The 461,373-nt window shown below is 70.5% G+C and carries 367 protein-coding genes and 2 pseudogenes (1 of these 369 only partly in view); 193 read left to right on the plus strand and 176 right to left on the minus strand.

Going from position 1 to position 461,373, the window contains the following annotated elements; translation table 11 throughout:
* Window positions 1-959: the 5' portion of a site-2 protease family protein gene (locus JYJ93_RS37390; protein WP_206799465.1), read on the minus strand. 193 nt of this gene lie to the left of the window's left edge; the window shows 959 of its 1,152 coding nt (coding positions 1-959); the start codon lies at window positions 957-959; its stop codon lies off the left edge, out of view.
* Between the two features lie 174 nt (window positions 960-1,133).
* On the opposite strand from JYJ93_RS37390, the gene JYJ93_RS37395 reads away from it, so the two are divergent.
* The 5 genes from JYJ93_RS37395 to JYJ93_RS37415 all read left to right on the plus strand — a co-directional run bounded on the left by JYJ93_RS37395 (window position 1,134) and on the right by JYJ93_RS37415 (window position 6,065).
* Window positions 1,134-2,696, plus strand: a complete 1,563-nt coding sequence (locus tag JYJ93_RS37395) for an acyl-CoA carboxylase subunit beta (protein WP_206799467.1) — start codon at window positions 1,134-1,136, stop codon at window positions 2,694-2,696.
* A gap of 121 nt (window positions 2,697-2,817) precedes the next feature.
* Window positions 2,818-3,432, plus strand: a complete 615-nt coding sequence (locus JYJ93_RS37400) for a hypothetical protein (protein ID WP_206799469.1) — start codon at window positions 2,818-2,820, stop codon at window positions 3,430-3,432.
* A gap of 40 nt (window positions 3,433-3,472) precedes the next feature.
* Window positions 3,473-4,990 carry an acetyl-CoA carboxylase biotin carboxylase subunit gene (gene accC / locus JYJ93_RS37405; RefSeq protein ID WP_206799471.1) on the plus strand — a complete coding sequence of 506 codons (1,518 nt, stop codon included), beginning with the start codon at window positions 3,473-3,475 and terminating at the stop codon, window positions 4,988-4,990.
* Between the two features lie 32 nt (window positions 4,991-5,022).
* Complete coding sequence (locus JYJ93_RS40720) at window positions 5,023-5,532, plus strand: biotin/lipoyl-containing protein (RefSeq protein WP_206799473.1); 510 nt, start codon at window positions 5,023-5,025, stop codon at window positions 5,530-5,532.
* Between the two features lie 8 nt (window positions 5,533-5,540).
* Entirely contained in the window at window positions 5,541-6,065 is a 525-nt protein-coding gene (locus JYJ93_RS37415) for a YfbM family protein (RefSeq protein ID WP_206799476.1), read from the plus strand.
* A 15-nt stretch (window positions 6,066-6,080) separates the two neighbouring features.
* On the opposite strand, the gene JYJ93_RS37420 is transcribed toward JYJ93_RS37415, so the two are convergent.
* On the minus strand, window positions 6,081-6,866 hold the full coding sequence (locus tag JYJ93_RS37420; protein ID WP_206799477.1) for a TSUP family transporter: 786 nt from the start codon (window positions 6,864-6,866) through the stop codon (window positions 6,081-6,083).
* A gap of 61 nt (window positions 6,867-6,927) precedes the next feature.
* On the opposite strand from JYJ93_RS37420, the gene JYJ93_RS37425 reads away from it, so the two are divergent.
* The 7 genes from JYJ93_RS37425 (at window position 6,928) to JYJ93_RS37455 (ending at window position 14,197) form a co-directional block, all read left to right on the plus strand.
* A complete protein-coding gene (locus JYJ93_RS37425) occupies window positions 6,928-7,740 on the plus strand; it encodes a hypothetical protein (protein WP_206799479.1) in 813 nt (270 codons plus the stop codon).
* A gap of 106 nt (window positions 7,741-7,846) precedes the next feature.
* Complete coding sequence (locus tag JYJ93_RS37430; RefSeq protein WP_206799480.1) at window positions 7,847-10,300, plus strand: DnaJ domain-containing protein; 2,454 nt, start codon at window positions 7,847-7,849, stop codon at window positions 10,298-10,300.
* Window positions 10,301-10,330: 30 nt separating this feature from the next.
* On the plus strand, window positions 10,331-10,687 hold the full coding sequence (gene yhbY, locus JYJ93_RS37435; protein ID WP_206799482.1) for a ribosome assembly RNA-binding protein YhbY: 357 nt from the start codon (window positions 10,331-10,333) through the stop codon (window positions 10,685-10,687).
* A 132-nt stretch (window positions 10,688-10,819) separates the two neighbouring features.
* Window positions 10,820-11,092, plus strand: a complete 273-nt coding sequence (locus tag JYJ93_RS37440; RefSeq protein WP_269012994.1) for a hypothetical protein — start codon at window positions 10,820-10,822, stop codon at window positions 11,090-11,092.
* Entirely contained in the window at window positions 11,089-11,979 is an 891-nt protein-coding gene (locus JYJ93_RS37445; RefSeq protein ID WP_206799484.1) for a hypothetical protein, read from the plus strand. The genes JYJ93_RS37440 and JYJ93_RS37445 overlap by 4 nt, the downstream gene beginning before the upstream one ends.
* A gap of 125 nt (window positions 11,980-12,104) precedes the next feature.
* The gene (locus JYJ93_RS37450) at window positions 12,105-12,962 is read left to right on the plus strand and encodes a hypothetical protein (protein WP_206799485.1); all 858 of its coding nucleotides are present in this window, start codon (window positions 12,105-12,107) and stop codon (window positions 12,960-12,962) included.
* Between the two features lie 113 nt (window positions 12,963-13,075).
* The gene (locus JYJ93_RS37455) at window positions 13,076-14,197 is read left to right on the plus strand and encodes an alpha/beta hydrolase (RefSeq protein ID WP_242544071.1); all 1,122 of its coding nucleotides are present in this window, start codon (window positions 13,076-13,078) and stop codon (window positions 14,195-14,197) included.
* On the opposite strand, the gene JYJ93_RS37460 is transcribed toward JYJ93_RS37455, so the two are convergent.
* From JYJ93_RS37460 to JYJ93_RS37470, 3 genes are all read right to left on the minus strand, one after another.
* Window positions 14,175-15,344, minus strand: coding sequence for a metallophosphoesterase (locus JYJ93_RS37460; protein ID WP_206799486.1), 1,170 nt, complete (start codon window positions 15,342-15,344; stop codon window positions 14,175-14,177). The genes JYJ93_RS37455 and JYJ93_RS37460 overlap by 23 nt on opposite strands.
* A gap of 72 nt (window positions 15,345-15,416) precedes the next feature.
* Window positions 15,417-15,974, minus strand: a complete 558-nt coding sequence (locus JYJ93_RS37465; protein ID WP_206799487.1) for a Uma2 family endonuclease — start codon at window positions 15,972-15,974, stop codon at window positions 15,417-15,419.
* Between the two features lie 114 nt (window positions 15,975-16,088).
* Window positions 16,089-16,649, minus strand: a complete 561-nt coding sequence (locus JYJ93_RS37470; protein WP_206799488.1) for a Uma2 family endonuclease — start codon at window positions 16,647-16,649, stop codon at window positions 16,089-16,091.
* A gap of 186 nt (window positions 16,650-16,835) precedes the next feature.
* On the opposite strand from JYJ93_RS37470, the gene JYJ93_RS37475 reads away from it, so the two are divergent.
* Both JYJ93_RS37475 and JYJ93_RS37480 read left to right on the plus strand, forming a co-directional pair.
* Window positions 16,836-17,858, plus strand: a complete 1,023-nt coding sequence (locus JYJ93_RS37475; protein WP_206799489.1) for an NADP-dependent oxidoreductase — start codon at window positions 16,836-16,838, stop codon at window positions 17,856-17,858.
* Between the two features lie 140 nt (window positions 17,859-17,998).
* The gene (locus JYJ93_RS37480; protein WP_269012993.1) at window positions 17,999-20,113 is read left to right on the plus strand and encodes a catalase; all 2,115 of its coding nucleotides are present in this window, start codon (window positions 17,999-18,001) and stop codon (window positions 20,111-20,113) included.
* Window positions 20,114-20,134: 21 nt separating this feature from the next.
* Here JYJ93_RS37480 and JYJ93_RS37485 read toward each other — a convergent pair whose 3' ends face one another.
* Together JYJ93_RS37485 and JYJ93_RS37490 are read right to left on the minus strand one after the other, a co-directional pair.
* Window positions 20,135-20,851, minus strand: a complete 717-nt coding sequence (locus JYJ93_RS37485; RefSeq protein WP_206799490.1) for a S8/S53 family peptidase — start codon at window positions 20,849-20,851, stop codon at window positions 20,135-20,137.
* A 24-nt stretch (window positions 20,852-20,875) separates the two neighbouring features.
* Window positions 20,876-21,067, minus strand: coding sequence for a hypothetical protein (locus JYJ93_RS37490; protein ID WP_206799491.1), 192 nt, complete (start codon window positions 21,065-21,067; stop codon window positions 20,876-20,878).
* Between the two features lie 160 nt (window positions 21,068-21,227).
* On the opposite strand from JYJ93_RS37490, the gene JYJ93_RS37495 reads away from it, so the two are divergent.
* Complete coding sequence (locus JYJ93_RS37495) at window positions 21,228-22,514, plus strand: dicarboxylate/amino acid:cation symporter (RefSeq protein ID WP_206799492.1); 1,287 nt, start codon at window positions 21,228-21,230, stop codon at window positions 22,512-22,514.
* 3 nt (window positions 22,515-22,517) lie between these two features.
* Here the strand turns inward: JYJ93_RS37495 and JYJ93_RS37500 are convergent, their stop codons facing one another.
* Together JYJ93_RS37500 and JYJ93_RS37505 are read right to left on the minus strand one after the other, a co-directional pair.
* Window positions 22,518-23,744, minus strand: coding sequence for an SO2930 family diheme c-type cytochrome (locus JYJ93_RS37500; RefSeq protein WP_269012992.1), 1,227 nt, complete (start codon window positions 23,742-23,744; stop codon window positions 22,518-22,520).
* A 39-nt stretch (window positions 23,745-23,783) separates the two neighbouring features.
* Window positions 23,784-25,328: a parallel beta-helix domain-containing protein gene (locus JYJ93_RS37505; protein WP_206799495.1), complete on the minus strand. Its 1,545-nt coding sequence runs from the start codon at window positions 25,326-25,328 to the stop codon at window positions 23,784-23,786.
* A gap of 352 nt (window positions 25,329-25,680) precedes the next feature.
* On the opposite strand from JYJ93_RS37505, the gene JYJ93_RS37510 reads away from it, so the two are divergent.
* Window positions 25,681-26,109 (plus strand): hypothetical protein, encoded by a 429-nt coding sequence (locus tag JYJ93_RS37510; RefSeq protein WP_206799496.1) that lies wholly within the window; start codon window positions 25,681-25,683, stop codon window positions 26,107-26,109.
* Window positions 26,110-26,118: 9 nt separating this feature from the next.
* Here the strand turns inward: JYJ93_RS37510 and JYJ93_RS37515 are convergent, their stop codons facing one another.
* Entirely contained in the window at window positions 26,119-26,976 is an 858-nt protein-coding gene (locus tag JYJ93_RS37515; RefSeq protein WP_206799497.1) for a neutral zinc metallopeptidase, read from the minus strand.
* Window positions 26,977-27,114: 138 nt separating this feature from the next.
* Window positions 27,115-28,431: a neutral/alkaline non-lysosomal ceramidase N-terminal domain-containing protein gene (locus JYJ93_RS37520; protein ID WP_206799498.1), complete on the minus strand. Its 1,317-nt coding sequence runs from the start codon at window positions 28,429-28,431 to the stop codon at window positions 27,115-27,117.
* Window positions 28,432-28,597: 166 nt separating this feature from the next.
* Here JYJ93_RS37520 and purF point away from each other — a divergent pair, with 166 nt between their 5' ends.
* The 7 genes from purF to JYJ93_RS37555 all read left to right on the plus strand — a co-directional run bounded on the left by purF (window position 28,598) and on the right by JYJ93_RS37555 (window position 39,649).
* Window positions 28,598-29,980 (plus strand): amidophosphoribosyltransferase, encoded by a 1,383-nt coding sequence (gene purF / locus JYJ93_RS37525; protein ID WP_242544072.1) that lies wholly within the window; start codon window positions 28,598-28,600, stop codon window positions 29,978-29,980.
* Entirely contained in the window at window positions 29,958-31,616 is a 1,659-nt protein-coding gene (locus tag JYJ93_RS40900) for a sensor histidine kinase (RefSeq protein WP_206799500.1), read from the plus strand. Before purF ends, JYJ93_RS40900 begins: the two co-directional genes overlap by 23 nt.
* Window positions 31,613-32,980: a sigma-54 dependent transcriptional regulator gene (locus JYJ93_RS37535; protein ID WP_206799501.1), complete on the plus strand. Its 1,368-nt coding sequence runs from the start codon at window positions 31,613-31,615 to the stop codon at window positions 32,978-32,980. Before JYJ93_RS40900 ends, JYJ93_RS37535 begins: the two co-directional genes overlap by 4 nt.
* A gap of 157 nt (window positions 32,981-33,137) precedes the next feature.
* Window positions 33,138-34,463, plus strand: a complete 1,326-nt coding sequence (locus tag JYJ93_RS37540; protein WP_206799502.1) for a TolC family protein — start codon at window positions 33,138-33,140, stop codon at window positions 34,461-34,463.
* 30 nt (window positions 34,464-34,493) lie between these two features.
* Window positions 34,494-35,687 (plus strand): efflux RND transporter periplasmic adaptor subunit, encoded by a 1,194-nt coding sequence (locus tag JYJ93_RS37545; protein WP_206799503.1) that lies wholly within the window; start codon window positions 34,494-34,496, stop codon window positions 35,685-35,687.
* A gap of 12 nt (window positions 35,688-35,699) precedes the next feature.
* A complete protein-coding gene (locus tag JYJ93_RS37550) occupies window positions 35,700-38,834 on the plus strand; it encodes a CusA/CzcA family heavy metal efflux RND transporter (RefSeq protein WP_206799504.1) in 3,135 nt (1,044 codons plus the stop codon).
* 32 nt (window positions 38,835-38,866) lie between these two features.
* The gene (locus tag JYJ93_RS37555; RefSeq protein ID WP_242544073.1) at window positions 38,867-39,649 is read left to right on the plus strand and encodes an alpha/beta hydrolase; all 783 of its coding nucleotides are present in this window, start codon (window positions 38,867-38,869) and stop codon (window positions 39,647-39,649) included.
* On the opposite strand, the gene JYJ93_RS37560 is transcribed toward JYJ93_RS37555, so the two are convergent.
* A complete protein-coding gene (locus JYJ93_RS37560; protein ID WP_206799508.1) occupies window positions 39,646-40,647 on the minus strand; it encodes an RluA family pseudouridine synthase in 1,002 nt (333 codons plus the stop codon). The two genes, JYJ93_RS37555 and JYJ93_RS37560, sit on opposite strands and share 4 nt — an antisense overlap.
* Window positions 40,648-40,753: 106 nt before the next feature.
* Entirely contained in the window at window positions 40,754-41,875 is a 1,122-nt protein-coding gene (wecB, locus tag JYJ93_RS37565) for a UDP-N-acetylglucosamine 2-epimerase (non-hydrolyzing) (protein ID WP_206800649.1), read from the minus strand.
* A gap of 105 nt (window positions 41,876-41,980) precedes the next feature.
* Here wecB and kdsB point away from each other — a divergent pair, with 105 nt between their 5' ends.
* On the plus strand, window positions 41,981-42,727 hold the full coding sequence (gene kdsB / locus JYJ93_RS37570; RefSeq protein WP_206799509.1) for a 3-deoxy-manno-octulosonate cytidylyltransferase: 747 nt from the start codon (window positions 41,981-41,983) through the stop codon (window positions 42,725-42,727).
* On the opposite strand, the gene JYJ93_RS37575 is transcribed toward kdsB, so the two are convergent.
* On the minus strand, window positions 42,720-43,568 hold the full coding sequence (locus tag JYJ93_RS37575) for an aldo/keto reductase (protein ID WP_206799511.1): 849 nt from the start codon (window positions 43,566-43,568) through the stop codon (window positions 42,720-42,722). The two genes, kdsB and JYJ93_RS37575, sit on opposite strands and share 8 nt — an antisense overlap.
* A gap of 117 nt (window positions 43,569-43,685) precedes the next feature.
* Here JYJ93_RS37575 and JYJ93_RS37580 point away from each other — a divergent pair, with 117 nt between their 5' ends.
* From JYJ93_RS37580 to JYJ93_RS37605, 6 genes are all read left to right on the plus strand, one after another.
* Entirely contained in the window at window positions 43,686-45,455 is a 1,770-nt protein-coding gene (locus JYJ93_RS37580) for an ABC transporter transmembrane domain-containing protein (RefSeq protein ID WP_206799513.1), read from the plus strand.
* Window positions 45,456-45,783: 328 nt separating this feature from the next.
* Entirely contained in the window at window positions 45,784-46,017 is a 234-nt protein-coding gene (locus JYJ93_RS37585; RefSeq protein WP_206799515.1) for a hypothetical protein, read from the plus strand.
* Window positions 46,018-46,104: 87 nt separating this feature from the next.
* Window positions 46,105-47,742 carry a CTP synthase gene (locus JYJ93_RS37590; protein ID WP_206799517.1) on the plus strand — a complete coding sequence of 546 codons (1,638 nt, stop codon included), beginning with the start codon at window positions 46,105-46,107 and terminating at the stop codon, window positions 47,740-47,742.
* Window positions 47,739-48,575: a 3-deoxy-8-phosphooctulonate synthase gene (gene kdsA / locus JYJ93_RS37595; protein WP_206799519.1), complete on the plus strand. Its 837-nt coding sequence runs from the start codon at window positions 47,739-47,741 to the stop codon at window positions 48,573-48,575. Before JYJ93_RS37590 ends, kdsA begins: the two co-directional genes overlap by 4 nt.
* 23 nt (window positions 48,576-48,598) lie before the next feature.
* Window positions 48,599-49,174 carry an HAD-IIIA family hydrolase gene (locus JYJ93_RS37600; protein ID WP_206799521.1) on the plus strand — a complete coding sequence of 192 codons (576 nt, stop codon included), beginning with the start codon at window positions 48,599-48,601 and terminating at the stop codon, window positions 49,172-49,174.
* Between the two features lie 44 nt (window positions 49,175-49,218).
* Window positions 49,219-49,848, plus strand: a complete 630-nt coding sequence (locus JYJ93_RS37605) for a response regulator (protein WP_043321054.1) — start codon at window positions 49,219-49,221, stop codon at window positions 49,846-49,848.
* Window positions 49,849-49,971: 123 nt separating this feature from the next.
* Here the strand turns inward: JYJ93_RS37605 and JYJ93_RS37610 are convergent, their stop codons facing one another.
* Together JYJ93_RS37610 and JYJ93_RS37615 are read right to left on the minus strand one after the other, a co-directional pair.
* Window positions 49,972-50,412: an Hsp20/alpha crystallin family protein gene (locus JYJ93_RS37610; protein WP_206799523.1), complete on the minus strand. Its 441-nt coding sequence runs from the start codon at window positions 50,410-50,412 to the stop codon at window positions 49,972-49,974.
* 225 nt (window positions 50,413-50,637) lie between these two features.
* Window positions 50,638-50,832, minus strand: a complete 195-nt coding sequence (locus JYJ93_RS37615; RefSeq protein ID WP_206799525.1) for a CPXCG motif-containing cysteine-rich protein — start codon at window positions 50,830-50,832, stop codon at window positions 50,638-50,640.
* An 82-nt stretch (window positions 50,833-50,914) separates the two neighbouring features.
* On the opposite strand from JYJ93_RS37615, the gene JYJ93_RS37620 reads away from it, so the two are divergent.
* Window positions 50,915-51,775, plus strand: a complete 861-nt coding sequence (locus JYJ93_RS37620) for a general secretion pathway protein GspE (RefSeq protein WP_206799527.1) — start codon at window positions 50,915-50,917, stop codon at window positions 51,773-51,775.
* Window positions 51,776-51,790: 15 nt separating this feature from the next.
* Here the strand turns inward: JYJ93_RS37620 and serB are convergent, their stop codons facing one another.
* The 3 genes from serB to JYJ93_RS37635 all read right to left on the minus strand — a co-directional run bounded on the left by serB (window position 51,791) and on the right by JYJ93_RS37635 (window position 55,542).
* Window positions 51,791-52,987 carry a phosphoserine phosphatase SerB gene (gene serB, locus JYJ93_RS37625; RefSeq protein WP_206799529.1) on the minus strand — a complete coding sequence of 399 codons (1,197 nt, stop codon included), beginning with the start codon at window positions 52,985-52,987 and terminating at the stop codon, window positions 51,791-51,793.
* Between the two features lie 74 nt (window positions 52,988-53,061).
* Window positions 53,062-54,720, minus strand: coding sequence for a serine/threonine-protein kinase (locus JYJ93_RS37630; protein WP_206799531.1), 1,659 nt, complete (start codon window positions 54,718-54,720; stop codon window positions 53,062-53,064).
* 69 nt (window positions 54,721-54,789) lie between these two features.
* Entirely contained in the window at window positions 54,790-55,542 is a 753-nt protein-coding gene (locus JYJ93_RS37635; RefSeq protein WP_120588864.1) for a TIGR02266 family protein, read from the minus strand.
* 105 nt (window positions 55,543-55,647) lie between these two features.
* Here JYJ93_RS37635 and JYJ93_RS37640 point away from each other — a divergent pair, with 105 nt between their 5' ends.
* Genes JYJ93_RS37640 through JYJ93_RS37670 form a run of 7 tightly spaced genes read left to right on the plus strand, consistent with a single transcriptional unit; the run spans window position 55,648 to window position 63,865 of the window.
* On the plus strand, window positions 55,648-56,136 hold the full coding sequence (locus tag JYJ93_RS37640; RefSeq protein WP_206799533.1) for an NAD(P)H-dependent oxidoreductase subunit E: 489 nt from the start codon (window positions 55,648-55,650) through the stop codon (window positions 56,134-56,136).
* A 40-nt stretch (window positions 56,137-56,176) separates the two neighbouring features.
* Window positions 56,177-57,517, plus strand: coding sequence for an NADH-quinone oxidoreductase subunit NuoF (gene nuoF, locus JYJ93_RS37645; protein ID WP_206799535.1), 1,341 nt, complete (start codon window positions 56,177-56,179; stop codon window positions 57,515-57,517).
* Complete coding sequence (locus JYJ93_RS37650) at window positions 57,514-58,020, plus strand: NADH-quinone oxidoreductase subunit J (protein WP_206799536.1); 507 nt, start codon at window positions 57,514-57,516, stop codon at window positions 58,018-58,020. The genes nuoF and JYJ93_RS37650 overlap by 4 nt, the downstream gene beginning before the upstream one ends.
* 25 nt (window positions 58,021-58,045) lie before the next feature.
* A complete protein-coding gene (gene nuoK, locus JYJ93_RS37655) occupies window positions 58,046-58,348 on the plus strand; it encodes an NADH-quinone oxidoreductase subunit NuoK (protein ID WP_120527355.1) in 303 nt (100 codons plus the stop codon).
* A gap of 25 nt (window positions 58,349-58,373) precedes the next feature.
* Window positions 58,374-60,602: an NADH-quinone oxidoreductase subunit L gene (gene nuoL, locus JYJ93_RS37660; RefSeq protein WP_206799537.1), complete on the plus strand. Its 2,229-nt coding sequence runs from the start codon at window positions 58,374-58,376 to the stop codon at window positions 60,600-60,602.
* The gene (locus JYJ93_RS37665) at window positions 60,599-62,290 is read left to right on the plus strand and encodes an NADH-quinone oxidoreductase subunit M (RefSeq protein ID WP_206799538.1); all 1,692 of its coding nucleotides are present in this window, start codon (window positions 60,599-60,601) and stop codon (window positions 62,288-62,290) included. Before nuoL ends, JYJ93_RS37665 begins: the two co-directional genes overlap by 4 nt.
* Before the next feature lie 15 nt (window positions 62,291-62,305).
* The gene (locus tag JYJ93_RS37670; protein ID WP_206799539.1) at window positions 62,306-63,865 is read left to right on the plus strand and encodes an NADH-quinone oxidoreductase subunit N; all 1,560 of its coding nucleotides are present in this window, start codon (window positions 62,306-62,308) and stop codon (window positions 63,863-63,865) included.
* Window positions 63,866-64,379: 514 nt separating this feature from the next.
* Here JYJ93_RS37670 and JYJ93_RS37675 read toward each other — a convergent pair.
* The 5 genes from JYJ93_RS37675 to JYJ93_RS37695 form a co-directional block, all read right to left on the minus strand.
* Entirely contained in the window at window positions 64,380-65,837 is a 1,458-nt protein-coding gene (locus tag JYJ93_RS37675) for a sigma-54 dependent transcriptional regulator (RefSeq protein WP_206799540.1), read from the minus strand.
* On the minus strand, window positions 65,834-68,344 hold the full coding sequence (locus JYJ93_RS37680; RefSeq protein ID WP_206799541.1) for an ATP-binding protein: 2,511 nt from the start codon (window positions 68,342-68,344) through the stop codon (window positions 65,834-65,836). Before JYJ93_RS37680 ends, JYJ93_RS37675 begins: the two co-directional genes overlap by 4 nt.
* On the minus strand, window positions 68,341-70,269 hold the full coding sequence (gene selB / locus JYJ93_RS37685) for a selenocysteine-specific translation elongation factor (protein WP_206799542.1): 1,929 nt from the start codon (window positions 70,267-70,269) through the stop codon (window positions 68,341-68,343). Before selB ends, JYJ93_RS37680 begins: the two co-directional genes overlap by 4 nt.
* Window positions 70,270-70,297: 28 nt before the next feature.
* Window positions 70,298-70,993 (minus strand): phosphoribosyltransferase family protein, encoded by a 696-nt coding sequence (locus tag JYJ93_RS37690; protein ID WP_206799544.1) that lies wholly within the window; start codon window positions 70,991-70,993, stop codon window positions 70,298-70,300.
* Between the two features lie 134 nt (window positions 70,994-71,127).
* A complete protein-coding gene (locus JYJ93_RS37695) occupies window positions 71,128-72,021 on the minus strand; it encodes an Hsp33 family molecular chaperone HslO (protein ID WP_206799545.1) in 894 nt (297 codons plus the stop codon).
* Between the two features lie 272 nt (window positions 72,022-72,293).
* On the opposite strand from JYJ93_RS37695, the gene JYJ93_RS37700 reads away from it, so the two are divergent.
* Entirely contained in the window at window positions 72,294-72,977 is a 684-nt protein-coding gene (locus tag JYJ93_RS37700) for a succinate dehydrogenase (protein WP_206799546.1), read from the plus strand.
* A gap of 114 nt (window positions 72,978-73,091) precedes the next feature.
* On the opposite strand, the gene JYJ93_RS37705 is transcribed toward JYJ93_RS37700, so the two are convergent.
* Window positions 73,092-73,598 carry a single-stranded DNA-binding protein gene (locus tag JYJ93_RS37705; protein ID WP_206799547.1) on the minus strand — a complete coding sequence of 169 codons (507 nt, stop codon included), beginning with the start codon at window positions 73,596-73,598 and terminating at the stop codon, window positions 73,092-73,094.
* Window positions 73,599-73,860: 262 nt separating this feature from the next.
* Window positions 73,861-76,125 carry a D-alanyl-D-alanine carboxypeptidase/D-alanyl-D-alanine-endopeptidase gene (dacB, locus tag JYJ93_RS37710; protein WP_206799548.1) on the minus strand — a complete coding sequence of 755 codons (2,265 nt, stop codon included), beginning with the start codon at window positions 76,123-76,125 and terminating at the stop codon, window positions 73,861-73,863.
* A 107-nt stretch (window positions 76,126-76,232) separates the two neighbouring features.
* Here dacB and JYJ93_RS37715 point away from each other — a divergent pair, with 107 nt between their 5' ends.
* Genes JYJ93_RS37715 through dtd form a run of 4 tightly spaced genes read left to right on the plus strand, consistent with a single transcriptional unit; the run spans window position 76,233 to window position 80,088 of the window.
* Window positions 76,233-77,831: an ABC transporter substrate-binding protein gene (locus JYJ93_RS37715; protein WP_206799549.1), complete on the plus strand. Its 1,599-nt coding sequence runs from the start codon at window positions 76,233-76,235 to the stop codon at window positions 77,829-77,831.
* Window positions 77,828-78,742 (plus strand): ABC transporter permease, encoded by a 915-nt coding sequence (locus tag JYJ93_RS37720; RefSeq protein ID WP_206799550.1) that lies wholly within the window; start codon window positions 77,828-77,830, stop codon window positions 78,740-78,742. Before JYJ93_RS37715 ends, JYJ93_RS37720 begins: the two co-directional genes overlap by 4 nt.
* Window positions 78,739-79,572: an ABC transporter permease gene (locus JYJ93_RS37725; RefSeq protein WP_206799551.1), complete on the plus strand. Its 834-nt coding sequence runs from the start codon at window positions 78,739-78,741 to the stop codon at window positions 79,570-79,572. Before JYJ93_RS37720 ends, JYJ93_RS37725 begins: the two co-directional genes overlap by 4 nt.
* Before the next feature lie 54 nt (window positions 79,573-79,626).
* The gene (gene dtd, locus JYJ93_RS37730) at window positions 79,627-80,088 is read left to right on the plus strand and encodes a D-aminoacyl-tRNA deacylase (protein ID WP_206799553.1); all 462 of its coding nucleotides are present in this window, start codon (window positions 79,627-79,629) and stop codon (window positions 80,086-80,088) included.
* Here dtd and JYJ93_RS37735 read toward each other — a convergent pair.
* The 13 genes from JYJ93_RS37735 to JYJ93_RS37795 all read right to left on the minus strand — a co-directional run bounded on the left by JYJ93_RS37735 (window position 80,085) and on the right by JYJ93_RS37795 (window position 92,031).
* The gene (locus tag JYJ93_RS37735; RefSeq protein WP_242544074.1) at window positions 80,085-81,182 is read right to left on the minus strand and encodes an alpha/beta fold hydrolase; all 1,098 of its coding nucleotides are present in this window, start codon (window positions 81,180-81,182) and stop codon (window positions 80,085-80,087) included. The genes dtd and JYJ93_RS37735 overlap by 4 nt on opposite strands.
* A 78-nt stretch (window positions 81,183-81,260) precedes the next feature.
* The gene (locus JYJ93_RS37740) at window positions 81,261-82,355 is read right to left on the minus strand and encodes an alpha/beta fold hydrolase (RefSeq protein WP_206799555.1); all 1,095 of its coding nucleotides are present in this window, start codon (window positions 82,353-82,355) and stop codon (window positions 81,261-81,263) included.
* 144 nt (window positions 82,356-82,499) lie between these two features.
* Window positions 82,500-83,345 carry a hypothetical protein gene (locus JYJ93_RS37745; protein WP_206799557.1) on the minus strand — a complete coding sequence of 282 codons (846 nt, stop codon included), beginning with the start codon at window positions 83,343-83,345 and terminating at the stop codon, window positions 82,500-82,502.
* Window positions 83,346-83,368: 23 nt separating this feature from the next.
* A complete protein-coding gene (locus JYJ93_RS37750; RefSeq protein ID WP_120576835.1) occupies window positions 83,369-83,830 on the minus strand; it encodes a PTS sugar transporter subunit IIA in 462 nt (153 codons plus the stop codon).
* A gap of 213 nt (window positions 83,831-84,043) precedes the next feature.
* Window positions 84,044-84,673 (minus strand): ribosome-associated translation inhibitor RaiA, encoded by a 630-nt coding sequence (gene raiA / locus JYJ93_RS37755; protein ID WP_206799558.1) that lies wholly within the window; start codon window positions 84,671-84,673, stop codon window positions 84,044-84,046.
* 226 nt (window positions 84,674-84,899) lie between these two features.
* Window positions 84,900-85,781: an SDR family oxidoreductase gene (locus JYJ93_RS37760; protein ID WP_206799559.1), complete on the minus strand. Its 882-nt coding sequence runs from the start codon at window positions 85,779-85,781 to the stop codon at window positions 84,900-84,902.
* Window positions 85,782-85,868: 87 nt separating this feature from the next.
* Entirely contained in the window at window positions 85,869-86,657 is a 789-nt protein-coding gene (locus JYJ93_RS37765) for a hypothetical protein (RefSeq protein WP_206799560.1), read from the minus strand.
* 16 nt (window positions 86,658-86,673) lie between these two features.
* Window positions 86,674-87,312 carry a GNAT family N-acetyltransferase gene (locus JYJ93_RS37770; RefSeq protein WP_206799561.1) on the minus strand — a complete coding sequence of 213 codons (639 nt, stop codon included), beginning with the start codon at window positions 87,310-87,312 and terminating at the stop codon, window positions 86,674-86,676.
* A gap of 60 nt (window positions 87,313-87,372) precedes the next feature.
* A complete protein-coding gene (gene rpoN, locus JYJ93_RS37775) occupies window positions 87,373-88,893 on the minus strand; it encodes an RNA polymerase factor sigma-54 (RefSeq protein WP_206799562.1) in 1,521 nt (506 codons plus the stop codon).
* Between the two features lie 253 nt (window positions 88,894-89,146).
* On the minus strand, window positions 89,147-89,887 hold the full coding sequence (gene lptB, locus JYJ93_RS37780; protein WP_206799563.1) for an LPS export ABC transporter ATP-binding protein: 741 nt from the start codon (window positions 89,885-89,887) through the stop codon (window positions 89,147-89,149).
* A complete protein-coding gene (locus tag JYJ93_RS37785) occupies window positions 89,884-90,528 on the minus strand; it encodes an LptA/OstA family protein (protein WP_206799564.1) in 645 nt (214 codons plus the stop codon). The genes lptB and JYJ93_RS37785 overlap by 4 nt, the downstream gene beginning before the upstream one ends.
* The gene (lptC, locus tag JYJ93_RS37790) at window positions 90,525-91,064 is read right to left on the minus strand and encodes an LPS export ABC transporter periplasmic protein LptC (protein WP_206799565.1); all 540 of its coding nucleotides are present in this window, start codon (window positions 91,062-91,064) and stop codon (window positions 90,525-90,527) included. Before lptC ends, JYJ93_RS37785 begins: the two co-directional genes overlap by 4 nt.
* Window positions 91,065-91,077: 13 nt before the next feature.
* A complete protein-coding gene (locus JYJ93_RS37795) occupies window positions 91,078-92,031 on the minus strand; it encodes a lysophospholipid acyltransferase family protein (RefSeq protein WP_206799567.1) in 954 nt (317 codons plus the stop codon).
* Window positions 92,032-92,049: 18 nt separating this feature from the next.
* Here JYJ93_RS37795 and astB point away from each other — a divergent pair, with 18 nt between their 5' ends.
* On the plus strand, window positions 92,050-93,372 hold the full coding sequence (gene astB, locus JYJ93_RS37800; RefSeq protein ID WP_206799568.1) for an N-succinylarginine dihydrolase: 1,323 nt from the start codon (window positions 92,050-92,052) through the stop codon (window positions 93,370-93,372).
* A gap of 133 nt (window positions 93,373-93,505) precedes the next feature.
* Window positions 93,506-94,036, plus strand: coding sequence for a YbaK/EbsC family protein (locus JYJ93_RS37805; RefSeq protein ID WP_206799569.1), 531 nt, complete (start codon window positions 93,506-93,508; stop codon window positions 94,034-94,036).
* Between the two features lie 5 nt (window positions 94,037-94,041).
* Here JYJ93_RS37805 and JYJ93_RS37810 read toward each other — a convergent pair whose 3' ends face one another.
* On the minus strand, window positions 94,042-96,666 hold the full coding sequence (locus JYJ93_RS37810; protein ID WP_206799570.1) for an O-antigen ligase family protein: 2,625 nt from the start codon (window positions 96,664-96,666) through the stop codon (window positions 94,042-94,044).
* Between the two features lie 187 nt (window positions 96,667-96,853).
* On the opposite strand from JYJ93_RS37810, the gene JYJ93_RS37815 reads away from it, so the two are divergent.
* Window positions 96,854-97,129, plus strand: coding sequence for a hypothetical protein (locus tag JYJ93_RS37815; protein WP_206799571.1), 276 nt, complete (start codon window positions 96,854-96,856; stop codon window positions 97,127-97,129).
* A gap of 19 nt (window positions 97,130-97,148) precedes the next feature.
* On the opposite strand, the gene JYJ93_RS37820 is transcribed toward JYJ93_RS37815, so the two are convergent.
* The 6 genes from JYJ93_RS37820 to JYJ93_RS37845 all read right to left on the minus strand — a co-directional run bounded on the left by JYJ93_RS37820 (window position 97,149) and on the right by JYJ93_RS37845 (window position 104,501).
* The gene (locus tag JYJ93_RS37820; protein ID WP_206799572.1) at window positions 97,149-98,342 is read right to left on the minus strand and encodes an acyltransferase; all 1,194 of its coding nucleotides are present in this window, start codon (window positions 98,340-98,342) and stop codon (window positions 97,149-97,151) included.
* Window positions 98,343-99,644, minus strand: a complete 1,302-nt coding sequence (locus tag JYJ93_RS37825; protein ID WP_206799573.1) for a UDP-glucose/GDP-mannose dehydrogenase family protein — start codon at window positions 99,642-99,644, stop codon at window positions 98,343-98,345.
* A gap of 105 nt (window positions 99,645-99,749) precedes the next feature.
* Window positions 99,750-100,721, minus strand: coding sequence for a nucleotidyltransferase family protein (locus JYJ93_RS37830; protein ID WP_206799574.1), 972 nt, complete (start codon window positions 100,719-100,721; stop codon window positions 99,750-99,752).
* A gap of 39 nt (window positions 100,722-100,760) precedes the next feature.
* Window positions 100,761-101,837, minus strand: a complete 1,077-nt coding sequence (locus JYJ93_RS37835) for a nucleotidyltransferase family protein (protein WP_206799576.1) — start codon at window positions 101,835-101,837, stop codon at window positions 100,761-100,763.
* Window positions 101,838-101,841: 4 nt separating this feature from the next.
* On the minus strand, window positions 101,842-103,329 hold the full coding sequence (locus JYJ93_RS37840; protein WP_206799577.1) for an MraY family glycosyltransferase: 1,488 nt from the start codon (window positions 103,327-103,329) through the stop codon (window positions 101,842-101,844).
* Window positions 103,330-103,466: 137 nt separating this feature from the next.
* Window positions 103,467-104,501: an ROK family protein gene (locus JYJ93_RS37845; protein ID WP_206799578.1), complete on the minus strand. Its 1,035-nt coding sequence runs from the start codon at window positions 104,499-104,501 to the stop codon at window positions 103,467-103,469.
* Window positions 104,502-104,725: 224 nt separating this feature from the next.
* Here JYJ93_RS37845 and JYJ93_RS37850 point away from each other — a divergent pair, with 224 nt between their 5' ends.
* From JYJ93_RS37850 to JYJ93_RS37875, 6 genes are read left to right on the plus strand one after another with little or no spacing between them, the layout of a single operon-like run.
* Window positions 104,726-106,246: an oligosaccharide flippase family protein gene (locus JYJ93_RS37850; RefSeq protein WP_206799579.1), complete on the plus strand. Its 1,521-nt coding sequence runs from the start codon at window positions 104,726-104,728 to the stop codon at window positions 106,244-106,246.
* Window positions 106,243-107,382: a glycosyltransferase family 4 protein gene (locus JYJ93_RS37855; RefSeq protein WP_206799580.1), complete on the plus strand. Its 1,140-nt coding sequence runs from the start codon at window positions 106,243-106,245 to the stop codon at window positions 107,380-107,382. Before JYJ93_RS37850 ends, JYJ93_RS37855 begins: the two co-directional genes overlap by 4 nt.
* Window positions 107,379-107,948 carry a HEAT repeat domain-containing protein gene (locus JYJ93_RS37860; protein ID WP_242544075.1) on the plus strand — a complete coding sequence of 190 codons (570 nt, stop codon included), beginning with the start codon at window positions 107,379-107,381 and terminating at the stop codon, window positions 107,946-107,948. Before JYJ93_RS37855 ends, JYJ93_RS37860 begins: the two co-directional genes overlap by 4 nt.
* Before the next feature lie 44 nt (window positions 107,949-107,992).
* Complete coding sequence (locus JYJ93_RS37865) at window positions 107,993-109,117, plus strand: glycosyltransferase family 1 protein (RefSeq protein WP_206800655.1); 1,125 nt, start codon at window positions 107,993-107,995, stop codon at window positions 109,115-109,117.
* Window positions 109,118-109,132: 15 nt separating this feature from the next.
* Complete coding sequence (locus tag JYJ93_RS37870; protein WP_206799581.1) at window positions 109,133-110,368, plus strand: glycosyltransferase family 4 protein; 1,236 nt, start codon at window positions 109,133-109,135, stop codon at window positions 110,366-110,368.
* On the plus strand, window positions 110,365-111,516 hold the full coding sequence (locus JYJ93_RS37875; RefSeq protein WP_206799582.1) for a glycosyltransferase family 4 protein: 1,152 nt from the start codon (window positions 110,365-110,367) through the stop codon (window positions 111,514-111,516). The genes JYJ93_RS37870 and JYJ93_RS37875 overlap by 4 nt, the downstream gene beginning before the upstream one ends.
* A 4-nt stretch (window positions 111,517-111,520) precedes the next feature.
* Here the strand turns inward: JYJ93_RS37875 and JYJ93_RS37880 are convergent, their stop codons facing one another.
* The 5 genes from JYJ93_RS37880 to JYJ93_RS37900 all read right to left on the minus strand — a co-directional run bounded on the left by JYJ93_RS37880 (window position 111,521) and on the right by JYJ93_RS37900 (window position 118,855).
* Window positions 111,521-112,606 (minus strand): glycosyltransferase, encoded by a 1,086-nt coding sequence (locus tag JYJ93_RS37880; RefSeq protein WP_206800657.1) that lies wholly within the window; start codon window positions 112,604-112,606, stop codon window positions 111,521-111,523.
* A gap of 19 nt (window positions 112,607-112,625) precedes the next feature.
* Complete coding sequence (locus tag JYJ93_RS37885) at window positions 112,626-114,074, minus strand: hypothetical protein (RefSeq protein ID WP_206799583.1); 1,449 nt, start codon at window positions 114,072-114,074, stop codon at window positions 112,626-112,628.
* Window positions 114,071-115,189, minus strand: coding sequence for a glycosyltransferase family 4 protein (locus JYJ93_RS37890; protein ID WP_330166771.1), 1,119 nt, complete (start codon window positions 115,187-115,189; stop codon window positions 114,071-114,073). The genes JYJ93_RS37885 and JYJ93_RS37890 overlap by 4 nt, the downstream gene beginning before the upstream one ends.
* A 232-nt stretch (window positions 115,190-115,421) precedes the next feature.
* Window positions 115,422-116,603 (minus strand): glycosyltransferase, encoded by a 1,182-nt coding sequence (locus tag JYJ93_RS37895; RefSeq protein WP_242544935.1) that lies wholly within the window; start codon window positions 116,601-116,603, stop codon window positions 115,422-115,424.
* A 59-nt stretch (window positions 116,604-116,662) separates the two neighbouring features.
* Window positions 116,663-118,855 (minus strand): polysaccharide biosynthesis tyrosine autokinase, encoded by a 2,193-nt coding sequence (locus JYJ93_RS37900; protein ID WP_206799585.1) that lies wholly within the window; start codon window positions 118,853-118,855, stop codon window positions 116,663-116,665.
* Between the two features lie 219 nt (window positions 118,856-119,074).
* Here JYJ93_RS37900 and JYJ93_RS37905 point away from each other — a divergent pair, with 219 nt between their 5' ends.
* From JYJ93_RS37905 to JYJ93_RS37960, 12 genes are all read left to right on the plus strand, one after another.
* Window positions 119,075-120,406 carry a bifunctional glycosyltransferase/class I SAM-dependent methyltransferase gene (locus JYJ93_RS37905; RefSeq protein WP_206799587.1) on the plus strand — a complete coding sequence of 444 codons (1,332 nt, stop codon included), beginning with the start codon at window positions 119,075-119,077 and terminating at the stop codon, window positions 120,404-120,406.
* A complete protein-coding gene (locus JYJ93_RS37910) occupies window positions 120,406-122,043 on the plus strand; it encodes a hypothetical protein (RefSeq protein ID WP_242544076.1) in 1,638 nt (545 codons plus the stop codon). Before JYJ93_RS37905 ends, JYJ93_RS37910 begins: the two co-directional genes overlap by 1 nt.
* 42 nt (window positions 122,044-122,085) lie before the next feature.
* Complete coding sequence (locus JYJ93_RS37915) at window positions 122,086-122,418, plus strand: cytochrome c (RefSeq protein ID WP_206799589.1); 333 nt, start codon at window positions 122,086-122,088, stop codon at window positions 122,416-122,418.
* A gap of 56 nt (window positions 122,419-122,474) precedes the next feature.
* Entirely contained in the window at window positions 122,475-122,795 is a 321-nt protein-coding gene (locus JYJ93_RS37920) for a hypothetical protein (protein ID WP_206799591.1), read from the plus strand.
* A 190-nt stretch (window positions 122,796-122,985) separates the two neighbouring features.
* Window positions 122,986-123,636: a hypothetical protein gene (locus JYJ93_RS37925; RefSeq protein ID WP_206799592.1), complete on the plus strand. Its 651-nt coding sequence runs from the start codon at window positions 122,986-122,988 to the stop codon at window positions 123,634-123,636.
* A 63-nt stretch (window positions 123,637-123,699) separates the two neighbouring features.
* A complete protein-coding gene (locus JYJ93_RS37930) occupies window positions 123,700-124,134 on the plus strand; it encodes a c-type cytochrome (protein WP_206799593.1) in 435 nt (144 codons plus the stop codon).
* On the plus strand, window positions 124,134-128,498 hold the full coding sequence (locus tag JYJ93_RS37935; RefSeq protein WP_206799594.1) for a DUF4114 domain-containing protein: 4,365 nt from the start codon (window positions 124,134-124,136) through the stop codon (window positions 128,496-128,498). The genes JYJ93_RS37930 and JYJ93_RS37935 overlap by 1 nt, the downstream gene beginning before the upstream one ends.
* The gene (locus tag JYJ93_RS37940; protein WP_206799595.1) at window positions 128,495-129,001 is read left to right on the plus strand and encodes a prepilin-type N-terminal cleavage/methylation domain-containing protein; all 507 of its coding nucleotides are present in this window, start codon (window positions 128,495-128,497) and stop codon (window positions 128,999-129,001) included. The genes JYJ93_RS37935 and JYJ93_RS37940 overlap by 4 nt, the downstream gene beginning before the upstream one ends.
* Window positions 128,998-130,224 carry a prepilin-type N-terminal cleavage/methylation domain-containing protein gene (locus JYJ93_RS37945; protein ID WP_206799596.1) on the plus strand — a complete coding sequence of 409 codons (1,227 nt, stop codon included), beginning with the start codon at window positions 128,998-129,000 and terminating at the stop codon, window positions 130,222-130,224. The genes JYJ93_RS37940 and JYJ93_RS37945 overlap by 4 nt, the downstream gene beginning before the upstream one ends.
* Window positions 130,221-130,916 (plus strand): prepilin-type N-terminal cleavage/methylation domain-containing protein, encoded by a 696-nt coding sequence (locus JYJ93_RS37950; protein ID WP_206799597.1) that lies wholly within the window; start codon window positions 130,221-130,223, stop codon window positions 130,914-130,916. The genes JYJ93_RS37945 and JYJ93_RS37950 overlap by 4 nt, the downstream gene beginning before the upstream one ends.
* Window positions 130,917-131,084: 168 nt before the next feature.
* Window positions 131,085-134,669, plus strand: coding sequence for a transcription-repair coupling factor (gene mfd / locus JYJ93_RS37955; RefSeq protein ID WP_206799598.1), 3,585 nt, complete (start codon window positions 131,085-131,087; stop codon window positions 134,667-134,669).
* A gap of 36 nt (window positions 134,670-134,705) precedes the next feature.
* Window positions 134,706-135,437, plus strand: coding sequence for a DUF2652 domain-containing protein (locus JYJ93_RS37960; RefSeq protein WP_206799601.1), 732 nt, complete (start codon window positions 134,706-134,708; stop codon window positions 135,435-135,437).
* Between the two features lie 12 nt (window positions 135,438-135,449).
* Here JYJ93_RS37960 and argE read toward each other — a convergent pair whose 3' ends face one another.
* The 4 genes from argE to JYJ93_RS37980 form a co-directional block, all read right to left on the minus strand.
* Entirely contained in the window at window positions 135,450-136,592 is a 1,143-nt protein-coding gene (argE, locus tag JYJ93_RS37965; protein ID WP_126933570.1) for an acetylornithine deacetylase, read from the minus strand.
* Window positions 136,593-136,674: 82 nt separating this feature from the next.
* A complete protein-coding gene (locus JYJ93_RS37970) occupies window positions 136,675-138,150 on the minus strand; it encodes a hypothetical protein (RefSeq protein WP_206799603.1) in 1,476 nt (491 codons plus the stop codon).
* A 63-nt stretch (window positions 138,151-138,213) separates the two neighbouring features.
* Complete coding sequence (gene hutF, locus JYJ93_RS37975; protein ID WP_206799605.1) at window positions 138,214-139,596, minus strand: formimidoylglutamate deiminase; 1,383 nt, start codon at window positions 139,594-139,596, stop codon at window positions 138,214-138,216.
* Window positions 139,597-139,641: 45 nt separating this feature from the next.
* On the minus strand, window positions 139,642-140,127 hold the full coding sequence (locus JYJ93_RS37980) for a ferritin-like domain-containing protein (protein ID WP_206799607.1): 486 nt from the start codon (window positions 140,125-140,127) through the stop codon (window positions 139,642-139,644).
* A gap of 251 nt (window positions 140,128-140,378) precedes the next feature.
* Between JYJ93_RS37980 and ligD the strand changes: the two genes are divergently transcribed.
* Together ligD and JYJ93_RS37990 are read left to right on the plus strand one after the other, a co-directional pair.
* Entirely contained in the window at window positions 140,379-142,940 is a 2,562-nt protein-coding gene (ligD, locus tag JYJ93_RS37985; RefSeq protein WP_206799609.1) for a DNA ligase D, read from the plus strand.
* 72 nt (window positions 142,941-143,012) lie between these two features.
* Window positions 143,013-143,966 (plus strand): EamA family transporter, encoded by a 954-nt coding sequence (locus tag JYJ93_RS37990; RefSeq protein WP_206799611.1) that lies wholly within the window; start codon window positions 143,013-143,015, stop codon window positions 143,964-143,966.
* 1 nt (window position 143,967) lies between these two features.
* Here the strand turns inward: JYJ93_RS37990 and JYJ93_RS37995 are convergent, their stop codons facing one another.
* Genes JYJ93_RS37995 through JYJ93_RS38015 form a run of 5 tightly spaced genes read right to left on the minus strand, consistent with a single transcriptional unit; the run spans window position 143,968 to window position 153,216 of the window.
* A complete protein-coding gene (locus JYJ93_RS37995) occupies window positions 143,968-147,696 on the minus strand; it encodes a VCBS repeat-containing protein (RefSeq protein ID WP_206799613.1) in 3,729 nt (1,242 codons plus the stop codon).
* A 35-nt stretch (window positions 147,697-147,731) separates the two neighbouring features.
* On the minus strand, window positions 147,732-149,294 hold the full coding sequence (locus JYJ93_RS38000; RefSeq protein ID WP_242544077.1) for a hypothetical protein: 1,563 nt from the start codon (window positions 149,292-149,294) through the stop codon (window positions 147,732-147,734).
* 6 nt (window positions 149,295-149,300) lie between these two features.
* Entirely contained in the window at window positions 149,301-150,704 is a 1,404-nt protein-coding gene (locus tag JYJ93_RS38005; RefSeq protein WP_206799614.1) for a DUF1501 domain-containing protein, read from the minus strand.
* 17 nt (window positions 150,705-150,721) lie between these two features.
* Window positions 150,722-151,393 carry a hypothetical protein gene (locus JYJ93_RS38010; RefSeq protein WP_206799617.1) on the minus strand — a complete coding sequence of 224 codons (672 nt, stop codon included), beginning with the start codon at window positions 151,391-151,393 and terminating at the stop codon, window positions 150,722-150,724.
* Window positions 151,393-153,216 (minus strand): DUF1585 domain-containing protein, encoded by a 1,824-nt coding sequence (locus tag JYJ93_RS38015; RefSeq protein ID WP_242544078.1) that lies wholly within the window; start codon window positions 153,214-153,216, stop codon window positions 151,393-151,395. The genes JYJ93_RS38010 and JYJ93_RS38015 overlap by 1 nt, the downstream gene beginning before the upstream one ends.
* A 334-nt stretch (window positions 153,217-153,550) precedes the next feature.
* Between JYJ93_RS38015 and JYJ93_RS38020 the strand changes: the two genes are divergently transcribed.
* Window positions 153,551-154,120 (plus strand): DUF420 domain-containing protein, encoded by a 570-nt coding sequence (locus tag JYJ93_RS38020; protein ID WP_206799621.1) that lies wholly within the window; start codon window positions 153,551-153,553, stop codon window positions 154,118-154,120.
* Between the two features lie 10 nt (window positions 154,121-154,130).
* On the opposite strand, the gene JYJ93_RS38025 is transcribed toward JYJ93_RS38020, so the two are convergent.
* Genes JYJ93_RS38025 through JYJ93_RS38040 form a run of 4 tightly spaced genes read right to left on the minus strand, consistent with a single transcriptional unit; the run spans window position 154,131 to window position 158,626 of the window.
* Complete coding sequence (locus tag JYJ93_RS38025; RefSeq protein WP_206799623.1) at window positions 154,131-155,336, minus strand: hybrid sensor histidine kinase/response regulator; 1,206 nt, start codon at window positions 155,334-155,336, stop codon at window positions 154,131-154,133.
* On the minus strand, window positions 155,333-155,770 hold the full coding sequence (locus JYJ93_RS38030) for a response regulator (RefSeq protein ID WP_206799626.1): 438 nt from the start codon (window positions 155,768-155,770) through the stop codon (window positions 155,333-155,335). The genes JYJ93_RS38025 and JYJ93_RS38030 overlap by 4 nt, the downstream gene beginning before the upstream one ends.
* Window positions 155,767-158,037 (minus strand): ATP-binding protein, encoded by a 2,271-nt coding sequence (locus JYJ93_RS38035; RefSeq protein WP_206799629.1) that lies wholly within the window; start codon window positions 158,035-158,037, stop codon window positions 155,767-155,769. Before JYJ93_RS38035 ends, JYJ93_RS38030 begins: the two co-directional genes overlap by 4 nt.
* Entirely contained in the window at window positions 158,018-158,626 is a 609-nt protein-coding gene (locus JYJ93_RS38040; protein ID WP_206799630.1) for a biliverdin-producing heme oxygenase, read from the minus strand. Before JYJ93_RS38040 ends, JYJ93_RS38035 begins: the two co-directional genes overlap by 20 nt.
* Window positions 158,627-158,902: 276 nt before the next feature.
* Between JYJ93_RS38040 and gltB the strand changes: the two genes are divergently transcribed.
* Together gltB and JYJ93_RS38050 are read left to right on the plus strand one after the other, a co-directional pair.
* Window positions 158,903-163,474: a glutamate synthase large subunit gene (gene gltB, locus JYJ93_RS38045; protein ID WP_206799632.1), complete on the plus strand. Its 4,572-nt coding sequence runs from the start codon at window positions 158,903-158,905 to the stop codon at window positions 163,472-163,474.
* 3 nt (window positions 163,475-163,477) lie between these two features.
* Entirely contained in the window at window positions 163,478-164,938 is a 1,461-nt protein-coding gene (locus JYJ93_RS38050; protein ID WP_206799633.1) for a glutamate synthase subunit beta, read from the plus strand.
* 53 nt (window positions 164,939-164,991) lie between these two features.
* On the opposite strand, the gene JYJ93_RS38055 is transcribed toward JYJ93_RS38050, so the two are convergent.
* The 7 genes from JYJ93_RS38055 to JYJ93_RS38085 all read right to left on the minus strand — a co-directional run bounded on the left by JYJ93_RS38055 (window position 164,992) and on the right by JYJ93_RS38085 (window position 173,404).
* A complete protein-coding gene (locus JYJ93_RS38055; RefSeq protein ID WP_206799634.1) occupies window positions 164,992-167,178 on the minus strand; it encodes a hypothetical protein in 2,187 nt (728 codons plus the stop codon).
* A gap of 206 nt (window positions 167,179-167,384) precedes the next feature.
* The gene (locus JYJ93_RS38060) at window positions 167,385-169,559 is read right to left on the minus strand and encodes a hypothetical protein (protein WP_269012990.1); all 2,175 of its coding nucleotides are present in this window, start codon (window positions 169,557-169,559) and stop codon (window positions 167,385-167,387) included.
* A 254-nt stretch (window positions 169,560-169,813) separates the two neighbouring features.
* Entirely contained in the window at window positions 169,814-171,208 is a 1,395-nt protein-coding gene (locus JYJ93_RS38065; protein WP_206799636.1) for an ammonium transporter, read from the minus strand.
* A gap of 162 nt (window positions 171,209-171,370) precedes the next feature.
* A complete protein-coding gene (locus JYJ93_RS38070; RefSeq protein ID WP_206799637.1) occupies window positions 171,371-171,793 on the minus strand; it encodes a hypothetical protein in 423 nt (140 codons plus the stop codon).
* A gap of 22 nt (window positions 171,794-171,815) precedes the next feature.
* On the minus strand, window positions 171,816-172,484 hold the full coding sequence (locus tag JYJ93_RS38075) for a hypothetical protein (protein ID WP_206799638.1): 669 nt from the start codon (window positions 172,482-172,484) through the stop codon (window positions 171,816-171,818).
* Between the two features lie 5 nt (window positions 172,485-172,489).
* On the minus strand, window positions 172,490-172,876 hold the full coding sequence (locus tag JYJ93_RS38080; RefSeq protein WP_206799639.1) for a hypothetical protein: 387 nt from the start codon (window positions 172,874-172,876) through the stop codon (window positions 172,490-172,492).
* A 12-nt stretch (window positions 172,877-172,888) separates the two neighbouring features.
* Window positions 172,889-173,404 (minus strand): hypothetical protein, encoded by a 516-nt coding sequence (locus JYJ93_RS38085; RefSeq protein ID WP_206799640.1) that lies wholly within the window; start codon window positions 173,402-173,404, stop codon window positions 172,889-172,891.
* Window positions 173,405-173,672: 268 nt separating this feature from the next.
* Between JYJ93_RS38085 and JYJ93_RS38090 the strand changes: the two genes are divergently transcribed.
* The gene (locus JYJ93_RS38090) at window positions 173,673-174,146 is read left to right on the plus strand and encodes a hypothetical protein (RefSeq protein WP_242544079.1); all 474 of its coding nucleotides are present in this window, start codon (window positions 173,673-173,675) and stop codon (window positions 174,144-174,146) included.
* Window positions 174,147-174,194: 48 nt separating this feature from the next.
* Here the strand turns inward: JYJ93_RS38090 and JYJ93_RS38095 are convergent, their stop codons facing one another.
* A complete protein-coding gene (locus JYJ93_RS38095) occupies window positions 174,195-178,541 on the minus strand; it encodes a DEAD/DEAH box helicase (RefSeq protein ID WP_206799642.1) in 4,347 nt (1,448 codons plus the stop codon).
* Window positions 178,542-178,897: 356 nt separating this feature from the next.
* Between JYJ93_RS38095 and JYJ93_RS38100 the strand changes: the two genes are divergently transcribed.
* The 3 genes from JYJ93_RS38100 (at window position 178,898) to JYJ93_RS38110 (ending at window position 180,918) form a co-directional block, all read left to right on the plus strand.
* Window positions 178,898-179,257, plus strand: coding sequence for a DUF1778 domain-containing protein (locus JYJ93_RS38100; RefSeq protein WP_206799643.1), 360 nt, complete (start codon window positions 178,898-178,900; stop codon window positions 179,255-179,257).
* A gap of 30 nt (window positions 179,258-179,287) precedes the next feature.
* Complete coding sequence (locus JYJ93_RS38105; protein ID WP_206799644.1) at window positions 179,288-179,842, plus strand: GNAT family N-acetyltransferase; 555 nt, start codon at window positions 179,288-179,290, stop codon at window positions 179,840-179,842.
* Window positions 179,843-179,982: 140 nt separating this feature from the next.
* The gene (locus JYJ93_RS38110) at window positions 179,983-180,918 is read left to right on the plus strand and encodes a pirin family protein (RefSeq protein ID WP_206799645.1); all 936 of its coding nucleotides are present in this window, start codon (window positions 179,983-179,985) and stop codon (window positions 180,916-180,918) included.
* Here the strand turns inward: JYJ93_RS38110 and JYJ93_RS38115 are convergent.
* The gene (locus tag JYJ93_RS38115) at window positions 180,909-181,517 is read right to left on the minus strand and encodes a DUF2378 family protein (RefSeq protein ID WP_206799646.1); all 609 of its coding nucleotides are present in this window, start codon (window positions 181,515-181,517) and stop codon (window positions 180,909-180,911) included. The two genes, JYJ93_RS38110 and JYJ93_RS38115, sit on opposite strands and share 10 nt — an antisense overlap.
* Window positions 181,518-181,600: 83 nt before the next feature.
* A complete protein-coding gene (locus JYJ93_RS38120) occupies window positions 181,601-183,061 on the minus strand; it encodes an ATP-binding protein (RefSeq protein WP_206799647.1) in 1,461 nt (486 codons plus the stop codon).
* A gap of 174 nt (window positions 183,062-183,235) precedes the next feature.
* Here JYJ93_RS38120 and JYJ93_RS38125 point away from each other — a divergent pair, with 174 nt between their 5' ends.
* Complete coding sequence (locus JYJ93_RS38125) at window positions 183,236-184,195, plus strand: cysteine synthase family protein (RefSeq protein ID WP_206799648.1); 960 nt, start codon at window positions 183,236-183,238, stop codon at window positions 184,193-184,195.
* A gap of 6 nt (window positions 184,196-184,201) precedes the next feature.
* Here the strand turns inward: JYJ93_RS38125 and JYJ93_RS38130 are convergent, their stop codons facing one another.
* The 3 genes from JYJ93_RS38130 to JYJ93_RS38140 all read right to left on the minus strand — a co-directional run bounded on the left by JYJ93_RS38130 (window position 184,202) and on the right by JYJ93_RS38140 (window position 188,303).
* Entirely contained in the window at window positions 184,202-185,293 is a 1,092-nt protein-coding gene (locus JYJ93_RS38130; RefSeq protein WP_206799649.1) for an aromatic ring-hydroxylating dioxygenase subunit alpha, read from the minus strand.
* Between the two features lie 41 nt (window positions 185,294-185,334).
* Entirely contained in the window at window positions 185,335-185,748 is a 414-nt protein-coding gene (locus JYJ93_RS38135) for a four-helix bundle copper-binding protein (RefSeq protein ID WP_206799651.1), read from the minus strand.
* An 89-nt stretch (window positions 185,749-185,837) separates the two neighbouring features.
* Window positions 185,838-188,303: a heavy metal translocating P-type ATPase gene (locus tag JYJ93_RS38140; protein ID WP_206799653.1), complete on the minus strand. Its 2,466-nt coding sequence runs from the start codon at window positions 188,301-188,303 to the stop codon at window positions 185,838-185,840.
* Window positions 188,304-188,521: 218 nt separating this feature from the next.
* On the opposite strand from JYJ93_RS38140, the gene JYJ93_RS38145 reads away from it, so the two are divergent.
* Entirely contained in the window at window positions 188,522-190,570 is a 2,049-nt protein-coding gene (locus JYJ93_RS38145) for a leucine-rich repeat domain-containing protein (RefSeq protein WP_206799655.1), read from the plus strand.
* 7 nt (window positions 190,571-190,577) lie between these two features.
* Here JYJ93_RS38145 and JYJ93_RS38150 read toward each other — a convergent pair whose 3' ends face one another.
* Window positions 190,578-191,153, minus strand: coding sequence for an RNA polymerase sigma factor (locus JYJ93_RS38150; RefSeq protein ID WP_206799657.1), 576 nt, complete (start codon window positions 191,151-191,153; stop codon window positions 190,578-190,580).
* 15 nt (window positions 191,154-191,168) lie between these two features.
* On the minus strand, window positions 191,169-191,747 hold the full coding sequence (locus tag JYJ93_RS38155; protein WP_206799659.1) for a hypothetical protein: 579 nt from the start codon (window positions 191,745-191,747) through the stop codon (window positions 191,169-191,171).
* A 119-nt stretch (window positions 191,748-191,866) separates the two neighbouring features.
* On the opposite strand from JYJ93_RS38155, the gene JYJ93_RS38160 reads away from it, so the two are divergent.
* A complete protein-coding gene (locus tag JYJ93_RS38160) occupies window positions 191,867-192,331 on the plus strand; it encodes a hypothetical protein (protein WP_206799661.1) in 465 nt (154 codons plus the stop codon).
* Window positions 192,332-192,337: 6 nt separating this feature from the next.
* On the opposite strand, the gene JYJ93_RS38165 is transcribed toward JYJ93_RS38160, so the two are convergent.
* Both JYJ93_RS38165 and JYJ93_RS38170 read right to left on the minus strand, forming a co-directional pair.
* On the minus strand, window positions 192,338-193,756 hold the full coding sequence (locus tag JYJ93_RS38165) for a sigma-54 dependent transcriptional regulator (RefSeq protein WP_206799663.1): 1,419 nt from the start codon (window positions 193,754-193,756) through the stop codon (window positions 192,338-192,340).
* The gene (locus JYJ93_RS38170; RefSeq protein WP_206799665.1) at window positions 193,753-195,066 is read right to left on the minus strand and encodes an ATP-binding protein; all 1,314 of its coding nucleotides are present in this window, start codon (window positions 195,064-195,066) and stop codon (window positions 193,753-193,755) included. The genes JYJ93_RS38165 and JYJ93_RS38170 overlap by 4 nt, the downstream gene beginning before the upstream one ends.
* Window positions 195,067-195,210: 144 nt before the next feature.
* Here JYJ93_RS38170 and JYJ93_RS38175 point away from each other — a divergent pair, with 144 nt between their 5' ends.
* Both JYJ93_RS38175 and JYJ93_RS38180 read left to right on the plus strand, forming a co-directional pair.
* Complete coding sequence (locus JYJ93_RS38175; RefSeq protein ID WP_206799666.1) at window positions 195,211-196,146, plus strand: MBL fold metallo-hydrolase; 936 nt, start codon at window positions 195,211-195,213, stop codon at window positions 196,144-196,146.
* Between the two features lie 31 nt (window positions 196,147-196,177).
* Complete coding sequence (locus JYJ93_RS38180) at window positions 196,178-197,944, plus strand: M14 family zinc carboxypeptidase (protein ID WP_206799667.1); 1,767 nt, start codon at window positions 196,178-196,180, stop codon at window positions 197,942-197,944.
* 125 nt (window positions 197,945-198,069) lie between these two features.
* Here the strand turns inward: JYJ93_RS38180 and cglD are convergent, their stop codons facing one another.
* On the minus strand, window positions 198,070-201,477 hold the full coding sequence (cglD, locus tag JYJ93_RS38185; protein ID WP_206799668.1) for an adventurous gliding motility lipoprotein CglD: 3,408 nt from the start codon (window positions 201,475-201,477) through the stop codon (window positions 198,070-198,072).
* Between the two features lie 261 nt (window positions 201,478-201,738).
* Here cglD and JYJ93_RS38190 point away from each other — a divergent pair, with 261 nt between their 5' ends.
* Complete coding sequence (locus JYJ93_RS38190; protein ID WP_269012983.1) at window positions 201,739-202,527, plus strand: TIGR02266 family protein; 789 nt, start codon at window positions 201,739-201,741, stop codon at window positions 202,525-202,527.
* Window positions 202,524-203,471: a serine/threonine-protein kinase gene (locus tag JYJ93_RS38195; RefSeq protein WP_206799670.1), complete on the plus strand. Its 948-nt coding sequence runs from the start codon at window positions 202,524-202,526 to the stop codon at window positions 203,469-203,471. Before JYJ93_RS38190 ends, JYJ93_RS38195 begins: the two co-directional genes overlap by 4 nt.
* A 2-nt stretch (window positions 203,472-203,473) precedes the next feature.
* Here JYJ93_RS38195 and JYJ93_RS38200 read toward each other — a convergent pair whose 3' ends face one another.
* Complete coding sequence (locus tag JYJ93_RS38200) at window positions 203,474-207,397, minus strand: AAA family ATPase (RefSeq protein ID WP_206799671.1); 3,924 nt, start codon at window positions 207,395-207,397, stop codon at window positions 203,474-203,476.
* Entirely contained in the window at window positions 207,394-208,638 is a 1,245-nt protein-coding gene (locus JYJ93_RS38205) for an exonuclease SbcCD subunit D (protein ID WP_206799672.1), read from the minus strand. The genes JYJ93_RS38200 and JYJ93_RS38205 overlap by 4 nt, the downstream gene beginning before the upstream one ends.
* A 439-nt stretch (window positions 208,639-209,077) precedes the next feature.
* On the opposite strand from JYJ93_RS38205, the gene JYJ93_RS38210 reads away from it, so the two are divergent.
* Complete coding sequence (locus JYJ93_RS38210) at window positions 209,078-209,761, plus strand: hypothetical protein (protein ID WP_206799673.1); 684 nt, start codon at window positions 209,078-209,080, stop codon at window positions 209,759-209,761.
* A gap of 10 nt (window positions 209,762-209,771) precedes the next feature.
* Here JYJ93_RS38210 and JYJ93_RS38215 read toward each other — a convergent pair whose 3' ends face one another.
* On the minus strand, window positions 209,772-210,494 hold the full coding sequence (locus JYJ93_RS38215) for a lysophospholipid acyltransferase family protein (protein WP_206799675.1): 723 nt from the start codon (window positions 210,492-210,494) through the stop codon (window positions 209,772-209,774).
* Window positions 210,495-210,743: 249 nt separating this feature from the next.
* On the opposite strand from JYJ93_RS38215, the gene zwf reads away from it, so the two are divergent.
* From zwf to gndA, 3 genes are read left to right on the plus strand one after another with little or no spacing between them, the layout of a single operon-like run.
* A complete protein-coding gene (zwf, locus tag JYJ93_RS38220) occupies window positions 210,744-212,285 on the plus strand; it encodes a glucose-6-phosphate dehydrogenase (protein ID WP_206799676.1) in 1,542 nt (513 codons plus the stop codon).
* The gene (gene pgl / locus JYJ93_RS38225; RefSeq protein WP_206799677.1) at window positions 212,282-212,947 is read left to right on the plus strand and encodes a 6-phosphogluconolactonase; all 666 of its coding nucleotides are present in this window, start codon (window positions 212,282-212,284) and stop codon (window positions 212,945-212,947) included. Before zwf ends, pgl begins: the two co-directional genes overlap by 4 nt.
* A gap of 22 nt (window positions 212,948-212,969) precedes the next feature.
* On the plus strand, window positions 212,970-214,397 hold the full coding sequence (gene gndA, locus JYJ93_RS38230) for an NADP-dependent phosphogluconate dehydrogenase (RefSeq protein ID WP_206799678.1): 1,428 nt from the start codon (window positions 212,970-212,972) through the stop codon (window positions 214,395-214,397).
* Between the two features lie 24 nt (window positions 214,398-214,421).
* Here gndA and JYJ93_RS38235 read toward each other — a convergent pair whose 3' ends face one another.
* The 4 genes from JYJ93_RS38235 to JYJ93_RS38250 all read right to left on the minus strand — a co-directional run bounded on the left by JYJ93_RS38235 (window position 214,422) and on the right by JYJ93_RS38250 (window position 217,854).
* A complete protein-coding gene (locus JYJ93_RS38235; RefSeq protein ID WP_206799679.1) occupies window positions 214,422-216,059 on the minus strand; it encodes an AMP-binding protein in 1,638 nt (545 codons plus the stop codon).
* Window positions 216,060-216,187: 128 nt separating this feature from the next.
* Window positions 216,188-217,018, minus strand: a complete 831-nt coding sequence (locus tag JYJ93_RS38240; protein WP_206799680.1) for a zf-HC2 domain-containing protein — start codon at window positions 217,016-217,018, stop codon at window positions 216,188-216,190.
* Window positions 217,015-217,572 (minus strand): RNA polymerase sigma factor, encoded by a 558-nt coding sequence (locus JYJ93_RS38245; protein WP_206799681.1) that lies wholly within the window; start codon window positions 217,570-217,572, stop codon window positions 217,015-217,017. Before JYJ93_RS38245 ends, JYJ93_RS38240 begins: the two co-directional genes overlap by 4 nt.
* Window positions 217,573-217,683: 111 nt before the next feature.
* Window positions 217,684-217,854, minus strand: coding sequence for a hypothetical protein (locus JYJ93_RS38250; protein WP_206799682.1), 171 nt, complete (start codon window positions 217,852-217,854; stop codon window positions 217,684-217,686).
* A 146-nt stretch (window positions 217,855-218,000) separates the two neighbouring features.
* Here JYJ93_RS38250 and JYJ93_RS38255 point away from each other — a divergent pair, with 146 nt between their 5' ends.
* Window positions 218,001-219,008, plus strand: coding sequence for a cupin-like domain-containing protein (locus tag JYJ93_RS38255; protein WP_206799684.1), 1,008 nt, complete (start codon window positions 218,001-218,003; stop codon window positions 219,006-219,008).
* A gap of 5 nt (window positions 219,009-219,013) precedes the next feature.
* Here the strand turns inward: JYJ93_RS38255 and JYJ93_RS38260 are convergent, their stop codons facing one another.
* Window positions 219,014-221,773 (minus strand): CHAT domain-containing protein, encoded by a 2,760-nt coding sequence (locus JYJ93_RS38260; protein WP_206799686.1) that lies wholly within the window; start codon window positions 221,771-221,773, stop codon window positions 219,014-219,016.
* A gap of 514 nt (window positions 221,774-222,287) precedes the next feature.
* Between JYJ93_RS38260 and JYJ93_RS38265 the strand changes: the two genes are divergently transcribed.
* Both JYJ93_RS38265 and JYJ93_RS38270 read left to right on the plus strand, forming a co-directional pair.
* A complete protein-coding gene (locus tag JYJ93_RS38265) occupies window positions 222,288-223,346 on the plus strand; it encodes a polysaccharide lyase (RefSeq protein WP_242544080.1) in 1,059 nt (352 codons plus the stop codon).
* 190 nt (window positions 223,347-223,536) lie between these two features.
* Complete coding sequence (locus JYJ93_RS38270) at window positions 223,537-225,072, plus strand: S1 family peptidase (RefSeq protein WP_206799687.1); 1,536 nt, start codon at window positions 223,537-223,539, stop codon at window positions 225,070-225,072.
* A gap of 88 nt (window positions 225,073-225,160) precedes the next feature.
* Here JYJ93_RS38270 and JYJ93_RS38275 read toward each other — a convergent pair whose 3' ends face one another.
* The 4 genes from JYJ93_RS38275 to JYJ93_RS38290 all read right to left on the minus strand — a co-directional run bounded on the left by JYJ93_RS38275 (window position 225,161) and on the right by JYJ93_RS38290 (window position 229,745).
* A complete protein-coding gene (locus tag JYJ93_RS38275) occupies window positions 225,161-226,711 on the minus strand; it encodes a DHA2 family efflux MFS transporter permease subunit (RefSeq protein ID WP_269012980.1) in 1,551 nt (516 codons plus the stop codon).
* A 6-nt stretch (window positions 226,712-226,717) separates the two neighbouring features.
* Window positions 226,718-228,001 (minus strand): HlyD family secretion protein, encoded by a 1,284-nt coding sequence (locus JYJ93_RS38280; protein WP_206799688.1) that lies wholly within the window; start codon window positions 227,999-228,001, stop codon window positions 226,718-226,720.
* A gap of 49 nt (window positions 228,002-228,050) precedes the next feature.
* A complete protein-coding gene (locus JYJ93_RS38285; protein ID WP_206799689.1) occupies window positions 228,051-228,557 on the minus strand; it encodes a MarR family transcriptional regulator in 507 nt (168 codons plus the stop codon).
* A 129-nt stretch (window positions 228,558-228,686) separates the two neighbouring features.
* Window positions 228,687-229,745: a glycerophosphodiester phosphodiesterase family protein gene (locus JYJ93_RS38290; protein ID WP_206799690.1), complete on the minus strand. Its 1,059-nt coding sequence runs from the start codon at window positions 229,743-229,745 to the stop codon at window positions 228,687-228,689.
* A gap of 41 nt (window positions 229,746-229,786) precedes the next feature.
* Here JYJ93_RS38290 and JYJ93_RS38295 point away from each other — a divergent pair, with 41 nt between their 5' ends.
* Entirely contained in the window at window positions 229,787-230,020 is a 234-nt protein-coding gene (locus JYJ93_RS38295) for a hypothetical protein (protein WP_014393744.1), read from the plus strand.
* Here the strand turns inward: JYJ93_RS38295 and JYJ93_RS38300 are convergent, their stop codons facing one another.
* Window positions 230,021-230,470, minus strand: coding sequence for a nuclear transport factor 2 family protein (locus JYJ93_RS38300; RefSeq protein ID WP_206799691.1), 450 nt, complete (start codon window positions 230,468-230,470; stop codon window positions 230,021-230,023).
* Window positions 230,451-239,039 carry a non-ribosomal peptide synthetase/type I polyketide synthase gene (locus JYJ93_RS38305; protein ID WP_206799692.1) on the minus strand — a complete coding sequence of 2,863 codons (8,589 nt, stop codon included), beginning with the start codon at window positions 239,037-239,039 and terminating at the stop codon, window positions 230,451-230,453. The genes JYJ93_RS38300 and JYJ93_RS38305 overlap by 20 nt, the downstream gene beginning before the upstream one ends.
* Window positions 239,040-239,125: 86 nt before the next feature.
* Between JYJ93_RS38305 and JYJ93_RS38310 the strand changes: the two genes are divergently transcribed.
* Complete coding sequence (locus JYJ93_RS38310) at window positions 239,126-239,662, plus strand: metal-dependent hydrolase (RefSeq protein ID WP_206799693.1); 537 nt, start codon at window positions 239,126-239,128, stop codon at window positions 239,660-239,662.
* 9 nt (window positions 239,663-239,671) lie between these two features.
* Here the strand turns inward: JYJ93_RS38310 and JYJ93_RS38315 are convergent, their stop codons facing one another.
* A complete protein-coding gene (locus JYJ93_RS38315; RefSeq protein WP_206799694.1) occupies window positions 239,672-240,478 on the minus strand; it encodes a glutaminyl-peptide cyclotransferase in 807 nt (268 codons plus the stop codon).
* A gap of 59 nt (window positions 240,479-240,537) precedes the next feature.
* Entirely contained in the window at window positions 240,538-241,050 is a 513-nt protein-coding gene (locus JYJ93_RS38320; RefSeq protein ID WP_242544081.1) for a response regulator, read from the minus strand.
* Between the two features lie 364 nt (window positions 241,051-241,414).
* On the opposite strand from JYJ93_RS38320, the gene JYJ93_RS38325 reads away from it, so the two are divergent.
* On the plus strand, window positions 241,415-242,929 hold the full coding sequence (locus tag JYJ93_RS38325) for a Do family serine endopeptidase (protein ID WP_206799697.1): 1,515 nt from the start codon (window positions 241,415-241,417) through the stop codon (window positions 242,927-242,929).
* 55 nt (window positions 242,930-242,984) lie between these two features.
* Here JYJ93_RS38325 and JYJ93_RS38330 read toward each other — a convergent pair whose 3' ends face one another.
* Window positions 242,985-243,740 (minus strand): immunity 52 family protein, encoded by a 756-nt coding sequence (locus tag JYJ93_RS38330; protein ID WP_206799699.1) that lies wholly within the window; start codon window positions 243,738-243,740, stop codon window positions 242,985-242,987.
* A 12-nt stretch (window positions 243,741-243,752) separates the two neighbouring features.
* The gene (locus JYJ93_RS40730; protein WP_206799701.1) at window positions 243,753-245,318 is read right to left on the minus strand and encodes a Tox-REase-5 domain-containing protein; all 1,566 of its coding nucleotides are present in this window, start codon (window positions 245,316-245,318) and stop codon (window positions 243,753-243,755) included.
* Window positions 245,319-245,682: 364 nt separating this feature from the next.
* Here JYJ93_RS40730 and JYJ93_RS38340 point away from each other — a divergent pair, with 364 nt between their 5' ends.
* Window positions 245,683-249,600 (plus strand): protein kinase, encoded by a 3,918-nt coding sequence (locus JYJ93_RS38340; RefSeq protein ID WP_206799703.1) that lies wholly within the window; start codon window positions 245,683-245,685, stop codon window positions 249,598-249,600.
* Window positions 249,601-249,606: 6 nt separating this feature from the next.
* On the opposite strand, the gene JYJ93_RS38345 is transcribed toward JYJ93_RS38340, so the two are convergent.
* Together JYJ93_RS38345 and JYJ93_RS38350 are read right to left on the minus strand one after the other, a co-directional pair.
* Complete coding sequence (locus JYJ93_RS38345; protein WP_206799705.1) at window positions 249,607-251,424, minus strand: OPT family oligopeptide transporter; 1,818 nt, start codon at window positions 251,422-251,424, stop codon at window positions 249,607-249,609.
* On the minus strand, window positions 251,421-253,685 hold the full coding sequence (locus JYJ93_RS38350; protein WP_206800681.1) for a PAS domain S-box protein: 2,265 nt from the start codon (window positions 253,683-253,685) through the stop codon (window positions 251,421-251,423). Before JYJ93_RS38350 ends, JYJ93_RS38345 begins: the two co-directional genes overlap by 4 nt.
* A 262-nt stretch (window positions 253,686-253,947) precedes the next feature.
* Between JYJ93_RS38350 and JYJ93_RS38355 the strand changes: the two genes are divergently transcribed.
* The 3 genes from JYJ93_RS38355 (at window position 253,948) to JYJ93_RS38365 (ending at window position 257,853) form a co-directional block, all read left to right on the plus strand.
* Window positions 253,948-255,336 (plus strand): serine/threonine-protein kinase, encoded by a 1,389-nt coding sequence (locus JYJ93_RS38355; protein WP_206799707.1) that lies wholly within the window; start codon window positions 253,948-253,950, stop codon window positions 255,334-255,336.
* Window positions 255,337-255,689: 353 nt separating this feature from the next.
* Window positions 255,690-256,562 (plus strand): hypothetical protein, encoded by an 873-nt coding sequence (locus JYJ93_RS38360; protein WP_206799710.1) that lies wholly within the window; start codon window positions 255,690-255,692, stop codon window positions 256,560-256,562.
* A 307-nt stretch (window positions 256,563-256,869) separates the two neighbouring features.
* A complete protein-coding gene (locus JYJ93_RS38365) occupies window positions 256,870-257,853 on the plus strand; it encodes an ATP-binding protein (protein ID WP_206799711.1) in 984 nt (327 codons plus the stop codon).
* 7 nt (window positions 257,854-257,860) lie between these two features.
* On the opposite strand, the gene JYJ93_RS38370 is transcribed toward JYJ93_RS38365, so the two are convergent.
* Window positions 257,861-258,571, minus strand: coding sequence for a TetR/AcrR family transcriptional regulator (locus tag JYJ93_RS38370; protein WP_206799714.1), 711 nt, complete (start codon window positions 258,569-258,571; stop codon window positions 257,861-257,863).
* Window positions 258,572-258,677: 106 nt separating this feature from the next.
* On the opposite strand from JYJ93_RS38370, the gene JYJ93_RS38375 reads away from it, so the two are divergent.
* The 5 genes from JYJ93_RS38375 to JYJ93_RS38395 all read left to right on the plus strand — a co-directional run bounded on the left by JYJ93_RS38375 (window position 258,678) and on the right by JYJ93_RS38395 (window position 266,233).
* Window positions 258,678-259,556 (plus strand): sterol desaturase family protein, encoded by an 879-nt coding sequence (locus tag JYJ93_RS38375; protein WP_242544084.1) that lies wholly within the window; start codon window positions 258,678-258,680, stop codon window positions 259,554-259,556.
* 141 nt (window positions 259,557-259,697) lie between these two features.
* Complete coding sequence (locus JYJ93_RS38380) at window positions 259,698-261,191, plus strand: FAD/NAD(P)-binding protein (protein ID WP_206799718.1); 1,494 nt, start codon at window positions 259,698-259,700, stop codon at window positions 261,189-261,191.
* Window positions 261,192-261,322: 131 nt separating this feature from the next.
* Window positions 261,323-262,609, plus strand: coding sequence for a hypothetical protein (locus JYJ93_RS38385; RefSeq protein ID WP_206799720.1), 1,287 nt, complete (start codon window positions 261,323-261,325; stop codon window positions 262,607-262,609).
* Window positions 262,610-262,723: 114 nt separating this feature from the next.
* Window positions 262,724-264,955 (plus strand): hypothetical protein, encoded by a 2,232-nt coding sequence (locus JYJ93_RS38390; RefSeq protein WP_206799722.1) that lies wholly within the window; start codon window positions 262,724-262,726, stop codon window positions 264,953-264,955.
* A 132-nt stretch (window positions 264,956-265,087) separates the two neighbouring features.
* On the plus strand, window positions 265,088-266,233 hold the full coding sequence (locus JYJ93_RS38395) for a bestrophin family ion channel (protein WP_206799724.1): 1,146 nt from the start codon (window positions 265,088-265,090) through the stop codon (window positions 266,231-266,233).
* A gap of 12 nt (window positions 266,234-266,245) precedes the next feature.
* Here the strand turns inward: JYJ93_RS38395 and JYJ93_RS38400 are convergent, their stop codons facing one another.
* Window positions 266,246-267,034, minus strand: a complete 789-nt coding sequence (locus JYJ93_RS38400) for a fumarylacetoacetate hydrolase family protein (RefSeq protein WP_206799732.1) — start codon at window positions 267,032-267,034, stop codon at window positions 266,246-266,248.
* A 186-nt stretch (window positions 267,035-267,220) separates the two neighbouring features.
* Between JYJ93_RS38400 and JYJ93_RS38405 the strand changes: the two genes are divergently transcribed.
* From JYJ93_RS38405 to JYJ93_RS38435, 7 genes are read left to right on the plus strand one after another with little or no spacing between them, the layout of a single operon-like run.
* A complete protein-coding gene (locus JYJ93_RS38405) occupies window positions 267,221-268,663 on the plus strand; it encodes an aldehyde dehydrogenase (protein WP_206799733.1) in 1,443 nt (480 codons plus the stop codon).
* 17 nt (window positions 268,664-268,680) lie between these two features.
* Window positions 268,681-269,109: a RidA family protein gene (locus JYJ93_RS38410; protein ID WP_206799734.1), complete on the plus strand. Its 429-nt coding sequence runs from the start codon at window positions 268,681-268,683 to the stop codon at window positions 269,107-269,109.
* A gap of 1 nt (window position 269,110) precedes the next feature.
* Window positions 269,111-269,635, plus strand: coding sequence for a 3-hydroxyanthranilate 3,4-dioxygenase (gene nbaC, locus JYJ93_RS38415; protein WP_206799735.1), 525 nt, complete (start codon window positions 269,111-269,113; stop codon window positions 269,633-269,635).
* A complete protein-coding gene (locus JYJ93_RS38420) occupies window positions 269,632-270,648 on the plus strand; it encodes an amidohydrolase family protein (protein WP_206799736.1) in 1,017 nt (338 codons plus the stop codon). The genes nbaC and JYJ93_RS38420 overlap by 4 nt, the downstream gene beginning before the upstream one ends.
* Complete coding sequence (gene kynU / locus JYJ93_RS38425; protein WP_206799737.1) at window positions 270,645-271,922, plus strand: kynureninase; 1,278 nt, start codon at window positions 270,645-270,647, stop codon at window positions 271,920-271,922. The genes JYJ93_RS38420 and kynU overlap by 4 nt, the downstream gene beginning before the upstream one ends.
* Complete coding sequence (locus tag JYJ93_RS38430) at window positions 271,909-273,288, plus strand: NAD(P)/FAD-dependent oxidoreductase (protein ID WP_206799739.1); 1,380 nt, start codon at window positions 271,909-271,911, stop codon at window positions 273,286-273,288. The genes kynU and JYJ93_RS38430 overlap by 14 nt, the downstream gene beginning before the upstream one ends.
* A complete protein-coding gene (locus tag JYJ93_RS38435) occupies window positions 273,278-274,003 on the plus strand; it encodes an SDR family oxidoreductase (protein ID WP_242544086.1) in 726 nt (241 codons plus the stop codon). The genes JYJ93_RS38430 and JYJ93_RS38435 overlap by 11 nt, the downstream gene beginning before the upstream one ends.
* On the opposite strand, the gene JYJ93_RS38440 is transcribed toward JYJ93_RS38435, so the two are convergent.
* Window positions 274,000-274,491, minus strand: a complete 492-nt coding sequence (locus JYJ93_RS38440) for a hypothetical protein (RefSeq protein ID WP_206799742.1) — start codon at window positions 274,489-274,491, stop codon at window positions 274,000-274,002. The two genes, JYJ93_RS38435 and JYJ93_RS38440, sit on opposite strands and share 4 nt — an antisense overlap.
* Window positions 274,492-275,081: 590 nt before the next feature.
* On the opposite strand from JYJ93_RS38440, the gene JYJ93_RS40435 reads away from it, so the two are divergent.
* A complete protein-coding gene (locus tag JYJ93_RS40435; protein WP_242544087.1) occupies window positions 275,082-275,663 on the plus strand; it encodes a hypothetical protein in 582 nt (193 codons plus the stop codon).
* A 7-nt stretch (window positions 275,664-275,670) separates the two neighbouring features.
* Here JYJ93_RS40435 and JYJ93_RS38450 read toward each other — a convergent pair whose 3' ends face one another.
* Entirely contained in the window at window positions 275,671-276,165 is a 495-nt protein-coding gene (locus JYJ93_RS38450) for a hypothetical protein (RefSeq protein WP_206799743.1), read from the minus strand.
* 186 nt (window positions 276,166-276,351) lie between these two features.
* Here JYJ93_RS38450 and JYJ93_RS38455 point away from each other — a divergent pair, with 186 nt between their 5' ends.
* Both JYJ93_RS38455 and JYJ93_RS38460 read left to right on the plus strand, forming a co-directional pair.
* Window positions 276,352-279,552, plus strand: coding sequence for a TonB-dependent receptor (locus JYJ93_RS38455; RefSeq protein ID WP_206799744.1), 3,201 nt, complete (start codon window positions 276,352-276,354; stop codon window positions 279,550-279,552).
* 40 nt (window positions 279,553-279,592) lie between these two features.
* Window positions 279,593-280,345 (plus strand): hypothetical protein, encoded by a 753-nt coding sequence (locus JYJ93_RS38460; RefSeq protein ID WP_242544088.1) that lies wholly within the window; start codon window positions 279,593-279,595, stop codon window positions 280,343-280,345.
* Here JYJ93_RS38460 and JYJ93_RS38465 read toward each other — a convergent pair.
* Window positions 280,317-281,030 carry an HAD family phosphatase gene (locus JYJ93_RS38465; RefSeq protein ID WP_206799746.1) on the minus strand — a complete coding sequence of 238 codons (714 nt, stop codon included), beginning with the start codon at window positions 281,028-281,030 and terminating at the stop codon, window positions 280,317-280,319. The genes JYJ93_RS38460 and JYJ93_RS38465 overlap by 29 nt on opposite strands.
* 190 nt (window positions 281,031-281,220) lie before the next feature.
* Here JYJ93_RS38465 and JYJ93_RS38470 point away from each other — a divergent pair, with 190 nt between their 5' ends.
* From JYJ93_RS38470 to JYJ93_RS38480, 3 genes are all read left to right on the plus strand, one after another.
* Window positions 281,221-282,864, plus strand: coding sequence for a sigma-54 dependent transcriptional regulator (locus tag JYJ93_RS38470; RefSeq protein WP_206799747.1), 1,644 nt, complete (start codon window positions 281,221-281,223; stop codon window positions 282,862-282,864).
* Window positions 282,865-282,898: 34 nt separating this feature from the next.
* Complete coding sequence (locus JYJ93_RS38475) at window positions 282,899-283,258, plus strand: hypothetical protein (protein WP_206799748.1); 360 nt, start codon at window positions 282,899-282,901, stop codon at window positions 283,256-283,258.
* Window positions 283,259-283,387: 129 nt separating this feature from the next.
* A complete protein-coding gene (locus JYJ93_RS38480) occupies window positions 283,388-283,765 on the plus strand; it encodes a hypothetical protein (RefSeq protein WP_242544089.1) in 378 nt (125 codons plus the stop codon).
* 74 nt (window positions 283,766-283,839) lie between these two features.
* On the opposite strand, the gene JYJ93_RS38485 is transcribed toward JYJ93_RS38480, so the two are convergent.
* From JYJ93_RS38485 to JYJ93_RS38510, 6 genes are all read right to left on the minus strand, one after another.
* Complete coding sequence (locus JYJ93_RS38485) at window positions 283,840-287,361, minus strand: serine/threonine-protein kinase (protein ID WP_242544090.1); 3,522 nt, start codon at window positions 287,359-287,361, stop codon at window positions 283,840-283,842.
* 156 nt (window positions 287,362-287,517) lie between these two features.
* Entirely contained in the window at window positions 287,518-290,697 is a 3,180-nt protein-coding gene (locus JYJ93_RS38490) for a DUF4215 domain-containing protein (protein ID WP_206799753.1), read from the minus strand.
* Window positions 290,698-290,754: 57 nt separating this feature from the next.
* On the minus strand, window positions 290,755-292,524 hold the full coding sequence (locus tag JYJ93_RS38495; protein ID WP_206799755.1) for an OmpA family protein: 1,770 nt from the start codon (window positions 292,522-292,524) through the stop codon (window positions 290,755-290,757).
* A gap of 220 nt (window positions 292,525-292,744) precedes the next feature.
* The gene (gene rnk / locus JYJ93_RS38500; RefSeq protein ID WP_206799756.1) at window positions 292,745-293,161 is read right to left on the minus strand and encodes a nucleoside diphosphate kinase regulator; all 417 of its coding nucleotides are present in this window, start codon (window positions 293,159-293,161) and stop codon (window positions 292,745-292,747) included.
* A gap of 358 nt (window positions 293,162-293,519) precedes the next feature.
* Window positions 293,520-294,119: a DUF1629 domain-containing protein gene (locus JYJ93_RS38505; RefSeq protein ID WP_242544091.1), complete on the minus strand. Its 600-nt coding sequence runs from the start codon at window positions 294,117-294,119 to the stop codon at window positions 293,520-293,522.
* Window positions 294,116-295,423 carry an AHH domain-containing protein gene (locus JYJ93_RS38510; protein ID WP_206799757.1) on the minus strand — a complete coding sequence of 436 codons (1,308 nt, stop codon included), beginning with the start codon at window positions 295,421-295,423 and terminating at the stop codon, window positions 294,116-294,118. The genes JYJ93_RS38505 and JYJ93_RS38510 overlap by 4 nt, the downstream gene beginning before the upstream one ends.
* A 94-nt stretch (window positions 295,424-295,517) precedes the next feature.
* Here JYJ93_RS38510 and opgC point away from each other — a divergent pair, with 94 nt between their 5' ends.
* Window positions 295,518-296,618 carry an OpgC domain-containing protein gene (gene opgC / locus JYJ93_RS38515; protein WP_206799758.1) on the plus strand — a complete coding sequence of 367 codons (1,101 nt, stop codon included), beginning with the start codon at window positions 295,518-295,520 and terminating at the stop codon, window positions 296,616-296,618.
* 1 nt (window position 296,619) lies between these two features.
* Here the strand turns inward: opgC and JYJ93_RS38520 are convergent, their stop codons facing one another.
* The 4 genes from JYJ93_RS38520 to JYJ93_RS38535 all read right to left on the minus strand — a co-directional run bounded on the left by JYJ93_RS38520 (window position 296,620) and on the right by JYJ93_RS38535 (window position 301,386).
* On the minus strand, window positions 296,620-297,696 hold the full coding sequence (locus JYJ93_RS38520; protein ID WP_206799759.1) for a nitronate monooxygenase: 1,077 nt from the start codon (window positions 297,694-297,696) through the stop codon (window positions 296,620-296,622).
* Between the two features lie 514 nt (window positions 297,697-298,210).
* Complete coding sequence (locus JYJ93_RS38525) at window positions 298,211-299,155, minus strand: serine hydrolase (RefSeq protein ID WP_206799760.1); 945 nt, start codon at window positions 299,153-299,155, stop codon at window positions 298,211-298,213.
* Between the two features lie 12 nt (window positions 299,156-299,167).
* Complete coding sequence (locus JYJ93_RS38530) at window positions 299,168-300,370, minus strand: DUF819 family protein (protein ID WP_269012971.1); 1,203 nt, start codon at window positions 300,368-300,370, stop codon at window positions 299,168-299,170.
* Window positions 300,367-301,386 carry a dipeptide epimerase gene (locus tag JYJ93_RS38535; protein ID WP_206799761.1) on the minus strand — a complete coding sequence of 340 codons (1,020 nt, stop codon included), beginning with the start codon at window positions 301,384-301,386 and terminating at the stop codon, window positions 300,367-300,369. Before JYJ93_RS38535 ends, JYJ93_RS38530 begins: the two co-directional genes overlap by 4 nt.
* 96 nt (window positions 301,387-301,482) lie before the next feature.
* Between JYJ93_RS38535 and JYJ93_RS38540 the strand changes: the two genes are divergently transcribed.
* Together JYJ93_RS38540 and JYJ93_RS38545 are read left to right on the plus strand one after the other, a co-directional pair.
* The gene (locus JYJ93_RS38540; protein ID WP_206799762.1) at window positions 301,483-302,877 is read left to right on the plus strand and encodes a M20/M25/M40 family metallo-hydrolase; all 1,395 of its coding nucleotides are present in this window, start codon (window positions 301,483-301,485) and stop codon (window positions 302,875-302,877) included.
* 63 nt (window positions 302,878-302,940) lie between these two features.
* On the plus strand, window positions 302,941-305,169 hold the full coding sequence (locus JYJ93_RS38545) for an RCC1 repeat-containing protein (RefSeq protein ID WP_269012970.1): 2,229 nt from the start codon (window positions 302,941-302,943) through the stop codon (window positions 305,167-305,169).
* Window positions 305,170-305,193: 24 nt separating this feature from the next.
* Here JYJ93_RS38545 and JYJ93_RS38550 read toward each other — a convergent pair whose 3' ends face one another.
* The 7 genes from JYJ93_RS38550 to JYJ93_RS38580 are packed head-to-tail and all read right to left on the minus strand — an operon-like array spanning window position 305,194 to window position 314,475.
* On the minus strand, window positions 305,194-305,757 hold the full coding sequence (locus tag JYJ93_RS38550; protein WP_242544092.1) for a TetR/AcrR family transcriptional regulator: 564 nt from the start codon (window positions 305,755-305,757) through the stop codon (window positions 305,194-305,196).
* Complete coding sequence (locus JYJ93_RS38555) at window positions 305,729-306,511, minus strand: class I SAM-dependent methyltransferase (protein WP_269012969.1); 783 nt, start codon at window positions 306,509-306,511, stop codon at window positions 305,729-305,731. Before JYJ93_RS38555 ends, JYJ93_RS38550 begins: the two co-directional genes overlap by 29 nt.
* On the minus strand, window positions 306,508-309,384 hold the full coding sequence (locus tag JYJ93_RS40735) for a HEAT repeat domain-containing protein (RefSeq protein WP_206799766.1): 2,877 nt from the start codon (window positions 309,382-309,384) through the stop codon (window positions 306,508-306,510). The genes JYJ93_RS38555 and JYJ93_RS40735 overlap by 4 nt, the downstream gene beginning before the upstream one ends.
* A complete protein-coding gene (locus tag JYJ93_RS38565; RefSeq protein WP_206799767.1) occupies window positions 309,377-310,594 on the minus strand; it encodes a VWA domain-containing protein in 1,218 nt (405 codons plus the stop codon). Before JYJ93_RS38565 ends, JYJ93_RS40735 begins: the two co-directional genes overlap by 8 nt.
* Window positions 310,591-312,903, minus strand: a complete 2,313-nt coding sequence (locus JYJ93_RS38570; protein ID WP_206799768.1) for a DUF5682 family protein — start codon at window positions 312,901-312,903, stop codon at window positions 310,591-310,593. Before JYJ93_RS38570 ends, JYJ93_RS38565 begins: the two co-directional genes overlap by 4 nt.
* Window positions 312,903-314,018 carry an AAA family ATPase gene (locus JYJ93_RS38575; protein WP_242544093.1) on the minus strand — a complete coding sequence of 372 codons (1,116 nt, stop codon included), beginning with the start codon at window positions 314,016-314,018 and terminating at the stop codon, window positions 312,903-312,905. Before JYJ93_RS38575 ends, JYJ93_RS38570 begins: the two co-directional genes overlap by 1 nt.
* A 58-nt stretch (window positions 314,019-314,076) precedes the next feature.
* Window positions 314,077-314,475 carry a VOC family protein gene (locus JYJ93_RS38580; protein WP_206799769.1) on the minus strand — a complete coding sequence of 133 codons (399 nt, stop codon included), beginning with the start codon at window positions 314,473-314,475 and terminating at the stop codon, window positions 314,077-314,079.
* A gap of 92 nt (window positions 314,476-314,567) precedes the next feature.
* Between JYJ93_RS38580 and JYJ93_RS38585 the strand changes: the two genes are divergently transcribed.
* The 5 genes from JYJ93_RS38585 to JYJ93_RS38605 all read left to right on the plus strand — a co-directional run bounded on the left by JYJ93_RS38585 (window position 314,568) and on the right by JYJ93_RS38605 (window position 320,915).
* A complete protein-coding gene (locus tag JYJ93_RS38585) occupies window positions 314,568-315,368 on the plus strand; it encodes a TetR/AcrR family transcriptional regulator C-terminal domain-containing protein (protein WP_242544094.1) in 801 nt (266 codons plus the stop codon).
* 139 nt (window positions 315,369-315,507) lie between these two features.
* The gene (locus JYJ93_RS38590; RefSeq protein WP_242544095.1) at window positions 315,508-316,185 is read left to right on the plus strand and encodes a hypothetical protein; all 678 of its coding nucleotides are present in this window, start codon (window positions 315,508-315,510) and stop codon (window positions 316,183-316,185) included.
* 130 nt (window positions 316,186-316,315) lie between these two features.
* Complete coding sequence (locus JYJ93_RS38595) at window positions 316,316-317,647, plus strand: ferritin-like domain-containing protein (RefSeq protein ID WP_206799771.1); 1,332 nt, start codon at window positions 316,316-316,318, stop codon at window positions 317,645-317,647.
* A gap of 327 nt (window positions 317,648-317,974) precedes the next feature.
* Complete coding sequence (locus JYJ93_RS38600; protein ID WP_206799772.1) at window positions 317,975-319,234, plus strand: C39 family peptidase; 1,260 nt, start codon at window positions 317,975-317,977, stop codon at window positions 319,232-319,234.
* 241 nt (window positions 319,235-319,475) lie between these two features.
* A complete protein-coding gene (locus JYJ93_RS38605; RefSeq protein WP_206799773.1) occupies window positions 319,476-320,915 on the plus strand; it encodes a glutamine synthetase family protein in 1,440 nt (479 codons plus the stop codon).
* Here JYJ93_RS38605 and JYJ93_RS38610 read toward each other — a convergent pair.
* Window positions 320,912-321,760 (minus strand): DUF1206 domain-containing protein, encoded by an 849-nt coding sequence (locus tag JYJ93_RS38610; RefSeq protein ID WP_206799774.1) that lies wholly within the window; start codon window positions 321,758-321,760, stop codon window positions 320,912-320,914. The two genes, JYJ93_RS38605 and JYJ93_RS38610, sit on opposite strands and share 4 nt — an antisense overlap.
* Before the next feature lie 127 nt (window positions 321,761-321,887).
* Window positions 321,888-322,694 carry an alpha/beta hydrolase gene (locus JYJ93_RS38615; protein WP_206799775.1) on the minus strand — a complete coding sequence of 269 codons (807 nt, stop codon included), beginning with the start codon at window positions 322,692-322,694 and terminating at the stop codon, window positions 321,888-321,890.
* 193 nt (window positions 322,695-322,887) lie between these two features.
* On the opposite strand from JYJ93_RS38615, the gene JYJ93_RS38620 reads away from it, so the two are divergent.
* Both JYJ93_RS38620 and JYJ93_RS38625 read left to right on the plus strand, forming a co-directional pair.
* Window positions 322,888-325,122: an SIR2 family protein gene (locus JYJ93_RS38620; RefSeq protein WP_206799777.1), complete on the plus strand. Its 2,235-nt coding sequence runs from the start codon at window positions 322,888-322,890 to the stop codon at window positions 325,120-325,122.
* 178 nt (window positions 325,123-325,300) lie between these two features.
* Window positions 325,301-328,756 carry a serine/threonine-protein kinase gene (locus tag JYJ93_RS38625; RefSeq protein ID WP_242544096.1) on the plus strand — a complete coding sequence of 1,152 codons (3,456 nt, stop codon included), beginning with the start codon at window positions 325,301-325,303 and terminating at the stop codon, window positions 328,754-328,756.
* Between the two features lie 23 nt (window positions 328,757-328,779).
* Here the strand turns inward: JYJ93_RS38625 and JYJ93_RS38630 are convergent, their stop codons facing one another.
* Window positions 328,780-329,685 carry an SDR family oxidoreductase gene (locus JYJ93_RS38630; RefSeq protein ID WP_206799779.1) on the minus strand — a complete coding sequence of 302 codons (906 nt, stop codon included), beginning with the start codon at window positions 329,683-329,685 and terminating at the stop codon, window positions 328,780-328,782.
* Between the two features lie 81 nt (window positions 329,686-329,766).
* On the opposite strand from JYJ93_RS38630, the gene JYJ93_RS38635 reads away from it, so the two are divergent.
* Window positions 329,767-330,396, plus strand: coding sequence for a TetR family transcriptional regulator (locus tag JYJ93_RS38635; RefSeq protein WP_206799781.1), 630 nt, complete (start codon window positions 329,767-329,769; stop codon window positions 330,394-330,396).
* A gap of 13 nt (window positions 330,397-330,409) precedes the next feature.
* On the opposite strand, the gene JYJ93_RS38640 is transcribed toward JYJ93_RS38635, so the two are convergent.
* Together JYJ93_RS38640 and JYJ93_RS38645 are read right to left on the minus strand one after the other, a co-directional pair.
* A complete protein-coding gene (locus tag JYJ93_RS38640; RefSeq protein WP_206799783.1) occupies window positions 330,410-330,940 on the minus strand; it encodes a hypothetical protein in 531 nt (176 codons plus the stop codon).
* 59 nt (window positions 330,941-330,999) lie between these two features.
* Window positions 331,000-332,598 carry a sigma 54-interacting transcriptional regulator gene (locus JYJ93_RS38645; RefSeq protein WP_206799784.1) on the minus strand — a complete coding sequence of 533 codons (1,599 nt, stop codon included), beginning with the start codon at window positions 332,596-332,598 and terminating at the stop codon, window positions 331,000-331,002.
* A 175-nt stretch (window positions 332,599-332,773) separates the two neighbouring features.
* On the opposite strand from JYJ93_RS38645, the gene JYJ93_RS38650 reads away from it, so the two are divergent.
* Together JYJ93_RS38650 and JYJ93_RS38655 are read left to right on the plus strand one after the other, a co-directional pair.
* Entirely contained in the window at window positions 332,774-333,388 is a 615-nt protein-coding gene (locus JYJ93_RS38650; protein WP_206799785.1) for a DUF2378 family protein, read from the plus strand.
* A gap of 20 nt (window positions 333,389-333,408) precedes the next feature.
* The gene (locus JYJ93_RS38655; RefSeq protein WP_206799786.1) at window positions 333,409-333,810 is read left to right on the plus strand and encodes a TonB family protein; all 402 of its coding nucleotides are present in this window, start codon (window positions 333,409-333,411) and stop codon (window positions 333,808-333,810) included.
* Here the strand turns inward: JYJ93_RS38655 and JYJ93_RS38660 are convergent.
* On the minus strand, window positions 333,797-334,810 hold the full coding sequence (locus JYJ93_RS38660) for an NAD(P)-dependent alcohol dehydrogenase (protein ID WP_206800700.1): 1,014 nt from the start codon (window positions 334,808-334,810) through the stop codon (window positions 333,797-333,799). The two genes, JYJ93_RS38655 and JYJ93_RS38660, sit on opposite strands and share 14 nt — an antisense overlap.
* Window positions 334,811-334,909: 99 nt before the next feature.
* Here JYJ93_RS38660 and JYJ93_RS38665 point away from each other — a divergent pair, with 99 nt between their 5' ends.
* Window positions 334,910-336,388, plus strand: a complete 1,479-nt coding sequence (locus tag JYJ93_RS38665; RefSeq protein ID WP_206799787.1) for a S28 family serine protease — start codon at window positions 334,910-334,912, stop codon at window positions 336,386-336,388.
* 92 nt (window positions 336,389-336,480) lie between these two features.
* On the opposite strand, the gene JYJ93_RS38670 is transcribed toward JYJ93_RS38665, so the two are convergent.
* From JYJ93_RS38670 to poxB, 4 genes are all read right to left on the minus strand, one after another.
* Window positions 336,481-336,945, minus strand: coding sequence for a DoxX family membrane protein (locus JYJ93_RS38670; RefSeq protein WP_206799788.1), 465 nt, complete (start codon window positions 336,943-336,945; stop codon window positions 336,481-336,483).
* An 84-nt stretch (window positions 336,946-337,029) separates the two neighbouring features.
* Entirely contained in the window at window positions 337,030-337,545 is a 516-nt protein-coding gene (locus tag JYJ93_RS38675; RefSeq protein WP_206799789.1) for a hypothetical protein, read from the minus strand.
* 30 nt (window positions 337,546-337,575) lie between these two features.
* The gene (locus JYJ93_RS38680; RefSeq protein WP_206799790.1) at window positions 337,576-338,094 is read right to left on the minus strand and encodes a sigma-70 family RNA polymerase sigma factor; all 519 of its coding nucleotides are present in this window, start codon (window positions 338,092-338,094) and stop codon (window positions 337,576-337,578) included.
* A gap of 126 nt (window positions 338,095-338,220) precedes the next feature.
* Window positions 338,221-339,957, minus strand: a complete 1,737-nt coding sequence (poxB, locus tag JYJ93_RS38685) for a ubiquinone-dependent pyruvate dehydrogenase (RefSeq protein ID WP_206799792.1) — start codon at window positions 339,955-339,957, stop codon at window positions 338,221-338,223.
* Window positions 339,958-340,183: 226 nt separating this feature from the next.
* Here poxB and JYJ93_RS38690 point away from each other — a divergent pair, with 226 nt between their 5' ends.
* Window positions 340,184-341,695 (plus strand): hypothetical protein, encoded by a 1,512-nt coding sequence (locus tag JYJ93_RS38690; RefSeq protein WP_206799794.1) that lies wholly within the window; start codon window positions 340,184-340,186, stop codon window positions 341,693-341,695.
* A gap of 221 nt (window positions 341,696-341,916) precedes the next feature.
* Here JYJ93_RS38690 and JYJ93_RS38695 read toward each other — a convergent pair whose 3' ends face one another.
* The 3 genes from JYJ93_RS38695 to JYJ93_RS38705 are packed head-to-tail and all read right to left on the minus strand — an operon-like array spanning window position 341,917 to window position 344,878.
* Window positions 341,917-342,699: a LytTR family DNA-binding domain-containing protein gene (locus tag JYJ93_RS38695; RefSeq protein ID WP_206799795.1), complete on the minus strand. Its 783-nt coding sequence runs from the start codon at window positions 342,697-342,699 to the stop codon at window positions 341,917-341,919.
* Window positions 342,692-343,843 (minus strand): histidine kinase, encoded by a 1,152-nt coding sequence (locus tag JYJ93_RS40905; protein WP_206799796.1) that lies wholly within the window; start codon window positions 343,841-343,843, stop codon window positions 342,692-342,694. The genes JYJ93_RS38695 and JYJ93_RS40905 overlap by 8 nt, the downstream gene beginning before the upstream one ends.
* A gap of 15 nt (window positions 343,844-343,858) precedes the next feature.
* Window positions 343,859-344,878: a zinc-binding alcohol dehydrogenase family protein gene (locus JYJ93_RS38705; protein WP_206799797.1), complete on the minus strand. Its 1,020-nt coding sequence runs from the start codon at window positions 344,876-344,878 to the stop codon at window positions 343,859-343,861.
* An 87-nt stretch (window positions 344,879-344,965) separates the two neighbouring features.
* On the opposite strand from JYJ93_RS38705, the gene JYJ93_RS38710 reads away from it, so the two are divergent.
* Window positions 344,966-345,346 (plus strand): helix-turn-helix domain-containing protein, encoded by a 381-nt coding sequence (locus tag JYJ93_RS38710; protein WP_206799798.1) that lies wholly within the window; start codon window positions 344,966-344,968, stop codon window positions 345,344-345,346.
* 13 nt (window positions 345,347-345,359) lie between these two features.
* Here JYJ93_RS38710 and JYJ93_RS38715 read toward each other — a convergent pair whose 3' ends face one another.
* Entirely contained in the window at window positions 345,360-346,001 is a 642-nt protein-coding gene (locus tag JYJ93_RS38715; RefSeq protein ID WP_330166770.1) for a hemolysin III family protein, read from the minus strand.
* Between the two features lie 143 nt (window positions 346,002-346,144).
* Here JYJ93_RS38715 and JYJ93_RS38720 point away from each other — a divergent pair, with 143 nt between their 5' ends.
* Complete coding sequence (locus tag JYJ93_RS38720; protein WP_242544097.1) at window positions 346,145-346,783, plus strand: TetR/AcrR family transcriptional regulator; 639 nt, start codon at window positions 346,145-346,147, stop codon at window positions 346,781-346,783.
* Window positions 346,784-346,793: 10 nt separating this feature from the next.
* On the opposite strand, the gene JYJ93_RS38725 is transcribed toward JYJ93_RS38720, so the two are convergent.
* Window positions 346,794-348,689, minus strand: a complete 1,896-nt coding sequence (locus JYJ93_RS38725; protein WP_206799799.1) for a hypothetical protein — start codon at window positions 348,687-348,689, stop codon at window positions 346,794-346,796.
* A 212-nt stretch (window positions 348,690-348,901) separates the two neighbouring features.
* Here JYJ93_RS38725 and JYJ93_RS38730 point away from each other — a divergent pair, with 212 nt between their 5' ends.
* Entirely contained in the window at window positions 348,902-350,692 is a 1,791-nt protein-coding gene (locus tag JYJ93_RS38730; RefSeq protein ID WP_206799800.1) for a M4 family metallopeptidase, read from the plus strand.
* A 58-nt stretch (window positions 350,693-350,750) separates the two neighbouring features.
* Here JYJ93_RS38730 and JYJ93_RS38735 read toward each other — a convergent pair whose 3' ends face one another.
* Entirely contained in the window at window positions 350,751-352,664 is a 1,914-nt protein-coding gene (locus tag JYJ93_RS38735) for a propionate--CoA ligase (protein WP_206799802.1), read from the minus strand.
* 146 nt (window positions 352,665-352,810) lie between these two features.
* Here JYJ93_RS38735 and JYJ93_RS38740 point away from each other — a divergent pair, with 146 nt between their 5' ends.
* The 21 genes and pseudogenes from JYJ93_RS38740 (at window position 352,811) to JYJ93_RS38840 (ending at window position 377,752) form a co-directional block, all read left to right on the plus strand.
* Window positions 352,811-353,209, plus strand: a complete 399-nt coding sequence (locus JYJ93_RS38740) for a hypothetical protein (protein WP_206799803.1) — start codon at window positions 352,811-352,813, stop codon at window positions 353,207-353,209.
* 35 nt (window positions 353,210-353,244) lie between these two features.
* Window positions 353,245-353,751: a hypothetical protein gene (locus JYJ93_RS38745; RefSeq protein WP_206799805.1), complete on the plus strand. Its 507-nt coding sequence runs from the start codon at window positions 353,245-353,247 to the stop codon at window positions 353,749-353,751.
* Window positions 353,752-353,924: 173 nt separating this feature from the next.
* Window positions 353,925-355,784: a hypothetical protein gene (locus tag JYJ93_RS38750; RefSeq protein ID WP_206799807.1), complete on the plus strand. Its 1,860-nt coding sequence runs from the start codon at window positions 353,925-353,927 to the stop codon at window positions 355,782-355,784.
* Window positions 355,785-355,823: 39 nt separating this feature from the next.
* On the plus strand, window positions 355,824-359,327 hold the full coding sequence (locus tag JYJ93_RS38755) for a hypothetical protein (protein ID WP_206799809.1): 3,504 nt from the start codon (window positions 355,824-355,826) through the stop codon (window positions 359,325-359,327).
* Between the two features lie 85 nt (window positions 359,328-359,412).
* Complete coding sequence (locus tag JYJ93_RS38760) at window positions 359,413-360,804, plus strand: cytochrome P450 (RefSeq protein WP_206799811.1); 1,392 nt, start codon at window positions 359,413-359,415, stop codon at window positions 360,802-360,804.
* Entirely contained in the window at window positions 360,801-361,673 is an 873-nt protein-coding gene (locus JYJ93_RS38765) for an alpha/beta hydrolase (protein WP_206799813.1), read from the plus strand. Before JYJ93_RS38760 ends, JYJ93_RS38765 begins: the two co-directional genes overlap by 4 nt.
* Before the next feature lie 122 nt (window positions 361,674-361,795).
* Window positions 361,796-363,271 carry a DUF2252 domain-containing protein gene (locus JYJ93_RS38770; protein ID WP_206799815.1) on the plus strand — a complete coding sequence of 492 codons (1,476 nt, stop codon included), beginning with the start codon at window positions 361,796-361,798 and terminating at the stop codon, window positions 363,269-363,271.
* Between the two features lie 117 nt (window positions 363,272-363,388).
* A complete protein-coding gene (locus tag JYJ93_RS38775) occupies window positions 363,389-364,939 on the plus strand; it encodes an FG-GAP-like repeat-containing protein (RefSeq protein ID WP_206799818.1) in 1,551 nt (516 codons plus the stop codon).
* Between the two features lie 120 nt (window positions 364,940-365,059).
* A complete protein-coding gene (locus JYJ93_RS38780; protein WP_206799820.1) occupies window positions 365,060-365,272 on the plus strand; it encodes a hypothetical protein in 213 nt (70 codons plus the stop codon).
* Between the two features lie 116 nt (window positions 365,273-365,388).
* Window positions 365,389-365,619: pseudogene (locus tag JYJ93_RS38785) on the plus strand (DUF2252 family protein); the annotation flags it as partial.
* An 84-nt stretch (window positions 365,620-365,703) separates the two neighbouring features.
* Window positions 365,704-366,984, plus strand: coding sequence for an AHH domain-containing protein (locus JYJ93_RS38790; protein ID WP_206799823.1), 1,281 nt, complete (start codon window positions 365,704-365,706; stop codon window positions 366,982-366,984).
* A gap of 1 nt (window position 366,985) precedes the next feature.
* The gene (locus JYJ93_RS38795; protein ID WP_206799824.1) at window positions 366,986-367,573 is read left to right on the plus strand and encodes a DUF1629 domain-containing protein; all 588 of its coding nucleotides are present in this window, start codon (window positions 366,986-366,988) and stop codon (window positions 367,571-367,573) included.
* Window positions 367,574-367,653: 80 nt separating this feature from the next.
* Window positions 367,654-367,857, plus strand: coding sequence for a hypothetical protein (locus JYJ93_RS38800; RefSeq protein WP_269012967.1), 204 nt, complete (start codon window positions 367,654-367,656; stop codon window positions 367,855-367,857).
* A gap of 278 nt (window positions 367,858-368,135) precedes the next feature.
* Window positions 368,136-369,878 carry a class I SAM-dependent DNA methyltransferase gene (locus JYJ93_RS38805; protein WP_206799825.1) on the plus strand — a complete coding sequence of 581 codons (1,743 nt, stop codon included), beginning with the start codon at window positions 368,136-368,138 and terminating at the stop codon, window positions 369,876-369,878.
* Window positions 369,875-371,236 carry a restriction endonuclease subunit S gene (locus tag JYJ93_RS38810; protein WP_206799826.1) on the plus strand — a complete coding sequence of 454 codons (1,362 nt, stop codon included), beginning with the start codon at window positions 369,875-369,877 and terminating at the stop codon, window positions 371,234-371,236. Before JYJ93_RS38805 ends, JYJ93_RS38810 begins: the two co-directional genes overlap by 4 nt.
* Window positions 371,233-374,352: a type I restriction endonuclease gene (locus JYJ93_RS38815; protein ID WP_206799827.1), complete on the plus strand. Its 3,120-nt coding sequence runs from the start codon at window positions 371,233-371,235 to the stop codon at window positions 374,350-374,352. Before JYJ93_RS38810 ends, JYJ93_RS38815 begins: the two co-directional genes overlap by 4 nt.
* A 25-nt stretch (window positions 374,353-374,377) precedes the next feature.
* Window positions 374,378-375,730 carry a hypothetical protein gene (locus JYJ93_RS38820; RefSeq protein ID WP_206799828.1) on the plus strand — a complete coding sequence of 451 codons (1,353 nt, stop codon included), beginning with the start codon at window positions 374,378-374,380 and terminating at the stop codon, window positions 375,728-375,730.
* A complete protein-coding gene (locus tag JYJ93_RS38825; protein ID WP_206799829.1) occupies window positions 375,727-376,077 on the plus strand; it encodes a DUF2019 domain-containing protein in 351 nt (116 codons plus the stop codon). Before JYJ93_RS38820 ends, JYJ93_RS38825 begins: the two co-directional genes overlap by 4 nt.
* Before the next feature lie 19 nt (window positions 376,078-376,096).
* On the plus strand, window positions 376,097-376,471 hold the full coding sequence (locus tag JYJ93_RS38830) for a DUF2019 domain-containing protein (RefSeq protein WP_206799830.1): 375 nt from the start codon (window positions 376,097-376,099) through the stop codon (window positions 376,469-376,471).
* A 72-nt stretch (window positions 376,472-376,543) separates the two neighbouring features.
* Window positions 376,544-376,894: a DUF2019 domain-containing protein gene (locus JYJ93_RS38835; protein WP_206799831.1), complete on the plus strand. Its 351-nt coding sequence runs from the start codon at window positions 376,544-376,546 to the stop codon at window positions 376,892-376,894.
* A 393-nt stretch (window positions 376,895-377,287) separates the two neighbouring features.
* Complete coding sequence (locus tag JYJ93_RS38840; protein ID WP_206799832.1) at window positions 377,288-377,752, plus strand: hypothetical protein; 465 nt, start codon at window positions 377,288-377,290, stop codon at window positions 377,750-377,752.
* Here JYJ93_RS38840 and JYJ93_RS40455 read toward each other — a convergent pair.
* Complete coding sequence (locus JYJ93_RS40455) at window positions 377,661-378,329, minus strand: MerR family transcriptional regulator (protein WP_242544100.1); 669 nt, start codon at window positions 378,327-378,329, stop codon at window positions 377,661-377,663. The genes JYJ93_RS38840 and JYJ93_RS40455 overlap by 92 nt on opposite strands.
* A gap of 429 nt (window positions 378,330-378,758) precedes the next feature.
* Between JYJ93_RS40455 and JYJ93_RS38850 the strand changes: the two genes are divergently transcribed.
* Window positions 378,759-379,220 (plus strand): hypothetical protein, encoded by a 462-nt coding sequence (locus tag JYJ93_RS38850; protein ID WP_206799833.1) that lies wholly within the window; start codon window positions 378,759-378,761, stop codon window positions 379,218-379,220.
* 13 nt (window positions 379,221-379,233) lie between these two features.
* On the opposite strand, the gene JYJ93_RS38855 is transcribed toward JYJ93_RS38850, so the two are convergent.
* The 11 genes from JYJ93_RS38855 to JYJ93_RS38905 are packed head-to-tail and all read right to left on the minus strand — an operon-like array spanning window position 379,234 to window position 389,594.
* A complete protein-coding gene (locus tag JYJ93_RS38855; RefSeq protein ID WP_206799834.1) occupies window positions 379,234-380,136 on the minus strand; it encodes a MerR family transcriptional regulator in 903 nt (300 codons plus the stop codon).
* Window positions 380,137-380,148: 12 nt separating this feature from the next.
* On the minus strand, window positions 380,149-381,009 hold the full coding sequence (locus tag JYJ93_RS38860) for a MerR family transcriptional regulator (RefSeq protein WP_206799835.1): 861 nt from the start codon (window positions 381,007-381,009) through the stop codon (window positions 380,149-380,151).
* Entirely contained in the window at window positions 381,006-381,683 is a 678-nt protein-coding gene (locus JYJ93_RS38865) for a lysophospholipid acyltransferase family protein (protein WP_206799836.1), read from the minus strand. The genes JYJ93_RS38860 and JYJ93_RS38865 overlap by 4 nt, the downstream gene beginning before the upstream one ends.
* Window positions 381,680-382,027, minus strand: coding sequence for a lycopene cyclase domain-containing protein (locus tag JYJ93_RS38870; protein ID WP_206799838.1), 348 nt, complete (start codon window positions 382,025-382,027; stop codon window positions 381,680-381,682). The genes JYJ93_RS38865 and JYJ93_RS38870 overlap by 4 nt, the downstream gene beginning before the upstream one ends.
* Window positions 382,024-382,407, minus strand: coding sequence for a lycopene cyclase domain-containing protein (locus JYJ93_RS38875; RefSeq protein WP_206799840.1), 384 nt, complete (start codon window positions 382,405-382,407; stop codon window positions 382,024-382,026). The genes JYJ93_RS38870 and JYJ93_RS38875 overlap by 4 nt, the downstream gene beginning before the upstream one ends.
* Complete coding sequence (locus JYJ93_RS38880) at window positions 382,404-383,522, minus strand: glycosyltransferase (RefSeq protein ID WP_206799842.1); 1,119 nt, start codon at window positions 383,520-383,522, stop codon at window positions 382,404-382,406. Before JYJ93_RS38880 ends, JYJ93_RS38875 begins: the two co-directional genes overlap by 4 nt.
* Window positions 383,519-384,478 carry a carotenoid 1,2-hydratase gene (locus tag JYJ93_RS38885; protein ID WP_206799844.1) on the minus strand — a complete coding sequence of 320 codons (960 nt, stop codon included), beginning with the start codon at window positions 384,476-384,478 and terminating at the stop codon, window positions 383,519-383,521. The genes JYJ93_RS38880 and JYJ93_RS38885 overlap by 4 nt, the downstream gene beginning before the upstream one ends.
* Window positions 384,475-385,926 carry a phytoene desaturase family protein gene (gene crtI / locus JYJ93_RS38890; protein ID WP_206799846.1) on the minus strand — a complete coding sequence of 484 codons (1,452 nt, stop codon included), beginning with the start codon at window positions 385,924-385,926 and terminating at the stop codon, window positions 384,475-384,477. The genes JYJ93_RS38885 and crtI (JYJ93_RS38890) overlap by 4 nt, the downstream gene beginning before the upstream one ends.
* On the minus strand, window positions 385,923-386,957 hold the full coding sequence (locus tag JYJ93_RS38895; protein WP_206799847.1) for a phytoene/squalene synthase family protein: 1,035 nt from the start codon (window positions 386,955-386,957) through the stop codon (window positions 385,923-385,925). The genes crtI (JYJ93_RS38890) and JYJ93_RS38895 overlap by 4 nt, the downstream gene beginning before the upstream one ends.
* Window positions 386,954-388,495 carry a phytoene desaturase family protein gene (crtI, locus tag JYJ93_RS38900; RefSeq protein WP_206799848.1) on the minus strand — a complete coding sequence of 514 codons (1,542 nt, stop codon included), beginning with the start codon at window positions 388,493-388,495 and terminating at the stop codon, window positions 386,954-386,956. The genes JYJ93_RS38895 and crtI (JYJ93_RS38900) overlap by 4 nt, the downstream gene beginning before the upstream one ends.
* A 10-nt stretch (window positions 388,496-388,505) precedes the next feature.
* A complete protein-coding gene (locus tag JYJ93_RS38905) occupies window positions 388,506-389,594 on the minus strand; it encodes a polyprenyl synthetase family protein (protein WP_206799849.1) in 1,089 nt (362 codons plus the stop codon).
* A gap of 122 nt (window positions 389,595-389,716) precedes the next feature.
* Here JYJ93_RS38905 and JYJ93_RS38910 point away from each other — a divergent pair, with 122 nt between their 5' ends.
* The 6 genes from JYJ93_RS38910 to JYJ93_RS38935 all read left to right on the plus strand — a co-directional run bounded on the left by JYJ93_RS38910 (window position 389,717) and on the right by JYJ93_RS38935 (window position 395,138).
* Window positions 389,717-390,280, plus strand: a complete 564-nt coding sequence (locus JYJ93_RS38910) for a hypothetical protein (protein ID WP_206799850.1) — start codon at window positions 389,717-389,719, stop codon at window positions 390,278-390,280.
* Complete coding sequence (locus JYJ93_RS38915) at window positions 390,277-391,185, plus strand: TIGR01777 family oxidoreductase (RefSeq protein WP_206799851.1); 909 nt, start codon at window positions 390,277-390,279, stop codon at window positions 391,183-391,185. Before JYJ93_RS38910 ends, JYJ93_RS38915 begins: the two co-directional genes overlap by 4 nt.
* Before the next feature lie 18 nt (window positions 391,186-391,203).
* Window positions 391,204-392,256 carry an alpha/beta hydrolase-fold protein gene (locus JYJ93_RS38920; RefSeq protein WP_206799852.1) on the plus strand — a complete coding sequence of 351 codons (1,053 nt, stop codon included), beginning with the start codon at window positions 391,204-391,206 and terminating at the stop codon, window positions 392,254-392,256.
* Window positions 392,257-392,514: 258 nt separating this feature from the next.
* The gene (locus JYJ93_RS38925; protein WP_206799853.1) at window positions 392,515-393,123 is read left to right on the plus strand and encodes a hypothetical protein; all 609 of its coding nucleotides are present in this window, start codon (window positions 392,515-392,517) and stop codon (window positions 393,121-393,123) included.
* Window positions 393,124-393,217: 94 nt separating this feature from the next.
* Window positions 393,218-394,474: a metallophosphoesterase gene (locus JYJ93_RS38930; RefSeq protein ID WP_206799854.1), complete on the plus strand. Its 1,257-nt coding sequence runs from the start codon at window positions 393,218-393,220 to the stop codon at window positions 394,472-394,474.
* 19 nt (window positions 394,475-394,493) lie between these two features.
* Window positions 394,494-395,138, plus strand: a complete 645-nt coding sequence (locus tag JYJ93_RS38935) for a TetR/AcrR family transcriptional regulator (protein WP_206799855.1) — start codon at window positions 394,494-394,496, stop codon at window positions 395,136-395,138.
* A gap of 135 nt (window positions 395,139-395,273) precedes the next feature.
* Here the strand turns inward: JYJ93_RS38935 and JYJ93_RS38940 are convergent, their stop codons facing one another.
* Window positions 395,274-399,785, minus strand: a complete 4,512-nt coding sequence (locus JYJ93_RS38940; protein WP_206799857.1) for a thrombospondin type 3 repeat-containing protein — start codon at window positions 399,783-399,785, stop codon at window positions 395,274-395,276.
* Window positions 399,786-400,023: 238 nt separating this feature from the next.
* Between JYJ93_RS38940 and JYJ93_RS38945 the strand changes: the two genes are divergently transcribed.
* The 3 genes from JYJ93_RS38945 (at window position 400,024) to JYJ93_RS38955 (ending at window position 403,185) form a co-directional block, all read left to right on the plus strand.
* The gene (locus JYJ93_RS38945; protein WP_206799859.1) at window positions 400,024-401,631 is read left to right on the plus strand and encodes a serine/threonine-protein kinase; all 1,608 of its coding nucleotides are present in this window, start codon (window positions 400,024-400,026) and stop codon (window positions 401,629-401,631) included.
* A 76-nt stretch (window positions 401,632-401,707) separates the two neighbouring features.
* On the plus strand, window positions 401,708-402,562 hold the full coding sequence (locus JYJ93_RS38950) for a hypothetical protein (RefSeq protein WP_206799861.1): 855 nt from the start codon (window positions 401,708-401,710) through the stop codon (window positions 402,560-402,562).
* A gap of 89 nt (window positions 402,563-402,651) precedes the next feature.
* Window positions 402,652-403,185, plus strand: a complete 534-nt coding sequence (locus tag JYJ93_RS38955; RefSeq protein ID WP_206799862.1) for an FHA domain-containing protein — start codon at window positions 402,652-402,654, stop codon at window positions 403,183-403,185.
* Window positions 403,186-403,220: 35 nt separating this feature from the next.
* Here the strand turns inward: JYJ93_RS38955 and JYJ93_RS38960 are convergent, their stop codons facing one another.
* Entirely contained in the window at window positions 403,221-403,946 is a 726-nt protein-coding gene (locus JYJ93_RS38960) for a tetratricopeptide repeat protein (RefSeq protein WP_206799863.1), read from the minus strand.
* Entirely contained in the window at window positions 403,915-405,363 is a 1,449-nt protein-coding gene (locus tag JYJ93_RS38965) for a serine/threonine-protein kinase (protein ID WP_242544101.1), read from the minus strand. Before JYJ93_RS38965 ends, JYJ93_RS38960 begins: the two co-directional genes overlap by 32 nt.
* Before the next feature lie 502 nt (window positions 405,364-405,865).
* Between JYJ93_RS38965 and JYJ93_RS38970 the strand changes: the two genes are divergently transcribed.
* The 5 genes from JYJ93_RS38970 to JYJ93_RS38990 all read left to right on the plus strand — a co-directional run bounded on the left by JYJ93_RS38970 (window position 405,866) and on the right by JYJ93_RS38990 (window position 410,502).
* The gene (locus JYJ93_RS38970; RefSeq protein ID WP_206799865.1) at window positions 405,866-406,303 is read left to right on the plus strand and encodes a host attachment protein; all 438 of its coding nucleotides are present in this window, start codon (window positions 405,866-405,868) and stop codon (window positions 406,301-406,303) included.
* A gap of 77 nt (window positions 406,304-406,380) precedes the next feature.
* The gene (locus tag JYJ93_RS38975; protein WP_206799866.1) at window positions 406,381-408,273 is read left to right on the plus strand and encodes a methyl-accepting chemotaxis protein; all 1,893 of its coding nucleotides are present in this window, start codon (window positions 406,381-406,383) and stop codon (window positions 408,271-408,273) included.
* Between the two features lie 13 nt (window positions 408,274-408,286).
* On the plus strand, window positions 408,287-408,895 hold the full coding sequence (locus JYJ93_RS38980) for an HAD family phosphatase (protein ID WP_206799867.1): 609 nt from the start codon (window positions 408,287-408,289) through the stop codon (window positions 408,893-408,895).
* A gap of 123 nt (window positions 408,896-409,018) precedes the next feature.
* A complete protein-coding gene (locus JYJ93_RS38985; RefSeq protein ID WP_277989494.1) occupies window positions 409,019-409,273 on the plus strand; it encodes a helix-turn-helix domain-containing protein in 255 nt (84 codons plus the stop codon).
* Window positions 409,270-410,502, plus strand: a complete 1,233-nt coding sequence (locus JYJ93_RS38990) for a HipA domain-containing protein (protein WP_206799870.1) — start codon at window positions 409,270-409,272, stop codon at window positions 410,500-410,502. The genes JYJ93_RS38985 and JYJ93_RS38990 overlap by 4 nt, the downstream gene beginning before the upstream one ends.
* A gap of 5 nt (window positions 410,503-410,507) precedes the next feature.
* Here JYJ93_RS38990 and JYJ93_RS38995 read toward each other — a convergent pair whose 3' ends face one another.
* Complete coding sequence (locus tag JYJ93_RS38995) at window positions 410,508-411,158, minus strand: glutathione S-transferase family protein (protein ID WP_206799872.1); 651 nt, start codon at window positions 411,156-411,158, stop codon at window positions 410,508-410,510.
* Window positions 411,159-411,196: 38 nt separating this feature from the next.
* Window positions 411,197-411,808 (minus strand): adenylate/guanylate cyclase domain-containing protein, encoded by a 612-nt coding sequence (locus tag JYJ93_RS39000; protein ID WP_206799873.1) that lies wholly within the window; start codon window positions 411,806-411,808, stop codon window positions 411,197-411,199.
* Window positions 411,809-412,115: 307 nt separating this feature from the next.
* Here JYJ93_RS39000 and JYJ93_RS39005 point away from each other — a divergent pair, with 307 nt between their 5' ends.
* The gene (locus JYJ93_RS39005; protein ID WP_206799875.1) at window positions 412,116-412,958 is read left to right on the plus strand and encodes a hypothetical protein; all 843 of its coding nucleotides are present in this window, start codon (window positions 412,116-412,118) and stop codon (window positions 412,956-412,958) included.
* A gap of 53 nt (window positions 412,959-413,011) precedes the next feature.
* Here JYJ93_RS39005 and JYJ93_RS39010 read toward each other — a convergent pair whose 3' ends face one another.
* Window positions 413,012-415,090, minus strand: a complete 2,079-nt coding sequence (locus JYJ93_RS39010; RefSeq protein WP_206799877.1) for a S46 family peptidase — start codon at window positions 415,088-415,090, stop codon at window positions 413,012-413,014.
* Window positions 415,091-415,220: 130 nt separating this feature from the next.
* On the opposite strand from JYJ93_RS39010, the gene JYJ93_RS39015 reads away from it, so the two are divergent.
* The gene (locus JYJ93_RS39015) at window positions 415,221-416,363 is read left to right on the plus strand and encodes a triacylglycerol lipase (RefSeq protein WP_206799878.1); all 1,143 of its coding nucleotides are present in this window, start codon (window positions 415,221-415,223) and stop codon (window positions 416,361-416,363) included.
* On the opposite strand, the gene JYJ93_RS39020 is transcribed toward JYJ93_RS39015, so the two are convergent.
* The gene (locus tag JYJ93_RS39020) at window positions 416,364-416,894 is read right to left on the minus strand and encodes a DUF4442 domain-containing protein (protein ID WP_043321000.1); all 531 of its coding nucleotides are present in this window, start codon (window positions 416,892-416,894) and stop codon (window positions 416,364-416,366) included. It abuts the gene before it with no gap.
* 40 nt (window positions 416,895-416,934) lie between these two features.
* On the opposite strand from JYJ93_RS39020, the gene JYJ93_RS39025 reads away from it, so the two are divergent.
* The 8 genes from JYJ93_RS39025 to JYJ93_RS39060 all read left to right on the plus strand — a co-directional run bounded on the left by JYJ93_RS39025 (window position 416,935) and on the right by JYJ93_RS39060 (window position 424,200).
* The gene (locus tag JYJ93_RS39025) at window positions 416,935-418,305 is read left to right on the plus strand and encodes an FAD-dependent oxidoreductase (RefSeq protein ID WP_206799879.1); all 1,371 of its coding nucleotides are present in this window, start codon (window positions 416,935-416,937) and stop codon (window positions 418,303-418,305) included.
* A 164-nt stretch (window positions 418,306-418,469) separates the two neighbouring features.
* Entirely contained in the window at window positions 418,470-419,033 is a 564-nt protein-coding gene (dps, locus tag JYJ93_RS39030) for a DNA starvation/stationary phase protection protein Dps (protein WP_206799880.1), read from the plus strand.
* Between the two features lie 91 nt (window positions 419,034-419,124).
* On the plus strand, window positions 419,125-420,000 hold the full coding sequence (locus JYJ93_RS39035) for an SDR family oxidoreductase (protein WP_206799881.1): 876 nt from the start codon (window positions 419,125-419,127) through the stop codon (window positions 419,998-420,000).
* The gene (locus tag JYJ93_RS39040) at window positions 419,997-420,611 is read left to right on the plus strand and encodes a glutathione S-transferase N-terminal domain-containing protein (RefSeq protein ID WP_206799882.1); all 615 of its coding nucleotides are present in this window, start codon (window positions 419,997-419,999) and stop codon (window positions 420,609-420,611) included. Before JYJ93_RS39035 ends, JYJ93_RS39040 begins: the two co-directional genes overlap by 4 nt.
* Before the next feature lie 18 nt (window positions 420,612-420,629).
* Window positions 420,630-422,096 carry a protein adenylyltransferase SelO gene (locus JYJ93_RS39045; protein ID WP_206799883.1) on the plus strand — a complete coding sequence of 489 codons (1,467 nt, stop codon included), beginning with the start codon at window positions 420,630-420,632 and terminating at the stop codon, window positions 422,094-422,096.
* Between the two features lie 93 nt (window positions 422,097-422,189).
* Window positions 422,190-422,690 (plus strand): hypothetical protein, encoded by a 501-nt coding sequence (locus JYJ93_RS39050; RefSeq protein ID WP_206799884.1) that lies wholly within the window; start codon window positions 422,190-422,192, stop codon window positions 422,688-422,690.
* Window positions 422,691-422,766: 76 nt separating this feature from the next.
* On the plus strand, window positions 422,767-423,306 hold the full coding sequence (locus JYJ93_RS39055) for an inorganic diphosphatase (RefSeq protein WP_206799885.1): 540 nt from the start codon (window positions 422,767-422,769) through the stop codon (window positions 423,304-423,306).
* A gap of 6 nt (window positions 423,307-423,312) precedes the next feature.
* Window positions 423,313-424,200 (plus strand): CHAD domain-containing protein, encoded by an 888-nt coding sequence (locus JYJ93_RS39060; protein WP_206799886.1) that lies wholly within the window; start codon window positions 423,313-423,315, stop codon window positions 424,198-424,200.
* 44 nt (window positions 424,201-424,244) lie between these two features.
* Here the strand turns inward: JYJ93_RS39060 and JYJ93_RS39065 are convergent, their stop codons facing one another.
* Entirely contained in the window at window positions 424,245-424,577 is a 333-nt protein-coding gene (locus tag JYJ93_RS39065; protein WP_206799887.1) for a hypothetical protein, read from the minus strand.
* Window positions 424,578-424,666: 89 nt separating this feature from the next.
* On the opposite strand from JYJ93_RS39065, the gene JYJ93_RS39070 reads away from it, so the two are divergent.
* The 3 genes from JYJ93_RS39070 (at window position 424,667) to JYJ93_RS39080 (ending at window position 429,906) form a co-directional block, all read left to right on the plus strand.
* Window positions 424,667-426,496, plus strand: a complete 1,830-nt coding sequence (locus JYJ93_RS39070; protein ID WP_206799888.1) for a DUF4114 domain-containing protein — start codon at window positions 424,667-424,669, stop codon at window positions 426,494-426,496.
* 89 nt (window positions 426,497-426,585) lie between these two features.
* On the plus strand, window positions 426,586-428,694 hold the full coding sequence (locus tag JYJ93_RS39075) for a DUF4114 domain-containing protein (protein WP_206799889.1): 2,109 nt from the start codon (window positions 426,586-426,588) through the stop codon (window positions 428,692-428,694).
* Between the two features lie 324 nt (window positions 428,695-429,018).
* Window positions 429,019-429,906 carry an RNA polymerase factor sigma-32 gene (locus tag JYJ93_RS39080; RefSeq protein ID WP_206799890.1) on the plus strand — a complete coding sequence of 296 codons (888 nt, stop codon included), beginning with the start codon at window positions 429,019-429,021 and terminating at the stop codon, window positions 429,904-429,906.
* Window positions 429,907-430,007: 101 nt separating this feature from the next.
* Here JYJ93_RS39080 and JYJ93_RS39085 read toward each other — a convergent pair whose 3' ends face one another.
* Entirely contained in the window at window positions 430,008-430,859 is an 852-nt protein-coding gene (locus JYJ93_RS39085) for a hypothetical protein (RefSeq protein WP_206799892.1), read from the minus strand.
* A 159-nt stretch (window positions 430,860-431,018) separates the two neighbouring features.
* Here JYJ93_RS39085 and JYJ93_RS39090 point away from each other — a divergent pair, with 159 nt between their 5' ends.
* Genes JYJ93_RS39090 through JYJ93_RS39100 form a run of 3 tightly spaced genes read left to right on the plus strand, consistent with a single transcriptional unit; the run spans window position 431,019 to window position 433,358 of the window.
* Window positions 431,019-432,275, plus strand: coding sequence for an Hsp70 family protein (locus tag JYJ93_RS39090; protein ID WP_206799894.1), 1,257 nt, complete (start codon window positions 431,019-431,021; stop codon window positions 432,273-432,275).
* A gap of 48 nt (window positions 432,276-432,323) precedes the next feature.
* Window positions 432,324-432,773 (plus strand): hypothetical protein, encoded by a 450-nt coding sequence (locus JYJ93_RS39095; protein WP_206799896.1) that lies wholly within the window; start codon window positions 432,324-432,326, stop codon window positions 432,771-432,773.
* 18 nt (window positions 432,774-432,791) lie between these two features.
* The gene (locus JYJ93_RS39100; protein ID WP_206799898.1) at window positions 432,792-433,358 is read left to right on the plus strand and encodes a hypothetical protein; all 567 of its coding nucleotides are present in this window, start codon (window positions 432,792-432,794) and stop codon (window positions 433,356-433,358) included.
* Window positions 433,359-433,372: 14 nt separating this feature from the next.
* On the opposite strand, the gene JYJ93_RS39105 is transcribed toward JYJ93_RS39100, so the two are convergent.
* The 8 genes from JYJ93_RS39105 to JYJ93_RS39140 form a co-directional block, all read right to left on the minus strand.
* Window positions 433,373-433,891: a hypothetical protein gene (locus tag JYJ93_RS39105; RefSeq protein ID WP_206799900.1), complete on the minus strand. Its 519-nt coding sequence runs from the start codon at window positions 433,889-433,891 to the stop codon at window positions 433,373-433,375.
* Window positions 433,892-433,906: 15 nt separating this feature from the next.
* Window positions 433,907-434,560 (minus strand): hypothetical protein, encoded by a 654-nt coding sequence (locus JYJ93_RS39110; RefSeq protein WP_206799902.1) that lies wholly within the window; start codon window positions 434,558-434,560, stop codon window positions 433,907-433,909.
* 77 nt (window positions 434,561-434,637) lie between these two features.
* On the minus strand, window positions 434,638-435,531 hold the full coding sequence (locus JYJ93_RS39115; RefSeq protein ID WP_206799904.1) for a hypothetical protein: 894 nt from the start codon (window positions 435,529-435,531) through the stop codon (window positions 434,638-434,640).
* A 4-nt stretch (window positions 435,532-435,535) separates the two neighbouring features.
* Window positions 435,536-438,154, minus strand: coding sequence for a TonB-dependent receptor (locus tag JYJ93_RS39120; RefSeq protein WP_206799906.1), 2,619 nt, complete (start codon window positions 438,152-438,154; stop codon window positions 435,536-435,538).
* A gap of 30 nt (window positions 438,155-438,184) precedes the next feature.
* Complete coding sequence (locus JYJ93_RS39125) at window positions 438,185-438,997, minus strand: OmpA family protein (protein WP_206799908.1); 813 nt, start codon at window positions 438,995-438,997, stop codon at window positions 438,185-438,187.
* A 118-nt stretch (window positions 438,998-439,115) separates the two neighbouring features.
* On the minus strand, window positions 439,116-439,718 hold the full coding sequence (locus tag JYJ93_RS39130) for a chalcone isomerase family protein (RefSeq protein ID WP_242544103.1): 603 nt from the start codon (window positions 439,716-439,718) through the stop codon (window positions 439,116-439,118).
* 173 nt (window positions 439,719-439,891) lie between these two features.
* A complete protein-coding gene (locus JYJ93_RS39135) occupies window positions 439,892-440,188 on the minus strand; it encodes a hypothetical protein (RefSeq protein WP_206799910.1) in 297 nt (98 codons plus the stop codon).
* 151 nt (window positions 440,189-440,339) lie between these two features.
* Entirely contained in the window at window positions 440,340-440,867 is a 528-nt protein-coding gene (locus tag JYJ93_RS39140) for a hypothetical protein (RefSeq protein WP_206799913.1), read from the minus strand.
* Window positions 440,868-440,932: 65 nt separating this feature from the next.
* Here JYJ93_RS39140 and JYJ93_RS39145 point away from each other — a divergent pair, with 65 nt between their 5' ends.
* Window positions 440,933-443,098 carry a molybdopterin oxidoreductase family protein gene (locus JYJ93_RS39145; protein WP_206799915.1) on the plus strand — a complete coding sequence of 722 codons (2,166 nt, stop codon included), beginning with the start codon at window positions 440,933-440,935 and terminating at the stop codon, window positions 443,096-443,098.
* Between the two features lie 393 nt (window positions 443,099-443,491).
* Here JYJ93_RS39145 and JYJ93_RS39150 read toward each other — a convergent pair whose 3' ends face one another.
* The 3 genes and pseudogenes from JYJ93_RS39150 to JYJ93_RS39160 all read right to left on the minus strand — a co-directional run bounded on the left by JYJ93_RS39150 (window position 443,492) and on the right by JYJ93_RS39160 (window position 445,995).
* On the minus strand, window positions 443,492-444,415 hold the full coding sequence (locus tag JYJ93_RS39150; RefSeq protein WP_269012963.1) for a homocysteine S-methyltransferase family protein: 924 nt from the start codon (window positions 444,413-444,415) through the stop codon (window positions 443,492-443,494).
* 103 nt (window positions 444,416-444,518) lie between these two features.
* Window positions 444,519-444,774 (minus strand): annotated as a pseudogene (locus JYJ93_RS40910) (SDR family oxidoreductase); the annotation flags it as partial.
* A 144-nt stretch (window positions 444,775-444,918) separates the two neighbouring features.
* Window positions 444,919-445,995 (minus strand): lysylphosphatidylglycerol synthase domain-containing protein, encoded by a 1,077-nt coding sequence (locus JYJ93_RS39160; protein ID WP_206799919.1) that lies wholly within the window; start codon window positions 445,993-445,995, stop codon window positions 444,919-444,921.
* Window positions 445,996-446,277: 282 nt separating this feature from the next.
* Here JYJ93_RS39160 and JYJ93_RS39165 point away from each other — a divergent pair, with 282 nt between their 5' ends.
* Together JYJ93_RS39165 and JYJ93_RS39170 are read left to right on the plus strand one after the other, a co-directional pair.
* Window positions 446,278-447,264 (plus strand): zinc-dependent alcohol dehydrogenase family protein, encoded by a 987-nt coding sequence (locus JYJ93_RS39165; RefSeq protein WP_206799920.1) that lies wholly within the window; start codon window positions 446,278-446,280, stop codon window positions 447,262-447,264.
* A 35-nt stretch (window positions 447,265-447,299) separates the two neighbouring features.
* Complete coding sequence (locus tag JYJ93_RS39170) at window positions 447,300-448,067, plus strand: glucose 1-dehydrogenase (RefSeq protein WP_206799922.1); 768 nt, start codon at window positions 447,300-447,302, stop codon at window positions 448,065-448,067.
* Window positions 448,068-448,104: 37 nt separating this feature from the next.
* On the opposite strand, the gene JYJ93_RS39175 is transcribed toward JYJ93_RS39170, so the two are convergent.
* Window positions 448,105-450,654 (minus strand): hypothetical protein, encoded by a 2,550-nt coding sequence (locus JYJ93_RS39175; RefSeq protein ID WP_206799924.1) that lies wholly within the window; start codon window positions 450,652-450,654, stop codon window positions 448,105-448,107.
* Between the two features lie 25 nt (window positions 450,655-450,679).
* Window positions 450,680-451,012: a YnfA family protein gene (locus JYJ93_RS39180; RefSeq protein WP_206799926.1), complete on the minus strand. Its 333-nt coding sequence runs from the start codon at window positions 451,010-451,012 to the stop codon at window positions 450,680-450,682.
* Between the two features lie 135 nt (window positions 451,013-451,147).
* On the opposite strand from JYJ93_RS39180, the gene JYJ93_RS39185 reads away from it, so the two are divergent.
* Window positions 451,148-451,879 (plus strand): SDR family oxidoreductase, encoded by a 732-nt coding sequence (locus JYJ93_RS39185; protein ID WP_206799927.1) that lies wholly within the window; start codon window positions 451,148-451,150, stop codon window positions 451,877-451,879.
* Window positions 451,880-451,939: 60 nt separating this feature from the next.
* Entirely contained in the window at window positions 451,940-452,452 is a 513-nt protein-coding gene (locus JYJ93_RS39190) for a YkgJ family cysteine cluster protein (RefSeq protein ID WP_242544104.1), read from the plus strand.
* A gap of 9 nt (window positions 452,453-452,461) precedes the next feature.
* Here the strand turns inward: JYJ93_RS39190 and JYJ93_RS39195 are convergent, their stop codons facing one another.
* A complete protein-coding gene (locus JYJ93_RS39195; RefSeq protein WP_206799929.1) occupies window positions 452,462-453,376 on the minus strand; it encodes a TetR/AcrR family transcriptional regulator C-terminal domain-containing protein in 915 nt (304 codons plus the stop codon).
* Window positions 453,377-453,509: 133 nt separating this feature from the next.
* Between JYJ93_RS39195 and JYJ93_RS39200 the strand changes: the two genes are divergently transcribed.
* The 3 genes from JYJ93_RS39200 (at window position 453,510) to JYJ93_RS39210 (ending at window position 455,728) form a co-directional block, all read left to right on the plus strand.
* Window positions 453,510-454,700: an FAD-dependent oxidoreductase gene (locus tag JYJ93_RS39200; RefSeq protein ID WP_206799930.1), complete on the plus strand. Its 1,191-nt coding sequence runs from the start codon at window positions 453,510-453,512 to the stop codon at window positions 454,698-454,700.
* 88 nt (window positions 454,701-454,788) lie between these two features.
* Window positions 454,789-455,166: a hypothetical protein gene (locus JYJ93_RS39205; protein ID WP_206799931.1), complete on the plus strand. Its 378-nt coding sequence runs from the start codon at window positions 454,789-454,791 to the stop codon at window positions 455,164-455,166.
* A 28-nt stretch (window positions 455,167-455,194) separates the two neighbouring features.
* Complete coding sequence (locus tag JYJ93_RS39210) at window positions 455,195-455,728, plus strand: hypothetical protein (protein ID WP_206799932.1); 534 nt, start codon at window positions 455,195-455,197, stop codon at window positions 455,726-455,728.
* Between the two features lie 3 nt (window positions 455,729-455,731).
* Here the strand turns inward: JYJ93_RS39210 and JYJ93_RS39215 are convergent, their stop codons facing one another.
* Complete coding sequence (locus tag JYJ93_RS39215) at window positions 455,732-456,880, minus strand: BMP family ABC transporter substrate-binding protein (RefSeq protein WP_206799934.1); 1,149 nt, start codon at window positions 456,878-456,880, stop codon at window positions 455,732-455,734.
* 51 nt (window positions 456,881-456,931) lie between these two features.
* Here JYJ93_RS39215 and JYJ93_RS39220 point away from each other — a divergent pair, with 51 nt between their 5' ends.
* The 3 genes from JYJ93_RS39220 to JYJ93_RS39230 all read left to right on the plus strand — a co-directional run bounded on the left by JYJ93_RS39220 (window position 456,932) and on the right by JYJ93_RS39230 (window position 461,371).
* Complete coding sequence (locus tag JYJ93_RS39220) at window positions 456,932-458,509, plus strand: hypothetical protein (protein WP_206799935.1); 1,578 nt, start codon at window positions 456,932-456,934, stop codon at window positions 458,507-458,509.
* Between the two features lie 18 nt (window positions 458,510-458,527).
* A complete protein-coding gene (locus tag JYJ93_RS39225; RefSeq protein WP_206799936.1) occupies window positions 458,528-460,204 on the plus strand; it encodes an amidase in 1,677 nt (558 codons plus the stop codon).
* A gap of 66 nt (window positions 460,205-460,270) precedes the next feature.
* Window positions 460,271-461,371: a PE-PPE domain-containing protein gene (locus JYJ93_RS39230; protein WP_206799937.1), complete on the plus strand. Its 1,101-nt coding sequence runs from the start codon at window positions 460,271-460,273 to the stop codon at window positions 461,369-461,371.
* Window positions 461,372-461,373: the final 2 nt, after the last annotated feature.

Here is a 461,373-nt window from a genome sequence, read left to right on the forward strand (position 1 = left end):
TCCGCCACCACCCCATCCTCCATCGCGTCACGCACCACGTAGCCCCCGCGCTGCGCCTCCGGCACCGCCTGCGCCGCAGCCCACGTCACCCGCCCCACCGGCCGCCCCGCGCTCGTCACCGGCAACGCGTTCACGTGCTCGTGCCGCATCGCCCAGTGCGCGTCCTGCATCGACAGGTCCAGGTCCACGCCCACCATCCGCGGCGTCATCAGCGCCGCCACCTGCACGCGCTCCAGCAGCGCCTTCATCCGCACCTGCCGCGACTCCCCCTCCGCCCCCATCAGCACGAAGAACGCCACCACCAGCGTGAACGGGTTCAACGTCACCAACCCCCACACGCCGAACAGCACCGCGAACACGCGCCCCAACCCCGCGGCCACCTTCGTCGCCCGCACCAGCCCCAGCCTTGGCGTCAGCGCCGCGCGCACGATGCGGCCCCCGTCCATGGGGAACGCCGGCAACAGGTTGAAGCCCCCCAGCACCGCGTTGAGCATCGCCAACGTGAAGAGCGCGAACTGCACCTGGAACATCCCCAGGCCGTGCATCACCCACGTCAGCGCGCCCAGGAACGCCGCCAGCCCCAGGCTCGTCAGCGGGCCCACCAGCGCCATCAACGCCTCGTCGCGCGGACGCTTGGGCACCTCCGCCAACTCCGACACGCCTCCGACGATCATCAGCGTGATGCCATGCACCTCGCCGCCATGCCGCAGCGCATAGAGGGTGTGCGCCATCTCGTGCAGCAGCACCGACACGAACAGCCCCACCGCCACCGCCAGCCCCCACGCCCACGGGTGCCCGCCCAGCGCGCCCGGCGGCACGTCCGCCGCCTCCGCCGCCCGCTCAAGCGTCCCACCGAACGCCAGCGCCAGGAGCGGCAGCGCTATCAGCAGGGAGAAGTGCACCCGGATGGGCACTCCCCGGAACGACCCCACCCGCAGTGCCCCCGGCCTCTCACGCATCGCCAACCTCCCCTGCCCGCCGCCCGGCCCCGGAGCCCGGGAAGACGCGGTGTCGGAAATCCTGAACTTCCGTCCCGTCCCCTCCCCATGCACCCCGGGCCCGGCCGTCCGCCCACCCCTCCAGGAGCAAGGGAAGCGCTGCCAGCGACTTCCAATCGTGTTAGAGCGCCCCCCATGGCCACGACCCCCGAGAACGATCCCTTGCGCGCACGGCTCCAGCAGATGGAGCAGCAGGCCGAGCAGGGCGGCGGCGCCGACCGCATCGCCAAGCAGCACGAGGCCGGCAAGCTCACGGCCCGCGAGCGCATCGACCTGCTGCTCGACCCCGGCTCCTTCAGTGAGCTGGACAAGTTCGTCACCCACCGCAGCAGCGACTTCGGCATGGGCGACAAGAAGATCCTCGGCGACGGCGTCGTCACCGGCTACGGCACGGTGGAGGGCCGCCAGGTCTTCGTCTTCGCCCAGGACTTCACCGTCTTCGGCGGCTCGCTGTCCGGCGCCTACGCCCAGAAGATCTGCAAGATCATGGACCTGGCCACCCGCGTGGGCGCGCCCGTCATCGGGCTCAACGACTCCGGCGGCGCGCGCATCCAGGAAGGCGTGGAGAGCCTCGCCGGCTACGCGGACATCTTCCTGCGCAACACGCTGGCGTCCGGCGTCGTCCCCCAGATTTCCCTCATCCTGGGCCCGTGCGCGGGCGGCGCGGTGTACTCGCCCGCCATCACGGACTTCATCATGATGGTGAAGGACACGTCGTACATGTTCATCACCGGCCCGGACGTCATCAAGACGGTGACGCACGAAGAGGTCTCCAAGGAGGCCCTGGGCGGCGCGCTCACGCACAACCAGAAGTCCGGCGTGGCCCACTTCGCCGCGGAGAACGAGCAGGCCGCCATCGCGATGACGCGCGAGCTGCTCTCGTACCTGCCCTCCAACAACCAGGAGGACCCGCCCGCGCAGCCGTGTGACGACGACCCGTTCCGCGCCGAGGAGTCGCTCAAGTCCATTGTCCCGGCGAACCCGAACAAGCCCTACGACATCAAGGAGATCATCCGCGCCATCGTGGACTCCAAGCACTTCTTCGAGGTGCAGGAGCACTTCGCGAAGAACATCGTCGTCGGCTTCGCGCGCATGAACGGCAAGAGCGTGGGCATCGTCGCCAACCAGCCCGCGGTGCTCGCCGGCTGCCTGGACATCGACGCCAGCGTGAAGGCCGCGCGCTTCGTGCGCTTCTGCGACTGCTTCAACATCCCCCTGCTCACCCTGGTGGACGTGCCCGGCTTCCTCCCCGGCACCGACCAGGAGTGGGGCGGCATCATCACCCACGGCGCCAAGCTGCTCTACGCGTACGCGGAAGCCACCGTCCCCAAGATCACCCTCATCACCCGCAAGGCCTACGGCGGCGCGTACGACGTCATGGCGTCCAAGCACATCCGCGCGGACATCAACTACGCCTACCCCACCGCGGAGATCGCCGTGATGGGCCCGGAAGGCGCGGTGAACATCATCTTCCGCAACGAGCTCCTGAAGGCCCAGGACGCCAACGCGGAGCGCAAGAAGCTCACGGACGACTACCGCGAGAAGTTCGCCAACCCGTTCAAGGCGGCGGAACTGGGCTACATCGACGAGGTCATCCGTCCGGAGGAGACCCGCGCCAAGGTCATCCGCGCGCTGGAGATGCTCAAGGACAAGCGGCAGGAGAACCCGCCGCGCAAGCACGGCAACATCCCGCTGTAGGAGAAGTCCCGGACCGCGCCCGCACGCCCCTCGTCGCCAGGGGGGCAGGCGGGCGTGGAGACTTCCGGAAATTCTCAGGTAACGCCGGGGCTTTCACGGGGCCACTCAAGGAGCCACCCCCGTGTCCCAGCAGCGCCGACTCGTTCTCTTCCTCTCCGACGTCGAAGGCAACCTCACCGCTCTGCGTCAGACGCTCAAGGGCGTGTGTGAAGGGTTGGACCTTCCCTGTCCCGAAGTGAAGTGGGTGGAGCCCCGCCCGGAGTCGCTGGCCGACACCGGCTGGCACGTGGCGGAGATTCCCCTCGTCCACGGCAAGACGTCCGGCAAGGTGTCCTCCCCCGAGGAGCACGTGGACGCCATGACGCAGGCGCTCTCCCGGGACTTCCGCGACCGCTCCATGGGCATGTACGTGGACCGGGAGCACAGCTACGCCCGCGTCTGCATGGCCGCCCCCAGCCGCCCGCCCCGCGCCATGGAGGGCGAGTACCTGGACGTCCTGCGCCAGGCCGCGCGCTGGCTGGACGTGGAGACGACGGCGCTGGCCCGGCTCTTCAGCGGGAATGCCGCGCGCAACCTGCTGGCGGCGGCGGTGGACTTCGGGCCGGACGGCAAGGCCGTGGAGGCCCCCTCGCACCCCGCCCCTCCCCCGGAGCCGGACGAGGACGACCGCTTCGTGGAGGCGAAGCTCGCCCAGGCCAAGCTGCTGATGGATGAGTACCTGAACCTGCGCAAGTAGAGGCGGGCAATCCCGGGCGCCTCATGCTAGACGGGCGCCCATGCCCAAGATCCGCAAAGTGCTCGTCGCCAACCGCGGCGAGATCGCCATCCGGGTGATGCGCACCTGCAAGGACCTCGGCATCGCCACGGTGGCGGTGTACTCCGAAGCAGACCGTTCCGCGCTGCACGTGCGCACCGCCGACCAGGCCTACTTCGTCGGCCCCCCGCCCTCGCGCGAGAGCTACCTCGTGCAGGAGCGCATCCTGGAGGTCGCGAAGCAGTCCGGCGCGGACGCCATCCACCCCGGCTATGGCTTCCTGTCGGAGAACGCGTCCTTCGTGCGCGCCTGCGAGAAGGCCGGCATCACCTTCATCGGTCCGCCGGCCGCCGCCATGGACGCCATGGGCGAGAAGACCCGCGCCCGCGCCAACATGATCAAGGCGGGCGTGCCCGTCGTCCCCGGCACCACGGAGCCCATCGGCACCATCGAGGAGGCCCGCGAGTACGCCCAGGGCATCGGCTTCCCCATCATGCTCAAGGCCGCCGGCGGCGGTGGTGGCAAGGGCATGCGCCGCGTGGAGGGCATGGCCGACTTCGACTCCGCGTGGCGCTCCGCCAAGAGCGAGGCGCTCAACGCCTTCGGCAACGACGCGGTCTACATCGAGAAGTACCTGGAGAAGCCTCACCACGTGGAGATCCAGGTCTTCGCCGACCAGTACGGCAACACCATCCACCTGAACGAGCGCGAGTGCTCCGCGCAGCGCCGCCACCAGAAGGTGGTGGAGGAGACGCCCAGCCCCATCCTCACGCCGGAGCTGCGCGCGAAGATGGGCGAGGTCGCGGTGAAGGCGGCCAAGGCCGTCAACTACGTGGGCGCCGGGACGGTGGAGTTCCTGGTGGACGTGCACCGCAACTTCTACTTCCTGGAGATGAACACCCGCCTCCAGGTGGAGCACCCCGTCACGGAGTGGGTCACCGGCCTGGACCTGGTGGCCATGCAGATCCGCGCCGCGGAAGGCGAGAAGCTCCCCCTCTTCGAGGCCCCCGCGCCGCGCGGCCACGCCATTGAAGTGCGCGTGTACGCGGAGGACCCGGCGCGCAACTTCATGCCCAGCCCGGGCAAGATCCACGCGCTGCGCGTGCCGAGCGGCCCGAACGTGCGCGACGACTCGGGCGTGTACGCGGGCTTCACGGTGCCCAACTACTACGACCCCATGATTTCGAAGCTGTCCGTGTGGGGCGCCACGCGTGAAGAGGCCATCGCGCGGGCCAAGCGCGCGCTGTCCGAGTACGTGGTGAAGGGCATCACCACCAACATCCGCTACCTGCACGGCATCCTGTCCCACCCGGAGTTCGTGGGCGGGGACTACGACACCAGCTTCCTCACCCGCCATCACACGGCGCTGCTGGGCGAGGAGGACCCCAAGCTCAGCGAGGTGGCGCTGCTCGCGAGCACGCTGCACGCCTTCCAGCGCGACCAGAAGCGCGCCAAGACGCTGCCTTCGCGCGCCGGTGGCGGTGACACCTCTGGCCGTATCAGCCCGTGGCGTCTGGCGTTGAAGAGCCGCCGCCGCTGACCTTCCTCCTTTCCCGCAAGGACCTCTCCTCCATGCGTTACTTCACGAAGCAGCAGGGACAGAAGGAAGCGGTGCCGGTGGACCTGGAGTCGCTGGGCCAGGACCGCTACCGGCTCACGGTGAACGGCAAGACGTTCCAGGTGGACGCGCTGTCCGTGGAAGCGGGCACGCTGTCGCTCCTGGTGGACGGCCAGTCGTACAACATCGAGTTCGAGGAGAACGGCGACGAGATCGGCACGCTGGTGCGCGGGCAGGTGAACCGCACCGACGTCGCGGACGAGCGCAAGCTGCGCATGCGCGCCGCCGCGGGCAGCTTCTCCGTGGAGGGCCGTCAGGTCATCCTCGCGCCCATGCCCGGCAAGGTGGTGAAGGTGCTGGTCAAGGTCGGTGAGGAAGTGAAGGAGGGCCAGGGGCTCGTGGTCGTGGAGGCCATGAAGATGGAGAACGAGCTCAAGAGCCCCAAGGCCGGCAAGGTCACGGAGGTGTTCGCCAAGGAAGGCACCGCCGTGGAGAACAACGCCAAGCTCGTCGTCGTGGAGTAGCCCGCCCCATGGAGATGCTCTGCACGCTGCGCAGCACCACCGAGCCGCAGCGCCAGGCCCTGCACAAGGCGCCCGAGGCGCTGGAGCCCTTCCTGGAGGACGAGGAGGACTTCGGCGACGCGAAGGGCGCGGCGTTCCTCGAGCTGGACATCGGCGAGGCGTGGCACGGCCTCCAGTACCTGCTCACCGGCACGGCCTGGGAGGGCAAGCCGCCCCTGGACTTCCTCGTGCGCGGCGGCGAGGACGTGGGCGATATCCCGTCGGATGAAGGCACCGCGCGCGTGTTCGACGTGGCCGCCGTGAAGGCGCTGGCGGAGGCGCTGAGGAAGGTCTCCGTGGAGGACCTGCGCAAGCGCTTCGACCCCGCGAAGCTCCAGGCCGAGGACATCTACCCCGGCACCTGGGACGAGGAGGAGGAGGTCGAGGAGGACGTGGATCCGCTGGAGGAGCTGCTCTCCTACTTCGTGGAGCTCCAGAAGTTCACCGCCGCCGTGGCGAAGCGCGGCCTGTGCCTGCTCGTGCACATCGGCTGAAGGCGGTCAGGCGCTTCAGGCCGCCCAGCCCTGCCACACGTCGTGCCCCAGCTTCAGCACCAGCGCGGTCACCACGCAGAGCACCACGACGCGCACCACCTTGTCACCGCCCTTCACCGCCACGTGCGCGCCCACCCACGCCCCGGTGAACTGCGCGGCGGCCATGGGCAGCGCCACCTTCCACAGCACCACGCCCCGGAGCGTGAACAGCGTCACCGACGCCAGGTTGGAGGCGAAGTTCACCACCTTCGCGTCCGCGGACGCGCGCGCCAGGCCGTGGCCCAGCAGTGACGAGAACGCCACGATGAGGAAGGTGCCCGTGCCCGGCCCGAAGAAGCCGTCATAGGTGCCGATGCAGAGCGCGATGAGCGCGCCGATGGCTTGCGCGCGCGGACGGGGCGAGGGCTCCACGCCGTCCCGCTTTGGCGGCGCGCGGCGGAAGGCGAGGAACACCGCCACCGCGATGAGCAGCACCAGCACCAGCGGCTTGAGCACCTCCGGCTTGAGCAGCATCACCAGCGCCGCGCCGCCGAACGCGCCCATCAGGCCGAAGGGGAACGTCGCGCGGGCCAGCTTCCCGTCCACCAGCCCCGCTCTCGCGAAGCGCACCAGCGCCGCGCCCGAGCCGAACACGGACTGCCCCTTGTTGGTGCCCAGCGCCACGTGCGCGGGCAGGCCGGCCGCCAGCAGCGCGGGCAGGCTGATGAGCCCGCCGCCTCCGGCGATGGCGTCCACGAAGCCCGCGCTCAACGCGGCGACACACAACAGCACCATCTTCACCGCGCTGACGTCCAGGTCCACGATGGCGACCCGCTTATCACCCTTACTTGCGCCAGGTCGAAGCTTGGGGGTCAATGGGGTCATGCTCGCGACCCTGATGACCGTGCTGGCGCTGACGCTCGCCGCGCCGCCCTCGCCGCCTGACGCGACCACCGCCACGTGCCGCTCCATCGACGGGCACGTGTCCTGTGGCTACGCGTGCAAGTCGGATGGACAGCGCGTGCGGTGCGCCCAGACGCTCCAGGGCCGCTGTACCGTCATCGACGGGCAGGCCTCCTGCTTCGACCCGCCGGCCTACGTGGTGAAGGCGTACGGCGCCGCGCTGCCGGACTCGGAGTGCAAGACCATCGACGGGGTGGTGGGCTGCGGGTACGGGTGCGTCACGGACTTCGGCAAGGTGCAGTGCGCGAAGACGCCCGCGGGCGTGTGCCGCAGCCAGAGCGGCAACGTGACGTGCTTCGACCCGCCCGCCGCGGTGTTCGCGGTGTTCGGCCGGCAGCTGCCTCGCGCGCAGTGCGTCAGCAACGGCCTGCAGGTGGCGTGCGGCTTCAACTGCGTGAACGCCTCCGAGGGGGTGCGCTGCGCGAAGACGCCCCTGGGTGTGTGCAAGGCGCAGAACGGCCACGTCACCTGCTTCGACCCGTCTCCCGCGGCGCTCTGCGCGTGGGGCAAGGGCCTGCCGGCGCCCCAGTGCAAGCTGAGCGAGATGGGCCCGGTGTGCGGATACAACTGCACCACGGCGTACGGGAAGGTGGCGTGCGCGGGGACCCCGGCGGGCATCTGCAAGGTCTTCGACAGCGAGGTGTACTGCTTCGACCCGCCCGCGGAGCAGCAGGCGGACGCGGCGTGTCTGGCCAACGTGGGGCTGGCGGCGATGGAGGGCGCCACGCCCTGAAACACCCGCCCGGTCGCCCGTAAGAGGTCGTCTGCTTGGACGCGGGCCCGGGCGGCGATAAAATTCCGTGTTCCCGGCGGTCCAGGGAGTGGGAGTAGGACGGCACATGGCGGAGGGCGAGGTCCGGCAGTACTGGGTGCGGAACGATCGGGGCACCACGTGGGGGCCCCTGACGGGCGCGACCATCGAGCTGCTCATCGACAGCGGCTCCATCCAGGGCAAGCTCCAGGTCTCCAGCGATGGCCTGCAGTTCGCCTTCCCGTGGCGCTTCCCGGAGGTGCGGGACGCGTTCCCCCGGGAGCTGTGGGGAGACGGCGCGCCCGCGTCGCTGCTGCAATCCACGCCCGCCGCCGTCATCGCTCCGCCGCCGCCGCCGTCCGGCCCGGTCGCCGCGCCCGTCGCGGGTCCGGCCACCGTGCCCATGGCGGGCCCTGGCACCCGGCCACCCATGGCGGGCCCTGGCGCGATGCGGGGCCCCGGTCCCGGAGCGGCGCGTCCGCCCGTGGACGCGGCGGGACGTCCTGTCGCGGCCACGCGGCCTCCGGGTCCTCCGGCCGTGGCTGCTCCGCAGGCACCGCAGCCCGCGGCGGATGACGGGACCAACACGGTGCCGCCGCAGGGGCAGCTCCAGCAGAGCTCGCCCCTGCAGCTGTACGGGCGCATCGCCGCGGGCGAGCAGACGGGCCTGCTGACGCTGGGGCTTTCGGACCGCACGCTGCTGATCCACTTCCGCAAGGGCAGTCCGGAGTACGTGGACTCGTCGCACGCGGAGGACGCGCTGGGCGTGTCGCTGATGGGCGCGAGGCTCCTGACGGCGGAGCAGCTCCAGCAGGCCGAAGGGTCCAAGGAGCGCTTCGGAGGCGACCTGCTCGCGGCGCTGTTCGGGTTGGGGCTGCTCCAGCCGGCGACGGCGTTCACGCAGCTGTCGCAGCGGGCGCTGGGCATCCTGGGCAAGGCGCTGCGGGCGGAGTCCGGGACGTTCACCTTCGAGGCGAGGGACCTGCCCGCGCAGAAGGCGATGCCGCTGGGCAACCGCTGGGCGCTGCTCAGCGACCAGGTGCGGCGCATGCCGACGGCGGACCTCAAGCGGCGGCTGGCCTTCGTGCTGCCCATGCCCATCATGAAGTCCGGGGGCCGGGTGGCCTCCAGCGAGCTGCGCCTGACGCCGCACGAGGTCCGCGCGCTCTCCTTCATCGACGGGGTGCGCTCGCTGGGGCAGCTGCTCCAGGACGTGCCGCAGGACGCGGATCACCTGATGCGCGTGGCGTTCCTGTTGAAGGAGCTGAACGGCGTCTCCTTCGCGGCCTCGCGAGCGCAGTCGGCGCCGCCGCCACCGGGCCCGGGCAACCCGACCCGTCCGTCCGGCACCGTCCCCACCGTGGGCGCAGGAGCCCCGGGCCCGGGCAACCCGACCCGTCCGTCCGGCACCGTTCCCACCGTGGGGCCCGGAGCCACCGGCCCGGGTGCCGCGCCCGCCGCCGCGAGCGCCGGAGCCAGACCCGGTGCCCCCGTCGCGGGCCCTGGAGCCACGCCGATGGCCGGGCCCGGTGCGCCCGCCGCCGCGAACGCCGGAGCCAGACCCGGTGCGCCTGCCGCTGGCCCTGGCGCCAGGCCCGGCGCGCCCATCGCGGGCCCCGGAGCCGCACCCGGCGCGGGGCCCGGCGCGCCTCGTCCCGCCGGTGCCGCGCCCACGGCGGGCCCGGGTGCCGCGCCCCGTCCTCCGGGTGCCCCCGCTGGAGCCGCTCCCACCGCGGGCCCGGGTGCACGTCCCCCCGGTGCTCCCGCCGGTGCCGCTCCCGTGGCGGGCCCGGGTGCCGCCCGGCCCGCTCCGCCCGTCGTCGCCGCTCCGGCGGCCCCGGCCGCTTCGGGTCCCGCGCCCGGTTCGGACGAACTGCCCGCGCTGCGCCAGCTCGCCGCGACCCTGAAGGGCCAGAACCACTTCCAGCGGCTGGGCCTCACCGAGCAGACCGAAGGCAGCGCGGTGAAGATCGCCTACTTCCGCCTGGCCAAGCTCTACCACCCGGACACCCTCCCCCAGGGAGCCCCGCTGGAGTTGGAGAAGCTCAAGGCGGAGGTGTTCGCGTACATCGGTGACGCCTACCGGGCCCTCTCCGACGACAAGAGCCGCGCGGCCTACATCGAGGAGCTCAAGAGCGGCGGCGGCGACGGCGTGGACGTCCAGGCCATCCTCCAGGCGGAGGAGCTCTTCCAGAAGGCCTGCATCCTGGTGAAGGCGCGCAAGTACCCGGAAGCCGTGAAGATGCTCAACGACGCCATCGCCCTCAACGCAGAAGAACCCGAGTTCTTCGCCTGGAGGGGCTATGCGCGCTTCCTCGCCGCCCCGGACAAGAAGGCCGCCCAGCCAGAGTCCTTCCGCGAAATCCAGGCCGCCATCAAGCGCAACGAGCGGTGCGCCCCCGCCCACTACTTCCTGGGCGTCATCGCCAAGCTGTGCGGCGACGCGGCCGGAGCCCTCAAGCACTTCAAGCGGACGGTCGAGCTGCAACCGGACCACATCGATGCGATGCGAGAGGTCCGCATGGCGTCGCAAAAGAAGTAGGGTGCGCGCCTTTTCAAGGAGACACCCCCCATGCCCCTCACCGGGAAAGAACGCCGCCACCTTCGGGCCCTCGGCCACCACCTGGAGCCGGTGGTCATCGTCGGCTCGTCCGGCGTCACCGAGGGCGTCATCGCCGCCGTCGAGCAGGCGCTGAACGACCACGAGCTCATCAAGGTCAAGATCAACGAAGGCCCGGAAGGCCGCCACGAAGGCGCCGACAGCATCGCCGAGGCCACCGGCTCGGAGCTCGCGCAGCTCCTGGGCCGCACCGCCCTCTTCTTCAAGCGCCGCAAGCAGAAGTCCCGCTTCGAGGACATCCTCAAGGGCCCGCACGACCCGCGTCCGGCCCCCAAGCAGGACGAAGAGAAGAAGCCGCGCCGCCGTTAGCCGCACTGTTTTCCAGGGTTCGAGGGGAATCCAGGCCAGCCCGCGCACTTTCCGCGGGTCCGGAAGCAGGCGAGCCCTCGTGCCGGGTTCGAAATGTCCCTACGCTGGGGGTCTTCCCCCCGCGGAGGTGACGTGCAGACTTCCCCGTCCTCCCCATCCCCCATGCCCGGTTGGCACGGCGTGCTGATGCATCACCTGGAGCCGCTCCTGGGTGACTTCACCGCGAAGATGGCCATCCACACCGCCGCGTTGCGGGTCCTGAAGCGTCCACCGGAACAGGTGAGCCTGCAGGACGTGCCGCTGGTGCTCGAGGGCCTCAAGCCCATGCTCAACGTCTTCATCGGCGCGGCGCGCACGACGAACACCCTCACGGAGCTTTCGAAGGCCATGGAGAAGCTGCGATGAACGCCCCCCGTCCCTCTTCGGGTCGCGCCTTCAAGCGGATGGCGCCGTGGCTGGGCGCCGTCGGGGTGCTCCAACTGGCGCACCTGGCCGCGGTGGCCACGTCGTTCCAGGACGCGCAGCGGCTGGCGCTCGTGGGTGACGTGGCGGGCTGGACGGTGGGCCTGCTCGCGGTGGCGGGCACGGCGGCGGCGGCGCTGTCCTTCGGCTCGGGGGACTACCTGCGCCGGGTGTGGGGACTCCTGACGGCGGGCGCGGTGCTGTCGCTCGTCAGCACGGCCCTGCGCAGCTACTGGATGCACGCGGTGCCGGACGTGCCCTTCACCCAGTCGCCGCTGTTGCCCGTGCGCATGGGCGTGGTGGTGCTGGCGAACGTGTGCACGACGTTCGCGCTGGTGCTGCTGGCGCGCACCTACAAGCAGTCCGGACTCCAGCCGCCGCCCAGCTCCCGCGCGTCGCTCCTGTGGGCGGTGGCGGCGGTGGCATCGCTGGCGGTGGGTGGGCCGGCGCTCGTCGCGGCGGCGGGCCACCTGGGCCAGGGCTTCGCGGCCACGTGCACGGCGGTCATCGCGCTGGCGTCCACGCTGGCGGACATGACGACCATCCTGCTCGTCGCGCCCATCCTCCGCGTCGCGTACATGCTGCGCGGTGGGCGGCTCGCGTGGGTGTGGTGGGCCATGGGCGTGTCCGGCGCCGTGTGGCTCTTCTACGACGCGCGCGAGTGGCTGGCGCCGCTCCTGCCCGGCAATCCCGCGGAGGCGGTGGAACTCTTGCGCACGCTGCGCACCTCGGGGCTCGCGATGCTGGGGCTCGCCGGGTGGTTGCAGCGCTCGGCGCTCATGTCGGCCCAGCGCCAGTCGAGCCCGGGCGTCGTCATCCCCACCGCCTGACACGGCCCAGCGCTTCGAGCCGAGGTACGCGGCCCGCTCCATCCTTGGGGCGGGCCGTCGTGTTTCCAGGGGCACGGGGCTGGAGGAGACTGGGGTCTCCCCTTCTTCCAGGAGCCCCCACGCCCATGCGCCTCTCCCCGACGTCCCTGCTGTTGGCCACCTGCCTGCTGACCGGGTGCCGGACGGCGAGAGAAGCACCGGCGGCACGGGCGAAGGCGGACTGCGGTCCGGTGATTCCCGGCATGGAGGCGGTGCTCAAGCCCGCGGCCTTCGTCGTGCTGGGGGAGATCCACGGCACGCAAGAGGCGCCAGACTTCGCGGCACGGCTGGCGTGTCACGCCGCGGCGGCGGGACAGCCGGTGCGGCTGGCGTTGGAGCTCCCGGTGGAGGAGCAAGCGCGCTTGGACGCGTTCGTCACGGGCGAGTCCGAGGGCCCTCCCGACAGCGCCTTCTGGCGCCGCGAGGTGCAGGACGGACGCAGCAGCGAGGCCATGCGGCGGCTGCTGGAGCGCGCGCGGGAGTTGAGGCACGCGGGGCTGCCTCTGCGGGTGGTGGCGTTCGACGCGGGGGGCAAGGACCGCGACAGCACGATGGCGGCCCAGCTGCGTCAGGCGCGGAGCGAGGCGCGTGGGGACACCTTCATCGTGCTCGTGGGCAACCTGCACGCGCGCCGCGACGTGGGCGCGCCCTGGGACGAGAAGCTCCAGTTCATGACGCACCGGTTGCTCGAAGCGGAGCCCGGGCTGGTGTCGCTCGACCTGATGAACGCCGGAGGCTCCGCGTGGATCTGCCGGGGCATGACGGCGGACACCTGTGGACAGCAGCCGCTGCGCGGCCAGGGCGAACCGCAGGCCTCGGGCATCACGCTCCAGAAGAAGGCGGAGGACCCGGACGGCTACGACGGAACCTACGCGGTAGGGCCGCTGAACGCCTCACCGCCCGCGTTCGGCGCCACGAGCACCGCGACGCCCGCGCCTCGCTGAGTCCCCAGGCCAGATGTCGTCCCGCCCACGCCCGGTGCACCGCGAGGTGGCCGTCCTCCCACCGGGCGCGCTACATGCGCGGCTCCATCCTTTTCGGGCACGAGGAACCTGGAATGCTCGCACGCACCTGGCGCGGGGTGACGAAGGCGGAGGACGCCGACGCCTACCTCGCTTATCTCCACCAGACGGGCCTCACGCACTACCGGCGCACGCCGGGCAACCTGGCCGCGTACTGCCTGCGCAAGGTGGCGGACGGGCGCGCGGAGTTCCTCCTCGTCACGTTGTGGGAGTCCATGGACGCGGTGAAGCGCTTCGCGGGGGACTCGCCGGAGCGCGCCATCTTCTTCCCGGAGGATGACCGCTACCTCATCGACCGGGACCTGCACGTCACCCACTACGAGGTCCCCTTCGCGGAAGGCCAGGCCTTCGAGCCCCAGCGGATCCGCTTCGATGACTTCCGGGTGGCGGGGCCCGCGGGCGACCTGCGGCTGGTGGACACCGGAGGCGGTGACGGGAAGGCGCTGCCCGTCGTCTTCGTGCACGGGCTCGCGGGCAACGCGTCCCACTGGCAGGCGCAGTTGGAGCACCTGGCCCGTCAGGGCCGCCGGGGCATCGCGCTGGAGTTGCGCGGCCACGGAGGCTCCGCCGTGCCGGAGCCGGAGGACTACACGCTGGAGTCGCTCGCCGGGGACATCTCCGCCGTGGTGCGAGCGCTGGGGCTGCGCCGCTTCGTGTTGGTGGGGCACAGCATCAGCGGGGGCGTGACGCTGGCGTACGCGGGAGAGAATCCCCGGCAGGTGGCGGGCCTGTTCCTGGTGGATCCGATGACGGACTCACGCCAGTACCCCGAGGAGCAGGTGGCCGGGTACATCGCCTCGCTGGACGCGCCGGACGTGGCGCAGGCGGTGCGGCGGGACTGGGCGCAGATGGCGGGGCCGCGCGCGGACGTGCGCGAGCGGCTGCTGGCGGACCTGGACGCCACGCCGCTGTCCGCCGTGACGGCCACGCAGCGCTCCAGCCTGCGCTTCGACCTGACGGCGGCGCTCGCGCGCTACCCGGGGCCGAAGTTCTCGCTCGTCGCGCCGGACAACGACACGCCGCACAGCGTCCACCGGCTGGGGGAAGGCGTGGCGCACCAGGTGGTGGAGGGCGCCGGCCACTGGATTCAACTGGACCATCCAGACGCGGTGAACGCCGCGCTGGACGCGTTCCTCACGAAGTCAGCACCAGCTTGACCAGCTCCGGGGGGCTGCCCAGCCGCATGGGCGGCCCCCAGAAGCCGCAGCCCCGGCTGACGTAGATGTGTGAATCGCCGTGCCGGTAGTGGCCCGCGGAGTGCTCCCAGCTCAACCCGATGAGCGCCGTCATCGGGAAGAGCTGGCCGCCGTGGGTGTGCCCGGAAATCTGGAGGTCCACGCCGCGCTCCGCGGCCACCTTGAAGTTGGCGGGCTGGTGCGCGAGCAGCACCGCGGCGCGCTCGGGGTCACGGCCCGCGAGCGCCGCGTCCAGGTCATAGCCCTTCTGCCCCAGGCGCCTGCCGCCGTGCCAGTCGTCCACGCCGACGAGGTCGAACGCGCCGCCCGCGTCGCCAATGCGCACGTGCCGGTTGCGCAGTGAGGGAATGCCCAGCGAGTCCAGGTGGGCCACCCACTCCCGCGCGCCGGACGAATAGTCATGGTTGCCGGTGACGAAGAAGCTCCCGTAGCGGGCCTGGAGGTTGCCGAGCGCCGCGACGAAGCCGCCGAGCCGGGGCACGGTGCCATCCACCAGGTCCCCGGTGATGGCGACCAGGTCCGGCTTGAGCGCATTGGCCCGCCGCACGAGTTCGTCCATGAAGCGCCGCTGGATGAAGGGGCCCACGTGCAGGTCGGTGAGCTGCACGATGCTGAAGCCCTCCAGAGAGCGGGGCAGCTTCGGAATGCGAACCACCACCTCCGTGACCTCCGGAACGGTGAACGCGCGCCAGCTCCCATACCCCGCCAATCCCCCACCCAGAGCGAGCGCGCCGCCAGCAGTCGCCTGCGACAGGAAGCGCCGCCGTTCGACATCCACGGAAGGGACAGCAGGAGCAGGCCGGAGCCGGCGTCCCAGGGCGAGCACGGCGCGTCCCACGTCGACGCCCGCTAGCGCGAGCACCAGACACAGCGCCACGCCCATCCACGAATAGGACACCAGCTCCACGACGTCGCCAGGAGCCTCCGGAAGCGTGCGCTGCAGATACCGCCGCGCAATCAGCACCAGTGTCATGAACCCCAGCACCAGCGCGGCAACGAGCCGGATCCCACGGCGGGACGTGAGGTTCCAAACGAGCCGCCGGAACAGATACAGGTGCCCGAGCACGGCACCCAGCGCGATGAGGAGCGAAAACGGAGACAGCGGCATGGGCCCAAGCCTCCCGCGCCTCATGCCCGAGCGCACCAGAATCCGTGCTCGCCCGGCCGCCCGCCGTCTTGTTCAGTCCAGTTCGTCCCAGAGCACGGCGAGCTTCAATGCCACTGCCTCGAAAGGTTCGGCGGACACGGAGTCGGTTCCAGAGTGGGTCGCCAGTTGCACGTACTGTCCCGACTCCAACCGGAACACTTCCAGGGTGCGGAGGACCGGGTCGATGAACCAGACATGCCCCACCCCTTCGCGCGCGAACACCGGCAGTTTCACTTCGCGGTCCAGGAGCCGCGTCGACGGAGAAAGCACCTCGCAGACCCAGTCTGGCGGAAGGGCGAGGGCCGCGACCTTCGGCGCCTTCGGGAGTCGCTCGCGCCGCCATCCCGCCAGGTCCGGAATGAGGACATCGTCCCCCAGCCGCAGTTCGGGCTCGATCACGATGTACCAGCCTCCCGGGCCGCCCAGTCCAAAGACGAAGGGATTGCCCAAGAGCCCCATCAGGAACGAAGCCGCCGTGAGATGGGGAAACGCCGGACGCGGGCTCGCATACAGCTCCCCTGCGACAACCTCCCCCACGACATGATCCGGGAGCGCCTCCAGGTCCGCGTAGGTCGCGGGTTTCTTTCCCATGGATTCCCTCCAGTCCTCGCCGCCCATCACTCTATCCATGACGGCTGGAGGTAGCACGCCCGTCTGACGTATCAGGGCGGACGGTCATCCCTGGACCCTGGAGGTCCCATTCTGTCAGCTCGCCGTGCGGCCCCAGATGAACACGAGGTCCAGTTCCACCGCTTCGAATGGCTCCGCGCGCACAGGAGCATCCCCGACATGCGTGAGCAGCGCTTCGTACTTCCCATCCCGCAGCCCGAACACCTCCAGCGTCCATGTCCGCGGATCCATCAACCAGACATGCCGCACGCCCTCGCGCGCGTAGACGGGCATCTTCGCCTCGCGGTCCAACTTCCGGGTGGACGGGGACAGCACCTCGCAGACCCAGTCCGGCGCGAGAGACGTCGCGGCTGTTTCAGGAGCATCGGGCATCCGTTCCAACCTCCAACCCGCGACGTCAGGAATCAGGACGTCATCCCCAAGCTGCAACTCTGGCTCATCAAAGAACGTCCAGCCTCCGGGCCCACCCCTTCCTCGCTCGAAGGGCCCCATGAGTTCTCCCCCAAGCCGGGAGGAAACCCGTACGTGCCGCATCGTCGGCCGTGGGCTTGCATACAGCTCCCCCGCGACGATCTCCCCCACGACACCCTCTGGGAGCGCCTCCAGGTCCGCATAGGTCGCTGGCTTCTTTCCCATCACGTCTCCCCATTCCTCGCCGCCCATCACTCTATCCATGACGGCGGGAGGTAGCACGCCCGTCCGACATGACAGGGCACACGTCCCACGTCCTACCTTTCAAGTCCTCCTCGAATTCCCCTGCCGAGCCCGAACGCGGCGGTTAAGAGGCCCGCGCTTCCCTCTACCTTCACGAAAGGCCCCCTCATGGCCACGCCGCTCCAGGGACGTGAAATCCGCCTGACGTCCCGCCCTCACGGTGCGCCCACTCCGGACAACTTCGAGCTCGCCACGGTCTCCGTCCCGGAACCCGCCGAGGGACAGGTCCTCGTGCGCAACCACTTCATGTCCGTGGATCCGTACATGCGCGGCCGCATGAACGACGCGAAGTCCTACGTCCCGCCCTTCAAGCTGGGCGAGGTCATGGACGGCGGCAGCGTGGGCCAGGTGATCCGCTCGCGCTCGCCTGACTTCAAGGAAGGTGACTTCGTCGTCGCCGGCTCCGGCGGCTGGCGCGAATACGCCGTCGCGCCCGCGAAGCACTACCAGAAGGCCGACCCGTCCGTGGGCCCGCTCTCCGCGTACCTCGGGGTGCTCGGCATGCCGGGCATGACCGCGTACGTGGGCCTGCTCGACATCGGCAAGCCGAAGGCCGGCGACACCGTCTTCGTGTCCGCCGCCGCGGGCGCCGTGGGCGGCGTCGTGGGCCAGCTTGCCCGCATCCAGGGCTGCCGCGTGGTGGGCAGCGCCGGCTCCGACGCGAAGGTGAAGCACCTCCGCGACGACCTGAAGCTCGACGCCGCCATCAACTACAAGACCGCCCCCATCGCCGAGTCCCTGGCCCGGGCCTGCCCGGACGGCATCGACGTCTACTTCGACAACGTGGGCGGCGACCACCTGGAGGCCGCCCTCGGCCTGATGAAGAACCACGGCCACATCGTCCTGTGCGGCGCCATCTCCATGTACAACGCCACCGCCCCCACGCCCGGCCCCCGCAACCTGATGCTCGCCGTGGGCAAGCGCCTCACGCTCCAGGGCTACATCGTCTCCGACCACGCGGACCGCCGGCCCGCCTTCCTGCGCGACATGGGCCAGTGGCTGCGCGAGGGCCAGGTGAAGGACGTCTCCACCATCGTGGACGGCCTGGACAAGGCCCCCGACGCCTTCATCGGCCTGCTGCGCGGGGACAACACCGGCAAGATGCTGGTGCGCCTGGCGAAGGACGCCTGACGCTCGCTGGCCAACGTCCCGAACGAACGACATCGGACACAGCCGCCGTCTTGCGTCCTGCACCTCCCAGACGCGGGACACAAGACGTGCGGCGTCCACCGCGTCCGGCACCCTGCACGCCCCTTGAAGGAGGCAGTGCGGTGACCTCACAGAAACAGCCGGACGCGGTGCGCGTGGATGAGAAGAGCAAGGATCAGCAGCTCGCGCGGGACCGCTCGGAGCCCACGGGCAACTTCCTCACGACGGACCAGGGCATCCGCGTCGAGCACACCGACGACTCGCTCAAGATTGGCGCCCGTGGCCCCACGCTCCTGGAGGACTTCCACTTCCGCGAGAAGATGACCCGCTTCGACCATGAGCGCATCCCCGAGCGCGTCGTCCACGCGCGCGGCGCGGGCGCCCACGGCTACTTCCAGGTCTACGAATCGCAGGCGAAGTACACCAAGGCGAAGTTCCTCCAGGACCCGTCCAAGAAGACGCCCGTGTTCGTGCGCTTCTCCACCGTCGCGGGCTCGCGCGGCTCCGCGGACACCGCGCGCGACGTGCGCGGCTTCGCGGTGAAGTTCTACACGGAAGAAGGCAACTGGGACCTGGTGGGCAACAACATCCCCGTCTTCTTCATCCAGGACGGCATCAAGTTCCCCGACATCATCCACGCCGCCAAGCCGGAGCCCCACCACGAGATTCCCCAGGCGCAGACGGCGCATGACTCGTTCTGGGACTTCGTGTCGCTCGTCCCGGAGACGATGCACATGATCATGTGGATCATGTCCGACCGCGCCATCCCGCGCAGCTTCCGGATGATGCAGGGCTTCGGCGTCCACACCTTCCGCTTCGTGGATGAGAAGAACACCGCGCGCTTCGTGAAGTTCCACTGGAAGCCGCTCCTGGGCACGCACTCGCTCGTCTGGGATGAGGCGCAGAAGCTCGGCGGCAAGGACCCGGACTTCCACCGCCGCGACCTCTTCGAGGCCATCGAGCAGGGCGACTTCCCCGAGTACGAGCTGGGCGTCCAAATCCTGGAGGAGAAGGACGCGCAGGCGCTGGGCGTGGACCTGCTGGACGCGACGAAGCTCATCCCGGAGGAGGTGGTCCCGGTGCAGCCGGTGGGCAAGCTCACGCTCAACCGCAACCCGACCAACTACTTCGCGGAGACGGAGCAGGTCGCCTTCTGCGTAGCCAACATCGTGCCGGGCATCGACTTCACGGATGATCCGCTGATGCAGGCGCGGCTCTTCTCGTACCTGGACACGCAGCTGACGCGCCTGGGCGGGCCGAACTTCGCGGAGATCCCCATCAACCGCCCGGTGGCGCCGGTGCACAACCACCAACAGGACGGCTTCGGCCGGCACACGAGCAACGTGGGCCGCGCCAACTACTTCCCCAACTCACTGGGCGGCGGCTGCCCGTTCCTCGCGTCCCAGCAGCAGGGTGGCTACGTGCACCACCCGGAGCAGGTGAGCGGCAAGAAGGTGCGTGAGCGCGCGGCCTCCTTCAACGACCACTACAGCCAGGCCGCCCTCTTCTTCCGCAGCCTGTCGGAGCCGGAGCAGCAGCACCTCATCGACGCGTGCCGCTTCGAGCTGGGCAAGGTGGAGACGAAGGCCATCCAGGAGCGCGTGCTGGAGCACTTCGCGAAGATCGACGCCCTGCTGGTGTCCGCCGTGGCGGAAGGGCTGGGCCTGCCCGCGCCCAAGGCCACGCCCGTCACGCCCAAGGGCCCTCCCGCGTCCAAGGCCCTGAGCATGGAGGCCATGAAGATGGCCATGCCGCCGTCCATCAAGACGCGGAAGATTGGCGTGCTCGTCGCGGACGGCGTGGACGCGGACGAGCTGATGGCCCTGCGCAAGGAATTGGAGGCCGGCGGCGCGCAGCTGAAGGTCATCGCCAAGCGCCTGGGCACGGTGAAGGCCTCCAACGGCAAGGACGTGCCGGTGGACAAGAGCGCCATGACCACGGCCTCCGTGGAGTACGACGGCGTCTTCATCCCCGGCGGCGCCGCGAGCGTGGCCACGCTGAAGAAGGACGGCGAGTCGCGCCACTTCGTCCAGGAGGCCTACCTGCACTGCAAGACGGTGGGCGCGTCCAAGGACGCCGAGGACCTGCTCAAGGCCTGTGAAATCGACCCGGCCGCGCCCGGCGTCGTCGCGGGCTCCAAGGCCGGGGCCGGAGCGGCGCTGGCCACCGCGTTCGCGAAGGCGCTCGCGAAGCACCGGCACTGGGACCGCAAGGACAACGACCGCGTCCCGGCCTGAGGCTTCACCCGGAAAGCGCCGTCACCGCGTCCGCTGTGACGCGGTGACGCGCCGCCATCCGGCGGGACAGCCCTCGCGCAGCACCCGCGCCGCGGCGAGCGCGCAGGCATAGCTGCTCGTGATGGGGCGCTCGCCCCAGGCGCCGTCCGCATACAGCCGCACCGTGGTCGAGGCCTCGACGTGGTCCACGATGTCGCCCTTGCGCAGCGCGTGGGCCATGGCCGTGTCCGCCACCGTCACCACCGACGGCAGCCCGGACGGCAGGCCCGACACGGGGCCCGCGGAGCAGAGCACCAGGCTGCCCTGCTCCACCGCGCGGTCCAGCAGCGCGGTGAGGGGCGCCTCGAAGGCGCGGCCCACGGTGCCCAGGCTCAGGTTGATGAGGTCCGGCCGCACGTCCCGCGTCAGCCACTCCAGCGCTTCCAGCAGGCCCAGCGAATCGCCGCGCATCCGGCCATCCAGCACGCGCGCGACGTACCACTCCACGTCGGCACCGGGACGGCGGCCCTGCTCCAGCAGGATGCTCAGCACCGCGGTGCCGTGGCCGTGCGCATCCTCCAGGTCCTCCAGCACGGCGCCGCCGCCGCGCCAGGCCGCCAGCTCCTCACGCGAGTGGACGCGGGACTCCAGGCGCCGCGCCTCCCGGTCCACCGTGAAGCTCGCGGCCCCGGCGAGCGACAGCCCCGCCCCGCGAAGGAAGCCCACCGACACTCCGCTGTCCACGATGGCGACCTTCATGGGGGCAGGGCCTTGCGACACCGGCTAGCAGGAACTGCTGGAGTCCTCGCCCACCGGATACTTGAGCACCGGGAAGTAGGTGCCCACCCACTGGGTACCGCTCCAGGTGTAGTGCTGGCCGTTGAGGTACGACGTGGCGCAGGCGTGGCCGATGAGGTCCTCGGACCCGCTCACGTCCTCCAGCAGCTTCGACACGTCCTTGCTCGTGAATTTCAAGGGAGCACTCCTGGCACGGGATTGGGGGGAAAGCAGGCAGGAGCCTAGGGGGCCGGGGGGCGGGTCGCAATGATGTGGGGCGTCCCTCGGAGCGGAACGCGGCGCCGGACCCCCGAGGGGGTTAGGGTCCGCGGGTCCACGCAGTGAGAGGTGTCTCGCGATGAAGCTCTGGGCCCGCTGGTTCCGCATCCCCTTCTGGCAGCGCGTGCTGGGCGCCTTCGTGCTGGGCGCGCTCGCGGGGTGGGCGCTGGGTGACAAGGCCGGCGTGTGGCTCCAGCCGCTGGGCACGCTCTACGTCCAGCTGATCCGGATGATCGCCATCCCGCTGGTGTTCTTCGCCGTCATCCACGCGGTGTCCGCGCTGCGCGGCCAGAAGAGCGTGGCGGCGCTGGGCGGCCGCACCTTCCTCTGGTTCGCCGTCACCGCCGCGCTGGCCGTGGGCGTGGGCCTGGGCACCGCCGCCCTCACGAAGCCGGGCGTGGGCGTGGGCACGCTCCAGGCGGCCAGCGACTTCAAGCCCCGGCAGGTGCCCGGCCCCGTGCAGGTGCTGCTGGACGTCGTCCCCACCAACCCCTTCGCCGCGCTGGCGGAGGGCAAGATGCTCCAGGTCATCTTCTTCGCGGGCCTGCTGGGCTTCGCGCTGGTGAAGCTGGGGGAGCGCACCGCGCGGCTGCGCACGCTCGTGGGCGAGGCCAGCGAGGCCATGATCCAGGTCACCCGCTTCGTGCTGGAGCTGACGCCGCTGGGCACCTTCGGCCTCATCGCCGCGCTGGTGGGCACCTACGGCTTCGAGCGGCTCCTGCCCCTGGGCACCTTCGTCCTCACGCTGTACCTCGCGTGCGCGGTGCACATCGTCTTCGTGTACGGCGGGCTGCTCGCGGCGCACGGGCTCAACCCGCTGCGCTTCTTCCGGGGCGCCGCGCCGGGCATGCAGGTGGCGTTCGTCAGCTCCTCCAGCTTCGCGTCCATGCCGGTGGCCTTGCGCAGCGTCACCCACAACCTGGGCGTCGACCGGGACTACGCCGCGTTCGCGGTGCCCCTGGGCGCCAGCATCAAGATGGACGGCTGCGGCGCCATCTACCCGGCGATGACGTCGCTCTTCATTGCCCAGTACTTCGGCCTGACGCTGTCCGCGCCCCAGCTCTTCATCATCCTGCTGGCGTCCGTGCTGGGCAGCTTCGGCACCGCGGGCGTGCCCGGTACGGCGGTGGTGATGACCACCGTCGTCCTCAGCGCCGCGGGGCTGCCCCTGGAGGGGCTGGGCTACCTGCTGGCCATCGACCGGGTGCTGGACATGATGCGCACCCTCACCAACGTCACCGGCCAGATGCTGGTGCCCGTCCTGGTGGCCCGTGAAGAGGGCCTGCTGGACCTGGCCGTCTACAACCGAGGGTCCAGCAACGTGGGGCTGGAGGAAGAGCCCCAGCCCCCGTCGCCGGCCGCCTGAGCGCTACTTGCAGGTCTTGGCGGGCATCTGGTCGATCCAATCCGCGATGAGCTGCGCGCCCTCCGCGTGGTGAATCGTGCGGCCAATCTGCGGCATCATCTTGCCGGACTCCTCCGTGTGCAGCCGGTACCAGAGGATGGACTCGTCGTGCTTGCCGGGGACGATGTCGAACTCGCCGCCCACGCCCGCGCCCGCGGAGCCGGGGCGCTTGCACTCGCCCAGGCTGAACAGGCTGGTGTTGTCGAAGTTGAGGAACAGCTGGCTGGTGATGCCCGCCGTGCCCTTCGGGTTGTGGCAATGCGCGCAGTTGATGTCCAGGTAGGTGCGCGCCCGCGTGTCCAGGCTCGCTGACTGCGGGTCGAACGCGTCCGGCGCCTTCGGCAGCTCCGCCTGCGCGGGCAGCCCGTCCAGCTTGCCCAGCGACGCCAGGTACTCCAACTGGTCGCGCTCCACGCCGCCGTAGGTGTTCGTGCGGTGCAGGTAGCGCGCCTTCACGCCAATGGGGTGCATCACCTGCGCCCCCGTGCCGTCCACCAGGTGGTGGCACTGCTGGCACTGATTCTTGGAGGGGACCGAGTACCGGAACGACCGGGTCTCCCCCTCCGAGTCGATGAACGTCACGTCGCGCGCGCGGCCGCCGGTGGCCAGCGTGGCCTCCGTCTGCTCCGCGTTCCAGACGTACGGCCACGCCTCCCAGCCGGAGGGCTGGTGCACCAGGACGCGCGTCTCGATGACCCGCACGTCCTGGTCCGGCTGCCGCAGGTCCGCCGGGAAGGCGAACGTCTTGGTGATGAGCGTCCCCACCGGCAGGTCCAGCGCGTCCACGGGGGCGTAGTGCGCCGTCTTGCCGGGGGGGATGTAGAGGGTGCGTGACTTGACCGCGTAGTCGGAGAACAGCGGCGTGGACAGGGTGTAGGGCACGTTGCCCTCCACCGGCACCAGCCCCCCGTCCGCCGGGCTTCCGGTGAACAGCCCGAAGCCCGACAGCGCGTTGGGGATGGCCAGCGGAGCCCCCGCGTCCTCGGGGCCCGCGTCCGGAACGCCCGCGTCCCCCGTTCCGGCATCCAGGCCCGCGTCCGGCTCACCCGCGTCCGGAACCCCCGCGTCCCCCGTTCCAGCATCCGGCACGGAGGTCCCCGAGTCGGGTGTGGGCCCGGGGTTTTCCGGGTCGGAGGAACCGCAGGCCGCCAGCGACAGCGCCAGCAGCACCACGGAGAGACGGGGGCTCACGAACGGCGTCCACATGGGTGTCACGCTCCCTGACCGCGGTTACTGGATGAAGTCGCCAATCGTCAGCGCGGGGGTGAAGCCCGGGCAGTTGAACTCCGCCTTGTTGGCCGGGTAGTGCCGCGTGAGGGCCCACCCGCCCGCGAAGTTGCCCTGGGCCGCGAGGGCGCCCGCCGCCACCAGGTCCAGGTCCGCGATGGCGTTGCCCGTGCCCGAGGGCAGCATGTTGTTGGCGAAGCAGATGTTGATGGGGTTCAGCTCCGTGCGGGCGTGGCCGTAGGGGTCCACGCCGTCCCACACCAGGTGCTCCACGCCCTTCGCGCCCTGCTGCTCACCATAGGTGTAGAGCGCCGCCAGGGCCGCGCCCAGGGGCCGCAGCTGCGGGCTCAGGTTGCCGTTGTCCACGTCGTCGCCGCTGCCACCCTGGAAGGTGTTGTCGTGGATGTAGATGTCGGAGCTGGCGAAGTTGAAGCCGCCCGCCTCCCACAGCTTGTCGTTGGGCTCGATGGTGAGGCCGCTCAGCACCGCCACGTCCACCGTGTTGTTGTTGCCCCAGGTGTTCCCCGTCAGCTCCACGCGGCGCGACGCCAGCATGAACGTGCCCGTGCCCGCCGGCACCTGCGACACCGTGCTGCTGCTGTTCGCGACGGAGGCGAAGTTGTTCCGGTTGTTGCCGGTGATGATGTTGTTCTTCACCCGGATGTCGGTGCCCATGATGGGGTTGCCCGGCAGGTCGAACACCACCAGGCCCGTGGTGTTGTCCTGGGCCGTGTTGCCCAGCACGTAGGCGTACTTCGTGTTCTCAATCTCGATGCCCGCCACGTTCTGCTTCGCCACGCTGTTGCGCACGACGGCGTACTCCGTCTGGCCCACGTAGATGCCCGCGTCCGCGGCGTTGTACGCCTCGCAGTCCTCGATGAGGACGTACTTGGACTTCACCGGGTACAGGCCGTACTTGCCGTTGCTCTCCTTGTCGGCCTCCGCCCACTCCGTGCGCACGCGGCGCATGACGACGTCGGTGGAGGACTCCACGCGGATGGCGTCCTTCTTCGCGTTCCACACCGCCAGGTCGCTCACCGTGAAGCGGTTGCCCACCACGTCCAGGCCGTTGGAGTTCGCCGCGGCGTTGGTGAACACCAGCACCGTACTCTGCGCACCGCCCGTGCCCTCGCCCTTGGTGCCCTTGCCCGCGCCCACCAGCGTGATGCCGTTCTGGCGGATGGTGATGGCGTTGTCGAAGGTGTACGTGCCCGCCGCCAGGTTGATGGTGGTGCACTCGGCCATCGTGTTCACCTGGTCCTGGAGCTCCTCCTCCTGGCCCGGCGCGAAGTTCAGCGTCGCCTGGGTCTTGCCCTCGCAGGAGAAGTCGCCCGCGCTGCCGCCGTCCCAGGGGATGCCCGTGTCCACGCTCCCCGCGTCACTGCCCGCGTCCGTGTTCGTGCCCGCGTCCGTGTTCGTACCCGCGTCCACTTTCACGCCCGAGTCCGGCGTGTTGTCATCGTCATCCGAGCAGGCGGTCAGCGAGAGGGCCCCCACCAGGGCCAGAACGGTCGCGCGCGTAGCGCGGGTCCACTGCAAACGGGGCATGTCGTTCCTCCGCGAGGCCGCTCCGCATGGGCCACGGGGAAGCGCCCGCGGCCCGCGAAGCAGCGGGAAGGCGGCATGCTCGGAGCAAAGACACACTGACGACAAGCACAAGTTTCACGTTTGTGTTTTGACGCAGCGCCCCTTCAGCCCTGCTCAAAAAAGCACGTGCACGCGGTAAGCCTATCGTCCGCAATGTGTTCGGAATGCGAATGACGCACGGCCCCATGACAGGCCCCCGGACAGGCGGGGGGGCGCGGGCGCCGTGCTCCCCAGGGCCGACTCACGCGGTCATCTTGAGAAGGAGGTCGCGGCGCGGTTCCCCTCTCCCGCGACGGAAAGAACGAGGACGCCCATGCGCACTGGCCCCCTGGTGACCCTGGTGGTGGCGCTCGCGTCAGGCCCGGTCCTGGCGCAGCAGGACGAAGCGCTGACCGGCCCGGAGGTCAATGACTCGCAGAACCCGGATGACCGGCAATCACTGACAAGCGACCCCGGCGCCAACACCTTCTGGGACAATTACTATTATCAGCCGCCCGCCGGGGCGTATCAGCTCCAGCAGCCGCCCGCCGGCTCGTATCAGCTCGAACAGCCGATGGCCGGTGCGTATCAGCTCGAGCAGCCGCTCATCGGCAGCTATCAGCTCCAGCAACCGCTCATCGGCGCCTACCAGCTCCAGCAGCCGCTCAACGGCAGCTACCAGTTGCGGCAGCCGCTGAATGGGACGTACCAGCTCCAGCAGCCGCTCGTGGGGACCCAGCAGCGGCCGCTGCCCCACCGCTGAACGCGGGGGCTACCGCCGGGCGTTGAAGGTGTCGCACGCCTCCAGCGTCCCCTGCTCCAGGCCGCGCTTGAACCAGGTCATGCGCTGCGCGGCGGAGCCATGGGTGAAGGACTCCGGGACGACGTAGCCCCGGGCCCGCTTCTGGAGGGTGTCGTCGCCCACGGCGCTGGCGGCGCCCAGGCCCTCCTCCACGTCGCCCTGCTCCAGGATGTTGCGCTCCTTCTGCGCGTGGTGGGCCCAGATGCCGGCGAAGCAGTCCGCCTGGAGCTCCGTCAGCACGGAGAGCTGGTTGGCCTGCTCCTCGCTCGTGCGGTTGCGCAGCGACTGCACCTTGCGGGAGACGCCCAGCAGGTTCTGCACGTGGTGGCCCACCTCATGCGCGATGACGTACGCGCGGCCGAAGTCACCCGGCGCGCCGAAGCGGCTCTCCAGCTCGTCGAAGAAGCTCAGGTCCAGGTACACCTTCTGGTCGCCCGGACAATAGAAGGGCCCCACCGCGCTCTCCTGCGCGCCGCACGCGGACTGCACCGCGTCCGTGAAGAGCACCAGGCGCGGCTGCACGTAGCGCACGCCCTGGGGCTCCAGCAGGCCGGGCCAGGTGTCCTCGGTGTCCGCGAGCACGACGGAGGCGAAGTCCTTCAGCTCCTCCTGCCGGGGATCCACGTTCCCGGAGCCGCCCGTGCCCGGCTGCGAATACGGCGAGGTGCGCGTGCCGATCTGCACGTCGGACGGGTCACCACCCAACAGCATCACCAGCAGGGCGACCACCAGCGACGCGGCGCCACCGCCCACCGCGAGCGGGCGTCCGAAGCCACCGCCCCGCCGATCCTCGATGTTCGAGCTGCGACGTCCGCCTTCCCACCTCATCCCGTGCCCCTTTGTTTCGCGAAGACGATCCGAGGACCAAGGTAGGCAGCGGGCCCTCCTTCAGCGACGGGGCGGCCCCGGTGCGACCGGATGGCAGGAGACCCGTGGGGCAGGCAGGCGGACGGGCCTTCGCCGTGTCTAGCTGCCCGGAGAGAAGCCCGCGGAGTCGGAGGCCACGCGCGCGGCCGTCCCCAGGCGCTCCAGGAGGACGGGACCGAAGTACTGACGCCGGGACTCCCCCTGCCCCGCCTTCACCTTCTCCGGCGTGTCCAGGTAGCCCACATAGCCGTTGGCGAGCCCCAGCACGTGCGTGGCCCCGGTGAGGCCCGCCAGCGCCCGCCCCGCGTCCACGGTGGGCTCGCCCGGGATGGACAGGAGCTCCAGGGGCCCGAGCGCCAGCGCGTCCACCTCCGCCTCCCGAGGCGACGAACCGCACAGGAAGTTGTCCCCCGCCGCGCGCGTGAAGGCGGGCACCAGCCGCGACGAGTCCGGCCGGGGTAGCGCCGTCTGGACGCGCGCGAACGCCAGCCGCACCGGCCCCGTCACGGACGCCGGGGTCGCGCCATCCGCCAGCGCGGACAGCTTGCGCGCGAAGCCCAGGGCGCGCTCGGGGCCCTGGCCCTCGGTGAAGGCCACGGACGCGTTGCCTTCGCTGCCCTGCACGAACAGCGTGACGCCGCTGCCCGCCTCCTCGCGCAGCGCGCTCAGCCGGCCCGGGTAGTCCGGGTCCACCAGCGCCCGCTGCCGGGGAATGAGCGTGGCGTGCCCGGCGAACACCAGCACCTCCGCCACGTTTCCCTCCGCCCCTCGCAACACCGCCCGCGTGAGCTGTCCGTCCGGGACCTCTCCACCGGAGCGGGAATAGACGAGCCCCGCGTCCGCGGCGCCGCCCACCTCCAGTGTCACGTCCTTCATGGAGGCCGCGGCCTTCTCCAGCGCCTCGCTCGCGCCCTCCACCACCGCGTTCACGGACGCCTCCCGGTAGCGCCCCGTGCCGGAGAGCTGGGCCGCCCACCTCGCGTCGTAGCCGCCAAACGAGGAGTGCGTGTGCGTGGCCACCACCAGCACGTCCTTCACCCCGGCCTTCGCGGCGCGCTCGCGCACCCGCGCCGTGATTTCCGGCGTCACCAGCAGCAGCTCCAGCGACACCACGCCCACGCGCGCGCCGCCGGCCTCCAGCACCAGGGCCCTCGCATGGAGGGGGAGCTCGGCCTGGCTCGCCTCGGGCCGGGGTGGGACGTAGCCCGCCACCACCACCGGATAGGGTGGGGAGAGGGCCACCTTCGCCGCGCCCGCTCGCAGGGGGCCTTCGCCACGCACCTGAGACAGCACCTCGGGCGTGCGCTCCTCCCACCTCCCACACCAGTTCCAGGAGGCAAGCGCGTAGGCGGCCCCGGCCGTTAGCAAGGCGAAGGGCAGCAAGGGGCGGAGGAAGGAGCGCCGGGAAGAGGACATGCCGGGGGCAGCGTACCCCCTCGGCGCTTCCAGGCGGCTCCTACCTTTCGGGCAACGGCACCTTGCCTGGCCTACAAGGGCCGACGTCGGCTGATGGTGGAATACCCACCTTCAAGGCGTGCGTTCCTGTTCCGCTTCGCGGTCGAAAGGGGTAAGGCAGCGCGCCATGTGCGGCATCTTCGGAATCGTGGGTCACGGAGAGGCGTCCAACCTGACGTACCTGGGGTTGCACGCCCTGCAGCACCGCGGACAGGAGTCCGCCGGAATCGTCGCGTCCGACGGGCACACCCTGCGCGCGCACCGGCAGATGGGCCTGGTGGCCGACATCTTCACCGCCCCGGTGATTGAAGGACTCCCGGGCAAGGCGGCCATCGGCCACGTGCGCTACAGCACGGCGGGTGGCAGCGGCATCAAGAACGCCCAGCCCCTGTTCGTGAACTACGCGGGCGGCCAGTTCTCCATCGCGCACAACGGCAACCTCGTGAACGCGACGGAGCTCAAGGCGGAGCTGGAGTCGGAGGGCGCGCTGTTCCAGTCGGACGCGGACACGGAGGTGGTGATGCACCTCCTCGCCCGCTCCAAGCAGCCCACCTTCGAGGCCCGCCTCGTGGAGGCGCTGCGCCGGGTGGAGGGCGCTTACAGCATCCTGCTGCTCACCGAGGACAAGCTCATCGCGGTGCGCGACCCCAACGGCTTCCGGCCGCTGGTGCTGGGCAAGATGAAGGAAGGCGCGTACGTGCTCGCCAGCGAGACGACGGCGCTGGACCTCATCGAAGCGGAGATCGTCCGCGAGCTGGAGCCCGGCGAGCTGGTCGTCATCGAGAACGGCGTGCTGCGCACCAGCATGCCCTTCAAGCCCGCGGCGCGGCTGGGCCGCTGCATCTTCGAGCACGTCTACTTCGCCAAGCCGGACTCGGTGCTCTTCGGCAGCAGCGTGTACGAGGTGCGCAAGCGCCTGGGCGTGCAGCTGGCGCGCGAGCAGCCCGCGGAAGCGGACCTGGTCATCGCGGTGCCGGACTCGGGCGTGCCCGCGGCCATCGGCTTCTCGCAGGCGAGCGGCATCCCCTACGACGTGGGCCTCATCCGCAGCCACTACGTGGGCCGCACCTTCATCGAGCCGCAGCAGTCCATCCGTCACTTCGGCGTGAAGCTGAAGCTGTCCGCCGTGCGCCAGGTGCTCAAGGGCAAGCGCGTGGTGGTGGTGGACGACTCCATCGTGCGCGGCACCACCAGCCGGAAGATCGTGAAGATGCTCAAGGCCGCGGGCGCCGTGGAGGTGCACCTGCGCATCTCGTCGCCGCCCACGCAGTGGCCCTGCTACTACGGCATCGACACGCCCAGCCGCACGGAGCTCATCGCGGCCAGCCACACCACGGAGGAGATCGCGAAGTACGTGACGGCGGACTCCCTGGGCTACCTGTCGCTGGAGGGCCTGGGCACCGCGGTGGAGGACCCGAAGCGGAGCACCTACTGCACCGCGTGCTTCTCCGGGCAGTACCTCACCGACAAGCTGTCCCAGAGCGCGGGTGCCACCAAGCTCAGCGCCTGAGACGCCAGCCGCGCCTTCCGGCCGGCCCGGGCTCGCCCAGGCGGAGCGGCAGTTCGTCCGCTCCGTCGTCGCGGGCCTGGTGTTGTTGGGCGCGGTCGCCGTCGCGGGGCCGCTGCTCTCCTACCGCAGTGACGTCGCCGGAGCCCGCGCGGAGTTCCAGTCCCGCATGACGCGCGAGGCCCGCGTCTACGCGGAGGCGCTGGGCCTGCACCTGAAGCTGCTCCAGACGGAGCTCTTGCGCGTGTCCGAGGGCGTGGGCCCGGACGTGAAGCGCGAGCTGCCCACCGAGGACCTCCAGGACCTCACCACGCCGCGCGCGGGCCTCTTCCACGCGGGCGTGATGGTGCTGGACGCGCAGGGCAAGCTGCGCTGGAGCGACCCGCCGCTCGATGAGGCACAAGCCGGCGGCGGCTTCGTCACGCGCCCCTGGTTCCAGCAGGTGCTCGCGCGCCAGACGTCCGTGGTGGACGCCATCGCCCCGGGCGCGTCCCTCTTCGTCGTCGCGGTGCCGGTGGTGCGCGAGGGACAGACCACGGCGGTGCTCGCGGGCCTGCTGGACACGGGCACGGCGCTGCCGGGCGGCCGGCCCCTGAGCGACGACCTGGAGCTGCTCGTCCTCAACGCCTCCGGAGACCTCTTCCTGCCGAGCGCGCCGCCCTCGTGGGCCAACGTGTCGCGCGCGTCCGGGGAGCTGCGCGACTTCATCCGCGAGGGCGTCCGCCCTCCGTCGCTGGACGCGATGCCGGAGACCTTCCTCACCGCCACGCCCGTGCCCGGCACGGGGCTGCACCTGGTGCTCGCCGCGGACGAGACCGCGCTCCTGTCCGGGCTGCGCGACCGCTTCCTCGTGCAGTTGCTGGTGCTGGCGCTGCTCCAGGTGGGCACGCTGGTGCTCTTCACCGTCCACTGGCGCCGCGTCTACGGCCTGTTCCGCGAGGTCGAAGCGCGCTCGGCCCGGCAGGAGAAGATGGCCGCGCTGGGCAGCGCCGCCAGCCTCATCGCGCACGAGGTGAAGAACTCCCTCAACGGCCTCAAGGCCGCCACCGGCCTCGTCTCTCCCGAAGGCGAAGGCGGGCTCGTGGTGCGCACGCTGCACGGGCAGATCGACCGGCTGGCGCACCTGGCCACGTCGCTGCTCCACTTCGGCAAGCCACCCGTCGTGCGCCGCGTGGACGTGGACCTGTCCAGGCTCGTGCGCGACGTGGTGGAGGGCCTGCGCTCATTGCCGGAGGCGGCCGAGGTGCGCGTGGACGTGGACGTGCCCCCGGACGCGGCGCCCCTGTCCTGCGACCCGCTGCTCCTCACCACCGCGCTGGACAACCTGGTGCGCAACGCGATGGAGGCCACGGTGGCGGCCAAGGACCTGGGCAAGGTGGCCGAGCCCCAGGTGCGCGTGCGGGCCCGCCTGGACGCGGACGCCGCGGTGGTGACGGTGGAGGACAACGGGGGTGGGCCGCCGCCGGAGGTGGAAGGCCACCTCTTCGAGCCCTTCCACACCTCCAAGCCCAAGGGCATCGGCCTGGGGCTGGCCATGACGCGCCAGGCGCTGGAGCATCAGGGCGGAGAGCTCACCTTCGAGCGCCTCCCCGACGGCAGCCGCTTCCTCCTCCACCTTCCCCGAGTGCCCCGGTCATGAGCCTCCCCGCCCTCCTCGTGGACGACGACCGCGCCTTCTCCTCCATCGCGGCGGTGGCGCTGCAGCGCGAGGGCTTCAGCCTCACGGTGGCGCATTCGCTGCACGAAGCCCGCGCGTCGCTGGCGAAGGCCACACCCGTGCTGTTGGTGCTGGACCGCCGCCTGCCGGATGGAGACGGGCTCGCGTTCCTGCCGGAGCTGAAGGCGCACGCGCCCGGCGTGGCGGTGGTGATGGTGACGGCGCACGGAGACATCGCCAGCGCGGTGGACGCGGTGCGGGCGGGCGCGGTGGACTACCTGGCCAAGCCCGTGGAGCTGGCGGACCTGGTGCTGCGCGCGCGCCGGGCCGTGGACGCGAGCCGCCTGAGGGACCGCCTGGAGACGGCGGAGGCGGAGCTGTCCGGCCGCCGCCGGCTGGTGCCGCCCACGTCCGCCGCCATGCAGCGGGTGTTCGCGATGCTGGAGCGCATCGCCGCGTCGCCGCGAAGCCCGGTGCTGCTGCTGGGTGAAACGGGCGTGGGCAAGGAGCAGCTCGCGCGGCACCTGCACGCGCTCGCGTCGAAGGACGGGGGCGCGCCCTTCGTGCACATCAACTGCGCGGCGCTGCCCGAGCAGACGGTGGAGAGCGAGCTGTTCGGCCACGAGAAGGGCGCCTTCACGGACGCGCGCACCGCGAGGCGCGGGCTGGTGGAGGTGGCCCATGGCGGCGTGCTCTTCCTGGACGAAGTGGGCGAACTGCCGCTGCCGCTCCAGGCGAAGCTGCTGACGTTCCTGGACTCGGGGAGGTTCCGCCGGCTGGGCGGCACCACGGAGCAGACGAGCACCGCGCGCATCGTGGCCGCCACCAACCGGGACCTGCCCAAGCAGATGTCGGGCGGCAACTTCCGCGAGGACCTCTGGTTCCGCCTGGGCGTGTTCCGCATCGACATCCCCCCGCTGCGCAAGCGGCGCGAGGACGTCCTCCCCCTGGCGGAAGGGATGCTCGCGGACCTGGGCCGCGAGCTGGGCCGGCGCGACGTCAGCCTGGGCGCGAAGGCCCGCGCGAGGCTCGGGGCCTATGCGTTCCCGGGCAACGTGCGCGAGCTGCGCAACATCCTGGAGCGGGCGCTGGTGCTGGAGCCCGGGCCGGAGCTGGAGCTGGAGGTGCTTGGCGGCACGCCCTCCGTGAGCGCCGCCGTGAAGGTGGAGGCCCCGGCCTCGGTGGCGCCGGGGGCCTTCAGCGTGACGGAGCCCGTGCCCATGGAGGACCTGGAGCAGGCCTACGTGCGCTGGGTCCTGGAGCGGCTGGGCGGCCGGCGCATGGAGGCGGCGAAGGCGCTCGGGTTGTCGTATCCGACCTTCCTCAAGCGCCTGGGCGACACCTGAAGCGATTTGCAGTGCCGGCGATGAAAGGATTTTGAAGTCGCGGGCGCTGAAAGGATTTTGAAGTCGCGCGGCGCCGCATCCGCGCGGATTTGCTGGGGCCAGGCCGGGCACACGGCTTGCGATGGGGCTCCTCCGGATTCTCACCGGAGCCTGCCGCTTGCGCCGTTCCCTCCCCGCTCTCATCGCCCTGGGCACCCTGCTCGGTCTCACCGCCGGTGCCGAGCAGCACCCCACCTCCTCCGCCACGCTGCTGCTCTCCACCCTGCCGGACGACGACGGTCTGGCGGAGCTCCTCTGGGAGCACGCCGCGGACTTCGCGGACGACCGCGCGCGCCTCGCGGCGTCGCGAGCGGATCACCAGCGCACGCACCTGCTGCCCAACCCGGAGCTGGACGTGTCGATGAACACCATCCCCATTGGCGCCACGAACCCGCCGGGCCTGCGCCGCCTGGATGACGTGCCCAACTACGTCGTGGGCGTGTCGGAGCTGGTGGAGCTGGGCAAGCGGGGCCCGCGTCAGGACGCGGCGAAGGCGGCGCTGTCCGCAACCACGCTGGACGTGCACGCCGCGCTGAGGGCCCGCACGTACGACGTGCTGGAGCGGGCGGCGGAGGTGGCCACCACGGAGGTGCGCATCGCGGAGCTGACGAAGCTCACCGATGACGCGCTGAAGCTCACGGACCTGCAACGCGCCAGGCAGCAGCACGGCGACGCGGCGGGCCTGGACGTGGACCGCTCCACGCTGGAGGCGCAGGCGCTGGAGACGACGCTGGGGGAGGAGCGCGTGAAGCTCACGGACGCGCTGCTCGCCTGCGCGCGGCTCGCGGGCATCCCGTGTGAGCCGTTCGGAAGCCAGGAGCGGGCGATGTCCTTCCTCCAGAAGAGGCTCGACCAGGCGCCCGCTCCCACCGCCATCGAAACAAGGCCGGACCTGCGGGCCCTGAGCGCGCAGGAGGACTCCGCGCGGTCCTCGCTGACGCTGGCGAAGCGCCGCTGGATCCCGGATCCGACGGTGCGAGCCGGCTACACGCGGGACCAGTTCATGATCTCCGGCAACCAGCAGAACTCCCTCTTCGTGGGCCTGTCGATTCCGCTCCCACTCTTCGACCACGGGCAGGCGGACGCGCACGCCGCCAGCGCGAGCGCCGGGGCCGCGAAGGCCGCGCGAGAGCTGCTCACGGCCCAGGCCTCGCGAGAGACGGACCTGCTGAACCAGCAACTGCGAGCCGTGCAGGAGCGCCGTCAGAAGCTCCACACCCAGACACTGCCGCTGGCCGAAGGCGTGGTGCAGCGCCTGGATGCGGCGGTGAAGGCCGGAGGCGCGGCGTTGCAGGACCTGCTCCTCGCGCGCCGGACCTACGGCGAGCTGGTGCTGCACGCGGCCGACCTGGATCAGACCGCCTACCAGCTCACCATCGCCATCGCCCGAGTCAGCGCCGCCGGTCCCCGCGCACCGGACACGCTGATCAACCCCCGCGCCTGACCCTCCCCCTCTCCTGAAAGCCCCCAGTCCATGAACTCCCCCGACACCTCCGCCGCCCCGACGTCCACCAACACCTCCTCACGCCGCGCCCCGGTCTGGGTGGCCTTCGCCGGAGCGGGCCTGCTGGGCACCGGCGTGCTGCTCTACGTGCTGTCTCCCACCGCCTCCATCGCGGAGAGCGAGACCGCCATCAGCGGGCCCACCGTGAAGGGTGAAACGGTGCACCTGCCAGACGACGCACCGCAGTGGCACTACGTGCAGCTCGCCGTGGCCACCGAGGGCAGCGCCCTCACCCCGCTCCCCTCCCCCGCGCGAGTGCAGTTCGACGAGGCGCGCACCGCGTCCGTGGGAGCCCCGCTCTCGGGCCGAGTGGAAGAAGTCCGCGTGCGTCCCGGCGACCGGGTGAAGCAGGGCGACGACCTCTTCAGCGTGCGCTCTGGAGCCTTCGCGGAGCTCGTGCGTGAACAGCGCGGCGCGGAAGCAGAGCTCGCGGAGAAGCGCCGCAACGCGGACCGCCTCAAGGAGCTGGTCGCCCTGCGCGCCGCACCGGAGAAGGAGCTCCTCGCCGCGCAAACGGAGCTGCGTCAGGCCGAGCTCTCCCTGGAGGCCGCCAGGGCGAAGCAAGGCAGCCTCCGCGTGTCCTCCCGAGGCGAGAACCTCTTCTGGGTGACGGCCCCGCGCTCCGGCACGGTGGTGGACCTGGACCTGGTGGCCAGCCAGGAGGTGACGCCGGACCGCGACAGGCCGCTCGTGCGCCTCTCCGACCTGGATCAGGTCATGGTCGTCGCGGACCTCCAGGAAGCGGACGCGCTGGACATGTCCCCCGGCCAGGACGTCACCGTCACCACGCGAGACGGCATCGTCCGCGCCGGCAAGGTGGACCGCGTCTCCGAGGTGGTGGATCCGCTGCGCCACACCGTGGAGGTGCGCGTGCGGGTCCCCAACAACGACCGCCGCTTCCGCCCCAACGCCTTCGTGGAGGTGACGCCCACGGCGCCCGAAGGCGTCAAGCGCGTGCGCGTCCCGGACAGCGCGGTGGTGACGGATGGAGCGCGCTCGGTGGTCTTCGTCGCCCGTGACTCGAACCGCCTGGAGCGCGTCGCCGTGACGCCGGGCCGCCGCCGCGACGGCGAGGTGGAGCTGCGCGGAGGCCTCGCCTCCGGAGACCGGTTCGTCGCCCGGGGCGCGCTGCTCCTGGAGAACCAGATCGAACTGGCGGACTGACCGGAGACACCCATGTTCGAAAAGCTCGTCGACTTCAGCCTGAAGAACCGCGCGGCGGTGGTGTTCCTCACGCTGCTCACCGCCATCTGGGGCTGGTTCTGCTTCACCGACCTCACCGTGGAAGCCTTCCCGGATCCCACCGACACGCAGGTCAACGTCATCACCCTCTACCCGGGCCAGCCGTCCGAAGAGGTGGAGCGCCAGATTGGCCTCCCGCTGGAGCGCGCCCTCAACGGCATCCCGGGCCTGACGCGCCTGCGCAACCTCTCCATGTTCGGCCTGTCCTTCGTGACGCTGAGCTTCAACGACAACACCGACGTGCTCTTCGCCCGGGCCCAGGTGCTGGAGCGCCTGAGAGACGCGGAGCTGCCCGCGGGCCTCACGCCCTCGCTGGGCCCGCTGGCCACGCCCATCGGTGAAATCTATCGCTACACGCTGAAGGGCGCGAAGGGCGACCCCATGAAGCTGCGCACCCTCCAGGACTGGGTGGTGCGGCCGGGCCTCCTGCGGGTGGACGGCGTCGCGGACGTCGTCAGCTACGGAGGCCTGCTCAAGGAGATCCACATCCAGCCCGACCCCGCGAGGCTCGCCGCGTTCGGCCTCACGCTGGACGACGTGGAGGACGCGCTGAAGGACGGCTCGGAGAACGCGAGCGGCGGCGTGCTGGAGCGGGGCTCCGAACAGTTCGTCATCCGCAGCGAGGGCCTCTTCCGCTCGCTCGAAGACATCCGAGACGTGCGGGTGGCCACGCACGAAGGCACGCCAGTGTTCCTCAAGGACGTGGCGGACGTGAACGAGGGCTGGTCCCCCCGCCAGGGCGTGGTCAGCCGGGACGGAGACGGTGACGTGGTGCAGGGCATCGTGCTGATGCGCCGCGGAGAGAACCCCTCCGTCGTGCTCTCCCGCGTGCGCGAAGCGGTGGCCGCGGTGAACAGCCGCCTCCAGACGGAAGACGCGCACATCGATCCGTTCTACGATCGCACGGACCTGGTGAACACGACGTTGCGCACGGTGGGCCACAACCTGCTGGAGGGCGCGCTGCTCGTCACGCTGGTCCTCTTCATCTTCCTGTTGGACCTGCGGGCCGCCATCGTCGTGGGCGTCCTGATTCCCCTCTCGCTGCTGGCGTCGTTCATCTACCTGAAGATGCGCGGCATGTCGGCCAACCTCCTGTCCATGGGCGCGGTGGACTTCGGCGTCATCGTGGACGGAGGCGTGGTCATCATCGAGAGCATCCTGGCGCGCATGTCCGGCCACCAGTACGAGGGCGAAACCCCGCTTGAGCGCATCCAACGCGCGACGAAGGCGGTGGTGCGCCCCACGGTGTTCTCGCTGCTCATCATCATCGCGGCGTACCTGCCCATCTTCATGTTGCAGCGGGTGGAGGGCCGCATCTTCGCGCCCATGGCGAACACGGTGGTGGCGGCGCTCCTGGGCGCGCTCGTCTTCTCCGTCACGCTCATCCCGGTGCTGGCGTCGTTCGTCTACCGCAAGCCGGTGAAGCACAAGGAGTCCCCGGTGCTGCGAGCCGCGGACAAGGCCTACGGCCCCGTGCTGGCCTGGAGCCTCAAGCACCCGGCCACCGTGGTCGCGGTGTGTACGGCGGGCCTGCTCTTCGCGGGGGTGCTCGTCCCGCGCATGGGCAGCGAGTTCCTCCCGGCGCTCAACGAAGGCAGCCTCTACCTGACCTTCACCATGCCCTCGAACATCTCCCTGTCGGAGGGCCGCAAGCTGGTGCCGAGAATCGAAGGCCTGCTGCGCCAGGCGCCGCAGGTGGACGGGGTGCTCAGCCAACTGGGCCGCCCGGAGGACGGCACCGACGCGAAGCTCACCAACAACCTGGAGTTCTTCGTGAAGCTCAAGCCACCCGCCGAGTGGCCCAAGAGCACGCCGAAGCTGGACGACGTGCTGGAGGTCCTCCAGCGCGCCGTGTCGGAGGTGCCGGGCATGGAGGTGAGCTTCAGCCAGCCCATCGGCGACAACGTGAACGAGAGCATCAGCGGCCAGCAGGGCCAGCTCGCGGTGAAGCTCTTCGGCGACGACCTCCAGGTGCTCCAGGAGTATTCGCAGAAGGTGAAGCGCACGCTGTCCCGGGTGGACGGCGTCGCGGACCTGGGCATCGTGAAGAGCGGTGAAGTGCCCAGCATCCAGGTGACCCCGGACCGCGTGGCCCTGGCCCGCCACGGCATGTCGCTGGGAGACTTCCAGCACGTCTTCCAGACGGCCGTGGGCGGCCGTCCGCTCAGCGAATTCTGGGAGGGCGAGCGCCGCTTCGACGTGGTGATGCGCCTGCCCATGTCCAGCCGCGACGACGTGGAGAAGCTCTCCCGCCTGCGGGTGCCCGTGGAGGGCGGCGTGCTGGTGCCGCTGAGCGAGCTGGCCACGGTGAAGACGGGCTTCGGCCGCGCCTCCATCAACCGCGAGAACGGCCGGCGCTACATCGGCGTGCGCATGAACGTGCGAGGCCGGGACCTGGGCTCCTTCGTGAAGGACGCGCAGGCGCTGCTCCAGAAGGAGGCCCCGCCTCCCACCGGAATGAGCGTCGAATGGGGCGGCGAGTTCGAGAGCAAGGAGCGCGCGATGGACCGGCTCCTCACCGTGCTGCCGGTGGCGCTGGTGCTCACGCTGCTGCTGCTCTTCAAGGCATTCAACTCCTTCGGCCGCGCGGTGGTGACGCTGCTCAACGTGCCCTTCGCGCTGATGGGCGGCGTGTTCGGCCTGTACTGGGCGGGCATGCCGCTGAGCGTGGCGGCGGCGGTGGGCTTCATCGCGCTCATCGGCCAGGCGGCGCTCAACGGCGTGCTGGTGATGAGCGCCATCGCGGAGCGGAGGGAAGCCGGAGAGTCACTGGACGACGCCATCCTCCACGGCAGCCGCGAACGCCTGCGCCCGGTGCTGATGACCGCCGCGCTGGCGGCCCTGGGCCTGGTGCCGGCGTGTTTGAGCAACGGCATCGGCTCGGAGATGCAGAAGCCCCTGGCCATCGTCATCGTGTCCGGAACCATCTCCGCCTGCGCGCTGACGCTGGTGCTGCTGCCGGTGCTCTTCCGCATCTTCGCCCGCTTCACGGAGCAGGTCGTGGACCGGATGCCCGCGCAGCTGTTGCGCGTGGTGCCCGGAGCGAAGAACCTCCGCAAGGCAGGCTGATGCAACGTTCACGGAGCCCCATGACGACCTGGATGAGTGGAGTCAGCGAAGCGAACGGCATCAACCTCCACTACCTCCGGACCGGAGGTGACAAGCCTCCGGTCGTCCTGCTCCATGGATTGATGGGAAGCGGAGCCTGCTGGACGCCCGTGGCGCGCGTGCTCGAAGGTGAATTCGACGTCGTCATGCCCGACGCCCGGGGGCACGGCGATTCGAGCACGCCGCCCCACGGCTACCGGTACGACGATCACGCAAGCGACGTCGTGGGCCTCATCCAGGGCCTGGAGCTCTCGCGTCCGGTGCTGGTGGGCCACTCGATGGGCGGAATGACGGCCGCCGTGGTGGCGAGCCGAGGGACGGACCTCCGCGGCCTCGTCCTGGTCGACCCGACGTTCTTGAGCCCCGAGCGCCAACGCGAGGTGCACGCCAGCGACGTCGCCGAGCAACACCGTCAGGCGCTCGGCCTGAGCAAATCCGACCTCGTCGCACAGGCCATCGCCTGGCAGCCGCATCGCTCACCCGAGCTCATCGAGCTCCTCGCCGAGGCGCGACTGAAGACCCACCTGGAACCCTTCGACGTCCTCACGCCGCCCAACCCCGACTATCGCGACGTGGTGAGCGCGATGGACGTCCCCATCCTCCTCGTCATTGGAGACCGCGCCCCCGTCGTCACGTTCGAGATGGCGACGGAGCTGCGGAGCCTCAACCCACGCGTGCGAATCGAAGAGCTCCAGGACGCCGGCCACGGCCTCCCGTATGACCAACCCGAGCGTCTGGCGGAGCGAGTCGCGTCGTTCCTGCGGGAGCTGGCTTAGCTGCCGCCACTCGCTGCCGGAGCCTTCCCGGCGATGAAGTCCTTCAAGTCCTCGGGAAGCGGCGACGCGAAGGTGACGGTCTCCCCGGTGCCCGGATGCGGGAACGAGATGCGCTCCGCATGAAGCGCATGGCGCGGCAATCGCAGCCGGGCCCACGCCTCCGGCTCCAGCGAGTGCTTGCTGAACCGGTCGAAGTACCCCGGATCCGGCCCGTACATCTTGTCGCCCACGAGAGGAAAGCCCGCCTCACGCAGGTGGACGCGGATCTGATGCTGCCGCCCCGTCTCCGGAAAGCAGCGCAGCAGCGCGAACGGCTCGCCGCCATGCGTGAAGCGCTGGAGCACCTGGAAGCGCGTGCGGCTGGGCTTGCCCACCACCGGGTCGATTCTCACGGCGATGCGGATCAGGTCCGTCCCCTCCGCGATGGGCGCGTCCACGACGAAGGTGTCCTCGGCGGGCTGGCCCTCGCACAGCGCCAGGTACTCCTTGTGCACGTCGCGCGACAGGAACAGCCCGCCCAGCACACGGCAGGACTCGGTGGTGCGGCCGCAGACGACCAGGCCGCTCGTCTCGCGGTCCAGCCGGTGCGCGGGCTCCGCGAAGCGCTCACCGAAGCGCTCGCGCAGCAGCGTCACCAGCGTGCCCTTGTGGTAGCGCGCGGTGGGGTGGATGGGCAGCCCCGCGGGCTTGTCCAACACCAGCAGCCAGTCATCGGAGAAGACGACGGGCAGCTCCGTGGGCGTCACGGGCTCCTGGCTCGCGGGGCGGCGGATGCGGAAGGTGAGCCCCGGGTACACGGGCGTGGAGGGCTTGAGCCGGTACTCGTCGCACAGGACGCCGCGCAGGATGATGCCGCGCACGCGCTCCAGATCCATGCGGCGGATCTTCTCGCAGAGGTACCGGTCCAGCCGCCACCCCGCGTAGTTCGGCTCCACGACGAACGGGATGTCCACGTAGCCGTCGGGCACGGCCGGAGCGCTCTCGGAGTCTTCACGCATGGCGAGCCCGACGCTCTACCACGCTTCGAAACACGAAGGCCGCCCGGGCCCGCGCGACGAAGACGCGAGCACCCGGCGGCCTGTTTGCTTCACGAACCGTGTCCGCTCACCCGAAGGCGCGCTTCGTCTCCACGCCCAGGAAGCGCGCGTAGAGGTCCGCGATGCGCTCGCCCGTGCGGCCGTCCCACAGCTCCGGCACGCGGCCCTTCTTGAAGTCTCCGGCCAGCACGCGGTTCGCGGCCTCGCGGATGCGCGCCGGGTCGGTGCCCACCACCTCGTTGGAGCCGACCTCCACGGTGATGGGGCGCTCGGTCTGCTCGCGCATGGTGAGGCACGGCACGTTCAGCGCGGTGGTCTCCTCCTGCAGGCCGCCCGAGTCCGTCATCACCAGCTTCGCCTGCGACGTGACGGACAGGAACTCCAGGTAGCCCATGGGGTCCACCAGCTTGAGCCCCGGCGTCTGCTCCAGCTTCGGGCCCAGGCCCTGCTCCGAAATCATCTTGCGCGTGCGCGGGTGCACCGGGAACACGACGGGCAGCTGCTTCGCCACGTCCATCAGCACGCCCAAGAGGCCCGCCAGCAGCTTTGGGTTGTCCACGTTGGACGGGCGGTGCAGCGTCGCCACCACGTAGCCCCTGGGCTCCAGGCCCAGGTTCTTCAGCGTGGGCAGCTGGTCGGCCTTCTCCTTGGACGACAGGAGCGAGTCGATCATCACGTTGCCCACCAGGTGGATGTGCTTCGGGTCGATGCCCTCCTTCAGGAGGTTCGCGTCCGCGTCGCGCGACGGCGTGAGCAGCAGGTCGGAGAGCCGGTCGGTGACGACGCGGTTGATCTCCTCCGGCTGGTGCCGCTCGAAGCTGCGCAGGCCCGCCTCCACGTGGGACAGCGGAATCGCCAGCTTGGACGTGACGAGCGCCGCGGCGATGGTGCTGTTCACGTCGCCCACCACGGAGACCAGGTCCGGCTTCTCCTGGAGGAACACCTTCTCCATCTCCACCATCATCTTCGCCGTCTGCTCGGCATGGCTGCCGGAGCCGATGCCCAGGTGGATTTCAGGCGGAGGCAGCCCCAGGTCCGCGAAGAAGACGTCACTCATCTTCGCGTCGTAGTGCTGGCCGGTGTGGATGACGAGCTGCCGCAGGGACGTACGCGCGGAGATGGCCCGGTGAATGGGTGCCACCTTCATGAAATTGGGACGCGCGCCAACGATGTGGATGACCTTCTTCATGTCGCCCCGGAAGCTAGGCATGGCGCCAGTTCTGGCCAGTGGTGGGCGCCCGCCAGCCCCTCCCCAGGCGCGGCGAGACGTCCTGAATCTGATAGATGCCGCCCCATGCCCGCCTCCCGCACCGTGGCCGTCATCCCCGCCCGCCATGCCAGCACCCGCTTCCCCGGCAAGCCGCTCGCCCTCATCGCCGGGCGTCCGATGATCGAACACGTCTGGCGCCGCTGTCAGGAAGCCCGCGCCTTCGACGAGGTGTGGGTGGCCACCGACGACGCGCGGATCCGCGACGTCGTGGAGGGCTTCGGCGGCAAGGCGGTGATGACCAGCCCCGCCTGCCCCACCGGCACGGACCGCATCGCGGAGGTCGCCCGTGCCCGCCCGGACGTGGCGGTGTGGGTGAACGTGCAGGGGGATGAGCCGCTCGTGGACCCGGGCGCCCTCAAGGTGCTCGCGGACCTCTTCCAGGACGAAGCCGTGAACATGGGCACGCTGGTGCGCCCCCTGGACCCGGAGGAGGTGGACAACCCCCACGTGGTGAAGGCCGTGCTCGCCCTCAACGGTGACGCGCTCTACTTCAGCCGCGCCGCGGTGCCGCACGCCCGCGACCCCGGCACACCCGTGCGCCGCTGGGCCCACCTGGGGCTCTATGGCTACCGGCGCGACACACTGCTCCAGCTCGCCGCGTTCAACCCCACCCCGCTGGAGGAGACGGAGAAGCTGGAGCAGCTACGCGCCCTGGAGAACGGCCTGCGCATCCGCTGCGCCAGCGTGAACTGGCGCACCGTGGCGGTGGACGTGCCGGAGGACGTGGCCCGCGTGGAGGCCGTGATGCGCGAGCGCGCCGCGCTCAGATGACGGGCAGGTCGTCCGGCTCGTCGCCCTTCGGGAAGGCCGCGTCGATGCGCTGGAGCTCCTCCGCCGTGAGCTTCAGCGAGGCCGCGCTCGCGTTGTCGCGCACGTGCGCCGCGTTGCTCGCCTTGGGGATGGCGAACACCGACGGCCGGCGCACCAGGAACTGGAGCGCCACCTGGAAGGGCGTCGCCCCGTGCGCCTTCGCGATGGACGCCAGCACCTTGCCGCCCGCGCTGGTGGGGGACGGGAACTGCCCGTTGCCGAAGGGGCTGTAGGCCACCACCGCCACGCCCTGCGCCTCGCACCACGGGAGGACCGCGTGCTCGATGGCGCGCTCCTCCAGGTGGTACAGCACCTGGTTGCACGCGATGCGCCCCTTGCCCGCCAGGGCCAGCACCTCCTCCAGGTCCTCCACCCCGAAGTTGCTCACCCCCCAGGAGCGGATCTTCCCGGCCGCCATCAGCTCCTCGAAGGCCTCCACCGTGCCCTCCAGCGGGTGCGAACCGGGCCAGTGCAGCAGGTAGCAGTCCAGGTGGTCCGTGCGCAGGCGCTTCAGGCTGCGCTCGCAGGCGGCCACCGTGCCCCGGCGCGTCGCGTTGGACGGCATCACCTTGGAGACGAGGTACACCTCGTCGCGCCGGCCCTCGATGGCCTTCGAGACCAGCTCCTCCTCCACCCGCCCCTGCCCGTAGAGCTCCGCGGTGTCCAGGTGCGTGAGCCCCAGGTCCAGCCCGGCGCGCAGGGCCCGGACGGCCGCTTCCGCGTCGTCGTCCTCCATCTGCCAGGTGCCCTGTCCGATGACGGGCACCGCCACCCCGGTGTTGCCAAAGACGCGCTTCTCCATTGGCCCCTCCTCGCGTGGAACGTGTCATGAAATACCACCCAGGCCTCCCGCCTGCATCCCTGCCCTGCGGACGCCGTCCGGGCTGCACGTCCCCCGACAGTCCGGTAGGCTCCAGCGGTGCCTCCCTCCGTCACCGCTTCGACACCCCACCGCGCCTCCGGGGTCACCGCGCGCCGCCTGCTGGCGCTCGCCCGCCCTGAACTGGGCACCCTGCTCGTCGCCACCGTCTTCCTGTTCATCAGCAGCGGCGCCAGCCTGGTCTACCCCCAGGGCGTCCGAATCCTCATCGACGAGGCCCTCAACGCGAAGAACCGCGGCCTCATCGATAAGGCCGCGCTCGTCATGCTGGCCGTCTTCCTGGTCCAGGGCGTGGCCACCGCCCTGCGCTTCTACCTCTTCACCAACGCTGGCGAGCGCGTGGTCATGCGCCTGCGCCATGACTTCTTCCGGCGCCTCATGGACCAGGAGGTGGCCTTCTTCGACACGCGCCGCACCGGAGAGCTCACCAGCCGGCTCGCCTCCGACACCACGGTGCTCCAGAACACCGTGAGCGCGAACATCTCCCAGGGGCTGCGCAACGCCGTGCAGGCCCTGGGCGGCATCGTGCTGCTCTTCTACACCTCGCCCTCGCTCACCTTCCTCATGCTCGCCATCGTGCCCGTGGTGGCCGTGGGCGGCATGGTCTACGGCCGGCGCGTGCGCGGGCTGTCGCGCAACGTGCAGGACGCGCTCGCCAAGGCCAGCGAGGTCGCCGAGGAGAGCCTGTCCGGCATGCGGACCGTGCGCTCCTTCGCGGCGGAGGCGTCGGAGGTGGCGCGCTACGGCAACGCCGTGAAGACCTCCTACGAGGTCGCCCGCAACCGCGCGCGCCAGTCCGCCGCCTTCATGGGAGGCGCCTCCAGCGCGGGCTACATCGCCGCGGTGGTGGTGTTCTGGTACGGCGGCCGGCTGGTGGTGGACGGCGAGCTGTCCGTGGGCGCCCTCACCTCGTTCCTCATCTACACGATGCTCGTGGCCGTCTCCCTGGGCTCGCTGGCGGACCTCTGGGCGGACTTCATGCGCGCCTCTGGCGCCGCCGAGCGCGTCTTCGAATTGATGGACCGCGCGCCCGCCATCCCCGCCAACGAGGGCGAGCGCCCCACCACCGTCGAAGGACTCGTGGAGCTGCGCGGCGTGCACTTCGCCTACCCCACGCGCCCGGACGTGCCGGTGCTCCAGGGCATCGACCTCACCGTCCACGCGGGCGAGGTCGTCGCCGTGGTGGGCTCCTCCGGCGCCGGCAAGTCCACCCTCGCCGCCCTCCTGTCCCGTTTCTATGATCCGCTCCAGGGCGAGCTGCGCCTGGACGGCCGCCCCCTGAAGTCCCTGGACCCCAGCTGGCTGCGGCGCCACGTGGGCATGGTCGCCCAGGAGCCCCTGCTCTTCTCCTGCTCCATCGCGGACAACATCCGCTACGGCCGCCCGGACGCCACCGACGCGGAGGTGGAGGCCGCGGCGCGCGCCGCGAACGCGCACGAGTTCATCCAGCGCTTCCCGGACGGCTACCGCACGGAGGTGGGCGAGCGCGGCGTGCAGCTGTCCGGCGGCCAGAAGCAGCGCGTGGCCATCGCGCGGGCCGTGCTCAAGGACCCGCGCATCCTCATCCTGGATGAAGCCACGTCCGCCCTGGACTCGGAGAGCGAGCACCTGGTGAAGGACGCCCTGGACCGGCTGATGCAGGGCCGCACCACGCTCATCATCGCCCACCGCCTGTCCACCGTGGCCAACGCCCAGCGCGTGCTGGTGATGGAGCACGGCCGCGTGGTGCAGAGCGGCACCCACTCCACCCTCATGACGCAGGACGGCCTGTACCGCCGCCTCGTGGAGCGCCAGGTCGTCGCCGCCTGAACGCTCGTTCCCCGGACGGGCTTCTCCCACCTCCCGCTCTTCGTGGCGGGAAATGGGGGCGCGCATTATCTCTGCTGCCGCAAGAAAGGAGGTGATGCCTTGAACGACAGCAAGATCAAGGCGTCCACCTCCGTCGCGGTGGCCTGCTAACGCGGGTTGTCCCCGGCGGAAGTGACGCCTGCGGTACCGAGTCGCCCCCGCCTTTGCCGGCGGGGGCGACTTTTTTCGTCCCCCTCCCTACCGGGAATGTCCTGTCCACCCACCGGTTCGTGGCCGCCGGGGGGAAGCACCATCCACGACCATCGGGGTCGCTCGCAGGAGAACTGCCGTGTCCATCACGCCGTGCCCCATCCCTCTGCCCTCCGCCCTCCGTGATGAAGAGACGGTGGACGACCAGCGCAATCTTTTTTGTCCCAACTACGACGCCTGCCTGCACCAGGTCGTGAAGAAAGGCTGGGAAGGCTGGAGTTGCCGGGGGTGCGACCTGCGCCACTTCCGCGTCGGCCAGCCCACCGCCCAGCAGTTCGCCGTGGCCCGTCCGGGCGGTTGGGACGGGCAGTGAAGGGCTGACCTCGCGGGTCGGGGCCAGCCAGCCGTCCGTGCGTCAGAGAATATTTGACGCCCCCTGGCCCTCTTGGCAGGAAGGGACATGCGCTCCAAGAAAACCAAGTTCATCTTCGTGACGGGCGGCGTGGTCAGCTCGCTGGGGAAGGGACTGGCCTCCGCATCCATTGGCGCCCTCCTCGAGAACCGCGGGCTGGACATCACCCTCATCAAGCTGGATCCGTACATCAACGTGGATCCGGGCACGATGAGCCCCTTCCAGCACGGCGAGGTCTTCGTCACCGAGGACGGTGGCGAGACCGACATGGACCTGGGCCACTACGAGCGGTTCACCCACGCCCGGATGAGCCGCCTCAACAACTTCACCTCCGGCCGCATCTACAACGCGGTCATCACCAAGGAACGCCGTGGCGAGTACCTGGGCAAGACCGTCCAGGTGATTCCGCACATCACGGATGAGATCAAGGCCAGCATCCGCCAGGCCGCCCAGGACGTGGACGTCGTCATCGTGGAGGTCGGCGGGACGGTGGGTGACATCGAGTCCCTGCCCTTCCTCGAGGCCATCCGCCAGATGCGCTACGACGTGGGCAGCCAGAACGCCGTCTACATCCACCTGACGCTCTTGCCGTACATCGGCGCCGCGGGCGAGGTGAAGACCAAGCCCACGCAGCACTCGGTGATGAAGCTGCGCGAGATCGGCATCCAGCCGGACTTCCTCCTGTGCCGCACCGACCGGGAGATCTCGCGCGAGCTGAAGGACAAGATCGCCATGTTCTGCAACGTGGACAACGGCAACGTGTTCACGTCCCCGGACGTGCGCAGCATCTACGAGCTGCCCCTGGAGCTGCACCGCCAGGGCCTGGATGAGCGGCTGGCGGAGGTGCTCAACATCTGGAGCCGCGCCCCCCACCTGGAGAAGTGGGAGACCATCGTCCGGAAGATCTACGAGCCCGCGCGCGGCGAAGTGACCGTCGCCATCGTGGGCAAGTACGTGAACCTCACGGAGAGCTACAAGAGCCTCAACGAGTCCCTGCTCCACGGCGGCATCGCCAACGACGTGCGCGTGAAGCTGCGCTTCGTGGACAGCCAGGACGTGGAGGCGCAGGGGCCGGAGAAGACGCTCGCGGGCGTGGACGCGGTGCTGGTGCCCGGCGGCTTCGGCGTGCGCGGCACGGAGGGGAAGATCGCCGCGGTCCGCTACGCGCGTGAGAACAATCTCCCCTTCTTCGGCATCTGCCTGGGCCTCCAGATGGCCGTGGTGGAGTTCAGCCGCACCGTGCTGGGCTTGAAGGGCGCCAACAGCCTGGAGTTCGACGAGCACACCGCGCACCCCGTGGTGACGCTCATGGAGAGCCAGGTGAAGGTGCAGGACAAGGGCGGCACCATGCGCCTGGGCAGCTACGCCTGCGCGCTCAAGCCCGGCAGCGTCGCGCACAAGCTCTACGGCCAGGAGGCCATCCAGGAGCGCCACCGCCACCGCTACGAGGTCAACAACGCCTACCGCGGCCGGCTCCAGGAGGCCGGGCTCGTCATCTCCGGCCACAACCCGGAATTGAACCTGGTGGAGATGATCGAGCTCGCGGACCACCCGTACTTCGTGGGCTGCCAGTTCCACCCCGAGTTCAAGAGCAAGCCCTTCGCTCCCCACCCCCTGTTCTCCGGCTTCATCGGCGCGGCGCTCGCCCAGCGCGACGCCAACCGGACCGCCCCGGTGCGCTCATGAGCAACACCCCCTCCATCGAGCTGTGCGGCCACAAGGTCGGCCCCGGCCAGCGCCTCTTCGTCATCGCCGGCCCGGACAGCATCGAGTCCGAGGAGATGGCCCTGCGCCACGCCCACCTGCTCAAGGGCATCACCCAGCGGCTGGGCGTCCCGTATGCCTTCAAATGTTCCTATGACAAAGCCAACCGGACCAGCGGCAAGTCCTTCCGCGGTCCGGGTTTGAAGGAAGGTCTGAGAATCCTGGACCGTATCCGGCAGGAGGTGGGAGTGCCCGTTCTCACGGACGTCCATGAAACCAGCCACGTCGGGCCTGCCGCTGAAGTCGTGGATATCATCCAGATACCGGCGTTCCTCTGCCGGCAGACGGACCTCGTGGAGGCGGTGGCCCGCTCGGGCAAGGGGGTGAACTTGAAGAAGGGACAGTTCGTCGCCCCCAAGGACATCGTCCACTCGGCGAAGAAGGCCGTGGAGGCGGGCAACCCCAACGTGCTCGTCACCGAGCGCGGCTCGTCCTTCGGCTACAACAACCTCGTCGTGGACATGCGCGGCTTCGCCCAGATGCGCGAGGCCGGCCTCGTGGTCTGCATGGACGCGACCCACGCGGTCCAGCTCCCCTCCTCCAGCGACGGAAAGACAGGCGGCGACCGCAAGTTCGTCTCACTGCTCGCCCGGAGCGCCGCCGCCGCCGGGATTGACGCTTTATTCACAGAAGTCCACGAAGACCCCGACCGTGCCCTGTGTGACGGTCCGTGCTCGCTCAATCCACAGATGTTCGAGGACGTGGTACGAGATGTGCTCAGCATCCGCCGCGCGCTGGGTCACGAAGCCAGTTGATGCATGCGAAAGGTGAGGAGGCCATGTCGACGGAAGCGCCTTCCAAACCGGGCAAGGAAGAGCTGACGTCCCGTGCGTCGCGCGTGCGCTTGCTCGTGTTCGACGTGGATGGCGTCCTCACCGACGGCGCGCTGTACTACGGCGACAACGGCGAGGTGATGAAGCGCTTCAACGTGAAGGACGGCCATGCGCTCGTCATGGCCCGGTTGGTGGGCCTGCCCGCCGCCATCCTCACCGCGCGCTCGTCCCGCATCGTCGAGGCGCGAGGCCGGGAATTGGGCCTCGCCGCCATCTTCCAGGGCCGCAAGGAGAAGGGTCCCGCCTTCCTTGAATTGCTCGCCCAACTCCAGATACCCGCGAATCAGTGCGCGTATATGGGAGACGACCTGAACGACCTGGACCCCATGTCCCTCTCAGGGCTTTCGGCCTGTCCGGCGGATGCCGTTCCAGAGGTGCGCCAGGAAGCGGACTTCGTTACGACGAACGTGGGCGGTCACGGAGCCGCCCGTGAGCTTGTGGAGCTGTGCCTCCGTGCCAGTGGCCGTTGGGAAGACGCCGTGGGTCTGATGAGAAGCACAGATAAACGCAGCACGTCGTAGGGTGGGTTGATCAAACCCCGCATTCAAGGTAGGTGTTTATTTCCATGGCTAGTGGAACGATGCAGTCCGAGGGGAGTACGGCGATGACGGACCAGCTCTACACGACGCACGACATCAGTCGGTTGCTTCAGGTGGACCCGTCGACGGTGAGCAAGTGGATTGACCGCGGCATCCTGATGGCCTTCCGGACTCCGGGCGGCCACCGCCGGGTGCGTTCGACGGACCTGCGCACCTTCCTGGTCACCCACCAGATGCCCGTGCCCGAGGAGCTGGGCAGCAGCACGGTGCGCCTGCTGGTCGTGGACGACGAGCGCCCGGTGCTGGACGCCATCAAGCGCGCGTTCAAGCCGCACGCGAACCAGGTGGAGCTCCAGACCACCACGAGCGGCGTGGAGGCCCTGCTGCTCGTCTCCGAGCAGAAGCCGCACGGGATGATCATCGACCTCAACATGCCGGACATCGACGGCATCGAGGTCTGCAAGCGCATCCGCGCGCGCAAGCAGATGGAGGGTGTGCGCCTCATCACCATGACGAGCAATCACACGCCTGACGTCGTGGAGCAGTCCAAGCAGGCCGGCGCGGTGGCGTGCCTGGCCAAGCCGCTGGACGTCACGCAGGTGATGGAGCTGTTCCGGGTTCCGCTGGCGCTCAACACCAGCGCTGCTCGCAAGTAACAGGGCGGGGGCTTCCGCCGGCCACCGCGGAAGCCCTCGGGTCGCAAGGATGCTTGCGGGAGTCGCCGCGCCTCGTCGCAGCGAGGGCAGCGGCCTCCCTGATGGGGTGTTGATGCACGCGCATCAACCCTGGACCTTCACCTCGACGACGCGGGGCTTGGTCTCCTCGCGGCGCGGCAGGGTGAGGGTGAGCACGCCATTGTCGTAACGGGCCTCCACGCGGGTCGCGTCCACCGTCTCCGGCAGGCGGAACTGGCGCGCGTACACGCCCGAGGCGCGCTCCTGGCGCCGCAGGGTGCTGCCCTCCGGCACGGTCTCGGCCTTGCGCTCGGAGCGCACGGTCAGCACGCCGTCCTCCACCTTCACCTGGATGGCCTTGGCGTCATGGCCGGGCAGGTCCACGCGCAGCGTGATGCCGGACTCGGCCTCCAGGATGTCCGCCGCGGGCGTGACGGTGCGCTCGGCGTCGTTGCGGACGCCCAGCTCGCGGAAGAGGAAGTCGAAGTCGCGCAGCAGCGGGTGGGTGACGGCGGCGTTGTTGAAGGGATAACGGGCGGTCAGCATGGTCTTCTCCTGTTCGTGACGTCCCTTGGGACGCACGTCGTGCGGGTTCACGGTCGTTGTTGAATTGGCGTCCGGGGCCCCGTTTCTCGGGGGTGCCCGGCAGCGCCTCACAAGACTCAAGAGAACCATGCTTCGGGACGTGTCAAGCAACGCCCCCGCACGTCCTGGAGCCCCCGCCAACGGCCTTCGTGCCTGCCCGCCTGCCCTCCTTCCGGGGTGCCAGGCTCAGTCGTCGTCGCGGCCCAGCGTGACGGCGGCGCCGTCGTCGTCGCGGGTGACGCGCACCTGCCAGGGGCGGCAGCAGACGGGGCAGTCCTCCACGTAGGACTCGGAGGAGGCGCCCAGCGAGTCCACGTCGACTTCAACCTCTTCACCGCAGTACGGGCACATCTGGGTGGCGGCGTCCGCGAATGGCTGCATGGTCCAGGCCTCCTTGCCCTCAAGGCATGTTCGGTGACGTGGACTGAGCGTCCGCGCCATCAGACGCTAGAATCCCCACCCCATGGCTCCCCCTTCCCGGAATCGCATCGCGGACATCCTCGTCAAGGCGCGCGTCATCGACGAGTTGCAGCTACGCAGCGCGCTCGCCTCGCTGGACCAGTGGGGCGGACGCGTGTCGCGCGTCATCGCGGACCTGGGCCTGGCCTCCGAGGAGACCATCACCCAGGCCATCTGCCAGGGCCTGGGAATGCCGCGCGTGCAGCTGGGCAACCTGACGAAGGACGCGGCGGCGCTCGCGCGCGTGGACGTGGGGCTCGCCGAGCAGAAGGGCATCTTCCCCGTGCAGCTCAAGGACAACGGGAAGACGCTGGTGCTGGCGATGTCCGACCCCACGGACCTGGCCACGTTGGACCAGGTCGCGGCGCGCAGCCGCGCCCGCGTGGTCCCCATGGTGGCGGGCGACCGTGAAATCGAGCACGCCATCCTGCGCCACTACCGCGGCCAGGAGCCGGTGGAGAAGAAGCGCTACAAGCCCGACTCGAACAAGCAGCAGGACGCGGGCGAGCTCCCGGAGGAGGAGGAGTTCAAGGTCGTGGACATGAGCGGCAAGACGGTCGTGAAGCGCATCAGCGACATCGTCGACCCGAACGCCGCCCCGCCGCCCCCCGCTCCCGCGCCCGCGGCACGCGCGGCCCCCGCGCCCGCCGCCGCGAACGTGGGCTCCAGCGCCTCGGACATCCTGGATGAAATCCTCGCGGGTGGCTCGCCCACCAACGAGTGGACGGAGGAGGACCTGGCCCGCCTGCAGACGGTGCAGCAGAACCAGGAGAAGAGCTCGAAGATCCTCCGCGCCCTGCTGGAGCTCGTCTTCGAGAAGGGCGCCGTGCAGCAGCGCGAGCTGGCCGCGCGCATGCGCGTCTGAGCCTGTCTGTCTTTGTCAGCCCACCTCGCGCAGCTCGCGCGCGGTGAGCCCCAGCAGCGTGAGGATGGTGTCCAGCCCGCCGGCGGAGATGGACGTGTCGGCGGCCTCACGCAGCTTCGGCTTGGCGCGGAAGGCGATGCCCAGCCCCGCCTTCTCCAGCATCAGCAAATCGTTGGCCCCATCCCCCACGGCGATGACCTGCTCCAGCAGGATGCCCTCCTGCTTCGCCAGCGTCTCCAACAACTCCGCCTTGCGGCGCGCGTTGACGATGGTGCCCACGGTGCGGCCGGTGAGCTTCCCGTCCTGGACCTCCAGCGCGTTGGAGTACGCGAAGTCGATGCCCAGCCGCTTCTGCAGCGCTTCGGCCGCCACGGAGAAGCCGCCGCTGATGACCGCGGTGCGGTAGCCCAGGCGCCGCAGCACGCGGATGAGTGTCTCCGCGCCCTCGGTGAGCGGCAGGTTCGCGGCCAGCTCGTGCAGCACGCGCGCGTCCAGCCCGGCGAGCAGCGCCACGCGCTGGCGCAGGGACTCGTCGTAGTCCATCTCCCCGTGCATCGCGCGCTCGGTGATGGCGGCCACCTTCGCGTGGACGCCGTACGCGCGCGCCAGCTCGTCGATGACCTCGATGCGGATGAGCGTGGAGTCCATGTCCATCACCACCATCCGCTTGCCGCGCCGGTAGAGGCTCTCGCGCTGGAGGGCCACGTCGAACGTGGGGCTCGCCATGGACAGCGCCAGCAGCGCGCGCTTGAGCGCCGCCGGGTCCGCGTCCGGCGGCAGCGTGACGTGCAGCTCCACCGCCGCGAGCGGCGTCTCACTCAGCCGCGTGATGCGCTCCACGCGCGCGTTGCCCGCCACCAGCTGTTGCGTCAGCGCATGCACGTCCTGCACGCCCAGCGCCTTGCCCACCGCGGTGACGACGTAGCGCAGCGGCTCCGGCCCCGGCGCTGGAGACGTGATGGCGGAAGGCACCGCGCGCACGTCCACCGTGACGCCCAGCTCCCGGGCCAGTTCTGGAAGTTCCTGGAGCGATTCGCCGCCGGGCAGGCGCACCCAGAGGGCCAGGGTGAGCAGGCCCTGCACCACCACCTGCTCCACGTCGAGCAGCTCCGCGCCCGCTTTCGCGAGCAGGCCGGTGAGGCGGGCGGTGGTATCGGGGCCGTCCCTGCCGGTGACGGTGAGGAGGACGCTGTCAGAGGGGCGCGTGGACATGACGCACCTCACTCTGACAGGTCTCCACGGGGACGGGCGAGCCTCGCGAGGAGGCCCGCCTGCCCGGCCTGCGGCTACTCCTGCGGATCCGACGACAGGATGAGCGCGCCGCGGTCCAGGTACTCGCGCTCCGGGAACGCCTTGTAGAAGTCCGCCAGCATCGCGTCCACGTCCGGGTAGCGCTGCTCGCGCCGGTCCTGAGTGGCCTTGTCGAAGAGCTGATCCAACCCGCTGGGCGCCTCCGGGTTCACCTCCGACGGCAGCGGCGAGCGGCGGCCCGGAATCTGACCGGTGAACATCTCGTAGAGCAGGATGCCCAGGGCGTACACGTCCGCGGCGGGGCCCGCCTCCTGGACGCCCTTGTTCATCAGCTCCGGCGCCATGTAGACCATGCCGCCCGTGCCCACGAACACCTGGGGCATGCCCTTCGTCGCGTCCACCTCCACCACGCGGCTCATGCCGAAGTCGGAGAGCTTCGCGTTGCCGTACGCGTCGAAGAGGACGTTCTCCGGCTTGATGTTGTGGTGGGTGAGCCCCGCGGCGTGCGCGGCCTTCAGGCCGTACGCCAACTGCAGGAAGGTGCGCAGCGCGTGCTGCACGTCAATGCCCTTGCCGCCCGCGGCCTCCAGCTTCTCCTTCAGGCTGCCGCGCATCAGCTCCACCACGAAGTAGGGCCGCGCCGAGTCCACGTTCTGGTCGAGGATCTGCACCACGCCCGGGTGGCGCACCTGCGCCTGCGCGCACAGCTCCTTCTTCAGGCGCTTGAGGACCTCACCGCGCTGCAGGAAGGAGAAGTAGCCGAAGATGTCCTTCAGCTCCTTGATGCAGATGTCCAGCCCCAGCGCGTTGTAGCGGCCCTTGAAGACCGTCCCCAGCGGCCCCGTGCCAATGGGGTCGAACTTCTGGTAGCGCAGGTCCAGGTCGCTGGAGCCCTTCGCGGCGGCCGCGGCGGCGGCGTGGGGAACCGGGGCTGCGGGAGCGGAAGGCGTGGCGGGAGGGGGCATCGGAGCGGGCGTGGCGGCGAGCGGAGGGGTGATGATGATCGGTTGGGACGCGCTGGGAACCGGCGCGGTCACCACGACGGGCTGGGGCGCGGGCGCCGGCGGCAGCCCGATGAAGGTCTCCCGGCGTCCTTCCGCGGGGCCTTCCTGGCGGAGCGCCGGCTGGGGCTGCGGCGTCGCGATGGGCGGCGGCGCGGCGGCCTGCATCTGGGTCGCGACCTGCCCCAGATCCAGCGCCGGCATGGCCACGCGGTGCGTGCGCGAAGGCGGCACCGGGGGCGGCCCCACCTGGGACTGGGCGGAGGCCCCGGCCGAGGAGGACGCATCCACCTCCGCCTCGTCCAGGAGCAGCTCTGGCGGCGGCGGCGGGACGCTCATCGGTTCGTCCTCGTCCAGCGGACGGCCGATGTGCGTGGCGTCCTCCGCGGGCAGGAGCTGATCCGCGAAGAAGTCGTCGACCTCCGACGCGAACCGGTCCTGCAGGTCCCCCTCCACCACCCGCTCACCCTGTTCGGTGAGCTTCAGCTGGGCCTCGCGGTCCATGGCGATGTAGTGGAACTTGCGCAGGAAGAAGAAGTAGCTGTCGAACTCCAGCGAGACGGACGGCTCGAGGGCGGCCTTCACGTCGGCCAGCTTGTTCGAGCGTCCCAGGCGGCCGTTCTCCCGCAGATTCTGCAGGATGAGCAGCGCCTCGCCACTGACGGTGTCACGATGGATGGCGGGCTTCGTCATGGGTGCGCGGACTCTACGCGGCACCCGCCCGGCGCATCAATGTCTGCCGCGCCGAAGAAAGCCGGAGGCCTACCGGATGCGCAGCAGCTGCTTCACCGTCTCCAGCACTTCCACGAACCGCACGGGCTTGCGCAGGTAGATGTCCACCCCCAGCTGCATCGCCCGCTCCTGGGCCTCCTTGCCACCCGCGGAGATCGCGATGACCGGGATGCCCTTGAGCTCCTCCTCCTCCCGGATGCGCTCCACCAGGGCGAAGCCGTCCATCACCGGCATGTAGAGGTCCAGCATCACCAGGCTGAAGCGGTCCTCGCGCAGCCGCAGGAGGGCGTGGTGGCCGTCCGGGGCGAAGTGGACCTCCAGCGGGACCTTCCCGTGCAGATCGTTGCTCGCGAGCTTCTTCAGCACGTAGCTGTACATCTCGATGATGTGCGGGTTGTCCTCGACGATGAGCACACGGTACCCGTCCTGCTCCGAAGGGGTCACCGCGCTGTCGTTGGGTCCCGCCGCACTCAAGATGTCACCCAGTCGCCGCCGGTCCTGCTCGCTCTCCACACGGATGCCCACGCCGCCCGGCTGATCCGGCGCGGCGATGCGCACCCACGCCACCGTCCCCGCGACTTCTACCGGATCCAGCAGTCCCGGGAAAGAAAGAGCAAGCCGCAGCTCGTCTCCCACCGCGAAGAGCTGCTCGGTCTGGACGAAGAACCCTCCGGCGGAGAGGTTTTCCGTCACGTCCCGCAGCGGCCGGCCATGGGCGTAGTCCACCCGGAGGATGGTGGGGATACGAGGGTGCTGCCGCTGGTCCGCAGGGTCCAGGCTCATAACAAGGGGTTGAAATCGCTCGGTAATTTGCTGAGGGCGGCCCAGTCTACCTCCGAGGGTTTATGTTGACAACGAAGCCATTGGAGCAATACGTACCGGCCCGCCATGGCGGAGCCCCTGTTCACTCCTGAAGAGCAGAAGAAGTTCGACGCGGGGATCGCGGAAATCCTCTCGCACTACCCCTCTGATCGCAAAAGCGCCGGCATGCTTCCCGCGCTGCGCCTGCTGCAGGACCTCAAGGGGTGGTTGCCTCCTGAAGGTCTGCGGCTGGTCGCGAGGAATCTGGAGGTCACGCCGGAGCGCGCCTACGAGGTCGCCAGCTTCTACGTGATGTACCACCTCAAGAAGCCGGGCAAGTACGTCATCGACGTCTGCACGAACCTCTCCTGCTCCCTCTGGGGCGCGGAGAAGATGCTCGCGTACCTGGAGCAGAAGCTGGGCCTCACCGCCGGGGAGACGAACGACAAGTTCACCCTGCGCGAGACGGAGTGCCTGGCGTCCTGCGGGACGGCGCCCTGCCTGCAGATCAACGAGGATCACCACGAGCGCCTGACCCAGGCGAAGCTGGACGCCATCCTGGCCCGGCTGTCGTGAGTCGCCCCTCCTCCCCTTCGCTTTCCTAGGACGTTCATCCATGGCCTCTACGGCAAAGGCGGTCGAACCCGTCATCTCGGCGGCCTGGGGCAAGCCCCAGTCCTGGACCCTCGACAGCTACCGCTCGCGCGGTGGCTATGACGGCCTCAAGCGCGCTCTCTCCATGGAGCCCGCCGCCATCATCGACGAGGTGAAGAAGTCCAACCTGCGCGGCCGTGGCGGCGCGGGCTTCCCCACGGGCATGAAGTGGAGCTTCGTCCCCAAGGACAGCCCCAAGCCCAAGTACCTGGCCGTCAACGGCGACGAGTCCGAGCCGGGCACCTTCAAGGACCGCTACATCCTGGAGAACGACCCGCACATGATGCTGGAGGGCATCGCCATCGCGTCGTACGCGCTGGGCGTGCACACCTGCTACGTGTACCTGCGCGGCGAGTTCAAGTTCCAGGCGGAGCGCACCCAGGCTGCCATCGACGAGGCCTACAAGGCCGGCATCTTCGGCAAGACGCTGATGGGCAAGGACTTCGCGCTCGACTGCTACGTCGTCCGCGGCGCGGGCGCGTACATCTGCGGCGAGGAGACGGCGCTGCTGGAGTCCCTGGAAGGCAAGAAGGGCTGGCCCCGCCTGAAGCCCCCCTTCCCCGCGGTGGTGGGCCTCTTCGGCTGCCCCACGGTGGTGAACAACGTGGAGACGCTCGCCAGCGTGCCCCCCATCCTCGCCAAGGGCGCGGACTGGTACGCGAAGCTGGGCACGGACAAGTCGGGCGGCACGCACCTGGTCTGCCTGTCCGGCTCCGTGAACCGCCCCGGCGTCTACGAGGTGGGGATGCACACCACCATCCTGGAGCTGATCCACGACGACAAGTACGGCCAGGGCATGCCCAAGGGCCGCAAGGTCAAGGCGGTCATCCCGGGCGGCTCCTCGGCGCCGGTGCTGGGCGCGGACGAGCTGGACGTGGCGCTGGAGTTCGAGGCGCTGAAGATGAAGCAGACGATGGCCGGCTCCGGCGGCGTCATCGTGATGGACGACGCCACCTGCATGGTGCGCAGCCTCTGGCGCGTGGCCCGCTTCTACGCGGAAGAGTCCTGCGGCCAGTGCACCCCGTGCCGCGAGGGCACGCCGTGGCAGACCCGCCTCCTGCGCAAGATCGAGGAAGGCCGCGCGGAGATGAGCGACATCGACATGCTGTCGAACGTCGCCTCCTCCATCGCGCCCTACCCCCCCATCGGCCTGGGCAACACCATCTGCGCGCTGGGTGACGCGGCGGCGCTGCCCACGCACTCCTTCCTCATGCGGTTCCGGGACGAGTTCGAGGCTCACGTACGGGAGCACCGCTGCCCGTTCGGTGACCACCCCTGGGGTTCCTTCGGAGACTGGTCTTGAACATCGAATTGGTCCTCTTCGGCGTCTTCGCCGTCATGACGCTGCTGTCGGCGGGGCTGGTCATCACCGCGCGGAGCCCCATCAACTCCGCCATGGCCCTGGTGTCGACGTTCTTCTTCCTGGCCGGCATCTACGTGCTGCTCTGGGCGCACACCGTGGCCGCCGTGCAGGTGCTCGTGTACGCGGGCGCCATCATGGTGCTCTTCCTGTTCGTCATCATGCTGCTCAACCTGGGTGACGCCCCCCACCGCGGCAAGCCCACGGCGACGCGGCTGCTGGGCGGCGCCTCCGCGCTGGGCCTGCTGGCCGTGCTGGCCGTGACGCTGGGCCGGACGAACGCGCAGCCCGCGCAGCTGGACGCGAAGGCCCAGGCGGCGTTCGGCACCATGGCGTCCATCGGCGAGACCATCTTCACCACCTGGCTGCTGCCCTTCGAAGCGGTCAGCCTGCTCCTGCTGGTGGCCATGGTGGGCGCGGTGGTGGTGGCCAAGTCCCGCATCTGACCCTCGCGACCTTCCGGACAACCCAATGGTCCCCATCACCTACTACCTCCTGCTGGCCGCGGCCCTCTTCTGCATGGGCATGTTCGGCGTGCTGGTGCGCACCAACGCGCTGGTCGTCTTCATGTGCGTGGAGCTGATGCTCAACGCGGTCAACCTCACGTTCCTGGCCTTCGCGCGCATGCACGGCGAAGGCACGGGCCACGTGTCCGCCTTCTTCGTCATCGCCGTGGCGGCCGCGGAAGCGGCCATCGGTCTGGCCATCGTCATCGCGGTCTTCCGCAGTCGCGGGTCCGTGAACGTCGACGACATCCGGACGATGAAGCACTAACGCCCCGTCACCCCTGAGCACACCCATGGACGGATCCCTCGTCGAGTTCTTCAGAACCGCACCCATCCCCCCGGAGGTGTTTTCGCCCTCGCTGGGGTTGATCATCCTGCTGCCGCTCCTGGGCGCGTTCGTGTGCGGCGTGTTCGGCAAGTGGCTGGGCCGCGCCAACGTGCACCTGGTGGCGTGCTCCGCCATCGCCGGCGCCTTCGTGCTGAGCCTGCTGGCCTTCTGGGCCACCAGCGACGCGGCCGGCGGGCGCGTGGTGAGCATGGCCAACCCGTTCGGCATCGAGCGGGACACCATCCGCTACGCCATCGCGTACGACTACGGGACGTGGTTCGCCGCCGGTGACTTCCGGGTGAACTTCGGCCTGCTGGTGGACCACCTGTCGGGCATCCTGCTGCTCATCATCACGGGCGTCGGCTTCCTCATCCACCTGTACTCCACCAGCTACATGGAGCACGACGATGGGTACTGGCGCTTCTTCGCGTACCTGAACCTCTTCGTCGCCGCGATGCTCACGCTGGTGATGGCCGACAACCTGGTCCTGCTCTTCGTGGGCTGGGAGGGCGTCGGCATGGCCAGCTACCTGCTCATCGGCTTCTGGTACACGGACAGCGCGAAGGCGTGGGCGGGCCGCAAGGCGTTCGTCACCAACCGCATCGGTGACTTCGCGTTCCTCATCGCCACGTTCCTGCTCATCCTCACGGTGGGCGCCTTCAACCGCCAGGCGGACGCGCGGGACTACAACGCGGCGGCCACGTCGCGGGCCCGCTACGAGCAGGGCATCTCCCAGAAGGGCCCCGTCACCTTCAAGGGCCTGGAGAAGCTGGCCCTGGCCCTGCCGGAAGGCACGGGCGGCGCGGTGTCCCTGTCCACGCCCATCGAGTCCGGGCCGCTGTCCGGCTACACCTTCGGCGGCGTGATGACGTCCATCATGCTGCTCTTCCTCCTGGGCGCCGCGGGCAAGAGCGCGCAGCTGCCGCTCTACGTCTGGCTTCCGGACGCGATGGCCGGCCCGACGCCGGTCTCCGCGCTCATCCACGCCGCCACGATGGTGACCGCGGGCGTGTACCTGTTCTGCCGCATGAGCGCGCTGCTCGTGCTGTCCCCCACCGCCATGGCGACCATCGCCATCGTGGGCGCGCTCACGTCGCTTTTGGCGGCGCTCATCGCGTTCGCGCAGGACGACATCAAGAAGGTGCTCGCCTACTCCACGGTGTCCCAGCTGGGCATCATGTTCATGGGCGTGGGCATGGGCGTCTTCTGGGCCGCCGCGATGCACCTGATGACGCACGCGTTCTTCAAGGCCTGCCTCTTCCTGGGCGCCGGCAGCGTGATGCACGGCAACGGGGACGAGACGGACATCAAGAAGCTGGGCGGCCTGTGGAAGGAGATGAAGTGGACGCACGCCACGTTCCTCATCTCCACGCTGGCCATCACCGGCATCTTCCCCATCATGTCCGGCTTCTTCTCCAAGGACGCCATCTTCCACGGCGTGCACCACAACCACCTGCACGGTCTGGAGTGGGTGTCCGGCTTCGTCTACGTACTGGGCCTGCTCATCACCGCGTCCACGGCGTTCTACATGTCGCGCGTCTACCTGCTGACCTTCACGGGCAAGCGGTCCCCGGAGGCGAAGCTGGCGCACGCGCATGAGAGCGCGTGGCACATGACGCTGCCGCTGGTCATCCTGGCGTTCCTGGCCTTCATCACCTTCGTCTACGCCCTGCCCCTGATGCCCCGCGTGGGCGGCGGGACGCAGCCGGTGTTCGAGAACTTCCTGTCCCCCGTGCTGCGCCCGGCGGAGACGGTGGCCCGCGTGGCGGAGACGGTGAAGCTGGACACCAGCGTGCCTGGCGTCGGGGACTACGCCTTCGCGTGGATGTGGGCGCTCCTGGGCGGCGGCGCCGCGGCGTTCGCCTACCTGAAGTTCTTCCCCTCGCGCGTGGGCCAGCCGGTGCCGGCCTTCGCCCGCGCGGTCCGCCGCACGGCGCTCAACAAGTTCTACGTGGATGAGTTCTACGAGTTCATCCTCATCCGGCCGGTGAAGTTCGTGGCCTTCATCCTCTTCCGCGTGGTGGACGCGCTCGTCATCGACACGGTGCTGGTGCGTGGCACCGCGTACGTCACGGAGAAGGTGGGCCTCGGGCTGCGCCGGCTCCAGACGGGTGACGCGCAGGCCTACGCCGCCATCATGGCGCTCGCCATCCTGGGCGGCGCGGTCTACGCCCTCGTGCAGGTGCTTTCATGAGCTTCTTCGACACCCACCTGTTGAACGTCGTCATCTACCTGCCGCTCGTCTTCGCGGCGCTGGTGCTCGCGCTGCCGGCCAGTGAGCACGGGCAGGTCCGCACCATCACCTTCGTGGGCATGCTGCTGGACCTGGTGTTCGGCGTCTGGGCGTACTTCCGCTTCGACCCGTCCGGCGCCGAGTTCCAGATGGAGTACCGCGTCCCGTGGTTCCAGCAGTTCGGGATGAGCTACCACCTGGGCGTGGACGGCCTGGCCGTGAGCCTGCTGCTCCTGACGGTGTTCCTGGGCCCGCTGGTGGTGCTCGCCTCCACCACGTACATCCAGCACCGCATCAAGGAGTTCCACCTGGCGCTGCTGGTGCTCCAGACGACGATGCTGGGCGCGCTGGCGTCGATGGACGTCCTGCTCTTCTACATCTTCTTCGAGGCCATGCTCATCCCCATGTACCTGATGGTGGGTGTGTGGGGCGCCGAGGATCGCCGCATGGCGGCGGTGAAGTTCTTCCTCTACACGCTGGTCGGCTCGCTGCTGATGCTGGTGGCCATCGTGGCCGTGTACTTCATCAGCGGCGGCCCGGGCGTGCGCTCGTTCGACTACGGCACGCTCTACAACAACCTGCTCGCCGCCAATCAGCAGCTCGCCGCGTGCAGCGCCGGGCCGGAGGGCGCGTGCGCGGGCCTTTCGGGCCTGGCCGCCACGCTGCACACCTACGGGCCGTGGATGTTCGCCGCGTTCGCGCTGGCGTTCGCCATCAAGGTCCCCATGTGGCCGGTGCACACCTGGTTGCCGGACGCGCACGTGCAGGCGCCGGTGGCGGGCTCCATGATCCTGGCCGGCGTGATGCTGAAGATGGGCACCTACGGCTTCTGGCGCTTCGCGATCCCGCTCTTCCCGGTGGCGGCGCACCAGGCCCGTCCGTTCCTCGCGGTGCTGGCGGTGATTGGCATCGTGTACGGCGCGCTGATGTGCCTGGCGCAGCGGGACATCAAGAAGCTCATCGCGTACTCGTCCGTCAGCCACCTGGGCTACTGCATGCTGGGCCTGCTCGCCGTCACCGGTGAGGGCGCCACGGGCAGCGCGTACCAGATGCTCAACCACGGCATCTCCACGGGCGCGCTGTTCCTCCTGTTCGGCTTCCTCTACGAGCGCCGCCACACGCGCCTGATGTCGGACTACGGCGGCATCGCCAAGGTGATGCCGGTGTTCACCGCGGCGTTCGTCATCATCACCTTCTCGTCGGTGGCGGTGCCGGGCACCAACGGCTTCATCGGCGAGTTCCTGGTGCTGATGGGCACGTTCAAGAGCAGCCTGCCCCTGGGCTTCGGCGCGTTCGCCACGCTGGGCGTCATCCTGGGCGCGGCGTACATGCTGTGGATGGTGCAGAAGGTGTTCTTCGGCAGCATCACGCACCGGGAGAACCAGCACCTGCGCGACATGAACCTGCGTGAGATGCTCACCACGGCCCCCTTCATCGTGCTGGTGGCGGTGATGGGCCTGATGCCGCAGCCCTTCCTGGACCGCATCGCTCCGTCCACGGACCGCTACGTGGCGCGCGCCAGCGTGGGCGCTCCGGGCGCCACCCAGGCGAAGGACGACCAGCTGCGCGTGGAGGTGATGTCGCTGCCCTCCACCGCCGCCGCGGCCCGCCCCTCCGTTCCCGCCGCGCCGCTCGCCGTCCGCGAGTAGGCCCCGAAAGACTCCATGAACCTGCCAAATCTCACCCTGGCGGATTTCCTCCCCATGCTGCCCGCCATCATCATGGTGGTGGCGGCCTCCGTCCTGCTGTTGTCGGAGGTGTTCCTCTCCGCGACGGCGTCCCGCGGCTACCAGGCGGTGCTCACCGTCGTGGCGGCGGTGGCCAGCGGCGCCGTCGCCGTGGGCCTGATGTTCGAGCCGCCGCAGGAGGTGTTCCTCGGCTTCGGCGTGTTGGACCCCTTCTCCAGCTTCCTCACCCTGGTGGTGAGCGTGGGCCTGGGGCTGGCGGCGCTGAGCGCGGTGGGCTTCCTGCGCAAGCGTGGCGCGGAGCGCGGTGAGTTCTACGCGCTGATGCTCTTCGCCTCCGCGGGCATGAGCCTGCTGGCGATGTCGTCGGAGTTCATCACCATCTTCGTCAACATCGAGGTGCTCTCCATCGCGACGTACGCGCTGACGGCGTACCTGCGCCGCGGCACGCGCCCCAGCGAGGCGGGCTTCAAGTACTTCATCCTGGGCGCCTTCTCCTCCGCCATCCTGCTCTACGGCACGGCGCTCCTGTACGGCGCCACGGGCACCACGAAGCTCAACGACATCGCGGGGCCGCTGCAGCAGGCCCTGTCCACCAACCCGGCGCTCGTCTACGTGGGCGCGGTGCTCATCGCCGCGGGCTTCGCGTTCAAGGTGGCGGCCGTGCCGTTCCACATGTGGACGCCGGACGTGTACGAGGGCGCCCCCACCCCGGTGACGGCCCTCATGAGCGCGGGCGTGAAGGCGGCGGCGTTCGCGTCGCTGGTGCGCGTGTTCGTCACGGTGGGCAAGGGCATGGACCCCAAGCTGCCGCTGATGCTCTTCGCCACGCTGGCGCTGCTCACGATGATCGCCGGCAACCTGATGGCGATTCCGCAGCGCAACGTGAAGCGCATGCTGGCGTACTCCTCCATCGCGCACGCGGGCTACCTGCTCCTGGGCGTGGCGGCGCTGTTCGTCGCGGCCCCGGGCGAGCACTTCCGCCTGCTGTCCGCGTCGTCGCTGTCCGGTGGCACGCCGCTGGACGTGGCGCGCTCGGACGCGCTGCGCGGCATCCTCTACTACCTGTTGGCGTACACCTTCAGCGCGGCGGGCGCCTTCGCCATGGTCTCCGCGCTGGAGCGCCGCGAGGACGAAGAGAAGGGGACCGCGTGGGACCTGGAGCGCTTCGCGGGCCTCGCGCAGCGCCGTCCGGGTTGGGCGTTCGCCATGGCAGCCTTCATGCTGTCCCTGGGCGGCATCCCCCCCACCGTGGGCTTCATGAGCAAGCTGCTCATCTTCCAGGCCGCCATCGACGTGGGCCTGGTGGGCCTCACCGTGGTGGCGGTGCTCAGCAGCGCGGCGGGCGCGTATTACTACCTGCGCGTCGTGGTCTACATGTTCATGCACCCCGTCCCCGAGGGCGCGCAGCCGCTGGAGCGCAACTGGGGCACGGAGGCCGCGCTCGTCATCGCCACCGTCGCCGTGGTGCTGCTGGGCATCCTCCCCGGCCACGTCACCGACTGGCTCGCCCAGGCCGGCACGCTGTTCGGCCAGTAGCCGCTTCAGCTCGCGGCACCCGACGCCCGCCTCGGCCCCTGGCCCTGGCGGGCGTTGTCGTTGCGGGCATGGCTCACGGCGTCAAGGCCGTGGGTGCATTGCAGAAGTGAAATGGATCCGCGCTGCGTCATGCGGGCGGTTGCAACGCTGCAACGATGCGGGGAGCGGAAAAGAAGGCGGCCCGGCACCCGTGAGGGTGTCGGGCCGCGGGTCTTCTCAAGGTAACGCACCGGAAGTGCTGAAAGGGTGGGGGGGAACCACTTTCAGCCTCGCTTCGATGCGTCCCGAGCTAACCCTTTAGCAGGTGCCATGCCAGCGCCCGTACGAGGCGGAAATCTAGAGTTCTCAGGCACTTGGACGACCGGGCAACAGTCCCGCCCCATTGCAGCCCTGAAATCGCGTTTCATGGATGAAAACAATCAACGAATTCAGGAGGTTGGTTTTTTCATCCCTGAACGGGGGCGATTTCGGATCTGCACTCATACCCGGAGGCAGGTGTGAGTTCGCTGTGAGGCTATTCGCGGGCGCCGGCGGGAGGTCGCAGGTTGAGCCGCTTCATCTTCCGCCACAGCGTGGTGGAGGAGACGCCCAGCTCATCCGCCACGCGGGCCAGGTCCACGCCATGGCGCTCGAGGGCCTGGACGATGGCCCGGCGCTCCGCGTCCTCGACCACCTCCGCCAGCGTGGGGCCCGTGGCCTCCGCGCTGGCGGGCCGCGCGGCGTCGGTGGGGGGCAGGCCCGTGGCTTCCGGCACGGGCGCGGCGTCCGAGGAGGGCGCGCGGTTCTGGGGGCGCAGCGGGAAGTCCTCGGGGAGCAGCTCGTCGCCTTCGGCGAGCGCGGCGGCCTGCTCCACCAGGTTCTCCAGCTCACGCACGTTGCCGGGGAAGTTGTACGTCATCAGGTGCTCCACGGCGGTGGCGGACAGGCGCCGGGGCCGGGGGCTGCGGGCGTTGGCGCGTTGCAGGAAGTGCTCCGCCAGCGCGGGCACGTCCTCCAGGCGCTCGCGCAGCGGGGGCACGCGCAGGAGCACCACGTTGAGGCGGTAGTAGAGGTCCTGGCGGAAGCGCTTCTCCTTCACCTCCAGCTCGATGTCGCGGTTGGTGGCCGCGGCGATCCGCACGTCCACGCGCAGCGCGGTGGACTCGCCCACGCGGCGCACCTCGCCGTCCTGGAGCGTGCGCAGGAGCTTGGACTGGAAGGTGGGGCTCGTCTCCGTCACCTCGTCGATGAAGAGCGTGCCGTTGTCCGCCTCCTCGAAGAGGCCCCGGCGCGTCTTCACCGCGCCGGTGAAGGCGCCCTTGGCGTGGCCGAAGAGCTCGCTCTCCAGCAGCGTCTCGCTGATGGCCGCGCAGTTGACGGGCACGAAGGGCTGCCTGCTGCGGCGGCTGTGCGCGTGGAGGGCGCGGGCCACCAGCTCCTTGCCCGTGCCGCTCTCGCCCTGGATGAGGACGGTGGCGTCGCTCTGGGCCACGCGCAACAGGCGCGTGGTGAGCTCGCGCATGGCCTGGCTGCGGCCCACCAGCGCGGACAGGCCGTGGCGCTCATTGAACTCCGAGGTGAGGTTGTCCACCGCCGCCTGGAGCCGGGCGCGCTCCAGGGCCCGCTCCACGCGGTAGCGCAGCTCGCCTTCCTTGAAGGGCTTGGTGACGTAGTCGTAGGCGCCCAGGCGCATGGCCTCCACCGCGCTGTCGATGGAGCCGAAGGCCGTCATCATGATGACCTGGAGGCGCGGGGCCACCTCCAGCGCGCGCCGGAGCAGCGTGAGCCCGTCCATGGGCTCCATCTTCAGGTCCGTGAGGAGCAGGTCCACGCGCTCGTGCGCGAGCTTGCCCAGGGCCTCCTCGCCGGTGGCGGCTTCGTTGACGGTGTAGCCCTCCGCGCGCAGGAGCAGGGCGGTGGTGGCGCGCATGTTGCGCTGGTCGTCCACCACGAGGATGCGTCCTCGGGGAACCGGGGTGGTCGCGTCGGTCATGAGAGGGACTGGGGCTGCGTGAGCGGCAGCCAGAAGGTGAAGGTGGTTCCGCGTCCGGCGGCGCTCTCCACGGCGATTTCGCCGCGGTGCTCCTCCAGGATGCGCTTCACCACCGCCAGCCCCAGGCCGGTGCCCTGGGCCTTGGTGGTGAAGAAGGGTTCGAAGACGCGGTGGAGCAGCTCCGCCGGGATGCCCGGCCCCCCGTCCATCACGTCGATGCGCAGCTGCTCGCGGCCGCCATGCGTGTCCCGGCGCGCGCGCACCCGGACCTCGCCGCCCTGGGGCATGGACTGGATGGCGTTGACGGCCACGTTGAACAGGGCCTGGCGGATCTGCCGCCGGTCCATGGGCACCGCGGCCAGGCCGGGCTCCACCTCGATGGAGAGGGACACCGGGCGCTCCGTGGGGGCCTGAGCCCGCGCGGCATCGAAGGCGTCCTGGAGCACGCGCAGCAGGTCCTCCGGCTGGAGCACCGGGTTGCGCGGGCGGGTGAAGTCCAGCAGGTCCGCCACCATCCGGTTGAGGCGGTCGCTCTCCTCCGCGACGATGTCCAGCAGCATGGCCGTGTCCCCCCCGGGGTTCATGATGCGCCGGAGCGTGGCCACCGCGTTGAAGATGACGCCCAGGGGGTTTCTCACCTCGTGGGCGACGATGGCGGACAGCTCGCCCAGCGCGGCGAAGCGCTCGCGCTTCACCATCTCCGCGCGGGTGGCGGCCAGCTCCGCGTAGCTGGCCCACAGCGACTCGTAGAGGCGCGCGTTGGCGATGGACAGCGCCAGTTGGCCGCACGTCGCCTCCGCCAGCTCAATCAGCTCCGGGCCGAAGGGGCGCGGGCCGCGCACGTCGTCCACCAGCACCACGCCGATGAGCTCCTCGCGCGAGGTGAGCGGCAGGCCCAGCAGCGCCTTCTCCCCCAGCCGGTCGATGAGCACCGCGCTCACCGAAGCGCTCGCGGACGTCAGGTCCTCCACCGCGATGGGCTTGCGCTCCAGCGCCACGCGCGCGGCCAGGTCGTCGCTGTCGAGCGGCACCACCACCGTGCGGAACAGGTCGCGGTGGGTCGCGGACGCCGCCGCGCCGCGCAGCACCTTGGCCTGTTCGTCGTAGAGCAGGATGAAGCAGTTGGACACGTCCAGAAGGTGCACCAGGAAGTCGGACGCGACGTCCAGGATGCTCGCGGTCTCCAGCACGCCGGAGGTGGTGCGCGCCAGGTCCAGCAGGAGGCGCGTCTCCGTGAGCTGGCGCGCGGACTCGGCGCGCAGGCGGCGCTGCTCCAGGAGCGTCACCAGCAGCTCCGCGAGCGTGGACAGCAGCCGCGCGTCGCGTTCATCGAACGGGCGCTCCTTCGCGCGCAGCGCCTGCACCACGCCCACGCTCTCACCGCCGCGGGTGAGCCGCGCCGCCGTGCCGCTGCCCAGGCGGCCCTGGGACAGCGTCTCCAGCGCGCGCCCCTGCGCCTCTGACGACAGCACGCCCCCGTCCTCCCTCAGCGACGCGGCCAGCAGCACGCCGGTGGCGCGCACGGCGTCCGCGTCACTCCCCTCCTCCAACCCCACCTGGGCGGAGAGGCGGGGGGCCTGCCCCGGCCCGGGGACGACGTGCAGCGCCACCGCGCGGGCCTGGAGCAGCTCCGCCACGCGCGCGAGGAACGTCTCCGGCGGCGGAGGCACGGGCTGCGCCACGAAGCGCGCCATCTCCGCCACCGACTCCACCTCCCAGCGGCTGCGCGCGCCGTCCGCCTGGAGGTGGGCGTCCGCGAGCGCCGCGCCCACCACCTTCGCGAACAGCGTCAGCACCGAGCCGTGCCGCGGCGCCACCCACGGGCCCGCGACCCAGAGCACCTCCGACCGCGGCCCGCCCACCGGCAGGTACGCGTGCGTGGGCTGCGCCTGGTCCGCGCCGCCGAAGACCGGCCGCCCGTCCGACAGCGCCTCCAGCGCCAGGTGCGTGTCCGCCGGCAGGGAGACGCCGTCGCGCGCCACCCACCGGGTGCCGTCCCAGCGCAGGATGCGCGCCCGGAAGCCCGCGGCCTCCAGGCCCGCCAGCGCCACGCGCCGCACGCCCTCCTCCGAGCGCGCGGACACCAGCCCCGCGGACGTGTCCACCAGCCGCTCCGCCACCGCCAGCTCCCGGGGGCGCTCCGCCATCACCATGCAGCTGAGCAGCAGCGCGAAGCGCCCGGTGTCCAGGCGCAGGGGGTTGGCCTGGACGTAGAGCTCGCCCGTCGTCCCGTGGACGCTGAATATCTTGTAGAGCTGGGGACGCCCGTCCAGCGGCGCGCCGGTGGCCACCCGGTGGAAGCGGTCCGCCATCCGGCTGCGGTCCTCCGGCTGGACGAAGTCCAGGAAGGAGCGGCCCTCCACCTGCGCCACGGGCAGGCCCAGCAGCCGCGCGTACGCGGCGTTGGCCACGCAGACGCGCCCCTCGCCCTCCACCACCAGCACGGGCTGGGTGAAGGCATCCACCAGGGCACGCAGTTCCTGCTCGTTGTAGGTCTTGGAGCTCATCCGCGACGCAGCACCCGTTTGTCCCCCACCCGCAGCGTCACCTTCTCCCGGTCGAAGTACTCCGACAGGGGGATGCTGAACTTGCGGCTCTGGCCCACCAGCTCCTTGAAGGCCTGCGTGGAAATCTCCCTCTGCTCCTTCAGGTACGTCACCAGCCGCCCGCGCAGGTCCTCCAGCGCGCCCGCGTCGAAGCACAGCTCCTCGCTCACCCGCACGCCGGTGCCCGAGGCCACTAGCACCTTCAACAGCTCCTGCAGCTTCGCGGGCGCAAGCCCCAGCTTCCGCGACAGCTCCGTGACGGTGGGCGGCGCGAGCCCCGCCGCGGACAGCTCCGCGGACAGGCGCGTGCGCGCGGCCTCGTCGCCCAGCGTGAGCGTACGGCCCCGGCCCTTGAGGCGCACCAGGTCCTTCTCCGCCTCCACGCCGCCGGAGTCCACCAGCGCCTGCACCACGCGCTGGAACAGGCGCACGTCCAACTGGGCGGAGAGCCGCTGACGGAGCTCCTCGCGGGACAGGCCTTCACGCATGGGTTCGCGTTCGTGGAACGCGGCAAGCAGCGCGAGCGAGCGCTGGCGCAGGCCCTCGAACACGTCCTGCGCCACGTAGAGCCGCCGGTCGCGGTCCACCAGCAGCACCTGCCCCTTGGCGCCCGAAAGCTCCAGCGTGCGCGCGAGCACCCTGGGCGAAAGCCCCGAGCGGCCGAACAGCTCCGTCTGCGTGAGCCCCGCGTAGCCCGCCTGCCGCAGGAGCCACGCCACCTGCCCGGCCGCGTCCGCCTCCAGCAGCGGCCGCACCACCGAGGACGCCCCCTTGCGCCGGCGCGGCGGCGTGATGGAGAGCACGCGCCCCCCGGCCACCGTGGCGCCCCGGCCCGGCAGCGCGCGCGAGCCGCGCAGGATGAAGCGCTGGCCCACGAGCGCGCCCACCGGAGACTCCAGCCGCAGCTGCGCGAGCCCCGTCTCCCCTGGCGAAAGCGAGTCCAGGTCCAGGAGCGCCACCGTGGCCTCCACCTGCGCGGTGCCCAGGTGCAAGAGCAGCTTGCGCCGCCTGGGCAGCGGGGCCTCCGCGGCGGGCAGCAGCGTCAGCTCCACGTCCAGCATGGACGTCTCCGGCAGCTCGCCCGCGCGCGTGAGCACCATGCCCCGGTGCACGTCCTCCGTCTGCGCGTCCGCCACGTTCACCGCCGCGCGCTGCCCCGCCTCCACGCGCGCCACCGGCTGGCCGTGCACCTGCACGCCGCGGACGCGAAAGGGGCCCGGACGCGCGCCGGCCCCCGAGGGAATCAGCGCCACCGCGTCATCCACCGCCAGCGCGCCGGACAACAGCGTGCCCGTCACCACCGTGCCGAAGCCCTTGATGGTGAAGGCCCGGTCCACCGGGAGGAACACGGGGCCCTCCGCGGGGCGCCGTGACATTGAGGCGCCCGCGTGGGCGAGCGCCGCCTTCAGCGCCTCCAGGCCCTGCCCCGTGCGCGCGGACACCGGCACCACGGGCGCGGTCTCCAGGAAGGTGCCGGCGGTGAGCGCGGCGAGGTCCGCCTCCACCAGCGCGCGCCAGTCGTCGCCCAGGCCCTCCAGCAGGTCCGCCTTGGTGAGCGCGACGACGCCCGCCTTCACGCCGAGCAGCCGGCAGATGTCCAGGTGCTCGCGCGTCTGGGGCATGACGCCCTCGTCCGCCGCGACCACCAGCACGGCCAGGTCCACGCCGCCCGCGCCCGCGGCCATGGCCTTCACGAAGCGCTCATGGCCGGGCACGTCCACCACGCCCGCCACCTGCCCGTCCGGCAGCGGCAGGTGCGCGAAGCCCAGCTCCAGGGTGATGCCCCGCCGCTTCTCCTCTGGGAGCCGGTCGGTGTCGGTGCCCGTCAGCGCCTTCACGAGGGACGTCTTGCCGTGGTCGATGTGCCCCGCCGTCCCGATGATCATCGCCGCGTCAGCGCCCTGATGCGGGACCCTAGGCCCCGGCCTTGTCCGGGTCGTCGTCGGGGTGGGCGTCGCCCATCACCGGCTGGTAGTCCCACGGGAAGACGAAGAGCGCGTCCGTGGACAGCCCCACGTGGTCCGGCGTGAAGCCCTCCGGCCGCGCGATGAGGCACGCGGTGCGGATCTCCTTCGCGCCCACCTTCTTCGCGAGCGCCGTGGCCAGCCCCAGCGTGTCCCCGCTGGAGGCGATGTCGTCCACGATGAGCACGCGGCAGCCCTTGAGCTCCGGCGACATCTCCTCGCTCACCTGCGGCTGGCCCCGCTCCGGGGTGCGCTCGGCCTTGTCGCGGCTGCGGCGGCTGATGCGCACGGGGTAGAACTTGCAGCCGAGCGCGCCCGCGAGCGCTCCGCCCACGTACACGCCGCCGTGGGCCACGCCCACCACCGCCTGCGGCTCCCACGCCTGACGGATGGTGCGCGCCAGTTGCTGCACCTTCCGGTCGAACTCCGCCCACGACAGCTCCACCACGCCGGTGGACTTGTGCCGGGACTGGTCGCGGCCGGTGGGTTGGCGCGGGGCCTCCACCTGGGGCGCCAGCACCATGTCATTGGGAATGGAGACGAGCTTCTCCGCCCCGTCCTTCTGGGCGGCGGAGGGCACGGAAGACTTCGGGGAAGGGTTGCGCTGGTCCTGGGACTTCGGCGGCGCTGCCCGCTTGATGGCCACGGCGAAAGCTCCGGGTGAGGTGCGGCCCTGTCATATCCCGAGCACCGGGCCCCCGCCACAACCGCCGCGCCTGCCTCCCCGGACGGTGTGAAGCGCTGAATCATCCGCTGTAGAAGCGGATGTCTGTCTTCACGTCAGGCGCTGCCCTCGGTGAGCATCTGCTGGATCTCCGCGCCGGGGATGACATAGCGCGTCGTGCAGAACTGGCAGGTGGCCTCCGCCTGGCCTTCCTTCTCCAGCAGGTCCTTCAGCTCCTCGCGGCCCATGGCGAGCAGCGCGAGCTTCACGCGGTCCCGGCTGCACGAGCAGGTGAAGCGCAGGGGATAGCGCGACATGATCTCCAGGTCCGCCTCCGGCACCAGTGAGCGCAGGAGTGTCGCCGCCCCGTCCTGTGCGTGCGCCTGCACGGCCGTCTGGAACTGCGCCCGGAGCCGGGTGCCCAGCGCCTTGAAGGCGTCCCGGTCCCCGTCGGGCAGGGGCTGCACGAGCAGGCCCACCACCGTGGCGAGCGCATCCTCCTGGCCGTCCACCAGGCCGGGCACCTGGGCCACCATCAGGTGCGAGGGCACCTGATCCGACTGGTGGAAGTAGCGCTCCAGGTCCGCCACCAGGTCGAAGTGCTCCAGCTCCACGGACGAGCGGTAGTACTCGCCGCCGCCCTGGTCGCGCAGCACGGACAGGAAGCCCTGGTTCCCCAGCACCGGGCGCCAGTGATAGCGCCCCTCCGAGCCGGTGTACTCCACCAGGGTGTTCTTCACGTAGCCGCGCACGACGCCGTTCGCGTCGCCGTCCACGAAGAGGCCGCGCAGGGGGCCGTCGCACTCCAGTTGCAGGTTGATCCGGGAGTCCGTGCCCTTGCGCAGCGACCCCATGAGGGCGGCGGCGGTGAGGCCCTGGGACAGGAGCGCGGCGGAGGCCGGCATGCTCTGGTGCGTGGCGCGGGCCTGGCGGGACAGGTCTCCGGTGGTGGCCAGCACCAGGCGCAGGTCCGACGCCTTCAACAATCCACTGACAAGCTCATCAGGCATAGGGCTGGTTAGCGTGCCCCACCCGTCCGCGCCCGCCAACGGAAGAGGGACTGGGACGGGACGCCCGCCTGGCGGCCAGCAGTCAGGGCGGGGGGCTGGCATCGCCAGGGCTTATGAGTCGGTGTTCCCCGGCTGGCACGGACCGGTGCGGAAGAAATCCAGCCAGCGTGACGGAACGGCTATAAACCGCCGGAAGGCCGTATCACCCAGGCCCTGACTTGGGCTCGCGGGGGTCCTCACCCCACCCGACCGCGCGCCCCGCTGGAGACTCGATGAGCACCCAAGCCACCGCCGAAGCCATCACCGACCGGACGCCCTTCTTGAAGTCGCGGCTGGGGTCGTTCCTCGCCGTGGTGCCCCTGAGCATCTGGGTCATCAACCATCTGTGGGACAACCTGTCCGCCTTCTACGGCGCGACGGCCTGGGAAAAGTCGGTGACGGAGTACGCGAACCCGTTCGCCCAGGCGTTCACGTTCATCATCGTCATGCTGCCGCTGCTCATCCACACGGCGTGGGGGCTGTTGCGCATCTTCACGATGAAGCCCAACAACCTCGCCTACAACAACTACGGCAACCTCAAGTACATCGTGCAGCGCGTGGCGGGCCTGGGCGTGCTCGCGTTCCTGGGCGCCCACATCTGGCTGGCCTTCCTGCAGCCGCGCCTGATGGAGGGTCACGCGGAGCCCTTCGCGGACATCGCGCGGGAGATGCACTACCACGGCCCCACGCTGATGGTTTACCTGCTGGGCACGCTGGGCACCTCGTACCACCTGGCCAACGGCCTGCAGACCTTCGGCATGGGCTGGGGCATCCTCGCGAGCGACCGCTCCATGCGCCGCTTCGAGCCCATCTCCATCCTCGTCTTCCTCGTCCTGCTGGCCATGTCCTGGGGCGCCATCTACGCGCTCTACACCGCGGGCGGGGCGTACAGCCCGGCGGGCCTGGACGTCGGCTGAGGCCTTCGGGCGGCAGGAAGCCGGAGCCTCGCGCTCCGGCGCTGAAAACACGACCGGCCGCCCCTGACATCCAGGAGCGGCCGGTTCGCTTTTCAGGGGAAGGCCCCCAGGGCGTTAGAACGGGATGTCGTCGTCCGCGCCGCCGTGGTTGCCGCCCATGCCGCCACCGTCATCCATGGGAGGCGGCGGCTGACCGTAGTCGTCACGCCCCTGACCGTAGCCGCCGTTGCCGCCCTGCTGCTGCCGGCGCCCACCGCCATTGCCGCCGCTGTAGCCCTCACCGGCGTCACGGCCGCCGAGGAAGGTGACGGAGGTGGCGACGACCTCGGTGGTGTAGTTCTTCTTGTTCTCCTTATCCATCCACTCGCGCGTCTGCAGACGGCCTTCGACGAAGCACTGCCGTCCCTTCTTGAGGTACTCGCCGCACAGCTCCGCGAGCTTTCCCCAGACGACGATGCGGTGCCACTCGGTGCGCTCCTGCTTCTGGCCGTTCTTGTCGTTCCAGCTCTCGCTCGTCGCGATGCGGAAGTTCGCCACGGCCTGACCGCCCGGGGTGAAGCGCACTTCGGGGTCCGCCCCGAGGTTGCCGATGAGAATGACCTTGTTCACGCCTCCAGCCATGTTTCCTCCCGATACCTGACCCCTCTAGGGCCAGGAACAAACCTGCGAGGCCACACGCCCCGACAGGTCCTTCAGCCCATAGCATCCACCACTGACATTCCCCGGGCCACTAAACGGCCGGGGGTGCCCGGGACGCACGTCCGCCTGCCCACCAGGCGGGAGGCCTCAAGGATTCCGGGGTGTTGGGAGGTGCCGCGAGCCGGCTGGGAGGACCGCCCGCCCGGACGGGGACGTCCGGGCGGAGGGATGCGGCGGTGGAGCCCTACCCGCCCGGGCGGAGGACGCCGGAGGCAGGGACCACGTTGGGCGTGGCGGAGGCCGGGGCGACCACCTGGACGGGCTGGGCGCGCTGGGAGGTCCGGGCCTCGGCCGTCTTGGTGGCGAGGGTGGAGTCCAGCCCCTTGGCGAAGGCGACGAGCTGCGGATCCGTCCCGCCGGAGCCCAGCTTGCGCAGGGACTTCCAGAACGGGTGGGAGGTGTCCCCGGTCTTCACCAGCCCCTGGGCCAGCAGCGGCACGGTCGCGTCGCGCTCCACGGCGCTGGCGGCGCGCAGGGCAACCACGAGCTCGTCCGGGGCGGTGCGGGCCACCTCGCCCAGGCCATCCGCCAGCTCGTCCTGCGCCTCAAGGTCGCGGGCGGTGCCGGCCGCGCGGCACAGCTCCAGCACGCGGGCCAGGGCCTCCGTGTTTCCGCCGGAGGCCAGCTCCACCATGCTGCTCACGCCGGGCACGCCCACGGACAGGGCGTGGGCCACCTGGCGCAGGCGGCCGTAGACGTCGTCCGTGGCGGAGTAGCTGTCCAGGAGCGTGCGGGTGCCCAGGTAGTCGTGGGGGTTGGACTGGTAGAGGCTCTCCGCCAGCACGGCGCGCACGGCGGGGTCGCGCTCGCTGCGCCACGCGGTGCGCAGGAAGCCGATGTTGCGTTGGTCGCGCTGCTTGCCCAGCTCCAGGTAGGTCTTCACGCGGTTGGCGATGTCCGGCAGGCCGCCCTGGGGCTTCTGGCCCTCGTTGAGCGAGGCCAGCGCGTTGTCCGGCCCCAGCGTGGAGCCGGTGGCGGCCACGGCGGCGCCCAGCGCGTCCATACCCGCGACGACGGGGCCGGCGCGGCCCGCGTAGTCGTTCACCATGATGGAGAAGGAGAACTTCTCTCCGCCCGCGGACTGCACGTAGCCGCTGAGCGCGGAGACGCCCTCCAGGGTGCCGGTCTTGGCGCGCAGCCGGCCCACGGCGTCCGTGCCGTCGAAGCGGTACTTGAGCGTGCCGTCCTTGCCGGCGATGCCCAGCGAGGACAGGTACTCCGGGGCCAGCGGGAAGCGCTCGTACATGTGGCGCAGCAGCCGGTCCACCTGCGCGGTGGAGAAGCGGTTGGCGTCATTGAGGCCGCTGCCGTTCTTCATCACGTAGGTGCCGCGGGGGATGCCCACGTCGCGGTCCAGGAACTCCTCCACCACGTCCACGCCCTTGGTGAACGAGCCCGGCTGGCCGCGCAGCTCCGCGCCCATCGTCTTGAGGAGCGTCTCCGCGATGAAGTTGCTGGACAGCTTGTTGAGGCGCTTGAGGACGATGTCGAACGTGTCCGACTGGGCCACGTACACGACCTTCGCGCGCGAGGGCGCCAGGCCCAGCTTCACCTTGCCCTTCACCTTCACGCCACGCGAGGCGAGCAGCTGCTTCAGCGTGTAGCCGAAGTACATGGGCGGGTTGTCGATCTTCTTCCAGACGCTGACGGCGCCGCGCTCGTCGGGGACCTGGCCCTTGACGATGATCTTCTGCTTGTCACCGAAGGCGGCGGACTTCACGGACAGGCGCCGCGCGCGGCCAGGGCCGCTGGAGACGGAGCTGTCCACGACGAAGTAGTCGCTGGGCGGCTCCATGTCCACCGCGGCCTTGCCGCCGGGAGCGGAGCGCACATACACGGCGATCGCGTTCCAGTTGAGGCTCACCGCGCCGGTGGGCGCCATGTACGCGCGGTCGGAGTCCTCCTGGTCGTAGCCGGGCGGGGTGCGCTCGGCGTCGAACCAGGAGTCGTCCACGACGATGTCCTGCACCTCCTTGAGGCCCGCGTGGAGCAGCTCGGAGGTCATGCCGTAGAGGCGCTCGGTGGTGACGGTGGGGTCACCCTTGCCGCGCACGTAGAGCGTCTTGACCTTGCCGTCGGAGGGCAGCTCCTGGTCGACGAGGAACTCCGTCTCGTAGCGGAACTCCGGCCCCAGGGCGACGAGCGCCGCGGAGGACGTGACGAGCTTCACGTTGGAGGCGGGGTTGAGCAGCTCGTCCGCGTTGTGGCTGAACACCACGGAGCCGTCGTCCAGGCTCTGCATGTGGACGCCGACGCGACTGCTCTTGAGCGCGGTGCGCTGCATGACCTGCACGAGCGCGTTCTTCAGCGCCTCGCGTTCGGCCTTTTTCTCGGCGGACGGCGACGCGGCCAGGGTGGCGGAAGGCAGCCACAAGACAATGGCGGTCGCTGCCCAGAAGGGTCTGGTTCGAAAAACCTGCACGCACGCTCCGGGGAAGTCGCGTTCCATTATGAAGAAGGGACGAAAGGGGCGGCAAGGGCGGGGGGAGGATCCACGTCCGCCGTTACCCTGCACGCCTGCCTGCTTCCTGGAAACAGGAAGAAGGCTGTCGCAGCATGGACGCCCCGCCTGACATCCACCTCGTGACAGACGCCATGCCTCCCCTGCCCTCCCGCGCCGCCCGGGTGTTCTTCATCGCGCTGGCGCTGGCGCTTGACTCCGGCTGCCGCGACCCGGCGCCTCCGGCGGGCATCACGGTGCTGTTGGAGGCCCCACCGGACAGCCTGGATGACCGCTTCGCCCTCACGGCCCATGGACAGCGGCTGGCGCAGCTCGTCAGCCCGGGGCTGCTCACCTTCGATGACGCGAGCCGGCCCGTGCCCCAGCTGGCGGAGTCCTTCCGGGAGGTCTCGCCCACGGTGATGGAGTTCGTCCTCCGCCCGGGGCTGACCTTCCACGACGGGAGCGCCCTCACCTCCGAGGACGTGAAGGCCACCTTCGATGCCCTGATGAATCCGAAGCTGGGCAGCCCCAAGCGCGAGCGGTACGAGCCGGTGGAGCGCGTGGAGGTGGTGGACGCCCGCACGGTGCGCTTCCACTTGAAGCGGCCCTATGCACCGCTGCTCGCGGAGCTGTCCGCGGCCATCCTGCCCGCGGAGCGCGTGGGCCCCGGAGGCATCGAGGCGCAGGGAGCGCACCCGGTGGGCGCGGGGCCGTTCCGGTTCGAGTCGTGGCCGGATGAAGAGCACCTGACGCTGGTCCCCTTCGAGGGCTGGCATGGAGGCAGGCCCGCCGTATCGAGGCTGACGTTCCGGGTGGTGCGGGACGAGACGACGCGGGTGCTGGAGCTGCTCAAGGGCCGCGCGGACCTGGTGGTGAACAACGTGTCCCCGGCGGTGCTGCCCGCGCTGCGGAAGGCGCCCCACCTGCGCGTGGTGACGAAGCCGGGCACGGGCTTCACGTACCTGGGAATCAACCTGCGCGAGGGGCCGCTCGCGGACGTGCGGGTGCGCCAGGCGCTGTGTCACCTCATCGACGTGCGCCCGCTGGTGGAGCACAAGCTGCACGGGCTGGCGGAGCCCGCATCCAGCATGCTGCCCCGCGAGCACTGGGCCTTCACGGAGACACCGGGCTGCGGCTACGCGCCGGAGGAGGCGGCCCGGCTGCTGGACGCTGCGGGGTATCCGGATCCGGACGGGCCCGGGGGACAGCCGAGATTGTCCTTCACCTTCAAGACGAGCACGGACCGCTTCCGGCGCGCGGTGGCGCTGGTGCTCAAGGAGCAGCTGGCGAAGGGCGGCATCGCGGTGGAGGTGCGGGCGCTGGAGTTCGGGACGTTCTTCGAGGACGTGCGCCGGGGGCGCTTCGAGCTGTTCACCTTGAAGTGGGCCGCCGTGATGGAGCCGGACCTGCTGCGGGGCGCGTTCCATTCCGCGAACATCCCCGGGCCGGAGAACCACTGGGGCGGGTTCAATCGCGGAGCCCTGAAGGACCCGAAGCTGGACCGGGTGCTGGACGCGGCGACGCAGGCGTCTCGCGAGGAGCGCAAGGCGCTGTACGCGGAGGCGCAGCGGGAGCTGGACGCCGACCTCCCCGTCATCCCGCTGTGGCATGAGGCCAGCGTCGCGGTGGTGTCCTCGCGGCTCGCGGACTTCGAGCCCAGCGCGCACGGACTGCTGCTGCCGCTGGCGAAGGCGCGGGAAGTGACGCCGTGACCCGGAGGCTCGTGTCCGCGCTCATCGCGATGGTGGGGGCGCTGCTGCTGGTATCGCTGTTCCTGCACCTCGTGCCTGGGGACCCGGTGGACGTGATGCTGGGCGAGCAGGCGACGCAGGTGGACCGCGCGGCGCTGCGGCAGGCCGTGGGGTTGGACCTGCCGTGGTACGCGCAGCTCTGGACGTTCGCGCGCGACCTGGCCACCGGGGAGCTGCGCACGTCGCTGCCTCCGTTCCAGCGCAAGGTGCTCCCGGCCCTGGGCGCGGCGCTGCCTTACACGCTGCTGCTCACGGTGTCGGCCATGGCGGTGTCCCTGGTGCTGGCGCTGCCCCTGGGCGTGATGGCGGCGGCGCGGCGAGGGACGCCCGTGGACGCGGCGGCGATGGGCGTGTCCGTGGCGGGTATCGCCCTGCCCCGCTTCTGGTTGGGCCCGGTGCTCATCATCCTCTTCGCGCTGAAGCTGGACTGGCTGCCCGTGTCGGGCGCGGAGTCGTGGCGGAACCTGGTGCTGCCCGCGTTCACGCTGGGCACAGGGCTGGCGGCGTTCCTCGCCCGGATGACGCGCGCGACGATGTTGGAGGTGCTGCACGAGGACTACGTCACGGTGGCCCGGGCCAAGGGCCTGTCGCCTCGCGTGGTGCTGTGGAAGCACGCGTTCCGCAACGCGCTGCTGCCGCTGGTGACCGTGCTGGGCCTGGAGTTCGGCGCGCTGCTCGGCGGCGCCATCGTGACGGAGAAGGTGTTCGCGTGGCCGGGCATGGGCACGCTGCTGCTCACCGCCATCGAGAAGCGCGACTACAACACCGTGCGCGCCACGGTGCTCCTCTTCACGTTCTGCTACGTCGTGGTCAACACGCTCACCGACCTGACGTATGCGTGGGTGGACCCGCGCGTGCGGAGGCGCTCATGAGCGCGGCGCGCCGCTTCCGGTTGCACTCGTGGGGCGCCCGGTTCGGGCTCGCCGTGGCGTGCGTCTGGGTGTTCACCGCGCTGTTCGCGCCGTGGCTCAGCCCTCACGCGCCGGACGCCATCGACCTCACGCGCGAGCTGTCGCCCCCGACGCCCGGCCATCTTCTGGGCACGGGGGAGAACGGCATCGACGTGCTCACGCACGTGCTGTACGGCGCGCGGGTGTCGCTGGAGGTGTCCTTCTTCGCCGTGGTGCTGTCCGCCGCGGTGGGCATCACGCTGGGCGGCATCGCGGGCTACGCGGGCGGGCTCGTGGACGAGGCGCTGATGCGGGGGGTGGACGTGCTGCTCGCGTTCCCCGGCATCCTGCTGGCGCTGTTCATCACCGCGGTGCTGGGTCCCAGCCTCGCCAACGTGGTGTTCGCCCTGTCCTTCACCGGGTGGACGGGCTACGCGCGGCTGACGCGTGGACAGGTGCTCACCCTGCGCGAGCGGGACTACGTGCAGGCGGCGCGGGCGCTGGGCAGCGGTCCGGGCCGCATCCTCGTGAGGCACCTGCTGCCCAACGCGGCGGGGCCACTGCTCGTGCAGGCGACGTTCGCGCTGCCAGGCGCCATCGTCGCGGAGGCGTCCCTGAGCTTCCTCGGCCTGGGCGTCCCCCCGGGCACGCCGTCCTGGGGCGCGCTGGTGGACCAGGGGACGCAGTACCTGCTGGTGGCGCCGCACGTGGCCCTCTTCCCCGGCATCGCGCTGGCGGTCACCGTGCTGGGCTTCAACCTGCTGGGCGACGCGCTTCGCGACGCGATGGATCCCCGTCACGAAGGGCGCTGACTTGAAGGCCCCGGGCGTCCCTGGCAGGAAGCAGGGACGAAAGGGAGTCAATCCATGAAGGCCGTGGTGCAGCGGGTCCTGGAAGCGTCGGTGACGGTGGACGGACAGCGTGTGAGCGAGATGGGCCCGGGCCTGCTCGTGCTCCTGGGCGTGGGCAAGGGCGACACCGACGCGGACATGACGTGGATGGTGGAGAAGCTGGCCACGCTGCGCATCTTCGAGGACGCCAACGAGAAGATGAACCTGTCGCTGGAGGACACCTCCAAGCAGCTCATCGTCGTCAGCCAGTTCACGCTCTATGGCGATGCGCGCAAGGGCCGCCGGCCCAGCTTCATCGAAGCGATGGAGCCCGTCGCCGCCAAGGCCCTCTACGAGCGCACCTGCGAAGCGCTGCGCCAGCGCGGCCTCACCGTGGGCACCGGCATCTTCGCCGCGGACATGAAGGTCGCGCTCGTCAACGACGGGCCCGTCACCATCCTGCTGGAGAGCCCGCCGAAGGCCGCGCCTCCGGCCTAGCGCACGTCCAGCGTGCGGCGGAAGAAGGCCACGCCCTCCGCGTTCGTACTCGCGTGCGAGGCCGGGCGCGTCCCCGCCACCGGGTCTCGGCACAGCATGGCGATGACCTTGAAGCCCTTCGGGTAGCACTCGGGCAGGAAGGTGAAGTGCCCGGCGTCGTCCAGGACCACCGTCGTCGTGGTCGCGGCCGGCAGCAGCCCTGCCAGGTGCATGCCGTGCCCTTCGTGGGGCATCAGCTCGTCGCCCTTCGCGAGCACCAGCTCCACGGGCTTCTGGATGTCGGCGGTGTCGCGCGCCTCGAAGGAGGCCGCCATGCCCGGCGCCATCGCGAACGCGGCCTTCACTCGCGGGTCCAGGTATGACGCCCGCGCGTGCTTCATGTCGATGCGGCTGTAGTCCACGTCCCGCAGGCCTTCGCAGCCAATCTCCTCCTTTGTTCCCGGCGTCTTGCAGCGCTTCTCAATCCACTCCAGGTTCAGGTTCAGCCCCACGAGCGCCAGCGCCGTGTAGCCGCCCATGGAGTGTCCCGCCGCGCCGATGCGCGCTGGATCCACGCGTGGGCCCCACTTCGCATCCTTCAGCAGGTGGTCCAGGACGACCGTGAAGTCCTGCGGGCGTTCGTAGGCGCGCGCGAAGCCCTCCGGGCTCGTGTCTCCGAACGTGTTGCCCGGATGGTTCAGCCCCACCACGACGAAGCCGTGCGCCGCCAGGTTCGAACCGAACCAGGCCAGGTCCATCACCGAGCCGCCGCTGCCGTGCGACAGCAGCACCACCGGCCAGCGCTCCTGAGCGTCCGACAGCGGTGCGTCCTTCGCGCCATAGAAGGGCTTGAACACGTCCGACGGCGCGCGGTTGTCCATCGGCGTGCCCGGGGACACCGGGTACCAGACCCACGGCTTCAGCGTGCGGCGGCGGACCGCGTCCTCGTATGTCAGCGACTGCGTGACGCCCACCGCGTAGGCCGCGTCCGCGCCGTAGAGCGACGTGTGGTCCGTGCGCGGAGCCTCCGTGGCCTTCTTCGCGGAGGAACAGCCGCCCGTCAGCAGCACGGAGACGAGGAGGACGGGACCCATCGGAGAGAGCAGACGGAACATGGCCCCGGAGCATGGCTGGGAATGGCGGAGCAGGGAATCCCGGAAGACGCCCATCCGCCTCGGCTCAGTGACGCCTGCTCAGCGGACGTCCAGCGTGCGGCGGAAGAACGCCACGGCCTCCGCCTGCGTGCGCGCATGCGTGGCCGCGCGCGTCCCGGCGACCGCATCCCGGCACAGCGGAGGCGCGACCTCGAAGCCCAGCGGCATGCACTCGGGCAGGAAGCTGAAGTGCGCCGCGTCGTCGAGCACCACCGTCTTCGCCGCGGGCAGCTGACCCGCCAGCTTCATGCCCATGAGCTCGTGCGGCATCAGCTCGTCCCCCTTCGCGAGCACCAGCTCCACCGGCCTCTGGATGTCCGCCAGGTCCCGCGCCTCGTAGGAGCCCGCCATGCCCGGCGCCATCGCGAAGGCCGCCTTCACTCGCGGGTCCCGGTACGACGCACGCGCGACGGCCATGTCGATGCGGCTGTAGTCCACGTCCCGCAGGCCCTCACAGCCCACGTGGTCGCGGGTCTCCGGCGCGGTGCAGCCCTCGGCGATCCATTGCAGGTTCATGCGCGCGCCCACCAGCGCCAACGCCGTGTAGCCGCCCATGGAGTGTCCCGCCGCGCCAATGCGGTCCGGATCCATGCGCGGCCCCCACTTCGCATCCTTCAGCAGGTGGTCGAGCAGGACCGAGAAGTCCCGGGGCCGCTCATAACCGCGCGCATAGCCCTCCGGGCTGTCGTCCCCGTAGGTGTTGCCCGGGTGGTTCACCGACACGACGAGGAAGCCGTGCGCAGCCAGGTGCGCCCCAAGCCAGGACATGTTGATGGCCGTGCCCCCGCTGCCGTGCGACAGCAGCACCACCGGCCAGCGCTCGTGCGCGTCCGACACCGGCGCGTCCTTCGCGCCGAGGAAGGGGGCGAAGATGGCGGACGTCTTCTGCGTCTCCATCCGCGTACCGGGTGCCGCCGGATACCAGACCACCGCCTTCAACGAACGGTGTCGCGCGGCGTCCTCCACCGTCAGCGACGAGAGCCCCACCGCGTAGGCCGCGTCCGCGCCGTAGGGGGACGCAGGGACGGATGTAGCGGCCGGCCCGGCACCGCGCGAGGAAGCACAGCCGCCCGTCAGCAGGGCCGCGGAGATCAGCAACACCACGCGGGAGGGACATCGCGAGGAGAGGGACATGGGCGGATTCTTCCGGGCCCTCGGTGGGCCTCAAGTGGATTTCGAGCGCGAACGACACATGGGCTCCAGCGGACACGGCTGGCACGAGCGCCTGTCGTCCCTACGGCGTGGAAGGAGGCTCCATTGCGGAGGGAGTCGCGCGGCTCACAGCCGCACGGTGGTCCCGCGTGTCACCAGCGCGGCCAGCCCCTGCTTCGTCTGCGCGGCGGTGCGCAGGTGCAGCGTGAGCGCGCCCAGCTCGCGGATCCACGTGGCCGCGTTCGGGCCCAGGCCGGAGAACAGCACGGACAGGGGCGGCGGCTGGGGCAGCTTCCCCGTCCAGTAGCCCAAGACCTCGTCGCGCTCCGGCAGCACCGGCAGCTTCAGGCGCTCCTGCTCCCGCGACATCAGCCGCTCCAGCTTGCGCGGCAGGTTCACCTGCCAGTGCAACACCGTCTTCGCCGGCCGCCAGGCCCAGTCCGCGAAGGCGAACCGCTCACGGACCGCGTACTCCCCGCGGCCCTGCGTGACGAAGACGCGGTCCGGCGGGAACTCCGGGAAGGGGTCCCACTGCCCGGCCAGGAGCGACGCCAGCCCCTGCTCGCCCGGGGGGCGCCGGCGGAAGTTGTCCCGCACCACGCGCGCCGCCTTCGTGTCCCAGTAGGGATAGGCCGGGTCCTCCACCATCAGCGCCAGGTTCAGCGCCTCGTCCCACTCGTCCGCGTAGCCGCCGGGGGACCCGCCCACCTCCCAGCCGCCGGGCGCCTCGCGCCAGGGCTGGAACACCAGCCGGTCCACCAGGTCCATCCACCCGTCCGAGTCCACCGACCCCACGCCCCCCGGCAACGCCGACGAGGCCAGCCGCTGGCAGAGCGTGAACGCCTGCGCGTCACCCAGGTGGTTGGACAGGGCCTCCAGCGCGCCGGAGGCATCCCCCATGGCGCGCGTGAAGAACGGCAGCACCAGCTCATGGAAGAAACGGTCGTTGATGGGACGCAGGACGACGTCCATGCGGGGCGTCTCCTGTCAGGCCCTCAGGGCCGCGCGTCTTCCTGGACGATGAGGGCGTGGATGTCCGCGGCCGAGGGCGCCTCCAGGATGGCCGCCCGGAAGCGCGGGTTCTTGAAGAGGCGCGAGATGCGCGCCAGCGCCTTCAGGTGCACCCCCGCGCTGTTCTCCGGCGCCACCAGCGCGAAGAACAGGTGCGTGGGCTTGCCGTCGATGGACTCGAAGTCCACCCCCGCGCGCGACACGCAGAAGGCCGCCTGGAGGCTGTCCATGCCCGCCAGCTTGCCGTGGGGGATGGCCACGCCTTCGCCAATGCCCGTGCTGCCCAGCTTCTCGCGTTCCTGGAGCACCGCCACCAGCCGGTCCTCGCGCAGATTCGGATGCGCCCGGGCCAGCGTGGCACTCAGCTCGCGCAGCACCTCCGGTTTCGTGCGGGCCTGCATGTCCGCGACGACCGCCTGGGGGCTGAGGAAATCGGCGATTCTCAATGGCGCTCCCGCACTGGCGCTCCGGGCCGGCAATGATTCCTCGGCCGGCAATTACTCCTCACACTGGATTCGCGCAAGGGTGGCCTGGGCGGTGACAGGCGCTTCGCTCACTGCGCGTCAGCCCGGGCCGTTCCCCTACACCCCGGGTCCCGGGGTCCGGGCTCGGAGATGCTCTCCCCGGACCCGGTCCCCCGCGGCACGGACGGTTGCCCGTCAGGTGCCGGTGGCGGCCACCGGCGCGTCAGGCAGGTGCGGCTCGATGAGGCCGAACCCACCCTCCTTGCGGCGGTAGACGATGGACAGCGCCTGGGACTGCTGGTTCTGGAACACGTAGAAGTCGTTGTTCATCAAGTTCATCTGCATCACGGCGTCGTCCACGGACAACGACTGGATGGCCAGGTGCGTGGTGCGCACCAGGCGGGCGACGCCCGACTCGGCCACCGGCGCCTGGGCGGCGGGCGCGGAAGCCTCGGCGGTCTCCTCCGGCTCGTGGACCTCGAAGACGTCGTGGCGGACCTTCACCAGGTCCTGGCGGTGGTGGACCTTCTCCTTGCCGTGGTGCGACTTGAGCTTGTCGCGGTAGCGGCGCAGCTGCCGTTCGATCTTGTCCATCGCCAGGTCGATGGACGCGTACATGTCATCGCTCTTCTCACGCCCCCGGAGGACCCAGGCGCCGGAGTGGATGGTGATGTCCGCGTGGTGCAGGTGCCGCTCCAACGACAGCACCACGTGGGCTTCACCCGCCCGGTCCAGCAGTCGGTTCACCCGCTCGACCTTTTCACGGGCGTACTCCTTCAGGGAATCCGACGATCCGAACTGACGGAAGGTGATGTTGAGCTGCATGCGTGGCTGCCTCCTATGGAGAGAGGTAAGCTCCGTGACAGATCAGAAACGGAGCCCACGCCGAAAGCAACCCGGCCCCCCAGGTTGGAACTTCCCGTTCATGGCTCGCGCTCGCGAAAGCGACCGCCACAGGACACGTCTGGTGTCCGCTGCCTGTCACGGCGGGGGGATTCCGACCCGGGCCTCATTTTCCGGTCCGCCATCCCCCACACCGCGTGCGTGGCGCTCAGGCGAGCAACATGCCTCCGGTGACGCCCAGGATGTCGCCGTTGACGAAGCGCGACTCGTCACACGCGAGGAACACGTAGCTGGGCGCCAGCTCCGCGGGCTGCGCGGGCCTGCCCGTGGGCGAGCTCTTGCCGAACTCCTTCACCTTCTCCCCGTCGTAGGACTGGGGAATCAGCGGCGTCCACACGGGGCCCGGCGCCACGGCGTTGACGCGGATGCCGCGGCCGATGAGCTCCTGGGACAGGCCCTTGGTGAAGGTGACGATGGCGCCCTTCGTGGTCGCGTAGTCGAGGATGGAGGGCGTGGGCTGGTACGCCTGGATGGACGCGGTGTTGATGATGGTCGCGCCCGGCTTCATGTGCGGCAGCGCGTACTTCACCAGGTGGAACATCGCGAGGATGTTGACCTTGAAGGCGCGCTCCACGCGCTCCGCTTCCAGCTCCTCGAACTTCTCCACCGCCTTGCCCTGGTAGGCCGCGTTGTTCACGAGCACGTCGATGCGGCCGAACTTCTTCACCGTGTCCTCGACGATGCGCTTGCAGGTGGCCTCCAGGGCCATGTCGCCCGCGAGCGCCAGCGCCTGCCGTCCGGAGCCCTCAATCACGCGGCGGGTGTGGTTGGCGTCGTCGCCTTCGCTGAGGTACGCGAACGCCACGTCCGCGCCCTCGCGCGCGAAGGCCAGGCACACCGCGCGGCCAATGCCACTGTCTCCGCCCGTCACCAGCGCGACGCGGTCCTGCAGCCGGCCGAAGCCCTTGTACGACTGCTCGCCGTAGTCAGGCTCCGGCTCCATGCGGCCTTCGTGGCCGGGAGAGGGCTGCGTCTGCTCCGGGAAGGGCGGCTTGGGGCCGGCGTCGCGGGGATCGGGGTTGCGGGCCATGTCTTCGCTCCGTGGGAAAGGCGTTTCCACACGGTGGAGGCGCTGGCATGGAGCGGCAATCACGCGCGGGCCGCCTGCCCGCCCGCCTCAGGGCACCACGGAGAGCACGAAGTCCTGCGAGTGGTAGATGGCGCCCGAGCACGACGCCACGCCCGTGCACTCGCTCACCACGCCCTCCAGGTCCGCGCCCAGCGTCAGGGTGTGGTTCGCCTGCGGGGTGCCCGCGGCGATGGTGACGGTGGCCTTGGTGCCATCCTGCGTGACGGGCAGCACGCCGGGCGCGCGGCCCCCTTCGCGCAACAGCAGCGCCTCCACCGGACCGGGCACCTCCGTGGAAGGCTCCCAGAGGAAGTCATAGGACTGCCCCACGCGCAGCTTGTCCGGGGTGCCTTCCCCCTGGAACGTGAACTTGCGCTTGGCCTTGGCGTTCTTCACCACCAGGCGCACGGTGCTGGAGGCGTCCTGCAACTGCACGACGATGTCCTCCACCGGCTCGCGGCCCCAGGCGGCCGGGTCGAAGTTGAAGTAGACGCGGCTGTTCTCACACGCCTCCGAGCGCCCGCCCACGTCCGACGCGCCGCCCGGCACCAGCGTCATGGGCTGGCCGTTGAGGGTGGCCGTCACGTCGTCGGCGAAGCGCGAGCACGGGCCGTCTGGCGCCACCGTGTAGCTGGCCGTGAAGCGGTGCGCGCCCTGCGCGTCCGGCGTCTCCGCGTCATCCACGTCCGCCAGCGCGAAGATGAGCGAGCGGTCCGACAGCTCCGCCAGCGTCATGACCTTCGTCTCGCCGCCGCTGCACCCGGTAAGCGCCACGAGCGCCCCCAGGACGGTGAAGCGGGACACGGTTCGACGCGGGCTCGGAGCAATGAAGGTCATGGCGGCCGGCACCCTATCACTCCCGCGCCAGCAGTCCTTCGAGCCGTGCCTTCACGCCGGGCCACTCGGTGTCGATGAACCCGTAGTACGCGCTGTCCCGCACCACGCCGCCGCGCACCAGCATGTGGTTGCGCAGGATGCCCTCGAAGGAGGCACCCAGGCGCTCGATGGCCGCCCTGGAGCGCGCGTTGCGGCTGTCCGTCTTGAGCTGCACGCGCATCACGCCCAGCGTCTCGAAGGCGTGCTTGAGGAGCAGGTACTTGCACTCGGTGTTCACGCGCGAGCGCCACGCCCGCCGCGCCAGCCACGTGGAGCCGATCTCCAGCGTGCGGTACTCGCGGGAGATGTCCAGGTAGCGCGTGGAGCCCGCCACGGTGCCGCCCGCCAGCTCACGGATGGCGAAGGGCCGCTCCGTGCCCGCGGCGGTCGCCTTCAGTGCACTGGCGACGTAGTCCGCGACGTCCGCTTCCGTGCGCAGCACGCGGGAGAAGTGGGCGAAGACCTCCGGCTCGCAGACCGCCGCGAGCGCGGGCACGTGCTCCAGCGTCAGCGGCTCCAACCGCACCGCCCTCCCCTCCAGGGTGACGGGCGGGACGACGAGCGGCACGGGGTCACGGCGGGGAACGCCGACATCGGCGGGGAGCACGGGGTCCATGGACCCGCTTCATGCCCCATTTCCGGCCCTGGTGTGCAGGGCCGGAAGGCGCGGACGGCTTTAGAAGTACTTCTTGCGCTTGCTGCTGGGGAGGATGCCCAGCACCTCGCGGTACTTGGCCACCGTGCGGCGGGCGATTTCGGTGCCCTGCGAGCGCAGCAGCTCCACGATCTTCTGGTCCGAGTACGGGTTGCGCGGGTCTTCCTGCGACACCAGCTGCTTGATGTGGTGCTTCACGGCCTCGCTGGCCGTGTCCTCGCCGGACACGCGCGCGATGGACGAGTTGAAGAAGTACTTCAGCTCGAAGATGCCCTGCGGCGTGTGCACGTACTTGCTGGTGGTGACGCGGCTGACGGTGGACTCGTGCATGCCGATGTCCTCCGCCACGTCGCGCAAGATGAGCGGCTTCAAGTGCGCGATGCCCTTGTCCAGGAAGTCCCGCTGGAACTTCACGATGCTCTCGGTGACCTTGTAGATGGTCCGCTGCCGCTGGTGGATGGAGCGGATGAGCCACATCGCGCTGCGCAGCTTGTCCTGGATGAACTCCTTCGTCTGCCCGGGGCTCACCGCGCCCGTCTTGAGCGCGTTCCGGTACATGCCGGAGATGCGCAGCTTGGACAGGCCGTCGTCGTTGAGGACCACGGTGTAGTCGTCGTCCCCCAGCTTGTAGACGAAGACGTCGGGGGTGATGTACTGCGCGTCATCCCCGCTGAAGTTGCGGCCCGGCCGCGGGTCCAGCTTCGGGAGCAGCTTCGCCGCCGCGACCACCTCGTCCAGGGTGACCTTGAGGTCCTTGGCGATGGCCGGCAGGTTCTTGCTCTCCAGGTACTTCATGTGGCGCTTGATGATGAGGCCCAGGAGCGCCGCGTTCGGGTCCTTCATCGCCTGCAGCTGGATGAGCAGGCACTCCTGCAGGTCGCGCGCGCCGCAGCCCCGGGGCTCCAGGTTCTGGATGCGGCGCAGGGTGCGCTCGGCCACGTGCATGGGCACGTCCGCCTCGTTGGCCAGGCGGATGAGCGGGTCGCCCTCCACGTCCTGCAGCTTGAGGTAGCCGTCGTCGTCCAGGTTCCCCAGGATGAGCACGCCCACGCGGCGCTCGGCCTCGTTGAGCCGCAGCGTGCCCAGCTGCTCCTGGAGGTGGTCGACCAGGTCCTCCTTCTTCACCATGTTGGCTTCGAACGACGGCAGGTCGTCCGTGGCCACGTTGCCCTTGTTGGAGGCGGTGGTGGGCTCGTTGAACTGGTAGCTGTTGAGGTAGGACTCCCAGTCAATCTCCGGGGGTCCCTCGCCGTCCGCCTTGAACTCCTGGGCGTTCTCCGGCGTCGCCGACGGCAGGTCCACGTCGCGCGCGATTTCCGTGTTGTCCGCTTCGAGCGAGGCCTCGCCAGGCTCCTTCTCGCTCACCTCGCCGGGCATGCCCTCCTCGGGCTGCTCCAAGAGGGGGTTCTGCTCCATCTCCTCGCGGACCTGGTCCAGGAGCTCCATTCGCGAGAGCTGGAGGAGCTTGATGGCCTGCTGCAGCTGGGGCGTCATCACCAGCTGCTGCGCGAGCTTCAGGCTCTGTTTGAGTTCCATCGCCATGTGGGGGCGTCTCCGGAAGGCATGCGTGCCACTTGATTGGAGGTTCCAATCAAGGACCGTGCCAACCTAACAAGGACCCCCGGCCACGTCCAGTGGCCCAGCGCATGGTTTCTGATTTGCAGTGTCTAAAAAACCGCAGGAAATCCGACAGGTTGCCGCAACCCCTGCCTGCCCGGCTGATGTTCAAACGTCGACGCAAAAGTGGGGCCAACTTCACCCCGAGCATCTGGAGGCATACGGGGAGCGCGGCTTTTCACGGAGCCTGGAGACGGAACCGGTCTCCCAGGTAGACGGCCCTCGCGCGGGCCGAGCCGGCGATCTGCGAAGGGGTGCCCTCCTCGAGAATCTGCCCCTGTGCGATGATGTAGGCCCGGTCACAGATGCCCAGGGTGTCCTGGACGTTGTGGTCGGTGATGAGGATGCCCAGGCCCCGCTCGCGCAGCAGGTGGATTTGACGCTGGAGGTCACCCACGTTGATGGGGTCCACGCCGGCGAAGGGCTCGTCGAAGAGGATGAAGCGGGGAGCGGGGATGAGGCTGCGGGCGATCTCGGCGCGCCGCCGCTCGCCGCCGGAGAGCGTCTCGCCCCAGGACTCGGCGACGTGGGAGAGGCCGAACTCCTCCAGGAGGGTGTCCGCGCGCTGCTTGCGGTCCTGGGCGGTGAGCCCCTTCTGGAGCTCCAGCACGGCCAGGAAGTTCTCGCGCACCGTGAGCTTGCGGAAGACGGAGGCCTCCTGCGGCAGGTAGCCCACGCCGCGGCGCGCGCGGCGGTGCATGGGCAGGGGGGTGAGGTCCTCGTCGCCCACGCGCACCCGGCCCGCGTCCGGCGTCACCAGGCCCACCACCATGTTGAAGCTCGTCGTCTTGCCGGCGCCGTTGGGGCCCAGGAGGCCCACGACCTCACCGGGGGCGACGTTGAAGGACACGTCCCGCACCACCTGGCGGCGGCGGAAGGTCTTCTGGAGCCCTTCGGCGAAGAGCTTCGCGCCGCTCATGGCGTCTTGCCCGGGGACTTGGGCGCGGGGGCCTTCTTGCGGGTGCCGGGGACGGCGGTGGTGGACGGGGAGTCCACGAGGATGCGGGCGTTCTCCACCTCCAGGCGCTCGTTGCCCAGGATGAGGCGCACCTTGGTGCCGGTGAGGTAGGTGTTGCCCTGGCGGGCCTCCGGGGAGCCCGTCACCACCAGCACGCCCGAGGGCACGTCGTAGTCGGCGCGCTCGCCCCGGGCCTGCCGGTCGCCGTCCACGGCGCGCACGTTGCCGGCGCACACCACGCGCGTCACCTGGCGGGTGGCGTTGTAGTAGCCGGTCATCTTGTCGCAGCGGATGTCCATGGTCTGGTGCTTCACCACCACGTTGCCGGTGAGCACCGCCTGGTTGCGGTCGCCGGTGACGTGGTCCGCGGACAGGTCCACCGGGTTGCGCAGGCCCGTGGGCGCCAGGGACGCGCCCGGCGCGGGAGTCGGGGCGGCCGGGGTGCCCGCGTCGGGAGGCTTCGCCGCCGGGGCACCGGGAGCACCCGACTTCGGGGCCGGACCGGCCTGCGCGACGAGCGGGGCGCCAGGAGCGGCGGGCGCGGCGGCCTGGGAGGACGCGGGCTGGGCCAGGAACAGCGCCATCACGAGGAACTCAATCACTCCGTCGCTCCACCCAGCACGGCTTGGACCGTGCCCTCGAAGGTGAACGTCTGGTCCGCGGCGGACAGCGTGAAGCGGTCCGCGCGCATCTGGTAGTCCGGGCCCCTCATCGTCACGCCCTCGTCGCCGTGGGCCCGCCGCGCATCCGAGTCGTAGGTCAGGCGGGGGGTGTTGGCCACCAGGCCCTCCGCCGTCTGGACGACGACCCCGCCCGACCCCACCCACCTCTTGGACGCGAGGCTGCCGTCCATATTCGGCGCGGTGATGATGGTGCCTCCCTGCTGGGAGGCGGGCGAGCCCTTGGCGGGAGGCAGGCGCACGACGACCTCGGTGGCCTGCACCTCGCCGCCCGCGCGCCGGTAGTTGACCCGCGAGGCGGTGCCGGAGACCTGGAGCGTGTCGCCCTCGTAGGAGCGCAGGTGCGCGCCCTCCAGCACCACGTCCGGGCGCGGTTCGTTCGCGCCCGGGGCCGGGCGGCGCGGCGAACAGCCGGTGGCGAGGAGTCCCAGGAAGCTCAGGGCAAGCAGGCGCGGCACGAGGCCCTCCTTATCACCGCGCCGGGGCGGACGGTGCGTCGGCGAGGGCTGGGGGAACGTCCTCGGGAGGACGCGTCTTCCAGCGCTGATGCATCCACACCCACTGTTCGGGGGCGCGGCGGATCGCCGCCTCGATGCGCTGCGACAGCGCGGCGGTGAGCGCCTGCACGGCCGCTTCACGCTCCGTCGCGTCCGGGTGCGGCACCTCTTCCATGGTGAGCCGGTAGCCCTGGCCGTCGCGCTGGCAGAAGCCCACCACCACGGCCGCGCCGGTGCGCAGCGCCAGGTCCGCCGCGGCGCGCGGGGTGGCCGCCAGCTCCCCGAAGAAGGGCACGAAGACGGACTGCACCTTGGTGTCCTGGTCGATGAGGATGCCCAGGATTTCACCGCTCCGGAGCGCCCGGAGCATGGCCCGGGCCGCGCCCTCCTGGCCGCGCCAGATGCTGCGCACCCCGCCCTTCGCCCGGAAGTCCTCCACCAGCGCGGTGAGGCGCGGGTCGCTGGTCTCCTTCGCGATGCTCTGGCTGGGGTAGCCCGCCTTCGCCACGCGCCGGGCGAGCAGCTCCCAGTTGCCCACGTGGCCGGACACGAAGACGACGCCCTTCCCCTTCGCCAGCGCGGCCTCCAGCACCTGGCGGTCCGCGTCCGGCCAGGACACCAGGGCCTCCAGCCCGGCGTCCAGCGCCCGCGCGGAGGCGACCTCCAGGGCGGCGGCGGCCAGGTGGCGGAAGGCGTCACGGGCGAGCGCGTCACGCTCCGCCCCGGTCCGCTCCGGGAAGGCGCGGGCCAGCGACTTGAGCGCCTTCCTGCGCTCCCCGCCCGCGAGCGCGTAGGCCCAGCCGCCCAGGGTCATGCCCAGGGTGCGGGCCGTGTCCAGCGGCAGGAACTGGAGCAGGCGCAACATCCCGGCGATGAGCAGGTAGCGCAGGTAACGCTTGAGGCGCTTTGTTAAAGGGGGACGCTCCACGACGCGTCTCCATATCCCATGCGCGAATACAACTTCGACGGCCTCATTGGCCCGACCCACAATTACGCCGGCCTCTCGCCGGGCAACCTGGCGTCACAGCACCACGGCGGCCAGCCCAGCCATCCCCGGGAGGCGGCGCTCCAGGGGCTGGAGAAGATGCGCTTCGTGTCGGAGCTGGGCGTGGGCCAGGCGGTGCTGCCGCCCCAGCCGCGCCCTTCCCTGCGCACCCTGCGGACGCTGGGCTTCACCGGCTCCGACGAGGAGGTCATCACCCGCGCCGCGCGCGACGCGGAGCACCTCCTGCGCCTGACCTCCAGCGCCTCCGCCATGTGGACGGCGAACGCGGCCACCGTGGCGCCCTCGGCGGACACGGCGGATGGCCGGGTGCACCTGACGCCCGCGAACCTCACGCAGATGTTCCACCGCGCCATCGAGGCGGACACCACGCACGCGGTGCTGCGCGCCATCTTCGCGGACCCGAAGCACTTCCAGGTGCACGCGCCGCTGCCGGGCGCCTCGCACTTCGCGGACGAGGGCGCGGCCAACCACACGCGCCTCTTCACGCCGGGGCACCAGGCCGTGCACGTGCTCGCGTGGGGGCGCAGCGCGTGGCAGGACGTGAAGGGGCCGCAGCGCTTCCCCGCACGCCAGACGCTGGAGTCCAGCCAGGCCCTGGCGCGGTTGCACCAGCTGGCACCGGAGCAGGTGGTGCTGCCGCAGCAGCATCCGGATGGCATCGACGCGGGCGCGTTCCACACGGACGTGCTCGCGGTGGGCAACGAGCGCTTCCTCATGCTGCACGCGCTGGCCTTCGTGGAGCACCCGAAGCTCCTCCAGACGCTGCGCGAGAAGCTGGGTGACGCGTTCCGCTTCGAGGTCGCGACGGACGCCGAGTTGCCCGTGAAGGACGCGGTGCGCGCCTACCCATTCAACTCGCAGGTGCTGTCGCTGCCGGATGGCACCATGGCCATCATCGCGCCTACGGAGAGCCGCGAGACACCCACCGCCCGCGCCTTCCTGGAGCGCGTCGTCGCCGGGGACAACCCGGTGAAGGCGGTGCACTACCTGGACGTGCGGCAGTCCATGAACAACGGCGGCGGCCCGGCGTGCCTGCGTCAGCGCATCTCGCTCACGGACGCGGAGCGCGCCGCCATCACCGCGGACGTCTTCTACTCTCCGGCCCTGCATGAGTCGCTCGCGGGCTGGGTGCGCAAGCACTACCGCGACGTGCTCAAGCCGGAGGACGTGCGCGACCCGCAGCTCGCGCGCGAGACGATGACCGCGCTCGACGAGCTGACGCGGCTGCTCAAGCTGGGCAGCGTGTACGACTTCCAGCAGTGACGGTAGCGGGCCTGTCCGCCTGCCCTCCGGCGCACCCGGCGAGGGCAGGCAGCCACGTCCGCCCCGTTCGGGTGGCAAATGGCCGCCCACGTCGTCCGGACACACCTTGTAGGTGAAGGAGGTGATGTCCCCCATGATTCCGAGTGCCATTCAAAGCTATCTGCGGCGCCATCGCGTCCCCTTCGAGCGGTATGCCCACGGCCGGGCCGTGACCGCGATGGAGCTCGTGGACGCCCTCAACGTGCCCGCCTGGCGCGTGGCCAAGTCCGTCATCGTGCTGGCCGACCGGCAGCCGTGGATCGTCGTCGTTCCCGCGATGGCGACCGTGGACCTGAGGCAGGTCCGCCACACGCTGGGCGTCCGCACCGCGCGGCTCGCCGCCGAGTCCGAGTTCAAGGACCACTTCCCCGACTGCGAGACGGGCGCCGAGCCTCCCTTCGGAGAGTTGTACGGCCTGCCCGTCGCGATGGATGAGTCCCTGAGCGCCAACGAGCGGCTGCTGTTCCGCGCGGGTTCGCACGAGGAGGCCCTGGAGATGCGCTTCCAGGACTTCGCGCGCCTGGAGTGGCCGCTGGTCGCGTCCTTCATCCAGCCGCTCTCGCGTGAAGAGGAGAAGGCGCCGTCGTACGGAGCGTCCTCGGAGGACTCAGGCGCGCCGGCCTGAGGTCCTCAGGGAGGAGGAGCGTCGCTGACCGCCGGTGAGCCCGGCGCTTCCAGTTCCTGCCCCTTCGCGGCCTCCAGCAGCGCCCCCTTGTGTGCGTCCTGCAACGCACGCTCGCGTTCCTCCAGCCGCGCCGCCCAGGCCTCACCCTCCGCGCGCCGTGCATCGTTGAGCGGCATGAGCCGCAGGCCCTCGTGCACCGAGCGCGCCGCCGCGTCGTAGCGCGACAGCAGCTCCTGCAGCCGGGCCACCGCGAAGTGGCTCTCCGGACCGGGCAGCAGCCCCACGACCGAGCGGCGCTGCTCCAGGGCACGGGCCAGCAGACCTTCCCGTTCGAAGCTGTCCGCCTCCAGCGACAGCAGGCGGGCGCGCTGCCGCAGGCCGGTCAGGTACGGCGCCATGGCGGCCAGCGTGTCCCGCGACCTGCGCGTGAGCCCGGCCTCCTGCTGCCGCGTGGCCAGCGTGAAGGCCAGCTCCACGTCGTGGGGGAAGCGCTTCACGAGCGCCTCCAGCGACTGGAGCGCCTCCGCTTGCTTTCCCTGTGCACGCCACACGTCCGCGCGCAGCAGGTGCGTGGCCAGCGCATCCGGAGCGCGCCGCTCCACCTCCGCGCAGGCTGCCTCCGCCGCGGGGAGCGCTCCCTGGGCCAGTCGGCCGCGCGCCTCCTGCATCCACAGCGCGGTGGCTTCGGGCCGGCCCTCGAAGTGTTCACGTGCCCAGGCGAGCCATTCGAGTCCCAGCGCGCGACGCGAGGGACCGACGAGCAGCGCCTCCGCGAGTTCCACCACCTGGCCGGTTGCCTCGGACGTGAGGGTCTTCAGCTCCTCGACCGTGCGGGCCCGGGGCATCGCCTCGCTGATCAACACGCGCGTGTCGCCGGCCTCGTGCGCGAGCCGGTACTCCAGGAAGGCCTGCTCGCGCCGGCCCAGGTGCAAGAGGGCCCGCGCGGCCACGCGGTGCGCGGGCGCATCCAGTGGATGCAGGTACAGCGTGTGATTGACGAAGGACAGCGCGTCCTTCGCGCCTTCAGCGCCATTCGACACGGAGGCCATCGCCATGAGCCGGTACAGCAGGTAGTCCGCCGGGTGCGTGTCGATGAGCTGGAGCCCCAGCGCTCGCACCTCCGCGACGGGTGCCCGCGCCGCCACGCGCTCCGCCAGCAGCGCCTCCGCGTCCACCATCCTCCGCTGTCCCGGCACGAGCGCGACGAGCAGCACGGCCGTGAGCCCCGCCGCCAACGCCAGCGCGGGCCTGGCGGACAGGGTGCCCCACTTCGTGCGGCGCGCGGCCATGCGCTCGGCCTCACGGGGCCGGGCCACCGCGCCCAGCACCACCGCGACCGCCACCGCGCACGCGGGCAGCTCCAGGCTGAAGTCGAAGAGGTTGTGCAGCGCCAGCGCCGCCACGGCGGACAGCGCCGCCAACTCCACGGGACCGTGGTCCTCGCGCCGCACGCGCTTCACGAAGGCCCAGAGGGCCAGCCCGAGCAGCAGCACTCCCGGCACGCCCCACTCCGCCGCCACCTGCAACACCGCGTTCTCCGGGTGCGTGAAGGTGTTGGGGTTGGGTTCGGTCTGGTAGCGAGGGAAGGCGGCCTCGAACGCGCCGCGCCCCATGCCCAGCACCGGGAAGGCGCGGGCCGCGCGGGCCATCATCGACCAGGGCTCCATCTTGCCGCGGCGCAGGGACTCCACGCCGTCCACGGTGCGCGCCTCCGCCCACAGTTGATCCGCCGCCAGGTACGCGCCCACGGACAGCGTCGCCAGCAGCCCCAGCAGCACCGCCGCGCCCCTTCCCCACGCGGGCCTGGCGGGAGTGCGCGCCTCGCGACGCTGCTTCACCAACCACGCGGCGAGCAGCACCTGCCCGAAGACGAAGAACACGATGCCCGCGCGAGACAGCGACAGCAGCACGCCCGCGCCGGAGACGAGCGCCGCCATCGCGAAGGGCCACGCGCGCGAACGCGGCTGCTTCGACAGCGCGAGCCCCACCGCCACCGTCGCGCACAGCCCCAGGAAGCCCGCCAGGTGGTTGGGATTTCCGAACGGCGTCACCAGCGGTGGCCGTGCATGCACGTACGCCCGCAGCCCGAACAGCGCCTCCACGCCGAACAGCGCGTGTCCCAACCCCACCGTCGCCACCGCCGCGCCCGTGAACGAGAGGACCGCGAGCAGCCGCTGCCGCGACGCGCGAGCCCGGCACACCTGCACCGCCGCGACGAACGTGAGCAGATAGGCCCCGTGCTTCGCCAACTCACGCCAGGTAGCGGAAGGCTCCAGCGACACCGGCCGCCAGCCCGTGAGCCCCAGCGGAACGAGCACGTCCTCGCGCAGCGCCGCGGCCTCCGGGCTCACGAATGCGAGCAGCCCCGGTGGCAGTGGCACGAGTTGCAACGCGCACAGCACCACGGCGCCCACCAGCGGCGCGGCGAGGAGCGGTGCGCGCAGGGTCTCTCCCTGCCTGCGGGCCCCCACGAAGGCCAGTACCGCCGCGGCTCCGGACAGCACGCACAACGGCCAGGACACCCAGTGCGCGGCGCCGCCGAGCGCCACCGGGCCCAGCACCACCAACGCCGCGAGCGCTGCTTCCGCGTAGACGGTGTACCGGGAGACGCGGTGGGAGCCAGGAGCCATGCGCGGCGCGGGAGTATGTCACGCTCCTCGCGGGTCTCCGGGGCTTGTCCCCTTGGCCAGCGGGCGTGACGCCTGGACGCCTCCTCTCCGGGCGCGGCCGTCTTCCAGGGCGGGGGCCCGCGAATGAACGGGCCGCCCGGGACACCGCTTGCATCCGGGGAACCATCTGGCATCTTCCCCCGACCCCATGCGTCGCTTCCTGCTCACCGCCGCCGTCCTCTGCGCCTCCCTCTCCGGACTCACCGCTTGCAAGAGCGCATGCCGCGAGTTGTCCGAGAAGCTCTGCGAGTGCGCCCTGAATTCGGTGGAGAAGCAGGCCTGCCAGCAGCGCGCCGCCGATGAAGAAGGCCGCGTGGAGCCCACCGCCGATGACGAGATGGTCTGCGAGGCGAGGCTCGACGGCTGCGACTGCCGCGCCATCGAGACCGAAGAGGGCAAGAAGGCCTGCGGCCTCGCCCGCTGAAGTCGCGCTGCCGTGAGGCTCAGGTGCCCGGCGCCACGGGAGCCGGAGCCGGCCTCGTGGATGCACCATCCACCCACGGCTGAAGCCCGCGCCGCACCCGCGTGCGCCACGGCGTCTCCACCCACCGGTGCACCGCCACCGACGCGGGCACCAGCACCCCCAGCAGCACCGCCAGGAAGCCCGGAGGCAACAACGGGCCCACGAACCGCTCCAGCCAGTGCACCCCTTCGCTGACGGGGTACTGCAAGAGGTACAGCGCGTAGCTGGCCCCGCCCAGGTGCACCAGCCACGGCCTCGCCAGCACCTGCCCCAGCGGACCGCCGCCTCGCGCCAGCCCGTACACCAGCAGCGCCGACGCGGGCGCCAGCAGCGCGTTGTGCATCAGCGGATACGGAATCCACGCGCCCTGCGAGAAGCCCGCGACCAGCAGCGCCGCGCCCGCCAGCGCCATCACCGCGCCGGAGCGCCGGGACTCCGCCGTCGCCGCCGCCCGCTCGCGCACGAAGACGAGCCCCAGCAACACACCCAGCAGGAACTCCGGCAGGCGCGCCAGCGGGTTCAACTTCACCACCGTCAGCCACATGCCGCCGGACGCCGCGTTCAGCGGGCCCGACCCGTCCGGCATCAGCACCAGGTAGAGCACTGGCGGCAAGAGCCCCAGCAGCCACACGCCCACCAGGGCCGCCGTCATGCGCGCGCCCCGGAAGCGCTCCAGCCTCCCGGCCAGCGCGGGGAACAGCGCGTAGAAGAACGCCTCCACCGACACGGACCAGGACGGCGGGTTCCAGTACAGCGCCAGCTTCGGCACCCACGACTGGAGCAGCATCAGCGTGGTGAGCCCCGCCGTGGTCAGCTTCGCCGCCGCTACCGGTACGGTGTTCGACGCCAGCGAGCCCTGCGCCGTGGGCACCGCCGACAAGAGGAACATCAGGAGGAACACCGGGTAGACGCGCGCCACCCGCGCGCTCCAGAAGGCCCGGGGCGGGGTCTGCATCCCGCCGGCCGTGTCCACGTAGTTGTACGCGAGCACGAAGCCGGACAGGAGGAAGAAGACCCCCACGGACGCATAGCCGGAGGCCACCACCTGCACCATCCACTCCGGCGCCACGCCCTGGATGCAGGGGGTGCCGAAGTGGAACAACACGACGTGCAGGGCCGCCAGGAAGCGCAGCCCCGTCAGTGCATCCAGCGAGCCTCCGGACTGCGGCTTCATCTACTTGTTACGACCGATGCCGAAGTAGGTGAAGCCCTGCTCACGCATGCGCGCGGGCTGGAAGATGTTGCGGCCGTCGAAGACGACCGGCGTCTTCATCAGCGACTTCATGCGCGCGAAGTCCGGGTGGCGGAACTCGTTCCACTCCGTCACCACGAACAGGCCGTCCACGCCCTCCAGCGCGTCGTACGGCAGCTCCGCGTAGCGGATGCGGTCTCCGAAGACGCGCTTCGCCGCGTGCGCGGCCACCGGGTCGTGGGCAATCACGGACGCGCCCTTGCCGATGAGGCCCTCGATGACCTCGATGGACGGCGCCTCGCGCATGTCGTCCGTCTTCGGCTTGAACGCCAGGCCCCAGACGCCGAACTTCTTGCCCTCCAGCGACCCGTAGTGCTTCACGGCCTTGCTCACGAGCAGCTTCTTCTGGCGCTCGTTGGTGCGCTCCACCGCGCGCAGCAGGTCCAGCTCCAGGCCGTACTCACGCGCCGTGGTGACGAGCGCCTTCACGTCCTTGGGGAAGCAGGAGCCGCCGTAGCCCACGCCCGGGAAGAGGAACGGGTAGCCGATGCGCTTGTCCGCGCCCAGGCCCTTGCGCACGAAGTCCACGTCCGCGCCCACCTTCTCGCAGAGCGCGGAGATGTCATTCATGAACGAGATGCGCGTCGCGAGCATCGCGTTGGCCGCGTACTTCGTCAGCTCCGCGGAGCGCGTGTCCATGAACAGGATGGGGTTCTCCGTGCGCACGAACGGCGCGTACAGCTCCCCCATGATGGTCCGGGCGCGCTCCGTGTCCGCGCCAATGACGACGCGGTCCGGCTTGAAGAAGTCGTCCAGCGCGGCGCCTTCCTTCAGGAACTCCGGGTTGGAGACGACGTCGAACTCCACGTCCGTCACCTTGGCGATGGCCTCACGGACCTTGTCCGCGGTGCCCACCGGCACGGTGCTCTTGTCCACCACCACCGTGTACTGCTTCATCGCGCGGCCCACCGCCTGCGCCGCCGCGAGCACGTACTGGAGATCCGCCTCGCCGCTCTCCCCTTCAGGAGTACCCACGGCGATGAACACGGCCTGCGCGTTCTGCACGCCCTCGGCCAGGTTCGTGGTGAACGTGAGGCGCTTCTCCTTCACGTTCTTCTTGATGAGCTCCTCCAGACCCGGCTCGTAGATGGGAACCTGTCCATCCTGGAGCATGCGGATCTTCCGCTCGTCGATGTCCACGCACGCGACGTCGTTGCCCGAGTCCGCGAAGCAGGTGCCCGCGACGAGTCCGACGTAACCCGATCCGATAATGGCAATGCGCATTCTTTGAGTGTCCTGGTTTCGACAGGTGGCGTCATGAACTCATACGCCGACCGGAGCACTGAAAGAAAGCCCGGGCACGAAGGACCGCCGAGCGACCAGACAGCCTTATCGCCCCGTGAGGAGGCGTCGCAGTCGATCCACACCCCGCAGGGCGGAGGAACGTCCGGGGGTGCTCACCGGACCCACCACGCCGCGGTCCAGAAGCTCACGGGTCGCGCGGCGCAGCGGCGGGAACGCGGCGGTCGCCTGTGCTTCCGCCTCCGGGAACAGCCGCGCCACGATGGCCAGCGACGTGTAGAGGGCGCGCTCCAGGCCGAACGCCTCCGCGCGTGCGAGCAGCGCCGGGACTTCCAGCGGGCGCGAGTACACACCGCCCATCCAGGTGGCGCCGGTGATGAGCTCGCGCAGGTCCACGAAGGACAGCCACGGCACGTCATACCCGTGGTGGGCCTGATCCAACGCGGTGAGGAGCAGCGCGTCCTCCAGCTCCGGGCGGAAGATGGACTGCCCGTAGACCTTCATGGGTCGGGCGCGCTCGAAGATGCCGGCCAACTGCTCACGTCGGTTCGCGCCCAGCACGTCCGCGTAGATGTGGATGGGGGTGCGGCCGTCGGACACGACGCGCGCCGCGCCGCTGTTCGTCGTGTCCTCTTCCGGGACGAACTCGTGGTTGGACAGGTAGCCGGCGAAGCCGTCCACGTCCATGCGGCGCACCAGCACCTGGATGTCCAGCACGGGCCGGAAGCCCACGTGCGGATAGAGCGCCTCCGCGAAGGCCGCGCCGCCCAGGAGCAGAATCTTGCGGCCCTCCAGCTGATCCACGATGCGCTTGAAGTGGACCAGCTTCATGACGTTGTCGTTCACGGAGCCGGTGTAGATGGACATCATCCGGTCGCGGGCCCACTCCGGCGCGTCGCCGCCGCCCATCCGGTACTCCAGGTTGTACGCCGCCAGCGGCGCCAGTCCCTGCGCGATGGCCCAGTCGACGTACGCCTCCCAGGGCGCGCCCCGGAGCTTTCCGCGCGGGGGCTCGAAGGAGGACAGGACCCGGAAGGTGTCGAGGAGGCTGGGCGCCATGGTGCGGCACCTTTAATGGGCCGGGCCCGCCCGCCGCAATCACCGTCTTCCAGCAGGCGAGCGAACAGGCCGTGGCGCCCCTGGTTCCGCCCCCGTCCCGGGAGGGGACCAGGTGACGCGCAGCCGCCGCAGCGCGTACCGCACCATGGGCCGGGCCTGGGGCGCCAGGGCCAGCTTCGCGGCGATCCACGCCGGCTTGCTCCCCGCCAGCTCCGCGTCCACCAGCCGGGGCCCGGAGAACAGCCGCGTCGCCAGCGCGCGCTGCCACCGGGGCGGGCAGAGCGCCTTGAGCACCCAGGGGGGCACGGGCGCGTCCAGCAGCCGGTGCGCGGCGTCCCACGCGTACCAGACCAGGTGGGGCAGCCCCGTGCGCCGCGCGCGCGTCACCACCCGGTCCCAGTCGAGCCGGGGGTGCGCCCGCGCCAGCAACTTCAGGTCGAACAGCCAGGCCAGCCGCTGCAGCAGGTGGTTGCTCGCGTGCAGGGACAGGTACACGGCCTCGTCCTCCGGGCACAGGTAGCGCACGGGGTGGCCGTCCAGCGTCGCGTCCACCGCCCGCGCCACCATCGCGTCGCCCTCCAGCGCCAGGCCGTAGCCCGCGAGCGCGCGGTAGTGCAGCTCCACCAGTCCGTCCGGGCCGGTGAGCTCCACGTGGTGCGCGTCGTCCCGGTCCACGTCGCCGGCCTGGGTGGTGAGCCCCATCCCCTCCAGCGCGTGCACGGCGCACAGCACCCGCGCGCGCGGCACCAGCAGGTCCACGTCGTTCGTCGCACGCTGGAGCGGCTCCGGGTAGAGCCTGCGCGCCAGCCCGTAGCCCTTGAGCAACACCGGCGTCACGTCCAGCGCCGCCAGCGCCGCCAGGCTCCGCGACAGGAGCGACCGCACGCGCATGCCCCGCGCCGCGCTCGAGCGGGCCTCGCGGGTGAGCAGCGCGGCGGCGTCCGGGGGCAGCGTCCAGTCCGCCTTCGCGAGCGCGTGCTCGACGAAGCCCGCGAGCCCGTGGCGCACGGCGGCCTTCACCAGCGCGTCGCAGGACTCCGCGTCCACGGGCGCGGGGACGTCCGGCGCGTCCGGCCAGGCCTGGAGCAGGGTCAGCAGGGCCGGAGCGCAGGTCATGGGCTCACCGCCGGAGCGCGATGATGCGCTGGGGCTCCGCGGCCTCCAGCGCCACGAGCTGCCCCACGCGTTCAGCCACCGCGTCCGCGACCACCTCCAGCGCCAGCTCCTCGTCCCGGTCGATGGCGGTCCGGCCGTCGCGCCAGACCAGGCGCAGCGCGCCGAGCAGGGTCTCCTCCTCCTTCACGTCCAGGCGCACCTCCAGCGCCGCCGCGGAACCGGCGTCCGGGTGCTGGGCTTCGAAGACGACGCCCGCGTTCACGTCCTCGTGCGGGCGGCGCAGGCGCAGCTCCAACGAGGACAGGCTCAGGCCCTGGGACAGCGGGCGGACGGCGTTCCACACCTCCTGGAACGAACCGGCCGCGCGCACCGCCGCGGTGACGGAGCGCACCAGGGAGCGCAGCTCCAGGTTGCGGTGGCGCGTCTGCTGGACCGCCTCCATGCGGCGCACGTCCAGGTAGCCCAGCTTGCGCATCAGCACCATGATGACCACGCCGACGCCACAGAGCAGCAGCGCGCTCTGCAGGCTGTTGGCGAAGTTGAGCGCCAGCGCGGTGACCATGAACAGCGTGCACAGCGCGTAGAGCACCAGCACGGTGGTGCGGTGGGACAGGAGCAGCCGGCTCATCAGCCGGTGGTGGATGTGCTCCTTGTCCGCGCTGAACATGGGTCTGCCCAGCAGCGAGCGGCGCACCATGGCCAGCAGCGTGTCCATGATGGGCAGGCCCAGCGCCATCACCGGCACCAGCAGCGCCACCGCGGTGCCGCTCTTCGACGACGTCTTGATGGACACCGCCGCGAGCACGAAGCCCAGGAACATGCTGCCCGTGTCCCCCATGAAGATGGAGGCCGGGTTGAAGTTGAAGACGAGGAACCCGAGGATGGCGCCCGCGAGCGACACCATCAGCAGGCACAGCAGCACGTCCCCGCGCATCAGCGCGAGCAGGAAGTGGGTGCCCACGCCGAAGAACGCCACGCCGCCCGCCAGCCCGTCCAACCCGTCGATGAGGTTGAGCGCGTTGATGACGCCCACCACCCACAGCACCGTCAGCGGCAGGCTCAAGAGCCCCAGCGTCAGCTCCGCGCCGAAGGGGTTGGCCAGCACTTCAATGCGGAAGCCCAGCGCGTACAGGCCCAGCGCCACCGCGAACTGCACGGAGAACTTCAGCTTCGCTCCCGCGCCCTTGAGGTCGTCGTAGAAGCCCAGCCCCGCGATGATGGCGCCGCCCACGAAGAGGCCGATGATGAGCGTCGTCTGCGCGAGGAACTGGTCCCCCACGCCCGAGTCCACGATGAACAGCGCGCACAGCGGCGCGAAGAAGCCCCCCACGATGCCAATGCCGCCCAGCCGGGGGACGGCCCGCACGTGCACCTTGCGGCTGGAGTTCGCCTGGTCCAACCAGCCCCACGCCAGCGCACGCTCACGCACGCGCCACGTGAGCACCAGCGCCACGAGCAGCGACACGAGGAAGGCGACGAAGAAGGTGACCATGCGGGAGGAGCGTCCACCCGCATCGTGACGGCCACCGAAGCAGCGCGTCAACGTCCTGACGTCGCAGGTGCGTCACGACTCGCCTGCCTCCTTGCTGATACGGGCGGCGATGTCGGGCCAGGTGAGTCCTCCTGGCCTTACATCCGCGGGCCCGCGAGCAGCGCCGCGCCAATGGCGCCAGACAGGTCCCCCAGTTCGGCGATGCGCATCGCGGGCTTGCGCTCCGTGATGAACAGGTGCGGGTCCATGGCGTCCTGGAGGTGGCCCATGTAGATGGGGCCCAGCCGGGACCCCAGCCCGCCTCCGATGATGACGGCCTCCACGTCCAGCAGGTTGATGACGGAGGCGATGGTCGCGCCCAGCATCTTGATGGCTCGCTCGATGAGCCGCGTCGCCAGCGGGTCCTTGTGCTTCAGCGCGCTCGCCCAGACGCTGCTGGACAGGCGCGTGCGCTTCTTGTCCCGCATGATGTCGAAGAGGATGGTTTTCTCCCCCTTCTTCGCCGCCGAGCGCGCCTTGCGCTCCATGGACGCGCGCCCCGCGTAGGCCTCCAGGCAGCCTCGCCGGCCGCAGCCACAGCGGGCGCCGTTGGGCTTCACCACCATGTGGCCAATCTCACCGGCGGAGCCCTGCCCGCGCCACGGCACGCCGTTGAGCACCAGGCCCCCGCCCACGCCCGTGCCCCACCACACGCCCAGCACGGAGCGGTGGCCGCGGCCCGCGCCCAGCTTGTACTCGGCCGCGACCGCCACCTGGACGTCGTTGCCCAGCATCACCTTGCCGCCGCCCACCAGGTCGCCCAGGTCCGACGCCAGCGGATATGGCGAGTCCCAGCCGCCCGCCACGTTGGCCGTATGCGAGAGCGTGCCCTGGTTCGCGTCCACCGAGCCCGGCACGCCCACGCCCACGCCCGCGAGCCTCGCGGGCTCGATGCCCACGGACTGCGCGGCCTCGCCCAGGGCGCCGTAGAGTTCCTTCACCACCTCGCCCGGGCCGCCCGTCGCGGGGGTCGCATGGCGGGCCCGGCCCAGCACGTCGCCGCGCGCGTCCACGATGACCGCCTCGATCTTCGTGCCGCCCAGGTCGATGCCTCCCCAGATGCGGGCCTTGTCGTTGCGCGCGCCGTTCCCGTTCCCCGCGCGGTGCCCGTTCTTCGCTGACGCGTCGGCCATGTCGTGTCCCCGTGGTTCGCTCGCGGGACAATCTGCGCAGCGCGGGCGCGGCCGGAGCCGCCTTGCCAGGCACGCCCGTGTCCGCCTGCCCGCCCCACGGGGCTGCATGCGGGCCCTCCTTCCGGGACGCGGGGACGCCCTACCTCCGCGTGCCACTGTTCGCCGGAGGCGGGGGCGCATATAGGCTCCGCCGAAGTTCCTTTCGTGGAGCGCCCCATTTCCCCATGAGCAGCCGTTCCCCTTCCGCGCCGGACGCCGCCGAAGCTCCGCCCCTGGGCATGTCGGACGTGAAGGTCCGCGCGCAGCGCTCCATCATCGCCCTGCTCCTGCGGACGGTCGGCTCGCTGGGCTTGCGCGTGGTGAGCTCGCTCACCCTGTCGCATCTGCTGTTCCCCGGGGACTATGGCGTGTTCGCCATCGTCGCCTTCACCTCCGCGATGGGCGCGTTCCTGGGGGACCTGGGGCTCAGCGCGTCCCTGGTGCGCCAGCAGCACGAACCCACGCAGGACGAGATCACCTCCGCCTTCTGGAGCCACCAGGCGTTCACCGTCTTCATCGTGGGCACCATCGCGCTGCTCGCGCCGTGGCTGTCGAACACCTACGAGCTGGGCCCTTCGGGCGCGGCCATGGTGGGCACGATGGCGATTGGCCTGTTCTTCCACTCGCTGCGCGTCGTCCCCGTCATGATGCTGGAGCGGCAGTTGCGCTTCCCGACGCTCGCGCGCATCGAGCTCATCGAGAGCGTGGCGCAGACGGCGGGCAGCATCCTGCTGGCCTCGCTGCACTTCGGACCGTGGTCGCTCATCGGCGGTGGGCTGGTGCGGGGCGCGGTGGGCATGGTGCTGTTCTGGTGGGCGGCGCGCTGGCGGCCCCAGGGCACGTTCCGCTGGGACATCGTGAAGCGGCTCCTGTCCTTCGGCATCTGGTTCCAGCTCACGGGCATCATCCCCGCGGCGCTCCAGGGGTGGATTCCGCTGGTGGTGGGGCGCATGGAGGGCAAGGACGGGGTGGGCCTGGTGAACTGGGCGACCGCGCTGGCCTCCGTGCCGCTGGCGGTGAGCAGCGTCCTCACCCGCGTCGCCTATCCAGCGTACAGCCGCATGCAGGAGGACACGGTCGCGCTGGCGGACTACCTGCGCACGTCCATCCGGCGCGTGAGCGCGGTCCTGTGCCTGGCCATCCCGTTCGGCGTCATCGCGCTGCCGCCCTTCATCCCGGTGGTCTTCGGTGCGCGCTGGAGCCCCGCGTCCACGCTGGTGCAGTGGTTCACCATCGAGGCGTCGATGCTGGCGGTGCAGGGCCTGCTGGCCTCGCAGCAGAACGCCAGCGGTCACGCTCGGGAGCGGATGTACGTGGCCATCACCGGGAGCCTCTTGCGCTTCGGCCTGGGAGTGCTGGCGGTGATGCACTGGGGCATCGTGGGCGTCGGGGTGAGCGCGACGGCCGTGACGCTGACGGAGCTGTGGTTCACGGCGCGGCTGGTGTCCCGCCGCAACCCGCACCTGTCGCGGCTGGAGTTCGAGGTCATGGAGCCGTTCCTCACGGTGGGCGCGCTGCTCGCGCTCGCGGTGGGCGGCTCGCGGCTCGCGATGGGACAGGACGGGCTGCTCGTGCAGGCGCTGGTGGCGGCGGGGCTCCTGACCGCGCTGGTGCTCGGGCGTGAGGCCACGCGGCGTGGACTGTCGTTGCTGGGAGAGCTGCGCGCCCTGGTCCAGCACCTGCGCGCGAGGCGGGCGCCTCCGTGAGCCACACGTGGCACCTGTTGACGGGGGAGTACCCGCCGGCCCCCGGCGGCGTCTCCGACCACACCCGGAGCATCGCCCACGCGCTGTTGAAGGCGGGGGAGACGGTGCATGTCTGGACGCCTGGGACCGACGGCGTCACGGATGATCAGGGCGTGACCGTGCACCGTTGGCCCGGCCTCTACACGCCGCCGGAGTTGGTGCGACTGACGCGCGAACTGGATGCGACGCCCGGGCCCCGAAGGCTGCTGCTCCTGTACGTGCCGCACGCGTTCGGAATGAAGGCGATGAACGTGCCGCTGTGCGCCTGGTTCGCGGCGAGGCGGCAGGACGAACGCGAGCTGTTCCTCCATGAGGCGGTGTACCCATGGAGTCCGGGCGCGCCGTGGAAGCATCAGCTGCTCGCGGGGGTCACGCGGGTGATGCTGCGCGCGCTGGCGCTCGGCGTGGAGCGCGCCTACGTGTCCATCCCCACCTGGGCGGAGCACCTGCCGGAGCCCCTGCGGTCCCAGGCCCGGTGGTGTCCCATCCCCAGTCCCCTGCCCCAGGACGTGCCGGAGGACGCCGTGCGCGCGGTGCGGGAAGCGCTGGGCAGTGGCCCCACGGTGGCGCACTTCGGGACGTATGGCGGAGCCATCGCGGGTCCGCTGGAGGCCGTGCTCGTGCCGCTGTTGCAGCGGGATGAGCGACGGCAGGCGCTGCTGCTGGGCCGGGGCAGTCAGGCCTGGAGCGAGTCGCTGGGGCGGAAGCATCCCGCATTGGCTCGCAGGCTCCATGCGCGGGACGGACTGGCACCGGAGGCCGTGGCCGCGCACCTGCGAGCGGCGGAGTTGCTGGTGCAGCCCTACCCCGACGGCGTCAGCGCCCGGCGCAGCAGCGCGATGGGGGGCCTGGGACTGGGCCTGCCCATCGTCACCCACACCGGGCACCTGAGCGAACCGCTGTGGCGCGAGCTGCGGCCCGTGGCGCTCGCGGACGACGCATCTCCCGCCGCGCTGCTGGCGCTCACGGAGCACTTGCTGGAGCATGGTGAGGAGCGCCAGGCACTGGGTGAGCGCGCGGCGCGCGTGTACCGTGAGCACTTCGCGCTGGAGCACACGGTGGCGCACCTGCTGCGGCGAACCGGGAGCACCCCATGAGTGACACTTCACCGACGCCAGAACAGCGCGACGTCGCGATGAAGGACATTCTGGGAGACGACCGCACCGCGATGGTCAAGGCGTCGATCCTGCTGTGCTACGACAAGTCGACCACCTCCACGCTGCTCCGATTCCTCGAAGCGGAGACGCGCGTCGACACGCGGCACGCCATCCTCTATGCGCTGACCTGGCACAGCCATCTCGCGCAGTGGGACCTCATGGTCGGCCTCCTCAAGGATGTTCAGGAGCCGCCCCTGATTCGCGGCCAGGCCGCCGAATACCTGTCGTACAACTTCTCGATGGTGAGGACGGACTCCGCGGAGTTCGAGGTCGCGGTCAAAGCGCTCCTCGATGCATTGAAGGACCCTTCTCCCGAGGTGCGTTACTGCGCCGTCAACGCGCTGGGCACCACGGGCCACCTGCCGCTCATCCCTACGCTCGAGGCGATGCGCGAGGACAAGACCCCGGCGCCAGGCTGGGTGGGCACGGTGAGCGATGAGGCATCACGCGCGCTGGAATGGATCGTGGGCATGCACGAGATGCGCATCAAGAACGGCATCCCCTGACGGGAGGCGCTGAGCAGGTGAGCCCCTTGAAGTTGAAGGTCCTGATGGATCCGCGCGAGGAGGGCTGGCCCAGCATGGACCTGGTGGGCGAAGCGCTCGTGGACGGACTGGCTGCGCATCCCGCCGAGGTCGACGTCACCCGCGTGCGTCCGTCCATTCCCCATGCCGTGCGCGCCCTGCCCCGCGTGGGCAGCCGCAAGGCCGCCTTCAACGCGGACCGGCTGCTCACCCGCTTCGGCCTCTACCCCGCGCGACTGCTGCGTGAACGCGTTGGCCCGGATGTGTTCCACGTCGTGGACCACACCTACGCGCAGCTCGTCCACGCGCTGCCCGCGGAGCGCACCGGCGTCTTCTGCCATGACCTGGATGCGTTCCGCTCCGTCCTGGAGCCCCACCGCGAACCACGCCCCACGTGGTTCCGGCTGATGGCGCGGGCCACGCTCAAGGGCCTGGAGCGCGCGGCCATCGTCTTCCACAGCACGCAGCAGGTGCGCGACGAATTGCTCGCGCACGGCGTGGTGCCTCCCGAGCGATTGGTGTGGGCACCCTATGGAGTCTCGCCGGAGTACCGGCTCGAATCCGTCACCGGAGACGCCAGCGATACGGTGCTCGCGCCGTTGAAGGGCCGGCCGTACCTGTTGCACGTGGGCAGCGCCATCCGCCGCAAACGCCTGGACGTGCTGTTCGAGACCTTCGCCGCGCTGCGAGCCCGGCATCCGGACCTCATGCTGGTGCAACAGGGCGGCGACCTGGACGCGGCCCAACAGGCGCAGGTGGCGCGGCTCGGATTGAAGGACGCGCTGCTGCAACCGCCCCGGCAGGAGCGGGCCACGCTCGCGGGCCTGTACCGGCGTGCCCGCGCGGTGCTGGTGCCCAGTGACGCGGAGGGCTTCGGCCTGCCCGTCATCGAAGCGCTGGCGTGTGGTGTCCCCGTGGTGGCCAGCGACCTGCCGGTGCTGCGCGAAGTGGGCGCCGACGCCTGCACGTACTGCCCCGTAGGCGACGTGGCCGCATGGGTGGAAACGGTGGACGCGCTGCTCACGGGCCGCGTGCCCGCGCCATCACCGGAGACGCGGCGTGCACGGGCCGAGCGCTTCACCTGGAGCGCCCACGCGCGCACCGTGCTGGACGCGTATCTGCATCGCCTTGACCGCTCCGGGCGGGTCTGATTCGGTCGCGTCCGCGTGCGGATCCTGTTCCTCAACCCCGTGGGTATCCTGGGCGGTGCCGAGCGCGCACTCGTGGATCTCCTCGCGTGCCTGCGCGCGCAGGACCCTGGGCTGTCGCTGCACCTCATCGCCGGCACGGACGGGCCCCTCGTGGAGACGGCCCGAGGGCTCGGCGTGGAGGCCCGAGTGCTCGCCCTGCCCGACCGACTGTCCGCGCTCGGGGACAGCGGTCTGCGGGAACAGGGCCACGCGGGGCTCCTTCGCTTCGCGCGGGAGCTTGCCCCCACGCCCCTGCTGCTGACGCGCTACGGACTCGACCTGCGGCGCGCGGTGCGTGACGCGGCGCCGGACCTGCTGCACTCCAATGGCATCAAGACCCACCTGCTGAGCGCGGCCACCACCGGACTTCCGATTCCGCGCGTGTGGCACGTGCACGACTTCCTCGGCGAACGGCCCCTGGTGCGCCGCGCGCTCTCCGGCCTGCATCCGCTGGCCTCGGCCGCCATCGCGAACTCGCAAGCCGTGGGAGACGACGCGCGCACGGTGCTCGGGAAGGTGCCCGTGCACGTCGTGCCCAACGGCGTGGACGTGGAGCGGTTCTCTCCGGCCGCGGGTGACGGCGCGCACCTGGATGCACTGGCCGGATTGCCTCCCGCGCCTCCAGGCACGCTGCGCGTGGGGCTCGTGGCCACGTACGCGCGCTGGAAGGGACACGACGTCTTCCTGGAGGCCGCGGCCCTGCTGACGCGTCAGGCACCGGCCCTTCCCGTGCGCTTCTACGTCGTGGGCGCTCCACTCTACCGCACGGCCGGCTCGCAGTTCACCGGCGCGGAGCTGCGCGAACAGGTGGAGCGCCACGACCTCACGGGCCGCGTGGGCTTCGTGCCCTTCCAGCCCGAGCCCGCCCGCGTCTACCGGGCCCTGGACGTCTTCGTGCACGCGAGCACTCGCCGCGAACCCTTCGGCCTCACCATCGCTGAGGCGCTCGCCTGTGGCCGGGCCGCCGTCATCTCAAAGTCGAGCGGCGCGGCCGAAGCGCTGCGGGATGGCGAGGACGTGCTGGCCATTGAACCCGGCGACGCGAACACGCTCGCGGCGGCCCTGCGCCGGCTGCTGGAGGATGAAGCCTTGCGAGACACCCTGGCCCGCGCGGCCCGCCACACCGCCGTGCGCCGCTTCTCCCGCGAGCGCTACGCCCGGGACATCCTCGCCGTGTACCGGAGCCTCGTCCCCGCACGAGGGCATTCATGATGCGTCCCCGGAAGCTCGTCACCGTCTCGCACTCCTACGTCGTCACCCTCAACCGGCGACTGGCCAACGAGATGGCCCGAGTGGGCGCCGGCCGCTGGGAAGTCACCGCCGTGGCGCCGAAGTCCTTCCACGGAGACCTGAGCCCGCTGGTGCTCCAGCGTGACCCGCATGAGGCCGTGAACCTGGAGGGCGTGCCCGCGTACTTCAGCCGCTCGCTGCACGGCTTCGTCTACGGACCGGAGGTGCACGCGCACCTGTCGCGGGGCGCGGACCTGGTGCACCTGTGGGAGGAGCCCTACGTGCTCTCCGGCCTGGAGGTGGCGCTGATGACGCCCGCCCACGTGCCGCTCGTCTTCTGCACGTTCCAGAACCTGGCCAAGCGCTATCCCCCGCCCTTCGCGCAGGCCGAGCGCTTCGTCCTGCGCCGGGCCGCGGGGTGGATCGCCTGGGGCCAGACGGTGCACGACAACCTCCTCGCCCGGCCCGGTTATGAGCAGCGCCCTTCGCGCTTCATCCCCGTGGGCGTGGACGTGGATCACTTCCGTCCGGATCCGGAAGCGGGCCGCGCCTTCCGCGAGCGCGTGGGCTGGACGTCCGAAGGGCCGCCCGTGGTGGGCTACCTGGGTCGCTTCGTGCCGGAGAAGGGCCTGCGGCTCCTGATGGATGCGCTCAACCGGATGACCACGCCCTGGCGGGCCCTCTTCGTTGGCGGAGGCCCCCTGGAGGTGGACCTGCGCGCGTGGGCGCAGCGCCACGGAGACCGCGTGCGCATCGTCACCGGCGTGAAGCACGCGGAGGTGCCTCGCGCGCTCAACGCCATGGACGTGCTCTGCGCGCCCAGCCAGACGACGCCCGCGTGGAAGGAGCAGTTCGGCCGCATGCTCGCGGAGGCCTTCGCGTGTGGCGTGCCCGTGTTCGCCAGCGACTCCGGAGAGATTCCGCATACCGTGGGCGATGCCGGGCGCATCCTGCCGGAGGCGTACGGCGGTGCCTGGGTCACCGCGCTCGAGGAACTCTTGGAGAGCCCCGCGCAGCGTCAGGAGCTCTCCGCGCGAGGCCGCGAGCGGGCCGTGTCCCGCTTCGCCTGGCCGGTGGTCGCGAAGGCGCACCTCGACTTCTTCGAGCAGGTGCTCGAGCGCGGGGCCTGAAGCCTCACGCCTCCAGCCGGGCCACCACCGCCGCGGCCATCGCGTCCCACGTCCAGGCCCGCAGCTCCGACGACAGCGCGGCCACGGCGGGCATCCAATCCCCGCCCCGAGCCCGCCACTCCTCCAGGCGCCGCACCAACTCACCCGAGTCCTCCGGGTCGTCCAGCAGCAACCCCTGGAGCGAGGCCGGGAAGCGCTCCGCCACGCCCGCCGAGCGGCTCACCAGCGCGGGGATGCCCACGCACAGCGCCTCGTGCACGCCCAGGCCATAGGACTCGTAGCGCGTGGGGGACACCAGCAGGTCCGCGGCGGCCATCAGGCGGGGCACGTCGTCGCGGAAGCCCAGGAAGCGGATCCGCTCGCCCAGCCCCTGCTCACGCGCCGCGCGCTCCCAGGATTCGCGCTGCGCGCCCGCGCCCACCACGTACAGGTCCACGTCCCACTCGCGTCGCGCGCACAACCGCGCCCACGCATGGAAGAGCGTGTCGAAGCCCTTGCGCCGGTCACCCAGCGCGCCCACGAACAACGCCACTTGCCGTTCCTGCGGCCAACCCAGCGACGCGCGCGCCTCACGGCGAAGCACGGGCGTCGTGGACGGGAAGCGCGCCGGGTCACCGCCCAGGTACACGACGTGGACGCGGGAGGCCTCCACGCCCGTGGCGGCCAGCAGGTCCTGCCGCGTGCGCTGTGAGTTCGCCAGGATGATCCGCGCCCGGCGCAACGCACGTTGCTCGCTGCGCAGGTGCATCCGGTGGCTCACCTGGCCCTTCAGCCTGCGCAGCGGGCCGCCGGCGGACTCGGGCACGTGCGCGGCGTGGACGTAGTGGACCCAGTTGGCGGCGGCCACCTCACAGTTGCCGCCGTTGGCCAACACCTGCCCGCCCTGCGCCAGCGTGCGCGCGGCCCAGAAGCGTCCCACGGCGTCGAGCAACGGCTCGCCCAGCAGGTACGCGTTCGCGGGCTTGGGCACGCGGACGAAGTGCACGTTGGGGTAGCGCAGGAGCGAATCCTCCACCCGGTGCGCCACCAGCCGCACGGGCCCGCCCTGGCGCGCGAGCCAGTCCGCCAGCGCGAGGTTCGCGCGGTCCATGCCACCGGTGGAGACGAAGTCACCGGCGATGAGGGTGTAGGGCCGCATTCCGGTTCCAGTACGCGCTGAAGAAGGCCGCGTTGAGCAGCCAGAACTCCATGCCCATCTGGCTCATGAAGAACTGGTAGCTGAAGGTCTGCGCGATCGCGCCCAGGTCATACGCGAAGAGGAGGCTGCCCCAGAGCCAGAACTCACCCGCCGACTCATCGCGGCGCCGCGCCACCTGGAAGCCCCACCACAACGTCGCCAGCAGCGCGAGCGGATAACAGACGAGCCCCAGCCATCCACCGTCGTAAGCCCACGCCGTCCACTGGATTTCGGCCCACAGCGGAGGACTCTCGCGGTCGAGGTTGTCGCCGAAGTAGGCGTTGGCCATGCCGTAGCGCCCCAGGCCCGCGCCCAGGGGGAACTCCGGGAGCACGTCGTCAAAGGTCTCGTCGAGGAAGCGGCCCCGGTTGGATTGATACACCTGCGACGGGTCGGCGGCCGTGAGCGTGCTCCAGCGCGAGAGCACCGCGTCGCCGCCGACCGCGACGGCCCAGCCGAAGGCCACCACCGCGAAGCCGCCCACGACCGCAGCCAGCGTCACGAGGCGCACCCACCGGCCGCTCACGGTGAGCACCAGGCCCATGGCCGCCATGCAGACAATCAACGTCACCGCCGCGACGCGCACCTGCCCCAGGTAGAGGCAGATGAGCCCGATGCCGATGCCCGCCGCGCCCAGCACCTTCCGGGACAGGCCCTGGCGGCTGAGCAGGAACGCGCCGCCCAGCAGCACCGAATAGAAGGCGCCGGTGGCGGCTCCGCCCGGGATGTCCGTCAACCCCATGGGGCGGAACACACGCGCGCCGCTCGCGGTCTCGAACTGGAGGCTGCGCACGTAGCCCTCGCCCTGGCTCTCGACCATGGCGGACAGGTTGGGCTGGAAGCGGCCGGGGAAGGTCACCTGCAGGATGCCCAGCGAGGCGCTCGCCATGTTGAACAGGAAGAGCAGCAGGACGACGCGTCCGAACATCTTCGCGTCGATGCGCAGGCGGCTCGCCCAGAAGAGGGGCGCGAACACGGAGATCTGGATGCCCAGTTGCGCGGCCGCCGCCAGCGGGGTGTTGGTGCCGGGGTGGAAGAAGTTCAGCGCGGTGAGCCCCGCCGACGCGAGCAGGAAGGGCATCGCCGGGTGCCTGAGGAAAGGGCCCTTCACCAGCACCAGCAGCGCCAGGCTCGCGCCGAACGACGCGATGCGGAACACCACGCGAGCCGGGGCCAGCGCCTCCACCAGCAGCGCGAGCTGGCAGACGAAGAGCAGCGCGATGAACGCCACCACCACGCCGCCCGAACCGAGCAGCCCCGGAGACGCTGGAGCCGGAGCCGGCACGGCCTGCGTCGTCGCGGGTTCCGGCGCGCGGCGCACGTACCGCTGATGCAGCACACCGGGGCCCCGGAGCTGGGGACGAGGACTCGCGCCACTCATGCGCTGGGCCCCCGGGTCACGGAGCGCACCGCGTCCTCCAGCGTCGACAGGAAGGCATCCGGCGCGCTCAGCGCCTTCGCGCGAGACGGTCCACCGCTGCCCAGCTTCCGTCGAGCCGCTTCATCTTCGATGAGCCCGCGCAGCGCCTGGGCCAGGGCCTCCGGCTTCGGAGGCACGAGCACGCCGCAAGACGCATCGACGATCTCCAGCGGTCCGCCCAGCGCGGTGGTAACCACGGGGAGCCCGGCGTAGAGGGCCTCCACGAACGCCAGGCCAAACGGCTCCGGCCCGGTGTTGGGCTGACAGTGCACCTCCGCCGCGCGCAGCAGTCGGGGCACATCCGAGCGCTGTCCCAGGAACCGCACGCGGTCCCCCAGGCCCAGCGCCAGGGCCTGGGCCTTCAAGCCCTCTTCGTAGGCAACCTCTTCCGGGCGCTGCGCACCACCCGCGAACCACGCCTTCCAGTGAGGCACCTGGCGCAGCCGGCCCAGCGCTTCGAGCAGCAGCCGCTGCCCCTTCCACTCCTGCATGCGGCTGGCATGGACGATGACGACGTCCGTCGAGTCCGCGCCCAGCTCGCCCCGGAGCGAAGCGCGCTCGGAAGCCATGAGGCCCGGGCCACCGTCCCGAACCGGCGGATGGAGCACGCTCCACGGGGTGCGCGGGTACACGCTCGGAAGCGTGCTCGCGGTGTATCGGCTGTTGCACAGCGCCAGGTCCGGCGACGTGGCGCGGGCCCACCGCTCCACCCAGTGCGAGCCCGACAGGGCGTCGTGCTGGAAGAAGATCAACGGGACACCGGCCGTGCGCACCACGGGCCCGAAGAGGGCTTGAGGCCACGCCGCATGACACACCACCGCGTCGAACGCCTCCCGCTGAAGCAGCGCCGCCAATGCACGACGGGCCTCCCAGACCCGCCACGGCCGGCTCACCTTCGCCGGTCCCAGCAGCGTCAGCGGCGCGCCCGCCGCGCGAAGCTCCTCCGCGATGCGTCCCTCGAAGCAGAGCGCGAAAGCATGCACCGCGCCGCCGTCGTGCTCCGCGCTCGCGAGCGCCATCGTGCGCAGCAGTGTCTCGACACCGCCGTAGAGGTTGCCGCTGGAGACATGCAACACGCGAAGCGATGCACCTGCGGATGCAGCCCACCTGCGCGAAACACCCATGCCCGCATCCGCGTCATCGACCGGCGCGCCACTCGGCGCATGCGGCTCGCTGGAGGCCGTGCCGACAGCCTCGGTGTCTCCACCAGGCTCACCACCGGGCGAGCGCGGCACGCGCGAAGAGGGGCCTTCGCCCTCCCCGAGACCGTCACGATGAGATGCGCGCGACCGGTGCATGCGCGGACCTTCAGCGCCCGCCCGCGACGTGCCGGACGGAGGCATCGCTCCGCTCCTCCGCCACCGGCGGCCGTCCGAGCGCCTCCGCGTACAGGTCCAGGCTGCGCGACGCCATCACGTCATGGGCGAACTCCGCCCGCGCACGCTCTCGCGCCCCACGTGACAGCCGCTCCCGCAGGTCCGGCTCGTCCACCAACCGGCGCGCCGCCGCCGCCAGCGCCCGCGCGTCTCCCACGGGCACCGTGAGGCCCGTGCGCTCGTGCAGGCTCACCCACGCCACGCCCGAGTCCGGCACGGCGGTGTTGAGCACGGGCAGTCCACTCGCCAGCGCCTCCACCTGCGACAGGCCATACGCCTCGCTGCGCGCGTTGCTCGGGAACCACAGGGCCGTCGCGGCCCGGTACGCGCCCGTCAGCGCCTCCGGCGACAGGTACCCCGCCCACGTCACCCGGTCCTCGATGCCCAGCGCCTTCGCCCGCGCGCGGCCTTCCTGCGCCAGCGGCCCCTCGCCCACGATGACCAGCCGCCCCGGCGCGTGCACCAGCGCCTCCAGCGCCGTGAACAACCCCTTGTAGTAGACGAGCCGCCCCACCATCAGCCACAGCGGCCCGCCCGCCGCCTCCGCCGTCCACCGCGCCTGGGCCGCGAGCGCCTCCGCGGAAGGAGGCCGCAGGTACGACTCCAACTCGATGCCCAGCGGCAGCACCCGCACCTTCGACTTGAACGTCGACAGCAGCGACGAGCCGCGCACATACGCGTCACTCGTGGCCAACAGCCGCGCCGCGCGCGCGTACAGCATCCACTCGAAGGGACGGAACAGCGCGCCCGCGACCTTCTGCCGGATGATGTCGCTCTGGTGCGTCACCACCACCGCGGGCAGCCGCGGCACCGCGTCCAGCGCCAGCACCATGCTCGGGTTGGGCACGTGCAGGTGCACCACGTCCACGCCCCGCGCCAGCGCGCGCCTCAGCATGAACGGCAGCGACGGCATCACGTCCATGCGCGCCACCGACGCGAGCCGCCCCAGGCGGACCACCCGCACCGGCCCATCCCACTCCTCACGCGTGGGGCTGCGCCCGTGGAACTCGTGGCTGGTCCCGGTGCCATCCACGGAGTGGTTCGCGCACAGCACCTCCACCTGCGCGCCCAGCGCCGCCTGCGCTCGCGCCAGCGTGCACAGGTGCGCCTCCATGCCGCCGGAGGCCGGCGGGTAGAACTTCCCCAGGTGCAGCACCCGCAGGCCCGCGCCCTTCACGACGGGGCCACCCCGCCCTTGGGCTCGTCCTGCGTCGGGCCGTAGCCCTGGTAGCCCAGGTACGTGTCGCCGTAGCGCGGCTGCCGCAGGTCCACGTCGTTGAGGATGGCGCCGAACATCCGCGCCTGCACGTCCGCCAGTGAGCGCAGCGCGCGCTTCGCGGCGCTCCGGTCCGTCCGGCCCGCCTTGAGCACCATCACCACGCCGTCCGCCTGCGTGGCCAGCACCGCCGCGTCCACCACTGCATTGAGCGGCGGGCTGTCCAGGATGATGCGGTCGAACTTCTCCCCCGCCGCGCGCAGGAGTTCCTTGAAGGCACGCGTGTGCAGCAACTCCGCGGGGTTCGGCGGCAGCGGGCCACACGGCAGCACGAAGAGGTTGGGCACCTCCGTGCTCTTCACCGCCTTGTCCAGCGAGCCCTCGCCCACCACCAGCGAGCTGATGCCCAGGTCGTTGGGCACGCCGAACGCGCGGTGCAGCCGGGGCCGGCGCATGTCCGTGTCCAGCAGCAGCACGCGGTTGCCGCTCTGGGCCATGGCCACGCCCAGGTTGATGCACGTGGTGGACTTGCCCTCCTGCGGGCCGCTGGACGTCACCACCAGCGTCTTGCAGGGGTGATCCGGCGACATGAACAGGAGATTGGTGCGCACCGCGCGGCAGCACTCCGCCACCGCCGAGCGCGGCGCGCGGTGCACGTACAGGTCGCGGTCGCCCGGCGCCTTCGTGGCCTCCATGCGCGGCACCACGCCCAGGAACGCCAGGCCCAGCACGTCCTCCACGTCCGTCTGCGACGTGACGCTGTTCTCCAGCATCTCCAGGAACAGCGCCACGCCCAGCCCCAGCAGCATCCCCATCACCCAGCCCACCAGCAGGTTGCGCCGCGTGTGCGGCCGCACCGGCAACAGCTCCGGCCGCGCGGCGTCCAACACGCGCACGTTGCTCGTGCGCAGGAGGCCCGACAGCTCGATGTCCTTCAGCCGCTTGAGCACCAGCTCATAGAGCCGCTGGTTGTTGTCCGACTCGCGCTGCAGCCGCCCGTACTCGATGGCCTTCTTGTTCACCTGGAAGGCCTCGGCCTTGGTCTCGTCCAGGAGCTTGTTGAGGTTCTTCTCCTCGCCCTGCGCCTCCGCCAACTGCGTCTCCGCCGAGCGCACCACGTTGCCCAGGCTCTTGAGCAGGTCCGCGCGCACGACGTCCAGCTTGCGGTTGCACTCCAGGAGCTTCGGGTGCTCCGGCAGGTAGCGCTCGGTCAGCTCCGCGCACGCGGCCTTCTGTTCGCCGTAGCGCGATTTGAGGTCTTGGATGGGGCCGTCCTTCGCGCCGGGCACGGCCTCCGCCCACGTCTCGTCGTTGCCCGCGTCCTTGCGCAGCCGGTGGATGGCGTCCACGCGCGCCTGCTGCGCCGCGATGCGCGTGCGCACCTCGGTGAGCTTCAGGTTGTAGGAGTTGATCCGCTCGCTGACGATGGACAGCCGCGACTCCAGCGACGTGGACAGCATGTCCGCGTCCTTCTTCAGGTCGTAGACGGCCATCTCGCCGGCCTTGGACTGGCGGCCCAGTTCGTCCAGGCGCCCCTCCAGCCACGCGCGAGCCTCCTCCGTGGTGCGCAGCTTCAGCGCCAGGTTCTCCGCCATGTACGCGGCGGCCACCTCGTTGGAGAGCAGCGCCGCGCGCGCGGGGTCCTCGTCCTCCACGCCGATGTTCATCACCCGCGAGTCCTTGCCGGGCACCACCTGGATGCGCGAGCGCAACAGCCCCACCGCGTCCGCGTCCTCCAGCGCCTTCGCGCGCTCCGCCGGGTCCTGGTTCGCGGGCAGGCCCAGGAAGGACGCGTCCTTCGACAGCCCCAGCCGGTCCACCACGCGGCTGGCCACCGCGCGCGAGGTGATGATCTCGCTCTGCGTGGCGTAGTACTCCTTGTTGAACCAGTAGTTGCTGCGCTCCTCCCCCATCACCTCCTTCACCTCGCCGTCGAGGATGCGCGGCGCGGTGACGTCGATGATGAGCGAGGTGCTGGCCGCGTAGATGCGCGGCTGCCGGAGCGTCCAGGCCGCCGTGAGCGCGGTGACCGCCAACGCCACCCCGAGCATCACCCAGCGCCGGCGCCACACGCCTCGCAGCCGGTGCATCACGCTCGCGGACGTCGCGCCGGGCGCTCCACCGGCCGGGTCCAACACCGTTCCTTCCACGTCGCGTCTCTCCGGAAGTGGCTGCCGCGGGCGGTCTCCACCGGCCCGAACGCATCCGGACCCGACCTGCACCCACATCGCGCTGGGGGAATAACGTCCGGAGCGTGCAACGGGTGGGGCGGGTTGTCCATCCGACGAACGCCGCCTGGATGCCCCCCATCCATCCGCGCCGGTCCGCGAACGCGCACCCTGGAGGGTCCTGTGGTAGTGAGCGGCGCAATGGTTCCTGCGCTTTCCGTCGTCCTGCCCTTCACCCCCGCCACCGCCGCCGCCGCCGCCCGGTTCGCCCACGCGCTGTCCGGCCAGGCCCAGGTCGTGCTCGCGGGTGAAGGGCCGGTGGACGTCACGCCCGGTCCCAACGTCCACGTCCTCGCCGCCCAGGGTGGCAAGGGGGCGGCCATCCGCGCCGCGCTCCCCCACGTCACCGGCGCGCACACGGTGCTCCAGGATCCGGACGCCGCCTACTCGCCGGACACCTACGACGCCCTGGTGCAGCCCCTGCGGGACGACACCGCGGACGGCGTCTTCGGCCGGCGCCCCGGCATGTCGCCGGAGCTGGTGGCCGAGCGCGCGCTGGGCGGCATCACCCGCTTCGTCACCGACGTGGCGCTGACGGATCCGCTCACCGGCCTGCGCGCCTTCCGCACGGAGGCGCTGCGCTCCATCCAGCTCACCAGCGATGACGACGCGGTGGACGCGGAGCTGGTGGTGAAGCTGGCCGCGCAGCTCTTCCGCCTCACGGAGGTGTCCCTGCCGCCGCTGCAGGCCGTGCCGCGCCGCCCGGCCTCCGCGCACCTGGCCCGCCTGCGCACGCTGGTGCGCTACGCCACCGTGCGCGACGACGCGGACAACCAGCACGAGGGCTACTCCACCCTGGAGCGCATGGACGGCGCCACCCACTACAACCAGTGGCTGGGCCGCCGCTTCCGCGAGCACATGGGCCGGCGCGTGCTGGAGATTGGCGCCGGCATCGGCACCATCACCCGCGAGCTGGAGGCCGGCGCGGAGCACCTGGTCGCGCTGGAGGTGGAGCGCTTCTACGTGGACCGCCTGAAGAACCTCTTCCGCGGCAAGCCCCACGTGCGCCCCTACCTGTCCGACGTGGCGCTCGCGGACTGGGAGTCGCTGAAGGCGGAAGCCCTGGACACCATCGTGCTGTCCAACGTGCTGGAGCACATCCCGGACGACGCGTCCGCGGTGCGCCGCTTCCGTCAGATCCTCCAGCCGGACGGCCGCGTGCTCATCCTCGTGCCGGCGCTGCCGCAGCTGTTCGGCGCCATCGACGAGGCCGTGGGCCACTACCGCCGCTACACGCCGGAGTCCCTGCGCGCGGTGCTGCAGGAGAACGGCTTCCGCGTGGACACGCTGGAGTGGATGAACCTGGTTGGCCTGCCGGGCTGGTTCGTCAACAGCCGCCTCTTGCGCCGCCGCGCGGTGCCCAAGCTCCAGCTCAAGCTCTACGACGCGCTGGCCCCCCTGCTCGCCCAGGCCGAGCAGCAGGTGCGGCTGCCCGTGGGCATGAGCCTGTTCGCCGTCGCCCGCGCCGTCTGATGTCCCCCCGCGCTCCCGGACTGCCCAGGGCGGTGTGGGCCACGGTCGCGGCGCTCTACGTGCTGCTGTTCCCGTACCACCCGGGCCTGCGCTCGCCCAACGAGCTGTGCCGCCTGTGGCAGACGCGCGCCCTGGTGGAGGACGGGACGCTGGAGATCAACCGCGCCCTGCGTGACTACGGCCCGGTGGGCGACCTGTCCGTGATGGACGGGCGGTACTACCCGTCCAAGGCGCCGCTCTTGTCCTTCGCCGCGGTGCCCGTGTACGCGGGCCTGAGGCTGCTGGGCGGCGGCCACCGCTACGCCGTGCCGGAGGTGCCGCTCGTCTTCTTCAGCCGCCTCTTCCTCACGGTGCTGCCCACGCTGGGGCTCTTGTGGCTGGTGCGCCGCTTCCTCTTGGCGTTCCTGTCGCCCGTCGTCGCGGACGGCGTCACGGTGACGTACGCGCTGGGCTCGCTCGCGTTCAGCTACTCGCTGCTCTTCATGAGCCACCAGACGACTGCGGTGCTGCTCTTCGCGGGCTTCTACGCGCTCTGGAAGCTGTCGCGCGGCGAGTGGCGCGAGCGCGGCTACGTCGTGGCCGGCGCGTGCGCGGGCGCCACCGTCGCCGCCGAGTACACCGGCGCGCTGGGCGTGCTGGGCCTCATCCTCTACGCCGTCCTCACCCTCCTGGGCACGCCGGAAGCCCCGGAGCCCTGGGCCGCGCGGCTGAAGAAGCTGGGCCGGGCCACGGGGCTCGCCGTGCTGGGCGCGCTGCCCTTCATCGTGGCGCTGGGGCTCTACCACCAGGCCACCTTCGGGCACCCGCTGGAGACGGGCTACAAGCACCTCAACGACGCGGCCTACCAGCCGTGGCACCTGGGCGGCTTCCTGGGCATCCGCACGCCGGATCCGCGCGCCTTCACGCTGTCGTTCTTCTCCCCGCTGCGGGGCCTCTTCACCCTGTCGCCGTTCCTCCTGCTCGCGCTGCCCGGGCTCGCGCTGCTCAAGCGCCTGGGCCGGACCTCCGCGGAAGGACGCGCCCTCTTCTGGATGTCCGCGGCCACGCTCGCCGGCTACACGTACTTCACCTCGTCGTTCACCTATGACTCGTGGGGATGGACGACGGGGCCCCGGCACCTCACGGGGCTGGTGCCCTTCCTGCTGCTGCCCGCGGGCCTGGTGCTGGAGCGGCTGCGCGGCGCGGGCCGGCCGGTGCTGTCCGGCATCGCGGCCATGCTGTGCGCGGCGTCGGTGCTCGTCACGGGCCTGGCCACCTTCGTCAACTACATCCCCGACGACGTCTCCACCCCCGTGCTCGCGCTGGCCCGGCCGCTGCTCCTGGACGGCTACCACCCGCCCAACCTGCTCGTCTGGCTGGGCCTGCCCACGTCCCTGGCGGGCGCGGTGCTGCTCGCGGCGCTCGCCGCCGTGGCGGCGTCCGTCTTCGGGGCGCTGGTCCGCGACGCGGCCGGACGCGCGACTCCGCCCGCCGCCTGGGTGGCGGGGCTCGCGACGCTGGCGGTGCTCGCGAGCGCGCAGGCGGTGTTCACCCGGAACGACCGGGCGGATCAGAACGCGGTGCGCTTCCTGGAGTCCGTCTGGCTCCAGCCCCCCGGCCGCCCCACCGCGCCCTTCTGGCCCCGCGCCGGCTCCTGAGCGCGTGGCTATACTGGCGTCCCCCTCCCCTGGAGACCGTGCATGACCTCGCGGTGGTTCCCGCTGTCCACCCTCCTGCTGTGCGCCCCGGCCCTCGCCCACGCCGAGGACGCCGCCGCCCTCTGGGACAAGAGCTGCAAGAACTGCCACGGCCCGGACGGCCGCGCCCAGACGCGCATGGGCCAGAAGGAGTCCATCCCCGACATGAGCCGCGCCGCCTGGCAGAAGGCGGAGTCGGACGCGGAGCTGCGCCAGGTCATCGCCAACGGCTCGTCCCACAACCCCAAGATGAAGGCCTACAAGGACCGGCTCACCCCGGAGCAGATGGACGCCCTGGTGCGATACATCCGCACCTTCAAGGCGAAGGAGGAGTGATCGTGAATAACCCTTCGCGTCCGGGCGTCGTGGGGATTGGGAGAATTGGAGCCGCCATGAAGACCCTCACCGTCGCCATCGTGTTCTGCCTGTCCATGGTCAGCCTCTTCACGTCGGTGCGCGCCGACGCCAATGCCTTCCCCCGCCTGGAGCCGGGCGTCTCCCAGCCGGTGGCGCTGATGCCCAAGGGCGGTGACGGCAAGGGCGGTGGCAAGGGCGGCAGCGACGGCGGCAAGGGCGGCGGCGAGGAGGATGAAGAGGAGTACCGCCGGCAGACCCGCGCCCTCTCCCAGAGGGCCGCCCTGGAGCTGGTGGACCCCGGCGTCCTGGACGACATGCTCCGCCTGCGCGCCGCGGTGCGCGGCGGCCAGCGCTGACGGCCGGCGACCTCGCAAGAATGAGGAGGCTCGCAAAGTTTGCGCAGCCCCCTGACGTCACACGGCACCCCCCCGCATCACGGACATCCCTTATTCCGGCGGGTTGAGTGTCGGAATTCCCGGCACGAAGCTTGCTGTTCTGAGGCTCCCAAGCCGTACCTCCCCCCAGAGGTGCGCGAAGGAGCCCCCGATGTCGCGTCGCCCAACCCCCCGCCGTCAGTCCCGTGGATTCACGCTCCTGCTCGCGCTGGGCGTGGTCGCGCTGGTGACCATGGCGGTGATGCTCAGCTACAGCGTGGTGGGCCGCGAGGCCGACAGCCAGGCGGATACCCGCCGCCAGAAGCAGGCGTTCTTCGCCGCCGAGGCGGGACTCGCGGAAGGCCGTGAGACGGTCCGCCTCATCATGGCCAACGCCGCCAACCTCAACCAGCTCACCATCGACCTGCGCGCGACCCTGGGCTCGCCGGTCGCCGACATCCCCGGCCTGGGCTCCGCGGCGCGCCCCTATTTCGAGTTGCTCCCTCCCGGCGGGGGCGAGGTGTGGAACCGCTACGAGCTGTACAGGTCCACCCTGGAGACCGTCGAGGAGCCGCCCCCCAACGTCGACTACCCGGAGCAGCGCCACGTGCGCTACCGCGTCTTCGTGCGGGACGACGACGACTCGGAGGCCAGCCCGGAGATCGACAGCAACCGCCAGATGTGGATCGTCTCCATCGCCGAGGTGGCCAACCCCCGGGGCCGCCCGACGCGCGCGGTCGTCCAGGCACTCGTGACCAACACGAGCGGCGAGACGCTGGTCGGCCCGGGGACTCCTTCCGCGAACTCCGGCCTCAACATGTAGCGCCCGCGACCGGTGGCCCCGCCCCGTCCCTTCTCCAGAACTCCCGCCTTCCCCGAGCCCTCCATGAAACGCCTGACTCCCCTGCTGTTCCTGCTCCCGGCGCTCGCCAGCGCCCAGGACCGAGGCGCACTGGCCTTCAACCAGGCCTGCGCCAAATGTCATCCGGCGGAAGTGCAGAAGCGCGCCTTCGGCGAGCGCGGACCGGCCGGTCCCGCAATGGCCATGGTGCTGCGCAAGAAGAACCTGGAGGAGATCCGCGAGTGGACCGTGGCCCCGCACCGGATCAACCCGAAGACCAACTGCGACACGCGGCTGCTGGCTCCCGGCGACCTGGACGCGCTCATGAGCTTCCTGGCGACGGTGACGGTGCCCACGCCGCCTCCGCGCCGGATGCTGCTGCGGCAGCAACTGGAGCAGGGCGGCAAGCAGAAGCCGCGTGAGCAGCCCGAATCCGAAGAGAACGCGAAGTCCCAGCCCAAGAACCAGGGGAAGAAGTGATGCGGACGTTCTACAAGGGGCTCTTGGCCCTGACGCTGACGGTCTCGTCGCCGGCCCTGACGGCCACCACGCCCACCCAGCTCTGCCGCAACGACCTGGACAACGACGCCCAGGGCGACTTCAAGCTCGGCCCGGACGGCCTCACCGTCGCCAACGACACCATCATCCTGCGGCCTGACGGTCGCCTCCAGCTCAACACCAACCTCAAGAAGCTGGACTCGGAGAACATCACCTTCCCGTTCGACCAGCGCGTCACCATCAGCTACGTGTACGAGTCCGCCGGTGCGTCGCACGCGCTCGGCTACATGTACCTGCAGGACGTGAAGGACCGCGGCTACGCGGACGCCAACGGCAACCTCGTCGACCTCAACAACAACGGCATCCTCGACCTGCACGAGGCCCTCTACAACCTGACGCCGGCGGACGACACCAAGCTGACCCACAAGTACATCGGCGTGCTGCCGCGCCGCTGCGACAAGACCTTCACGTCCGGAGGCATCAAGTACAACCATCCCGAGCTGGCGATGGACAAGGACTGCAAGGAGAAGTTCGACTCCCAGCTCGACACCACGGACGCGCGCCCGGGGCGCACGACGGGCGACAAGAACATCAAGGCGGACTGGGTGGGGCTTCAGATGCCCCTGAACAACAACAACTTCGACAGCCCCAAGGACCTCTCGGACAACGATGCGTCCGACAAGGGGCTCTTCCCCCACATCCCCAACCTGCTGGAGCCGAGCGCCGCCGCCAACGGCTACCTGGGCCTGGGGCGCATGGTCTTCCTGCTCGCGGATGACGACAGCGACAAGACCGTCTTCCGCAAGCTGGGCCCCGTGCCGGACGCCACCACCGACAACGACGGCATCCCGGACTACGACGTCTCCAAGTACGACTACCGCGGCCTCGAGCAGTCGGTGAACCCCGACCCCGGCATCACCGCCCGTGACCGCACGGTGGACCTGGGCCTCATCGAGGGTGGCAAGGAGATCGTCTTCTTCGCCATCGTCTATTACGACTCCCGCCACAACCTGGACAACGACACGGTCGCGCCCTGCCTCAAGCGCAAGAAGTACGAGGACAAACCCCTCGAGGACGGCAAGTGCCTGCTGCACCTGCGCACGTCCATCTCCGTGTTCTTCTCCAAGGCCACCTGGAACATGGACCAGAACTTCCAGGCTCCCGCGGACAACAAGGTGGCGGAGCGCAACATCGGTTGCGACTACTCCGACCAGTGCTACCCGCCCAACTACTCGGGCGCCTGCACCATCAAGGACTCGGGCGGCAAGAAGGCCTGCGGCTGGCTGGACCAGGCCACCCTCCAGCGCCTGAACACGAACACCTACAACAACCTGGAGATGCCCAAGGAGGGTGTGACGGTGATGCGCCCTGGCACGGAGCCGGGTAAGGTGAGCAAGGAAATCGACCGGATGAACTACATGCCCCACGTCATCGTGGGCGCCCCCACCACCGACCCCTTCCGGTGGATCCTCGGCTTCGAGGACCTCAACGGCGGCGGTGACCGCGACTTCAACGACATCGTGTTCCTCATCAACAAGGAGAACGGCGGTGGCGCCAAGTCCACCACCATCACCTCCAAGGTGATGAGCCCGGAAGGCGATACGCCCGGCCAGAACTTCACCATCACCAAGGTGCGCTTCCGCCGTCAGGACGACGTGGCGCCCTACGCGAAGCCCGGCAATCCCCCCTCGGAGATCCGCGAGGGCTGCACCACGGCGCCTTGCTGGACCGAGTCGGCCACGAACGCCTGCACGTCGACCGGCATCCTGCCCACCATCACCTACTCCATCGCGGTGGATTGCCGCACCTACGACCCGGTCGCCAACAAGTACAACGACAACCTGAACCCCACGTGGGTGCCCGTCGTCTTCCCGGCCCAGACGCCCGCCGCCCAGGAGGTGGAGATCGACATCGTGGCGCTGGGCCTGACCGGTTCGCAGCTGTGCTGGAAGGTGGACATCAGCAGCCCCAACGAGCAGTGCCGCCCCATCATCGACGACGTCGACATCGGCTATCAGGCCGTGCGCGCGGGTGCCTATTCGCGCGCCACCCCGACCACGGTGGCCAACGTGCTCATGTGGGGCGTGAACGAGACGCCGGGACAGAACTGGGGCACGGGTTGGCCCTCCACGGCGGGCAGCCTGCCCGCGCCCGGTATCCGCGCGTATGACGGCGCCAAGGACTACACCCTGCGAGGCAGGCTGTACCTCCAGTCCATCTACGACCCGGAGAACCCGGAGACGACCACCAACAAGGAGCAGTGGGAGTCGGGCCGCGTGATGGCCGTGTCCATGGGCTCCATCGAGCCGCGCAACCGCAAGCTGTACACGATGAACGACGCGGGCGTTCGCAAGGAGGTCAAGGACCTGGCCAAGGCCACCGAGGGCGCCGCGGCGGGCGCGCTGTTCCCGGACATCCTCTGCAACGACTACAGCGAGATCGACCGGCGCTATCCGTATGACCTGAACAAGGACGGCATCTGCGGCACGCCCACCATCACGCTCCCCCTGGGGACGGACAAGTACATCCCCGGCGACCACAATGACCGCGACTTCCTGGTGGACTGGCTGTACGGCTACGAGAACCGGCACGCCACCGGGAGCAACAACGCGCGCCGGCCGTGGCCCATGGGCGGCATCAACCTGTCCACCGTGGGCGTGGCCGTCCCGCCGTACCAGGACGCCTGGTACCAGGCCGCGACGGCCAGCGAGCGCGACCTGTACTTCAAGAACTTCATGTCGCCGCTGAAGGAGCGCAGCTCCATCGCCTACGTGGGCACGATGACCGGTGTGCTCCACGCCTTCGACACGGGCGAATACCGCGCGGCCCTGCGCGACGGATGCGTCAGTGAGACCCAGTACCGGGGCTATTTCATCCCCAAGGCTTGCGGCACGAAGGATGCCCCCGCCGACCGCAAGTACGGCGAAGGCAGCGAGGTCTTCGCCTACATGCCCCGGATGATGCTGGGCCAGTACCGCAACCAGTACGTGCGCTTCCGCAACTCCGGCAGCCTCGTGCGCCCGCAGATGGACGCCTCGCCGGCCATCGCCAACGTGGACCTGGGTGACAAGGACAACTGGGAGTCCGGCATCAAGTTCAACTGGACCCCGGCGACGGCGGAGAACAAGAAGCAGGGCGCCAAGACCGTGCTCGTCTCCGCGACGGGCAAGGGCTCGCCCGTGGTCTTCTCGCTCGACATCACGAATCCGAAGGATCCCTGGTACCCGTCGCCCATGTGGGAGTTCAGCCTCATGGACCTGAACATGGCCTCGTACTTCACCGCGGCGCAGGTCGCGAACAGCGCCGTGCTGCTGCCGGACAACAGCGGTTCGCGGCACGTCCCCAACGTCGCCCGCATCTCCTGGGGCTCGGGGGATGAGAAGGACCGGCGTTGGGTGTCGGTGGTGGGCACGGACTACCAGCCGGCGGACAAGCGCGCGGGCACCCTCTACCTGCTCGACATGAAGACGGGCCGGCCGCTCGAGTACGGGTCGGATCCGAAGGGCAAGTACGCGGGCGTCATCACCCTGGAGAAGGGCTCCGGCATCGCGGCCGCGACGCCGATGGTGGACCTGGACCGGGACGGCAGCTACGACGTCATCTACGTCCCCACCACGTCCGGCAGCGTCTGGCGCGTGAACCTGAAGAACGTGAAGGCGAGCGAACGGGCGGGCAACCAGGTCCAGAAGTGCATGGTGGCCCATGCCGCCACGGCGCTGAAGGACCACAAGGACGCCAGCCAGACGGCGCTGGAGCTCCAGCAGCTCTACTCCAGCATCGCGATGCAGATGGTCACCACCAAGACGGGTCCGGCGGTGCGCTTCTACTTCGGCACCAGCGACAATCCGGATGAGTACTCGGACGGCTATCCCGAGGTGGATCCCAAGAACCCCACCTACCAGTACCACCTGCTCGCCTTCGAGGACACGGACCCCAGCGGCAGCAAGCCGTGCGCGGAGCTCAAGCCCCTGTGGGTGCAGAAGATGGATCCGGGCCAGAAGCTCTGGGGTGGTGTGGCGCTCAGCGACGAGAAGCTCTTCGCCGCCACCGCCGCGGGCGCGGCCGCGGACATCTGCAACCTGAGCGACAGCATCAAGGGCCGGTCCTACGTCGCCAACCAGAGCACGGGCGTGCTGATCGACAACAGGGAGAACAACGACCACGCCATCGTCGCGCCCATCATCCACGACGGCTACGTCCTGCAGGGGACGGTGACCGGCCTGGTGGACGCGAAGCCCGAGCCCGGCAAGGACGGGAAGCACAACAGGCCGACCGCCACCGGTGGCGTTCCCCGTTCGCAGATCATGATGTGGGAGCCGCTGCCCGACGGGAGACTGCCGCAATGAAGCAGCGTGCCTCACGAGGCGTCACCCTGTTGGAGGTCATGGCCACGATGACGGTCATGCTGCTGGGCGTCATGGCGGCCATGACCGTCGTGAGCCAGACGAGCGTGTCCAACCGGCGCACGCTGACCGCCAACCAGGCCCAGGTGATCGCGGAGCAGGCCCTGGAGCGGGTCATGACGCTGGGCTGCCTGAACCCGAACTGCACCAACCTGCGGGACGAGACCTACTCCGTCTGGCAGACGGCGGCCGGGGCGCTGCGGGCCGAAGAACCCGTGGAGCCGGGCCTGGTGGCGAGGGAGTACTCGGTGAACATCGACGTGGACAATCCGAAGGACCCCACCACCATGGAGGGAGCCAAGGTGGGCTGGCCCCCGCTCGACCGCATCGTCGTGGCGGGGCAGACCGGCACCATCGTGAACGTGCGCGTGTCCGTGAGCTGGGATGAGCCGGGGCTCCGCTCGGACCGGCAGATGGTGGTCCTCCAGACGCGGATGGCCCCATGAAGACCGCCTCTCTCCAAGGCCGGGGGTTCACGCTCCTGGAGATGATGATCGCCAGCGCCATCGGCGTCATCGTCATCACCACGGGGCTGGTGGTGGGCTCCCAGATGCAGAAGCGCGCCCTCTTCGAAGAGCAGACGATGATGGCGCAGGTGACGGGCCGGACCGTGAAGGACGTGCTCCTCGCCGACCTGTGGCGGGCGGGCGTGGGCATGGGCAACACGCCCATCTCCTACGGCGTCGACGATGAGCGGTCCGCCATCACGGTGTGGCACAAGGCCGACCTGAAGCTGGGGATTCTGCCCGCGATGCCCGCGGACGGGTCCTTCGTGCCGGCCCCCAAGGCGGAGCTGGCCTCGGATGCGCTCCAGCTCTACTGGGGTGAGACGAACGGGGCCATCACGCTGGCGTCATGCGGGACGGGAAGCTTTCGCGACGGCAACACCTTCTGCGCGGTGTCCGAGGCCTCCATGGCCATGGTCACCCCCAGCGGTCCGACGCTCGCGGTCATGGCGAGCGGCGGCACCCGGCTGGCGTGCCCCGTGACCATCACCGCCGTGACCCCCGGCGCGCCCGGCGCCCAGTCCACCATCACCATCGACGGAGCCGCCCAGAGCCCTGACTGCGCCGCCGCCTCTTCCAGTTGGAGCGTGCCGACGGGCACCGAAATCAGCCCGGTGAACTGGATGGCCATGCGGCTGGGAGGCGTGGCCTACCGGGTGAACTGGAAGGACAACATCCCCACGCTGGAGTACCGGCCCGTGGGTGAGCCCGACTGGTTGGTGCTGAGCCGTGACGTGGAGCAGCTCACCGTGCGGGAGGGGCTCATCGACTTCAGCAAACCCGACAACTCCCTGCAGTGGTTCCCCAATGAGGGCATGCTCCCCGCCCCCGCGCAGCCGCACCCCGCCATCTCCGAATGCACGCTGGCGAAGTACGACACCGGCGAATGCTCGCTGGGTCTCCAGGAGGCGGATGGCTCGCTGGTGGTGAAGCCCGCCACGAACGTGGATCTGCTCAGGAGGCTCCGCCAGCGGGTCCGCCAGTTGGAGGTGACCCTGGTCATCCGGACCCGTCGCGCCAACCAGGATGCAATCCAGCCCGGGCTGGATGAGGAAGGCTTCGTGCAAGACGGTTACAGCCGCCGCCGGTTCACCTTCACGGTCGAGCCCCGCAACTTGATGAGCGTGGGGATGATCCGAATCCCCGCTGGGGCGGCGCCATGAAGAACACGCGAGGCATGACGCTGTTGGAGATGATGACGGCCGTCGCGGTGTTGGGGGTGCTCGTCACCCTCGCCGTGGCGGGCATGCAGGGCAACATCAGCACCCAGCGCGAGAACACCGCGACGCGTGAGCTGTGGTCGTCCGCGCTGCGGGCACGCCAGCTCGCCATCAGCACGAACCAGCCCGTGCGCATCGTGGTGGAGAAAGACGTCGACCAGCCAGGCGGCACGCGGGCCACCGTGGCCCGCTGGGAGCGCCTGAAGTGTGGCGACGACCTCAACACCCCGGATGAATGGACCCTGGACAAGTGCCCCAGTCCCGCCTGCGTGGACAAGACCTGCCGCGACGCGCCTGACTGCTGCACCGACACGGGGCAGGACATCATCATCCCCGTCACGATGAACGCCATGGACATCAACAACCTGTGCTTCCTGCCGGGCTCCGGCCGGCCGGCGCTCAACAGGATGGACTGCCTGCAGGGGCTGCTCGGTCAGCCCGCCACCGTCGCGGGGGCGGCGCCCCTGGATGCCTCCATCCAGTTCCGGTTCACCTCCAGCCGTGCCAAGAGCGTGCTGATGGTGGAGCCGCTGACGGGCATGTCCAACGTGATGGACTGCGACTCACTGGCCGCCACCACGTCGAACACCGCCAAGCGGGATGTCCGGCTGGCGGACGCCTGCGGCAATCCCTGAGCGGACCCGCCGCGCGCCCGGGGACCCTTCCCAGGTCCCGGGCGCGCGTGAGCCTCCCCGCCCGGCGGCCGTCCCGCTGTTTGCGTGGACACGACAGGTGTCCGCATCCAGCGTTGATTTGGGAGAGGGCGCACCCTAATTAGCCGAGGGCCCCACCCAGGCCCCCGAATGGATACCTCTCTTCCTCCGAAGTCCGACGGCACGTCCTGGCCCGGCGGCGCTCCCCCTTCCTCCGGTGATGCCTTCGCCCGGCTCCTCGCCTCCCTGCGCGCGGGGCACCGCGCGCGGACGCAGGGGGTGAAGGGCGCGGCGCGCGGCCACCTGCTCGCCCGCCTGCACCGCGAGCTGCGCGCGCCCCTGGTGTGCGTGGCCGTGGATGAAGAAGCGGCGGACGCGCTCGCCCACGACCTGGCCTTCTTCCTGGGGGGCACCGGCAGCCTGCTGGAGCCCCGCGTACTGCGGCTGCCCGCGGACGAGGTGCTCCCGTACGACGAGCTGTCGCCGGAGGCGGGCCCCATCACGGAGCGCCTGGGCGCGTTGTTCCACCTGGCGCGGGGCACGCCGTTCCCCGCGCTGGTGCTGTCCCTGCGCGCGCTGCACCGCCGCGTGCTGCCGCTGGGGGTGATGGAGGGGCTGGCCCAGCGCGTGGAGGTGGGCCAGGACTTCGACCGCGACTCGCTGGCGCGGAAGCTGGCGCTGATGGGCTACCAGAACAGCCCCCTGGTGGAGGACAAGGGCACCTTCAGCGTGCGCGGCGGCCTGCTGGACGTCTTCAGCCCGCTGTACGAGCGGCCGGTGCGCCTGGAGTTCTTCGGGGACACCATCGAGTCCATCCGCGTCTTCGACCCGGAGTCGCAGCGCACCGTGGACGCGCTCAAGACGGTGGACCTGGTGCCCGCGCGCGAGCTCTTGCTCACCGACGACACCCGCCCTCGCGCCGAGGCCGCCGCGCGCGCGGTGGCGGACCGCATCAACCTGCCCACCATCAAGCTGCGCGAGCGGCTGGACGCGCTCCGCGAGGGGCTCCCCGGCTTCGGGCTGGAGGGCCTCTTGCCCGGCTTCTTCGAGGGCGGGCTGGCCTCGGTGTTCGACTACCTGGGCGCGTGGGCGAAGGAGCCCGTCGTCTACCTGGACGACCCGGTGGGCCTGGACCGCGTGCTGGAGGAGCTCCAGGCGGAGCTGGCGAAGGGCGTGGCGGAGGCGGACGCGCGCCAGGACCTCACCTATCCGCCGGAGCACCACTTCCTCACGCGCGAGGACGTGGCCGCGGGCCTCAAGGCCCTGCGCGTGGTGGAGGGCGGAGGCCTGTCGCTCACGCAGTCCGAGGCGCCCGTGGCCTTCACCTTCGGCACGACGCAGGACCTGCGCGAGGCCATCCTCGCGCACCACGGCGAGGAGGGCGCGCTCACCCCGCTGGTGGAGCGGCTCCAGCGCTGGCGCGACACCGGCGTGGCATGCGCGGTGGCGTGCGGCACGCTCAGCCAGGCGGACCGGCTGAAGCGGCTGCTCTTGGACCGCTCCGTGATGGTGAAGGTGCACACGGAGGCGTTGCAGGACCCGGCGAAGCTCTACGAGCCGGCGGTGTGGGCGCACCTGTTCACCGGCGAGGTGAGCCACGGCTTCATCGACCCCGAAGGCCGGCTGGCGGTGCTCGCGGACGAGGAGATCTTCGGCGTCCGCTCCCGCCGCCGCGTCAAGCGCAGCAAGAAGCTGGACGCGTTCGCCGCGGGCTTCAAGGACCTGAAGGAAGGCGACCTCATCGTCCACACCGACTTCGGCATCGGGCGCTACGCGGGCCTGACGAAGATGGAGGTGCAGGGCGTGCCGGGGGACTTCCTCGTCCTGGAGTACGCGGGGCGGGACAAAATCTATCTGCCGGTGGGCCGCATGCGGCTCATCCAGAAGTTCACCGGCGGCGACCCGGAGAAGGTCCAGCTGGACAAGCTGGGCACGACGAGCTGGGAGAAGACGAAGAAGCGCGTCAAGGAGCAGCTGCTCAAGATGGCGGCGGAGCTGTTGCAGATGGCCGCCGCGCGCAAGGCGCACCCGGGCTATGCGTTCGCGCCGCCGGACCGCTACTTCGCCCAGTTCGAGGCGGACTTCGAGTTCGACGAGACGCCAGACCAGGCGAAGGCCATCGAGGACGTGCTGGCGGACATGCAGAAGGCGCAGCCGATGGACCGGCTCGTCTGCGGCGACGTAGGCTACGGCAAGACGGAGGTGGCCATGCGCGCCGCCTTCAAGGCCACGCTGGACCGCAAGCAGGTGGCGGTGCTGGTGCCCACCACGGTGCTGGCGCAGCAGCACTTCCACTCCTTCAAGAAGCGCTTCAAGGACTACCCCGTCACGGTGGAAGTCATCTCCGGCATCCGCAAGCCGCCGGAGATCCGCGACATCCTCCGCCGCGCCAAGGAGGGCAAGGTCGACATCGTCATCGGCACGCACAAGCTGCTGGCCGGTGAGGTGGCCTTCAAGGACCTGGGGCTGCTGGTGGTGGATGAAGAGCAGCGCTTTGGCGTGAAGCAGAAGGAGGCGCTCAAGCGGCTGCGCACGCAGGTGGACGTGCTGACGCTGACGGCGACGCCCATCCCCCGCACGCTGCACATGAGCATGTCCGGCGTGCGCGACATGAGCATCATCGCCACACCGCCGCAGGACCGCCGGGCCATCCGCACCTTCGTGATGAAGTACGACGAGGCCGCCATCAAGGAGGCCGTGGAGCGGGAGATTGCCCGCGGCGGCCAGGTCTTCTTCGTGCACAACCGCGTGGAGTCCCTGCCGTCCATGGAGCAGGAGCTGAAGAAGCTCCTGCCGAACGTCTCCATCGGCGTGGCGCACGGCCAGATGGGCGAGGGGCAGCTGGAGAAGGTGATGCTCCAGTTCACGGAGCACAAGTTCCAGGTGCTGCTGTGCACCAGCATCATCGAGAGCGGCATCGACATCTCCAGCGCCAACACGATGATCGTCAACCGCGCGGACCAGTTCGGCCTGGCGCAGCTCTACCAGTTGCGTGGACGCGTGGGCCGCAGCAAGGAGCGCGCGTACGCGTACCTGCTGGTGCCCACGCGCCGTCCGGTGACGAAGGACGCGCAGCGGCGGCTGGAGGTGCTCCAGAACTTCACGGAGCTGGGCGCGGGCTTCTCCATCGCCAGCCACGACCTGGAGATCCGTGGCGCGGGCAACCTGTTGGGCGAGAAGCAGTCCGGCGCCATCGCGGAGATCGGCTTCGACCTGTACGCGCAGTTGATGGAGGAGGCGGTGGCGGAGCTGCAGGGCCAGCCGCCCAAGGTGCACGTGGAGCCGGACATCAACCTGCCCATGCCGGCGCTCATCCCCGACGACTACGTGGCGGACGTGCACCAGCGGCTGGTGTTCTACAAGCGCTTCAGCCAGGCCAGCCACCCGGACGAGGTGACGGACCTGCGCGCGGAGCTGGTGGACCGCTACGGCGAGGCGCCCGACGAGGTGGACGCCCTCTCCGAAGTCACGCTCCTCAAAATCGACATGCGCGAGCTGCGGCTGCGCGCGCTGGAGGCGGGCCCGGCCCGGCTGTCACTGGCGCTGGGCGGCGACGCGCTGCTGGATGGCGCGAAGGTGGCGGGGCTGGTGCAGCGCTCCAAGGGCTTCTACCGGCTGACGCCGGACATGAAGCTCATCGCCCGCGTGCCTCCGGAGGTGAAGGGGCACGCCCTGCTGGCGGAGGCGCACAAGCTGCTGCGCGACGTGGGCACCTGCGCGCTGCCCCGGCACTGACGATTGCCCGGGGACCTGGGGTAGGCTGGCCGCCGAATGGCGATTGAGAAGGCGCTGTTGCTCATCGCGGACATCGGCGGCTACACCCGCTTCATGCGGCAGCACCGCTTCGGTCTCGCGCACGCGCAGGACACGGTGGCCCAGCTGCTGGAAGCCGTCATCGACGCGTCCGGCCGGTTCAAGCTGGCGAAGCTCGAGGGCGACGCGGCCTTCTTCTACGCCGTGGGCGAGGACACCTCGCCCATCGCGAAGCAGGTGGCGGCCATCCGCCGCGCCTTCCTGGAGCGCCGGGAAGCGCTGGTCATCGACCGCATGTGCAAATGCGACGGGTGCACGCAGGTGGGCAACCTGACGCTCAAGTTCGTGGCCCACGCGGGGGAGGTCGCCTTCCAGAAGGTGAAGCACCTCACGGAGCTGGCCGGGGTGGACGTCATCCTCCTGCACCGGATGCTGAAGAACGACGTGCCCATCTCCGAGTACGTCCTGATGACGGACGCGGTGCACCAGCACCTGGAGCCTGAGCTGCGCCAGCTCAGCCAGGGGCTGGAGCACGACTTCGAGGGCATGGGCCGCACGGTGACTCACTACATCGACCTGGGCTCGCTGGTGACGAGCGTGCCCGCGCCGCGCCCCAACCTGCCGCGCAAGCTGTGGAACAAGCTGATGCTGGAGCTGCGCTCGCTGAAGTACGTGCTCGGCTTCAAGGAGGCGTGTCAGGGCTTCCGCAACGTGGAGGTCATCGAAGACGCCACACCTGGAAAGCCCTGACGTGCCGGGCGCTCAGCCGCCCGTGCAGAAGCGCGCGACGGCCTGCGTGAGCGCGGCCTCGCAGCGCACCAGGTCCTCCATGGGGACGAACTCGCCCGTCTGGTGCGCGACGCGGATGTCGCCGGGGCCGAACACCACGGCCTCCGCGCCCAGCTCCGTGAGCTGCGGGGCCTCCGTGCCGAAGGACACCGTTTCGGACGCGTTGCCGCTGACCTGCTCCAGGAAGCGCACCACGTCCGCGTCGCCGCGCGTGTGGACGCCCCGGTCCATGCGCAGGACCTTGATGCGCGCCTCGTAGGCGGGCTCGTCGCGGGTGAGCTCCTGGCGGATGTGCTCCATCATCTCCGGGACGCGCTCGGCGGCCTGGCCGGGGATGGGGCGCCACTCCACGGTGAAGCGGCAGGAGCCGGGCAGGACGTTCTTCGCCTTGCCGCCCTGGATGAGGCCCACGTTCACGGTGGTGAAGGGCGGCTGGAAGCCCTCGTCGCGGTCCTCGCGCAGGACGGTGTTCGCCAGCGTCTCCAGCCGGTGCAGGAAGCGGCCGGCGCGGAAGATGGCGGACGCGCCCAGCTCCGGGTACGCGCTGTGCCCTTCCTTGCCCAGCACCTCCACCTCCGCCAGGCAGTAGCCCTTGTTGGCGCGCACGGGGATGAGGCGCGTGGGCTCGCCGACGATGGCGTGCCTCGCGCGGCCCAGGCCGGCGGACACCAGCTTCTTCGCGCCCACGAGGCCGACCTCTTCATCGGCGGTGAGGATGACGAGCAGGGGCGCGTCCAGCTTCGGCAGGTCCTTGCGCGTGGCGGTGTGCAGCGCGCACGCGATGAAGCCCTTGGTGTCACAGGCGCCGCGGCCGTACAGCTTGCCGTCGCGCTCCGTGAGGCGCAGCGCGTCCGTCCAGGCGGCGTCATAGGGCACGCAGTCGGAGTGGCCCACCAGGGCCAGCGCGGCGCGGTCGGCGTCGCCCTTGCGCGCGACGAGGTTCACCTTCGCCACGCCCGCGTCGTCGGTGTAGTGCTGGCGCTCGGCGGTGAAGCCCGCGGCCTCCAGGCGCGCCTGGGCGTAGTCGATGAGGGGCGCGTTGGGGCGCGAGGACGTGGTGTCCAGCGCCACCAGTTCCGCCAGGGTGGCCCGCAGCGCGGGCAGCGTGTCGCTCATGGGATGGCCTCCAGTCAGGCCACCTCCATGCCACCGCCCGCGCCGCGACGCCAGGGGCCCGTATTCCTGGAGTCCTCGCGGGTCACAGACCCGACGCGGGCGACGGCGTGGGCGCCGCGTCCGGGTTCCCCAGGCCCTTGTTGATGGCCGGTTCGGACGCCGTCACGTGGCCCACGTAGAAGACGCCGTGGTAACCGTCCTTGTTGGCCGAACTCCACCGGTGCACGAAGAAGCGATCGCCGTTGTCCTTCCCCTTCGCCTCCTTCACACCGCAGTCCAGCTTGCGTCCCTGCGCATCCGCCGCGCAGATCCACGCAGTGCCGCTGTCGTAGGCCATGTCCAGCGCCGTGACGTCGTCGAGCTGGTCCTTCAGCAGGTAGCCCATGGGCTTGTACTGCTTGTCCCAGGGCAGCCCCTTCGCCGTGCGCGGATGGATGTTGCCGCTCACCACCAGGTGGAAGCGCTGTGGCGTTGCCTTCACCTTCTCCAGCACCGTCTTCGTCAGCGCGTCCTCGCGCGGCTGGCCGGAGAGCTTCGGGTGGTCGTAGACGAAGACCGCCACGTCCAGGCCCTGCGCTCGCAGGTGACGCAGCTGCTCCAGCATGTTGGCCACCGCTTCACTGCCACGGCCGTCCGGGTACGGGCTGCGCCAGAAGGGCGCCTCCATCAGCTTGAGCCAGTCCACCTCACCGCCCTGGCTCTGGAGGAAGGCGGTGATGCGTCCCTCGTTCTCCACCGGCAGCTCCAGGCCCACCGTCACCGGCATGCCCGCCGTGACGAGCTGACACACGGACTGCGCGATGAAGCGCGGGACCTCCTGCGTGCCGTGCAGCTCGCCCAGCAGCATCACCCCGCCCGCCTGCGCCAGCTTCTTCAGCCCGAGGATGGACTGGCCGCACTCGGTGAACGCCGGTGCCTCCTTCGCGCCCGGCGCCTTCGCCACCTGCTGCTCCGCGCTCACCGCCTGCTTCTTCGCGAGCTTGGGCATGATGCCCCGGAACACCCGCCACTCCATGGTCAGGTCGCGCGTCCCCTGCCCCGAGTCCACGTAGAAGGCGTTCTCTCCCACCGGGAAGGCGAACCGGTCCGCGTCGTCCTCCACGGAGACACCGTACGCGACGCTCGAGGACGCATCGCCCGGGGCCCCCGATCCACGGTCACCGGGAACGCTGCCGAGACTGCGGCCGGCGCCCCAGTCCAGCTGCCGGCCGGGCAGGGCCAGCGCCTTGTTCACCGACTTGGTGATGCGGATGATCCACAGCTTGCTCTTCGTCGGCGTCTCCCGCTTGCCGATGACCATGTACCGGTGCCAGTAGCCGGCGATCTTGGAGCCGCCGAACTCCTGCTTCCACTCGGTCTCCAGCACCAGGCTGCCCCGGTCCTCCCGGTAGGGCAGGTTCGCGTCCGTGAAGTACTCCCGGACCGACGGCCACATCTCCTCCAGCGGCATGTCGTAGATGGCCTCGTAGTCTGGCGTCTCCAGGTCCTGCCGCCCGGCACAGCCCCCCACGGCCAGTCCCATCAGCACCACCAGCGACAGCCAGATTCCTGAACGCATCCATATCCTCCTGCTCCACCAACGCGCCGAGGGCGCCCCCCATATCGAAACGGGTCGCCCTCCCTACGGGTAGAGGCGCCGGGCGAGCTGCTGGAACGCCCTGCCGCTCGCCTCCGTCAGCGGATGGCGGCCATCCCGGACCAGCAACCGGCCCGCCACCGCCACCTCGCGCACCGCGCCTTGCGCCGCGCCGAAGACGATGCCCGGCAGGAGCGACGCACAGCTCGCGCCCACCAGCGATGGGTGGTTCACGTCCACCGTGAAGAAGTCCGCGGGCGCCCCCGGCGACAGCGTGCCGGTGCCCATCCCCAGGCTCCGCGCGCCCTGCACCGTGGCCATGTCGAAGAGGCGCGCCGCCAGTCCGTCCAGCGTCCCCGCCCCCGGGTCCAGCACCGCGCGGCGCAGCCGCACCAGCCGCAGGTGCTGCTCCAGCTGCCGCGCCTCGTCCAGCAGGTCCACCACCGTCTGGCTGTCCGAGCCGAAGCTCACGCGCGCTCCGGCCTTCACCAGCGCGTCCGCCGGGACGATGCCGTCGCCCAGGTTGCGCTCCGTGGACGGGCACGCGCACACCGTGGCCTCCGCGCGGCCCAGCAGCGCCACTTCGTCCTCCGTCAGGTGCACGCCGTGCACCGCCGTGAAGCGCGGCCCCAGCAGGCCCACGTCCGACACCAGCTCCACCGGACGGCGGCCGTGCTCCGCGAGGCATGCCTCAATCTCCTTCGGCTGCTCCGCCACGTGCATGTGGATGGGCATGCTGGCGGGCGCGGCGCGGGCCACCTGCGTCAGCCAGTCCTTCGACACCGCGCGAACGCTGTGCGGCGCGAGCCCCACGTTCACCCGCGCGTCACCGCGCGTCGCGTGGGCCAGCGCCTCCGTGGTGGACAGGAACGCGTCCACGTCCGCGTCGATGAAGCGGCGCTGGCGCGGGTTCGCCCGCACGTTGAAGCCCGCGCGCGCGTAGCCCACCCGCAGCAGGCAGATGCGCAGCCCCACGTCCGTGGCCGCGCGGATGACCGCGTGCGCCAGCGCGTTGCGGTCCGCGTAGGGCGTCCCGTCCGGCTGGTGGTGCAGGTAGTGGAACTCGCCCACCGTGGTGATGCCCGCGAGCACCATCTCCAGGAACACCTGCCGGGAGGCGACGTGGATCTCCTCCGGCGTGAGCGCCTCCGCGGCGCGGTACATCGCCTCGCGCCAGGACCAGAAGTCGTCCTGCCCTCCGGCGGACGCCACGTATTCGGTGCGTCCGCGGATGAGCCGCTGGAACGCGTGCGAGTGGCCGTTGACGAGCCCCGGCAGCAGCGCCCGCCCCGCGAGCCGCTCCACGCGCGCCCCTTCGGGCACCGCGTCGAGGACCCGGCCCTCCGCGCTCACCGCCAGCGCACGGCCTTCGTGGAAACGCCCTTCCGTGAAGAGGAAGTCGGGTTGGTAGACAGTGATGTCGCTCACGCGCGGCAGCGTATGTCAGTTCCCCGCGGCGCGCGTGAAGCGGCTTCAGGCGCCCATTTCGGCGGTGTCCAGGAAGGGCAGACGGCTCTCCGCCCAGGGCCGGGTGCGCACCGCGTCGCGGATCCACGTGCCGTGGCGGCGTTCGTCCTCGCGGTGCTGGCGGATGAGGCCCTTCACCTCCGGGGACCACTCGAACTGGAGCGCCAGCTCATAGGCCCGGTCGAACAGCTCCTCGTTGCCCAGCATGGCCCACAGCGTGGCCTCCGTGCCCATCAGCCCCGTCATGGCCGTCAGGCCCTTCATCGCGGAGCCCTTCAGGTCCGGGCGCAGCGTCACCGGCTCGCCGCCGAAGTGCTGGATGAGCGCGTTGAGGTCCTGCACGTGGCGCAGGTGGTCCGCGCGGAAGCTGTTGAGGCGCTCGCGCACCAGCGCGGGCCCGATGCGGGAGATGGCCACGTCGTACGCGCCCACCGCGTCGGCATCGAGCTGCGCCAGGCTGTGCAGGCGAGCCACTTCGGACTTGTCGGCCATGGGTGCCTCCTTCAACCAGGTACGGCGAGTGCTCGGGCCCGAACAATGTGGGGACGCCGCTTCCCGGTTCCAACCGCCCTCCCCGGAGCCGTCCCTCCACCGCACCCAGGGCAGGCGGACGGCCACCGTCCTCGTCTCACGTGTGGCCGGAAAAGCGGATGCCGGGTCCGCGCGGAGCGCCCGCTCTCCTGGTTGCCCTCCAGGCGATGTGAGGAATTGCGCGCCCGCCCTCCTGTGCAGAGCGTTGGAGGGTGAAGACCTCCGACAACCAGAGGCGGCTGCGCCGCTACCGGACGAAGCGCGATTTCCACCTCACGCCCGAACCATCTCCGGACGTGAAGGCCCCGAAGTCCAGCGCGCCTGTCTTCGTCATCCACAAGCACGACGCCACGCGGCTGCACTACGACCTGCGCCTGGAGATTGGCGGCGTCCTGGTGAGCTGGGCCATTCCCAAGGGCCCCAGCCACGACCCTTCCGTGAAGCGGCTCGCGGTCCAGACGGAGGACCACCCGCGCTCCTACGCGGACTTCGAGGGCCACATCCCGGATGAGCAGTACGGCGGCGGTGACTCGCTGCTCTGGGAGTCCGGCACCTTCGAGGTCGTACCGCCCGGCGACGCCGGAGCGCAGCTGAAGCGCGGGCACCTGGAGGTCGTGCTGCACGGCGCGAAGCTCAAGGGGCGCTGGCACCTCATCCGCACGCGGCCGCGCGGCGGCAAGGCGCAGTGGCTCTTCTTCAAGGCGAAGGACGAATACGCCAAGGCCGGCTACGACGTCACCGTGGAGCGCCCCGAGTCCGTGAAGAGCGGTCAGGTGAAGACCCAAGGGCCTCGCAAGCCCGGCGTGCTGAGAAAGAAGAAGCCCCCGGTCCCGGCGCGCAAGGCCGCGAAGAAGCAGGCCCGCCCACCCTCGACGCCGGAGAAGCTGCTGGAGCGCGTGTGGCCGCCCATGCTGGCGCGGCTGGCCGTGTCCGACGAGGTGCACGACGAGACGCACGCCTACGAGGTGAAGTACGACGGCTTCCGCGCCGTGTGCGCGCTCACGCACGGGAAGCTCGCCTTCCAGAGCCGCCGGGGCAACGACCTGTCGGGCCGCTTCGCGCGGCTCACCGGCGCGCTGAGGGAGCTGCCCGCGAAGGACGTCGTCGTGGATGGAGAGATTGTCGCGCTCGACGCGAAGGGCCGCTCGCGCTTCCAGATTCTCCAGAACACGGAAGGGGGCGCGGAGCAGCGCTTCATGGTGTTCGACCTGCTGTGGCTGGACGGCGAGGACCTGCGCGAGCGTCCCTATACGGAGCGCCGCGCGCGGCTGGAGAAGCTGATGGCCGGGGCGAAGCCGCCCCTGCAGCTCTCCGAGAAGGTGGACCTGCCGCTGTCGCGCGGCCTGCTGGAGGCGCGGCGCAAGGGGTGGGAGGGGCTCATCGCCAAGCGCAAGGACTCGCCCTACACGGGCACGCGCTCCGGGGACTGGCTGAAGTTGAAGGTGGTGGCGGGCCAGGAGGTCGTCATCCTGGGGTACCTGCCCATCAAGAACGCGAAGGCGAAGTCGCAGATTGGCGCGCTGCGCGTGGGCGTGCGCGGCAAGGACGGCTTCCACGACGTGGGCAAGGTGGGCACGGGCTACACGACGAAGGACCGCCGCGAGCTGCGCTGGTTGCTGGACGCCACGCGCGTGAAGAAGCCCGCCGCCGTGGATGCGCCCACGAACACGGACACGGACACCGTCTGGGTGAAGCCGAAGTACGTGGCCCAGGTGAACTTCACCGAGTGGACGAAGGACGGCCGCCTGCGCCACCCCGTGTTCCAGGGCCTGCGCAGCGACAAGGTGCCGCAGGAGGTCGTGCGCGAACACCCCGCTCCCATCGAGGGAGCCGCGAGCAGGGGCTCCCGGCGCGCGCCGGCGCAGGCCGCCGCCCGCACCGCGAAGGCGCCCGCCGTGAAGACCGCGCGAGGGAAGCAGCGCGCACCGGAGGTGGCCCTCACGCACGGCGACCGCGTGCTGTTCCCCGAGGCCGGCCTCACGAAGGCGGACGTGTTCGCGTACTACGAGCAGGTGGCGCCGCTGCTGTTGCCCGTGCTCGCGGACCGGCCCCTGGCCCACCAGCAGTGGCCCGCGGGCATCCAGGCCCCGGGCTTCTTCCGGCACGAGCTGTCCGGCATCCCCCCGTGGATGCCCACGCTGCGCGTGCGCCACGAGGACAAGACGCTGCGCCACGTGAACGTGAAGAGCACGTCCGCGCTCCTGTGGCTCGCCAACCAGTCCGCGCTCACGCTGCACATGTGGCTGTCCCACGCGCCCCGGCTGGCGCAGCCGGACTTCGTGGTGTTCGACCTGGACCCCGGCGAGGGCGGCTGGAAGGACGTGGTGAAGGTGGCCACCCTGCTGCACGCGCGCCTGGACGAGCTGGGGCTCAAGGCCTTCCCCAAGACGTCCGGCAAGCGCGGCCTGCACGTGCTGGTGCCCCTGGCGCCGGGCCACACCTACGCGCGCACCCAGGCGTTCGCGGACGCGCGGGCGCGCGAGCTGGAGGAGGAGCTGGGCGACATCGCCACCACGGAGCGCTCCATCCGCGAGCGCGGCGGGCGGCTCTACATCGACGCGGGACAGAACGCGCGCGGCAAGACGGTGGTGGCGCCCTACTCCCTGCGCGCCGTGGAGGGCGCCCCCTTCTCCGCGCCGCTCGAGTGGAGCGAGGTGAACGGCCGCCTGGACCCGCACCGCTTCCGCCTGAAGACGCTGAAGAAGCGGCTGGATGCCGTGGGGGACCTGTTCGCGCCCGTGCTCCGGATGAAGCAGGTGCTGCCGGACGAGTGAGCAGGCGGCTGACGCGCCGCGCCCTGAACGGATGTTTCCCGAAGGGGCGGCGCGTGCTAGTGCGGCGCCGCCATGTCGTCCGTGACTATCGTGACCCCGGCCGCGCAGCCCGCGCCGCGGTGGAAGGTGTCCCTCGCCTACGCCACCTGCTTCATCCTCTGGGGGTCCACGTGGGCCGCCGTGAAGGTGGGGCTGGAGGACCTGCCGCCCCTGCGCTTCGTGGGCACGCGCATGCTCGTGGCCGGGGTGGCGCTGCTGCCCTTCGCGCGCTCGCGAGGGACGGCGTTGGGGGGCGGCACCGGGTGGCGCATCGCGGGGCTGGGCGTGCTCCAACTGGCGGTGCCCTTTGGACTGCTCTTCGTGGCGCAGCAGTGGATTCCCTCCAGCTGGTCCGCGCTCCTCTTCTCCACCTTCCCCGTGTGGCTGCTGCTGGTGGGCCGCGTGGTGTTTCCGGATCAACCGCTCACCGGGCGCAAGCTCTTCGCGGCGGCGCTGGGCCTGACGGGCGTGGTGGCGCTCCAGCACCAGGAGCTGGTGTCGCTCAGCTTCTCCGGACAGGTGCTGCTGGGCTGCGCGATGACGCTGTTCGCGGCGTCGGTGGTGGCGGTGGCCAACGTGCTGCTGCGCCGGCACATGACGCACGTGCCTCCGCACCTGCTGACGCTGGTGCAGACGTTGAGCAGCGCGGCGCTGCTGCTCTCCGCGTCCGCGATGCTGGAGTGGAACCAGCCGGCGCACTGGACCCCGAAGGCGATTGGCGCGCTCCTGTACCTGGCGCTGGGCGGGACGGTGCTCACCTACCAGTGCCTGTACTGGCTCCTGCCGCGCATCTCGCTGGCGGCGCTGGGCGCCATGGCGCTCCTGGACACGCTGGTGGCGGTGACGCTGGGCGTGGCGCTCCTGGGCGAGCCGCTCACGCCGTCGCTGCTCGCGGGCGGCGCGCTCATCCTCACGGCGGCGGCGCTCGCCAACCGCGACGAGGCCCCGGAGGCGAAGGCGCCTCCGGAAGCCCCGCCCGCGGGGTGAATCAGAACGGCAGGGGCAGCGAGTACGCCGTGCCGTTCTGCGTGCCGGTGCGGTAGCTCCTCGGCGCGCCGATGACGGCCGTGGGCGGCGAGCCTCCGGAGCCCGGGACGACGGCGATGGACTGGCCCAGGAAGGAGCGCTCCGCGCCGTCCCCCACCACCAGCAGGAAGGGTGACAGCGGGCCCGTGGACTTCGCGCCACCGGCGAAGAGGAACGCCGCGCCGTCACCGTCCGAGGCCACCGACGCGTTGGGCGCGCCCACCCACAGGTCCGGCACGCCGTCACCGGTCAGGTCCCGGCCGCCCGACAGCGACGTGCCGAAGCTCACCGCGCGGGCGCGGTACGTCACGGGGATGGGGGTCAGCCCGTCGTTGGTGGCGCCCACCACGGTCTCGTTGTTGGGCGGGCCACTGGCCGGGCGCTTCGCGTTGATGGCGGCGATGTCGTAGAGCAGCACCGTGGGCTGGTTCACGCCCTCGAACAGGTAGTTGTTGGCCGTCACCGCGATGAAGTCGCGCGAGTCCCCCAGGAACCTCCCCGCGCGCGTGATGGCCACGCCCAGGTTCATCAGCGTGATGCCCTTCTCCGGGTCTCCCGCGATGCGCACCATGGACGGCGTCGTGCGGCCACCGCACCGGGTGCCCCCCGTGTCGTAGCCATAGAGGATGACGATGCCGGAGCGGGTGTTGTCGTTGTAGCGCCACGCCACCTCATCGCACTTGTCCCCGTTCAGGTCGCCCAGCGCGGCGGGCGCGGACGTCTGCAGCCCGGCGGTCGCGGCGGAGAAGTAGGAGGAGTAGAGGGGGTCGCAGGCCAGCGTCATCTTCGCGAGCGACGCGTCCTCGGGCGCGCGGCCCAGGAACAGCTCGAAGCCCCGGTCGCGCAGCACGGCCAGGTCCTGCTTGCCGTCGCCGTTGAAGTCGAAGCCGCCCACCACGCCCCGGCCGATGCTGGTGCGCTTGCACCGGGCCGCCGCGGCGTCGTCGCAGTCGGTGACCACGGACGGCGCGAACACGCGGTAGGCCGGCTTGAAGGTGCCGTCCGCCTGGCCCAGCGACACCAGCAGCCCGCCCAGCGACTGCGTGGCCGTCGTCATGCAGGCGTTCGCCACGTAGGGGTCGCGCTCCGCCACGGCGGAGTTCGTGGCCGGGATGACGAGCCCCGTGGCGCCGGCCACCAGGTCCGGCCGGCCGTCGCCGTTGAAGTCCGTGAACGCCACGTCCACGCCCACGTTGCGGCCGCCGTACCACGGAGAGCTGGCGCCCTCCCCCGACACGATGGCCTTCCCCGGCTCCGCGGTGTCGAAGGTGTACACGCGGCCCACGGTCATGTCCGCGCCGTCGTTGTTGGGGCCCGGGCCGGAGAAGCCCGGCGAGCCCACCAGGGCCACCACCTGGGAGTTGAGGCGCGCGACCGCCACGGTCTCACCGAAGCGCTCCACGCTGGCCTTCGCCGTGACGTCCATGCCGCCGCGCGACCACTCCGCGATGCTCGCGCCCGCCTTGGAGAAGACATCCACGCGGCCGACGAAGGCGCCCGCGGAGGAGGACGCGCGGCCGGAGAAGCCCGCCAGCACCGGGCCGGACGGCAGGTTCCACGCCGCGAGGCCCGCGCCCAGCACCTCCGCCTTCGCCGCGCCGCCCAGCGCCGCGAGCGGCTTGTTCATCACCGTGTCCTTCGACAGGCCGGTGAGCGGATACACCAGCACCTTGCCCGCGTTGCCCAGCGTCGCCGTGCCCGCCGTCACCGACGCGTACGGCGCGCCCAGGAGCAGCTCCGGCCCTGGCGTGCCGTCCACGTCCATCACCGCCCAGCTGCGCGTCGCGGTCATGCTGCGCGTGTCGCCGTAGAAGCGCGCGTACGCGTTCGCCAGCGGCACCGTCGCGGGCTTCGCCATCGCCGGGTCCGCCGCCAGCGTCGCGCCCCGCAGGTCGAACAGGTACGCGCCGCCCGCGTCCTGCGCCGCCGCCACGCCGCCCGACGCGCGCAGGTCCGGCGCGTCCGCCTTGTCCGCCATCACCACGAGGAACGGGGGCCGGTTGCCTTCACCGGGGATGGCGCCCAGGCGGAAGGTGCCCTCGTTGGCCATCGTCTCCACGGCGGTGTTGGACACCAGCACGTACAGGTCCGCGGCGGAGCGGTAGCGCGGCGCCGTGTCGCGCGCGAAGTACACCGCCACGGCCATCTGCTGCCCGTTGGTGGAGCCGTCCGCGTTGAACCGCGTCAGCCGGTGCAGCGCCGCCAGGTCCGGGCGGCCGTCGTCGTTGAGGTCCGCCACGGCGAGCGCGCGGCCCAGCTCCGTGGTGCTCTTCAGCGTGAACGTGCCGTCCGACAACAGGTCCTGGCCGCCCAGGCGCACCACCGGCAGGTCCGGAACGGGCTGTCCCCTGGTGAGGATGAAGATGTCGATGACGCCGCGCCGGCTGATGCCGGAGAGGGTGGACAGGTCCGCGCCGGGCGAGCCCACGAACAGGTCCATGTCCCCGTCGCCATCCGCGTCCGCGATGGCCAGGCCCGTGCCGAACCCTCCGCGGCCCAGGCCGGTGAGCGCGGGCCTCAGCAGCGCGGGCGCCTTCCCCGGCTTGAACGTGTAGAGGTACACCGCGCCCGAGTCACCGATGGTGACGTCCGCGGCCGGCGAGGACACCGCCAGGTCCGCGATGCCGTCGCCGTCCAGGTCCCCCGCGGCCATCATGTCGCCGAAGAGCGCGCCCTCGGTCTCACCCGTCAGCACCCAGGTGGGCTTCGTGGGCAGGCCGGAAGCGCTGCCCTTGTAGATGAACACCGCGCCGCCCGTGGGACGTGACAGCTCGCTCTCGCGCTGGCCCACGGCCAGGTCCTGGATGCCGTCCCCGTCGAAGTCCGCGGTCACCAGCGTGGCCACGTCCGACAGCTTGCCGTGCGCCAGCAGGGGCCGCGTCAGCTCATCCAGCACGCGCACCGACACCGGGGCCACGTCGCCGGTGAAGGCGTCCTTCGCCTCCACCACGATGGTGCCCGTCGCCCCCGCCTCCACCACGACGCGGCCGTTCACCACGGAGCCGGGGCCGGACTTCTTCGTCCACGTCACGGTGTCCGTGCCGCCCGCGGTGCCCAGCGGCGCGGAGCTGCCGGAAGGCACGCCCAGGTACAGCGGGTCGCCCACCAGCTTCGCGGCCTTGCTCACGGTGTACTGGAGCGCCACCGTGTCGCCGGACTTCGTGTCGCGCACCGTGATGACGTCCTGCGCCTCCACCTGCCCCGCCGTGTAGAGGCCCGCGTCGGTGAGCGTGGCGCCGGAGCCGTTGGTGGTGAGCGTGAAGGCCGCCGTGCCCACCAGCCCTTCGATGCGGATCTGGAAGGACGTGCCCGGCCGCAGCATCGCGCGCGCGGGCGCGACGCCGAAGCCGGCGATGACCTTCACCTTCACGCTGGTGGCGCCGCCGCACTGCTCGTCCACCACCGTCAGCGTGTCCTCGCCCGGCGTGGCGCCCGCGACGAAGCGGTTGCCGCGCATGTCGCCGGAGGAGCCGCCCGCCTCCGCGCGGTAGGTGTAGCGGCCGCTGCCGCCGCCGGCCGTCAGCGTGGCCACGCTGCCGGAGCGCACCGTCGTGGGCTCCGCCGACAGCGTCAGCGGGGCCAGGCCCTCGCAGGGGCCCACGTAGGGAAGCTGCTCGGCGGGCTTGAGCTCACCGTCACAGGCCAGGGTCAGCAGCGCGCACAGGGGGGTGGCGCGGAGGAGACGTTTCATGGGGGTGCCTCGGAAGCGGTCTTGAAGCAGGGACTTCAGGGCAGCGCGCCGGAAGACACCCAACGCTGGATGAGGGCGATGCCCTGCGGATCCAACGGCCCGTCCGCGGGCATGCGCAGGTCGCGCACCGCCGCGTTGATGAGCTGGGCGTTGGACTTCCACAACTCGTAGGTGTTCAGCGGCCGGCCAGGGCTGGTGGTGTGGCACTTGGCGCAGCGGGCCTCGTGCACGGGGCGGATGTCGCGCGCCCAGCTGGGGACCGTGGTGAGCGGCTGGTAGGTGAAGGGCATCTGCCGGCGCGCCTCCGAGCCGTCCTCGAAGCGGGACACCACGCTCAGCGTGTGGCCGCCCGGCGCCAGCGAGGAGAAGGAGAACGCCTTGAGCGTCTCGCCGTCGGCCTCCAGGCCGCCCATGCTGAACGCGGGCCCGGTGGCCTGGACCTCCTGGCCCTCCAGTTGGAAGTGGACGCTCTTGGGCGGAGTGCCCGGCGGCAGGCGGGCCTGGACCACCAGCCCGTCCTCCACCACCAGCATGCCCTGGTGCATGCCCGTCACGCGCGGCGCCGGCGTCTGGCTGATGGCCAGGGCCTGCTCGCCCACGCGCACCCACGCGCAGCCGCTCTCGTCCGCGGCCAGCAGCGTCACCGAGCCGGACGGCAGCCCCTCCGCGGAGCCCCAGACCTTCGCGTCCGCGTCGTAGGTGAAGAGCCGGTCTCCGGCGCGGGCCCAGAGGTAGCGCCCCGCGCTCATGAGCTGCTCGGGCAGGGCCGGCAGCGACACCGTGCTCCAGCCGTCCGTGTTCCGGCGCAATAGGCGGGTGCTGGTGAGCACCCAGACCTCCCCCGCCGCGCCCGTGCCCGCGCCCAACCCCGCGAGCGCGCGCACCGTCTCACCGCCCGAAAGCGGCGCGTCCGTGCCGCGCACCTGGTAGACGCCCGGCGCGGACGCCACCACCACGTTCAGCTTGCCCTCGCGCGCGAACCACAGCCCCGCGAGGCCGTCCTCCGCGGGCGCGGCCGTCATGGCGGTGATGCCGGTGAGCGGCTGCCCGGACAGCTTCAGCGACGCGAGCACGCCGCCCTGAATCTGGAACAGGCCCTTGGGGTGGGCAATCCACGCGGCGCCGTCCGCGGTCTGCGCGGTGGCGACGATGCCGGTGCCCAGCACCTCCTGCCACAAGGGTTCGATGAGCCAGCCCTGGTCCGCGAGGAACAGGCCGCGGTCGGTCTCCACCAGGGCGCTGTGCGGCCCCAGGCGGAAGGTGGCGCGCACGGCGCCCAATGCCGCCGTGTTCCGCGGGTGGGCGGCGAGCGCGGCCTGGGTGCCGTCCAGGCGCAGGCGCACGGCCTCGCCCTTCGCGGTGGCGAAGATGCCGCCGCCGGACTGGTCCGCGAAGCCGGGCACCGCGGCCAGGGACTGCGCCGTGGTGACCTGGGTGGCCGTGAAGACCGCGGGCTTCGCCGGGTCGCTGCCCGGCGGTGCGTCCTCGCCGCACGCGGCGGACAGCACCGCGGACATCAGCAGGAGCGAGGTGGGGAGGAAGCGCGCCACGGCGGGGGAACCATGGCGCGGACGGGGACGCAGGAGGGGAGTGCTCATCAAGGTTCAGGCAAGGATGAACCGCAGCGGGTCCACCCGCGTGATGCTGTAGTCCAGCTTCGCCGAGGCCAGCACCGTCGCGATGATGTGCTCGGGGAAGATGTTGGAGCCGTTCGGATCGTTGTCGCCCGTGCGCAGGTCCACCAGGCCCGGCGACATGCCGATGTCACCGCTGCGGCCCACCACCCGGTTGTGCTTGATGCCCGCGCCCATCATCAGGCAGCTGTTGGACAGGTGGTGGTCACGGCCGCCCGTGGCGTTGATGGTGGGCGTGCGAGCGAACTCGCTGAACACCAGGATGGTGGTGTGGTCCATGAAGTTGCCGCCGCCGGGGTGCGCCGTCTGGCGGAGATCATTCACCAACAGGTTCAGCGCGTCGAATCCGGTCCGCTGGTTGGTCGCGTGCGTCTGCTGCGTGCCGAAGTGGGTGTCCAGGCCGCCGGCCAGGTTGATGGACACGCACTGGCTGATGCCCTTCTTCAGGGCGGTGGCCACCATGGCGGCGCGGCCCGCGGCGCTGTTGTACGGGTAGGACTGGCCGTTGAGCCCGTAGAAGTCGCGCACGGCCTGGTTGGCCGCCAGCTGGAAGCGGAACGAGTCCGACAGCTTGTTCTCCATCACCGTCTGCATCTGGCCGCGGCTGCTCTCATAGGCCGTGCCCACGCCCCGCGCGGTGAGCGCCTGCTCCTCGCAGGTGATGGGCTGGCCGTTGAGGTCGATGAGGCTCTTCTCGATTTCGCTGTCCAGCTGGCGCGCGGCGACAGGCGGATCCAGCGTGAGCACCAGGTCCGCCAGGCCGCTGACGCGCAGCGCGTTGGCGTAGCCGCCGTAGCGGTCGTTGTAGGACTCCACGCCCTGGGCGATGGACGGGATGGGCACCGTGGGCTTCATCTGGCCCACGATCTCCGTCGCGGTGGAGGAGCCGCGCGCCGCGCTGCCGATGGGCATCTTCCCGGTGAGGAAGTAGCGGTAGCCCACCTCGTGGGTGAGCGTGCTCATGTTGATGCCGCGCACCACCGTCATCAGGTCGTAGTGGTCCGCCAGCGCGCCCACCGCGGGCCCGAAGGTCATCGCCGGGGCGTCCGCGCCCGCGCGCGTCTTGGGGACGATGGGCGTCTGCTGGAAGCGCGAGTCGGTCAGCAGGCTGTAGCCCGGCATGATGCGCGTCTCGGAGACGCGGTCGGCGGTGAACACCGCCGGGTCACGCGGGTCGAACGCGAGCAACTGGTCCCACCCGCCGCTGAAGTACACGAACACGAAGCAGCGGTCGGGCGCGGCCAGGTTCGTCGCCTGGGCCACGGCCTTGAAGGGGATGCCTCCCAGCAGGAGGGAGCCCATGAAGCCGGCTCCGGCCTTGAGGAAGGTGCGGCGCTCGGGGGAGCTGAGGTCGTCTTGGCGTGTCTTCTTCATCGCAGGCACCGTCAAGGTCAGTAGGTGATGAAGCGCGAGTCCGTCAGCATGGCGATGCAGACCACCGCCAGCGCCTGGTCGCGCTTCTTGAGGGTTTCGGCCCGGGCGGCGGCCTTGCGGAAGAACGTCGCGTAGCGCGTGAGCTCCTCACCGGCGAGGGGCGCGCCCCAGAACCGGGTGGAGAGGTACACGAGCGTCTCGTCCACCTGCGCGTCCGTGAGCTTGGTCAGGTCGCTCATGGGCGTGGGCAGCGTGCGCCCCAGGGTGCGCAGGGAAACGTCCGCCTGCGCGATGTCCTTCTGCGCCTGGGCGATGCAGACCTTGCGCGCGCCGTCGTCCAGGAAGCGGGCGAAGACGAGGTTGGGCTCCGTGTTCTCGGAGGTGATGAGCGCGTAGTCGGCGCGGCCCAGCGACTGGGCGCGGGACTCCAGCTCGTCCCACTCCATGCCCACGGCGATGCGGATGGACTCCTTGAGCTGCGCGACGGTGAGGCGGCGGGGCGCGCGGCCCACGCTGCCCCCCTGGGCCTCCGGGTCCGGCAGCGGGTCGATCTGGTCCGTGTTCCCGTGCGGGTTGGGCACCGGGTCCAGCTGGGCGTCCAGCGGGACGGGCTTGGCGGGGACGTCCACGGAGCCCTGGGTGCAGCCCGTGGCGAGCGCGAGCAGCGCGGTCAGCAGAAGGCGGCGCATCAGTCGATCCTCCGGTACGCGTCGGACATCACCACCTGCTCGATGAGGCCCTTGAGGCTGTGGTTGTTCTTGGCGAAGTCCTGCGACAGCGTCTGCAGGTACATGCGCTGCTCCTCGGCCGTCATGGCGCGGCCCAGGAACTCGTTCCAGACGCGCTTGACGGTGCAGCGCTCCAGGTCGCCCGTCTCCATCATCCGCTTCACCAGCGCCTGCGGGCCGCCCTCGATGTTCTTCTCCTCGTCCGCGCTGCGGTAGAGGTAGGTCTTCAGGAGGCCCAGCGAGTTGGCGCCGTCACCGTCGAAGGCCTGCATCACGTACTGGCTGCACTCGTTGTCGCAGGTGGTGTTGCCGGCGAGGGCGCAGTCGCGGCACTTCACGTCCAGGCGGGGGAACTGGTCCGGGGACAGGAACAGCGCGGAGCGCTCCGCGTAGCGGCCCCAGTGCGCGCCCGTGGGCTCGATGGTGGCGTGGCAGTAGTTGCAGCCGCAGCGCTTGGCCAGGTTGTTCTCGCGGTTGCACGCGTCGTCCGGGGGCGGCAGGGACGCGTCCGCGGCCGGGGCGAAGTGCTTGCAGAGGAACGCCTCGTAGAACTCGTTCACGCGGGCGCGCTGCGTGGGGAAGCGGTAGAGGAACGCGGGCGTGGTGAGCACGCCGGAGTGGGTGCTGTCGCGGACGTACTCATTCCACTGGGTGGTGTTCGCGTACGTCACGGCGGGCAGCGTGGCCGCGTCCGCGGGGGACTTGATGCTGAAGACGCCCGCGCCCTGGCGCTGCTTGTAGAACTCCGACAGCGTGCCGTTCACGAAGGAGCGGCGGGTGGTGAGGATGTTGAAGTAGGGCTCGTCGTTGCGCACCACGGAGTCCGTGATGTAGAGCGGCTCCTCGTTGAAGGCGGCGACGCGCGCGGTGTGCACGTCGGTGATTTCGCAGCGGCGCATCTTGTCGCCGCAGCCGCAGCTGCGGTCGCTGTTGAAGCGCGCCGTCTCACAGGACTCGCCCGTGTACGGGTTCAACGCGCGGTCCTGCGCCTCCACGGCGCACACCTTCACGGTCTCCGTGGTGGTGGACCAGTAGGGCTGCACCTGGGTGGTGACATAGCCCTCGCGCTGCACGCATCCCGTCTGCGCCCTCCACTTGCCGGCCGCGAGCGGCTTGCCGTCCGCGCCCTTCGAGATGTCGAACCCGCAGCGGTCCAGCCGCTTCAGGTTCGCGCTCTGATCCGGGTTCACCCAGGCGGTGATGACGCCCGAGGACGGCTCCGCCACCAGCACGTTGGTGGTGTTCTTGTTCGGGTCCGGCAGGCACAGGTAGCCCACGGACTTGCCCGCGGACGCCAGGTAGCGGTTGTCGCAGAAGTTCACGTACTTGCCGTACGTCGCGTTCGCCTTCAGCGCGTTGCAGTCCGCGAACTTCAGCTCCGGCGCCGTGGAGTTCACGTCCAGCTGGCGGCACTGGTAGTAGTTCGTGTCGTAGTCGTAGCTGACCGGCAGCGGGATGCCCTGCGCGTCGCGGCAGGCGGGGGCCGTGGAGCCACTCTGGTGCGGGTCCTGCGGGTTCGCCGTGCAGCTGTCCTGGGCAATCTCTCCATCACAGCGCTGGCTCTGGCCACCGCGCAGGTTGTTGGAGTTGTTGCCCGCGAAGCTCAGCGGCGTGCCGGACACGCGGTAGTCGCCGTTGCCCTGCACGCTGCCGCTGATGTTCGAGCGCAGGAGCGCGCGGTGGTAGTTGCGCATCCGCGCGTAGAAGGATTCGTCCTTCATCATCGCGCGGACGTCTTCCGCCGTGACGGAGCCCTTGGCCTGGAACGCCTTGTACTCCTCCATGGTCGGAGGACGTCCCAGCAAGTCGAGAGAAAGCTGACGTAAGTGCCGCTCCAAGGGGACTTTCGCCACGGGCGCGCACACCGCTTCCTCAGCGGCTGCGGGCAGGGCGAGCAGGAGGGCGGCGCTCGCCAGGGGGGCAAGGCAACGCACGCTGAACACGGGGAACCTCCGAGAGGGGGGGTCGGGGGTGACGCAGTGGACCGAAGTATGAAGGAATTTCCGGTTTGAGATCCAGTTGACCTAACCGATTCCATTCAACCGACATGTAGACGTCAGCGGAATTCCGCTGGGGCTCCCTGTTGCAAGCCGTCTGGACGCGGTCCACAAGGGGGGCATGTCCAACGCCGCTTCCGGGTTCACCCCGTCATCCCCGTCCGCCAACGACCGCTCCTTCTTCATCGCGATTGGCGTGGTGTCCGCCGGCGCGCTGGCGCTGCTGGCGTGGCTGCTGCTCATCCGGCGCGGGGGCGCGGGCATGGGCGTGGACCTGCGCTTCATGCCGGCGGTGAACGCGGGGCTCAACGCGACGGCGGCGGCGCTGCTGTTGGGCGGCTGGGTGGCCATCAAGCGGGGCGCGCGCAAGGTGCACCAGAACCTGATGGTGAGCGCGTTCGCCGCGTCCGCGCTGTTCCTGGTGGGCTACCTCGCCTACCACTTCGTGCACGGGGACACGCGCTACGTGGGCGACTTCCGCGGGCTGTACCTGACGCTGCTGGCCAGCCACGTGCTCCTGTCCATGCCGGTGCTGCCCATGGCGCTGGTGGCCTTCTACTTCTCCTGGCGGCAGCAGTTCGCCCGGCACCGCAAGGTGACCCGGTGGCTGGCGCCCATCTGGCTCTACGTGTCGGTGACGGGCGTGGTGGTGTTCTTCATGCTGCGCGGCGGCGTGCCCGCGGTGTCCTGAAGCTTTCGCGCTAAGGCGCGGTGTGCTCGGAGCCGCCACGGACCGGCGTGGACTGCGCGGGCCCGGCGGAGAGCACGATGCCCCGGGGCAGGCGCACGGTGAAGGTGGAGCCCTGCCCCTCCACGCTGCGCACGGCGAGCGTGCCCCCGTGCAGCTCCACCATGCGGCGCGCGCTGGCCAGCCCCACGCCGCTGCCGGACACGTCCTGGGACACGTTGCGCCCGCGGTGGAAGCGCTCGAAGACGAAGGGCAGGTCCTCCGCCGGGATGCCGATGCCCTGGTCCGTCACGGAGAGCAGCACGAACTGCTGCGTCTCCTCCTCCTCCACCGCCAGGCGCACGATGACGGTGGAGTCCGCGGCGCTGTACTTCACCGCGTTGCCTATCAGGTTCTCCAGCACGCGCTCCAGGGCGTGCGCGTCCCACTCGCCGGTGAAGTCGCGCCCCTCCGGCACCTCCAGGACGAAGCGGTGGCGTGACGCGTTGGCCTCCAGCTCGCGCACCTTGCCGCTCGCCATGGCCAGCAGGTCCATGGGCTCGCGCTTGAGGGGGCGCTCCTGACCGCGCGTCACCTCCAGGAAGTGGTCGATGAGCTCGCCCATGCGGTGCGCCGCGCGCACGATGTGGCCCAGGCGCGTCTCCAGCGCGGGCGTCATCGCGGCGGCGGGAATCTGCCGGCGCAGCACCTGGGCGTTGAGCGTCATGATCTGCAGCGGGCCCTTCAAGTCATGCGTCGCCAGCGAGAAGAGCTCGTCGCGCACGGCCAGGGCCTCGCGGGCGGCGGCCTCGGCGCGCTCGGCGCGCAGGCGGCGCTCCTCCAGCTCGCGCGTCATCTGCACCGTGTCCACCGCGGTCTTGAGGCTGCGGCGCAGGCGCTCCGGGCTGAAGGCCTCCTTCACCAGGTAGTCGTTGGCGCCGGCCTTCATGGCGTCCACCGCCACGCGCTCGTTGCCGCTGCCGGTGAGCACCACCACGGCGGGCACGCGGGGCAGTCCCAGCGCCGCGACCTTCTGCAACAGGGCGACGCCGTTCATGCCGGGCAGGTGGTAGTCGAGCAGCATCGCGTCCACCGGGTTGCCGGACAAATACGCCAGCGCGTCCTCCGCGTTGGACATGGGCACCACTTCCCACTGCATGTCCGGGTCCCTCGCCAGCGCGCGGCTGACCGCGAGGCGGTCCGCCATGCCGTCGTCCACCAGTAGCACGCGCAGGCTCATGCCTCCGGCTCCTGGGGCTCGGGCAGGCGCGCGGCCTTGAACCAGAAGGCATGGAGCGCCTCCGCGGTGGCCTGAAGCTGGGGGCCAATGTCCGGCTTGAAGAGGTAGCTGTTGGCGCCGTCCGCGTAGGCCCCCTGCACGTCGACCGTCTCCACCGAGGAGGAGAAGATGATGACGGGGATGGAGCGCAGGTCGGGGTCCGCCTTCAGCGTGGCCAGCACGTCACGCCCGCTGATGCCGGGCATGTGCATGTCCAGCAGGATGAGCGTGGGGCGCTCCGCGTCCGCGTGGGCGCCGCGCCGGTAGACGTAGTCCAGGGCGTTCTCGCCGTCGCGCACGCGCACCACGGGCACGGGCAGGGGCAACCGCTTCGCGATGCGCATCAGCGCCTCCGCGTCCGGATCACTGTCCTCCACCAGCAGCAACGGGTTCATGTCCGCGGTTCCTCGCCCAGCGTGAAGTAGAACGTGGAGCCCTGCCCCGGCGTGGAGTCCAACCAGAGCGAGCCGCCGTGCAGCGACACCAGCCGCCGCGCGATGGCCAGACCCGCTCCCGAGCCGCCACCATAGGCCTGCGCCGGATGCAGGCGGCGGAACAACTCGAAGATGGCCTCATGGAACTGGGGCGCGATGCCGATGCCGGGGTCTCTCACGTAGAAAATGTAGGGTGCTTCCACCTGACGCGCCGCTGGCGGACGTGATTCCCCGGGCCCCAGGAAGCCCACCTCCACCCAGCGGGGCTCGGCCGTCTGGTACTTGGCCGCGTTGCTGATGAGATTGGCCCATACCTGGCGGATGTGGACGGCATCACATGCCACCGTAGGCAGGCGGCGGGGCAGGCGGACCTCCACCCTCCCCTGCTCCAGCCGCGCGCCCAGTGTCCGGAGCACGTCCTCCACCAGGGCCTGCTGATCCGTCTCCTCCCACGACAGCTCCAGCCGGCCCAGGCGGCTGTACTCGAAGAGGTCGTCGATGAGGCCGTGCGTGCGCTTCGCCAGCCACGCCAGGGCCTCCAACTGCTGGCGGCCGTCCGCGCCCAGCGTGGGGCCGAAGTCCTCCTGGAGGAAGGAGCTGTACTGGAGGATGCCGCGCAGGGGCTCCTTGAGGTCGTGCGCCACGGTGCCGCCGAACGCATCCAGCTCCGCGTTGGAGCGGGCCAGCTCCCGCGACAGCCGGGCCAGCTCCTCCGCGTGCCGCAGCACCACGCCCACCAGCGCGCCCTTGAGCGCGAGCGCCGCCTCCAGGTCCTGGGCGGACCACGGGGTGGAGGCGCCCTTCATCTCCTCGCGCCACACGTCGAAGGACGCGCGGGGCCGCAGCCGCGCATGGCCCGGCTCCGGACGCACGGGCTTGTGCGGGTTGCCGGCCCACGCCACGGTGCGCGCCACCTCCGGGCGGAACCACAGCGCGAAGTGCGGCACGGAGGGGTCCAGGCGCACCGCCAGCAGGCCCGCGGCCACGTCCACGCGCGAGGCCAGCGGCGGGTACACGTCCCCCAGCCGGTCCACGTGGAGGACCTCTTCCGGAAGCTCGCGCGCCGAAAGCCACGCCACCAGGGCACGCACCTCCTCCGCGGAGGGCGTCGTGCCGAGCAGCAGGGGCGACGGTTCCGGGCCCGCGCTGGCGCCCAGCACCAGCGCCACGCCGTGGGCCCCCGTGAGCTCCATCAAGAGCGGGGCCTGAGCCTCCAGCGCCTTCGCGGGGGTGCGCTCGCCCAGGTTCGGAAGGACGAGCGCGTTGAGCAGCGCCGCGCGGCGCGCCTGGGCGGCGGCCTCCAGGCTCCGCTCCTCCGCGGCGAGCTGGAGCGACAACAGCCGCGCCAGCACCTCGCACGCCTGCCGCCGCGCGGCGGACACCGTGCGGGGCGCCAGGTGGTGGCAGGCCATGAGCCCCCAGAGCTGTCCGTCTTTCAGCAGCGACACGCTGAAGGACGCGCCCACGCCCATGTTGCGCAGGTACTCCAGGTGGACCTCCGACACGCTGCGGAGCGCGGCGCCGGACAAGTCCAACGGGCTCCGGGTGTCCGGCAGCAGCGGCGGCACCAGGCCCACGGCCTTCGCGTCCACGTCCGCGATGAGGCGCACGGGGTTGCGCGTGTAGAGGGCGCGCGCCTGCGCGGGGATGTCGCTCGCCGGGTAGTGCAGGCCCAGGAAGGAGTCCACACCCTCGCGCACGCTCTCCGCCACGACCTCGCCGTGGAAGTCCGCGTGGAAGCGGTAGACCATCACCCGGTCGTAGCCGATGAGCTCCCGCACCGCGTCCGCGGCTTCCTGAAGCAGCGCGACCGTCCCCTTCGCGCGCGCCAGCGGCGACACCAGCCGCTGCACCGCGGAGAGCGCGGTCTCCTCCGCGCCCACGTCCTCGGCCGCCAGCGGCTCCAGCTCCAGCACGCGCAGGCCGTCACTGTCGTGCAGGAGCGCGGAGCAGCGCTGACCCGACACCTCCACGGTGACGGGCCCCGGCCCCGTGCCCGCCTCCACGCGCGCGAGCAGCCCGTGCGGCAGCACGCCGGAGAGGGGCTTGCCCAGGAGCGCGTCCGGCCCGGCGCCGAGCAGCGCCTGGGCGTTCGCGCTCACGACCGTGACGGCCTCCGTGTCCGGGTGGAAGGCGACGAGCACCCCACGGGGCTGGATGCCGCCCAGCAGGTGGATGGGCTCGCGGTCACAGACGCTGAGGTCGGCATCAGAGACGGACGGAGACATCGTGCTCCCGCGTGAACCAGGCGGCGAAGGTGTCGAAGGTGTCGCGGGCGCCCTGCACGACGGCCGCGTCGAAGGTCTCGGAGGCCGCCTGTTCGGACGCCCGGGTGAGCGCTCCGCCGAACGCGCGCCACATGGGGCCCACCTGGTCGCCATAGGCCCGGAAGAAGGCGAAGCTCCCCACGCGCGCGTCCGGGCCGAAGTGGCGCGTCAGGTGGCGCAGGATGAGCTGGCCGCCCAGCGTGGAGCCCTCCAGCACGTATGCGCAGCCCAGCGCCTCCGCCAGCCCCGGCAGCGCCGGCAGCGGGGAGGCACGCGGCAGCCGCGCGAGCGAGGCCGTGTCGTGCCCCATGGCGCGCAGGTCCGCCTCCAACAGCGGCGTCTTCCAGCGCGTCCCCAGGTCCAGCGCCGGCTCCAGGACCGCCAGCGGTCCGGCGAGCAGCGCCTCCAGGGGCAGGTAGAGCCCGTGGAAGGCCTCCATCTGGCGCTGGTAACCCTCGGGCGTCAGCCGCGCGTCCATCAGACGCACCACGCCCTCCGTGCGCTCGTGATGAGGGCGCGTCTCCGTCTTCAGCCGCTGAAGCAGTTCCAAGTTGCCCTGAGGATGGGAAGCGGCGCGGCGGCTGAAAAGAACCAATCGCGCTGAATGTTGGCCGTTCATCGCAGATGAATGTTGGCCGCTCATCCCTGCGCGCAGCGCAGGACGCACGCAGCGTGAGGTTTCACGGAGTGCCTGTTTCCCCGGCACCACTCCACGCGGTGACTCGACCCCCTGAGTCACCCTGTCTTTACGGGCCGCGACACGCCGCGTTAGCCTGATTGCTCCACAGCTTGGCTTCCCGCGTCATGCGGGAAAGGGGTCCCGACGATGCCGTTCACCCTCCCTCCGCGCTACGGGCTGTATGAGCCGGAGACCGAGCACGACGCCTGCGGCGTGGGGTTCGTGGCCCACATCCGGGGGCAGCGTTCGCGGGGCATCGTGGAGGACGCGCTGGAGCTGCTCAACCGGTTGAGCCACCGCGCCGCGGCGGGACGGGACCCGGAGACGGGCGACGGCGCCGGCATCCTGGTGCAGTTGCCGCACCGCTTTTTCAACCACGAAGCGCCGCGGCTGGGGTTCGAGCTGCCGCCGCGCCGCCAGTACGGCGTGGCGCAGGTGTTCCTGCCCCAGGAGCCGGAGGCGCGCCGCGCGTGCGAGGCGCTGTTCGAGGACGTGGTGGAGGAGGAGGGGCAGCGGCTGCTCGGCTGGCGCGACGTGCCGGTGGCGCCGGAGGAGTTGGGGCCGCTCGCGCGGGAGGCCGCGCCGGTCATCCGGCAGCTCTTCATCGCGCGCAGGCGCGTGGTGCCCAGCGCCTTCGAGCGCAAGCTCTACCGCATCCGCAAGCTGGTGGAGAACCGCGTGCTGGCGCGCGGCGTGGATCCCCTGGGGCGCTTCCACGTGGCCAGCTGTTCGTCGGAGACGCTCATCTACAAGGGGCTCCTGCTGCCCCGGCAGTTGCCGCGCTTCTACGCGGACCTGCGGCACCCGGAGTTCGTCAGCGCGCTGGCGCTGGTGCACTCGCGCTTCTCCACCAACACCTTCCCCACGTGGGAGCTGGCGCAGCCGTTCCGCTTCATCGCGCACAACGGTGAAATCAACACCCTGCGTGGCAACCGCAACTGGATGACGGCGCGGCGCGGGCTGCTCCAGACGGCGAAGCTGGGCGGGAGCCTGGAGCCGCTGTGGCCCATCATCGTCCCGGGCAAGAGCGACTCCGCGCAGTTCGACAACATGGTGGAGCTGCTCTACCTGGGCGGCCGCACCCTGCCCCACGCGATGATGATGATGATCCCGGAGGCGTGGGAGGGCCACAAGGAGATGGGCGACGAGCGCCGCGCCTTCTACGAGTACTCCGCGTCCCTGCTGGAGCCGTGGGACGGCCCCGCCGCCATCGCGTTCACGGACGGACAGCTCATTGGCGCGACGCTGGACCGCAACGGCCTGCGCCCCGCGCGCTACCTGGTGACGGAGGACGACCGCATCATCCTGGCGTCGGAGACGGGCGTCATCGACGTGCCTCCGTCACAGGTGCGCCGCAAGGGCCGCCTGACGCCGGGCCGCATGCTGCTGGTGGACACCACGGAGGGGCGCATCCTGGAGGACGAGGAGGTGAAGCATGACATCACCTCGCGCTGGCCCTACCGCCGCTGGTTGCAGCGCAACGTCTTCACCTTCGAGGACCTGCCCGCGGTCCCCGCCCCCGAGCGACTGAAGGGCGAGACGCTGTGGCGGCTTCAGCGCGCATTCGGCTACACGGACGAGGACGTGCGCACCACGCTCGTCCCCATGGCGGAGACGGGCAAGGAGCCCACGGGCTCCATGGGCACGGACACGCCGCTCGCCGTGCTGAGCGACCAGGCCCCCACCCTCTTCAACTACTTCCACCAGCTCTTCGCGCAGGTGACCAACCCGCCCATCGACCCGCTGCGCGAGGCGCTGGTGATGACGCTGGCCACCGCGCTGGGCCCGGAGGGCAACACCTTCGAGGAGACGCCGGAGCAGTGCCACCGGCTGTCCCTGCCCGGCCCCATCCTCACCAACGGGCAGCTGGCGCGCCTGGCGGACCTGCGCGGCGACACGGGCCTCTTCGAGCCGCGCCCCTTGAGCCTGCTGTACCCGCACGCGGGCGGCGCGGCCACGGCGCTGGAGGTCGCGGTGGAGCGGCTGTGCACGGCGGCGGTGGACGCCGTCGACGCGGGCGCGAGCATCCTGGTCCTGAGCGACCGGGGCGTGGACGCGGCGCACGCGGCCATCCCCGCGCTGCTGGCCGTGTCCGCGGTGCACCAGCGCCTGGTGCGCGACGGCACGCGCATGTACACGGGCATCGTGCTGGAGACGGCGGAGGCGCGCGAGGTGCACCACTTCGCGTGCCTGTTCGCCTACGGCGTGTCCGCGGTGAACCCGTACCTGGCGCTGGACAGCTTGCGCGCGCTGGCGGATGCCGGAGAGCTCAAGGCGGACGCGGACAAGGCGCAGGCGCAGTACCTCCACGGCCTGGAGGAGGGCCTGCTCAAGGTGATGTCCAAGATGGGCATCTCCACGCTCCAGTCCTACCGCGGCTCGCAGCTCTTCGAGGCGGTGGGCCTGCAGCGAAGCCTCATCGAGAAGCACTTCACCGGCACGTCGTCGCGCGTGGAGGGCGTGGGCCTGCCGGAGCTGGGCCGCGAGGTGGCGGAGCGGCACGCGCGCGGCTTCGGCGCTGGCGCGGACGGCGAGGAGAACCTGCTGCCGGTGGGCGGGCAGTTCCGCTGGCGCCGGCAGGGCGAGCGGCACAAGTGGAACCCCGCCACCGTGGCGAAGCTCCAGGCGGCGGTGCGCGCGAACGACGCGGTGCAGTTCCAGGAGTACTCGAAGCTGGCGGACGACGAGACGCGCGAGCACAGCAACCTGCGCGGCCTCTTGGACGTGGTGACGGACGGCTGCACGCCGGTGCCGCTGGAGGAGGTGGAGCCCGCGCTGGAGCTGGCGCGGCGGTTCGTCACCGGCGCCATGTCCTTTGGCTCCATCAGCGCGGAGGCGCACGAGACGCTGGCCATCGCGATGAACCGGCTGGGCGGCAAATCCAACAGCGGCGAGGGCGGCGAGGAGTCCCGCCGCTACACCCAGGACCCCAACGGCGACTCGCGCCGCAGCGCCATCAAGCAGGTGGCGAGCGCCCGCTTCGGCGTCACCGCCGAGTACCTGGTCAACGCGGACGAGCTTCAAATCAAGATGGCCCAGGGCGCCAAGCCCGGCGAGGGCGGCCAGCTCCCGGGCCACAAGGTGGATGAGCGGATCGCGCGCGTGCGCTGGAGCACGCCGGGCGTGACGCTGATTTCGCCGCCGCCGCACCACGACATCTACTCCATCGAGGACCTGGCGCAGCTCATCTACGACCTCCAGTCCGTGAACGCGAAGGCGCGCGTGAGCGTGAAGCTGGTGAGCGAGGTGGGCGTGGGCACCATCGCCGCGGGCGTGGCCAAGGCGGGCGCGGGCTGCGTGGTGGTGGCGGGCTACGAGGGCGGCACGGGCGCCTCTCCCCTCTCCAGCCTCCAGCACGCGGGCCTGCCGTGGGAGCTGGGGCTGGCGGAGACGCAGCAGGTGCTGGTGCACAACGGCCTGCGCTCGCGCATCCGCGTGCAGGTGGACGGCGGGCTGCGCACCGCGCGCGACGTGCTGGTGGCGGCGCTGCTGGGCGCGGAGGAGTTCGGCCTGGCCACCGCGAGCCTCGTGTCCGTGGGCTGCATCATGCTGCGCAAGTGCCACCTCAACACCTGCTCGGCGGGCATCGCCACGCAGGACCCGGCCCTGCGCGAGCGCTACGAGGGCACGCCGGAGAACGTGGTCAGCTTCTTCCTGCTGTTGGCGGAGGACCTGCGCCGGCACATGGCGAAATTGGGCGCGCGCAAGCTGGAGGAGCTGGTGGGCCGGGTGGACCTGTTGCGCCAGCGCGCGGCGGTGGACCACTGGAAGGCGCGCAAGGTGGACCTGTCCGCGCTGCTCACCGCGCCGTCCGCGCCGGCCACCGAGCCGCGCCACTGCCAGACGCCGCACCGCAAGGACGTGGCGGACCACCTGGACCACGAGCTGCTGACGAAGGCGCAGTCCGTGCTCGCGGGCGGGCCGCCGCTCTTGCTGTCGCTGCCGGTGGCGAACACGCACCGCGCGGTGGGCGCCATGCTGTCCGGCGAGATTGCCCGCCGCCACGGCGCGCAGGGGCTGCCGGACGGCAAGCTGCGGGTGAAGCTGAAGGGCTCCGCGGGCCAGAGCTTCGGCGCGTTCCTCGCGTCCGGCGTGACGCTGGAGCTGGAGGGCGACACCAACGACTACCTGGGCAAGGGGCTGTCCGGCGGACGCATCATCGTCTACCCGCCGGAGGGCAGCCGCTTCACGCCCGAGGAGAACGTGCTCGTCGGCAACACGGTGCTCTACGGCGCCACGGCCGGCGAGGTGTACCTGCGGGGCCTGGCCGGGGAGCGCTTCGCGGTGCGCAACAGCGGCGCGCAGGCGGTGGTGGAGGGCGTGGGCGACCACGGCTGCGAGTACATGACGGGCGGCGTGGTGGTGGTGCTGGGGCAGACGGGCCGCAACTTCGCGGCCGGCATGAGCGGCGGCACCGCGTACGTGCTGGACCGCGAGCGCTCCTTCCGCGAGCGCTGCAACCTGGAGATGGTGGAGCTGGAGTCGCTGGTGGACGAGTCCGAGATCTGGCTCGTGCACGGGATGATTGAGCGCCACCTGCACCACACCGGCAGCGCGCTCGCGCGGCGGGTCTTGGACAACTGGGAGCTGATGGTGCCGCAGTTCATGAAGGTGATGCCGTCCGACTACAAGCGCGTGCTCCAGGCGCGCAGGGCGGCGCGCAGGCCGCCACCGGCCGCGGGCGTGCAGCAGCTCCACGTCGTTGGCGGGGGGGCCTGAGCCATGGGCAAGCCCACGGGTTTCATGGAGTGGCAGCGCGTCAACGCCCCCAAGCGGGACAAGGTGGAGCGGCTGGAGGACTGGCGCGAGCTGCACCTGCCGCTGGCGCCGGACGAGGCGAAGCGGCAGGCGGGGCGCTGCATGGACTGCGGCATCCCCTTCTGCCACCAGGGGTGCCCCCTGGGGAACCTCATCCCGGACTTCAACGACGCGGTGTACCGGGGCCAGTGGAAGGAGGCGTACCAGGTGCTCAGCCGCACCAACACCTTCCCGGAGTTCACCGGCCGGCTGTGCCCCGCGCCGTGCGAGGCCGCGTGCGTGCTGGCCATCGACCAGGACGCGGTCACCATCGAGCAGATGGAGAAGGAGATTTCGGAGCGCGCCTTCGCGGAGGGCTGGGTGAAGGCGAGGCCTCCGGCGAGGCGCACGGGCAAGCGCGTGGCCGTGGTGGGCTCCGGCCCCGCGGGCCTGGCGGCGGCCGCGCAGCTCAACTCCGCGGGGCACAGCGTGACGGTGTACGAGAAGGACAGCCGCGCCGGGGGCCTGCTGCGCTACGGCATCCCGGACTTCAAGCTGGAGAAGGCGGTGCTGGACCGCCGGCTCGCGCTGATGGAGGCGGAGGGCATCGTCTTCCGCACCGGCGAGGACGTGGCCGTCACGCCGGGCTGGAAGGCGCTGCGCGAGCAGTACGACGGCGTGGTGCTGGCCCTGGGCGCGCGCAAGGCCCGCGAGCTGGACGTGCCGGGCCGCGAGCTGTCCGGCGTGCTGCAGGCCATGGACTACCTGGAGCACCAGAACCGCGTGGTGACGGCGGGCGCGGCTCCGGACGCGCGCCTGGAGGCGAAGGGCAAGCGGGTCATCATCCTGGGCGGCGGCGACACGGGCTCGGACTGCCTGGGCACGGCGCTGCGCCAGGGCGCGGCGAGCGTGACGCAGGTGGAGCTCTTCCCCGCGCCGCCGCAGGTGCGCGCGAAGGAGAACCCGTGGCCGCGCTGGCCGCTGGTGTTCCGCACGTCGTCCAGCCAGGAGGAGGGCGGCGAGCGCGCCTTCGCGCTGATGACGAAGCGGCTGGAGGGTGAGGACGGCCAGCTCAAGCGCCTGCACGCGGTGCGCGTGGAGGTGCAGCGCGAGCCGGGCGGCGCGATGAAGCTGGTGGAGGTGCCAGGCTCCGAGCAGGTGTTCGACGTGGACCTGCTCGTGCTCGCCATGGGCTTCACCGGCCCGGACACGGACCGCCTGGCGGAGGAGCTGGGCGTGGCGCTGTCGCCGCGCGGCACGGTGCGGGTGGACGCGAAGTTCGCCACCTCCGCGCCGGGCGTGTACTGCGCGGGCGACGCCAGCCGGGGCGCGAGCCTCATCGTCTGGGCGCTCGCGGACGGCCGTGAGGCGGCGCGCGCGCTGGACACCTGGCTGTCCGGCACCGCCTCCGTGCTGCCCACGCGCGGCCAGGACTGCGCGTTCTGAGAAGCGAAACGGCCCGGGGCCCCTCCTGATGGCAGGAGGAGCCCTGGCCGGCCTCAGTGGACGAAGGCCTCCGGCGGGCGCAGGAAGTTGAGCGGCACCTCCAGCGGCTGCGTCTTGAAGTCCTGGCGCAGCTCCAGCAGTTGCTTCACCACTCCGACGTCACGGATGGGTCCCACCGAGAGCGTCGGCTCGGGCGAACCGGGCGGCACGTCCAGGGGCACGCTCCCGGCGAGCGCCTCCATCCGAGCCAGGTAGCCCACGTCCAGGCCCCTGACCCATCCGCACGTGGTGCAGTTGGCCAGTTCCTGGAGCCGCTGATGCCGGCGCAGCAGGTCCGCGAACGGCCACGACGCCACGCCGGCCCCGAACTGGGCGTCCGGCACGACATACATGGAGCCTGCCCCCCCACCCGTCAGGAATTTGGACAGCCGCGCCGGGATGCCCGACGTGGGACTGACGTGCGTGAAGGCCACGTTGTCCACGCCCGAGAAGTCGTTGGTGCCCGTGTCCTTGAAGTGACAGCCATTGCAGGTGTTCACGGAGAACTCCTTGCGAGCGCAGACCTCCGCCGCATCCGTGGGCACCACGCTGAAGCCTTCCCAGTGGGTGGGCGACGCCACCAACGCGTTGGCCCCCAGGAAGGGTCTGCCATTGAGGTTGCGAGGCACCGTGAATTGCGCCGTGCACCGGTTGGGGAGGGTCACCGGCTGCTCGACACCCTTCTTGACCTGGGTGCGCACGAAGGAGTCGATGTCCGGATCCGTCTCGGAGTCATGGGTCGCGTCATCCGGAGTCAGCGCCATCGTGTGGACGCGCAGGAACCCGTTGGAGGGTTTGTCCTTGCCGGTGACGGGGTGCTCGTCCACCAGCCGGAACTCCCGCAGCTCCCACGGAGACGCCAGGGCGGCCTCGTTGGTGCGGATCTGGTTGAGCGCATTCCCGTTGCCCTTCCCCGGACCCTTTCCCCGCAGGACGACGCTCTGGGTCATCTGCGTGAGCCGAGCCTTGTAGGCCGCGTTGAAGGACGGGTACGTCCCCAGGAGCGCCCACTGCCGGGCCCAGTCGACCACCTGCGCGCAGCCCTCGCCGGGCACGCCGTATTCGAAGATGACGGTGAAGGGCTTGAGGTTGCACGTCGCCTCCGTTCCGCCGCCCCAGGGAGAGGGGCGCGTGAGCCCGAAGATGAAGCGCAGCTCCCCCGGGTCGGTCTGCCGGTCGGCGTAGTCCCAACTGCGGGCCAGGTCGATGCGGTTGACGATGGACAGCAGCCGGAAGGGCGCGATGCCCAGGTCCAGCGGCTTGCTCAGCGACACCTCCCAGCGGCCCGTGCTGGCGTTGAGTTCGAAGGACGAGGTCGCGCCGCTGGCGGCGGCCCAGGGGGCAATCACCTCGTCATACATCTTGCGGCGCGCGGGCACCGTGTCGCCGTTGGATTGGAAGTCATTGAGCCACAGCGACAGCCAGTTCAGCACGAAGGCCTCCGGGCTCGCGCCGGAGCCCTGGGCCATCTCCCGCATGAGGTGCGCGAAGGTCCACACGCCGCCCTTCGTCCCCGCGCCCGTGCACGGGTCCCACGTGCGCGCCGGGTCGAGCACCACGGCCGGGTCGCGGATCATCAGCGTCCGCTCCCACTGGGGCTGGGTGGAGAGCGGCAGCAGGGGGCAGATGGTGACCGGCACCCGCTCGCCCCACCCGAAGGCCGCCGCATCCATGGGGAGCCCCTCGTAGCGGGCGACCGGGTGGCGGCCGTTGAACAGGATGCTCTCCCGGGTGGTCACCCCCAGCTCCCCCGAGGCCAGGCGGCGCTCGTTCTCCTGGCGCCGCTCCACCTCCGAGTCCGGCAGCTGCGCGAAGAGCGTGAAGAAGTCCGGACCGGGGCTCGAGGGGATCGCGCCCAGCCGCGCCAGGGTGTCGGCGTGGAACAGGACCGTGGGCCGCGCGGGGTCCCCCACCACGCGCACCAGGCTGTCCGAGAGCAGCCGGTTGGTCGGGGGCGGCAGCTTCAAGTACACGGCCGCCGTCTCCCCCAGGGGCGTGGGCCGCGCCAGCTTCTGGGCGAAGGTGCTGGCGACGGACAGGCCCGGCACGAGGGGCAGCTCCCCCAGGCTCGTGCTGCTCCCCCGCGACTCCGCCGCGGCGCCCTGCGTCGAAAGCTTCTGCGCGGACTCCTCCGCGCAGCCGCTGACCGCCAGCACGGCACCCACCACGGCGACTCTCAATTCCTCGCACTTCCACAACATACATCCTCCCCCGGCAAAGCCAGCCTTCGCCTGGAATGGCTGGCATTGACCCAACGCCGCTGGAGTGAAGTGCATGGACGGACGTCACGCCCCTGACAGGGCTGCCCGCGCGAGTGAACAGCGCGGGCTCCGCCCATTTCCTTCCCGACAGGCGCACGGCCTCACGGGGTCCACACGCCTGGAGGCCCGACGCACCACGTCGACCCTCAGTGGACGCGGGCCGCGGGCGGCTCGAGGAAGTCGAGCGGCAGCTCCCGCGACCGCATCCTGAGGCCGGGTCGCAGCTCCAGGAGTTGCTGCACCACGCCGACGTCGCGGATGGGGCCCACCGTGAACGTCGGGCCGGGTACACCGGGGGGCACGTCCAGGGGCACGCTCCCGGCGAGCGCCTCCATCCGCTTCAGGTAGCCCGCGTCCAGGTCGATGAACCATCCGCAGGTGGAGCAATGGGCCAGCTCCTGGAGCCGCTGGTGGCGGCGCAGCAGGTCCGCGAACGGCCATGACGTCACCGGCGCTCCGAACTGGGCATCCGGCACGACGTACATGAAGCCGTTGCCCCCACCCGTCATGAACTTGGACTCCCGGGCCGGGATGCCCGACGTGGGACTGACGTGCGTGAAGGCGAGGTTGTCCACGCCCGTGAAGTCATTGGTGCCCGTGTCCTTGAAGTGACAGCCATTGCAGGTGTTGCTGGAGAACTCCTTCCGCGCGCAGACCTCCGCGGCGTTGGTGGAGACCGCGTTGACGGCCTCCCAGTGGGTGGGCGGCACCACCAGCGCGTTGGCCCCCAGGAAGGGCCTCCCGTTGACGGAGGGAGGCACCATGAAGCGGGCGGCGCAGTGGGTGGGGACGACGACCGGCTGCTCGACACCGTTCTTGACCTGGGTGCGCACGAAGAAGTCCACGTCGGGGTCCGTGCGGAAGTCGTGGGTCGCGTCATCCGGGGTCAGCGCCAGCGTGTGGACGCGCAACGGCCCGTTGGAGGGGGTGTCCTTGCCGGTGCCGGGCTGCTCGTCCGCCAGGTGGAACTCCCGCAGCTCCCACGGAAACGCCAGGGCGACCTCGTTGGTGCGGATCTGATTGAGCGCGTTCCGGTTGCCCTTCCCTGACGCCCGCCCATGCCGGACGACGCTCTCCGTCATCTGCTGCAGTCTCGACCGGTAGGCCGTGTCGAAGGCGGGGGACATCCCCAACCCCACCCACTGCCGCGCCCAGCCGGTGACGGCCCGGCACCCCTCGCCCGGCACGCCGTATTCGAAGATGGTGGTGAAGGGCTTGAGGTTGCACGTCGCCTCCGTTCCGCCTCCCCAGGGCGAGGGGCGCGTCAGTCCGAAGATGAACCGCAGCTCCCCCGGGTTGGAGGACCGGCCTCCGTATTGCGAGCTGCCCGCCAGGTCGATGCGGTTGACGATGGCCAGCAGCCGGAAGGGCGCGATGTCCAGGTCCAGCGGCTGGCGCAGCACGACCTCCCAGCGGTTCGTGGAGGCATTGAACTCGAGGGACGAGGCCGTGCCGCTGGCGGCGGCCCAGGGGGCGATCACCTCGTCGTACATCTTGCGGCGCGCGGGCACCGTGTCGCCGTTGGCCTGGAAGTCATTGAGCCACAGCGACAGCCAGTTCAGCACGAAGGCCTCCGGGTTCGCGCCGGAGCCCTTGGCCATCTCCCGCATGAGGTGCGCGAACGTCCACACCCCGCCCTTCGTCCCCGCGCCCGTGCACGGGTCCCACGTGCGCGCCGGGTCGAGCACCACGGCCGGGTCGCGGATCAACTGCGTCCGCTCCCACCATGCCTCGGTGGAGGCTGGCATCTGGGGGCAGCTCGTCTGGGGCACGAGCGCGCCCCGCGCGAAGGCGTTGGCGTCCATGGGGAGCCCCTCGTAACGGGCAGCCGGGTGGCGGCCGTTGAACAGGACGGTCTCCCGGCCAGGCGTCCCGAACTCGCCCGAGGCCAGCCGCCGCTCGCGCTCCGCCCGGCGCTCCACCTCCGAGTCCGGGAGCCGCGCGAAGAGGGTGAAGAAGTCCGGGCCCGGGCTCTCCGGAATCACCCCCAGCCGGACCAGGGTGTCGGAGTGGAAGAGGACGGTGGGCGCGGACGGCTCACCGAGCACGCGCACCAGGCTGCCCGCGAGCCCTCGATTGGCGGGCGGCGGCAGCTTCACCTGCACCGCGGTCGTCTCGCTCAGGGACGTGGGCCTGCCCAGCTTCTGGGCGAAGATCTTCGCGACGGAGCTGCCCTCCACGAAGGGCAGCTCCCCCAGGCTCGTGGTGCCGCCCGGACCGGCCCGCGCAACCGCCGGGGCCTGCGCAACCGCCGGGGCCTGCCGCACCGGCGGGGGCTCCGCGGATGCGGGCTCCTTCGAGCACCCCCAACCCGCGAGCACGATGATTCCCAGGACAGCGATTCTTGATTCCTTGCACATCCGCGACATGCGCTCCCCCCGCGAAGCGACAGCCCCGTCATTCGATGACGGGCTCTATCTCAACGCCGAGCGCCCCCGTGCATGACCGGACGCCTACCGCATGGCAGGTCGCAGTCAGGCCCCGGACAGGGCGCTGCCCGCGCGAATGATCAGCGCGGGCTTCGCCCATTCCCTTCCCGACAGGCTCCCAGCCTCGTGGGGTCCGCACGTCCAGGCTACGCGGGCACGGGCTCCGACGGAGCGGCGTGCTCCGGGACACCCGGCGCGCTCGCAACGGGCGCGGGCGGCGTGGGGACGGCGAGCGCCGCGGTGGGGACCTCGCCCACGGTCTCACCGTGCTGGCTCAGGTCGAGCCCCTCCTCCTCCTGCTCGCGGGTGACGCGCAGCGGGACGATGCGGTCGACGATCTTGTACAGGAGGTACGAACCCACGAAGGAGAAGACGGAGACGACGACCAGCGCCAACAGGTGCATGAGGAAGGTGCGCGTCGTGCCGTAGAGCAGGCCCACGTCCTTGGCGAGCACGCCGGTGAGCACCATGCCCACGATGCCGCCCAGGCCGTGGCAGGGGAACACGTCGAGCGTGTCATCCAGCGCGGTGCGGCTCTTGAAGTGGACGGCGGCGTTGCTGACGAAGCTGGCGACCAGGCCCACCAGGATGCTCTGCCCCACGGTGATGAAGCCGGCGGCGGGGGTGACGGCGACCAGGCCCACCACCGCGCCCACGCAGGCGCCCATGGCGCTGGGCTTGCGGCCGCGCAGCCAGTCGAAGGCGATCCACCCGAGCATCGCGGCGGCGGAGGCGGTGTTGGTGGTGGCGAAGGCGAGCGTGGCCAGCGACGACGCGGACAGCGCGGAGCCGGCGTTGAAGCCGAACCAGCCGAACCACAGCATGCCCGTGCCGAGCATCACGAAGGGAACATTGGCGGGAGCATGCGTCGCGTGCGTCAGGTGCACCTGGCGGCGGCCCAGGACGATGGCGCCCGCGAGCGCGGCGAGGCCCGCGGACATGTGCACCACGGTGCCACCGGCGAAATCGAGCACGCCCCACTGGCGCAGGAAGCCCTCCGGGTGCCACGTCCAGTGGGCGAGCGGCGCGTAGATGAAGAGGCTGAAGAGCACCATGAAGAGCAGGTACGCCTTGAAGCGCACGCGCTCCGCGAACGCGCCGGTGATGAGCGCCGGGGTGATGATGGCGAACTTGAGCTGGAAGAGCGCGAAGAGGAGCAGCGGCACGGTGGGCGCCAGGTCCGGGTGCGTCTCACCGCCCACGCCGCTGAACATGAAGAAGGTGCGCGGGTCACCGATGAGGCCGTGGAAGCTGTCGCCGAAGCAAAGGCTGAAGCCCACGACGACCCACAGCACGCTGATGACGGCCATGGCGATGAAGCTCTGCATGAGCGTGGAGACCACGTTCTTCAGCCGCACCATGCCGCCGTAGAAGAACGACAGGCCGGGCGTCATCAGCAGCACCAGCGCCGTGGCGGTGAGCAGCCATGCGGTGTCCGCCGGGTTGATGGGACCGCCCTGCTTCACCTGCGCCGCCGGGGTCACCAGCAGCCCCGCCACCCCCACCGCCACCAACAGGACCATCGCCATCCACTTCTGCATCGCCGCACCTCTCCAGAGAGCTGACGCAATGCACTATATGTCCAGGATGGGCTATTTTCAATCCGTCTGAGGCTATTTCTAATGAAATTAAGCCTAAATCTTCATTAAAGAAGACCATTGCTCAACGTTTCAGCAGCAACCACCAGGCCGAGTCCCTGGTCGCTACCTCCTGTCCAGGATGCGTCCCTGTCCGTCGATCGCGTAGACGGCGCCTCCATCCAGGATGGGCTCGTTCAAGCCGCAGCGCGCGGGTTGAGGGGAGAACCACACGAAGAACAAGTCGGCTCCCGATTGGAGCACATGGGTGTCGTAGGTGCTTCGCCTGGAGAGGCACTGCGCCATGCGCTTGTCGGGCTCCTGGGTCTGGAGTTCCGAGCCAGGGGGGAGGAACTCGTTCATCGCGACCTCGAGTGCGGACATCATGGGGCCTTCCAGGTGGACGCCCTCCTTGAACGAGTTCGGGAACACCACGGTGGCGGCCTCTTCGGGTGGCGCCCACGAAGCCTTCTTCACCTTGTGGTACCCGAGCAGCGAACACCCGGACAGTGACAGGCAGAGCAGGGCAATCCCCATGGACGTCTTCATCGCGAATCCTCGCTGCGAACGACTACGGCAACCATGACTGCCCCTCGAACAGATCGAAGCTGAAGTCTCCCGCTGTTCCGGAAGCCTTCCCGATGGGGATCCATTTTCCACCTCGCAGCGCCGACACGACCCGGGAGGAGTAGTTGTTGTCGTACGCGAGGCACCCGCCATTCCGGGGCCCGTAGAAGAGGAGCAACTCGTGCTCCCAGATCCGCCCGGACCTGTCCACGAAGCGGGCCGAGCCCCACGGCGACCAGTCTGGCTCGTGGTTCGCGCCCATGTCCTCGCGGGAGAACTCCCAGTTATGGGGATGCGGGTGCGCGGGCCCAAGAATGACGGGCTCCCTGACGTTGGCATCGCGAAGAGCCAGCGGCACCTTGCAGTACTTCCTGCCTCCAGGCCCGTCTCCGCCAAGGTCCGAGAAGTAGCTGAGGAAGTAGGCCTCCGCTTGGGGGGAGTAGTACCAGAGCGCGCAGTACTCCTTGCCCTGCCGGCCATGCAGGGTCGACGCACCGGGCATCTGGATCATCCGCGCACAGGCGACTTGAGCCAGCTCTTCCCGCGTCTTGAAGGGCCCTGCCAGAGGCCCCTCGACCTCGTACATGCCGTTGGCGAGCTGACGGACCCGGATGTCCGGATGCGGCGCCGAGCATCCCAGCACCACGAAGATCACCATCCAGGATCGCTCCATGCAGTTCAGTCCTCCTCTGACTCCATCGCGTTCAGTTCTTCCGGCAGCGGGGCGTTCATCAAGGTGAGCCTTCCGGGGAGCTGGACCACGAGGAAGCCTGCGCCGGCGATCCGGATGTGCATGCCGTGTTCGGCTGTGCCTTCCTTGATCCATGCCTCGGCGTCAGTCCGCGTTTCAAAATCACGCTCGACCTTGATCTTGAAATCCGGGCTGAGGATCTCACGATAGTAGCGTGTGAAGTCATCCAGCTTGTTCATGTGCCGGACGTAGATGAGGCAGATCGCCGCGACCTGGAAGGCGCCCCATTCTCGTGAGCCCTTCTCGTGACGCTGGGTCTCCTCCCCAAGGACGGAGAGCACATCCTCCACATCGATTTCCAGCGCCTTGCTCACGGATATGTCCTTTCAGATGGGACTCAACACCAACAGCCCCGCGGGAACCACGACGAGCGAGAAAGCCACCCCCGCGACGATGACCACTGTTCCCAATGCCACCTCGGACTTGTGATCCCGGAGCCAGTCCAAGGCGGAAGCCATGTCAGGGAATCGCAGCTCCCGTTTCGCGTCCTGTTGCTCCAGTGCCTCCTGCTCCTTGATGCACTTCATGAAGGCTTCAAGGCATTGGCTCGTGCAGAGCCGATGGTGGCTTTCTGAGTGCTTCTCCATGTCTTCCACTGTCGGCTTTCGCCTCCAGCACTTCTGGAAGCACTGCTTCTGCATCTCGCCGCAGTAGGCGTCCGCCCCAGAGCCGCCTGTACCGGCCCCCTCGTCCGTCCAGACTCCTCGCGCATCCTCGGAGACGACATAGGTCTTCCGCTCGGGACGTTGGGCGTGTCCACAAGCGGCGGCCATCATCACCATGAGGACGAGGACGGCCCCGGCATACGAACCGGGGGCTCCGTGCCGGACACTGGGGGTCATGGAGTCACTCCACTCCCAAAGCCCGACCATCCTCAAGCCGCGCCGGCCCTCTGTCCTGCGTAGGTCGGTTCACCTGCGCGAGCGCTCCATTGATTCCTCGTCCCGGCCGCTACCTCTTGTCGAGGATGCGGCCCTGTCCGTCGATCGCGTAGACGGGGCCTCCATCCAGAACAGGTCGGCCCCGATTGGAGGACATGGGTGTCGCAGGTGCTTCGCCGCGACTTCGCCTTCTTCACCTCGTGGTTCGCGCCCTGCCACGAACAACACCATGCCCCGTGGTTCTTCCGCGAATGGGCTGTTGGACCGGTGCATCATGCGGGGCATGGACCCGGAGAACCCCGTCGTGAAGCTGTGCGCCCAGGGCATGCACGCGGAAGTCATCCACCGTCCGGAGGAGGCGCGCGCGTGGTTCCAGCGGGCCTGGGACGCTGCCACCGACGATTACGAAGCGTGCATCGCGGCCCACTATCTCGCACGGCATCAGCCCACGGCGGAGGACACCCGGCACTGGAACCAGGTGGCGCTCGACAGGGCCCGGGCCGTGGATGATGACCGCGTGCGGCCCTTTTTCGCGTCGCTGCACCTCAACCTGGGCAAGTGCGCCGAGGACCGGGGCGACTTCGTCACGGCCCGCGCGCACTATCAGCAGGGTGTGGACTCGCTCCTCCACGTTCCCGAGGGGCCCTACCGGAACGCCGTGGAGCACGGCCTGGGCGCCGCCCTCGCCCGTGTGACGGACTGAGTTCGTGCGACCTGCACCTTCAGCGTGAGCATCCTGTCCCGGCGCAGGTCAGTTCACCTGCGCGAGCGGTCCATCGACTTCCGCGTCCTCGTTCTCCGGCGCGTCCTCCACCGCGTCCACGCCCTGCGGAATCCCATCCACGTAGGTGACGACGTTGTTCGGCAGCGCCGCCACGCGCGGGCCCGGGGTCACCACGCCCGTGAGGTTCAGCGGATCCACGCCGGACAGCTGGATGCGCACGCCGGACGGAGCCGCGCGCCGCACCGCTCGCGCCATGTCCACTGCTTCGGGCAGCGCGAACTGCTCACCCACGAAGCCCGATACGAAGCGGCCACCTCGCAGCTCGCCTCGCGCTTCCATGCGCCGGTAGACGAACAGCAGCTCACGCCAGGTGGGCGCCAGTGACTCGCGCATCACCAGGTCGCGCCAGACGATGCCGTAGCGCTGGAGGAACAGCTTCGCCAGCGACTCCGTCACCTCCTCCTGCGACTTCGGCTCCGACGGCGCCAGGAGGCTCCAGCGGCCCGGGCCGCCCCGGTTGAGCAGCTTCTGGCGCTTGCGGTGCGCCGGGCTCTGCAGGATGCGCAGGTTCTGCACCGCGTCCGCCGTCACCAGCCCCTTCGCCACCAGCTCCCACAGCGCGTCCTCCACCTCCGCCGGCAGCCGACGCGCTCGCGTCACCAGGTCCTGGAAGAAGCACGCGCCCCGCCGCTCCAGCACGCCCACCACGTCCTTCGCCGCCGCGCTCAGGTCCGGCGGCGTCCACACGCCCCCGTCCGCCAGCACCGCGTGCGGACGCGCCGCCGCGAGCATCCACTCCAGGTCCTCGCGCACCGTGAACGTCAGCGGCGCGTTGCGCGTCGGTGAGGACCGCTTCGCCACCACCGGCTCCGGCGCCTCCAACACCGGCGCGCCTCGGCGCGGGCCCGCGGGCTTCGGCGGATCCTTCAGCGTCACCCGCCCCCACGCCACCTCACCCGCGTAGCACGCGCGCTCCATCAGGTCCGGCGTGTAGCCCCGCATGCGCGCGGGCAACAGGAAGCGCTCCCACGCGGAGGCCGGCGCTTCGTACCCCTGCAGCAGCCGCACCGCCTTGAGCAATCCCGTGCTGCCCCGCAGCGCGTCCACGTCCTCCAGGTGGTGCCACCGGAAGAGGAAGCGCATGAAGTCCTGCGGGCTCAGCGGTTCAATCTCACGGCGCAGCCGCCCCACCGTCAGCCGGTGGATGCGCTGGAGCAGGCGCCGGTCGCACCACTCCAGCACCGGGCTTCCGTCCGCGTCTTGCGCGACCGGCACGTCCTCCCGCGCGCGGAACTGGCCTCGCAGCACGCTGCCCTGGCTCTCCAGGTTGTGCAGCGCCAGGTTGATGTCGTCAGGGTCCAACAGCGTCAGCCGCGCCAGCTCCGTCACCGTGGTGGGCCCCACCAGCTCCATCCGCCCGCGCACCACCTGGAGCACCGCCGCGTCGCGCTCCACCGGCCGGTCGTACTCCAGCACCGGCAACACCGGCTGCGTCGCGGCGTCCGGGAACAGCGCGCGCACCGCGTTGCCCCGCTCCGCCGACACCAGGAACCGCCCGCCCTCCCGCTCCAGCCAGGCCACGCGCCCCTGCTTGAACAGGCCCGTCTCCAGGCCTCGCGGCACCTCCGAGTCCCGCACCAGCACCAGCTGCAACAGCGCGTCGTGCAGCTCGTCCTCGTCGCGCATCGGCTGCGCGGCGTCCTCCACCACCTGCCGGATGGCGTTCGCGTCCAGCGCCCCGAACGCCGCCGCGTCCTCCGCGGGCATCGCGCGGCGCAGGGCCACGTTGCGCACGCGGCGCTCCTCGGCCGGCGCGTCGTCCAGGAAGGTGTAGGGCTGGCTGTTGATGAGCGCGTGCGCGAAGACGCTCGGCTCCGGGACGTCTCGCGCGACCAGCTGGATGCGCCCGTCCTTCATGCGACGGAGCACCTCGCGCAGCCCGTCGATGTCCATCGCCTCGCGCAGACAGTCGTCCATCGTCTGCTTCACCAGCGGATGGTCCGGCAGCTCCACGTCTCCGCCGCCGTGGTTGTCCTGGCAGCCCACCTGCGCGGGGAACACCGCCGCCAGCAGGTCCTCGCTGCGCGCGCGCTGGAGGTTCGGCGCCACGCGCTTGCCTCCCATCATCCGGTGCAGCGTCAGCGCCCGCGACGCCACCCACCGGAAGCGCGTGCCGAAGATGGGCGCCTGGAGGATGGCCTGCACCAGCACCTCCTCCACGTTGTCCGGGTGCAGGAAGTCGAAGATGTCCGCCAGCGGGAACGAGTGCTGTTCCCCCAGGCTCAGGAGGATGCCGTCCTCCGTGGCCGCCGCCTGCAGCTCGAAGTCGAACGAGCGGCAGAAGCGCTTGCGCAGCGCCATGCCCCACGCCCGGTTGATGCGGCTGCCGAAGGGCGCGTGGATGATGAGCTGCATGCCGCCCGCCTCGTCGAAGAAGCGCTCGGCGACGATCTGGGTGTGGCTGGGCACCACGTCGCCCAGCATCTTCTTGCCCAGCCGCAGGTAGCCCAGGAGCGCGTCCACCGCAGGCGGCGGCACGCGCAGGAGCTTCTCCAGGAAGCCCGCCGGGTCATCGTGGCGCAGCAGCTCCTCGCGCAGCCGGCCCACCTGGAGGCTCAGCTCGTCCGTGCGGCCCGGAGCCTCGCCGCGCCAGAAGGGCACGTTGGGCGGCGCGCCCCTCGCGTCCTCCACCATCACCGTGCTGCCCACGACGCGCTGGATGCGCCACGCGGTGCTGCCCAACAGGAAGATGTCCCCCGGCGAGGACTCCACCGCGAAGTCCTCGTCCAGCGTGCCCACCACCTTGCCTTCCGGCTGCGCGGTGACGCTGAAGTTGAACGTGTCCGGGATGGCGCCGCCGTTGGTGAGCGCGGTGATGCGCACGCCCCGGCGCCCCTTGAGCCGCTGGTTCACCCGGTCGCGGTGCAGGTGGATGCTGCCCCGGCCCCGGCGCTCGGAGACGCCTTCCGACAGCATCTCCAGCACCTGCTGGTACTCCTCCCAGGTGAGGTCCTGGTACGGGTACGCGCGCTGGAAGACGCTGAAGAGGGCGCGCTCGTCCCACTCCTCGCACGCGCACGCGGCGACGATCTGCTGCGCCAGCACGTCCAGGGGCTTCTTGGGGATGCGGACCGCGTCCAGGTCTCCCTCGCGCACGGCGTTGAGGAGCGCGACGCACTCCACCAACTCGTCGCGCGTCATCGCGAAGAGGATGCCCTTGGAGATGCCCGCCTTGTGGTGGCCCGCGCGGCCCACGCGCTGGAGCAGCACGGAGATGGCCTTGGTGGTGCCCAGCTGCACGACCAGGTCCACGTTGCCCACGTCGATGCCCAGCTCCAGCGACGCGGTGGCGACCATCACGCGCAGCTGGCCCGCCTTGAGGCGCTCCTCGGCGGACAGGCGCATCTCGCGGGACATGCTGCCGTGGTGCGCGGCCACCCACTGCTGGCCCAGGCGTTCGCCCAGGTCGTGCGCCACGCGCTCGGACATCTTGCGCGTGTTGACGAAGATGAGCGTGGTGCGGTGCTCGCTGGAGAGTTGGATGAGCCGGTCGTAGACCTGCCCCCACATCTCGTGGCTCGCGATGGAGGACAGCTCCGCGTCCGGGATCTCGACCTTGAGGTCCCACGGGCGCTGGTGGCCGACTTCGACGCGCTTGCACTCGGTGAGGGACGCGCCGGTGAGGAAGCCGGAGATGGCGTCCAGCGGCTTCTGCGTGGCGGACAGGCCCAGCAGTTGGGGGCGCACGTCGGTGAGGGCCTTGAGGCGCTCCATGGACAGCGCGAAGTGGCTGCCGCGCTTGTCGCGAGCGAGCGCGTGGATTTCGTCCACGATGACCGTGCGCACGTGGCGCAGGGTGGCGCGGGCGCGCTCAGCGGTGAGGTAGAGGTAGAGGGACTCCGGCGTGGTGATGAGGATGTGCGGCGGGCGGCGCACCATCTGGGCGCGCTCGCCCGCGGGCGTGTCGCCGGTGCGCACCTGCACGCGCAGTTGCTGGGGTTCGTAGCCCTCCTCACGCGCCAGGGTCATCAACTCCTCCAGCGGCTGGAGGAGGTTCTTCTGCACGTCGTTGCCCAGGGCCTTCAGGGGCGACACGTAGAGGACGCGCGTGTGGTCGGGCAGCGTGCCGTCGAGCGCCAGCCGGAACAACGAGTCCAGCGCGGCAAGGAACGCGGTGAGCGTCTTGCCGCTGCCCGTGGGCGCGGCGATGAGCACGTCATGGCCGCCGTGGATGAGCGGCCAGCCCTCGATTTGCGGCCGGGTGGGTTCGCCCAGGCGTGAAGCGAACCAGCGCCGCACCACCGGATGGAAGGCGGCGAGCGCTGGATGGGCCGCGGACTCCGACGAGAAGGCGAGGGCGATTTGAGGGGACATGGCGGGCTCCCAGACGACCAGCCTGAACACAGGTACAGCGCGTCGTCAACGGACGGGGGGTGCCGTCTCCGGCCCCCAGGTCAGGGGATGTCGGAGCGCCCGCGTAATCTCCCGAACCGTCAACGGATTCGTCTCCCCAGCAGGACGCAGGGCACTCAGGCGGGCAGATATCACCGCGCCGCAGGGCACCACATCACGGTGCCGCCTGATTCCGTGCATGGCCCTGGTGGCGGATTGAAAGCAGCTGGAACATCAGTAGATTTCTACTGAGTTTCCAGTGGGCACCGATTCACACACCCGTGCCCGCGCGGAAGATGCCCTGCTCCCCTCAAGCCGTTGGCAACGGAGTGCCCGCCATGACGACTTCCTCCTACCGCCTGCAGGCAACGCTTCCTGCGCCTTATGGAACCCAGCTTGAGCAACTTCGGAGCAAGCTCCAGATCGACAACACCGAGGTCATCAAGGAGGCCCTGGGCTTCTTCGCCAAGGCCGTGCTCGAGGCAAGCCTGGGCCGCCGCGTCGCCTTCGTGGACGAGAAGCATCAGGTCCTCGCTGAATACAGCTCGCCCTCCCTCACCCGGCTGGAGTGGAACGCCCGGGAGGAGGGCCGCGTCGTGCTGCCCGATAGTGACTTCGACCGGCTTGTGGACGCGTTGGAGAAGCCCGCGAAGCCACTGCCCCGGCTTCGGAAGCTTGCGCGCAAGAAGGCCCGCTGACGTTCGGGAGAAAAGAAGAGGGGTGCCGTCATGACGGCACCCCTGATGTTTCCCGAGCTCACCGCCATCACCAGCGAAGACGCCGCCAGTGGTTTTCGCTGTGAGGAGGAGGCGCTCACTCGCTTCTTCCAACAACAGGCGACACAGCAGGGACGCCGCGAGGAGAACCGGACCTGGGTCCTCCACCGTCCCGACGGACGGCCTGATCTGCCCTGGGTGCTGGGCTTCTACACACTCACCTGGATCCAACTGGAGCGCAGCAGCCTGCCTGCGCCCGTCATCCGGCGGCTACCTGACTATCCGGTCCGCGCCATCCTCATCGGGCGCCTTGCGCGCGACGAGCGGTGCAAGAGCATGGGCATCGGGGAGCATCTGCTCGATGACGCCCACCGCAGGGCCTTGCGCGTCAACGCGGACATTGGAGGGCTCATCGTCGTCGTGGACGCAAAGAACGCCCACGCAGCGGCGTTCTACGAGGCACATGACTACACGGCCCTCATTCGCACCGAGCCAGAGGCCACATCATGGCCCCGGCGCTACTTCGTGAAGATGGAGGACCTGAGAGCGACCTATGAAGGAACGTAGATGCGAAAAGTCGAGGAGGATGAGTGGCTCGGAAGGGTCAGGGACAAGTCCGTACTGGCCGCCCCTCATTCCACGGAAAGTGAGCCGCGCACTCCCGCCCGAACCGAGGCACACTGCGCACCTCGAAAAGGAGCCACACCATGAGCTGGGAAGAAGACCTGCAGGGCCGTGAGCCCCCGCCCTCCCTGGAGACGCTCATCGTCCCGCGCGTGCGCGACCTGGGCGATGGTTTCCACGTCCGGCGCGCCCTGCCCTCCGCGCGCCGCCGCATGGTCGGCCCCTTCATCTTCCTGGACCAGATGGGCCCCGCGGACTTCGACCCCGGCCGCGGCCTGGACGTGCGTCCCCATCCGCACATCGGCCTGTCCACCGTCACCTATCTCTTCCAGGGCGAAATCCTCCACCGCGACTCGTTGGGCTTCGTGCAGCCCATCCGCCCCGGCGCCGTGAACTGGATGACCGCCGGCCAGGGCATCGCCCACTCGGAGCGCACCGGCCCGGAGACTCGCACCGCCGGAGGCCGCCTCTTCGGCATCCAGGCCTGGATCGCCCTCCCCAAGAAGCATGAAGAGGTCGCCCCCGCCTTCGTCCACCACCCCGCCGACACGCTCCCCGTCATCGACGGCGAGGGCATCCACCTGACCGTCATCGCGGGCCAGGTGCACGGCGGCAAGTCCCCCGTGCGCGCCCACTCCGACCTCTTCTACGCGGACGCGAAGATGGAGGCGGGCTCCCGCCTGAAGCTCTCCACCGAATACGAGGAGCGCGGCCTCTACCTCGTGGAAGGCACCGTGGAGGTGGAGGGCACGCGCTTCCAGCCCGGCGAACTGCTCGTGTTCAAGCCGGGCAGCGAGATCATCCTCAACGCGGAGTCCTCCGCGCGGATGATGCTCCTGGGCGGCGAGCCCATGGACGGCCCGCGCTACCTCTTCTGGAACTTCGTGTCGTCCTCCAAGGAGCGCCTGGAGGCCGCCAAGGCGGACTGGAAGGAGGGCCGGTTCGCGCCCGTCCCCACGGAGACGGAGTTCATCCCCCTGCCTCCGGATGATCCGCCCGCGCCCGTGCGCTACCCGTAGAGCCGGCGCACCGGCGCCAGCGTGCCCGCGGGCCGCTGCGACTTCGCCTGCGACCACGTCAGCCGGTACGTCGCCGCCGTCCCGTCGAAGGCGATGGGCTTCACCTCCGGTGAGCCCGCGCCCGACGCGCGCAGCGTCTCCGCCAGGAAGCCGCAGGCGAAGAAGGGGTTGTCCGCCAGCACGTCCTTCACCCACAGGGTGGCGTCCTGATTGGACAACTCCTCCACCCGGACTTCATTGAAGTTGTTGCCCGCGCGCAGGTTGTACGGCACGCGCTCCAGTGTCTTCCGCGGGCCCAGGTGCGTGACGAGCTGCATGCTCGCCCGCCCCACCGACGTCTGCTGGAAGCCCTTCAGGTAGCGGGCGCCCAGCTCCAGGTAGGCCGTCTCCAGCGGCTGGCCGGGGAAGACGTCCCGCGCGGCCACGTCCAGGAAGACGCGCCACTGGTCCAGCGAGTAGTGGGGGCGCAGCGGCTCCGATAGGTTGAGGCCCGCGGCCTTCAGCTTCTGGCGTCCGTCACGCGTCAGGTATGGCCCCAACGCACGCACGAAGAGGGCTTCCACGCTCTGGGCGAAGATTTGCTTTTCGGATGGGACCATGCCCCCAGGGTGGAGTCGCCCCTGCGCATCCGGAAGGGTGGACGCAATGCATCCGTCCACGAGTCGTCAAACCCGTAGGTTTTTCAGCCTCGCGGCAGACGCACCGTGAAGGTCGTCCCCTGGGCCTCGGTGGAGGTCACCTGCACGGTGCCGCCATGCGAGCGGACGATCTGACCGGTGATGTAGAGCCCCAGCCCCAGCCCCCCGGAAGCGCCGCGCTCCCGGTCGCTGCGGCCGGCGCGGCGCCACGCGGCGAAGAGGTGCGGCAGTTGCTCCGGTGGAATGGGCGCGCCCAGGTTGTGCACCCGTAGCACGGCCTCCCCATTCAGCCCCTCCGCGCTCACGCGCACGGGCGAATCCGGCGGGCTGAACTTGAGCGCGTTGGACAGCAGGTTGCCCACCACCTGCTCCAGCCGGTCCGCGTCCCACGCGCCGCGCCCGTCCCCCTGCACGTCCAGCATCACCTCGCGCTGGAGGTGGCTGGCGCGCGCTTCCTCCACCGCGCCGCGCACCACGTCGAACAGGTCGCACCGCGAGCGCACCACCGGCAGCCCCGCGCCCAGCCGCGCCCTGGCGAAGTCCAGCAGCTGGCGGATCATCCGCTCCATGCGCTCGGCGCTGGTGAGGATGCGCCCGGTGAAGACGCGCTGGCGGTCGGACAGCTCACCCTGGCGCTGGAGCTGCTGCGCGGACATGGACAGCGCGTTGAGCGGGTTGCGCAGGTCGTGGCCCAGGATGCCGATGAACTGCTCGCGGAAGTCCTCCGCGTTGCGCAGCTCCGTGACGTCCTGCCCGGTGGCGATGACGGCCTCCACCGCGCCCGTGGGCCCGGTGGCCGGGGACATCGTGTACTCGAAGTGCCGCGGGCCCTGGTCCGAGGACAGGGTGACGCGGCCGCGCTGCACCTGGCCCGTGCGCCTCGCCGCGTCCAGCGCCTTCGCATAGGACTCCAGCTGCGGGTCCAGCACCCGCAGCGCGTCCATGTTCCTGCCCGGCACGTGCACGTGGTGCGAGCCGCGTGACGCGGCCACCGCCTGGTTCGCGTAGATGAGCGTCCCGTCGCCGTCATAGAGCGCGATGGGGTCCGCCGCCGCGGACATGGCCAGCTCCAGCAGGCGGCGCTGCTGCTGCACCTGGTCGGAGAGGACGCGCACCTCGCGCTCGGCGCGGCGCAGGCGCAGGAGCGCATGCACCTGGGCCACCAACTCCTCCGGATCCACCGGCGCCACCAGGTACGCATCCGCGCCGTGCTCCAGGCCCTGCGCCCGGTCCGCCGGCCCCACCGCCTGCGCGGACAGGTGCAGCACCAGCGCGTTGCGCGTGCGCGGAGAGGACTTCAGGCGCCGGCACACCTCCAGGCCGCTCATGTCCGGCAGGCGGACGTCCAGGATGACCAGGTCCGTTTGCTCGTCCGCGAGCGCCAGCGTTTCGCCGCCGGTGCCCGCCTCCAGCACCTGGAAGCCCGACAGGGACAGCACTCGCGACGTGACGTAGCGGCTGGCCAGGTCGTCGTTGACGTTGAGGATGATGGGCGCGGAAGGCATGCAGGCGGATGGAACCGTGGCCCTTCTTCGTAATGGCTGACACCGGGCGCGCCAAGTGTTGCACGTGGGAAAATGTCTTCTCTGACGGAACAGCCAGGGGAACGGGCGTCCGCCGCCGCTCGCTGGACGACAGGGTGGCTCCCCTGCCAGCGCGTTTCGCGATAGGGATGACCCATGCGCCCTCCCTGCCGCCCGCTTCCCGCTGATGGCCGCTTCCTCCAGGCCGTGGGGCCCACGCCGCTCGTGCCCGTGCGGCTGGACCCGGAAGGTCCGACCATCTGGTGCAAACTGGAGTTCCTCAATCCCAGTGGGTCCACCAAGGATCGCATCGCCCGGTACATGCTGGAGAAGGCGTGGCGGCTGGGGGAACTCTCCCCGGGCGGCGACGTGGTGGAGGCGTCCAGCGGCTCCACCAGCATCGCCATGGCGCTGGCGAGCGCGCAGATGGGCTGCCGCTTCACGGCGGTGATGCCGGAGGGCGTGACGGAGGAGCGGCTCATCGCCATCCGCGCCTACGGTGGCGAGGTGGAGCTGGTGCCGCGCTCGGAGGGCATCCGGGGCGCCATCGCGCGGGCGGCGGCGCTGGCGAAGGAGCGCGGCGGCTTCGCGCCCCGCCAGTTCGAGAACCCGGACAACGCGGAGGCCCACCGCGTGTGGACGGGGCAGGAGATATTGGCGCAGGTGCCGGGCGGGCTGGTGCACGGCGTGGTGAGCGGCGTGGGGACGGGCGGCACCATCGTGGGGCTCTTCCAGGCGTTCGCGGAGGCCGGCTGTCCGGTGACGCCCTTCGTGGCGAGGCCCATCGCCGGGCTGGGCTGCGACATCGAGTGTTGCAGCTTCAGCGCGCGCGTACCGGGCGTGGTGGACGGCTTGTCGCGGCTGTACCGCGAGGCGGACATGCCGGGCCGCGTGGAGCTGGACGTGTCGGACGACCTGGCCATGCGCACCGCGCGGGCGCTCATCCGCCGGGGCTTCCCGGTGGGCCCGTCCTCCGGTCTCAACTACGCGGCGGCGGTGGAGGCGGCGAAGCGGCTGGGCCCGCAGGCCCAGGTGGTGACGGTGTTCCCGGACCGCATGGAGCGCTACTTCTCCACGGAGCTCGTGCAGCCCCGGGCCGCGCCCAAGGCGGTCTGAAGGCCTCTACGTGCGCATGCGCACGCGCGTCTCGTGCACCGTGTCCGGAGGCGGGGCGGTGCGCTCGCGCTCCTGGGCGCGCATCAGGCGCAGGATGCTGGGCCCCAGGACGTCGATTTCGGTGGAGGCGTAGGCCTCCGTGCCGAAGCGGCGGATGGAGTCCGTCTGCCGCTCCAGGATGCGCGCGTCCTGCCCGAAGATGTGCAGGCCCACGGGCAGCACGAAGGGCACCGCGGCCTTGAGCAGCCAGCGCGGCACGGGCAGCTTCACCGTCACCACCGCGTACACGAGCGTGTCCCAGTCATCCACCGGCGTCATGGCGGAGTTGACCAGGATGTGGCTCTTCTCCCCGATGCGGTACTCCACCTGCGCGATGGACGGCATCAGGAAGCGGTCGAAGTGCTGCACCACCCCGCCGCCCGGCGCGAGCAGCCGCCCCACGAGCCCCTTGGGCGCGGGCTCGCCCAGGTACTCCGCCTCCACGCGGTCCGCGCTCCTGCGCACCACCACGTCGATTTCGTTCTTCTTCTCCGCGGTGCGGAACAGGCCGCCGTGGAGGAAAGCCGTGTGCGGCACGTCCAGCGTGTTCTCCAGCACCGCGTGCAGCGACCCGGGCGCGCGCAGCACCCGGCGCACGGTGGTGTAGTCCGCCGCGTCCAGCAGCGGGAAACGGAAGGGCTCCGTCGTGGGCTCCACGCCAGGCGTGGAGTAGACCCAGACGAAGCCGTCCTGCTCGCGCGTCGCGTAGGTCGCGGCGCAGCGGGAGCGGGCCTCGGGCTCGCCCACCAGGCCGGGGATGAGCCGGCACTGGCCTCCGGTGTCGAAGCGCCACCCGTGGTAGCCGCACTCCAACTGCCCGTTCGTCACGCGCCCCAGCGACAGGGGCACGTTGCGGTGCGGGCAGCGGTCCATCAGGGCGCCGGGCTTGCCGCCCTCGCCCCGGAAGAGCACCAGGGGCGTGCCCTGCAGCGTGCGGGCGAGCGGCTTGTCCCCCAGCTCGCGCGACGTGCAGAGGATGAACCAGGAGTGCGGAAGCCGGACGACGGAGATGTGACTGGGGGACGCACCTGGGGTGCGCCCCTCCTCGCGGGCGTTCATGCGCCCAGTCTAATGGGCCCGGGCCGCCGTGCACGCCCCCTTCAGGCGGGCAGGTCGGCGAAGCGTTGGGCGGCCTCAGGGTTGAGGGGCTGGGGCATCACCCCACCGCTCATCCGACGGCAGGACTCCTCGCAGCGTCGGCACGCGTCCGCGCAGGCCTTCATCCGCCCCGCGTCACCCAGCTTCTCGCAGGCGGTCGCGCAGGCGGCGCACACCTCCGCGCAGGCGAAGCAGGTGCGCGAGTGCAGCTCCGAGCCGCGCAGCATGAAGCGCGCGCTCGTCTCGCAGATGTCCGCGCAGTCCATCAGCAGCCGGAGGTGCCCCGGCTCGGCGAGCCTGCCCCCCTGCTTCAGGCAGTCCGCCAGGGTCTCCAGGCAGACGCGGTGACAGGCCGTGCAGTTGTCGATGCACTCCCGCATCGCATCGTCGCTTCGCTCCACTTCGGCGCTCGCCATGGTGGGGTTCCTTTCGGCCTTCACCATGGGCACGCGCGGGGACGTCGCCCTTCCCACCTCGCGCGGCCGGTTGGACAGCGGCGTCCGGCCTAGAGCTTCAGCCGCCGCAACCGCAGGGCGTTGCCGATGACGGACACCGACGAGAGGCTCATCGCCGCGCTCGCGAACAGCGGGCTCAGGAGCAACCCGAGGAAGGGGTACAGCACGCCCGCCGCCAGCGGCACGCCCAGCAGGTTGTAGACGAAGGCGAAGAAGAGGTTCTGCCGGATGTTGCGCAGCACGCCCTGGCTCAACCCGCGCGCCCGGGCGATGCCTCGCAGGTCGCCCTTCACCAGCGTCACGCCCGCGCTCTCCATCGCGATGTCCGTGCCCGTCCCCATGGCGATGCCCACGTCCGCCCGCGCCAGCGCCGGGGCGTCGTTCACGCCGTCGCCCGCCATCGCCACCACGCGCCCCTGCGCTTGCAATGTCTTCACCGCGTCGCCCTTGGCGTCCGGCTGCACGCCCGCGATGACCTCCGTGATGCCCAGCCTGCGCGCCACCGCGTGCGCCGTCGTCGGGCTGTCGCCGGTGAGCATCACCACGCGCAGGCCTTCCTTCCGCAGCCTCGCCAGCGCCTCCGGCGTGGACGGCTTCAGCGGATCCTCCACGCCCAGGAGCCCCGCCGCCCGGCCCTCCACCGACACCAGCACCACCGTCTGGCCCTCCTGGCGCAGCGCCTCCGCGCGCTCCGTCAGCGCCTCCACCTCCACGCCCAGGCTCCGCATCAACGCCGCGTTTCCCAGCGCGACCTCGCGTCCGTCCACGCGGCCCCGGACGCCCTGCCCGGTCACGGACTGGAAGTCCTCCACGCCCCCGGGGGACACGCCCCGCTCCCTCGCGCCCGCGACCACGGCGGCGGCCAGCGGGTGCTCGCTGCCTCGCTCCAGGCTCGCGGCCTGGCGCAGCAGCGCGGAGGCGTCCCCGCCCGGCGCGGGCTCCACCGTCACGAGCCGCGGCTTGCCCTCGGTCAGCGTGCCCGTCTTGTCCACCACCAGCGTGTCCACCGCGGCCATCCGCTCCAGCGCCGCCGCGTCGCGGATGAGGACGCCCATGCGCGCGCCCTGCCCCGTCCCCACCATCACGGACATGGGCGTGGCCAGGCCCAGCGCGCACGGGCAGGCGATGATGAGCACCGCCACCGCGTTCACCAGCGCGTGCGCGAGCCTCGGCTCCGGTCCCCACACGCCCCAGACCATCGCCGTCACCACCGCCACCGCGATGACCGCGGGCACGAAGATGCCGGCCACCCGGTCCGCCAGCCGCTGGATGGGCGCGCGCGTGCGCTGCGCCTCGGCCACGCGCTGGACGATGCGCGACAGGAGCGTGTCCTGCCCCACGCGCTCCGCGCGCATCACGAGCGTGCCCGTGCCGTTCACCGTGCCGCCCGTCACCTTCGCGCCCGGCCCCTTCTCCACCGGCACGGGCTCTCCGGTGACGAGCGATTCATCCACCGCGCTCGCGCCCTCCAGCACCTCGCCGTCCACCGGCACCTTCTCACCGGGGCGCACGCGCAGGCGCCATCCGGTGCGCACCTGGGACAGCGGCATGTCCTCCTCGTGGCCATCGTCCGAGATGCGCCTCGCGGTGGCGGGGGCCAGCGACAGCAGGGCCCTCAGCGCACCGGACGTCGCGTGGCGGGCGCGCAGCTCCAGCACCTGCCCCAGCGCCACCAGCGTGAGGATGATGGCCGCGGCTTCGTAATACACGGGCGCGGTGCCGCCGTGCCCCGTGCGCGCGCTTTCCGGCAGCAGGTGCGGGAACAGCGTGACGCCCACGCTGAAGGCGTACGCCGCGCCCGCGCCCAGCGCGATGAGCGTGAACATGTTCAGGTGCCGGTTCTTCACCGACGCCCAGCCCCGCTGGAAGAACGGCGCGCCCACCCACAGCACCACCGGCGTCGCCAGCGCGAACTGCACCCACACGAGCGCCGAGGCCGACAGCCCATGCGGCACCGGCAGCATGTCCGACATGCCCAGCAGCATCAGCGGAACGCTCAGCGCCAGGCCCACCCAGAACCTTCGCGTCATCGAACGCAGCTCCGGATCCGGCGGCTCTTCCAACGTCACCGTGCGCGGCTCCAGCGCCATGCCGCACTTGGGGCAGGTGCCGGGCCCGTCGCGCACCACCTCCGGGTGCATGGGGCAGGTGTATTCGACGCGCGTCTGGAGGACGGGCGGCGCCTCGGGCTCCAGCGCCATGCCGCACTTCGGGCACGGCCCGGGCGCGTCCCGCCGCACCTCCGGATCCATGGGGCACACGTACACGGCGCCCGGCGCGGCGGGCGGTGGCGGCGTCTGGGGCTGGAGGAACCGCGCGGGGTCCTCCTGGAAGCGCTGGCGGCACTTCGGGCTGCAGAAGAACCAGGTGTGGCCCTCGTGCTCCCAGCTCCCACCCCGGGGCGCGCGAGGGTCCACCTCCATGCCGCACACGGGGTCGACGGCGGGCCCTCCCGCTCCCACGGGGGGCGGCCGGGGTGAAGGCGATGCAGGGGAATGCGGATGGTGATGCGTCATGGAGAAGCCTCCTTTCCCCGGGCCAACGCGGCACCCGGCGCGCTCTTACACGTTTGTCCATGCGGGGTCCTTTCCGGTAGGACACGGCGCCAGCGGCCTGGATTTCCAGGGGCTTGCGCGTCCGTCCGGGCTGGACCCAACGCGAAACGGCCAGGAAAATCCGCTCGCTCCGTATGGCCAGGGAAGCAAGGTCGGGGCCCGACCAGAGAAGGCATCGAATGCGACGCGTGTGGGTGACCTGGGGGGCGCTGCTGGCCCTCCTCGCCGGCGGCTGTGACGCCATCGACCTGTCGGACATCACCCAGCGCGACGCGAAGACCCGGGTGCGCCCGGAGCCCGCTGGCGCGAACTGCGAGTTCGGCGGGGACGCGGTGGAGTCCGGGCTGGACCGGGACCGGGACGGAGAACTGGACGACGCGGAGGTCACCGCCACCGACTACGTCTGCGACGCCGCCCTGCCCCAGGTCCGCACCCGCGCGCGGACCGAGCCCCACGGCGCGAACTGCTCGCTGGGGGGACAGGCGGTGCAGTCCGGCCTGGACCAGGACGGCAACGGGCAGCTCGACGACGCGGAGGTGTCCGCCACCGAGTATGTCTGCGCCACCTCGGTGGCCAACGTGCTCCTGCGCACGCGGCCGGTGAGCCCGGGCGCGCGCTGCCCCCTGGGCGGGCAGGTGTCGCACGCCGGCCATGACGCCAATGGCAACGGGCTGCTGGAGGACGAGGAGATCGCCCAGGAGGTGTACGCCTGCGACGAGCCAGTCCCCGTGGTGTTGCGCCTGCGCTCCCTGGCGGCCTTCACCGCGCCTTGCGACGGCGACGACAGCGGCGGCACGGCCCTGGAGGCGGGCCCGGACCTGGACGGTGACAAGTTGCTCGCGATGTCCGAGGTCGAAGCCACCCACTACTTCTGTGGCCTGCAACTGACCGACCTGAAGCTCCGCCATCAGCCCGAGCCCTCGGGGCCGAACTGCTCGCGCGGTGGCACGCGCGTGGAAGCGTTCCAGGACCTGGACCACGACGGCGAGCCGGACAGCCATGGCGCCTCCGCGGCCGTGTACGTGTGCCAGGCCACGCGCGTGCACGACGGGGACTTCGCGGTGACGGGCCCCGTGGACCTGGTCGCGCTCGAGGGCGTCACCCACCTGCGGGGCGAGCTGATCATCTCCGCGCCCACGCTCACCGACGCGTCCCTCCCTTCGCTGGCGATCATCGAGGGCGGCCTCACCGTGCGGGGCAACGCCAGCCTGCGCCGGCTGTTCATGCCCGCCCTGCGCTTCGTGGGTGGCACCGCGGCGGTGGTCTCCAATGCCCGGCTGGACGCGCTCACGCTGGGCACGGCGCCGGACACGATGCTGCGGGTCGAGCGCAGCCTCCTGGTGGAGGACAACCCCATGCTCTCCACGCTGGAGGGGCTGGCGGCGGTGCAGCCCGGCGACAGCATCACCCTGCGCGCGAACAACGCGCTGGTGGACCCGGGCCTGCTTCCCTACGTCACCGAGCTCCACGGGTCGCTCATCATCGAGGACCACCTGCGGCTGGACCGCTCGCCCTTCTTCTACCTGACCCGGGTCCACGGGAACGTGCGCCTGTCCGGCAACGCCGCCCTGGGCGGTCCCTTCGGCCTGAATCACCTGACGGAGGTGGGGGGCTCCCTGGAACTGCGGGACAACGCGCTGCTGGAGACGCTGGCTCCGCTGGGCCAGCTCACCTCCGTGGGGGCGCTGTTCATCACCGGCAACCCGCGGCTGACGGACACGATGGGGCTCGGGCAGCTCACCTACGCGGGCCGCATCCTCATCCAGGGCAACAAGGAGCTCTTGAGCGTGGGCGACATGCCCCTGCTGCTCCAGGTCACCGACAGCTTCTCCGTGAAGTACAACGAGAAGCTCCAGCGCGTGCACCACCTGCCGGTCCTGACCAGCGTGACGACGGTGGCCGTGGTGGGCAACACGGCGCTGACGTCCCTGGAAGGCTTCCAGCGGCTGACCCGGCTGACCACCCTGGACGTGCTGGGGAACGCCGCGCTCACGAACCTGGGCGACCTGGCGCGCTTGCGCGAGGTGGACTACCTCAACCTCCAGGGCAACGCGGCGCTCACCGATTTCGGCCTGACGGACCTGGCGCGCGTGCCGGAGAGCTTCACCGTCCTGGACAACGCGAGGCTGCCCACGTGCCGGGCCACCGCGCTCGCGGCGAGCGTGTTCCAGGGCGAGCCGTGGGGCGTGAACATCGACCAGAACGACGACGCGGCGGTCTGCCCCTGAGGCCGCTTCAGCGGCGCGGCTTGCAGGAGCAGTCCAGGCAGCCGTGCGCCGCGCACGCGCCGCAGCCGCGCTCCAGCGAACGCTTGAGCGCGAGCCGCGCACGGTGCAGCCGCACGCCCGCGTTGTTGGGGGTGATGCCCACCTCGCGCGCCACGTCCGGCACGGCCCGCCCCTCCAGGTCCACCTGGCGCACGAGCCGGGCGTACTCCGGCTTGAGCGTGGGCAGAAGGTCCGCGAGGCACGCGCACACCGCGCCCTTCAGCTCCGGGTCTTCGGTGGCGGAGTCCGCGTCGCGCGCCTCCACCTCCAGCGCGCGTCCTTCCGCGGCCTGCCGGCGGTGGTGGTCCACGAGCGCGTTGCGCAAGAGGCGGTAGAACCACGCCACCGCGCTTTCGCCGTCCTTCAGCGCCCCACCCTTCTCCAGGGTGCGGGCGAAGGCCGTCTGGAAGAGGTCCTCCGCGACGGCCCTGCTGCCCACCCGCCGCTCCACGAAGGCGAGGAAGCGGCGCTGATGGGCCAGGAGCGCCGCCACCACGTCCTCGCGGTCCGGGGGCAGCCCTGCTTCTGGCCCTTCAACCTCCATGCGACTCCTTGGTGACTACGGAGGGCCGTTGCCCTGGCGCACCGAGTTCAGCTCCACCGCGGTGGCGTAGATCTGCGCCCACGCACGGTACTTGAACTTCGACAGCGTGCCCTTCTGGTCGTTCGCGTAGTCGAACATGTCCTGGCGGAACTGCGCGTCCGCGGCCTTGCGGGCCTCCGGCTTCAGCGGCGTGCCCTTGCGGTCGTAGTAACGCAGCAGGTCGTAGCCGTAGTCGTGCGTCTTGGCCGCCTTGTCGAACTCCTTCACCGGGCCAATCTGGCCGGGGACGGAGGCGTAGCCGAGCGGGTCCTGCATGCGCTGGCCGTGCGGCGTCTGGATGGCGTAGGGCTTGTAGCCCATCACCTGCTCGAAGTCCGCCGGGGGCGGACGCGCGCCGGTGAGGTACTCGCTCATCAGCTTGCCGTGGTCGCCCGGGGGCGCCTTGCTGATGGCGCCCGTGCGCTGGGCGGCGGTGGTGCCGGGGGAGAAGGAGTCCTTCACCACGTTGCGCGCTGCAGGGGCGGCGGGGCGCGCGGCGGGGGACTCCGTACTGGAGGTCTGCGGCTGGCGGACGGGCGAGTTGCGGATGATCATGGGGGCCTGGGGGAGAAGTCTTCTCGATTTTTCGGAAACCGCCGCCCCAAAGTTGCGGCCCCCCGACCAAAGTCGCGCAGAATGCGTGCAACGCACCGCGTGGTGCACTGGGAGACACAGTGAAGAGCTACCCGTATTCCGATGGAATCAAGGAACTGCGCGCCGGCAACTTCGAGAACGCGCAGCGTCTGGTGGAGCAGGCGAAGAAGCAGGGGGACGCTTCCGTGGAGGAGCTCACCGCCATGGCGTTCGCGATGGACGGGCACAACCAGCGCGGCTTCGCCACGGAGCTCTTGCAGGAGGCGCTGAAGCAGCAGCCCTCCGCGGTGGAGCCGGCCTGTGCCCTGGCCATGTACCACCTGGAGAAGCAGGAGGATGCCCAGGCCGCGGCCGTCCTCAAGCCCGCGCTGGACGCGGCTCCCGACCATCCCAAGGCGAACCTGTGCATGGCCATGGCGCTGGCGAAGACGGAGGCCACCAAGGCCCGCACGCACGTCGCCAAGGCCGCCAAGGACACCGACGCGGACGTCCGCGCGCAGGCCGAGGCCCTGGACAAGGTGCTCTCCGAGCACCAGCCCCGCTAAGGGCCTTCAGTCGCCGCGCTTGAAGTCCTCCGTGCGGACGCCATAGCGCTTGAGCAGGCGGTGCAGGCTCTCGCGCTCCATGCCCGCGCGCTCGGCCGCGTGGGTCACGTTGCCGGAGAACTCCTGCATCAGCGCGGTGAGGTAGTCGCGCGACACGGCGTCGCGCACGCGGTCCACCGCCTCGCGGTAGGGCTGCTTCGCCAGTGCCTCCGCTGGCAGCGGCCCCGGGGCCGCGGAGGCACGGGCCACCGGAGCACTGGCGGTGAGCTCGGGCGGCAGGTCCTCCGGGGTGATGCGGGGGCCCGCCGCCACCGCCGCCGCGCGCGCCACCGCGTTCTGCAACTGCCGCACGTTGCCGGGCCACGGCGCGGCGGTGAGCGCCTGGAGTGCCTGGGGCGTGAAGCCCGAAAGCTCCGGCCGGTTCGCGCCCGCGAGGAAGTGCATGGCGAGCAGCGGGATGTCCTCGCGCCGCTCGCGCAGGGCGGGCATCCGCACCGTCACGCCCTCCAGCCGGTAGTAGAGGTCCTCGCGGAAGCGCCCCCGGGCCACCTCCCGCGCCAGGTCCCGGTGCGTCGCCGCCACCACGCGCACGTCCACCGTCACCGGCGTGGTGGTGCCCACGCGGCGGATCTCCTTCTCCTGGAGCGCGCGGTTGAGCTTCACCTGCACGGGCAGCGGCAGGTCGCCCACCTCGTCCAGGAAGAGCGTACCGCCGTGGGCCTCCTCGAAGAGGCCGGCCTTCGCGCCCGTCGCCCCGGTGAAGGCGCCCTTCGCGTGGCCGAAGAGCTCGCTCTCCACCAGCTCCGCCGGCAGCGCGCCGCAGTTCACCGCGACGAAGGGCCTGTCGCGGCGCGGGCTCTCGCGGTGCAGAGCGCGGGCGGCCAGTTCCTTGCCGGTGCCCGTCTCGCCGGTGAGCACCACGGTGAGGTCGCGCGAGGCCACCTGCGCGAGCAGCGCGTGCGTCTTCTGGAGCGCGGGGCTGGTGCCGCGCAGGCCGTGGAAGTCCGGCATGCGTGCCACGCGGTCGGCGAGCCCCAACGCATCCCGGCGCTGGCGCTGGCGCTCCAGGGCACGGGCGACCACCAGGGCCACCTCGTCCGGGTCGAAGGGCTTGGACAGGTAGTCGTACGCGCCTTCCTTGATGGCCTCCACGGCCTTGGGGATGCTCGCGTAGGCGGTGACGAGGATGACCTCCGTTTGCGGCGCGCGCCGCTTCACCTCGCGCAGCACCGTGAAGCCGTCCGCGCCCGGCATCTGGATGTCGGTGACGACCACGTCGAACGTGCGCGCGGAGACCAGGGCCAGCGCCTGCACGCCGTCGGGCGCGGTCGTCACCGCGTACGCGTCCCCGAGGATGCGCGCGAACAGCTTGAGCATGTTCTCCTTGTCGTCAACGACGAGGACCGAAGGCTTCGCGCCGCTCATGCCGCTGCCTCCTGTACGCGCGAGGGAGGAGGCAGCGACAGCGTGAAGCGCGCGCCGCCCAGGGCCCCGGTGTCCACGTCGATGCGGCCGCCGTGCGCCTCCGCGATGGCCTGGCTCACCGCGAGCCCCAGCCCCGTGCCGGAGGGCTTCGTGGTGAAGAAGGGCTCGAACAGCCGGGCCCGCGCCTCCGGCGTCACCCCGGGCCCCGAGTCCGACACCGCCACGCGAGCGCTCCCGTCCGCGTCCACCGTGATGCGCACCTCCACCCGTCCTCCCTCGCCCGCGGCCTCCGCCGCGTTCTTCACCAGGTTGAGCAGCACCTGCCGCAGCCGGGGCGCCTGCGCCCACGCGGTGCCCTCGCCGTGCACGTCCACCGTCACGGAGCCCAGGCGCGTGGCCTCACGCAGGCGCAAGACGACCTCCTCGCACGCGTCGCGCAGCGCCACCGGCTCCCGGGGCCCGCGGCCCGGACGCGCCAGGTCCAGCAGCCCCTCCACGATGTCCTGGCAGCGCACCGCCTCCTCCTCCACCACGCGCAGGTCCTCCGCGAGCGGCCCCTCCGCCCGCCGCTGCAACAGCCGCACGTACCCGAGGATGACGCCCAGCGGGTTGTTGATTTCATGCGCCACGCCCGCCGCCAGCCGGCCAATGCCCGCCAGCTTCTCGTGCTCGACGAGCCGCGCCACCGCGTTGCCGATGTACACGCCCACCCCGGCCGCGAACAGCGTGGCCCCGCCCAGGAGCAGCAGCGCCCAGCGGAAGCTGTCGCGCTCCACCGCGCCTACGTGTGCCTCGAAGGCGTCCATGGACGCGTCCGAGTCCGCCGTCAGCGCGTCCACCCGCGCCTGGATGCGCGACACCCACTCCAGCGCGCGCCCATGCGCCGCCTCCACCGCGGCCGAGTCCTTCGCCATCACCGCGGGCAGCAGCGTGTCCCGGTAGAGCGTGTCCAGCGCGTCGCCCGACGCCTGGATGTCCGCCACCGCCGCGCGCTCGTCCGCGTCGCGCGCGTGCTCCGCCAGCCGCCGCGTCAGCGCCTCCACGCGGGCGCGGGCCTCCGTGTGGAAGCGCCGGTGGCTGTCGTTGCCCAGGATGATGGTGTGCGCCAGGTGCGCGTACTGGTCCCGCACCGCCGTGGCCAGCTCCCGCGCCTCCCGCGCGCGGCCCCCCACCTCGCGCAGCGCGCGCGTGCCTTCATGGATGTCCGCCAGCCGGCCGAGCGCATAGCCCGACGCCGCCGCGAACAGCGCCACCAGCGCGCCGAACGCGAGCAACACCCTGCGGGTCGTGGTGCCGGAGACAGGTCCCATGGGAAGCCCTCTTATACGGCGCCTGTCCTCCCCAGGCTGTCGCAAGCCGCATTCCCCTTGCGCCCCTCCCCTCCGGCCGAGCATGACTCACCCGAGGCGGCGAGGGCCCATCCTTTGGGAGACACCCGTTGCCGGGAGCCACTCATGGCGATGCGCTTCAAGAACCTGGATGGCAGCGGACCGCAGGCCTTCACCCGCGTCTTCAAGTGGGCCGTCACGGACAAGCTCGCGGGCAAGCGCCGCAGCGCGCCCGCGCGCGCGGTCGTGCCGCACGTGGAGCCGGACCTGGCGGTGCTCGCCACCCCGCCCGCCCCGGGCGAGGGCGCCCGCCTGACGTGGCTGGGCCACGCGAGCTGGCTGGTGCAACTGGACGGCGTGTCGCTGCTCATCGACCCGGTGCTGCGCGACGCCATCAACGTCATCATCCGCCGCAACGTGCCGCCCGGCGTGCCGGTGGAGAAGCTGCCGCGCATCGACGCGAGCCTGGTGAGCCACAACCACTACGACCACCTGGACCTGCCCACGCTCAAGCAGGTGGGCGCCCGCGTCGTCACCGGCCTGGGCCACGCGCCGGTGTTCCAGGGCCAGGGGCTGCCCTTCCACGAACTGGACTGGTGGGAGTCCACGCAGGTGGGGCCCGTGCGCGTGCACTACGTGCCGTCCCAGCACTGGAGCCGCCGCGGCCTCAACGACGCCAACCAGATGCTCTGGGGCGGCTTCGTGGTGGAGGGCTCCAGCGCGCGCGTCTACCACTCCGGCGACACCGCCTACTTCCAGGGCTTCAAGGAGATTGGCGCGCGCTTCCCCAAGCTGGACGCGGCGCTCTTGCCCATTGGCGCCTACGACCCCGCGTGGTTCATGCGGTTGCAGCACATGAACCCGGAGGAGGCGGTGCAGGCCTTCGAGGACCTGGGCGCGATGGCCTTCTTCGCCATGCACTGGGGCACCTTCAAGCTCACGGACGAGCCCCTCGACGAGCCGCCCGTCCGCCTGGATGCCGAGTGGCTGCGCCGGGGCTGGCCGCGCGACCGCGTACACGTCCTGCCCGTGGGCGGCACACACACCGTGCGGCACGGTTGAGCGCTGGCGGAGCTTGTGGTCTCAAGCGGCCATGCTCCTGCCCACCCTCGCCGCCCTGGTCCTCACGCAGGCCCCTCCCCCACTCACCACCGTCTCCGAGCAGAGCGGCTGGAAGCGCACCGGCCGCTACGCGGAAGCGGAGAGCCTCTGCCGCGCCTTCCCCAAGGCGTTCCCCGGCAAGGCCCGCTGCGACACGCTGGGCACCACGCCGGAGGGCCGGCCCCTGGTGGCGCTCGTCGTCAGCCAGGACGGCACGCTCACCGCGGACGCCGCGCGCAAGAAGGGGCGGCCCGTCGTCTTCTTCCAGGGCGGCATCCACGCGGGTGAAATCGACGGCAAGGACGCCGGCTACTGGCTGCTGCGCGACGCGCTCCAGAACCGGGCCTCCGTGCCGGACCTGCTCAAGGGCGTCACCGCCGTCTTCGTCCCCGTCTTCAACGTGGACGGCCATGAGCGCTTCAACCCCAACCACCGCCCCAACCAGGTGGGCCCGGAGGAGATGGGCTTCCGCGTCACCGCGCAGAACTTCAACCTCAACCGGGACTACGTGAAGGCGGACGCGCCGGAGATGGTGCTGCTGCTGAAGTACCTCAACGCGTGGGACCCGCTCGTCTACGTGGACCTGCACGTCACGGACGGCGCGAAGTTCGAACCCGACGTGTCCGTGGGCCTGGAGCCGCAGAAGTCCGGCCCGCCCGGCTTGCGCGAGCGGGGCACGAAGCTGGTGGACGAGCTCTTCACCGGCCTCACCGCCCAGGGGCACCAGCCGCTGCGCTTCTACCCGTCGTTCCTCCGGGATGACGACCCCACGAGCGGCTTCGCCTACGGCGTCCCCCCGCCGCGCTTCAGCCACGCCTTCTGGTCCGTCCACCACCGCTTCGGCGTGCTCGTGGAGACGCACTCCTGGAAGAACTATGAGCAGCGCGTGAAGGCCACCCGCGACGTGCTGGAGGGCCTCTTGAAGCTCGTGGCCCGCGACGGCGCCGCGCTGCTGGCCGCCGTGAAGGCGGAGGACCAGAAGGCCGTGGCCGGACAGGTGCGCGAGGTGGTGCTCGGCTGGAAGAACACGTCCAAGCGCGAGGCGATCGCGTTCAAGGGTTACGCCTACGAGCGCATGCCGTCGGACATCTCCGGCCAGCCGTACATCCGCTACGACGACACGCAGCCCCAGACGTGGAAGGTGCCGTACCTGCCGGACGTGGAGCCCGCCGTCACCGTGAAGCTGCCCGAGGGCGGCTACCTGGTGTCCGCCGCGCACGCCGCGTGGGTCGCGCCGAAGCTGGCCGCGCACGGCATCGCGTTCCAGCGCATCACCCGCGCGGTGCCCGCGGCGAAGGTGGAGTCGTTCCGCTCCAAGGACTTCCAGTTCCAGGTGCGCTCCAACGAAGGCCACCAGGGCCTCACCGCGAATGGCGAGTGGAAGCCGGACACGCAGGACCTGCCCGCGGGGACGCTCTACGTGCCGGTGGCGCAGAAGAACGTGGAGCTGGTGGCGCACCTCTTCGAGCCCGCGGCGCCGGACTCGCTGCTGGCGTGGGGCTTCTTCAACGCCCACTTCGAGCAGAAGGAATACATCGAGGACTACGTGCTGGAGCCCTGGGCCCGCGAGCTGCTGGCGAAGGACGCGGGCGTGAAGGCCGCGTTCCAGGAGCGCCTGAAGGACCCCGCGTTCGCCAAGGACCCGCGCGCCCGGCTGCGCTTCTTCGCCGAGCGCCACCCGACCTGGGACGAGCGCCTGGGCCTCTACCCCGTGTACCGCGCCGCCAGCGCGCCGCCGAATCTGGCCGCGGTGAAGTAACCGAGGGGAAAGAAGAAGCCCCCGGCCCGCTTCCCCTTTGAAAGGGTGTCGCGGAGCGGGGGCTTCGGATTTGAGCGCCGCGCTCCCGGTCCATGAGGCACCGGGAGCGCGTCTTCATTCACGGCCTAGCCGATGGGCTTCTCGCAGACGCACGCGCTGACGTTGCAGGTGAAGCCCGGCGCGCAGCCGCCGCAGTCCGGCTTGCAGACGCAGGCGCACAGTTCCGCGTTGGCGGCGGAGCTGTTGCCGCAGTTGAGCGCGCCCGTGTCGCAGACGCAGCCGCAGGCGTTGTTGTCGAACTTGTAGCCCGCCGCGCAGGACGCGGACTGCACGCAGCTGCACGAGCAGGTGCCCGTGTTGCACGTCTCGAAGGTGCCGCACGTGCCGCCGCAGTCCGGCGCGCAGGTGAAGTCACACACCGCGCGGTCCGTGTTGCACACCTGGCCCGGGGGGGCCGTGCCACCGCAGTCCGCCGGGCACTCGCACTTGTCCGTGGTGCGGTTGCAGGCGAGCTTGCCCTTGCAGAAGTCCGGATCGTTCGAGTCGTAGTACTGCGTGTCGGAGATGCAGGGCGGCGGGTTGCCGTCCGGCTTGGCCGTGCGGTCGATCCAGTAGCGGTACGACAGCGCCGCCTGCGTCTTGCCGGACTCCTTCGGACGGCAGGCGCCGTAGAAGGACACGGTGCGGTTGATGCCGTCCACGTCGAAGCCGTTGGTGCGGCTGCGCGGCAGGTCCCCGGTGCTGGGGCAGACGGCCGGGTCCACCACCGCCTCCACCGCGACCTTCAGCGACGCGCCAATCGGCGGCTTGAGCGTGCGGTAACCCACCGACGCGATGACGCTGTCCACGATGGCGTTGATGGTGTTGGTGATGGAGGTGTTGTCCCGGATGCTGCCGGACACGCCGCCCGTGGCCTGGATGACGTCCAGGTGGCGCGGGTTCGTGTTGTCCTCACCCGAGTAGCACTGGCCGCCGTCCGGCGGGCAGATGATGCCGTGCACCTGGATGGGCTGGCCCGTGGGGTTGCTCGTGGTGCCGGACGTGGTGCCGTTGTTGAGGAAGTACGAGATGTAGTTGGCCACCGTGTCCGTGGACTGGTCCTTCACGTCCGTGAGGATGACCACCACCACCTTCGCGCCCGGACGGAGCTTCGTCTCCGCGCCGCCCGTGGACGCGGCCATGTCGTTGATGGCCTTGCGCGCCGCCTCCAACGGACGCTCGCTGCCATCGCCCTTCAGGCCCACCCAGCAGTTGGTGTCCGCCGTGCACGTGGTGTTGGGCAGCGGCGTGTACGTGGGGTTCTGGGTGGTGCCGCCTTTCACGGCGCAGACGCTGTTGTTGCACACCGCGTTCTGGGTCAGCCACGCCTTGAACTGGTTGATGTTGGTGGTGAAGGGACGCAGCACGTTGCGGTTGGCGCTGCTGCCCACCGTGTAGCTGGTGGTCACCATGGACACGCGCCAGTCCAGCGTCGCGTTGCCCAGCTTGTTGGCCACCGCCGTGCCCGCGTTCGCCAGCGACGTCTGCGACGACGCCATGGAGCCGGAGTCGTCCACCACGAAGAGGAAGTCCACCACGGCCGTGTTGCCGGTGAAGACCTCGCACTGCACCGCGTCCGCGTCGCCGAACTGCGCCAGCGCGGAGCCGCCCGCCGTGTCCGCCGTCGTGAAGAGGCTGCCCGCCTCGTTGTAGCGGGCCGCCGGCGTGATGGCGAGCACCACCACGACGCTCTGGTTGGAGCGGTGCACGTACTGCGCCTGGATCTTGAACGGGCCGTTGATGCCCGCCGTGCCGCCGAGCGTCTCCGTGCTGTTGGGCACCAGCTGGCGCGCCAGCGAGTTGGTGAACGCCTTCAGCTCCGTCGTGCCGGCGAGCGCGTAGCGGGAGACCGCCGCGGGGAAGCCGTCCCAGGTGGTGAACGTCTGCGTGAACTCCACGTCCGCCGGCGACAGCAGCGCCGTGCCAGTGCGGATGCCCGACTCGTCGGAGGAGGGCGTGGTGGAGGAGCCCACCTGACCGCGCTTGTACGCGATGAACGTCACCTGCTTCGTGTCGTCATAGCCCATCACGCCCACGGTCTGGCCGTTGGCCTTCAGGTTGAGCAGGTTGGCGTCCTTGAAGGTGTTGGGCAGCGCGAGCCGGATGTCCGCGCCGCTGTCCTCCTTGAAGGTCACCGTGCGCAGGTTCTGCACGCTGCACGCCTTGCCCGCGGGCGTGGAGGCCGCGCCGTCCTTGGGGTCCAGCGGGTTGAGCTCGCCGGGGTCCACCTTGCCGTTCTGGTTGGAGTCCTCCGCGCCGTCGGGGATGCCGTCGCCGTCGCTGTCCGCCTTGGTGGCGTCCGTCTTCGTCGCCGGGTCCGCGTCACCCACGTAGCCGCAGTTGTTGCGCGGGGCCGCGGCCGTGGTCACGCCACGCTCCACGCCGTCCAGCAGGCCGTCGCCGTCGGTGTCCGGGTTGGTGGGGTCCGTCTCGCCGGGGTCCACCTGGCCGTTGGAGTTGGGGTCCTCGCCGAGGAAGCCGTTGCGGCCGGCGCCGTCCTGGAGCCCGTCGCAGTCGGTGTCGGTCAGGCGCGGGTCGGTCTCACCGGAGTCCACGCGGCCGTTCTTGTTCGTGTCCTCCACGCCGTCCGCCACGCCGTCGCCGTCCGTGTCGGCGTTGTTCGGGTTGGTGCCGGTGGCGATTTCAACGGAGTCGGGGATGCCGTCGAAGTCCGCGTCGGGGATGGACGCGGCGCAGTCCGCCTTGCGCGGATCCGTCTCGCCCGGGTCCACCTTGCCGTTCTTGTTCACGTCCTCGGCGCCGTCCGAGCAGGTGTCGCCGTCCGAGTCCGGCTTGAGCGGATCCGTGCCCGTCGACTTCTCCAGGCCGTCCGGCAGGCCGTCGCCGTCCGTGTCGCGCAGGCGGGGATCCGTCTCGCCGGGGCTCACCGAGCCGTTCTTGTTCGCGTCCTCCACGCCGTCCGGGATGCCGTCATTGTCGGAGTCCGCCGTGTTGGGGTCCGTCTCCGTGAGGTCGCGCTTGCCGTTGCGGTTGGCGTCCTCCAGGCCGTCCGGGATGCCGTCATCGTCCGTGTCCGCCTTCACCGGCGAGGTGCGCGTCGTGGGGTCCTGGTCCCCGCGGAAGTTGCAGCTCGGGTCCGTGCTGACACTGGACGTACGGCCCACCTCCACGCCGTCGCGGATGCCGTCGCCGTCCGTGTCGCGCAGGCCCGGGTTCGTCTTCAGGCCGCCGGCATAGACCGTGGAGAACTCCTCCTGGTCCGTCAGGCCGTCGCAGTCCGAGTCCTTCGTCGCGTTGTTCGGATCATACGGGTCGACGGGGACTTCACCCGGATCCGGGTCGGGGTCGATGATGACGCCCGCGTCCTCGACGTAGCCGGCATCGAAGCCCGCGTCGACGCCCGCGTCGCTTCCCGGGCCTCCGTCGTTGGTGGGGTCAGGGCCAGGGCCAGGGTCCGGGTCAGAGCCGCCGCAGCCCGCCATGAGCGTGGCGGCGAGCAGCGTGCCGGAGAAGAGTCGGATCCAATTGCGCATAACGGGTCAGCACTCCGGAAAGGGGGGTTACGGAGAACACCCTCAGCATAGAGGGATGCGTATCCGATGCCGATGTAGGTACGCCCTGGGACGGAGGCGGAATCACGATTCGTAAACTCGGCGTTCACCGCTGTCGCCTGTTTCCGACTGCACTGTCTTTACCGAGGCCAGGAGGGCTCGGTTATCGTCCGCCCCGTGCCTGTGTTCGGTCTCGCGGCGGTCTGGGGGGAAGCGGCTTCGCCTGAGAAGGCGGCGGCTGTCGTGGAGGGCCTGAGTGCGCTTCTGCCGTCCGCGCAGTCGATGCAGCTCGTGGTGGCGTTTCGCGACGAGGCCGGCGCGCTGGAGGTGAAGGTGGAGGTGCCCGGCTATCCGCGCGCGGCGGTGGAGCGGCTGGGCGAAGAGGTTCGCAAGAGCGGCGGCACGTTCGTGGAGTTGTGGCGGCTGCCCAAGGCGGAGCGGGACGCGCTGCGCTCGCGCACGCTGGCGGGCGGCACGCCCTTCGGCGGCAATGAGCGCACGCAGGCCGCGCAGGAGCTGCGGCAGCACCTGGAGGCGCTGGCCGCGCGAGGCCCCCTACCCGCGCCGTCCGAGCCAAAGGCTCCGCCGCCATCCGAGGCACCGCCCGCGCCGCTGGCCGCTCGAGCCGGAAGCGCGGACGCGCCGCGGACTGGACCGTCCGAGGACTCACCGCCGTCGGAGCCTTCCGCGCAGGCCCCCGCGGGTGATGAGACCCAGCGCCGCGCCCGGCGCTTCGCGGTGAAGCTGGAGATGGAGTTCCGCACGGAGCTGGACTTCGTGCGCGAGCACGCGCTGAACATCAGCAACGGGGGGCTCTTCGTGCGCACGGCGCACCGCCCGCCCCAGGACAGCGTCGTCACCGTGGACGTGAAGCTGCCCAACGGCCAGCGGTTGCAGGGCGAGGCGCTGGTGGTGCATGTGGTGGACGAGCAATACACCGGGGGCGTGGGGCTGGCCTTCCTGAGCGACGACGCCACCTTTTCGGCGACGCTGGACGGATACCTGGCGAGCCTGGCCGGAGAGAAGGCGTGACGTTGGAGGAAGGCAAGACACCCGAGTGGCCGCGCGACCTGGGCCGCTTCCAGCTGCTGTCGCGGCTGGGGCGCGGCGGCAACGCGGAGGTGTTCCGCGCGCGGATGCTCCAGGGCCCGCATGCGGGCGAGGAGGTGGCCCTCAAGCGCGTGCGGCCGGAGCGCCTGCGGGACGCGGAGGCGCGCGAGCAGCTCCTGCACGAGGGGGAGCTGGCGCGGTGCCTGGACCATCCGCACATCGTGGGCTTCCGGGAGTACGGCGAGCTGGCGGACGGGCCCTACCTGGCGCTGGAGCTGGTGGACGGCACGGACCTGGGGCGCGTGCTGGCGCAGTGCCGGCGCCGGCGCATCGAGCTGCCCATCGACATCTCCGTGATGATGGTGCGCCACGTGCTGGAGGCGCTGGGGTACGCGCACAAGGCCACCAACGCCAAGGGCCTGCCGCTGGCGGTGGTGCACTGCGATGTGTCGCCGCACAACGTGCTCCTGTCGCGCGGCGGAGAGGTGAAGCTGGCGGACTTCGGCGTGGCCCGCTCGCGCGCGGGGCTGGAGGTGGACCTGCGGCGGGTGGGCAAGCAGAACTACCGCTCGCCGGAGCTCTTGGCCGGTGAGGTCTCCGTGGCGGTGGACCTGTGGGCGGCGGCGGTGCTGCTGTACGAACTGCTGTCCCTGGAGTCGCCCTATGAGGAAGGGACGGCCGAGGAGGTGGAGGCCTCCATCCGGGGCATGCGGCTGACGCCCGTGCGCATGGTGGCGCCGGAGGTGTCGGATCCGCTGGCGCTGGTGCTGGACCGGGCGCTCGCGCCGCACCCGTCACAGCGCTTCTCCTCCGCGGAGCAGTTCGCGCGGGCGCTGGCGGCGCTGAGCGACGACCGCGTGGCGACGCCGCTGGCCGTGGCCGCGGTGGTGCGCGGCCTGATGGGCGCGGAGCCGGCGACGGGCTGAGGTCACGCCACCTGCTGATCCGAGGGGATGACCATCCCCGCGTCGCCTTCCACGACGAGCTTGCTGCGGCCGCCGCCCTGCTTCACCACGCGCACCTGCACGCCGATGCGCTCGGCGAGCCCGCTCACGTGGGAGATGATGCCCACCTGGCGGCCGGTGGCCTGGAGCGCGTCGAGCGTGGCGAGCGCGACCTCCAGCGTCTCCGGGTCCAGCGTGCCGAAGCCCTCGTCGATGAAGAGCGTCTCCACCTGCGTCGTCTCCGACGACAGCGAGGCCAGGCCCAGCGCGAGCGCGAGCGACACGAGGAAGCTCTCCCCGCCGGAGAGGCTGGCCACGCTGCGGACCTCGTCGCCCATGTCGCCGTCCACCACCTGGAGGTCCAGGTCATGGCCGGGCACGCGCTCCAGGCGGTAGCGGCGGGCCAATTCGCGCAGGTGCGCGTTGGCGTGCAGCAGCAGCGCGTCCAGGGTGAGGCTCTGGGCGAAGACCTTGAACTTCTTGCCGTCGTGCGAACCGATGAGGTCGCCCAGCGTCTTCCACACCTCCGCGTCGGCGCGGCGCTGCTCCAGGGCCCGGGCCTCCGCGCCATGGCGGGCGCGGGCGGTGTCGTCGGCTTCCAGCTTCGCGCGCAGCAGGGCCTCGGCGCGGCTGCGCACCTCCACGTCGGTGCGCAGGCGTTCGCAGAGCTCCGCGACGTCCCCTTCCGCGAGCGAGGGGAGCCCGGAGGCCTCATGGCGGACTCGGCGCTCGCGGCGCTCCCCGAGGACGGCGCGGGCCTGGGCCACGGACTCGCGCAGGGCGTTGAGCGCGCGGGCCTCCGAGTCGCACCAGGCGGCGCCGCGAGCCAGCAGGGCCTTGAGCTGCTCCAAGGTGGTGCCATGGCCGGCGAGGCGCTCCGTGAGGACGGCCTGGGCGCGGTCGAGGGTGAGGGCGGCCTCGGTGCGCAGGCGCACGGCGTCCTCGGCGCGGGCGGTGGCCACCTTCTCCGCCTGCTGGAGGGCTTCGGAGTCCTCGCGGGCGCGCTCGTAGGTGGCCTGGGCGGCGTCGATGCGCGCCTGGAGCTCCGCGCGCACCTCCTGCGTGGGGCGGCCCTGGAGCAGCCGGGCGCGGGCCCTGGACGCGTCCTGGAAGGCCGTGTCCTTGAGGCCCGCGCGGTGGGCGGCGGTCTGTGCGTCCTCGAGCCGGGCCTGGAGGCGGACCTCTTCACGGGCACGCAGGCCCTGTTGCTCCTCCAGGCGCTTGCGAGAGGCCTCCAGCTCCGCGAGCTTCTCGCGCCACTTCGTCACGCGCGCCAGGCACTGGCCCTGGAAGCGCACGGGGTCCGCGGCGAGCTTGTCCTTCCAGGTGACCTCCTCGCTGGCGAACGGAGGGGACACCTCGGCGAGGGCGAGCTCGCGGGCATCGCGGGCGGTGTCCCGGCGAAGCAGCGCATCCCGGTGGGACTGGGCCGCGCGGGACTGAGCGTCCTCGGCCTTGCGAAGGGCATCGGCCGCGCCTTCGCGCCGGGTGCGCCGGGTCTCCAGCAGGGCCCGGGCTTCACGAGCCGCACTGGCGCGGGCCTCCGCGGAAGCCTCTTCGTCACGAAGGGTCGCGAGCCGCGCGCGCACGTCCTCCTGAGCTGAATGGATCCACGTCTGGGAGGTGCTGGCCTCCGCGTCCTCGGGAGGCGATGCAGCAGCGTGGTCCGTCGAACCGAGTGACGCCTTCGCATCCGCAGGACTTGAGCGCCCGGCTTCCGCGTTCGCAGCAACGGCAGGGTCCTTCGAGCCTCGTGACGAAGCCTTCGCATCGGCCGGCCCTGCCGTGTCCTCCCCCGGAAGCACCGCGCGGGTCCACCGTTCGCGCGCCGCGCTCCAGGCGTCACGGTGTGCCGTGCGCTTTCGGGCGGCCGTGTCGCGCCGGGCTTCGGCCTGGGTCGCGGCCGTGTCCGCGGTCGCCTGCCGCACGCTCGCCGCGCTCTCCTGCTTCGCCGCCGCATCCCGCGCGGACTCCAGCTCCAGCACCCGGGCCGCGGTCTCCGCGACCAGCCCCTCCAGCGCGGAAGCCTCCCGGGCATACGGATGTTCGAGCGCGCCGCACAGCGGACACGGCTCACCTTCATGCAGCGCGGCCCGGTGCGAGGCCAGGCCCTGCGTCGCCTCCGCGCGAGACTGCGCGCGGCGCGCTTCGTGGAGCATCGCCTCCTGGGTCGCCCGCCGCGCCGCCGCGTCCTTCGCCTCCGCCGCCGCGCGCTGGGAGACCTCGCGGTGCGCCTTCACCTCCGCCGCCGCGTCCCCTTCCGCCGCGCCCTCCGCCCGAGCGCCTTCACCCGCGAGCGTCAACGCCCCCAGGACCTCCTGTCGCGCCAGCAGCGCTTCCCGGAGCGCCCGCCGCGCCGCGCCGCCATCCTCGCCCAGCGCGGCCTCCGCGTGCGTCGCCAGGGCCTGCGCCTGCGCCTCCGACTCGACCGCGCCCTGGTGCTCCTCACGGCGCGCCTGGGCCTCGTTGCCCAGGCGGTCCGCGTCCTTCCCCAGCCGGTCCACGTCCGCGCCGGCCGCCTGTTCCTCCTTCAGCGCCACGGCGAAGCGCTCCAGCTCGCGCTGCCAGCGCGGCCACTCCGTGGCCAGGGACTCCCAGCTCGCGTGCGACGCGCGCCACGCCTCGGCCGAGTCCACCAGCCCCTGGGCCTTCGCTTCCGCCGCCTGCACCAGCGCCAGCGCATCGCGAGCCGACGCCTCCGCGGCCTTCGCCTGCTTCGCCAGCTCCGCGGCCTCACGGGCCTCGCGCTCCGCCTCCGCGCGGCGCGTGTCCAGCGTCGCGGCCTCCTCCAGCGCCGGACGCACCGACGCCTCGGCATCCAGCGCCGCCGCCCGCGCGACCTCCGCCTGCATCCGCACCTGCCGCTGCGCCGCCGCCGCCGCGAGCGCCGCCTCCGCCTGCGAGGCCCGCTCCAGCTGCTCGGCCTCCGCCCTCACGCAGCCCTGCTCCGCGGCCTCCACCGCGGACACCACCGCTCGGAAGCCCTCCGCCGCGCGCACCGACTCCAGCAAGGCCTCGCGAGGCGCCGCCGCCTCCCGCTCCGACTCCGCCCGGGCCACCGCGCTTTCGGCCTGCTGCTCCTGTCCCACGAACTCCGCGCGCTGCGCGTACCAGGACCGGGCCGCCTCCGCCTCGCGCGACCGGGCCTCCTCGCGGACCCGCGCCGCCTCCTCCTCGCCCAGTTGGACGCGCACGCCCTCGCGGTCGGCGTCGGACATCAGCGCGATGGCCGCGAGCCCCTGCGACAGCCGCTTCAGCTCCTCCTGCTCCTTCGCGTTCTTCTCATGCGCGGCGATGGACACGCGGCTGTACACCTCCGTGCCCGTCATCCGCTCCAGCAGCTCCGCGCGCTCGTTCGCGTCCGCGCGCAGGAACGCCGCGAACTCGCCCTGCGCCAGCAGCGCCGAGCGCCGGAACTGGTCGAACGACAGCCCCAGCCGCTCCTGAATCGCGTGGAGCACCTCGCCCTTGGTGCGGCCGAACACCTGCCCCGAGGCCACGTCCGTCAGGCTCAGCTCCTGCGGCCGGAAGCGCCCCTCCGCGCGCTCGCGCGCACGCCACACGTTCCACCGGGCCCGGTAGCGCCGCCCGTCCTTGCCCAGGAAGTCCACCTCCGCGTGGCCCTTGCCCGCCCCGCGCCGCAGCATGCCGCGCACGTCGTACGCGGACAGCCGCGCCTCCTCGTCCTCGTCCGCGCGGCCCACCAGCACCTTGCTGGGCCCACCCAGCCGGGGCGTGCGGTCGAACAGCGCCAGGCACAGCGCATCCAGCAGCGTGCTCTTCCCCGCCCCCGTCGCGCCGGAGATGGCGAACAGCCCCAGCCGGTCCAGCGGCGCCCGGTCCAGCTCCAGCGCGAAGTCCCCCGCGAAGCTCGTAAGGTTGCTGCCGCGAATCGCCAGGATCTTCACGACGCGTCCTCCTGCACCTGCGTGAGCAGCGCGTGGAACGACTCCAGCAGCCCCGGCGAGGGCGCCTCCTTGAAGTCCCGCGCATACCGGGCGAGGAACACGTCCTCCGGCGTGCGCTCCCGCAGCGACAGCCCCGGCCGCACGTCCGCCAGCGCCCCGCCCGTGCCCGTGTAGAACGGCGTCAGCTTCACCAGCCGCGCCGCCCGCCCCTCCAGCGCCTTCTCCACCTTGTGGCGCAGCGCCGGCTCCGGCCGGGGCAGCGACACGCAGACCTCCAGGTACGGCCGCATCGACTCCGGGGCCCCCGCCTCGTACGCGGGCAGCGCCGCCAGCAGCTCCAGCACCTCCGGCAGCGGCGCAGCGTCCCGCGCGGGCACCCGCATCATGTCCGTGGTGCGGGGCACCGACAGCGGACGCACCTGCGTCAGCGCGCCGTCCTCCACGTCCAGCACCAGCACCTGGTGCCGGTAGTGCGCCTCCGACAGGGACAGCGGCAAGGGAGAGCCGCTGTAGCGCACGCCCTCGCGGCCCCCCACGCGCTGCGCCTTGTGCAGGTGCCCCAGCGCCGCGTACGCGACGTCCTCCGGGAACAACTCCACCGGCAGCGCATGCTGGTTGCCGCCCAATATCTTCCGCTCGCTCAGCTCCGACAGCTCCGAGCCCGTCATGTAGCAATGGCCCATGGCCACCAGCGCCTGCCCGGACCGCCGCCGCCTGCGCGCCGCCTCCAGCACCTCCGCGTAGACGGAGCGCACGCCCCCCACCAGCCGGTCCCCTTCACCGTCCGGCACGGACGGCAGGTCCGAGGGCCGCAGGTACGGCACCGCCGCCACCCACGCGCCCACCTTCCCGCGCGCGTCGTGCACCGGCACCACCAGCCGCTCCATCTCCAGTCCGCCCCGGTGGCGCGGCAGGCCGCCCACCACGCGCACGCCCAGGGCGTGGAACAGCGGATCCGGCGCGTCCAGGCGCGCGGCGGAGTCGTGGTTGCCGCCCACCACCACCACGTCCAGCTTCGGCAGCGTGCGCCGGGCCCGCGCGATGAAGTGGTACCAGGCCGCCTGCGCCTCCGCGCTGGGGTTGGCCGTGTCGAAGATGTCCCCGGCCACCAGGAGCGCATCCACCTCCTGGGACTCCAGCGTGTCCAACAGCCACGTCAGGAACGCGGCGTGCTCCACTTCCCGTGAGACGTCATACAGCGTGTGGCCCAGGTGCCAGTCCGACGTGTGCAGCAGGCGCATCCGGCGTTCACCCTCCCTCGTGGCCCGGTGGCGGGTGCGGGCCGGGCAGCCTCCCCCGGTCCCATCCCCGACTCCAAGCGGCGAGCCCCCGCTCCCTTACCCGCCCCCTCTGACATTGTCGAAAAAGGACGTCATTCCGGGCGCTTGCATCCGTGGCCTGCCCAACGCGTCCCGTCCTCCCCACCCCACGCGCCACGGCGCCTCGCCACGCGGCCCGGGCCCACCCGCGAGGGCACACCCGTGGCATGGGACTCTTGCGCCATGCGTGCACTCCGCACGGAGCGCGCGGGGCACACGGGATTCCACACGTTTGCGCTCGCGCGGCGTTCCTTCCGCAGGTCCGCGCACCTCATGCCGCAAGCCTGCCCGGCGCGCGGAGGTGCATTCGCGATCGGATTGATGGTTCCCGCGTCGCGAGGCCAGTGCACAATGCGCCGCCATGCTTTCCGGTGTCCTCTCCCCGCTCGGCATCCTCGCGTCCCTGCTCGTCCTGGGCGTCCTGGTCCTCGCCACGCTGTTCGAACTCAAGCGCCGCCAGCGCGCCGCGTGGGAGGCGTTCGCGAAGGCGCACGGCCTCACCATCGCGGAGCGGCGGATGGAGGTGCAGGGGCGCTATCAAGGACGGCCGCTGCTGCTGGCCACGGGCAAGCGCGGCGCGGGCGGCAAGAAGCGCCACACCGTGACGGTGCTGCGGCTGGACCTGGAGGGCGCGCTGCCCGCGGACCTGCTGCTGGAGCACGAGCGCCCCGAGGACAAGCTCCCCGGCGCCGCCACCCCGCGCGAGGAGACGATTGGCGACGCGGAGCTGGACGCGGCCTTCCAGGTGGAGGGGCTGGCGCCGGAAGCGCGCCCCGTCATCCTGGAGCCGGGCGTGCGTCAGCGCCTGCTGGGCCTGAAGGGCCACCGCCGCGTGAGCATCAAGGGCGGCTGGCTCCAGGTGGAGCAGCGCGGCGTCCCCGCGAGCGCCGCCGCGCTGGAGGCGCTGCTCCGCGCCCCCCACGACCTGGCCCGCGCCGTCACCGAGGCCGCGCCCGCGCTGCCCGCGACGAACGCCGTGGAGGCCGCGCCGCACGCGGAGCCGTCACTGCTGGACGAAGAGCTGCCCGGCTCCGAGCACGCCTGAGGGCGGCGCTTCAGCCCACCCGCGCGAGCGCCTCCACGTACTGCTCGCGCACGCGCGTGGCCAGGGCCGCCGAGTCCGGCCCGAACGTCTCCGGCGGCAAGGCCGGCATCACCTGCACCGTGACGGTGGCGCGAGGGCTCATCCACGGCCCATCCCCATCCACCAGTTCCCGCGTGCCGCGCACCAGCACCGGCACCACCGGCACGTGCTCCTCCAGCGCCAGCTGGAACGCGCCGCGCTTGAAGGGCAACAGCTCCCCGGCCGAATAGGTGCCCTCCGGGAAGATGAGCACCGGGATGCCCTTGCGAAGCCACCGGCGGCAGGGCCCCAGGAGCTGCTCCATGGACGTGGAGCTGCCGCGCACGATGGGCACGTAGCCCAGCAGCGTCATCATCCAGCCCACCAGCGGCGTGCGGAACAGCGACGCCTTCGCCACGAACTTGTACGGCGTGAACAGCCCCATCACCGCCAGGATGTCCGCGAACGACTGGTGATTGACGACGTAGACGCACGGCCCCTTGGGCAACAGCTCCCGTCCCTCCACCCGCACGCGCCAGCCGGGGGACGCGTGCAGCCACAGCCCGTAGCACCAGCGGCACACCAGCACGTGCAGCCACTGGCGGTTCGGGTCCAGCGGGTACGCCACCACGAACAACACCGCGCCCAACGTGAAGAGGAGGGGCGCGGTGACCAGGAACAGCGCGAAGAACCACAGCGAGACGACGTAGCGCATGCGAGAGGGGAGGACTCCGTTCAGCGCGACGCCAGGGGCGTCAGGTTCGCCGCCAGGAGTACCATGTTCCCACCGCCCCCTCACGCCCGGCCGCCCGTGCGCTCACCGGAGGAGCCCGAGCGCGGCCAGCGGAGCGCCCGAGCGCCGGGGCAGGCAAGACGTCAGGCCCGCGTCATTCTCCTGCAATGCGCTTGCAGGGCCGCCAGATTAGCGCCTTAAGGTGCCCGGCGAACCCGGAGGGAGAACCGCATGGACGCGCAGGGAGTGCACATCGAAACCCATCCCCGAGAGGGCGAACCGGTGTTCAGCGCGGGGCGCCCGGACCCCTGCACCCTGGTCCTCTTCGGTGCCACGGGCGACCTGGCCGAACGCAAACTATTCCCCGCCCTCTTCGAGCTCGCCCGCGCCGGCCTGCTCCCCGAGAACTTCGCCATCGTCGCCTACAGCCGCTCCAAGCTGGAGGACGGCCCCTTCCGCGAGCACGTGAAGGAGGGCCTGAAGAAGTTCGCCCGCACGCAGCCCCTGGATGAAGCCGCGGTGAAGCGCTTCACGGAGACCATCGAGACCGCCTCCGGCGGCTACGACGACGCGGAGGCCTTCAAGCGCCTGGGCCAGAAGCTCCAGGACATCTCCAAGCGCCACAAGACGGACGGCAACAAGCTCTATTACATGGCCACCCCGGCCTCCACGTTCCCGCAGATCATCCAGAGCCTCTCCGGCGCGGGGTTGATCAAGCGCGAGGAGCAGCCGGGAGAGAAGCCCTGGAGCCGGCTCATCATCGAGAAGCCCTTCGGCCACGACCTGGAGAGCGCCAGGGCCCTCAACAAGACGCTGGGCTCGGCGCTGGACGAAAAGCAGATCTTCCGCATCGACCACTACCTGGGCAAGGAGACGGTGCAGAACATCCTGGTGTTCCGCTTCGCCAACGCCATCTTCGAGCCGCTCTGGAACCGCCAGCACATCGACCACGTGGAAATCACCGCGGCGGAGGCCATTGGCGTGGAGGGCCGCGGCGGCTTCTACGACGAGACGGGCGTCATCCGGGACATGGTGCAGAACCACCTGCTCCAGGTGCTGGCCCTGTGCGCCATGGAGCCCCCGGTGTCCTTCGCCGCGGAGGACATCCGCGATGAGAAGAACAAGGTCTTCCGCGCGCTGCGCCCCGTGGAAGGCGGCGAGGTGCCCCAGCACGTGGTGGTGGGCCAGTACGAGGGCTACCAGGACGAGAAGGGCGTGAAGAAGGGCTCGCGCACGCCGACCTACGTGGCGATGAAGATGAACATCGACTCGTGGCGCTGGCAGGGCGTGCCCTTCTACCTGCGCGCGGGCAAGAACCTGAAGAAGCGCCTGACGGAGGTGTCCATCCACTTCAAGTCGGTGCCCATCGGCCTGTTCAGCGGCGGCGGCGCCACCTGCCAGCGGCTGCAGCCCAACGTGCTCACGCTGCGCATCCAGCCGCACGAAGGCATCGCGCTGTCCTTCGAGTCCAAGATCCCCGGCGAGGACGTCAACATCGGCGGCGTCACCATGGACATGGACTACGCGGAGAGCTTCAAGAAGCCCGTGCCGGAGGCGTACGAGCGGCTGCTCCTGGACTGCATGCGCGGCAACGCCACCCTCTTCGCGCGCCAGGACAGCGTGGAGCAGGCATGGAGCTACATCACGCCCATCCTGAAGGCGCTGGAGACGGACGAAGGCGGCACGGTCCACACCTACGCCAAGGGCAGCAAGGGCCCCGACGCCGCGGACGCGCTGCCCGCGAAGAACGGCCGGCGGTGGTCCACGCTATGAGCCAGCCCCTCATCGTTCCCTCCGACCGGCTCGCCCGCGAGGCCGCGGACTGGATGGCGCGCGAGCTGACCCAGGCGCTCGCGACGAAGGACCGCGTGAGCCTGGCCCTGTCGGGCGGCAACACGCCCAAGCCCGCGTACCGGCTGCTCGCGGACCACAAGCTCCCCTGGGAGCGCGTGGACGTGTACTTCGTGGACGAGCGCTTCGTGCCGCCCGACCACGAGGACAGCAACTACCTGCTGGTGAAGCAGTCGCTGCTTTCGCCACTGAAGCTGCCGGACGCGCAGGTGTTCCGCATGCAGGGCGAGCGCACGGACCGCGACGCCGCCGCGCGCGACTACGAGAAGACATTGCCCGCGAAGCTGGACGTGGTGCTCATCGGCGTGGGCGAGGACGGCCACACCGCGAGCCTGATGCCCGGCCACCCGGCGCTCCAGGAGCGCACGCGGCGGGTGCTGGCGGTGGAGCAGAGCGCCAAGCCGCCGCCGTGGCGGATGACGCTGACCTTTCCCGTGCTTCAGGGCGCGGGGGCGGTGCTGGGGCTGGTGGCCGGCGAGGGCAAGCGGGACGCCATGCGGCGCATCCTCGCGGGCGATATGTCCCTGCCCGCGTCGCACGTGACGAACACGCAGTGGATGTTGGATCCCGCCGCCCACGGGTGAGGCGGCCTCTCTGGAGGGAACAATGAGCGAACAGACGAAGCCGGCGCAGTTCGGCGTGGCGGGCATGGGCGTGATGGGCGCGAGCCTCGCCCTCAACATCGCGGACCACGGCTTCCGCGTCGCCGTGTGGGACCGCCACCCGGAGAAGCTCCAGCAGGTCCAGAAGGAGAACCCGAAGCAGGCGCTGCAGGGCTTCCCGGAGCTGGAGAAGTTCGTCGCCGGCCTGGAGCGCCCGCGCCGCATCCTCCTGATGATCACCGCGGGCGCCCCCGTGGACGAGATGATGGAGCGGCTGTTCCCGCTCCTGTCGCCCGGCGACGTCATCATGGACGCGGGCAACTCCTGGTACCTGGACACGCGCCGCCGTGAGGCCCTGTGCAAGGAGAAGGGCTTCCACTTCCTGGGCATCGGCGTGTCCGGCGGCGAGGAGGGCGCGCGCCACGGCCCGTCCATCATGCCCGGCGGTCCCAAGGACGCGTACGCGCTGGTGCAGCCGGTGCTGGAGGCCATCGCCGCGCGCAGTGAAGAGGGCCTGTGCGTCACCCACGTGGGCCCGGAGGGCGCGGGCCACTTCGTGAAGATGGTGCACAACGGCATCGAGTACGCGGACATGCAACTGCTCGCGGAGACGTACGACGTGCTCCGCCGCGGCCTGGGCCTGGACACCGCGACGCTGGCGGACCTGTTCAGCAAGTGGAACGAGGGCATCGCCGAGTCGTTCCTCCTGGAGACCACCATCAAGGTGCTGCGCAAGCGCGACCCGGAGACGGGCAAGCCGCTGGTGGACATGGTGCTGGACAAGGCCGGCCAGAAGGGCACGGGCAAGTGGACGGTGCAGGTGGCGCTGGACCTGGGCGTGCCGGTGCCCTCCATCGCGTCCGCGCTGGACGCGCGCAACCTGTCCTCGCGCAAGGACGAGCGCGTGGCCGCGAGCCAGAAGCTCCACGGCCCCGACGTCTCCCTGTCCTCGGAGGAGAAGAAGGAGCTGGCGCAGTGGGCGCATGACGCGCTCTACGCGGCGCGCGTGGTGACGTACGCGCAGGGCATGCGGCTCATCCAGGCGGCGTCGGACGAGTACAAGTGGGGCGTGTCGCTGGCGGAGATGGCGCGCATCTGGCGGGGCGGCTGCATCATCCGCGCGAAGCTGCTCACCCCGCTGCGCGAGTCCTTCCAGCAGCAGCCCACGCTGCCCAACCTGATGGTGTCGGAGGCCTTCGCGCCCGTGCTGGACAAGATGGCCCCGGCGTGGCGCAAGCTCGTGGGCGTCGCGACGAAGGCGGGCATCCCCGTGCCGGTGTTCAGCAGCAGCCTGGCGTACCTGGACAGCTACCGCAGCCCGGAGCTGCCACAGAACCTCACCCAGGCCCAGCGCGACGCGTTCGGCGCGCACACCTACCAGCGCCGGGACAAGCCCGACGCCGGCTTCGTGCACTCGGACTGGCTGAAGTAGTCCGTCCCCTGCCCTGCGCGCCGCCTACTGCTTCTGGGTGGCGCGCAGCTCGGCGCGGCGGATCTTCCCGCTCACCGTCTTGGGCAGCTCCGTGACGAACTCAATCTCGCGCGGGTACTTGTAGGGCGCCGTGGTCTTCTTCACGAAGTCCTGCAGCTCCTGCGCGAGCTGGGGTGACGGCGTGTGGCCCGGCGTGAGCAGCACGTACGCCTTGATGCGCTGGCCAATCTTGTCGTCCGGCACGCCGATGACGGCGGACTCGGCCACCGCCGGGTGTTCAATCAGCGCGGACTCCACCTCGAAGGGGCCCACGCGGTAGCCGGACGTCTTGATGACGTCATCCGAGCGCCCCACGAACCACAGGTAGCCGTCCGCGTCGCGCACCGCGCGGTCGCCGGTGACGTACCAGTCTCCCCGGCTGCTGGCGGCGTTGGCCGCGTCGTCGTTGAGGTAGCCCGCGAACAGGCCCACCGGCCGCTCCGGCTTCACGCGCACGGCGATGTCGCCCTCCTGCCCGTCCGCGACCTCGTCGCCGTGCTCGTCGATGACGGCCACGTTGAAGCCCGGGGACGGCTTGCCCATGGAGCCCACGCGCGGCTCCATCCCGGGGAAGATGCCCACGATGACCACCGTCTCCGTCTGGCCGTAGCCCTCGCGGATGTGCAGCCCGGTGGCCTCCTTCCATGTCTGGATGACCTCCGGGTTGAGCGGCTCGCCCGCGCTCAGGGAGTGGCGCAGCGCGGACAGGTCCACCGCCTTCAAATCCTGGAGCACCAGCGCACGCCACGCGGTGGGCGGCGCGCAGAAGGTGGTGACCTTCTCCCGCTCCAGCACCTTCAGGAAGGCCATGGGGTCGAACCGGCCGCGGAAGTCGAAGACGACGTTGCACGCGCCCACGCTCCACGGGCCGAAGAGCTTGCCCCACGCGCACTTCGCCCAGCCGGTGTCGCTGAGCGTGAGGTGCCGGTCCTCCGGCTTCAAATCCAACCAGTAGCGGCCGGTGATGAGGTGCCCCTGGCCGTAGCTGGACTGGGTGTGCAGCACCATCTTCGGCATGCCGGTGGTGCCGGACGTGAAGTAGATGAGCAGCGGATCATCCGAGCGCGTGGGCGGGAACGCCGTCGCCTGGGATTCCGCCAGGGGCTCCGGCGCATAGCGCGTCCACGGAGCAGGCGCGTCACCGGTGGACACCCACGTCGTCACGCCGGGGGCCTGGCCCATGACGCCCTCGAAGCGGTCCAGGCAGCTTGCGTCGGTGAGGACGGCCTTCGCGCCAGCGGCCTCCAGCCGGTAGCGGATGTCCTTGGCGGTGAGCATGGGCGTGCCGGGCATGAAGACGATGCCCGCGCGGATGCAGCCCAGCACCAGGAACCACCACTCCGGCACGCGCGGCATCAGGATGAAGACCCGGTCGCCGCGCTTCAGGCCCAGCCCGGTGAGGAAGCGCGCCGCGTGCAGCGAGCGCTCCTTCAGGTCCTGGAAGCTGAAGCGCTGGGAGCGTCCGGACTCGTCGGACCACTGGAGCGCGGGGGCCTGGGGCCGCTCGGCCGCGTGCCGGTCGATGACGTCCGTGGCGAAGTTGAAGTGCGCCGGCCGCTCCCACCGGAAGTCACGGCGGATGGAGGCGTAGCCGGTGGAAGCTCGGGATGAGGACTCGGGCATGGGCGGATCCTGGAGTGTTCCGACAACCCCAGCAGCCTGTCACGTCATCCCGGGGAACGAGTCCCCCACCCCGCGCGAAAGCGCCGGTGGTGGACGCTCGTGACGCGCGGGGGGAACTCCAGGGTGCTTCAGCGGGCGGCGGCGCGCAGCTCTTCCGCCAGCTTGCGCGCTTCGTCGCTCCAGCCCGGCTCGCCCAGCGCGGCGACCTGGTCGAAGTCACGCGCGGCGCGGGCCTCCTGGTGCAGGGCGCGCAGCGCGAGGCCGCGGTTCCACAGCGCCTGCGGGTTGCGCGGATCCGCGCGCACCACCGGGTCCAACAGCGCCAGCGCGTCCTGGTAGCGGCCGTCCTGCAGCGCCACCACCGCCAGGTCGCTGTCGCGCGCCAGCGACGCGGGCTCGCGCGCCAGCACCGCCTGCGCCTGCTGCCACTGGCCGTGCAGCACGTAGGCCGCGACGATGCCGCGGAAGTCCTTGCGCTCCTCCATCTCCGCCAGCGGACGCAGCGGCAGGGTGCCATTCCCGGCCTCCATGCCGTCCGCGCCACCGCGCATGGGGCTGTAGCGGCGCCACTGGTCCGCGCGCGGATCCGACAGGCGGGCCTCCAGCTCGCGGGTGGTCTGGTTCTCCAGGAAGACGATCGCCGGCACGTCCTGGGCGGGCATCATGCGCGGCACGAAGACGGCGCAGAGGCTGGCGGCCATGGCCAGCGGCGCCACCACGCGCGCGTTCTTGCGCACCCACGCGCCCAGCGACACCACGTTGCCCGCGGGCTTCTCCGCCGGCGCCTCCGCCACGCCCGTGCCCAGGGCGCGCGCCGCCAGCAGCTCCAACTGGAGCAGGTCCCGGAGGCCACCCTCGCAGGCGGTACAGCGCGGCAGGTGGTTCCGGAAGCCTTCGGCGTCGGACTCGGACAGCTCGCCGTCCATGAAGAGGTGCAACCGGGTGCAATGCGCGTTCATGACTGGACCCCCCGCTCCCGAGCCACGGCGACGCTCGGAAGGAGCAGTTCCCTCAGGTCCCGGCGCGCCAGCGTCAGCCAGCTGCCCACGGTTCCCACGGGAACGTTGAAATGTTCAGCGATGGCCTGGTAGCGACGGCCTTCCGCGTGAAGCTTGTACGCGTCCCGCAGATGCGGCTTGAGCTGCTCGATGGCCGCCTGGAACGCGTCGTTGCCCACCAGCTCCCAGTTCTCCTGGTCGCCATCCCCCGTCACCGGCAAATCCTGCACCAGCGCCAGGTGCGGCAGCCCCCGGCTCTCCGTGCGATGCCGGCGGCAGTGGTCCAGGAACCGGTTCGTCATCGTCGTGCACAGCCACGCCGCGCACGCCGCTTCCGTCCGGTCCTTCAGGTGGCCAAACTCCGGCAGCGCCCGCTCGAAGGCTTCCTGGACCAGGTCCTCCGGGTCCAGGGCGCCGCGAGCGCACAACCGCCGCGCCACCGCCAGCAGGCTGGGCCGGTGTCGCTGGATGAACGCCTCGAAGTGGCGCTTTTCCCGGTTGAAGAGATTGGCCATGACACAAGGCCCCGAAGTGACTGGTGGGCTTTCCTGACTAAAGACGCCGAGCGGTTCGTTTCTTGAGAGAAAAATGCCCGGAAGGGCAGACAAGCCTGCCCGGCAGGTGCCTCAGCGGGCCCCTTCCGGCCCCGCCAGCAGGGGCGGAACCGACGGCGGCGGCAGGGGGCGGCGCTGCTTGGGGCCACGCTCCGAGCAGTTGACGTACGAATTCTTCACGTGCGGGGCGCTGCGGTCCGGCTCGAAGGCATTGACGGCGGAGGACGTGTCTCCGGGGATCATGGGTCGCTTCTCCTGGTGCTGAGGAAGTCCGGCGAAAACCGGGGATGGGTAGAAAAAGACTGTTGGGCGTGGTCCATACCACGCCTTGCCTCACCGGCAGGAGGGCCCCCCAGGGCCACTCCTTCAAGGATTTCAAGGAGTTCCGAATGAACGAGGACAAGTCTCCACTGCACCCCGCGTGGCGGCAGTGGCTGGCGGAGAACCTGGCATTGGGAGTGTCGGCGGAGGACGTACAGCAGACGCTGGTGCAGGCGGGGGTGGACCCGGCGCTGGCGCGGGAGGAGATCGCCGCGGTGGGGCAGCACCCGTACTTCAAGGCGGCGCTCCAGGTGGCCCGGCACTTCGGCTGGCTGGAGTCGCTGATGGACGTCTACAGCGAGCTGCGCGCCCGGGACGGGGGCCGGGAGCTGGAGGTGCGCGAGGGGGTGTCCCCGGAGGAGTTCTTCCGCCGCTACTACCTGGGCCACCGGCCGGTGGTGCTGCGCGGCCTGATGGCGGACTGGCCCGCGATGAAGCGCTGGTCGCTGGCGTACTTCCGCGAGCGCTTCGGCGCGGTGGAGGTGGAGGTGATGGTGGGGCGCGACGCCAACCCGGAGCACGCGGCCGAGCAGGACCGGCACCGGGCGCGGATGCCCTTCTCCGAGTTCCTCACCCGCGTGGAGACGGCCGGAGAGACGAACGACTTCTACATGGTGCCGCGCAACGAGAACTGGGGGCGCGAGGGGCTGGCGCCGCTGCGCGAGGACCTGCGGGCCCCCGCGGGGCTCATCGACCCGTCGCTGCGGGCGGATCAACTGACGCTGCTGCTGGGGCCCGCGGGCACCGTCACCCCGCTGCACCACGACAACATGAACATCCTGTTGGGCCAGGTGATGGGCCGCAAGCACGTGCGGCTGGTGCCGTCCTTCGAGCGCCACCGCGTGTACCCGCACCGGGGCACCTTCAGCCACGTGGACGCGGCGAAGCCGGACCTGGCCGCTCACCCGCTGTTCGCCGAGGCCACGGTGCTGGAGGCGGTGCTGGAGCCCGGGGACATGGTGTTCCTGCCGGTGGGCTGGTGGCACTGGGTGAAGGCGCTGGACGTGAGCGCCAGCGTCACCTTCCACCACTTCCTCGTTCCGGGAGGCAACACGCACCTGGACGCTCCCTTCTGACCTGTTCAGTCCGCCCGCTCCACCAGCAACACGGAGCGCGTCCACACGGCGCGGGAGTCGCGCGCGAGCCACGCCTGGCGCTCATCGCGCAGCGCGACGGCCGCGGGCTTGCCGGCGTGGATGCTCCGGCGAACCCCGTCGAAGAAGCGGCCCGCGGCGTCCGGGATGTCCACCGTGGAGGCCAGCACCGCGCGGGCCCCGGAGTCGATGAAGGCCGCGGGCAGGCTGAAGGGCTCCGTGCTCTGGAGGGACGACGTGCGGCCCGCGCTGCACGCGGCCAGGAACACGGTGGGCGCGCCGGTGAGCCGCTGCTCGCGCACCACGTCCGCCGTGAGCGCGTAGCGGCCGTTCACCTCCGGTGACAGCACCACCAGCGACGCGCCGGAGATGCTGGGGTCGGTGATGCCGTGCGCGTGGATTTCAATCTCCGTGGCGTCCGCCATCCGCGCCAGCACGCGCGAGGGCGTGGCGTCCGCGCCGGACAGCACGTCCGGCGGCGCGGCGCCGGGCTCCGCCTCCGGCGTCCACGAGGGCAGCCGGGGCAACTGCAGGAGCGACGGCGCCTCCACGCCCGCCACCACCAGGCGGCGCGCGGCGGTGGACGTGGGCGCGGGAGCGGGCCCCTGCGTGCGGCCCAGGCGGAAGCTCCAGGCCATCTCCGGCGGCAGCAGGTCCGTGCGGCCGAAGAGCGGCGTCCACGCGAACACGTCCACGTGCTCGCAGCCGGCGAGCGTCTGGCGCAGGGCGTCCGGCACCAGCCGGGACGAATCCACCCGGGCGAAGGACTCCCGGCGAGAGCCGTCGTAGGAGCCCTTCACCTCGCCCTTGGGCCCCAGCGCCACCAGGGTGGTGCGCTCGGCGTGGATGCTGGCCGCCAGCGCGCACCGCGAAGGCACGGGCGTGCCCAGCTGCGCGGCCATCAGCGCCACCACCTTGGGGAACTCCCCGGCGCGGCCCGCGTCCGCCGCGAGCGACGAATAGCTGAGCGCCCAGGTCTCACGCCCCAGCACGTCGCCGCGGGGCAGGGCCTCCGCGTCCGCGATGGCCTTCTTCAGGAGCGCCTCGCCCCGGGCCCGATCCTGGTCCAGGAGGAAGCGGCCCTCCAGATAGTGCGTGTAGATGCGGTCGCTCTCCGGGACGGTGGCGCCCTCCAGGGCCCGCGTGGTGACCGTCTTCAGCCACTCCGCGTCGCGGGGCCCGGAGCCGAAGCGGGACAGCTCCGCGACCGTCGCGCCGAACACCAGCTCCATGGAGTTGTCCGAGCACGCCTCCGCCGCCTCCAGCTCGCGCCGCGCGGCGTCCGGCCGCAGGTCCAGGTAGTACAGGTGCGCCAGCTGCACGTGGGGCCAGGAGCAACTGCGGGTGGTGCCTCGCGCGGCCCACTCCTCCAGGTACGCGCGCGCGCTGCCCAGGTCGTTGCGGGAGCGCGCCACGTGGCTGAGGATCTCCAGGACGTTGAACTCCGTCTCCCACTCGCGCAGCTGCCGGGCGCCCGCCCACAGCACGCGCGCGTGCTGTTCCGCCTCCGTGAGGCGCTGCTGGTCCGTGTAGAAGATGGTCAGCCGGCGCTCCAGGTCCAGGCAGCGCACCGACAGCGTCGTCTCACGGCAGCGCTGGAGCGCGTTGAAGAGCCGCTGCTCGGCCTTCCACCACGCCCCTTCCACGACCTCCTGGCGCGCCTGGTCCCGCTCCGCGATGTACGTGAACCAGGGGTCGCCCATGCGGCCCACGCGCGCGACCATGTCCTGCAGGCCCGTCAGCGAGCCGTTGCGGCTGCGCAGGAGCGCGCCCAGGTAGATGTCCTCGTCGCCGGACACGCGCGCCCGGTTCAGCAGCGCCTCCGGGACGGCGTGGCCCGCGCGCAGCGTCTCCGCGTACTGGCGCGCCAGGTCCGCCCGGCGGGAGAAGTCGCGCTTCGCCACGCGCTGCACGTAGTCCGTGAGCACGCTGCCGCCCTGCACCCGGTCCAGCTCCTTCGCCAGGGGCAGCAGCGCCAGCGCGCGCTCCTTCGACGCCGCGGCGCGCACGGCCTCATAGAAGACGCCGCGCACCGCGCCCGGGAGCTGCCGGGCCGCGTCCATGGGCAGGGGCGCCTTCGGATCCTCCACCAGGGCCAGGGTGGCTTCGCGCGCGGCCGTCCACTGGCGCTGGCGCTCCAACGTGGACTCGCGCAAGGACAGCGCCTGGGCGTGGGCTTCACGTCCCCAGCCCTGCTCGTTGCGCTTCGCCACCTCTTCGAACAGCTCCGACGCGCGCAGCGTCAGCCCCATCTCCCGGAACACCAGCGCGCGGTTCCACAGGGCCTGGGTCAGGTTCGGCTTCGCGGTGAGCGCCGCGTCCAGCAGGCGCAGCGCACGCTCATGGTCGCCGCGGGCGAGCGCCACCGCGGCCAGGTCGCTGTCGCGCTCGGGCGAGGCCGGCAGGCGCTCCAGGAACGAGGCCGCCTGGTTCCACTCGCCCTCCAGGGCATAGGCCGCCGCGATGCCGCCCCAGTCCTGCTGGGCCTCCATACGGGCGAGCGGCCCCAGGGGCATGGGCTCGGCGGGCACCGGGCAGCCACCCGCGGGGGCGCGCGAGCGGTAGCGGTCCGCTTCCGGATGCGTGAGGCGGGACTCGATGCGGGCCGCCGCCCGGCGATCCGTCCAGAAGGTGTCAGGCAGGGGCTGTGGCTGCTGCGCCCGGGGCTTCAGGGCCGCGACGCCGCCTGCCAGGAGGGGGATGGCCAGTGCCAGCGCCCAGAGACTCATCTTCGCCGGCTTCACCATGCGGTCCCCTCGGGCGTCTCCCCCCTGCCGCCCCTCCGGGCCGTTCTACACCAACCTCCGACGAACGCCGACCTGGCTCCGTCCCCTGCCTCCAGGCGTTCCATGACGCGGTGGGCAGCAAGGCGGTGGGAGAACAGGCGCATCGGATGTTTGGGGTGACACACGCACCAATAGACGGGCTGCTCCGCCGATCTTGAAAAAAGGCCCCACTTCCCACGTCCGATGCGACAGGGAGACAGGGCGCCGGGCCGTCAGGTTGTTGGGGGGATGACGCCCGGGGGCTCGGCTGCACGGCTGCTCTCGCCGGATGGTTTGAGCGCCCGCATCCACCCGGAATCACGCGCTTCGGCATGCCTGGGGAAGTGACGGGCGGCAGGGCCTTGTCCGCTTCATGCCCCACCAGGCGGCCCGCCAGGCGCGCGTGCGGCAGGGGGTTGGCAGGCGGGAGGGGGCGGGAAGGCTTTTTTCCCGCCGCGTGTCCTCGTGGCCCAACCCGGACCGAAAGGACCCCTGTTTGAAGCGACTCCTTCAGCTCGTTGCCGCGGCCTCCCTGATGCCGGCCCTGTCTTTCGCTGGCGTTCTCTGGAAGGGCGACTTCGAGACCGGCAACACGTCCCAGTGGACGCGCCAACAGGCCGTTGCCAACAGCCGCTTGCAGGTCGTGACCGACGTGGTGCGTGACGGCAGGTACGCCCTCAAGGCCACTGTGAAGCAGGGCGACAATCCCATCAACGCCAGCGGCAACCGCAACGAGTTGCTCTACCTGACCCACGAGACGCAGGGGAAGGAGTACTACTACAAGTGGAGCACGCTCTTTCCCTCGAACTACCCGGTGCATGACTCGTGGCAGGTCATCACCCAGTGGCACCAGGAGAGCTGCTGTGGCTCGCCGCCGCTGGAGTTCTTCGTGCGCGGGGACAAGATCAACCTGCGCGTGGGCGGTAACACCACACCCGTGCTGTGGCAGACCTCCATCGACAAGGGCAACTGGCACGACTTCGTGCTGCACGTGAAGTGGTCTTCCGACAAGAAGGTCGGCTTCGTGGAGCTGTGGCACAACGGCGAGCACGTGCTGCCGAAGACCTACGGCGCCAACCAGTTCGGCAAGGAGCTCAACTACCTGAAGATGGGCCTGTACCGCGACAACGCCATCAAGCCCGAAGGGACCATCTTCCACGACGGCTTCACCATGGCGACGACGCTCGAGGACGTGATGCCGCCCGCGCCCGCGCCGGTGGAGGAGACGCCCGTGCCCACGCCCGTGCCGGATGACACGACCATCCCGCAGGAAGACCCCACGCCGGTGACGGAGACCCCGGCGACGGAGACCCCGGCGCCGCAGCTGCCCACCACCCAGCTCCCCAGCGTGGGCGGCCAGACGCCCACCCCCACGCCCGTGTCCAACAACCCCAATGGCCTGCCGGACTCGTCCGACGCCATGGCGGGGGGCTGCAGCGCGTCCGGCACGTCCGGCACCCTGCCCTTCGCCGGTGCCCTGCTGATGCTGGGCGCTGTCGCGCTGCGCCGCCGCCGGGCCCCCGCCCGCGCGCTGGCCCCGCGCGCGAAGCGCTAACTTCCGCTCGACACCGAAGCAAGTCCCCAGGCCCGGTGCGTCTCATGACGCACCGGGCCTTCTTGTTTCCTCTGACTTTCTTCGGCCACGCAAAAATGTCGGAGATTTTAAGCAATCCTTGAATTGATTGACCTTCGCGGCTCAGTCGGGTTTCGCTTCGGGCTCCCCGAAGCATGAAAGGCAGGACCCGATGAAGCGGACCTCCGGGCTGTTCTCCACCGCGACGGCGCTGTTCGCTGGCGCCACGTTGAGCGTGATTCCCTCGATGGCGATGGCGGCGCCTTCACAGGCGGAAGCGGCGCTGGCGCACGACGTGTCGCCCGACCTGCTCTCCGCGATGCAGCGGGACCTGGGCCTGACGGCGGACGGCGCGAAGCAGCGGCTGGCGTCGGAGGCGGCGGCGGTGCGCGTGGAGGGGACCCTGCGCGCGGAGCTGGGCGCGCGCTTTGGCGGCGCGTGGATGAACGCGGACGGCAGCGCGCTGGTGGTGGGCGTGACGACGGACGCGGACGCGGACGCGGTGCGCCGCGCGGGGGCGGTGCCCCAGAAGGTGAAGTACACGCAGGCGGAGCTGGAGGCGGTGAAGGCCCGGCTGGACCGCGACAGCCGGATGGCGGGCCGCGCCGTGCATGCCTGGTACGTGGACGTGATGACGAACAGCGTGGTGGTGCTGGCGCAGGACTCCGCGCTGACGGGCGGCACGGACTTCGTCGCGAAGGCGGGCGTGAAGCACCCCGCGGTGCGCACGGTGCCGTCGCGCGAGGAGTTCCAGCCGGTGTACGACCTGCGCGGCGGTGACGCGTACTACCCGGGCGGCTCGCGCTGCTCCATCGGCTTCCCGGTGGCGGGCGGCTTCGTGACGGCGGGCCACTGCGGCGGGCCGGGCACGGGCACCAGCGGCTTCAACGGCGTGGCGCAGGGCACGGTGGTGGCCGCCAACTGGCCCGGCAACGACTACGCCTGGGTGCGCACCAACGGCTCGTGGGGGTCGCAGCCGTGGGTGAACAACTACGCGGGCGGCAACGTGCTGGTGCAGGGCTCGCAGGAGGCGGGCGTCAACGCGTCCGTGTGTCGCTCGGGCTCCACCACGGGCTGGCGCTGCGGCGTCATCACGGGGAAGAACGTCACGGTGAACTACTCTGCGGGCCCGGTGTACGGCCTCACGGCGTCCAGCGCGTGCGCGGAGGGCGGTGACTCCGGCGGCTCGTGGCTGTCCGGCAACCAGGCGCAGGGCGTGACGTCCGGCGCGGGTGGCAACTGCACCTCCGGCGGCAACACCGTCTTCCAGCCGCTCCTCCCCATCCTGAGCGCCTACGGCCTGTCGCTCACCACCACGGGCGGTGGCGGCACGGGCGGCCCCATCATCGGCCTGGCGAACAAGTGCATCGACGTGCCCAACTCCAACACCAACGACGGCACCCGCCTGCAGCTGTGGGACTGCAACGGCACCAACGCGCAGAAGTGGACCTTCATGTCGGACGGCACGGTGCGCGCGTTCGGCAAGTGCATGGACGTGGCCTGGGGCTCCAGCGCCAACGGCACGGCCATCCAGTTGGTGAGCTGCAACGGCAACCCCGCACAGCAGTTCATCCTCTCCGGCGCCGGTGACCTGGTGAACCCCCAGGCCAACAAGTGCGTGGACGTGACGGGCGGCAACTCCGCCAGCGGCACCCCGCTCCAGCTCTGGGAGTGCAACGGCACCGCCGCGCAGAAGTGGCGCCGGTAGCCGTCTTCCCGTAGCGCCCGGAACGAAGAAGCGCGGGCCCCCAGCACACCGGGGACCCGCGCTTTGTCGTTTCCAGCGGCAGCGGCGGCTAGTGCGCGCCTTCCACCTTCACGTTGGGGTCCGCCTTCTGGAGCATGGCCACCAGGATGAGGGCGCAGACGAACAGCGCGGCGAGGATGAGGAAGTTGGCGTTGAAGGCCCGCACCAGCGCCTGCGCGCTGATGCGCTGACTCAAGAGGCCGTAGGCCGCGCCCGTGGGGTTGAGCACGCCCCGGGAGGCCATGGCGCCCGTCATGGAGGCGACCTGCTCCTGGGCCACCTGCCCGTAGACGTCCACGTGCGAGGTGATGGCGGTGAAGTTGGCCTGGGTGGAGCGGCTGAGCGCGCTGCTCATCCACGCGGTGCCAATGGAGCCGCCCAATTCGCGGGTGAGGTTGAAGAGGCCCGCCGCGTTGCCTCGCTGCTCCGGGCGCAGGTTGCTGAGCGCCATCACCGACAGCGGCACGAAGATGAAGCCCAGCGAGCAGGCGCGGATGAACACCGGCGTGATGAGGGTCATTTCATCCACGCGCGTGGTCAGGTGGCCGTTGGTCCACAAGGACAGGCTCACGCCCAGCACGCCGAAGCCGATGAGGAACCGGCCGTCCACCTTGCCGCCGAACTTGCCGATGAGCGGCATCAGCAGCACCTGGATGGCGCTGCCCTTGAGGAAGATGAGCCCGATGTCCAGCGCCTCGTAGCGCATCACCGAGCCGCAGAAGAGGCTGAAGAGGAACGAGCCGGAGAACAGCGCCGTGCCCACCAGGAAGTTCACCCCCGTGGCCGCGGAGTAGGAGCGGTTGGCGAACACGCGCAGGTCCACCACGGGGCTGGGGGTCTCCAGCTCGTGGACGACGAAGGTGATGAGCGCGATGCCCGCGATGACCGCCAGCAGGGTGATGAGCCGGCTGTCGAACCAGTCCTCGCGGTGCCCCTCCTCCAGCACGTACTGGAGGCACGCCATGCCCACGGCGAGCAGCGCGATGCCGTTGCGGTCCACCTTCTCCGTGGACGGCTCGAAGTGGGGCTGCTCGATGGAGCGCCACGCCATGTACGCGGCGAAGAGGCCCACCGGCACGTTGATGAGGAAGATCCAGTGCCAGCTCGCCGCTTCGATGAGGAGCCCGCCCACGGTGGGCCCCAGCAGCGGGCCCGTCACGGCGCCCAGGCCGAAGAGCGCGCCCGCCATGCCGTGCTCCTCGCGCGGGTAGCGGGCGAAGAGGATGGCCTGGGACGTGGGGATGATGGCGCCGCCGCCCATGCCCTGGAGGATGCGGAAGGCCACCAGCGAGGGCAGGTTCCACGACAGGCCGCACAGCACGCTGGCCACCGTGAAGAGGAGGATGGAGAAGGTGAAGTATCTCCGGTAGCCGAAGCGGCGCTGGAGCCAGCCCGTCATCGGGATGACCACCACGTTGGCCATCATGTAGCCGGTCGACACCCAGGCGATCTGATCCAACGGCGTGCCGAAGCTCGCGCGGATGTCGCTCAGGGCCACGTTGACGATGGAGATGTCCAGCACGGACATCAGCGCCGCGGCCATGGCCGCGATGGTGATGCCCGCCTTGGAACCTTGGATGACGTCTCGACGCGCGTCCACGGGGGGTTACTCCGCCTTCCGCGTATCCGCCGCCGCCGACTGCTGGGGCTCCGGCTTCGCGCGGGTGTCCACGGTGACGTAGACGCTCATGCCCGGCTTGATGGGCAGGTCCTTGCGGTCGCCGTCGAAGCGGATGAGCACGGGGATGCGCTGCACGACCTTCACGAAGTTGCCGGACGCGTTGTCCGGCGGCAGCAGGGCGAAGCGCGCGCCGCTGGCGCCCGCGAGGCTGTCCACGTGGCCCTTGAACGAGTGGCTGCCGAAGGCGTCCACCTCCACGTCCACCGGCTGGCCCGGGCGCATCTCACCGACCTGGTCCTCCTTGAAGTTGGCCACGACCCAGATGTCGTTCTGCGGGACGATGGCCATCAGCGGGCGCTCCGGGCCCACCATCTGCCCCACCTCCACGGTGCGGCGGCTGACCACGCCGTCCACCGGGGCGCGCACCTGCGCGTAGGACACGGCCAGCTCCGAGAGCGTCAGCGCGGCGCGGGTCTGCTTGAGGCGCGCCTCCGCGAGCTTCAGCGCGGCCTGCGCGGCCTGCACCTGCACGGGCGCCGTCTCCGCGGCGGACAGCTTGCCCTGCGCGGCCTCCAGGCCACCGGAGGAGCTCTGGATGCCGGCCTCGGTGGAGGTCAGCCGCGCGCGGGACTGGTCCAGGGCGGCCTTGGCCTGATCATACGAAGCCTGACGGGCGTCCAGGTCCGCCTGGGCCACCGCGCCCTGCTCGCGCAGCTGCTTGATGCGGCCCAGGTCCGTCTCCGCCAGCTTGAAGCGGGCCTCGGACGCGGTCACGTCCGCGCGGGCCTGATCCAACGCGGCCTTGGAGGAGCTGATGCCGCTGGAGGCCTGGGTGACGCCGGCGCGGGCCTGGCGCAGGTTGGCGCCCGCGTTGGCCTCCGTGAGGGTGAGCTGGGCCTGGGCGTTGGACAGCTGGGCCTCCGCGCTCATCACGTCCGCGCGAGCGACCTCCAGGCGCGCGTCCAGGTCCGCGTGGTCCAGCTCCACCACCACGTCACCGGCCTTCACCGTCTGGTTGTCCTGCACCAGCACGCGGGCCACCTGCCCGGCCACGCGCGGCGACACGTTGGCGATGCGGCCCTCCACCTGGGCGTCGTCGGTGGACTCGTGGCCGTGGGTAAGGAGGAAGCGCGCGCCACCGCCCAGCACCGCCACGCCCACGAGGATGGGCAGCACCTGCTTGGCGCGCGAGCGCTTCGCGGGCTTCGCGACGGCGGGGGCTTCGGTGGCGGGAGCGGCTTCCAGGGAAGGAGCGGTACGGGTCGTCATGGTTGTTGCTCGGTACAGCGTTGAAGAATGGGGTGTGGGAAGGGGCTGCTCAGGGGTCCCGCAGGGCGGGGATGCCGGAGGACACCTTGGCGAGCAGGGCGCGGAGGGTGTCCCGCTCATCCAGGCTCAAGGGAGCCATGAGCGCGGCGATGCGGCGGTAGTGGTCGGGCATCATGCCCAGGATGAACTCGCGGCCCTTCGAGGTGAGGTGCACGGAGTACATGCGCCGGTCCTCGGGGTGATCCACGCGGGAGATGAAGCCGTCCTTCTCCAGCGTGTCCAGCAGGCCGGTGATGGTCGCGCGGCTGCAGCTCGCCAGCTCCGCGAGGTCCGCGGGACGCAGCGTCTCCCCCGCGTCCTCCGCCGCGAACAGCTGCACCAGCACGACGAAGCGCCCGTGGGACACGCCATGCCGCGCGAAGTGCGCTTCGTAGGCCTCGGTCAGCTCATTGGACAGACGCAGCATCGTCAGACACGTCTCGATGGCGCTGGGGTCCAAGGCGGGGAAGCGCTGGGCCAGCTGCTTCAGCCGCTCGTACCGGGGCACGAGCTTCATCGGCGTGGTGGTTTTTGGACGGGAAGGGATCAAGACCGGCGTCTAGTAAGGCCCCTAACGATTTTGCGCAAGATGATTTCGTCGCCTGACTAAATCCTTGATTTCCCAAGCGGGAAATGGACCGTCTGGCTACTCGGCCGCCCTCTCCAGGAGGAGCACGGCGCGCAGCTCCGGGTGGCGGTCCTGCATGGAGCGCACGGCGCGCAGGTCGAAGGACTGCACGTCCACCCTCCGTGCGAGCCCTGCTTCTTGGATGACCCGGGCCACCGCGTCGCCATGGGTTGGCGCGACGTCTGTCTTCGCGGAGGCCCGTTTGAGTTCCACATTGAAGCGGACGCGGCGGGCGTTCCGAGCGCGGAGCGGGTCGCGGGCTTCATGGGTGGCGTCCGCCTGGTCCGCCGCGAAGGCGAACACCTGGCGCAGGGTGGGGACGGTGTACGGGTCCGGGAGCCCGGCGCGCGCGGCGAACGCGACGGCCTCCGGGGAGCGGGCCCGGTCGTTCGTCTGGTCCGGGCGGTCCTGGAGGAGCTGGTCGCAGACGAAGGTGGCCTGGAGCTCTTCGACGGTGAGGGCCGCGATGGGGACGGGAGCGCGCAGCGGGCTTCCATCCGTGTGGCGGCACTTCGTGGGGGACAGGTCCGGGTCGTGGGAGAGCACGGGGACGCCGTCGGCGGTGAGGACGGTGTCCAGTTCCAGCGTGGTCATCCGGTGGTCGAGCGCGGCCTCGAAGGCGGGCAGCGTGTTCTCCGGCCGCAGGTTCCGCGCGCCCCGGTGGCCCTGCGCATCGAAGCGCTTCGGGTCGATGAGGCCGTCCGCGTCCAGCAGGTCTCCAGGCGTGCCGTCACCGTTGGCGTCGAAGTCGCGCACCGCCTGCATCAGGAGGTCCGGCCGGTCGCTGATGATGCCGTCCACGCCGCGCCGGAGCAGGGCCTGCATCGTGGGCACGTCGTTCACGGTCCAGACGATGACCGGGTGACCCGCGGCGCGGAGGCGCTCCAGGTCGATGCCGCCTCCGGGCTGGAGCAGCGCCACGGCGGGAGAGCACACGGGAGCGTGCGTCCGTGCGTGCGCACGCAAGGTGTCCATCAGGCGCAGCGTGGGGTCGCCCGCGGGCGGGCCTGGAGTAAGACCGGCGCACGCGCACAGGAGCATCGCGAGGATGGAGTGGATGAACAATGCCGTGCGCATGGGCTGCCTTCCTCCCAGGTGTCGGTTAGGAAGTGGAAGCGATGGACGTGAAGGATGCCACCGTGCAGGCAGCGCTGCGTGAGGCTTGCGACGACGCGGGACTGCCGCAGTCCCTGCGGAGCTGCGTGTATCCGCTGCTGCGGGACCCGGAGGGCGACTGGGCGCCCTGCTGCGGGGGAGGCTGCATGCCGTGCTCGTCCACGCTGGCGGACGTGGCGCTGCGCACGCTGGAGCTGCTGGGCACGCCTCGACGCTCGCCGTTGCCTCCGGGGTGATCAGCGGTACGCGTGGTCCACCAGCACCTCCGTGCGCGGGAGCGACCAGTGCATCTGGACCATCCGCCACTCCGTGCCCCGGCGTTCGAAGGCGCAGGCCACGCGAATGCCTTCGAAGGTGACGGGCTTGCCGCCAGCGACGAGGGCGATGTCCATCGTGGGCACCGTGAGGCAGGCCATCGTGGAGGGCGGCGCGCCGCCGTGCCAGAGCGGCTCCGAGCGCGGCGTCACGCGGATGTCGCGCAGGCTCCCGAACTGGGTGCGGAAGGAGTGCTCCACCTGTGCCCAGCCGATGAAGTGGAGGTTCGAGTGCGTGCCCACGACCACGATGTCGTCGTCGTGCCAGAACAACCCGGACAGGGCCTCCAGGCTCTTGCGCTCGTAGGCCTCCACGAACGCGGTGAAGCGCAGGGAGAGCTCCGCCTTCCATTCATCCTGCGTCGCGCTCATCGTGTTCCCCTTCCCTTCCCGAGGCCAGCTGCGCTTGGATGAGCCGCGCCACCTCCACCACATAGGGCTCCTCCATGACGGAGAAGTGGTTGCCTTGCACGTCGTGAATCTGGAAGGACGCGGTCGTGAGCGCCGTCCACCAGGCCGCCGCGTGTGAATCCAGCACCGTGTCCCGCTCCGTGGCCCGCAGGTGCACGAGCGGCACCGCGTGACGCCCCGGCGCGTATGCGGCGATGGCCTCATTGGTCGCGAGCACCACGTCGCGCAGTCGCGTGTCGAGCTCCATCGCCGTCCGCAGCCCTTCCGCCGCGCGCGGAGAGATTTCCTGGAACGCGTCGATGAGCCGGAGCACGTCTCCCACGCTCCGGACGTTCAGCCTGCGCGAGTCGTCCACCGTCACCGTGTCGATCTGGATGACGCCCGCCACGGCGTGGCCCCGCCTCAGCAGCTCGGCCGCCATTTCGTACGCGATGACGCCGCCCGAGGAGTGGCCCCCCAGCCAGAAGGGGCCCTGGGGCTGGAAGGCCAGCAGCTCATCCACATACGTGCGCGCCATCTCCGGTACGTCGCGGTAGAGCACCTCGCCGGGCTCCAGTCCCGACGCCCGGAACGCGTGGACCGGGATGTCCGCGCCCAGCCGCTTCGCCAGCGGCAGGTACGTGTAGACGGTGCCTCCGATGGGCTGCACCAGGAAGAGCGGTGTCTGTCCGCGCCGTCCCGCCTGGAGCTCCATCCGCAATGGGGCCTCATTGAGGAGCGGCCTGCCCGTCCGCTCCAGCTCCTCCTGGACCGCGCGCACCCACGCGCCCAGCGTCGGGTGCTCCAGCACCGCGTGGAGCGACAGGCTCACCGACAGTCGCGTCTTGAGCTCGCGGTTGAGCTGCACGACCAGGAGCGACGTGCCGCCCAGCTCGAAGAAGTGGCTGTCCGGCGTCAGCGTGTCCACGCCGAGCAGCTCCTTCCAGAGGGCTTCCATGGAGGCACGGACCTCTTCACGGCTGAGCGGCCGGGACGCGGGCGTGACTTCAGGCCGCGGCAGCCGGGGTGCCTTCTCCGCAAGGGAGTACCGCTTGCGCTCGAAGGGATACGTCGGCAGCACGACGCGCCTGCGCGGCCCGCTTCCGCGCACCGCGCTCCAGTCCACGGGGAGGCCCGCCGCCCAGAGCTGCCCCACGGCGTGGAGCAGGGCCTGTTCATCACTCCGGCCGAGCGTGTTCAGCACGAGCCGCTCCCTGCCTGCCCCGGGATTCAGCAGCGTCAACGTGGAGAGCGTCCGTCCCGGCCCCACCTCCACGAAGACGCGCTCACGGTCCTCCAGCAGCAGCTCCAGCCCCTGGGAGAACCGGACCGTGTGCCGCAGGTGACGGGCCCAGTACGTGCGGTCGTGCGCATCGTCCGCGGTCAGCCAGGCGCCCGTGACGTTGGAGATGAGGGGAATCGCCGGGGACTTCGGGCGCATCGACCTGGCCAGGTCCGTGAGCGGCTGCATCGCGGGCTCCACGAGCGCGGAGTGGAACCCGCTCGCGTTCGGCAGCCGCTTCGTCTTCACGCCGCGCTCCCGCAGGCGCGCCGCGAAGTCCTCCAACGCCTCCAGCGCTCCGGACACCACGCACTGCCCGGGTCCGTTGACCGCGGCCAGCGAAAGCGCGGGGGGCAGCTCCTGCGTGAGCACGCCCTCCGACAGCGGCACGGCCAGCATGCCGGAGGGTGGCAGTGCGTCGCAGAGACGGCCGCGCAGCGAGACCAGCGCCACGGCCTGCTCCAGCGACAGGACGCCCGCGAGGCACGCGGCGGTGTATTCGCCCAGGCTGTGGCCCAGGAGGCTCGTCGGGTGGAGCCCCCACGCGCCCAGCAGCCGCGACAGCGCGTACTCCGTCGTGAAGATGGCGGCCATGCCCAGTGAGGGCATCCGCAGCGCCTCCTCCACCTGTGCGCCTCGCTCGTCGGTAAGCAGCGCGGCGCGGAGCTCGCGCTCCATCTCCGGGCCGAAGAGCGCGGCGCAGGCATCGAAGGCTTCGCGATACGCCGGAGCGCGCCGGTACCACGCCGCGCCCATGCCCGCCTCCTGCGTGCCCGTCCCAGGGAACAGGAAGCACACCTCCGGAGGCGGAGACGAAGCGGGTTGCACGGGCTCGTCCCGCCGGAGCTTCGCGATGGCCTCCGCGGGGGTCTCGCACGCGATGGCGCGCCGGTAGCCGAACGCCGTCCGTCCCTCCTGCAACGTGTACGCGACGTCCGCCAGGGACTGCCCGGGGTGCCGCTCCAGATGATCCGCGAGCCGCCGCGAGGCCGCGCTCAATGCCTCCCCGCTCCGCGCCGAGAGCACCAGCACCTGCGCCGCCAGGCTCACGGCGGCAGCGGGCTCGGGGCGCGCCTCTTCGAGGACGACGTGCGCGTTCGTTCCACCAATGCCAAACGCGCTGACTCCCGCGACGCGTGGGAAGCCCTCGGGCAGGGACCACGGCCGCCCTTCACGGCTCACGACGAACGGGGAACGCTCCAGCCCCGTCTCCGGATGGGGCTGCTCGAAGTGGACGGTGCCCGGGAGGAAGCGGTGCTCCAGGGCCAGCGTCGTCTTGATCAACCCCGCCACCCCCGCCGCCGAGTCCAGGTGCCCCACGTTGCTCTTGAGCGCCCCCAGGATCACCTCGGGCTCCGACGCCTCACGCGCGCCGAAGGCGAGCCGCAGCGCCTGGACCTCCAGCGGGTCGCCCAGCGGCGTCGCCGTGCCGTGGGCCTCGACGTAGGTGATGTCGTGAGGAGTCACCCCCGCGTCGGCGTGTGCTCGCGTGATGACGTCGCGTTGGCCCTCCACGCTCGGGGCGGTGAAGCCGACCTTGGCGCTTCCGTCGTTGTTGATAGCCGAGCCCCGGATGACGGCATGGATGGAGTCTCCATCCCGCAGTGCATCTTCCAGGCGCTTGAGCACCACGATACCCACGCCACTGGAGGGCACCGTCCCCTGCCCCTTCGCGTCGAACGGACGGCAGTGTCCATCCGGAGAGGTGATGCCGCCCGCCTCATGGAGGTAGCCAGCAGGACCGGACGCGAAGAGGGAGATGCCTCCCGCGAGGGCCACGTCGGACTCCCCCGCCCTCAGGCTCTGACAGGCCAGGTGCACCGCCACCAGTGACGTGGAGCAGGCGGTCTGCACCGTGAGCGCGGGCCCACGCAGGTCCAGTTGATGCGCCGTCGCCGTGGCGAGGAACTGCCACGGATTGCCCAGGATGGACCGGTACGCCTCCGAGGCCACGGACAGCGAACGGAAGCGCGGCATCACCTGCTCCAACCAGTAGCGCGGCACGCCCGAGCCCGCGAACAGGCCCGCCTTGCCGGGCAGCCGCTTCGGGTCGTAGCCCGCCGCTTCGAGCGCCTCCCAGGCGCACTCCAGGAACACGCGGAGCTGCGGATCCATCAGCCGCGCGTCCAGGGGGCTGTAGCCGAAGAAGGCGGCGTCGAAGGACTCCACGTCCTCCAGCAGGCCGGAGGCGCGGACGTAGGAGGGGTCCTCCAGGAGCTGGGGATCCTCGCCCGCGGCGAGCAGCGTCTCCCGGCTGAAGCGGGACAAGCCCTCACGGCCCTCCACCAGCAGCGTCCAGAGTGCTTCGACGCTGGGAGCCCCCGGGAACCGCCCCGCCGTGCCGATGATGGCGATGGGCTCCGAGGATCGCACCGGGCTTCGCGCGGGCTCCAGCGTCACCGGCTGCGCCGTGGCGCCCGCGTCCAGGTGCCGCGCGAGGGATTCGAGGGTCGGGAACTGGAACAGCGTGGCCATGCTCACGCGGATGCCCAGCTCCGAGGCCAGCGCGGACTGGACCCGCGTGAGCAGCAGCGAGTTCCCGCCCGCGTCGAAGAACCCCTCCTGCCTGCCGACGCGTTCCACGCCGAGAATGCGGCACCAGATGCGCTCCAGGGCCTTCTCGCGCTCCGTGGATGCGGGAGCAGCCGGGGCTTTGACGGAAGGCAACGGCAGCGCGTGACGGTCGAGCTTCCCCGTGGGGCCCATCGGGAACGCGTCCAGCAGCACCCACTCCCGGGGAACCATGTGCGGAGGAAGTGTTGCGCCCAGCGCCTCCTTGAGCGCGGGCGTCACGGCGGCATCCCGGGGGATGACGTAGCCCACCAGGTGCCGCTCTCCCGCGAGCAGCCGGGGTTCGACCACGGCGTCCCGGACATCGGGGTGCTTGCGCAGCGCGGCTTCAATCTCACCCAGTTCGATTCGGAAGCCACGCAGCTTGAGCTGGCGGTCGGAGCGCCCGTGGAAGTCGATGCCGCCGTCCGGGCGATGGCTGGCGAGGTCTCCGCTCTTGTAGAGGCGTGCTCCCGGCTCCGCGCTGAACGGATGCGGGATGAACCGCTCCGCGTCGAGCTCGGGGCGGTGCAGGTAGCCGTGCGCCAGCCCCTTGCCTCCGATGTAGAGCCCGCCGCGCACGCCCACGGGGACGGGCGTCAGGGCCTCATCCAGCAGGTAGACCTCGTAGCCGGAGAGAGGTGTCCCGATGGAATACGGGCCTTCGCCCGCCACGCACTCCACGGTCGTCGTGAAGACCGTGGCTTCGGTGGGGCCATAGACCTGGATGAACCGGCGCTCTGGAGCCCACGTGTCCACGAGCCGCGCGGGGAGCTCCTCGCCGCCAAGCACGAGCGTCTTCAGATCCGGCAGCGCTCTCCATGCCATGGAGGCCAGCGCGGACGGCGTGCACATCGCGGTGTGGATGCGCTGTTTCTCCAGGAAGTCCGCCAGCTCCTCACCGGCGGCCACGTCCTCCTGGGCCATGAGGTACAGCGTGGCGCCAGAGGAGAGCGTCGGGAAGATCTCCGCGACGGAGAAGTCGAAGCCGTACCGCGAGCACTGCGCCACGCGCTGTCCCGGCGCGAAGCCGAAGTCCCAGACCACGGTCTCCGTCAGGTGCACCGCGCTCCCGTGGCCGATGCACACGCCCTTGGGTTGGCCCGTCGAACCGGAGGTATAGATGACATACGCGACGTCATCCCCGGTGACGTGGACCCGTGGCGTGTCCTCCGGACCGCCGCGCACCTGTTCCAGCGCGACCACCGGGACGCCCGCACCGTCCATGAGCGCGAGCGTCTTCTCCTGCGCGAGGATGAGCCTCAGCTCCGCGTCCCGCGCCGTGAACTCCAGCCGGGCCCTGGGATAGGCGGGGTCCAGCGGCACGTAGGCCGCTCCCGCCTTCAGCGTCGCCAGCAGGGCGATGATCAGCTCGAAGGAGCGCTGGACACAGACGCCCACGAAGTCCCCAGGCCGGACGCCCTGGGAGATGAGGTGGTGGGCCAGCCGGTTCGCCTCCGCGTTCAGCGCCCGGTAGCTCAGGGTCCGCCCCTGGAAGACGAGGGCCGGCGCGTCCGGCGTGCGCTCCACCTGCGCTTCGAACGGGTGGTGCAGACAGTCCGCATGGGGCACGTCCCGCACGGGCCCGTGAGCCCAGGCGAGCACCTGTGTCTGCTCCGCCTCCGAGAGCAGCGGCAACGCCGAGACCCGCTGCTCCGGATCCCGCGTGGCCTCGCGCAGCAGCGTCACGAAGTGCTGGGCCAACTGGTGGATCATCCAGGGCTCGAAGACGTCCAGCGCGTACTCCCACCGCACGGACATGCCGTCGGGCCGCTCATCCAGTTCGATGGAGAGGTCGAGCTTCGACGTCCCCGTGTCGACGTCGTGGGGCTCCACCCGCCAGTCCGACGCCGGCACCGCGATGCGCGGCTCCAGCGTGCACGACACCTGGAACAGCGGGTTGGCGCCGGGGATGCGCGCCGGGTTCACCGCCTCCACGATGCGCAGGAGCGGCGCGTCCTGATGGTCGAGCGCCTCCATGGAGACGCGGCGCACCTGCTCCAGCAGCCCCCGGACGGTCAGCCCGTCGGAGAAGCGCAGCCGCAGCGGCAGCAGGTTCACGAAGTGTCCGGAGATGGCCTGCGACTCCTCGCGGCTGCGCCCGGAGAAGGCGCCGCCGACGATGAGGTCCTCCGCCCCCGAGTAGCGGTGCAGCAACGCGCCGAACACGGACAGCATCGTCATGAAGAGCGAGGCGTCCGCTCCGCGCCCCAGCGCCTTCACGGACTCCAGGAGGTCCCTGGGGATTCGCACGACGTGCTTGGCCCCGCGGAAGCTCGGGACCTGGGGGCGGGGATGCTGCGTGGGAAGTTCCAGGTGCGGAGCCCCCGCGAGCGTCTGCTTCCACCAACCCAGGTGCGGTGCGATGGCCTCCTGGTAGCGGGTCCCCTGCTGCCAGACAGCGGCGTCGCCGTACTGGAGCCGCAGTGGCGGCAGTGAAGGTGCCTCCGCCAGGGAGAACCGGTGCAACTCCTGGAGGAACGCCGCCATCGTGAAGCCATCCACGATGAGGTGGTGCATCACCAATGCGACGCGGCTCTCCGCCGGGCTCAGGCGCATCCACGTCGCACGCAGCAGCGGCCCGTGCTCCAGGTCGAAGGGCTCACGCGCCTCCTGCGTGGCCAGCTGCAACGCCTTCGCGCTCCGCAGGCCCGCGGGCACGGCGTGCAGGTCCACCCGCCGCAGGTGGAACGGCATGTCCGGATGCACGCGCTGGAAGGGACCGTCTGGCGTGGCGCCGAAGGTCGTCCGCAGCACTTCATGCCGGGCGATGAGTGAACGGAACGCCCGCTCCAGCGCGTCGGGCTGGAGGTCCCCGGGCAGGTACAGCGTGAAGGGCTCGTTGTAGACGGCGCTCCGGGGCGCCAACTGCTCCAGGAGCCACAGCTGCCGCTGGGAATCAGACAGGGGCAGGGGCCGCGTCCGGTCCACCGGGACGATGGGGGGCACGTCGAGGCTTCGACCCGTTCCCCGCGCCGCATCCACCCACCGCGCCAGCTCCGCGATGTTCGGACTGTCGAAGAGCGTCCGCACGGACAGGCGGACCGACACCGCCTGCTCCAGCCGTTCAATGAAACGGATGGCCAGCAGCGAGTCCCCGCCGGACTCCATGAAGCGGTCCTGCGTCCCGGCCTGCCGCGTCCCCAGGACCTCTGACCAGACGCGCGCGATCTCCTGCTCCAGCAGCGTGCGCGGTGTCTCCCCCTCCCCTGAGCCAAAGCGCGGCGCTGGAAGCTGCGAAGGATCCACCTTGCCGCTGGCGTTGAGCGGCAGGTGGTCCAGCGCCATCACTGCATGCGGGAGCATGAAGTCCGGCAGCTTCGAGCCCAGATACGCGCGCAGCTCCGCGTCCTCCACCCCGCGCGGCGAGACATACGCGACGAGCCGCTTGTCCCCCGGGGAGACCTCGTGCACGCGGACCACGGCGTCTCCGACCCGAGGGTGGGTGCGCAGGACGCTCTCGATCTCCGCCAGTTCGACCCGCGCGCCGCGGATCTTCACCTGATGATCCACGCGCCCCAGGAACTCCAGGTTGCCGTCCGGGAGCCACCGCGCCCGGTCACCCGTCCGGTACATCCGCGCTCCGGGCACGCCGCTGAACGGATCCGGCAGGAACCGCTCGCCCGTGAGGACAGGCCGGTCCAGGTAGCCCCGCGCGAGCCCCTCTCCGCCCAGGTACAGCTCCCCCACTTCGCCCCCGGGCAGCGGCTTCCCGGCGTCATCCAGGACATGCAGCTGGAGCCGCGCGAGCGGCCTGCCAATGGGAATGGACACGCCCGGCTCCGGAGGCGTGAGGAGCTCATACGCCGTCGCGGAGGTGGTGCACTCCGTGGGGCCGTAGCTGTTGAGCAGCCGCTGGGGCTTTCCGTGCGCCATGACTCGCGCCACCCACTTGGGGTCCAGCACGTCACCGCCCACCATCAGGACGCGGAGCCCGCCGAAGGCGTCCGGGATGGCGGCGGCCAGTTGATGGAACAGCGACGTGCTCAGCACCGCGGCGGAGATGGCATCCCGCCGGAGCTTTTCCGCGAGGAGCGGAGGCGACAGCAGCGTCTCCCGTGAAACCAGACACAGCGCTGCGCCATTCAGCAGCGCGCCCCAGACCTCCAACGTCGAGGCATCGAAGGCATATGACGCGGCCTGGAGGACGCGGTCCTCGCGCCGGAAGCCCATGAAGCCTTCATCCAGCACCAGCCGCGCCACGCCCCGGTGCGGGATGCACACACCCTTGGGCCTGCCCGTGGAGCCGGATGTGTAGAGCACATAGGCCAGCGAGTCCGGCCCCGCTCCGCCCTTCACGTTCACGGCGTCCTGTTCATCCGGAGCAGGAGGCTCGACGACATGCCCCTGGAAGCGCAGCCCCTGGACCGCCTCACGCCGGCCGACGAGGACCCGCATCCCGGAGTCCTCCACCATCGCGGAGAGCCGCTCCGGGGGATGACCCGGATCCAGGGGGAGATAGGCGCCTCCTGCCTTCAGGATGCCCAACAATCCCACCACTGTTTCCGGTGTGCGGTCGGCAAGGACGCCCACGGGCTGGTCGGGCCCTATCCCCAGCGCCTGGAGCCGCCGCGCCAGCCGGTTCGCGCGCTGGTTGAGCGTGTCATAGGTGAGCACACCCCCGTCGAAGCGCAGCGCCACGGCCTCGGGTGTGTTTCGTGCGTGCGCTTCAAAGAGCGTGGCGATGTCCAGTCGCGGGTGCGCGGAGATGGAATTCATGATGAGTCATTGCCCCCCACCTTCTCAACGCACTGCCCCGGGAACCTTCACGGCCAGCGTGACCTGCCGTACGCTAGTGCACATCCATGAATCCCATCGTCCACGCCGAGGTGTCCTGGCTCCTCTCGCAGGGCCTGCGCGAACGGCGTGACCGCGTCCTGGTCACCTGCGCGGGGCTCGCGCCGGACTTGGATGGTTTGTCATTGCTGGCGGGTGAAGAGTTTTATTCGCGTTATCACCACGTGATTTTCCATGGCTACGTGGGAGCGCTCGTCACCATGGCGGTGTGTACGGCGCTGGCGCGCCAGCGGGCAGCCGTGGCCCTGCTGTCGGTGGTTGCCTTTCACGGTCATCTGCTGTGCGACCTCGCCGGCAGCGGGCCAGGCTGGCCCATCCACTACCTGTGGCCGTGGAGCCTGGAGCCGTGGTCATGGTCCGGGCAGTGGAACCTGGGCTCCTGGCAGAACACGCTCATTGGACTGGCCGCGACGCTGGCGTGTCTGGCGTGCGCCCTGCCCTTCCGGCGGACCGCGCTGGAATTGCTGTCACCGCGCTGGGACGCGGAGGTGGTCCGGACCGTACGGCGGCGCTTTTCCAGACAGGGTGAGGCGCCCTCCGCCTGAAGCGAAGGGCTACGGCGCGGTGGTGGCGGGCCCCACCAGCGTCACCTCGAAGAGGTCGGGCCACAGCTTGCCGGTGAGGAACAGGCGGCCGGTGCCGGGCTCCAGCGCGATGCCGTTGAGCACCGCTTCGTAGCTGCGCACCCGGCCGCTCACCGCCCGCGCCAGCGCCGACGCGTCGATGACCGCCAGCACGCGGCCCGTGGCGTAATCAATCTTCAGGATGTTGTTGGAATGCCAGACGTTGGCGTAGACGCCGTCCTCCGCGCACTCCAGCTCGTTGAGCAGCTCCTGCGGCGTGCCCTGCAACGTCACCTGCACCTGGGACTTCACGTGGAAGTCCTTCGGGTCGTGGAAGCGCAGCGTGGACGTGCCGTCGCTGCGCACCAACTGGCCATGCCAGTAGCACAGGCCCCAGCCCTCACCGTCGTACTCCACCTGCTTCTCCCGCGCGGGCGGCGCGCCGCTCCACACGAAGAGCGTCTCGTCCTGCCAGGTGAGCTGGTACAGCCGCTGCCCGTCGCTCGCGAGCCCCTCCGGGAACACGTCCGGCAGGGGCTGCTTCCACAGGGGCTCCGCCTGCTCCAGCGAGATGCGGCGCAGGTCGCCCTTCTCCCCGGTGCTCTCGTAGAGCTGGCCCTGGTGGAACTGGAGCCCCTGCGTGAAGGCCGTGGGGTCGTGCGGGTAGGCGCGGACGATGTTCGCCACCAGCCGCTGGGGCTTTGTCTCCGGAGTGCCCGCGTCTGGCGTCTGGCGCTGCGTGGGCGCGCATGCCAGGCACAGGAGCGACAACGACAGGGACCAGGGGAGGCGGCGCATGGGCTTCCTTGCGACAGACATTGCCGCGACACCTTAGCGCGCCATCACCCGGGGCGGCGTCACTCGCGCGTCACCGCGAGGGCCACCTCCACCGCGCCCCGCAGCTCGTCCATGTCGAACGGCTTGTTGAGCACACAGGCGGCCCCCAGGCGCAGGGCCTCGCGGTGCAGCTGCACGTCGCCAAAGGCGGTGATGAGGATGACCGGCGTGTTCCACTGCTCGCGCCGCAGCCGGGCGAGCACCTCCAGGCCCGTGAAGCCAGGCATGCGCACGTCCGTGATGATGAGGTCGGGCGCGCGCGACTCCTCTTCCTTCAGCCCTTCCACGAGCACGCGCACCAGGTCCGGCCCGTCCGACGCCTCCACGACGTCGTAACCGCGCCGCACCAGCATCTTGCGGATGAGCGTGCGCATCTCCGTCTGATCATCCGCGACCAGGATGCGCGGGGGCCTCGCGGTCTCCGATTGAGGGTCTTCCCAGGCCGCGCCGCGCGCGACTCCTTCTGACTGCTCGTGCACCATGGGCGTGAACTCCTGGAGGGTTTGAAGGGGGACCTTCCGTTCCAAGAGCATCCGCCGTGCCATGCCCGGCGGGGGCCACGGCGATGGGGCGTGGGGCACGCCGCCCCTGGGCGAAATGCCCCGGCTGGGGCACTTTGCCCCGCGTCCCGGGGCCTTCCGGGGCCTGGCGCCCCTCTGAAGGGGGGTTCTGGAGGGGTTGGCCCACGGACTGCAATGGAGTCCCGGCGTCGGACCGGATGCGGGGCTTCCTCCAAGAGCTCCCTTCAGGCAGCTGGGCCACCGGTGGCTCCCGGTGTCGCTGGTGGAACGGGACCGCTGCCTCCTTCCCAGGGTGCCCACCGCATCCGGTTCGACTCTTTCTCTCCATTTCCGTCCGGAAGGCCCTCTTCCGGCCGCCACCCAAGGAGAACGCACGATGGTTCGCACGCTTCCGTCCCGCCGCCACCTTGCCCGCGCGCTCACGCTGATGCCCCTGGTCGCCCTGGGGGCCTGCAAGCCGGCCGCGGACGTGGCTCCCCCTGCCCGCCCCACGCTGTCGTTGAAGACGGCCACCACGCCCTCGGGCGCGAAGGTGGAGCCGGCGGTCTATTCGCCCACGCCCGGGTCGCCCGGCGCGCTCATGTCGCTGGCGCCGCTCGTGGACACGGTGAAGGGCGCGGTGGTGAACGTGGAGGTGCAGGCCCGCGCGCGCCCCGCGATGGGCGGGATGATGCAGGGCCTGCCCCCCGGCCTCGCCGAGCGCTTCGGCATGCAGGGCGGACAGAGTCCCTTTGGAGGCGGCGGCGCGCCCGCGAAGCAGGGGCTGGGGTCGGGCTTCGTCATCGACCCGTCCGGACTGGTGCTCACGAACAACCACGTGGTGGAGGGCGCGGACACCGTCCGGGTGAAGCTGGAGGACGGGCGCTCGTTCGAGGCGGAGGTGCTGGGCCGCGACGCGCTCACGGACGTGGCGCTCATCCAGTTGAAGGGCGTGTCCGGGAACCTGCCGTTCGTGAAGCTGGGGGACTCGGATGGGCTGCGCGTGGGCGACCCGGTGATGGCCATTGGCAATCCGTTCGGGCTCGCGTCGAGCGTGAGCGCGGGCATCCTGTCCGCCCGGGCGCGCGACATCCACGCGGGTCCGTATGACGACTTCCTGCAGACGGACGCGGCCATCAACCCGGGCAACTCCGGCGGCCCGCTCTTCAACATGAAGGGCGAGGTGGTGGGCATGAACACGGCCATCATCGGCGGCGCGACGGGCATTGGCTTCGCGGTGCCGGCGAACCTCATCCAGGCGCTGTTGCCGCAGCTCCAGGAGACGGGCGTGGTGCGCCGGGGCTGGGTGGGCCTGGCGGTGCAGGACCTCACGCCGGAGCTGGCGCGCGCGCTGCGCGTGGAGACGGCGAAGGGCGCGGTGGTGGCCGGCGTCAGCGCGGGAGGCCCCGGTGCGAAGGCGGGCCTGCAAGAGGAGGACATCATCACGCACGTGGGCGAGCGCGCGGTGGACTCCGCCGGGTCGCTGACGCGCGCAGTGGCGCTGCTCAAGCCGGGCAGCGAGGTGAAGGTGAGCCTGGTGCGCGAGGGCAAGGCGATGGAGGTGCCGGTGAAGCTGGGCACCCGGCCCACGCAGCGGGGCGAGGAGGAGATGACGCCCCGGGATTCGACGCCCGCGCCCCTGTCGAAGCGGCTGGGCCTGCGGCTGTCGGAGGCGCAGGACGGCAGCGGCGGCGCGCAGGTGGTGGCGGTGGAGCCCGGCAGCCCTGCGGAGCGCGCGGGCCTGGCGCCCGGGATGGTGCTGACGCAGGTGGGGGACCAGAAGGTGTCCGGCGTCGCGGAGGCGGCGCAGGCGCTGACGTCCGCGGAGCCGGGAGCCGCGCTGCTGTTGCGCGCGCGGGTGCTGGGACAGGACGGGTCGCTGCTGCGCGCGCTTGAGGTGCCGCAGCGGTAGGCGGTGATTCGTGGTGGGCGCGCTCCGCCGACCGGTGGAGCGCGCTGTTCTTCTTTCAGCGGGGCTTGATGAGCCCGGCGCGGGTGAGCAGCTCTCGCACGCGATTTGCCAGCGCCACGTGTTCCGGGTTCGCCACGGTGAAGCGCTCAGGGGTCAGGACGATGAGCGTGCCCTTGTCCTCCACGGGTTCGATGCGCACGGGCGCGGGCAGTGGGGGCACGGTGCCTTGCTGCTTGGAGAAGTAGGTCACCCAGCCGACCCAGGGGCCTGCCCGGTTGTCGTCGTCCATGTCCCTGTAGGCGTGAGACATGGCAACGGCCCAGTCAGGGTCCATGGCCAGTGCCATGCTGCGCACCGCATGCGTGAGCACGGGAGCGGAGATCACGCGCTCCGCGTTCGGACTGCGCCCGAGCGTGGGCAGGCTCAGCGTGCAGCAATTGGGGACGACTTCGGAGTAGCACCCACAAAGGATGCCAAGGGCCGATCTATCGTAATCCCCTCCGCCGTTACCAAAGGTGACACTGAAGCCCAGCTCCTCGATGACCGGCTTCCCCTTCTCGCGGTTGACGCCTCGCCGAAACATCTCGGTGAGCGTCGGCATGTCCGGCGGCAACAGCGGGAACTTGCGCTCGTCCTTGAGCGACCGCGTGGGCTTGTACCACTGAGCAAGGAACGGATCGCACGGAGCCAACAACTCCAGGAGCCTCGCGGTTCGCCGCCCGCAGTCTTCAGGCGCTTCCCTACGCGTCCCCCAATAAGCCCCTGCGTAGTACGTCTCAAGACGAGTCCAGGGCCTGTCCGTGGCGGTCACAGCGTTCCCTCCTTAACGTGCTTGAGTGTGCACGATCCGGATCCCTTCAACGCGTTTGTTCTTGAAGAGCATCTCGATTGCGTTCGCGACCTTGGCCTCAGCGACATGCCACTCGATGCGAACCCCCAGTCCTTGAACGGCTTTGAGTTGCCGTCTCGCCTGATTGACGAGTGCTTCTGCTCCCGTGCGTTCAAACCACCGCTTCGGCTCCAAGTCGTCGAGGAACTTGTTCGCATAGCCGGGGCCCTTGGCCTCCCGTAGCACTCCGTCCCGGAAGCCATCGAACTTCACGTCTCCGACCCAGTAGGCCTCGTCCGCCGAGTGCCCGGAGATCTGCTCCTGGTAGCGCCGGGCCCGATCGGACATCGACTCCTTCGCGGGTCTCCACTGCCCTGGCTCATCGGGAGCCGCCGCCACGTTCGCTTTCTGGAGGACAATGGCCGCCCCGGGCCCTCCGCTCAACACCGCCGCCGCGCGGCCCACGGGCACCGCGACGCGCTCGACGCTGAGCAGTCCCTCCGCGGACACCGCGAGCACGGGCACCGTGGCCTCTGCTCCCGCCGCCGCGCGCGTCAACGTGCGCGTCGTCGCCGAGACCGTGCCCCACAGCATGACGACGTTCGTGGTCAGCCTCGCTGCTTCGCGGATCTGCTCGCCCTCCGTCATGTACCGGAAGCGCTCCCAGTACGCGGGCGAGGACGCGATGAGCGCCGCCACGCCTTGCGGCAGATGGCGCAGGCTCGCGAGGCTGTCCGTGGGATGGGACAAGAGCTGCCCCATGCCGTGGTACAGCTCCACGAACGCGTCCTCCGCGCCATCCAGGGAGCGGCCGAGGACATCCGCGTCGTCGTACACCTCCGCGAGCGGACGCCAATCCGCCGCACGCAGCTGAGCATCGACGTGGCGGAAGACGCCGCCCCTGCCACTGTAGAAGCGCCCCAGCTCGAAGTTGCCCGCGCGGAAGGTCCCGTCCCCCCACCGCACGGTCCCCACCTTCTGCTGCGTCTGCCCATCCAGCGCCCACGCCAGGTACCCGTCCGGCCGCAGCACCGCCACCTGCTCCCTGACGAACCGCTCCACCCGGCGCGACAACTCCTCGCGCGACACCGCGCCGCCTTCCAGCACCTCGCGCAGCACGAAGCCCGCCACCATCCGGGGCGGATACGTGCCCAACGTCACCGGCTGCTCCATCAGCCGGTTCAGCACCTCCGCCGCGTCCTCGGGCGTGAAGGGATTGCGGCGGACCGGCGGCTCCTCCAGCCCGGCGCGCAGCAGGAGCTTCTCGAACCCGTCCACCTCCAGCAGGCCCAGCTCCACCGCCTGCCGTGTCCGCTCCCCCGCGCTCCCGATGAGCACCGTCCCCGGAGGCACACGCACCGGAGCCGCATCCCCCACCGTGCCGCCCGCTCCCGCGGATACCGCGTCCCCATGCAACGGTGCCGGCGAGGCGCTGTGATAGCGCGCGTAGCCGTGCAGCCCCACCGGCAACGCACCGGCGCGTCCTCCCGCGCAGCCCACCAGCCCCGCGATGAGCACCAGGCACAGCCACTCACGCCAGGGCGACTGAATCCCTTTCATGCCTGTTCCTCCCGGTGAACAGGGCTAACAGGGAGTCCTGACATCCTTGCGCGTCGCGGTGTGAAATGACGCAGCCGGTGCGCGGTCGACCCGCTGAGCCGTTGGCTGCCCTGGATGTCCTGTGTCGCGTGGTTCACAGGGCATGACGCCTGGAAGCCCCCTGAGCCTGGGAGGCCTTCTGACGAATGCTTCACGCGTCCGTTGAATGACCGACCACGCGGTTCGGAAATCACGGCGGCGCTGGCATAGAGTGACGCTCGTGCCGCGATGCCTCACATGCGGGCGGCGTTGGGAGGGCTCTCATGCGCCATGCCCGCCCGGCGTCTCGCCTCCCATCGTTCCGCCATCCGATGCCTCGCTCGTCGTGCCCGACGTCCCGGGCTATCGCTGCGAGAAGGTCATCGCGCGCGGTGGCTTCGGCGTGCTGCTGGCCGCGCACCCGCGCTCCGCCGACGGCACCGAGGGTGAACGCATCGCGCTGAAGCTGGCGCGCCCCGGCATCGCGCTCGCGGAGGCGCAGCTGGCCCGCGAGGCGGAGGCCCTGCGTGTCATCGGGCCGCCCACCGTGCCCGCGCTCCACGCCGTGGGCACGCTGCCCGGCGGACAGCGCTTCGTGGCCATGGAGTTCGTGCCGCTGCCCACGCTGGCGGATTTGCTGGCCCAGGTTTCCGGGCCCATGTCGCCGCAGGAGTTCGGGCCCCGCGCCAACGCGCTCCTGGAGGCGGTGGCCGTCGTGCACGCGCACGGCCTGGTGCACTGCGACCTCAAGCCCGAGCACGTCTTCCTGGACGACGCCCACCAGCGCGCCCGCGTCTTCGACTTCGGCCTGGTGCAGCGTCCGGCCCCCGGCGCGCCCGCGGACGACGGCACTCCCGGCGACACGTCCTCCTTCGCCGGCACCGCCGAGTACATGGCGCCCGAGCAGTGCTCCGGCCACGCGGTCCTGGACGCGCGCACGGACGTGTACGCGCTGGGCGTCATCCTCTACGAGCTCATCGCCGGCCGGCCGCCCTTCTTCGGCCCGCTCACGGAGGTGCTCCAGGCGCACCTGTCGCTGCGGCCGCCGCCTCCGTCGGAGTACGCCCCGGTGGCGCCGCCCGTGGAGGAGGTCGTGCTGCGCTGCCTGGCCAAGGAGCCCGCGCGCCGTCCCCGCGACGCCGCCGCCGTGGCCCAGGCCCTGCGCGCGGCGCTGGACCACGCGGGCCAGTCCGCCGTGCAGCCCGCGCCCCGGCTCACCCTGCTGCCCGAGGTCCGCCCCGCCCAGACGCGCCGCTCGGTGGCGGTGCTGTTCACCTCCTCGCGCGCCAACCCCGTGGCGATGCAGAAGGCCCTGGCCGCGTACGGAGGCCACATGGCCTTCGCGGACGGCGAGCACTTCGCGGGCGTCTTCGACCCGGACGTGGGAGAGAACCCCGTGCGCCGCGCGCTGCGGGCCGCCGAAGGACTGGCCGAGCGCGGGCTCGCCCCGGTGTCGCTCGTGGACGTGGCCAACGTCACCGTGCAGCGCCGCCGCGACGGCGCCCCCCGCTACCTGGGCGCCATCTTCGCGCGCGAGGACCGCTACCCCCACCTCGCGGAGCTGCGCGGCCCCCTGCTCTCCCCCGCCGCCGCGGAGGCCGTGCCGGAGGTGCCGTGCCTGCCGGTGTCGGGACGCTCCGGGCTGATGCGCCCCGCGCCCTCGGGCGCCGCGCCCCGGCCGGACGTCACCGTGCTGCAATTGGGCAGCGCGATGCTGGTGGGCCGCGACGTGGAGCTGGAGCAGTTGTTGGAGAGCGCCCGGTCCGCGGTGTCCGAGGCGGCGCCCACCATCGTCACCGTGCGCGGCGACCGGGGTCACGGCAAGAGCCACCTGTCCTCCACGCTGGGCCTGCGCCTGCGGGCCGCGCTGCCGCACGCGCGCGTCTACGCCATGCGCTCGCGCGAGCCCGTGCAGGGCGACCCGGAAGGAACGCTGCGCACGCTGTTGCGCGTGGCGCTGCACGGCTTCGACCGCGACGACACCGACACGCAGGAGGACGGCCGCACCGCCATCATCGACCGGCTGGGCTCCCGGCTGGGCATGGAGCTGTGGCCGGGCGTGGCCGCGACGCTCGGGTGGCACGCGCCGGGCGGGCCGGAGCTGCACAGCTGGGCCGCGGCCCCGGGCGCCCTGCGCTCGCTGGCCATGCGCGCCACGGGCGAGCTTCTGGCGGCCACCGCCCGCGAACGGCCCCTGTGCCTCATCGTGGACGACGCGCACTTCGCGGAGGAGACCGCGCTGGACGCGCTGGAGTACGCGGCGCTCGCGGAGACGCGCGTGCCCCTGTGGGTCTGCGTGCTGGTGCGCCCGGGCTTCGAGCAGAGCCGCCCGGCGTGGGGAACCCGCGCCGCGCGCCAGCAGGACCTGCCCCTGTCCGGCCTGTCCCCGGGCGACGCGCAGGCCCTGTGCCGCGCGCTGCTCAAGCCGGTGGAGAACGTGCCCGCGCAGGCGGTGGAGCGCATCGTCGAGCGCGCGCAGCGCGTGCCCCTGTTCCTGGTGGAGCTGGTGCGCGGCCTCAAGCGCCAGGGCCTGGTGCGGCAGCGCTCGCCGGGCGGCAACTGGTACCTCGTCACGGACGAGCTGGACCGCGTGCCGGAGCTGCGGCTGGTGGAGTGGCTGGCGGACCGCGAGCTGGGCGCGCTGCCTCCGGCGCTCGCCGCGCATGCCCGGCTGTGCGCGCTGCTGGGCGCGACCTTCACCGCCACGGCGGCGGACGGCGTGGTGCGCGAGCTGGAGCGCGACGGGGCCGCGGCGCAGTTCACGCTGGACGTGGGACACGCGACGCGGCGGCTCCTGGATTCAGGGCTCCTGGTGGAGCACCGGCTGGAGGGGCTGAGCTTCCGCAACGAACTGGTGCGAGAGGCCGTGGTCGCGGGCCTGCCCGCGGAGGAGAAGGTGCGCATCCACCGCGCCGCGTACCGCCACTACCTGAGCCCGGCGGGCACGCAGGAGCGTCAGCGGCTGGCCCGGCTGGCGCTGCACGCGGCGGCGGCGGGCCTGCGCGACGAGGCGGCGGCGCTCACCATCGACCTGGCGGAGTCCGCGCGCGGCCGTCACGCGTTCCTCGACGCGGAGGCCATGTACACGCGCGCCCTGGAATTGATTGAGCCCGAGGACGAGCTGCGCGGCCTCACGGCGCTGCGGGGCCGGGGCCTGATGCGCTACCGCATCGGCCGCTACGAGGACTCGCTCACGGACTTCGCCATCGCGCGCGAGCGGGCGCGGGGCCTGGGGGATTCGCGCGCGGAGGTGGAGCTGCTGCTCGACGAGGCGATGGCGCTCGACTGGGTGAACGACTACGCGCGCAGCGAGGCGCGGGCCCAGGAGGCACAGCAGCTGGCGGAGACGGTGTCGTCGCCCTACGTGCAGGCGCGGCTGCTCCTGGCGCTGGGCCGCGCGCAGTTCCGCAAGGGCGAGTGGCTGGACGCGCTGATGCCGCTGGAGGCCGCCGCGGAGCGGGCGCGGGGCCTGGGTGACGCGGGCTACGAGACGCTGGTGGTGGCGCTGCTCCTGATGGCGGTCATCCTCCCCAACCTGGGCGACATCGACGGCGCGGAGCGCGTGATGGAGGAGGTCATCAGCGCGTGCACGGAGCGCGGCGATCGCTTCCACCTGGGCTCGGCCATCAACAACCGCCGCAACCTGTGGGTGGCCCGGCGCGACCTGACGCACGCCTTGAAGGACCAGGAGCGCTTCATGCAACTGGGGCGCGAGTTGGGCGTGGTGGGCTGGGAGTACTTCGCCGAGCACAACATGGGCGAGCTGTACTACCAGGCGGGCGACGTGGAGGCGGCGGCGCCGCACATCGCCCGGGCCATCGTGCTGGAGCGCCGGCACCCGGAGGTGGCGCACCGGCCGTGGGCGCTGCTGCTCCAGGCGCGGGCCATGGCGTGGACGGGCCGGCCCGACCGGGCGCGCGACCTGCTGGAGCAGGTGCGCCAGACGATGGCGAACAACCGGCACGGCGTGACGCTGAGCCCCTCGGAGGAGGTGCTCTTCTCCATGGTGGAGCTGTCCGCCCGGGACGCGACGGCGGAGGAGTGGCACGCGCTGCGCGAGCGCTCCGCCCAGGCGTCCGTGGAGCAGGAGCCGCTGGAGGTGCTGGAGATGATGGGCCTGGCCGCGTGGCGCCGGGGCGACTTCGCGGAGGCGATGCTCGCGCTCGGTGAAGCGCTGGCCCGCGCGGCGCACGTGCCCAACCTGATGGAGGACCGCATCCGCCGCTCGCTGGAGCGCGTGCGGGACCTCACGCCCGCGGCGTAGCGGGCGCTACGCCGAGCGAGAAAGCGCCGCCGTCGCCGCGATGAGGAGCCCCATCAGCGACTCGCCCACCAGCGCACCGGAGCCCAGCGAGGGCACGTGCGCGTCCGTGGCCTTGGGCGACCACCTGCGCGCGAGCGCCGCCAGCCCCGCGCCCAGGCACAGCGTCACCGCGAAGTACGCGGGCGTGAGGAAACCGATGCCCATCGCCACCGGCGACGGCAGCCACCGCGCCGCGCGGCCCTTCGCGGCCAGCGTCAGCAGCGCGCCCACCGCGCAGCCCATCAGCGCGCCCCCACCCGCGTGCGGGGGCAGGCCCGCCAGGCCTCGCACGGAGACCTCCGCCACCGCCCGGAACTGCGCCGCCGCCGGCACCGGCAACACCGCCGTCCCCAACCCGTACGCGTCCACCAGCAGCAGGTAGGCCGGCACCGCCACCAGCGCTCCCACCGCCACGCCCACCAGCTGCGCGGCGAGCTGCCGCGAGGCCGACGCCCCCAGCAGATGCCCCGCCTTCAACGACCACAGGCTCACGCCCACCTGCGCCGACGCGCCCGCCACCACCGAGCCCGCGGCCACGTTGGGCGCCAGCTCCCCGGGCCGCACCGCGCCGAAGGCGACCTGCGTGAGATTCCCCATCTGGCTCACGGGCGAGACGTCCGTCTGGCCCGCGCCTCGCGCGCACACCGCGCCCAGCGGCACCAGCAACACGAGCGCCAGCAGCATCGACGGCACGCCCAGCCCGAACAGCATCCCGCCCAGCACCACCGCCAGCACGCACGCCACCGCCGCCACGCCCAGGCTCCACCGGGGCAGCCCACCCCGGCTCGCGCCCACCGAGCGCAGGTCCTTCGCCGCGCCCAGGAAGTCCCGCGCCTGCGCCGCCAGCGACACGATGGCCGCGCCCACCATCAATCCCACGCCGGGCCACGTCAGCCACGCGGACAGCGGCTCATACCCCGCGCCCGCCACCACGCCCGTGCCCAACAGCCCCGGCGCGAGCACGCCCCACGCCAGCCCCGCGCCCAACAGCATGCTCAGCGCCAACTGCGGGCCCGTCATCATCCCCACCGCCAGCAACATGGGGCTCATCCCCACGCCCCACGTCAGCGCATCCAGCCCGACGCCGCCCACGCGGCCCGGCAGCGCCACCATCCCTGGCAGCCACCCGCGCGAATCCCGCATCCACGTGAGCGCCATCGACACCAGGCCGGCGCCCACCAGCGTCCGGCCCCTGCCCGCGGGCGCGTCCCGCGCCTCAGAAGGAGAGGCCGCGTGCAGCGTGGAGATGAGCTCCGCCGTGGCGATGCCCGTGGGAAACGGCAGGGCTTCCTGCTCCAGCAGGCGCCGCCGCAGGAGCCCCGCGACCAGCACGCCCATCACGCCGAGAACAAGGCCCCAGGCCGCGATGCCCCACCCCGGCAGGCTTGTGCCCAGCAGGGCCAGCGCCGGCAGCGCGCCCAGGAGCCCCGCGGACGCGGGCATCGCGCCCACCGCCGACGCGGCCGTCTGCGTGAGGTTGTTCTCCAGCGGCGTGTACGGCACGCCCCGCCTGCGCCCATAGGCCGCCAGGCCACTGAACCCCAGCACCGTGGCGGTGATGGAGCCCGAGTCCCACCAGCCCGTCTTCATCCCCATGTAGAGGTTGGTGACGGCCAGCAGCGCGCCGATGAGCAAGCCCATCCCCAGCGACCGGGCCGTCCACTCCCGGCCTTCGGAGGCCGCCGCGCCCGCGAGCCCCACCCCGGCTGGCGCCACGGGCACGGGAGCCTCCGGCCCCGCCGCGGCCTCCGGAGGAGCGGCGGGGTGACCGGAGGAGGCGCTCATCGAGACGCCTCCGCCGAGCGGCCGACCAGCTCGCGCAGCTGCGCCAGGTCCAGCGGCTTGCTCAGCTTGAGGTTGGGCACGTCCCGCAGGAACGACGTCGTGCGCGGCGTGAAGGCGCCCCCCGTCATGAACACCATCCGCCCCGCTTGCTCCGGCGCCGAGCGCCCCAGCTCGAAGTACAGGTCCATGCCCGTCATCCCCGGCATCATCACGTCGCAGAGGATGAGGTCGAAGCGGCCGCCCTCGTTCACCAGCCGCAGCGCGGCCTGCGCGCTGTTCGCGGTGGACACCTCGTGCTCGGAGGCCAGCGAGCGCTGCAACGCCACCGTCACGTTGGGCTCGTCATCCACCACCAGGATGCGCGCCCGCGCCCCCGCCGGCGCCGTCGCGGACAGGCGCGGGTAGAGGTCCACTTCGTGCGCCGCCGAGCGCAGCACCACGCGGAAGGTGCTGCCCCGCCCCGGCGTGCTCTCCGCGTGGATGGAGCCGCCCATGGACTCCACGATGCCGTGGCAGATGGACAGCCCCAGCCCCGTGCCCACGCCCACCGCCTTGGTGGTGAAGAACGGATCGAAGATGCGCCCCAGCACCTCCGGCGTCATGCCCACGCCGGTGTCGCGCACCTCCACCACCACCTTGCCCGGCTCGCCCTGGCGGATGATGGCGCGAATCTCATGCTCGGTGACGGAGGACGGGTCCTCTGGAATCGCCTGCGCCGCGTTGAGCAGCAGGTTCAGGAACACCTGGCACAGCCGCGCCTCGCTCGCCTCCACCGCGGGGACGGGTTCGAACTCCGTCACCAGCCGTGCGCGGTGGCGGATGACGTTGTCCGCCATCTTGCACGCCAGCTCCACGGACCGGCGCACGTCCACCGGCATGGGGCGCGACTCCTGCTCGCCGCGCGCGAACACCTTCAGGTCCCGCACGATGGTCGCGATGCGCTCCGCGCCCTCCGTCGTCTCGCGCACCAGCTGCTGGATGGAGGCCACCGGCTCGGACGGCGCGCCTTGCGCCTCCAGCTTGTCCAGCCCCTCGCGGATGAGGTGCAGGTTCACCAGCATGTACGCCAGCGGGTTGTTGATTTCGTGCGCCACGCCCGCGCCCAGCGTGCCCACGCTGGCGAGCCGGTCCGCCACCACCAGGCGCGCCTGGAGCTGACGGCGCTCGCTCAGGTCACGGTGCACCATGATGTTCGCGATGACGCGCCCTTCCGCGTCGCGCAGCGGCACCACCACGGACTCGCAGACGCACGCCATGCCGTCCGCGCGCTTGAACTCCAGCTCCCCGCTCCAGCGCCCGTGCACCTCCAGCGCGGTGAGGACGGCCCCCGTCAGCCGGTCCGGCTCACCGGGGTGCAGCACGCTGAAGAGCGTCTGCCCCATGGCCTCCTTGCGGCTTCTGCCGAACATGCGCTCCGCGCTGGTGTTCCAATCGATGACCCCGCCCGCCAGGTCCGTGATGACGACGCCGTCGGAGATGCTCTCGAAGATGAGCGCCTGGCGGTGCAGCTCCTGCTCCGCCTGCTTGCGCGCGGTGATGTCCATCACCGTGCCCGTCACCCGCGCGGGCTGCCCCGCCGCGTCCAGCAGCACGTCGCCCTTGCACGAAATCCAGCGGTAGCCGCTGCCCGCGGGCTCGATGCGGTACTCCACGTCCACCTGCGAGCGCTGCTGCAGCGCCGTGGCCAGCCCCGCGCGCAAGCGGGGCAGGTCCGCCGGGTGCACCACCTCCTCCAGGTCCATGGCGCGGCCGGACAGCTTGCCCACGGCCAGGCCCAGGAGCCGGTCCACGTGCTCGCTCCAGGTCACCTGCCCCGTCTTCGCGTTCCAGTCCCAGATGCCCACGCGCGCGGCGGACAGCGCCTGGCGCAGCTGCTCCTCGCGCTGCTCCAGCACCTCGCGGCGGGAGAAGCGGAACACCGTCACCGTGCCCACCTGGAGCCGGTCGCCCTCCTGCAGCTCCGCGGTGGACACCGGCAGGCCGTTGAGGAACGTGCCGTTGGTGGACTCCAGGTCCGTGACGAGGCACGAACCGTCCGACTTGCGCAGGATGCGCGCGTGCTTGCGCGACACCCCGTGATCATCGATGCGCACCTCGGCTTCGGATCCACGCCCGATGACGTGCTCGCCCGGCTCCAACCGGTACGCCTTGCCAATGGCCGCCGGCGTCGTGGTGCTGATGAGGATGAGGCACGCACCCGTCGAGGATGGGGCCGTGACCGACTGGCCCGCGCAGGTCGTGAGCTCGTCCACCAACGTCATCATGTATGACAGCCCCCTGGCGTTCCCCTGCGCTCGGGCTGGCCGTGTCTACGCCGCCTGTCGTGCATGACGCCGTGCTCCATGTGGGCCCAAAGCGTTGGCCCGGACCGCAACCATACCCCAACGGCTTCCAATGAACGTCCCCTCCCCCTTCAGGATGGGGACCCTGACTCCTGGTGAACGGCCAGGCAGGCAGGCAGGGCAGCCAACCCGGCACGGGCACTCGCGACCCACCCCGTGGATGGTAGGGTGCGGGGTATTCATGGCGGTGGATTCCGAGAGCACCTTCCGCATCCAGGCGCGAGCGAACGCGAACGTCCCGGAAAAGGGGCACGACACCCCCAGCCGTTCCGAGCGCGGGCCGGGGACGCTGGCGGGTGAATACGTCCTCAAGTCCATGCTGGCGGCCGGCGGCCACGGCAGCGTCTACGAGGCGGAGCACCGCATCCTGGGGCGGCACGCGGCGGTGAAGGTGCTGCACTCGCACCTGGCGGACCAGGGGGAGATGCTCCAGCGCTTCGTGCGCGAGGCGCGCGTCGTCAATCAGATCCACCACCCGAACATCGTGGACGTCTACGACTTCGGGCTGATGCCGGACGGCAGCCCCTACTACGTGATGGAGCTGCTCTCCGGGCGCACGCTGAGCCAGGTGGTGCAGGAGCGCGGGCGGCTGTCCTCGTCGCGCGCGCTGGCGTACCTGGAGCCCATCTGCGGCGCGCTGGAGGCGGCGCACCGCGCGGGCGTCGTGCACCGGGACCTGAAGTCCAGCAACATCCTCGTGGTGGAGGAGGGGGAGAAGCCCCGGCTGAAGCTGTTGGACTTCGGCATCGCGAAGCTCATCCAGCAGGAGCCCGGCCAGGAGGGGCTCACCACCGCGGGCCAGCGCCTGGGCACCGCGCACGCGATGGCGCCCGAGCAGTTCCGGGGCGGGCGGATTGGACCGCCCACGGACGTGTACGCGCTGGGCGTGCTGCTCTACCAACTGCTCACCGGCCGCTATCCGTTCCAGTCGGATGATCGGCTGGAGCTGGAGCGGATGCACCTGGACGCCCCGCCGCCGCGCCCCAGCGTGCGCGCGCCGGTGTCACCCGCCATGGACGCGGTGGTGCTCCGGTGCATGGACAAGGACGCCACGCGCCGCTACCCCAGCGTGAACGCCTTCCTCACCGCCCTGCGCGAGGCCGCCGAGGAGCCCGGCCAGGTGGAGGGCCAGGCGCACCCGGTGCTCGCGGTGAACGCGGAGGTCGTGCTGCCGGACGCGGACCAGGATGACGACACCGTGTACGCCGCGCTCGCGAGCGTGCTGGACACGCTGGAGCAGGGCCTGCGCGGCGAGGGCTTCCTCCTGGCGCTCCAGACGGGCACCACGCTCCTGGGCGTGCGGCCCCTGTCCTCTGGCGGCGCCGCCGAGCGCACCCTTCACGCCCTGCGCGATCTCCACGCCGAGGCCCAGCGCCTGGCCGAAGCCGTCCACGCCCACGTCCACCTCTGTCTCCACCATGGAGAGGCGGAGACGCGCGGCGACTCCGGGGAGGCCGAGGTGGTAGGCGGTCCGGTCACGCATGTGGCAACCTGGAACGTAAGGGCCCCCGGTGGCTTCGCCATCACCGGCCCCGCAGCCCAGTTCCTCGCAGGTCCTCCTCAGCAGTGAGCCGTCCCCGCCGTTCCCGCACTCCTCCTCCCCCGCCGTTCCCCACTTGAGTCGTGTCGTCCAATGCCCTTCACCGGCATACGTCTAGCCCCGTGAGAATTGGACCCACACCATAATTTTTTGACGAAGACGTATTTATTTCCGATCCTGAATCCGTCACGATTCCCCTGTCTGACAGTTTCAGCACCTTTCTAGCTGAAAGCCTGGACTGCCTGACATTCTGGAAGTCGGACCTCCGACTTCCCTCGAGCGGGAGCCCCTACATGCGCCTCACCCCTGCTTTTCGGCCTGGAAGTGGATGCAGCGAGTGGTGGAACCGAGTTGCCTCACGCCAACCCCTGAAGGCGGCGTTGATGACGGGGGCGCTGCTCGCCCTGGTGGGTTGCGGCGGCGCGATGCCGGAGGACGAGCTCGGGGCGAACCTGGCCACGGCGGATCAGGCGCAACAGGTGGACAACGGGCTGTCCACGAACGGGCTGTCCACCAACGGACTGTCGACGAACGGCCTGTCCACCAACGGCCTGTCCACCAACGGCCTGTCCACGAACGGCTTCAACGACTGGTTCAACCAGAACGCGGACATGGCGCCGACGCTGATGGCGTACATCGTGAAGTGCGCGGTGCCGGAGGGGCAGACGCGCACGTTCCAGTCCCCGACCACCGGGACGAAGTACACGTGGCAGGGCGCGCTGGGCCTGGCGCCGGGCTGGGCGGCGGGCAAGCCCGCGACGGTGACGGAGCAGCAGTCGGTGAGCGCGTGCCTGGCGGCGCACGCGAACAAGTACGGCCTGCACATCGCGCTGTCCGTGCTGGGCCGCACGGCGGAGGGCGCGGCGGTCCCCTACTCCGCCGAGGAGCTGTCGCAGTTCAGCGCGAAGGAGGGGTGCTTCTTCGGCAACCTCTTCACCAACGAGGGCCTGTTCGCGGCGCGTGACCGCGACTTCAGCACGGCGGAGAGCTCCACGCGCGCGTGCGGCCTGACGCTGAAGGCGGACACCTGCGCGCCCATCACCAACCTCGGCAGCTGCTCGCAGTTCTGCACCAAGGGCGACCCGAGCCAGCCCTACTACACGCAGTGCACGTACAACGGGAAGACGTACCCGGCCATCACCACGCGCGTGCAGCCCACGGAGCTGTTCCGCTGCGGCGACGGCGTGTGCCAGTTCACCGAGCATGCGGGCACGGGCACCACGGCGGACAGCTGCCGCGCGGACTGCGGGGCCTGAAGCGGACGCAGGTGTTGAACGGATGGTGAAGCGCGCTGGAGATGGACGGCCCCACCCCGGCCGCGTGTCCAGCTGCCTCCGGGCGTGCGGTGAGCTCCTCCCGCGCGCCCGAATCCCCAATGGAAAATGACAGCCGGAACGTGAAGCCCGAGCGGTGTCCGCTCGACGGCATCCCGTACTCGCGCACACCTTGCCGGGCACGGGGCGGCGGTGTTGGATGGCCATCCACAAGCCGTGCCCGAAAGCAGGGGCCACCGCCACGAGGAGCGGTGACGGCCGTGGATGGACGTGGGTGGAGCGGGCCGCGATGACGTTACGAGCGAAGGTGGGGCGGTTGGCGGCGATGACGCGGCGGCGGGGCACGCTCCGCCAGGCCTTCGAGCGCCTGGGCCCCGGTTCCAACACCCGGTGCGCCGAGGAGACGCCCTGCGCGGACAACCGGCTCCTGGAGGAGACGGTGCGTGAGCGCACCGCGGCGCTGGAGGCCGCCAACGCGAAGCTGTCCAGCAGCCTGGAGCAGCTGCACGCGACGCAGGCCCAGCTGCTCTTCGCGGACCGGCTCATCGCGCTGGGGCGCATCGCGGCGGGCGTGGGCCATGAAATCAACAACCCGCTGGCCTTCATCCTGAGCAACCTGGAGTACATCCACCAGGAGCTGCAGCAGAAGGAGCGCCTGTCGGAGCAGGACCGGCAGGAGATATTGGAAGCGCTGGCGGAGACGCGCGACGGCGCGGAGCGCATCCGGCTCATCGTGCGCGACCTGCAGACGCTGTCGCGCGCGGAGGACGTGGGCAGCGGGCCCGCGGAGCTGGCCGCGGTGGTGCGCACGGCGGCGAAGATGGCCATGCACGAGCTGCGGCACCGCGCGCGGCTGGTGGTGGAGTGCGAAGGCGTGCCGCCGGTGCAGGGCAACGGCTCGCGGCTGGGGCAGGTGTTCCTGAACCTGCTGCTCAACGCGGCGCAGTCCATCCCGCCGGGGAACGCGGAGGGCAACGAGGTGCGCGTGGTGGCGCGTCCCGGAGAGCCCGGCCACGTGCTGGTGGAGGTGCGCGACACCGGCTGCGGCATCGCGCCCGAGCACCGCGAGCGCATCTTCGACCCCTTCTTCACCACCAAGCCGCTGGGCGTGGGCACGGGGCTGGGGCTCGCGGTGTGCCATGGCATCGTCACGTCGCTGGGCGGCACGCTGACCATGGAGAGCGCGCCCGGCCGGGGCAGCATCTTCCGCGTGACCCTGCCGGTGGCGGGCGCGTTCGTGCAGGCGCAGCGCTCGCAGGCCGACTGGACCTGAGCGGCGCCTAGCTGGCGCCGGGCGGCTTCACCCCGAGCGACCGCTGGAGCATCCCGCCGAGCACCTCGCGGAAGCGCGCGTCCGACGCCGCGTCCGCCGGATGCCCCATCACGGGCAGCAGCACCTCGCGCGCGAGCAGGAACCACTGCGACGCGCACAGCGCCACGAGCAGCGTCATGTCCACCGTGTCGCGCGATGGCGGAGGCGTGCCCTGCGCTTCCGCCACGCGGCCTGCCTGGAACTCCAGCGCGTCCGCCAGCAGCCTCAAGCCCTGCGCGCGCACGAACGGCATGTGCTCGGCGCGGCCGGTGAGCAGCGCCCACGCCATCAGCCGGCTGTGCTGGCCCTGCTGGACCACGGTGAAGAAGCGCTCGAGCAGCGCTCCCGCGTCGGGCGGCGTGTCCACCGCGAGCAGGTGCTCCCGGAACGACGCGGCCAAGAGCTCGTTGCGGCGCAGGAGCACCTCGCGCACCAGGGCCTCATAGGTGCCGAAGTAGTGCGTGACGAGCGCGTGGCTCACCCCCGCGGCCTTCGCCACCGCCTGGAGCCCCACCCGGTCCGGCCCCTGCTCCACGAGCAGCGGCTCGGCGGCCTGGAGGATGGCCTCGCGCGCCTCCTCCGGGGTGCGCCGCTTCCGGGACGCGGCGGGCTTCACGGGACGACGGGGAGCGGGGGGGCGCCGGACCGGAGCGCGGCCCTGGGGACGCTTGGATGCCATCACGGCGCATCCTAGCCACCGGGCCCCCTCGTTCAACGCGCCCGCACTATTGTCAGATTTGACAATAACCGGGGACGGGCATTATCCATGGGGTGTCCGGGCAGTCATGCCCGGGGGTGTGCTGGCCTTCGCGAGGTCCGTGATGCTGATGCTGCTGCCCGACAAACCGACGCTGCCGGTGCTGTTCCTTCTGGTCCTGGTCATCTCCGGGACCCTCAAGCTGATGACGGTGGCGGGCGGGTGGCTGGTGTGGCGCACGCGGCTGGCGGCGCGCTTCCGGGTGTACCGGCGGGAGCTGGCGAAGGGGCAGCTGCGCAGCGAGGCGCTGGCGGCGGTGGGCGTGGTGCTGACGGACGCGGTGCTGCTCGGGACGTTCCGGTATTTCGCCGGGCCCCTGATGGCGCCGTTCAGCCTGTCCACGGCGCTGTGGTCGTACGCGTGGATGTTCGTGGGCTTCGAGGTGTGGTTCTACGTGACGCACCGGCTGCTGCACACGCCGCGCTTCTACCGCTTCCATGCGCAGCACCACGTGGCGCAGGTGACGGAGCCGCTCACCGCGCTGTCCTTCTCCGTGGTGGAGCGGGTGGTGCTGATGGGCGGCGGGCTGGGCCTGCACTTCGCGGCCATGCACCTGTTCCCGGGCACGCAGGTGGGCGTCCTGGCCTACATGCTGACGAACTACGTCCTCAACGCCTTCGGGCATGGCAACACGGAGTGGCTGCCGAAGCGCTTCGTGACGTCCTGGGTGGGCCGCGTCTTCTTCACCCCCACGTTCCACGCGCTCCACCATGCGCGCTACCAGGGGCACTACGGCCTGTACACCGTGGTGCTGGACCGGTGGCTGGGCACCGCGTTCGCGGACTATCCCCAGGTGCATGCGCGCGCCCGTGATGGCGAGGGGCTGACCCGCATCGGGGAGCGGCTGGCGGTCGCGCCCCCTGCCCCTTCCCTCCCCGCACGGCCCGAGGCGCGCCAGGCGGTCTGAGGTCCGCCGGGCCCCGCCGTCCCGGGGTGGGCTCCGGAGTCGGGCCCGGGGTGCCAGCGGCCGTGGGCCGACGGACAATCCGCGCGGGTGACGACGCCTGGGAGGGATGGCATCCGGGGGGGCCGGCCCTAGAATCGCGCGGTGAACTCCCGGCAGGACGTGGTCATCATCGGCGCGGGCGCGAGCGGAACGCTGCTCGCGGCCTGTCTCTTGCGGGGCGCCCGTTCGCCCCTGCGCGTCACGCTCGTGGAGCGCGGGGAGCGCCTGGGGCGGGGGGTCGCGTACTCCACCACCAGCGCGCGGCACCTGCTCAATGTGCCGGCCGGCCGGATGAGCGCCTGGGTCGACGACCCGGAGCACTTCCTGCGCTGGCTGCGCCTGGAGGCGCCGGACACGCCGCCGTCCGCGTTCGCCGAGCGCCGCCGCTATGGCCAGTATCTGGAGTCCCTGCTGAAGGACACCGCCGCGAAGGCCGCGCCGGGCGTCCGGTTGGAGACGCCGCGCGACGAGGTGACCGCCGTGGTGGACACCGCGGACGGCGTGAAGGTGTCGTTCGCGAGCGGCCAGAGCCTGGAGGCGAAGTGCGCGGTGCTGGCGCTGGGCAACGCGATGCCCGCGGACCTGCGCGTGCCGGACGGCGGGGTGTACGCGAGCGCGCGCTACCACCGCTCGCCGTGGGTGCCCGGGGCGCTGGAGGGCATCGGCTCTGGTGATTCGGTGCTGCTCATCGGCACGGCGCTCACCATGGTGGACACGGTGCTGTCGCTGGACGAGCGCGGTCATCGGGGCACGGTGCACGCGCTGTCGCGCCATGGCCTGCTGCCACACCCGCACCGCGCGCACGGCGCGAAGACGCCCGCGGCGGCGGAGCCCCTGCGCATCCGCGAGCTGTTGCGCTCGGTGCGCCGGGAGATGGACCGCTGCCGCGACGCGGAGACCGCCACGCAGGCCGCGGATCCCTCCGCGGAGGGCGTGGTGCCGTTCAGCACGCTGCGCATCCGCGACGTGCTGCGCACGATGCGCCAGGAGGTCGAGGCGCAGGCGGCGGCGGGCGCGGACTGGCGCGCGGCGGTGGACTCGCTGCGGCCGGTGACGACGCCGTTGTGGCAGCGGCTGTCGGAGCAGGAGCGGCGGCGCTTCCTGCGCCACCTGCGGGCGTACTGGGAGGTGCACCGCCACCGCATGGCGCCGGAGATCCACGACGTGATGGACGCGTGGCGGCGCGAGGGACGGCTGGTGCTCCACTCGGGCCGCGTGCTGGGCCTCGAGTTGGAGCCGGACGCGGTGGCGGTCCGCCTGCGTCCCCGGGGCGGGCGCGAGCCCCAGGTGCTGCGCGTGCAGCACGTCATCAACTGCACCGGCCCGGAGTCGAACCCGGCCTCTCGCGACCAGCCCGTCCTGCGCGGCCTGCTGGAGGCGGGCCATGCCCACGCGGACTCGCTGGGCATGGGGCTGGCGACGGCGCCCGACGGCGCGGTGCTGGACGCACGCGGACAGCCCTCCGCCCACCTCTTCACGCTGGGCCCGACGCGGCGCGGGGACTTGTGGGAGACCACGGCCGTGCCGGAAATCCGCTCGCAGGCCCGCGACCTGGCGGACCTCCTGCTGCGCCGGCTGGGCGCGCCTGCCCGGTAGAGGACCTGACAGGCGCCATGACCTGAAGGGGGGCCTCCTGCTCGCCAGCCAACGGCGCCCTCCGTGGGAGGCTGTCGGGGTCCAGGCGTTTCATGCGAGATTCCAGGTCCCCCTCCTGGAGTCCGTCCCCGATGGCCTTGAAGCGCCCCCTCCCCGCCCTCATGGGAGGCGTGTCCCTGTCCGTCCTCGTGAGCCTCGGGGCGCTGGCGCACCGGCACCTGCGCACCGACGCGCTGGAGGAACGGCTGCTGCGCGAGGTGAACACGCTGACGCACGCGGAGCACCCGCGCCCGGCGCACCTCACCGACACGCGGCCCGGCACCTTCGGGGACGCGATGGTTCCGCTCCTGCCCGCGCTGCTCCAGCAGGCCCGCGCGAGGCCGGCGCCCACCCCGGCGGAGGCCGCGACCCTGGAGGCCGTGACGGAGGGACGCGCTCCGGTGACGGACCTTCCCGCCTCCCGCCTTGAAGCCCTGGAGCAGGGCCTGCCGCTGATGCGGCGGGTGCTCGCCGCCACCCACGCGGAGTCCGGTGGCCTTCCGGAGGACCTGCGTCCCCTGGCCGGTCCGGAGGTGTCGCGGCGGGACGCGCTGATCCACGCGCTTCGCCACGTGGTGGAGGACGCGGCGCTCCAGACGCGGCGGCTCGTCTCGCGGGGGGAAGCGGATGTGGCGGTGGACCTGTGCCTGGACACGCTCGCGCTCAACCGGGAGCTGGCCCTGGGCGGCGGGCTCGTGGGACAGCGGCTGTCCGCGGCCGGCTATGCGCGCGCGTGGCGGCCCTGCACGGACGCCATCGACGCGGCCTCCCTGGCCCGCAAGCGCCAGGCCATTTCGCAGCTCACCCGGCTGCATGAGGGCTTCCCGCCGGTGTCCCTGACGCTGCACGAGGAGGCCGTCGCCGCGCAGCTCCACGCCTTCCGCGACCTGCTCACCGACGAAGGCCGCGCCGCGCTGCCGCCCCCGTGGTTCGACGCGCCCGAGCGGCCCTCCGCCCTGTCGCGCCGGCTCCAGTGGCGTCAGTGGGTGGAGGACGCGGACCGCCTCCTCGCCGTGGCGGATCAACCGGCCGACGAGCGCCGCCGCTCGCTGGCGGCCCTGGAGGCCCGGAAGGCCGAGGACTTCTTGCGCCAGGCGGAGGCCCCGTCGGTGCGCCTGTCGCCCGAGGACCTGGAGGCGCTGGAGCTGCGCGCGCTGCGCTCCGAGGCGCTCATCGCCCTGGTGGAGGTCGACGTGGCCCACGCGGAGAAGGGCCAGTGGCCGCGCGCGCTCCCCACGCGCACGACGTCGCTGGTGCTGGAGCCCGTGGATGAAGCCCAGGTCAGCATCCGCTCGTGCATCCCGGGGCTGATGCCCGACCCGCTGGTGGTGAAGGCGGACAGCGCGCCCGTGCTCCGGCAGGTCCAGGACGTGCCCTGAGCCGGCGGCGCGCCCCCCTGGGGGGTCGCTCGCGCCCGCTTCACGTCCGGCCTCCCACGTCGGACCGGCGATGTAGGATGCGGTCTTTCCGTGGACGTCGGGGAGGGAGCCGTCATGTCGTGGAAGCTCGCGCTGCTGGAGGAAGTGTCGAAGGTGCTGCCGGATGCGCCGCTCAAGGGCTCGGACATCCGCGTGGAATTGCCGACCGCCAGCTACGCGCTGCCCGCGGGAGAGAAGCTGGGCTCCCTGACGTTCGCGTTCGACGTGTCGGCGCGCGGCTTCATCGAAGGTTATGACGCCCCGGCGGACGTGGACGCGGCGGGCGTGGTGGGGGAAGGCCCCGGCGACGCGGCGACGCAGCTGGCCCCGGCGCTCGTCTACGGCGGCGACCAGGCGTGGCTCAAGTACGGCGTGGAGGCGCGCGTGAAGGCGGACGTGGGCTTCCCGCTGCCCTACGTGGCGCTCGCGGCCAACGGCGACGTGCGCGTGCTGCTGGCGGACTACCACCGCCACACGCAGGACACGAAGGCGCGGGACGCGCTGAAGAAGGACGCGCCGGAGCTGCGGCTGCCCCTGCTCACGTCGTCGCTGGAAAAGCTGGGCGTGGGTGACGCCATCGCCTTCCAGGCGCGCGGCGAGCTGTCCGTCACCGCGACGCTGGACTGGACGGACGTCTACACGTCCAACCTCCAGACGCTGACGAAGCTCCTGTCCGCCAGCACCATGGTCGCCTTCGAGGCCAAGGCGGGCGCCACCGTGTCCGCGAAGGTGAAGGTGGTGGACGACTACGCCGTCATCTTCTCCCGCCCCACGGCCGGTCAGGTGCGCGTGCAGGTGAAGAAGGTGGTGGCGCGCGAGGCGGGCGTGACGGCCAGCCTGCACGTGGAGGCGAGCCTCACCGACCCGGCCGCCATCGTGTCCCAGGTGGAGCACGTGCTCGAAGGGCTCCTGTCGGTGCCGCTGGCCGAGTTCGACGCCCTGATGACGAAGCTGGAAGCGCACAAGCTGTCGGACAACGAGACGAAGGTCCTGCGCATCATCCTGGACCGGCTGGGCTTCGGGGAGCTGGAGGCCAACACCACGGCGCTGCGCACGCGGTGGGAGAAGCTCCGCGCGGACGTGCGCGCGCGCGTCCAGGCGCTGGCCGAGTCCAAGTTCGAGGCGGGCTTCCGCTACGAATACCTGCGCCTGCGCGAGCAGACCACGCTCCTGTCCACCGTGTGCACCGACGCCCAGGCCCGCACGCTGCACCCGCTGCTGGTGTCCGGCCGGATGGACAGCGCGATGCAGAAGATGCAGGCCGAGGGCATGGCGCTGGAGCAGTGCCTGCTGAAGGAGGTCAACAAGGAGTCCAAGGCCTGGGGCTTCTCCCTGAAGCTGGGCAAGTGGGCGCTGGGCGGCAGCGACACGCGCGAGCTCACCCAGGTGGTGCAGCGCAACAGCCTGGAGAAGGAGTCGCCCCAGCGCGTCTCGTTCCTGGGGGTGCGCAGCTACAAGGGCACGCTGCTCACGCCGTACATGCACTGGACCGCGGACTTCAAGGCGGACATGGCGGAGTTCCGCAAGTCGCCCACCGTGGCGGACTTCGACCTGGGCCTGTACCTGCTCCTGGCCCATGACGCTCGCAAGCCGTCGGACCACGACCTGCGCCAGACCGTGGACGAGGCCATCGTCTGGGGCGCGCTGGATGACGCCGAGGAGGAGGAGGTCCTCAAGCGGATCCGCGACGCCTCCGGCGGCAAGGAGGTCGAGACGCGGGTGGAGCTGAAGCTGGACAACCGGACGCTGCGCGACGTCATCACCCACGCGGCGGACCCGGACGCCCACTCCGCCTTCGCTCGCGCGCTGGCCCGGGCCCTGCCCTGGTACGGCGTGCCGTGCCGCGACCGGCCCGCGGTGCGTGAGTCCGTCTACGCGCCCCTGTGGAAGGCGTACCTGGAGCATGACTGGCCCGCCGCCATGGCCGCGAACATGGCCGCCGCGACCCTGAAGAAGAACCCGCTCGTCGGGCACTTCGCGTACGTCGAGGGGCAGCTGGGCAACGGCATGCTGACGCTCGCGGAGGTCATCCAGAAGAACCCCGGCACCGTGTCCAAGTGGCACGACCTGCGCGCGGGCCTCCTGGACCTGCGCAACAACGAGCAGCGCTCGCCCTCCGTCTTCAAGGGCGCGTTCAAGGCGCTGTCCGGGTCGTGGGCGCAGTCCTTCCACCTGAGGGCCACGGGCGCGTTCTTCCTGGAGCTGGCGTCGCGCGGCGGCAACGGTCTGGCCACCGTGGAGCGCACCTTCACCGTGACGGTGCCGGCGACGGGCGCGAGCATCGTCTTCACCAAGTCACGGGCCTGACGGGCGCACGCGTCCCTTCGTCCGCTTCCGCACGCTCCCCGGGCGTGGTGACGCGGCGCATTGCCGCGCCTGGGGGGCATCACTACATCCAGCTCCTCACGCCGCACGTGTGATGCAGAGGAGCCCCGCGAGATGATCGTCGGTCGGATGCTGTCCTGGCGGATCATCCTCCGCTACACGGGGCGCCCCGTCGTCGTCCACATCGCCCTCGCGCTGGCCATCTCGCTGGGCTACGAGGCGCTGGACGCCACGTGGCTGTCGGTGCCGGCGCTGCCGGTGACGCTGCTGGCCGCGGCGCTGGGCGTGCTGCTCGGCTTCCGCAACAACTCCGCCTACGAGCGCTGGTGGGAGGCGCGCACCATCTGGGGCGGGCTGGTGAACGCGTCGCGGACGCTCGCCCGGCAGGTGCTGACCTTCCTGCCGGCGCCCCGCGCCCAGCGCAGCGATGGCACCCCGGAGACGCCCTCCGCCGCGTCCCGCCTGGTCCAGGTGGCCGTGCAGCCGGAGGGGCCCGCGCTGTCGCCCGCCTGGTCCACGGTGGGTGACGGCGCGGTGCGCGACCGGTTCGGCCACGCGCGCGACCTGCGCGGCCCGAGCACGCCCCGCGCGAACCTGGCCACGTTCCTCCACCCGGGCGCGGAGACACCCCGGGGCATCCCCAGCATGTTCGAGGGCATCACCGAGGACGCGCGCGAGCTCGTCTATGCGCAGATCGGCTTCGTGAACGCGCTGCGCTGCCACCTGCGGCGGCAGGACCCCTTTCCGGAAATCACCCCGTTCTTCCGCCCGTCCGTGCTGGAGGCGCTGCGCGTCGAACAGAACGTGCCCGCCGCCATCCTCCTGTGGATGGGCACGCGCATGCGCCGCATCTACAGCGACATCGAGCATCCGGAGAAGGTCTACATGCGCGTGTCGATGGACGAGACGCTCACGGAGCTCACCAACTACCTGGGCGCATGCGAGCGCATCAAGAACACGCCCCTGCCCCGCCAGTACGACATCCTCCCGCACGCCATGGTGCGCGCCTACCTCGCCATGCTGCCCCTGGGCGTCGTCGCGGACCTGGGCGTGCTCACGCCGCTGGTCACGGCCATCATCGCGTTCCTCTTCATCGCCCTGGACGCGGTGGGCCGCGACGTGGAGAACCCCTTCGAGGACGCCGTCAGCGACACACCCATGACGGCGCTGTGCCGCACCATCGAGATCAACCTGCGGCAGATGGTGGGCGAATCCGAGCTGCCTCCGCCCGTCCAGCCAAAGGACGGCCTGCTGTACTGAGGAGTCTCCAGACTAGGGCGCGGCCGTCACTTCCACCGTGCCCAGCCCGTCCACGGTCAGCCGCACGTGGTCGCCGGGCTTCATCAGGTACGCGGCGGTGGCGGCGCCGGAGAGCACCAGGCTTCCCGCGGGCAGAACCTGGCCGCGCTCCGCGAGCAGCGCGCACAACTGGATGATGGACACCACCGGGTCGCCGGAGATGGCGTCCGAGCGCGCCTCGCCCTCCACCTTGCCGTTCACCTCCATGCGCATCTGGAGCTTCGTCAGGTCCAGCTCGCGCGGGCCGCGCTCCAGGGTGCCCGGCACGAACAGCGACGACGACGCGTTGTCCGCCACCACGTCCGGCAGGCTGAAGTACTTGAAGCCCACGAAGCGCGAGTCCAGGACCTCCATCGCCGCGAAGACGGCGTCGCACGCGTCCAGCACCTCGTCGCGCGTCACGGTGCCCTTGAGCTCCTTCGACGTGCGGAAGGCGATTTCGGGCTCGATGCGCGGGTGGATGCCCGCGCCCACGCGCACCACGCCGCCCGCCTGCACCCGCATCCGGTCCGTGAGCACGCCGAAGATGGGCGAGCCCAGGTTCATCTGCTGGCGCTTCGCCTCCGACGTGAAGCCCATCTTCAGGCCCACCACCCGCTCGCCCTGGGCCTCGCGCAGCCGGATGCCCTCCGCCTGAACCGCGTAGCCATCCGGCACGGTCAGGCTCGGGTGCGCGTGAGACAGGGGCGGTATCTCCCGCCGCTCGCGCCGCGCCGCGTCCAGGATTCCAGCCAGGGCTGCTACATCCACAGTCGAGCTCATGCGCGAATCTTTTCCATGCCCGGCCCGCAATTCCACCAAGGATTCACCCGTGGAGCGGGTCCTGGACGTGCTGGGAGCCAGACGGCCGCGCAAGCGAACGCCATCCAACGCCGACTGTTCGGAATCCTGGAGGCGGCGGACGGCCGCGACATACATTGCCGCGTCTGCTTCCTGGAGGGCGCTGCCTTGGAGAAGGTCCTCAACTATATCGGTGGCGAGCTGGTGCCCGCGGCGGGCGGCCAGTGGCTGGACAAGCCGGAGCCCGCGACGGGCCAGCTCTACGCGCACGTGCCGGACTCGCGCGAGGCGGACGTGCAGTCCGCCGTGGAGGCCGCGGGCCGGGCCTTCTCCGCGTGGGCCGCCCTGCCGGCGATGGAGCGCTCGCGCTACCTGCGCCGCATCGCGGGGCTCATCCACGAACGCCTGGACGCCTTCGCGCGGGCGGAGTCCATCGACACCGGCAAGCCGCTGTCGGTGGCCCGCACGGTGGACATCCCGCGCAGCGTGCTCAACTTCGAGTTCTTCGCGGACGCGGCGACGCAGTTCTCCAGCGAAGCGCACCCCATGGACGGCGTGGCGCTCAACTACACGCTGCGCTCGCCGCTGGGCGTGGTGGGCTGCATCTCGCCGTGGAACCTGCCGCTGTACCTGCTCACGTGGAAGATCGCCCCCGCGCTGGCGGCGGGCAACTGCGTGGTGGCCAAGCCGTCGGAGGTGACGCCGATGACGGCCTTCCTCCTGTCGCAGGTGTGCCGCGACGCGGGCCTGCCGCCGGGCGTGCTCAACCTGGTGCACGGCCTGGGGCCCCACGTCGGCGGGCCGCTCACGCGCCACCCGGACGTCAGCGCCATCTCCTTCACCGGCAGCACGCGCACGGGCGCGGAGATCGCCCGCGTGGCCGCGCCCGCGTTCAAGAAGCTGTCCCTGGAGATGGGCGGCAAGAACCCCAACGTCATCTTCGCGGACTGCGACTTCGACGAGGCGCTGGCCACCACGCTGCGCTCGTCGTTCGCGAATCAAGGACAGATCTGCCTCTGCGGCCCGCGCATCTTCGTGCAGCGCTCGCTGTATCCGCGCTTCAAGGAGGCGCTGGTCGCGCGCACCAGGGCCCTCAAGGTGGGTGACCCGCTGGTGGACGGCACGGACCAGGGCGCGCTGGTGTCGCGTGAGCACTTCGAGAAGGTGATGGGCTACATCGCGCTCGCGAAGCAGGAGGGCGGCCACATCCTCACCGGCGGCCAGCGCGCGAGCGTACCCGGCCGCTGCGCGAATGGCTGGTTCATCGAGCCCACGCTGGTGGAGGGCCTGGCGCCCACCTGCCGCACGAACCAGGAGGAGATCTTCGGTCCGGTGGCCACGCTCATGCCCTTCGACGACGAGGAGGAGGTGCTGTCGTGGGCCAACTCCACGCGCTACGGCCTGGCCGGCAGCGTGTGGACGAAGGACCTGACGCGCGCGCACCGGTTCGCGTCCCGGCTGCACAGCGGCATCGTCTGGGTGAACACCTGGATGCTGCGCGACCTGCGCACGCCGTTTGGCGGGGTGAAGGAGTCCGGCGTGGGCCGCGAGGGCGGCTGGGACGCGCTGCGCTTCTTCACCGAGCCCAAGAACGTCTGCATCAAGCTTTGAGCCTTGGAGAGCCACACGTGAGCGCTGGCGAGCGGATCGATTCGAAGAAGGCCCCGGAGCCGGTGGGGCTCTACCCCCACGCGCGCCGCGTGGGGAACCTGTTGTTCCTCTCCGGCGTGGGCCCGCGCGAGCGCGGCAGCAAGGCCATCCCGGGCGTGGAGCTGGACGCGGCGGGCAACGTCGTCTCGTACGACATCGAGACGCAGTGCCACTCGGTGTTCCGCAACGTGCGCTACATCCTGGAGGACGCGGGCTCGTCGTGGGAGCGGCTGGTGGACGTGACGGTGTACCTCACGGACATGAAGCGGGACTTCCCCACGTACAACCGGCTGTGGGCGGAGTACTTCAAGGACAACCCGCCGTGCCGCACCACGCTCGAAATCAACGCGCTGCCCACGCCCATCGCCATTGAATTGAAGTGCATCGCCACCATTGGAGACGAGTGACATGGGCCGACTGACCCCCATCAACTTCAAGAAGTGGATCGACGAGCACCGCCCCCTGCTCAAGCCGCCCGTGGGCAACCAGCAGGTGTGGGCGGACCGGGACTTCATGGTCACGGTGGTGGGCGGGCCCAACTCGCGCACGGATTTCCACGTCAACGAGGGCGAGGAGTTCTTCTACCAGTTGGAGGGCGACATCACCCTGCGCGTCATCGACGACGGGCAGGTGCAGGACATCCCCATCCGCGAGGGGGAAATCTTCCTCCTGCCGCCCAAGGTGCCGCACTCGCCGCAGCGTCCCCCGAACACCATCGGCCTGGTGCTGGAGCGCCGCCGCCAGCCGCAGGAATTGGATTCGTTCCTGTGGCTGTGCCCGAAGTGCGGCGAGAAGCTCTATGAGGAATCGCTGCACGTCACCAACCTGGTGACGCAGCTGCCGCCGGTGTTCGAGCACTTCTACGGCAACCCCGACCACTGCACGTGCAGGAAGTGCGGCACGCAGGTGACGCGGGGTGGTGCGCCCAAGTGAAGGTCGACATCCACACGCACCTCCTGCCCCCGGAGTTCCCCCGCTTCGCGGAGCGCTTCGGCTACGGCGGCTTCATCACGCTGGACCACCACGCGCCCTGCCGCGCGCGGATGATGCGGGACGACGGGAAGTTCTTCCGCGAGATTGAAAGCAACTGCTGGGACCCGAAGCAGCGCGTGACGGAGTGCGACGCGCACGGCGTCCAGGTGCAGGTGCTGTCCACGGTGCCCGTGCTCTTCAGCTACTGGGCGAAACCGCAGGACGGCCTGGAAGTGGCACGCTTCCTCAACGACCACCTGGCCGGCGCGGTGGCGACGGCGCCCAGGCGCTTCGTGGGTCTGGGCACGGTGCCGCTCCAATCCACCGACCTGGCGGTCAAGGAATTGGAGCGCTGCGTGCGCGACCTGGGCTTCGCGGGCGTGCAGATTGGCAGCCACGTCAATGACCTGAACCTGTCCGACCCCGCGCTCTTCCCTTTCTTCCAGGCGGCGAGCGACCTGGGCGCGGCCGTCTTCGTTCACCCGTGGGACATGATGGGTGAGGCGAAGATGACGAAGTACTGGCTGCCGTGGCTGGTGGGCATGCCCGCGGAGGTGTCGCTGGCCATCTGCTCGCTCATCTTCGGCGGGGTGATGGAGCGGCTGCCGAAGCTGCGGCTCGCGTTCGCGCACGGCGGCGGCGCGTTCCCCGGCACGCTGGGCCGCATCCAGCACGGCTTCGAGGTGCGCCCGGACCTGGTGGCGGTGGACAACTCCGTCGCGCCGCGCGACTACCTGGGGAGGTTCTGGGTGGACTCGCTGGTGCACGACGCGGAGACGTTGCGCGGCATCGTGAAGCTGTTCGGCGCGGACAAGGTCGCGCTGGGCAGTGACTACCCCTTCCCGCTGGGCGAGGAGCGGCCCGGCACGCTCATCGAGTCGCTGACGGACCTGGCGCCTTCCGTGCGCGAGCGGCTGCTGTCCCGAAATGCCCTGGAGTGGCTGGGGCGCTCGCACGAGGACTTCGCACCATGACGGCCCCTGTCTACGAGAACACCGATGTGTTCGCCTACGGCCTGGACGCGGCGGATCCGCTGAGGCCCCTGCGCGACGAGTTCCTCTTCCCCCCGGCCCCTTCCGGCGCGCCGGCCATCTATCTGGCGGGCAATTCGCTGGGGCTGCAGCCGCGCAAGGCGCGCAAGTACGTGCAGATGGAGATGGAGGACTGGGAGCGGCTGGGCGTGGAGGGCCACGTGCACGGCCGCCACCCGTGGCTGCCCTACCACGAGCAGCTCACCGACATGGTGGCGAGGGTGGTGGGCGCGCAGCCGCAGGAAGTCGTGGTGATGAACACCCTGTCGGTGAACCTGCACCTGATGATGGTGTCGTTCTACCGGCCCACGCGCGAGCGCTTCAAGATCCTGATTGAAGGCGGCGCCTTCCCGTCGGACCAGTACGCGGTGGCGTCGCAGGCGCGCTTCCATGGCCATGACCCGAAGGAGGCCATCGTCCGGCTGATGCCCCGCGAGGGCGAGGACACGCTGCGCTCCGAGGACATCCTGGCGGCCATCGAGCGGCACGGGAAGGAGCTCGCGCTGGTGATGCTGGGCAGCGTGAACTACCTCACCGGGCAGGCGTTCGACCTGAAGGAGATCACGCGCGTGGCGCACGCGCAGGGCTGCAAGGTGGGCTTCGACCTGGCGCACGGGGCGGGCAACCTGAAGCTGTCCTTGCACGACGACGGGCCGGACTTCGCGGTGTGGTGTTCGTACAAGTACCTCAACGGCGGACCGGGCAGCCTGGGCGGCGTGTTCGTGCACGAGCGGCACGCGCACTCCCCGGACCTGCCGCGCTTCGAGGGCTGGTGGGGACACAACAAGGCCACGCGCTTCGAGATGGGCCCCACCTTCGACCCGCTGCCGGGCGCGGAGGGGTGGCAGCTGTCCAACCCGCCCATCTTCCAGTTGGCGGCGCTGCGCTCGTCGCTGGAGCTGTTCGACCGGGCGACGATGGCGGCCCTGCGCGCGAAGAGCGACCACCTGACGGGCTACATGGAGTTCCTGCTGGACCGGCTGCCCGCGGGGTACGTCACCATCACCACGCCGCGGGATTTGAAGCAGCGCGGGGCGCAGCTGTCCCTGCGCTTCAAGGGCGAGCCGAAGCGGCTGCTCCAGCGGCTGTCCGCGGCCGGCATCATCTGCGACTTCCGCGAGCCGGACATCATCCGCGCCGCGCCCGCGCCCCTCTACAACACGTACCTGGACGTCTTCCGCTTCGTGAAGGCGCTGGAGGCCCATGCCCTCGAATGAGTCGAAGCTGACGGTGGTGGGAGCGGGCCTGGTGGGGTCGCTGCTCTCGCTGTACCTGGCCCGCCGGGGCCACACGGTGGAGGTGCTGGAGCGCCGGGCGGACATGCGCCGCGAGACGCTGGACGCGGGACGCTCCATCAACCTGGCCATCTCCACGCGCGGCCTGCATGCCTTGCGGCAGGTGGGCCTGGAGGAGGAGGCGCTGAAGCACGCCATCCCCATGCGCGGGCGGGTCATCCACCCGGTGAAGGGCGAGCTGGCCTTCCAGCCGTATGGGAAGGACGACTCGCAGCACATCAATTCCATTTCGCGCGGCTGGCTGAACAAGTTCCTGATGACGCAGGCGGAAGGGACGGGCCGTGTGTCCATCCGCTTCCGTCAGCGGGTGACGCACGCGGATCCGGCGGCCGGGGCGCTCACGGTGCTGGATGAGGCCACGGGCGAGACGCGCGAGGTGCGCGACGCGGTGGTGTTCGGCACGGACGGCTCGGGTTCGGCGGTGCGGGAGGCGCTGCAATCCCAGACGGACTCGCAGACGCTGGGGCATGGCTACAAGGAGCTGACGATTCCGCCGGGCGAGGGCGGGCGCTTCCAGATGGAGAAGCACGCGCTGCACATCTGGCCGCGCGGCACGTTCATGCTCATCGCGCTGCCGAATGAAGACGGCAGCTTCACGTGCACGCTGTTCCTGCCGTGGGAGGGGCCGGTGAGCTTCGCGACGCTCCAGACGCCCGCCGCGCTGGAGGCGTTCTTCCAGGAGCAGTTCCCGGACGCGAAGGCGCTGATTCCCGGGCTGGTGGAGGAGTTCTTCTCCCGGCCCACCGGGCAGATGGTGACGGTGAAGTGCGCGCCGTGGCACGCGGGTGGACGCACGCTGCTGCTGGGCGACGCGGCGCACGCCATCGTGCCGTTCTACGGCCAGGGGATGAACTGCGGCTTCGAGGACTGCGTGGTGCTGGACGCGCTCCTGTCGAAGCAGGCGGACTGGGCCGCGGCGTTCGACGCGTTCGAGCGGCTTCGCAAGACGAACGCGGACGCCATCGCGGACATGGCGGTGGAGAACTTCATCGAGATGCGCGACAGCACGGCGGATCCGCGCTTCCTGTTGGAGAAGGGCGTGGAGAAGGTGCTGCTCAACGCGTTCCCGGGCGAGTTCGTCAGCCGCTACACGCTGGTGAGCTTCAGCCGCGTGCCCTACCGGCTGGCGTACGGCGTGGGCTCCATCGCGGGCGGCATCGTGTCGGAGCTGGCGCGGGAGCTGAAGCGGCCGGAGGACGTGGACCTGGACCTGGCGGCGAAGCTGATTCGCGGCCGGCTGACCCCTTTCATGGAGGAGCACGCGGATGGATTTCGGCTTGAAGGGTAGGCGGGCGCTGGTGACGGGCGCGTCCTCGGGGCTGGGGCGCGCCATCGCGGACACGCTGGTGAAGGAGCGCGCGACGGTGGCGGTGTCCTCGCGCGGCGGGGAGAAACTCCAGAAGGCGGCGAAGGAGCTGGGCGCGGCGCTCGCGGTGCCGTGTGATTTGACGCAGCCCGGGGCCGCGCGCGGGCTGGTGCGTGAAGTCACGCAGAAGCTGGGTGGCCTGGACGTGCTGGTGGTGAACGCGGGAGGCCCGCCGTCCGGAGGCTTCGAGTCCATCACGGTGGAGCAATGGCAGACAGGGTTCCAGAGCCTGTGGCTGGCCACGGTGGATGCGATTCAGGAAGCGCTGCCGGGCATGAAGGCGCAGGGCTGGGGCCGCATCGTGCTGGTGACGTCCACGGCGGCGCGCGAGGCGATGAACAACCTCACGGTGTCGAACGGCCTGCGCGCGGGGTTGCTGGGGCTGGTGAAGAGCCTGAGCAATGAAGTGGGCCCGTATGGCATCACGGTGAACGCGGCGCTGCCGGGCTACCACGCGACGGACCGGATGAAGGACCTGGGCCTGTCCGACGAGAAGGTGGCGCCGAACATCCCCGCACGGCGGCTGGGGAGGCCGGAGGAGTTCGCGGCGCTGGTGACGTTCCTCGCGTCGGAGCCGGCCGCGTACATCAGCGGCCAGTCCATTGCGTGTGACGGTGGTGCGCTGAAGGGCTTCTAGGCGGACGCGGCGAACACCGCCAGCACGACCAGGAACGCAAGGACGGGCACGGACACGGCGATGCCCCACACGGCCTTCGACGAGATGGCTCGCAGCAGTCCGCAGGCGCCCAGCAGCGCCGCGGACACGAGCCATCCGCCGAGGAAGCTGAGCACGAACGCGAGCGGGATGAGCAGGTGCGACCACTCGTCGGACGACCGAGGCAGTGAGAGCTCATCGAGGACGACAGCCGCCGCGCCGAGCCCCGAGAGCAATGCCCCCGCCAGGGACAGCCACTTCCAGGCCGTCCCGGAGAGCGCGAAGGCGTTCTCACTCCGCCAGGCTGGCGCCCTGCGCACGGTGAAGAGGACGAGGGCCAGCAGGCCCAGGCCCAGCACCAGGGCCACCGGGAGCGCGGCGCCGCCGCTGAGCGCCGTCGCCAGCATCGCCAGACCGAAGAGGACGGAACCGAGAAGCAGGGCCGAGAAGAGCGCGAGGCGTGAGGTCATCAGGGCGTTTATATGCCGACTCAGCCGCGTCGCTCAGCGGACAGCCCGCCCCCTGAGACGATGGAGCATTGAGAGGATTCCGAAGTGACGTCGGCGGCCTTCCGGGGGAAGGCCATGGACGCGACAAGATGGGCGGCATGTCTGGGACTGGCGTGGCTGCTCACGGGCTGCGCGACGGGCAGTGGAACCGTGGTGGAGGGGAGCCTCCAGCCCCGGAACTTCCGGTTCGTCACGGTCGTTGAACAGACAGAGCCAGGGCCAGGAGGCTGGAGAGAAGCCTGCGTCCATGTTCCGCTACGGCGTGACACGGGAGACATCTTCCGATGCTCCTTGGGAATTGGAATTCCCCTCCAGGTCGAAGGCTCGGAGCCGATCCCGGTGGAACTGGCCCAGCGCATCGCGGCGAACTGCGCCAATCTGGCGGCCCAGACCGTGTTCAGTTCAACCACCCCGGTAACAGCCCTCGGGCTTGCGTGTCAGGAGTTCAGGACCACCTTCGGGACCGCGCTTGATGGGGCCATCATTGGCTCGCGTGTCAGGCAGAAATGCCACCCGGCAACCCTCCGCCTCAAGTCCGAGCCCAGGAAGCCATGACACCTTCCGCCGAAGAGTTGCTCGCGATTGCTCGTCTCTACTGGGGTGCCGACCTGGCCTATGTCTTCCGCCAGGAGTCCAGTCCCGAGGACCTTCGCTACGAAGCCCTCTGGGAGGAGAAGAATGCGGAGAGGCCCCGCTGGGGGTCCTTTGTGAAGGCGCTTCGAGAAGCGCTTCCCAGCTGCGATGCGTGGGACTACGCGCCGGGCCTGGCGAACCCCAGCTTTTGCGTGCTGGTCTACCCGCATCAGGAGCAGGACATGATGCGTCCACAGACGCGCTGGACCGTCGCCGGGTACCTCAGCATCCTGGCCCCCCTCTACACCGTGCACTGTGTTCGCCGGGTCTTCCTGGGGAAGCACCTCATGGAGTCGAAGGTCTTCCTCGGCCCCGTCCCGCTGGAACTGCAAGGCATCGCGGACACGGTCGCCCGGCACATCGAGGCCGAATACGGTGCGACAGCGCTGCCCCTCGACATCGCGCAGACGCCCGTTCCGCTCTACGTCAACCTCATGAAGCCGCCGGAGACCACTCTCTTCCACGCGCTCTTCACCTCCGAGCCTGGAAACATCCTCTGAGCTGGGCTCAGCGCCCCAGAATCAGGAAGAGCACGAACGCGAAGGCCGCCGTGCCCGCGAGCACGCCCTGCACGGCCACCGGCTTCAGGCCCTTCACCATCCCGACCGCCCCCAGCACCGCCGAAGAGATCAGCATCCCCAGCGGCAGTGCGGCCACGATGGCCGCGGGCACATAGAAGATGATGAGCGCACAGCCGCCCTTGCCGCAGACCCCCGGCTGGGAGAAGTAGGCGAAGACCTCCATCACCGCCCACACACTCGCGAGCAGCCCCCCGGCAATCGAGCCGCTCCACCAGGCGCCACTGGAGAGCTGGAAGGCCCCCTCCTTCCGCCACCGGGGCGCCCGCTGACGCACCGTCACCAGCAGCCACAGCAGGGCCACCGCCGGCACCAAGGCCAGCACGCCCGCCCCATCCACTCCGCGCGCCACCGCCAGGGCGCACGCCATGAGCGCGACAGCACACGAGAGCAGCGACGCGAAGAGCAGGAGTCGTGAGTTCATTCCCCCGAGCTATCAACTCTCCCCGTGAAGAGACCACGCCTCCCCCCTCCCCACGAACGGACACAGTCCGCTGACGCAACGGGCCAGCCGTTTTCCACTCTGACGGCAAAGTCTTTTTGATTTGGGCTGGTGGATTTCTCACGTTTTGCGACAAAGTTCGCCCCCTTCGCCGGGAGGGGCGCAGACGTGTCCAGACGAATCCGTTTCATCCGTGGGCTGTGGCTCATGGTCGTGTTGTGGGGAGCCGGGGCCTGGGCCCAGGGCAACTCGGTCATCACCGGGACCCTGACCAACGCGCTCGACAAGAAGCCCCTGGTGGATGTCGTGGTCACCGCCACGTCCCCCCAGTTGCAGGGCGAGCGCACCGTCCTCACCGACAAGAGCGGCCTGTACCGCATCCCCCAGCTTCCGCCGGGCACGTACACGCTGCGCTTCGAGGCCCAGGGCTTCCAGCCCTATGCCCGCGACGGCATCCTGCTGCGAATCGACCGCACCATCCGCTTCAACGCGGAGCTGGCGCCGGACAACTTGAGCTCCGACGTCGAGGTCGTCGGCTCGCCCCCCACCCTGGACGTGGGCTCCAGCGCCGCGGGCGTCACCGTGGACCAGGACTTCATCCGCAACATCGCCGTCATCCGCCCCGGCACCAAGGGCTCCGCGTCCCGCTCCTTCGAAGGCCTGGCGGAGCTCGCCCCCGGCGCCACCGAGGACCGCTACGGCGTGAGCATCAGCGGCAGTTCGTCGCCTGAGAGCCAGTACGTCGTGGACGGCCTGTCCGTGAACGACCCGGGCGTGGGCACGCTGGGCACGCCCCTGTCCGTGGAGTTCGTCAAGGAGGTCAACATCATCACCGGCGGCTACATGCCGGAGTACGGCCGCTCCACCGGCGGCGTGCTCAACGTCGTCACCAAGTCCGGCTCCAACGAGTTCCACGGCTCCGTGTTCGCCAACTACGCGCCCGGCGCGTTCCAGACGTCCGGCAAGGAGATATTGCGCGAAGGCAGCGTCATCTCCGCGCAGGGCAGCGCGCACAACCTGGGCGACTTCGGCTTCGACCTGGGCGGCCCCCTGCTCAAGGACAAGCTCTGGTTCTACGTGGGCGTCGCGCCGTCCTTCAACCGCATCGAGGTGAACCGCCAGCTCAGCAGCTACGAGCTGTGCTCGGAGGTGGACCCGGAGAACGGCTGCTCCGCCGTGGGCGCGCGCCGCAAGGACCCCACCACCGGCTTCTCCCAGGTGACCCCCATCGCGGGCACCAACTCCAGCCGCTTCGCCGACGAGCGCAGCGTGCAGTACCTGGGCAAGCTCACGTACAACTTCAACCCGGACCACAGCCTGTCCGTGTCCGTGTTCGGCACGCCGCGCTCCTCCGGCGGCAGCGGCAAGTACGCCTTCAGCGACGACGGCGAGCCGGAGGTGTGCACCAGCCTGTCGTGCACCGGCTTCGTGCAGGGCGCGTATGAATCCATCGCCACCCGGCGCAGCAACAGCGCCATGGACATCGTCGCGAAGCAGGCGTCGTCCTTCTTCGACAAGAAGCTGCTCGTGGACGCGACGCTCGGCTGGCACCACCAGGCGGACTCCATCCTCCCTTCGGACGGCTCCGACCTGGGCTCCGGCGAGGGCCTGTCCGCGCAGTCCAACATCGCCTGGCGCCGCACCCGCAACCCCGGCTACCACACCATCAACGAGTTCGAGCAGATCCCCGCGGGCGCCTGCGGCACCACGCCCGAGGAGCAGCGGCTGCGCTGCCCCGTGCTGGCCTACTCCACCGGCGGCCCCGGCACCATCAGCGTCCAGCGCCTGGACCGCGTGCAGGGCAAGGTGATGGGCACGTACCTGCTGGAGGCCCTGGGCCACCACATCCTCAAGGCCGGCGCGGACATCGAGCGGATGAGCTTCTACAACAACCGCGCGCGCACCGGCGGCACGCCCTGGCAGGAGTGCACCGGCGGCGACTGCTTCTTCAGCCTCAACCAGTACGGCTACCTGGCCGGCCCGGACCTCCCGGTGTTCCTGCCCAGCAAGGAGGGCACCTCCACGTCCACCACCGTGGGCGGCTTCCTCCAGGACAGCTGGTCCGTCATGGACAAGGTCACCGTCAACGTGGGCCTGCGCTACGACGTGCAGACCATCTACGGCCTGGACGGCGAGGTGGGCCTGCACCTGCCCAACCAGTGGTCCCCGCGCCTGGGCGTCATCTACGACCCGACGCAGAGTGGCCGCGCCAAGCTCTTCGCCAACTACGCGCGCTTCTTCGAGAACGTCCCCCTGGACATGGCGGACCTGTCCTTCCCGCAGCAGCAGCTGCTCTCCGCCACCTACGACTCGCCTCCGTGCGTTCCCTCCCGTGAGGACTCGCTGCTCGGGGACTGCACCCAGAACGCCAACCGTCAGCCCATTGGCAACCGCGAGAGCCCCAACCAGCTGTGGGACGCGCAGGGCGGCGACCGCGTGCCGGTGGACCCCCAGATTCGCGCGCAGTCCGCGGACGAGTTCGTGCTGGGCGGTGAGTACGAGCTCTTCGCCGCGAGCCGCCTGGGCGCCACGTACACCCGGCGCTACCTCAACGACGTCATCGAGGACATGAGCCGCGATGACGGCAGCACCTTCTTCCTGGGCAACCCGGGCAAGGGCTACTCCACGGACTTCCCGCTGGCCCGGCGCGAGTACGACGCGGTCAACCTCTACTTCCAGCGCGCCTTCACCAACGGGTGGCTGGCCCAGGCCAGCTACACCTGGTCCACCCTGCGCGGGAACTACTCCGGCCTGTTCCGCGCGGACACCGGCCAGCTGTCCCCCAACCTCACGCGCGACTTCGACCTGGTGTCGCTCACCGTCAACCGCGAGGGCCAGCTGCCCGGGGACCGCACGCACTCGTTCAAGGTGTTCGCCGCGAAGGAGCTGGTGCTGGGGCCCCGCACCAGCATCAACGTGGGCGGCAACTACCGGGCGCGCTCTGGCACGCCGCTCAACTACCTGGGCGCGCACCCGCGCCGCAGCGGTTCCGAGACGTTCATCCTGCCGCGCGGCAGCGCGGGCCGGCTGCCCTGGGTGCACGGCGTGGACGGGCACCTGGGCCTCAACCAGCGGCTGGTGAAGGACTACGTCCTCACGGTGTCCCTGGACGTGTTCAACCTCTTCAACTTCCAGCAGTACACGGACGTGGACCAGACCTTCACCACCACGCGCGTGTACGCCATCGAGCAGGGCGGCAAGCCGGACGACCTCACCGCCTGCCTCACCGCCGGCAACCCCAACTGCAAGGTCATCTCCACCGCCACGAACCAGCCCATTGGCGAGGCGGACATCAACCCCAACTTCAAGCGGCCCACCGCCTACCAGGCTCCGCGCTCCATCCGCCTGGGCGCGAAGCTCAGCTTCTAGGCCTGACGCCATGAGGACTCCCGCGATGAAGCTTCGTTGGATGGCAGTGAGTGCAGGGCTCGCGGCGGCGGCCGTCGCCGTGGGCGCCTGCGGCAGTGAACCGGAGCCCGAGTGCGTCGTGGCTCGCGCCGTGTCGGATGGCTCCACCGGCTCGTTCGCCGCGACGTATCAGCTCAAGCCCGGGCAGAACCCGGACACCGTCTGCGCCCGGCTCAAGCCGGAGCCGCTGGGGCTGCAGAAGTTCTTCAGCGAAGACCCGGCCGCGCCCGACACCGTGGGCGTGCGCAGCGCGCGCCTGGGCAAGCTGCTGGAGGACTTCGCGTCCCGGCTGAGCGAGGACTCGAAGGCGACCGCCACCGCGGTGGGCCCGTTCGCTTCCGCGACGCCGGGGGCGGACCACTTCTGCTCGGTGCCGGACCTGACGCCCACGCGGCTGGAGGTGCCCGCGTCCACGGCGGCGGACGGCGGCGCGCTGCCCGCGCAGGACTTCGGCTACGCGTGGAGCAACCTGCGCATCTACAACACGCCGGAGATTCCGGGCACGCAGTTCACCGCGGACCTGGTCTACGCGGAGAACGGCTGCAGCGCCGAGTACACCGTGAAGGGCATCTGGCCGGTGGTGAAGTGCCAGAACAGCAAGACGAAGCTGCCGGACGACACGCTGTGCGACCCGTACGCGGACTACGACGCGGGCCGGCTGCGCGGCTCCGGCATCAACCCGCTGTTCCCCGTGAAGTGCGACCCGGACGCGCTCATCTGCGTGCTCACGGGTGAGGTGCCGTCGGCCCCGTGAAGCCGTGGCTTCCGGGACGCAGCGCCTGCGGCAGGTCCCGGAAGTCCCTCACCAGCCAGTCCGGCCGCTCGCGCACCAGGACCTCGCGCGGGAACGACGTGGCGACGGCGACACACGCCGCGCCCGCGGCCCGCGCGGCCCGCAGCCCCGCCACCGCGTCCTCGAACACCACGCACGCGTGCGGCGCGACGCCCAGCGCGGCGGAGGCCTTGAGGTACACCTCCGGATCCGGCTTGCCCCGCGACACATCCGTGGACGTCACCCGCACGGGGAACAGGTGCTCCAGCCCCACGCGCGCCAGGGCCCGCTCCGCGTTCCGGGCCAGGGCGCTCGTGCCCAGGGCCCAGGGCACGCCCGCCTGCTTGAGCGACATCAGGTAGGCGCCCACGCCAGGGACGGGGGACACCGGCTCGTGGTCGAGCAGCCGGTGGAAGGCCCGCTCCCGGTCATCGGTGAGCGCGGCCACCTGCTCGTCATCCAGCTCCGCTCCGAACCACGCGCGCAGCGTCTCCCCGGCCCGCCGGCCGTTGGTGGCGAGCAACTGCTCGCGCGTGGGCACGTAGCCCCGCTCGCGGGCGAACTCCTCCCACACGCGGTAGTGCAGCTCGGTCGTGTCGATGACCACGCCATCCAGGTCGAAGAGGACGGCGTCGAAGACGGTGATGTTCGAGGTCGAAGGAGTCATGGAGGTCGCGCTCTCTCTCGAAAATCCACACGGGACGCGTGACAAACCTATTCATCGGATGGGACGCGGGCGTGGCTTCCGCGCCTACCGCCAATGCCCACCGTGCGGGCAGCCGGGGGGACGGTTCGGAGGGAACGACGCCTGCCAGGCCCCGGGGCAGCCAGCCCGTTGTAGGCTGCCGGGGAGGTCCATGCCGCCCAAGAACCCCACGGATTTTTCCACGACCGCCGTCCGCACGCAGGGCACGCCTTCCCAGGTCGCCCAGGTGATGCCGGCGTTGACGCTCATTGGCCATGCCCAGCCCCAGCGCATCGGGGAGCGGCTGCTGCTGGACGGGTTGCTGTCCGGAGAGCGCGCGGTGGCGCTGTCGCGCAACGCGCCGGACTTCAGCCGTCCGGGCGCGGTGCTGGCGCTGCCCCTGGGGGACCCGTTCCTCAGCCGCACGCCGGTGCGCTTCGAGGCGGGGGCGGACGGGAGCGTGCGGCTGCGGGTGCCGGAGGGCGGGACGCCGGTGTGGGTGGGCAACGAGCCGGTGCGCGGCGGGCGGGAGTTCCCCCTGGAGGCGCTGGTGGCGGGCGTGCCGCTGGTGCTCGCCGGACGCGTGGCGCTGCTGCTGCACCAGGCCACCGTGCGCGGCGCGGGGGCCCAGGCGGAGCTGGCGGAGCTGGGCATGGTGGGCGACAGCGAGGGCATCGTCCGCGTGCGCGAGGACGTGCTGCGCGTGGCCGACCTCCAGGTGCCCGTGCTGGTGCGGGGCGAGACGGGCACGGGCAAGGAGCTGGTGGCGCGAGCGCTCCATGCGCGGAGCCCCCGCCGCGCGGGCCCCTTCGTCAGCGTCAACCTGGGCGCCCTGTCGAAGGACCTCATCGCCGCGGAGCTGTTCGGCGTGGTGCGGGGGGCGTTCACCGGCGCCGCGCGCGACCGGGAGGGCTTCTTCCGCGCCGCCCACGGCGGCACGCTCTTCCTGGATGAAGTGGCGGAGGCGCCTCCGGAGGTCCAGGCGGCGCTCCTGCGCGTGCTGGAGACGCAGGAGGTCTACCCCGTGGGCGCGCAGACGCCGGTCCGCGTGGACGTGCGGCTCGTCACCGCCACGGACGCGGACCTGGAGGCGCGCATCCAGGACGGCCACTTCAAGGCCCCGCTGCTGCACCGGCTGGCGGGCTTCGAAATCACCGTGCCCCCGCTGCGCGAGCGCCGCGAGGACATCGCGACGCTGTTCCTCCACTTCGCGCGCCAGGAGCTGGAGTCCACGGGCGAGGCGGGGCGGCTGAGCTCCTCCGACGCACGCGCGGAGCCGTGGCTGCCCGCGTCGCTGGCCGCGCGGCTGGTTCGCTCCGCGTGGCCCGGCAACGTGCGCCAGCTGCGCAACGTGGCGCGGCAGCTCGTGATTGGGAGCCGGGGCCTGCCCGGGCTGCGCGTGGATGCGCGGCTGGAGCAGTCGCTGGACGCCGACGCGCTGCCCATCCCCGGGCGCCCCCTGTCCGAGCACGCGCCCTCTCCTGCCTCGGAGGACACGCCCGCGCCTTCGGAGACGCGCGCCCCCGCGCGGCGCAAGCCTTCGGAGGTGAGCGAGCAGGAGGTGCTGGAGGCCCTGCGCGCCTGCGCGTGGGACCTGAAGGCCACGGCGGACTGGCTGGGCATCCCGCGCTCCTCCGTGTACGTGCTCATCGACAAGAGCTCGCTGCTGCGGACCGCGCGCGACCTGAGCCCGGAGGAGATCACCCGCTGCTTCCACGAGTGCGAGGGTGACCTGGACCGCATGGTGCAGAAGCTGGAGGTCTCCCGCCGCGCGCTCCATCGCCGCGTGCGGGAGCTGGGATTGGACGCGAGCTGAAGCTGGTACGGCGTCTGCAATGGCGGCGGGCACCATGCCCACCAACACCATCACCATCGACGTCTCCACGACCCCCGTCAGCTACAGCCCCAGCGCCGATGTGAAGCACGGCGACGCGGTGGTCTTCACGTTGGGCAACGCGCTCAACGCCACCGCCACCGTGACGTTCCCCAACGGCACCTGTCTCACCACGTCCGGCCCGTACACGCTGGGAGGCGCGACGATGGCGACCGCGCCCCTGACCGTCGCCCTGACGGCCCCGCGCGGGGTCTATGCCTTCGACGTGGACTTCAACAACGGCCAGGAGTCCCAGGCCCGCAAGGGCCACGAGTGGGACCGGAAGAACGGCGGCATCGACGTGACCAGCGACCCGCCGAAGGAGGCGCGCCGGTAGGCGCCGGACACGTCAGCGCCCGGGCCTGGACGTGTCATTGACGCGTCCGGGAGCCCGTGGCCGTGAAACATCCGGGCACATCTTCAAGACATGAATGTTGGTACAGGGACTGCAATGCTGTGCGGACCTATGGCCACCATCACAGTCGACCTCTCCACGGATCCCATCAGCTACAGCCCCGGCCCCGAAGTGAAGCACGGCGACACGGTCGTCTTCTCCCTGGGCAGCTACCCTGCCTCCTACACCGCCACCATCACGTTCCCCGACGGGAACTGCCTCACCGTCTCCGCGTCGAACCCATACCCGTACGAGCTCGGAGGGACCCACGCGCTGGCGACCTCTCCGCTGACCGTCTCCATGACGGCGCCGAAGCGGCTCTACGAGTTCAACGCCGTCATCGACGATGGGACGCGCGCCCGGAGCACCGAGCCCCTCCATCCGACGGAGCGGGACCGGAAGAACGGCGGCATCGACGTGAGCAGCGACCCGCCGGAGGACCCCATCTGAGCGACGGACACGTCAGCCCCGGACCGCGCCATGTCCATGGCGCGTCCGGGGCCGCGGTGTTCACGGTCCGCGCCTCAGGGCACGGGCGTGCCAGCGACGGGCTCCGCTGACGGAGCACGGGCCCCGGTGCGGAGGGCCAGCAGTCCCTCCCGCACCTCGCGCGCATGGCTCCACCGGGGACGGGCCGTCACCACCGTGTCGGCCAGCGCCAGCCCCCGCGCCAGCACGGCCGCCGCGTCCTGCCCTTCCTGGATGCGCCACCGCGCCCACGCGCCGTGGAGCCGCGCCGCCGCGAGCCGGTACTCCAGCCTCGGGTCGAGCCTCATCGCCTCCTCGAAGGCCTGCGCCGCGCGCGTGAACCCGCCGTCCGCCGCGCCGCGGCCCCGCGCCATCCCGCGTGCACGGATGCCCGAGGCCTCCGCCAGGTAGCGCCAGGCATTGCCCAGGCGCGGGTTCTGCTCGCGGGCCCGGTTCAGCGCGGTCTCCGCCTTCGTGAGGTCCGCCGCCGGGTCTCGCGCCTGTGACAGCGTCCACTCCGCGTGGCGCACCCAGGCCTTGCCCAGGTTCGCCAGCAGATCCGCGTCATCCGGCAGCCGCTTCAGCGCCTCCGTGTAGTCCTCCACCGCGGCGCGCAGCGCGGCGCTCGGGTCCTCGCCCTTCGCGAGTTGGAGCTCCGCGCGGAAGACCTCCCACTCGCCCAGGTTGTTGAAGGCGAAGCCCTGCGTGGGCGCCAGGGCGCGGGCCTTCTCGAAGGACGCCTTCGCCTCGTCGAGCAGGGCCTTCGTGTCGCCGCCCTCCTCCGCGCGCAGCTCCGCCTGCCAGAACACCGCGGAGCCCAGCGCGTTGTGGAGCGCGGGCTGCTTCGCGTTGAGCGCCAGCCCCTGCCGGTACAGCGTCAGGGCGCGCTCCAGGTCCACACTGACGTCCTCGCCCTTCAGGTAGCGGGCTCGCGCGAGCTGCTCCGCCACCTCCGCGCCGTTGAAGCACGCGCCGAAGTTGTCCGGGTTGAGGGACAGGGCCCGCGTGAGCGCGCTGTTCGCGCGGCGCAGGTCACCCGTCGCATCCGGCGCGTTCGGAGCGTCCGCCCGCTTGCGGTACGCGACGCCCAGGTTGATCCACGAGAACGGCTGCTGCTCGCTCAGTTGGAGCGCCGCCTGGTACTCGGCGATGGCCTTGTCCAACAGCGGCAGCACGTCTCCGCCGCGCGCGGCCTCCGCGTCCGCCTGCCCCTGCCACGTGAGCCCCAGGTTGGCGTGGAACGCGTAGTCGCGGTCCTCCGGGCGCAGCTGTTCGAAGGAGGCGATGGCGAGCTTCAACTGCCCGCGCGGGTCCTCTCCGTGCAGTTGCTGGTAGCGCGCCCACTGGCGATGCGTCAGGGCCCGCTCCAGGGGGATGCGTTCGCTCGGCGTGGCCACGCCTTCCGCGGTGCGCAGCGCGGCCAGGGACTTCTCCAGCAGCGCCTCCACGCCCTCCCCGCCCTGGTTCGTGCGCTGCTCCGCGAGCCGGCGGTGGAAGCGCGCCACCAGCACCAGCGAGCGGGCGTGGTCCGGCGCGGCGGCGAGCGCGTGCGACAGCGCCTCCAGGCCCCGCTCGTAGTGCGGCAGGATGTTCCCCTCGCCGTACAGCTCCATCACCAGCGCGGCCAGCTCCAGCCGCCCCAGCACCGAGTGCACCCCGGGCTGGCTCTCCGCCGTGGCGACGGCGGCGGCGTACGCCTCGCGGCTCAGCGCCAGGTCCGCCTGCGAGCCCGCGCGGTCTCCGCCGTTCCAGCGCCGCGTGGCGCGCGCGAGCAGGATGTCGCCGCGCAAGAGCGGCGCCTCGTAGAACCAAGGCGACTGCGTGCCCGGCGCGTCCAGCAGCGCCAGCGCGTCCTCCGGCCGGTCCTCGTAGAAGGCGAACAGGGCCTTCACGAACGACGGCGGCGCGGGGACCTCCGGCCCCTCCGCCTGGCGCAGGTACGCGAGCGCGGGGTCTCGGTAGCGCCCGTTCAACTCCTTGAGGCGGGCCTCGCGCTGCGCGGGGGCACGGCGCTCCACGTCCAGCAGCAGCTGCTCGCGGTAGAGGTGGCCCAGCGTCTGCGCCAGCGCCCACGCCACGCGGGGCTCGCGGTAGCCGTGCGCCCACGCGGACTCCAGCCTCGCGCGCGCGCCATCCAGGTCGTCCAGCGCGAACAGGGCGCGGCCCAGCGCGTACTCCCCGGGGCCCACCGCCTGCTCACCCGCGCGGGCAATCTCCTGCTCCAGCGCGGCCATGCTCGCGCGCAACGCCTCGCGGTCCTTGCGCGTGTCGTGCAGGCGCGACAGGGCGGAGTAGCGCGCCGAGGACTCGATGCGCTCCACGCGCTCCGTGAAGGCGCGGGCCAGCCGCTCGCGTTCCGCCACCTCGCCGCGCGCGAGCTGGGCCTGCGTGAGCGCGCCGGCCACCACCGCCACCACCGTGCCGCCCAGCGCCAGCGCCGCGCGGTGCTTGCGGACCTTCTTGGCCAGCCAGTAGCGCGCGCCGTGGCGGGCCCGCACCGGCTCGCCGGAGAGGAAGCGCTCCAGGTCGTCCGTGAAGGAGCGCACGGAGTCGTAGCGGAGCGGCCGCTCCTTCTCCAGGCACTTGAGGACGACGGCCTCCAGGTCCTCCGGGATGTCCGGCTCCAGCGCGCGCGGACGCGGAGGCGGCTCCGACTGGAGCTTCGCGAGCACCTCCTTCTCCGTCCCGCCGGTGAAGGGGGGCTGCCCGGTGAGCAGCGCATACAGTGTCGCGCCCAGCGCGTAGACGTCCGCGCGGCGGTCCAGGCGGTGGCCTTCACCGCGGGCCTGCTCGGGCGGCATGTAGTGCGGCGTGCCCAGCACGGCGTTCGGGGTGGTGCTGTCCTCGCGCCAGTCCCGCGCCAGGCCGAAGTCCATCACGAAGGGGAGGAAGCCTCCGTCCTCCGTGCGCTCCACCAGGATGTTGCCGGGCTTCAGGTCGCGGTGGACCAGCCCCACGCGGTGCGCGGCGTGCACGCCCTCCGCGGCCTGGCACAGCACCCAGACGCGCTGCTCCAGCGTGAGCGAGTTGGAGAGTTGCCCCAGCGACGGGCCCTCCACGTAGCGCATGGCGATGAAGGCGTGCCCGCGCACCTCGCCCACTTCGTAGACCTCGCACACGCGCTCGTGGCGCACGCGGGCCTGGGCGCGGGCCTCGGACAGGAAGCGGCGGGCCAGCTCCGGGTCCCCGTCGCGCACGAACTTGAGGGCCACGTTGCGGCGCAGGAGCGGGTCGTAGGCCAGGAACACCTGCCCCATGCCACCCTGCCCCAGGAAGCGCACGGGCTCGTAGCGGTCCCACCCGGGCACCGGAAAGGAGGGCACGCCCTCCACGGCCAGCGAGGACGGCACCGCCGTGGACAGCGTGGCGGCCTCCTGGACGGGGACTTCCCCCCGGTCCGTGCCGCGAGCCAGGTCCTGCCGCAAGAGGTCCAGGGTGTCCTCCGTCAGCCGGCCCCGCTCCTTGAGCAGCTCCAGGGGCCGGCGTTTCAGGCGGAGGGCCTCCTCGCGCAGGGCGGCCGCCTCCTCGGAGGACAGCAGCCCCTCGTCCAGCGCGAGAAGGACCTCCTCCTCGTACATCTCTTGATGACCTGCCCCGGGCACGGACGGGAGCATACGGGGAAGGCCGGGGGACACGGGAGCGCCGCCGGAAGGGCGCCATGGGAGGGAGCGAGGGGGCGCTCCCGGGAAGGGGGTAGGCCAGCCCCTCCGGCGGGCTCCTCAATCGATGCCGCGCTATGCGGCGCGGCGCTGACGGCGGCGCAGTCTCGGCACTCCCATCAGGCCCAGCAGGGCCAGCCAGGAGGCATCCGGCGCGGTGCTGCACCCGCCGCCCGCGAAGGCGCGCGTGTTCACCACCGTCCAGGTGTACTCCGCCGGGGTCTCATCCGTGTTGCCGCTGCCATCCACCGCGCGGACGCGCAGGACATGGTCGCCGTTGCCCACCGTGTAGCTGTCGCGGCACGGCCCCCAGGCGCCACCGTCGAGGCTGCACTCGAACGTGGAGCCCTCCTCCGTGGAGGCGTACTCGAAGTCCGCCGTGCGGCTGGAGGTGGTCGGCTCCGGGCCCTTCACGATGGAGGTGTCCGGGGCCTGGTTGTCCGGCACCACGCTGTCCACCACGAAGGGGACCGCGGTGGACGGAGGGCTGGTGACGCCCGCCGGCGATTCAGCCGTGGCCGTCACGGAGTGCGGACCGTCCGTCAGCGGCGTCGTGGGGATGCAGCTCCAGTTGCCGGCCGCGTCCACGGTGGCGGTGCAGAGGACGGTGGTGCCTTCACGCACCGTCACCTGCGCGCCGGGCTCGCCGGTGCCGGTGATGGCGGGCGTGCCGGTGGTCACGGTGGCGTTCGCCGCCGGGCCGGTGATGACCGGGGCCGGGACCTCCGTGTCCACGACGAAGGGGACGGCGGTGGACGGGAAGCTGGTGCCGCTCGTGGGGCCCTTGGCCGTGGCCGTCACCGTATGCGGGCCGTCCACCAGCGGCGTGGTGGGCGTGCAGGTCCAGTTGCCGTTCGCGTCCGTCGTGGCGGTGCAGACCACGGTGGTGCCCTCGCGCACCGTCACCTGCGCGCCAGGCTCGCTGGTACCGGTGATGGGAGGCGTGCCGGTGGTCACCGTGCTGTTCGCCGTGGGGCCGGTGATGACCGGAGCGGGCGTCACGGGCTCGGGCGCATCCGCCACGCACATCTGGGAGACCGGGTCGCAGTAGGCCTCGCAGACGTTGGACGCGGTGCACGCCTGGCCCACCTCCAGCAGGCAGCGCGGCGAGCAGGTGTCGCCGCCCGCCAGGTTGCCGTCGTCACACACCTCGGCGCCCGCGCGGATGCCGTCGCCGCACGTGGTGCCGCAGGCGCTGGGCGCGCCGTTGCAGGAGTAGCCCGGCTCCACGGCGCAGGTGGCGTTGCAGCCGTCGCCCGTCACCGTGTTGCCGTCGTCGCACGTCTCGCCCACGTCCACCGTGCCGTTGCCGCAGGTGTTGAGGCACGCGGTGCCAGGGACGGGGCAGCTGTAGCCCGGCTCCACGGCGCAGGTGGCGTCGCAGCCGTCGCCCGCCACCGCATTGCCGTCGTCGCACGCCTCGGCGCCCGCGCGGATGCCGTCGCCGCAGAGGGTGGCGCAGGTGCTGGGCTGACCCGAGCAGCTGTAGCCCGGCTCCACGCGGCAGCCGTTGGAGCAGCCGTCGCCGGACGCCTGGTCCGCGTCGTCGCAGGTCTCGTTCACGTCCACGGTGCCGTTGCCGCACGACTGGGCGCACACGGAGGGGCCATTGGACGGCGTGGAGCAGGCGTAGCCGTCCTCCACGCGGCACTCGGTGGCGCAGCCGTCACCGGAGGCCAGGTTGCCGTCATCGCACTGCTCGCCCGGGTCCATGTTGCCGTTGCCGCACGTCTGGGCGCAGGGCTGGCCCGGCGTGGCGCACGCGTAGCCCAGCTCCAGGGTGCAGGCGTTGGAGCAGCCGTCGTTCAGGTTCGTGTTGCCGTCGTCGCACAGCTCACCGGCGTTGATGACGCCGTTGCCGCACAGCGGGGCGCAGACGGACGGGGCGCCGTTGCAGGAGTAGCCCGTCTCGATGCGGCACGCCGCGGAGCAGCCATCCGAGCTGAACACGTTGCCGTCGTCGCACTGCTCACCCGCGTTGATGACGCCGTTGCCGCAGGACGCCACGCAGGCCTGGCCCGGCGCGGGGCAGGCATAACCATCCTCCACGCGGCAGCTGGCGTTGCAGCCGTCGTTGGCGGTGGTGTTGCCGTCGTCGCACTGCTCGCCGGGGTTCAGGTTGCCGTTGCCGCACGTCTGGGCGCAGGTGCTGGGCGCGCCGGCGCAGCCGTAGCCGGGCTCGATGCCGCAGGTGGCGCTGCAACCGTCGTTGTTGGCGGTGTTGCCGTCGTCGCACTCCTCGCGCGGGGAGATGGCGCCGTCCCCGCAGCGGTCGTCGTAGGCGTCCACGAAGAGGTAGCGGAAGGCGTTCGGCGGGCTGGCGGAGTTCTCGTTGCACAGCTCGATGCGGTTGAGGCCCGGGTGCCAGGCCGCCTGGGTGCCGAACTCGCGGAAGATGTTCTTCTGCCAGGGCTGGCCGGGCGGCTCGCTCACGGTGACGGGCGTGATGGCCACGCCGTTCACCCGCGCGCCGTCGAACTGGTTGTCATTGAAGGTGGCCAGGCGCAGGCGGAACTGGGAGATGTTCGTCGTCGAGGGGATGAGGAAGTCCTGGTACACGCACGTCTGCGCGCCCTGGGGCGCCATGAAGCGCGCGGTCTGCATCTCCAGCGGCCAGTCGTTCGCGTTGCGCACGCCGGTGTCCGCGCCGGTGGTGGTGCCGGCGTAGAACCAGTGCGGATCCACCGCGCCCGTGGGCAGGCGGCGGTTCTGCGCGTCCACGCCGGTGTTGAACACGGCCACGCCCGCCCTCACGCAGCGGCTGGGGCTGCCCGCGCAGGCGAAGCCGGGCTCCACCTCGCACTGGCGGCTGCAGCCGTCGCCCTCGAAGCGGTTGCCGTCGTCGCAGACCTCCTGCGCGTAGGACGGGTACTGCCGGTTGTCGAACGTGCCGTTGCCACACAGCGACAAGTCACACGTGGCCGAACAGCCGTTGCCGTCGTTGGTGGTGTTGCCGTCGTCGCACAGCTCGCCGGGGTTCACCGTGTTGTTGCCGCACAGGCTGGCCAGCGAGCACGCGTTGCCGGGCACGTGGCACAGGTAGCCCGCCTCCACGGTGCCGGTGGACGAGCAGCCGTCCCCGCTCACCGTGTTGCCGTCATCGCACTGCTCGCCGGGCTGGAGCTTGCCGTCCCCCACGAGCGCGGAGGACTGGCTCGTGAGCACGGGCTCCGCAGTGGAGGAGCGCGCCTCGCAGCCGGCGAGGAGGAACAGCGAACACAGGGCCAGCATGTGCAGGCCCGTGCGCAGGGCCATGCGGGATGAATCTCCCCGGAGGGAATGCATCAGGGTCTTGAGCATGAACGGTCTGCCTTACTTCCGAAGGGTGTCGGGGGAAGAGGAGGAGGCCGGCGCCGTCTGCACGCCATCGGCCTCTCCGACGATCTTGAACTCGACGCGGCGGTTCTTCGCGCGGCCGTCCGCCTTCGCGTTGTCCGCGATGGGCTGCGTGGGCCCGTAGCCCTTCGCCTCCAACCGCTCGCGCTGCACGCCCTTGCTCACGAGGTAGTCCACCACCGCCTCGGCGCGCCGCTGGGACAGGTCCAGGTTGTAGTCGGCCTTGCCGGTGTTGTCGGTGTGGCCCTCCACGCGCACCTTCTCGATGTCCGGATGGGACACGAGGATGGACGCGACCTTGTCGAGCACCGCGTTGCTGCGCTTCTGGATGACGGCCTTGTTGTTCTCGAAGAACACGGCCTCCATGATGCGGATGCTGCCGGAGTCGATGCGCGCGACAGGCGCCTCCTTGCAGCCGCCGTTGGCCTCGGTGCCGGGCTCGTCGGGGCAGTTGTCCAGGCGGTCCACGATGCCGTCACCGTCGCGGTCCGGTTCCACGTCCGGGCAGCCGTCCTGGTCCTTGTAGCGGTTGAACGTCTCCGGCTCCTTGGGGCACTGGTCCTTGGAGTCCACGATGCCGTCCCCGTCGGAGTCGGGGTCGTCCGGGCAGCCGTCCTCGTCCTGGAAGCCGTTCTTGTTCTCCGCCTGCGTGGGGCACTGGTCCTGAAGATTGGGGATGCCGTCCTGGTCGTCGTCCTTGTCCGGGCAGCCCTGGAGCTGCGCGAGGCCCGCCGTCGTGGGGCACGCGTCGTCGCGGTTCTTCACGCCGTCGCCGTCGGCATCCAGGTCGGGACACTCGGCGGCCACGTGCGGCTGGCCCGCGATACAGACGGGGCCCTTGGGCGCGGGCGGCGTGCCGAAGGACACACCGGCGAGCACGCGGAAGCGCGGCGTGCCCGGCGTCTGGCCAAAGCCCGGGCCGCCCATGACGTACACCTCGGTGCCGTCCGCGGTGGGGACGCGCAGGCCCAGGAGCGCCTCCAGCGAGCTGGGCGAGTCCTGGGTGGGAATCGTGCCGCGCACGATGACCTCTTCGCGCAGGCCCCAGAGGCCGGCGGACAGGTTGACGCCGCCGTTGAGCTCCACGCCCATCTCGTCCAGGTAGGGCTGCGTCTGCGGCGTCAGCGCGTACGTCTTCGTGCGCACGAGCGCGCCGACGTCCGCGCCCACGCGGAAGGTGCCGCCCAGCTGCTTGCCGGCGCCCAGGCGCGGGGAGAAGGTGAAGCCCTCGTCGCGGGTGAGGGCGGCCTTGCTGCCCAGGGGCAGGGCCACGCCCAGGTGCAGGCCCAGATCCAGCGGCCCGCCCCGGCTCTCGGACAGGAAGCCCACGCGGGCCTGGACCCACGGCGTGCCCAGCGCGCTGGTGGTGGGACGGGACACGCCGACGCCCTTGGTCTCCGGTCCCCACTGGGCGACGATGGGCACCTGGGCGCCCAGCTCCAGCCAGTTCGTGAGCGAGTATGCCGCGCTGATGTGCGTCGTCACGCGGTTCGAGACGATGTCGGCCTGCCGCTCGTCGTTCTCCACGAGGACGAGGGGCCGGTTCTCGTAGTGCGCGGTCAACCCGATGCGGAACTGGCCCTCGGGGAGCAGGTCGCCGGTGGACAGCACGAGGCTGTCGCGCATGCCGGGGTTGAGCTGCAGGCGCTCCAATTCGATGCCCGGAATGGTGCTCTGGGCCTGGGCGCTGAAGGCGCAGAGGACCGCCAGTCCTCCGAGCCCCAGGTGATGCCTTCGTGCGAACAAGCGTTCCTCCACATGCACACACGGGCGTGAGAGATGCCCGCGTCCCTTCGCCAGGCGAGGGGTACGCAGGCGATTGCACGCCTGGGGCCAGGAGGTGTCAGGAAGACGACGTCGAACAATCGCGCGGGGATGCGGCGGGGGCCGGCATTCCCGGGGCGGGCATGACGCGTCAGCGCCGGACGCGGACACAGGGCTGACGCGTCATGGGAGGACGCGGGGCCTACAGGTGGAAGTGGCCCGCGGCCTCCGGCTGGTAGGGCACGGCGAGGATGCGCAGGCGGCGGGTGCGGCCATGGGGGAGGGGCCACTCCACGGTCTGGCCCACGGACAGGCCCAGGAGGGCGCTGCCCACGGGGGCGAGGATGGAGATGCGGCCGGCGTCGCTGTTGGCGTCCTTGGGATAGACGAGGGTGACCTCGCGCGTCTCGCCGGCCTCTTCGTCTTCATAGACGACGGTGCTGTTCATGGTGACGACGTCGCGGGGAATGGAAGTGGAGGACGTGACGACGGCGCGGGCGAGCTCGGACTCCAGCTGCTCCACGAGCTCGGCGTTGCGGGCGTTGCCGTACTGCTCGACGACGCGCTCCAGGCGCTGGAGGTCGGTGTCGGTGACGATGAGGGAATGGTCGTGGGTCATGGCGATTGCCTCCTGTGGGAAGGGGAACGGCACGCACTCCCGGAAAGGTGGGCGTGCGTGACGCGAAGGTTCAGTGGGGGTGGAGCGGACGCCGTCCGTCGTGAGCTACGCGAGACGGGCGGCGTGGGTGACAAGCCAGGCGGTGGCTCGGCCGTGCGCGGGCAGCGTCCGGCGCACGGAAATCCGGCGCGGAGCACGCTGCAGGCAGGCTGTGAGCGAAACCGTCATCTGACGAGGGACCCGGGGGTTGCGGCTGCGGTGAAGTGCTGAATGTAGCCGGGTCCACCCTGATTGCAACCGGGCCCCCGGAAACAAGCAGCCTGGCGAACAGCCGCCGTGACGCACGCAGGGGCGGAAATCAGCGGACCGGGGACACGTCCTGAAACCGCGCACCCGTGGCGCCCATGGCTTCGAGCGCGAGCTTGATGTCCTCGGAGACGATGAGCGCGATGAGCCAGCCCCAGGTGCGGAAGACCTTCGCGTCCCCGGTCCTGGCCGGGTCGATGCGCAGCCGATGAACCGCCTGATAGGTACCGACCCGCTCGGGCCGTCCATCCTCCGGCGTCCAGTAGCGCACCTCGCCTGAAGCGGCGTCGTCGATGCACTTCACGACACGCACGACGTTGACGAGGAAGTGCGGATCCGGGGAGTCCTCCACCGTGACAGGGAACAGCTCCACGTCCCCCGGAGCCAGTCGGGCCAGCACCTCCGCGACCGGTTGGGAGACGACAGGGACAGCGCCCGCATCCGCGAGCGAGAAGTCGAGCGCCCTTCCCTGCACGTAGGACGGAACGCGCAGCGAGCTCTCCACTCGCGCGGGTGTGCCCTGCATGAACAGCCACGAGCCGTGGTCCTGGCCCTGGGCGTCCACGGGCGCTCCAAGCTCCCATCGGCCGGGAAATGTCACGTCGTCCGTGAGCTTGAAGTACCGGGGCGTCACGCGGGCATCCTGCCTCATCCCCCACTCCGGGTGACCAGCTTGTTGAGCCAGGTGTTCTCCGTCACGAGCTCCTTCGCGAGGATTCGCAGCGCCTGCGTCAGGTCGACCCGGCACTGCTGAATCGTCCGGCAGGTGCTGGTCGCGAGCCTCAACCGTTCAAAAACCTCCTCGTGGTACGCCTGCGGATGCGGTCCCTTGTGCCCCGGAACGTGAACCTGGTTCTCCGGATCGTTCAGGGACATGCCAGCCTTGTCGAAGAGTTGTTGATAGCGCGGCGTCCACGGGCCTCCGTTCGCGGTGGACGTGCTGAACTTGTCGGACGCGATGTGGTGCTTCGGTCCCGGCACCTCCACGGGCCCGCCGGTCGCCACCGCGCCCGGCGCCAGGGAGAGGAGGATGTCACCCGTCGTGGACACGGCCACGGACTCCACCTGCGCGACCGCGCCCAGCCGGAAGCCGCCCTCCGCCGCGGCCACGAGTGACGCCTGCGCCGAACCGGGCAGCGTGGGCACCTTCGCGGCCAGTGTCTCCGCCGTACTGCCCAGCGCCGCCGTGGCCAGCATGACGAAGGCCCGCGCGGCGTTCTGGCCCATCACCTCGCCGTACTGCTCGCCCGCGTCACGAAGCGCATCGAAGGTCGTGGCCTCCGCCACCGCTTCCGAAAGCCGCATCCATCCCTGGATGAGGCTCCACACCGTGTCGATGCCCAGGTAGGCGATGAGCACCGCCGTCATCGTCGCCGCGACGCCCTTGGACACCGGCTCCGGCAACAGCCAGAGGCCCAGATACAAGGCGCCGGTCGTGACGATCATCGAGAGCACCGCCTCGCGATCCGTCATGCCGCGCAGCGCGTACTCCGCCTCCTCCCACACCGAGTCCAACGCGATGGAGAAGGCCAGGGTCCGCTTGCCGTCCTCATCCAGCGTGGGCCCGCGCTCCAGCAGGTGGAGACAGTCCCCGGTGAGCGCCTTGCGCTGGCACCACCGGCCATACGCCGCCGCCAGCTCCGCCTCCGGTGAATCGCTGAGCCGGAGGTTTCCGCGCCCGGGCTCCCGCACGGAGACAAGCCCCAGGTGTCCACGCACGTGGGCGTAGGGGCGTGACAGCAGCCAGCGGGTGGCCTCCGTGGGGTGCGCGGAAACAGGCGCGGTGCGCGCGAGCTTCGCGACCGTGGCCATGAAGGCATCTTCGACCAGCGCCACGGGCCGGACATCCCGTCGCGGAGTGTGGACACGGGTGGGTCCCCGTCCCGTATCGAGCCGCACGTTCCGGGACGCCGCGCAGCCCGTGCCCACGAGCAGCAGCCACGCGATGACGGCCATGTGCGCCATCCGGACAGTGACACTGGATCCGAGCGGCCGGTGCGGTTTACCCGGGACGTGGGGCTGTGGCATGGGTGAAGGGAGTCTACCCGCCATGAAACGCCGCCCTGAGTTCGACAGCCTGCGCGGAGTGCTGCTCGTCTTGATGACGCTGACGCACCTGCCCACCCGGCTGAGTGTCCTTGGCAATCAGCCCTTTGGCTTCGTGTCCGCCGCCGAGGGCTTCGTGTTCCTCTCCGCGTTCCTCGTGGGCGTGGTGCACGCGAAGAAGGCGGGCACGTCCGCGATGTTCAAGAGCCTCTGGAGCCGCGCCCTCAAGGTGTACGGCTACCACGTCGCCCTGCTCTTCTTCGCGTTCACCATCATCGCCGCGCTGGGCGTGGCCGCGCGCAGGCCCGCCATCCACAACCTGCTCGGCTTCTTCCATCAGGATCCGTTCACCGCCCTGTGGAGCAGCCTGTTCCTCCTCTACTGTCCCCCGCTGCTCGACATCCTTCCGCTCTATGTCGTGCTGTTGTTGCTCACCCCCGCCGTGCTGCTCGGTGCGCGCAAGGAGGGCTGGTCGCGGGTGCTGGGGCTGAGCGCTCTCATCTGGGTCTGGGCGCAGGTGGGCCTCAAGCGCGCCATCTACGACCTGCTCGTCGCCATCCCCGTGCTGCCGTGGCCGCCGTTGAGCATCGACCTGTCGGGCGCGTTCGACCTGTTCGCGTGGCAGTTCCTCTGGGTGCTCGGGGTGTGGATGGGCGTGGCCCGAGCCACCGCGCCCGAGCAGCGCGAGCCCGTGTCCCGCCGGCTCCTCACGGGCGCCATCGTCGTCAGCCTGGGGTTCTTCGTCGTGCGCCACCTGGACGTGGACCTGGGCGCCGCGGGGGTGCTGTTCGACAAGTGGTCGCTCGCGCCGCTGCGGCTCGTGAACTTCCTGGCCGTGGCGCTGCTGGCGAGCTGGCTCGCGCCCCGCTTGTTCCGGTGGTTGCGCCCCAAGGTGCTGGAGGCGCTGGGACAGGCGTCGCTGCCCGTGTTCGCCGTGCACGTGGTGCTGTGCCTGCTCAGCCTGTCGCTGCTGGACGAGAACGAGGACCCGCTGGACTACTGGGATGAAGCCGCGGTCCTCGTGGCCACGTTCTGCAGCATGTACTTCGTGGCGCTGCGCCAGCGCATCGCGGGCCGGAGCATGGGCCCTCCGTCGACGTCCTGAGTCAGCCGCGCACGGCGGCCAGCGCGGCGTCGGTCTCCGCCACCAGGGCGCGCACCAGGTCCGCCGCGGGGCCCTCTCGCGACAGGCCAATGCCCTGCCCCGCCCACAGGGCCATGAAGCGTGTGTCGTTCTGCTTCGACGACGCGGCCCTCAGCGTGCGCGTGGCTCCGTGCTGCTGCGGGAAGGGCAGGATGGCTCCGGCATTCTCCAGCGTGGTCGTCAGCTCGTTGGGAATCGCGCGGGCCGGACGCCCGGAGAAGGCTCGGGTGATGCGTGACGACTCATCCCGGGCCTCGCGCAACAGCGCCTTGTGGGCCGCCGCGGCGCTGGACTCCTGGCACCGCAGGAACGCCGTGCCCAGTTGCACGGCCGCCGCGCCCAGCATCCGGGCCGCCGCGATGCCGCGTCCGTCCATGATGCCGCCGCTGGCGATGACCGGCACCCGCACAGCGTCCACCATCTGCGGCACGAGCGCCATCGTGCCCACCATGCCCGCATCGAACGAACCGCCGAAGGAGCCCCGGTGGCCTCCCGCCTCCGAGCCCTGCGCGACCATCGCATCCACGCCCGCGGCCTCCAGCGCCTGGGCCTCGCGCACGTTCGTCGCCGTGCCCACGATGAGGATGCCGCGCGACCTGAACGCCTCCAGCACCGGCGCGGGCGGAATGCCGAAGGTGAAGCTGAACACCGTGGGCGCCGCGTCGAGCACGGCTTCCACCTGCTTCGCGAAGTCCGGCATCGCGGCCGCCGGAATCACGGGAGGAGGCAGTCCCAGCGCCGCATGGAAGCGCTCGAGAACGGCGAGCGTGGGCCCCGGATCCTCGGGAGCCACGGCGGGCTGTGGCGCGAAGAGGTTGATGGCGTAGGGCCGCGACGTGAGCGAGCGCACCGCGCGGGCCTGCTGGACGATGTCCTCAGGCTGAACGTACGCCGCGCCCAGCGAGCCCAGCCCTCCTGCCTCCGATACCGCCGCGACCAACTCCGGCGGCGTCAGGCCACCCGCCATCGGAGCCTGGATGATCGAATGCGCCACCCCGAGCCGCTCCGCGAACCTGCGCCACGCCTGAGGGTCCATCATGGCCACACCTCCCCGTGATTCACGTCGGACAGCATTAACGGCCCGGATTCGCGGCGGGTCCCCGCGAGCCCCAGAGTCATCAGTCCTGCTTCCACGCTCCATGCCAAGCGCGGCGCTGTGTCCCGTACTGGCCAGTATCCAGGTAGGGACTGAGAGGTCAGGTGAACGGCCGAGTTCCGCTTCGGTACACCGGGGCAGGTTCTTCATGAGTTCACCGACACGGCAAGGTCACGACGCGGGCGCGCCGGGCTTGCGAGCATCGAGGCCGCCCCCCCGGCCGGCACGATCAAAACCTGTCCGACTGTCCGACAGGTTTCCGCCCGGGCCCCCACCGGTCCGACTGTCCGACAGGTCTTCGTTGCCTGAACCTGTCCGACTGTCGGACAGGTTTTCGCCGTCCGCCTCCGGCGGGGAGGCCCTGCGGGGCTCTCAACTTCTCATCCAGGTAGACAGGCTTCATGCCCGCCGGCTTGGAACTCCCCGCGCCCTGGCTTCGAGCAACGCCTGGCGCACTTCATTCGCAGTCGTAGTTCGGCGCGGGCGCCCCGGGCTCCAGCACCACGGGCGCCGGGCCGCCTTCCCGGGCCAGGGCTTCTCCGCAGTCCAGCGACATGTCCTTCGCCAGGTGCCGGTACAGGACACATGACGCGCGCTCCACGAAGAACGCCTGCTTCGGCCAGTCCGGTCCTCGGGACGCCAGGATGGCCACCGCGTACCGGCCTCCGTCCGGCAGCGTCACCAGCCCCACCTCGTTGAGCACGTTGTAGCGCGCGTCATCCCCACAGCATCCCGGCGGCAGCCACCCGCCCTTGTGCTGGAGCGACGCGCGGGCGCTCGCGGGCAGGCGCGTTCCCAGCCAGCCACCGCAGCCCTCCCGTGGCGTCGACTCCATCCACTTCAACAGCCGCGCCGTGGGCTCCGGCTCCAACAACTCCCGCCGGTCCAACCGCGCCAGGAACGACACCGTGTCATCCGCGCAGAAGTAGTTGTCCCTCCCCATCACGCGCGGCGAGTTCGTCGCCCAGCGCTCCCGTCCGTAGTTCCACTTCGTCAGCGCCGTGTGCTCCAGCCCCAGGCCGCGAAGATAGACATTGATGGCATCCGGGCCTCCCACCAGGTCAATCACTTCGCCGGACGCCTCGTTGTCCGACGTGCGGAACACCTTCTCCGCGAGCGGCGCCACGGTCGTCAGGTCCCGCTGTCCCAACGCCGCCGCCACCCAGAACACCTTCGCGGAGCTGGCGGAGATGTGCGGCTCCAGGCCGGAGACGCTCGCCGTCTCCCCCGTGCGCAGGTCCATCACCGCGAGCGACAGGTCCGTCCCGGGTGACAGGCGCGTGGCCTCGCCCGCCAGCGACTCCACCACCGCCTTCAGGGACTCACGAGGCGGGACCGCCTCCGGCTTCGTCGCGCAACCGCTCATCACCCACAGCCCCGCCCAGAGCAGCACCGTCCGCATTCGCGACTCCCTTCAGTGAATCATCCGGTGCACCTGCTCCAACATCAGCGCCGTCACCAGCCCGCAGTAGGTCCCCAGCACGTACCCCAGCACCGCGAGCAGCACGCCCACCGGCGCGAGCGCGGGATGGAAGGCCGCCGCCACCACGGACGCGGAGGCCGTGCCGCCCACGTTCGCCTGCGACCCCACCGCCGCGAAGAACACCGGCGCCTTCAGCCACCGCCGGGCGCCCATCGTCACCGCCGCGTGGATGCACATCCACAGCGCGCCCACCGCCACCAGCGCGGGCGCGTCCCACAGCCGCCGGAACTCCGCCTGCGCGCCAATCGTCGCCACCAACAGGTACAGGAACAGCGAGCCCATCCGGCTCGCCCCCGCGCCCTCCAACCTGCGCACCGGCGTGAACGACAGCACCACACCCACCGTCGTCACCAGCAGCACCACCCACGTGAAGCCCGTCACCACGTTGCCCAGGTCCGGCAGCAGCTTCGCCAGCGCCGTGCACACCACTGTCACGCCGAACGCCACCGCCAGCATCGACAGCAGGTCAGACAGGCTCGCGGGCCGGGCGGTCGCCGCCTGGATGCGCGCGGACTCCTCTCGCACGTGGTCCAGCGCGGTCCGGTCCGCGCCGATGCTCGCGTCCATCGCCTTCTCCCTTCCGGCGAAGGACAGCAGCACCGCCGTCCACACGTTGGACACGCCCACGTCCACCACCACCATCATGCTCAACGTGCTGTCCAGCGCGCCCACGCTCTGGCCAATGGCCACGAAGTTCGCGCTGCCGCCAATCCACGACCCGCTGAGCGCCGCCAGTCCCTTCCACGCCTGGTCCCCCAGCTCCGCCGGCACCAGCCACCCCAACGCCAGATACGCGAGCGGCCCGCCCACCATGATGCCCACCGAGCCCGCCAGGAACACGCCCACCGCGCTGCGCCCCAGCCGGGCGATGGCCGGCAGGTCCACCGACAGCACCAGCAACACCAGGCTCGCGGGCAGCAGGTACACGCGCGTGAAGCGGTACAGCTCCGACTGCGTGGGGATGACGCCCGTGTTCGACAGCAGCGTCGGCACGAAGTACGCGAACACCAGCAGCGGCACGACGTTGAAGAACCGCGCCACCGCCGGGTAGCGCTGCAACGCATACAACCCCGCCAGCACCGCGAGCAGCACGGCGAGCACCCCCATGGGGTCCTGGATGAGCGGTGGCGTCACCGGGGCTCCACGCCCAGGCCCGCGCCTGCTCCCAGCCGGATGCGGCCCTGCGCCACCGGATGCGCGCGGTATGGGTCTTGCGCGAGCAGCAGGTTTCCATCCAGGTCCACCCAGTCCACCAGCGGCGCCAGGTGCGCGCCCGCCGCGATGCCCAGCCCCGTCTCCACCATGCAGCCCAGCATCACCTTCAGGCCGCACGCGCGCGCCGTCTCGATGATGCGCAACGCCTCACGGATGCCGCCGCTCTTCTGGAGCTTCACGTTGATGCCGTGGAAGCCCTCCGCCAGCTTCGGCACGTCCGACGCCTTCGTCAGCGACTCGTCCGCCACCAGCGGCAGCGGCGAGCGCGCGCGCAGCCACTTCGCGCCCTCCACGTCCGCCGCGGGCAGCGGCTGCTCCACCAGCTCCACGCCCTGCGTGGACAGCCACTGGATGTGCGCCAGCGCCTCGTCCGGCTTCCACGCCTCGTTCGCGTCCACGCGGATGGTCTGCCCCGTGAGCGAGCGCACCGTGCCGAACACCTCCTGCACGCGGTCCGCGCCCAGCTTCACCTTCAGCACCGGGAAGTCCGCCGCCTCGCGCACCTTCACGGCCAGCGTCTCCGGCACGTCGATGCCAATGGACATGGACGTCACCGGCTGCCGCGTGGGGTCCACGCCCAGCATCCGGTACAGCGGCACGCCCATCACCTTGCCCGCCCAGTCATGCAGCGCCAGGTCCACCGCCGCCTTCGCCGCGGGGTTGTCCGGCAGCGCCGCGTCCACGGCCTCGGACACGTCGCGGAAGTGGCGCAGGTCGCGGCCCTCCAGCACCGGGGCCAACTTGTGGAGTGCCGCCTCCACCGTCTCCCATGACTCGCCGTAGCGCACGTTGGGCGCGGCCTCGCCGTACCCCACGTGTCCCTCCGAGCGCACCTCCACGAACACGTTGCGCTTCACCGTGCTCGTGCCCCGGGCAATGGTCCAGGCGTGACGCAGCGGCAGTTCCACGGTGCGAAAGCTCAACGGCGAGGCCATGGCGGAATCCCTCCAGGGCCCTTCCCTTAACACGGCACTCCTCGCAAACACCGCTTCCGTTGCCTTCCCGGGCCAGAAGGGGCGAGCCTCTCCACCATGCGTCTCCTGCCCCTCGTCATCGCCTTGTTCGCGCTGGGTCCAAGCCACGCCGCGTCATCCCGTCCCGCTCCCAAGGATGAGCTGCGGACGCTGCTCGCGGAGCTCGTCGCCGCGGACACCTCCAACCCGCCCGGCAACGAGACGGCCGCGGCCCGGGTGGCGGCGAAGTGGCTGCGCGAGGCCGGCATCGAAGCGGAGCTCATCGAGCCCTCGCCCGGTCGAGGCAACCTGCTGGTGCGCTTGAAGGGTAGCGGCGAGGGCCGGCCGGTGCTCGTGCTCGCGCACCTGGACACGGTGCCCGCGGTGAAGACCGAGTGGGCCACCGACCCGTGGACGCTCACGGAGAAGGACGGCCTGATCTATGGGCGTGGGGTGCAGGACAACAAGGGCATGGCGGCGGCGAGCATCCTCGCGCTGCGCCGGCTGAAGCAGGAGGGCGGGGCTCGCTCGCGCGACATCCTGCTGTACCTGGGCGCGGACGAAGAGGTGGGCTCCGGACAGGGACTGGACTGGATGATGGAGCACCGTCCGGAGCTCAAGGAGGCGGAGTTCGCGCTCAACGAGGGCGGCCTCACGGAGCTGTCGCCGGACCGCAAGGAGGTGCGCTTCGTGGCGCTCCAGGCCGCGGAGCGCGTGTCCCGCAACGTGACGCTCAAGGCCACCGGCCCCGGAGGCCACTCCTCCGCGCCGCCCGTGGACGCGGGGCCCCTGGTGCGGGTGGCCGCGGCGGTGGCGCGCGTGGGCGCCCTCACCTTCCCCGCGCACCTGACGCCCGCCGCCCGGCTCCACGTGCAGGGCCGCGCCCAGGCGGCTCCCGGCGAGTTGGGACAGGCACTGCGCCGCATCGCCGCCTCACCGGACGCGCCGCCCGAGGACGCCGTGACGACCGTGGCCCGGCTGGACCCGGCGCTGGGCGCCGTGCTGCGCACCACCTGCGTGCCCACGGTGTTCAAGGCGGGCACGAAGTCCAACGTCATCCCCGCCACCGCCGAGGCCACCGTGAACTGCCGCCTGCTGCCGGACGCGGACCCGAAGGCCGTGCGCGAGCACATCGTCGCGGCGGTGAATGACCAGGACATCCAGGTGGAGATGGACGTGTCGCCGCCGGACTCGCCCATGTCCCCCGTGGGGGACAACGCCATGTTCCGCGCGGTGAGGGCCGCCACGGCGAAGGTGTGGCCGAAGGCGCCGGTGATTCCGCGCATGTCCACCGGCACCACCGAGTCCGCCACGCTGCGCCGCGCGGGCATCCACGCCTATGGCATCGACCTCTTCGCGCTGACACCTGACGATGCGCGCACCGCGCACGCCCCCAACGAGCGCGTCCCGGCGGCGTCCCTCCAGCCCGGCGCGGAGTTCGTCTACCTCACCCTCAAACACTTGACGCGCTGACGCACCGGCACCACCTCCTCACAGGCCCTCGCTTCACACCCGGCTCTTGCTCAGGAGGCATGCGTGAACCCCAGCAGGACCGTGGCGGCGCTGTGTCTGGGATTGATCATCAGTGCCACGGGCTGCGCGGACACGACACAGGAGGCATCGTCGACGCGCGCATCGTCGCGGCTCCTCCAGCCCACGGATCCGGTTCGCACCGCCGTGGGCAACAGCCACTCGCTGGCCATCGCGTCGGATGGGACGGTGTGGGCCTGGGGGGACAACGACTCCGGGCAACTGGGTGACGGCACTCGCGGAGACACGCGCGCAACGCCTGTTCGCGTCGTGGGCCTCACGGACGTCGTGGCCGTGGCCGCGAACGCCTCCTGGTCACAGGCGCTCAAGGCCGACGGGACCGTGTGGGCCTGGGGCCGGAACTTCGCCGGACAACTGGGCGACGGCACGACCACCGACCGCGCCCTCCCGGTCCAGGCGCAGGGACTCACGGGGGTCTCCGCATTGAGCGCGGGCAATGACTTCGCACTGGCGCTCCTTCGCGATGGCACCGTGTGGGCGTGGGGACAGAACGTCCAGGGCCAGCTCGGGGATGGCACCGCCACATCGCGGCTCACGCCAGCTCCTGTCCCTGGCCTCACCGGCGTCGTGGCCCTGACGGCGGGACTGTTCCACGCCTTCGCGGTCACCGAGGACGGCTCCGTCTGGGCGTGGGGCGCCAACTACGGCGGCATCCTGGGCGATGGCACCACCACGCACCGGCGCTCCCCCGTGAGGCTCTCGGCCCTGGGCGGCATCGTGGCCGTGGACACGTTCTCCAGCCACACGCTGGCGCTCGACGCCGACGGCCATGTCTGGGCCTGGGGTGACAACAGTTACGGCCAACTGGGCGATGGCTCCATGGATTCACGGCGGACGCCCGTGCGCATCCGGGACCTCTCCCGTGTCGCGGCCGTGGCGACGGGTGACATGCACTCCCTGGTGCTCCGCGCGGACGGCACCGTGTGGACGGCGGGGAACAACGACTCCGGTCAGCTGGGCGACGGCACGACGACGGGGCGGCCAGTCTTCGCTCCGCTGCAAGGCTTCACGAACGGCGTGGCGGTGGGGGGTGGCCTCACCCATTCGCTGGCGCGACGAAGCGACGGCACCGTGTGGACCTGGGGCAACAACAGCGCGGGCGAGCTGGGCAACGGCGTTCCCATCCAGTTCGTCACCCCCATCCGCGCCCGCTTCACGAACCCCTCATGGCTGAGCGCGGGCACCGGCTACTCGCTCGCCCTGAAGCCGGACGGCGCGCTCTGGGGCTGGGGCGACAACGCGATGGGGCAACTGGGCAACGGCGCCACGCGCCCCAGCCTCCTTCCCCTCCAGGCCCCCGCCTTCGCGTCCCTGACTTCGCTGGCGACAAGCGCCCAGCACGCGCTGGGGCTCGCGAGGGACGGGACCGTGTGGAGCTGGGGAGCCAACTTCGCCTCCCAGTTGGGCCGCCGGACGGACGGCTCCGTGGACCCTGTTCCCGGCCCGGTCTCGAACCTCGCGGACGTCGTGTCCGTCGCGGTCAGCGACGTGCACTCGCTGGCGCTTCAGAACGAGGGAACGCTCTGGGCCTGGGGCAACAACGCCTATGGACAACTGGGAGACGGCTCGACCGCCACGCGCTCGGCCCCCGTGCAGGTCCAGGGACTCACCGGCGTCACGGCCAGCGCGGCGGGACGGGTCCACTCCCTGGCGCTCCGCGCCGATGGCACCGTCTGGGCCTGGGGCGCCAACTACGCCGGGCAGCTCGGGGATGGCACGCTCGTGGGCTCCACGGCGCCCGTGCGGGTGTCCTCCCTCTCGGACATCATCGCCGTGGCGGCCTCCCAGCACTCGCTCGCGCTCCGCTCCGATGGCACCGTCTGGGCCTGGGGCAACAACGGCTCCGGTCAGCTCGGGGACGGCACCACCACCACGCCACGGGTCCCCGTCCAGGTCCTCGGCCTCACGGAGGTCACCGCCATCGCCACGGGCCGGGATTACTCCTTGGCCCTCAAGGCCGACGGCACCGTCTGGGCCTGGGGCAACAACAGCTCCGGCCAGTTGGGGGACGGCACCCGCACCTCGCGGTCCACGCCCGTCCAGGTCTCCATCCTGTCGGACGTCGTCTCCCTCAGCGCGGGCGGACTCCATGCGCTGGCCCTTCGCGCGGATGGGAGCGTCTGGGGCTGGGGCGACAACCTCCACGGGTCGCTGGGCAATGGCACCGGGTCCCTGGAGGCCGTCCCGGCGCCATCGCTCTTCCAGAATCCGTGAGCCGTCGTCACGGAGCTCCGCGGACTACTTGCGGGTCATCTCCTCGATTCGCCGGATGACCGCCGCGCGCATCTGGCTGGAGACGGCGCGGTGCTCCAGCATGTCCGACATCCACAACCCGTCGATCGCCAGACGGCAGAGCGTGAGCTCCGGCGACTCGCGCTCCTGGAGGCTGAGCTGCTCCTCCCGCGCATCGTCCCAGATGGAGCTCCAGAGCTCCCGGACCTCCGGGTCGAAGAGCATGAGCCCGATGAGCGAGCGCATGACGTGGACCTCCTCGTCATCCGCGGGAGCGGCGACCGTCACCCGGAGATACGCGCGGGTTCCCCGGCCGTTGGCGTCCGGGTCCTTCGCCATCTCGGCGGCGACGGCCCCGGCGAAGCGCTGGGTCGCGTCCTCGAACAGCGCATCGAGCAGGATGGGCTTGGTCTGGAAATGCTGGAGGAGGTCCTCCTTCAACACGCCTGCTCGCGCGGCGATGGCGTCGAGCGTGACGGCCTGGATCCCCTGCTTCAGGATGAGGTCCGCGGCCGCCTGGAAAAGCTGCTCACGCGTCACTTCAGGCGGGTCCTGCCTCCGCTGCGTCATCTCCATCACCTCGGACTGCCGTCAGGCTTTCAATGGGGCCTGGACGGTACTCCTGAAGCCAGACTTTTTCGAAGCCCCAGGTGAAGAGCATCCAATGGCAGGCTTGACCGGTGAAGCCCTCCGCCTGGATGGGACGGGTGACCGTGATGATGCGCGTGCCGGGCGCGCAGGTGCGCAGGTGGGTGACGAGCCGGGCCTTGGTCTCCGGGCTGAACGCCACCCAGTTGCAGAAGATGTGGGTCGCGTCTCCCAGGGGTTCGCGGGTCATGTCGCCCACGCTGAGCGTGATGCCCGCGGGCTGGAGCCACGGCGCCACGCGCGCCACGTGGTCCGCGATGAGCTCCACGCCATGCGCCCCGGCGCCCCACCAGCGCGCGGCGAGCAGCACGCGTCCGCGCCCCGCGCCCAGGTCCACCACCCGGCTGCCGCGCCCCACGCCCGCCCGCTTGAGGAACCACAGCGCCGTCACCAGCGGCGTCTCCCCGTACATCAGCTCGCGGAAGGTCTGGCCCGAGGCCTGGAGCGCCCGGGCCATCTCGAAGGTGCGCCGCCAGCGGAAGGGCGTCCGCAGGACGCGCTGCCACCACAACCCCAGGTACGGCTTCAGGAGCCAGGGGCGCGGCAGCAGCAGCAGCAGGTCGGTGACGCGCAGCACGACCGCGATGACGATGCCCTGCACCTGGAGCGACAGCCGCTCGAGGAACGGCAGCTCGAACTCCTCCAGCGAGTCGTCGCGGCGCGGTGGGGGCGTCACAGGAGTTTCTTCGCCGCCTTGGCCAGGGCCTTGTCATGGGCCACGGAGGGGATCTCCATGAGGCGCTGGGCGATGTGCTTGCCCACCGCCGGACTGGAGGCCGCGACCTTCAGGTACACCGCCGCGCGGGCCAGCAGGTCCGGGTGCTCGAGGGACGCCTTGAGCCGGGCCTCCAGCGCCCGGGCCAGGTCGGTGGGCAGGAAGTTCTCGAAGAGGCCCCGGAACGCCTTGCGCTCCAGCTCCTCCGGGCGCCGCTCGGCCAGGTCCAGCGCGGGCTGGAGCAGGGCCAGCCCCAGCGAGCGCATGGCCTCCGCGACGACGCCGGGCTTCCACCCGTCCACGAACGCCAGCAGCAGGGCCTCCGCGCCACGCACGTCGCCCAGCATGCCCAGCGCGTACACGGCGTGCTTGGCCTCCACGTCGTCGTGGCCTCGACCCTGCACCATGAGGACGAACCGGTCGAGCACCTCCGCGTCCCCCATCCGGGCCAGCGCCTCCGCCGCCTCGCGCCGCACCTCGCGCGCCGGGTCTGCGTGCAGCACCTGGCGCAGCACGGGCATGGCCACCGTGCCCAGGTCCGCCAGCATGGCCACGGCCGCCCCGCGCGAGTCCTTCGTCGTCTCGGACAGCGCCGCCTGCATCAGCGGCACCGCCTTCTCCTTGCGGCGCTTGGAGAGCTCCAGCACCGCCGCCTCGCCCGTCTCGCGGGCCTGCACGTCCTCCAGCGTCTCCTTCGCGAACAGGCGCAGGCCCATGTCATGGCCCCGGCGCGTCACGGCGTCCAATTCGCGCCGCGCCTGCACGCCGCCCAGCGCGCCCAGCACGCGGATGGCGGTGCGGCGCACCATGCGGCTGTGGTGCTCGCCCAGCGCGCTGCGCACGGCGCCCAGGGCGCTCTCGCCCAGCGCCGCCACCGTCCGCGCCACGAAGGCGCTCGCCGCGCCGTCGCTCCACGTCGGGTAGAACTCCCGGGCCAGGACGTCCGCGCCCAGGCTCGCGTAGTAGCGCGCCGCGTGCGCCGCCGCCTCGTAGCGCGTCAGCTCCCCGCGCGCCCGGCGCACCATGGCCTCGCCCGGGGTCAGCGCCTCCTCCGGCTTCTGCACGCGGATGCTCGGGTGCGTGGGCACGGACTCCAGTTGGGACAGGTCCACCTGCACCGCGCCCGACAGCCGCACCAGCGCGATGCCCAGCACCTGGTACACCTTGATGAAGTCGTCCAGCCGCTCCGCCGGGTCCGCCCGCTGCGCCAGCGCCTCCAGGAGCGCGCCCGGCTTCTCCAGCCCCAGCTCCTTCAGCCGGGACACCAGCGGTTCCACCGTGCGGGGGCTCACCGCCGACAGGCCGCTGGCGAACGCATCCGCCAGCTCGTCGCGCACCTCCGCCAGCGCGATGGCCGCCCGCGACGCGCCCGCCGCCCGGGCCGCGTCCGCCCAGCCGCTGCGGGGCAGCGCGTTCGGCACCGCGGGCGCCCGCACGCGGGCGCGACGGCGGGGCGAAACGGGCGCGTCCTCCGCGCGGCTCAGCGTGCGCAGGTCCAGCCCCTCCGGCGACCGCACCACCACGGCCGAGGGGAACAGCGTGGGGAGCGCCGCCTCCAACCCCACGTCCCCCAGCACCGCCACGAGCTTCGCGTCCTCCAGCGCGGTGGACAGCGGCTCCTCCAGCGACGGGTCCACGGGGAGGAAGAGGCCTCGCCCCGTACCGTCCACGAACTGCGAGCGGGCCCCGCTGGCGAGCAGCGTCTCCACCCGCACGGACACCGGCAGCAGGTCCGGCGCGAACACGTCCTTGCGGTGCTCCTGGAAGGCCACCATCACCGCGCCCACGTCCGGCAGCGCCACCTCCACCAGCCGCTCCAGCGCTGGCCTGTCCACCGACGGCGCGTCCTTCCACGACTCCAGGTCCAGCCGGTGCGGCGCGAAGCCCGGGTACTGCCCGCCGTGCGCGCCCTGGAGCACGGCGCCCGCGTGGCTGTTCTTCGGCGCCACCGTCTTGAGGTTCGCGGGGAGGATCTGCTTTTCGCTGTAGTGCCCGCCCGACCCCAGCTCCACGAAGCGGCTCGCGCGGACCATGAACCGGTCCGGCGTCACCTTGGAGGAGAACGCGTACTCCACCAGCCGGAGCCCCTCGACGGGCGCGCGGTCCTTCTTCGTCCACGTCTTGCCGATGAGCTCCTCGACATGGCGGGGCTCCAGCGCCTCGCCGCCCAGGTGCTTCTCCACCTTGCGCGCGGTGAGCAGCATGTCCGCCACCAGGTCCGTGTACACGGGCGCCTCGAAGGTGCCCGTGCGGGCCGCCGCCGCGTCCAGGAGGCCCGCCAGCTCCACCGCTCGCGCGGACAGCCGCCGGAGGCCATTGGCCCTCAGCGCCTCGCCCAGCGCGCGCACCTGCTCCGGCCGCTCCGCGCCCAGCGACGCCACGCCCGACAGGCCCAGCTCGCGCACCAGCGTGGACACCTGCGCCACGCCCGCCTTCATCAGGTCGCCGGTCTCCGCCTTGCCCTTCTTCACGCTCTTCTTCGCGCCGCCGGAGCCCGCGGGCGCGGCCGGGGCCGCCTCCGCCGTCACGAAGGCCTGCGGGGCCCGGGCCCACGCCACCAGCAGCGCCGCCGCGTGCTTGCAGAAGGGGCGCGAGCGCGCCGCCATGCACGAGCACCGCCCCTTCACGTCCGAGCGCGCCTCGCCGAACACCAGCGACACCTTGTACGGCGTCGCACCGGAGCCCGCCGCGTCCGCGAAGAGCCGGTTCTCGTAGCGCGACAGGTTGCTGAGCTGCTTGCCGTCGAACAGCTCCGCGCCCTTGGCCAGCTCCGCCTTGTCGCTGATGATCTCCGTCATTCCGCCCATCCCGATGACGGGCCGCACCTCAGCCATGACGCTCCCCCTTCTTGTCGTTGGACGCGAGCAGCGGCGCCAGGTCCTGGTTGCGCATCACCCGCTCCACCACGTCCACCAGCTTGCGCGGCGTGCACCCGAAGCACGGAATCCCCAGCGCGGTGAGCTGCTCCGCCATCGCGTGGTCATACGAAGGCCGCCCGCTGTCCGACAGCGCCAGCAGGCACAGCACCTTGGAGCGTGAGTCCACCAACTGCCGCAGGCGGGCGACCAGCTCCTCGGCGTTGCCGCCCTCGTACAGGTCGGTGATGAGGATGAAGAGCGTCTTCTCCGGCCGGCGCACGTAGTGCTCCTGCGCGTACGCCACCGCCCGGTTGATGTCCGTGCCGCCGCCCAACTGCGCGGAGAAGAGCACCTCCACCGGGTCCGCCAGCACGGGCGTCATGTCGACGATCTCCGTGTCGAACAGCACCAGGCTCGTGCGCAGCACGTCCAGCGACGCGAAGATGGCCGCCATCACGGAGCTGTACACCACGCTCTCCGCCATGGAGCCGGACTGGTCCACCACCAGCGTCACGTCCCACTCGTGGTGACGGCGCTGGTTGGGCCAGAAGTAGAAGCGCTCCGGGATGAGGCGCTTTCGCTCCGCGTCCCAGCCCTTCAGGTTGGAGCGGATGGTGCGGCGCCAGTCGATGTTGCGCGCGATGGGGATTGGGCTCGTCCTGTCCCTGCGCAGCGCCCCCAGCACCGCCGTGCGCAGCGGGGACTCCAGCTTCTTGCGCAGGTCCTCCACCACCTCCCGGATGATGGCGCGCGCGGTGTCCTTGGCCTGCTCCGGGATGAGCCCTCGCGCGCTCACCAGCGTCGTCACCAGCTCCAGGTTCTTGTCCAGGAAGGGCAGCGTCTCCGGCTCGAAGAGCAGCTGGGTGAGCCCCTTCTTCTCGATGGCGTCCTTCTGCACCAGCGCGATGACGTCGTCCTGGAAGAAGTCGCGCAGCGCGCCCAGCCACTTGGGCAGGTATGGCTTCGAACCGCCGCGCCCCGCCGAGCGCTCGCCGTAGACGAAGGAGAGCGCGTCATCCAGGCCCTCCAGGTCGTCGCCCTTCAGGTCCACCGTGCCCGCGCTGGCGCCCAGCGCGCTCAGAGAGGGGCAGGAGCCCGTCTTCTCCGCCTCCGGGCCCAGCGCCAGCCGCCAGCGCAACAGCGCGTCACGGTCCTTCGGGTCCAGGTCCTTGGGGTCCACGCTCATAGCAGGTCATCCAGGTCGTCGAGCGCCTTGCCCAGGTCCGCGCTCAGGTCCTTCAGCGTCGCCTTGTCCTTCTCCTCCAGCACCGCCTTCACCGCGCGGCCCTTGTCCTTCAATTGGCGCACGCCCATCACGTTCTCCATCAGGTAGCGGCGCTCGGTGGCCCCCAGCGCGCCCAGCGCCCGGCGCAGCACCGGCAGCGTCTGCCGGAAGCGCTCCGGCTCCACGCTGGTGAGGAAGTCATCCAGCGCCTTGACCACGTCGCGGCTCTTCACCAGCACCAGCGCGTTCACCTGGAGGAAGCCCTCCAGGTACGCCGCCGCGTCCGCGGGCTCCACCGCCGCGGACAGCCGCCGACCCACCTCCAGCGCCACCTCCGCCTCCGGCAACTCGCGCGCCAGATACAGCAGGCCCGTGGCCAGACCCGACGTGGCCGGGTGCACCGCGTGGCTCTCCATCAGCCCGCGAGCCTCCGTCAGCCACCCTTCCTTGTCCGCGCGGGGCTGGGACAGCGCCACCTCGTGCAGCGTGCGCAGCGCGTCCAGCACCAGGGGCACGCCTTCCGGAGCGCAGGCGCTGGCCTCGCGCACGCGCAGGAGCGCCCGGCCAAAGGTCTTCTCCCCCAGGGCCGCCACCGCCTCGTCGCCCACGTCCGAGTGCGCGCGTGAGGTGCCATAGGCCATCAACCCCGACAGCGCCCGGGCCGCGTTCGCCAGCGAAGGCAGGTCCGCGTCCGTGGCCGCGTGCGCGTCACAGGCCTTGAGCGCCTGCGCCACCGTCTGCGAGCAGCCGGTGATGACGGACTCCAGCAGCACGTCCGCCGCCTCCGCCGTCGTCTTCGCCTGCGTCAGCCGCTCCTGGAGCACGCGCGTCGTCACGCCCTCCAACGAGTCGCCCAACACAATCTTCTCCACCAGCGCCACGTCCGTGGACGGCGTCCACTGCGCCTGCCAGGCCTCGCGCACGCGGGTGAGCGCCGCGTAGCCGCCGGCCTCCGCTTCCGCGCCCTGCTTGCGCGACGAGCCCGTCCCGGACAGCGACGCGTACGGGATGCCCGCCACGCGCAGCCGGTGGAGGAACACGGAGGAACCCACCTCCACCGGGTTGTTGAGCCGCAGGGTGAACGTCTCCGGGCTGTCCGTGCGCGGCAACCGCCGCTCGCCCACCTCGCGCCAGAACTCCGCCTGGAGCGAGTTCTGCCCGATGCGGCTCGCCACCTGCCCCACTTCGTGGCCGATGACGCTCTTCCACAGGAAGCTGTCCACGTGCGTCGCGTCGCCACGGCACAGCGTGGCCACGGTGGCCTCGCGCAGCTCATCCAGGCCCGGGGCGCTCTTCTCGCGCAGGTCCGACAGCGTCACCGCCAGCCGGTACGCCTCCAGCACGTCCGACAGCGACGCGGAGAAGCCGCGCATCCGCAGGTGGGAGGCGAAGTCCAGGAGCACCTCCAGCGTGGCCCGCCGGAAGTCGCAGTTCGCCTCGTGGGCCTTCTGGTAGAAATGCGGCGCCCGGTTGCCCGCGCCGTACCCCATCTGCTCCGCCAGGCGCGGGAAGCTGTACGGAATCACCGTCACCGCGCACGGCCCTGCCTCGGGCAGCTTCGCCTCCTCCTTTGGATCCACGTCCCCCGCGAGGAACGCCGCGGTGTGCGCCGCGCCCGCCACCACCGCCACCTTCTCCGGCGCCACGCCGCTTGCCACCACCTCCAGCACCTTGCGCGCCATGAAGGCGTCGCGCTGGCGGTGGTAGCCCGGCCGGGGCCCCTGGTTGACCACGTCCGCCCAGGCGGTGAGCACCGGCCGGAACTGCTCCGGGCTCCAGTCCGGCGCCTCGAAGGACGCCTCCCAGAACTCCTCGAAGGAGCGGAACCCCTGCGAGCGCGCGAACGCCTCCGTGAGCGGCACCGCCTCGTCGGGAACGGGCTCGCTGCCCTCCGTGGCCTCTGACTCCACGCCCAGGCCGGGCTCGTGGCGGTCCACCGCGAGGCTGACACCCACCGGGATGTCGATGAACTCCGCCCGCGCGCCGTTCGCCCGGGCCCACTTCAGCGCCTGGTACTCCGGCGAGTACGCCGCGAAGGGCCACAGCGACGAGGACGGGGTGCCGTCCGTGCGGTAGCCCAGGATGGCCACGGGCGGCCGGGTCTGCGCGTCGCACAGCACGTCCACCAGCGCCGTCGCGTCGCAGGGGCCCTCTACCAAGACCACGGAGGGCTTCACGCGCTCCAACCACTTCAGGAGCACCGCGGTGGTGCGCGGCGAGTGGTGACGGACCGGGAAGTGCTGCACCCGGGAGAGCAGTGCCAGGTCCATCAGCCCCTCAAGAGCTTCTTGCTCGCGGAGTACAGCTCCTTCCACGGGCCCGTGCGGCCCTTGGCCACCGTCTCCATGTACTCGCGCAGCGCCTTCACGTCGTCCTCCTGCTCCTTCACCACCGCGCCCACCAGCGACGCCGCCAGCTCCTGCGACGTCACCGTCCCGGAGCCGAACTGCTGCGCGAGGATGGAGCTGTTGAACAGCACGCTGATGGCCTCCGCCGTGGACAGCACCGCGCCCGGCGTGCGCACCTTCGTCTTGCCGTCCTTCGTCACGCCCTTGCGCAGCTCGTGGAAGAGCGTCAGCAGCACGCGCGACAGCTCCTCCGGCGGCGGCACGCCCACCTGGTAGTCCGAGCGCAGCTCCGCCTCGCGCTTGGTGACGATCTGGATCTCCTGCTCCAGGTCCTCCACCACCGGCACGGTGACGAAGTTGAAGCGGCGCTTGAGCGCGGCGCTCATCTCGTTGACGCCGCGGTCGCGCGTGTTCGCGGTGGCGATGAGGTTGAAGCCGCGCTGCGCGCTTGTCACCTCCCCCAGCTCCGGCACCGACACCTGCTTCTCCGACAGGATGGAGATGAGCGAGTCCTGAATCTCCGGCGACGTGCGCGTGACCTCCTCGAAGCGGGCGAACTTGCCCGTACGCATGGCGCGCAGGATGGGCGACGGCACCAGCGCTTCGGGCGTGGGCCCCTGCGCGAGCAGCAGCGCGTAGTTCCACGAGTACTTGATGTGGTCCTCGCTGGTCCCCGCCGTGCCCTGGACGACCAGCGCGGACGTGCCGCTGATGGCCGCGGAGAGGTGCTCGGACAGCCAGCTCTTCGCGGTGCCCGGCTCGCCCACGAGCATCAGCGCGCGGTCCGACGCGAGCGTGGCGATGCACACCTGGATGAGCCCCTTGTCACCCACGTACTTGGGCGTGATGGCCACGCCGCCCACGGGCTTGGGGCTGCCCAGGATGTACGTCTCCACCGCGCGAGGCGACAGCGCCCAACCCGGTGGGCGGGGTTTGTCGTCATGCGCGGCGAGCGCGTCCAGCTCGTTCTTGTACTTCGCTTCGGCAGGCAGGCGGATGTCCGGCATGAGCTGCACGCTATCCACTCGGTCTGACATCCGGCAAACGTCCTGGCTGCCCTCCAGGTCGACTCCGGAACCCAGGACGGACGACCCCTCAGGCCGTGGTGCCCGGCGTGTGCATCCACTGAACGAGCTGGATGATGACGCCGTTCGCGTCGGCGACCTGGAAGTAGCGCTCGCCCCACTCCTCTGTCTCGATGGGCGTCAGGACCTTCACGCCCTCCGCCTGGATGCGTGCGTACTCCGCGTCGATGTCCTCCACGACGAACGCGACGATGAGCCCCTCCGCCCGGCGCGTCTTCAGGGACTCCGGCTTGAGCGTCTTCAGCCCCGTGCGCAGGTAGATGACGTTGAAGCCCACGTCGGGCCGGGCCAGGGACACGAAGCCGTCCGCGGCCATCGCCTCCGTGAAGCCGAAGTGGCGCTTCAGGAAGGAGGCGGAGGCCTCCACGTCATCGACATTCAGGGACACGGCGGAAGCGGTGACTCGCATGAACGGCCCTCCTCACGGATTCCAAGAGACCCAATCTACGTACGTCGTACGCAGTTGCGCGTCAAGGTCGCGGCGTTGGAAGAATCCGGCGCATGGCATCGCATCGCAGCAGCATGGGAGACCCCACCCGGACGCTGGAGCTGCTGTGGCGGGACTCCCTCCCCTCCCAGGGCAAGCGGGGGCCGAAGCAGGCGCTCACCGTCACCGCCGTCGTCGAAGCGGCGGTGGCGCTGGCGGACGCGCAAGGGCTGGACGCGGTGACGATGCGGGCGCTCGCGGGGAAGCTCGGCATCGCGCCCATGGCGCTCTACACCTATGTGCCCGGGCGGGCGGAGCTCATCGACGTGATGCTCGACACGCTCTACGCGGGCATGGCCCGGCGAAAGCCGAAGGGCCGGGACTGGCGCGCGCGGCTGGAGGCCGTGGCGCACGACAACCGGGCCCTGTTCACCCAGCACCCCTGGCTCGCCGACGTGTCCACCACGCGCCCGCCCCTGGGGCCGGGGCAGATGGCCAAATACGAGTACGAGCTCCAGGCGCTCGAAGGCGTGGGCCTGGACGACGTGGCGCAGGACGCGGCGTTGACGTTCGTGCTGGGCTTCGTGGAGTCCTCCGCCCGGGCGAGCCTGGACCAGCGCGCCGCGCGGCTCGAGTCCCAGATGAGCGATGACTCCTGGTGGAAGGCGAACGCGCCCCTGCTCACGCGCATGTCCGACCCGGAGCGCTACCCCACCGCGTCCCGGGTGGGCTCCGCCGCGGGCAAGGCCCATGGCGCCGCGTACGCCCCGGACCATGCGTATGCCTTTGGCCTGGAGCGCATCCTGGACGGGCTGGCCGTGCTCATCGAACGGCCGCGCGCGCCTCGCGGCCGGGCCCGGAAGCGCGGCGCCTAGGCCTCGCCCCCCTCAACTTTCCAAGTCCTTCTCAGCTCCCCAAGCAGCGCGGGAGGGGACCTTCACAGGGAAGCGGCCCTGGCATCCGCATTGCTCAGGGGTCCTGGACACACTTCCTGCCCAGGAGCTTCCCTTGAACATGCATCGACCGCGTCGTCTCTTCTCGATCGCCCTGCCCCTGATGCTGGCTGGCTGTGGTGGACCGGAAGGCAGTGTGGACCTGACGGGCTACTCGGAGATCGCGTGCACGGACCAGGGCATCTCCGTCAGCGACCTGAAGCTGACGCCGGCACCGGACTTCGTGCAGCTGCGCTCCTTCGACCCCGACACCCGTGGAGACTCGGAGCACATCCCTTTTGTCAGCCTGAGTTCCTCCGGCCAGCCTTGCGCGACGGCCACGGACGTCCCCGCGTGTGAGACCGCGCTGGAGGACGCGACCGTCACCACCGGCTTCCACTACAACTGCACTCGCGAATGCCGCCAGCACTTCCTGGTGACGACCCGGGGTGACGAGGTGAAGACGTATGCGTCGCAGGCAGCGCTCCAGCAGTTGCTGGGCACCATCGACACGGAGCAGGAGGCGGTGCTCCAGGCCTTCGCATCCAGCTACTCCTTCGTCTGCGGGAACAAGGAGCAAGGGGCGGTGAAGAGGAACGCGGATGGGAGCTTCAATGTCATCGGGACGAATGGCTACGCTTGCGGACCGGGCACGAAGCTGACGCAGTACGTGCTGAAGGTGACCGCGTCCGGCACGGTCCAGAAGCTGGAGACGCGCATCCTGGAGGAGGGAGACTCGGTCTGCCCCGACAGCCAGTAAGGCGTCCGGGTCCTGCCTCCCTCAACTTTCCGAGTCCATTCCGGCCTTCCCAGGGGCGCTTCCCAGGGAAGACGCCCTGGCATCCGCATTGCTCAGGGCCCCGGAGACACTTCCCTTCCAGGAGCCTCCCTTGAACATCCATCGACTGCGCCGTCTCTTCTCGCGGGCCCTGCACGCCTCGCTCGCCACACCGCTGGTGCTGGCGGGCTGTGACGGCACGGAGGGCAGCGTGGACCTGAAGGACTACTCGGAGGTCGCGTGCTCGGTTCAGGGGCTGGCCGTCAGCGACCTGACGCTGACGCCAGAGCAGGACTTCGTGCAGCTGCGCTACAGCAATTCCAACGGCGGCCAGCCGCCCACCTCCTACGTCAACGTCAGCTCCGCCGGCGAGCCCTGCGCGACGGCCACGGACGTCCCCGCGTGCACGGCCGCGCTGGAGGACGCGAACGTCGCCTCCGGCTTCCACCACGTCTGCGTGGACTTCTGCAGCGAGGCCTACCTGGTGACGACCCGGGGTAACGAGGTGAAGACGCACTCGACGCTGGCGGAGCTCCAGGAGGTTCTGGGCACCATCGACACGGAGCAGGAGGCGGTGCTCAAGACCTTCGCCGCGGGCTACAGCGTGAGCTGCTCCGAGCTGAAGTACGGCGCGGTGAAGAAGAACGCGGATGGCAGCTTCAACGTCATCGGGACGAAGGGCTACGCCTGCGGGCCGGGCACGGAGCTGACGCAGCACGTGGTGCGGGTCTCCGCTTCCGGCGAGCTCCAGGAAGAGGAGAAGCGCGTCCTGGAGAAGGGAGACCCCAACTGCAACATCGGCCGGCGGCCGGTGGGGCTCCAGGTCGCGGAGGCCTGCGAGAGCCCGGAGGCGCTGGGCCGCTACTTCGCGAACGCGGCGCACCTGGAGGCGGCGTCGGTGCACGCGTTCCTGCGGCTGCGGGATGAGCTGGCATTGCACGGCGCGGACGTGGGCCTCCAGGACGCGGCGCGAAGGAGCGCCATGGAGGAGGTCCAGCACGCCCGGGTGACGGAGCGGCTCGCGCACCGCTTCGGTGGCACGTCCCAGCGTCCAGTGGTGGAGGAGCTGCCTCCGCGCTCCCTGATGGACGTGGCGCTGGAGAACGCGGTGGAGGGCTGCGTGCGCGAGACGTACGGCGCGCTGCTCGCGCACCACCAGGCACTGCACGCGCGGGACCTGGAGGTGCGCGAAGCCATGGTCCGCATCGCGGAGGACGAGACGCGGCACGCGGCCCTGTCATGGGACATCGACCAGTGGGCCCGGCCGCGCCTGTCCGAGGAGGAGCGCGCGACGCTGCGCGAGGCCCAGAAGCGCGCGGTGGCGGCCCTGCGCGAGGACGTCGCGGTGGCGCTCGACGCGAGCGTCATCACGATGGCGGGCATGCCCACGCCGGAGGCAGCCCTGGCGCTGCTGGACACGCTGGAGCAGGACCTCTGGGCGTGAGCCACTTCTTCTCATGAGTCTCTGAGGCTCTGCCCTCGCCTCTTCCGCCGCATGGCCAGCTCCCGGGCCATGCGGAAACGTTCGCGCCAGGCCCGCGGCTCCGCTTGAGCGGGAGGCCCTTCAGCCGCGGATTGCTCCTCAACAAATTCATTCAAGTCCTTGAGCATGCGCATGGACACGGAGCGTGATGCCGCACCGCGGGGTCGCGCACGGCGCTCTAGCAACCGCGTCTGTCATTCCAGCGCTTGACCGGCATCTGTCCGCCCGGCCGGACTTTCCAGGAATCCACCTTGAGGCACGTCACAGGCGTTTGCGACAATCGAGCGCGTGAACGCCCGCGCTCGTGTCCTCTCCGCCGTCCTGCTGGCCACCTGCATCTGGGCCTGCGCCTCCTCGCCGCCGTCACCGTCCTCGGATGCCCCCCAGGAAGCAGGCTCGCCCGCGCGCCTGTGGCAGAAGACGTCCGTGGCGGGCGACCTCGCGCGCTTCGCCCGTGACGGCACGCGCGTCACCGCCGACGGCGCGCTGGAGCTGGACCCCGCCACCGCCAAGGACGGCACCGACCCGTTCCCCGCGGGCGGCTGGCTCGACGGCGGCAGCTTCTACAATGGCGGCACCTTCCGCGTCGGCACCGCCACCTCTGAAGTCCAGTCCGTCCCCGGCGGCTTCGACAGCGTGGTGCCCTCCTTCGACGCCCAGACGCCTCCCGGCACCTGGGTGAAGCTCACGGTCTCCGCCCGCATCGAAGGCTCCTGGACGAAGGACTACGAACTGGGCGTCTGGGCCTTCGACACCGCCACCGTCGCGCGCCACAGCGTGGACGGCCAGGGCGACGCCGACGGCAACGTCCTCACCGACACCCTCAACCTCAAGCGCCGCGCGGACGCCCTGCGCGTCACCGTCCACCTCTTCTCCGAACGCGCGGACGCAAGCCCCCGCGTCCGCGCGCTCGCCGCCGCCGTCACCGACACGCGCCTCAAGCCCGAGGACGCCACGTCGGACCGCACCGGGTGGGGCACCGTGCTCGACGTGCCGGGCTACTCGCAGATGATCTACCCCGACGGCGGCGAGGTCTGGTGCTCCCCCACGTCCACCACCATGCTGCTCGGCTACTGGAGCCGGAAGCTGGGCCGCGCGGACCTGGAGCACCCCGTGCCCACCGCCGCCGCCCACACCTATGACTGGATCTACAAGGGCACCGGCAACTGGGCCTTCAACACCGCCTACGCCTCCAGCATGTCCAACGGCGCCCTGCACGGGCTCGTCGCCCGCTTCGACTCGTTCGCCCCCGTGGAGCGCCTCATCGCCGCCGGCATCCCCGTCAGCATCAGCATCGCCTACGAACCCGGCGAGCTCCCCGGCGGCGCCGCCCGCCGCACCGACGGCCACCTCATCGTCGTGAAGGGCTTCACCGGCACCGGCGACGTCGTCGTCAACGACCCTGCTTTCGGCTCCAACGAAACCACCCACACCACCTACCCCCGCGCGGAGCTGTGGCGCGCCTGGCAGCACTCCCGGGGGGCCGCGTACGTGCTCTGGCCCGCCGGCACCGCCCTGCCCGAGCAGGGGCTCGTCCCCCTCCCTTGAGCCGGGCGTCCGAATGCGGACACGCGGCCAACGCAGCGCGGCGCGCAGTGTCCACTGGCGGGGGCGTCAGACACCCCGTCCCTTGACGTTCGAGCGTTCGTGCGCGCCCCAACACGACCTTTAGCCTTCAGTCCGCCGAAATTAGGCTTGATTTCGCGTTTCGGAATGTAAATACCTGCGTCCGTGATTTTGATGTCCCCGCCGGTACTCCGGAACCGGGGACACGCCTGGAGGCAGGACCATGGAGCAGAAGCCGCTGCGGGACTTCCTGGAGATTCCCTACGACGAGCTGGAGGAACTCAACCTCAAGGTGAAGCGCCAGCGCATCAAGCGCGAGTCGCCGGACAAGGTTCGCGAGGAGCGGATCAAGTACCTGACCGACGAGAAGCGCATCAAGGCCGTCACCGTGTGCTTCACCGACCTGGAAGGTCGGCTGCACATGCTGGACTACGACAAGAAGTTCCTCCTCAAGAGCGCGGACAACCTCACCTTCGACGGCTCCTCCATCCGCGGCTTCTCCGCGCAGGCGGAGAGCGACCTGCGCCTGAACGTGGACTGGAGCGCGTTCTACTGGCTGCCGTCGGACATCTTCGGCCCCGGCAAGGTGCTCGCGTTCTGCGAGGTGCTGGAGCGCGACGGCACGCCGTACCACTCGGACATGCGCGGCCAGCTCAAGCGCGCCACCGAGCAGCTGTTCCAGAAGGACGGCACCGTGTTCCACGCGGCGCCGGAAATCGAAGGCTTCCTCTTCAAGAACCGTGACGCCGAGCGCCACTACCACGAAGAGGGCAAGTTCGAGTTCATCTCCATCGGCGGCTACTACCACGCGCTGCCGGGAGACGGGCTGCGCACCTTCATCGACAAGGCCGCGGAAGCGCAGCGCGCCATGGGCTTCGAGAACGAGAAGGACCACCCGGAGGTGGCGCCCTCGCAGTTCGAGATGAACTTCTCCTACAGCGAGGCGCTGGTCGCCGCCGACCAGATCCAGCTCTACAAGCTGCTGTGCCGCCAGGTGGCCGCGCAGCAGGGGCTGACGGCCAGCTTCCTGCCCAAGCCCGTCACGGGCGTGAACGGCAACGGCATGCACATCAACATGTCGCTGTCCAAGGGCGGCAAGAACCTGTTCTACGACAAGGCCGGCCAGGACGGCCTGTCGTCCATGGGCTGGGAGTTCATCGACCGCATCCTCACCAACGCGAACGACATCTGCCTGGTCCTCAACTCCAGCGTGAACTCGTACCGCCGCCTGGATCCGCACTACGAGGCGCCCAACCAGATCAAGGCCTCCGCGAACAACCGCGGCGCCATGGTGCGCATCCCGTTCGGCAACGAGCGCAGCGCGCGCGTCGAGTGCCGTTCGGTGGCGCCGGACGCGAACCCGTACATGGTGCTCTTCACGCTGCTGAAGACCGGCCTGGAGGGTCCGCAGCCGCAGGAGGACGCGGAGACCAAGCGCAGCCGCACGCGCTTCCTGCCGGACAACATCTACGACGCGGTGCGCTTCTTCAAGGGCAGCCAGTTCGTCGCGCAGACGCTGGGTGAGCAGGTGCAGAGCAAGTACGCGGAGCTGAAGGTGGCCTCCGCGGACCGCTGCCCCAAGCAGTTGGGCACCCGCGTGAAGGACGCGGAGATCCAGTTCCACCACGAGGTGACCAACCAGTACCTCTGGAACCTCTTCTAGAGCTCGCGGTAGCGCGCCTGGAGGAACAGGTAGGCGGCGTAGGCCACCAGGCCCGCCGCCACCACTCCCAGCAGCACGTCGCCCGCGGGTTGGCGGGCGACGACGGCCAGGGCCTCTCCCAGGCCCTTGGCCTCACCCGGGTTCGCGTCCACGCCCGCGAGCACCAGGAAGCCGCCGATGACGGTGAACACCACGCCGCGCGCGGCGATGCCGAACTGGCACACGCGCTCCACCCGGTGCTGATGCGCCGCCGCCAGGCCCGTGAGCGAGAGCTTCTCCCGGAACTTCGCCTTCCACGCCGTGTGGAACTGCTTCACCGCGAAGCCGATGATGCCCAGCCCCACCAGCACCACCAGGACGCGGCCGAAGGGCTGCTCCATCAGCGTCGCCGTCCAGCCCTGGGTGCCCTTGCCCCTGCCCTGTGACGCGCCCACCACGGTCTTCACGGCGAACAGCGCCAGCGAGCCGTAGATGACGCCGCTGATGAAGTACATGGCGCGCGCGGCGATGCCCTTCGCGTCCGAGCCCTTGTCCTCCGTGTCCGCGAACGCCTGCGCGAAGCGCCAGATGACGTAGCCGACCAGGCCCACGGCCAGCAGCGACAGCAGCGCGATGCCAAAGGGCCCGTGCGCCACGGTGGCGACGGCGCCGTGACTGTCCGTGGCACGTCCGCCCTCGCCCGCCGCGAGCTTCAGCGCGAGCACGCCGATGATGGCGTAGACGCAGCCCTTGGCCACGTAGCCCATGCGTCCCAGCTTCTTCGCCCACGGGTGGTTCGCGGCCTCCTTCGCACCACGCGACAGCCGCTCCATCCCCGGCCCACGCATCACGTCCATTGTCGCCATGAGGTGTGCTCCTCCCGTCCTCCCGGACCGAAGGACAGGGTGCGCATCCGTGTGCGCGAACGGGCGCAAGGTGCTCCCCCCGGTTCCCCATCCGAGCGGGGAACGGTGGGCCCGGCTGCCTGGCTGCTCAGCGCAGGTTCTTCACGGCCTGGACCACGCGCGGCCACTCCTTGGAGCGCGGGTCGATGAGCTCGAAGTGGCCCGCGCCTTTGAGTGGCACCAGGTGGACGGGGTCCTTCTGCTGGACGCCCCGGGCGTGGAAGCCTTCGCTGACCTTGAGGGGGACGGTGTCGTCCTCGGTGCCGTGGAGGAGGACCTGCGGCAGCTTCAGGGGCTGGAGCGCGGCGGGGGACGCCACGGCGTAGCGCTCCGGGACCTGCTCCGGGGTGCCGCCCATGAAGGTCTTCACGATGCCGTTGCCCAGGTCCAACGCCGCGCCCTGCGCCAGGTCCAGCACGCCGGCCAGGGACACCACGCCCTTCAGCTTCAGCGGGGCGTCACGGTAGAGCGGATGCTTGGGCGGGAGGCGGTGCCGCGCGGCCAGCCACATGGCCAGGTGTCCACCCGCGGAGTGGCCCATGGCCACCACGTGGGAGAGGTCCAGCCCCAATGACGGAGCCGCGCTCATCAGGTGGTCCGCCGCGGAGGCCACGTCCTCCAGGGTGCCTGGGAAGCCGCCGCCGTCCTGGCCCACGCGCCGGTACTCCAGGCTCCACGTCGCGAAGCCGCGCTTCGTCAGGTCCGCGCACAGGTGGCCCGCGTGCTCCAGGCCGTACTCGGCGCGCCAGAAGCCGCCGTGGACGAAGAGGACCACGGGGTGCGGGCCCTTGCCCTTGGGTTTGCGCAGCTCGGTGAACTGCTGCGGGGCTTCGCCGTAGGCGATGCGCGCGTCCGGCGGCGGCTGCGGCGTTTCCAGGACCCACATGGAGCTCATGCCGCGCATCTTGGGAACGGGCGGCCGGACACCGCAAGTCGGAAGCTTCTAGACTTCATCGACCGGCATTATATTTCAGCTCATCGCCAAGGCCCTTAGCCTACGTCTTGACTCACAACAGCTCAACACCAACCATCCACAAATAAATCAATCCAACCCAATGCCGCCACGACTAACAAATCTATCAGAAGCAGTGCGAGAAATTGTCAACGCCACCCACAAGCTACCCTGGCACACTGACCCGCCGCCACCCCCATACTTTTTTATTGTTGGAGCTGGAATTTCCCACCCATCGATTCCCCTCGCAAAGGAGATTGAAGAGAAGTGCATCTCAGCAATCCAAGCGCGCGGCGAACAGCCCCCCAGCATTGAGGGAGCAGCCATGGATAGATATGCGGGATTGTTCCAGGCCGCATATCCACACGCAGAGCAAAGGCGAGCATTTCTTCACTACCAAATCAAATCAGCACACATTTCGGCTGCCAATTTACGACTAGCTCACCTAGTAAGTTCGGGCAAGATAGCCAACCTCGTCGTCACAACGAACTTCGATGAACTTCTATCCAAGGCACTACGCCTTTTCAGGCGCGATGTTATCGTTTGCGACCATCCCAAAACAACTCGGCGCATCGATGCCGAACGGAACGACCCCCAGATCGTTCATGTACATGGAACCCACTGGTTTTACGACTGTTGCAATCTAAACGGAGAGATTGAGCTCAGAGCTGCAGACGACCAAGACAGCAACGACAGCATGCGCCACCTGCTCGATCGGATACTCTCTCATCGCTCCCCGCTCGTGATTGGCTACTCTGGCTGGGAGAAAGATGTCGTAATGACGGCACTCCGACGGCGTCTTCGACAAGAGCCTCTACGACACAATCTCTATTGGTTTTGCTTCGATCAAGCGGAACCAACAAGACTTCCACCCTGGCTTACTGAACACGAAAATGTTCGATTCGTAGTCCCAGGCAACGTGCCACAAGTCAAAGGCAGTCCACCTCGAAACATTATCCCTGGAGCGCTCTCGCAAGCGGCTGACGCAGCCGACTCCCCAGCAAGTGGCGCAGCCAACACTAAACCACAAAAAAATACTCTTCCTGCCCGACAAGTTTTCGACGCTCTCGTGAGAGAACTACAACTCGAAGAGCCAGAACTCACAAAAGACCCACTAGACTTTTTCGAGAAATTCCTCACAGCCCTCGTTTCACCTGACGAATCAGATGAAGACGACACCTATCTAATCAAATCGGTAATCCGCCGAGTCAAAGACGGCGCAGACTTGGTCAGGCGAGAATCCGAGCAAAATCCAGCAGCAGCTCAACAGGCAAAACTTCTCTTGGAGGTTAGCGGAGCGGTTCGCCGAGCTGCGTACACAGACGCCGCGACTCTAGCAAAAAGCATCAACATAGAAAAACTACTCAAATCTCAAATCTCAGATCTAGACAGCGCCCTTGAAGCAATCTGTCGAGGCACTCTTGCAGCAGACACCAAAACGCGACGCGAGAACTCCGAAGTCCTACTAGACTGCGCCGACATATGGATACGTCTTTGCGAGACAGCCCTCAGTCGTACAGAGCCTGCGGACCTCCACTGGAATACACGATGGGGGCTGGCAAAAAACAGCAAAGGAAACGCACAAAGGTCCGCAAACAAAACCGCAGACGCCATCGCAACATATAACGATGTGATACAAAAACTAAGCAAGACCTCCGAACCATCACTAAGGGAGCGAGCCGCCCAGGCTCTCTTCAACAAAGGAAGGGCTCTTTCCGAAGCCAAACAATACACAGAGGCCATTGCCGCGTACGACGAATTTCTTGAGAAATTCAACAACAACGAAGATCCAAACATCAAAAATAGAATTGCCGGCGTGCTATTTCAAAAGGGCGCCGCAATCGAAGAGAGTGGCAACCGCACAGATGCAACCATCATCTACGACGAGGTAGTGAGTCGATTTGAACACGCCACGAATCCAGACGTAAAAGAAGCAGTTATCCTCGCCCTCTTCCGAAGCGGTTATTGCCTCCAGGCCAACAACCATCCCGGATGCATCGAAAAATACAACAACCTCATCGCTCAAATAAACACCACCGAGAACTCAAGATTTGACATACTTTTGGCTCTCACGATGGGCAACAAGGCGCTCGCATTCACCCAGAGCGGCGATCAACAAAACTGCATATCCACCTGCAATGATTATCTTCAGCGATTCGGCAATAGCACAGATCCACAAACGAAACTAACGACTGCGAAAGTTCTCTACACCAAGGGGACAGGCCTATTCAGAAACGGGCAAATCACCGAAAGCATCGCCATCTACGATGAGGTCATCCAGCACTCCAATGACTCCACTGACCCTGAACTAAAAGCTCTGTCGACTCAAGCAGCCATCGACAGAGCGGCTGCCGTCGAGCGGAACAAATAACTTACAACACGATTTCTCGCTTTTCACACGGAGTTGCGCCCACACACAAACAAAACCCGGCGCAACATGCCATTGCACATAAAAAACGCCTCATTCCTTTGTGCTCGGAAATGGGTGTGCAAGAAAGTGAAGGGAGTAACAGGGATGCATACATCTCCCTGCGCAGGAGTGTCTTGGCTTGTTTGAGGCGAACGAAGCGGAGCTGCGCATAGCCCTGGCCGAGGGGCTGCTCTCCCGCGAGGACGTGGACCCCCTGCGCGAGGAGGCGGCGCGGCGTGGCGTGTCCCCGTTGCAGCTCCTCGTGGAGCGCGGGCGGCTCACCGCGGACTCGCTCGTGTCGCTGCGCCGGAACCTGGAGTTGGCTTCCCCGCCGGGCACCGCGGACGACACGCTGTCTCCGGGCGCGGCGCCGGCCACGGTGGACGGGCCCGCGTTCCCGGTGCCGCACTGGACGCTCTACCGGCCCCTGCGCTTCCTGGGCCAGGGCGGCATGGGCCGCGTCTTCCTGGCCCGGGACCTGCGGCTGCACCGCGACGTGGCGCTGAAGTTCGTTCGCGACGAGGACCCGGAGCTGTCCCGCCGCTTCATCTCCGAGGCCCGCGCCCAGGCCCGCGTGGACCACGAGCGCGTCTGCCGCGTGTACGAGGTCGGTGAGGTCCAGGGCCGCGCGTACATCGCCATGCAGTACATCCCGGGGGCGCCGCTGCACACGCTCGCCGGCACGCTGTCCGTGGAGCAGAAGGCGCTCGTGCTTCGCGACGCCACGCTGGGCGTGCACGCGGCCCATCTGGCCGGGCTCGTGCACCGCGACCTCAAGCCCTCCAACATCCTCGTGGAGCGCGGCGAGGACGGCGCCCTGCGCCCCTACGTCATGGACTTCGGTCTGGCGCGTGACTGGAGCAGTGAAGACGCCGCCACCGCGACCGGCACCGTGCTGGGCACGCCCCAGTACATGGCCCCTGAACAGGCCCGGGGCGAGGTCACCCGGCTGGACCGGCGCGCGGACATCTACAGCCTGGGCGCCACGCTGTATCACCTGCTCACCGGCCAACCGCCTGTCACGGGTGCCAATGGATTGGAGGTGCTCGGGCGCATCGCCACGCAGGAGCCTCGCCGTCCGCGTGAGCTGGACGCGGCGATTCCGGCGGACCTGGAGGCCATCGTCCTCAAGTGCCTGGAGAAGGACCGCTCCCGGCGCTACGGATCCGCGCGAGCGCTGGCGGACGACCTCACCCGGTTCCTCGAAGGAGAACGGGTCCTCGCGCGCACCGGCCCCGCGTACCGCGTGCGCAAGTGGGTGGCCCGCCACCGGGTCGCCGTCGTCGTCGCGAGCATCACCGGGCTCGCCGTGACGGGCGCCGTGGGTCAGGGCGTGATGGCCCGGCGGGAGGTGTCTCGCCGCGAGGCCCTGACCCGGCGCTTCACCGAAGGCGTTGAACGCATCGAGGCCCAGGCCCGCTACTCCGGCCAGGCGCCCCTGCACGACACGCGGCCGGACCGGGAGGCGATGCGGGCCCGCATGCGCGACATCGAAGCGTCCATGCGAGACGCCGGGCCCGTCGCGGAGGGCCCGGGCCATTACGCGCTGGGGCGCGGGTTCCTCGCGCTGGGGGACGAGGAGGCCGCGCTCAGGCATCTGGAGGCCGCCTGGGCGAAGGACTTCCGCGAGCCTCGCGTGGCGTATGCGCTCGCGCGGGTGCTGGGCCACCGCTACCAGCGTGAGCGGTTGGAGGCGGACCGCATCCCGGACGCGGCCAGCCGCGAGGCGAAGCGGCGCGAAGCGTGGACGCACTCCCGTGACCCGGCGCTGGCCTTCCTGGAGCAGGGCCGGGGCGCGGAGGTGACCGCGCCCGAATACGCGGAGGCCCTCCGTGCCTTCCATCAGGAGCGCTTCGAGGACGCGCTGAAGTCGCTGGACACGCTGGGCACGCGGCTGCCGTGGTTCCACGAAGCGCCCCTGCTCCGGGGCGACGTGCTGCTCGCTCGCGCCGTGCGCCATTCCCTGGCGAGTGAACGCGACGCGGCCCGGGACGACCTGGAGGCCGGACGCCGGGCCTATGAGGCCGCGGCGGACATCGGCCGCAGCGTGTCCGCCGTGCACCGCGCGCGGGCGGAGCTGGAGCAGGAGGCCGTGCTGATGGAGCTGTCCGGCAAGGGCGACGTGCTGCCCGCTTTCACGCGCGGCATGGAGGCCGTGTCACGCGCGCGCACGGTGGCTCCGGATGAAGCGGACACCTGGATGTTGGAGGCCCGGCTGCACCGGCGCCTGGCCCAGGCGAACCTCAGCAGCGGAGGCGACGTGGAGCCGCTGCTCGTGCGAGCGCTCGGCGCGGCGAAGGAGGCGCTGCGGCTTGCTCCGGGGAAGGTGGAGGCACAACACGTGCTGGCGATGGCCTGGTGGCAGTGGGCCCGCTACCGGCAGGACCGGAACGAGGATCCGCGCGAACAGCTCCAGGCCGCCGTCGCCGCCTTCGACGCCATCCCCGAGTCCGCGCGCGACCACGACTTCCACCTGGACCTGGGGCTCGTCTTCAAGGTGTGGGCGGATTCGGAGGACGGGCGCGGTGGGGATTCGCTGCCCTTCCGGCAGCGGGCCATCGCGTCCTACCGGCAGGCACTGTCGATGGACGCGAAGCGGCTGGATGCGTGGATCAACCTGGGCACGGCCTACGTGAACCGCGCGAATCATCCACGTGCACCGTCGAAGGACGCGGACCTGGAGGAGGCGAGGACGGCGCTGGAGCGCGCGAGCACGCTCGACCCGGGCCACGTCGTCGCGTGGTTCTACCTGGCGGAGGTGCACCGCTCGCTCGCCCTGCGCTTGCGAGACCACGGCGGTGACGCAGGGCCAGGACTTGCCCGCGCGTTGGAGGCCTACCGGCGGGGCATCGCCATCAACGCGAAGCTGCCGCCGCTCCAGAACGGCGTGGGCACCATCCTTCTCGACCAGGCCCGCGAGGCGTGGGACCGGGGGGACTCGCCGGAGCCGCTGTTGGACCAGGCGGAGCAGGCCTTCCTCCAGGCCATCGCCATCGCGCCCAAGGTGGGCTTCGCGCACAACAACCTGGGCGAGGTGCGCATGTGGCGCGCGACCTGGCGCCTGCTGCGGGGCGAGGATCCCACCGTGAGCGCGAAGGAAGCCCAGGCAGCGCTCCAGCAGGCCACCTCGCTGCTGCCCGGGCTCGCGGAGCCGTGGGCCAACCTGGGCCAGGTGCACCACACCGTGGCCGTGGACGCGCTGAAGCACGGGAAGGACCCGGGTCCCGCGCTCATGCAGGCCACGGAGGCACTGGAGCGAGCGCTGAAGCTCAACCCGTCGCTGCCGCAGGCCTGGCGCTGGCGCGGCGAAGTGCGTGCGCTCCAGGCCCGACGGAACCCGACGGCCTTCCAGGCCGCGGCGAGCGACTTCCAGAAGGCCTTGGAGCTGGATCCGGAGAACCTGGATCCGCGCCTGGCCTACGGCGCGTTCCTTCGCGAATGGGGCGCGGCTGTTTCCGGTTCGGAAGCACGCGCCCACCTTCAGCAGGGACTGTCACTGACCGAAGCAGTGCTCACCGCGCGCCCTCACTGGCAGGACGCGAGCAGCCTGCGTGAGGCGCTGCGTCGCGCACTCGCGAAGCTGCCGCCGGAATAGCGGCAGGCCCGCGGACCCAACGCTCACTTCATCAGCGCGCCAGCGTCGTCCGCGAAGTAGTGCGCGTCGTCCAGGTCCGCCAGGAGCCCGGGCCCTTCGGGACGCCAGCCGAGCTGTTCGCGCGTGAAGGCGCTGGACGCGGATGCATCACGCCCGAAGAACATGCCCAGGACGCCCAGGAAGTGGCCCGCTTCTTCTGGCGCCTTCGACACGACTGGCAATCCCAACCGTCGGCCAATGACGTTCGCGATGTCCCGCGTGGGCACGCCCTCGTCAGCGACGGCGTGGAGCCTCGAACCCGCGGGGGCTCGCTCCAGCGCGAGCCGGAAGAGCCGGGCCGCGTCGGACCGGTGCACCGAGGACCAGCGGTGCGCCCCATCCCCCACGTAGACGGACACGCCGTTCTTCCGCGCGGAGGTGATGAGGTGCGGCACGAAGCCATGGTCCCCCTTGCCGTGGACCGAAGGCGGCAGCCGCACGATGGCCGAGCGCACGCCGCGTGACGCCAGCGCCAGCATCACGTCCTCCGACAGGCCGCGCCCCTGTGACGCCGCCGCGTCGGCCTCCAAGGAGGCGCGCCCCCGCGCGAGGTTGAAAATCCCGGAGGCGATGACGAGGGGCCGCTGCGAGCCCGCGAGCTCCGCGCCCATCAGCTCGATGGCACGCGTGTCGGCGCGCATCGAAGCCTCGTAGTTGGAGAAGTCGTGGATGAACGCCAGGTGGATGACCCCGTCCGCCTTCGCCGCCCCGGCGCGCAGGCTGTCCGGGTCATCCAGCGAACCGCGATGCACCTGGGCCCCCGCCGCCTCCAGGGCCCGGGATGAAGCGTCCGAGCGGGCGAGCCCCACCACCTGATGCCCCGCCCCCAACAGTTCCGGAACCACCGCCGAACCAATGAAACCAGACGCACCCGTCACGAATACGCGCATGGAAATGCCCCTTGATGTCAGCTGCTGACATCAGGCATAACAGGTGATGTCAGTGACTGCAATCAGGTTAGACTCCAGCGCATGGGACGCTGGGAACCCAACGCACGAGACCGGCTCGCACAGGCCGCGATGACCCTGTTCCAGGAGAACGGGTACGACCGGACGACGGTGGAGGAGATCGCCGCGCGCGCGGGGCTCACGGAGCGGACCTTCTTCCGCTACTTCGCGGACAAGAAGGAGGTCCTGTTCGGACGCTCGGACGCGTTCCATGACCTCATTGCCACCGCCATCGCGGGCGCGCCCGTGGGGGCCTCGCCGCTCGACGCGGTCGCCGCAGCGCTGGAGGCCATGGCCCCCATCTTCAAGGACAGCCGTGAGCGTTCCCGCGCGCGCCAGGCGCTCCTCGTCGCCAACGCGGAGCTCCGGGAGCGCGAGCTGATCAAGCTGGCATCCCTTGCCTCGGCCTCCGCGGAGGCCCTGCGAAGGCGCGGCGTCACCGAGCCCACTGCGAGCCTGGCCGCCGAAGCAGGCATCGCCGTCTTCAAGGTCGCCTTTGAGCGCTGGCTCGATGACCCGAAGGCGCAGGACCTCTCACGGCACATCCAGCTCGGACTCGATGAGCTCCGGGCCGTCACCGCGAGCACCGGCCCCGTGACTCCGGCCGAGCCGCCACGCAAATCCGCGAAGACCGCCAGGGCTCGCAAGCCCTGACGGGTGGCCCGCGTCAGGGCCCGACGCCGCTGGTGACCTCCAGCGTGCCTTTGATGGTCTCCGCGATGACCTTGGGCTGCGTGCACCCGGAGCAGCCGCCGTCACTCGGGCAGGACCACCAGTCCACCGGCGGCCCCTTCGTGTCCGTGGATTTCAAGGTCCAGAAGGCGACCTGGCAGGCCGGCACCCGGAGCGGGTTATCGTCCCCACTCACGATGCCGCCGTCCGCCAGGAGAATCCCACCGTTGGCCAGGATCCCGCCGTCCGCCAGGCCGATGCACTGGTCCTGATTCACCTTGGACACGAAGTACACCGTCTTCCCGGCATGCACCGTCACCTTCGTGCTGCTGAAGTGCGGCGCGCCGGACTCCTCGGTGAGGATCACGTGTTTCTCCCCCATGGGAGCTTTCGAGTGCTCCGTGCAGGGCTGCACCGGTTCGCTGTCGAACGACACTTCGGAGGAAGAGGGGGTGGAACGGGCACCGCGGGCACAGGCCAGGAGCAGTCCGGAGATGCACAGGGAATAGAGAACGCGGCTTCGCATGGGGAAACCCTCCAGGGGATGAGGACGGACGACGCGACTCAGCATCAAGCGTGCCACGCTCACGGAGCCTTCGCCGTGAGCCCCAGCTCCTTCAACCGCCGCCCCAGCGCGCGCTTCGACACCTCCAGCGTGCGCGCCATCGCGTCCAGGTCGCCGCCGCAGGCCTCGAAGCAGCGGGTGATTTCCTCCGCGCCCAGGTCTCCGGCGGTGCGCAGGTTCGGGCTGCGCTCGATGAGGTCGTAGACGGACGGGCGCGGAATGCCCAACGCGTCCGCCGTGGCCTTCAGGTCCCACGCGTTCGCGCGCAGCGCGGTCAGCAGCTCCGCCTCCGTCACCTGCGAAGGCTTGCGCCGGGGCACTGCCGCCTCCGGAGCCGCTTCTCCTCGAACCGGAGCCACGGCGGCCATGGACACTCCCAGCAGCTCATCCAGCTGTGAGTCCGCCTGGAGCCGCGCCTGCCCCCGGCTCCCAATCACCAGCTGCCGCGTGAGGTTGCGCAGCTGCCGGATGTTGCCCGGCCACGCCGCGCGCACCAGCCTCGACGCCAGCGGCGCGGGCAGCCACGGCTCCGCGTGCGGATCCTCCGAGTCCAGCCGCGCCGCCTCGCCCAGGGCCGCCAGCTCCTCGCGCGCGAAGTGGAAGAACAGCCGGCCCACGTCCTCACGCCGCTCGCGCAGCGCGGGCACGCGCAGGTCGTAGCCCGCCAGCCGGTGCAGCAGCGGCGCCTTGAAGCGCCCGTCGCGGATCTGCTCCTCCAGGTGCGCGTCCGTCGCGGCGATGAGCCGCACGTCCACCCGCACCGGCTGGCTCGCGCCCACGGGGTACAGCTCGCCTGTCTCCAGCACGCGCAGGAGCATCACCTGCACCTCCGGCGGCGCCTCGCCCACTTCATCCAGGAACAGCGAGCCCCCGTGCGCGGCGCGGAAGAAGCCCTCGCGGTCCTGCGTGGCCCCGGAGTACGCCCCCTTGCGCGAACCGAACAGCTCCGCCGCCGCCAGCTCCTTGGGGATGGCCCCCAGGTTGACGCTGACGAAGCGCCCCTCCCTGCGCGGTGACAGCCGGTGGATGGCCTGCGCCACCAGCTCCTTGCCCGTGCCCGTCTCGCCCCGGATGAGCACCGACACGTCCAGGTCCGCCACCCGCTCGATGTGCCCGCGCAGCCGCCGCAGGCCCACGCTCTCCCCCACCATGCCCTGCGTGTCCGCCGCGCCAGCGCCGTCCAGCTCCACCGTGTGCAGCAGCAGCACCACCCGGCCTGACAGCTCCAGCGCCACGCCGTCCTTCAACTCCGCCGGCCCGAAGTCCCTGGAGCCCTGGAGCGGGACGCCCGCCGCGACCACGTGCGTGCCGTCCTCCGGCGCCGTCAGCCGCACGCCTCCGGCCGGCAGGGCGGAGAGCTCCAGCGGCTTGCGGCTCACGAAGGGATCCGCCAGCGGCAGCCCCAGCGCGCTGCCCGGCCTGGCGAAGTCCGGCGCGCCGCGGGACACGGACACCGTCCGCCCCGCCGCCACCGCCTCCAGCAGCACCCGCTCCCCCACGCGCCGGGGCACCGGGTGGGACACCACCGTCAGCGCGGGGACCGTGCGGGGCGTTCCCCCGGAGGCGCCGCGCTCCTGCATCGCGGCCGTGGAGATGTCGGCGAGGGGGTCGTGCGGCATGACCCGGGACCCTATCGCACCCACCCCGCCCCCCGTTGCGACGCGTCGAACCGCGTCGGCCGACCCGTCGGCGCCTCTGCTGCACTGCGTTTTCGGACACTCCGCGTCATGTTCTTGAGTCCTGGGAACCTGGCGGGTTGAGGCGGCCCCGCTCACACGGGTAGCGTGGAAGGGCATGCCGACGACCCCCGAACGCCTCGTCTTCCAGCAGAGCTTCGAAGGGCTGATTCGCGCCCTGGGTGACCACCTGGACGAGCCATGCGCGCGGCAGCTGCGCGACGTGGGCATCGATCCTCGCGGAAAGCTGGCGGTGGCCTATCCGCTGGAGGTGTGGGTGGAGTCGCTGAAGCTGGCGTCGTCCGTGCTCGCGCCCGAGGCCACGCTGGATGACGGCGCGGAGGTGGTGGGCCGGCGCTTCCTGGAGGGCTACGGGGCCACGCTCATCGGCAGCGCGCTGCTCGCGGGCGTGCGGCTGCTGGGGCCGCACCGGATGCTGGAGCGGATGACGCGCAACCTGCGCACCGGCACCAACTACCTGGAGGCGCGGCTGGAGCAGACGGGGCCCACGCGCTACGTGCTCACCTGCCGCCCGGTGGTGATCGCCGGCTTCTACCGGGGCCTCTTCTCCGCCGGCCTGGAGATGAGCGGCGCCCACGGCGCCTCCGTGGTGCTGATGCGCGCCGCGGGCGACGCGGCGGTGTACGACCTGTCCTGGCTGCCGGAGAAGGGCGCTGGCAAGCCCCCCGAAACGAAGCCCCTGCCGCCCCGGGGCCCCCAGCCGAGGAGCTGAGCGGGCCCTATATTCGGCCCATGCTCCGCATCCCGAAAACCGCCGTGGTGGTGCTCGCGCTGGCCCTCGCTTCCGGGGCCCTGGCCGCGAGCGGCAGTCCCCAGCTCCAGACGTACTTCCAGGGCTCGGTGGACAGCCCCACCTATCAGCAGCAGGCCTTCCAACGCGTGGCGAAGGCCTGGAAGCAGCCGGGTCCCAAGGGCACGCCGGCCCTGGGCAAGAAGACCATCGTCCAGGCCGTGCTCGACAAGGACGGCAAGCTGGTCTCCACCGCCATCCTCACGGAGTCCGGCGCCAGGGCCTGGGACGCCGCCGCGCTCGCCGCGGTGAAGAAGGCGGCGCCCTTCCCGCCCCTGCCCAAGGGCACCGCCACGGCCACGGTGGAGGCCCACTTCCACTTCGCGTGGGTCAGCTCACCTTGATGACGATCTTCCCGAAGTGCGCGCCCTGCTTCATGTGCTCGAAGGCGGCGCGCGCTTCCGTGAAGGGGAACACGCGGTCCACCACCGGGTGGACGTCATGGAGCGTGAACGCGCGCGTCAGCGCCTCGAAGGACTGACGGTGCCCCACGAACACGCCCTGCACGCGCAGGTTCTGCATCAGGATGGGGACCAGGGACACGGTGCCCGCCCCGCCGGACAGCACGCCGATGACGGACACGGTGCCGCCCACGCGCAGCGCCTTGAGTGACTTCTCGAAGGTGCCCGAGCCGCCCACCTCCACCACGTGGTCCACGCCCACGCCGCCTGTGAGCGTGCGCGCCGCCTTCTCCCAGTCCGGCGTGGTGACGTAGTTGATGCCCTCGTGCGCGCCCAGCTTCAGGGCCCGCTCCAGCTTGTCGTCGCGGCTGGAGGTGACGATGACGTGCGCGCCGAACAGCCGGGCAATCTGGAGCGCGAAGATGGACACGCCGCCCGTGCCCTGCACCAGCACCGTGTCCCCGGCCTTGAGCGCTCCTTGCGTGACGAGCGCGCTCCACGCCGTCACCGCCGCGCACGGCAGCGTGGCGGCCTCCTCGTCGGTGAGGTACGCGGGCGTGGGAACCACGCCGTCCTCGTGCAGGAGCATCGTGTCCGCGAGCGCGCCATCCAGCGGCCCACCCAGCGTGGTGGCGGTGATGGCCTTCGTCGGCTCACCGGCCTGCCAGCCCTGCGCGAACAGCGTCATCACCCGGTCGCCTGGCTTCACGCGGGTGACGGCCGGGCCCACCGCGTCCACCACGCCCGCGCCGTCCGAGTTGGGCACCAGCGGCAGCTTCTGGCGCGGGTTGTAGCGGCCCTCCACCATCATCAGGTCGCGCGAGTTGAGGCTCGTGGCCTTCACCCGCACACGCACCTGGAAGGGCCCGGGCACGGGGTCCGGCCGCTCCGCGCGCACCAGGTTGTCCAACCCGAAGGCTCCGCGAATCTCATAGACGTTCATGGCGCATGACCTTACGTCCACGGCACCTGGGAAGTCCTTCTTCCGGAAATACAGGAACGGCATGTTCGTTCTGTCTTTCTCACAAGGAGGGTTTCACCCATGTCACGTTTCTTCGGTCGTCCCGCGGTGCTGGCGTGTGCTCTGGCGTTGGGGCTCCAGGCCTGCGGCGGCAGCGAGCTTCCCCCGGAGTCCATCGCCCCGAGCGCGCCGGAGGTCCAGGCGCAATCCCAGACACAGGACGCGGCGCCGGACATCCTCGCGCAATTGCAGGCGATCCCCGGCATCACGGTGCTGCTGGAGCGGCCGCCGACCCCGTCGGGCGTGCGCACCTTCGTGCTGGCCTATGACCAGCCGGCGGACCACCTGCACCCGAATGGCACGCGCTTCCAGCAGCGGATGACGCTGGTCTTCCGCAACGCGGAGGCGCCCATGGTGCTGGCCAGCACGGGCTATGGCATCAGCACGTCCCCCGGACAGACGGAGCCCGCCTTCCTGTTGCAGGGCAACCAGTTGCAGGTGGAGCACCGCTTCTTCGGGCCCTCCATCCCGCAGCCCGCGAACTGGCGGCTGCTCAGCATCGAGCAGGCGGCGGCGGACCACCACCGCATCGTCCAGGCCTTCAAGCCGCTCTTCCCGGGCAAGTGGATCAGCACCGGCGGCAGCAAGGGCGGCATGACGTCGCTCTACCACCGGGCGTTCTTCCCGCGCGACGTGGACGCCACCGTGGCCTACGTGGCGCCCAACAGCTACGGCACGCAGGACCCGCGCTACGTGAGGTTCCTGGGCAAGCTGGGCACGCCCGAGTGCCGTGAGAGCATCCGCGGCTTCCAGCGCGAGGTGCTGGAGCGGCGCGCGGAGGTGTCGCCGCTCTTCCAGGCGACGGCCTCGGCGTATTACGGCAGCACCTACGACTTCCTGGGCGTGGACAAGGCGCTGGAGTTCAGCACGCTCGAGTTCGCCTTCGCCTTCTGGCAGTACGGCGACGCGTCGCTGTGTGAGCAGATTCCGCCGCCGGGCGGCCCCGCGCAGGGGCTGGTGGACTTCATGGACTGGGTGGTGGGGCTCTCGTACATGAGCGACGGGGACCTGAACTACTACGCGCCCTATGACTTCCAGGCCGGCACGCAGCTGGGCAGCTACGCGTCCGACGAGGCCCACCTGAGCGGCGTCCTGCACTACCCCCGGGGCTACGACCCGCGGGCGCTCGTGCCGTTCGACATGCGGCCGTATCCCTTCAACCCCTTCGTGATGCCCATCGTGGAGGGCTGGGTGAAGGCGTTCGGCGAGCGCATCCTGCTCGTCTACGGAGAGAACGACCCCTGGTCCACGGGCGCGTTCAGCGTGAGCGCGCGCAATGACTCGTACCGGTTCTTCCAGCCGGGCGGCAACCATGGCTCCCGCATCACGGGCCTGCCGGCGGCGGAGCAGGCCGTGGCGCTGGAGCGGCTGCGGACCTGGGCGGGGCTGCCCGCGGAGAGCACCAGGTCCATGAGCCTGCGCGCCCAGAGCGAGGAGTCCGCGGAGCTGCCCGTCACCACGGGCGTGGTGGACCGCCGCCGCGGCCCGCCGCGCGACTGACGCCTCAGGGCCGTTCGGCCGTCACCTCGCGGGCCACGTCGAGGAAGGCGCGGAACGCGGGGGACATCTGGGCGCGGCTGGGGAAGTCGACCTCAAGAGCCTGGATTGACCTTCATGGCCAGCATCGGGCGGTACGCCGCCCGGTAGGACCAGGCCAGGAAGATTTCCGCCGCCAGGAGCATCACCGCCAGCCCCAGGCCCGACGGCGCGAGGAAGGCGTGCGTCAGGAAGATGTTCACGATGACCGGCGCGATGAGCGCCAGCGCCAGCGGGACGAAGCGGTTGGCCAGCAGCAGCAGGCCCACCACCGTCTCCGTGCCCTTCACCAGCGCGAACAGGAAGCCCGTCGCCTTCATCGCGATGCCGAAGGCCACCGCCGGATCCGCCGGGTCCAGGTCCTTGGGCATGGGAATGAACTCCAGGAACCCGTTCAGCCCGAAGACGAAGAACACCAGCCCCATGAACACGCGGGCCCCCGTCGGCAGGAAGCGGGCGAGTGACTTCTTCTTCGGGGAGGTGTCCACCCCGGGGGGGGTGGAGGAGAGGGTGGCGTCCATGGCGTGCTCCGTTCAGGTGAAAATCGCGGGCCTTCTACATCCACGTCGATTCAGGGCTCCACGAATCGACACGCCCCGCGCTTTTCAGCGGTTCGGCAGCCCGCCTACATGGCCGTACGTCCGAGCGCGCAGCCGCAGCACCTGGTACGTGGCGCCGCAGAGGAACAGGCCCAGCAGCGTCGCCAGGGCCGCCTGCACCATGGGGGACTGGGGGCTGTCCGCCAGGGGCTTGTCCGCGGGCAGCCGGGTCAGCGTCTCGTTGATGCCCGGGACCAGCAGGACCATGAAGCTGGCGGAGTACGTGAGGGTCCGCACGTATTCCGTGGCGCGGCCGAACACGCCCAGGCCCGGCGCCGCCGCGCCCACCGCCATGAGCAGCAGCGCCACGAGCCCCAGCGCGTGGCCCGGGTTGAAGCCGCCCGTGCTGGACAGGCCGAACGACGTCACCACCGACGTCACCATGCTGGCGACATACGCCTTGCCGACGCGCGTCCCCGGGTCGATGCGCCCGTCGCGCGCGAAGGCCCAGACGCCGAAGACGATGGGAGGCACGCTCACGAGCGTGTGGATGATGCCCAGAACGGACAGGGGGTTCGCCATGACAGGACTCCAGATGAGAGGGATTGAGCTTCAGGCCAGCAGGTATTCGCGGATCATCACGCGGGCGCGGTGCAGGCGGCTCTTCACCGCCGCCGGCTCCAACGACAGGCGCCCGGCCATCTCGCGGATGGAGAGCGACTCGAAGTCGCGCAGCACGACGACCTCCAGGTATTGCGGCGGCAGCGACTCCAGCGCGGACGCCATGTCCAGCCGCAGCGAGTCCGGCGTGTGCGCGGACATCCACTGGTCCACGAGCGCCTCCTCGTAGGGGTCGTTCTTCAGCACCGTGCGGGCCAGGCGGCGGCACTCGCGCTGGACGATGCGGAACATCCACCCGGAGAACGACTTCAGCTGGCGCACGGCGGACAGGTGGCGGGACATCACCAGCAGGGCCTCCTGGACCGCGTCGTCCACGTCGCTGATGAGGCAGCGCTTCTGCGCGTAGCGCCGGAGGTTCGGCTGCTGGAGCTGGAGCAGGTGCACCATCGCGTCCCGGTCACCAGCATGGGCCGCGAGCAACAGCGCGTCGGGAGGGGTGGCCAAGCTCATGGGACCTGCCTCGTGCGACGGGGAAAATCCCCGTTCGCCAGCTAAGAGGCGGCCACGGGCCAGATGGATTCGCGGCCCTGCTGATTTTTCCCAGGCCCCGTCCAACCGCTGGAGATGCCAGGGGTTTCAGCGCCAGAGGTTGGTGCGCGCCAGTTCCAGCACCTCGTTGGTGCGACCGTTGAGCAGGGCCTTGATGCCGAACAGGGTGAAGCCCGCGGCCATGGACGCGGTGATGCGGGGAGGCATCACCAGCTCCGCCTTGCTGACCACGGCGTCCACCAGCACGGGGCCCGGCGTCGCGAGCGCCAGCTGGACGGCTTCATCCACCTGCCCCGGGTCCTCCACGCGCAGGCCCTTGATGCCCACGGCCTCCGCCAGCGCGGCGAAGTTCGGGTTCTGGAGCGCCGTGCCCACGTCGAGCATGCCGCCCACCTGCTGCTCCATGGCCACGAAGCCCAGGGAGCTGTTGTTGAACACCACGACCTTGATGGGCAGCCCCAACTGCACCAGGCCGATGAAGTCCCCCATCAACATCGTGAAGCCGCCGTCACCGGAGAAGGCGATGACCTGCCGGTCCGGGAAGGCCTTCTGCGCGCCAATGGCCTGCGCGAGGGCGCTCGCCATGGAGCCGTGGTTGAAGGAGCCCACCAGCCGCCGGCCGCCCCTCATGGTCGCGTAGCGCGCGGCCCACACGGTGGGCAGGCCCACGTCGCAGGTGAAGATGGTGTCATCCGACGCCTGGAGGTCGAACGCGCGGGCCACCTGCGGCGGGTGGATGGGCGTCTTCCCCACCGTGCCCTGCCCCAGGGAGTCCAGCTCCTCGCGGGTCTTGCGGTAGTGCGCGAGCGCGCGCTCCACGTGCTTCGTGTCGCGCTTCGCTTCGATGCGGGGCAGGAGCGCCTGGACGGTGGCGGACACGCTGCCCACCACGCCCAGGTCCACCCGCGTGCGCTTGCCGATGTTCTCCGCGCGCACGTCCACCTGGATGATCCGCGTGTCGGCGCTGTCCGGGTAAAACTGCCGGTAGGGGAAGTCCGTGCCCAGCATCAGGAGCACGTCGCAGTCGATCATCGCCCAGTACCCGGACGCGTAGCCGATGAGCCCCGTGAGCCCCACGAAGTGGGGGTTGTCCTTCTCCACGAACTCCTTGCCCCGGAGCGCGGAGACGACGGGCGCCTGGAGCCGCTTCGCCAGCTCCACCACCTGCGCGCCCGCGCCCTCGCAGCCCGCGCCGCACAGCAGCGTCACGCGCCCGCCGCGGTTGAGCAGCGCGGCCATCTGCTCCACCTGCGCGGAGGACGGCATGAGCTGGGACGACGATGCGAGCAGCGACTCCGGCGTGGGAGCGCGCGCGTCCTCCGCCTTCAGCATGGCGATGTCGCCGGGGAGCACCACCACGGCCACGCCGCCCTTGCCCACCGCGCTGCGGACGGCGATCTCCGCCGTGCGCTGCATCTGGTTGGGGCCGGAGACCAGCTCGCAGTAGTGGCTGCACTCCTTGAAGAGCGACTCCGGATGGGTCTCCTGGAAGTAGCCGGTGCCCAGCTCCATGGAGGGAATCTGCGCGGCGATGGCCAGCACCGGCGCCCGGCTGCGGTGGCAGTCATACAGGCCGTTGATGAGGTGCAGGTTGCCGGGGCCGCAGCTCCCCGCGCACACGGCGAGCTGCCCGGTGAGGTGCGCCTCCGCGCCCGCGGCGAAGGCGGCGGCCTCCTCGTTGCGCATGGGCACCCATTCGATGTCGCCCCGGCGGCGCAGCGACTCCGTGAGGGCGTTGAGGCTGTCACCCACCACGCCATAGATGCGCTTCACCCCCGCGAGCGCGAGGACCTCCACGAACTGGTCCGCCACCGTCTTCTTCATGGTCCACCTCTCGCCTGGGCCCCTTCACCCCGGGCGAAGATGTGCACCGTCCCGCTGGCCTGCGACCGGCCGTGCGGCCGTGCCCCGAGCAAGGCTGGCTGCCGGGTGCGTCGGGGACCGCCAGGCCTTCGCCATTCGCCGCGCTCCCAGCACCGTTCGCCGCGCCCTTCGGGTCACTGGCGGCATGGCCCCTGAAGGCAGGTTCCGGCCACGGCATCGTGGGGCCATGCGAAGCCCCCTGCTGTTGTCCACTGTCGCGGCGCTGCTGCTCACCCTGCCCGCCGCCGCCGAGTCCCCCGCCCTCGCCCACGTCCGCGCCGCCGCCGAGGCCATGGGAGGCGAGGCCCGGCTCCGCGCGCTCACGGGTCTGCGGTTACGAGGCGTAGGCCATTGGAACCTGCTGGAGCAGTCCGAGCGCCCGACGCCGCCCTTCCTCGTCATGTACGAGCAGTTCGAAGAGGTGCGCGACCTGCGCCGGGGCCGCCTGCGTCAGGAGTCCGAGAGCCGAGGGATGGGGGTGGAGGACTGGAAGGGCGTGACGATGCTGCTCGCCGACGGTGTGGCGGCGGCGGACTTCCAGGGGAAGTGGCTGCCCATGGGCGCCGCGCAGCTCCAGGACCTGCAGGAGCGGATGGCCTTCGCGCCCGAGCACGTGCTGCTCGCGGCCCTGGACGCGAAGGACCTGCGCGCCCAGGCGGACACGGTGCTGCAGGAGGTGCCCCACCACGTCGTCGCCTTCCACCAGGACCGCGCGAGCGTGCGCCTGTTCCTCAACGCCCGCACGGGACTGCCCACGGCCGTGGAGACGGTGGACGCGCATCCGGAGGATGTCTTCTGGAGCGTCTGGGGCGACGTGCGCACGGTGCTGTCCTTCCAGGCATGGACGCTGGAGCCGGGAGGCCTGCGCTATCCGCGTCACTGGGAGTGGGCGCGCAACAGCCAGCCCTACCACTCCGTCACGGTGACGGCGGTGACGGTGGATCCGCCGCTCGAGGACGCGGACTTCGCCGTGCTGGACGAAGTGAAGCAGGGCTTCGAGGCCCGCCGGGCAAGGAAGCTGGACGAAACCCCCGTGGTCCGACCAGACGCGCCACCGGTGGAGGTGGCGCCCGGCGTGGTGCAACTGCCGGGTGCATGGAACGTGGCCCTGGTGGCGCAGGACGACGGCGTGGTGGTGGTGGAGGGCCCGCTCGCGTCCGGCTATTCGGCGCGAGTGATGGACGAGGCCGCGAAGCGCTTCCCGGGTCTGAAGGTGAAGGCCGTGGTGTCCACCAGCGACGCCTGGCCGCACATCGGAGGCCTGCGCGAGTACGTGGCCCGGGGCATCCCGGTGCACGTGCTGGATCTCAACCGCGCGCTGGTGGAGCGGCTGGTGGCGGCGCCGCGCACGCTCATGCCGGATGCGCTGGCCAGGAAGCCACGCGCCGCGAAGCTCCAGGTCGTGGACGGACGGCGCGTGCTGGGCGCCGGAAAGAACCGGCTGGAGCTCGTCCCGGTGCGCACGGAGACGGGCGAGCGGATGCTGTTCGCATGGCTGCCGGAACACCGGCTGCTCTACACCTCCGACCTGGTGCAGCCCCAGCCGGACGGCGCGTTCTTCAACGTGCAGCAGGTGGACGAAACAGTGGAGGTGGCCGAGCGGGAGAAGCTCCCGGTGGCCAAGGTGTTCGGCATGCACCTGAAGCCCACGGACTGGAGCGCCCTCACCGCCGCCGTGGACAAGGTCCGCAAGCCCTGAGGCCCTCAGGGCAACAACAATCCTGTCGCCACGGATGAGAAGGTAAGAACCCACCGGGCCTCCCCGCCGGCGGCGAAACCAAAAAACCTGTCCGACTGTCGGACAGGTTCGGACGACCCCGGGAAGCTGTCGGACAGGTTGAGGCGACGATGGGAACCTGTCGGACTGTCGGACAGGTTTTGGGAGACCGGGCCCGGCGGGCGGCATGGGCTGGCTGGGGATTAGCGGGCCCGGCCCAGTCGCCGCTCCAGGTGCTCTCGGCGGCTGCGGCTGACTCGAAGACGCATGCCGCTTCGCAGCACCACCACCTGCTCCGTGGGGGATGGCCGGTGCACTTCTTGAATGCGCTCCACATTGACGATGGCGGAGCGGTGGATGCGGACGAAGCGCTCTGGATCCAGCCGCGCCTCCAGCGCCGCCAGGGTCTCGCGCAGGACGTGGGCCTTCCCGTCCGCGTGCAGCGTGACGCAGTAGTCGTCCGCCTCCACCCACTCGATGTCCGCGACGGGGACGAGCACGGAGCGCAGACCCACGCGCACCAGGAGCCGGTCCGCGGGCGGCTCGGCGGGCCTGGGTGCCGGGCCCGCGTCCGCCAACAGGTCCGCGAGCCGCCGGCCCAGTTCGGCGGCCTCGCCGGCGCGCAGCCTCTGACGGGCCCGGGCCAGCGCTTCGTCGAAGCGCGCGTCGTCGAAGGGCTTCACCAGATAGTCCACCGCGTGCACATCGAAGGCCTTCACGGCGAAGGTATCGAACGCGGTGATGAAGATGACGGCGGGCATCTGCTCCGCGCCCACCTCGCGCAGCACGCCGAAGCCGTCCAACTCCGGCATCTGCACATCCAGCAGCACCAACTGGGGACGCTGGGCACGGATGGCATCCACGGCTTCGCGGCCATCGCGGCACTCGCCGCACACCACCGCGTCCGGATGGCGCGCCAGGGCCTGCTTCAATCCCTTTCGGGCCAGCGGCTCGTCGTCCACCAGCAGTACACGCAGTTCAGCCATGCGCCACTCCAGCGGCGCTCGGCGTGGAGCGCCAGGGCAGCAGGACCGTGGCCACGGCGCCCTGCCCTTCCGCGTTGGCGACTCCCAGCCGGCCTTCTTCACCGTAGAGCTGCGCCAGACGCGCGCGCGTGTTCGACAGGCCAATGCCCCTTGCCGCCTCCAGGTCGAAGTCCCGGGTCAGCCCCGGACCGTCGTCCTGCACGGTCAGCTCCAGCGCGTCTCCGCACCGCCGCGCTCCAATGCGGAGCACTCCGGACGCGGAGCGCACGCCGATGCCGTGGCGGAGCGCGTTCTCCGCGAGCGGCTGGAGCACCAGGTGGGGCACTCGGGCCTCCAGCGCTTCCGGCTCCACCGCCCACTCCACCCGCAGCCGGTCCGCGAAGCGCAGCTGCTGGAGCTCCAGGTAGCGCGACAGCACGGCCACCTCGTCGCGCAGGGACACCTCCTGGGTGGCCCCCTGCTGGAGCAACTGCCGGAGCAGGTCGCTCAGCAGCACCAGCATGCGCGCGGCCTCCTCCGTCTCCTTCTCGCGCACCAGCACCACGATGGCATTGAGCGTGTTGAAGAGGAAGTGCGGCTGCAACTGCGTCTGGAGCGCGAGCAGCCGGGACTCGGCCAACTGCACCGCGAGCGCCGCGGCCTGCCGCTCGCTGTCCCTCGCCCGCTGGGAGGCCCGGGTGGCGGAGGCCACCGCCAGCACCGTCGCGTAGGCCATGCCCATCATCGGCAGCCAACCCCACCAGGCCCGCAGCCAGCGCGCGGCCCAGGTGGCGTCCCGCCCGGGCATGAACTGCGCCGTCGTCAGCGCGTACACGGCGGCGAACAGGGCGCCCATGCCCAGATACGCTCCCAGGTGCACGAGGACGGAGCGCGGCCTCGGGGGGCTCAGGGGCTCGCGCGCCGCGAGCCGGGTGAGCCACGGCGTGAGGGGCAGCCACACGTACCAGGCGGGCATCTGCGCCGCGAACACCCGCCACAGCGCGGGCGCCCCGGCCATGTCCCGGCTGAACGTGTACGTCTCCAGCGCGGAGAAGAGCGCGGGCGCGGACCACGCGGCGGCCCAGACACGCCACGCGCCTCCAGAACTGTCTTCCAGGATGCCCACGAGGCCCGCGAGTCTACTGGCGGGCGCCTCGGACTTCACCGCCTCCGCGAGCGCTCAGGGGAAGCCGCCGAGCACGATCTTCCCCACCGTGCGGCCCGTCTCCACCGCCGCGTGCGCGCGCCGGAGGTTCGCGGCGGTGAGCGGACCGAAGTCCTGGGTCATGGTCGTCCGCAGCGTGCCGCCCTCGACCAGGTCCGCCACCGTGTCGAGCAGCCGCTGCTGGGAGAGCGGATCCGCGTCGTAGAGCGCGCGCGTGAACATCAGCTCCCAGTGGAGCGCCAGGCTCTTGCGCTTCATCGCGGTCACGTCGAGCGGCGTCTGCGGGTCGTCGATGATGCCCAGGTGCCCGAAGGGCGCCATCAGCTCCACCAACTGCGCGAAGTGCTGCTCCGTCGCGGTGAGCGCCATCACGTAGCGCACGCCCCCCGGCACCAGCGCCTTCACCTGCTCGGCCAGGGGCTGACGGTGGTCCACCACGTGGTGCGCGCCCAGGGACCTGCACCACTCCACCGTCTCCGGCCGCGACGCCGTGGCGATGACCGTGAGGTCCGTCAGCTTGCTGGCGATCTGGATGGCCATGGAGCCCACGCCCCCCGCGCCGCCCACCACGAGCAACTCATCCTTCCGGGTGCCTGTCTTGTGCCGTGGCACGCCCAGGCGCTCGAACAGCAGCTCCCACGCGGTGATGGAGGTGAGCGGCATCGCGGCCGCCTGGGCGAACGTCACCCCCTTGGGCTTGCGGCCGACGATGCGCGCGTCCACCACGTGCAGCTCGGAATTCGTCCCCGGCTTCGCGATGGAGCCCGCGTAGAACACTTCATCGCCGGGGCGGAAGTGTTTCACGTCCTTCCCCACGGCCTCCACCACGCCGGCCGCATCCCAGCCAAGCACGCGCGGCGAGGGCTCCACCTTGTCCTTGGGCGCGCGCACCTTCACGTCCACCGGGTTCACGGACACGGCGCGCACGCGCACCAGCAGATCTCCGGGACCGGGCGTGGGGTCCGGCAGCTCCACGTCGGCGAAGGCTTCGGGATGGTCACTGGGGAGGTACTTCGTGAGGGCGACGGCTCGCATGGGGGGCTCCTTTGCGTGCAACATCGTCCCGAAGGTTGGAACGGACAAGTACGCAGGATTTCCGCCCATACGCACGAAAAGGGAACCATGGCCCGGCACAAGACCTATGACTGCTCCGCCGGTTGTCCGGTGTCCGCGACGCTGGATGTGATTGGCGGCAAGTGGAAGGGGCTCATCCTCTACCACCTGCTCGAAGGCACGCTGCGCTTCGGCGAGCTGCGCAAGCGCATCCCGGACGTCACCCAGCGGATGCTCACGCAGCACCTGCGCGAACTGGAGGAGAGCGGGCTCGTGCACCGGCAGGTGTACGCGGAGGTCCCTCCGCGCGTCGAATACAGCCTCACGCCGCAGGGCCAGACGCTGAGGGGCGTGATTGCCGCGCTCAAGTCCTGGGGAGAGATTTACCTGGGCCGCAAGGTTCCGAAGCCCGCGGCCCCGAAGCGCCGGCTCGCCGTGGCGGGGCGCTGAACAGCGCGGCGCCCTACCCCGCCGCGCGCACCAACCGCAGCACCACCGCGAAGTGCAGCGCCGCGCCCACCAGCGTCATCGCGTGGAACACCTCGTGGTAGCCGAAGACGCCGGGCCGGGGGTTGGGCCGCTTGAAGGCGTACGCGAGCGCCCCCAGCGTGTACGCCAGTCCTCCGGCGATGATGAGCAGGCTCGCGCCCGGGCCCACCGCGCGGAAGACGTCGCCGAAGTACGGCATCATCGTCCACCCCACGCCGATGGCCAGCGCCGCCGTCACCCACTTGGGCGCGCCCACCCAGAACAGCGATTGCAGGATGCCCAGCAGCGCCCCCGCGTAGAGCCACGCCATCAGCGTGTTGCCCACTTCGGGAGGCAGCCCCAGCAGGATGACCGGCGTGTACGTCCCCGCGATGAGCAGGAAGATGGCCGCGTGGTCCGCCCGGCGCATCCACGCGCGGGCCTTCGGCGACCAGTTCACCCGGTGGTACGTCGCGCTGATGGTGAACAGCCCCACCAGGCTCAGCGCGTACAACGCGGACGCCACTGCCGTGCGCGGCGTGGGCGCCATCGCCACCAGCACCACCCCCGCCCCCACCGCGAACGCCGCCGCCCACTGGTGCAGCACGCCCCGAAGCTTCGGCTTCTCCATGCCCATCACCGCCCCGCTCATCCGCGCCCCAAAGTGGACCCGGCACACCTAGAAACGAAGCATTTCATGGCGGTGCCGGCTCCTGGTTTGACCTACGATACGGTAGGTTTCGGTCTGGTAAGTTACCGATGGGTAGGTTCGAGGTCAACTTGAAGAAGAAACAGCGGCTCACGGGCGCGGAGCGCCGGGTCCAGTTGATGGAGATTGGCCGGGCGGTCTTCGCCTCGAAGGGTTACGAGGCGACCTCGATTGAAGAGGTTGCCCAGCAGGCGGGCGTGTCCAAGCCCATCGTCTACGAGCACTTCGGCGCGAAGGAGGGGCTGTACGCGGCCATCGTGGACCGGGAGCTGGAGAACCTGGTGGCGCGCGTGTCCACGAGCATCGCGCAGGGCACGCCCCGGCAGCGCTTCGAGGACGCGGTGCTGGCGTTCATGGCCTACGTGAAGGAGGAGCCCGCGGGCTTCGCGGTGCTCACGCGGGACTCGCCCACGGCGGCGGCGCGGCGCGGACTGACGCGCGTCATCGACGACCTGGCCCAGCGCGTGAGCGACGTCTTCCGCAGCGAGTTCGAGCGCGCCGGCTACCCGCCCAAGGTGGCGCCCATCTACGCCAACGCGCTGGTGGGCATGGTGACGCAGGTGGGCCACTGGTGGGCCGCGGAGGGCAAGGCCTTCTCCACGGAGAACGTGGCCCGCCACGTCGCGGCGCTCGGGTGGATGGGATTGAGGCACCTGCCCAAGGACCCGGCCGCCCCCGGCGCGAAGCGCGAGCCCAGGCGCCGCGGCTGAAGGGCCCCGGCTACCGCTGCTCGGCCGGGGAGCCGGAGAGCACCTGGACGGGGTCCAGGGTCGCGTTGCACCAGGTGAAGACGGCCCCGTCCGCGCGCTGGGCGATGCAACTGCTTTCGCCCAGGCGGCTCATGGCAGGCAGGGAGTCCACGCGCTGGGGGCTCGGGAAGTAGGAGGCCCAGGTGTAGAGGCTGCCATCGTCACGCAGGGCCGTGGAGAGCGTGGCATTGAACGAGCCCCCACTGCCGATGGCCGCCACGCGCGACAGCCCGGGAACGCGCACGGGCACCGTGCGGGCGCCCGGCTCGGCCCCCGCTCCCCACGTATAGACCGTCCCGTCCGCGCCCAGCGCCAGGCTGGAGCTCATCCCGGAGGAGATGGCGACGATGCCGGAGAGGGAGTCGATGCGCGTGGGGGCCGTGGCCTTTCCGCTGCCGCTGCTGGCCCAGGTGAAGACCGTCCCCGTCTCGTGCAGGGCCACGCCATGCATGAGCTCGGTGGCGACCGCGGAGATGCCGGACGGGACGTCCACCCGTGAGAGGAGGGGCGAGCCATTGCCCCAGCTCCAGACCGTGCCATCCACGCCCAGCACCAGGGAATAGACGTTCATGGTGGCGATGGCCGCGATGCGGGGAAGGCCCTCCACCACGACGGGCGTGCGGCGAATCGTCGCGAGGTCTCCGTTCGCCAGTTGGCCGGAGGTGTTGTCGCCCCAGGCGAAGAGCGTGCCGTCCGCGCGCAGCGCCAGCGAGTACCCGCTGGCCGCGGACACGGCGACGATGTCGGTGAGACCCGGCACCTGCGCGGGGACGGGCTCGGAGGTCGCGGGGGAGCCCGTCCCCAGCTGTCCCACGGCGTTGTTGCCCCACGCCCAGACGGTGCCCCCCGGACGGATGACCAGGAAGTGGCCGTTCCCCTCCGCGAGCACCGGCAACGCGGCCCCGGGCCGCACGCACGTCGACACCGTCTCCTGCGCCCGGCCGCCATGCGGGTCCGTGACGATGACGGTGAGGTCGCAGGGCTTGCAGCCCACCACCGGCGGTTGCGCCGTGGGCGTGAAGCGCGTCGTGGCCGCCGTGATGTCCTCGAACACGCCCACGCAGCTGGCCTTCCAGGCATGCGTCAGCGTTTCACCCTCCAGGTCCACGGACGTCACCGCCAGCGCCGCTGCTTCCCCCACGCCCGTCTCCGGAGTGGAGCGCGCGGAGGCCACGTACGGCGACACGTTGAAGAAGACCTCCGACAGGGGCTTCGCGTTGTGGACGGGCAGCTTCACGGTGAGCACGCCCGACGGCCCCCTCGCCTGCGTCAGCGTGAGGGTCAACGCCGCATCCGCGACCCGCGAGCCCGTCCAGGTGGTCTGGAGCGCGCTCGAGTCGGAGAAGTCACCGTCGGCGGAGGACGTCCAGGCGGCGGCGGGCGCGCCACCGGTCTCGGTGCCGCGCACGGTGGCGGTCAGCGACACGGCCTGGCCCACGGACAGGTCCCCCGGGGACGCCACGAGCGAGGTGACCACGGGCACGTCCGAGGCCGGCTGGGACGACGGGAGCAGCAGGTAGACGGCCGCGGATCCGGCCTCTTCCGTCAGCGCCACGTCCGACACCGTGGCCTCGTGGAGCCGCGCGCCCGAGCCATCCAGCGCCGCGCCCACGAAGGTGTGCCCGGCTCCCACGGGCACCGCGCGCAGCACCCCGGACCAGCGGCCCGCCTCCTTCTTCAGCGTGACGGTCCGCGCCGGCATGTCCGGGCCGGAGACGGTGACCTGGACGGAGGCCACGTCCTCATCCGGCGTCTCCAACTGAAGCGAGGTGACGACATCCACGGCGGCGGTGGATGCGTCCCTGCAGCCGGGCACCAGGCAGGCGAGCACCGCGAGAACAGCAAGGCCCCTGACGGACAATGACATGCATTTCCCCTGTGGGAGCTCCGGACGGGGCCCGGAGGCGACGTGCGTCGAGGCGTGTCTTACCCAGACATCCCGTGCGCTGAACAGCGCCTCCAGGTCACGGCCGTGGCCGCTTCGCGAGAACCCGGGTCTCCTGAATTGCCCAGGAAATTTCTTTTCTGGGTGAAAGCTCACCCCCTGGAAAGCGCCCTTCGCGCGAACCGGAGTTCCCCGTGCGCATCCGTCACTACGCCTCGCTCGCGTCCTTCCTGCTGCTGGGAAGCGCCTGTGGTCCCACCGACACCGCTGAAAACACTGCTCAGACGGACGCGCAGGGCAGCGCGCTGGCCGCGAAGCCCATGCGCGGCGACGGCCTCCGCCAGCTCCAGGCGCAGCGCCCCGGCTTCCTCAAGGGAGCAGGCGAGCTGAGCTCGCGGCGCTTCCACGTGGACGGGCATGGCCAGGCGCATGAGCGCCTCTCGCAGACGTTCCAGGGCGTGCCTGTCTTTGGCGCGGCGGCCATCGTCCACCTGGACTCGAACGGCGCGATCGCGGGCGTGACGGACAAGCTCGTGCGCGACCTCAAGGTGGACACCTCTCCCAAGCTCCGGGCCCAGGAGGCCATCGAGCGCGCCGTGGCCGGGCAGGAGGCCATGGGCAGCGTGGTCACGGGCGCGCCCCGCGCGGACCTGCAGATCCTCGCCGACAGCAAGGACACCCGGCTGACGTGGCGCGTGCAGTTGGAGACGACGGACGTGGACGGCCTGCCCTCCATGCCGAATGTCTTCATCGACGCGCGCACCGGTGACTCCGTCTGGGCTTTCGACAACCTCCAGACCACCCGCAACCGGAAGACCTACACGGCGAAGAACCGCACCACGCTGCCCGGCACGCTGGTGCGCGGCGAGGGCCAGGGCGCCTCTGGTGACGCGGTGCTGGACCAGGCCCACGACAACGCGGGCTTCACGTACGACTTCTACTCCAGCGTGTTCGGCCGGGACAGCTACGACGGGCTGGGCACCGCGCTCACCTCCAGCGTCCACTACAGCAAGAACTACGTGAACGCGTTCTGGAACGGGACGCAGATGGTCTACGGCGACGGTGACGGCTCGCAGTCCAGCGCGCTCACGGTGCTGGACGTGGTGGGCCACGAGCTGACCCACGCCGTCACGGACACGTCCTCGGAGCTCATCTACGCCAACGAGTCCGGCGCGCTGAACGAGGCCATGTCCGACATCTTCGGCGCCTCCATCGAGGCGTACCGGGACGGCGCCGTCACCGCCAACACCTGGAAGATTGGCGAGGAGTGCTGGACGCCGGCCACCGCGGGCGACGCGCTCCGCTACATGAACGACCCGGCCATCGCGGGGGACTACGACTACTACCCCACGCGCTACACCGGCACGTCCGACAGCGGCGGCGTGCACTGGAACTCCGGCATCGCGAACCTGGCGTTCCACCTGATGGTCAACGGCGGCACGCACCCGCGCGGCAAGACGAGCAACGTGGTGCCGGCGCTCGACGCCAACAGCTACGCCAGCATCATGAAGGGCGCGGCCATCTTCTACCGCGCGAACACCGTCTACCTGACGCCGGGCAGCACCTTCGCCGACGCGCGCGGCGCCACCGCGCAGGCGGCCCAGGACCTGTACGGCGCCAGCGCCGTCACGTCCGTCAACGAGGCCTGGAGCGCCGTGGGCGTGGCCGCGCCGCCGGTGTGGACGACCCTCGCCACGCTGACCAACGTCTCCGGCGCCCGCAACAGCAACACCCATCTGAGCTACGTGAAGCCCTCCGGCGCCACCGCGATGCGCTTCGCGCTGGCGGGCGGCACGGGTGACGCGGACCTCTACGTGAAGTTCGGCAGCGCGCCCACGACCACCAGCTACGACTGCCGCTCCGCGGGCGCCAGCAGCGACGAGACCTGCACCCTCAACGGCGCGCAGTCCGGCACGTACTACGTGCTCATCCGCGGCTACAGCGCCTTCTCCGGCGCCACCTTCACGGTGAGCTCCGGGCAGTAGTTGTCCGCCGGCGCGGCCTCCACGGCCCTGGGGGCCGCGCCGGGCTTTTCCTTCCGCTTCAAGCCTTCGGGGGCCGCGCCTTGAGCGCGGCCTGGATGCCTTCCAGCGCGCCCGGGTCCTCGATGGTGGTGAGGTCGCCCGGCTCGCGGGCCTCCGCCACCGCCTGGATGCTCCGGCGGAGCAGCTTCCCGGAGCGCGTCTTCGGCAGGTTCGCCACCACGTACACCGCCGCGGGGCGGGCCACGGCGCCCAGCGTCCGGCCCACCGTGTCCATCACCTCGCGTGAGAGGGCGTCCCGGTCCTCCTCGCGGTGCAGGCGCGCGGGGTCCCTGGGCACGGCGAAGGCCATCACCACCTGGCCCTTGAGCTCATCCTTCACGCCCACCACCGCCACCTCCGCGATGGCCGGGTGGCCGCTGATGGCCTCTTCAATCTCACGCGTGCCCAGCCGGTGGCCCGCCACGTTGATGACGTCGTCGGTGCGGCCCAGGATGAAGTAGTCCCCGTCCGCGTCGCGCGTGGCCCAGTCGAACGTGTTGTAGAGGGGCGTGTCGAAGCTGGAGAAGTACGTGGAGACGAATCTCGCGTCGTCGCCCCACACCGTGGACAGACAGCCCGGCGGCAGCGGCGGTTGAATCACCAGCACGCCCTTCTGGTCCGCCGCCGTCACCTCTTCGCCGCTCAGCCCGTCCACCAGCTTCACGCGGTAGCCGTAGATGGCCGCGCCCGGTGAGCCCAGCTTGCGCTTGCGCGGCTCCACCCCGGGGACGGGCCCGAGGATGGGCCAGCCCGTCTCCGTCTGCCAGTAGTTGTCCAGCACCTGCGTGGACGGCAGCGCGTCTGAAATCCACGCGTGCGTGGGCGCGTCCAGCGGCTCACCGGCGAGGAACAGGTAGCGCAGGCTGGACGTGTCGTGGCGCTTCAGGAACGCCGCGTCCTGCTTCTTCAGGATGCGGATGGCGGTGGGAGACGTGAACATCACGCTCACCCGGTACTGCTCGATGAGCCGCCACCAGACGGCGGCATCCGGCCGGATGGGCAGGCCTTCGTAGAGCACCGTCGTCATGCCGTTCAGCAGCGGGCCATAGACGATGTACGAGTGGCCCACCACCCAGCCGATGTCGGAGGCGGTGAACATCACCTCGCCGGGCTGGCCCGTGTAGATGTGGCGCATGGACGCGGCCAGCGCCACCGCGTAGCCGCCCGTGTCGCGCTGCACGCCCTTGGGCTTCCCGGTGGTGCCGGACGTGTAGAGGATGTAGCTGGGCTCCGATGACTCCAGCCACTCCACCGGAACCCGCGCCCCTTCGTGCTCGCGGCCCAGCGTGGCGAAGTCCACGTCGCGCTCCGGCGTGACGGGGCTGTGGGGAACGAGCCCCCGGTCCAGCACCAGCACGCGCGCGGGCGGGTGCTTCGCGAGCGAGAGGGCCTCGTCCACCAGCGGCTTGTAGGGGACGACGCGGCCCGCGCGCATGCCCGCGTCCGCCGTCACCAGCAGGACGGGCTTCGCGTCGTCGATGCGCAGGGCCAGGCTGTGCGCCGCGAAGCCGCCGAACACCACCGAGTGGATGGCCCCCAGCCGCGTGCAGGCGAGCAGCGCGAAGACGGCCTCCGGCACCATGGGCATGTAGACGATGACGCGGTCCCCGCGCTTGACGCCCAGCGAGCGCAGCATGGCCGCCGTCCGGTTCACCTCCGCGTGCAGCTGCGCGTAGGTGTACTGGCGGCGCTGGTCCGTCTCGGTGGACTCGAAGACGAGCGCCGGCTGGTCCGCCCGGGTGGCCAGGTGCCGGTCCACCGCGTTGTGGCACAGGTTGGTGCGCCCGCCGACGAACCAGCGCGCGAAGGGCGGCCGGGAGGCGTCCAGCACGGCGTCGAACGGCCGCTCCCAGTCGATGAGCCGGGCCTGCTCCTCCCAGAACGCGTCCGGCGCTTCGATGGAGCGGCGGTAGAAGTCCCGATAGCTGCCCATGCGGACGCTCCTGAGAAGGGGATGTCCCGGGACGATAGGGGCGGGTCCGCGGAGGTGGGAAGGACGCCCTTGCGGAAGATGCCCGGGAATAATCAGCGCGGCGGGCGTAACCCCATCAGCTTTTCCACTGAAGGGGAGTCCACACCATGAAGCGTTTCACGCAGGCGTTGGGAACGTCCGTCGCGCTGGTGCTGCTGGCCGTACCCGTGGCGTACGCAGGGTCGAAGTCGGCGTTCAACGTGAACGTGAACACCTCCCTCCGTTACGCGGAAGGGGCGCAGGGCACGGCGCGCAACAGCTCCGACACCGTCCAGCGCATCTACTGCCGCACGTCCGCGGACTCGGCGGGCAATGAGTCCGTGCGGTGCTTCGCCGTGTCCGCGGCGAGCGTGTCCGCGACCTGCTTCTCCACCCTGCCCGCGCACGTGCGCAGCGCGCAGTCCGCGGGCGACGCGTCCTTCATCTATTTCACCTGGGACACGAGCGGCGTCTGTCAGTCCATCGACGTGCTCAAGGGCTCGCACCTGGAGCCGAAGGCGCCGTAGTCCCGCCGCTTGCGCCGCGCCCCCGGAGCCTCTCGATGAAGACCTTCCTCCAGACACTGTTGTCACAGGTCCCGGGCATCGCGCTCGGCATCACCGGGGGCGTGGCGCTGACCTTCGCCACCCTGGAATCCCGCGTGGAGCGGATGCTCGACGCGCAGACCCGCCAGCTTCGCGGGCTCGCGCAGCCCTGTCCCGCCCCCACCTCCGGGGTGACGTGGACGCAGGACTCCCGCGAGGAGCTGCGGCTCATCCGCGAACAGCTCGCCGTGCTCGCGGCGAGGGAGCCCGTGGCGGCGCCTCCCGCGCAGCCCGCGGAGCCCGCGCGTCCAGCCCCCACGCCCGGACAATGGGAGGCCTCCCGCCAGGGGCAGCAGGTCCTGGATGACGCCATCGCGCGAGGCCGCTGGACGGACGATGATCAGCGGCGCTTCCACCAGGCCCTCGGCGCCGGCCCGCGCGAGGAGGTCGAGGCGATGGAGCGCGAGCTGTCCCTTGCCATCAACAGCGGGCAGCTCCGTCCGGTTCTGGGCGAAGAGCGGTAGCGCGCGAAGCGACGCAGCTGCGTCCGCGCGGCACGCAGCTTCGCGAGCGCGCGTGGGCGGTGGACGTGATCACGCGAGGTTGCGGTCTGGTCCTGGCCTTGCAGCTGGAGAGAGCGTGTCCGTGAAACAGGTTGTGTTTCACGGCGCATGCCCCTCACCCGCCAGGTCCTGCCATGACGATCTCGACGTCCCTCACCATCCAGAACAACTCCGGCTGCCCCATCGATAACCTTGGCGGACCCGACTACAAGGACGGCTCGCTCAGCGGCAGCGCGCCCGCGAGCAGCATCGCTGCGGGCTCCAGCACGACCTTCAAGGTCGAGCAGAACAACTCCATCTCCCCGGGTCCTGAAGGCACGGTGACGTACAAGCTGGAGACGGGGAACGAGCAGGTGCCGCTCTCCTTCTACTGGAACTACTCCAGCGGCGCGCAGCACCACGAGTCCTATACCGCCACCACGGACTCCGGCCTCGCGCCGGTGGTCATCACCCAGACGGACACGAGCGGGGACCACCACGCGACCACCTACCGGGTGGACTTCAAGCCGCGCGCGCCGCACGAGTGGGACCTGGTGTGGGCGCTGACCGTGGGGCTCATCAACAAGCAACTGCACGCGCTGCGCTACTACCAGCTCATCCCGTCCTCCTTCACGCAGGCCGCCAGCGGCGGCGCGCAGCTCACCGTGACGGCCATGGGCGACCCGACCGTGTCGGTCCCCGACGACCAGACGACCCACCTGGACGTGCACCTGGCCTTCACCACCGCGACCCTCCAGTACGTGGAGTCCGGCGCGACGAAGACGCAGTCCCTGTCGGGCACGACGGTCATCGTGTCGCTGGACCTGTCGCAGGCGCAGGTGACGGACCCCAGCACGCTGGCCGCCACGTCGGAGGCGAAGCAGCACATCCAGGGCCTCCAGTCGCTCAACTACTCCGTCTACCGCCTCTTCCTGGACCTGGCCAACCCGTCGCTGTTCCGCTCGCTCCAGGTGGTGAACGCGAGCAACCAGCCCGTGGCGCTCAGCCAGGCCGCGCAGAGCGCGCTCCAGGCCACGCTGGCCGGCGTGGGCCACATGGACGTGGCGTACACGACGCAGGCGCCGGGCAGCCCCGCGAGCATCGTCCCCACGCTCGCGAAGGAGCGCACCACCCGCTACAGCGCCAACGGGAACTTCAGCACGCTCAACGTGTGCATGATGAGCCGGGGCCGGAAGGAGCCCAGCTGGAGCTCGCGCTTCGGCTTCACCGCGCCGCTGGCCTCCACCACCAACCCGGACGGCAGCCCGGCGGAGGCCCGCGCGCGGCTGTTCCTCAGCCAGGACACGCTGGGCGAGGGCTACCTGAAGCCCACCGTGCTGCCCGCCATCCTGAAGGCCTCCGGCATCCCCGGCAGCATCATGCGGCTGGCGCCGCTCATGTACGAGTGCATCGGCACGCGCGACAACTCCAGCAAGAACGACGGGCGCGGTGAGTTCGTCCAGGTGAACAACGGTTTCGACCAGTACGTGGCCGGCACGGAGGCCATCGTCTTCACCACCCAGCCCAACCTCACCCAGACCGACCGCTGCACGCTCGCCATGAGCGGCCAGTTCCAGGTGAACATCGAGGTCAGCCAGTATCCGCTCGACTTCATCGGCCTGGGCATGAAGGACGTCCTGGGGAAGGCCACCTACGTGCAGCCCTGGACGGGCACCATCACCCTGTCCGCGGGTGACGGCGGCAAGCTGGTGACGTCCGTGGACATCGTCCTGGGCAAGGCCCCGGCGCCGACCGTGGACAAGACGCTGGATGGCTGGGTCTTCAACGCGTTGGACAAGCTGTTCAACTGGTCCTCCACGTCGCCGCAGGACGCCATCACGGACCAGGCGCAGAAGTTCGCCAGCGACCTGGCCAACACCTTCCGCGACAACGCCTCCATGTCGCTGGATGTCGAGGACTGCGTCGTGCTGCCCACGGGCGTCGCGCGCTCCTACAGCCAGTTCGTCTTCAACACCGAGGGCGCCGCCCAGGTGGACGTGACGTTCCCCGGCTGAAGCACCCCTCCCTCCCAAAGACATCCCAGGACCCCATCCATGTCCCAGACTTCCCAGACGGGCTCGGCGACCGTTTCCTCCAGCCTGATGTACAACTACCTGGCCGCCACCTCCGTGGACGCGGCCTATCCCCTCGCCTCCGCGGAGGACACCGGCGGCTCGCCGCTGCTGTTCAGCGTGGGCGCGTCCGCCGCGAACACCGCGCGCAAGACGCTGTGGGTGATGTTGCGCGACACCACCGTGACGACCGGCTGGCGCCAGGTCGAGCTCAGCCCGGACGCGAACCACGACGTGCAGGGCTACGCGGTGGTCCAGGCCCCCTCGGGCCAGGTCATCATCGCCGTGGCGATGGATGACGGCGCGGGCGGCAGCCGCGTGTTCGTCTCCCCCGCCCTCACGCCCACGCCGGACGGCGGCCCGTGGAGCACGCTCAACACCGCGTGGGTCCAGCGCAACGGAGCCCCCGCCGGCATGCCCGTGCAGCGGCTGTTGCTGGGCGACTTCGTCAGCGCCAGCGAGGCGCCGCTGCTGGTGGCGGAGGTGAAGAACACGAACGGCACCACCGGCCGCTACTTCGTGGACGCGTCCACGAGCAGCACGGCCAGCGCGTGGGTGAACTGGGCGCCGCCCAAGGACATGGCGACGCTGCACGACGTGGTGGTGGCCCGCGCGTCCATCACCGGCATCTCCTACCGGGGCACCTGGTCGCTGTACGACGACAACACCGGCAAGCGGTGCCTCACCTTCACCAGCCTCCTGGACCCGTCCACCAACACCACGCATTCGCTGTCGGTGACGGCGCCGTCCGGAGCGCGCTGCCTGTGGGCGCTGGAGGACCGCCAGAACCAGGGCCTGAGCGCGCTGTACGTGGGCGGTGACGGGCTGTCGTGGTTCCCCTCCACGGGCCTGAAGAACGCGAAGAGCACCGCGCTGGCCATCGCGTCCGCGGACGTGCTGTCCGGCGTCACCACGGTGCTGGCGCAGCAGGACTCCCAGCGCGTCAGCGTGTGGGCGGTGGACGGCAGCCAGCGGCTGTTCTCCCTGAACAACGCGGTGGGCGCCACGGCCGGCTGGTCCGCGCCGCTCCAGCAGCGCGAGCACGTGGCCCGGCTGGCCCCGCGCCGCAACCAGAAGCGCGCCACGGGGGAGCTGTTCGTGGCCTCCACGGACAACAGCCTCATCACGTACCTGTGGCAGGACCCGGACACCACCACCTGGCAGAACACGGACATGGTGCTGCCCACGCAGGCCAACGGGCAGGAGTTCCCCAGCTACACCACGGTGGTGCGCTTCACGGACGCGCAGGGCAAGCCCGTCGTGGGCCAGACGGTGCAGGTGAACGCCTCCGAGTGGTCCCGCGTGATGGTGAACGGCTACTGGACGGACCTGGACTCCAGCACGCGCGTGGAGGTGAAGACGGACGCCGCCGGCACGGTGACGCTCATCAATAAGGTGTCCGACGTGGGCACGCCCGTGTTCCGCTTCAGCGCGCCGTTCCTCGCGCAGGACGTGACGGCGGATCCCAGCGCGGAGCTGCGCGCGAACCTGGCCGCGAAGCTCAAGGGCCAGGACCTGTCCCAGTGGAAGAAGCCGGACGGCACGCCCGTGGTGCCCCCCGGCGCGGACCCGGACCTGGTGGCGCAGGTGCAGGCGTCGCTCCAACAACTGATGGACAACATGGACAGCCTGCCCGCGGATGGCTCGTCGGCGCCCCTGGACACGGCCCCCGCTCCGGCGCCCACGGCGATGGCCAGGACCCAGACGTCCTTCAAGGTGCTGGGCAACGTGACGAACGCCATCGAGACGGCGGCGGGCGACGTGCTCCAGGCGCTCAAGAGCGCCGCGGGCGCCGTCTACGAGTACGTCCTCCAGCCCATCGTCAGCGGCACGAAGACGCTGCTCCAGTTCTTCGTGAAGATTGGCGAGCAGGTGGTGACGTTCGTCGTGCGCACCATCAAGGAGGCGCTCCAGCTCATCAGCTGGCTGTTCCAGCAGCTGGTGGTGCTGATTGAAGACATCATCGCGTTCCTGGGCTTCCTGTTCGCGTGGGACGACATCCTGGCCACCCAGCGCGTGATGGAGGCGATGACGAAGGACGTCGTCCTGGCGCTCGCGGGTCGCATGCAGGGCATGGAGTCCTCCATCACGGAGTACTTCAACGGGCTCATCGCGAAGTGGGACGACGTCTGCAAGCAGGCGCTGGGCCTGCCGGACGTGACGACGCAGCAGGTGGTGACGCAGACGCAGTCCGAGCAGACGCCGGAGCAGAAGTCCGCCACGGATTGCCTCACCACCAGCCCCGGCGCGACCTTCTCCACCTACCAGGTGTCCCACGGCGGCGTCGGCGACAGCACGGCCGAGGACTCCGGCGCGCCGGTGGCCCAGGCCGTCACCGACTTCCTCCAGACGGTGGGGAACATCCTGTCGGACGTCGCGGACTCCGTGAAGGAGCTGTGCCAGGGGCTCCAGACGATGGTGCAGCAGGGCACCGTCAGCCTGCACTCCCTCGTCCAACTGCTGGCGGGGGAGGCCGCGAAGACGCTGCTCGCCGCCGCCAGGGACCTGCTGGTGGGCCTGTGCGAGGTCATCGCGGACGTGAGCCAGGCCATCCTGGATGACGTGCTCCTGCGCCCGTTCAACATCCCGGTCCTGAGCTGGCTGTACAAGAAGCTCACGGGCGAGGACTCGCTGACGATGCTGGGCGCCCTCAGCCTGCTCGCGGCCATTCCCGTCACGATTGTCTTCAAGCTGCTGACGGGGAAGGCGCCCGTCCCCGAGCAGCAGCCGTCCAGCTTCATGCGGGTGATGACGCCCTGGCGGACGACGTCGCTGGTGGCGCTGCCCGAGTCGAAGGACGACCAGGGGAACAACGTCATTGGAGACTCCGCCCACAACTACTCGGTCATTGGCGGCGCGCTGTCGATTGTCTCCTCGTTCTTCTACACGCTCTTCTTTTCGGGCGGGCAGCTCACGAAGAGCGAGGTCGCGCAGCGGTGGTTCTCCACCGGGCAGACCGTCTCCACCTGGACGGGGGTGGCGGGGAGCTTCCCCTTCGACGAGGACGTGCCCTCGCAGCAGTTGGACCGGATGGTCTGGGCGCTCTACTCCCTGGAGGCCGTGGTCACCGGCCTCGTGTGCCTGGCGAGCTGGACGCGCGGCGCGGACGTGGAGGCCCGGGGGCTGGCGAAGGCCCTGGAGGTGACGGACAACACGTTGCTCACGTTCATGGGGCTCGTGAGCCTGGTGCTGTCGGTCGTCAGCTACATCCTGGAGCTGGATGGGGAGATCCCCGCCTCCGTGCCCTACCACTCCAAGCTCTGGGACTCGGAGAAGTTCGGCGCCAACGTCCTGGGCTTCGGCGGCATGACGGGCGAAGGCGTCGCGGGCCTCATCCCGGGTGAATCCGACAAGGCGCTCATCCTCGCGGGCTCCGCGGTCGCGGAGTGGGGCGCGCTCCTGCTCGACGTCACGCGCTGGGCGGACGCCGTCCTCTACAACAACTTCGGTGACGGCACGGACAAGAAGCTCTTCCAGCTCTGGTGAAGCCACACGCCCCCGTCCCCTGGCACGAAGCCGGGGGACGGGAGGTGTCACGGTCCCAGTGGAAGGGTTTGGGTACACTCGCCGCATGCACGCTGCCCCTTCCGACTCCGCGGTCCTTCCACCCCCGCTTCCCGCGGGGCTGCCGTGGGTGGGCCAGGGGCTGGAGTACCGGAAGGATCCGCTGGGTTTCTTCCTGCGCTACGCGGACCGGGGCGCGGTGGTGCGGACCCGCTTCGTGGGGACGTCCATCTACCTGCTCAACACGTCCGAGGCCATCGAGCACGTGTTGGTGAAGAACTTCCGCAACTACCCGAAGGACGCCTTCCAGCGGCGCGCGTTGGAGGCGGTGGTGGGCCACGGCCTGTTCACCAGCCACGGCGACTTCTGGATGCGGCGGCGGCGGATGATGCAGCCGGCCTTCCACAAGAACCTGCTGGCCGCGCACGGGAGCGTGGCGGTGAAGGCCGCGAACACCTGGATGGCGTCACGGCGGGAGGGCGCGTCCTTCGACGCGTACCCGGAGATGATGGCGCTGACGTTGGACGTGGTGGCGGAGACGCTCTTCGGCGCGGACCTCTCCGCGCAGGCGCGGGAGCTGGGACGGGCGATGGAGGCGGTGATGCTGCACGCCCAGCACCTCTTCGACACGCCCATCCCGCTGCCCGCCTGGGTGCCCACGCCGGGCCAGCGGCGGTTCAGGGCCGGCCTCGGCGCCCTGCACGCCGTCGTGGACGACGTGGTGGAGCGCCGGAGGAAGCAGGGAGGTTCCGGAGACGACCTGCTGGGCCTGATGCTGGAGGCACAGGCCGGGGACGGCGAGCCCCTGACGGACGCGCAGCTGCGCGACGAATGTCTGACATTGATGATCGCCGGGCATGAGACGACCGCCGCCGCGCTGGCGCTCAGCCTGTGGTTGCTGGCGCGCCATCCCGAAGCGCAGGCCACGCTGCGGCGGGAGCTGGCCACGGTGCTGGGAGGCCGCGAGCCCACGGTGGCGGACCTGCCTTCACTGCCGTACTGCGAGCAGGTGGTGAAGGAGTCGCTGCGTCTGTATCCGCCCGCGTGGGGCATGAGCCGGGTGGCGGAAGCAGACGACCGGATGGACGGAGTGCAGGTCCCCGCCGGAACGGTGGTCGCGTGGTCCCAGTGGGCGCTGCACCGGAACGCGAGTCACTTCCCGGAGCCAGAGGCCTTTCGTCCCGAGCGCTGGGCGGACGGGCTGGAGCGCCGCATCCCACGCTTCGCGTACTGTCCCTTCGGAGGCGGCCCCCGGCTCTGCATCGGCGCGGGCTCCGCGCTGATGGTCATCCGCCTGGTGCTGGCCACGGTGCTCCAGCGCTTCCAGTTCGAAGCAGCGCCAGGGCCCGCGCCGGAGGTCCTCCCCGCCATCACCCTGCGCCCGAAGGGCGGCATCCCGCTCACGCCGCGGGAATCCGCTGGACGCCATGCCCGGTGTTTCCCAGGCTTGCGCCCATGACGCTTGTCCTGACGGCACCGGAGCGCAGTCATCACCTGGAGCGTAAGCACGGACGACGCGTGGGGTGGACGGAGTGGGGTGCGCCCGACGGTGTGCCGGTCCTCTTCTGCTCCGGCGCGGCGACGAGCAGTTCGCTGGGCTTTGGCGCGGAGGCGGTGCGCGAGCTGGGCGTGCGGCTGCTCTGCGTGGACCGGGCGGGGCTGGGCCTCTCCCAGCCGGACCCGCTCAAGGACTTCTCCCGCTGGACGGCGGACGTCGCGGCGGTGCTGGAGGCCACGGGCCTGTCGCGGCCCGCCGTGGTGGGCTTCTCCCAGGGCGCTCCGTTCGCGGTGGCCCTTGCGGGCGCCGGACGGGTGTCCGCGATGGCGCTCGTCGCGGGCCAGGACGAGCTCGCCCACCCCACGACCCGGGCCCTGCTCCCTCCGGAGGTCGCGGGCATGGTCGCCGCCATCGAGGCGGACCGCGCGGGCTTCGAGGCCGGCTTCGCGGCGCGCGCGGACGCGGACGGCATGTGGGCGCTCGTCGACGGCATGAGCGGCCCGGAGGACCGCGCCCGCTACCGCGAGCCCGCCTTCGCGTCCGCGTATCGCCAGGCGCTGCGCGAGGGCTTCGCGCAAGGCGCCAGCGGCTACGCGCGCGACCTCACCCTGGCCATGGGCCGGTGGCCCGTCCCACCCGAAGCCATCACCGTGTCCGTGCGGCTCTGGTACGGCGGGCGAGACACCAGCCCGGTGCACTCGCCGGATGGAGGCGCGCTGCTCGCCACGCGCTTTCCCCGCGCGGTCCGCCACTTCCTGCCGGACGAGGGCGGCTCACTGCTGTGGACGCGCGCACGGGACATCCTCCGGGACCTGCTGGCCGCGGCCTGAAGCGCGCTCACGGGTGAACACTGCATCCGTCCATGTTCCCGGGGCCGAGGACATTCCGGACCTGGACGCTTCCGGTTCCGGGGGGACGTATCCAGCTTTGGAGGTGAGGAGTCACACACCCCATGGATGCGGAAGGTACTTCCGAGCTGGGAGCCGCGAAGGTTCCCCTCGTATCCAACCAGAAACAGCAGCGCACGCGGCGCACGCCCCGGAAGCTGAAGCCCTCACGGCTGCAGGCCGTGGACTTCCGCTCCGTGGAGGAGCGCATGGACGCGGGCCGCGCCTTTCGCAAGCGCTGTCCCCGGAGCAGCCACGCCAGGTGGAAGCCCTTCCGGGGGCGCGACCCGATCGCGCAGCTCAAGGAGTCCGACGCCACGCGGCTGCCGTGGCTGGTGCCCGTGCGCCATGAGCGCATGTCGGAGTCCCCGTTCGCCTTCCTGCGCGGCACGCCCTTCGTCATGGCGCGCGACCTGGCCCACACGCCGCACAGCGGCCTGCGCAGTCAGATTTGCGGCGACGCGCACCTGGCCAACTTCGGCCTCTTCGGCACGCCCGAGCGCAACCTCATCTTCGACCTCAACGACTTCGACGAGACGCTGCCCGGCCCCTTCGAGTGGGACGTGAAGCGCCTGGCCGCGAGCTTCGTCGTGGCCGCGAAGCAGAACGGCCTGGGCGCCCGCTGCGGCAAGAAGGCCGCGCGCAAGGCCGTGGAGTCCTACCGGCTCACGATGCGTGAGCTGACGACCCGGAGCCTGCTGGAGGTCTGGTCGCTCCACGTGGACGCGAAGGAGCTGAAGCACTCCGACTCCGACGACACCGCGAAGCTCGCCGCCGAGGCGGTGGAGAAGGCGAAGCGCCACACCAGCGCGCACGCGGTGGAGAAGCTCACCGTGGAGCGCAACGGCCAGCGGCACCTGGCCTACCAGCCGCCGCTGTTGTTCCCGCTCAGCGCGGTGAAGATGGACGTGTCGCCCGCGGAGCTGGAGCGGCGCATCAAGCGGCTCACCGTGGGCTACCTGGAGTCGCTGGACGGCGCGGTGAGGGACTTGTGCCTGCGCTACCAGCGCAGGGAGTGGGGCTTCAAGGTCGTGGGCGTGGGCAGCGTGGGGCTGCAGGCCTACGTCGTGCTGTGTGAAGGCAACGGCGGAGAGGACCCGTTGGTGTTGCAGCTCAAGGAGGCGAAGGCCTCCGTGCTGGAGCCCTACCTGGGCCCCAGCGAGTTCCACAGCGCGGGCGAGCGCGTGGTGGTGGGCCAGCGGCGCATGCAGGCCTTCTCCGACCTGTTCCTCGGCTGGACGGAGGTGGAGGGCATGGGCGCCTTCTACGTGCGCCAGCTGCGCGACATGAAGGGCTCGCTGGACGCGGAGAAGATGGATGCGCCGGTGTTCCTGGACTACGCGGACGCCTGTGGCGCGACGCTGGCCCGCGCCCACGCGCGCACCGGCGACGCCGCGCTCATCGCCGGCTATCTGGGCAGCAATGACCACTTCGACGAGGCCGTCACCGAGTTCGCCTGCGCCTATTCAGACCAGGTGGACTCGGACTACGGGCACTTCATCGACGCGCAGGCGAAGGCCCTGGAGGCGCTGACGCACTGACACCCTGTACCGCCGTCCCGGGGGATGGTCCCCCCAGGTCAGCCGTCCGCCATGAGCACGCACGCCATGTTGAGTCCGCCCCGGTTGGGGCCTCTCACTGCGTGCAAGGACGTGCTCATGTCACACCGTCATTTCAAGCGTCTGCTGCTCTCCCGCCCGTTCCATCAGGCCCTGCTGTCACTGGGGCTGCTGGGCTTCTGCGTGCCCGCGCTCGCCGCGGACACGGGCTCCGTCAGCTTCAAGGCCGTTGGCGACTTCAAGACCGGCGAGGGTCCCCGCCATCTGGCCATCACCGACCTCGACAAGGACGGCACCCCGGACATCCTCACCGCCAACACGAAGGACCGCTCCCTCTCCATCCTCATGAACGGAGCGAGCTCCGAAGCGGTGACCGTCCCCCTGCGTGCCGCGCTCGGAGCCCCCACCGGCATCGCGGCCGGGACCGACTTCGACCTGGATGGGCACGCGGACATCGCCGTCGTGGGCAAGGGCGCCCTCGCCATCTATCCCGGCGATGGCAAGGGGGGCGTCAAGGCGGACGCGCCGCTCGTCAACCTCTTCAATCCCAATACCAACCTGCGCGAGCTGGTCATCGTGGAGCTGGATGAGCAGTACACCCCGGACCTCGCCAGCCTGGGGCACCGGGGCGGCGACGGCGTCATGACCGTGCTCCCCCTGGAGAACGGCGAGACCCGGATGCTCATCCCGACGGGCGGCTCGCCGGTGGGCCTCGCGGGGCGCGAAATCACCGGCGACGGCCATGATGACATCGTCACCGTCGACGAGGACGGCACCGTCACCCTGCTGTCCGGCAAGGGCAACGGCTCCTACTACACGCCCTTCAAGAAGTACCCCACGCACGCAGCCGCCCGCCGCGTCGCCCTGGGCGACGTCACCGGTGACGGCAAGGCGGATGCCGTGGTCGCGGGCAGGAACTTCGTGTCCGTCCTCAAGGGCGACGGCAACGGCAACTTCGAAGGCGCCAAGAACTTCACGACCTCCGTCGACGCGAAGTCCCTCGCGCTCGCGGACTTCGACGGGGACGGCCTGCTCGACGTGGTCGTCGCGCCAGACAGCGCGATGGCCGCCGCCGTCTTCGTCAACAAGGGCGATGGCTCCTTCGGCGAGGCCGTCCTCCTCGACACCCAGGGCACGATCTCCGCGCTCGCGGCCGCGGACCTCGACGGGGACGGGAAGGCGGACCTCGTCGTGGCACGGGAGGCGGCGAACCTCGTCACCGTGTTCCACAACACGACCGACGCGTCGGAGCCCGAGCCCGAAGCGGACGCCTCCGTGCAGCTCGTCTCCCGGCGCGTCCTGACCCTGATCAATCCCTACATGCTCTACGAGGTCCGCGTGACCAACAACGGCCCCGCGAAGCTCGAGTCCGTCACCGCCACCGCGGCGCTGCCCTCCGGGTTGTCCGCGACGGCAGGGGACTGCACGAAGGGCTCCGGGGACATCACCTGCGCGTTCAGCGACATCGCGCCGGGGGAGACGCGGAGCCGGTTCTTCCACGTCCCCCTGAGGCAGTACTCCTCCAACAAGTACTACACCGTCACCGCGTCGCTGTCGGAGAGCACGCCGGAGGACCCCAACCCCCTCAATGACGAGGCCTCGCGGCGCTGCATCTTCTACCTCGGCCAGCTGGTCCATTATTGCGACTAAGCACCCCTCGGGGCGTCATGCTCCCCCCGGCGCGGCCGGGGGGAGCGACGGCGGCCAGGGTGTTCTCCGGCAGCAGCTCGTGGTCCAGGTGCGGGAAGATCGAGAAGTCGACGGCCCCCCGTGGGCGGCTTCCACTCGACGAAGCACGGGCCGATCCTGGGCGTCATCACCATGCTCCCGGCGCTCAATCCCACCCAGACCGTCTTGCTCAGCGACGGCAACACGGACTCCCGCATCCTGGGCAGCGTGGTGAGCTCCAGCACGCCCATGGACTTCCACCCCAGCTCGCACATCCCGTCAGCGGACCGGCCGGAGATGAACCGCCAGACGTGAGAAGAAGTTTCATGGTGTCTCCCGGAAGCTGACCCGGTCGAAGCCAATCGCAGCAGGCTGCTCGCGCCTACAAGCGGAATGGGGCGGAGGTTCTCACGCGAGGACCCGACGCAGAGAAGATGGATGCGCCCGTGTTCCTGGACTACGCGGACGCCTGTGGCGCGACGCTGGCCCGCGCCCACGCGCGCACCGGCGACGCCACGCTCATCGCCGGATACCTGGGCAGCAATAACCACTTCGATGAGGCCGTCACCGAGTTCGCCTGGGCCTATTCAGACCAGGTGGACTCGGCCTACGGGCACTTCATCGACGCGCAGGCGAAGGCCCTGGAGGGCCTGACGCACTGAGCGGGACCGCGCACTTGATGCGGTCCGTTGAAGTTGTCGCGCCCCCAGGTCAGGATGCCGCGCTTCCTGATCTTGGGGAGTGCCATGAGGCTGGCCGGAGCCGTCTCGCTGTTGTTGCTGCTCGCGACGGGGTGTGCGACCCGCCGCGTTGTCCATATCGATACCGGCAGTGGCCCCCGGGTTGTCCACGAGCCGGTGCAGGTTGCCCCGGTCCAGGTGAGCGAGGACGCGTTCGCGTCCGCCCTCACGCAGCTCATCCTGGACATGCGCATGGACGTGGCCTTCCGTGAGACGAAGCGATCCAGGACGCTGCTTGCCTCCTCAAAGGGCCTCGCGGGCTCTGGCTCGCGGAGTTCGCCTGAGTCCTTGTCCGCGCGCCTCTGCCCCGAGGCGGATGACTGTCTGGCCCTGTTGGGCGGGACGGGGCTGACGTTCTCACGCAAGGACCGGACGCTCATGGCCTTGTCCTTCGCGCTCGACAGCGTGTGGGAAGGCGTCGAGGCCGAGGTTGGCAAGCTGCTGAACCCGGCGGCACTCAAGGCCATGGTGACGTCGGCCGCGCTGAGCCTGCTTCTCACCCTGACGCTGCCGGAGCCTGTCACCAAGGCTATCGCCGTGGTGCTGACGGCCGCCATGGTCGCCTACCTGGGCATCGTACCGGTCTGGGAGATGGGCCAGGGCTTCGTGCGGCTTTGGGACGACGCAGGAGCGGCGACGAGCACTCTTGAGTTGCAGGACATCGGTCACCGGTTCGGGCGGGTATTGGGGACCAACGGCACGCGCGTACTGGTGCTGCTCGTCACAGCGGCGCTTGGCGGGAAGAACGCGATGGCGGCCCAGGGCCCCAAGCTCCCGGGCTTCCCCCAGGCCGCGCTCCGAGGGCAGGCCGAAGCGGGATTCTCACTCGGGGCAGCCCTGAACGGTGGCGTGACATCCATCGCGCTGCCCGCCGCAGGTGTGCTCAACGTCGCGTTGGCTCCTGGAGCGGCGGCTGCTCTCGCGATGTATTCGAACGGCCAGATTCCAGGCGACGCCGAGGGGCCGGTTCATCACATCTGCACGAACAAGAATCTGGTCTCCGCTGTGTCCGGAGGGCCATGGACGCCGCAATGTGCAAGGCTCTTTGCCCGGGCCGGGATGAAGCTGGAGGATGTCCCGAACCAGGTGCGCCTGAAAGCCCATCAGGGGCCGCATCCACGTGAATACCATCAGGCTGTTCTCGATCGGTTGGAGAAAGCTTTGGGGCGATGCAAGTCAGAGGAGACGTGCCGGGTCCGACTGATTGAGGAACTGGCGCGGATCGCAGGGGAGCTTCTTACGACTGGCACGGAGTTGAGGCGGTTGGTCGTGGTGGGTGGAGGCTGAGATGGCGCTAGACTTCTACGCAGTGGAGATTGGGGATGTCCCCCAGTGGTGCCTGGAACTCCCCACCCACCTGAATGGAGACGCGCTGGATGACCCGTGGATGTTTGTGGACGGGAAAACAGTGACTGACCCGGGACCTCTCAAGACAGTCCCCTTTCACGTTGATGTGAAGCGTACTTTTTCGGTGGCCAATGCAGACCGCTTGCCCATTGCGAACGAGCAGGTCGCGAACGTCTTCCGGGAACTTGCGCCTGCCGACGTGCAGTTGTTCCCAGTAGACATTGAAGGGACGCCGGAGCGGTACTACGTCGTCAACGCGACCCGGCGCTTCATGTGTATTGACGAAGCCAACTGTCGCGAGGTCCAGGTCTATCCACCGGACGGAGCCGTACCCGAGCGGGTAGGCGAGTACCGCTCAATCTCGGGCCTGCGTATCGACACTTCGAAAATTGAAGATGCGCGTGTCTTCCGTCCCATGGGGTGGGAACTGGCCTTGATTGTCTCCGAGGAGATCAAGGAAGGGATTGAGAGAATCGGCAACACGGGAGTGTTCTTCAACCGCGTGACGGGTCCGCGAAGCACATCCTGAGTCAGTCTTTGTCAGTCCCACCCGGCCAGTCCTTCACTGTGCTGGACCGGACCGACTGCCTCGACCGGGAGCGCACCCTCGTGAAGGGCGTGCCTTTCCACCAGTGCGGAGAAGAGCTCCTGGGCAAGGAGGACGCAGAGCCACTCGTGCTCCGCCCTCCGCCGGGAGGCGTCCCGCCCGTGTTCTCCATCCCCGAGCTGCTCTACTACTGCTACACCGAAGAGGCACGGCAGGCGTGTGAGCAGGCGGGATTGAAAGGGCTGTGGTGGCGTCCCCAGCCTTGAGCCCGGGAACGGCCCTGGACAAGGCGCCCAGGTCTTTCGCATACACGATATCCCTTCGCGCTCGCCATACCGGCGGGGCTCAAGCGTGTGATTGACGGGCCGACGAAGCGTACCCTGAGTGAGAGTCGCTCCACGGGCCAGCGGGCCCGAAGTGCCTCTCTTGGCGATGGCCGTCCCTGATCGGCCGCTGCTACCATGACCGGGATTGCCCCGGAGCGGCATGCACCTGCCTCGACCCGCTCCCCCCTTCGCTCCGGGTGCTCAGAGAGAATGCCTTCATGAGTGAGCCGAACCTCTCCTCCTTCATCTGGTCCGTCGCGGACCTGCTGCGCGGCGACTACAAGCAGTCCGAATACGGGAAGGTCATCCTCCCCTTCACGGTGCTGCGCCGCCTCGACTGCGTGCTCGAGCCCACGAAGGCCGCCGTCCTCGCGGAGAAGGTGGCCCGCGAGAAGCAGAAGCTCAACCCCGAGCCCTTCCTGCTCAAGAAGTCCGGCCAGCACTTCTTCAACACGTCGCCGCTCGACCTGAAGAAGCTCATGGGTGACCAGGACAACATCGGGGAGAACCTGCTCCGCTACGTGCAGGGCTTCTCCCCCTCCGTGCGGGACATCTTCGAGCGCTTCGAGTTCCACGCGCAGATCGACCGATTGTCGAAGGCCGGGCTGCTGTACCTGGTGACGGAGAAGTTCGCGAACATCGACCTGCACCCGGACGTCGTGAACAACGCCCAGATGGGTTCGGTGTTCGAGGAACTGATCCGCAAGTTCGCTGAACTGTCGAACGAGACCGCCGGAGAGCACTTCACGCCCCGCGAGGTCATCCGGCTGATGGTCAACCTCCTCTTCATCGAGGACGACGACGCGCTCGTGAAGCCGGGCATCGTGCGCCACCTGTACGACCCGACGGCGGGCACGGGCGGCATGCTGAGCGTGGCTGGCGAGCACCTGGCCGGGATGAACCCAAAGGCCCGCCTCGTCATGTATGGACAGGAGCTGAACCCCGAGTCCTATGCCATCTGCAAGGCGGACATGCTCATCAAGGGGCAAGACGTCGCCAACATCGTCTTCGGCAACACGCTTTCCGCGGATGGGCATCCCGGCAAGCACTTCGACTACATGCTGTCGAATCCGCCGTTCGGCGTGGAATGGAAGAAGATCGAGAAGGAGGTCCGCAAGGAGGCCGAGCAGCAGGGCTTCAACGGCCGCTTCGGCCCGGGCCTGCCGCGCGTGAGCGATGGCTCGCTGCTGTTTCTCCTGCACCTGGTGTCGAAGATGCGGCCGGAGAAGGACGGAGGGAGCCGCTTCGGCATCGTCCTCAACGGCTCGCCGCTCTTCACGGGTGGGGCAGGGTCGGGTGAGAGCGAGATACGCCGCTACATGCTGGAGAACGACCTGGTGGAGGCCATCATCGGCCTGCCCACGGACATGTTCTACAACACGGGCATCAGCACCTATGTGTGGATCGTGAGCAACCGGAAGCCTGCTCAGCGCAAGGGCAAGGTCCAGCTCATCGACGCGAGCACCTTCTTCCAGAAGATGCGCAAGAGCCTCGGCAGCAAGCGCAAGGAACTGAGTCCCGAGCACATCAAGGACATCACGCGCATCTTCGGCGCCTTCAAGAAGGTGACGCGGGAAGGCGTACCCATCAGCCGCATCTTCAAGAACGAAGACTTCGGCTACCGCACCATCACGGTCGAGCGTCCCGAGCGTGACCACAAGGGCCATCCGGTCCTGGGCACGAAGGGAAAGGGCAAGGGCAAGCCCCTGGCGGACGCGAACCTGCGCGACACGGAGAACGTCCCGCTCTCCGAGGACGTGGAGACGTACTTCCAGCGTGAGGTGGTGCCCCATGCGCCGGATGCCTGGATTGACCACGAGAAGACGAAGGTGGGTTACGAGATTCCCTTCAACCGGCATTTCTACGTCTTCAAGCCGCCACGTCCGCTCGCGGAGATCGATGCTGAGTTGAAGGGCGTTACCGACCGCATCCTCACGATGATCGGAGAGCTGTCGAAATGAGCTTTCCCCGCTACCCGGAATACAAGGACAGTGGTGTCGAGTGGCTGGGCGCGGTACCGGCGCACTGGGATGTAAGTCCGCTAAAGTACCTTGCGCGTGTGGGGAACGGCTCAACGCCCAATCGAGAGCAATTGGCGTATTGGGCTGATGGCACCTATCCGTGGCTGAATAGCTCAGCGGTAAACCAGGAAGTCATCAAGGAGTCCGACCAGTTTGTCACAGAACTGGCGCTCAATGATTGCCATCTACCGAAAATAACGCCGCCTGCGGTTTTAATTGGAATTACAGGGCAAGGTCGGACGCGCGGGATGGCTGCCTTATTAACGATTGAAGCCACGATCAGTCAACACGTGGCATATGTTAGTCCGGATGCTCACAAGGCAAGCGTCGAATGGATACGTCGCATCTTTGATGCGAACTATCGGCTACTGCGAGACGAGAGTGACGGAGGCGGCAGCACAAAGGGTGCGATTACATGTGAGCAAATCTCCACATTGAAAATCCCGATCCCTTCAATGGAAGAGCAAATTTCCATCACAGCCTTCCTTGCCCGTGAGACTGAGAAGCTCGATGAACTGGTTACCGAACAGCAACGACTGATCGAACTGCTAAAGGAAAAGCGCGAAGCCGTCATCTCCCACGCCGCAACTAAGGGGCTGAACCCTGACGCACCTATGAAACCCTCGGGCGTCGAGTGGTTGGGCGAGGTTCCGTCGCACTGGCGCGTTGGTAAGTGTGGATATTACGTATCGATCCTTTCTGGGTTCGCTTTTCCTTCGGGCGGATTCTCTGAGAATCCTTCGCACCATAAATTGTTGCGAGGGGTGAATATTGGCGTTGGAGCCTTACGATGGGATGATGTGGTCCACTGGGAGAGGCAGTCTGAAGATGGGCTCGACGAGTATGAACTCCTTGGCGGAGAGCTTGTTATTGGCATGGATCGTCCCCACATCGCGGAGGGCGTCCGAGTAGCAAGGGTTAGAGCCAAAGACTTGCCATCTCTTCTGCTTCAGCGGGTCGCATCGGTCAGATGTCGTGACGAACTTCATATTGACTACCTTGAGACGCTTTTTGCGTCTTCGATGTTTGTCGCTCACTTTGTACCGGAAACGACAGGCGTCAGTGTGCCGCACATTAGCCCTGGGCAGATCAGGAGCTTCGTTGTTCCGATTCCTCCTCTGGCCGAGCAGGTGTCCATTACCGTTCATATTGCAGAGATATCCAATCGCTACGCAGCGCTGATTCAAGAGACAGAACTCGCCGTTTCACTTCTTGAGGAACGTAGAACCGCCCTGATCTCCGCCGCCGTCACCGGCCAGATTGACGTTCGCGCCATCGCCGGAAAGGCCGCAGCGTGAGCCTCCACAAGGAAATCAGCTTCGAGTCCGAGATCTGCGCCCACCTCGCGTCTCACGGTTGGCTCCACTCGGACCGAGACGCCACCGACTACGACCGTCCACGCGCGCTCTTCCCCGCCGACGTCCTCGCCTGGGTGCAGACCACCCAACCCAAGGCCTGGGAGACGCTGACGAAGAACCACGGCGGCAATGCCAGGGATACGCTGCTCAACCGCCTGCGCGACCAACTCAATCAGCGCGGCACGCTCGACGTCCTGCGCCACGGCATCGAGCTGCTGGGCCTCAAACAGCCGCTCAAGCTGGCCGAGTTCAAACCCGCGCTCGCCATCAACCCCGACATCCTCGCGCGCTACGAAGCCAACCGGCTGCGCGTGGTGCGGCAGGTGCACTACTCCGTCCACAACGAGAACAACATCGACTTGGTGCTCTTCCTCAACGGAGTGCCTATTGCGACGGCCGAGCTGAAGACCGACTTCACCCAGAGCGTCACGGACGCCATCGACCAGTACCGCTTCGACCGCCTGCCGCATCCCAAGGGACAGGCCGCCGAACCGCTGCTCTCCTTCCCGAGCGGAGCGCTGGTGCACTTCGCCGTGAGCAACAGCGAAGTCCACATGGTGACGCGGCTCGATGGCCCGGCGACCAGTTTCCTGCCCTTCAACCAGGGCGACGACGGCGGCGCGGGCAACCCCGTGAACCCATCCGGCGGCCACCGCACCGCCTACCTGTGGGAGCAGGTCTGGGCGCGCGAGAGCTGGCTCGAAATCCTGGGGCGCTACCTGATTGGCCAGCGTGACGCCAGGAAGCAGCTCACCCGGCTCCTCTTCCCGCGCTACCACCAGTTGGACGTCACCCGAAAGCTCCAGGCCGCCGTGCTCGCGGACGGGCCCGGCACGAAGTACCTCGTCCAGCACTCGGCCGGTTCAGGGAAGACGAACTCCATCGCCTGGACGGCGCACTTCCTGGCCGAGCTGCACGACGCCCAGCACAAGAAGGTCTTCGACACGGTGCTGGTCGTCTCCGACCGCAACGTCATCGACTCCCAGCTCCAGGAGGCCATCTTCGACTTCGAGCGCACGACCGGCGTGGTGGCGACCATCACCAACAAGGACGGAAGCAAGAGCGGCAAGCTCGCCGAGGCGCTCTCCGGCAAGAAGAAGGTCGTCGTCTGCACCGTCCAGACGTTCCCCTTCGCCATCGAGGAAGTGCGGCGGCTGGCCGCGACGCAGGGCAAGCGCTTCGCGGTCATCGCCGACGAGGCCCACAGCTCCCAGACGGGAGAGACGGCCTCCAAGCTCAAGGCCGTCCTCTCCCCCGCGGAGCTGGCGGAGCTCAACGACGGCGGCGAGGTGAGCAGCGAGGACCTCCTCACGGCGCAGATGTCCTCACGCGCCAATGACTCGGGCATCACGTTCGTCGCGTTCACTGCTACGCCGAAGAGCAAGACCCTGGAGATCTTCGGCACCCGGCCGGATCCGTCGCGCAAGCCCGCGCCCGACAACGTCCCGGTGCCCTTCCACGTCTACTCCATGCGGCAGGCCATCGAGGAGAAGTTCATCCTCGACGTGCTGAAGAACTACACGCCCTATAGTCTGGCCTTCAAGCTCGCCCACGAAAGCAAGGCGGTGGACGAGAAGGAGGTGGAGAAGAGCGCCGCGCTGAAGCGGATCATGGGCTGGGTGAGGCTCCACCCCTACAACATCGCGGAGAAGGTGCGGGTCGTGGTGGAGCACTACCGCGCGCACGTGGCTCCGCTGCTCGACGGCAAGGCCAAGGCGATGGTCGTCGTCGCCAGCCGGCTGGAGGCCGTGCGCTGGCAGCTCGCCATCGAGAAGTACATCCAGGAGCACGGCTACAAGATGGGGACGCTCGTAGCGTTCTCCGGAGAAGTCGTGGACCCGGACTCCGGTCCGGAGCCATTCACAGAGAACAGCCGGACTCTGAATCCCCGCCTGAAAGGGCGCGACATCCGGGAGGCGTTCAAGGAGGGCGAGTACCAGGTGTTGCTCGTCGCCAACAAGTTCCAGACTGGCTTCGACCAGCCGCTGCTCTGCGGCATGTACGTGGACAAGCGTCTGGCGGGGATCCAGGCGGTCCAGACCCTCTCCCGGCTGAACCGGGCGCACCCGGGCAAGGACACGACGTACATCGTCGATTTCGTCAACGACGCGGCCGACATCCTCGAAGCCTTCAAGACCTACTACACGACGGCGGAGCTGGCAGCCACGACCGACCCGAACGTGGTGTTCAACTTGCGCGCGAAGCTCGACGCCGCTGGCTACTACGATGACTTCGAGGTCGAGCGCGTGGTGGGAGTGGAGCTGAACCCCGGCTCGAAGCAGAGCGACCTCGTGAAGGCCATCGAGCCGGTGCTGGACCGGCTGATGAAGCGCTTCAAGGCCGCGCAGGCGTCCTTCAGGGCCGCGAATGAAAGCTCCGACGCGAAGGCTCGCAAGGACGCCAAGGCGGAGCTGGACGCGCTCGTCCTCTTCAAGTCGGACATGGGCGCGTTCCTGCGGCTCTATACCTTCCTCTCGCAGATCTTCGACTACGGCAGCACCGCTCTTGAGAAGCGGGCCATCTTCTACAAGCGCCTGTTGCCGCTCCTCGAGTTCGGGCGCGAGCGCGAGGACATCGACCTCTCGAAGGTCAAGCTCACGCACTACACCCTGAAGGAGAAGGCCAAGGCCCCGATGCTGCTCGCCGTGGGCGAGAAGCCGACGCTCTACCCGGCGACGGAGGCAGGCGCGGGCAGCGTGCAGGAAAGGGAGCGCGCGCGACTCAATGAGATCATAGAGCGGGTGAACACGCTGTTCGAAGGCGAGTTGTCGGATCAGGACAAGCTCGTCTACGTGAACAATGTCTTGCTGGGGAAGTTGCTGGAGTCCCCCACACTGGCTCAACAGGCCGCGAACAACTCGAAGGAACAATTCGCGAACTCGCCTGACCTCCAGGAGGAGATCATGAGCGCCATCATCGCCGCGCTCGACGCGCATGCGCTGATGAGCAAGCAGGCGTTGGACTCCAAGACGGTCCGGGATGGCATCAAGGACATCCTGCTCAACCATTCGATGCTGTGGGAGGCCCTGCGCGCCAGAGGGGCAAGCGACACGTGACGGACGGCAACGGAGCGAGCTGCTGATGCGTCGTTCATGGCTGGTGCTGTCCCTGTTCTTGGCGCTGGTCGGGTGTAGCAGTGCGACGAAGGCCGTCCGGCTCGACACGGGGCGCGGTGCGCCTGTCGTCCATGTGCCTCGTGCGGATGGAACGGCCCGGCCGGTCCCGCTGGATGCGGGGGCGCTGAAGGAGGCCGTGGCGCGGCTGGCCCCGGGGCTTCGGTTGTCACCGAGGGCCCAGGAGGCCGCCCGGCGCCTCTTCGAGGTGGAGCCCCGGAGCGGTTCGTACTTGATGGATGTGCAGCGCCGCCGCATCACGCCGCTAGGGCCGGGGGAGCACCTGTCCTCCGAGCAGGCGCAGCCAGACGTGGAGCTGACCCGGGCCTACTTGCGCTGGTGTGGCCGGACCGGACGCGCCGGTGACTGTCTGGCTCTGCTGAAGGAGATCCCAGTTGTCTCTGGGGACGCGCGCTTCGCCCTGGCGCTCGCGATGGCGAAGGGGGCGGTGCTGGAAGAGCTGTGGGACGCACTGAAGGACATGGCGAATCCCGAGGCGCTGATGCAGGCCGCTCTGTGGACAGCGGCCACGTACGCGCTGCTCTGGACGGTGCCTGAGCCCGCGACGAAGGGCGTGGCGGCGGTGATCTCGGCAGGGCTCATCGCCTACGTGGGCATCGACACGTTCTGGGCGCTCATCCAGGGCTTCCGGCACCTGATGGCGGAGTCGGACGCGGCGCTGACGTTCGACGAACTGCGCGGGGCGGGAGAGCGATTCGGCAAGGTGATGGGCCGGCAGGCGGCGCGGGCTTTCGTGATGCTGGCGACGGCGGCCATTGGAAGCACGGGGGCGACGCTGGGGGCAAAGCTCCCGGGCCTGCCAGGGGCAGCCCAGGCCGCGGTCCGGGCCGAGGCGGAGGCCGGGGTGGTCTACGCCGCCGTGGGGCAGGTCGAGACGGTTACCATCGCCGCTGACGGCTTCACGGTCGGCCTCGCGCCGGGCGCCGTGGCCATGTCATCGAATGGAACGCACGGCGGTGGGAGCGCTTCCACTGGATACAAGGCGTGGCAAACACACCGGGGCATGACGAAGGCGCGAGGGAGCGCGGGCACGAACAGGGAGTGGCACCACGTCGTCGAGCAGACCGAGGGGAATGTTCGCCGGTTCGGTCCGGAAGCGATACACAACACCGAGAACGTCGTCGCCCTGAACAAGACGCTCCACGACCTGGTCAGCGCGTTCTACTCCAGGAAGTATCCGCTCATCACTCGTTCACGCGTCCTTACCATTCGAGAGTGGCTGAGCACGCAGTCGTACACAGCCCAACGCGACTTCGGCTTGCTCGCCATTGAAAACATCAAGAAGGGAATCTGGCGATGATTCTAGAGGGTCTGGTCAGGGAGTTTGCTGAGAATGTCGCGGCACAGACGGACGCGATCTTCCAGGTGGGTGCGGACCCCGAGGACAAGCACGGCGACCGATACATCGCTGCTTTCGATGAACTTCGTGCCCGAGGAGACGAAGGAAGAGAGGCACTCTGCATCCTCTTGAAGCATCCCAGGATGGACGTGAGGGCCACGGCTGCCGCCTTCCTGCTCCGTTACCGCACCGCCGAAGCCAAAGCGGTGTTGGAGGAGGCCGCAAAAGGTGAGGGGCTCGTTGCTTTTGGCGCTCAACAGACATTGAAAGGGTGGGAAGAAGGCGTCTGGGACCTGGATCCCGAATAGAGGCGGGCCCCGCTTGCTCATGAAGTCCAAGGACCTCAAGGTGCTAGGGACAGAAGAGTTGATTGCGCATTTTCGCGAGGTTTCAGCCAAGCACGGGCGCTTACTGAATGCGCGCGACACTCGGGCTGCGAACAAGAACTACCGTCTCGCGGCAGCCGTCAGGAAAGACCTGCGTACCCGTGGACCCGATGCGGAGAAGCGCCTGCTGGCATTGCTGACTGATCCGGAGCCAGGGACGCGGTATTGGGCAGCAACAGCCGCCCTGGGCTTCGCGCCCAGCGAGGCAGAACGTGCACTTGCCCTGTTGGCGGAGCCGCCGCCAACAATGCTGAGTGTGAGTGCGGCAATGACCCTGCGCGCGTGGAAGGACGGAACGCTTCCTCCGGAAGAATAGAGCCGTTCCAATTGATAGGTCGACTGCGAGGACGCTCCCGCGCAGTTGGAGGCAGCAGGAAGAGGGGTCGGAGTGAGGTTCGATACACTTGTCAGGCTATTCGCGGACAACGTCGCCGCCCAGACCGACGCGATCTGGCAGGGCGACGCGAAGGCCGGAAACCGACACGCAAAGAAATACATCTCCGCTTTCGAGCAACTCCGGGCTCTTGGGAATACAGGCCGCGAGGCGCTCACGGTGCTTTTCAGTCATCCCAGGATGGATGTGCGAGTCATGGCTGCGGCCTACCTGCTCCGCTACCGAACGCATGAGGCACGCGAGGTCTTGATGGAGGCAGCCAGGGGCGAAGGACTCGTGCCGTTCAAGGCAGGGCAGGCACTGAAGCGCTGGGAGGAGGGCACCTGGGCACTGGACCCGGAATAGCAGCGGGCCCCATGCGTCTCGGCCCCTCTCAATGCTCATCCACCCCAGGAACAGACGTTGAAAGGGTGGGACGAAGGCACCTGGGACCTGGGTCCAGGATGGCGGCCAGGTTCGCTCCCGGATTGGACAGACATCCAATGTCCTGGAGGCCCTGACACACTACTGAAATGGAAAATAATCTCCATGGCGGAGGGCGGACTGAAACAAGAACAGAGACCTGCCCTGAGGTCTGGGGTTGATTGACGTCTGAGAGATTGAAAGTCACTATGACTCCACTCCTCCGGCAGCAATCCCATCTCAACCCAGTCCCTGCCTGTCCCAGGCAGGCGGACCCCCGTTCCGCGGTCGCCGGAGGACGGCGGGGGTCTGTCTTCACACGAGAGAAAGCCCCCCATGAAAATGTCCATCAACGGCTTGTCCGCCGTCGTCCTCGCCGTGGCGCTCTACGTCGTCCCCGCGCAGGCGCAACAATGCGCGAATCTGAGTTCCACGCTGGGGGTCGCCATCCAGGCGGCGAATGCCGCCTTTGACGCAACCCAGACCAGCGCCAACGCCACGGCGACGGCAGCTGCTACCCTGAACCTCCTCCAGATCCTCCAGGCCGCCACCGCCAATCTGAATGCGGTCACCGGGATCGCCGCGTCCGAAGGCGCGACCCTCGTTCTCCTGCCAAGCGCCGCCTTCACGGACCTCTCCGCGATCAACAACAATCTGACCTCTGTCACCCAGACCCTCCAAGCCTTCATCCAGAATCTCCTGATGGGGATTACGACTCCCACCACCCTCCCCGCCACCGTCGGAACGACCCTCTCCGATACCCTCGCCCTGATCCAGGCGCTCCCGCCCATCTGTGAATGAGGCATAGGGGCTTCAGCCCACCATCCGCGTCCAGTCGTCCTCGTGACTGAAGAGCCTCACGCCCAGGCATTCGCAGACGTCCGCATGCGCCTGGGCGGCGGGGCCTCCCACCCAGAGGGCAGCGCATCCAGGCAGCGCCGCCAGCACCTCGCAGCGCGGACGCCATGTGCTCGCGCGCCACGTCCAGGCGACTGGCCATCTCGCGCAGCAGCGGGAGGAGGACCGTGTCGCAATACGTGGCCGCGTCCAGCCCCACCTGGGCCGCGGACAGCGCCGCGTCCGCGCCCTCCGAGTCCAACACCATCACCGCCGCCCAGAAGCGCTCCAGGTGCCGCGCCTCTGGCGGGACGTCCGTCCGGGGCTCGTCTCGCACCTGGGCGATGGCCTCGCTCACCGAGAGGCCCTCCTCCATCCACTTCGCCACCCGGCGGACGGCCTCCACCTCGTCGCGTGAATAGACGCGGTAGTTGTTCTCGCTGCGCTCCGGACGCGGGAAGCCATGGCGGCGCTCCCAGGCGCGCAGGGTGGCCTCGCGGATGCCCGTGAGCCGGGCGATGGTGCGGATGCGCAAGCTCATGGCCCCAGGCCTCGCGCGCGGTCCCAGCGCTCCGCCACGCCGCGCGGGCCAGCAACTCCACGCCGCGCTCCATGGCCTTCCTGCTCCGTTACCGCACCGCGGAAGCCAGCGCCGTCTTGGACCTGGGTCCAGGATGGCGGCCAGGTTCGCTCCCGGATTGGACAGACATCCAATACCGTGAAGCCCCTGACACATCACTGAAACTGGAAAATAATCTCCATGGCGGAGGGCGGACCGAGACACGAACAGACACCTGCCCTGAGGTCTGGGGTTGATTGACGTCTGAGAGATTGGAAGTCACTGTGACTTCACTCCTCCGGCAGCAATCCCATCTCAACCCAGTCCCTGCCTGTCCCAGGCAGGCGGACCCCCGTCCCGCGGTCGCCGGAGGACGGCGGGGGTCTGTCTTCACACGAGAGAAAGCCCCCCATGAAAACGTCCATGAACTGGTTGTCCGCCGTCGTCCTCGCCGTGGCACTCTACGTCGTCCCCGCGCAGGCCCAGTGCATCAACGCGGACTCCACCGCGGGCGTGGCCATCCAGGCGGCGAACGCCGCCGTGTCCGCGGCCCAGACCAGCTACATCGCGGCAGTGCCGGTGGTCGCAGCACCGAGCATCCCGGGTATCGCTTCCGCCCTCGGCGCCATCGCGAACGCGAACGCCGCGCTCACCGCGTCGGAGCTCGCGACCCTCGGCACCCTAGGGACCGCGCTGAACACGGACCTCACCAATATCAACACCTCGCTCGCGCTCAATGTCCTCCAGCCGCTCCTGAGCGTGATCACCTCGCTGTTGACCACGATTCCATCGGCGGGGGTCCTGCCCGGCATCGGAGATGCCCTCGATGACACCGTCGCGCTGGCGCAAGGCCTTCCGCCGTTCTGCATCTGACGCACGCGGAAACTCAGCCCACCATCCGCGTCCAGTCGTCCTCGTGACTGAAGAGCCTCACGCCCAGGCGTTCGCAGATGTCCGCGTGCGCCTGGGCGGCGGGGCCTCCCACCCAGAGGGGCAGGCCCTTGGGCAGCGCATCCATGATGCGTTCGAGGACGTCCTCGAACACCGTGGCGCCCCGGTTCGTCACCGCCGACAGACCCACCACGTCTGGCTTTGCGCGGGCCACCGTCTCGCCCAGCCCCTCCGCCGGCACGCGCTGCCCCAGCAGCGTCACCCGCACGCCCGCGTGGCGCAGCCTCAGCGCCACTCCCAGCAGGCCAATCTCGTGCTCCTCCTCCGGGAAGCACGCCAGCACCGCGTGCTTGCGTCCTCCCCGGGGGGCGCCGTGCAGCAGGCTCACCAGCCGCTCGCGCACCACCTGCGTCACCAGGTGCTCCTGCGCCACCGTCAACGTCCCCGCGTGCCAGCGCTCGCCCACCTCGCGCTGCACCGGCACCAGCACGTCCTCGAAGGCCTTCAGGGGCGGCAGCGCCGCCAGCACCTCGTCCAGGACGCGGACGACGCGGGGCTGATCATACGCCTCGGCCGCGGCCATCACCGCCGCGCGCCACGACTCCGGCTGCGCCCCGGTCCGCGCATCGGCGCCCTCGGCGGACGGGGACGGCGCCGCGTCCAGCTCCGCGCGCAGCTGGGGCACCAGCTTCGCTGCCTCGCTGATGGACACCCCTTCGTCCGTCAGCGCCTTGAGCCGCTTGAGCAGGGCCACGTCCCGGTCGGTGTAGACGCGGTAGCCCGAGGGCGTGCGCTCCGGCTCGAGCACCCCGTAGCGGCGCTCCCAGGCGCGGATGAGCTCCACGCGGACCCCTGACAGCTCCGCGGCGATGTGGATGCGATAGGTGCGCTCAGCCATGGTGTGCGTGCTTCACGGTCGGTTCTGCGCGTTTCGCGCCTGATGCCAGACGGCGATGAGCTCCTCCGCGGACTCGGCGTATTGCGCGCCCAGGGTGAACAGCGTCTTCAAGTGCTCACGCGCGCCGGGCCCGCCTACCACCACGGGAGCGGGCGCGCACGCATGCATCGCTTCGGACAACACCGCGACGAAGTCGTCCGCATCCCGGCGGCGGATGAACGACAGCGCCACCAGGTCCGGGCGCACCTGCGTGCATGCCCCCTGCAACGCCTCCGAGGGCGTGTCCGCGCCCAGCAGCGTCACCCGCCAGCCCCGCGCCTTCAGGTGCACGCCCAGCGCGAGCAGCCCCCCCTCGTGGTGGTCTTTCGCCGGACAGGCCAGGAGCCCCCGGGGCCCGTCGCCCACGCGCTCCATCCCCGCCAGCAACATGCGCAGCCGCTGCCGCACCAGCGCGGACGCCATGTGCTCACGCGCCACGTCCAGGCGACTGGCCATCTCGCGCAGCAGCGGGAGGAGGACCGTGTCGCAATACGTGGCCGCGTCCAGCCCCACCTGGGCCGCGGACAGCGCCGCGTCCGCGCCCTCCGAGTCCAGCACCATCACCGCCGCCCAGAAGCGCTCCAGGTGCCGCGCCTCCGGCGGGACGTCCGTCCGGGGCTCGTCTCGCACCTGGGCGATGGCCTCGCTCACCGAGAGGCCCTCCTCCATCAGCTTCGCCACCCGGCGGACGGCCTCCACCTCGTCGCGTGAATAGACGCGGTAGTTGTTCTCACTGCGCTCCGGGCGCGGGAAGCCATGGCGGCGTTCCCAGGCGCGCAGGGTGGCCTCCCGGATGCCCGTGAGCCGGGCGATGGTGCGGATGCGCAGGCTCATGGCCCCAGGCCTCGCGCGCGGTCCCAGCGCTCCGCCACGCCCTTCGCTCCGGACACCTTCTGGGTGAAGCCCTCCAGGCTCGTGGCCCCGGACACCCGCCGCACCACCGCCTCCAGCCCGCTCTGGAAGCGCGCGAGCGGCCCGGCCTCGTGGACCTCGCCCACCTCCAGCAGCACGTCCGGCCGCTCGTGCTCGAAGAAGGCATAGCGGATGGCGATGGGCACGCACTCCGCCTTCGCCGCGCGGGCCAGCAGCTCCACCCCGCGCTCCAGCTTCAGCGGGTGGACGCCGAAGGGCCGGTGCTCCCCTTCCGGAAAGACACACACGGCGGCGCCCGGCTTGCGCAGCAATTCCTTCGCGTAGCGCAGCGAGGACAGGGACGACATCGCGTCCTGCCTGCGGATGCTGAAGGCGCCCATCTTCGTGTGGAAGGGGTAGCGGCGCAGGTTCTCCTCGTCCATGAGGCAGTAGCCGTCCCAGCCCGCCACCTGGCAGAGCTGGTGCAGCACGAAGCCGTCCCACCAGTTGGAGTGGTTCAGGTAGACGAGCCGGCCCACCCCGTCGGCGGGCAGCTCGCCGCGCACCCACAGGCCCCGGAACGTCGAGCGGACCTTCCACCCGATGTACCGGTCCACCGCCCACCCGAAGGGCCCACCCTTGGCCGCGCGAATCAAGACGCCCGAGCCTCCCGGAGCCGCAGGAGCGCCGTGAAGAGCGCGAGCCCCAGCGACACCAGCACGCTCGTGATGAGGAAGAAGAGGACCTCCTCCAGCGGCACGGCGCCGATATACACACCCACGTGGCGGCCCTCACCGAAGTTCCAGATGCCGGTGGAGATGGCCAGGTGGTCCGCGATGGACAGGTACACGCCGATGACGAGCGCCGGGGGCAGCACCGCGCGCAGCACCTCGCCCGAGCGGGCCTTGTAGTGCATCACGAGCGCCGCCAGTTGAATGGCAATCACCGGCAGCGTCCAGGCCAGCAGGTGGATGAGGTACGCCCAGCGCGTCTCCATCATGGCGACACCTCGGAGGGCTCCAGGGTCCGCTGCGCGCGGACGGACTTCTGCTCGTGAGACACGGGCTGTGGCTTCTTCGCCAGCACGCGCTCCAGCCGGTCGCGCGCCCACAGGCCCACGAGCAGCGTCTGGAGTCCGAAGAAGAGGTACTCCTCCAGCGGCAGGTAGCCCAGCTTCACGCCCCAGATGCGCTCCGGGTCGAAGCCCCACAGGCCCCACTTCACGGCCATGTTGTCCCACGGCGACGTGGCCGCGTAGACGATGATGAGCAGCAGGCCCATGGGCGCGAGCCCCCGCCACGACAGCGTGCGGCGGTAGCGCACGAGCAGGAACAGGATGGGCAGGACGACGAAGAGCCCCAGGAAGCGCGCGTAGGTCATCCCGGGCCTCCACTCCACCGCGGCGCCACCCGAATCATGCGTCCCCCAGCTTCCAGCGCGTAGGTATGGCCGCGCCAGGTCACCCTTCCCTGCCGCGTCAGCGAGGCCACGAAGGCCGCGAGCAGCAGGAGCTCTCCCTGGATCCAATCCGTCAGCGCGTGGCCCCGGTCCGCCTCCGAGGGCACGCGGCTCAGCGCCGCGAGGCGCAGCGACAGCGACGTGCGCACCGCGACGAGCGCCGCCACCGCGAGCCATACGGTGACCTCATGGAGCCACGCGGCGAGCAGCAGCAGCGGCACGGTGGGCGTGAAGAGCAGCGGCACGGTGGGATACAGGCCGGGCCGGTGGCTCGCGAGCACCTGCATCCAGCGCGTGAAGCGCTCCAGCGGCACGCGCCAGGACGTCCCGTTGGCGACAGGCACCCAGGCGGGCGCGGGGCTCAGCGCCACGTCCAGTCCCCGCGCGTGAAGCCGCTTCGCCAGCTCCAGGTCCTCGCCGATGTGGTCCGACAGTCCGGCCAGCTCCTCCGCCGCGCGCGGTGACAGCCCGAGCGCCTTGCCGCAAACGGCCTGCGCGCCCGCGCTCATCGCGTGCAGCGCGCGGAAGCTGTGATGCGTGTAGCGAAGCAGCCCCGCCATCGCGCGGCCCGCCGCGTCCACCGCGCCAACAGGCGTGGGAGCAGCGGTGCTCAAGGCGGCGCCGGCCACGAGCGGAGCGGCGAGGCCCTCCACCAGCGCGCCCGTCACCGCCACGTCCGCGTCCACCGCGAGCACCACCCGCCCGCGAACCTCGAGCGTCTCCAGCGCGTAGAGCAGGTGGCCCACCTTGCGGTTGGGACACACGGGGTCGCTCGGAAGCCAGCGCACGCCCTCGGCCAGGCGCGGCCGGTACGGAGACAGCACCACCTGCTCCAGCGGCCCCGCGTAGTCGATGGGGAGCTCCAGGTTGTCCAGCTCCAGCGGCGTGGGCGCGTCCACGGGGCGCAGGAGCAGCACGGAGGGCAGCGCGCCCCCGGCCGTCACGGGCGCACGGCGATACAGCCGCGCCAGCGCCACCGCGCTGAAGCCACCGGCCATCACCGTCCACCCGAGCGTGAAGAAGCCGAGCGCGTTCATGCCGTCCTCCCCAGGCGCGTGCGGAAATGCGCCATCCAGCGGATGAACGGGGAATGGAAGCGGCGGAAGTCCGCCACCTCTCCCATCGTGTCCAGCGCGTCCCGCCTCGACTCCAGCCGCGCGTAGAAGGGCGACGACTCCAGCAGGCGCGGCGCGCCCACCACCTCGTTGCCCGTGTGCATCTTCGCGGGGACGCGCAGCCCCCAGCCCGTCAGGCTCGTGGGACGCGCCTCGGGGTTCGGGCCGCGCTCGCACACCACGCCATTCGCCCCCGCCACCATGCGCACCGGCGCCACGCCGTCCGGCAGGTGGTAGTCCACCACCGTGTGGTTCGCGTGGTGCGTGCGCGCCCAGTGCCAGCCGGACAGCCGCGCGCCCAGCAGCTCCTGGCCGTGGTTCGTGTCGTGGTAGCCCATGCCCTCCGCGCTCACGCCCAGCGTGGACACCTCCAGCCGGGCCTCCGCCCGGGGCGCCAGGGGCTGCCAGTAATGCGGCAGGCCCGGCATGAGCTGCACCTCCGGGCCCCGCCCGGTCAGCGGACGCAACGTCAGGCTGGCGCGCACCGGGCGGCCCCACGGCGCCGTCCCGTCATCCACGTCCATGCGCACCGTGCCATCCACCGCGTGCGTCAACGTGGAGCGGCCGATGCGCAGCCGTCCCGGCCCCTGCAACTCCACGCGCGGGTACTCGCTCAGCACCCACAACTTGCGCACACCCTGGTGGTAGAGCGCGAAGTTCACCGCGCTGTACGCCAGCGGATGTCCTCCCCGCCGCGCAGCGACGGAGTAACGCGGGGAGAACAACGACCCCAGCATGAAGATGCACACCGCGCTGTACGGCCCGGCGGTCACGTCCGCGTAGAACCAGCGGTACGCCCCCGCCATGTCCGGCAGCGCGGGCAGCGCGCACGACTCCGCCGCGCCGGACAGGAGGTTCTGCGCGAGGACGGACTTCATGCGACCTCCCGCAGGTGCGCGGACGCCATCTGGGCCGCGAACCGGCCCGACAGCATCACCAGCGGAACCCCGCCGCCCGGATGCGTGCCACCGCCCGCGAAGAACAGCCCCGGCGTGCCGCCCCGGATGCGCGGCCTGCGGAACGGACCGAAGCGGCCATGCGGCAGGAAGCCGTAGATGGAACCGCCCGGAGCCCCGCGCGCCGCCAGGTCCACCGGCGAGCGCTGCCCCACCACGCGCACGCGCCCCTTCAACGCCGGGTAGTGCCGCACGAGCTTCTCGAACATCTGCTCGCGCACGCGCTCCGCGCTGGCTTCCCAATCACGCCGGGCCTGCTCCGCCCTGCCCTCCTCCAGCGGCATGGCCGGCGCGTTCACCATCACGAACAAGCCCGTGCGGCCCGGCGGCGCCATGCTCGAATCCGTGGCGGACGGGTTGCAGACATACACCGTGGGGTCCGTGGCGAGCTGGCCCGCGAAGAGCTCGTCGAACTCCTTGCGGTAGTCCCCGCCGAACATCACCGCGTGGTGCGGCACCGCCGTGCGCCCCTCCACCTCCAGGAGCAGCACGAAGCCGGACAGCGACAGCGGCTCCGACTCCCGGCGCAGCGACGCCAGCGGATCCGCGTTCACCACCACGCTGTCGAACACCTCCGCGACCGGCTCCACGCGGTAGCCCTCGGTGATGCGCTCGAAGCGCGCGCGCGTGTCCAGGTGCACCGTCACGCCCAGCCGCCGCACCGCCTGCCCCAGCGCCTCCACCAGCGCGCCGATGCCGCCGCGCACGTGGTGCACGCCATACGCATGCTCGATGTGCGGGATGAGCGCGAACGCCGCGCTGGAGTCATACGGCGACCCGCCCGCGTAGGTGGCGAAGCGCCCCACGTACTGGCGCAGGTGGTGCGTCTGGAAGTGCTTCGCCGCCAGCGCGTGAAGCGTGTCCAGCTTCATCCCCGCCAGCATCGCGCCGATGCCCCGGCGGGCCACGCGCGCCATGAAGCCGGCCATGCCCTCGAAGGGGGCCTCCAGGTAGGGCTCGCCCGCCGCGCGCCAGATGGCCGCGGCCTCCGCGTAGAAGGAGTGCACGCCCTTGCGCTCCACGGGCCGCAGCTCCGCGGCGCTCTCCGCCATGCGCTCCAGGTCCTTGTACGCCGTGAAGCCGCACCCGTCCGTGAAGTGGTAGGTGCACTGCGGCTCCAGCTCCGTGAACGGGGGCAGCAGGTCCACCGCGCCCAGCTGCTCGAAGGTGCCGCGCACCAGCGCGGGCAACGTGAGCAGCGTGGGGCCCGTGTCCAGCGTGAGCCCCTCCACCGTCACCGCCTGCGCCTTGCCGCCCAGGGACGGGCTGCCCTCGAACAGCGTCACCGCATGGCCCTCCTTCGCCAGGAGGCCCGCGGCCGTCAGCCCACCGATGCCGCCGCCAATCACCGCCACGCGCGAGGCCTTCATCGCGAGCCTCCCGTGCCCGTGGGCAACAGCGGCACCGGCGCGGACGGCAGGGCCAGGGGCGCGTCCGGCAGCGCGGCCCGGGGACGCAGGAACACGGTCGCCGTCAGCTTCAGCTTGCGCCCCGTCGTCGTGTGGGCCCGGCCGCTGAACACGTCGTAATCCCGCGCCTCGATGTCGCGCAGGATGTCGCCGTAGATGGCGCCCATCAGCCGCACCATGCGCTGGCTGCCAAAGCCGGTGAGGTAGTGCACGCCCGCCGCCGCCCGCGCGTAGTACGCCCGCGCGCGCTGGATTTGAAAGCGCATGAAGTCGCGCCACTTCGCGTCCACGCGGCCCGCGCGCAGGTCGTCCTCGCTGATGCCGAAGGCGCGCAGCTCCTCGGAGGGCAGATACACCCGTCCGCGCTCCAGGTCCTCGCGCACGTCGCGCAGGATGTTGGTGAGCTGCATCGCGCGGCCCAGGTCCGCCGCCGGCTCCACCGCGCGAGTGTCCTCGCAGCCCAGCACCGGCGTCAGCATCAACCCGACCACGCCCGCGACGCGGTAGCAGTACAGGTCCAGCTCCTCCCACGTGTCGTAGCGCACCTTCGTCAGGTCCATCTCCATGCCGGAGATGAGGTCCTGGAAGGGCTGCTCCGGAATCCGGTAGTGGTGGATGGTGTGGCGCAGCGCCGCGAACTCGCTCGCGTCCCACGGCGACGGCGCGTCCGCGGAGGGCTGCCGCGCGGACGGCGGTCCCAGCTCCTTCGAGGCCAGCTCCGGCAGCGGCAGGTACACCTCCGCCACGCGCTCACGAGCCCGGGCCAGGCGCATCGCCAGGGCCATGGGCGCCTCGCCCGGCAGCGCGCTCTCGCCCGCGTCCACCAGGTCATCCAGCCGCCGGCAGAAGGCATACAGCGCGAAGGCCGCCTTCCGCCGCTGTCCGAAGAGGAGGTACGACGCGAAGAAGAAGCTCTTGGCGTGGTGGCGCGTGACGACCCGCGCGCGCCGGTAGCCTTGCGCGATGAGCGCGGGAGAGGCCATGGCGCTCATGCCGCCACCTCCACCGTCGGAGCGCCCGCGCGAGGCGACAGCGCCACGCCCTGCTTGTGGGCCCACTCCGTCAGCCGCTCGGTGACGAGCCGCGCGGAGATGAGCACCGTGGGCAGGCCCGTGCCCGGCTGCGTGGAAGCCCCCACGAAGAAGAGGTTCTTCACGCGGGGGTCCACGTTGGCCGGACGAAAAGGGCCAATCTGGAAGAAGTTCTGCGCCAGCCCGAACGCGCTCCCACGCGCCAGGTTGTACGTGCCAGCCCAATCATCCGGGGTGAAGACGCGCTCCACCTCCACGTCCTGCTCCAGGTCCGGGTAGCCCAGCTCCGCCATGCGCTGGAACACCTTCGCGCGCACCTTGGGGCCCTCCACCGTCCAGTCGATCCCCGGGTTCTGGTGCGGCACCGGCACCAGCACGTAGAGCGAGTCCTTCCCCTCCGGCGCCAGCGACGGGTCCGTGCGCGTGGGCACGTTGATGTAGAAGCTGGGGTCCTCCGGCACGCGGAGGCGCTGGAAGATGTCTTCGAACGAGCCCGCGTAGTCCCGGCCGAACATCACGTTGTGATGCAGCAGGCCCGGCACCTTCTTCTTCATGCCCAGGTAGAGCATGTAGCCGCTGGAGGTGAAGCGGAGCTTCTCCCCGCGCTTGAACGGCGCGTCCTTCGGATCCAACAGCTTCTCGTACGCGTACGGCAGGTCCGCGTTGCACAGGACGGCGTCCGCGGCCACCACCTCGCCGCCCGCGAGCCGCACGCCCGTGGTGCGCCCGCTCTCGGTGAGGATGCGCTCCACGGCCTGGCCGTAGTGCAGCGTCACGCCCTCCTCGCGCGCCAGCCGCTCCAGCGCGAGCGGAATGGCATACAGGCCGCCCTTCGGGAACCAGATGCCCACGCCCAGCTCCGTGAAGGGCAGCAGGCCATAGACCGCGGGCGACTCGAAGGGAGACACGCCCAGGTACATGGTCTGGAACGTCATCGCCGCGCGCAGCCGGTCGTCCTGGAAGTAGCGGCTGACGTCCGCGTACATGCGGCGGTGCGCGCGCGCCTTGAAAATCTTGGCCAGCACCCCGGGGGAGAAGTAGTCGCTCACGCCATTGAAGTTGCGGCCCACGAAGTGGTCCAGGCTGATGCGGTACTGCTCACGGCCCTGCGCCATGAAGGCCAGGTAGCGCTGGAAGCAGCCCGGCTCCACGCGCTCCAGCTCGCGCCCCATGGTGCACAGCTCGGACGTGAAGGTGATGTCCGAGCCGTCGCGGAAGTGCACCCGGTAGTTCGGGTCGCACCGCACCAGCGTGAGGTAGTCCTCGATGCGGCGGCCGAGCGCGCGGAAGGTCTCCTCGAACACCTCCGGCATCAGCACGATGGTGGGGCCCACGTCCCAGGTGAACCCATCCACCTGGAGCTGGTTGCACCGGCCTCCCGGGCCGTGCGTCTTCTCGAAGACCTGGACGTCGAAGCCCTGCCGCGCGAGCCTCGCCGCCGCGGCCAGTCCACCGACGCCCGCGCCCACCACCACCACCCGCTTGCCCTGTGCGCTCATGACGGTGTCCTCAGGAAGCGCGACGCGACAGCCGGGTGATGAGGGCATCCAAGAGGTCCCTCAGGCCATGGGGGTTGGGCAGCGACGCCAGGCTCCGCCGCGCGGAACGCGACGCGCGCTCCACCGCGCGCTCACACGCCGCACGGCCGCCGAAGTGCTCCACCAGCTCGCGCGCCCGGGCGAGCGCCGCGTCGTCCTTGCACTCCACCGGCAGCGCCCACAGCCGCTCCAACTCCTCGCGGCCCGCGGGCGTGGCGCGCACGTACGCGGCCACCACCGGGAAGGTGCGCTTGGCCTGCACGAAGTCTCCGTCGGACGCCTTGCCCGCCACGGCCGCGTCGCCGAACAGGCCGATGAGGTCATCGCGCAGCTGGTACGCGAGCCCCACCGAGCGCCCCACCCGCTCCAGTCCCTCCAGGAGCCCCGCGTCCGCGCCGCCCAACATCGCGCCGCACACCAGCGGGGCGCAGAAGCCGTAGCGCGCCGTCTTGAGGTGCGCCACGCGCAGCGTCTGGAAGAGCGTCATCTCCGCCAGCGGCACGCGCGCCAGGTCCAGGTCCAGGTACTGCCCGGCGGCCGTGTGACGGCACACGCCCAGGTAGTAGCGCGCCACGCGGGAGGCTCCCGGCAGCCCCGACTCCAGCATCGCCTCCAGCGAGCGGGCGAAGAGGTGGTCTCCCATCACCACCGCCAGGTCCTCGCCCGGACGGCCCGGGGCGAGCATCCGGTGCAGCACCGGCCCGCCCCGCCGCAGCTCCGCCTGATCCGCCACGTCGTCGTGGATGAGCAGGAACGTGTGCAGCAGCTCCAGCCCCGCGGCGAAGCGCCACAGCCCCGGAGGCACCGCGGTGCTCCCGCGCGCCAGCCCGTGCCCCGCCAGCACCAGCGCCGGCCTCAGCCGCTTCGCCGGCCGCAGCGCATAGGCCCGCGCCTGCGCGGCAGCGTGCGTCCAACGTGCGTCCAGGGTCTGTTCGTCCGGCAGCTCGAACAACTGGGCGAGCGCGGCCTCCACCTGCGCCTGCACGAGCTGCAGCCAGGCATGTTCAGGGGGTGCTGCTCCGGCGGAGGTCTGCTGCACGTTGGGAAGCAGGGTGGCCATACAGCGGATCTCCGAAATCGGGAGCACGGCAGCAGCCTTCTGACCTAGAGGTAGCGTTTGCGTCCAGAGATTGTCAAGGCTATGTCTAAGGTTTGCAAAAACCTTGTACACGGAGACCCCCGATGAAGGCGTGGATCACAGGCGCGTTGACGGTGGCCCTGACGGCGGGGAGCGCGAGCGGCGCCACCCCGGACCTGGAGCCGGTGGACGCGACGTTAAGCACCTCCAGCGGAGAGCGGGTCCAGCTGGCTCGGTGGCGTGGGAAACCCGTCATCCTCTTCTACGAGGACAAGGACTCCACGACACTCAACGCCCCCCTGAAGGCGGAGCTGTTCACCCGGGGACGCGAGCGCGGCCTTCTCCAAAGTGCGTTCGTGGTCGCCGTGGCCAATCTGGAGAAATACGACTTCTTTCCCGCGCGGGAGATCGCCCTGTCGTACGTGCGTGACGAGGAGAAGAAGGCCGGCGTGCCCATCCTGGTGGACCTCAAGGGCACCCTGGGCCAGGAGCCCCTGAAGCTGCCCACCAAGACGTCCACGGTGATGCTGCTGGACGCGGAGGGCACGCCTGTCTACCGCCACTCCGGCCGCATGAAGCCGGAGGAGCAGGCCCGCTTCTTCATCGCGCTGAGCCAGCTGGTGGGCCAGGACCTGACCGCCGAGCGGGAGAAGGAGGCCCACCCTTGAGGGTGACCTGCACGGGCGCCACCGGCTTCCTCGGTCCAGGCCTTGTCCAAGGTTTGTTGGAGGCCGGCCACACCGTGCACGTGCTCAGCCGGAACGTGGAACACGCGCTCGGCCGGCTGCCGGCCGGGGTGACGGGCTCCTACTTCGACGGGAGCACCCCGCTGTCGCCGGACGCGCTCGCGGGCGCGGAAGGGGTGGTGCACCTGGCCGGGGAGCCGGTGGACCAACGTTGGACACACGAGGCGAAGCACCGCATCCACCAGAGCCGCGTGGAGGGCACGCGCGTGCTGGTGGAGGCCCTGAGGCAGGCGGGCAGCGTGCGGCACTTCGTCTGCGCGTCGGCGGTGGGCTTCTACGGCGGCGCCCGGGCGGGGCAGACGCTGACGGAGGAGGACGCGCCCGGCGACGACTTCCTCGCCCACGTGTGCCAGGGCTGGGAGGCGGAGGCCCTGCGCGCGGAAGAAGGAGGCATCCGCACGGTGCGCCTGCGCATCGGCGTGGTGCTGCACCCGGCGGGCGGCGTGCTGCACCGGATGCTGCCGGTGTTCCGCATGGGCGCGGGCGCGAAGGTGGGCAACGGCCAGCAGTACGTCAGCTGGGTGCACAGGGAAGACCTCTTCCAGTTGATGCGCTTCGCGCTGGAGCACCCCACGCTGTCCGGCCCGGTGAACGCCACGTCGCCGGAACCCGTCACCAACGCGACCTTCGCGCACACGCTGGGCGCGGTGCTGGAGCGGCCCGCGGCGCTGTCGGTGCCGGGCATCGTCCTCAAGGCGCGCTTCGGGGAGATGGCGCGCGTGGCGCTGGAGGGCCAGCGGGTGATGCCCCGGCGCGCGCTGGAGGCGGGCTTCCAGTTCCGCCACCCCGACCTGACCGGAGCGCTGCGCGACCTGCTGTCCCCGTGACTACATTGCGCGCCACGCATGGATGACACCCGGACGCTGGAAGCCCGCGCGCGCAAAGAGGGCACGCCGCTCATCGACGGAGACACCGCCACCTTCGTGTGGAAGGGCCCCCGGCAGGTCTTCCTCCAGGGAGACTTCCAGGACTGGCGCGGCGCGCCCCTGCCGCTGGAGCGCGTGGGCAAGGGACTGTGGGCGCGCTCGCTGGCGCTGCCCGAGGACGCCTACGTCGAATACGCGCTCCTGGACGCGAAGGGCCGCCGCGCGCGCGACGCCTTCAACCCGCGCCGCTCCGACAACGGCTTCGGCGACTTCAACCACTGCTTCTGGATGCCCAGGGGCGAAGCGACACCGCTGGGCAAGCGCATCCGGAACGTCCCCAGGGGCCGCGTGACGCGCCACCCGGTGGCGACGCACGAATGGGCCGTGGGCGCGAAGCGGGCGGTGGCACTGTACGCGCCGCCCGTGAAGGGCCCCGTGCCGCTCATGGTGGTGCTGGACGGCGACGACTACCTCCGGCGCGTCCAACTGCCCGTGATGGTGGACAACCTCATCGCCGCGGGCCGCATGCGGCCGGTGGCCATGGCCTTCGTGTCCAACGGCGGCCCGGCCCGCACCGCCGAGTACGCGTGCAGCGAAGCCACCGTGGCCTTCCTGCACCAGCGCGTGCTGCCCCTGGCCCGCGAGCACCTGTCGCTGGTGGACGAGCAGCGCACGCCGGGCGCGCACGCGGTGCTGGGCTCGTCGCTGGGCGGCCTGATGGCGCTCTACGCGGCCCAGCGCCTGCCGCGCGTCTTCGGCCGCGTCCTGTCCCAGTCCGGCGCCTTCGCCATCGAAGGCACCGACATGGTCGTCTTCGACCTGGCCCGCCGCACCGGCCAGCCGCCGCTCCATGTCTGGATGGACTGCGGCCGCTTCGAGGGACTCCAGGACGGCAACGAGCGTCTCCTGCCCGTCCTCCAGGCGGCCGGGCACCGCGCCACGTACCGGCCCTACAGCGGGGGCCACAATTACCCCGCGTGGCAGAGCAGCCTCCCGGCCGGGCTCGAAGAAATCTTCTCGACCGCTGGGTGACGCGTCGCGGCGAAACGCCGGATTTCCGTCTGGAATGAAAGTCCCCTGGAATCAAGGGGTTGGGCCAGGGGGAAGGCGGCCAAGGCCGGATGATCCAGGATTGGGAGGGGGCCCTGACGCGGCAGGCGGGCGGCCGTGCGGGGCCTGTGGACTGGGGGGCTACGCAACCCGGGGGAAGGCCGGACCGATAACAGATGTAGGTGCCGCAACCCGGAGCGAGTCTCGCGACGGGCCTTCCCCTGCGCCTGGAGTCCCCTCATGTCTCGCGTCGATGGTGGCAATCGCCCGTCCCTTCCCCCGAAGCGCTCGGAGCTCGAGCGGTCCGAGCGGAGCGACGTCACGCGCGACAGCAAGCCGGGGGCCGCCCAGGGCCGGACGCCCGCCAACGCCAACGTGCGCTCCTTCCAGGGCCGCAGCGACTTCGAGCCCGCGCGCCCCGCCCCCGCTTCCTCCCGCCCCACGCCCGCGCAGACGCCGGCCGCGAAGGCCCCGCCCTCCGCGGCGGACGCGGAGTCCATCGCCCAGGCGGACATGGAGCTGGGGCTGCTGGCGGAGTTCCCGGACGCGGACGCGCAGAGCGGCATCGCCTCCGCCATGCTGCACGCGCACGCGGACGCGCCCGTGTCGCAGAACCGCATCGTGGAGCGGCTGAAGCAGGACGGCCGCCTGGAGACGCTCTTCGGCGAGGTCTTCCGCGAGGACAACCCGTACGTGGAGCAGCCGCACAAGAACGCCATCGTGAAGGCGCTCGACACGGCGCTCTCCCGCGGCACGGTGACCGGCGAAGACCTGCGCGCCTTCTCCCGTGGCACCTACGCCCAGGAGTGGCAGCAGATCGGCGCCGCGCTGGGCACCACCCGGAAGTAGCCGGACACCGGGCGCGGGGCTCCCGGTCCGCTTCACGCTTCTTCACGCGCATGCCGGTTGCGCCGTGGCGCGTGCGCGCGAGGATGGGCCTCCCATGGTGGAAAGCCCGTTGCGCATCATCCTGTTCATCCTGCTCGTCAGCGTCGCGTCGGTCCAAGTCCACATCTACCTGTACCGGCGCCTCTTCCGTGACACGTCCACGAGCCGCTCCTGGCGCACCGCGGGCAAGGTGCTGCTGACGGCCCTGTGCGTGCCGCTGCTGCTGTCCTGGGTGGTGACGCGCATCCTCCCCTCCGCGTTCATCGTCGCCGTGTTCGCGTGGACGTGGATGGGCGTCGCCGTCTACCTGCTGCTCTCCCTGGCGCTGCTGGGCGCGGTGAGATGGCTCGTGGCGCGCACGCGCGGCCACCGGGGCGTCGCCGCGCCGCTCGCCACGCCCGCGCCGGACCCCGCCGCGCCGCCGTCCCTGGCGGACCTGGCCGTCACCGTGCCGGCCCCGCCTCCCGCCGTGCCCCCCGTGGACGAAGCGCGCCGGTTGTTCCTCTCGCGGGCCACCGCGGGCGGCGCGGTGCTCGCGGCGGGCGGCCTCACCGGCTACGGCATGTGGAGCGCCTTCCACCCGCCCGTGGTCAACGAGATCGCGGTGCGGCTGCCCGGCCTGCCCAAGGCGCTGGACGGCTTCACCCTCGTCCACATGAGCGACATCCACGTGGGCCCCATCATCCAGCGGCGCTTCATGGATGAGCTGGTGCGGCGGGCCAACGCGCTCAAGCCGGACCTGGTCGTCATCACCGGCGACCTGGTGGACGGCACCGTGGCCGACCTGCGCCACTCCGTCGCCGCGCTCCAGAACCTCCAGGCGAGAGCGGGCACGCACTTCATCACCGGCAACCACGAGTACTACTGGAACGCCAGCGCCTGGGCGGACGCGCTCAGCGGCCTGGGCGTCACCGTGCTGCGCAACCGTCACGTGACGATTGGAGACGCGGGCGGCGCGTTCGACCTGGTGGGCGTGGACGACTGGTCCATGCGTAACGGCCCCAAGGGTTACAACCTGGAGGCCGCCATCGAAGGCCGGAATCCAGACCGCGCCGCGGTGCTGCTCGCGCACCAACCATCCAATTGGGATGTGGCCGCGAAGGCGGGCATGGGCTTGCAACTGTCCGGACACACCCACGGGGGACAGTTCTTCCCGTTCACCCTCGCCGTCTCAGCAATTTGGAAACACGACGCCGGTCTCTTCCAGGAGGGCGACAAACACCTCTATGTCAGCCGTGGCACCGGCTTCTGGGGCCCGCCCCTGCGCGTCGCCGCTCCGTCTGAAATCGTTAAGGTGACGCTCCTGGCGTGAGGTGTAGATTTACCCGGAAATGAGCAAGGAACCAGCGAAGCGCGAAATCAAACAGGAGCGGGCCGCGCGAACGCGGGTCGAAATCCTGGAGGCCGCCATCACGTTGTTCGCTCGGCGGGGCTACCTGTCGACGACGATGTCGGACCTGGCGAAGGCCATCCGGATGACTCCGGGCGCGCTCTACTGGCACTTCCCCACCAAGGAAGACCTGCTGCTGGCGGCCATCGAGGAATTGCACCAGCGCTACCTGATGGAGTTCGCGCCGCTGCTCGCCGAGCGCCGCGTCCTGTCCGGCCGGGAGCAGCTGGTGTTCGTGGTGTCCCGCACGTCCCAGTTCCTGCGCTACCACCGCGAATACGGCATCTTCTTCGGGATGCTGTCCGCCGAGTCCGCCGAGTCCAACGACCGCGTGGCGGAGGCGCTGCGCGAGAAGATCTCCCTCTACGTGGCGGTGCTGGCGGGGATGATCCGCTTCGGCCAGAAGCGCAATGAGTTCCGCCAGGAGGTGGACCCGGTGCACATGGCCCACACGATGATGGGCGGCTACCTGGGCATCCTGCTGCACCACAACCTGTACCGCGGCATGGTGAACTACGACCCGCTGATGGCGTCGTTGGATCAGATCCTCTCCGGCGGCCTCCACGTGCGCGCCCCCCTGGCCTGAGGCGCTGACCCCGCCGGGCCGGGCGGCCCGGAAGAACAGACGCCCGGTCCCCCATGCGAGGGACCGGGCGTCTTTCATTTCAGGGAGCTTCCATCCCCGCTCCCCATGCGAGGGGAGCGGGGCGGGAGGCGGTGACTACGGCGTCTCGATGGGGCTCGAGGAGTTCTGCGGATCGCGCGCCACGCGGGGCACGAAGTCCGCCGCGTTGTTGTCGGAGTCCTGGCCGTTGCCCGCGAGCTCATCCTCGCCGCCCGCGCCCATGGTCGCGGCGGTGGACGTCGCCCGGGCCTTGCGCTCGATGCTGCCACCCTTGCCCGCGGGCGCGGGGGCCGCGGCGCCCTCCACGACCGTGCGGCCGTTGCCGAAGCCCACGGTGTCCACCACGCCCGTGAGGGACGTGGGGTCCACCGTCACATCCGCCATGCCCAGGCGGACGTTGCCCGTGGAGCCGGAGATGTCCGTGTTGCCCCACGTGTAGTCCGCGGGGACGGCCGACGTGGAGTAGCTGGTGGCGGCGACCAGGTAGTAGCCGTGGGCCTTGATGGTCGCGGCGGGCAGCGTGGCCAGCACCGTGAAGTTCGTCGTGGTGCTGGTGGTGCTCGCCGTGCGGTAGAGCAGCTTCCAGCCGGTGATGTTCACGGCGGCGTTCGTCGGGTTGTACAGCTCGATGTAGTCGTCCGCGTTCACGGTGAGACCCTGGCCGGCGATCTCACTGATGACGACGTGGCCCTGCACCGCGGCCACCGTCACGGCCGCCTGCTTCGTCACGCCCTGGTAGGACGCGGTGAGCTGGCCGTCGCCCGTGGCCTCCGTGGCGGTGAAGACGACCGTGGCGGTCGTCTGGCCTTCCGGCACCGTCACCGTCGAGGCCGACAGCGAGCCCAGCTCCGAGGGCGTGAACGCCACGTCCACGGCCGCGCCGCCCGCCGGGGCCTTGCGGTCCAGCGTGACGGTGAACGTCTGCGTCGTGCCCACCGTCACCGACGCCGTGCCCGGCGTGACGCTGGCGAGCTTCGCGGGAGGAGGCAGCACGGTCAGCGCCGCCGACCGCGTGATGCCGTTGAGCGAGGCGGACACCGCGCCCGTCCCCTCACCTTCCGCCGCGGCGGTGAACGTCACCGTCGCCGTCGTCTCGCCCGCGTCCACCGTCACCGACGTGGCGGACAGCGCGCCGAAGGGCGTGGCCGGAGAGGTCAGCGCCAGCAGCACCTGCACGGGCGCCGTCGGAGCGGACTCCAGCGTCACCGTGAACACCTGGGCCGCGCCCGCGTTCACCGTGGCGGTGGACGGGGTGAGCGACACGAGCCGCGGCACGTCCGTGATGACGTTCACCGTGGCGCTCAGCGTGCCCAGCGTCACCGTGCCGGAGCCGGTGCTGGCCTCGTCCACGAGCAGGTCGAAGGTGGCCGTCAGCGCGTCCGCCGTCACGGCCTGGGCCGTGAAGGTGCCGAAGCCCGAGGGAGCCACGCTCACGTCCAGCGAGGTGCCCGCCGGCACCGGCCGGTCGAACGTCACGGTGAAGCGCGCCGTGCCGCCCGGCGCCACGCCCACCGTCTCCGGGGTGAGGCCCGTGGCGTTGGCCGCCTCGGTCTCACCCAGCACGCGCAGCGCGGCCGTCTGGGAGGACGTGCCCAGCGTCGCGGTGAGGGTCACCGACGCCGCCTGAGCCTTCGCCTCCAGCGCCACCGTGGCGCTCGTCTGGCCCGCGGGAATCACCACCTGCCCGCCCGCCGCGGTCAGGGCCGCCGCGTCGCTGGAGCTGATGGCCACGGTGACGTCCACCGGGTAGGCGTTCGCCATCGTCACGGTGAGGGGCTGCGGAATCGCCTGGGCGCCGCCCACGCGCGCGAAGCCGCCGGACGTGAAGCCCGTCAGCGCCGGCAGGGGCGGCAGCGGGATGACCATGTCCGCCGCGCTCCGGGGCACCAGCTTGTGGTCGTTGAAGTTGAACGTGAGCACGCCGCGCAGCGTGGTGTACTCCGTGCCCAGCACCTGCGGGGCATAGGCGAAGGCCTGGTCGTCCACCATCAGGCCCGAGGACGCCGGGTTGCCGGCCTTGTTCTCGTCCACGATGAACTCGCGGTTGGTGTTCTCCAGGCGGGTGTTGAAGACGTTGTGGACCTCCACCAGCGCGCCCTCCAGCGCCTTCGCCTTCGGGCCGTTGGTGCGGATGTCCTCCGTGCGCACCACCACCGGGGCCGGCATCGGGTTGGCCGCGCTGTGCTTCGTCACCTTGCCGTCAATCACCTCCAGCAGGCCGAAGTAGTCCTTCAGCGTGCCCTCCACGCGGATGTTGTCGCCCACCGCGACGTCGGCCTTGAGGCTGTAGATGAAGAGGCCGGAGTTCTCCGCGCCCTTGCCCGCCGGGTAGTTCGCCACCTGCACCCAGTAGCCGCGCTCCGCCTTCGCATCCACGGCGGTCACGACCACGTCGTCCACCGCCACCTTGGTGCCCACCAGCGACTGGTTGCCGAAGCGCGGCGTCACCTTCACGTCGTAGACGGAGGTGGCGCACGCGGCGCCGGCGGGGTTGGCCACCGGGCACGCGTCGCACGCGTCGCCCACGCCGTCGTTGTCGGAGTCCTTCTGGTCCGGGTTGGCCACGAGCGGGCAGTTGTCGGTGGCGCTGGTGATGCCGTCGTAGTCGAAGTCGGACGGGTCCGTGACCGAGCACGTGGCCGCGTCATCCGGGCAGCCGTCGCACACGTCGCCCTTGCCGTCGCCGTCCGTGTCCTTCTGGTCCGCGTTGGCCACGAAGGGGCAGTTGTCCTGCCAGGTGGGCACGCCGTCGTGGTCGTCGTCCTCGCCGCGGAAGGCCTGGCACGCGGTGGTGCCGGCCTCCAGGGGGCACGGGTCGCACGCGTCACCCACGCCGTCGCCGTCCGTGTCCAGCTGCCGCCCGTTGTCCATGGGGCGCACGGGGTTGAAGATGGTGGGGCAGTTGTCGGCGGCGTCCTCGATGCCGTCCGCGTCCGCGTCCGCCGCGCTCGCCACGCCCGAGTAGACGGTGGAGCCGTTGACGGCGGCCACCGGGAAGCTGGTGTTCACCGCGTTGCGCGAGGGCTCGCAGGTGGGCTCGTTCTCCGGGGTGCCGCACGCGAACAGCGGGTACAGGCCCCGGGTGTCCTGGGAGCCCTGGAACTCCGCCAGCGTCTTGCCAATCTCCGACTTCACGCACGCGGCCTTCGCGGTGCCGCACACGTCCAGCGCGTCGCAGGCGTCCGTGCCCTTGAGGCCGTCCACCAGCGCCTGGTCGCCGTAGAGCGGCTTGCCGCCGCGCATCGTCAGCACCACGTCCGCCGGCTCCGCGGCGATGACCGCGCGGAACGGAGAGGCCATGTTCGCGCCCACCCGGAAGATGGCCAGGTCCGCCACCTTGCCCGGGGCGATGCGGCCCACGCGCTCATAGAAGTCCACCACGTCCGCGGCGTTGGCCGTCACCATGCGCCACAGGTCCTCGTCCGTGAAGGTCTTGGCGTAGCGCGTGGTGTTGAGGTGATCCGCGCAGCGCAGCTCGCGCAGGATGTTCATGGAGCCGGAGCGGATCCAGTCCGTGCCCAGGGAGATGGACGCGCCCATCCGCTTGTAGGTCGTCACCATCGCCGTGTCGCCGTACAGCGAGATGTTGGAGCGCGGCGACCAGACCAGGCCCGTGCCGTGCGCCACCATCTGCGAAATCTCCGCCGCGGTGAGGCCCACGCCGTGGATGATGGCCGAGCGCGGGAACAGCACGTTGCCGGCGCCCTCGGACAGGCAGCGGAACTCGTTCTGCGCCGTGGACGCGATGCCCTCCGCGATGTGCGGCAGGTACGCGGACGTGCGCCCGGTGATGGTCGAGGACGACGGGAACGAGGAGTAGGAGCAGGAGTCCGTCAGCGTGGTGCCGCTGCTGTCCCCCAGCGGGAAGGTGTCCGAGTCCGCGTACGGCTCCGACAGGCCCTCCTGCTGCGCGGTGGTGGACACGTCCAGGTTGCGCAGCAAGCCCGCCTGCCCGCCCGCGCCCGCGATGGAGGTGGTGCCCGCCATCACCTGGCGCAATTCCGACCAGCGCACCGCGTCCGCCTTGGAGTTGGACGGGTTGTTCTGCCGGGTGTGCTTGTTGTTGCCCGTGCGCCAGTCGTGGCGGTGCTCGTAGCGCTCCGTGCTGGTGCTCGCCAGCGGCGCGCCCGGGTAGGTGATATGGTCGTGCGGGTTGATGAGGCCCGGGGAGATGACGCCCGTGGGGCACGACACCGCCGTGGCCTCCGCGGCGCCCGCGGCCTTGGAGCAGTCGCACTCGGAGCAGGTGATGACGCCCTGGGCGTCCACCAGCACCTGGCCGCCCATCAGCGTCTGGCCGTCCTTGAGGATGATGCCCGTGAAGAGCGTGCCCGCCGTGCCCGCCTTCGTCACCTCACAGGTCGCGCCGTTCGCGAGCGGCGCGGGAGGCGTGGCCCAACACTGCTCCGACTTCACGGGCGTGTTGGTACAGTTCGCTTCGCACCCATCTCCGCCGGTGGTGTTGCCGTCATCGCACTGCTCGGCCCCCTCCTTCTTGCCGTTACCGCAGACCGCCGCAGGGACCTCGGGATCATCCGAACTACAGGCACTGCCCAACAGAAGGACCGCGCCCAGGGCGGCCAGCAATAGACGGGGGGAGCTGCGCATGAAGCCTCCTGCCCGAAGGCAGTGCCTGAAGAAGGAACGGGTGCGACGAGGAAAGCCCCCCCGTGCCTCGCATGCCGCGTGGGGTGGGGGTGCAACATTTCAGCGATACCTGACCCCTGAAGTCCACTTCGTGGGGCTCCAAAGGCCTCCCGTGTGCCGTCAGGTGTGGTAGGAGCGCACCCAACGTGTGGGGGAGCAGGCGGATGACGCGTCCTGCCACGTTCTAGAGTGGGGGGACATGATTACCCGGAATCCATCCAGCACCGTGTCGCGCTTCCTGGACGCGCACCTGCGCCGTGACGCGCAGGCCCGTGAGCTGTCCGTGGCGCGCTTCATGAGCATCCTGTCCGCCATCTGCGTGGTGGTGGCCGCGGCGCTGGGGCCCGCGATGGGGTGGGACCTGACGCTCGCGCTGATGGGGCTGTCCACGGTCCTGTCGGGCTACTACGGCTGCATGTGGTGGGTGTTGCGCTCTGGCGCGTTCCACCCGGCCATCCCGTGGTTGAACGTCTTCATCGAAGTGAGCATCCCGGCGGTGGTGCTGGCGTTCGACCTGCACTTCAAGGGTCCCGTGTACGCGCTCACCGCGCCCACGCTGGTCATCTGGGGCACGCTGGTGACGCTGGCGGGCCTGCGCAGCAACCCGCGCCTGGGGCTGGCCGCGGGCGCGCTGGTGGCGGCGGAGTACCTGGCGCTCTACTTCGGCTTCGTGCGGCCGCTGTTGCCGGAGGAGCCGCTCGTCACGCTGGGGCCGCTGTTCATCTGCGTGCGCGCGTTCTTCTTCGTGGCCACGGGCGCGCTGACGGCGACGCTGGCGCGGCACTTCTTGGAGCGCACGCGCAGCGCGCTCGCGGCGCTGCGTGAGCAGGAGGTCATGGGCAAGTACGTGCTGCACGAGCGCGTGGGCGCGGGCGGCATGGCGGAGGTGTACCGGGCCACGTACTCGCCGGAGGGCGGCTTCGAGAAGCAGGTGGCCCTGAAGCGCATCCTGCCGTCGTACGCGGACGACGCGGCCTTCGTGACCATGTTCCGGCGCGAGGCGGAGCTGTGCTCGTCGCTCTACCACCCCAACATCGTCCAGGTGTTCGACCTGGGCCGCCACGGCGGCACCTACTTCCTGGCCATGGAGTACGTGGACGGGCTGCCCCTGAGCGCGCTGCTCAAGCCGCGGGACCGCCGGCCGCTGCCCCTGTCCGCCGCGACGTTCCTCGCCGCGGAGCTGGCGAGCGCGCTGGACTACCTGCACCGGCGCACCAGCGCGGACGGCGTGCCCCTGCGGCTGGTCCACCGCGACCTGAACCCGCCCAACATCCTGGTGTCGCGCATTGGCGAGGTGAAGCTGTCGGACTTCGGCATCGCGCGGGACGCGGCGCGCGCGAACCTCACGGTGGCCGGCAGCGTGCGCGGCAAGCTGGGCTACATGGCGCCGGAGCAGGCCATGGGCCATGACATCGACGGGCGCGCGGACCTCTTCGCCCTGGGGCTCACGCTGCACGAGGCCCTCACCGGCCGGCGCGCGCTGAGCGGACATTCAGAAGAGGTGCTGCTGCGCGCGGCGGTGGACCAGGAGGTCGTCCCGCCCTCGCAGCTCAACCCCGCGGTGCCGCTGGCGTTGGACCTCATCGTCATGCAGCTCTTGCAGAAGGACCCGGCGAAGCGCACGCCGAATGGTGCCACGCTGCGGCAGCAGTTGCTGGCGCTGGAGGGCCCCGCGGCCCCCTTCCCTCACGGCCAGGGGGAGCTGGGGCGGGTGGCGCGCGAGGCGAAGACGCTGGCGGAGCAGCTGAAGCAGGAGACCGTGGAGACGGCGGCCCAGGGGAAGCAGCCCCTGGCGCGCATGGCGTGAGCCGGGGACGTGGCTGCGCGGGACACGGGAGCGCGTTAGAACGCGGCGCGTTTCCCGTCGCCTGGAGCCCGCCACCTTGGACATCGCCGTCATCACCTACGCCGGACTGCCGCAGATGAACCCGCTGGACGCGCCGCTGGTGCCCGCGTTGCAGGCGCTGGGCCTGGACGCGCGGCCGGTCATCTGGGACGACCCCACCGTGGATTGGAGCCGCGTGCGCGCGGCGGTGGTGCGCAACGCCTGGGACAGCCACCTGCGCCGCGAGGAGTTCGTCGCCTGGGCGGACCGTGTGGGCGGCGTCACGCGGCTGTTCAACCCGGCGGACGTGCTCCGGTGGAACACGCACAAGGGCTACCTGAAGACGCTGGAGGCGAAGGGCCTGCCCCTGACGCCCACCGTCTGGGTGCCGCCCGGCGGGACGCTGGACGTGGCGGCGACGGCGCGCGAGCGCGGCTGGGACGCGGTGGTGCTCAAGCCCGCGGTGGCGGCGGGCGGGCTCAAGGTCTTCATCGTCCGGCGCGAGGGGTGGGACGACGCGAGCGCGAAGGTGGCGGAGCTGGCGAAGGAGGGGGACGTGATGGTGCAGCCCTACCTGCGCGCCTTCGAGACGGAGGGCGAGCGCTCATACATCTTCTTCAACGGCGTCTTCAGCCACGCGGTGCGCCGCCCGCCCACGCTGACCACCGCGCCCCGGGGCTTCGCGGAGCCGCACGGCTTCACGCCGGACGACGCGGAGGAGCAGCGGCTGGCGCACGAGGTGATGGAGGCGTCCGGGGGCGCTCGGCTGTTGTACGCGCGCGTGGACGTGGCCACGGACAACGAAGGGCGCACCCGGCTGCAGGAGGTGGAGGTGACGGAGCCGTGCCTCTTCCTGCCCATGGACGCGGGCGCGGCGGAGCGGATGGCGAAGGCGGTCGTTGCCCGGTTGTAGTCTTTCGGGCCGGCCCATTCGCCCACTCGTGGACACCTGGAGGGCCATCCGGGCGACGCGGAAGCGCCGGATGGGGTTATGACTGGGCCATGCGAGCCCTGTTGCTCTCGCTGCTCATCCGGCAGCACATGGCACTCCAGGAGAAGTTCAACGCCAAGTACCCGCACGCGTGGCTGGTGTGGGAGGCGGGTGCGTGGAACGTCCCCGAGGAGCAGAACGTGGCGGCCACGCGGCTGCCCATGATGGACCTGCGCGACTGCCTGCCCGCGGGCGACGCGCTGTGCTTCGAGCTGATGGGGGTGGCGGACCGAGGCCCCCTGAAGCTGGGGCGCGCGTCGCACAACACCTTCGTCGTGAACGACGCCACGGTGTCGCGCGAGCAGCTCGCCCTGCACCCCACGCCGGACGGCGGCTGGAAGGTGGAGCGGCTGGCGCAGTCCCGACCGGTGACGGTGAACGGTGAAGCGCTGGAGGCGGAACAACCACGCCTGCTGCGAACGGGAGACGAGCTGAAGGTGGGCGACGTGCGCCTCACCTTCCACGACGCCCCGTCATTCCACGCGCGCATCGGCCGCATCGCCGCGCAGGTGCTGGCGCAGGCCGCCGCACCGCCGCAGCGCTGAAGGCCCGCGCGGAGCCGGCGGCTTCGGACCGCCGCCTACCGCCCCACGGTGCCGAGCGTCGTGTCCCGAGGATTGGGCGCCGTGGCGACCCACACCGCGCCGCCCGCGAGCAGCGCCACCGCGCCCGCTCCCGCCCAGACGTACCAGCGGCGCGTCCACGGCTTGGAGGCTTCCGCCTCCGTCTTCACGGACGCGTCCGGCACCTGCATGGCCAGGGCCTGGGAGGCCCCGTCCTTCTCCGGCGCGGCGGACGGGTTCGCGGCGAGCCTCGCCTCGTTGGCCCTCGCCTCCGCCAGCGCGGCCTGCTCGCGCGCCTTCTGCAGCTCGCGGTCCCGGGCGAAGCGCTCGCGCTCCCGGCGCTGCTCCTCCTGGACGCGCGCCTTCGTGTCCATCTCCGCGATGAGCTCGCGCACCACGTCCGCGTTGGCCGGCTCCCCCTGCGACAGCGACAGGTAGCGCCGGTAGAAGAAGGCCGCGCGCGACGGGTTGTTCAGCTGCCGGTGGCACTGCGCGATGTTGAAGAGGAACGCGGGCAACGGCTTGAGGCGGTACGCCTCGCTGAAGGCCTTGAGCGCCCGGTCGAACTCGCCCAGGTCGTACGCCAGGTTGCCCTCGGAGAACTTCTCCCGCGCCTGGTCGTCCGCAGCGGTGGCCGTCGCATCCTCCGCCGCCACCGCCGGGAACGGCGTCCCCAGCGCGAGCGCGAGCGCCAGGCTCAGGGCCCGGGGCTCACTGCGACGCGAACGGATCAATGACCGCATCCCTGCTTCCTCCCTTGCGGCCCGGCGCACGCGCGGGGGCACGACGCGGTCCCGCGCTCGCCTTCACGAGCGGCACGGACAACTCCGCGGCGGCGGCACCCTGCTTCAAATCCACCGCCCGCTCCAGCGGAACGTAGCCCGCGAGTTCCACACGCAACTGTGGCGGCACGGCCTGCCGGCTCAGCGCCTTCGTCAGCGGCGTGACGCCCAGCTCCTCGCCGGTGTCCACGCGCACCACCTTCGCGCCTGGCGGCGACGAATGCACCGTGAGCGTCACCGGATCCGCCGCGCCCGCGACCGCCGTCCCTCGCGCGGCCGCATCCGGGCTGGACGCCACCGCCGCCGCGGCCTGCTCCGCATGGGAGGCGCGCATCGAGTGCAGCCCCGTCCACGTGGTGATGCCGGACACCAGCGCGAGCGCCGCCAGCCCCACGGACACCTGGAGCCGCCGGGAGCGCAGCAGACCCGGCACCCGCATGCGCAGGGTGGGCCGCTCCGCCTCCTCCACCAGCGGCTCCGTACGCGGCTCCGGGTCCGGCGCGGTGGGCATCAGGAGCAGCGCCGTGGTGACCTCCGCCAGCTGCTGCGGCCGCGCTTCCGGTTCCTTCGCCAGGCAGCGCATCACCAGCTGCGCCAGCTCCTGCGGCACGCGCTCGCCCGAGGGCAGATGCGACGGCAGGGCCGGCGGCGGCTGGGTGATGATCTGCACCACCAGCTGCCCGAAGGCCGACGCCTGGAACGGCGGGTGGCCGGAGAGCATCTCGTAGAGGATGTTGCCCACCGCGTAGATGTCCGCGCGCGCGTCCACCGGCAGCCCCGCGGCCTGCTCCGGCGCCATGTACGCCGGCGTGCCGATGATGGTCCCGTCCAGCGTGCCGGTGAGGCTCACGCCCGTCTGCGTGGTGATGAGCTTCGCCACGCCGAAGTCCAACACCTTCACGAAGTCCTGCTGCCCGGAGCGCTGCGTGATGAAGAGGTTGTCCGGCTTGATGTCCCGGTGCACCACGCCCACCTGGTGGGCCGCGCCCAGCGCCGCGCACACCTGCACGCCCATGCGCTGCACGCGCTCCAGCGTCAGCCCCTCCTCCTTCAGGAGCGCCGCCAGGCTCTGCCCGCGCAACAGCTCCATCACGCAGTAGACGTGCCCGTCGGGCGACTCGTCCACGAAGTCGAAGACCTCCACGATGTGCTCGTGGTTGATCTGATTGACGGTGCGCGCCTCCTGGAAGAAGCGCTGCACGAACGAGCTGTCCCGCGCGTGCTCCGGCTTGAGCACCTTGAGCGCCACCTGGCGCCCCAGCCGCACGTGCCGCGCCTGGAAGACGCGGCCCATGGACCCTTCGCCCAGGAGCTTCTCCAGCTGGTAGTTGCCCAGCACCGCGCCTTCCTGCGCCTCCTGTCCGGCCGGAGACATCATGACTGGCGCCCCGCCACCGTCGGTCACGGCGTCACCCGATTCGGACAGGACTGTGTGAGCGAGGAGGTCGTCGGTGCCCATGGGAGGATCAGGTTTCCATGACCGGGCGACCCTGCAACCCACGGGAGGGCATCTATCGCGCGAGAGACGGAAAAACTTTCGGCACGTGACGATTCACCCGCCGTGTACCGGATGGACAGGTGGCATGTACGGCGAACGCGCACCTTCAGTCCACGGACATTGAAATACTTCTCCATACAACCCACTCCCGTCCAAATCCCCCGGCGCACGATGGTCGCCGCTTGGATGCGGCGGGTCAACGTGGGCGGAGGTCGTCAGGCACCGGGGGGCACTCAGAGTGTTTCCGTTCGTGTTCCCGCTCCCGCGAAGGGGGCGGCGGACAGGCCGCCTGGCCACCGCGCGGCGGGGAGTCGGCTCGGTGCGGGAAGCTTGCCGGGGCCGGTGGGGGTCCGCATCCCTCAAGGGACAAGGAGGCGTGAAGATGGCGGACAAGAGGCTCTGGATCCTGGTGGCCAACGCGAGTCGCGCCCGGCTCTTCGCCACGGATGCGAAGGCGGAGAAGTGGGACCTCATCGAGCAGTTCCAACATGACGAGAGCCGAGCCAAGCCCGTCGACCTGTTCAACCAGGCGGACAATCCCAACGCGGGCACGCTGCACCGCCCGGTGCCGGAGAACGAGCCCAACGGCCGACGGGAGCTGGAGCACGAGCGCTTCGCGCGGGAGCTGTCCGCCCGCCTGGACCGGGGCGTGGACACGCACGCGTTCGACCAGGTGGTCATCGCGGCGCCGCCAGGGTTCCTGGGCATGCTCCGGGGGCTCCTGAGCACGCGCGTGAAGCAGCGGGTGCGGCTGGACCTGGACGCGGATTACTCCAACCTGCCCGCTCGGGACCTGCCTGACCGGGTGCCGGTGCTCTAGGCGGCCAGCCGGCCAGGGGGTTCAGGGCCCGGGTTCTGGTATAGGAATCCGGGTCCTTCTCTTCGCGCCGGCGTGCCATGCCTTCTTTCAAACTGCCGTCCCTGACGCTGCGTGGGCGGCTGCTGCTGTACATGACCCTGGTGTCGTGCGTGCCGCTGCTGGCACTGACCGGCTTGCAGGACAAGCTGATGCGCCAGCAGACGGAGGCGCAGATCCACACCTCCCTGCGCATGGAGGCGGAGGGGTTCAAGGACCTGCTGGAGTCCACCCTGGCGGAGCGCGAGGCGAGCGCCCACAGCTGGGCGGAGGACCCCGTCCTGCGCCAGGCGCTGCGCACGAAGGACCCCGCCGCGAGCGACGCGATGCTGTCGCTGCTGCAGCGGCGCTACCTCACCCTCAACGGCATCGTGCTCTTCAGCGACGACGGCGCGGCGGTGTCCGCCAGCACGCCTGCGCTGCGCGAGGCGTACGCCGGGAGCGCGGAGGCGGTGCGCAAGGCGCCGTGGTTCCAGAAGGCGCAGGCCGGCGCCACCACCGCCGAGGGCGTGGAGGCGGAGGACCCCATCTACAGCGTGCATGTGCTGCCGCTGGCGGTGCCGGTGATGGACGAGCGCGGCCAGCGGCTGGGCGTGCTGCTCGCCGCGTTCGACTGGGGCCAGGTGGGGGAGCTGGTGAAGCCCGCGCTCGCCCGCGCCCAGTTGCGCGGCCACGCCAGCTTCTCGGTGGAGATCCAGGGCGCGGACGGCCGGACGCTGTTCGACACGCGCCCGGGAGAGCACGACGACACGGGCCGCGTGGCGGTGACCGCGGTGAACGGCTCGGAGGTGCGCGACGTGGGGGACGGGTGGAGGTTCATCGCCCAGGTGGACCCCGCGGAGGCCTACGCGCCCCTCAACGGGATGCGCCGGCTGGTGCTGGGGCTGGCCGCCATCTTCGTGGCGGCGGTGGGGCTGGGCTCGTGGGTGCTGGCGCGCGGCATCACCCGGCCGCTGCGCGCGCTGGGTGAGGTGGTCCGCCGCGTGGTGAAGGAGGGCGACCTCACGCAGGAGATGGAGGTGAAGGCGGGGCGGGACGAGGTGGGCGAGCTCACCCAGGCCTTCGCGCAGATGATGAAGAACCTGCGCGAGACGGCCACCAGCCTCCAGGAGGGCACGCACGTCCTCAGCGAGACCGTGGCGGAGCTGAACCTCGCCTCGGAGGTCCAGGAGCGCAACGTGGCCCGCCAGGCCGCCGCGCTCCAGGAGACGCAGGTGACGGCGCAGGAGATCAAGCAGACGTCGCTCCTGGCCGCGGAGAAGGCGGAGACGGTGCTGGGCGTGGCGTCGCGCGCGGAGGAGGTGGGCCGCGCGGGCGAGGTCGCCATCCGCGACAGCCTGGACGGCTTCCAGGGGCTGCACGAGCAGTCCGGGGAGATGGCCATGCGCATCGTGCAGCTCAACGAGCGCACGCAGCAGATTGGCGGCATCACCCAGACGGTGAAGGACCTGGCGGACCAGTCCAACATGCTCGCGCTCAACGCGGCCATCGAAGCCGTGCGTTCGGGCGAGCACGGCAAGGGCTTCAGCGTGGTGGCGCGTGAAATCCGCAACCTGGCGGACCAGTCCATCCAGGCCACGGAGAAGGTGCGCGACATCCTGGGGGACCTGGGCCACGCCATCATCTCCACGGCGAAGATGACGGAGCAGAGCCACTCCAGCGTCGCGGAGGGCCTGGAGCAGGTGCGCACCAGCGGCGAGCACCTGAAGGAGCTGGCCACCATCGTCCAGGACAACGCCGCGGCGGCGCGGCAGATCGCCGGGGCGGTGAACCAGCAGAACGCGGGCATCGCGCAGATCTTCAGCGCGGTCACGGACCTGTCCTCCATGATGACGGAGACGCAGGCCAGCCTGAAGTCCACCACCGGCGCGGCGAAGCGGCTGCAGGACGTCGCCAGCCAGATGGAAGGCGTCGCGCGCGCCTACCGCATCTGAAACAGGAGCCATCGTGTCCGCCGTCCCCGCCGTGAAGGCCGTGTTGCTGGACCTGGGCAACGTGCTGGTGTTCCACGACAACGCGCTGCTCTTCGCGCGGCTCGCGGCGCGGGCGGGGCTGGAGCCGCAGGAGGCCGCCAGAAGGCTCACCGGCGCGGGCTGGACGGCGGCGAACCGGGGCCTGCTGGACGCGGAGGGCATCCGCCAGGACGTCTGCGGCGCGCTGGGTGTGGACCTGCCCATGCAGGAGTTCGCGCCCCTCTGGAGCAGCCACTTCCAGGTCCACGACGCGGTGCTGCCCCGCGTGGAGGGGCTGGCGGGCCGCGTGAAGCGGGTGCTGGTGTCCAACACCAACGCGCTGCACGTGGCCTACCTGAAGCCGTTGTTGCCCGTGCTCCAGCGCTTCGACGCGCTGGTGATGAGCTGCGAGGTGGGGCACGTGAAGCCGGAGCCGGCCATCTACCAGCTCGCGCTCCAGAAGGCGGGCTGCGCGCCGGACGAGGCCGTCTTCTTCGACGACCTGCCGGAGTTCGTGGACGCGGCCCGCGCGCTGGGGCTGCGCGGGTTCGTCTTCACGGACGCGCCCACGTTCGACGCGCAGCTGAAGTCGCTGGGGCTGTGAGTCCCGACGCGGATGGGTCCCGAATCCATCCGTCCGGATGGATATTGACGTGACGGCCTCTCTTGCCGATACATTCCGGGCTGAAATCCATTCGAACGAATGGATCCTGGGAGTCCACGGCACATGGCTCGACCGGAAACCTCCTGGCTCCGCCCCCTCGCGGAAGCCGTCAGGGCGCGACGCACGAAGCTTGGATTGACCCAGCAAGAGGTCAGCGTCCTGGCGGGATGCGGACCTGTCTTCATCTACGACGTGGAGAGCGGGAAGAAGGCCACGCTGCGCCTGGACAAGCTCCTGGACGTCCTCCACGTCCTGGGACTCCAGCTGACGCTCGAGCCGGGCCAGCACCGCCTCCGGGTGAGCGAGCCGGCGTCATGATCCGCCCGACCGACATCGAGGTCGCGGAGGTGTGGCGCGAGTCCACCCATGTCGGCTCCATCACCCGGACCGCTCACGGCTCCATCTTCGAGTACGCGGCGGACTTCTTCGAGCAACACGCTGCAAGGCCTGGCGGCATCGCGGTCCACCTGCCCTACTCGAGACGCCGCACCGAGACCCTGGGCGCCAACCTCCACACCTACTTCGCGGGACTCCTTCCTGAAGGACTGCGCCTGCGGGCCCTCCTCCAGAACGTCAAGACGTCGGAAGACGACCTGCTCAGCCTGCTGGTGGCGGCGGGGGCCGATACCGTGGGGGACCTCTCCGTCGTTCCCCAGGGACAGCCCCTCCCGCGCCCCAGCCCTCGCGGAGCGAAATGGAAGCCCGAGTCCGTTCTCTTCACGGACCTCTTCGCCCAGAGCCTCCCGCGGCTGGGGACGGAGAACACCGAGCCAACGATTCCAGGCGTCCAGGAGAAGCTCTCCGCCTCCACCATCTCGTTCCCGGTGTCTTCGTCGGGGCAGCGTGACTACATCCTGAAGCTCAACCCGAGGGACAAGCCCGAGCTCGTGCGCAACGAGCACTTCTTCATGGGCATGGCGAAGCAGTGCGGCTTGCGCGTCGCCACCACGCGGCTCATCCATGACCGCGATGGGAACGACGGGCTGCTCGTCGAGCGCTTTGATCGCCGTTGGGAAAAGGCGGAGAAGCGCCTGCGCCGCATCCACCAGGAGGATGCCTGTCAGTTCCTCAATCGCTATACCAGCGACAAGTACCGGCTCACCTGCGCAGCCATCGCCGAGGGCCTTCGCGAGAACTGCGCCGCGCCCGTCCCCGAGCTTGCGCGCTTCCTCCACCTGCTCGCGTTCAGCTACCTCATCGGGAATGGGGACCTGCACGCCAAGAACGTGAGCATCCTGGCGGAGGGGCCCGGAGGCGGTTTCCGTTTGTCACCCGCCTATGACCTGCTGACCACCCTGCCCTACGGCGATCACCGCATGGCCCTGAAGTTCGAGGGGCGCGACGACAACTTCCGGCGCGCGCACTTCATCGCTTTTGGCGAGCGCTACGGCGTGAACGCGAAGGCCGTCAGCACCCTGCTCGACAAGCTGTGCGTCAGCGCGGAGCCCTGGCTGGAGCGCCTGGAGGAGATTGGCTTCGACGCGCGCCGCACGGACTTCCTGCGGCGGACGATGCACAAGCGCCTCCAGGACCTCCGCGCTCCGTAACGCTCCTACCGGTAACGCTGGAGCGGCGGCTCGCCCTGGGCGGCCTCCGTCCACTTGAGCATCGCGGGCAGGCCCAGCACCGCGTCGCGGTACGCGGCGTTCTCCGGACGGAACGGGACGCCGTAGGTGACGAAGCGGGTGATGACGGGCGCGAAGAACGCGTCCGCGATGGAGAAGGCGCCGAAGAGGAAGGGCCCGCCCTTGCCGTAGCGCTCGCGGCAGCCCGCCCACAGCGCCTGGATGCGCGCGATGTCCGCGTGCACGCCCGGCGCGTCCACGCCCGGCACCGTCTTGCGCGCGGTGAGGTCCATGGGGAGGTTCGTGCGCAGCGCCGTGAAGCCCGAGTGCATCTCCGACGTCACCGAGCGCGCCATCGCGCGCATCGCGCGGTCCTCCGGCCACAGCTTCGCTTCCGGGAAGGCCTCGGCCAGGTACTCGCAGATGGACAGCGAATCCCACACCACCGTGTCGCCGTGCTTGAGCACCGGCACCCGGCCGCTGGGCGAATGCATGGCGATGAGCGCCGCCGTCTCCGGCGTGTCCAGCGGCACCAGCACCTCCCGGAACGGCTGGCCGGTGTGGGCCAGGGCCAGGTAGGGGCGCAGCGACCACGAGGAGTAGTTCTTGGAACCAACGACCAGGGTGAGCTCGGACATGGCGCGGCACCATACCGCCGCGCGTCCGGCCGTCAGCTTCAACCGTCCGCGCGCTCGCGCTTACGGCCCAGCAGTGAACGCACGCGCGACAGGAGCGCCCGCTCGCCGCGGCCCTCCGCCGGCGAGTCGATGCGGAACACCGCCACCGGCAGCCGGATGTTCTTCAATTCGTTGCGGCCCAGCTTCACGGGAGGCGCCTTCAGCCGTCCCTCCAGTTGCGCGGCCACCGTCTCGCTGACGTAGACGGTGCCCGGACGCGCCAGGGACTCGATGCGGGCCGCCAGGTTGACGCCTTCCCCGAACACGTCGCCGTCGCGGTGCACCACCATGCCCAGGTGCGCGCCCGCGCGGACGGACATCCGGCGCTCGGTGGGCACGGCGCGGTTGCGGGCATCCACGGCGTCGCGCCACTCCAGCGCGAAGGCCACCGCGGGCGGGCCCGACTCGAACTCCAGGAGGAAGCCGCCCTCCTCCATCCGCTTCACCTCGCGGCCACCGTGGCGTGCGAGCAGTCCGCGCACCAGTTGGCCGTGCTCCTCGTGCAGCGCTTGTTGTAGCGACTCATCTCGCCAGCGTTGACCTGCGGGGGCCTCCATGTCCGTGAACATGATGGCCGACATCGTCCGGGGCTCCGGGGCCTCCACCACCATCGTGCATCCTCCCTCCCCCCGGCGTGAGACACCCGAGATGCTACCGCACGTCGGGCGCCGGCTCCCAACCACCCCGGGAAGGCGCCCGGACGGAAGACGTTCCGGGGAACGCAACCGTGCGAAGACAGAGGCGGATCCAGGTCCGCATCCCCACGGTAGCGACTTCCTGACGCGACGCACCAAGCACCCGGGAGGTTCTGGACCCCCGTTGTCCTGCACCCGACGCGTCGCGGTGGGAGTGCGTCCGATGCGAGTCAGGTGATGGGTGGGCGCCACGTCCGCGCCGGCCACGAAAGGTCCACGGGCGATGATCCACTCAGACGAGAAGGTCCGGCAGATGGCGCGCTCGCTGCTGCCGTCGAAGCACCGGGAGGCAGCGCGCTTCGCGAAGGCGCGCATCCACCGCGCGGCCCGCCAGGAGGCCCGCCAGGAGCTGGCGGTGTGGATGAAGGCTGGGGACGTGGAGGATGACCTGCCCTCCCTGGCGCCGTGGGAGCGCAAGGAGATCAGCATGGAGGTGCGCTGGCGGCGCGACGGCGACAAGGTGATGCCGTTCATCCGCTGGGCCACCGCGCGCACGCGCGAAATGCGCCGCGAGGATCGCCTGAGCCACGTGCGCAGCCTGCTGCCCCGGGGCGTCATCGGAGAGCATGCACTGGGCCACGTGAAGCACACGCGCGCGTTCGAGGACCCCGTCGAGAAGGCGTGGCGCAACCGCTACTGGCTGCACAGGCAGGCGCTGCGCAAAGGGGCCCTGTTGGACCAGGGTGAGCAGGCGCAGCTGCTGCGCGCGCTCCTCCAGAAGCCCGACGGCCACCGCACCTTCAACCGCTTCCTGCGCGAACGCCACACCGCCGCATCCGCGCCGCGCAACCCGGGCGCCGGGACCAGGAAGGGACTTCCGCCGCACCGGCCGCTCATGGGCCTGCATGACGTGCTCCCCTTCCTGGACACCCTGACGCGGCATCCCTGGGGCAACGCCGTCCGCACCTGGGGACAGCAGGAACCGCCGGCGCACTGGGTGCGGCTGTTCCTCCAGCGCTTCAAGGAACACCGTGGCTCCATCCCGGCCGTGCGCGCCGCGCTGGAGGCCGAAGGCCTGTTGGAGCGCGCCGAGAAGGCCCGGCTCCGGAAGCCCCCCGGACGATGAGCCGCCCCGAACCTGTCCGACGGTCGGACAGGTTCAGGACCGCGTCGACGTCCTCAGCGGGCCGGAGCCGCGGACGCCGCCTGCGCGCCCTTCAGCTCGTTGACCACGCGGGTGGCACCGTAGACGTGCTCCAGCGCGGCCATGATGCCGTCGCCGTGCACCGCCACCGCGCGGTTCGTCTCCGGCACGTAGAGGTAGCGGCCTCCCAGCGACGGCAGGTTGCCGTCGAAGATGAGCCCCACCACCTGCCCGTCCCGGTTCACCACCGGCGAGCCGGAGTTGCCGCCGATGATGTCGTTGGTCGTCGCCATGTCCAGCGGCGTCACGTCCGGCACCTTCCCCTTCGCCTTCACCCACGGCGCCGGCAGCTTGAAGGGCTCCTTGCCCGTGTCGCGCCCGTAGGCACCGCCGAACGTGGTCAGCGCGGGCACGGCCTTGCCGTTGTCATCCCAGCCCTTCACCTGCCCGTAGTTGAGCCGCAGCGTGAACGTCGCGTCCGGAGCGCCCGCCGTGCCGTTCACCAGCAGGTACGCCTTCGCCAGCCGCTCGCCGTTGCGCTTGAGCACCGCCTCCACCGTGTCCTCGTAGCGCTTGCGCGACGCGCGCGTCTCCGCGTCCACCCTGCGCGCCAGGACGATCATCGGGTCCTTCGACGCGTCCACCGCCGCCTTGCCGCCCTCCAGCAGCGCCTTGCGCACCTTCACGTCGCCCAGCTTCGAGCCCTTCACCAGCGCCTTCGCCAGGTCCGCCGGGGCCTCCTTCGCCAGCACCAGCCGCACGAACGGATCATCCGCGCCCAGCGTCTCGCGCAGCTTGTTGAAGCCGAACGTCAGCGTCAGCGTCTCCAGCTCCGCCGGGATGGGCGCTTCGCGCAGGAGCCGCTGCCTGAGCGCCGGCAGCTGGCCGTCGGTGTACTCGCGCAGGCGCTCCGCGTTGGCCTTCGGCAGTTCATCCGCCGCGCGCACCAGCGCCTGCGCGTAGGAGAACAGGTCGGAGCGGAACGCGTCCCCCGCGCCCTTCATCCGGTAGTCGTTCATCGACTTGCGCCACACGTCCAGCGCCTGCGCCGTCTCCTCCCACATGCCCTGCGTCAGCGCCTTGGCCTGGGGGTTCGCGTCGATGCGCTTCCTCAGCTCCGCCTCCTCCTGCCGCTTGCGCGCGAGGACCGCCGGATCCGCCAGCGTCTCCTGCCGGCCCTTCAGCGCCTTCAGCCCGTTCTCCACGCCGCGCAGGCTGGAGCGCGCCACGCGGAAGCGCTCCGGCGACGCGCTGGTGAACTCGCGCAGCGCGCCGCGCATCTCCGACAACTGGAGCAGCGTCTGGGGCAGCGCCACGTCGCGCTGGAACTCCAGCTCCGCCACCGTGCTCTTGCGCTCCGTGCCGCCCGGGTGGCCGGAGACGAAGACGAGGTCTCCCTCCTTCGCGCCCTCCTTCGCCCACGGCAGGTAGTCCGGGCTCTTGGCCGGCGCGTCGTCCTGCCACACGCGCACGAAGGACACGTCGTAGCCGTAGCGCGGGAAGTTGAAGTTGTCCGCGTCCCCGCCGAACGCCGCCATGGAGAACTCCGGCGCGAACACGAGCCGCACGTCCTGGAAGCGGCGGTACTTGTAGAGCTGGTACCTGCCGCCGTTGTAGAGCGTCACCACGTCGCACCGCACGTCCGCGCCGGTGGTGCACGCGGCCTCCACCGCGGCCATCTCCTTCTTGAGCGCGGTGTTGAAGGCCGCGCCGGTCAGGCCCTTCGTCGCCGTGTTCATCCGCTCGGTGACGTCCGTCATCTCCACCAGTTGGTTGGCTTCAATCTTGGGACAGCGGCGCTCCTCCTTCGCTGACTTCGCCTGGAAGCCCTTCGCCAAGAGGTCGTCCTTCGCGGTCGTCAGCTCTTCGATGCAGCTGCGCACGCAGTGGTGGTTCGTCATCACCAGGCCGTCCGGCGACACGAAGCTGGCGGAGCAGCCGCCCGCGAGCCGCACGGAGCCTAGGCGCACCTTGTCCAGCCACGCCTGGGTCGGCTCGAAGCCGTAGGCCTTCTTCACCTGGGCGGCGGGAAAGGCGTCGTAGGTCCACATGCCCTCTTCCGCCGCGGCGGGGAGGGACGACAGCAGGCCAAGCGCGAGCAGTGTGCGGTACACGCAGAGTCTTCCTTCGTGGGTAGGGGAAACGGACGGCCGGTTCTGTCAACGCGGCCGGGCGCGCGTCAACCCCGTGGGCCGCCGGGTATTCCAAGCCCATCCCGGGAGCGTGGGGTATGCTGGGCGACCCATGTCCGTGAAGCACCACGTCTACCTCGTCCCTGGATTCTTCGGCTTCACCAACCTGGGCGAGCTCCTCTACTTCGGCCACGCGTACGAGTTCCTGAAGCAGGACCTCGCCCGCCGGGGAGTCGACGCGGAGGTGGTGACGATCGTCTCGCACCCCACGGCCTCCATCCGCCAGCGCACCGCGGACCTGCTCAAGGCCGTGAGCGAGACGGCCTCCGGGGACGACGGCCCCATCCACCTGGTGGGCCACTCCACCGGCGGCCTGGACGCCCGCCTGTTCGTCTCCCCCGGCGCGCAGGTGTCGGACGCGCTGGAGCTGGAGCCCTTCGCGCGCCGCGTGCGCTCCGTGGTGACGCTGTCCGCGCCCCACGCGGGCACGCCGCTGGCCACGTTCTTCCTGGGCCTCTTCGGCCAGCAACTCCTGAAGCTGCTGTCGCTGTTCACCATGTACGTGCTGAGGTTCGGCCGGCTGCCCCTGAGCGTGGTGTTCCGCTTCGGCCACCTGATGTCGCGCGCGGATGATCAGCTGGGGTGGAAGGCCACGCTGCTGGATCAGCTCTTCGACCAGCTCTTGGGGGACTTCTCCAGCGAGCGGCGCGACGCGGTGACGAAGTTCCTGTGGGACGTGGGCCGCGACACGTCGCTCATCCCCCAGCTCACGCCGGAGGGCATCGACCTGTTCAACGGCGGCACGCATGACCGGCCCGGCGTGCGCTACGGCTCCGTGGTGACGCAGGCCCGGCCGCCGTCCCTGCGCACGCGCCTGGCCGCGGGCCTGGACCCTTACGCGCAGCTCACGCACACCATCTACGCGTTCGTGTACGGCCAGACGCAGCGGATGCCGCTCACGCAGCTTCCCCTGCACACGCCCGCGCAGACGGCGGCGCTGGTGCAGGCCTACGGCGCCATGCCCGGCCCCACCGCGTGCGACGGCATCGTGCCCACGCGCTCGCAGGTGTACGGCCGCGTGCTGACGGCGGTGCGCGCGGACCACCTGGATGCCATTGGCCACTTCGACCAGCCGGCGCACCAGCCCCCGCACGTGGACTGGCTCATCTCCGGCTCCGGCTTCCGCCGCCCCCAGTTCGAGGCGATGTGGAAGACCATTGGCGACTTCCTGATGGAAGAGGAACCGGCGAAGTAGCTACCCGCGCTTGAAGACGGCCAGGAAGCGCGACTCGGCGACGCACTGGCCGTCCGTGCCCAGCAGGCGCACGGGGATCCACGCCTCCGCCTTGTCGCCCGTCGCGCGCAGCTCCGACGCGAGCTTCTGGAGCAGCTCCTCTCCAGGCTCGCACACCGCGCTCACCGCCGTCTTCGCCTTCGCGTGGAAGGCGACCTCCATGCGGTTGACCAGCATCTTGTACTGGCTGGGCGGGAAGCGGCGGAAGAGCATCACGCCCATCGTCAGCTCCATCACCGTCACCTGGGCGCCCAGGTACACGCTGCCCACGTGGTTCTTCGTCTTGCGGTCCAGCGGCACCGTGGCCTTCACGCGCGCGTCCGTCACCTCGTCCACGCGGTAGCCCATGGCCTTCGCCAGCGGGACGATGTTCTTCACCGCCAACGTCGTCAGCGCGTTCGCCGCGCCCGGCGACACCTGCCGCACCTTCTCCACCATCTCCAACGCGAACATCCGGTCCTCCACCCTTCCCTGCTGACGTCCCGCGCGCATCCTAGCCACCCGCCGCCTCCGGCGTAGAGTCCGCCACACCATGGGTGAAAGCGCGGACGTGGTCGTCATCGGCGCGGGCGTCGCGGGACTCACCGCGGCCCGGGACATCGCTCGCACCGGCGCCACCGTCGCCGTGCTGGAGGCGCGCGACCGCGTGGGGGGCCGCACCCTCACCCGCGAGCTGGGCGGCGGGCTCGTGGACCTGGGCGGCCAGTGGGTGGGCCCCCGGCAGCGCCACGTGCTCAAGCTCGCGGATGGCCTGGGCCTCCAGCGCTTCCCCCAGCACCACCAGGGCACCAAGGTGCTGGAGGTGCGCGGCGAGCGCCGCACGTACCAGGGCAAGGTCCCGTCCCTGCCCCTCCTGTCGCTGCTGGATTTGCAGCGCATCGTCTGGAAGCTGGATGGGCTGGCGAAGCGCGTCCCTCGCGAACAGCCCGCCGCCGCGCCGAAGGCCGCCGAGTGGGACGCCCTCACCGTGGAGGAGTGGAAGCAGCGCCACGTGCCCACCTGGGGCGCCCGCGCCGCGCTGGACATCGCCACCCGCGCGGTGTTCGCGGCGGAGCCCTCCGAGCTGTCCTTCCTGAGCTTCCTCTCCTACGTGCACTCCAACGGCGGCCTCATGCCGCTCACCGAAATCGAGGGCGGCGCGCAGGCGGAGCGCTTCGTGGGCGGAGCGCAATCGCTTTCACAGAGGCTGGCGGAGGCGTTGCCCGAGGACCGCGTCGTCCTCTCCGCGCCCGTGAAGGCCGTGCTCCAGGACGCTCGCGGCGTCACCGCCACCACGGAGGACGGCCGGACCTTCCGCGCGAGATACGCGGTGGTGGCCACGCCGCCCGCGCTCGCGGCGCGCATCGACTTTGGCGCGGACCTGCCGCCGGGCCGCCGCCGCGCGCACGCGGACATCCCCATGGGCAGCGTCATCAAGGTCGTGGCCACCTACGCCACGCCCTTCTGGCGCGAAGCGGGCCTGTCCGGCGAGGCCGTCAGCGACGTGGGCCCGGTGCGCCTGTGCTTCGATGACTGCGGCCCCCAGGGCCACCACCCCGCGCTCGTGGGCTTCTTCCTGGGCGACACGGCCCGCGCGTGGACCGGCCGCCCCGCGGAAGACCTCCACCGTGCGGCGCTCGCGGACTTCGCGCGCTTCTTCGGCCCCCAGGCCCTGTCACCCTTGGCCATCGCCGCGCTGGACTGGAAGCAGGAGGCGTTCAGCGCCGGCTGCTACGTGGGCCTGCCCCGCCCCGGCACCCTCACCGCCATGGGCGACGCGCTGCGGGCCCCGTTCGGCCGCGTGCACTGGGCGGGCACCGAGACGGCCATCGAGGGCCGTGGCTACCTGGACGGCGCGGTGGAGTCCGGCGAGCGTGCCGCCACGGAGGTCGCCGCCCGACTGACCGCCCCCGGCGCGGGCTGATCATCAAGGACGCCCGGCCGCCCGCCCTCCGGGCCAGCCGGGCGGCCAAGCGACGCATGCCGCACCATGGCCAGGGGCCCGTCCCATCCCCACCCTGTGGGAAGCGCCGAGACGTCATGCCGACGGCCTGCCGCGCGCAAACCACCCAGCGAGGGATCAGGACCATGTACACGACCAGCCACGTGAACCTTCCCCAGGACGCGCGCGAAGAGCTCATCGACATGCTCAACACGCTGCTCGCCAACGCCATCGACCTGCACTGGCAGGTGAAGCAGGCCCACTGGAACATCCGGGGCACGCACTTCTACAGCCGCCACCTGCTCTTCGACGAAGTGGCCAAGCACGCGCGCAAGCACGCGGACTCGTACGCCGAGCGTGCGGGCGCGCTGGGCGGCTACGCCCAGGGCACCATCCGCCTGGCCACCAACAACAGCCAACTGCCCGAATACGACCTGCAGGCCGTGGACGGCGAGGCCCACATCCGCGCGCTGGTGGAGCGCGTGGGCCGCTACGCCGCCAGCGTCCGCGACGGCATCACCAAGTCGGATGACGTGAACGACCCCGTCACCGCGGACCTCCTCACCCAGACCCTGGGCGAGACCGAGGAGGACCTCTGGTTCCTGGAGAGCCACCTCAACGGCGACGCGCGCGCGGGGGTCTCCATGCCCCCCAAGGGCGGCGGCCGCCGGGGCCGTCAGGCCGAGGACATCAGCCAGGCCACCACCTGACATCCGGCCCCACCTCCCTGGCGGGTTCTCCTGCGCGGGGAGGGCGGGGAGCGTATAGAACGCGTCCCCGGATTCCAGGAGGACGCGTCCCATGGCGGCAGGGCTTCCCGAAGACCGTCTCGACGGCAAGGTGTGCCTCATCACCGGGGCCACCGGTGGCATTGGGCAGGAGACCGCGAAGGCGCTGGCGCGGCGGGGGGCCACGCTGGTTCTCTCCGGCAGGGATGAGGCCCGCACGGCGGCCACGGTCGCCGCGGTGCGCGAGGCCGCCCCCGGAGCCCAGGTGGAGTCGCTGCTCGCGGACCTGTCCTCGCTCCAGTCCGTGCGCGACCTGGCGAAGGCGTTCCGCGCCCGGCACTCGCGGCTGGACGTGCTCCTCAACAACGCGGGGCTCATCATCGACCGGCGCCAGGTGACGGTGGACGGCTACGAGGCCACGTTCGCCACGAACCACCTGTCCCACTTCCTCCTCACCCACCTGCTGCGCGACCTGCTGGTGGCGAGCGGACCGGCGCGCATCATCAACGTGTCCTCGGAAGGGCACCGGCTGGCGTATCCGGACTTCCTGGACGACCCGCAGACGGAGCGGCGCCGCTACGACGGCATCCGCGTCTACGGCAACGCCAAGCTCAGCAACATCCTCTTCTCCCGCGGGCTGACGAAGCGGCTGGCCGGCACCCAGGTCACGGCGAACGCGCTGCACCCCGGCGTGGTGGCCACCGGCTTCGGGCACAACAGCCAGGGCATCTTCAAGCACCTCGTCAAGCTGGCCGGGCCCTTCATGCTCTCCCCGGAGAAGGGCGCGCGGACGTCCATCTACCTGGCGTCGTCGCCGGAGGTGGCGGGCGTCAGCGGCGAGTACTTCATCAAATGCCGCAAGGCGAAGCCGTCGTCCGCCGCCCGGAACGACGCGCTCGCGGAGCGGCTCTGGCAGGTGAGCGAGGAGCTCACGGGAGTGACGGCATGATCGACCTGTACACGTTCAAGACCCCCAACGGCCGCAAGGTGTCCATCGCCCTGGAGGAGCTGGGCCTCCCCTACAAGACGCACTCGGTGGACATCATGAAGGGCGAGCAGTTCAAGCCCGAGTACCTGGCCATCAACCCCAACAACAAGATTCCGGCCATCGTGGACCACGACGCGCAGGGGGGCCCGCTGACCCTCTTCGAGTCCGGCGCCATCCTGCTGTACCTGGCGGAGAAGACGGGCCGGCTGATGCCCACGGATCCGCGCGGCAAGGCGGAGGTGACGCAGTGGCTGATGTTCCAGATGAGCGGCCTGGGCCCCATGCTCGGGCAGCTCAACCACTTCGGGCGCTTCGCCAACACGAAGGTCCCCTACGCCATCGACCGTTTCCAGACGGAGGCGAAGCGCATCCTGGGCGTGGTGGAGCAGCAGGTGTCGTCGCGGGACTACCTGGCCACCACATACTCCATCGCGGACATCGCCACGTACCCGTGGCTGAAGGGCGCGCGGGAGTTCTTCCCGGAGCTCTTCGTGAACCTGCCCAACATCATCCAGTACCTGCACCGCGTGGGCAGCCGTCCGGCGGTCCAGCGGGGCATGCAGATTCCCTGACGTCTGTTGTTTCCATCCATGGCCTCGCTCGAACAGCTCGTCTTCGACAACACCTACGCCCGTCTGCCCCCCGGGTTCGCCGCCCGGGTGGCCCCCGCGCCCTTCCCGGACGCGCACGTGGTGAGCGTGAACCCGGCGGCCCTGCGGCTCCTGGGATTGGACGCGGAGGAGGCCGCGCGCCCGGAGTTCGCGCGCGTGTTCGGCGGGGCCACGCCGCTGCCCGGCATGGAGCCCCTGGCCATGGTGTACGCGGGGCACCAGTTCGGCGTGTACGTGCCGCGCCTGGGAGACGGCCGCGCGCTGCTCCTGGGCGAGGCGCGCGGCCCGGATGGCGGCAGGTGGGACCTGCACCTGAAGGGCGGCGGGCCCACGCCCTTCTCGCGCGGCGGTGACGGCAGGGCGGTGCTGCGCTCCACCGTGCGCGAGTACCTGGCTTCCGAGGCCCTGCACGCGCTGGGCATCCCCACCACGCGGGCCCTGTGCATCCTGGGCAGCCGCGCGCCGGTGTACCGCGAGGACGTGGAGACCGGCGCCATGCTGGTGCGCCTGGCCCCGACGCACGTGCGCTTCGGCACCTTCGAGTTCTTCCACCACACCGAGCAGCCCGGCCACGTGGCCACGCTCGCGGACCACGTCATCGCCGCGCACTTCCCGCACCTCGCGGGCCAGGAGGGCCGCCACGCGCGCTTCTTCGCGGAGGTGGTGGAGCGCACCGCGGAGCTCGTGGCGCGCTGGCAGGCGGTGGGCTTCGCGCACGGCGTGATGAACACCGACAACATGTCCATCCTGGGGCTCACGCTGGACTACGGGCCCTATGGGTTCCTGGACGACTTCGACCCCGGCTTCGTCTGCAACCACTCCGACCACCAGGGCCGCTACGCGTTCGACCAGCAGCCGCGCGTGGCGCTGTGGAACCTGGCCTGCCTGGGCGAGGCGCTGCTCACGCTCATCACCGAGGACGAGGCGCGCGCCACGCTGACCCTCTTCCAGCCCACGTTCACGCGGCACTTCCTCACGCGCATGCGCGAGAAGCTGGGCCTGGTGGAGGCGCGCGACGAGGACCGCTCGCTCCTGGAGGACCTGTTCGCGCTGATGGCCGGCTCGCACGTGGACTACACGCGCTTCTTCCGCGCGCTGAACCGGTTCGACGCAAGCCCCGGTGCCCGCAACGACGCGCTCCGCGACCACTTCCTGCCGCCGGAGGGCTTCGACGGGTGGGCCGGGCGCTACCGGGCGCGGCTGGAGTCGGAGGGGAGCGTGGACGCCGAACGCCACGCGCGCATGGACCGCGTCAACCCGAAGTACGTCCTGCGCAACTGGGTGGCGCAGCAGGCCATCGCCCGGGCACAGGAGGGGGACTTCGCGGAGGTGGACCGCGTGCTCGCGCTGGTGTCCGCGCCCTTCGACGAACACCCCGGACAGGAGGCCTACGCGGCCTCGCCGCCCACCTGGGGCCGGCACCTGGTGGTGAGCTGCAGCTCCTGACGCGCGGGCACGAACGGGACGCCGGACAGGGGGGCGGGCGGGCAGGCGCACGCGGACGGGAATCCCGTGCGCGCGGTGCCTAGCTTGGAAGGCATGATCGAACCTGCCGCCCCGCCCCGCATCGTGTTCCGTGCCCTGGGTCCCGGCCTCGTGGGCGCCGCCGCGCTCACGCTGGTCCACGAGAGCGCCCGGCGCGTGTTGAAGCACCCGCCGCGCATGGACGTGCTGGGCATGCGCTCCCTGGAGAAGGGCGTCCGCTTCTTCGGCGGCGAGCCCGCGAAGGGGCGCCAGCTGCATCGCCAGACACTGGTGGGGGACCTGCTGTCCAACGGGCTGTTCTTCTCGCTCGTGGCCCTGGGACGTCCCAGGCGGCCCTACCTGCGCGGCGCCACGCTGGGCCTGCTCGCCGGCCTGGGCGCGGTGGTGCTGCCGCCCAAGCTGGGCCTGGGCCGGAAGCCATCCCAGGCCCGTCCGTCCACGTCGCTGCTCACGGTGGCTTGGTACACCCTGGGAGGGCTGGCCGCGGCCCGCGCCACGCGCAAGCTGGTGGCGCGCCGTCAGCCGGAGCTGCCCCTGGGCCGGCCCCTGCACTGAGCCAGGGTTGGCGAGTGAAACTCCTGGCACGGGGGCACTTGCCGGAGGCGGAGGGGCGACCCCAGCCTGAGGGTCCATGGCCACCGACTTCACCCGCCTGCCCCTGCGCGGCGAACAGGATGCGTTGCATGTCGTCGTCGAGTCGCCCCGCGGTTCGACGGTGAAGTTGAAATACGACCCGAAGCTCCAGGCCTTCACGCTGTCCCGGCCGCTGACGCGCGGCTTCCGCTACCCGTTCGACTGGGGCTTCATCCCCAGCACGAAGGGCCCGGACGGGGACCCGCTGGACGCGCTGGTGTACTGGGACGTGCCCACCTGGCCCGGCGTGGTGCTGCCCTGCCGGGCGCTGGGCGTGCTCCAGGTGGACCAGAAGCCGCGGGGCGCGACCAACGGCGAGCGCGAGCGCAATGACCGCCTGCTGCTGGTCCCGGTGAACGCCACCCGCTCGGACCACCTCAATTCCTACCAGGACCTGTCCAGGCGCGAGCGCGAGGAGCTGGAGCACTTCTTCCTCGCGGTGGTGCACTTCGCGGACAAGGACGCGCGCATCCTCGGCTGGGAGGGCCCGGACGCGGCCGAACGCATGGTCCAGCAGTACGCCCTGAAGGAGGACTGACCCGCCATGCCTCCTCCCACTCCCATCCGGGGCCTGGGCCCCGACACCGCGCTGGGCGACGCCGCCCGCCGCATCCTCGCCGGCCGGCTCGCGGACGTGCGCCACCCCGAAGCCCAGCTGGAGGGTGAACTGGACGAGGACGGCGTGCACGACATGCGCGTGGCCACCCGCCGCCTGCGCGCCGCGCTCCAGGTGTTCCAGGCCACCGGCAAGCTCACCCGGCTGGAGGCGGACGTGAAGCGCCTCCAGGACGCGCTGGGCGGCGTGAGGGATTTGCACGTCCAGGACAAGTGGCTGGACACCGCCGCGAAGGGCAAGAAGGACGCGAGCAAGGCGCTGGCCGGCCTGCGCCAGTCCCACCTGTCCGGCCTGAAGGCCAGGGAGAAGAAGCTGCGCGCGGAGCTGGAGCGCTGGACGGACCGCACCGTGCCGCGCCTCTTGAAGAAGGTGGACACGCTGCAGGACGCCCACCGCTTCGCCGGCAAGCGCGTGCGCAGCCACCTGCGCCAGCGCCTGCGCCGCGTGGAGAAGCGCCTGGAGCGCTACGCGGACGCGCCGGACGCCGCCTCCGCGCACGCCCTGCGCAAGGACTTGAAGAAGCTGCGCTACGAGCTGGAGATCTTCCAGCCCGCCTTCCGCCGCACCGTGGGCGCGCTGCTGGAGGTCCTGGTGCCGCTCCAGGACGGCCTGGGCGAGCTGCACGACGCGGACGTGCGCCTGGAGCTCTTCGAGCGCGCCGCCGCCGAGGCCCCGCCCGGCCAGCGCAAGGCCGCGCGCAAGCTGCTGCCCCAGGCCCGCGACGAGCGCGCGGAGCGCTCCGCCGAAATCGCCCGCGAGGTGCAGCGCTGGCACGCGGAGGCCATTCCCAAACGGCTGCGCAAGGCGTTGACCTGACGCAGGGGGCGGCCCCCACGTGCCAGCCCGTCACGCCCTGACGGCTAGGGGGTGTGCGTCGTGGCGGCGTTGTTGCTGTTGTTCGCGTGCTGCGCCGCGTCCGCCGCGGCGCGGATGATGGCACCGCCCGACGCCGCGGCGGCCCCGGTCCGCGCCGCGTTCGTCCCCTCCGCCGGCTTCGGCTCACAGACGCAGCCTGCGGAGTTCATGATGATGACCACCGCGCTCATCCGCATGTCGATCTGCTCGCACAACTGCCGGCACTCCGTGGCCCGCTCCATGGGCAGCGCGAACGACGTGGCCCTCGCCGTCGAACAGGCCGCGAGGGGGAACACCAGGGACAGCGCCAGGAGCACGGGCAGACGGGGGGTCTTCATGGGTGAAGCCTGACACACCCCGACATAACCGTCTTCCTTGTTATTTCTGATAGACCCTGGGAGCCCTCTTCATCCCAAGGAGTCTGTCCTTGCCCCCGAATCCCTCCCGTCTCCTGGCCCTGGTGGCCGGGAGCGCCTTGTTTGTCATTCCCTCACCACGTCCGGCGCACGCGGCCGACACCTGCGGCCCCGGGGACCTGTACGAGGACGTGCAGCCCGCGTTCGCCGCCGCGGGGTTCGACGAGCTGACGCAGGTGACGCTCACCCCGCAGAAGACGCTGCGGTCGGTGAACCCGTTCTGGACGCCCACGTCGGTGGACTCCATCGTGTTCCCGACGGACCAGAACGTCACCATCAGCTTCGTGTACGAGAGCGCCGCCGCGAGCCACGCGCTGGGCTACCTGTACATGAGCGACCTGCGGGCCCGCGGCTACGTCAACGCGCAGGGCGACCTGGTGGATGCCAATGGCAACGGCATCGCGGACCTGCACGAGGACCTCTACAACCTGGCCCCGCCCTCCGGTACCCAGGCCCGCCCGTACATCGGCGTGAGCCCCCGCTGTTCCCGGACCTTCACGTCCCGCGGCTTCACCTTCCGCCAGCCGGACCTGGCGCTCAACTCGAACTGTACCTCGGCATTCATCACCCACGCGGACATGACGGACGCCCGTCCGGGCCGCACCTCCTCCGCCTACAACATCTCTATCGACGTCGTCGGGAGCAGTCCGCCGGGAGCGGCCGGCACCGGCTATTCGGACAACGGGCTCTTCACGCGCATCCCCAACCTGCTGGAGCCTGCGCACGCGTCCAACAACAACCTGGGCATCGGCCACCTGGCCTTCCTGCTGACGGACGACGACTCCGACACGGCCACCTACCAGGGGCTGGGCACCGTCACTGACTCGATGGACCTGAACGACGGCGTCCCCGACTACGACGTCTCCGCCTATGACAGCCACGGCCGTCCGCGGGCCTCCAACCCGGATCCCGGCATCACGACCTATGACCGCACGGTGGACCTGGGCGTCATCCCGGGCGGACAGGAGGTGGTCTTCTTCCTCGTCTCCGCCTACGAGTCGTCCCACAACACGGACAACGGCACCGTCTATCCCTGCCTGCGCAGGGATGCCGACCTCAAGTGCACGCTGCACCTGAGGACGCCCCTCAACGTGTTCTTCTCCAAGGCGAAGTGGAACCTGGACCAGGACTTCATGGGCCAGAACCCCGTCGCGTCCCGGAACATGGGGTGTGATTACAACGAAGCCTGCACCCCGAATTCGACCCGGTACGCCTGCACCCTGGCCGGCACCACCCAGAAGATGTGCGGGTGGTTGGATGACTGGACCCGCGAGCGCCTGGCAACGATGCCCTACGGCAACACGAGCCTGCCCATGGTCGCCACCACCGTCGCCGCGCCGGGCAACCTCGTCATGCCCCACGCCGTGCTGGGCAACGTGGGCCCCGCGTCCGACCGGTGGCTGCTGGCCTTCGAGGACCTCCCGGGTGGAGGCGACCGGGACTTCAACGACGTCGTCTTCATGCTGCGCAACTGGGCGCCCACGCCCGGCCGCGTGCGCTCCACCGTGCTGAGCCCCCAGGCCCGCCCCAGCTGCAACATCCAGCAGGTGTACATCCACAAGGACGACGCCCAGGACCCCACCTGCGCGTCTCCGGTCGCCATCAACTACGCGGTGGCCACCGACTGCCGCCTGTGCCTCTTCGACACCTGCATCCCCAATCCCAACCCCACCTGGCATCCGGTGACGTTCGACTGGAACCGGGACGCCGTGCTCGACGTGTCCGGCACTCCCGGCCATCAGCTCTGCTGGAAGGCGGACCTGATCGCCGGGAACACGCCGTGCCAGGCCACCATCAACAACGTGGACATCGGCTACGAATCCGGGCCTGTCGTGCCCTGAGGGCCGCCAGGGATTGCCTCCCGCTGGAGATGCCTGTCATCCGCATCTGATAAATCCTCGGGGCCGTCTCCACCCCGAGGAGTCTGTCCTTGCAGCCTCATCTGCTTCGCCTCCTGGCCTTCGTGGCCGGGGGGCTCCTGATTGTCATTCCCTCACCGCGCGCGGCCCACGCGGTGTCCTCCGGGAGCCTCCCGCCTTTCCATGTGCCGCCGCAGCTCAACGGGTTCTCGCAGTCCACCGCGGTCCTGCCTCCCGGCGGCACCGCGGAGGTCGGCATCCTGGCCACGGATCCGCAGGGCTTTCCGCTGACGTTCTCCTGGGAGGCCAACGCGGGCACGCTGGGGACGCCGGTGGACACCGGGACCTCGAGCCTCCAGACCTGGACCGCGCCGCAGTGCCTGGCGGAGGACGCCACCCCGGTGGCCGTCACGGTCACCAGCAACTACGGCCAGTCCATCTCCGCGTCGTTCGGCTTCAGCGTCGCCCAGGACCTGTCGGTGAACCGTCAGCCGCCCTTCGCGGACTCGGGCTTCGAACTCCTGGAGAACGCCACCGCCATGCTCCCGCAGGAGCTGTGGTTGACGCCGCCCGAAGCCCCCAGGTCCTCGGAGCGCATCGTGTTCCCGAGGGACCAGCAGCTGAGCGTCACCTTCATCGCCAAGGAATCGGAGGCCACGCACGCGTTCGGCTACGTGTATTACGACGACCTCGTCGCGCGCGGCTACGTCAACGCCCAGGGTGACCTGGTGGACGCCAACGGCAACGGCATCGCGGACCTGCACGAGGACCTCTACAACCTGGCCCCGCCCTCCGGTGCCCAGGCCCGTCCGTACATCGGAGTGAGCCCCCGCTGTTCCCGGACCTTCGTTTCCCGTGGCTTCATCTACCGCCAGCCGGACCTGGCGCTCAACTCGACCTGCGGTTCGGCCTTTACCACCAGCCACGACGTGACGGATGCCCGTCCCGGCCGCACCTCCTCCGCCTACAACATCACCGCCGACATCGTGGGGACCGTCCCCCCCACTCCCTCCGCGAACGCGGGCACCGGCTTCTCCGACAACGGCCTCTTCACGCGCATCCCCAACCTGCTGGAGCCCGCCCACGCCGCCAACAACTTCATGGGATTGGGCGCGCTGGTCTTCCTGAGCACCGAGGACGACAGCAACCTGACCACCTATCGCGCGATGGGCCTGGTGCCGGACGCCGATGATTTCGAGGACGGCATCCCTGACTACGACGTGTCCCGGTACGACACGCGGGGCAATGTGCGTCCCTACAATCCGGACCCCGGCATCTCCCGTCATGACCGCACGGTGGACCTGGGGATCATCCAGGGCGGCAGGGAGATGGTCTTCTTCCTCGTCACCGCCTTCGACGCGGCCCACAACCTGGACGACGGCACCGTCTTCCCCTGCCTGAGCAGGGACGCCGACCTCAAGTGCACGCTGCACCTGAGGACGCCCCTGTCCGTCTTCTTCTCCAAGACGAAGTGGAACCTGGACCAGGACCCCGTGGGCCGCCTGCCGACAGCGCAGCGGAACATCGGCTGCGCGTTCTCCGACCAGTGCGACCCGGACCACGCCCAGTCCTCCTCGAAGGCCTGCCCCGTGGTGCCCAACGGGCAGAAGCTGTGTGGCTGGGTGGATTCGAACGTGCTGCAGCGCATCGCCGCGCCGTATTACGGGGGCCTCGTCCTTCCCAAGGAAGGCGCCACCGTCCCCGCGTCGGTCAACCTCCGCATGCCGCACGTGCTGATGACGGCGCCCACGACCGTGCCGGGCCAGTGGCTCATGGGCTTCGAGGACCTCAATGGTGGCGGCGACCGTGACTTCAACGACGCCGTCTTCCTGTTCCAGGGTCAGGCGCCCATGGCCGCGCGCTCCAAGGTGCTGAACCCTCCGGACGCGAGCTGCGCCGTGTCCCGCGTGCGCTTCACGAAGACGGACACCGTGCCGGCAGGCTGCGCGAGTGAGCCCGCGCCCCGCTATGAGGTGGCCACCGACTGCGCCTCCAACCCCACGCCCACCTGGCACCCGCTGCCGCTACAGCGCGGGCCGGACAGCGTCACCCTGGATGTCTCCGGCACGCCCGGCAACCAGCTCTGCTGGAAGGTCACCCACCCGGGCAGCCCGCCCGCCTGCCTGCCCGCGGCGGTCCAGGTGAACGTGGGCTACGAGCTCACGCCCGTGGCCCCCTGAGCCGTCCGTCACTTCCGGACATCCGCCGCCCCGGGCCCCTGGTGTGGGGGCCGGGGCGTGCCCACATCCCTGCTGGATGTGATCCGCCCTGTGCCCGGGTCGCAGGGCAGGCAACCCTCCCTTCAGGGCACCCGGAAGAAGTGTCGGTACCCCGCGCTGTAAAAAGTGCCGGGTTCCGCCCTAAGCATTGAAGCCTTTTCGCGCAACGCCCTGGAATCATTGAGGTTGCCCGTCGGCTGGCATTGGCCCGTGCGTTGCTAAAGGTCTCCCCGTCGCAGCAAACGGCGGTCACACACACCGCCCTCTTCCCCGAGAGAGACCCCCATGCAGGCTTCCAACTCCTTCTCTTCCGCCGACTCGCTCTCCACGTACCTCTCGGAGATCAACCAGTACCCGCTGCTGACCCCGCAGGAAGAGCAGACGCTGTCGCGCTCCTTCCGCGCGGGCGACCTGTCCGCGGGCCACCGCCTGGTGACGAGCAACCTGCGCTTCGTGGTGAAGGTGGCGTACGAGTACCGCTCCTACGGCCTGAAGATGTCCGACCTCATCCAGGAGGCGAACATCGGCCTGATGAAGGCGGTGCAGAAGTTCGACCCTGAGAAGGGCATCCGCCTCATCTCCTACGCGGTGTGGTGGATCCGCGCGTACATCCAGAACTACGTGCTCCGCAACTGGAGCCTGGTGAAGCTGGGCACCACGCAGGCGCAGCGCCGGCTGTTCTTCAGCCTGGCCCGCACGCGCCGCGAGCTGGAGAAGCTGGGCGCCGGCGAGGGCCACATCGTCAACGCGGACGAGATCGCCAAGAAGCTGAACGTGAAGCCCACGGAAGTGCGTGAGATGGAGCAGCGCATGGGCGGCCGGGACCTGTCCCTGGACGCGCCGGTGGGCGAGGACGGCGACGCCACGCACCTGGACTTCGTGGAGTCCGAGTCCGCCTCGCACGCGGACGAGGTCGCCGACCGTCAGCAGGCGGGCCTCACCCGCAACCTGGTGCAGCGCGCGCTGATGCGCCTGGATCCGCGTGAGCGCTTCATCATCGAGCAGCGCGTGATGAGCGACTCGGAGATGACCCTGAGCGAGCTGGGCGAGCACTTCGGCTTCTCCCGCGAGCGCGCCCGCCAGTTGGAGATCCGCGCCAAGGACAAGCTGAAGGCGGAGCTGGCGAACCTGATGGCCGAGGCCGGCCTGGACCAGGCCGAGCTGGCCGCGTAACGCGCGCAAGTTCTTCCAAAGGCTGCGACACGGCACGGCCCCGGACCCTCGCGTTGGGAAGCGCGAAGGCACGGGGCCGTGGCATGTCTGGAGCCTCCGCACTACCGGGGCACGCCGGGCGAGGACTCGCCGCTCTCCACCGGTGCGGGCGCGGCCGGCTGCGCGCGGGACGTGGCGTCGATGCGCAGGGCCTGCGGCTCGCCGCTGCCCTCGTCCGTGCGGTAGGAGGCGCGGACCTGCGCGCCCTCCTGGATGTCCGCGGCGCTCGCGGCCCGGCCATCCACCTGCACCTGCGTACTGGGCCCCACCTTCAGGCGCAGTTGCGGCTCACCGCGCTGGCTCACCAGCACCTCCTGGGCGCTCGCGCTGAGCACGTCGCCGGAGATCTGCTGTTCCTGCTGCTGCGGGGCCGGGGCCTGCGGGTTCTGGGCGATGGCGGCCTGCTGCGTGGCGGCGTTCGGGTTCGCGGCCTGCTGCCGCGGGGCGCTCGGGTCCGCGATGCGCTGGTTCGCGGCGGCGCTCTCGTTGGAGGCCTGCTGCTGCTGCGTGGCGAAGTTCTGCTGCGCCTGGCGCTGCGCGGCCAGCGCGCTGGCCTGGGCCTGCTGGGCCACGGACTGGGCCTGCTGGGTGCGCGCCTGCGCCTGCTGCTGGCTGGACTGGGCCTCCTGGGCCTCCTTCTGGGCCTTGGCCTGGGCCTCCTGGAGCTCCTGCTGCTTCCGCCGCACGTCCTCCTGGGCGCGGGCGGCCTCGCGCTGCTGGCTGGAGGCCTCCTTCTGCGCGTCGCGCGCGTCGTCGAAGGCCTTCTCCGATTGAGCCTGGGCCTGCTCCACCTGCTGTCCCGGGGTGTTCTTCTCCGCGGTGTCCTGGCGGGAGCGGTCCTGGTCCTGGCAGGCGGTGGTGCCCACTACCAGTGCGGCGACTCCGGCACCCAGCCATGCTGCGCGCGATTTCATGGGGTTCTCCTGTCAAAGGGATGACAGGGCAAAGATGGCGGTGGCGCGTGGAGCGCCAAGCCACCCGGTGCCGAGCGCCCGCCCGGCCGCACGCCCCACGGCGGGGGCTCACTTTGGGGCTACCGCGTCCGGGAGAATGGCGATAAGGGGCGCCCCCCCATGCGCGCCTGCGGACTCGACTTCGGAACCAGCAACACCGCCCTGGCTCTGCCGGATGGCACCGTGTTGCCGCTGCAGCCCCACACCCCGGAGCCCCGGCTGTTCCGCTCCGTGCTCTTCTTCGCGGAGGAGGAGCGGGAGGTCTTCACGGGCGCGGACGCCATCCAGCGCTACCTGGAGGACAACAACGGCCGGTTCATCCAGTCCGTGAAGTCCTTCCTGCACAGCTCGTCCTTCCGGGCCACGCAGGTGAAGGGGCGCACGTTCACCATCGAGGACCTGGTGGCCATCCTGCTGCGCCGCGTGCGCGAGGCGGCCGGGGCGCACCTGGGCGAGCCGCCGGACGCGGTGGTGCTGGGCCGGCCCGCGGTCTTCACGCCGGATCCGGAAGCAGACGCACTGGCGGAGAAGCGGCTGCGCAAGGCGGCGGAGCTGGCGGGCTTCACGCACGTGCAGTTCCTGATTGAGCCCATCGCGGCGGCGCTCGCGTACGAGGCGCGGCTCGAGAAGGACGAGCTGGTGCTGGTGGCGGACTTCGGCGCCGGCACGACGGACCTGACGTTGATGCGGCTGGGACCGTCGCGGCGGGGGAACCTGGACCGCAGGCCGGACGTGGTGGGGTCCACGGGTGTGCGCATCGGTGGTGACCGGTTCGACGCGGAGATCATGCGGCACAAGCTGCTGCCCCGGTTCGGGGCGGGGTCCACGTACAAGGTGAAGGGCTTCAGCCACAAGCGGCTGCCCATCCCGCAGCACGTGCTGGCGAAGCTGCTCAACTGGCACGAGATGTCCTTCATCCGGGAGAAGTCCACGCAGGAGCTCCTGGAGGTGATGCTCGACACGAGCGACCACCCGGCGGAGATCCAGGCGCTCTACGACCTGGTAATGGACAACCTGGGCTACCGGCTGTTCCGGGCGATTGAAGCGGCGAAGGTGAAGCTGTCGAGCGAGGACGTGGCGACCATCGACTTCGAGGACGCGCGCATCCACCTGCACGAGCCGATGACGCGCCCGGAGTTCGAGGCGGCGAGCCGCACGTTGCTGGATGAACTGTCGCAGTGCACGGAAGGGCTGTTGGCGAAGCACCCGGAGGCCAGGGAGATTGACGCGGTCTTCCTGACGGGTGGTTCGTCGCAGATTCCGGCGGTGCGGGAGCTGTACGTGAAGCGCTTCGGAGAGGAGCGCGTGCGCACGGCGGACGCCTTCACCTCCGTGGCGGAGGGCCTGGGCCGCGCGTCCGCGTGGCTGACGGGGTGAACCATGGCGGCACAGGCAGCACGGCGATGGTGGCTTCCAGTCGCGGCCGTGCTGACCCTGTGCGTGGCGTGTGTCGGGCCCACGGACCGGACGTTCGTCACGGGGCGGATCCTGCCCCGGCAGATCCGCTTCGTGACCATCGTGGAAGCGGCTTCGGGTAAGCCCGGCGGCTGGCGGGCCGCCTGCATCCACATCCGCATCTCCCGGGACAACACCGGAGAGTCCATCCTGTGCCGGTTCGGGGTCGAGACGCCCCCTCACAACGTCGAGGGCCCCATCTCCACGGCGTTGGCCCAGCGAATCGCGGCGGACCGCATCAACGAAGCCACGCAAGCCATCTTCAGCGCAGCCACCCTTGCGTCTCCCTTGGGAATGCTCTGCGAATCAGTGAAGTCCTCGCTACGAACGACCGTCCCCGCGTCCATCGCGGGCTCGAAGGTCCCGGCCGTGTGTCACGAGCGAGCCCTCCCGGTGCATTTCGGTGATTTCACCCTTTGAAGCCGGAGCCCGCGCGCGATGACTCCCAGCACGGAGCAGTTGTTGGCCATCGCCAGACACTACTGGCCTGCCTCGGTCTCCGACGCCGATGAAACCGGTCCTGAACTCTCCCGCCTGTTCAAACGCTTTGACGAAGCGCTGCAGGGCCTTGGCCAGTGGCACGGGTTTCTCGACCATCTGCGCACGCTGCTTCCAGGCTTCTCGATAGGCGACGGCACCGGCCCCACGCGATGCAGTTTCCGCTGCATTGTCTATCCCGCGAAGGGAGACCCCATGCCGCCCATTCCCTGGGCCGTCGTGGGTTGCATGAGCATCCTGGCCCCGGTGTTCACCGTGTACGGCATCACGTTCGAATACGAGGGGCGCAAGCGCCGTGCGGCCCTGCTGCACCTGGCGCCCCTGCCCGGAACCATGGAGGAAGCGGCGCGCATCGTCGCAAGGGAGCTGGAGTCCCGCTTCCACGTCAGCGCGCTGCCCCGCGAAGTGGCCGCGACTCCCGTTCCAGTCGTCGTCGAGTGGACCCAGCCCCCCCGGACCACCCTGTTCGACGCGCTCTTCGACAGCGACCCGACGAACATCCCGTGAGAGGGCAGGGCCCGCTACGGGGCACCACTGTCCAATACAATCCCATCCAGGACTCCTGCATCCATGTCTTGAGGCGCAGGTGGGGTCTCCGGCTCCGCCCCCACGCTGCGCCGCAGGATTCGACCATCAAGGCTGACCGCGTAACGTGCTCCCGTGTCCACACCGATGAAGGTGTTGCCACAGGCATCCGGAGCCTCGTGGATCAGGATGAAGAAGACGATGCCCTGCCGGATGACCCGGTAGCGATACGCCTCCGGCCTTCCCCAGCAGGGCGTGTCCTTGGACTGCTTCGGGAAGAAGTCCTCCGTGGCGACCTGGACAGCCCTGAGCAGGTTGCCGTCCAGCACATACGCCTGCTCTTCGCCGCCGACCTGCACCGCTGACTGCGCGTAGAACGGCGGAAACGCGATGCTCCGGTCTCCCTCCCAGTCAGCGGGCCGGGCTCCCTGTCCTCGCAGGCAACCCGCCAGGAGCAGCACCCCGCCCATCAGGCCCAGTCCTGCGCAACGCATCGCGCTCGTCAGTCGTGGCATCCGCGGTGCTCCTGCCTAGCGTGTCGGGACGAACCGGAACTCCGTCTCACTGTCCCAGGTGACAGTACCTGCCCGCGTTCTGCGCCAACGGCCTTCGTCATCAGGCGTCCAGCGAACCACTTCCGCGCTCCCGTAGGTGTACTCGTAGAACCCGTCGCATCCCGTAGGGTTCCCAGAAGAACCTTCAGAGAAGAAGGCGACGATTCCAATGGGCAGCCGGCCTGCCTTCGTCTCGACATATCCCCCATGGATCCGCGCCATCTTCGCCAGCGCGGCAAGGTCCCGCTCCGAGAGGTTGGTGGGCGTCGCGGGATGGTTGTGGAGGAAGTAGAGGTACTTGAGGCTGTCGGGTGGATAGCGCGGGTCCTGGACGAACGCGGGGGCCCTGCACCCCTGTTCGAACTGACTCCGGGTGGCATCCGAGCTCTCCACCAGCTTGCTCAGCGCGTACCGATCATCCGGGACGTAATACAGCCAGGCGCAATACTCCTTCGACATGCGCCAACGCACGTCGAAGTTCGCAGCGCCCGCATTTCCCGCCGTGGCGTTGCGTTGGGAGAGGATGAGGGGACAGGCCGCGAGGAGCGCGTCCCACGCGGTGTTGAACAGCGGTGTTCCCGGCATCGGGCCATCCAGCCGGGCGGGCATGCGCGCGGAGTCGAAGCGCACGACGCCCGGGGGCGGCGGGGAAGCGCACCCGCCTAGACACAGGACGCCCCACAACGCCCCCATGAAGGCCCTGGCTCTCAGGGCCCCACGTCCACCGTGCGCGTCGTCCAGTCCGTGCCGCCGCGGCCGTCCCGGGCCACCACCCAGACCGTGATGCGCTCGGGCGTCTTGGCCGTCGTGTAGGTCGTCGTCGGGTCTCCGGGCTTGCCATCCACCGGCTCCAGCGAACGGAACGACCCCACCTCGCCCTCGCCCGTCGCGAACCAGCTGAAGAAGACCTGCTCCGTCCGCGTCCCGTCCGCCGTGGCGTAGGACTCCTCGCTGCCCTCTCCCAAGACCGGCGTGAACGTCACCTCCGCGTCCAGCGGCAGCGGTCCGGACAGCGGCGCGTCATTCCACAGCACGTCCTGCATCACCGGGTTCTGGTTCGGCGTCTCCGTCGAACGCAGCGTGATGCGCCGCACGCCCCGCTCCACGCCCTCCGGCGTCCCGCTGCCGTCCGTCGCCTCGTACCCCACGAACAGCGGCAGCCCCGTCTGGAGCACCTGCCGCACCGCCGGGTCGTTGAAGTCGAACGTTCCCCCCTGCCCTCCCCCGGTGCCGCCCGTGGCCGCCTGGAACGACTCGATGAGCAGCGCCTGCACCGCCGGGTCGCTCAACGACAGCACCCCGTTGTTCAGCGGCACCCCGCTGTCCCCCGGACACGCCACGTCCCCGTAGGGGTTCACGTCCGGCCGGCACAGCGCGTACGTCACCGTCACCGGACGCGCGTCCGGCGTCACCGCCAGCGCGGTGAACGTCACCGGCGGCGGCAGCGTGGAGGCGCTCGGGTCCAACGTCAGCTCCGGCGGCTCCGCCTTGATGCCGAGCACGCGCACGCCGCGAATCTCACTCTGGGCATCGAAATCGGGGCCGCTGCACGCGCTTGAGCCCAGCAACGCAATCACAGACAGCAGGACGGGAGTGCGCATGGCGTCAGAAAGCTCCCTTCAAGCCGAGCACGGGCAGGATGGGCAGGCCCTTGAAGAACTCGCGCTTGGAATAGTTGTAGTTGTAGGCCACGCCCTCGACCGACTGGTTGTTGTACGCGTTCGTCAGGTCCAGGTAGAGGTCCAGGTTCCACGTGTCGAAGATGAGGTTCTTGTCCACGCGGATGTCCAACTGGTTGAACGACGGCAGCCGCTGCGAATTGACCAGCCCGTAGTACGGGATGAACACGTCCGTCGTGTCGTCGCGCTTGGCGCCCAGCACCGGCGTCGTCGGGTTGCCGGACGCGAAGCGGAACCGCGCGCCCACCTCCCAGCCCTTCGGCAGCTTGTAGCTGGCGATGGCCGTCAGCACGTGCGTCTGGTCGTTGTCGAACTTGCGCCAGCGCGCCCCCGGCGCGTCCCGGCGCTCGCTGCGGGAGAGCGTGTACGAGACCCAGCCGAACAGCCGGTCCGTCAGCGCCCGGCGCACCAGCAACTCGAAGCCATAGATGCGCCCCACGCCGCCGTTCTTCAGGTTCTCCGGCACGGACTCGCCGTTGCGCACGACGCGCGCGTTCGAGCGGACGATGAGGTCATCCAGGTCGTTGTAGAAGACCTCGCTGCCCACGAACCACTCCGGCCGCGCCTGCCACTCCGCGCCCACGCTGTACTGGAGCGACCGCTTCGCCCCCAGGTCCGGATTGCCGAACCCCGGTGACGGCTCATCCTGTACCGGCGGGCTGTGGTAGACGCCCGCGCCGCCCTTGAGCGTCAGCGTCTCCGTGAGCGCGTAGCGCACCGCGAGCCGGGGGTTCACCGTGCGCTTCACCTCCTGCTGGTCCGTGAAGACGTAGCTCTCCGTGCGCACGCCCGGCACCACCAGCAGGTCCTGGATGGGCCGCCACCGCACCTCCGCCCAGGCGGACGGGTAGTACTGGGTGAACTTCCCGTCGATGTTGATGAGGTCCTCCGTCACCAGCGGCGACGGCGGCTCGCCCTCGCGCGGCGGCTGCTGGATGCTGGCCCTCACGTTCGCCAGGTTCGCCACCACGTCCAGGCCGCCCGCCACCGTCACGCTGTCGTTGAACGCGAACTCCACCGTGGGCCGCAGATACAGGTCCGTGGACGCGATGCGCAGCCCGCGCTCGCCAATCTGGAAGTCCAGGAGGGTGTTGCCAATCAACCCGTGCGTGTCGAGCGTCAGCCGGCCCTCGCGGAACTGGTGGCGCAGGCGCAGCTGGTTGAAGCCCGTGGTCACGTCCAGGCCGCCATTGACGGACGGGTCGCCGTCCGCCGGCTGGTCCAACAGCAACGCCAGGCGGTCGCGCGACGTCAGGCCCTGCAGCGTGAACGTGTGGCGGCTGCTCGGCTTCCACACCAGCTTCGCCTGCGCGTCGTAGTAGCGCGGCGCCACCTGGAGGCTGTCGTCGTCGAACGGCACCGCCTTGAGCACCAGGTCGATGTACGAACGCCGGCCGCCAATGGCGAAGCTCAGCGTGTCCGTGATGGGGCCTTCAATCACCGCGTTGGATTCAATGAGGCTGATGCCCACCGTGGCGTGGTAGCGGTCCGTGCGGGGCTCGCGGCTGCGCACGTTGATGACGCCGCCGGTGATGTCGCCGTAGTACGCGGAGAAGTTGCCGGGCAGGTAGTCCACCGCCTCCAGCAGGTCCGAGTTGTACACGGAGGTGAGCCCACCGAAGTGGTACAGGATGGGGATGCGCAGGCCGTCCAGGAAGACGCCGGACTCCTGCGGGCTGGTGCCGCGAATCACGAGCGCGCCGCCGTTGAACGCGGGCCGCGCCACGCCCGGCAGGTTCTGCACCACCTTGAGCGTGTCCCCCTGCGTGCCCGGCACGCGCTGCACCTCCGCCACCGAGATGGTCGTGCGCGTCACCTCCTTGCGCTCGCGGTCGCTGCGGACCACCGTCTCGTATTGGCTGAAGACGCGCTTCTGCACGTAGTACTTCGCCTGCGTCTCCTTGCCCTCTTCAATCGTCTCCTGCGTCTTGAAGCGGTCGTAGTTGCCCAGCACGACGACGACCGGGTGCGTGCCCACGGGGACGCCCCGGAAGGCGAAGCGCCCCTCTTCATCCGTGACGGTGGAGCGGTCCAGCTCCGTGAGCACCACCTCCGCGCCCACCAGGGGCTTGCGGGTGCCGCGCTCCAACGCCTGGCCGCTGAAGTTCACCGGCCCCTGGGGCTCCTGGACGCCGCCGTCCGGCGAGGCCTCGGGTTGCGGCTCCGGCGCGCGGAAGACGAACTGGTAGGCGTACTGGATGCGCACCGGCGCGGGGACGTGGTCCACCTCCGCGGGCTCGAACTGGAACTGCTTCACCGCTTCGGTGGCGGCCTCGTCGAAGCCGTGGCCCGCGGGCTGGGTGATTTCGACATTCGTGACGGCGCCCGTCTCCGAGATGTCGATGAACATCACCACCGTGCCCTCGAGCTGCTGGGCGGCGGCCTCCGGCGGGTAGGCCGCCTCCACCTGACGCAGGAGGGCGGGCGGCTTCGTCAGCACGCCCGTGGGAGCGCCAGCGTCGCCGGCGAGGGTTCCTGCGTCCGGAGCCTGTGCCACGGCTCCGGTCGCAAGCAATACACAGACGACGCAGAGGAGCGTTCTCATGAAGGGTGCGCGGGTCTCCCGCGCCCCCTCCTAGCGCCCCCCGAGGCCGGGCGCGAGGACGATTTCGATGCGCCGGTTCTGGCTCTTGTGCTCCGGCGTGTCGTTGGGCACGAGCGGCTGATACTGCCCGTAGCCCGCCGCGGACAGCATGGTCGGGTCCACGCCGGAGTCCTGGAGCGAGCGCACCACCGCCATCGCGCGCGCCAGGCTCAGCTCCCAGTTGGTGGGGAACTGTCCGCCACCGGTGGGCACGTCGTCCGTGTGGCCCTCCACGCGCACGATGCGGCCCTTCACCGTCTTGAGCGCGTCGGCGATCTTCACCAGCGCGTCCTGCCCTTCCTTGCCCACGCGCGCGGAGCCGGACGCGAAGAGGATCTTGTCCTTGAGCTGCACGGTCATCCGGCCCTTCATCTCCGACAGCTCAATCTTGCCGTCGGAAATCTCCTGCTTGAGGGACTGGGCCAGGCTCTCGTACTCGGCGCTCTTCTTCTCCAGCTCCTCCTTCGCCTGCGCGAGCTTCTTGGCGTTGCGCCCCAGCTCGTCGTTGAGCGCGGCCAGCTGCGCGTTCTTGTCCTCCAGGGCGCGGCGCTCGGCCGCCGCGGTGGTGAGGCGGTTCTCGGAGGCGTCCAGGCGCGTCTGAAGGGCGGTCTTCTCCTGCTCCAGCGCGGCCTGCTTCTCCTCCAGCTCCTTCACCTTCGCCTCGGCCGCCGCGCGGGCCCCCTTCTCATCCGTGAGGTTCTTCGTCAGCCCTTCCGCCTCCAGGGCCTTCTCGTTGAACTTCCCCTGCGAGACGCAACCCGTGGAGAGTGCAACGAGGGCAGCCAGAACCAGACGTGTCCGCATAGGTGCGATTCCTCCTGACAAGGATGTTGGTGGGTCCGAGATTACCGCTCTCGGGCCCGCAGCCTAGGAGAAACGCGCATCCAATTTGAGGACAAACTTCCCCGCCGGACGAGCGGCCTTACTTGGGGAAGATGGGGTGGGTGTCCAGCCAGGAGCTGAAGAGGGCGTCGGCGAAGGGCTTGCCGGGGATGTGGACGCCGCCGGACGCGCCGCCGGAGACGTGGAGGCCGGAGCCGGGCAGGTAGGTGAGGACGAGGTCGTCGCCCTTGCGCACGTCATGCAGGGACGACAGGAGCTTCTCCAGGGACTGGCTGAGGGCGTCCTGGCGCATGGCCGGGTTCTGGCGCAGGCCCTCGCGGAAGCTGCCCACGAGCTGGTCCTTGGTGATGGTGCGCAGGAAGCGGAAGTGCAGGCGCTTCAGGCTGTTGGAGGCCACGGCCTCCTTGAAGCAGGTGGGCTCCTCCTCCATGTAGAGGCTCCACACGTACACGTTGAAGAAGAGCTTCTTCTTCAGCTCCATGTGGGTGAGCGCCAGCGTGCGCCCCTCCACCTGGAGGGAATCCGGCATGTCGACCCCGCCCGCCTGTCCCGCGTGGGCGGCGGCGCCCACCAGCAGGAGCATCCCCAGCGCGACCCCTCGCGCTCCCTTTGTCCACACCGTCCCCGTCATCGCCTTCCCCTTCACCCGCTTCCCAAATCCGGTGATCGCAACGGTGTGCATGCTCTGGAAAACCGCCACCGGCGGCGATCATTGGTTTGTGCACCATTGGACGGCAACCGGAAGCCCAAGGCAAGGCTGTTGGGGGCTCAAGTGACTCCCCGGTTGTCGGGCGGACAGGACGGATGGCGCAGGGCGTCGTGAAATCGGGGAGGCGGGACTACTCCGGAGACAACCTACGGCCGCGGAACCAGGAGTCGGATGTCGTCGAGAGCGAGTTCCGCGTGGCCGCCCATCTCCGGGTCGGGGATCAAAGCCTGAAGCGCCTGCGTCACCTCCTCGTGGTCGAGGGTCCTGTGGATCCGCGCAAGGTGGCTCAAGCTGATGGCCGCGACGCCCCTGAGCGCTGCATCCGGGTGCCTCAAGAGACGCAGGCACGCGGCCTGAACGGGCCTCCAATCCTCCGAGGACAGCGCCCATCGCACCAGCGCGTCACGGATCCGATTGTTGTCGGACGAAGCCAGCGCATCCATCGCATCCGCCTGTGAGATGGGCTTCAGCTCCTCATACTCTCGATTCACTGGCTCTTATCCGCCGCACGGAAGGTCACCCGGGACGCAATGCTTTTGCGTGCACGCGATATCAGCCGGTAGACGTGCCCCGCCTCGTCCAGGCGCTCCAGGCTCATGGAGTCGTCGTACTGATGAACTGGGCAATGCGCCAGATCTCCGAAACGAACTCGGGACCCGCGGGGCCGGTGATGACGTGGTTCCCGCCGTCCTCCCGCGTCCGCTTCCAACCGGGTTTGAGGAGGAAGTCGATTTCGATGGCGACGCCTTGCAGGGAACTCTCCTCCCAGGTGCGCGCCATCGTCGCGGCGCGGGCCAGGGCGTAGCCGCCCATCCCCGCGGAAGACTCGAACTCGTACAGGGCGAGTTCCCCCGCGAGGACCCTCTGCGTCCACACGGCATCCAACGCCCACTCCGCGCAGCACTCGGCGGTTCCATCCGTGCCCGCTCGCCATTCGCGGATGTCGAAGAGCACGTTCCGCGTCCCGAGCCTCTCAAGGGACCAGTCCTCCGCACCGTGGAAGTCGAACCAGACGGTTTCGCGGGTGGGCAGGATCAGCTCCACTTGCAGGAACATCTTCTCCCGGTCCATCCGCACGCCCGTGACCTTGGCGTCGTGGCCCGACACGTTCAGGAAAGCCATCGTGGGGAACAGTCTCGCACCCAATGGCCCCCACGCGAGGAGATGCCGGCGTAGGCTCTCCGTCCATGAGCGCTTCCGTCCACTTCCGCACCTGCAATCTCTGTGAAGCCATGTGTGGCGTGCGCATCGAAGTGGCGGACGGGCGCATCACGTCCATCAAGGGGGACGCGGAAGACCCTTTCAGCCGGGGCCACATCTGTCCCAAGGCCGTGGCGCTCCGCGACCTGCACGAGGACCCAGACCGGCTCCGCCATCCCATGAAGCGCACCGCTTCCGGCTGGGAGCGCGTGTCCTGGGAGGACGCGCTCCGCGACATCACGCAGCGGATCCATGCCATCCAGAAGGAGCACGGGCCGAACAGTGTGGGCGCGTACCTGGGCAACCCCAACGTGCACAACCTGGGCGCGATGATGTTCGGGCCCCAGTTCCTTCGCGCGCTGCGCACGCGCAACCGCTTCTCCGCGACGTCCGTGGACCAGCTTCCCCATCAGCTCGCGGCCCACCTCATGTTCGGCCACCAGTTGCTGGTGCCCATCCCGGACATCGACCGCACGCGCTACATGCTCATGCTGGGCGCGAACCCGCTCGCGTCCAATGGCAGCCTGATGACCACGCCGGACGTGCGCGCCCGGCTGCGTGCCATCCAGGAGCGCGGCGGCAAGGTCGTCGTCATCGATCCCCGCCGCACGGAGACGGCGGCCATCGCGGATCAGCACGTCTTCGTCCGGCCCGGCACCGATGCGCTCGCCCTCTTCTCCCTGCTGCACGTCGTGCTGGAGGGAAGCGCCCACCGCATGGGCCGGCTCGCGGCGTTCGTGGATGGATGGGACACCGTGCTGCCGCTCGTCCGCGACTTTCCTCCGGAGCGCACGGCGCCTCACACGGGCATCGCACCGGACGTGCTTCGCGGCATCGCCCGGGAGTTCCTCGCCGCGGATGGGGCCGTCTGCTACGGGCGCGTCGGCGTGTCCACGCAACCGTTCGGCTCTCTCTGCCAATGGCTCATCAACGTCCTCAACATCGTCACCGGCAACCTGGACCGCGAGGGCGGCGCTCTCTTCACCCTTCCTGCCTTTGACCTGATTGGAGGGCCTCGCGCGTTCGGGGTCAGCCCTGGCAGCCATGGACGCTGGAAGAGCAGGGTCCGGGGCCTGCCGGAGTCCTCTGGTGAGCTGCCCGTCGCCGCGCTCGCGGAGGAGATCCTCACCCCGGGCGAGGGCCGCATCCGCGCGCTCATCACCCTGGCTGGCAACCCCGTGCTGTCCACGCCCAATGGCACGCAGCTGGACACCGCGTTGGGACAGCTCGACTTCATGGTGAGCGTGGATCCGTATCTCAACGAAACCACTCGCCACGCCCACTACATCCTGCCGCCCGCGTCCCTGCTGGAGCGAGGACACTACGACCTCGTCTTCCACGTGCTCGCCGTGCGCAACACCGCGAAGTATTCGCCGCCGGTGTTCCCGGCCGGTCCGGACTCACGTCAGGACTGGGAGATCCTCCTGGAGCTCCAGCACCGGCTGGAGACCCTGCGCAAAGGACGGAGCGTTCGCGCGACTCTTCAATACCAGGCCCTCAAGCGGACGGGGCCGGAGCGCATCCTCGACCTGGGCCTTCGCATGGGGCCCTATGGCTCGCGCTTCCATCCGCTCAAGAAGCAGGGTCTGTCGCTCGCGAAGCTTCGCGCCGCGCCGCATGGCATCGACCTGGGACCGATGAAGCCCAGCCTGCCCGGCAGGCTCCGCAACCGCGCCAAGCGCATCCAGTTGGCACCGGAGCTGCTGGTCGCGGACGTGGCCCGTCTTCGCGCAGCGTTCCCGGACGACGCGGCACCTCGAGAAGGCGAGCTGCTGCTCATCGGACGCCGGCACCTGCGCGACAACAACTCGTGGATGCACAACGTGCTGGGGCTCGTGAAGGGCCGTCCCCGCTGCACGCTGATGGTCCATCCGGACGATGCCTCACGCATCGGGCTCGCGGATGGCGCCAACGCCACCATCCGCTCGCGAGTGGGGGAGGTCACCGTGCCCGTCGCCGTCACCGCCGATGTGATGCCCGGCGTCGTCAGCCTGCCGCACGGCTACGGTCACCAGCGTCCTGGCATCCGCCAGCAGGTCGCCAGCGCGCACGCGGGCGCCAGCATCAACGACCTCACGGATGATCAAGCGCTGGACGTCGTCAGCGGCAACGCCGCCTTCAGCGGGACACCGGTCCAGGTCCGACCAGCCTGAGCCCCCTACCCTCGGGGTGTACACCGCCGGTCCGACACAGACCCAACCGGTCCGACGGTCCGACACCAGGTTGAACCCGAAGCTCCCAGTCCTGGTCTTCCAAAACCTGTCCGACTGTCCGACAGCTTTCCGCTGCTTGGCAGGAGAGGGCCCCGAACCCGGACCTCCAAAACTTGTCCGACTGTCCGACAGCTTTCCGCCGCCCGGCTGGAGTGGTGGCCCGGCTGCGGTCCTCCGGAACTTGTCCGACTGTCCGACAGGTTTCTGGCGGTCGCCGCCGCCGGGCGGCCCTGCGGGAGTTCTCACCTTCTCATGGAGAATCCAGGTCCGAGGGCCTGGGTCCCGGCTGATGGATGCGGTGGACCCTGGCTTGCATCATGGCCAGGCATGTCGTCACTCGTGCCGCTCGCCTGGCGCTCTTTCCGTCAGGGCTCTGGCGAGCGCGGCGATGTGCCGTTCGTCGGTGCCACAACACCCTCCGAGCAGCCGCGTGCCGAGCTCCTTATGGACGCGGATCATCTCCCGCGCGAATGCGTCCGGGGTCTCGCTGTCCAGCTCCGCGCGCCCCTCGAGTTCCTCGGGCGAGAGACGGGAGGTGTTGGCCTGCAGGCCCACCACCCGCGCGTTGAGGGCAGGCGAGGCGGCCAGTTGGCGCGACAGGCCCTCTCGGAAGACCGTGGGGTGGACGCAATTCACCATGTACGCGGCCGGACGTGCGCCGGGCCGGGCGTCGATGCGCTCCACGGCTTCGGCCAGCGGGGTTCCGTCGAGCAGTGTCCCGGTGGGACGGAGGATGAAGCTCAGCAGGAACGGCGCTCCCGTGCGCGCCATCGCCAGCGCGAGGCCCTCGGCCTCCGTGAGGGCCGGCAGCGCCTGGGCCACGAGGAAGTCCACCCCGGCGCGTGCGAGCGCCTCCACGTGGGGCGCGTGGAAGGCCGCGGACTCCTCGCGTGGGAGGGCCTCCTCGGGCCGGTAGGCATCCCCGCGACACCCGACGAGCCCTCCGATGAAGACGCCCTCCCCCCGGCCGCCAATCTCATCGCGCAGGCCCGCGAGCAGCCCCACGGCCTCGCCGAAGACGTCGCGTCCGGCGAGGCCTGCTCGCTTGAGCCGTTCCTCGTTCGCGCGCCAGGTGGGCGTGAGGAGGAGCGTGGGCAGGCCGTGGCGCAGGCCGATGTCACGGTAGTCGCGGTAGATGCCGGTGAGCGCCTCGCGTCCCTCTGGATGGAAGAGGAGGCCCGCGTTGGCCACGTGCGGGTCCAGCAGCCCCGCGGGGTGGCGGCGCAGGCGCTCGACCACCGAGCCCTCGGCGAGCACCCGCGGGGCCTCATGCAAGGCTCGAAGAAATGATGCGTGGTTCGCCAGCCCACCCATCAGCGCATCCCCGTCATCGTCAGCATCCTCCGAACCTCTTCTGCCTTCAGTTGTCCTTGTCGCGCCCCGCCATGACGCCGCCATCGACATCCCAGATGCATCCTGTGACCCAGGACGCCTCGTTCGACAACAGATGGGCGATGGTCCGCGCGACCTCCTCTGGAGCGTACGATGCACCTGCTCCTTCGGGATGAAGCCCTCGTAGATGGGCGCCTTCTTGACCACAGCGGCGAAACCGCGTTGACGCGGATGCCATGGCCGGCCAACTCCATCGCCAGGTGCTGCGTCAGCGAGTGAAGTCCTCGTGGCGCTGGCCCGCGGCATCATGGCGCATGATGACCTCGCGGCCGGACGGTGGTTGCGCCTGTTCCCGGAGGTCGGGTTCCCCTCCGTGCTCGCCTCCTCCGTCGTCTCGGCCCCGAGCGACAGGGCCTGACGAACAGGACCTAGCGGTACACCGGCGCGGGCAGCACGGGCGGCACCACCGGCGCGGCGGCCGTCACCTTCGCCTTCGCGCGCCACACCAGCGGCGTGAGCGCCCCCACCAGCACGAACACCGCCTGCACCGTGTGCGCGAGCAGCGCGATGGACATCGCCTTCGCGGCCGTCGTCCCCATCGCGCCGGCCGCCAGCGAGAACATGCCGTCCGTCACGCCCACCTGCCCCGGCACCAGCGAGCCCATCGCCAGCGCCACCAGGTAGAGCCCCTGCGTGAAGAGCGCCTGGACCACCGTCGAGTCGATGCCCACCGCGTGCGCCAGCACCGCGTACTGCATCACCTGCAACACCCGGCTGCCCAGGAAGGCCATCATCGGCCGCCACGGACACAGCCCTCCGGCGCGGACCGAGGCCTGGAACGCCTCCGCGTGCTCGCCCCACTTGCCGCACCGCCTGCGCATCCACGCGCCCAGCCGCTTCGCCCGCAGCCCCGCGCGCACGCCCAGCGACGCGAGCAGCAACACGACGCCGTGCACGAGCATCGCCACCGTGAACGCGCTCCAACCCGTCATCAGATAGGCCGCCAGCGCGCACGGAAAGGAGATGAGCCCTCCGGCTCCCAGCGACGCCGACTGCGACGTGGCCGCCGCCGCCGTCGCGGACGCGCCTCCCGTGTAGGGCGTCAGCAGCGTGGCCTTCGTCGCCTCCGCCGCGGCCCGGCCCGCGGGCGCCATGCTCGACACCGCGGTTCCAATCAGCTGCGCTCGCACCAACACCGACAGGGGCACCTGCCGCGCGCGCGCGCCATAGGACAGTCGCGTCGCCGTGGCGTCGCACGTCTGGCGTCCCAATTCGATGAGCACCACCCAGGGGAGCAGCGGCAGCGCTTCCAGGAGCGTGGTCTTCAGCTCGCCGGCGCCTGCCTTGTGCACCAGGGCCCCCAACATCCCCAGGCCGCCCATCGCGAACACCGGCTTGAGGACCGTCAGCAGCCTGCGTCTCCAGACGCACGGTGAGGCGGAAAGCCCCTCCCCCGCGACGGCCCCCGGCCCGGCCAGGGCCCCTTCGTGGTGCACGTTGCTCACACTCGCCCTCCTCGCCCGTCCCCACCCACCCCACCGAGGGGTCCATTTCAGAACCTGTGCAGCCCCCACCGGCATGGCGAGGCCCGATCGTCGCCGGCCGGCAGCCTCCTCCCGCTCGCGTCCGGGGGTGGACAGAGCGCCGGGGCCGAGGGGCGACGCGTGCAGGCGGAGCGGATCCATCCACCAGCGGATGCACACCCCGCGTGGCATCACAGCGCACGCTCGGCAGCAGGGCGGAAGGCGATTAGGGTGGCGCCGCCTTCACATCGCGGGAGCAATGCCATGAAAGCAGTGCGCTTCTCGGCCTTCGGGCCGCCCCCCGACGTCGTCCAGGTGGTGGAGGAGTCCCCCGCGCCGCTCAAACCCGGCGAGGCGCGGCTGGCCGTGCTCGCCACGCCCATCAATCCCTCCGACCTGCTCACCCTCTCCGGCGAATACGGCGTGCTGCCCAAGCTGCCCGCCACGCCCGGCAACGAGGGCGTGGGCCGCGTGGTGGAGGTGTCCGGCTCCGACGCCGTGGCCGTGGGCGACCTCGTGTTCCTCCCGCTGGGCGCGGGCACCTGGCGCACGCACCTCACCGCGCCCGCCGCGCAGCTGTTGCCGGTGCCGCCGGGGCTGGACCTGCTCCAGGCGAGCATGCTGCTCATCAACCCGCCCACCGCGTATCTGATGCTGCGCCAGTTCGTGACGCTCCAGCCCGGCGAGTGGGTGGTGCAGAACGCCGCCAACTCCGCGGTGGGCCGCTACCTCATCACCCTGGCGCAGGTGATGGACCTGAAGACCGTCAACGTCGTGCGCCGCCAGGAGCTGGCCGACGAGCTCAAGGCCCAGGGCGCGGACGTGGTGCTGCTGGACACGGATGAGCTGCCCCAGCAGGTGCGCGCGGCCACCGGCGGTGCGAAGGTGCGGCTGGGCATCGACGCGGTGGGCGGCGAGTCCGCGCGGCGCGTGGGCGACTGTCTCGCCACCGGCGGCACGCTGGTGAACTACGGCGCCATGAGCGGCAAGGGCCCCAGCCTGTCCGCGGCGGCCTCCATCTTCAAGGACATCACCCTGCGCGGCTTCTGGCTGACGCGCTGGCTGCGCGATGCCCCGCGCGAGGAGCAGAACGCCACGCTCGCGCGGATGGCGGAGCTGATGGCCGTGGGCACGCTCCAGGCGCCCGTGGACGGCACCTATCCGCTGGAGCGCATCCAGGACGCGGTGAAGCGCGCGCTGGAGCCGGGCCGCAACGGGAAGATCCTGCTCACCCCCAACCCCACGGCGTGAAGCACCCGCCGCTCACACATGAAGGAACGACGATCATGAAGCGAGTCGAAGGCAAGGTGGCCCTGGTGACCGGCGGCGCGGGGGGCCTGGGCGCCGCGTCCGCCCGGATGCTCGCGCGCGAGGGCGCGAAGGTGGTGGTCACCGACCGGCGCGAGGGCGAGGCCCGCGCGGTGGCGGAGGAGCTGGGGGATGCCGGCCTGTTCCTCCCGCTGGACGTCACCCGCGAGGACCAGTGGGTGAGCGCGCTGGCGCGCACGGTGGAGAAGTTCGGGCGGCTGGACGTGCTCGTGAACAACGCGGGCATGGGCATCGTGAAGGACATCGAGGAGATGTCCCTGGACGAATGGAGGTTCGTGCACTCGGTCAACCTGGACGGCGTGTTCCTGGGCTGCAAGCACGGCATCCGCGTGATGAGGGAGTCCGGGTCCCAGAACGGCTCCATCATCAACATCTCCTCCATCGCGGGGCTCGTGGGCGTGCCGCAGTTCCCCGCGTACTGCTCCAGCAAGGCCGCCGTGCGCATGCTGTCCAAGTCCATTGCGCTGCACTGCGCCTACAAGGGCTATGGCATCCGCTGCAACTCCATCCACCCCGGCTACGTGGAGACCGCCATGGTGGAGGCGCTGGCCCAGGCCGGTGGCCAGGCGGAGAAGACTCGCGCGCGCATGCTCAAGGGCATCCCCGCGGGCCGCTTCGGTGAGCCGGACGACGTGGCCAACGCCGTCGTCTACCTGGCGTCGGACGAGTCCAAGCTGATGACCGGCGCGGAGATGGTCCTCGACGGCGGCGCCACCGCGCAGTAACGCGCGGCGGGACTCCACTCCAGGCGCCCGGGGGACGTCACTCCCAGGGCGCCGTCAGCAGCTCCCCGAAGCGCATGCCCAGGTCCACGCGGCCCACCATCGCCTGCCCCCAGGCGGTCGCCTGCGCGGCCCAGGTGGCGGGCGTGAGCCCCAGGGTCTCGAAGAGCTTCATCACGTCCCCGCCCTGCTGCATCGCCTTGATCATCCGCGCGTAGTCCACGAGCGTGGGGAAGGCGGACTCGGGGAAGAGCACCTCACGGTCCACGTCCTTCAATGGCACGCGGGGCTGGAGCGTCACCAGCAGGCGCTGCGCGTTCACGCGGGAGAGCGTCTCCTGCTGTTCGCGCTCCACGGCCTGCCGGGCCTGGAGCGCTTCGGCCTCCCGGCGCTGGGCCTCCCGTTGGCGCTCCTGGTCGCGGCGGCGGGACTCGGCCACCTGACGGTCGATTTCGCGCTGCCGCTCGCGCTCCGCGTCCTCACGCCTGCGCTCACGGCGCTCGCGCATCATCCGCAGCGCGCCGTGCGTGTCGTCCAGGAAGTCGCGGTGGATGCTGGACTCCTCCGGCGGGGACGGCGTGGCGCGCACGCGCTGCTCGAAGGCGGGGAGCCACGACTCGAAGTGCTCCAGCTCCGCGTCCAGGACGTCGCGGTTGCTGGCGTCGCGGGACTCCAGTCCGTTGCGCAGCGCCATGGCGCCCTTCGACACGGAGAGGGACGCCGTGCGCGGGCGCGTGCCCACCTGTTCCTCCGCCGCGTCCCAGAGGGCGCGCAGCCGCTTGGGCAGTGCCCCTTCCGGGACATGGTCCAGCAGCTGCTCCGTCTGGCGGTAGAGCCCTTCTGGATCCACGCGCCACCAGCTCAGGAAGCGCACGAGCGCGTCCGGCTCCACTTCGCACTGGAACTCCCACAGGCGGTCGCGCCAGGCCGCGAAGGCGGTGAGCAGGGCCGCGCGCTCGGCGGGATGGGACTGGAAGCGCCGCCACACGGCTTCGACGAACAGCTCGCTTCCATTGAGGGAGCGCCAGGAGCGCACCACGCGGGACAGCGGCGTCACCAGCAGGTGCTGGCCCGGCCCCTCCCAGACGGCCATCAGCAGCCGGCCGGCGTGACCGGGGTCGGGGTGCGGCTCCGTGCTCCGGCTCTCCGGAGCGAGGCCCAGGTGCCGGGTCCTGGAGGGATACATGATCAACGCTTCCAGCAGGGCCTCGCCGCTGTACGCGTCGCGGGCCCAGTCGTTCAGCCGCCGCTGTTCGTCCACGCCCGAATGGTGGAGGAAGCGCGCGAACGTGGATTCACCGAAGCACGCGGTGCGGTCCTTCGTCGTGCCCCGGTCGATGGCGTGCATGGTCTCCTCCAGGAAGGCCCACATCGCCTCGGACTCTTCCTCCTCGGGAGGCTCGGGGTCGTCGCGGGGCGGCGTGGCGGCCCAGTTGAAGAAGTCGAGCGCGGTCTCCGCGGGCAGGTCGCTCAGCACCGAGCGCGCCCAGCGGGCCCACCGCCGCTGGTCCTCCTGCCCCCACTCGCGGAAGGGGCGGCGCTTCGCGAAGGAGAGCAATTCGTCCGCGAGCGACCCGACCGTGCGCAGCGACACGGTGAGCAGCGCCTCCAGGGCGCCCTCGGGCGGAGGGGTGGGGAGCTCGCGCAAGACCTCCTTGGCGAAGGCCGCGTCGCCGTCCCGCTCCAGGCGCGCGAGCAGCCGGCGCGAACCCCACTGGCTCAAGGTGCGCCGCGCGAAGGCGGCGACGTCCGCGTCGGAGGAGTCCAGCGCCTGGGAGACCTCCATCTCGTCGCGAAGGCACAGCGCGCACTCGAAGCGGACCTCCAGGTCGGAGCCATACAGGCCCCGGTGCAGCGCTTCGGTGACGTTCGCGGGCGCCGGCGCATGCGACGCCCGCGTCCAGGCGACCGCGGCGCGCGCGGACAGCTCCGGCACATGGAGCACGCCCAGGGCGAGCGTCCGGATGCGCTCGCGCTCCTCGGGGCTGAGCCGCGGGTCGAGGCCGTTGCGCCAGCGCGTCATCGCGAGCATGGCCTCCACCGCCACGCGGCCCTCGCCGTGCAGCACCTGGTTGCTCACGGTGAAGCGGGCCTCCCGCGACCAGGAGCCCTGGTGCACGCAGGCAAGCGCGGCCAGCAGGCGCAGGGTCGGATCCGGAGACTTGTTCGCCAGCCACTCCACCGAGTCCGGCATGGGGCTGAAGGGCGCGAGCATCTCCTCCAGGGCGGACTCCTCGATGGGCAGTATCACCGCCCACGAGTCCTCCAGCTCCCGCGTGAAGCCGCGCTGGATGAGCAGGGGCTCGATGCGCCGGGCATCTTCCGCGAGGCGCAGCACCGCGCCCCACTGCCGTGCGTAGCGCGCCTCCAGCACCGCGACCTGGGCGGGCTCCAGCGCGGCGGTGCGGGCCGCCAGGGCGAAGCGGTCCACGCCGGACTTCACCAACGCGCGCGCGGAGCCATAGCGCTCCAGAGGGATGGCACCACAGAGGCAGTGCGGGCACGCGGCATCAGCGGGGATGAAGCGGATGCACCCGGGGCAGCGCACTTCGGTCCCCTGGCGCACGCCGCTGTCGAGCAGGGCGGACATGCCGTGTGTCTACCCCGGTCCGGGACTACCTGCGAGGCGCCAGGACGATGATTGCCATCCCGGTCAAAGCCACCAGGGCCCCCACGATGTCCCAGGTGCTGGGCCGCTCTCCCTCCACGACCCACAGCCACGCCAGGGCCACCGCGATGTAGACGCCTCCATATGCGGCATAGGTCCGCGCGGCCCCCGTGGGGTGGAGCGTCAAGAGCCATGCGAAGGCGGCGAGGCTCACGGCCGCCGGGACGAGGAGCAGCGGAGACCGCCCCTCGCGCAGCCAGAGATAGGGCAGGTAGCACCCCACCACTTCGGCCACGGCGGTCAGGACGAAGAGGCCCAGGGCTCGCAGGAGGATGAGCATGGGGCCCTTCGTTCCATGGCGTGAGGCGCGCCAGCAAGCGCATCCGCGGGGGGCGGTGGGAATGATGCCCTTCCGCTGCATGGCATTGCCAGCCGTCCCTGTGCCATCCGTATGCCTATCCAGGGAGGCACACACATGGGCGCATTGGACGGGAAGATCGCGGTCGTCACGGGCGGAAGCACGGGCATTGGCTTCGCCATCGCGGAGCGCTTCGCCAGCGAGGGCGCGGAGGTGGTCATCGCCGGACGCCGGCAGCAGCGCCTGGAGGACGCGGCGGCGAGGATTGGCCGGGGCGCCCGGGGCGTCGTCACCGACGTGGGCGATGACGCGCAGGTGAAGCGGCTCATCGACTCCGTGCCGCGCGTGGACCTGCTGGTGACGTGCGCGGGCGGGGCCGTGTTCGGGCCGGTGGAGGGCGTGCCCTCGCAGTCGTGGCGGGCCCTCTTCAACGACCGCTTCTTCGGCCAGCTCTCCGCCTGCCATCACGCCGTGCCGAAGATGGCCCCGGGCAGCGCCATCATCCTGTGCTCCGGCATCGCGGGGCACACGGCCCTGGTGAACTACTCGGGAGGCGCGGGCCTGTGCGGCGCGGTCAACGCCATGGGCCGCTCGCTGTCCGTGGAGCTGGCGCCCAGGGGCATCCGCGTCAACGTCCTGTCCCCCGGCCTCACGCGCGACACCGCCATCGACTGGGGTGTCCCGCAGGAGCAGGTCCCCGCGTTCCTGGACGCGCTCGTGAGCAAGGTCCCGCTCAAGAAGCCGGGCACCGTGCGCGACATGGCGGACGCGGCGTACTTCCTCGCCACGTGCGCGTACGCCACCGGTCAGGTCATCGACATCGACGGCGGCTGGACCGCCGGGGCTTAGCGCTCCGAAGGACGAATGCGCCGGTGCCAGAGGAGCGATAAACCTGTCGCTCCGATGAGCATGTCAGACGAAGCGCGCCGCGCACTGAAGGCGGTCTACGCACGCGTGGAGGCGCGTGCGGCGGACATCTCCGGCTCCCATGACTGGTGGCCCTGCCGCCGGGGATGTGATCACTGCTGCCGCCACCTGGCCGCGCCGCTCCCCATCACGCAGCTGGAGTGGAGCTACCTGGAAGAAGGGCTCCAGCAGCTGCCCGCCGAGACGCTGGAGGAGATCCGCACCCGCTTCGACGCCATGGACGCACGGCCGTACACCTGCCCGCTGCTGGACCGGGAGATGGGGGCGTGCCGCGTCTACGCGCACCGGCCCTTGGCGTGCCGCTCGTACGGCTTCGCCGCCACGCGCGACGGCGGCCTCTTCTGTCACTTCATCCTGGACCTGGTGGGAAGGCACGGCGACGCGGACATCGTCTGGGCCAACCAGGACGCGCTGGAGGACGCGGTGGCGCGGCTGGGTGGAGCCGCGCGCCCGCTCCCTGAATGGTTCAGGGAGCTGAAGCGCCGCGAGCCGTGAACCTCCGGCTCAGCGTGCCCGCTTCGCGAGCCGCGCCTCCAACCCGTCGAGCCACACGCGCAGACCCATTTCGAACAACTCGTCGAAGTCGAGGTCGAACCCCGGGCGCAGGCCGCTCAGCACCCTCTCGAAGTGCGGGAAGCGCCCCGACGTCGCGACCCGGAGGAATCGGGACAGGTTGCGCTGCATGAACTCCTCGTCGTTCATGCCGGACTGCGCGACGGCGTCCGCCTCGGATTCGAGGTTGACCGCGATGCCCTGCACGAACGCGTGGAGCAGCACGTGGACGCGCATCGCCTCCTGCGGCGGGAGCCGCGCCTCCGTCAGCGCCCGCATGACCCAGTCCGCGAACGCGAGCGCGTTCTCCTGCGGCTGGGGCCGCGTGAGGTTCACCACCCGCGCGAGCCAGGGATGGCGCTTGAAGACGCGCCACTCCAGCCTCGCGGCCAGCTCCAGTTGCGCGCGCCACCCGGGCGGCGGCTTCGCCGGCAGCGGTTCCTCCGCGAACGCGAGCTCCGCCATCATGAAGAGCAACACGTCCTTGCTCGCCACGTGGCGGTAGAGCGACATCACGGGCAGCTCCAGCTTCGCCGCGACCCCGCGGATGGACAGCGCCGGCAGGCCTTCGTCATCCGCCACCGCGATCGCCGCGCGCACGATGCGCTCGCGCGTCAGGTCCGCCGAGGCCCGCGTGGCGCCAGTCCGGGACGGCCCTCCCGCGACGACCGTCCCGACGCGCGGCACGGTCTTCACCACGCCCTCCTGCGCCAGGGTCCGCAGGGCATGCGCCGCCGTCGCGAGCGCGACCTTCCACCGCCGCGCCAGCTCCCGCGTGGAGGGCAACCGGTCCCCGGGCTGCAACGCACCGGTGCGCAGCTGCCGCTTCACGTCGTCCACGATGCGTTGATACGGAGCGAGGGCCATGGGCCCTTGTACTAGTACAGGAGCCCCGGCGACACCGGCCCGGCCCCGGGCGCTCCCCCTGAGCTAGCACAACCGGAGACCGCGCCAGGGGTGCCGTTGCCGGGGACGGACGCATGCGTACAGCGTACGCATCATGAACCGACCCCACGTCCTCGTCGCTGGAGCAGGAATCGCAGGCCCGTCCCTCGCATGGTGGCTCTGCCGGCGAGGCTGGCGGGTCACCGTCGTCGAACGCGCCCGCGCGCTGCGCACCGGCGGGCAGGCCGTTGACTTCCGGGGGCCCGTGCACCGCGCCGTGCTGGAGCGCATGGGGCTGTGGGAGGCCATCCACGAACGGCGGACGCGGTTGGGCACGCAGGCCTTCATCGACGCCACGGGCCGGACGCTGACGGAAGTCCCCGCGTTGATGATGAGCGGAGACGTGGAGCTGCAACGCGGCGACCTCTGCCAGTTGCTCTTCACGCGCACCCGCGAGCAGGTGGAGTACCGCTTTGGGGACAGCATCACCGCGCTCCACGAAGCGCCCGATGGGATGGAGGCCGTCTTCGAGCAGCACGCCCCCCAACGCTTCGACCTGGTGGTGGGCGCGGATGGATTGCGCTCGAACGTGCGCGCGCGCGTCTTCGGTGAGGATGACGGTCACCTGAAGCACCATGGCTACCGCGTCGTGGGCTGCACGCTGCCGAACGTGCTCGGCCTGCGGCGACAAGGGGTCATCTACAGCGAGCCCGGCCGCGGCGTGTGCGTCACCAGCGCCCGCGCCGAGGACGAAGCCCGCGCGCTGTTCGTGTTCACCGGCGCGCCCCTCGCGTCCCAGGTGCGTTCCCCGGACGTGGCGCGCGAAGCGGTGTCGACGGCCTTCGCGGGCGCGGGCTGGAGGACGGCGCGGCTCGTGGAGTCGCTGCGCGGAGCGGAGGACCTCTACTTCGACGCCATCAGCTCCGTCCGGCTCCCACGCTACTCACACGGCCGCGTGGTGCTGCTGGGGGACGCGGCCTGGGGCGGCACGCTGGGAGGACAGGGCACGCCCATGGCGATGGTGGGCGCGTACGTGCTCGCCGGGGAGCTGCTCTCGAATCCGGGCGCGCACGCCCGGGCCTTCGCGCGCTTCGAAGAGCGGATCCGGCCCTACGCGGCGAAGTGCCAGGAAGGCGCGAGCCACGTGGGCGGATTCTTCGCGCCCCGGACACGGGCCGGACTGTTCCTGCGCAACCACATCTATCGACTGCTCACCACGAAGCCACTGGAGCGCGTGTTCGAGAAGATGGTCACCCACGCGGCCACCGGGTTCGTGCTGCCGGAATACGCGGATGCCCTTGCCTGACGAAAACTAGAGGCCACCCGTCCCGAGGCATAGAACCAGAACGCCTGGAACATCCAGAATCATCATTCTTCCAGGAAGAGGAGTCCGCATGAAGAAGACAGGAATGATGTTGGGTTTGTGCGTCGCGATGGGCCTCTCCACCGCCAGCTTCGCCGGTGAAAAGTTCAGCTATCCGGTCGCGGTGGACACCACGAATCAGACCTTCAGCGGAAGCATGGGGACGGCCCGCAACAGCACGGACACCCTGCAGATCCTGTCCTGTTTCTACTCGACCAGCTTCGTCAGCTGCTTCGCGCAGGATGACTCCGGCGTCAGCGCGAGCTGTTTGTCCACCGACGCCGAGTTGGTCGCGACGGTCCGCGCGCTGGGCTCGGATTCGTACCTGCAGGTCAATTACGACAACGCAGGGACGTGCACGAGCATCATCGTCGGCGCCGGTTCCTACTTCGAGCCCAAGCAGCCCTGAGTCTCCCGCGTTGAAGGCGACCCGCGCCATGATTCCACTCAGCCGCACGCTCGTCGTGCTCAACCTGATGTTTTTTGGCGCGGGGCTTGCGCTCTTCGTGCAGGGCCAGCGCGCCTCCGACAGCGCCTGGGAACTCGAGACCCGCTTGGAGCGGATGGAGGGCCGCCTCGATTCGTTGCTCGCGCAGCGCCAGGGTTCCGCGGTGGCGCGGTCCGGTGCGCCCGCACCCACGGCGACGCTGCCTCCGGACCTGGACGCGCGCATCGAGCAGGCCGTGACACGCGCATTGCAGACCCAGGCCTCCAACGCCGCGCCCCGGGAGCCCCCGGCACCGCAAGAGTCCCCCGTGCCGGACGCGCGAAACGCCGAGGCCTGGGCCCGCGTCAACGACATGGCGGACCGGGCTCTCGCCGCTCGTCGGTGGGGAGCTGCCCAGGCGCGTGAGCTGTCGGCGGCCGTGCCCAAGCTCACGCAACAGCAGCAGGTGGACGTCCTGCGCCGGCTCAGCGTGGCCATCAACGAGGGCCGGTTGAAGGTGGAGACGCGCGGCCTCCTCTTCTAGCGGCTACCGCGCCTCCGCCGCCTGAGCGGCGTCGGGCTGCGTGGGCACCTTCAATTCCCCGGAGATGATGCGGGCCCGCAGCGCCTCCACCGTGCGCAGCGCCTCGTCCTTGCCCGGGAAGTCCAGCCGCACGGGCGAAAGCCCCATCCCGCCCTCCTTCAACCCGAGCGAGACATTGCCGCCCTGGAAGCGCCCCTGGCGCTGCTCGCGGATGGCCTCGTAGACCACCAGGTCCACGTGCTTCACGACGGCGGACAGCACCGCCTCCGGCGCCAGGTGGGAGGGGTCCGAGTCCACGCCAATCACAGACACGGGCTTGCCGGCTTCGCGCGCCTCTTTCACGGCCTGGATGGCGCCCAGGCCGTCCACGCCGGCCGCCGCGAAGATGACGTCCGTGTTCTTGAGCAGCAGGTCCTGCCCCACCTGCTTGCCCAGGGCGAAGTCCGTGAAGCTACCGGTGTAGTTCACCAGCACCGTGGCGCTCGGGTTCGTCGCGGCCACGCCCGCGCGGAAGCCGGCCTCGTAGCGCTGCACCAGCGGAATCTTCATCCCGCCCACCATGCCCACCCGGCCCGTCTTCGTGACGAGCCCGGCCAGCGCGCCCGCGAGGAAGCAGCCCTCCTCCTCGCGGAAGACCACCGTGCGCACGTTGGGCAGCGTGATGACCCGGCCCTGCGCGTCCAGCAGCGGGCTGTCCACCAGCAGGAAGGGCAGCGAGGGATTGCGCCGGGCCACCGTCTCCACGGCGTTCTCCAGCATGAAGCCCACGCCCATGGCCAGCGACACGCGCTGCTCCGCGAGCAACTGGAGGTTCGGCTCGTAGTCCTCCGCCACACGGCTCTGGAGGACCACCGGCGTGATGCCCAGCGGGATCATCTCCCACCCGCGCGCGGCGACATCCGGCGCCAGCGAGTCCTTCCGCTCGGACGCGGGGACGTCCTGATATCCAGCCTTCTCGTACTTCTTCCCCGCGGCCCACAGCTCCAGCCCGCGCAGGGCGGAGTCGTTGAAGGCGTGGTCACCCCGACCGCCCAGCCCCAGCACCAGCCCGATGGTGGGCGTGGCAGGCGCGGCGGGCGCATCCTTCTTGCAGCCAGTAGCGGCCACCCACAGACACAGGACGAGGGAAACGATTCGGCGGCGCGGGCTCATGACGCCGCGTAAGGTATCATGCGTCTGCTGGCGCTCCCTCCAGGGTGGACAATGCTCTACTACTTCAAGTGTCAGAAGTGCCTGAACACCAGCGGCATCTTCCTGGAGAGTGAGCTGCCCGGCGACATGCCGACGTGCAACCACTGCACGAAGGAAGGCGGAACCAGCAAGGTCGACAAGCTGGAGACGATGGCCTTCTTCTTCGGCTGCGCTGACTGCAAGGGCCAGTGGATGTACTCCGCGCCCAGCACCTACTCGCAGGAGAAGGCGAACCGGCCGGACTGTCCGACGTGCGGACACAACCGCTCCATCTTCTTCGTCCCGCTGACGACGGGCGCCAACAAGGCCCAGAAGCGCAAGAAGGCCGGACTGCTCAACCCGGCACGGCACGACGTCAGCGGCTCGCTCGACATCGCTCCCGAAGCGACCGTGGTGAACCTCAAGCGGCGGCGGCTGGAAGATGGCTTCCAGGACGAGGCCCCCACCTTCAGCGTGAAGCCCGTGGAGGACGATAACGCCAAGGCGCGCATCGACACCGAGCGGGCCTACCGCAAGGTGAAGAAGCGGCGGCAGGACTACGACACGAAGTTCGGGGCGCTGGCGAACGCGCAGAACCCGAAGACGACCACCACCCATCCGGGCCGGGTGGTGTCACTCGCCCAATACAATACCCTGCTGACCCACCGGGAGACGGTCGACAACGTCAGCTATCCCCGCTTGAGCCAGTCCGCTCCCACGGTGGTGAACGCCGCGAAGATCGTCGGCCGCGACGCCGTCTGGGATTACCGCGAGCTGGGCCCCAACTCCTTCATGCGGCGGCTGTGCACGCTGCTCTACACCATCGACTTCGGCGGGGACTCGATGAACCCCGTCGAGCTCCAGGCCATGTGGGCGAATGGCTCGCTCTACATCTCCTCCAACAACTACTCCTACGGGCTGGAGCTGGAGAACTCGCTGGGCACGCACGGGACGCTCAAGGCGCTGATCGGGCAGATCAAGATTGGCAGGACGGGCGCCGGGTCCATCAACTCCTCCAAGCGCAACCTGAAGAAGACCCACACGGATCGCCTGCCGGCCTACAAGGCGGCCTTCGTCGCCAACACCGAGGCGGCCTACTCGGAGTACTTCCAATATCAATGGAAGTACATCTTCACGCAGCTGCGGGCGTCGCTGAACTGCGCGAACCACCAGGTCCTCACCATCACGAAGAACGGCGACGACTACACGGACTGGACGGCGCCCGCGGTGGCTTCGGGCCGCGTCTACCTGGTGGTGCCGGAGCAGGGCCGCGGGACCTTCACGAAGAAGGACATCCACGCGGAGCAGATGTTCTATCCCATCCTCATGGACCTGGACGCGCGGGGCCTGTTGAGCGAGGCGTCCCCCGCCTTCATCGGTGGCGTGAAGACGCCCTGCCGGACCTGCTACGAGGTGCTCCAGGCGGCCTCCGGCGCGCTGGGCGACAAGCTGGTGCTGCCGACGGATGCCTCCGGCCACTACTGGGAAGCCTCCGGCATGCACGTCCCGGGCACCGTCTTCCCCCCAGCCCATCAGACGATGGTGTTTGGCAAGCCGGGGTCGGACAAGATCTTCGACACGGAGGTGCCTCCGTCTCCCACGCGCAGCTGACGCGTTAGTCTGTGGGCCATGACCTACCGACGCGCTCCCGTGAAGGCTCCCCGGCTCTCCGGCATGGCCCTGAAGGCCATGGTCAACACGCTGGAGCGGGGCGGCGTGGGCCCGGCGCTGGTGGAGAAGTTGATGCGGGACAGCGGCATCGAGCAGTGGCGTGAGCTGTCCGCCGGCGATGCTCCGCCCGTCCAGTACCCGCTGCCTCCCGGTGCGCCGCCTTCCGAATCACAGACACCGGGGGAGCAGGCCGCGCGCGCCGCCGCCGCTTCGCCCGTGACGCCGAAGCGGGAGACGGTCGCGGCGTTCGCTCGGGCGTACCGGGACGGGAGCACGGATCCGGTGGTGGTGGCGCGCAAGGTCCACGAGGCGATTGAACGGCTGGACGGCGGCGCGGACCGCCTGGGGCTCTTCATCGCTCGCAAGCCGGAGGAGGTGCTGCGGGCGGCGGAGGCGTCCGCGGAGCGGCTGCGCGCTGGGATGCCGTTGAGCGTGTTCGACGGGGTGCCCGTCGTCATCAAGGACGAGCTGGACCTGGCGGGCTTCCCCACGACGCTGGGCACCACGTTCCGCAAAGAGCCGGCCCAGGCCGACTCCACCGTCGCCGCCCGGTTGAAGGCCGCGGGCGCGGTCATCCTGGGCAAGGCCAACATGCAGGAGATTGGCATCAACCCCATCGGGTTGAACCCGCACCACGGCGCCGCGCGCAACCCGTGGAACCGGGGCCACATCACCGGCGGCAGCTCCAGCGGCTCCGGAGCCGTGGTGGCGGCCGGCCTGTGTCCGGTGAGCATTGGCGCGGACGGCGGCGGCTCCATCCGCATCCCCGCCGCGCTGTGCGGCGTCGTCGGGCTCAAGGCCACCTGGGGCCGCATCCCGGAGACGGGCGTGCCGCCGCTGTGCTGGAACGTGGCGCACGTGGGCCCCCTGGGCCTCACCGTCGACGACGTCGCGGCGGCGTATGCGATTGTGGCCGGACCGGACGGACACGACGTCGTCGCCCGGCAGCAGCCTCCGCACCACCTGTCTGGCCTTGAAGACGGCGCGCTGAAGGGCATCCGTCTGGGAATCTGCACGCCTTATTTCGAAGACGCGGACGCGGACGTGGTGTCCCGCTGCCGCGAGGCCGTGCGCGCCCTCACCGACGCGGGCGCCACGGTGGTGGAGCTGCCCGCGCCGGACCTGAACACGATTCTCTGGACGCACAGCTGCATCATCCTGAGCGAGATGGCGGAGGCGATGCTGCCGCAGGTGAAGGCCCGCGCGTCGGTGTTCGGGCTCGACTCGCGCACCAACCTGGCGCTGGGGCGGCACTTCCTGGCCACGGACCTCATCCACGCCCTGCGGCACCGGCACCGGCTGACCCGCGAGCTGCTGGCGCTCATGGCGGACGTGGACGTCATCGTCACGCCGACGACGGCCAGCACCGCGCCCGCCATCCCCGAGGCGACGCTGCCGGCCGGAGAGTCGAACCTGCCGGTGGTGGACGCGCTGATGCGCTTCATCCGCATGGCGAACCTCACCGGCTGCCCTGCCCTCTCCGTGCCCGCGGGCTTCGACCGCGCGGGCCTGCCCGTGGGCGTGCACCTCATGGGGCGCCCCTATGAGGAGCACCTGCTCTTGCGCCTGGGCCGCGTGGTGGAGCGCGCGGCGGAGCACCGCACGCCGGGCATCCACGTCAACGTTCTGGCCTGATCGGGGCAACTCCTCTTCTCATCTCCCGATAACCTTCTCGAACCGCGAGCACGGAAGGTCCGGGACATGTCCATCGACGGAGTGGGAAGAGGCGGAGTCCGGCAGGTGACGCCGCGCGCCGTGGAGGGACAGACCGGCCCCGTGGCGAAGAACGCGCTCGCGCGTCCGCTGGCGACCAAGGACGTCTTCGAGGCGAAGGGCGCCCGGTCCTCCACCCCGGGCAGCGCGAACCTGCCGCCCATCCAGTCCAACACGGGCACGGTGCAGGCCGGCACGGTGCAATTGGATGAGGCGACGAAGGTGGCTCGCGGCGCGCTGAAGATCGACTCGAACGCGGATCCGAAGACCTACGACGGCATGTACCTGGGCTCGGACGGCTACGCCTATCCGCCGGACAAGTTCTCCGTGTCGGAGGTGCCGCCGTTCAAGCCGGAGAAGCCCATCGCCTCCCCGACGCCGACGACGTACCACGTCAACGGCATCCTCACGCAGCCGCAGGGCGACGGGAACGCCACGGGCGAGGCCCAGAAGCTGGCGAACGAGTCCGGCACCAACGTGGTGCCCATCTACAACGCGACGGAGGGGCTGCCCGCGGACGTGACGCAGACGGGCCTGGACCGGCTGGGGCTGGGGGACAACAAGGCGGCCCAGACGCTGGCGGACGCCATCTACCGGGACCTGCAGGCCGGCAAGAAGGTGAACGTCACCGGCTACAGCCAGGGTGGCGCCATCGTGTCGAGCGCGCTGCGCGACGTGGACAACCGCATCAAGGACGACATGGGCGGCTTCTGGGGGAACCTGCCTGTCTTCGGAGACGGCAACCGTGACAAGCGCGAGGCGCTGCTCGGCAACATCAACGTCTCCACCTTCGCGGGCGCGGGCAAGACGTTCCCGGACGGGCCGAACTACACCTTCTACGTGAACAAGCAGGACCCCGTGCCCACGTGGCTGGGCACGCACGCGTTCAACCCGGTGACGGACATCGTGAGCGGCATCGCGTCCGGTCTCTTCCCCGGCATTGGCATCCTCAACGGCGGCCCGTCCATCCAGTACCCGGAAGGCGCCACCATCCACACCTTCGACTCCCCCGGGAACGGCGAAGTGTTCGCCCTAGATGGCAAGCACGGCATCGACACGTACCTGAACAACATCCAGGACGCGGTCTGAAG

Origin of the sequence: Corallococcus sp. NCSPR001 (genome assembly GCF_017309135.1) — a bacterium.
Lineage (GTDB): Bacteria > Myxococcota > Myxococcia > Myxococcales > Myxococcaceae > Corallococcus.

Coding starts and splice junctions, on each gene's coding strand:
- JYJ93_RS37395 (WP_206799467.1), top strand. CDS start 1,134: ATGGCCACGACCCCCGAGAACGATCCCTTGCGCGCACGGCTCCAGCAG.
- accC (WP_206799471.1), top strand. CDS start 3,473: ATGCCCAAGATCCGCAAAGTGCTCGTCGCCAACCGCGGCGAGATCGCC.
- JYJ93_RS40720 (WP_206799473.1), top strand. CDS start 5,023: ATGCGTTACTTCACGAAGCAGCAGGGACAGAAGGAAGCGGTGCCGGTG.
- JYJ93_RS37415 (WP_206799476.1), top strand. CDS start 5,541: ATGGAGATGCTCTGCACGCTGCGCAGCACCACCGAGCCGCAGCGCCAG.
- JYJ93_RS37425 (WP_206799479.1), top strand. CDS start 6,928: ATGCTCGCGACCCTGATGACCGTGCTGGCGCTGACGCTCGCCGCGCCG.
- JYJ93_RS37430 (WP_206799480.1), top strand. CDS start 7,847: ATGGCGGAGGGCGAGGTCCGGCAGTACTGGGTGCGGAACGATCGGGGC.
- yhbY (WP_206799482.1), top strand. CDS start 10,331: ATGCCCCTCACCGGGAAAGAACGCCGCCACCTTCGGGCCCTCGGCCAC.
- JYJ93_RS37445 (WP_206799484.1), top strand. CDS start 11,089: ATGAACGCCCCCCGTCCCTCTTCGGGTCGCGCCTTCAAGCGGATGGCG.
- JYJ93_RS37450 (WP_206799485.1), top strand. CDS start 12,105: ATGCGCCTCTCCCCGACGTCCCTGCTGTTGGCCACCTGCCTGCTGACC.
- JYJ93_RS37455 (WP_242544071.1), top strand. CDS start 13,076: ATGCTCGCACGCACCTGGCGCGGGGTGACGAAGGCGGAGGACGCCGAC.
- JYJ93_RS37460 (WP_206799486.1), bottom strand. CDS start 15,344: ATGCCGCTGTCTCCGTTTTCGCTCCTCATCGCGCTGGGTGCCGTGCTC.
- JYJ93_RS37465 (WP_206799487.1), bottom strand. CDS start 15,974: ATGGGAAAGAAACCCGCGACCTACGCGGACCTGGAGGCGCTCCCGGAT.
- JYJ93_RS37470 (WP_206799488.1), bottom strand. CDS start 16,649: ATGGGAAAGAAGCCAGCGACCTATGCGGACCTGGAGGCGCTCCCAGAG.
- JYJ93_RS37475 (WP_206799489.1), top strand. CDS start 16,836: ATGGCCACGCCGCTCCAGGGACGTGAAATCCGCCTGACGTCCCGCCCT.
- JYJ93_RS37485 (WP_206799490.1), bottom strand. CDS start 20,851: ATGAAGGTCGCCATCGTGGACAGCGGAGTGTCGGTGGGCTTCCTTCGC.
- JYJ93_RS37495 (WP_206799492.1), top strand. CDS start 21,228: ATGAAGCTCTGGGCCCGCTGGTTCCGCATCCCCTTCTGGCAGCGCGTG.
- JYJ93_RS37505 (WP_206799495.1), bottom strand. CDS start 25,328: ATGCCCCGTTTGCAGTGGACCCGCGCTACGCGCGCGACCGTTCTGGCC.
- JYJ93_RS37510 (WP_206799496.1), top strand. CDS start 25,681: ATGCGCACTGGCCCCCTGGTGACCCTGGTGGTGGCGCTCGCGTCAGGC.
- JYJ93_RS37515 (WP_206799497.1), bottom strand. CDS start 26,976: ATGAGGTGGGAAGGCGGACGTCGCAGCTCGAACATCGAGGATCGGCGG.
- JYJ93_RS37520 (WP_206799498.1), bottom strand. CDS start 28,431: ATGTCCTCTTCCCGGCGCTCCTTCCTCCGCCCCTTGCTGCCCTTCGCC.
- purF (WP_242544072.1), top strand. CDS start 28,598: ATGTGCGGCATCTTCGGAATCGTGGGTCACGGAGAGGCGTCCAACCTG.
- JYJ93_RS37535 (WP_206799501.1), top strand. CDS start 31,613: ATGAGCCTCCCCGCCCTCCTCGTGGACGACGACCGCGCCTTCTCCTCC.
- JYJ93_RS37545 (WP_206799503.1), top strand. CDS start 34,494: ATGAACTCCCCCGACACCTCCGCCGCCCCGACGTCCACCAACACCTCC.
- JYJ93_RS37550 (WP_206799504.1), top strand. CDS start 35,700: ATGTTCGAAAAGCTCGTCGACTTCAGCCTGAAGAACCGCGCGGCGGTG.
- JYJ93_RS37555 (WP_242544073.1), top strand. CDS start 38,867: ATGAGTGGAGTCAGCGAAGCGAACGGCATCAACCTCCACTACCTCCGG.
- JYJ93_RS37560 (WP_206799508.1), bottom strand. CDS start 40,647: ATGCGTGAAGACTCCGAGAGCGCTCCGGCCGTGCCCGACGGCTACGTG.
- wecB (WP_206800649.1), bottom strand. CDS start 41,875: ATGAAGAAGGTCATCCACATCGTTGGCGCGCGTCCCAATTTCATGAAG.
- kdsB (WP_206799509.1), top strand. CDS start 41,981: ATGCCCGCCTCCCGCACCGTGGCCGTCATCCCCGCCCGCCATGCCAGC.
- JYJ93_RS37575 (WP_206799511.1), bottom strand. CDS start 43,568: ATGGAGAAGCGCGTCTTTGGCAACACCGGGGTGGCGGTGCCCGTCATC.
- JYJ93_RS37590 (WP_206799517.1), top strand. CDS start 46,105: ATGCGCTCCAAGAAAACCAAGTTCATCTTCGTGACGGGCGGCGTGGTC.
- kdsA (WP_206799519.1), top strand. CDS start 47,739: ATGAGCAACACCCCCTCCATCGAGCTGTGCGGCCACAAGGTCGGCCCC.
- JYJ93_RS37600 (WP_206799521.1), top strand. CDS start 48,599: ATGTCGACGGAAGCGCCTTCCAAACCGGGCAAGGAAGAGCTGACGTCC.
- JYJ93_RS37605 (WP_043321054.1), top strand. CDS start 49,219: ATGGCTAGTGGAACGATGCAGTCCGAGGGGAGTACGGCGATGACGGAC.
- JYJ93_RS37610 (WP_206799523.1), bottom strand. CDS start 50,412: ATGCTGACCGCCCGTTATCCCTTCAACAACGCCGCCGTCACCCACCCG.
- JYJ93_RS37615 (WP_206799525.1), bottom strand. CDS start 50,832: ATGCAGCCATTCGCGGACGCCGCCACCCAGATGTGCCCGTACTGCGGT.
- JYJ93_RS37620 (WP_206799527.1), top strand. CDS start 50,915: ATGGCTCCCCCTTCCCGGAATCGCATCGCGGACATCCTCGTCAAGGCG.
- serB (WP_206799529.1), bottom strand. CDS start 52,987: ATGTCCACGCGCCCCTCTGACAGCGTCCTCCTCACCGTCACCGGCAGG.
- JYJ93_RS37630 (WP_206799531.1), bottom strand. CDS start 54,720: ATGACGAAGCCCGCCATCCATCGTGACACCGTCAGTGGCGAGGCGCTG.
- JYJ93_RS37635 (WP_120588864.1), bottom strand. CDS start 55,542: ATGAGCCTGGACCCTGCGGACCAGCGGCAGCACCCTCGTATCCCCACC.
- JYJ93_RS37640 (WP_206799533.1), top strand. CDS start 55,648: ATGGCGGAGCCCCTGTTCACTCCTGAAGAGCAGAAGAAGTTCGACGCG.
- nuoF (WP_206799535.1), top strand. CDS start 56,177: ATGGCCTCTACGGCAAAGGCGGTCGAACCCGTCATCTCGGCGGCCTGG.
- nuoK (WP_120527355.1), top strand. CDS start 58,046: ATGGTCCCCATCACCTACTACCTCCTGCTGGCCGCGGCCCTCTTCTGC.
- nuoL (WP_206799537.1), top strand. CDS start 58,374: ATGGACGGATCCCTCGTCGAGTTCTTCAGAACCGCACCCATCCCCCCG.
- JYJ93_RS37665 (WP_206799538.1), top strand. CDS start 60,599: ATGAGCTTCTTCGACACCCACCTGTTGAACGTCGTCATCTACCTGCCG.
- JYJ93_RS37670 (WP_206799539.1), top strand. CDS start 62,306: ATGAACCTGCCAAATCTCACCCTGGCGGATTTCCTCCCCATGCTGCCC.
- JYJ93_RS37675 (WP_206799540.1), bottom strand. CDS start 65,837: ATGACCGACGCGACCACCCCGGTTCCCCGAGGACGCATCCTCGTGGTG.
- JYJ93_RS37680 (WP_206799541.1), bottom strand. CDS start 68,344: ATGAGCTCCAAGACCTACAACGAGCAGGAACTGCGTGCCCTGGTGGAT.
- selB (WP_206799542.1), bottom strand. CDS start 70,269: ATGATCATCGGGACGGCGGGGCACATCGACCACGGCAAGACGTCCCTC.
- JYJ93_RS37695 (WP_206799545.1), bottom strand. CDS start 72,021: ATGCCTGATGAGCTTGTCAGTGGATTGTTGAAGGCGTCGGACCTGCGC.
- JYJ93_RS37700 (WP_206799546.1), top strand. CDS start 72,294: ATGAGCACCCAAGCCACCGCCGAAGCCATCACCGACCGGACGCCCTTC.
- JYJ93_RS37705 (WP_206799547.1), bottom strand. CDS start 73,598: ATGGCTGGAGGCGTGAACAAGGTCATTCTCATCGGCAACCTCGGGGCG.
- dacB (WP_206799548.1), bottom strand. CDS start 76,125: ATGGAACGCGACTTCCCCGGAGCGTGCGTGCAGGTTTTTCGAACCAGA.
- JYJ93_RS37715 (WP_206799549.1), top strand. CDS start 76,233: ATGGACGCCCCGCCTGACATCCACCTCGTGACAGACGCCATGCCTCCC.
- JYJ93_RS37725 (WP_206799551.1), top strand. CDS start 78,739: ATGAGCGCGGCGCGCCGCTTCCGGTTGCACTCGTGGGGCGCCCGGTTC.
- dtd (WP_206799553.1), top strand. CDS start 79,627: ATGAAGGCCGTGGTGCAGCGGGTCCTGGAAGCGTCGGTGACGGTGGAC.
- JYJ93_RS37735 (WP_242544074.1), bottom strand. CDS start 81,182: ATGTTCCGTCTGCTCTCTCCGATGGGTCCCGTCCTCCTCGTCTCCGTG.
- JYJ93_RS37740 (WP_206799555.1), bottom strand. CDS start 82,355: ATGTCCCTCTCCTCGCGATGTCCCTCCCGCGTGGTGTTGCTGATCTCC.
- JYJ93_RS37745 (WP_206799557.1), bottom strand. CDS start 83,345: ATGGACGTCGTCCTGCGTCCCATCAACGACCGTTTCTTCCATGAGCTG.
- raiA (WP_206799558.1), bottom strand. CDS start 84,673: ATGCAGCTCAACATCACCTTCCGTCAGTTCGGATCGTCGGATTCCCTG.
- JYJ93_RS37760 (WP_206799559.1), bottom strand. CDS start 85,781: ATGGCCCGCAACCCCGATCCCCGCGACGCCGGCCCCAAGCCGCCCTTC.
- JYJ93_RS37765 (WP_206799560.1), bottom strand. CDS start 86,657: ATGACCTTCATTGCTCCGAGCCCGCGTCGAACCGTGTCCCGCTTCACC.
- JYJ93_RS37770 (WP_206799561.1), bottom strand. CDS start 87,312: ATGGACCCCGTGCTCCCCGCCGATGTCGGCGTTCCCCGCCGTGACCCC.
- rpoN (WP_206799562.1), bottom strand. CDS start 88,893: ATGGCGATGGAACTCAAACAGAGCCTGAAGCTCGCGCAGCAGCTGGTG.
- lptB (WP_206799563.1), bottom strand. CDS start 89,887: ATGAGCGGCGCGAAGCTCTTCGCCGAAGGGCTCCAGAAGACCTTCCGC.
- astB (WP_206799568.1), top strand. CDS start 92,050: ATGCGCGAATACAACTTCGACGGCCTCATTGGCCCGACCCACAATTAC.
- JYJ93_RS37805 (WP_206799569.1), top strand. CDS start 93,506: ATGATTCCGAGTGCCATTCAAAGCTATCTGCGGCGCCATCGCGTCCCC.
- JYJ93_RS37810 (WP_206799570.1), bottom strand. CDS start 96,666: ATGGCTCCTGGCTCCCACCGCGTCTCCCGGTACACCGTCTACGCGGAA.
- JYJ93_RS37815 (WP_206799571.1), top strand. CDS start 96,854: ATGCGTCGCTTCCTGCTCACCGCCGCCGTCCTCTGCGCCTCCCTCTCC.
- JYJ93_RS37820 (WP_206799572.1), bottom strand. CDS start 98,342: ATGAAGCCGCAGTCCGGAGGCTCGCTGGATGCACTGACGGGGCTGCGC.
- JYJ93_RS37825 (WP_206799573.1), bottom strand. CDS start 99,644: ATGCGCATTGCCATTATCGGATCGGGTTACGTCGGACTCGTCGCGGGC.
- JYJ93_RS37830 (WP_206799574.1), bottom strand. CDS start 100,721: ATGGCGCCCAGCCTCCTCGACACCTTCCGGGTCCTGTCCTCCTTCGAG.
- JYJ93_RS37835 (WP_206799576.1), bottom strand. CDS start 101,837: ATGACCTGCGCTCCGGCCCTGCTGACCCTGCTCCAGGCCTGGCCGGAC.
- JYJ93_RS37840 (WP_206799577.1), bottom strand. CDS start 103,329: ATGGTCACCTTCTTCGTCGCCTTCCTCGTGTCGCTGCTCGTGGCGCTG.
- JYJ93_RS37845 (WP_206799578.1), bottom strand. CDS start 104,501: ATGGCCGACGCGTCAGCGAAGAACGGGCACCGCGCGGGGAACGGGAAC.
- JYJ93_RS37850 (WP_206799579.1), top strand. CDS start 104,726: ATGAGCAGCCGTTCCCCTTCCGCGCCGGACGCCGCCGAAGCTCCGCCC.
- JYJ93_RS37860 (WP_242544075.1), top strand. CDS start 107,379: ATGAGTGACACTTCACCGACGCCAGAACAGCGCGACGTCGCGATGAAG.
- JYJ93_RS37865 (WP_206800655.1), top strand. CDS start 107,993: ATGGATCCGCGCGAGGAGGGCTGGCCCAGCATGGACCTGGTGGGCGAA.
- JYJ93_RS37875 (WP_206799582.1), top strand. CDS start 110,365: ATGATGCGTCCCCGGAAGCTCGTCACCGTCTCGCACTCCTACGTCGTC.
- JYJ93_RS37880 (WP_206800657.1), bottom strand. CDS start 112,606: ATGGACCGCGCGAACCTCGCGCTGGCGGACTGGCTCGCGCGCCAGGGC.
- JYJ93_RS37885 (WP_206799583.1), bottom strand. CDS start 114,074: ATGAGTGGCGCGAGTCCTCGTCCCCAGCTCCGGGGCCCCGGTGTGCTG.
- JYJ93_RS37895 (WP_242544935.1), bottom strand. CDS start 116,603: ATGGAGGCGCACCTGTGCACGCTGGCGCGAGCGCAGGCGGCGCTGGGC.
- JYJ93_RS37905 (WP_206799587.1), top strand. CDS start 119,075: ATGGTTCCTGCGCTTTCCGTCGTCCTGCCCTTCACCCCCGCCACCGCC.
- JYJ93_RS37910 (WP_242544076.1), top strand. CDS start 120,406: ATGTCCCCCCGCGCTCCCGGACTGCCCAGGGCGGTGTGGGCCACGGTC.
- JYJ93_RS37915 (WP_206799589.1), top strand. CDS start 122,086: ATGACCTCGCGGTGGTTCCCGCTGTCCACCCTCCTGCTGTGCGCCCCG.
- JYJ93_RS37920 (WP_206799591.1), top strand. CDS start 122,475: ATGAAGACCCTCACCGTCGCCATCGTGTTCTGCCTGTCCATGGTCAGC.
- JYJ93_RS37925 (WP_206799592.1), top strand. CDS start 122,986: ATGTCGCGTCGCCCAACCCCCCGCCGTCAGTCCCGTGGATTCACGCTC.
- JYJ93_RS37930 (WP_206799593.1), top strand. CDS start 123,700: ATGAAACGCCTGACTCCCCTGCTGTTCCTGCTCCCGGCGCTCGCCAGC.
- JYJ93_RS37935 (WP_206799594.1), top strand. CDS start 124,134: ATGCGGACGTTCTACAAGGGGCTCTTGGCCCTGACGCTGACGGTCTCG.
- JYJ93_RS37940 (WP_206799595.1), top strand. CDS start 128,495: ATGAAGCAGCGTGCCTCACGAGGCGTCACCCTGTTGGAGGTCATGGCC.
- JYJ93_RS37945 (WP_206799596.1), top strand. CDS start 128,998: ATGAAGACCGCCTCTCTCCAAGGCCGGGGGTTCACGCTCCTGGAGATG.
- JYJ93_RS37950 (WP_206799597.1), top strand. CDS start 130,221: ATGAAGAACACGCGAGGCATGACGCTGTTGGAGATGATGACGGCCGTC.
- mfd (WP_206799598.1), top strand. CDS start 131,085: ATGGATACCTCTCTTCCTCCGAAGTCCGACGGCACGTCCTGGCCCGGC.
- JYJ93_RS37960 (WP_206799601.1), top strand. CDS start 134,706: ATGGCGATTGAGAAGGCGCTGTTGCTCATCGCGGACATCGGCGGCTAC.
- argE (WP_126933570.1), bottom strand. CDS start 136,592: ATGAGCGACACGCTGCCCGCGCTGCGGGCCACCCTGGCGGAACTGGTG.
- JYJ93_RS37970 (WP_206799603.1), bottom strand. CDS start 138,150: ATGCGTTCAGGAATCTGGCTGTCGCTGGTGGTGCTGATGGGACTGGCC.
- JYJ93_RS37980 (WP_206799607.1), bottom strand. CDS start 140,127: ATGGCCGACAAGTCCGAAGTGGCTCGCCTGCACAGCCTGGCGCAGCTC.
- JYJ93_RS37990 (WP_206799611.1), top strand. CDS start 143,013: ATGTCGTCCGTGACTATCGTGACCCCGGCCGCGCAGCCCGCGCCGCGG.
- JYJ93_RS37995 (WP_206799613.1), bottom strand. CDS start 147,696: ATGAAACGTCTCCTCCGCGCCACCCCCCTGTGCGCGCTGCTGACCCTG.
- JYJ93_RS38000 (WP_242544077.1), bottom strand. CDS start 149,294: ATGAGCACTCCCCTCCTGCGTCCCCGTCCGCGCCATGGTTCCCCCGCC.
- JYJ93_RS38005 (WP_206799614.1), bottom strand. CDS start 150,704: ATGAAGAAGACACGCCAAGACGACCTCAGCTCCCCCGAGCGCCGCACC.
- JYJ93_RS38010 (WP_206799617.1), bottom strand. CDS start 151,393: ATGCGCCGCCTTCTGCTGACCGCGCTGCTCGCGCTCGCCACGGGCTGC.
- JYJ93_RS38015 (WP_242544078.1), bottom strand. CDS start 153,216: ATGGAGGAGTACAAGGCGTTCCAGGCCAAGGGCTCCGTCACGGCGGAA.
- JYJ93_RS38020 (WP_206799621.1), top strand. CDS start 153,551: ATGTCCAACGCCGCTTCCGGGTTCACCCCGTCATCCCCGTCCGCCAAC.
- JYJ93_RS38025 (WP_206799623.1), bottom strand. CDS start 155,336: ATGAGCCTGCGCGTGCTACTGGTGGACGACGGCATGGCGGACCGCCTC.
- JYJ93_RS38030 (WP_206799626.1), bottom strand. CDS start 155,770: ATGAACCCGTTGCTGCTGGTGGAGGACAGTGATCCGGACGCGGAGGCG.
- JYJ93_RS38035 (WP_206799629.1), bottom strand. CDS start 158,037: ATGTCTCCGTCCGTCTCTGATGCCGACCTCAGCGTCTGTGACCGCGAG.
- gltB (WP_206799632.1), top strand. CDS start 158,903: ATGCCGTTCACCCTCCCTCCGCGCTACGGGCTGTATGAGCCGGAGACC.
- JYJ93_RS38050 (WP_206799633.1), top strand. CDS start 163,478: ATGGGCAAGCCCACGGGTTTCATGGAGTGGCAGCGCGTCAACGCCCCC.
- JYJ93_RS38055 (WP_206799634.1), bottom strand. CDS start 167,178: ATGTTGTGGAAGTGCGAGGAATTGAGAGTCGCCGTGGTGGGTGCCGTG.
- JYJ93_RS38065 (WP_206799636.1), bottom strand. CDS start 171,208: ATGCAGAAGTGGATGGCGATGGTCCTGTTGGTGGCGGTGGGGGTGGCG.
- JYJ93_RS38070 (WP_206799637.1), bottom strand. CDS start 171,793: ATGAAGACGTCCATGGGGATTGCCCTGCTCTGCCTGTCACTGTCCGGG.
- JYJ93_RS38075 (WP_206799638.1), bottom strand. CDS start 172,484: ATGGAGCGATCCTGGATGGTGATCTTCGTGGTGCTGGGATGCTCGGCG.
- JYJ93_RS38085 (WP_206799640.1), bottom strand. CDS start 173,404: ATGACCCCCAGTGTCCGGCACGGAGCCCCCGGTTCGTATGCCGGGGCC.
- JYJ93_RS38090 (WP_242544079.1), top strand. CDS start 173,673: ATGCCCCGTGGTTCTTCCGCGAATGGGCTGTTGGACCGGTGCATCATG.
- JYJ93_RS38095 (WP_206799642.1), bottom strand. CDS start 178,541: ATGTCCCCTCAAATCGCCCTCGCCTTCTCGTCGGAGTCCGCGGCCCAT.
- JYJ93_RS38100 (WP_206799643.1), top strand. CDS start 178,898: ATGACGACTTCCTCCTACCGCCTGCAGGCAACGCTTCCTGCGCCTTAT.
- JYJ93_RS38105 (WP_206799644.1), top strand. CDS start 179,288: ATGACGGCACCCCTGATGTTTCCCGAGCTCACCGCCATCACCAGCGAA.
- JYJ93_RS38110 (WP_206799645.1), top strand. CDS start 179,983: ATGAGCTGGGAAGAAGACCTGCAGGGCCGTGAGCCCCCGCCCTCCCTG.
- JYJ93_RS38115 (WP_206799646.1), bottom strand. CDS start 181,517: ATGGTCCCATCCGAAAAGCAAATCTTCGCCCAGAGCGTGGAAGCCCTC.
- JYJ93_RS38120 (WP_206799647.1), bottom strand. CDS start 183,061: ATGCCTTCCGCGCCCATCATCCTCAACGTCAACGACGACCTGGCCAGC.
- JYJ93_RS38125 (WP_206799648.1), top strand. CDS start 183,236: ATGCGCCCTCCCTGCCGCCCGCTTCCCGCTGATGGCCGCTTCCTCCAG.
- JYJ93_RS38130 (WP_206799649.1), bottom strand. CDS start 185,293: ATGAACGCCCGCGAGGAGGGGCGCACCCCAGGTGCGTCCCCCAGTCAC.
- JYJ93_RS38135 (WP_206799651.1), bottom strand. CDS start 185,748: ATGGCGAGCGCCGAAGTGGAGCGAAGCGACGATGCGATGCGGGAGTGC.
- JYJ93_RS38140 (WP_206799653.1), bottom strand. CDS start 188,303: ATGACGCATCACCATCCGCATTCCCCTGCATCGCCTTCACCCCGGCCG.
- JYJ93_RS38145 (WP_206799655.1), top strand. CDS start 188,522: ATGCGACGCGTGTGGGTGACCTGGGGGGCGCTGCTGGCCCTCCTCGCC.
- JYJ93_RS38150 (WP_206799657.1), bottom strand. CDS start 191,153: ATGGAGGTTGAAGGGCCAGAAGCAGGGCTGCCCCCGGACCGCGAGGAC.
- JYJ93_RS38155 (WP_206799659.1), bottom strand. CDS start 191,747: ATGATCATCCGCAACTCGCCCGTCCGCCAGCCGCAGACCTCCAGTACG.
- JYJ93_RS38165 (WP_206799663.1), bottom strand. CDS start 193,756: ATGAGCGGCGCGAAGCCTTCGGTCCTCGTCGTTGACGACAAGGAGAAC.
- JYJ93_RS38170 (WP_206799665.1), bottom strand. CDS start 195,066: ATGGGACCTGTCTCCGGCACCACGACCCGCAGGGTGTTGCTCGCGTTC.
- JYJ93_RS38175 (WP_206799666.1), top strand. CDS start 195,211: ATGGCGATGCGCTTCAAGAACCTGGATGGCAGCGGACCGCAGGCCTTC.
- JYJ93_RS38180 (WP_206799667.1), top strand. CDS start 196,178: ATGCTCCTGCCCACCCTCGCCGCCCTGGTCCTCACGCAGGCCCCTCCC.
- cglD (WP_206799668.1), bottom strand. CDS start 201,477: ATGCGCAATTGGATCCGACTCTTCTCCGGCACGCTGCTCGCCGCCACG.
- JYJ93_RS38205 (WP_206799672.1), bottom strand. CDS start 208,638: ATGCGCCTGCTGCACACGTCGGACTGGCACCTGGGCCACACGCTGTAT.
- JYJ93_RS38210 (WP_206799673.1), top strand. CDS start 209,078: ATGCTTTCCGGTGTCCTCTCCCCGCTCGGCATCCTCGCGTCCCTGCTC.
- JYJ93_RS38215 (WP_206799675.1), bottom strand. CDS start 210,494: ATGCGCTACGTCGTCTCGCTGTGGTTCTTCGCGCTGTTCCTGGTCACC.
- zwf (WP_206799676.1), top strand. CDS start 210,744: ATGGACGCGCAGGGAGTGCACATCGAAACCCATCCCCGAGAGGGCGAA.
- pgl (WP_206799677.1), top strand. CDS start 212,282: ATGAGCCAGCCCCTCATCGTTCCCTCCGACCGGCTCGCCCGCGAGGCC.
- gndA (WP_206799678.1), top strand. CDS start 212,970: ATGAGCGAACAGACGAAGCCGGCGCAGTTCGGCGTGGCGGGCATGGGC.
- JYJ93_RS38235 (WP_206799679.1), bottom strand. CDS start 216,059: ATGCCCGAGTCCTCATCCCGAGCTTCCACCGGCTACGCCTCCATCCGC.
- JYJ93_RS38240 (WP_206799680.1), bottom strand. CDS start 217,018: ATGAACGCGCATTGCACCCGGTTGCACCTCTTCATGGACGGCGAGCTG.
- JYJ93_RS38245 (WP_206799681.1), bottom strand. CDS start 217,572: ATGGCCAATCTCTTCAACCGGGAAAAGCGCCACTTCGAGGCGTTCATC.
- JYJ93_RS38250 (WP_206799682.1), bottom strand. CDS start 217,854: ATGATCCCCGGAGACACGTCCTCCGCCGTCAATGCCTTCGAGCCGGAC.
- JYJ93_RS38255 (WP_206799684.1), top strand. CDS start 218,001: ATGAACGAGGACAAGTCTCCACTGCACCCCGCGTGGCGGCAGTGGCTG.
- JYJ93_RS38260 (WP_206799686.1), bottom strand. CDS start 221,773: ATGGTGAAGCCGGCGAAGATGAGTCTCTGGGCGCTGGCACTGGCCATC.
- JYJ93_RS38270 (WP_206799687.1), top strand. CDS start 223,537: ATGAAGCGGACCTCCGGGCTGTTCTCCACCGCGACGGCGCTGTTCGCT.
- JYJ93_RS38280 (WP_206799688.1), bottom strand. CDS start 228,001: ATGACGACCCGTACCGCTCCTTCCCTGGAAGCCGCTCCCGCCACCGAA.
- JYJ93_RS38285 (WP_206799689.1), bottom strand. CDS start 228,557: ATGAAGCTCGTGCCCCGGTACGAGCGGCTGAAGCAGCTGGCCCAGCGC.
- JYJ93_RS38290 (WP_206799690.1), bottom strand. CDS start 229,745: ATGCGCACGGCATTGTTCATCCACTCCATCCTCGCGATGCTCCTGTGC.
- JYJ93_RS38295 (WP_014393744.1), top strand. CDS start 229,787: ATGGACGTGAAGGATGCCACCGTGCAGGCAGCGCTGCGTGAGGCTTGC.
- JYJ93_RS38300 (WP_206799691.1), bottom strand. CDS start 230,470: ATGAGCGCGACGCAGGATGAATGGAAGGCGGAGCTCTCCCTGCGCTTC.
- JYJ93_RS38305 (WP_206799692.1), bottom strand. CDS start 239,039: ATGAATTCCATCTCCGCGCACCCGCGACTGGACATCGCCACGCTCTTT.
- JYJ93_RS38310 (WP_206799693.1), top strand. CDS start 239,126: ATGAATCCCATCGTCCACGCCGAGGTGTCCTGGCTCCTCTCGCAGGGC.
- JYJ93_RS38315 (WP_206799694.1), bottom strand. CDS start 240,478: ATGCGCCGCCTCCCCTGGTCCCTGTCGTTGTCGCTCCTGTGCCTGGCA.
- JYJ93_RS38320 (WP_242544081.1), bottom strand. CDS start 241,050: ATGCTCTTGGAACGGAAGGTCCCCCTTCAAACCCTCCAGGAGTTCACG.
- JYJ93_RS38325 (WP_206799697.1), top strand. CDS start 241,415: ATGGTTCGCACGCTTCCGTCCCGCCGCCACCTTGCCCGCGCGCTCACG.
- JYJ93_RS40730 (WP_206799701.1), bottom strand. CDS start 245,318: ATGAAAGGGATTCAGTCGCCCTGGCGTGAGTGGCTGTGCCTGGTGCTC.
- JYJ93_RS38345 (WP_206799705.1), bottom strand. CDS start 251,424: ATGAGCGCCTCCTCCGGTCACCCCGCCGCTCCTCCGGAGGCCGCGGCG.
- JYJ93_RS38350 (WP_206800681.1), bottom strand. CDS start 253,685: ATGACGTTGGTGGACGAGCTCACGACCTGCGCGGGCCAGTCGGTCACG.
- JYJ93_RS38355 (WP_206799707.1), top strand. CDS start 253,948: ATGGCGGTGGATTCCGAGAGCACCTTCCGCATCCAGGCGCGAGCGAAC.
- JYJ93_RS38360 (WP_206799710.1), top strand. CDS start 255,690: ATGACGGGGGCGCTGCTCGCCCTGGTGGGTTGCGGCGGCGCGATGCCG.
- JYJ93_RS38365 (WP_206799711.1), top strand. CDS start 256,870: ATGACGTTACGAGCGAAGGTGGGGCGGTTGGCGGCGATGACGCGGCGG.
- JYJ93_RS38370 (WP_206799714.1), bottom strand. CDS start 258,571: ATGGCATCCAAGCGTCCCCAGGGCCGCGCTCCGGTCCGGCGCCCCCCC.
- JYJ93_RS38375 (WP_242544084.1), top strand. CDS start 258,678: ATGCCCGGGGGTGTGCTGGCCTTCGCGAGGTCCGTGATGCTGATGCTG.
- JYJ93_RS38385 (WP_206799720.1), top strand. CDS start 261,323: ATGGCCTTGAAGCGCCCCCTCCCCGCCCTCATGGGAGGCGTGTCCCTG.
- JYJ93_RS38390 (WP_206799722.1), top strand. CDS start 262,724: ATGTCGTGGAAGCTCGCGCTGCTGGAGGAAGTGTCGAAGGTGCTGCCG.
- JYJ93_RS38395 (WP_206799724.1), top strand. CDS start 265,088: ATGATCGTCGGTCGGATGCTGTCCTGGCGGATCATCCTCCGCTACACG.
- JYJ93_RS38400 (WP_206799732.1), bottom strand. CDS start 267,034: ATGAGCTCGACTGTGGATGTAGCAGCCCTGGCTGGAATCCTGGACGCG.
- nbaC (WP_206799735.1), top strand. CDS start 269,111: ATGGGCCGACTGACCCCCATCAACTTCAAGAAGTGGATCGACGAGCAC.
- kynU (WP_206799737.1), top strand. CDS start 270,645: ATGACGGCCCCTGTCTACGAGAACACCGATGTGTTCGCCTACGGCCTG.
- JYJ93_RS38430 (WP_206799739.1), top strand. CDS start 271,909: ATGCCCTCGAATGAGTCGAAGCTGACGGTGGTGGGAGCGGGCCTGGTG.
- JYJ93_RS38440 (WP_206799742.1), bottom strand. CDS start 274,491: ATGACCTCACGCCTCGCGCTCTTCTCGGCCCTGCTTCTCGGTTCCGTC.
- JYJ93_RS40435 (WP_242544087.1), top strand. CDS start 275,082: ATGACACCTTCCGCCGAAGAGTTGCTCGCGATTGCTCGTCTCTACTGG.
- JYJ93_RS38450 (WP_206799743.1), bottom strand. CDS start 276,165: ATGAACTCACGACTCCTGCTCTTCGCGTCGCTGCTCTCGTGTGCTGTC.
- JYJ93_RS38460 (WP_242544088.1), top strand. CDS start 279,593: ATGGCAGTGAGTGCAGGGCTCGCGGCGGCGGCCGTCGCCGTGGGCGCC.
- JYJ93_RS38465 (WP_206799746.1), bottom strand. CDS start 281,030: ATGACTCCTTCGACCTCGAACATCACCGTCTTCGACGCCGTCCTCTTC.
- JYJ93_RS38470 (WP_206799747.1), top strand. CDS start 281,221: ATGCCGCCCAAGAACCCCACGGATTTTTCCACGACCGCCGTCCGCACG.
- JYJ93_RS38475 (WP_206799748.1), top strand. CDS start 282,899: ATGCCCACCAACACCATCACCATCGACGTCTCCACGACCCCCGTCAGC.
- JYJ93_RS38480 (WP_242544089.1), top strand. CDS start 283,388: ATGGCCACCATCACAGTCGACCTCTCCACGGATCCCATCAGCTACAGC.
- JYJ93_RS38485 (WP_242544090.1), bottom strand. CDS start 287,361: ATGTACGAGGAGGAGGTCCTTCTCGCGCTGGACGAGGGGCTGCTGTCC.
- JYJ93_RS38490 (WP_206799753.1), bottom strand. CDS start 290,697: ATGGCCCTGCGCACGGGCCTGCACATGCTGGCCCTGTGTTCGCTGTTC.
- rnk (WP_206799756.1), bottom strand. CDS start 293,161: ATGACCCACGACCATTCCCTCATCGTCACCGACACCGACCTCCAGCGC.
- JYJ93_RS38505 (WP_242544091.1), bottom strand. CDS start 294,119: ATGAGGCAGGATGCCCGCGTGACGCCCCGGTACTTCAAGCTCACGGAC.
- JYJ93_RS38510 (WP_206799757.1), bottom strand. CDS start 295,423: ATGGCCGTCATCGCGTGGCTGCTGCTCGTGGGCACGGGCTGCGCGGCG.
- opgC (WP_206799758.1), top strand. CDS start 295,518: ATGAAACGCCGCCCTGAGTTCGACAGCCTGCGCGGAGTGCTGCTCGTC.
- JYJ93_RS38520 (WP_206799759.1), bottom strand. CDS start 297,696: ATGATGGACCCTCAGGCGTGGCGCAGGTTCGCGGAGCGGCTCGGGGTG.
- JYJ93_RS38525 (WP_206799760.1), bottom strand. CDS start 299,155: ATGCGGACGGTGCTGCTCTGGGCGGGGCTGTGGGTGATGAGCGGTTGC.
- JYJ93_RS38535 (WP_206799761.1), bottom strand. CDS start 301,386: ATGGCCTCGCCGTTGAGCTTTCGCACCGTGGAACTGCCGCTGCGTCAC.
- JYJ93_RS38540 (WP_206799762.1), top strand. CDS start 301,483: ATGCGTCTCCTGCCCCTCGTCATCGCCTTGTTCGCGCTGGGTCCAAGC.
- JYJ93_RS38550 (WP_242544092.1), bottom strand. CDS start 305,757: ATGACGCAGCGGAGGCAGGACCCGCCTGAAGTGACGCGTGAGCAGCTT.
- JYJ93_RS40735 (WP_206799766.1), bottom strand. CDS start 309,384: ATGGCTGAGGTGCGGCCCGTCATCGGGATGGGCGGAATGACGGAGATC.
- JYJ93_RS38565 (WP_206799767.1), bottom strand. CDS start 310,594: ATGAGCGTGGACCCCAAGGACCTGGACCCGAAGGACCGTGACGCGCTG.
- JYJ93_RS38570 (WP_206799768.1), bottom strand. CDS start 312,903: ATGGACCTGGCACTGCTCTCCCGGGTGCAGCACTTCCCGGTCCGTCAC.
- JYJ93_RS38575 (WP_242544093.1), bottom strand. CDS start 314,018: ATGTCAGACCGAGTGGATAGCGTGCAGCTCATGCCGGACATCCGCCTG.
- JYJ93_RS38580 (WP_206799769.1), bottom strand. CDS start 314,475: ATGCGAGTCACCGCTTCCGCCGTGTCCCTGAATGTCGATGACGTGGAG.
- JYJ93_RS38585 (WP_242544094.1), top strand. CDS start 314,568: ATGGCATCGCATCGCAGCAGCATGGGAGACCCCACCCGGACGCTGGAG.
- JYJ93_RS38590 (WP_242544095.1), top strand. CDS start 315,508: ATGCATCGACCGCGTCGTCTCTTCTCGATCGCCCTGCCCCTGATGCTG.
- JYJ93_RS38605 (WP_206799773.1), top strand. CDS start 319,476: ATGGAGCAGAAGCCGCTGCGGGACTTCCTGGAGATTCCCTACGACGAG.
- JYJ93_RS38610 (WP_206799774.1), bottom strand. CDS start 321,760: ATGGCGACAATGGACGTGATGCGTGGGCCGGGGATGGAGCGGCTGTCG.
- JYJ93_RS38615 (WP_206799775.1), bottom strand. CDS start 322,694: ATGAGCTCCATGTGGGTCCTGGAAACGCCGCAGCCGCCGCCGGACGCG.
- JYJ93_RS38630 (WP_206799779.1), bottom strand. CDS start 329,685: ATGCGCGTATTCGTGACGGGTGCGTCTGGTTTCATTGGTTCGGCGGTG.
- JYJ93_RS38635 (WP_206799781.1), top strand. CDS start 329,767: ATGGGACGCTGGGAACCCAACGCACGAGACCGGCTCGCACAGGCCGCG.
- JYJ93_RS38640 (WP_206799783.1), bottom strand. CDS start 330,940: ATGCGAAGCCGCGTTCTCTATTCCCTGTGCATCTCCGGACTGCTCCTG.
- JYJ93_RS38645 (WP_206799784.1), bottom strand. CDS start 332,598: ATGCCGCACGACCCCCTCGCCGACATCTCCACGGCCGCGATGCAGGAG.
- JYJ93_RS38650 (WP_206799785.1), top strand. CDS start 332,774: ATGCCGACGACCCCCGAACGCCTCGTCTTCCAGCAGAGCTTCGAAGGG.
- JYJ93_RS38655 (WP_206799786.1), top strand. CDS start 333,409: ATGCTCCGCATCCCGAAAACCGCCGTGGTGGTGCTCGCGCTGGCCCTC.
- JYJ93_RS38660 (WP_206800700.1), bottom strand. CDS start 334,810: ATGAACGTCTATGAGATTCGCGGAGCCTTCGGGTTGGACAACCTGGTG.
- JYJ93_RS38665 (WP_206799787.1), top strand. CDS start 334,910: ATGTCACGTTTCTTCGGTCGTCCCGCGGTGCTGGCGTGTGCTCTGGCG.
- JYJ93_RS38670 (WP_206799788.1), bottom strand. CDS start 336,945: ATGGACGCCACCCTCTCCTCCACCCCCCCCGGGGTGGACACCTCCCCG.
- JYJ93_RS38675 (WP_206799789.1), bottom strand. CDS start 337,545: ATGGCGAACCCCCTGTCCGTTCTGGGCATCATCCACACGCTCGTGAGC.
- JYJ93_RS38680 (WP_206799790.1), bottom strand. CDS start 338,094: ATGAGCTTGGCCACCCCTCCCGACGCGCTGTTGCTCGCGGCCCATGCT.
- poxB (WP_206799792.1), bottom strand. CDS start 339,957: ATGAAGAAGACGGTGGCGGACCAGTTCGTGGAGGTCCTCGCGCTCGCG.
- JYJ93_RS38690 (WP_206799794.1), top strand. CDS start 340,184: ATGCGAAGCCCCCTGCTGTTGTCCACTGTCGCGGCGCTGCTGCTCACC.
- JYJ93_RS38695 (WP_206799795.1), bottom strand. CDS start 342,699: ATGGCTGAACTGCGTGTACTGCTGGTGGACGACGAGCCGCTGGCCCGA.
- JYJ93_RS38705 (WP_206799797.1), bottom strand. CDS start 344,878: ATGCGAGCCGTCGCCCTCACGAAGTACCTCCCCAGTGACCATCCCGAA.
- JYJ93_RS38710 (WP_206799798.1), top strand. CDS start 344,966: ATGGCCCGGCACAAGACCTATGACTGCTCCGCCGGTTGTCCGGTGTCC.
- JYJ93_RS38715 (WP_330166770.1), bottom strand. CDS start 346,001: ATGGGCATGGAGAAGCCGAAGCTTCGGGGCGTGCTGCACCAGTGGGCG.
- JYJ93_RS38725 (WP_206799799.1), bottom strand. CDS start 348,689: ATGTCATTGTCCGTCAGGGGCCTTGCTGTTCTCGCGGTGCTCGCCTGC.
- JYJ93_RS38735 (WP_206799802.1), bottom strand. CDS start 352,664: ATGGGCAGCTATCGGGACTTCTACCGCCGCTCCATCGAAGCGCCGGAC.
- JYJ93_RS38740 (WP_206799803.1), top strand. CDS start 352,811: ATGAAGCGTTTCACGCAGGCGTTGGGAACGTCCGTCGCGCTGGTGCTG.
- JYJ93_RS38745 (WP_206799805.1), top strand. CDS start 353,245: ATGAAGACCTTCCTCCAGACACTGTTGTCACAGGTCCCGGGCATCGCG.
- JYJ93_RS38750 (WP_206799807.1), top strand. CDS start 353,925: ATGACGATCTCGACGTCCCTCACCATCCAGAACAACTCCGGCTGCCCC.
- JYJ93_RS38755 (WP_206799809.1), top strand. CDS start 355,824: ATGTCCCAGACTTCCCAGACGGGCTCGGCGACCGTTTCCTCCAGCCTG.
- JYJ93_RS38760 (WP_206799811.1), top strand. CDS start 359,413: ATGCACGCTGCCCCTTCCGACTCCGCGGTCCTTCCACCCCCGCTTCCC.
- JYJ93_RS38765 (WP_206799813.1), top strand. CDS start 360,801: ATGACGCTTGTCCTGACGGCACCGGAGCGCAGTCATCACCTGGAGCGT.
- JYJ93_RS38770 (WP_206799815.1), top strand. CDS start 361,796: ATGGATGCGGAAGGTACTTCCGAGCTGGGAGCCGCGAAGGTTCCCCTC.
- JYJ93_RS38775 (WP_206799818.1), top strand. CDS start 363,389: ATGTCACACCGTCATTTCAAGCGTCTGCTGCTCTCCCGCCCGTTCCAT.
- JYJ93_RS38790 (WP_206799823.1), top strand. CDS start 365,704: ATGAGGCTGGCCGGAGCCGTCTCGCTGTTGTTGCTGCTCGCGACGGGG.
- JYJ93_RS38795 (WP_206799824.1), top strand. CDS start 366,986: ATGGCGCTAGACTTCTACGCAGTGGAGATTGGGGATGTCCCCCAGTGG.
- JYJ93_RS38805 (WP_206799825.1), top strand. CDS start 368,136: ATGAGTGAGCCGAACCTCTCCTCCTTCATCTGGTCCGTCGCGGACCTG.
- JYJ93_RS38810 (WP_206799826.1), top strand. CDS start 369,875: ATGAGCTTTCCCCGCTACCCGGAATACAAGGACAGTGGTGTCGAGTGG.
- JYJ93_RS38820 (WP_206799828.1), top strand. CDS start 374,378: ATGCGTCGTTCATGGCTGGTGCTGTCCCTGTTCTTGGCGCTGGTCGGG.
- JYJ93_RS38825 (WP_206799829.1), top strand. CDS start 375,727: ATGATTCTAGAGGGTCTGGTCAGGGAGTTTGCTGAGAATGTCGCGGCA.
- JYJ93_RS38830 (WP_206799830.1), top strand. CDS start 376,097: ATGAAGTCCAAGGACCTCAAGGTGCTAGGGACAGAAGAGTTGATTGCG.
- JYJ93_RS38840 (WP_206799832.1), top strand. CDS start 377,288: ATGAAAATGTCCATCAACGGCTTGTCCGCCGTCGTCCTCGCCGTGGCG.
- JYJ93_RS40455 (WP_242544100.1), bottom strand. CDS start 378,329: ATGAGCTTGCGCATCCGCACCATCGCCCGGCTCACGGGCATCCGCGAG.
- JYJ93_RS38850 (WP_206799833.1), top strand. CDS start 378,759: ATGAAAACGTCCATGAACTGGTTGTCCGCCGTCGTCCTCGCCGTGGCA.
- JYJ93_RS38855 (WP_206799834.1), bottom strand. CDS start 380,136: ATGGCTGAGCGCACCTATCGCATCCACATCGCCGCGGAGCTGTCAGGG.
- JYJ93_RS38860 (WP_206799835.1), bottom strand. CDS start 381,009: ATGAGCCTGCGCATCCGCACCATCGCCCGGCTCACGGGCATCCGGGAG.
- JYJ93_RS38870 (WP_206799838.1), bottom strand. CDS start 382,027: ATGATGGAGACGCGCTGGGCGTACCTCATCCACCTGCTGGCCTGGACG.
- JYJ93_RS38875 (WP_206799840.1), bottom strand. CDS start 382,407: ATGACCTACGCGCGCTTCCTGGGGCTCTTCGTCGTCCTGCCCATCCTG.
- JYJ93_RS38880 (WP_206799842.1), bottom strand. CDS start 383,522: ATGAACGCGCTCGGCTTCTTCACGCTCGGGTGGACGGTGATGGCCGGT.
- JYJ93_RS38885 (WP_206799844.1), bottom strand. CDS start 384,478: ATGAAGTCCGTCCTCGCGCAGAACCTCCTGTCCGGCGCGGCGGAGTCG.
- crtI (WP_206799846.1), bottom strand. CDS start 385,926: ATGAAGGCCTCGCGCGTGGCGGTGATTGGCGGCGGCATCGGTGGGCTG.
- JYJ93_RS38895 (WP_206799847.1), bottom strand. CDS start 386,957: ATGAGCGCCATGGCCTCTCCCGCGCTCATCGCGCAAGGCTACCGGCGC.
- crtI (WP_206799848.1), bottom strand. CDS start 388,495: ATGAGCGCACAGGGCAAGCGGGTGGTGGTGGTGGGCGCGGGCGTCGGT.
- JYJ93_RS38905 (WP_206799849.1), bottom strand. CDS start 389,594: ATGGCCACCCTGCTTCCCAACGTGCAGCAGACCTCCGCCGGAGCAGCA.
- JYJ93_RS38910 (WP_206799850.1), top strand. CDS start 389,717: ATGAAGGCGTGGATCACAGGCGCGTTGACGGTGGCCCTGACGGCGGGG.
- JYJ93_RS38920 (WP_206799852.1), top strand. CDS start 391,204: ATGGATGACACCCGGACGCTGGAAGCCCGCGCGCGCAAAGAGGGCACG.
- JYJ93_RS38925 (WP_206799853.1), top strand. CDS start 392,515: ATGTCTCGCGTCGATGGTGGCAATCGCCCGTCCCTTCCCCCGAAGCGC.
- JYJ93_RS38930 (WP_206799854.1), top strand. CDS start 393,218: ATGGTGGAAAGCCCGTTGCGCATCATCCTGTTCATCCTGCTCGTCAGC.
- JYJ93_RS38935 (WP_206799855.1), top strand. CDS start 394,494: ATGAGCAAGGAACCAGCGAAGCGCGAAATCAAACAGGAGCGGGCCGCG.
- JYJ93_RS38940 (WP_206799857.1), bottom strand. CDS start 399,785: ATGCGCAGCTCCCCCCGTCTATTGCTGGCCGCCCTGGGCGCGGTCCTT.
- JYJ93_RS38945 (WP_206799859.1), top strand. CDS start 400,024: ATGATTACCCGGAATCCATCCAGCACCGTGTCGCGCTTCCTGGACGCG.
- JYJ93_RS38955 (WP_206799862.1), top strand. CDS start 402,652: ATGCGAGCCCTGTTGCTCTCGCTGCTCATCCGGCAGCACATGGCACTC.
- JYJ93_RS38960 (WP_206799863.1), bottom strand. CDS start 403,946: ATGCGGTCATTGATCCGTTCGCGTCGCAGTGAGCCCCGGGCCCTGAGC.
- JYJ93_RS38965 (WP_242544101.1), bottom strand. CDS start 405,363: ATGATGTCTCCGGCCGGACAGGAGGCGCAGGAAGGCGCGGTGCTGGGC.
- JYJ93_RS38970 (WP_206799865.1), top strand. CDS start 405,866: ATGGCGGACAAGAGGCTCTGGATCCTGGTGGCCAACGCGAGTCGCGCC.
- JYJ93_RS38975 (WP_206799866.1), top strand. CDS start 406,381: ATGCCTTCTTTCAAACTGCCGTCCCTGACGCTGCGTGGGCGGCTGCTG.
- JYJ93_RS38985 (WP_277989494.1), top strand. CDS start 409,019: ATGGCTCGACCGGAAACCTCCTGGCTCCGCCCCCTCGCGGAAGCCGTC.
- JYJ93_RS38990 (WP_206799870.1), top strand. CDS start 409,270: ATGATCCGCCCGACCGACATCGAGGTCGCGGAGGTGTGGCGCGAGTCC.
- JYJ93_RS38995 (WP_206799872.1), bottom strand. CDS start 411,158: ATGTCCGAGCTCACCCTGGTCGTTGGTTCCAAGAACTACTCCTCGTGG.
- JYJ93_RS39000 (WP_206799873.1), bottom strand. CDS start 411,808: ATGGTGGTGGAGGCCCCGGAGCCCCGGACGATGTCGGCCATCATGTTC.
- JYJ93_RS39005 (WP_206799875.1), top strand. CDS start 412,116: ATGATCCACTCAGACGAGAAGGTCCGGCAGATGGCGCGCTCGCTGCTG.
- JYJ93_RS39015 (WP_206799878.1), top strand. CDS start 415,221: ATGTCCGTGAAGCACCACGTCTACCTCGTCCCTGGATTCTTCGGCTTC.
- JYJ93_RS39020 (WP_043321000.1), bottom strand. CDS start 416,894: ATGCGCGCGGGACGTCAGCAGGGAAGGGTGGAGGACCGGATGTTCGCG.
- JYJ93_RS39025 (WP_206799879.1), top strand. CDS start 416,935: ATGGGTGAAAGCGCGGACGTGGTCGTCATCGGCGCGGGCGTCGCGGGA.
- dps (WP_206799880.1), top strand. CDS start 418,470: ATGTACACGACCAGCCACGTGAACCTTCCCCAGGACGCGCGCGAAGAG.
- JYJ93_RS39035 (WP_206799881.1), top strand. CDS start 419,125: ATGGCGGCAGGGCTTCCCGAAGACCGTCTCGACGGCAAGGTGTGCCTC.
- JYJ93_RS39040 (WP_206799882.1), top strand. CDS start 419,997: ATGATCGACCTGTACACGTTCAAGACCCCCAACGGCCGCAAGGTGTCC.
- JYJ93_RS39045 (WP_206799883.1), top strand. CDS start 420,630: ATGGCCTCGCTCGAACAGCTCGTCTTCGACAACACCTACGCCCGTCTG.
- JYJ93_RS39050 (WP_206799884.1), top strand. CDS start 422,190: ATGATCGAACCTGCCGCCCCGCCCCGCATCGTGTTCCGTGCCCTGGGT.
- JYJ93_RS39055 (WP_206799885.1), top strand. CDS start 422,767: ATGGCCACCGACTTCACCCGCCTGCCCCTGCGCGGCGAACAGGATGCG.
- JYJ93_RS39060 (WP_206799886.1), top strand. CDS start 423,313: ATGCCTCCTCCCACTCCCATCCGGGGCCTGGGCCCCGACACCGCGCTG.
- JYJ93_RS39065 (WP_206799887.1), bottom strand. CDS start 424,577: ATGAAGACCCCCCGTCTGCCCGTGCTCCTGGCGCTGTCCCTGGTGTTC.
- JYJ93_RS39080 (WP_206799890.1), top strand. CDS start 429,019: ATGCAGGCTTCCAACTCCTTCTCTTCCGCCGACTCGCTCTCCACGTAC.
- JYJ93_RS39085 (WP_206799892.1), bottom strand. CDS start 430,859: ATGAAATCGCGCGCAGCATGGCTGGGTGCCGGAGTCGCCGCACTGGTA.
- JYJ93_RS39090 (WP_206799894.1), top strand. CDS start 431,019: ATGCGCGCCTGCGGACTCGACTTCGGAACCAGCAACACCGCCCTGGCT.
- JYJ93_RS39100 (WP_206799898.1), top strand. CDS start 432,792: ATGACTCCCAGCACGGAGCAGTTGTTGGCCATCGCCAGACACTACTGG.
- JYJ93_RS39105 (WP_206799900.1), bottom strand. CDS start 433,891: ATGCCACGACTGACGAGCGCGATGCGTTGCGCAGGACTGGGCCTGATG.
- JYJ93_RS39115 (WP_206799904.1), bottom strand. CDS start 435,531: ATGCGCACTCCCGTCCTGCTGTCTGTGATTGCGTTGCTGGGCTCAAGC.
- JYJ93_RS39120 (WP_206799906.1), bottom strand. CDS start 438,154: ATGAGAACGCTCCTCTGCGTCGTCTGTGTATTGCTTGCGACCGGAGCC.
- JYJ93_RS39125 (WP_206799908.1), bottom strand. CDS start 438,997: ATGCGGACACGTCTGGTTCTGGCTGCCCTCGTTGCACTCTCCACGGGT.
- JYJ93_RS39130 (WP_242544103.1), bottom strand. CDS start 439,718: ATGCACACCGTTGCGATCACCGGATTTGGGAAGCGGGTGAAGGGGAAG.
- JYJ93_RS39135 (WP_206799910.1), bottom strand. CDS start 440,188: ATGGATGCGCTGGCTTCGTCCGACAACAATCGGATCCGTGACGCGCTG.
- JYJ93_RS39140 (WP_206799913.1), bottom strand. CDS start 440,867: ATGGCTTTCCTGAACGTGTCGGGCCACGACGCCAAGGTCACGGGCGTG.
- JYJ93_RS39145 (WP_206799915.1), top strand. CDS start 440,933: ATGAGCGCTTCCGTCCACTTCCGCACCTGCAATCTCTGTGAAGCCATG.
- JYJ93_RS39165 (WP_206799920.1), top strand. CDS start 446,278: ATGAAAGCAGTGCGCTTCTCGGCCTTCGGGCCGCCCCCCGACGTCGTC.
- JYJ93_RS39170 (WP_206799922.1), top strand. CDS start 447,300: ATGAAGCGAGTCGAAGGCAAGGTGGCCCTGGTGACCGGCGGCGCGGGG.
- JYJ93_RS39175 (WP_206799924.1), bottom strand. CDS start 450,654: ATGTCCGCCCTGCTCGACAGCGGCGTGCGCCAGGGGACCGAAGTGCGC.
- JYJ93_RS39180 (WP_206799926.1), bottom strand. CDS start 451,012: ATGCTCATCCTCCTGCGAGCCCTGGGCCTCTTCGTCCTGACCGCCGTG.
- JYJ93_RS39185 (WP_206799927.1), top strand. CDS start 451,148: ATGGGCGCATTGGACGGGAAGATCGCGGTCGTCACGGGCGGAAGCACG.
- JYJ93_RS39190 (WP_242544104.1), top strand. CDS start 451,940: ATGTCAGACGAAGCGCGCCGCGCACTGAAGGCGGTCTACGCACGCGTG.
- JYJ93_RS39195 (WP_206799929.1), bottom strand. CDS start 453,376: ATGGCCCTCGCTCCGTATCAACGCATCGTGGACGACGTGAAGCGGCAG.
- JYJ93_RS39200 (WP_206799930.1), top strand. CDS start 453,510: ATGAACCGACCCCACGTCCTCGTCGCTGGAGCAGGAATCGCAGGCCCG.
- JYJ93_RS39205 (WP_206799931.1), top strand. CDS start 454,789: ATGAAGAAGACAGGAATGATGTTGGGTTTGTGCGTCGCGATGGGCCTC.
- JYJ93_RS39210 (WP_206799932.1), top strand. CDS start 455,195: ATGATTCCACTCAGCCGCACGCTCGTCGTGCTCAACCTGATGTTTTTT.
- JYJ93_RS39215 (WP_206799934.1), bottom strand. CDS start 456,880: ATGAGCCCGCGCCGCCGAATCGTTTCCCTCGTCCTGTGTCTGTGGGTG.
- JYJ93_RS39220 (WP_206799935.1), top strand. CDS start 456,932: ATGCTCTACTACTTCAAGTGTCAGAAGTGCCTGAACACCAGCGGCATC.
- JYJ93_RS39225 (WP_206799936.1), top strand. CDS start 458,528: ATGACCTACCGACGCGCTCCCGTGAAGGCTCCCCGGCTCTCCGGCATG.
- JYJ93_RS39230 (WP_206799937.1), top strand. CDS start 460,271: ATGTCCATCGACGGAGTGGGAAGAGGCGGAGTCCGGCAGGTGACGCCG.